Origin of the sequence: Erythrobacter sp., from assembly GCF_035194505.1 — a bacterium.
GTDB lineage: Bacteria > Pseudomonadota > Alphaproteobacteria > Sphingomonadales > Sphingomonadaceae > Erythrobacter.
Genome location: NZ_CP136573.1, coordinates 563,265 through 1,012,439, shown reverse-complemented (window position 1 = coordinate 1,012,439; position 449,175 = coordinate 563,265). Strand labels below are relative to the sequence as shown.

General features: G+C 65.6%; 434 protein-coding genes, 4 tRNA genes and 6 pseudogenes (2 of these 444 running past the window's edge). 271 read left to right on the top strand and 173 right to left on the bottom strand.

Annotation, left to right across the window (positions count from 1 at the left end):
* The 4 genes from RSE14_RS05060 to RSE14_RS05045 form a co-directional block, all read right to left on the bottom strand.
* A protein-coding gene (locus tag RSE14_RS05060; RefSeq protein WP_324076143.1) for a chromosome segregation SMC family protein crosses the window boundary here: on the bottom strand, nt 1-894 show its beginning. Its footprint begins 2,529 nt before the window's first position; the window shows 894 of its 3,423 coding nt (coding positions 1-894); the start codon lies at nt 892-894; its stop codon lies beyond the left edge, outside the window.
* Nucleotides 895-903: 9 nt separating this feature from the next.
* Complete coding sequence (locus RSE14_RS05055; RefSeq protein ID WP_324076142.1) at nt 904-1,653, bottom strand: DsbA family protein; 750 nt, start codon at nt 1,651-1,653, stop codon at nt 904-906.
* 94 nt (nt 1,654-1,747) lie between these two features.
* On the bottom strand, nt 1,748-2,515 hold the full coding sequence (locus RSE14_RS05050) for a thioredoxin domain-containing protein (RefSeq protein ID WP_324076141.1): 768 nt from the start codon (nt 2,513-2,515) through the stop codon (nt 1,748-1,750).
* Nucleotides 2,512-3,078 (bottom strand): DUF721 domain-containing protein, encoded by a 567-nt coding sequence (locus RSE14_RS05045; protein ID WP_324076140.1) that lies wholly within the window; start codon nt 3,076-3,078, stop codon nt 2,512-2,514. The genes RSE14_RS05050 and RSE14_RS05045 overlap by 4 nt, the downstream gene beginning before the upstream one ends.
* A gap of 14 nt (nt 3,079-3,092) precedes the next feature.
* Here RSE14_RS05045 and RSE14_RS05040 point away from each other — a divergent pair, with 14 nt between their 5' ends.
* Nucleotides 3,093-4,130, top strand: coding sequence for an A/G-specific adenine glycosylase (locus tag RSE14_RS05040; protein ID WP_324076139.1), 1,038 nt, complete (start codon nt 3,093-3,095; stop codon nt 4,128-4,130).
* Here RSE14_RS05040 and RSE14_RS05035 read toward each other — a convergent pair.
* Complete coding sequence (locus RSE14_RS05035; RefSeq protein WP_324076138.1) at nt 4,127-4,348, bottom strand: hypothetical protein; 222 nt, start codon at nt 4,346-4,348, stop codon at nt 4,127-4,129. The genes RSE14_RS05040 and RSE14_RS05035 overlap by 4 nt on opposite strands.
* Before the next feature lie 117 nt (nt 4,349-4,465).
* Between RSE14_RS05035 and RSE14_RS05030 the strand changes: the two genes are divergently transcribed.
* The 3 genes from RSE14_RS05030 to RSE14_RS05020 are packed head-to-tail and all read left to right on the top strand — an operon-like array spanning nt 4,466 to nt 7,373.
* A complete protein-coding gene (locus tag RSE14_RS05030; protein WP_324076137.1) occupies nt 4,466-5,797 on the top strand; it encodes a serine hydrolase domain-containing protein in 1,332 nt (443 codons plus the stop codon).
* Complete coding sequence (nudC, locus tag RSE14_RS05025; RefSeq protein ID WP_324076823.1) at nt 5,797-6,693, top strand: NAD(+) diphosphatase; 897 nt, start codon at nt 5,797-5,799, stop codon at nt 6,691-6,693. The genes RSE14_RS05030 and nudC overlap by 1 nt, the downstream gene beginning before the upstream one ends.
* Nucleotides 6,690-7,373, top strand: a complete 684-nt coding sequence (locus RSE14_RS05020; RefSeq protein WP_324076136.1) for a DsbA family oxidoreductase — start codon at nt 6,690-6,692, stop codon at nt 7,371-7,373. The genes nudC and RSE14_RS05020 overlap by 4 nt, the downstream gene beginning before the upstream one ends.
* 37 nt (nt 7,374-7,410) lie before the next feature.
* On the opposite strand, the gene RSE14_RS05015 is transcribed toward RSE14_RS05020, so the two are convergent.
* Nucleotides 7,411-9,537: a TonB-dependent receptor domain-containing protein gene (locus RSE14_RS05015; RefSeq protein ID WP_324076135.1), complete on the bottom strand. Its 2,127-nt coding sequence runs from the start codon at nt 9,535-9,537 to the stop codon at nt 7,411-7,413.
* On the opposite strand from RSE14_RS05015, the gene RSE14_RS05010 reads away from it, so the two are divergent.
* The 3 genes and pseudogenes from RSE14_RS05010 to RSE14_RS05000 all read left to right on the top strand — a co-directional run bounded on the left by RSE14_RS05010 (nt 9,504) and on the right by RSE14_RS05000 (nt 12,716).
* Nucleotides 9,504-10,870, top strand: a protein-coding gene (locus RSE14_RS05010) for an IS3 family transposase (protein WP_416379361.1) whose coding sequence is annotated in 2 segments (ribosomal slippage) — nt 9,504-9,854 and nt 9,857-10,870 — 1,365 coding nt in all. Because the reading frame shifts where the segments join, the coding sequence is not laid out codon by codon here. The two genes, RSE14_RS05015 and RSE14_RS05010, sit on opposite strands and share 34 nt — an antisense overlap.
* A gap of 74 nt (nt 10,871-10,944) precedes the next feature.
* Nucleotides 10,945-11,430 (top strand): annotated as a pseudogene (locus tag RSE14_RS05005) (YncE family protein); the annotation flags it as partial.
* A gap of 230 nt (nt 11,431-11,660) precedes the next feature.
* Nucleotides 11,661-12,716 (top strand): BLUF domain-containing protein, encoded by a 1,056-nt coding sequence (locus RSE14_RS05000; protein ID WP_324076133.1) that lies wholly within the window; start codon nt 11,661-11,663, stop codon nt 12,714-12,716.
* 6 nt (nt 12,717-12,722) lie between these two features.
* On the opposite strand, the gene RSE14_RS04995 is transcribed toward RSE14_RS05000, so the two are convergent.
* The 5 genes from RSE14_RS04995 to mgtE are packed head-to-tail and all read right to left on the bottom strand — an operon-like array spanning nt 12,723 to nt 17,280.
* Entirely contained in the window at nt 12,723-13,115 is a 393-nt protein-coding gene (locus RSE14_RS04995; RefSeq protein WP_324076821.1) for a DUF1489 family protein, read from the bottom strand.
* A gap of 31 nt (nt 13,116-13,146) precedes the next feature.
* Nucleotides 13,147-14,517, bottom strand: coding sequence for an aromatic ring-hydroxylating dioxygenase subunit alpha (locus RSE14_RS04990; protein ID WP_324076132.1), 1,371 nt, complete (start codon nt 14,515-14,517; stop codon nt 13,147-13,149).
* Entirely contained in the window at nt 14,514-15,026 is a 513-nt protein-coding gene (locus RSE14_RS04985; RefSeq protein WP_324076131.1) for a nuclear transport factor 2 family protein, read from the bottom strand. The genes RSE14_RS04990 and RSE14_RS04985 overlap by 4 nt, the downstream gene beginning before the upstream one ends.
* A 15-nt stretch (nt 15,027-15,041) precedes the next feature.
* Complete coding sequence (locus RSE14_RS04980; RefSeq protein WP_324076130.1) at nt 15,042-15,800, bottom strand: glucose 1-dehydrogenase; 759 nt, start codon at nt 15,798-15,800, stop codon at nt 15,042-15,044.
* Nucleotides 15,801-15,831: 31 nt separating this feature from the next.
* Nucleotides 15,832-17,280: a magnesium transporter gene (mgtE, locus tag RSE14_RS04975; RefSeq protein WP_324076129.1), complete on the bottom strand. Its 1,449-nt coding sequence runs from the start codon at nt 17,278-17,280 to the stop codon at nt 15,832-15,834.
* Nucleotides 17,281-17,380: 100 nt separating this feature from the next.
* On the opposite strand from mgtE, the gene RSE14_RS04970 reads away from it, so the two are divergent.
* The 4 genes from RSE14_RS04970 to RSE14_RS04955 all read left to right on the top strand — a co-directional run bounded on the left by RSE14_RS04970 (nt 17,381) and on the right by RSE14_RS04955 (nt 20,935).
* On the top strand, nt 17,381-17,842 hold the full coding sequence (locus RSE14_RS04970) for a peptidylprolyl isomerase (RefSeq protein WP_324076128.1): 462 nt from the start codon (nt 17,381-17,383) through the stop codon (nt 17,840-17,842).
* 93 nt (nt 17,843-17,935) lie between these two features.
* Nucleotides 17,936-19,282 (top strand): tRNA (N6-isopentenyl adenosine(37)-C2)-methylthiotransferase MiaB, encoded by a 1,347-nt coding sequence (gene miaB / locus RSE14_RS04965; protein ID WP_324076127.1) that lies wholly within the window; start codon nt 17,936-17,938, stop codon nt 19,280-19,282.
* A 112-nt stretch (nt 19,283-19,394) separates the two neighbouring features.
* Entirely contained in the window at nt 19,395-20,438 is a 1,044-nt protein-coding gene (locus tag RSE14_RS04960) for a PhoH family protein (protein WP_324076126.1), read from the top strand.
* A complete protein-coding gene (locus RSE14_RS04955; RefSeq protein ID WP_324076125.1) occupies nt 20,435-20,935 on the top strand; it encodes a hypothetical protein in 501 nt (166 codons plus the stop codon). Before RSE14_RS04960 ends, RSE14_RS04955 begins: the two co-directional genes overlap by 4 nt.
* Nucleotide 20,936: 1 nt before the next feature.
* On the opposite strand, the gene RSE14_RS04950 is transcribed toward RSE14_RS04955, so the two are convergent.
* Nucleotides 20,937-22,385 (bottom strand): erythromycin esterase family protein, encoded by a 1,449-nt coding sequence (locus tag RSE14_RS04950; RefSeq protein ID WP_324076124.1) that lies wholly within the window; start codon nt 22,383-22,385, stop codon nt 20,937-20,939.
* 138 nt (nt 22,386-22,523) lie between these two features.
* Here RSE14_RS04950 and ybeY point away from each other — a divergent pair, with 138 nt between their 5' ends.
* From ybeY to RSE14_RS04935, 3 genes are all read left to right on the top strand, one after another.
* A complete protein-coding gene (gene ybeY, locus RSE14_RS04945) occupies nt 22,524-23,003 on the top strand; it encodes an rRNA maturation RNase YbeY (RefSeq protein WP_324076123.1) in 480 nt (159 codons plus the stop codon).
* A gap of 27 nt (nt 23,004-23,030) precedes the next feature.
* Nucleotides 23,031-23,960: a hemolysin family protein gene (locus tag RSE14_RS04940; RefSeq protein WP_324076122.1), complete on the top strand. Its 930-nt coding sequence runs from the start codon at nt 23,031-23,033 to the stop codon at nt 23,958-23,960.
* Between the two features lie 92 nt (nt 23,961-24,052).
* Nucleotides 24,053-24,937 (top strand): LysR substrate-binding domain-containing protein, encoded by an 885-nt coding sequence (locus tag RSE14_RS04935; protein WP_324076121.1) that lies wholly within the window; start codon nt 24,053-24,055, stop codon nt 24,935-24,937.
* A 3-nt stretch (nt 24,938-24,940) separates the two neighbouring features.
* On the opposite strand, the gene RSE14_RS04930 is transcribed toward RSE14_RS04935, so the two are convergent.
* The 7 genes from RSE14_RS04930 to RSE14_RS04900 form a co-directional block, all read right to left on the bottom strand.
* Nucleotides 24,941-25,741: a lysophospholipid acyltransferase family protein gene (locus tag RSE14_RS04930; protein ID WP_324076819.1), complete on the bottom strand. Its 801-nt coding sequence runs from the start codon at nt 25,739-25,741 to the stop codon at nt 24,941-24,943.
* Between the two features lie 52 nt (nt 25,742-25,793).
* Nucleotides 25,794-26,216, bottom strand: coding sequence for a Fur family transcriptional regulator (locus tag RSE14_RS04925; protein ID WP_324076120.1), 423 nt, complete (start codon nt 26,214-26,216; stop codon nt 25,794-25,796).
* A gap of 141 nt (nt 26,217-26,357) precedes the next feature.
* Entirely contained in the window at nt 26,358-26,774 is a 417-nt protein-coding gene (locus tag RSE14_RS04920) for a Ros/MucR family transcriptional regulator (RefSeq protein WP_324076119.1), read from the bottom strand.
* Nucleotides 26,775-26,908: 134 nt separating this feature from the next.
* Nucleotides 26,909-27,388 (bottom strand): GNAT family N-acetyltransferase, encoded by a 480-nt coding sequence (locus RSE14_RS04915; protein WP_324076118.1) that lies wholly within the window; start codon nt 27,386-27,388, stop codon nt 26,909-26,911.
* Complete coding sequence (tsaB, locus tag RSE14_RS04910) at nt 27,385-28,014, bottom strand: tRNA (adenosine(37)-N6)-threonylcarbamoyltransferase complex dimerization subunit type 1 TsaB (protein ID WP_324076117.1); 630 nt, start codon at nt 28,012-28,014, stop codon at nt 27,385-27,387. The genes RSE14_RS04915 and tsaB overlap by 4 nt, the downstream gene beginning before the upstream one ends.
* A gap of 49 nt (nt 28,015-28,063) precedes the next feature.
* Complete coding sequence (locus RSE14_RS04905; protein ID WP_324076116.1) at nt 28,064-28,672, bottom strand: malonic semialdehyde reductase; 609 nt, start codon at nt 28,670-28,672, stop codon at nt 28,064-28,066.
* A complete protein-coding gene (locus tag RSE14_RS04900; RefSeq protein ID WP_324076115.1) occupies nt 28,669-29,250 on the bottom strand; it encodes a NifU family protein in 582 nt (193 codons plus the stop codon). Before RSE14_RS04900 ends, RSE14_RS04905 begins: the two co-directional genes overlap by 4 nt.
* Before the next feature lie 100 nt (nt 29,251-29,350).
* Here RSE14_RS04900 and RSE14_RS04895 point away from each other — a divergent pair, with 100 nt between their 5' ends.
* The 5 genes from RSE14_RS04895 to RSE14_RS04875 all read left to right on the top strand — a co-directional run bounded on the left by RSE14_RS04895 (nt 29,351) and on the right by RSE14_RS04875 (nt 37,069).
* Complete coding sequence (locus tag RSE14_RS04895; RefSeq protein WP_324076114.1) at nt 29,351-32,362, top strand: M16 family metallopeptidase; 3,012 nt, start codon at nt 29,351-29,353, stop codon at nt 32,360-32,362.
* 135 nt (nt 32,363-32,497) lie between these two features.
* A complete protein-coding gene (locus RSE14_RS04890) occupies nt 32,498-33,883 on the top strand; it encodes a class II 3-deoxy-7-phosphoheptulonate synthase (protein WP_324076113.1) in 1,386 nt (461 codons plus the stop codon).
* Between the two features lie 6 nt (nt 33,884-33,889).
* Nucleotides 33,890-35,101 (top strand): ergothioneine biosynthesis protein EgtB, encoded by a 1,212-nt coding sequence (gene egtB, locus RSE14_RS04885; protein ID WP_324076112.1) that lies wholly within the window; start codon nt 33,890-33,892, stop codon nt 35,099-35,101.
* Nucleotides 35,098-36,069: an L-histidine N(alpha)-methyltransferase gene (gene egtD, locus RSE14_RS04880; protein WP_324076111.1), complete on the top strand. Its 972-nt coding sequence runs from the start codon at nt 35,098-35,100 to the stop codon at nt 36,067-36,069. The genes egtB and egtD overlap by 4 nt, the downstream gene beginning before the upstream one ends.
* Nucleotides 36,070-36,100: 31 nt before the next feature.
* Nucleotides 36,101-37,069 (top strand): NAD(P)/FAD-dependent oxidoreductase, encoded by a 969-nt coding sequence (locus tag RSE14_RS04875; protein ID WP_324076110.1) that lies wholly within the window; start codon nt 36,101-36,103, stop codon nt 37,067-37,069.
* Here RSE14_RS04875 and RSE14_RS04870 read toward each other — a convergent pair.
* A complete protein-coding gene (locus RSE14_RS04870; protein ID WP_324076109.1) occupies nt 37,042-38,553 on the bottom strand; it encodes a tryptophan halogenase family protein in 1,512 nt (503 codons plus the stop codon). The genes RSE14_RS04875 and RSE14_RS04870 overlap by 28 nt on opposite strands.
* Nucleotides 38,554-38,748: 195 nt before the next feature.
* On the opposite strand from RSE14_RS04870, the gene RSE14_RS04865 reads away from it, so the two are divergent.
* From RSE14_RS04865 to RSE14_RS04845, 5 genes are all read left to right on the top strand, one after another.
* The gene (locus tag RSE14_RS04865; RefSeq protein ID WP_324076108.1) at nt 38,749-42,042 is read left to right on the top strand and encodes a TonB-dependent receptor; all 3,294 of its coding nucleotides are present in this window, start codon (nt 38,749-38,751) and stop codon (nt 42,040-42,042) included.
* 13 nt (nt 42,043-42,055) lie between these two features.
* A complete protein-coding gene (locus RSE14_RS04860; protein WP_324076107.1) occupies nt 42,056-43,033 on the top strand; it encodes a glycoside hydrolase family 16 protein in 978 nt (325 codons plus the stop codon).
* A 21-nt stretch (nt 43,034-43,054) separates the two neighbouring features.
* Complete coding sequence (locus RSE14_RS04855) at nt 43,055-44,122, top strand: LacI family DNA-binding transcriptional regulator (RefSeq protein ID WP_324076106.1); 1,068 nt, start codon at nt 43,055-43,057, stop codon at nt 44,120-44,122.
* A complete protein-coding gene (locus RSE14_RS04850; RefSeq protein ID WP_324076105.1) occupies nt 44,119-45,354 on the top strand; it encodes an MFS transporter in 1,236 nt (411 codons plus the stop codon). Before RSE14_RS04855 ends, RSE14_RS04850 begins: the two co-directional genes overlap by 4 nt.
* Nucleotides 45,355-45,448: 94 nt before the next feature.
* Nucleotides 45,449-47,842 (top strand): glycoside hydrolase family 3 protein, encoded by a 2,394-nt coding sequence (locus RSE14_RS04845; RefSeq protein WP_324076104.1) that lies wholly within the window; start codon nt 45,449-45,451, stop codon nt 47,840-47,842.
* Here the strand turns inward: RSE14_RS04845 and RSE14_RS04840 are convergent.
* Genes RSE14_RS04840 through RSE14_RS04830 form a run of 3 tightly spaced genes read right to left on the bottom strand, consistent with a single transcriptional unit; the run spans nt 47,839 to nt 52,564 of the window.
* Nucleotides 47,839-49,011, bottom strand: a complete 1,173-nt coding sequence (locus tag RSE14_RS04840; protein WP_324076103.1) for a DUF1501 domain-containing protein — start codon at nt 49,009-49,011, stop codon at nt 47,839-47,841. The genes RSE14_RS04845 and RSE14_RS04840 overlap by 4 nt on opposite strands.
* Nucleotides 49,012-49,018: 7 nt before the next feature.
* Entirely contained in the window at nt 49,019-50,536 is a 1,518-nt protein-coding gene (locus RSE14_RS04835; RefSeq protein WP_324076102.1) for a DUF1800 domain-containing protein, read from the bottom strand.
* 48 nt (nt 50,537-50,584) lie between these two features.
* Nucleotides 50,585-52,564, bottom strand: a complete 1,980-nt coding sequence (locus tag RSE14_RS04830; protein ID WP_324076101.1) for an alkyl/aryl-sulfatase — start codon at nt 52,562-52,564, stop codon at nt 50,585-50,587.
* A 156-nt stretch (nt 52,565-52,720) separates the two neighbouring features.
* On the opposite strand from RSE14_RS04830, the gene RSE14_RS04825 reads away from it, so the two are divergent.
* On the top strand, nt 52,721-53,398 hold the full coding sequence (locus RSE14_RS04825) for a DUF2490 domain-containing protein (protein ID WP_324076818.1): 678 nt from the start codon (nt 52,721-52,723) through the stop codon (nt 53,396-53,398).
* A 4-nt stretch (nt 53,399-53,402) separates the two neighbouring features.
* Here RSE14_RS04825 and RSE14_RS04820 read toward each other — a convergent pair whose 3' ends face one another.
* On the bottom strand, nt 53,403-54,155 hold the full coding sequence (locus RSE14_RS04820) for an SDR family oxidoreductase (RefSeq protein WP_324076100.1): 753 nt from the start codon (nt 54,153-54,155) through the stop codon (nt 53,403-53,405).
* 187 nt (nt 54,156-54,342) lie between these two features.
* On the opposite strand from RSE14_RS04820, the gene RSE14_RS04815 reads away from it, so the two are divergent.
* Nucleotides 54,343-55,572: a hypothetical protein gene (locus RSE14_RS04815; protein ID WP_324076099.1), complete on the top strand. Its 1,230-nt coding sequence runs from the start codon at nt 54,343-54,345 to the stop codon at nt 55,570-55,572.
* 71 nt (nt 55,573-55,643) lie between these two features.
* Here the strand turns inward: RSE14_RS04815 and RSE14_RS04810 are convergent.
* Nucleotides 55,644-55,718 (bottom strand) — tRNA-Gln (locus tag RSE14_RS04810).
* A gap of 93 nt (nt 55,719-55,811) precedes the next feature.
* Complete coding sequence (yghU, locus tag RSE14_RS04805; RefSeq protein ID WP_324076098.1) at nt 55,812-56,678, bottom strand: glutathione-dependent disulfide-bond oxidoreductase; 867 nt, start codon at nt 56,676-56,678, stop codon at nt 55,812-55,814.
* Nucleotides 56,679-56,860: 182 nt separating this feature from the next.
* Here yghU and RSE14_RS04800 point away from each other — a divergent pair, with 182 nt between their 5' ends.
* The 3 genes from RSE14_RS04800 (at nt 56,861) to RSE14_RS04790 (ending at nt 61,258) form a co-directional block, all read left to right on the top strand.
* Nucleotides 56,861-58,954, top strand: a complete 2,094-nt coding sequence (locus RSE14_RS04800) for an NAD(+) synthase (RefSeq protein WP_324076097.1) — start codon at nt 56,861-56,863, stop codon at nt 58,952-58,954.
* Nucleotides 58,954-59,847, top strand: a complete 894-nt coding sequence (locus tag RSE14_RS04795) for a DMT family transporter (protein WP_324076096.1) — start codon at nt 58,954-58,956, stop codon at nt 59,845-59,847. The genes RSE14_RS04800 and RSE14_RS04795 overlap by 1 nt, the downstream gene beginning before the upstream one ends.
* Nucleotides 59,848-59,914: 67 nt before the next feature.
* Nucleotides 59,915-61,258: an MFS transporter gene (locus RSE14_RS04790; protein ID WP_324076095.1), complete on the top strand. Its 1,344-nt coding sequence runs from the start codon at nt 59,915-59,917 to the stop codon at nt 61,256-61,258.
* A gap of 27 nt (nt 61,259-61,285) precedes the next feature.
* On the opposite strand, the gene RSE14_RS04785 is transcribed toward RSE14_RS04790, so the two are convergent.
* Both RSE14_RS04785 and RSE14_RS04780 read right to left on the bottom strand, forming a co-directional pair.
* Nucleotides 61,286-61,873 (bottom strand): FMN-dependent NADH-azoreductase, encoded by a 588-nt coding sequence (locus RSE14_RS04785; protein WP_324076094.1) that lies wholly within the window; start codon nt 61,871-61,873, stop codon nt 61,286-61,288.
* Nucleotides 61,874-61,945: 72 nt separating this feature from the next.
* Entirely contained in the window at nt 61,946-62,647 is a 702-nt protein-coding gene (locus RSE14_RS04780; RefSeq protein ID WP_324076093.1) for a pirin family protein, read from the bottom strand.
* Nucleotides 62,648-62,858: 211 nt separating this feature from the next.
* Here RSE14_RS04780 and RSE14_RS04775 point away from each other — a divergent pair, with 211 nt between their 5' ends.
* Nucleotides 62,859-63,752 (top strand): LysR family transcriptional regulator, encoded by an 894-nt coding sequence (locus tag RSE14_RS04775; RefSeq protein ID WP_324076092.1) that lies wholly within the window; start codon nt 62,859-62,861, stop codon nt 63,750-63,752.
* Here the strand turns inward: RSE14_RS04775 and RSE14_RS04770 are convergent.
* The 5 genes from RSE14_RS04770 to RSE14_RS04750 all read right to left on the bottom strand — a co-directional run bounded on the left by RSE14_RS04770 (nt 63,749) and on the right by RSE14_RS04750 (nt 67,965).
* The gene (locus RSE14_RS04770; RefSeq protein ID WP_324076091.1) at nt 63,749-64,378 is read right to left on the bottom strand and encodes a glutathione S-transferase; all 630 of its coding nucleotides are present in this window, start codon (nt 64,376-64,378) and stop codon (nt 63,749-63,751) included. The genes RSE14_RS04775 and RSE14_RS04770 overlap by 4 nt on opposite strands.
* An 11-nt stretch (nt 64,379-64,389) precedes the next feature.
* Entirely contained in the window at nt 64,390-65,220 is an 831-nt protein-coding gene (locus tag RSE14_RS04765; protein ID WP_324076090.1) for an oxygen-dependent tRNA uridine(34) hydroxylase TrhO, read from the bottom strand.
* Nucleotides 65,217-65,531 (bottom strand): hypothetical protein, encoded by a 315-nt coding sequence (locus RSE14_RS04760; protein ID WP_324076089.1) that lies wholly within the window; start codon nt 65,529-65,531, stop codon nt 65,217-65,219. The genes RSE14_RS04765 and RSE14_RS04760 overlap by 4 nt, the downstream gene beginning before the upstream one ends.
* Nucleotides 65,532-65,580: 49 nt before the next feature.
* On the bottom strand, nt 65,581-66,660 hold the full coding sequence (locus RSE14_RS04755) for a branched-chain amino acid aminotransferase (RefSeq protein WP_324076088.1): 1,080 nt from the start codon (nt 66,658-66,660) through the stop codon (nt 65,581-65,583).
* A gap of 756 nt (nt 66,661-67,416) precedes the next feature.
* Complete coding sequence (locus RSE14_RS04750; RefSeq protein ID WP_324076087.1) at nt 67,417-67,965, bottom strand: hypothetical protein; 549 nt, start codon at nt 67,963-67,965, stop codon at nt 67,417-67,419.
* A 35-nt stretch (nt 67,966-68,000) separates the two neighbouring features.
* Here RSE14_RS04750 and RSE14_RS04745 point away from each other — a divergent pair, with 35 nt between their 5' ends.
* Nucleotides 68,001-68,783, top strand: coding sequence for a TlyA family RNA methyltransferase (locus RSE14_RS04745; protein WP_324076086.1), 783 nt, complete (start codon nt 68,001-68,003; stop codon nt 68,781-68,783).
* A gap of 185 nt (nt 68,784-68,968) precedes the next feature.
* On the opposite strand, the gene RSE14_RS04740 is transcribed toward RSE14_RS04745, so the two are convergent.
* Entirely contained in the window at nt 68,969-69,175 is a 207-nt protein-coding gene (locus tag RSE14_RS04740) for a hypothetical protein (protein ID WP_324076085.1), read from the bottom strand.
* A 324-nt stretch (nt 69,176-69,499) separates the two neighbouring features.
* On the opposite strand from RSE14_RS04740, the gene RSE14_RS04735 reads away from it, so the two are divergent.
* From RSE14_RS04735 to RSE14_RS04710, 6 genes are all read left to right on the top strand, one after another.
* Nucleotides 69,500-70,051 carry a TspO/MBR family protein gene (locus RSE14_RS04735; RefSeq protein WP_324076084.1) on the top strand — a complete coding sequence of 184 codons (552 nt, stop codon included), beginning with the start codon at nt 69,500-69,502 and terminating at the stop codon, nt 70,049-70,051.
* Nucleotides 70,052-70,193: 142 nt separating this feature from the next.
* Nucleotides 70,194-70,439, top strand: a complete 246-nt coding sequence (locus tag RSE14_RS04730) for an accessory factor UbiK family protein (protein ID WP_324076083.1) — start codon at nt 70,194-70,196, stop codon at nt 70,437-70,439.
* A 77-nt stretch (nt 70,440-70,516) separates the two neighbouring features.
* The gene (locus RSE14_RS04725) at nt 70,517-70,804 is read left to right on the top strand and encodes a GIY-YIG nuclease family protein (protein WP_324076082.1); all 288 of its coding nucleotides are present in this window, start codon (nt 70,517-70,519) and stop codon (nt 70,802-70,804) included.
* Nucleotides 70,805-70,861: 57 nt separating this feature from the next.
* On the top strand, nt 70,862-71,461 hold the full coding sequence (gene recO / locus RSE14_RS04720; RefSeq protein WP_324076081.1) for a DNA repair protein RecO: 600 nt from the start codon (nt 70,862-70,864) through the stop codon (nt 71,459-71,461).
* 15 nt (nt 71,462-71,476) lie between these two features.
* On the top strand, nt 71,477-72,535 hold the full coding sequence (gene leuB / locus RSE14_RS04715; RefSeq protein ID WP_324076080.1) for a 3-isopropylmalate dehydrogenase: 1,059 nt from the start codon (nt 71,477-71,479) through the stop codon (nt 72,533-72,535).
* Between the two features lie 128 nt (nt 72,536-72,663).
* Complete coding sequence (locus RSE14_RS04710; RefSeq protein WP_324076817.1) at nt 72,664-73,758, top strand: glycosyltransferase; 1,095 nt, start codon at nt 72,664-72,666, stop codon at nt 73,756-73,758.
* Nucleotides 73,759-73,887: 129 nt separating this feature from the next.
* Here RSE14_RS04710 and RSE14_RS04705 read toward each other — a convergent pair whose 3' ends face one another.
* Nucleotides 73,888-75,222 (bottom strand): phospholipid carrier-dependent glycosyltransferase, encoded by a 1,335-nt coding sequence (locus RSE14_RS04705; protein WP_324076079.1) that lies wholly within the window; start codon nt 75,220-75,222, stop codon nt 73,888-73,890.
* 156 nt (nt 75,223-75,378) lie between these two features.
* The gene (locus RSE14_RS04700; RefSeq protein ID WP_324076078.1) at nt 75,379-75,789 is read right to left on the bottom strand and encodes a hypothetical protein; all 411 of its coding nucleotides are present in this window, start codon (nt 75,787-75,789) and stop codon (nt 75,379-75,381) included.
* 104 nt (nt 75,790-75,893) lie between these two features.
* On the opposite strand from RSE14_RS04700, the gene RSE14_RS04695 reads away from it, so the two are divergent.
* From RSE14_RS04695 to RSE14_RS04660, 8 genes are all read left to right on the top strand, one after another.
* On the top strand, nt 75,894-76,427 hold the full coding sequence (locus tag RSE14_RS04695) for a TetR family transcriptional regulator (RefSeq protein WP_324076077.1): 534 nt from the start codon (nt 75,894-75,896) through the stop codon (nt 76,425-76,427).
* A gap of 11 nt (nt 76,428-76,438) precedes the next feature.
* A complete protein-coding gene (locus RSE14_RS04690) occupies nt 76,439-77,656 on the top strand; it encodes a trans-sulfuration enzyme family protein (protein WP_324076076.1) in 1,218 nt (405 codons plus the stop codon).
* A 72-nt stretch (nt 77,657-77,728) separates the two neighbouring features.
* Nucleotides 77,729-78,913, top strand: a complete 1,185-nt coding sequence (locus RSE14_RS04685) for an FkbM family methyltransferase (RefSeq protein WP_324076075.1) — start codon at nt 77,729-77,731, stop codon at nt 78,911-78,913.
* A gap of 13 nt (nt 78,914-78,926) precedes the next feature.
* Nucleotides 78,927-79,535 (top strand): 2-hydroxychromene-2-carboxylate isomerase, encoded by a 609-nt coding sequence (locus RSE14_RS04680; protein WP_324076074.1) that lies wholly within the window; start codon nt 78,927-78,929, stop codon nt 79,533-79,535.
* Nucleotides 79,536-79,632: 97 nt separating this feature from the next.
* The gene (locus RSE14_RS04675; RefSeq protein ID WP_324076073.1) at nt 79,633-81,636 is read left to right on the top strand and encodes an alpha/beta hydrolase family protein; all 2,004 of its coding nucleotides are present in this window, start codon (nt 79,633-79,635) and stop codon (nt 81,634-81,636) included.
* 366 nt (nt 81,637-82,002) lie between these two features.
* Nucleotides 82,003-83,235 (top strand): phosphotransferase family protein, encoded by a 1,233-nt coding sequence (locus tag RSE14_RS04670; RefSeq protein ID WP_324076072.1) that lies wholly within the window; start codon nt 82,003-82,005, stop codon nt 83,233-83,235.
* A gap of 27 nt (nt 83,236-83,262) precedes the next feature.
* Entirely contained in the window at nt 83,263-84,180 is a 918-nt protein-coding gene (locus RSE14_RS04665; protein WP_324076071.1) for a DUF7064 domain-containing protein, read from the top strand.
* Between the two features lie 22 nt (nt 84,181-84,202).
* Nucleotides 84,203-84,628 (top strand): PaaI family thioesterase, encoded by a 426-nt coding sequence (locus tag RSE14_RS04660; protein WP_324076070.1) that lies wholly within the window; start codon nt 84,203-84,205, stop codon nt 84,626-84,628.
* 262 nt (nt 84,629-84,890) lie between these two features.
* Here RSE14_RS04660 and RSE14_RS04655 read toward each other — a convergent pair whose 3' ends face one another.
* Nucleotides 84,891-85,601 carry a M15 family metallopeptidase gene (locus tag RSE14_RS04655; RefSeq protein ID WP_324076069.1) on the bottom strand — a complete coding sequence of 237 codons (711 nt, stop codon included), beginning with the start codon at nt 85,599-85,601 and terminating at the stop codon, nt 84,891-84,893.
* Between the two features lie 145 nt (nt 85,602-85,746).
* Here RSE14_RS04655 and apaG point away from each other — a divergent pair, with 145 nt between their 5' ends.
* Both apaG and RSE14_RS04645 read left to right on the top strand, forming a co-directional pair.
* A complete protein-coding gene (gene apaG, locus RSE14_RS04650) occupies nt 85,747-86,160 on the top strand; it encodes a Co2+/Mg2+ efflux facilitator ApaG/CorD (RefSeq protein ID WP_324076068.1) in 414 nt (137 codons plus the stop codon).
* 39 nt (nt 86,161-86,199) lie between these two features.
* A complete protein-coding gene (locus RSE14_RS04645; protein ID WP_324076067.1) occupies nt 86,200-86,988 on the top strand; it encodes a LysR family transcriptional regulator in 789 nt (262 codons plus the stop codon).
* Here RSE14_RS04645 and RSE14_RS04640 read toward each other — a convergent pair.
* Entirely contained in the window at nt 86,965-87,429 is a 465-nt protein-coding gene (locus tag RSE14_RS04640; RefSeq protein ID WP_324076066.1) for a hypothetical protein, read from the bottom strand. The genes RSE14_RS04645 and RSE14_RS04640 overlap by 24 nt on opposite strands.
* A 461-nt stretch (nt 87,430-87,890) precedes the next feature.
* Here RSE14_RS04640 and RSE14_RS04635 point away from each other — a divergent pair.
* Nucleotides 87,891-88,831 (top strand): IS630 family transposase gene (locus RSE14_RS04635; RefSeq protein ID WP_416379360.1). Its coding sequence is split into 2 segments (ribosomal slippage): nt 87,891-88,239 and nt 88,239-88,831, totalling 942 coding nucleotides; the frame shifts between segments, so codons are not numbered across the junction.
* 70 nt (nt 88,832-88,901) lie between these two features.
* On the opposite strand, the gene RSE14_RS04630 is transcribed toward RSE14_RS04635, so the two are convergent.
* Nucleotides 88,902-89,990: an IS5 family transposase gene (locus RSE14_RS04630; protein WP_324076065.1), complete on the bottom strand. Its 1,089-nt coding sequence runs from the start codon at nt 89,988-89,990 to the stop codon at nt 88,902-88,904.
* A gap of 740 nt (nt 89,991-90,730) precedes the next feature.
* On the opposite strand from RSE14_RS04630, the gene rpsL reads away from it, so the two are divergent.
* From rpsL to RSE14_RS04455, 35 genes are all read left to right on the top strand, one after another.
* Nucleotides 90,731-91,102, top strand: a complete 372-nt coding sequence (rpsL, locus tag RSE14_RS04625; RefSeq protein WP_006831873.1) for a 30S ribosomal protein S12 — start codon at nt 90,731-90,733, stop codon at nt 91,100-91,102.
* 146 nt (nt 91,103-91,248) lie between these two features.
* The gene (gene rpsG / locus RSE14_RS04620) at nt 91,249-91,719 is read left to right on the top strand and encodes a 30S ribosomal protein S7 (protein WP_324076064.1); all 471 of its coding nucleotides are present in this window, start codon (nt 91,249-91,251) and stop codon (nt 91,717-91,719) included.
* A gap of 108 nt (nt 91,720-91,827) precedes the next feature.
* Entirely contained in the window at nt 91,828-93,960 is a 2,133-nt protein-coding gene (gene fusA, locus RSE14_RS04615) for an elongation factor G (protein ID WP_324076063.1), read from the top strand.
* Nucleotides 93,961-94,056: 96 nt separating this feature from the next.
* Nucleotides 94,057-95,247 carry an elongation factor Tu gene (gene tuf / locus RSE14_RS04610; protein WP_324076062.1) on the top strand — a complete coding sequence of 397 codons (1,191 nt, stop codon included), beginning with the start codon at nt 94,057-94,059 and terminating at the stop codon, nt 95,245-95,247.
* Nucleotides 95,248-95,615: 368 nt separating this feature from the next.
* Complete coding sequence (gene rpsJ / locus RSE14_RS04605; RefSeq protein WP_017665146.1) at nt 95,616-95,927, top strand: 30S ribosomal protein S10; 312 nt, start codon at nt 95,616-95,618, stop codon at nt 95,925-95,927.
* A gap of 271 nt (nt 95,928-96,198) precedes the next feature.
* Complete coding sequence (rplC, locus tag RSE14_RS04600; protein ID WP_324076816.1) at nt 96,199-96,993, top strand: 50S ribosomal protein L3; 795 nt, start codon at nt 96,199-96,201, stop codon at nt 96,991-96,993.
* 3 nt (nt 96,994-96,996) lie between these two features.
* Nucleotides 96,997-97,620 (top strand): 50S ribosomal protein L4, encoded by a 624-nt coding sequence (gene rplD, locus RSE14_RS04595; RefSeq protein ID WP_324076061.1) that lies wholly within the window; start codon nt 96,997-96,999, stop codon nt 97,618-97,620.
* Entirely contained in the window at nt 97,613-97,921 is a 309-nt protein-coding gene (locus RSE14_RS04590) for a 50S ribosomal protein L23 (RefSeq protein WP_324076060.1), read from the top strand. Before rplD ends, RSE14_RS04590 begins: the two co-directional genes overlap by 8 nt.
* Before the next feature lie 23 nt (nt 97,922-97,944).
* The gene (gene rplB, locus RSE14_RS04585; protein WP_324076059.1) at nt 97,945-98,781 is read left to right on the top strand and encodes a 50S ribosomal protein L2; all 837 of its coding nucleotides are present in this window, start codon (nt 97,945-97,947) and stop codon (nt 98,779-98,781) included.
* Between the two features lie 6 nt (nt 98,782-98,787).
* On the top strand, nt 98,788-99,063 hold the full coding sequence (gene rpsS / locus RSE14_RS04580) for a 30S ribosomal protein S19 (RefSeq protein WP_036797018.1): 276 nt from the start codon (nt 98,788-98,790) through the stop codon (nt 99,061-99,063).
* Nucleotides 99,063-99,440, top strand: coding sequence for a 50S ribosomal protein L22 (gene rplV / locus RSE14_RS04575; RefSeq protein WP_069310550.1), 378 nt, complete (start codon nt 99,063-99,065; stop codon nt 99,438-99,440). The genes rpsS and rplV overlap by 1 nt, the downstream gene beginning before the upstream one ends.
* Before the next feature lies 1 nt (nt 99,441).
* The gene (gene rpsC / locus RSE14_RS04570) at nt 99,442-100,137 is read left to right on the top strand and encodes a 30S ribosomal protein S3 (protein WP_324076058.1); all 696 of its coding nucleotides are present in this window, start codon (nt 99,442-99,444) and stop codon (nt 100,135-100,137) included.
* An 11-nt stretch (nt 100,138-100,148) separates the two neighbouring features.
* Entirely contained in the window at nt 100,149-100,583 is a 435-nt protein-coding gene (rplP, locus tag RSE14_RS04565; protein WP_324076057.1) for a 50S ribosomal protein L16, read from the top strand.
* Nucleotides 100,583-100,795 carry a 50S ribosomal protein L29 gene (rpmC, locus tag RSE14_RS04560; RefSeq protein WP_324076056.1) on the top strand — a complete coding sequence of 71 codons (213 nt, stop codon included), beginning with the start codon at nt 100,583-100,585 and terminating at the stop codon, nt 100,793-100,795. The genes rplP and rpmC overlap by 1 nt, the downstream gene beginning before the upstream one ends.
* 12 nt (nt 100,796-100,807) lie before the next feature.
* A complete protein-coding gene (gene rpsQ, locus RSE14_RS04555; RefSeq protein ID WP_324076055.1) occupies nt 100,808-101,098 on the top strand; it encodes a 30S ribosomal protein S17 in 291 nt (96 codons plus the stop codon).
* A 75-nt stretch (nt 101,099-101,173) separates the two neighbouring features.
* Entirely contained in the window at nt 101,174-101,542 is a 369-nt protein-coding gene (gene rplN, locus RSE14_RS04550; RefSeq protein ID WP_324076054.1) for a 50S ribosomal protein L14, read from the top strand.
* Nucleotides 101,542-101,862, top strand: a complete 321-nt coding sequence (gene rplX / locus RSE14_RS04545) for a 50S ribosomal protein L24 (RefSeq protein ID WP_324076053.1) — start codon at nt 101,542-101,544, stop codon at nt 101,860-101,862. Before rplN ends, rplX begins: the two co-directional genes overlap by 1 nt.
* Nucleotides 101,855-102,436: a 50S ribosomal protein L5 gene (rplE, locus tag RSE14_RS04540; protein WP_324076052.1), complete on the top strand. Its 582-nt coding sequence runs from the start codon at nt 101,855-101,857 to the stop codon at nt 102,434-102,436. The genes rplX and rplE overlap by 8 nt, the downstream gene beginning before the upstream one ends.
* Nucleotides 102,437-102,480: 44 nt before the next feature.
* Nucleotides 102,481-102,786, top strand: coding sequence for a 30S ribosomal protein S14 (rpsN, locus tag RSE14_RS04535; protein ID WP_324076051.1), 306 nt, complete (start codon nt 102,481-102,483; stop codon nt 102,784-102,786).
* Nucleotides 102,787-102,797: 11 nt separating this feature from the next.
* Nucleotides 102,798-103,193: a 30S ribosomal protein S8 gene (gene rpsH / locus RSE14_RS04530; protein ID WP_324076050.1), complete on the top strand. Its 396-nt coding sequence runs from the start codon at nt 102,798-102,800 to the stop codon at nt 103,191-103,193.
* Complete coding sequence (rplF, locus tag RSE14_RS04525) at nt 103,193-103,726, top strand: 50S ribosomal protein L6 (protein WP_324076049.1); 534 nt, start codon at nt 103,193-103,195, stop codon at nt 103,724-103,726. Before rpsH ends, rplF begins: the two co-directional genes overlap by 1 nt.
* 1 nt (nt 103,727) lies before the next feature.
* A complete protein-coding gene (rplR, locus tag RSE14_RS04520; RefSeq protein ID WP_324076048.1) occupies nt 103,728-104,072 on the top strand; it encodes a 50S ribosomal protein L18 in 345 nt (114 codons plus the stop codon).
* A gap of 2 nt (nt 104,073-104,074) precedes the next feature.
* Complete coding sequence (gene rpsE / locus RSE14_RS04515; RefSeq protein ID WP_324076047.1) at nt 104,075-104,785, top strand: 30S ribosomal protein S5; 711 nt, start codon at nt 104,075-104,077, stop codon at nt 104,783-104,785.
* 6 nt (nt 104,786-104,791) lie between these two features.
* Complete coding sequence (gene rpmD / locus RSE14_RS04510; RefSeq protein WP_324076046.1) at nt 104,792-104,968, top strand: 50S ribosomal protein L30; 177 nt, start codon at nt 104,792-104,794, stop codon at nt 104,966-104,968.
* A 72-nt stretch (nt 104,969-105,040) separates the two neighbouring features.
* Nucleotides 105,041-105,574, top strand: a complete 534-nt coding sequence (gene rplO, locus RSE14_RS04505) for a 50S ribosomal protein L15 (RefSeq protein ID WP_324076045.1) — start codon at nt 105,041-105,043, stop codon at nt 105,572-105,574.
* A gap of 184 nt (nt 105,575-105,758) precedes the next feature.
* Nucleotides 105,759-107,123 (top strand): preprotein translocase subunit SecY, encoded by a 1,365-nt coding sequence (gene secY / locus RSE14_RS04500; protein WP_324076044.1) that lies wholly within the window; start codon nt 105,759-105,761, stop codon nt 107,121-107,123.
* Between the two features lie 107 nt (nt 107,124-107,230).
* Nucleotides 107,231-107,878, top strand: coding sequence for an adenylate kinase (locus RSE14_RS04495; protein ID WP_324076043.1), 648 nt, complete (start codon nt 107,231-107,233; stop codon nt 107,876-107,878).
* A 69-nt stretch (nt 107,879-107,947) separates the two neighbouring features.
* Nucleotides 107,948-108,793, top strand: a complete 846-nt coding sequence (locus tag RSE14_RS04490) for an SRPBCC family protein (protein WP_324076042.1) — start codon at nt 107,948-107,950, stop codon at nt 108,791-108,793.
* 298 nt (nt 108,794-109,091) lie between these two features.
* A complete protein-coding gene (gene rpsM / locus RSE14_RS04485) occupies nt 109,092-109,460 on the top strand; it encodes a 30S ribosomal protein S13 (protein WP_285709046.1) in 369 nt (122 codons plus the stop codon).
* 58 nt (nt 109,461-109,518) lie between these two features.
* Nucleotides 109,519-109,908, top strand: a complete 390-nt coding sequence (gene rpsK / locus RSE14_RS04480; RefSeq protein ID WP_017666383.1) for a 30S ribosomal protein S11 — start codon at nt 109,519-109,521, stop codon at nt 109,906-109,908.
* A gap of 128 nt (nt 109,909-110,036) precedes the next feature.
* Nucleotides 110,037-111,092: a DNA-directed RNA polymerase subunit alpha gene (locus RSE14_RS04475; RefSeq protein ID WP_324076041.1), complete on the top strand. Its 1,056-nt coding sequence runs from the start codon at nt 110,037-110,039 to the stop codon at nt 111,090-111,092.
* A gap of 119 nt (nt 111,093-111,211) precedes the next feature.
* Complete coding sequence (rplQ, locus tag RSE14_RS04470; protein WP_324076040.1) at nt 111,212-111,628, top strand: 50S ribosomal protein L17; 417 nt, start codon at nt 111,212-111,214, stop codon at nt 111,626-111,628.
* 90 nt (nt 111,629-111,718) lie between these two features.
* Nucleotides 111,719-113,113: a serine hydrolase domain-containing protein gene (locus tag RSE14_RS04465; protein ID WP_324076039.1), complete on the top strand. Its 1,395-nt coding sequence runs from the start codon at nt 111,719-111,721 to the stop codon at nt 113,111-113,113.
* 133 nt (nt 113,114-113,246) lie between these two features.
* Nucleotides 113,247-113,801, top strand: a complete 555-nt coding sequence (locus RSE14_RS04460; protein WP_324076038.1) for a hypothetical protein — start codon at nt 113,247-113,249, stop codon at nt 113,799-113,801.
* A gap of 186 nt (nt 113,802-113,987) precedes the next feature.
* Nucleotides 113,988-114,806 (top strand): hypothetical protein, encoded by an 819-nt coding sequence (locus tag RSE14_RS04455; protein ID WP_324076037.1) that lies wholly within the window; start codon nt 113,988-113,990, stop codon nt 114,804-114,806.
* Here RSE14_RS04455 and RSE14_RS04450 read toward each other — a convergent pair.
* The 13 genes from RSE14_RS04450 to RSE14_RS04390 all read right to left on the bottom strand — a co-directional run bounded on the left by RSE14_RS04450 (nt 114,803) and on the right by RSE14_RS04390 (nt 129,241).
* Nucleotides 114,803-115,447, bottom strand: coding sequence for a trimeric intracellular cation channel family protein (locus RSE14_RS04450; protein WP_324076036.1), 645 nt, complete (start codon nt 115,445-115,447; stop codon nt 114,803-114,805). The genes RSE14_RS04455 and RSE14_RS04450 overlap by 4 nt on opposite strands.
* Entirely contained in the window at nt 115,444-116,145 is a 702-nt protein-coding gene (locus RSE14_RS04445) for a PepSY domain-containing protein (protein WP_324076035.1), read from the bottom strand. The genes RSE14_RS04450 and RSE14_RS04445 overlap by 4 nt, the downstream gene beginning before the upstream one ends.
* 127 nt (nt 116,146-116,272) lie before the next feature.
* A complete protein-coding gene (locus tag RSE14_RS04440; RefSeq protein WP_324076034.1) occupies nt 116,273-117,631 on the bottom strand; it encodes an amidase family protein in 1,359 nt (452 codons plus the stop codon).
* 81 nt (nt 117,632-117,712) lie between these two features.
* A complete protein-coding gene (locus RSE14_RS04435) occupies nt 117,713-119,227 on the bottom strand; it encodes a DUF4403 family protein (RefSeq protein WP_324076033.1) in 1,515 nt (504 codons plus the stop codon).
* A gap of 13 nt (nt 119,228-119,240) precedes the next feature.
* On the bottom strand, nt 119,241-120,647 hold the full coding sequence (lpdA, locus tag RSE14_RS04430; protein WP_324076032.1) for a dihydrolipoyl dehydrogenase: 1,407 nt from the start codon (nt 120,645-120,647) through the stop codon (nt 119,241-119,243).
* Nucleotides 120,648-120,686: 39 nt separating this feature from the next.
* On the bottom strand, nt 120,687-121,157 hold the full coding sequence (locus RSE14_RS04425) for an acyltransferase (RefSeq protein ID WP_324076031.1): 471 nt from the start codon (nt 121,155-121,157) through the stop codon (nt 120,687-120,689).
* A gap of 14 nt (nt 121,158-121,171) precedes the next feature.
* Nucleotides 121,172-122,401, bottom strand: coding sequence for a 2-oxoglutarate dehydrogenase complex dihydrolipoyllysine-residue succinyltransferase (odhB, locus tag RSE14_RS04420; protein ID WP_324076030.1), 1,230 nt, complete (start codon nt 122,399-122,401; stop codon nt 121,172-121,174).
* A 52-nt stretch (nt 122,402-122,453) separates the two neighbouring features.
* Nucleotides 122,454-125,249, bottom strand: a complete 2,796-nt coding sequence (locus RSE14_RS04415) for a 2-oxoglutarate dehydrogenase E1 component (RefSeq protein WP_324076029.1) — start codon at nt 125,247-125,249, stop codon at nt 122,454-122,456.
* 78 nt (nt 125,250-125,327) lie between these two features.
* Nucleotides 125,328-126,218 (bottom strand): succinate--CoA ligase subunit alpha, encoded by an 891-nt coding sequence (gene sucD, locus RSE14_RS04410; RefSeq protein ID WP_324076028.1) that lies wholly within the window; start codon nt 126,216-126,218, stop codon nt 125,328-125,330.
* Nucleotides 126,218-126,466 carry a hypothetical protein gene (locus RSE14_RS04405; protein WP_324076027.1) on the bottom strand — a complete coding sequence of 83 codons (249 nt, stop codon included), beginning with the start codon at nt 126,464-126,466 and terminating at the stop codon, nt 126,218-126,220. The genes sucD and RSE14_RS04405 overlap by 1 nt, the downstream gene beginning before the upstream one ends.
* Nucleotides 126,463-127,425 carry a malate dehydrogenase gene (gene mdh / locus RSE14_RS04400; protein WP_324076026.1) on the bottom strand — a complete coding sequence of 321 codons (963 nt, stop codon included), beginning with the start codon at nt 127,423-127,425 and terminating at the stop codon, nt 126,463-126,465. Before mdh ends, RSE14_RS04405 begins: the two co-directional genes overlap by 4 nt.
* 248 nt (nt 127,426-127,673) lie before the next feature.
* Entirely contained in the window at nt 127,674-128,009 is a 336-nt protein-coding gene (locus RSE14_RS04395) for a hypothetical protein (protein ID WP_324076025.1), read from the bottom strand.
* Nucleotides 128,010-128,134: 125 nt separating this feature from the next.
* Nucleotides 128,135-129,241, bottom strand: a complete 1,107-nt coding sequence (locus RSE14_RS04390; protein WP_324076024.1) for a cell wall hydrolase — start codon at nt 129,239-129,241, stop codon at nt 128,135-128,137.
* Nucleotides 129,242-129,353: 112 nt separating this feature from the next.
* On the opposite strand from RSE14_RS04390, the gene RSE14_RS04385 reads away from it, so the two are divergent.
* The 7 genes from RSE14_RS04385 to RSE14_RS04355 all read left to right on the top strand — a co-directional run bounded on the left by RSE14_RS04385 (nt 129,354) and on the right by RSE14_RS04355 (nt 137,599).
* Nucleotides 129,354-130,241 carry an ABC transporter substrate-binding protein gene (locus RSE14_RS04385; protein WP_324076023.1) on the top strand — a complete coding sequence of 296 codons (888 nt, stop codon included), beginning with the start codon at nt 129,354-129,356 and terminating at the stop codon, nt 130,239-130,241.
* Nucleotides 130,238-131,224 (top strand): FecCD family ABC transporter permease, encoded by a 987-nt coding sequence (locus tag RSE14_RS04380; protein WP_324076022.1) that lies wholly within the window; start codon nt 130,238-130,240, stop codon nt 131,222-131,224. Before RSE14_RS04385 ends, RSE14_RS04380 begins: the two co-directional genes overlap by 4 nt.
* A complete protein-coding gene (locus RSE14_RS04375; RefSeq protein WP_324076021.1) occupies nt 131,224-131,964 on the top strand; it encodes an ABC transporter ATP-binding protein in 741 nt (246 codons plus the stop codon). Before RSE14_RS04380 ends, RSE14_RS04375 begins: the two co-directional genes overlap by 1 nt.
* Nucleotides 131,965-132,457: 493 nt before the next feature.
* The gene (uvrA, locus tag RSE14_RS04370) at nt 132,458-135,352 is read left to right on the top strand and encodes an excinuclease ABC subunit UvrA (RefSeq protein WP_324076020.1); all 2,895 of its coding nucleotides are present in this window, start codon (nt 132,458-132,460) and stop codon (nt 135,350-135,352) included.
* A 197-nt stretch (nt 135,353-135,549) separates the two neighbouring features.
* On the top strand, nt 135,550-135,912 hold the full coding sequence (locus RSE14_RS04365; protein WP_324076019.1) for a DUF7662 domain-containing protein: 363 nt from the start codon (nt 135,550-135,552) through the stop codon (nt 135,910-135,912).
* A 245-nt stretch (nt 135,913-136,157) separates the two neighbouring features.
* Nucleotides 136,158-136,478 carry a hypothetical protein gene (locus RSE14_RS04360; protein ID WP_324076018.1) on the top strand — a complete coding sequence of 107 codons (321 nt, stop codon included), beginning with the start codon at nt 136,158-136,160 and terminating at the stop codon, nt 136,476-136,478.
* 32 nt (nt 136,479-136,510) lie between these two features.
* Complete coding sequence (locus RSE14_RS04355) at nt 136,511-137,599, top strand: IS5 family transposase (protein ID WP_324076814.1); 1,089 nt, start codon at nt 136,511-136,513, stop codon at nt 137,597-137,599.
* A 191-nt stretch (nt 137,600-137,790) separates the two neighbouring features.
* Here the strand turns inward: RSE14_RS04355 and RSE14_RS04350 are convergent.
* Nucleotides 137,791-138,737, bottom strand: a protein-coding gene (locus RSE14_RS04350; protein WP_324076017.1) for an IS630 family transposase whose coding sequence is annotated in 2 segments (ribosomal slippage) — nt 137,791-138,401 and nt 138,401-138,737 — 948 coding nt in all. Because the reading frame shifts where the segments join, the coding sequence is not laid out codon by codon here.
* Between the two features lie 130 nt (nt 138,738-138,867).
* Here RSE14_RS04350 and RSE14_RS04345 point away from each other — a divergent pair.
* A complete protein-coding gene (locus RSE14_RS04345) occupies nt 138,868-139,185 on the top strand; it encodes a hypothetical protein (protein ID WP_324076016.1) in 318 nt (105 codons plus the stop codon).
* A 386-nt stretch (nt 139,186-139,571) separates the two neighbouring features.
* Here the strand turns inward: RSE14_RS04345 and RSE14_RS04340 are convergent, their stop codons facing one another.
* Together RSE14_RS04340 and RSE14_RS04335 are read right to left on the bottom strand one after the other, a co-directional pair.
* Nucleotides 139,572-140,819, bottom strand: coding sequence for a hypothetical protein (locus RSE14_RS04340; protein ID WP_324076015.1), 1,248 nt, complete (start codon nt 140,817-140,819; stop codon nt 139,572-139,574).
* Nucleotides 140,820-140,981: 162 nt separating this feature from the next.
* On the bottom strand, nt 140,982-142,334 hold the full coding sequence (locus RSE14_RS04335) for a sodium:solute symporter family transporter (RefSeq protein ID WP_324076014.1): 1,353 nt from the start codon (nt 142,332-142,334) through the stop codon (nt 140,982-140,984).
* Between the two features lie 198 nt (nt 142,335-142,532).
* Here RSE14_RS04335 and RSE14_RS04330 point away from each other — a divergent pair, with 198 nt between their 5' ends.
* The gene (locus RSE14_RS04330) at nt 142,533-142,940 is read left to right on the top strand and encodes a hypothetical protein (RefSeq protein ID WP_324076013.1); all 408 of its coding nucleotides are present in this window, start codon (nt 142,533-142,535) and stop codon (nt 142,938-142,940) included.
* Nucleotides 142,941-142,960: 20 nt separating this feature from the next.
* Here the strand turns inward: RSE14_RS04330 and RSE14_RS04325 are convergent, their stop codons facing one another.
* Both RSE14_RS04325 and RSE14_RS04320 read right to left on the bottom strand, forming a co-directional pair.
* The gene (locus RSE14_RS04325) at nt 142,961-143,479 is read right to left on the bottom strand and encodes a septal ring lytic transglycosylase RlpA family protein (RefSeq protein WP_324076012.1); all 519 of its coding nucleotides are present in this window, start codon (nt 143,477-143,479) and stop codon (nt 142,961-142,963) included.
* Between the two features lie 994 nt (nt 143,480-144,473).
* Nucleotides 144,474-145,694 (bottom strand): argininosuccinate synthase, encoded by a 1,221-nt coding sequence (locus RSE14_RS04320; RefSeq protein WP_324076011.1) that lies wholly within the window; start codon nt 145,692-145,694, stop codon nt 144,474-144,476.
* 131 nt (nt 145,695-145,825) lie between these two features.
* On the opposite strand from RSE14_RS04320, the gene RSE14_RS04315 reads away from it, so the two are divergent.
* Entirely contained in the window at nt 145,826-146,266 is a 441-nt protein-coding gene (locus tag RSE14_RS04315; RefSeq protein ID WP_324076010.1) for a DUF1801 domain-containing protein, read from the top strand.
* 8 nt (nt 146,267-146,274) lie between these two features.
* Here RSE14_RS04315 and RSE14_RS04310 read toward each other — a convergent pair whose 3' ends face one another.
* The 12 genes from RSE14_RS04310 to RSE14_RS04255 form a co-directional block, all read right to left on the bottom strand.
* Nucleotides 146,275-147,024, bottom strand: coding sequence for a molybdopterin-dependent oxidoreductase (locus RSE14_RS04310; RefSeq protein WP_324076009.1), 750 nt, complete (start codon nt 147,022-147,024; stop codon nt 146,275-146,277).
* A complete protein-coding gene (locus RSE14_RS04305; protein WP_324076008.1) occupies nt 147,017-147,727 on the bottom strand; it encodes a cytochrome b/b6 domain-containing protein in 711 nt (236 codons plus the stop codon). The genes RSE14_RS04310 and RSE14_RS04305 overlap by 8 nt, the downstream gene beginning before the upstream one ends.
* A gap of 9 nt (nt 147,728-147,736) precedes the next feature.
* On the bottom strand, nt 147,737-148,495 hold the full coding sequence (locus RSE14_RS04300) for an SDR family oxidoreductase (RefSeq protein WP_324076007.1): 759 nt from the start codon (nt 148,493-148,495) through the stop codon (nt 147,737-147,739).
* A 94-nt stretch (nt 148,496-148,589) separates the two neighbouring features.
* Nucleotides 148,590-149,057: a glycine zipper 2TM domain-containing protein gene (locus tag RSE14_RS04295; RefSeq protein WP_324076006.1), complete on the bottom strand. Its 468-nt coding sequence runs from the start codon at nt 149,055-149,057 to the stop codon at nt 148,590-148,592.
* 122 nt (nt 149,058-149,179) lie between these two features.
* Nucleotides 149,180-149,833, bottom strand: coding sequence for an MOSC domain-containing protein (locus RSE14_RS04290; RefSeq protein WP_324076005.1), 654 nt, complete (start codon nt 149,831-149,833; stop codon nt 149,180-149,182).
* Nucleotides 149,830-150,423 carry a class I SAM-dependent methyltransferase gene (locus RSE14_RS04285; RefSeq protein WP_324076004.1) on the bottom strand — a complete coding sequence of 198 codons (594 nt, stop codon included), beginning with the start codon at nt 150,421-150,423 and terminating at the stop codon, nt 149,830-149,832. The genes RSE14_RS04290 and RSE14_RS04285 overlap by 4 nt, the downstream gene beginning before the upstream one ends.
* A 6-nt stretch (nt 150,424-150,429) precedes the next feature.
* The gene (locus tag RSE14_RS04280; protein WP_324076003.1) at nt 150,430-151,140 is read right to left on the bottom strand and encodes a COG3904 family protein; all 711 of its coding nucleotides are present in this window, start codon (nt 151,138-151,140) and stop codon (nt 150,430-150,432) included.
* Nucleotides 151,137-151,703 (bottom strand): hypothetical protein, encoded by a 567-nt coding sequence (locus RSE14_RS04275; RefSeq protein WP_324076002.1) that lies wholly within the window; start codon nt 151,701-151,703, stop codon nt 151,137-151,139. Before RSE14_RS04275 ends, RSE14_RS04280 begins: the two co-directional genes overlap by 4 nt.
* A 53-nt stretch (nt 151,704-151,756) precedes the next feature.
* On the bottom strand, nt 151,757-153,028 hold the full coding sequence (gene rlmN / locus RSE14_RS04270) for a dual-specificity RNA methyltransferase RlmN (protein WP_324076001.1): 1,272 nt from the start codon (nt 153,026-153,028) through the stop codon (nt 151,757-151,759).
* A gap of 40 nt (nt 153,029-153,068) precedes the next feature.
* Nucleotides 153,069-153,536, bottom strand: coding sequence for a hypothetical protein (locus tag RSE14_RS04265; RefSeq protein ID WP_324076000.1), 468 nt, complete (start codon nt 153,534-153,536; stop codon nt 153,069-153,071).
* Entirely contained in the window at nt 153,529-154,008 is a 480-nt protein-coding gene (locus tag RSE14_RS04260) for a GreA/GreB family elongation factor (RefSeq protein ID WP_324075999.1), read from the bottom strand. Before RSE14_RS04260 ends, RSE14_RS04265 begins: the two co-directional genes overlap by 8 nt.
* A 10-nt stretch (nt 154,009-154,018) precedes the next feature.
* Nucleotides 154,019-156,001, bottom strand: coding sequence for a lytic transglycosylase domain-containing protein (locus RSE14_RS04255; RefSeq protein WP_324075998.1), 1,983 nt, complete (start codon nt 155,999-156,001; stop codon nt 154,019-154,021).
* Between the two features lie 101 nt (nt 156,002-156,102).
* Between RSE14_RS04255 and dapA the strand changes: the two genes are divergently transcribed.
* Nucleotides 156,103-156,990, top strand: coding sequence for a 4-hydroxy-tetrahydrodipicolinate synthase (gene dapA, locus RSE14_RS04250; protein ID WP_324075997.1), 888 nt, complete (start codon nt 156,103-156,105; stop codon nt 156,988-156,990).
* Here the strand turns inward: dapA and RSE14_RS04245 are convergent.
* Nucleotides 156,987-158,051, bottom strand: coding sequence for a succinylglutamate desuccinylase/aspartoacylase family protein (locus tag RSE14_RS04245; RefSeq protein WP_324075996.1), 1,065 nt, complete (start codon nt 158,049-158,051; stop codon nt 156,987-156,989). The genes dapA and RSE14_RS04245 overlap by 4 nt on opposite strands.
* 114 nt (nt 158,052-158,165) lie before the next feature.
* Between RSE14_RS04245 and smpB the strand changes: the two genes are divergently transcribed.
* The 6 genes from smpB to RSE14_RS04215 all read left to right on the top strand — a co-directional run bounded on the left by smpB (nt 158,166) and on the right by RSE14_RS04215 (nt 166,863).
* Nucleotides 158,166-158,648: an SsrA-binding protein SmpB gene (smpB, locus tag RSE14_RS04240; RefSeq protein WP_324075995.1), complete on the top strand. Its 483-nt coding sequence runs from the start codon at nt 158,166-158,168 to the stop codon at nt 158,646-158,648.
* Nucleotides 158,649-158,802: 154 nt separating this feature from the next.
* Nucleotides 158,803-159,414, top strand: coding sequence for a DUF2062 domain-containing protein (locus RSE14_RS04235; protein ID WP_324075994.1), 612 nt, complete (start codon nt 158,803-158,805; stop codon nt 159,412-159,414).
* A 134-nt stretch (nt 159,415-159,548) separates the two neighbouring features.
* Nucleotides 159,549-162,005, top strand: a complete 2,457-nt coding sequence (locus tag RSE14_RS04230) for a hybrid sensor histidine kinase/response regulator (RefSeq protein WP_324075993.1) — start codon at nt 159,549-159,551, stop codon at nt 162,003-162,005.
* 140 nt (nt 162,006-162,145) lie between these two features.
* Entirely contained in the window at nt 162,146-163,210 is a 1,065-nt protein-coding gene (recA, locus tag RSE14_RS04225) for a recombinase RecA (RefSeq protein ID WP_324075992.1), read from the top strand.
* Nucleotides 163,211-163,462: 252 nt separating this feature from the next.
* On the top strand, nt 163,463-166,120 hold the full coding sequence (gene alaS, locus RSE14_RS04220; protein ID WP_324075991.1) for an alanine--tRNA ligase: 2,658 nt from the start codon (nt 163,463-163,465) through the stop codon (nt 166,118-166,120).
* Nucleotides 166,117-166,863 (top strand): energy transducer TonB, encoded by a 747-nt coding sequence (locus RSE14_RS04215; protein ID WP_324075990.1) that lies wholly within the window; start codon nt 166,117-166,119, stop codon nt 166,861-166,863. The genes alaS and RSE14_RS04215 overlap by 4 nt, the downstream gene beginning before the upstream one ends.
* Here RSE14_RS04215 and RSE14_RS04210 read toward each other — a convergent pair.
* From RSE14_RS04210 to cpdR, 4 genes are all read right to left on the bottom strand, one after another.
* A complete protein-coding gene (locus tag RSE14_RS04210; protein ID WP_324075989.1) occupies nt 166,860-168,629 on the bottom strand; it encodes a cation:proton antiporter domain-containing protein in 1,770 nt (589 codons plus the stop codon). The genes RSE14_RS04215 and RSE14_RS04210 overlap by 4 nt on opposite strands.
* A gap of 109 nt (nt 168,630-168,738) precedes the next feature.
* On the bottom strand, nt 168,739-169,962 hold the full coding sequence (locus RSE14_RS04205) for an NADP-dependent isocitrate dehydrogenase (protein ID WP_324075988.1): 1,224 nt from the start codon (nt 169,960-169,962) through the stop codon (nt 168,739-168,741).
* Nucleotides 169,963-170,209: 247 nt separating this feature from the next.
* Nucleotides 170,210-170,284: transfer RNA gene (locus tag RSE14_RS04200), tRNA-Val, on the bottom strand.
* A 90-nt stretch (nt 170,285-170,374) separates the two neighbouring features.
* Complete coding sequence (gene cpdR, locus RSE14_RS04195; protein WP_324075987.1) at nt 170,375-170,764, bottom strand: cell cycle two-component system response regulator CpdR; 390 nt, start codon at nt 170,762-170,764, stop codon at nt 170,375-170,377.
* A gap of 128 nt (nt 170,765-170,892) precedes the next feature.
* Here cpdR and RSE14_RS04190 point away from each other — a divergent pair, with 128 nt between their 5' ends.
* On the top strand, nt 170,893-171,888 hold the full coding sequence (locus tag RSE14_RS04190; protein ID WP_324075986.1) for an N-formylglutamate amidohydrolase: 996 nt from the start codon (nt 170,893-170,895) through the stop codon (nt 171,886-171,888).
* 105 nt (nt 171,889-171,993) lie between these two features.
* On the opposite strand, the gene RSE14_RS04185 is transcribed toward RSE14_RS04190, so the two are convergent.
* Nucleotides 171,994-172,773 (bottom strand): SapC family protein, encoded by a 780-nt coding sequence (locus RSE14_RS04185; RefSeq protein WP_324075985.1) that lies wholly within the window; start codon nt 172,771-172,773, stop codon nt 171,994-171,996.
* Nucleotides 172,774-172,860: 87 nt separating this feature from the next.
* Entirely contained in the window at nt 172,861-174,327 is a 1,467-nt protein-coding gene (locus RSE14_RS04180; RefSeq protein WP_324075984.1) for an FAD-binding oxidoreductase, read from the bottom strand.
* 162 nt (nt 174,328-174,489) lie between these two features.
* On the opposite strand from RSE14_RS04180, the gene RSE14_RS04175 reads away from it, so the two are divergent.
* The 4 genes from RSE14_RS04175 to RSE14_RS04160 all read left to right on the top strand — a co-directional run bounded on the left by RSE14_RS04175 (nt 174,490) and on the right by RSE14_RS04160 (nt 178,044).
* Nucleotides 174,490-175,041, top strand: coding sequence for a hypothetical protein (locus RSE14_RS04175; RefSeq protein WP_324075983.1), 552 nt, complete (start codon nt 174,490-174,492; stop codon nt 175,039-175,041).
* 148 nt (nt 175,042-175,189) lie between these two features.
* The gene (locus RSE14_RS04170) at nt 175,190-176,605 is read left to right on the top strand and encodes a DEAD/DEAH box helicase (RefSeq protein WP_324075982.1); all 1,416 of its coding nucleotides are present in this window, start codon (nt 175,190-175,192) and stop codon (nt 176,603-176,605) included.
* Nucleotides 176,606-176,615: 10 nt separating this feature from the next.
* Nucleotides 176,616-177,161, top strand: coding sequence for a hypothetical protein (locus RSE14_RS04165; protein WP_324075981.1), 546 nt, complete (start codon nt 176,616-176,618; stop codon nt 177,159-177,161).
* Nucleotides 177,162-177,219: 58 nt separating this feature from the next.
* Nucleotides 177,220-178,044 carry a sterol desaturase family protein gene (locus RSE14_RS04160; protein ID WP_324075980.1) on the top strand — a complete coding sequence of 275 codons (825 nt, stop codon included), beginning with the start codon at nt 177,220-177,222 and terminating at the stop codon, nt 178,042-178,044.
* Between the two features lie 3 nt (nt 178,045-178,047).
* Here the strand turns inward: RSE14_RS04160 and RSE14_RS04155 are convergent, their stop codons facing one another.
* The 5 genes from RSE14_RS04155 to RSE14_RS04135 form a co-directional block, all read right to left on the bottom strand.
* Nucleotides 178,048-178,209 (bottom strand): hypothetical protein, encoded by a 162-nt coding sequence (locus tag RSE14_RS04155; protein ID WP_324075979.1) that lies wholly within the window; start codon nt 178,207-178,209, stop codon nt 178,048-178,050.
* Between the two features lie 3 nt (nt 178,210-178,212).
* The gene (locus RSE14_RS04150; RefSeq protein ID WP_324075978.1) at nt 178,213-180,522 is read right to left on the bottom strand and encodes an ATP-dependent helicase; all 2,310 of its coding nucleotides are present in this window, start codon (nt 180,520-180,522) and stop codon (nt 178,213-178,215) included.
* A gap of 73 nt (nt 180,523-180,595) precedes the next feature.
* Entirely contained in the window at nt 180,596-181,150 is a 555-nt protein-coding gene (gene rsmD, locus RSE14_RS04145; protein ID WP_324075977.1) for a 16S rRNA (guanine(966)-N(2))-methyltransferase RsmD, read from the bottom strand.
* Nucleotides 181,147-181,938, bottom strand: coding sequence for a pseudouridine synthase (locus RSE14_RS04140; protein WP_324075976.1), 792 nt, complete (start codon nt 181,936-181,938; stop codon nt 181,147-181,149). The genes rsmD and RSE14_RS04140 overlap by 4 nt, the downstream gene beginning before the upstream one ends.
* A gap of 19 nt (nt 181,939-181,957) precedes the next feature.
* Nucleotides 181,958-183,097, bottom strand: coding sequence for an aromatic ring-hydroxylating oxygenase subunit alpha (locus RSE14_RS04135; protein WP_324075975.1), 1,140 nt, complete (start codon nt 183,095-183,097; stop codon nt 181,958-181,960).
* Between the two features lie 107 nt (nt 183,098-183,204).
* Here RSE14_RS04135 and RSE14_RS04130 point away from each other — a divergent pair, with 107 nt between their 5' ends.
* Nucleotides 183,205-184,917 (top strand): AmpG family muropeptide MFS transporter, encoded by a 1,713-nt coding sequence (locus tag RSE14_RS04130; RefSeq protein WP_324075974.1) that lies wholly within the window; start codon nt 183,205-183,207, stop codon nt 184,915-184,917.
* Here RSE14_RS04130 and RSE14_RS04125 read toward each other — a convergent pair.
* From RSE14_RS04125 to radC, 12 genes are all read right to left on the bottom strand, one after another.
* Nucleotides 184,914-186,230: a bifunctional folylpolyglutamate synthase/dihydrofolate synthase gene (locus tag RSE14_RS04125; protein ID WP_324075973.1), complete on the bottom strand. Its 1,317-nt coding sequence runs from the start codon at nt 186,228-186,230 to the stop codon at nt 184,914-184,916. The genes RSE14_RS04130 and RSE14_RS04125 overlap by 4 nt on opposite strands.
* A gap of 7 nt (nt 186,231-186,237) precedes the next feature.
* Nucleotides 186,238-187,089: an acetyl-CoA carboxylase, carboxyltransferase subunit beta gene (accD, locus tag RSE14_RS04120; protein WP_324075972.1), complete on the bottom strand. Its 852-nt coding sequence runs from the start codon at nt 187,087-187,089 to the stop codon at nt 186,238-186,240.
* A 6-nt stretch (nt 187,090-187,095) separates the two neighbouring features.
* The gene (trpA, locus tag RSE14_RS04115) at nt 187,096-187,881 is read right to left on the bottom strand and encodes a tryptophan synthase subunit alpha (RefSeq protein WP_324075971.1); all 786 of its coding nucleotides are present in this window, start codon (nt 187,879-187,881) and stop codon (nt 187,096-187,098) included.
* 175 nt (nt 187,882-188,056) lie between these two features.
* Nucleotides 188,057-189,271 carry a tryptophan synthase subunit beta gene (trpB, locus tag RSE14_RS04110; RefSeq protein ID WP_324075970.1) on the bottom strand — a complete coding sequence of 405 codons (1,215 nt, stop codon included), beginning with the start codon at nt 189,269-189,271 and terminating at the stop codon, nt 188,057-188,059.
* A complete protein-coding gene (locus RSE14_RS04105) occupies nt 189,268-189,897 on the bottom strand; it encodes a phosphoribosylanthranilate isomerase (protein ID WP_324075969.1) in 630 nt (209 codons plus the stop codon). The genes trpB and RSE14_RS04105 overlap by 4 nt, the downstream gene beginning before the upstream one ends.
* A 9-nt stretch (nt 189,898-189,906) precedes the next feature.
* A complete protein-coding gene (locus RSE14_RS04100) occupies nt 189,907-190,419 on the bottom strand; it encodes a GNAT family N-acetyltransferase (protein ID WP_324075968.1) in 513 nt (170 codons plus the stop codon).
* Nucleotides 190,420-190,424: 5 nt separating this feature from the next.
* Entirely contained in the window at nt 190,425-190,787 is a 363-nt protein-coding gene (locus RSE14_RS04095; RefSeq protein WP_324075967.1) for a bleomycin resistance protein, read from the bottom strand.
* A 9-nt stretch (nt 190,788-190,796) separates the two neighbouring features.
* Nucleotides 190,797-191,471: an orotidine-5'-phosphate decarboxylase gene (gene pyrF, locus RSE14_RS04090; protein ID WP_324075966.1), complete on the bottom strand. Its 675-nt coding sequence runs from the start codon at nt 191,469-191,471 to the stop codon at nt 190,797-190,799.
* Nucleotides 191,468-191,845, bottom strand: a complete 378-nt coding sequence (locus RSE14_RS04085; RefSeq protein ID WP_324075965.1) for a hypothetical protein — start codon at nt 191,843-191,845, stop codon at nt 191,468-191,470. The genes pyrF and RSE14_RS04085 overlap by 4 nt, the downstream gene beginning before the upstream one ends.
* Before the next feature lie 76 nt (nt 191,846-191,921).
* Nucleotides 191,922-193,232: an adenylosuccinate lyase gene (gene purB, locus RSE14_RS04080; protein WP_324075964.1), complete on the bottom strand. Its 1,311-nt coding sequence runs from the start codon at nt 193,230-193,232 to the stop codon at nt 191,922-191,924.
* A gap of 52 nt (nt 193,233-193,284) precedes the next feature.
* Nucleotides 193,285-195,201 carry an acyltransferase family protein gene (locus RSE14_RS04075; RefSeq protein WP_324075963.1) on the bottom strand — a complete coding sequence of 639 codons (1,917 nt, stop codon included), beginning with the start codon at nt 195,199-195,201 and terminating at the stop codon, nt 193,285-193,287.
* Nucleotides 195,202-195,215: 14 nt separating this feature from the next.
* Nucleotides 195,216-195,950 (bottom strand): RadC family protein, encoded by a 735-nt coding sequence (gene radC / locus RSE14_RS04070; protein WP_324075962.1) that lies wholly within the window; start codon nt 195,948-195,950, stop codon nt 195,216-195,218.
* A gap of 73 nt (nt 195,951-196,023) precedes the next feature.
* Between radC and RSE14_RS04065 the strand changes: the two genes are divergently transcribed.
* The 9 genes from RSE14_RS04065 to RSE14_RS04025 all read left to right on the top strand — a co-directional run bounded on the left by RSE14_RS04065 (nt 196,024) and on the right by RSE14_RS04025 (nt 203,297).
* Nucleotides 196,024-199,218 carry an intermembrane phospholipid transport protein YdbH family protein gene (locus RSE14_RS04065; RefSeq protein ID WP_324075961.1) on the top strand — a complete coding sequence of 1,065 codons (3,195 nt, stop codon included), beginning with the start codon at nt 196,024-196,026 and terminating at the stop codon, nt 199,216-199,218.
* 71 nt (nt 199,219-199,289) lie between these two features.
* Nucleotides 199,290-199,493, top strand: a complete 204-nt coding sequence (locus RSE14_RS04060; protein ID WP_324075960.1) for a YnbE family lipoprotein — start codon at nt 199,290-199,292, stop codon at nt 199,491-199,493.
* Nucleotides 199,494-199,563: 70 nt separating this feature from the next.
* Complete coding sequence (locus tag RSE14_RS04055; RefSeq protein ID WP_416379359.1) at nt 199,564-199,950, top strand: YdbL family probable chaperone protein; 387 nt, start codon at nt 199,564-199,566, stop codon at nt 199,948-199,950.
* 129 nt (nt 199,951-200,079) lie between these two features.
* Complete coding sequence (locus RSE14_RS04050) at nt 200,080-200,427, top strand: AtpZ/AtpI family protein (protein WP_324075959.1); 348 nt, start codon at nt 200,080-200,082, stop codon at nt 200,425-200,427.
* 100 nt (nt 200,428-200,527) lie between these two features.
* A complete protein-coding gene (locus tag RSE14_RS04045) occupies nt 200,528-201,289 on the top strand; it encodes a F0F1 ATP synthase subunit A (RefSeq protein WP_324076812.1) in 762 nt (253 codons plus the stop codon).
* A gap of 67 nt (nt 201,290-201,356) precedes the next feature.
* Entirely contained in the window at nt 201,357-201,581 is a 225-nt protein-coding gene (locus RSE14_RS04040) for a F0F1 ATP synthase subunit C (protein ID WP_324075958.1), read from the top strand.
* A gap of 86 nt (nt 201,582-201,667) precedes the next feature.
* Nucleotides 201,668-202,162 carry a F0F1 ATP synthase subunit B family protein gene (locus RSE14_RS04035; RefSeq protein ID WP_324075957.1) on the top strand — a complete coding sequence of 165 codons (495 nt, stop codon included), beginning with the start codon at nt 201,668-201,670 and terminating at the stop codon, nt 202,160-202,162.
* On the top strand, nt 202,155-202,688 hold the full coding sequence (locus tag RSE14_RS04030; RefSeq protein ID WP_324075956.1) for a F0F1 ATP synthase subunit B family protein: 534 nt from the start codon (nt 202,155-202,157) through the stop codon (nt 202,686-202,688). Before RSE14_RS04035 ends, RSE14_RS04030 begins: the two co-directional genes overlap by 8 nt.
* A 114-nt stretch (nt 202,689-202,802) precedes the next feature.
* The gene (locus RSE14_RS04025; RefSeq protein WP_324075955.1) at nt 202,803-203,297 is read left to right on the top strand and encodes a hypothetical protein; all 495 of its coding nucleotides are present in this window, start codon (nt 202,803-202,805) and stop codon (nt 203,295-203,297) included.
* A 9-nt stretch (nt 203,298-203,306) separates the two neighbouring features.
* Here the strand turns inward: RSE14_RS04025 and RSE14_RS04020 are convergent, their stop codons facing one another.
* From RSE14_RS04020 to aroA, 6 genes and pseudogenes are all read right to left on the bottom strand, one after another.
* Complete coding sequence (locus RSE14_RS04020) at nt 203,307-204,287, bottom strand: NADPH:quinone oxidoreductase family protein (RefSeq protein ID WP_324075954.1); 981 nt, start codon at nt 204,285-204,287, stop codon at nt 203,307-203,309.
* Between the two features lie 4 nt (nt 204,288-204,291).
* The gene (gene gloB / locus RSE14_RS04015; protein WP_324075953.1) at nt 204,292-205,047 is read right to left on the bottom strand and encodes a hydroxyacylglutathione hydrolase; all 756 of its coding nucleotides are present in this window, start codon (nt 205,045-205,047) and stop codon (nt 204,292-204,294) included.
* A 118-nt stretch (nt 205,048-205,165) separates the two neighbouring features.
* Nucleotides 205,166-206,872, bottom strand: coding sequence for a 30S ribosomal protein S1 (gene rpsA, locus RSE14_RS04010; protein WP_324075952.1), 1,707 nt, complete (start codon nt 206,870-206,872; stop codon nt 205,166-205,168).
* A 226-nt stretch (nt 206,873-207,098) separates the two neighbouring features.
* Nucleotides 207,099-207,497: a GNAT family N-acetyltransferase gene (locus RSE14_RS04005; protein WP_324076810.1), complete on the bottom strand. Its 399-nt coding sequence runs from the start codon at nt 207,495-207,497 to the stop codon at nt 207,099-207,101.
* A gap of 99 nt (nt 207,498-207,596) precedes the next feature.
* Nucleotides 207,597-208,199 (bottom strand): annotated as a pseudogene (gene cmk / locus RSE14_RS04000) ((d)CMP kinase); the annotation flags it as partial.
* Nucleotides 208,196-209,515 (bottom strand): 3-phosphoshikimate 1-carboxyvinyltransferase, encoded by a 1,320-nt coding sequence (aroA, locus tag RSE14_RS03995; RefSeq protein WP_324075951.1) that lies wholly within the window; start codon nt 209,513-209,515, stop codon nt 208,196-208,198. The pseudogene cmk and the gene aroA, both read right to left, overlap by 4 nt.
* Nucleotides 209,516-209,698: 183 nt before the next feature.
* Here aroA and RSE14_RS03990 point away from each other — a divergent pair, with 183 nt between their 5' ends.
* The 15 genes from RSE14_RS03990 (at nt 209,699) to RSE14_RS03920 (ending at nt 221,519) form a co-directional block, all read left to right on the top strand.
* Complete coding sequence (locus tag RSE14_RS03990; protein ID WP_324075950.1) at nt 209,699-210,040, top strand: TIGR02300 family protein; 342 nt, start codon at nt 209,699-209,701, stop codon at nt 210,038-210,040.
* An 89-nt stretch (nt 210,041-210,129) separates the two neighbouring features.
* A tRNA-Ala gene (locus RSE14_RS03985) sits at nt 210,130-210,205 on the top strand.
* 133 nt (nt 210,206-210,338) lie between these two features.
* Nucleotides 210,339-211,811: a signal recognition particle protein gene (ffh, locus tag RSE14_RS03980; RefSeq protein ID WP_324075949.1), complete on the top strand. Its 1,473-nt coding sequence runs from the start codon at nt 210,339-210,341 to the stop codon at nt 211,809-211,811.
* Between the two features lie 55 nt (nt 211,812-211,866).
* On the top strand, nt 211,867-212,388 hold the full coding sequence (gene rpsP, locus RSE14_RS03975) for a 30S ribosomal protein S16 (RefSeq protein ID WP_324075948.1): 522 nt from the start codon (nt 211,867-211,869) through the stop codon (nt 212,386-212,388).
* 6 nt (nt 212,389-212,394) lie between these two features.
* The gene (rimM, locus tag RSE14_RS03970) at nt 212,395-212,895 is read left to right on the top strand and encodes a ribosome maturation factor RimM (RefSeq protein ID WP_324075947.1); all 501 of its coding nucleotides are present in this window, start codon (nt 212,395-212,397) and stop codon (nt 212,893-212,895) included.
* A 4-nt stretch (nt 212,896-212,899) separates the two neighbouring features.
* Entirely contained in the window at nt 212,900-213,445 is a 546-nt protein-coding gene (locus RSE14_RS03965; protein WP_324075946.1) for a glycine-rich domain-containing protein, read from the top strand.
* A complete protein-coding gene (locus tag RSE14_RS03960) occupies nt 213,445-214,278 on the top strand; it encodes a TIGR04222 domain-containing membrane protein (RefSeq protein WP_324075945.1) in 834 nt (277 codons plus the stop codon). The genes RSE14_RS03965 and RSE14_RS03960 overlap by 1 nt, the downstream gene beginning before the upstream one ends.
* A 23-nt stretch (nt 214,279-214,301) precedes the next feature.
* Nucleotides 214,302-215,252 carry a carbon-nitrogen hydrolase family protein gene (locus tag RSE14_RS03955; RefSeq protein WP_324075944.1) on the top strand — a complete coding sequence of 317 codons (951 nt, stop codon included), beginning with the start codon at nt 214,302-214,304 and terminating at the stop codon, nt 215,250-215,252.
* On the top strand, nt 215,249-215,992 hold the full coding sequence (gene trmD / locus RSE14_RS03950; protein WP_324075943.1) for a tRNA (guanosine(37)-N1)-methyltransferase TrmD: 744 nt from the start codon (nt 215,249-215,251) through the stop codon (nt 215,990-215,992). The genes RSE14_RS03955 and trmD overlap by 4 nt, the downstream gene beginning before the upstream one ends.
* A complete protein-coding gene (gene rplS / locus RSE14_RS03945) occupies nt 215,989-216,357 on the top strand; it encodes a 50S ribosomal protein L19 (RefSeq protein ID WP_324075942.1) in 369 nt (122 codons plus the stop codon). Before trmD ends, rplS begins: the two co-directional genes overlap by 4 nt.
* Nucleotides 216,358-216,500: 143 nt before the next feature.
* Nucleotides 216,501-218,738, top strand: a complete 2,238-nt coding sequence (locus RSE14_RS03940) for a S9 family peptidase (RefSeq protein WP_324075941.1) — start codon at nt 216,501-216,503, stop codon at nt 218,736-218,738.
* An 85-nt stretch (nt 218,739-218,823) separates the two neighbouring features.
* On the top strand, nt 218,824-219,849 hold the full coding sequence (locus RSE14_RS03935) for an aspartate-semialdehyde dehydrogenase (RefSeq protein WP_324075940.1): 1,026 nt from the start codon (nt 218,824-218,826) through the stop codon (nt 219,847-219,849).
* Nucleotides 219,849-220,283 (top strand): GNAT family N-acetyltransferase, encoded by a 435-nt coding sequence (locus RSE14_RS03930; RefSeq protein WP_324075939.1) that lies wholly within the window; start codon nt 219,849-219,851, stop codon nt 220,281-220,283. Before RSE14_RS03935 ends, RSE14_RS03930 begins: the two co-directional genes overlap by 1 nt.
* Before the next feature lie 13 nt (nt 220,284-220,296).
* Complete coding sequence (locus RSE14_RS03925; protein ID WP_324075938.1) at nt 220,297-220,947, top strand: DUF2238 domain-containing protein; 651 nt, start codon at nt 220,297-220,299, stop codon at nt 220,945-220,947.
* Complete coding sequence (locus RSE14_RS03920; RefSeq protein ID WP_324075937.1) at nt 220,944-221,519, top strand: aspartate-semialdehyde dehydrogenase; 576 nt, start codon at nt 220,944-220,946, stop codon at nt 221,517-221,519. Before RSE14_RS03925 ends, RSE14_RS03920 begins: the two co-directional genes overlap by 4 nt.
* A 1-nt stretch (nt 221,520) precedes the next feature.
* Here the strand turns inward: RSE14_RS03920 and RSE14_RS03915 are convergent, their stop codons facing one another.
* The 3 genes from RSE14_RS03915 to RSE14_RS03905 are packed head-to-tail and all read right to left on the bottom strand — an operon-like array spanning nt 221,521 to nt 224,618.
* The gene (locus RSE14_RS03915; RefSeq protein ID WP_324075936.1) at nt 221,521-223,110 is read right to left on the bottom strand and encodes a DHA2 family efflux MFS transporter permease subunit; all 1,590 of its coding nucleotides are present in this window, start codon (nt 223,108-223,110) and stop codon (nt 221,521-221,523) included.
* Between the two features lies 1 nt (nt 223,111).
* Nucleotides 223,112-224,182 (bottom strand): HlyD family secretion protein, encoded by a 1,071-nt coding sequence (locus RSE14_RS03910; RefSeq protein WP_324075935.1) that lies wholly within the window; start codon nt 224,180-224,182, stop codon nt 223,112-223,114.
* Entirely contained in the window at nt 224,175-224,618 is a 444-nt protein-coding gene (locus RSE14_RS03905; RefSeq protein ID WP_324075934.1) for a MarR family winged helix-turn-helix transcriptional regulator, read from the bottom strand. Before RSE14_RS03905 ends, RSE14_RS03910 begins: the two co-directional genes overlap by 8 nt.
* 79 nt (nt 224,619-224,697) lie before the next feature.
* On the opposite strand from RSE14_RS03905, the gene RSE14_RS03900 reads away from it, so the two are divergent.
* From RSE14_RS03900 to rimK, 5 genes are read left to right on the top strand one after another with little or no spacing between them, the layout of a single operon-like run.
* The gene (locus RSE14_RS03900; protein ID WP_324075933.1) at nt 224,698-225,354 is read left to right on the top strand and encodes a 2-hydroxychromene-2-carboxylate isomerase; all 657 of its coding nucleotides are present in this window, start codon (nt 224,698-224,700) and stop codon (nt 225,352-225,354) included.
* A complete protein-coding gene (locus RSE14_RS03895) occupies nt 225,344-226,099 on the top strand; it encodes an alpha/beta fold hydrolase (protein WP_324075932.1) in 756 nt (251 codons plus the stop codon). Before RSE14_RS03900 ends, RSE14_RS03895 begins: the two co-directional genes overlap by 11 nt.
* 58 nt (nt 226,100-226,157) lie before the next feature.
* Entirely contained in the window at nt 226,158-227,168 is a 1,011-nt protein-coding gene (locus tag RSE14_RS03890; protein ID WP_324075931.1) for a YncE family protein, read from the top strand.
* On the top strand, nt 227,165-227,647 hold the full coding sequence (locus RSE14_RS03885) for an ATP-dependent zinc protease family protein (RefSeq protein WP_324075930.1): 483 nt from the start codon (nt 227,165-227,167) through the stop codon (nt 227,645-227,647). The genes RSE14_RS03890 and RSE14_RS03885 overlap by 4 nt, the downstream gene beginning before the upstream one ends.
* On the top strand, nt 227,644-228,549 hold the full coding sequence (gene rimK / locus RSE14_RS03880; protein WP_324075929.1) for a 30S ribosomal protein S6--L-glutamate ligase: 906 nt from the start codon (nt 227,644-227,646) through the stop codon (nt 228,547-228,549). The genes RSE14_RS03885 and rimK overlap by 4 nt, the downstream gene beginning before the upstream one ends.
* Nucleotides 228,550-228,639: 90 nt before the next feature.
* Here the strand turns inward: rimK and RSE14_RS03875 are convergent, their stop codons facing one another.
* On the bottom strand, nt 228,640-229,407 hold the full coding sequence (locus RSE14_RS03875) for an SDR family NAD(P)-dependent oxidoreductase (RefSeq protein WP_324075928.1): 768 nt from the start codon (nt 229,405-229,407) through the stop codon (nt 228,640-228,642).
* Nucleotides 229,408-229,591: 184 nt separating this feature from the next.
* Between RSE14_RS03875 and RSE14_RS03870 the strand changes: the two genes are divergently transcribed.
* Nucleotides 229,592-230,080 carry a hypothetical protein gene (locus RSE14_RS03870; RefSeq protein ID WP_324075927.1) on the top strand — a complete coding sequence of 163 codons (489 nt, stop codon included), beginning with the start codon at nt 229,592-229,594 and terminating at the stop codon, nt 230,078-230,080.
* A 79-nt stretch (nt 230,081-230,159) separates the two neighbouring features.
* Here the strand turns inward: RSE14_RS03870 and RSE14_RS03865 are convergent, their stop codons facing one another.
* From RSE14_RS03865 to rpsF, 4 genes are all read right to left on the bottom strand, one after another.
* Nucleotides 230,160-231,596 carry an AMP nucleosidase gene (locus tag RSE14_RS03865; protein WP_324075926.1) on the bottom strand — a complete coding sequence of 479 codons (1,437 nt, stop codon included), beginning with the start codon at nt 231,594-231,596 and terminating at the stop codon, nt 230,160-230,162.
* Between the two features lie 137 nt (nt 231,597-231,733).
* A complete protein-coding gene (rplI, locus tag RSE14_RS03860; protein ID WP_324075925.1) occupies nt 231,734-232,339 on the bottom strand; it encodes a 50S ribosomal protein L9 in 606 nt (201 codons plus the stop codon).
* A gap of 14 nt (nt 232,340-232,353) precedes the next feature.
* A complete protein-coding gene (gene rpsR / locus RSE14_RS03855) occupies nt 232,354-232,578 on the bottom strand; it encodes a 30S ribosomal protein S18 (protein ID WP_017665523.1) in 225 nt (74 codons plus the stop codon).
* Nucleotides 232,578-232,943, bottom strand: a complete 366-nt coding sequence (rpsF, locus tag RSE14_RS03850) for a 30S ribosomal protein S6 (RefSeq protein WP_324075924.1) — start codon at nt 232,941-232,943, stop codon at nt 232,578-232,580. The genes rpsR and rpsF overlap by 1 nt, the downstream gene beginning before the upstream one ends.
* 210 nt (nt 232,944-233,153) lie before the next feature.
* Between rpsF and RSE14_RS03845 the strand changes: the two genes are divergently transcribed.
* Together RSE14_RS03845 and RSE14_RS03840 are read left to right on the top strand one after the other, a co-directional pair.
* The gene (locus tag RSE14_RS03845; RefSeq protein ID WP_324075923.1) at nt 233,154-234,101 is read left to right on the top strand and encodes a DUF808 domain-containing protein; all 948 of its coding nucleotides are present in this window, start codon (nt 233,154-233,156) and stop codon (nt 234,099-234,101) included.
* Between the two features lie 10 nt (nt 234,102-234,111).
* Nucleotides 234,112-234,762, top strand: a complete 651-nt coding sequence (locus tag RSE14_RS03840) for a glutathione S-transferase family protein (RefSeq protein WP_324075922.1) — start codon at nt 234,112-234,114, stop codon at nt 234,760-234,762.
* A gap of 74 nt (nt 234,763-234,836) precedes the next feature.
* On the opposite strand, the gene RSE14_RS03835 is transcribed toward RSE14_RS03840, so the two are convergent.
* On the bottom strand, nt 234,837-236,009 hold the full coding sequence (locus tag RSE14_RS03835; protein WP_324075921.1) for an acyltransferase family protein: 1,173 nt from the start codon (nt 236,007-236,009) through the stop codon (nt 234,837-234,839).
* Between the two features lie 129 nt (nt 236,010-236,138).
* Between RSE14_RS03835 and RSE14_RS03830 the strand changes: the two genes are divergently transcribed.
* Nucleotides 236,139-236,996, top strand: a complete 858-nt coding sequence (locus RSE14_RS03830; RefSeq protein WP_324075920.1) for a LytTR family DNA-binding domain-containing protein — start codon at nt 236,139-236,141, stop codon at nt 236,994-236,996.
* A 155-nt stretch (nt 236,997-237,151) separates the two neighbouring features.
* On the opposite strand, the gene RSE14_RS14835 is transcribed toward RSE14_RS03830, so the two are convergent.
* The 4 genes and pseudogenes from RSE14_RS14835 to RSE14_RS03820 all read right to left on the bottom strand — a co-directional run bounded on the left by RSE14_RS14835 (nt 237,152) and on the right by RSE14_RS03820 (nt 240,172).
* Nucleotides 237,152-237,421 carry an AMP-binding enzyme gene (locus RSE14_RS14835; protein WP_416379376.1) on the bottom strand — a complete coding sequence of 90 codons (270 nt, stop codon included), beginning with the start codon at nt 237,419-237,421 and terminating at the stop codon, nt 237,152-237,154.
* Between the two features lie 44 nt (nt 237,422-237,465).
* Nucleotides 237,466-237,561: a hypothetical protein gene (locus RSE14_RS14830; RefSeq protein ID WP_416379375.1), complete on the bottom strand. Its 96-nt coding sequence runs from the start codon at nt 237,559-237,561 to the stop codon at nt 237,466-237,468.
* Nucleotides 237,562-237,592: 31 nt separating this feature from the next.
* Nucleotides 237,593-238,693, bottom strand: a pseudogene (locus RSE14_RS03825) (class I adenylate-forming enzyme family protein); the annotation flags it as partial.
* A 51-nt stretch (nt 238,694-238,744) separates the two neighbouring features.
* Entirely contained in the window at nt 238,745-240,172 is a 1,428-nt protein-coding gene (locus tag RSE14_RS03820; protein ID WP_324075918.1) for a glutamate ligase domain-containing protein, read from the bottom strand.
* Nucleotides 240,173-240,228: 56 nt separating this feature from the next.
* Here RSE14_RS03820 and RSE14_RS03815 point away from each other — a divergent pair, with 56 nt between their 5' ends.
* The 5 genes from RSE14_RS03815 to RSE14_RS03795 all read left to right on the top strand — a co-directional run bounded on the left by RSE14_RS03815 (nt 240,229) and on the right by RSE14_RS03795 (nt 245,190).
* On the top strand, nt 240,229-241,059 hold the full coding sequence (locus tag RSE14_RS03815; protein WP_324075917.1) for an LD-carboxypeptidase: 831 nt from the start codon (nt 240,229-240,231) through the stop codon (nt 241,057-241,059).
* 38 nt (nt 241,060-241,097) lie between these two features.
* Entirely contained in the window at nt 241,098-242,036 is a 939-nt protein-coding gene (gene fabD / locus RSE14_RS03810) for an ACP S-malonyltransferase (RefSeq protein ID WP_324075916.1), read from the top strand.
* Nucleotides 242,036-242,800 (top strand): 3-oxoacyl-[acyl-carrier-protein] reductase, encoded by a 765-nt coding sequence (gene fabG, locus RSE14_RS03805; protein WP_324075915.1) that lies wholly within the window; start codon nt 242,036-242,038, stop codon nt 242,798-242,800. Before fabD ends, fabG begins: the two co-directional genes overlap by 1 nt.
* 152 nt (nt 242,801-242,952) lie before the next feature.
* Nucleotides 242,953-244,080 (top strand): DNA polymerase III subunit beta, encoded by a 1,128-nt coding sequence (gene dnaN / locus RSE14_RS03800; RefSeq protein ID WP_324075914.1) that lies wholly within the window; start codon nt 242,953-242,955, stop codon nt 244,078-244,080.
* Between the two features lie 27 nt (nt 244,081-244,107).
* Nucleotides 244,108-245,190, top strand: a complete 1,083-nt coding sequence (locus RSE14_RS03795; protein WP_324075913.1) for a DUF2855 family protein — start codon at nt 244,108-244,110, stop codon at nt 245,188-245,190.
* A gap of 21 nt (nt 245,191-245,211) precedes the next feature.
* On the opposite strand, the gene RSE14_RS03790 is transcribed toward RSE14_RS03795, so the two are convergent.
* The 3 genes from RSE14_RS03790 to RSE14_RS03780 all read right to left on the bottom strand — a co-directional run bounded on the left by RSE14_RS03790 (nt 245,212) and on the right by RSE14_RS03780 (nt 249,734).
* Nucleotides 245,212-246,978, bottom strand: coding sequence for an N-acyl-D-amino-acid deacylase family protein (locus RSE14_RS03790; protein ID WP_324075912.1), 1,767 nt, complete (start codon nt 246,976-246,978; stop codon nt 245,212-245,214).
* A gap of 61 nt (nt 246,979-247,039) precedes the next feature.
* Nucleotides 247,040-247,903, bottom strand: coding sequence for an alpha/beta fold hydrolase (locus RSE14_RS03785; protein ID WP_324075911.1), 864 nt, complete (start codon nt 247,901-247,903; stop codon nt 247,040-247,042).
* A 133-nt stretch (nt 247,904-248,036) separates the two neighbouring features.
* Entirely contained in the window at nt 248,037-249,734 is a 1,698-nt protein-coding gene (locus RSE14_RS03780) for a PHA/PHB synthase family protein (RefSeq protein WP_324075910.1), read from the bottom strand.
* Between the two features lie 185 nt (nt 249,735-249,919).
* Between RSE14_RS03780 and RSE14_RS03775 the strand changes: the two genes are divergently transcribed.
* The 4 genes from RSE14_RS03775 to RSE14_RS03760 all read left to right on the top strand — a co-directional run bounded on the left by RSE14_RS03775 (nt 249,920) and on the right by RSE14_RS03760 (nt 258,252).
* A complete protein-coding gene (locus RSE14_RS03775) occupies nt 249,920-252,607 on the top strand; it encodes an EAL domain-containing protein (RefSeq protein ID WP_324075909.1) in 2,688 nt (895 codons plus the stop codon).
* Nucleotides 252,608-252,778: 171 nt separating this feature from the next.
* On the top strand, nt 252,779-254,971 hold the full coding sequence (locus tag RSE14_RS03770) for a putative bifunctional diguanylate cyclase/phosphodiesterase (protein WP_324075908.1): 2,193 nt from the start codon (nt 252,779-252,781) through the stop codon (nt 254,969-254,971).
* 59 nt (nt 254,972-255,030) lie between these two features.
* Nucleotides 255,031-256,848 (top strand): translation elongation factor 4, encoded by a 1,818-nt coding sequence (gene lepA, locus RSE14_RS03765; RefSeq protein WP_324075907.1) that lies wholly within the window; start codon nt 255,031-255,033, stop codon nt 256,846-256,848.
* Nucleotides 256,849-257,325: 477 nt separating this feature from the next.
* Entirely contained in the window at nt 257,326-258,252 is a 927-nt protein-coding gene (locus tag RSE14_RS03760) for an HNH endonuclease (protein ID WP_324075906.1), read from the top strand.
* Between the two features lie 111 nt (nt 258,253-258,363).
* Here RSE14_RS03760 and RSE14_RS03755 read toward each other — a convergent pair whose 3' ends face one another.
* Nucleotides 258,364-259,194, bottom strand: a complete 831-nt coding sequence (locus tag RSE14_RS03755) for a hypothetical protein (RefSeq protein WP_324075905.1) — start codon at nt 259,192-259,194, stop codon at nt 258,364-258,366.
* A gap of 107 nt (nt 259,195-259,301) precedes the next feature.
* On the opposite strand from RSE14_RS03755, the gene RSE14_RS03750 reads away from it, so the two are divergent.
* From RSE14_RS03750 to RSE14_RS03685, 14 genes are all read left to right on the top strand, one after another.
* Nucleotides 259,302-260,096 carry an outer membrane protein assembly factor BamD gene (locus RSE14_RS03750; RefSeq protein WP_324075904.1) on the top strand — a complete coding sequence of 265 codons (795 nt, stop codon included), beginning with the start codon at nt 259,302-259,304 and terminating at the stop codon, nt 260,094-260,096.
* A 160-nt stretch (nt 260,097-260,256) separates the two neighbouring features.
* Nucleotides 260,257-260,667 carry a hypothetical protein gene (locus RSE14_RS03745; RefSeq protein WP_324075903.1) on the top strand — a complete coding sequence of 137 codons (411 nt, stop codon included), beginning with the start codon at nt 260,257-260,259 and terminating at the stop codon, nt 260,665-260,667.
* Nucleotides 260,668-260,724: 57 nt separating this feature from the next.
* Nucleotides 260,725-261,828, top strand: coding sequence for a type II secretion system protein GspD (locus RSE14_RS03740; protein WP_324075902.1), 1,104 nt, complete (start codon nt 260,725-260,727; stop codon nt 261,826-261,828).
* Nucleotides 261,829-262,052: 224 nt separating this feature from the next.
* Entirely contained in the window at nt 262,053-262,232 is a 180-nt protein-coding gene (locus tag RSE14_RS03735) for a hypothetical protein (protein WP_324075901.1), read from the top strand.
* A 45-nt stretch (nt 262,233-262,277) separates the two neighbouring features.
* Nucleotides 262,278-263,165 carry a S8 family serine peptidase gene (locus RSE14_RS03730; RefSeq protein ID WP_324075900.1) on the top strand — a complete coding sequence of 296 codons (888 nt, stop codon included), beginning with the start codon at nt 262,278-262,280 and terminating at the stop codon, nt 263,163-263,165.
* Between the two features lie 206 nt (nt 263,166-263,371).
* Nucleotides 263,372-265,786: a S9 family peptidase gene (locus RSE14_RS03725; protein ID WP_324075899.1), complete on the top strand. Its 2,415-nt coding sequence runs from the start codon at nt 263,372-263,374 to the stop codon at nt 265,784-265,786.
* 74 nt (nt 265,787-265,860) lie between these two features.
* Entirely contained in the window at nt 265,861-267,528 is a 1,668-nt protein-coding gene (gene recN / locus RSE14_RS03720; protein ID WP_324075898.1) for a DNA repair protein RecN, read from the top strand.
* Nucleotide 267,529: 1 nt separating this feature from the next.
* Nucleotides 267,530-268,288 carry a WYL domain-containing protein gene (locus tag RSE14_RS03715; protein WP_324075897.1) on the top strand — a complete coding sequence of 253 codons (759 nt, stop codon included), beginning with the start codon at nt 267,530-267,532 and terminating at the stop codon, nt 268,286-268,288.
* On the top strand, nt 268,281-269,192 hold the full coding sequence (locus tag RSE14_RS03710) for an alpha/beta hydrolase family protein (protein ID WP_324075896.1): 912 nt from the start codon (nt 268,281-268,283) through the stop codon (nt 269,190-269,192). The genes RSE14_RS03715 and RSE14_RS03710 overlap by 8 nt, the downstream gene beginning before the upstream one ends.
* Before the next feature lie 62 nt (nt 269,193-269,254).
* The gene (locus RSE14_RS03705; RefSeq protein WP_324075895.1) at nt 269,255-270,181 is read left to right on the top strand and encodes an alpha/beta hydrolase fold domain-containing protein; all 927 of its coding nucleotides are present in this window, start codon (nt 269,255-269,257) and stop codon (nt 270,179-270,181) included.
* A gap of 13 nt (nt 270,182-270,194) precedes the next feature.
* On the top strand, nt 270,195-272,288 hold the full coding sequence (gene ligA / locus RSE14_RS03700) for an NAD-dependent DNA ligase LigA (protein ID WP_324075894.1): 2,094 nt from the start codon (nt 270,195-270,197) through the stop codon (nt 272,286-272,288).
* A 5-nt stretch (nt 272,289-272,293) separates the two neighbouring features.
* Complete coding sequence (locus tag RSE14_RS03695) at nt 272,294-273,490, top strand: fumarylacetoacetate hydrolase family protein (protein WP_324075893.1); 1,197 nt, start codon at nt 272,294-272,296, stop codon at nt 273,488-273,490.
* Nucleotides 273,487-274,497: a hypothetical protein gene (locus RSE14_RS03690; RefSeq protein WP_324075892.1), complete on the top strand. Its 1,011-nt coding sequence runs from the start codon at nt 273,487-273,489 to the stop codon at nt 274,495-274,497. The genes RSE14_RS03695 and RSE14_RS03690 overlap by 4 nt, the downstream gene beginning before the upstream one ends.
* Nucleotides 274,494-274,994: a CinA family protein gene (locus tag RSE14_RS03685; protein WP_324075891.1), complete on the top strand. Its 501-nt coding sequence runs from the start codon at nt 274,494-274,496 to the stop codon at nt 274,992-274,994. The genes RSE14_RS03690 and RSE14_RS03685 overlap by 4 nt, the downstream gene beginning before the upstream one ends.
* On the opposite strand, the gene RSE14_RS03680 is transcribed toward RSE14_RS03685, so the two are convergent.
* A complete protein-coding gene (locus RSE14_RS03680; RefSeq protein WP_324076807.1) occupies nt 274,991-275,920 on the bottom strand; it encodes a 50S ribosomal protein L11 methyltransferase in 930 nt (309 codons plus the stop codon). The two genes, RSE14_RS03685 and RSE14_RS03680, sit on opposite strands and share 4 nt — an antisense overlap.
* A 1-nt stretch (nt 275,921) precedes the next feature.
* Nucleotides 275,922-276,647 (bottom strand): SDR family NAD(P)-dependent oxidoreductase, encoded by a 726-nt coding sequence (locus tag RSE14_RS03675; RefSeq protein ID WP_324075890.1) that lies wholly within the window; start codon nt 276,645-276,647, stop codon nt 275,922-275,924.
* Between the two features lie 109 nt (nt 276,648-276,756).
* Here RSE14_RS03675 and sdhC point away from each other — a divergent pair, with 109 nt between their 5' ends.
* The 7 genes from sdhC (at nt 276,757) to RSE14_RS03640 (ending at nt 282,102) form a co-directional block, all read left to right on the top strand.
* Nucleotides 276,757-277,137, top strand: coding sequence for a succinate dehydrogenase, cytochrome b556 subunit (sdhC, locus tag RSE14_RS03670; protein ID WP_324075889.1), 381 nt, complete (start codon nt 276,757-276,759; stop codon nt 277,135-277,137).
* Between the two features lie 13 nt (nt 277,138-277,150).
* Complete coding sequence (gene sdhD, locus RSE14_RS03665) at nt 277,151-277,537, top strand: succinate dehydrogenase, hydrophobic membrane anchor protein (protein ID WP_324075888.1); 387 nt, start codon at nt 277,151-277,153, stop codon at nt 277,535-277,537.
* Nucleotides 277,537-279,405 carry a succinate dehydrogenase flavoprotein subunit gene (sdhA, locus tag RSE14_RS03660; protein WP_324075887.1) on the top strand — a complete coding sequence of 623 codons (1,869 nt, stop codon included), beginning with the start codon at nt 277,537-277,539 and terminating at the stop codon, nt 279,403-279,405. The genes sdhD and sdhA overlap by 1 nt, the downstream gene beginning before the upstream one ends.
* Nucleotides 279,406-279,544: 139 nt before the next feature.
* The gene (locus RSE14_RS03655) at nt 279,545-280,552 is read left to right on the top strand and encodes a C13 family peptidase (RefSeq protein WP_324075886.1); all 1,008 of its coding nucleotides are present in this window, start codon (nt 279,545-279,547) and stop codon (nt 280,550-280,552) included.
* A 131-nt stretch (nt 280,553-280,683) separates the two neighbouring features.
* The gene (locus RSE14_RS03650; RefSeq protein WP_324075885.1) at nt 280,684-281,142 is read left to right on the top strand and encodes a YiiD C-terminal domain-containing protein; all 459 of its coding nucleotides are present in this window, start codon (nt 280,684-280,686) and stop codon (nt 281,140-281,142) included.
* 10 nt (nt 281,143-281,152) lie between these two features.
* Entirely contained in the window at nt 281,153-281,722 is a 570-nt protein-coding gene (locus RSE14_RS03645; protein ID WP_324075884.1) for a TetR/AcrR family transcriptional regulator, read from the top strand.
* Nucleotides 281,719-282,102 (top strand): PaaI family thioesterase, encoded by a 384-nt coding sequence (locus RSE14_RS03640; RefSeq protein ID WP_324075883.1) that lies wholly within the window; start codon nt 281,719-281,721, stop codon nt 282,100-282,102. The genes RSE14_RS03645 and RSE14_RS03640 overlap by 4 nt, the downstream gene beginning before the upstream one ends.
* Here the strand turns inward: RSE14_RS03640 and RSE14_RS03635 are convergent.
* Complete coding sequence (locus tag RSE14_RS03635) at nt 282,099-283,715, bottom strand: esterase-like activity of phytase family protein (protein WP_324075882.1); 1,617 nt, start codon at nt 283,713-283,715, stop codon at nt 282,099-282,101. The two genes, RSE14_RS03640 and RSE14_RS03635, sit on opposite strands and share 4 nt — an antisense overlap.
* Nucleotides 283,716-283,843: 128 nt before the next feature.
* Between RSE14_RS03635 and RSE14_RS03630 the strand changes: the two genes are divergently transcribed.
* Together RSE14_RS03630 and RSE14_RS03625 are read left to right on the top strand one after the other, a co-directional pair.
* Nucleotides 283,844-284,230 carry a BlaI/MecI/CopY family transcriptional regulator gene (locus RSE14_RS03630; protein WP_324075881.1) on the top strand — a complete coding sequence of 129 codons (387 nt, stop codon included), beginning with the start codon at nt 283,844-283,846 and terminating at the stop codon, nt 284,228-284,230.
* Nucleotides 284,227-285,966 carry a M56 family metallopeptidase gene (locus RSE14_RS03625; RefSeq protein ID WP_324075880.1) on the top strand — a complete coding sequence of 580 codons (1,740 nt, stop codon included), beginning with the start codon at nt 284,227-284,229 and terminating at the stop codon, nt 285,964-285,966. Before RSE14_RS03630 ends, RSE14_RS03625 begins: the two co-directional genes overlap by 4 nt.
* Before the next feature lie 13 nt (nt 285,967-285,979).
* Here the strand turns inward: RSE14_RS03625 and RSE14_RS03620 are convergent, their stop codons facing one another.
* Nucleotides 285,980-286,489 carry a hypothetical protein gene (locus RSE14_RS03620; protein WP_324075879.1) on the bottom strand — a complete coding sequence of 170 codons (510 nt, stop codon included), beginning with the start codon at nt 286,487-286,489 and terminating at the stop codon, nt 285,980-285,982.
* Entirely contained in the window at nt 286,479-287,348 is an 870-nt protein-coding gene (locus RSE14_RS03615; protein WP_324075878.1) for a KPN_02809 family neutral zinc metallopeptidase, read from the bottom strand. The genes RSE14_RS03620 and RSE14_RS03615 overlap by 11 nt, the downstream gene beginning before the upstream one ends.
* Nucleotides 287,349-287,442: 94 nt before the next feature.
* Between RSE14_RS03615 and RSE14_RS03610 the strand changes: the two genes are divergently transcribed.
* From RSE14_RS03610 to RSE14_RS03590, 5 genes are all read left to right on the top strand, one after another.
* Nucleotides 287,443-288,195: a 3-hydroxybutyrate dehydrogenase gene (locus RSE14_RS03610; RefSeq protein WP_324075877.1), complete on the top strand. Its 753-nt coding sequence runs from the start codon at nt 287,443-287,445 to the stop codon at nt 288,193-288,195.
* 23 nt (nt 288,196-288,218) lie between these two features.
* A complete protein-coding gene (locus tag RSE14_RS03605) occupies nt 288,219-289,715 on the top strand; it encodes a M28 family peptidase (RefSeq protein WP_324075876.1) in 1,497 nt (498 codons plus the stop codon).
* An 87-nt stretch (nt 289,716-289,802) separates the two neighbouring features.
* Nucleotides 289,803-291,257 carry an IMP dehydrogenase gene (gene guaB, locus RSE14_RS03600; RefSeq protein WP_324075875.1) on the top strand — a complete coding sequence of 485 codons (1,455 nt, stop codon included), beginning with the start codon at nt 289,803-289,805 and terminating at the stop codon, nt 291,255-291,257.
* Nucleotides 291,258-291,266: 9 nt separating this feature from the next.
* A complete protein-coding gene (locus tag RSE14_RS03595; protein ID WP_324075874.1) occupies nt 291,267-292,445 on the top strand; it encodes an RsmB/NOP family class I SAM-dependent RNA methyltransferase in 1,179 nt (392 codons plus the stop codon).
* Nucleotides 292,446-292,507: 62 nt separating this feature from the next.
* Complete coding sequence (locus RSE14_RS03590) at nt 292,508-293,008, top strand: tetratricopeptide repeat protein (RefSeq protein ID WP_324075873.1); 501 nt, start codon at nt 292,508-292,510, stop codon at nt 293,006-293,008.
* A 4-nt stretch (nt 293,009-293,012) separates the two neighbouring features.
* Here the strand turns inward: RSE14_RS03590 and RSE14_RS03585 are convergent, their stop codons facing one another.
* Together RSE14_RS03585 and RSE14_RS03580 are read right to left on the bottom strand one after the other, a co-directional pair.
* A complete protein-coding gene (locus RSE14_RS03585) occupies nt 293,013-293,492 on the bottom strand; it encodes an RNA pyrophosphohydrolase (protein WP_324075872.1) in 480 nt (159 codons plus the stop codon).
* The gene (locus tag RSE14_RS03580) at nt 293,489-294,439 is read right to left on the bottom strand and encodes an alpha/beta hydrolase (RefSeq protein ID WP_324075871.1); all 951 of its coding nucleotides are present in this window, start codon (nt 294,437-294,439) and stop codon (nt 293,489-293,491) included. Before RSE14_RS03580 ends, RSE14_RS03585 begins: the two co-directional genes overlap by 4 nt.
* Nucleotides 294,440-294,541: 102 nt before the next feature.
* On the opposite strand from RSE14_RS03580, the gene RSE14_RS03575 reads away from it, so the two are divergent.
* The 3 genes from RSE14_RS03575 (at nt 294,542) to RSE14_RS03565 (ending at nt 298,316) form a co-directional block, all read left to right on the top strand.
* Entirely contained in the window at nt 294,542-295,510 is a 969-nt protein-coding gene (locus RSE14_RS03575) for a metal-dependent hydrolase (RefSeq protein WP_324075870.1), read from the top strand.
* A 144-nt stretch (nt 295,511-295,654) separates the two neighbouring features.
* Nucleotides 295,655-297,046, top strand: coding sequence for a cryptochrome/photolyase family protein (locus RSE14_RS03570; RefSeq protein WP_324075869.1), 1,392 nt, complete (start codon nt 295,655-295,657; stop codon nt 297,044-297,046).
* An 82-nt stretch (nt 297,047-297,128) separates the two neighbouring features.
* Nucleotides 297,129-298,316 (top strand): serine hydrolase domain-containing protein, encoded by a 1,188-nt coding sequence (locus RSE14_RS03565; protein ID WP_324075868.1) that lies wholly within the window; start codon nt 297,129-297,131, stop codon nt 298,314-298,316.
* Nucleotides 298,317-298,344: 28 nt separating this feature from the next.
* Here the strand turns inward: RSE14_RS03565 and RSE14_RS03560 are convergent, their stop codons facing one another.
* The 3 genes from RSE14_RS03560 to purF form a co-directional block, all read right to left on the bottom strand.
* On the bottom strand, nt 298,345-298,692 hold the full coding sequence (locus RSE14_RS03560; RefSeq protein WP_324075867.1) for a PilZ domain-containing protein: 348 nt from the start codon (nt 298,690-298,692) through the stop codon (nt 298,345-298,347).
* A 139-nt stretch (nt 298,693-298,831) separates the two neighbouring features.
* Nucleotides 298,832-299,551: an SDR family NAD(P)-dependent oxidoreductase gene (locus tag RSE14_RS03555; RefSeq protein WP_324075866.1), complete on the bottom strand. Its 720-nt coding sequence runs from the start codon at nt 299,549-299,551 to the stop codon at nt 298,832-298,834.
* A gap of 3 nt (nt 299,552-299,554) precedes the next feature.
* On the bottom strand, nt 299,555-301,042 hold the full coding sequence (gene purF / locus RSE14_RS03550; RefSeq protein ID WP_324075865.1) for an amidophosphoribosyltransferase: 1,488 nt from the start codon (nt 301,040-301,042) through the stop codon (nt 299,555-299,557).
* A 215-nt stretch (nt 301,043-301,257) separates the two neighbouring features.
* On the opposite strand from purF, the gene RSE14_RS03545 reads away from it, so the two are divergent.
* The 9 genes from RSE14_RS03545 to RSE14_RS03505 all read left to right on the top strand — a co-directional run bounded on the left by RSE14_RS03545 (nt 301,258) and on the right by RSE14_RS03505 (nt 311,187).
* Nucleotides 301,258-302,496 carry a lipoprotein-releasing ABC transporter permease subunit gene (locus tag RSE14_RS03545; RefSeq protein WP_324075864.1) on the top strand — a complete coding sequence of 413 codons (1,239 nt, stop codon included), beginning with the start codon at nt 301,258-301,260 and terminating at the stop codon, nt 302,494-302,496.
* Nucleotides 302,489-303,181 (top strand): ABC transporter ATP-binding protein, encoded by a 693-nt coding sequence (locus RSE14_RS03540; RefSeq protein WP_324075863.1) that lies wholly within the window; start codon nt 302,489-302,491, stop codon nt 303,179-303,181. The genes RSE14_RS03545 and RSE14_RS03540 overlap by 8 nt, the downstream gene beginning before the upstream one ends.
* 109 nt (nt 303,182-303,290) lie before the next feature.
* Complete coding sequence (locus tag RSE14_RS03535; protein WP_324075862.1) at nt 303,291-303,524, top strand: hypothetical protein; 234 nt, start codon at nt 303,291-303,293, stop codon at nt 303,522-303,524.
* Nucleotides 303,521-304,003, top strand: a complete 483-nt coding sequence (locus RSE14_RS03530) for a glutathione peroxidase (RefSeq protein ID WP_324075861.1) — start codon at nt 303,521-303,523, stop codon at nt 304,001-304,003. Before RSE14_RS03535 ends, RSE14_RS03530 begins: the two co-directional genes overlap by 4 nt.
* Nucleotides 304,003-304,908, top strand: a complete 906-nt coding sequence (locus tag RSE14_RS03525) for a C1 family peptidase (protein WP_324076805.1) — start codon at nt 304,003-304,005, stop codon at nt 304,906-304,908. The genes RSE14_RS03530 and RSE14_RS03525 overlap by 1 nt, the downstream gene beginning before the upstream one ends.
* A gap of 69 nt (nt 304,909-304,977) precedes the next feature.
* Nucleotides 304,978-308,484, top strand: a complete 3,507-nt coding sequence (dnaE, locus tag RSE14_RS03520) for a DNA polymerase III subunit alpha (RefSeq protein WP_324075860.1) — start codon at nt 304,978-304,980, stop codon at nt 308,482-308,484.
* Nucleotides 308,485-308,640: 156 nt separating this feature from the next.
* Nucleotides 308,641-310,242 (top strand): long-chain fatty acid--CoA ligase, encoded by a 1,602-nt coding sequence (locus tag RSE14_RS03515; RefSeq protein WP_324075859.1) that lies wholly within the window; start codon nt 308,641-308,643, stop codon nt 310,240-310,242.
* Nucleotides 310,235-310,753, top strand: a complete 519-nt coding sequence (locus tag RSE14_RS03510) for a GNAT family N-acetyltransferase (protein WP_324075858.1) — start codon at nt 310,235-310,237, stop codon at nt 310,751-310,753. Before RSE14_RS03515 ends, RSE14_RS03510 begins: the two co-directional genes overlap by 8 nt.
* A complete protein-coding gene (locus RSE14_RS03505; protein WP_324075857.1) occupies nt 310,750-311,187 on the top strand; it encodes a DUF1330 domain-containing protein in 438 nt (145 codons plus the stop codon). Before RSE14_RS03510 ends, RSE14_RS03505 begins: the two co-directional genes overlap by 4 nt.
* A gap of 7 nt (nt 311,188-311,194) precedes the next feature.
* Here RSE14_RS03505 and moaB read toward each other — a convergent pair whose 3' ends face one another.
* The 3 genes from moaB to RSE14_RS03490 are packed head-to-tail and all read right to left on the bottom strand — an operon-like array spanning nt 311,195 to nt 314,290.
* Entirely contained in the window at nt 311,195-311,725 is a 531-nt protein-coding gene (gene moaB / locus RSE14_RS03500) for a molybdenum cofactor biosynthesis protein B (RefSeq protein ID WP_324075856.1), read from the bottom strand.
* Nucleotide 311,726: 1 nt separating this feature from the next.
* The gene (locus RSE14_RS03495; protein ID WP_324075855.1) at nt 311,727-313,502 is read right to left on the bottom strand and encodes a lytic transglycosylase domain-containing protein; all 1,776 of its coding nucleotides are present in this window, start codon (nt 313,500-313,502) and stop codon (nt 311,727-311,729) included.
* A complete protein-coding gene (locus tag RSE14_RS03490) occupies nt 313,484-314,290 on the bottom strand; it encodes a uracil-DNA glycosylase family protein (protein ID WP_324075854.1) in 807 nt (268 codons plus the stop codon). The genes RSE14_RS03495 and RSE14_RS03490 overlap by 19 nt, the downstream gene beginning before the upstream one ends.
* A gap of 126 nt (nt 314,291-314,416) precedes the next feature.
* Here RSE14_RS03490 and RSE14_RS03485 point away from each other — a divergent pair, with 126 nt between their 5' ends.
* The 8 genes from RSE14_RS03485 (at nt 314,417) to RSE14_RS03450 (ending at nt 322,873) form a co-directional block, all read left to right on the top strand.
* The gene (locus tag RSE14_RS03485; protein WP_324075852.1) at nt 314,417-316,063 is read left to right on the top strand and encodes an electron transfer flavoprotein-ubiquinone oxidoreductase; all 1,647 of its coding nucleotides are present in this window, start codon (nt 314,417-314,419) and stop codon (nt 316,061-316,063) included.
* A complete protein-coding gene (locus tag RSE14_RS03480) occupies nt 316,063-316,569 on the top strand; it encodes a hypothetical protein (protein WP_324075851.1) in 507 nt (168 codons plus the stop codon). Before RSE14_RS03485 ends, RSE14_RS03480 begins: the two co-directional genes overlap by 1 nt.
* Nucleotides 316,566-317,369 (top strand): 4-(cytidine 5'-diphospho)-2-C-methyl-D-erythritol kinase, encoded by an 804-nt coding sequence (locus tag RSE14_RS03475; protein WP_324075850.1) that lies wholly within the window; start codon nt 316,566-316,568, stop codon nt 317,367-317,369. Before RSE14_RS03480 ends, RSE14_RS03475 begins: the two co-directional genes overlap by 4 nt.
* A gap of 118 nt (nt 317,370-317,487) precedes the next feature.
* Nucleotides 317,488-318,204: an N-formylglutamate amidohydrolase gene (locus tag RSE14_RS03470; RefSeq protein ID WP_324075849.1), complete on the top strand. Its 717-nt coding sequence runs from the start codon at nt 317,488-317,490 to the stop codon at nt 318,202-318,204.
* Nucleotides 318,205-318,245: 41 nt separating this feature from the next.
* Complete coding sequence (ilvD, locus tag RSE14_RS03465) at nt 318,246-319,967, top strand: dihydroxy-acid dehydratase (protein WP_324075848.1); 1,722 nt, start codon at nt 318,246-318,248, stop codon at nt 319,965-319,967.
* Nucleotides 319,948-320,295 carry a hypothetical protein gene (locus RSE14_RS03460; protein ID WP_324075847.1) on the top strand — a complete coding sequence of 116 codons (348 nt, stop codon included), beginning with the start codon at nt 319,948-319,950 and terminating at the stop codon, nt 320,293-320,295. The genes ilvD and RSE14_RS03460 overlap by 20 nt, the downstream gene beginning before the upstream one ends.
* Nucleotides 320,292-321,680 (top strand): NAD(P)H-hydrate epimerase, encoded by a 1,389-nt coding sequence (locus RSE14_RS03455; RefSeq protein WP_324075846.1) that lies wholly within the window; start codon nt 320,292-320,294, stop codon nt 321,678-321,680. The genes RSE14_RS03460 and RSE14_RS03455 overlap by 4 nt, the downstream gene beginning before the upstream one ends.
* Nucleotides 321,677-322,873, top strand: coding sequence for a class I SAM-dependent RNA methyltransferase (locus tag RSE14_RS03450; protein WP_324075845.1), 1,197 nt, complete (start codon nt 321,677-321,679; stop codon nt 322,871-322,873). The genes RSE14_RS03455 and RSE14_RS03450 overlap by 4 nt, the downstream gene beginning before the upstream one ends.
* Here the strand turns inward: RSE14_RS03450 and RSE14_RS03445 are convergent.
* From RSE14_RS03445 to RSE14_RS03430, 4 genes are read right to left on the bottom strand one after another with little or no spacing between them, the layout of a single operon-like run.
* Nucleotides 322,870-323,661, bottom strand: coding sequence for a hydrolase 1, exosortase A system-associated (locus tag RSE14_RS03445; RefSeq protein WP_324075844.1), 792 nt, complete (start codon nt 323,659-323,661; stop codon nt 322,870-322,872). The genes RSE14_RS03450 and RSE14_RS03445 overlap by 4 nt on opposite strands.
* Nucleotides 323,658-324,332, bottom strand: a complete 675-nt coding sequence (locus RSE14_RS03440) for an alpha/beta hydrolase family protein (RefSeq protein WP_324075843.1) — start codon at nt 324,330-324,332, stop codon at nt 323,658-323,660. Before RSE14_RS03440 ends, RSE14_RS03445 begins: the two co-directional genes overlap by 4 nt.
* A gap of 12 nt (nt 324,333-324,344) precedes the next feature.
* Nucleotides 324,345-324,641, bottom strand: a complete 297-nt coding sequence (locus RSE14_RS03435; protein WP_324075842.1) for an acyl carrier protein — start codon at nt 324,639-324,641, stop codon at nt 324,345-324,347.
* Between the two features lie 42 nt (nt 324,642-324,683).
* Nucleotides 324,684-325,673, bottom strand: coding sequence for a GNAT family N-acetyltransferase (locus RSE14_RS03430; RefSeq protein ID WP_324075841.1), 990 nt, complete (start codon nt 325,671-325,673; stop codon nt 324,684-324,686).
* 20 nt (nt 325,674-325,693) lie between these two features.
* Between RSE14_RS03430 and RSE14_RS03425 the strand changes: the two genes are divergently transcribed.
* From RSE14_RS03425 to RSE14_RS03370, 12 genes are all read left to right on the top strand, one after another.
* Entirely contained in the window at nt 325,694-327,241 is a 1,548-nt protein-coding gene (locus tag RSE14_RS03425; protein ID WP_324075840.1) for an acyl-CoA ligase (AMP-forming), exosortase A system-associated, read from the top strand.
* Entirely contained in the window at nt 327,238-328,464 is a 1,227-nt protein-coding gene (locus RSE14_RS03420) for a pyridoxal-dependent decarboxylase, exosortase A system-associated (protein WP_324075839.1), read from the top strand. The genes RSE14_RS03425 and RSE14_RS03420 overlap by 4 nt, the downstream gene beginning before the upstream one ends.
* A 204-nt stretch (nt 328,465-328,668) precedes the next feature.
* A complete protein-coding gene (locus RSE14_RS03415; RefSeq protein WP_324075838.1) occupies nt 328,669-329,310 on the top strand; it encodes an XrtA/PEP-CTERM system exopolysaccharide export protein in 642 nt (213 codons plus the stop codon).
* 16 nt (nt 329,311-329,326) lie between these two features.
* On the top strand, nt 329,327-330,847 hold the full coding sequence (locus RSE14_RS03410) for an XrtA system polysaccharide chain length determinant (protein ID WP_324075837.1): 1,521 nt from the start codon (nt 329,327-329,329) through the stop codon (nt 330,845-330,847).
* Between the two features lie 16 nt (nt 330,848-330,863).
* Nucleotides 330,864-331,835 carry an AAA family ATPase gene (locus tag RSE14_RS03405; RefSeq protein ID WP_324075836.1) on the top strand — a complete coding sequence of 324 codons (972 nt, stop codon included), beginning with the start codon at nt 330,864-330,866 and terminating at the stop codon, nt 331,833-331,835.
* A gap of 5 nt (nt 331,836-331,840) precedes the next feature.
* Complete coding sequence (locus tag RSE14_RS03400; RefSeq protein WP_324075835.1) at nt 331,841-333,517, top strand: porin family protein; 1,677 nt, start codon at nt 331,841-331,843, stop codon at nt 333,515-333,517.
* 18 nt (nt 333,518-333,535) lie between these two features.
* Entirely contained in the window at nt 333,536-334,711 is a 1,176-nt protein-coding gene (locus RSE14_RS03395; RefSeq protein WP_324075834.1) for an XrtA/PEP-CTERM system-associated ATPase, read from the top strand.
* A 1-nt stretch (nt 334,712) separates the two neighbouring features.
* On the top strand, nt 334,713-335,636 hold the full coding sequence (locus tag RSE14_RS03390; protein ID WP_324075833.1) for an XrtA system polysaccharide deacetylase: 924 nt from the start codon (nt 334,713-334,715) through the stop codon (nt 335,634-335,636).
* Nucleotides 335,633-336,694 (top strand): FemAB family XrtA/PEP-CTERM system-associated protein, encoded by a 1,062-nt coding sequence (locus tag RSE14_RS03385; RefSeq protein WP_324075832.1) that lies wholly within the window; start codon nt 335,633-335,635, stop codon nt 336,692-336,694. The genes RSE14_RS03390 and RSE14_RS03385 overlap by 4 nt, the downstream gene beginning before the upstream one ends.
* Nucleotides 336,694-337,917, top strand: a complete 1,224-nt coding sequence (locus RSE14_RS03380; protein WP_324075831.1) for a TIGR03087 family PEP-CTERM/XrtA system glycosyltransferase — start codon at nt 336,694-336,696, stop codon at nt 337,915-337,917. Before RSE14_RS03385 ends, RSE14_RS03380 begins: the two co-directional genes overlap by 1 nt.
* The gene (gene xrtA / locus RSE14_RS03375) at nt 337,907-338,917 is read left to right on the top strand and encodes an exosortase A (protein ID WP_324075830.1); all 1,011 of its coding nucleotides are present in this window, start codon (nt 337,907-337,909) and stop codon (nt 338,915-338,917) included. The genes RSE14_RS03380 and xrtA overlap by 11 nt, the downstream gene beginning before the upstream one ends.
* Before the next feature lie 13 nt (nt 338,918-338,930).
* On the top strand, nt 338,931-340,826 hold the full coding sequence (locus tag RSE14_RS03370) for an XrtA/PEP-CTERM system amidotransferase (RefSeq protein WP_324075828.1): 1,896 nt from the start codon (nt 338,931-338,933) through the stop codon (nt 340,824-340,826).
* Here the strand turns inward: RSE14_RS03370 and zapE are convergent.
* The 3 genes from zapE to RSE14_RS03355 are packed head-to-tail and all read right to left on the bottom strand — an operon-like array spanning nt 340,823 to nt 343,258.
* The gene (gene zapE / locus RSE14_RS03365; RefSeq protein WP_324075827.1) at nt 340,823-341,941 is read right to left on the bottom strand and encodes a cell division protein ZapE; all 1,119 of its coding nucleotides are present in this window, start codon (nt 341,939-341,941) and stop codon (nt 340,823-340,825) included. The two genes, RSE14_RS03370 and zapE, sit on opposite strands and share 4 nt — an antisense overlap.
* A 6-nt stretch (nt 341,942-341,947) precedes the next feature.
* Nucleotides 341,948-342,445, bottom strand: a complete 498-nt coding sequence (locus RSE14_RS03360; RefSeq protein WP_324075826.1) for a PaaI family thioesterase — start codon at nt 342,443-342,445, stop codon at nt 341,948-341,950.
* Nucleotides 342,446-342,478: 33 nt separating this feature from the next.
* Nucleotides 342,479-343,258, bottom strand: a complete 780-nt coding sequence (locus RSE14_RS03355; RefSeq protein ID WP_324075825.1) for a succinate dehydrogenase iron-sulfur subunit — start codon at nt 343,256-343,258, stop codon at nt 342,479-342,481.
* A 160-nt stretch (nt 343,259-343,418) separates the two neighbouring features.
* On the opposite strand from RSE14_RS03355, the gene RSE14_RS03350 reads away from it, so the two are divergent.
* Nucleotides 343,419-344,168 (top strand): SDR family NAD(P)-dependent oxidoreductase, encoded by a 750-nt coding sequence (locus RSE14_RS03350; protein WP_324075824.1) that lies wholly within the window; start codon nt 343,419-343,421, stop codon nt 344,166-344,168.
* On the opposite strand, the gene RSE14_RS03345 is transcribed toward RSE14_RS03350, so the two are convergent.
* On the bottom strand, nt 344,165-345,169 hold the full coding sequence (locus RSE14_RS03345) for a D-alanine--D-alanine ligase family protein (protein ID WP_324075823.1): 1,005 nt from the start codon (nt 345,167-345,169) through the stop codon (nt 344,165-344,167). The genes RSE14_RS03350 and RSE14_RS03345 overlap by 4 nt on opposite strands.
* A gap of 142 nt (nt 345,170-345,311) precedes the next feature.
* Between RSE14_RS03345 and RSE14_RS03340 the strand changes: the two genes are divergently transcribed.
* Both RSE14_RS03340 and RSE14_RS03335 read left to right on the top strand, forming a co-directional pair.
* A complete protein-coding gene (locus RSE14_RS03340) occupies nt 345,312-346,775 on the top strand; it encodes a hypothetical protein (protein ID WP_324075822.1) in 1,464 nt (487 codons plus the stop codon).
* 66 nt (nt 346,776-346,841) lie between these two features.
* Nucleotides 346,842-347,474, top strand: a complete 633-nt coding sequence (locus tag RSE14_RS03335) for a class I SAM-dependent methyltransferase (protein WP_324075821.1) — start codon at nt 346,842-346,844, stop codon at nt 347,472-347,474.
* A 71-nt stretch (nt 347,475-347,545) separates the two neighbouring features.
* Here the strand turns inward: RSE14_RS03335 and RSE14_RS03330 are convergent, their stop codons facing one another.
* Complete coding sequence (locus RSE14_RS03330; RefSeq protein WP_324075820.1) at nt 347,546-350,230, bottom strand: Rne/Rng family ribonuclease; 2,685 nt, start codon at nt 350,228-350,230, stop codon at nt 347,546-347,548.
* Nucleotides 350,231-350,656: 426 nt separating this feature from the next.
* On the opposite strand from RSE14_RS03330, the gene RSE14_RS03325 reads away from it, so the two are divergent.
* The 6 genes from RSE14_RS03325 (at nt 350,657) to RSE14_RS03300 (ending at nt 358,222) form a co-directional block, all read left to right on the top strand.
* Nucleotides 350,657-351,556 (top strand): N-acetylmuramoyl-L-alanine amidase family protein, encoded by a 900-nt coding sequence (locus tag RSE14_RS03325; RefSeq protein ID WP_324075819.1) that lies wholly within the window; start codon nt 350,657-350,659, stop codon nt 351,554-351,556.
* A 54-nt stretch (nt 351,557-351,610) separates the two neighbouring features.
* Nucleotides 351,611-354,151 (top strand): penicillin-binding protein 1A, encoded by a 2,541-nt coding sequence (locus RSE14_RS03320; protein WP_324075818.1) that lies wholly within the window; start codon nt 351,611-351,613, stop codon nt 354,149-354,151.
* A 53-nt stretch (nt 354,152-354,204) separates the two neighbouring features.
* Nucleotides 354,205-354,744, top strand: coding sequence for a peroxiredoxin (locus RSE14_RS03315; RefSeq protein ID WP_324075817.1), 540 nt, complete (start codon nt 354,205-354,207; stop codon nt 354,742-354,744).
* A 115-nt stretch (nt 354,745-354,859) separates the two neighbouring features.
* The gene (gene prfB, locus RSE14_RS03310; RefSeq protein ID WP_324075816.1) at nt 354,860-355,987 is read left to right on the top strand and encodes a peptide chain release factor 2; all 1,128 of its coding nucleotides are present in this window, start codon (nt 354,860-354,862) and stop codon (nt 355,985-355,987) included.
* Nucleotides 355,988-355,989: 2 nt separating this feature from the next.
* Nucleotides 355,990-356,721 carry a class I SAM-dependent methyltransferase gene (locus RSE14_RS03305; protein ID WP_416379358.1) on the top strand — a complete coding sequence of 244 codons (732 nt, stop codon included), beginning with the start codon at nt 355,990-355,992 and terminating at the stop codon, nt 356,719-356,721.
* A gap of 97 nt (nt 356,722-356,818) precedes the next feature.
* Entirely contained in the window at nt 356,819-358,222 is a 1,404-nt protein-coding gene (locus tag RSE14_RS03300) for an NAD(P)H-dependent flavin oxidoreductase (protein ID WP_324075815.1), read from the top strand.
* A gap of 22 nt (nt 358,223-358,244) precedes the next feature.
* On the opposite strand, the gene RSE14_RS03295 is transcribed toward RSE14_RS03300, so the two are convergent.
* On the bottom strand, nt 358,245-359,249 hold the full coding sequence (locus tag RSE14_RS03295; RefSeq protein ID WP_324075814.1) for a 2-hydroxyacid dehydrogenase: 1,005 nt from the start codon (nt 359,247-359,249) through the stop codon (nt 358,245-358,247).
* Nucleotides 359,250-359,382: 133 nt separating this feature from the next.
* On the opposite strand from RSE14_RS03295, the gene RSE14_RS03290 reads away from it, so the two are divergent.
* Nucleotides 359,383-359,844, top strand: a complete 462-nt coding sequence (locus RSE14_RS03290; RefSeq protein ID WP_324075813.1) for an SH3 domain-containing protein — start codon at nt 359,383-359,385, stop codon at nt 359,842-359,844.
* Nucleotides 359,845-359,865: 21 nt separating this feature from the next.
* Here RSE14_RS03290 and RSE14_RS03285 read toward each other — a convergent pair whose 3' ends face one another.
* Nucleotides 359,866-361,062, bottom strand: coding sequence for a thiolase family protein (locus RSE14_RS03285; protein WP_324075812.1), 1,197 nt, complete (start codon nt 361,060-361,062; stop codon nt 359,866-359,868).
* Nucleotides 361,063-361,205: 143 nt separating this feature from the next.
* Here RSE14_RS03285 and RSE14_RS03280 point away from each other — a divergent pair, with 143 nt between their 5' ends.
* From RSE14_RS03280 to RSE14_RS03170, 23 genes and pseudogenes are all read left to right on the top strand, one after another.
* Complete coding sequence (locus tag RSE14_RS03280; RefSeq protein ID WP_324075811.1) at nt 361,206-362,657, top strand: coniferyl aldehyde dehydrogenase; 1,452 nt, start codon at nt 361,206-361,208, stop codon at nt 362,655-362,657.
* Complete coding sequence (locus RSE14_RS03275) at nt 362,654-363,880, top strand: SMP-30/gluconolactonase/LRE family protein (protein ID WP_324075810.1); 1,227 nt, start codon at nt 362,654-362,656, stop codon at nt 363,878-363,880. Before RSE14_RS03280 ends, RSE14_RS03275 begins: the two co-directional genes overlap by 4 nt.
* A gap of 147 nt (nt 363,881-364,027) precedes the next feature.
* Nucleotides 364,028-364,402 (top strand): NADH-quinone oxidoreductase subunit A, encoded by a 375-nt coding sequence (gene ndhC, locus RSE14_RS03270; protein ID WP_324076803.1) that lies wholly within the window; start codon nt 364,028-364,030, stop codon nt 364,400-364,402.
* A gap of 35 nt (nt 364,403-364,437) precedes the next feature.
* On the top strand, nt 364,438-364,992 hold the full coding sequence (locus RSE14_RS03265; RefSeq protein ID WP_416379374.1) for a NuoB/complex I 20 kDa subunit family protein: 555 nt from the start codon (nt 364,438-364,440) through the stop codon (nt 364,990-364,992).
* A 13-nt stretch (nt 364,993-365,005) separates the two neighbouring features.
* Nucleotides 365,006-365,641 (top strand): annotated as a pseudogene (locus RSE14_RS03260) (NADH-quinone oxidoreductase subunit C); the annotation flags it as partial.
* Between the two features lie 5 nt (nt 365,642-365,646).
* Complete coding sequence (locus RSE14_RS03255; RefSeq protein WP_324075808.1) at nt 365,647-366,858, top strand: NADH-quinone oxidoreductase subunit D; 1,212 nt, start codon at nt 365,647-365,649, stop codon at nt 366,856-366,858.
* Nucleotides 366,855-367,001 (top strand): hypothetical protein, encoded by a 147-nt coding sequence (locus RSE14_RS03250; protein WP_324075807.1) that lies wholly within the window; start codon nt 366,855-366,857, stop codon nt 366,999-367,001. Before RSE14_RS03255 ends, RSE14_RS03250 begins: the two co-directional genes overlap by 4 nt.
* Nucleotides 366,994-367,662, top strand: a complete 669-nt coding sequence (gene nuoE, locus RSE14_RS03245) for an NADH-quinone oxidoreductase subunit NuoE (RefSeq protein ID WP_324075806.1) — start codon at nt 366,994-366,996, stop codon at nt 367,660-367,662. Before RSE14_RS03250 ends, nuoE begins: the two co-directional genes overlap by 8 nt.
* Before the next feature lies 1 nt (nt 367,663).
* Complete coding sequence (locus RSE14_RS03240; RefSeq protein ID WP_324075805.1) at nt 367,664-367,807, top strand: hypothetical protein; 144 nt, start codon at nt 367,664-367,666, stop codon at nt 367,805-367,807.
* Nucleotides 367,804-367,980, top strand: a complete 177-nt coding sequence (locus tag RSE14_RS03235; protein WP_324075804.1) for a hypothetical protein — start codon at nt 367,804-367,806, stop codon at nt 367,978-367,980. Before RSE14_RS03240 ends, RSE14_RS03235 begins: the two co-directional genes overlap by 4 nt.
* Nucleotides 367,980-369,272, top strand: coding sequence for an NADH-quinone oxidoreductase subunit NuoF (gene nuoF / locus RSE14_RS03230; protein WP_324075803.1), 1,293 nt, complete (start codon nt 367,980-367,982; stop codon nt 369,270-369,272). The genes RSE14_RS03235 and nuoF overlap by 1 nt, the downstream gene beginning before the upstream one ends.
* Complete coding sequence (nuoG, locus tag RSE14_RS03225; protein ID WP_324075802.1) at nt 369,272-371,287, top strand: NADH-quinone oxidoreductase subunit NuoG; 2,016 nt, start codon at nt 369,272-369,274, stop codon at nt 371,285-371,287. Before nuoF ends, nuoG begins: the two co-directional genes overlap by 1 nt.
* Nucleotides 371,284-372,330 carry an NADH-quinone oxidoreductase subunit NuoH gene (nuoH, locus tag RSE14_RS03220; protein ID WP_324075801.1) on the top strand — a complete coding sequence of 349 codons (1,047 nt, stop codon included), beginning with the start codon at nt 371,284-371,286 and terminating at the stop codon, nt 372,328-372,330. The genes nuoG and nuoH overlap by 4 nt, the downstream gene beginning before the upstream one ends.
* Nucleotides 372,327-372,815: an NADH-quinone oxidoreductase subunit NuoI gene (nuoI, locus tag RSE14_RS03215; protein ID WP_273675723.1), complete on the top strand. Its 489-nt coding sequence runs from the start codon at nt 372,327-372,329 to the stop codon at nt 372,813-372,815. Before nuoH ends, nuoI begins: the two co-directional genes overlap by 4 nt.
* 128 nt (nt 372,816-372,943) lie before the next feature.
* Entirely contained in the window at nt 372,944-373,567 is a 624-nt protein-coding gene (locus RSE14_RS03210; RefSeq protein WP_324075800.1) for an NADH-quinone oxidoreductase subunit J, read from the top strand.
* On the top strand, nt 373,564-373,869 hold the full coding sequence (gene nuoK, locus RSE14_RS03205) for an NADH-quinone oxidoreductase subunit NuoK (RefSeq protein WP_324075799.1): 306 nt from the start codon (nt 373,564-373,566) through the stop codon (nt 373,867-373,869). Before RSE14_RS03210 ends, nuoK begins: the two co-directional genes overlap by 4 nt.
* A 7-nt stretch (nt 373,870-373,876) precedes the next feature.
* Nucleotides 373,877-375,889 carry an NADH-quinone oxidoreductase subunit L gene (nuoL, locus tag RSE14_RS03200; protein WP_324075798.1) on the top strand — a complete coding sequence of 671 codons (2,013 nt, stop codon included), beginning with the start codon at nt 373,877-373,879 and terminating at the stop codon, nt 375,887-375,889.
* A 14-nt stretch (nt 375,890-375,903) separates the two neighbouring features.
* On the top strand, nt 375,904-377,484 hold the full coding sequence (locus tag RSE14_RS03195) for an NADH-quinone oxidoreductase subunit M (protein WP_324075797.1): 1,581 nt from the start codon (nt 375,904-375,906) through the stop codon (nt 377,482-377,484).
* On the top strand, nt 377,484-378,962 hold the full coding sequence (gene nuoN, locus RSE14_RS03190; RefSeq protein WP_324075796.1) for an NADH-quinone oxidoreductase subunit NuoN: 1,479 nt from the start codon (nt 377,484-377,486) through the stop codon (nt 378,960-378,962). The genes RSE14_RS03195 and nuoN overlap by 1 nt, the downstream gene beginning before the upstream one ends.
* Nucleotides 378,959-379,684 (top strand): biotin--[acetyl-CoA-carboxylase] ligase, encoded by a 726-nt coding sequence (locus RSE14_RS03185; RefSeq protein WP_324075795.1) that lies wholly within the window; start codon nt 378,959-378,961, stop codon nt 379,682-379,684. The genes nuoN and RSE14_RS03185 overlap by 4 nt, the downstream gene beginning before the upstream one ends.
* Before the next feature lie 17 nt (nt 379,685-379,701).
* Entirely contained in the window at nt 379,702-380,496 is a 795-nt protein-coding gene (locus RSE14_RS03180; protein ID WP_324075794.1) for a type III pantothenate kinase, read from the top strand.
* Nucleotides 380,497-380,519: 23 nt separating this feature from the next.
* Nucleotides 380,520-382,175: a ribonuclease J gene (locus tag RSE14_RS03175; RefSeq protein WP_324075793.1), complete on the top strand. Its 1,656-nt coding sequence runs from the start codon at nt 380,520-380,522 to the stop codon at nt 382,173-382,175.
* Nucleotides 382,175-382,453, top strand: coding sequence for a DUF1467 family protein (locus tag RSE14_RS03170; RefSeq protein WP_324075792.1), 279 nt, complete (start codon nt 382,175-382,177; stop codon nt 382,451-382,453). The genes RSE14_RS03175 and RSE14_RS03170 overlap by 1 nt, the downstream gene beginning before the upstream one ends.
* On the opposite strand, the gene RSE14_RS03165 is transcribed toward RSE14_RS03170, so the two are convergent.
* Nucleotides 382,454-384,997 (bottom strand): coiled-coil domain-containing protein, encoded by a 2,544-nt coding sequence (locus RSE14_RS03165; RefSeq protein ID WP_324075791.1) that lies wholly within the window; start codon nt 384,995-384,997, stop codon nt 382,454-382,456. It lies immediately after the preceding gene.
* Nucleotides 384,998-385,067: 70 nt separating this feature from the next.
* Between RSE14_RS03165 and RSE14_RS03160 the strand changes: the two genes are divergently transcribed.
* From RSE14_RS03160 to RSE14_RS03145, 4 genes are all read left to right on the top strand, one after another.
* Complete coding sequence (locus tag RSE14_RS03160) at nt 385,068-385,379, top strand: Hpt domain-containing protein (protein WP_324075790.1); 312 nt, start codon at nt 385,068-385,070, stop codon at nt 385,377-385,379.
* 113 nt (nt 385,380-385,492) lie between these two features.
* Nucleotides 385,493-386,683 (top strand): NTP transferase domain-containing protein, encoded by a 1,191-nt coding sequence (locus RSE14_RS03155; RefSeq protein ID WP_324075789.1) that lies wholly within the window; start codon nt 385,493-385,495, stop codon nt 386,681-386,683.
* A 35-nt stretch (nt 386,684-386,718) separates the two neighbouring features.
* A complete protein-coding gene (locus RSE14_RS03150) occupies nt 386,719-387,642 on the top strand; it encodes a hypothetical protein (RefSeq protein ID WP_324075788.1) in 924 nt (307 codons plus the stop codon).
* Nucleotides 387,639-389,057, top strand: a complete 1,419-nt coding sequence (locus tag RSE14_RS03145; RefSeq protein WP_324075787.1) for a sensor histidine kinase — start codon at nt 387,639-387,641, stop codon at nt 389,055-389,057. The genes RSE14_RS03150 and RSE14_RS03145 overlap by 4 nt, the downstream gene beginning before the upstream one ends.
* A gap of 3 nt (nt 389,058-389,060) precedes the next feature.
* On the opposite strand, the gene RSE14_RS03140 is transcribed toward RSE14_RS03145, so the two are convergent.
* Genes RSE14_RS03140 through gltX form a run of 3 tightly spaced genes read right to left on the bottom strand, consistent with a single transcriptional unit; the run spans nt 389,061 to nt 392,054 of the window.
* Nucleotides 389,061-389,261, bottom strand: coding sequence for a hypothetical protein (locus RSE14_RS03140; protein ID WP_324075786.1), 201 nt, complete (start codon nt 389,259-389,261; stop codon nt 389,061-389,063).
* 12 nt (nt 389,262-389,273) lie between these two features.
* Entirely contained in the window at nt 389,274-390,560 is a 1,287-nt protein-coding gene (locus tag RSE14_RS03135) for a citrate synthase (protein ID WP_324075785.1), read from the bottom strand.
* Nucleotides 390,561-390,602: 42 nt separating this feature from the next.
* On the bottom strand, nt 390,603-392,054 hold the full coding sequence (gltX, locus tag RSE14_RS03130) for a glutamate--tRNA ligase (protein WP_324075784.1): 1,452 nt from the start codon (nt 392,052-392,054) through the stop codon (nt 390,603-390,605).
* A gap of 161 nt (nt 392,055-392,215) precedes the next feature.
* Here gltX and RSE14_RS03125 point away from each other — a divergent pair, with 161 nt between their 5' ends.
* A complete protein-coding gene (locus tag RSE14_RS03125) occupies nt 392,216-394,375 on the top strand; it encodes a ComEC/Rec2 family competence protein (protein ID WP_324075783.1) in 2,160 nt (719 codons plus the stop codon).
* 173 nt (nt 394,376-394,548) lie between these two features.
* Here RSE14_RS03125 and lexA read toward each other — a convergent pair whose 3' ends face one another.
* The 10 genes from lexA to RSE14_RS03075 all read right to left on the bottom strand — a co-directional run bounded on the left by lexA (nt 394,549) and on the right by RSE14_RS03075 (nt 404,982).
* Nucleotides 394,549-395,232, bottom strand: a complete 684-nt coding sequence (gene lexA, locus RSE14_RS03120; RefSeq protein ID WP_324075782.1) for a transcriptional repressor LexA — start codon at nt 395,230-395,232, stop codon at nt 394,549-394,551.
* Between the two features lie 210 nt (nt 395,233-395,442).
* Complete coding sequence (locus tag RSE14_RS03115; protein WP_324075781.1) at nt 395,443-396,624, bottom strand: molybdopterin molybdotransferase MoeA; 1,182 nt, start codon at nt 396,622-396,624, stop codon at nt 395,443-395,445.
* On the bottom strand, nt 396,621-397,094 hold the full coding sequence (gene moaC / locus RSE14_RS03110) for a cyclic pyranopterin monophosphate synthase MoaC (protein ID WP_324075780.1): 474 nt from the start codon (nt 397,092-397,094) through the stop codon (nt 396,621-396,623). Before moaC ends, RSE14_RS03115 begins: the two co-directional genes overlap by 4 nt.
* Before the next feature lie 86 nt (nt 397,095-397,180).
* Nucleotides 397,181-397,975, bottom strand: coding sequence for an indole-3-glycerol phosphate synthase TrpC (gene trpC, locus RSE14_RS03105; RefSeq protein ID WP_324075779.1), 795 nt, complete (start codon nt 397,973-397,975; stop codon nt 397,181-397,183).
* A 1-nt stretch (nt 397,976) separates the two neighbouring features.
* Nucleotides 397,977-398,969: an anthranilate phosphoribosyltransferase gene (trpD, locus tag RSE14_RS03100; RefSeq protein WP_324075778.1), complete on the bottom strand. Its 993-nt coding sequence runs from the start codon at nt 398,967-398,969 to the stop codon at nt 397,977-397,979.
* Nucleotides 398,966-399,577: an anthranilate synthase component II gene (locus tag RSE14_RS03095; protein ID WP_324075777.1), complete on the bottom strand. Its 612-nt coding sequence runs from the start codon at nt 399,575-399,577 to the stop codon at nt 398,966-398,968. Before RSE14_RS03095 ends, trpD begins: the two co-directional genes overlap by 4 nt.
* Nucleotides 399,574-400,422 carry a phosphodiester glycosidase family protein gene (locus RSE14_RS03090; protein ID WP_324075776.1) on the bottom strand — a complete coding sequence of 283 codons (849 nt, stop codon included), beginning with the start codon at nt 400,420-400,422 and terminating at the stop codon, nt 399,574-399,576. The genes RSE14_RS03095 and RSE14_RS03090 overlap by 4 nt, the downstream gene beginning before the upstream one ends.
* Nucleotides 400,419-401,519 carry an alpha/beta fold hydrolase gene (locus RSE14_RS03085; protein ID WP_324075775.1) on the bottom strand — a complete coding sequence of 367 codons (1,101 nt, stop codon included), beginning with the start codon at nt 401,517-401,519 and terminating at the stop codon, nt 400,419-400,421. Before RSE14_RS03085 ends, RSE14_RS03090 begins: the two co-directional genes overlap by 4 nt.
* Nucleotides 401,516-403,036, bottom strand: coding sequence for an anthranilate synthase component I family protein (locus RSE14_RS03080; protein ID WP_324075774.1), 1,521 nt, complete (start codon nt 403,034-403,036; stop codon nt 401,516-401,518). Before RSE14_RS03080 ends, RSE14_RS03085 begins: the two co-directional genes overlap by 4 nt.
* Nucleotides 403,037-403,044: 8 nt before the next feature.
* Nucleotides 403,045-404,982, bottom strand: a complete 1,938-nt coding sequence (locus tag RSE14_RS03075) for a peptidylprolyl isomerase (RefSeq protein WP_324075773.1) — start codon at nt 404,980-404,982, stop codon at nt 403,045-403,047.
* A 253-nt stretch (nt 404,983-405,235) separates the two neighbouring features.
* Between RSE14_RS03075 and tpiA the strand changes: the two genes are divergently transcribed.
* The 3 genes from tpiA (at nt 405,236) to RSE14_RS03060 (ending at nt 408,269) form a co-directional block, all read left to right on the top strand.
* Nucleotides 405,236-406,009: a triose-phosphate isomerase gene (gene tpiA / locus RSE14_RS03070; RefSeq protein ID WP_324075772.1), complete on the top strand. Its 774-nt coding sequence runs from the start codon at nt 405,236-405,238 to the stop codon at nt 406,007-406,009.
* Nucleotides 406,010-406,132: 123 nt separating this feature from the next.
* Nucleotides 406,133-406,507 carry a preprotein translocase subunit SecG gene (gene secG, locus RSE14_RS03065; protein ID WP_324075771.1) on the top strand — a complete coding sequence of 125 codons (375 nt, stop codon included), beginning with the start codon at nt 406,133-406,135 and terminating at the stop codon, nt 406,505-406,507.
* A 127-nt stretch (nt 406,508-406,634) separates the two neighbouring features.
* Complete coding sequence (locus RSE14_RS03060; RefSeq protein WP_324075770.1) at nt 406,635-408,269, top strand: CTP synthase; 1,635 nt, start codon at nt 406,635-406,637, stop codon at nt 408,267-408,269.
* Between the two features lie 389 nt (nt 408,270-408,658).
* Here the strand turns inward: RSE14_RS03060 and RSE14_RS03055 are convergent, their stop codons facing one another.
* Nucleotides 408,659-409,138: an Hsp20 family protein gene (locus tag RSE14_RS03055; protein WP_324075769.1), complete on the bottom strand. Its 480-nt coding sequence runs from the start codon at nt 409,136-409,138 to the stop codon at nt 408,659-408,661.
* A gap of 149 nt (nt 409,139-409,287) precedes the next feature.
* Between RSE14_RS03055 and grxC the strand changes: the two genes are divergently transcribed.
* The 4 genes from grxC (at nt 409,288) to RSE14_RS03035 (ending at nt 410,949) form a co-directional block, all read left to right on the top strand.
* A complete protein-coding gene (grxC, locus tag RSE14_RS03050; protein ID WP_324076802.1) occupies nt 409,288-409,551 on the top strand; it encodes a glutaredoxin 3 in 264 nt (87 codons plus the stop codon).
* Nucleotides 409,551-410,372, top strand: coding sequence for a carbon-nitrogen hydrolase family protein (locus RSE14_RS03045; protein WP_324075768.1), 822 nt, complete (start codon nt 409,551-409,553; stop codon nt 410,370-410,372). Before grxC ends, RSE14_RS03045 begins: the two co-directional genes overlap by 1 nt.
* Before the next feature lie 5 nt (nt 410,373-410,377).
* Nucleotides 410,378-410,845, top strand: coding sequence for a DUF1178 family protein (locus tag RSE14_RS03040; protein WP_324075767.1), 468 nt, complete (start codon nt 410,378-410,380; stop codon nt 410,843-410,845).
* Nucleotides 410,846-410,872: 27 nt separating this feature from the next.
* Nucleotides 410,873-410,949, top strand: a tRNA-Arg gene (locus RSE14_RS03035).
* A gap of 335 nt (nt 410,950-411,284) precedes the next feature.
* On the opposite strand, the gene RSE14_RS03030 is transcribed toward RSE14_RS03035, so the two are convergent.
* Together RSE14_RS03030 and RSE14_RS03025 are read right to left on the bottom strand one after the other, a co-directional pair.
* Nucleotides 411,285-411,590 (bottom strand): phage major capsid protein, encoded by a 306-nt coding sequence (locus RSE14_RS03030; protein WP_324075766.1) that lies wholly within the window; start codon nt 411,588-411,590, stop codon nt 411,285-411,287.
* Nucleotides 411,560-412,179 (bottom strand): annotated as a pseudogene (locus tag RSE14_RS03025) (IS3 family transposase); the annotation flags it as partial. The pseudogene RSE14_RS03025 and the gene RSE14_RS03030, both read right to left, overlap by 31 nt.
* Before the next feature lie 87 nt (nt 412,180-412,266).
* On the opposite strand from RSE14_RS03025, the pseudogene RSE14_RS03020 reads away from it, so the two are divergent.
* A pseudogene (locus tag RSE14_RS03020) lies at nt 412,267-413,632 on the top strand (IS3 family transposase).
* Between the two features lie 179 nt (nt 413,633-413,811).
* Here the strand turns inward: RSE14_RS03020 and RSE14_RS03015 are convergent.
* Nucleotides 413,812-415,026 carry an MFS transporter gene (locus tag RSE14_RS03015; protein WP_324075765.1) on the bottom strand — a complete coding sequence of 405 codons (1,215 nt, stop codon included), beginning with the start codon at nt 415,024-415,026 and terminating at the stop codon, nt 413,812-413,814.
* A gap of 129 nt (nt 415,027-415,155) precedes the next feature.
* Here RSE14_RS03015 and RSE14_RS03010 point away from each other — a divergent pair, with 129 nt between their 5' ends.
* From RSE14_RS03010 to RSE14_RS02995, 4 genes are all read left to right on the top strand, one after another.
* Complete coding sequence (locus tag RSE14_RS03010; RefSeq protein WP_324075764.1) at nt 415,156-416,322, top strand: acyl-CoA dehydrogenase family protein; 1,167 nt, start codon at nt 415,156-415,158, stop codon at nt 416,320-416,322.
* Nucleotides 416,323-416,423: 101 nt separating this feature from the next.
* On the top strand, nt 416,424-416,729 hold the full coding sequence (locus RSE14_RS03005; protein ID WP_324075763.1) for an FtsB family cell division protein: 306 nt from the start codon (nt 416,424-416,426) through the stop codon (nt 416,727-416,729).
* A gap of 196 nt (nt 416,730-416,925) precedes the next feature.
* On the top strand, nt 416,926-417,957 hold the full coding sequence (gene pdhA, locus RSE14_RS03000) for a pyruvate dehydrogenase (acetyl-transferring) E1 component subunit alpha (protein WP_324075762.1): 1,032 nt from the start codon (nt 416,926-416,928) through the stop codon (nt 417,955-417,957).
* A 3-nt stretch (nt 417,958-417,960) separates the two neighbouring features.
* A complete protein-coding gene (locus RSE14_RS02995) occupies nt 417,961-419,322 on the top strand; it encodes a pyruvate dehydrogenase complex E1 component subunit beta (RefSeq protein WP_324075761.1) in 1,362 nt (453 codons plus the stop codon).
* A 27-nt stretch (nt 419,323-419,349) separates the two neighbouring features.
* On the opposite strand, the gene RSE14_RS02990 is transcribed toward RSE14_RS02995, so the two are convergent.
* The 3 genes from RSE14_RS02990 to RSE14_RS02980 are packed head-to-tail and all read right to left on the bottom strand — an operon-like array spanning nt 419,350 to nt 422,680.
* Entirely contained in the window at nt 419,350-420,072 is a 723-nt protein-coding gene (locus tag RSE14_RS02990) for a TadE/TadG family type IV pilus assembly protein (protein ID WP_324075760.1), read from the bottom strand.
* On the bottom strand, nt 420,069-420,683 hold the full coding sequence (locus tag RSE14_RS02985; protein WP_324075759.1) for a TadE/TadG family type IV pilus assembly protein: 615 nt from the start codon (nt 420,681-420,683) through the stop codon (nt 420,069-420,071). Before RSE14_RS02985 ends, RSE14_RS02990 begins: the two co-directional genes overlap by 4 nt.
* The gene (locus RSE14_RS02980; RefSeq protein WP_324075758.1) at nt 420,683-422,680 is read right to left on the bottom strand and encodes a pilus assembly protein TadG-related protein; all 1,998 of its coding nucleotides are present in this window, start codon (nt 422,678-422,680) and stop codon (nt 420,683-420,685) included. The genes RSE14_RS02985 and RSE14_RS02980 overlap by 1 nt, the downstream gene beginning before the upstream one ends.
* A 209-nt stretch (nt 422,681-422,889) precedes the next feature.
* Here RSE14_RS02980 and RSE14_RS02975 point away from each other — a divergent pair, with 209 nt between their 5' ends.
* Nucleotides 422,890-423,552 (top strand): hypothetical protein, encoded by a 663-nt coding sequence (locus RSE14_RS02975; protein ID WP_324075757.1) that lies wholly within the window; start codon nt 422,890-422,892, stop codon nt 423,550-423,552.
* A gap of 45 nt (nt 423,553-423,597) precedes the next feature.
* Nucleotides 423,598-424,062 (top strand): EF-hand domain-containing protein, encoded by a 465-nt coding sequence (locus RSE14_RS02970; RefSeq protein ID WP_324075756.1) that lies wholly within the window; start codon nt 423,598-423,600, stop codon nt 424,060-424,062.
* A gap of 4 nt (nt 424,063-424,066) precedes the next feature.
* Here the strand turns inward: RSE14_RS02970 and trmFO are convergent, their stop codons facing one another.
* Nucleotides 424,067-425,455 (bottom strand): methylenetetrahydrofolate--tRNA-(uracil(54)-C(5))-methyltransferase (FADH(2)-oxidizing) TrmFO, encoded by a 1,389-nt coding sequence (gene trmFO / locus RSE14_RS02965; protein WP_324075755.1) that lies wholly within the window; start codon nt 425,453-425,455, stop codon nt 424,067-424,069.
* Nucleotides 425,456-425,534: 79 nt separating this feature from the next.
* Here trmFO and RSE14_RS02960 point away from each other — a divergent pair, with 79 nt between their 5' ends.
* Nucleotides 425,535-426,200, top strand: a complete 666-nt coding sequence (locus RSE14_RS02960) for a lysoplasmalogenase family protein (protein ID WP_324075754.1) — start codon at nt 425,535-425,537, stop codon at nt 426,198-426,200.
* Nucleotides 426,201-426,290: 90 nt separating this feature from the next.
* Here RSE14_RS02960 and gyrA read toward each other — a convergent pair whose 3' ends face one another.
* Nucleotides 426,291-429,080 (bottom strand): DNA gyrase subunit A, encoded by a 2,790-nt coding sequence (gyrA, locus tag RSE14_RS02955; protein WP_324075753.1) that lies wholly within the window; start codon nt 429,078-429,080, stop codon nt 426,291-426,293.
* 339 nt (nt 429,081-429,419) lie between these two features.
* Here gyrA and RSE14_RS02950 point away from each other — a divergent pair, with 339 nt between their 5' ends.
* The 3 genes from RSE14_RS02950 to RSE14_RS02940 all read left to right on the top strand — a co-directional run bounded on the left by RSE14_RS02950 (nt 429,420) and on the right by RSE14_RS02940 (nt 432,335).
* Nucleotides 429,420-430,766: a hypothetical protein gene (locus tag RSE14_RS02950; protein WP_324075752.1), complete on the top strand. Its 1,347-nt coding sequence runs from the start codon at nt 429,420-429,422 to the stop codon at nt 430,764-430,766.
* 136 nt (nt 430,767-430,902) lie between these two features.
* Nucleotides 430,903-431,874: a lipoyl synthase gene (gene lipA, locus RSE14_RS02945; protein ID WP_324075751.1), complete on the top strand. Its 972-nt coding sequence runs from the start codon at nt 430,903-430,905 to the stop codon at nt 431,872-431,874.
* On the top strand, nt 431,874-432,335 hold the full coding sequence (locus RSE14_RS02940) for a type II toxin-antitoxin system RatA family toxin (protein WP_324075750.1): 462 nt from the start codon (nt 431,874-431,876) through the stop codon (nt 432,333-432,335). Before lipA ends, RSE14_RS02940 begins: the two co-directional genes overlap by 1 nt.
* On the opposite strand, the gene RSE14_RS02935 is transcribed toward RSE14_RS02940, so the two are convergent.
* Genes RSE14_RS02935 through RSE14_RS02925 form a run of 3 tightly spaced genes read right to left on the bottom strand, consistent with a single transcriptional unit; the run spans nt 432,296 to nt 434,536 of the window.
* A complete protein-coding gene (locus RSE14_RS02935) occupies nt 432,296-432,799 on the bottom strand; it encodes a CinA family protein (RefSeq protein WP_324075749.1) in 504 nt (167 codons plus the stop codon). The genes RSE14_RS02940 and RSE14_RS02935 overlap by 40 nt on opposite strands.
* A gap of 7 nt (nt 432,800-432,806) precedes the next feature.
* A complete protein-coding gene (locus tag RSE14_RS02930; RefSeq protein ID WP_324075748.1) occupies nt 432,807-433,367 on the bottom strand; it encodes a hypothetical protein in 561 nt (186 codons plus the stop codon).
* 14 nt (nt 433,368-433,381) lie between these two features.
* Nucleotides 433,382-434,536: a bifunctional 2-C-methyl-D-erythritol 4-phosphate cytidylyltransferase/2-C-methyl-D-erythritol 2,4-cyclodiphosphate synthase gene (locus RSE14_RS02925; protein WP_324075747.1), complete on the bottom strand. Its 1,155-nt coding sequence runs from the start codon at nt 434,534-434,536 to the stop codon at nt 433,382-433,384.
* Nucleotides 434,537-434,619: 83 nt separating this feature from the next.
* Between RSE14_RS02925 and dusB the strand changes: the two genes are divergently transcribed.
* From dusB to hflX, 7 genes are all read left to right on the top strand, one after another.
* Nucleotides 434,620-435,636, top strand: coding sequence for a tRNA dihydrouridine synthase DusB (gene dusB, locus RSE14_RS02920; protein ID WP_324075746.1), 1,017 nt, complete (start codon nt 434,620-434,622; stop codon nt 435,634-435,636).
* A 6-nt stretch (nt 435,637-435,642) separates the two neighbouring features.
* Nucleotides 435,643-436,743: a two-component system sensor histidine kinase NtrB gene (locus RSE14_RS02915; RefSeq protein ID WP_324075745.1), complete on the top strand. Its 1,101-nt coding sequence runs from the start codon at nt 435,643-435,645 to the stop codon at nt 436,741-436,743.
* A gap of 11 nt (nt 436,744-436,754) precedes the next feature.
* Nucleotides 436,755-438,206, top strand: coding sequence for a sigma-54-dependent transcriptional regulator (locus tag RSE14_RS02910; RefSeq protein ID WP_324075744.1), 1,452 nt, complete (start codon nt 436,755-436,757; stop codon nt 438,204-438,206).
* Between the two features lie 70 nt (nt 438,207-438,276).
* A complete protein-coding gene (locus tag RSE14_RS02905) occupies nt 438,277-440,502 on the top strand; it encodes a sensor histidine kinase (protein WP_324075743.1) in 2,226 nt (741 codons plus the stop codon).
* Nucleotides 440,503-440,560: 58 nt separating this feature from the next.
* Complete coding sequence (locus RSE14_RS02900) at nt 440,561-441,967, top strand: nitrogen assimilation response regulator NtrX (RefSeq protein WP_324075742.1); 1,407 nt, start codon at nt 440,561-440,563, stop codon at nt 441,965-441,967.
* A 148-nt stretch (nt 441,968-442,115) separates the two neighbouring features.
* Nucleotides 442,116-442,694 carry an RNA chaperone Hfq gene (gene hfq, locus RSE14_RS02895; protein WP_324075741.1) on the top strand — a complete coding sequence of 193 codons (579 nt, stop codon included), beginning with the start codon at nt 442,116-442,118 and terminating at the stop codon, nt 442,692-442,694.
* Between the two features lie 26 nt (nt 442,695-442,720).
* Nucleotides 442,721-444,013: a GTPase HflX gene (gene hflX, locus RSE14_RS02890; RefSeq protein ID WP_324075740.1), complete on the top strand. Its 1,293-nt coding sequence runs from the start codon at nt 442,721-442,723 to the stop codon at nt 444,011-444,013.
* A 4-nt stretch (nt 444,014-444,017) separates the two neighbouring features.
* On the opposite strand, the gene mazG is transcribed toward hflX, so the two are convergent.
* The 7 genes in view from mazG to tmk are tightly spaced (at most 38 nt apart) and all read right to left on the bottom strand, a layout consistent with a single transcriptional unit that may run on beyond the window.
* A complete protein-coding gene (gene mazG / locus RSE14_RS02885) occupies nt 444,018-444,794 on the bottom strand; it encodes a nucleoside triphosphate pyrophosphohydrolase (RefSeq protein WP_324075739.1) in 777 nt (258 codons plus the stop codon).
* Nucleotides 444,795-444,832: 38 nt separating this feature from the next.
* On the bottom strand, nt 444,833-445,030 hold the full coding sequence (locus RSE14_RS02880) for a hypothetical protein (RefSeq protein WP_324075738.1): 198 nt from the start codon (nt 445,028-445,030) through the stop codon (nt 444,833-444,835).
* Nucleotides 445,027-445,809 (bottom strand): MBL fold metallo-hydrolase, encoded by a 783-nt coding sequence (locus RSE14_RS02875; protein WP_324075737.1) that lies wholly within the window; start codon nt 445,807-445,809, stop codon nt 445,027-445,029. The genes RSE14_RS02880 and RSE14_RS02875 overlap by 4 nt, the downstream gene beginning before the upstream one ends.
* Complete coding sequence (locus RSE14_RS02870) at nt 445,806-446,582, bottom strand: TatD family hydrolase (RefSeq protein WP_324075736.1); 777 nt, start codon at nt 446,580-446,582, stop codon at nt 445,806-445,808. Before RSE14_RS02870 ends, RSE14_RS02875 begins: the two co-directional genes overlap by 4 nt.
* Entirely contained in the window at nt 446,582-448,147 is a 1,566-nt protein-coding gene (gene metG, locus RSE14_RS02865; RefSeq protein ID WP_324075735.1) for a methionine--tRNA ligase, read from the bottom strand. Before metG ends, RSE14_RS02870 begins: the two co-directional genes overlap by 1 nt.
* Nucleotides 448,140-449,096 carry a DNA polymerase III delta subunit-related protein gene (locus RSE14_RS02860; RefSeq protein WP_324075734.1) on the bottom strand — a complete coding sequence of 319 codons (957 nt, stop codon included), beginning with the start codon at nt 449,094-449,096 and terminating at the stop codon, nt 448,140-448,142. The genes metG and RSE14_RS02860 overlap by 8 nt, the downstream gene beginning before the upstream one ends.
* A protein-coding gene (gene tmk, locus RSE14_RS02855; protein ID WP_324075733.1) for a dTMP kinase crosses the window boundary here: on the bottom strand, nt 449,093-449,175 show its end. The gene runs 553 nt beyond the window's last position; 83 of the gene's 636 nt are visible here — the last part of the coding sequence; its start codon lies off the right edge, out of view — the gene reads right to left on this strand; the stop codon is at nt 449,093-449,095. The genes RSE14_RS02860 and tmk overlap by 4 nt, the downstream gene beginning before the upstream one ends.

The following is a 449,175-nucleotide window of genomic DNA, read 5'->3' as shown; positions in this document are numbered from 1 at the left end:
GAGCTTTTCGGAGAGGGCGGCCATGCGGTGGCCGTGGGCACTGGCATCATCGCGCCGGTCTGCGAGTTCGTCGCGCGCATCGGCGAGCAGTTTGGCGGCTTCGGCCTGATCGGCCTGTGCCGTGGCGACGCGGGCCTGCGCTTCGGCGACAGCGGCATTGGCGCTTTCGGCGGCGGCGCGGGCTTCCTTCGCGGCAAAGGCGGCCTCGCGCCAGCGGGCGAACAGCAGGCGGGCCTCGGCGCTCTGGATCTTGTGGGTCAGCTCGGTGTAGCGCTCGGCCTGCTTGGCCTGCCGTTTCAGCGAGGAAATCTGCGCGTCGAGCCCCGCCATCAGGTCTTCGAGCCGCGCCAGATTGGCCTCGGCCCCGCGCAGTTTGCTCTCGGCATCCTTGCGGCGCACGTGCAGCCCCGCGATGCCGGCAGCTTCTTCGAGCATCGCGCGGCGCTCGGCCGGGCGGGCGGCGATCACTGCCGCGATCTTGCCCTGGCTGACGAGGGCGGGGGAGTGCGCGCCGGTGGCGGCATCGGCGAAGGTGAGGGCGACATCCTTGGCCCGCACATCGCGGCCATTGACGCGGTAGGCGCTGCCGGCCCCGCGTTCGATCCGGCGGGTGACGACCAGCTCCTCGCCGCCGTCATCTGCGGCGTGGAGCACCACTTCTGCAAAGTCACGCGGGGGCCGGGTGGAGGTGCCCGCGAAGATCACATCCTCCATCCCGCCCGAGCGCAGCGACTTGGCCGAGGTTTCCCCCATGACCCAGCGGATTGCTTCGAGCAGGTTGGACTTGCCGCAGCCGTTGGGGCCGACGACCCCGGTCAGCCCGGGTTCGATGCGCAGTTCCGCCGGCTCGACGAAGCTCTTGAATCCGCTGAGCTTGAGCCGGTGGATCTGCATCGGGCAGGATCAGCGCGCGCCGGCGCGCTGAAGCTGGGGTTCGAGCTGCGACCACATGCCGGCGTCGAGCTTCTGGCCGTTGAGCAGGAAGGTCGGCGTCGAGTTGATCTTGTCGTCGTTGGCATAGCCTTCCGACAGCTTGGCGAGCTTTTCCAGCGTGGCGAAGTCAGCCATGCAGGTGCGCGCCTGATCTTCGCTGATGCCCCGTGCGGCGAAGAATTCATAGAGGCCGGTCAATTCGCCGAACTTCACGAAACGCTGGTTTTCCGGCAGGCCGTTGGTGGTGGCGAGCGCCTCCTGATTGGCATAGGCGCGGTCCTGGATCGGGCCGAGATTGGCCCAGACCTGATCGGCCAGCGGCAGGGCGGCTTCGGGCGTCGAGCAGCCGATCAGTCGCGTCAGCGCCAGATCGAGCGGGCCATGGATCAGGAAGCTGCGGAATTCGAAGCTGACGCGGCCGGAATTGACATACTTGCTCATCAGCGGCTCGATGCCGTCGGCGGCAAAGTTGGCGCAGGCCGGACAGGTGAGCGAGCCATATTCGACGAGCTTGAGCGGCGCATCGGGATTGCCGACCAGATAGCCGCCTTCCTCGGTGGTGACGACCTTCTGCGACCATGTCGTGCCGGCCGGCGGGGCCACCATCGGCAGGGCCTCTCCCGATGCCGCCTCACCCGGGGCGGCGCTTTCACCGCAACCGGCCAGTGCCAGCGGGGCAGCGGCAAGAAGGCTGAGCGCGAACAGACGCGAGAATTTCATGGCAGGCAGGTCCTTGGACAATTGAAGGGGGGAGAATAGCGCCCCCGCGCCCCGTGCAGCAAGAGGAGCGCGAGGGGATTGTGAACAACTCGCCTCAGGGCGTGGGCGCCGCGCCGCTCCCGTTTGCGGCAAAGCGCGCCGAGAGCACCGGATAGAGTGCGCGCCAGTCGTGCACCTCGTTCAGGAGCTTGCCGTCGAGCGCAAAGCTGGGGGTGCCGGGGATGGCGAACTCGCCGCGGTCTTCTGCGCCGGCGGTCATGATCTTGTTCACCGCGGCATCGTTCATCACGCAGGCATTGACCTCGGCCAGCGACTGGCCGCGCTGCACCAGAATATCGGCAAGGCCCAGCGCGCTGGCGGCGTTCATGCGGTCTGCCTTGTTGCCGCGCGCCCAGATCTCCTGCTGGCTCCTCGGAGCGCTCATGAACTTGGCGAGCCACTGGCTCTGCGAATACATGAAGGCGCGGTGGCGATCCTTGAAGCCGGCGGGATCGCCGCATTGCACCAGCATGGTGACGGTGAGATCGAGCACGTTGCGGATCACCGGTCGCACTTCGACCGACATCTTGCCCGGCCCGAGCAGCGTGAGATCGATTGCCGGATCACCCTCCATCGCAAATGTGGCGCAGTGCGGGCAGGTGTAGCTGATGAATTCGATCAGCTTGGCCTCGGCCTTGGGATTGCCGATCAGATGGCCGCGTTCGGTGCGGGTGACGGTCGCGCTCCAGTTGCCCTGGGGATTGTTGCCGGCAAACTTGCTCTGCGGATCGGCAAGGCTCTGCTGGGCAGCGCCGGGCGCAGCAAAGGCGATGAGGGCAGCGCCGAAAAGGGCGGCAGTGCGGGCGGAGTTGCGCAGGGTCATGAAGGGTCCTGTTCGGAGTTGGGGGAAGGCTGTTCGCCGAGCGAGCGGGCGAGCGATTCAAGCACGGTGCGAAGTTCGGGATCGCCGATGTCGCGCAAGCTGTCGCCGAGTTCAAGCGGGATCGGTTTGAGGGAGGGCGGGGCCTTGGCGGGCTTGTCCGCCTGCGCCGGCGTGACCGCGCCCTGCCGCAGCTTGACGCGGGCGACGGCCTTGTAACCGAAGAAGCGGTTCACCCGTTCGATGATTTCCGGGATGACCTGTTGGATCAGCGGGGCATGGGCGGGCACCACCACCAGTTGCAGGATGCCCTCGGCCTTTTCCCCGGGAGGAAAGCGGATCGCCTCGGGACTGCACACGCGGGCATGTTTGGGGCCGACGATTTCGGGCCAGCGGGTGACGACCGAGCTTTGCACGAAGCCGAAGCGGCGAAAGGCGGTGCGGCCGATTTCCGGCATCAGATCGCCGATCGGACGCACACCCTGTCCGCGCGGACGGGTGTAGGGCTTGATCTTGCCCTTCGTGTCGGAGGTTTTCTTGTCGCTTCCCATGCTTGCGCCCGCCATGCCATAGGCAGCGCGTGACCGCCAGTATCTCCGACACGCTGCTCCAATGGTATGATGCCCATGCGCGCGATCTGCCGTGGCGCTTGCCGCCCGGACATGCGCTGCCGGATGATCCCGCATGGCCCTATCGCGTGTGGCTGTCCGAAGTGATGCTCCAGCAGACCACCGTGGCAGCCGTGAAGCCCTACTTTGCCAAGTTCACGCAGACCTGGCCCAGTGTCGCAGCGCTGGCAGCGGCCCCTGAGGACGAGGTGATGGCTGCATGGGCCGGGCTCGGCTATTATTCGCGTGCCCGCAATCTGGTGAAATGCGCGCGCGCCGTGGCCGCGCGGGGCGGCTTTCCTGCCACCGAGGTCGAGCTGCGCGCGCTGCCCGGGCTGGGCGATTACACCGCCGCCGCCATTGCCGCGATTGCCTTCGGGCAGCGGGCCGTGGTGGTGGATGCCAATATCGAGCGGGTGACAGCGCGGCTCTTTGCGATTGCCGAACCGTTGCCGGGCGCGAAAAAGCCGATCCGCGCTGCGGCCGATGCCATTACGCCGGAGCGCCGCGCGGGCGATTTCGCGCAAGCCATGATGGACCTCGGCGCGCAGATCTGCACCCCCAAAGGCCCGCGCTGCCTGATTTGCCCCTTGCGCGGGGCTTGCCGCGCACAGGCGCTGGGCGAGCCGGAAGGCCTGCCGGTCAAGCCGCCCAAGAAAGCCGTGCCCGAACGGCGCGGCACCGCCTTCTGGATCACGCGGGGTGAGGGGCGCGACGTGTGGCTCGTCACCCGTCCCGCAACCGGCATGCTCGGCGGGATGCGCGCGCTGCCCGATGACGGCTGGAGCGCGCGGGTCGATGGATCGGGCGCTTCGCCGCTGGAGGGCGCGTGGCGGGTGCTGGGCGCGGTGCGCCACGGATTTACCCATGCCAGCCTGACGCTCGAAGTGCGCGCGCTCGAGGTTGCCGATACGCCACCGGGGGAAGGGCAGTGGTGGCCGGTCGAGAGGATCGGCGAGGCGGGCCTTGCGACCCTCTTCGCCAAGGCCGCGAGCCTCGCGCTGGCCTAGATCAGCCCGCCGCCAAGGCTCAGCCGCACCGCTGCGATCAGCAGGACGATCAGGCAGAAATTGCGCCCACCATCCTTCGACGACAGCGCGCCGAGGATGATGCCGATGACGATCAGCGGCAGGGCGAGCCAGTTGGCCCATCCCAGCAGGGGAATCTGCGCCGGAATGACAATGACAAGGCTGACAAGGCCGACGAGATAGGCGAGCACGTTGAGCATGTGTCTTATATGCATAGGACACCCGAAAAATGCAAGGCCGTCGCCTCCGCCCCCGATTGACCACGCCGCCGCCCTGCCGCAGACACTGCCGCCAAAGCTTTCGGAGATTCTGCCGCCATGACCATCCGTGCCCCTGAACACCCTGCACTGCCCTCGCTTTCCCGCCGCACGCTGTTTCGCCAATCGGCCCTTTTGGCCGGGGGGATGGCGCTGTCCGGTCTGCCGTTCGGGCGGTCTGTGTGGGCGCATGATGTGGCCGAAAGCTGGCCCAATGTGGCAGCGCTGGCTGAGAAGTATGTCTCGCAGCGCAAAGTCGCGAACATGTTCCTGACCTTCGGCTGGGGCCGCCAGCCGCACGCCCACACCGTCGGCGGCGGCACGCTGTCGCTCGCCAAGCCTGCGCCGGTCGACAACAATTCGCTCTACCGCATCTATTCGATGTCGAAGCCGATCACCGGCATGGCGACCATGATCCTGATCGACGAGGGCAAGCTCGGGCTCGATCAGCCGGTGCACGAGATCCTGCCCGCCTTCCGCGACATGCGCGTGCTGGTTGATCCCGAAGGCCCGCTGGAAAACACCGTCCCTGCCGAACGTCCGATTACCATCCGCCAGCTGCTGACCCATACCGCTGGCCTCGGCTACCAGATCATCAGCAAGGGGCCGCTGCTCGCCGCCTACAACGCCAATGGTCTGGTCGGCGGGCGGGTGAGCCGGGCGCCGATCCCGGGCTTCCCGCCGGTCACGCCCGCACCGGGCCTCGAAGCCTGGGCCGATCGCCTCGCGACGCTGCCGCTGATGTATCAGCCGGCGACCAAGTGGAGCTATTCCTGCTCGATCGACCTGCTCGGCCGGGTGATCGAGGTGGCGAGCGGGATGGAATTCGAGGCCTTCCTCAAGGCCCGCATCTTCGATCCCTGCGGCATGGACAGCACGTGGATGCAGGTTCCGGCGAGCGAGGCCCACCGCCTGACCGACAATTACGGAGTCCTGGGCGGCAATGCCTTCCCGATCGATCCCGGCCCGGCCTCGGTCTATCTCGACAAGCCCGAAGTCCCGGCTGGCGGCGGCGGGCTGGTGTCGAGCCCGAAGGACTATGACCGCTTCCTGCGCATGCTGCTCAACTACGGCATGATCGACGGTGTGCGGGTGATGAGCGAGGAGGCGGTGCGCGTGGGCACCTCAAACCTCATGCCCGCCACGGTGGATACCAAGGGCAGCTGGCTGGAAGGGCAGGGCCACGGCGCGGGCGGACGCTCGGTCGGGCAGAGCTTCGGCTGGGGCGGCGCGGCGGGTACGCTGGCGGCGGTCGATTTCGGGCTGAAGCTGCGCTCGACCCTGTTCACCCAGTACATGCCGTCGGAGGCCTATCCGATCCGCGACGAATTCATGGCGGCGATGGAGAAAGACCTCGCCGCGATGCGCGAACACGCGGACAAGGCCGCATGATGCACGCTCCTGCCGGAACCGCGCCGGTGATGGCCTTCGCCGGCTCGCCGATGGACCGCGCCGATCACATCCGCGTCGATGATGCCGCGCTCGCAGGCCTGATGGACTGGCGCGCCAAGGTGCTGCTGCTGGACGGGCTGCTGCCGGGCGTCGATGACATGGGCGGCCTCGTGTGGGGCAGCCTTGCCGATGTCTCTCCGGAGGCCGAACTGGTGTTCCTCGGGCTGATGGAGGGCAAGGCCTGCTTTGCTCCGGTGCCGGGCGAGGGCGCGGAAGGCCCGGCCTATGCCATGCCCAGAGCGTGGCAAATCATGCAGCAACTCGCTCCGGCGGACCTTGCGATCTATGGCGGGGCGCGCAGCCTTGTCGACTGGCACGCGCGTCACCGCTTCTGCGCACGCTGCGGTGCGCCGACCAAGCTCGTCAAGGGCGGCTGGCAGCGCCATTGCGACGGGTGCGGGGCGGACCACTTCCCGCGCACCGATCCGGTGACGATCATGCTGGTCGAGCACGAGGATCGCCTGCTGCTCGGCCGCCAGCCGCGCTTTCCGCCCAAGATGTATTCTGCGCTCGCAGGTTTTGTCGAACCGGGCGAGACCATCGAAGAGGCGGTCGCGCGCGAGATCCACGAGGAAGCCGGCGTACGCGTGCGCGATGTGCGCTATATCGCCAGCCAGCCATGGCCCTTCCCGAGCCAGCTGATGATCGGCTGCACTTCGGTCGCGGATGATCCCACGCTCAATATCGACACCACCGAGCTTGAGGACGCGCGCTGGTTCACCCGCGCCGAACTCGAAGAGGCACGCGCGGCGGGCGAGGCGGGGACGGACCTGCTCTATTTCCCGCGGCCCTTCGCCATCGCCCATCACCTTATCACCTGGTGGCTCGACAAGTGAGCCAGCCGCTGACGATCGACATCTATTCCGATGTCATGTGCCCCTGGTGCCTGATCGGCTGGGGCCAGCTGACCAAGGCGCTCGGCGAGCTGGAAGGCGAGATCGCGGCTGAGGTCCGGTGGCGGCCGTTCGAGCTCAATCCCGACATGCCGCAGGCGGGCGAGGAGCAGGAAGCGCACCTCCGCCGCAAATATGGCCGCCCTGCGGAAGAGGGCGCACGCATTCGCGGGCAGATGAAGGCGATTGCCGAGAGTGCAGGCGTTTCACTGTCCTATGGGGGCGAGGGCGAAGCGCCCCCCGCGATGATGTGGAACACGCGCGATTGCCACAAGCTGCTGACCTTCGCGCTGGAGGACGCCGGACCCGAGGCGCAGACCGCGCTGAAGCTCGCCCTTTTCCGCGCCCATTTCAACGAGCGCCGAAATCTCGGTGACCGGGCGGTGCTGCTCGATATTGCCGCGGCGAACGGCCTCCACCGCGAGGCGGCCAAGGCGGCGCTTGATGATCCCGAACTCGAAGCGCGGGTGATCGCCGAAGAGCAGCAGGCCTGGGATTACAACATCACCGGGGTTCCGGCGATGATCGTGGATGGCCGCTTCCTGATCCCCGGCGCGCAGTCGCCCGAGGTCTACGTCAACGCGCTCCGGCGCGTGGCAGCAAAAAGCCGGGAAGTTCGCTAGGAACTCCCCGGCCTTTGCGACCCGTCTCAGGGCAGGATTACAGCGTCCAGCGTGCGCCGGTGAAGAACGACCGGCCGACCGGGCCGACCGGATAGGCGCGCTCGGTGACGAAGGGCTTCACATCCGAGAGGTTATTGATCCCGCCGAACACTTGCAGGCCCATGTCGGGGAATTCGTAGGATGCGCCGATATTGTGGGTCCAGGTCTCACCGGTGATCCCGGCCGGACCGAACTGGGCAGCGACCGTTTCAATCTCGACCCCGCGCAGCGCCATCTCGCCGAGATAGGTGACCGTATAGTTGAAATTGAAATCGCCATAGCCGTAGGTTGCAGTGGCGCGTCCTGCCCATTCGGGGCGCTGCAATTCGCCCAGTTCCGGATCGAAGTTGCTGAAATCAGCAGGATCGAAGAAGAAGTCGATCTTGTCGGTCCACGATGCCGTCGCCGACAGGCCCAGCTGGTGCTCGCCGATGCTGGTATTGTAGGAGACCGATGCATCGATCCCGGCAGTCTCGACGCGGGCGAAGTTGATCGTCGTCAGATTGAGCAAGGTGAAGCCGAGGAATTGCGCCGAGGAGGGATCGCGATTGCGGGTGAAGCTGTTGCAGAAGTCATTGGGGAAGGTGGAGCTGTCATAGCAGTTGTCGACCACATCCTGGGCAGGGACCGTATCGATCGCGTCGTCGATCTTGATGTTGTAGTAATCGACGGTGATGGCAAGGCCGGGAATGAAGCGCGGCTGCAGCACCGCCCCGAAGGTGTAGGTGTCGGCAGATTCTTCGCGAAGATTGGCATTGCCGGAAATGGTCCCGGCAAAGCGCGCGCTGAGCGGATCGACGTAGCCGGCGGGAATGCCATCGGCGCGGCAGTTGTTGATGCGGTTCTGGACGTTAGCATTGCCAGCCGCCACCAAGGCATCGATTTCGGCCTGATCGCACGGGTCGAAGGGCCGGAAGAAGGCGGCCTGTGCCGGGGCAAACAGCTCAGAAATGTTGGGTGCCCGCACCGCGCGCGAATAGGTTCCACGCAGGCGGATATCCTCGATCGGGGCCCAGAAGCCGTTGATCGCGTAGGTATAGACTGTGCCGGCGGAGCTGTAGTCCGAATAGCGGCCCGCCAGTTCGAGCCGCAGCTCGTCGATCAGAAACACGTCCTCGATCAGCGTGGTGCCAAGCTCGGCAAAGATCTCGACAACGTCATACTTGCCGCCCGAATTCTGGAAGAAGCCATCGGGCGGAGTGGCGAGCGATGTCTGCGAGAAGCCCTGGCCGTTGAAGCCGGGGGCATCGCCCACGAACTGCCCGGCGGTGCCGTCCACCGTGGTCACCGGCAGGATGCCGCGCACCAGCGGGTCGAAAGTCGAACGGCTCTTTTCCTCGCGGTACTCGGCCCCGATCGCAAACTGGATGCTGTCGTAGGGCAGGTTAAAGAAGGCCGAGGTATCCCCGTCCACAAGTCCGCTCAGGACCAACTGTTCGGTGCGGAAGTTGTTGATCGTGGTGGTGGTGATGAAGTCGACCGCCTCCTGGCTGATCGAGCCGACCCCGAACAGGTTGGCCGGACGGCACTGGCCCTGGCCCGGCACAAAGGTGAGATAGCCGAACTCGCCGGTCGGGATGCTGAAGACAGTCGATGGCGAGCGCACTGCGGGGTTCAATTCGCTGCGGCACACCGGATTGCCGCGGGCATCGGTGGTCACGTCGATGGCGGCAAGGAAGCGATCATAGAGCACGTTGTTGCGGTTGATCGTCTTGAGATCATAGCGGCCCCAGTTGGCCGAAACGTCCCAGCTGATCGTGTCGGAAAGATCGCCCTTGAGCCCGCCGACAAAGCGCCAGGTTTCGGAGATGTTGGTGTCGATATTGGCGCCGAGATCGGTCGGGTCGCGGGTGATGAACAGCCCGCCCGCCGCATCCGAGATCGGGCGCAGCACGGCCGGGATGAAGGGGTTGTCCGGCGCCACGGTCAGCAGATCGTAGAACGAGTTCTGGTTGGTGCCGAAGTTGGTTTCCTGACGGAAGAACTTGCCTTCGAAATAGGCGTTGTGTCCCCCGTCAGCACCAATGGCACAGATTTGAGGTTGTGATTTAAGGAGGGTTGGGGCTTCGTCGTAGTGACGAAGGAACGAAGATGAAGACCCAATCCTCCTTGAAAAAATCGGCACCCAAAAAGCCCCCCGCTGAGCGGGTTGTGAAGGACATCCGGCGGCAGACCTGTCGTCATTTCTCGGCTGAAGACAAGATCCGGATCGTGCTCGATGGGCTACGCGGTGAAGACAGCATCGCCGAGCTCTGCCGCAAGGAAGGCATCGCCCAGAGCTTGTATTACACCTGGTCGAAGGAGTTCATGGAAGCGGGCAAGCGCCGACTTGCCGGTGATACTGCTCGTGCCGCAACCACCGGCGAAGTGCAGGATCTGCGCCGCGAGGCCCGTGCCCTCAAAGAATGCGTTGCGGACCTGACGCTCGAAAACCGTCTGCTGAAAAAAAGCATGATCGCGGATGGGGAGGGCGAAGAATGAGGTATCCCGCATCCGAGAAGCTTGAGATCATCAGGGTCGTCGAGCAGTCCCACCTGCCCGCCAAGCGGACGCTCGACAAGCTGGGCATCGCCCGTCGGACCTTCTACCGCTGGTATGACCGCTATCTCGAGGGCGGGCCGGAGGCGCTGGAAGATCGACCCTCCGCGCCGAGCCGGGTGTGGAACCGCATCGCGCCTGAGGTGCAGGATCAGATCGTCGGACTCGCGCTGGATTACAGCGAGTTGTCCCCACGCGAACTGGCCGTGCGATTTACCGATGAACGCCAATACTTTGTGTCCGAAGCCACGGTTTACCGCCTGCTGAAAGCACACGACCTAATCACCAGCCCGGCCTATGTCGTGGTGAAAGCGGCTGATGCGTTCCATACCAAGACCACCCGGCCAAACGAGATGTGGCAGACCGATTTTACCTACTTCAAGATCATCGGGTGGGGCTGGATGTATCTCTCCACCGTGCTCGACGACTTCTCGCGCTATATCATCGCCTGGAAGCTGTGCACCAACATGCGGGCCGAGGATGTGACCGACACGCTGGACCTCGCCCTGGCAGCTTCCGGCTGCGACAGCGCCACGGTGCTGCACAAGCCAAGGCTGCTCAGCGATAATGGTCCCAGTTACATCGCGGGAGAACTGGCGGAATACATCGAGGCCAACAAGATGAGCCACGTGCGCGGCGCCCCGATGCACCCGCAAACCCAGGGCAAGATCGAGCGCTGGCACCAGACCCTGAAAAACCGCATCCTGCTGGAGAACTACTTCCTGCCCGGCGACCTCGAGGCCCAGATCGAGGCCTTCGTCGAGCACTATAACCACCAGCGTTATCACGAAGCGCTGTCCAACGTGACACCCGCCGACGCCTACTTCGGCAGGGCCCCAGCCATCATCAAACAGCGTGAAAGGATCAAGCGACAGACCATCGAACATCGGCGCTTGCAACACCGCAACCTCGCCGCGTAACATCAACCCCCGGACGAGGCCCGCACTCCGCTAATTTACGCCCCGTGTTGTGCCGAATGTTCTGACGACGGACAGTCGCGTCGATCCCGGTCGCGCCCGAGACCTGGTATCTCGCCTATGGCTTCGATGCGATCTGGGCTGTGTCGAGCGAGGGCAAGCTGCTGCAACGCATCGATCCGGCCACCAACAAGGTCACCGGCTCGATCGGCCTCGGCGAGACCCCGGGCTTCCTCGCGGCGGGCGAGGGCGCGGTGTGGGTGCAGGAACAGGGCGACGGCACGGTCGCCAAGGTCGATCCGGTGACCCTCAAGCTCGCGGGCCGCACCAAGGTTGGCGCGAACCTCAAATGGGGCGATATCGATACCGGCGGCGGGCTTGTCTGGCTGCGCACCACCGATGACCAGACGCTGGTGGCGATCGACCCTGCAACGCTCAAAATCCGGGCGCGACTCGGAGCGGCGGTCGGCAGCGGCGCGCTGCGCTGGACAAGCAAGGGCGTGTGGACCTCTGCCCATGATAATCAGACGCTCTCGTGGTGGAGTGCGCCTGCGGGCAAGTGAATCGTCAAAAATGTTTGACGTAACCGCCGCGATAGGTGACCTTGTGCACCTTCCGGCCCTCTAGCGGCAAAGGGGGGCGGAAGGGACAGATCGCGATGGCGCGGTCTGCCTGCCTCTTTGGAAGTCGAGAAATCCGCGGATAGGGATCTCCGCCGGGTTATCGCGAAGGAGCTCGTACAAGAAGCTCTGCCGGTATGCCTGCAGTCCCGCTCCGCATGGGGAGGGTGAGGATGCACGCGCATTCGGCACATTTGAACGCAGGCACGGAAAGCTGGATCAGCTGCCTGACCTATCAGAGCCGGGCCATCACGCCGCTGACGCAGGCGGAGCTCGACGCGCTCGGCGCGCAGGCGCAGAAGCGCAATCACGAACTCGGCGTCACCGGGATGCTGCTTTATGATAACGGGCGCTTTCTCCAGACGCTCGAAGGCCCGCCCGATGCGTTGGCGCAGGTGTGGCAGGCGATCCGCCGTGACCCCCGCCACCACAAGATCGAGGTGTTGACCGAACACGTCATCGCCAGCAGGCTGTTTTCGGGTTGGGATCTGCTGGTCTACAGCCAGATGTCAGCCGAAAGCCGCCCGGGCACCGACAGCGCGCTCGCCGCGAACGCGCTGGCCCATTACGTGCCGCAGCTCGCCCGCCTTGCGCTCGACGGCGACGACGCGCGGGTCAATGCGCACCTGGCCGAAATGGTCGAACAGGGGTGGAGCGCCGACGACATCGTATCGCACCTGATCGAGCCGGTGGCGCGCGCGATGGGCGATGCCTGGCTGGCCGACCGGGCCTGCGAGTTCGATCTCACGATCGGCCTGTCGATGCTGCAACTGGCCGGCCATGCGGTGCGCACCCGCAGCAATGCGACGAGCCTGCGCCAGAGCCGCTATTCGATTCTGCTCGCGACCGCGCCGGGCGAGCCGCATATGCTGAGCACGGTGCTGCTCGCCGATCATCTCACCGATGCCGGCTGGCGGGTGGAGATGGCCTTTCCCGAAAGCCGCGGCGCGCTGCTGCGCAAGCTGGCCGAACAGCAGCATGATGTGGTCGATATCGGGCTATCGGATGCCTATTGCGCCGATACCGCCGTGGCCCGTCTGCGCGATACAGTGGCGCTGTGCCGTCAGGCCCTGCCCGAACAGCCGGTGGTGATCTCGGTCGGCGGGCGGCTGTTTGCCGAGGCCGCGGCGACCGCAGCCAGCGTGGGCGCGGATCACGCCCGGCGGAGCATCAGCGGCACCGGCCTGCACCTGGCTGAACTGGTGCGGCGGGCGCGCGAGCAGAGCTGACGGGCCTCAAACGAGGCCCAGCCGCTCCAGCTTCATCGCGAGGCGGCCGGGGAGGGCATCGCCGATATCCTCGCCCTCGGCCACATCCTTGGGGGCCTTGTCCTCGGTGAGATAACGCCAGCCCTGATGCGCGCGTTTGGGCTGGGTGTGGACGCGGATCAGGCGCGGCTCCAGCACGATGTCCCAGCGCCCGTCCTCAGTCTTTTCAAACCCGAGGATCAGCGAGCGCGCGACGATGGCGTGATTGATGATCCAGTAGAGCGAGCCGCCTACGCATTCCTCGTGCCGCGTCGGCCGGTTGCGGGTGGTGAGGCAGATGCCGCCGCGTCCCTCATACCATCCGGCCAATTGGTCATAGCTTTTCGCCCCGAAGGCGATCTTGGTCAGGTGCAGCGGCATGGCGCGGCTTTCCGGCAGCCCTGCCATGAAGTCAACCGGCGAGGTATTGGTCGAGCGTCAGGTGCAGCTGGCGGATGCGCGCTTCCTGATAGTTCCCGAGCGTCTGCGCCCCCTTGCGCGAAGCCTTGGCGCCGTCGCGCTGCAACTTGAGGTTCTCGGTATCCTGATCGAGGATTTCCGCCAGCGCGAAGCCCGGGACGGTGGTGTAGCTGTCCTCCACCTCCAGCCGGATCGGGGTGGCAGGGGCAGGGCGCTCGCCGCTGGCGGGCAGCGGCTGGAGGATGAGGATTTCGTGCAGGCATTCGTCCGGCCCCAGCGGGCGGAAGCGGTAGCACAGGCGGATGTTGATGCCGGGGAAGAAAAAGGCGTTGGGGAAGAGGAAATACTCGATCGAATCCATCATCTCGGTAGTGGAGACGCCCGAAAGGTCGGTGCCGAAAGCCGCGCCCAGCTCCTCGCGCAGCAGCCGTGCGTGCTCGGCGCGGGCCTTGGCGCCTTCGGGCAAGCTTGCGGGATCGCGGCCGAGCTTTCCGAACAAGGTTGCCTCGCTCACCTCCTGCCGGAGATGCGGGCTGGGCACGCCGACGGCATGGATGAAGCGCGAAACGTGGCGCCCGAAGATGTCATATTGCGCGTTCGCATCAGCCGCAGTGTAGACCGCCTGGGCATGGGTTTCGAGCACATGGAAGGCTTCGAGGAAGGCCTCCATCGCCATCTTCCAGTTGGCCGGCAGCACCTTTTCGGTGTGCAGCGCGACATAGCGATCATCCATCGGCCAGAGCTTGAAGTGCTCCGGCATCACCTCCAGCTGCTCGGCCAGCGGCGGCGGGTTTTCGCCCATGTGGATGAAAACGAACCCGCCCCAGGTGTCGCAGGCGACTTCATCGAGGCCGAAATTGTCCTCCGAGACATGCGGGAAGTCCCAGCGGCAGGGCACTTCGCGCAAACTGCCGTCGAGGTTCCAGCTCATCCCGTGGAACGGGCAGCGGATGTTCGAACGCAGAACGCCACGTGAGCCTTCGGAAGCGAACTTCATCCCCCGGTGCGGGCAGGAATTGACGAAGGCACGGATCGCCATGTCGGCCCCGCGCACCACCAGCACCGAATGGTGACCGACGTCATAGACATAGCGGTCACCGGGGACGGGGATATGCTCCTCGCGGCAGGCCCATTGCCACACGTTCGGCCACAGCCGCGCCATCTCCAGATCGTGGAAAGCGGGATCGGTGTAGCGCGCGAAAGGCAGGTCTTCATCGCCGAGGAAGCGATAGGCCTGCTCGCGCATGGCGGCGGGGGGATTGTCCCCGTCGGCATCGAGAATATCCTGCATCGACAGGCCAGGACAGCGGGCCTCGCCCGGAGCCAGCGCGGGATCGGCAGGGGCGGTGAGATCGGGCTTCATCGCGCGCTCCTCATGGCATGGCGATCATAGAGCGGATCGGCGGGCTTCCTTGCGCCGATGATGAAAGGCGCCCCTTCCAGCATCGCATCGGATGCTGGATCATCGCGCAGCCAGTCGACCAGTTCGGAGCGGTAGGCGATCTTCCAGACCCCGCCGTGCTTCTCGTAGCGATCCACGTATCGCCCCGCGATGACGAGATCGCGCTTGCGCCCCTGCTCATCGGTGGTGCGGTGATAGGCCTGATAATAGACCTCGCCGTAAGCCTCGTCGGGCGCGACGAAATCGACAAGGTGCTGGCCCAGCATGTGCTGGTTGCGATCATGGTCCTTCAGCGCCGTCATGCAGAAGGCCGCGAAATCCTTCGGCTCGCCGCTGAAGATGCCATATTCGAGCCGCGCATGGGGCCAGAACTGCTCGGTGAGCAGCGCTTCGTCCAAGCGGTCGAGCCCGCGCATGTAGCGCGCGGCAAGATCGGAAATCGCAAACCTGTCCTCGGCGCTGTGCAACATGGCTCCGGCTCCTCCCTATGCGATGCTGAGGCCCCCATCGACGATGAAGGGCGCGCCGGTCGCGAACTTGCTCTCGTCGCTGGCGAGATAGACCACGAGATGGGCGATATCATCGACTTCGCCCATGCGCCCGATGGGTTGCGCCACCGAGAACGCCGCGCGGGTCGCGTCCGGATCGGGGGTGCCGGCGATGACGCTTTCGACATTGGGCGTCAGGATGGTCCCCGGCTGCACGGAGTTCACACGCACGCCGTTCTTTTCCCGCGCGCAATAGAGCGCAATCGACTTGGTCAGCGTCACCACCGCCGCCTTGGCGCTGTTATAGGCGGCAAGATCGGGCGAAGGCTTGTTGCCCGCAGCGGACGAGAAGTTGACGATCGAGCCGCCGCCACTCTTGGCCATCAGCGGGATCGCGGCCTTGCAGCCCATGAAGATCGAATCGACGTCGACGGTGTAGCAGCGGCGGAAATCTTCCGGCGAAATGTCCGCGATCGAACCGAACACCGTGATCGCGGCGTTGTTGACCAGCACGTCGAGCCGCCCGTGGGTGGCCTCGACCTCGGCGATCACTGCCTGCCAGCGCGCCCAGTCGGTCACGTCCTGATGGATGTAGGAGCAGCCGAGCTCTGCCGCCGTGGCGCGGCCTGCCGCCTCGTCGATATCGGTGATGATGACCGTGGCCCCCTCGGCCAGCAGCGCCTTTGTCGCCGCCTTGCCGAGGCCCATCGCGCCCCCTGTCAGCAGCGCCACCTTGCCTGCCACGCGTCCAGCCATGTCTCTCTCCCCTTGCTCTCAGGGAGGAAAGCTAGAGCGTCACCAGACCCATCGCCACTGCCAAACCTAAGAAGGCAAAGAAGCCCATCGAATCCGTGATCATCGTCACGAACACGCTGGAGGCGACCGCCGGATCCTGATCGAGCCGCTCGAAAATCACCGGCACCAGCACGCCCGCAAGGCCCGCCACCGCGATGTTGATGATGATGGCGAGCGCAATCACCACCCCCATCATCGGCGCAAACAGCACACCCGCCGCAAGCCCGATCAGCAGCGCGATGGTGCCGCCATTGAGCAGCGCCACGCGGAATTCGCGCCACAGGATGCGCCGCGTGTTGGAACGGGTGAGCTGGTTGGTCGCAATCGCGCGCACTGCCACGGCCATGGTCTGGGTGCCGGCATTGCCGCCGATGCTCGCGACAATCGGCATGAGCACCGCGAGCGCCACCAGCTGTTCGATCGCCGCACCGAAAAAGGCGATGATCGAGGAGGCGACCACTGCTGTCCCCAAGTTGGCGATCAGCCAGCGCACGCGCGCCACATAGGCCTCGCGGATCGGCTCGTTGATGTCGCCGTCGCCTGCCCCTGACAGAAGCAGGGCGTCCTCGCCCGCCTCTTCGGAGATGATGTGGACGATATCATCGACCGTCATCTGGCCGACCAGCCGCCCGCTCTCGTCCACCACCGCAGCCGAAATCAGCGCGTATTTCTGGAACATCAGCGCGGCTTCTTCCTGATCCATGGTGACCGGGATCAGGGTCTGGTCGCGCTTCATCACATCGGTCAGGCGCACGGATCGCGGCGTGGTGAGCACCCAGGACAGCGCGCAGGTGCCGACCGGATGGTGCCGCTCGTCGATCACGAAGACTTCGAAGAAGTCATGCTCCAGATCGCCGTCCTCGCGCAGGTAATCGATGAGATCGCCGACGGTGAGATGTTCGGGAACCGCCACGAAGTGCCGGCTCATCAGGCGCCCGGCGGTCTCTTCCGGGTAAGCGAGCGCGCTGGACACGGCCTCGCGGGTTTCCGGTTCCAGCTCGGCCATGACGGCGCGCTGGTCGTCCTCGTCGAGGTCCTCGATCAGCTGCACCGCATCATCGGTGTCGAGTTGCTCGGCGATGGTGGCAACCGCCTGCGCCGGCAGGGCCTCCATCAAATCCTCGCGCACGTAATCGTTCAGTTCCGCGATCACGTCGGAGGTCATGAGATCGCTGATCGCGCGGGCCAGCACGGCACGCTCGGAACGTTCCAGCAGCTCGATCAGGTCGGCAATGTCGGCGGCGTGGAGCGGCTCGACCAGATCATAGACCGCGCCCTTGTCGCCCGCTTCGAGCGCATCGTGCACCGCGCTGACGAAGGAGGGCTTCAGCCGGTTTTCCTCGTCGTGGCGTTCATCATCCACACGGTCATCCGGACGCACCTCGACCTCGCCGGTGTCGCTCACCAGCAAGTCGTCATCAAGGGTGCGATCATCGGCCATATGAGGCGTTTACGGAGGGAGGGGTGAAAAGCAAGCGGGGAGGGTGACAGGCGGGTTTTGGCTGCTAAAAGCCCACCCGAATTCCTCAGGAGACATAACCATGGCCGAAACCCTCACCTTCACCCTCGACAATGGCACCGGCGAACATGCCGATGTCGTGATCAAGCTGCGCTCCGATCTGGCCCCCGGCCACGTCGCGCGCATCACCGAGCTGGCGCAGGAAGGCTTCTATGACGGCGTGATCTTCCACCGCGTTATCGCTGGTTTCATGGCGCAGGGCGGCGATCCGACCGGCACCGGCATGGGCGGCAGCGACAAGCCCGATCTTGCGGCCGAATTCAACGCCGAGCCGCACGTCGAAGGCGTGTGCTCGATGGCCCGCGCGCAGAACCCCAACAGCGCCAACTCGCAGTTCTTCATCTGCCTCGCCGATGCGACCTTCCTTGATCGCCAGTACACCGTCTGGGGTCAGGTGATCAGCGGCATGGAACACGTCCACGCCATCCCCAAGGGCGAACCGCCGCGCGCGCCGGGCAAGATCGTCAAGGCGACGGTGGCCTGATCGGGCGGCCCATATTGCAGGATTTCAAGGGGCGGCTTCGGTCGCCCCTTTTCGTTGAACGCGAGGCCCATCGGCGCTAAAGGCGCACCCCTCATGAAACCGCAAACGCCTCCCCAGACCTACCGGGTCAAGAGCTTCGGCTGCCAGATGAACGTCTATGATGGCGAGCGCATGGGCGAGCTTCTGGCCGAGCGCGGCATCCAGCCAGCGCCCGAGGGCGAGGAGGCCGATCTCGTCATCCTCAACACCTGCCACATCCGCGAAAAGGCCGCCGAGAAGGTCTATTCGGACATCGGCCGTCTGGTTGCGACGGGCAAGGAGAGCGGCAAGGCCCCGCTGATCGCGGTCGCGGGCTGCGTCGCGCAGGCAGAGGGCGAGGAGATCATGGCTCGCGCGCCGGCGGTGAGCATCGTGGTCGGCCCGCAGGCCTATCACCGCCTGCCGGAAATGCTCGACAAGGCCACCAATGGCGAGCGCGCGACCGATACTGACATGCCCGCCATCGCCAAGTTCGACGCGCTGCCCCAGCGCAAGAAGCGTGGCCCCAGCGCCTTTCTCACCGTGCAAGAAGGCTGCGACAAGTTCTGCACCTATTGCGTGGTGCCCTATACCCGAGGCGCGGAAATCTCGCGGCCCTTCGCGCATCTCGTTACCGAGGCGAACAAGCTGGTGGAGGCGGGCGCGAAGGAGATCACGCTGCTCGGCCAGAACGTCAACGCTTGGGAAGGCGAGGACGACAAGGGGCGGCCCGTGGGCCTTGGCGGGTTGATCCGCACACTGGCCGCCATCGACGGGCTGGAGCGCATCCGCTACACCACCAGCCACCCCAATGACATGGATGACGACCTCATCGCCGCGCATGGCGAGGTCGCCAAGTTGATGCCCTATCTCCACCTGCCCGTGCAGGCCGGGAATGACCGTATCCTGAAGGCGATGAACCGCCAGCACACAGCGGAAAGCTACTTGAAGCTGATCGAGCGCTTCCGCGCCGTCCGCCCCGATATCGCGCTGTCGGGCGATTTCATCGTCGGCTTCCCGGGCGAGACCGAGGCCGAGTTTCAGGACACCCTCAATATCGTCGACGAAGTGCGCTACGCTGCCTGCTTCAGCTTCAAGTATAGCCCGCGTCCCGGCACGCCCGCCGCGACGATGGAGGGCCAGATTGCGGCAGAGGTGATGGACGACCGCCTCCAGCGCCTCCAGCAGCGCATCGGCGCGCATCAATATGCCTTCAATCAAGCGAGTATCGGCAAGACCTGCTCGGTTCTGGTCGAGCGCACCGGACGCCACCCGGGCCAGTGGCTCGGTAAGTCGCCGTGGTTGCAGTCGGTATGGTTCGAGCAGGAAGGCGTTGCCATCGGCGATCTGGTCGAGGTCGAGCTGGCCGAGGCAGGCCCCAATTCCCTCAAGGGGCTGGTGCGCGGCAAGGTTACAGTCTGACGACTTTCCACCGCTGCTTTGCGGCGGTGCGCTTGCTTTCGCACCGACCCGGATTACCTTCGCGACTCAAGGGCAAGGGATCGTCCTTTTGGCCCTGAAGCAAAGGACCTTGATGGGCCGACGACCCTCCCGTGCCGAACACCCGGCGCTCTCGCCCGATCCTCGTGGCATTCCCGCTCCCCGGCGCGCCCGGGTGGAGCTCACCTTCGAGAACCAGTCGCTGCTCGGCCCGCTGTTCGGCCAGTTCGATGCCAATCTGGTGCAGGTCGAAAACCGGCTCGGGGTCTATATCCACGCGCGCGGCCATCAGGTGCTGATCGAAGGGCCGGAGGATGATGTAGCCCGCGCCCGCGAGACGCTGAAGACCATGTATGACCGGCTCGCGCGCGGCGAAGCGCTCGATAGCGGTGCGGTGGAAAGCATGATCGCCATGTCGGCCGAACCGACGCTGGAAGGGATCATCTCGGGCGACATGGGCACGCCTCCGATCATGATCCGCACGCGCAAGAAAACCATCGTGCCGCGCTCGGCGACGCAGATCGAATACATGCGCTCCCTGGCCAAGGACGACATTATCTTCGCGCTTGGTCCGGCAGGCACGGGCAAGACCTATATCGCGGTGGCGCAGGCAGTGAGCCAGCTCATCAGCGGAAGCGTGCAGCGCCTGATCCTCTCGCGCCCGGCGGTGGAGGCGGGCGAGAAGCTCGGCTTCCTGCCCGGCGACATGAAGGAGAAGGTCGATCCCTATCTGCGCCCGCTCTACGATGCCTTGAACGACTGCATGCCGCCCGAGCAGGTCGAGCGGCGGCTGGCCAATGGCGAGATCGAGATCGCGCCGATCGCCTTCATGCGCGGGCGCACGCTGGCGGACAGCTTCATCATCCTCGACGAGGCGCAGAACACCACGCGCGAGCAGATGAAGATGTTCCTCACCCGCTTCGGCCAGAACAGCCGGATGGTGATTTGCGGCGACCCCCGGCAGGTCGACATCCCCGGCGGGCCGCGCATGAGCGGGCTCAATGATGCGGTCGAGCGGCTGGAGGGGGTCGAAGGCTTCGGCACGATCCGCTTCTCGGCCGCCGACGTGGTCCGCCACCCGATCGTGGGCCGGATCGTCGAGGCTTACGAAGGCAATGGCGAGGGCGAGGGCGCATGAGGCTGTCGCTGCTGGCGCTGCCCGCCCTGCTGCTGGCGGGGCAGGCGGCCCACGCCGAATATGGCGCCACGCGTTGGGGCATGACCGCCGATGAAGTCGTTGCTGCCGTCGGCGCAGATGCGCGCAAGGTGAAGGACAAGCGCGACCAGCGCTCCCTCAATCACCAGAAGCTTGCCACCTCGACCTTCTCCGAAGGGGGGATTGCCTATGTCGCGAACTACTATTTCGGCGAGAAGGGCAAGGGGCTGACGCTGGTGCGGATCGAGCCTGCCGCGCCCGAGCAGGACTGCGAGGCGATGCTGGCCGCCTATACCGCGCGGCTGGGGCCGGGCATTGATCAGCAGCAGCCGATTGTGGCGCCGAACTTCAGCAACACCTCGGTCCAGTGGCGCACTGGCCCCGGCGAGGAAGTGGCCGAATATACCGCGATCCGCATCAACGGGCGGATGCGCTATTGCCACGTGCTCCATCAGGAGCGCGACTTCGTGCAGAACTAGCCTATTCCGGCTGCGGCGGGGCCGGCCAGAGGTGCGAGGGGCTGATCGTCTGGAACCACACGATCACATCGTGGCCCATGCGCACCGGCAGGGGAAACTCTCCCATGTCGAGATTGGTGACCTGCCAGATTTCCGGATTGGCGATCCAGCCCGACCAGCCGCGCCAATAGGGACGGCCTGCCCAGCTGGCGACGGGACCATCGGCGGGCAGCTTCGCCAGATCCATCCACAGCGCCTTGTAGCCGGTGCGGTCGAACACATGGCCCAGTTCGCCCGGACGGTTGTTGGGCAGATTGAACGGCTCGAAGGTCTGGCGCTGCGAGGCTTTCAGCACGTCGGCGCCTTCGGCCACCTTGGTCGCGCGGAATGCGCCCTGTGACCAGGTGAAGCCCACGCTCGCATAATCCTCGCCCAGCTTCTCGCGCAGCACCGTGCCGACGGTGACGAAGCCGACCATGTCGACAATCTCTGGCAGATCCTCCATCACATGCCTGTCATGCGCCCACACTAGGCCGCGCTCGCCTTCGGCCAGCATGGCGAGCGCGTTTTCGGCCATGTAGCGGTCGCGCCGTCCGAAATAGGCGGGATCGGCCTTGGACTTGTCGGCATCATTGCGTTCGAATTCGAAGGCGAGGAAGGCCTGCCGGGCGCTGCGCGCGGCCCAGCGAGCCTCGCCGAAACCGGGATCGGCGCGCACGGCATCGGAGGCTGCCTCGAACCACGCGTCAAGCTGCGCGCTGGCGGCAAGGGCGCGCTGGGCTTCGGGCAGCGCCGCATCGACCAGCCAGTCGACAAAGCGGGTGCGCGGCTTGTCCATCGCCGCAATCAGCCCGCCAAACTCCCCGCGCAAACGGGCGGCGGCGGCCGGATCATGCCGCTCGACCAGCGCCAGCGCGGCGGCTGCATCGCGCCCGCCATCCTGACAATCCACCCCCACGATCCGCACCTTGCGGCTCGCCGTGCGGTTCCAGTTCCGCAGCCACAAGAGCAGCCCGCCGAACTCGTCGTTCTTCCAGATCCGGAAGAAGGCGGTGGCCTGCATCGCCTCGGCAGGATCGCCGCTGCCCTGGCGGATATAGCGGTCAAAGGCCAGCGCGGGCAGGCGGTTGGCTTCGAGGATCAGCACATCGGCCTTGCCGGAGATGACGAGCTGCTTGATCAGCTCGGCCTTGAAGGCCTGATCCTGATGCGATCCGTGGGTCGCCTCGCCGATCCCGATCACCCGCGCGCTCCCCAGCCTTTCGGCCAGCGGGGCAAGCGTCGAGGCGTCATAGGCGGAGGGATCGAAGGGCGTGGCCGCCGCGGCGAGCCATGCGAGGGCGGCAGCCTCCTCCTCGGCGCTGGCGGGGGTGAGATCGGGCATGGGGAGATCGGCCGGCATCTGGCCCAGCGCGGGGCTGGCAAGGAGGCTCACGGCCCCGGCGGCGATCACGACGAGTTTGCGATGCATTCTGTCCCCCGACACCCGGGCGATACCCGGTCAATGGCATCGGCTTGTTGGCATTGGCGCGGCGGAAGAGGCAACAGAAAACGCATCCGGGACGCGCGCCTTTTGCATGGGCGCCGCTGTGCGCTATGGGCAGGCGCAATGCAGCTGGATATCGACATAGAGGATTGGCCCCAGGGGGACTGGGAAGCGCTGGCGGAGCGGGCTGCGGCAGCGGCGGGCGAGGGCGAGCCTTGTCTTGCCCATCCGCGCCTTGTCGTGAGCCTGCTGTTCACATCCGATGCCGAGGTTCATACCCTCAACCGCGAATGGCGGCAGCGCGACAAGCCCACCAACGTGCTCTCCTTCCCGATGCTGGAGCGCGAGGAACTCGAATCGCTCGGCGCGGACGGCCCGCCGGAAATGCTCGGCGATATCGCGCTCGCCTACGCAACCTGCGCGCGCGAGGCGGCGGAAAAGGGCGTCACGCTGGAAGCCCATGCCACGCACCTGATTGTCCACGGGCTGCTCCATCTGGCCGGTCACGATCATGTCCTTTCGGACGCACAGGCCGAGCAAATGGAAGCGCTGGAAACCGCGATACTTGCAAAACTGGGCATCGCTGACCCATATGGCGACTGAAACTGCGTAGGAGCCACTCGCAAGGCCATGGCCGATTCCCATTCGCCCGCGTCCCAACCCGGAGATGCGGACAGTAGCAGCGGGCTGTGGCCTGCATTGCGCAAGATCCTCGGGCTGGAAGGCGCGCGTTCCCTGCGCGAGCAGCTCGAAGAAGCGATCGACGAGCACGAGGACGAGAACGACAGCGTGGCTGCCGAAGATCGTAGCCATGCGCGCGGCGACCTGTCGCGCACCGAGCGCCAGATGCTGCGCAACCTCCTGCATTTCTCCGAGCATGACGCGGATGACGTCGCCGTGCCGCGCGGCGAGATCATCGCGGTGGATGCAGCGATCAGCTGGGACGATCTGGTCGCGGCCTTCTGCGAGCACGGCCATTCGCGCATGCCGGTCTATCGCGAGACGCTCGATGACGTGATCGGCATGATCCACATCAAGGACGTCTTCACCTTCCTCGCCACCGGCACGCCGCCGCCTGACGACTGGACGACGCTGCTGCGCCAGCCGCTCTACGTGCCCCAGGCCCGCGGCGCGCTCGATGTGCTGGCCGATATGCGCGCCAAGCGGGTGCACCTTGCGATCGTGGTCGATGAATTCTCCGGCACCGACGGCCTCATCACCATCGAGGATCTGGTCGAGGAAATCATCGGCGAGATCGAGGACGAGCATGATGATGCGCCAGAGGCCCTGATCGTTCCGCTCGGCGAGGGGATATGGGATGCCGATGCCCGCGCCGAGCTCGACGATGTCGCCGAACTGGTCGATCCGCGCCTCGCCGAGGTGGAGGAGGCGGTCGACACGCTGGGCGGGCTCGCCTTCGTGCTGGCCGAAGCGGTGCCGCCGGTCGGCACAGTGCTCGAACACCCGAGCGGCTGGCGGATCGAGGTGACGGCGGGCGACGAAACCCACGTTACGCGCCTGCGTCTACACCCTCCGGCGCGCGAGGAAGAGGTGCAGTAGGCGCAACTTTTTGCTGCTTTGCACAATTTTTCTTCGATTTTTTGCATCCCAATCGCGTTTCAGGCGTATCTGTTTCAACAAGGAGACAGAACATGCCTGCACGTCGATTGCCCCCTCTGCGCGCGCTGGAAGCCTTCATGCGCACCGTGCGGCTGGGCTCGGCCCGGGCGGCGGCGGAAGAGATCGGCCTCAGCCCCTCGGCGCTGTCGCGGCGGATCAGCAATCTGGAAGAATTCGTCGGCAAGAAGCTGTTCACCCGCGCGCGCCAGTCGATGCAGCTGACCGACGAGGGGCAGGCCTTCTACGAGGCGGTGAACCCGCACATGGAAGCGCTCGCGAGGGCGGTGGAGAGCCAGTCGGACAATATCGCCCTGCTGCGCCTGCGCCTCGGTGTGCTGCCGATGTTCGGCAGCCAGCGATTGTTCCCGCGCCTTGGCGAATTGCGCAAGCGCCACCCGCTGCTCCACATCGACATCGACACCGCCCCGCATCTGGAAGACCGGGTGGGCGACACGCTCGATGCCGCGATCATCCTGTCGCGAGGGCCCGCGAGCGGGCTGCACGCGGTGCGGCTAGATCACAATCTCGTCCACGCGATCTGCAGCCGCGAAGTCGCGCGCGGGATCGGCCCCACGATCACGCCCGAGGCGATGGCCAAGCAGACCTTCCTGATCCACAACGAACTGCCCGAGAGCTTTGTTGCGTGGAAGAAGGCCAACGGGCTCGAACAGATGGACCCGGCGGCGATTGACCACTACGATTCGGGCGCGCTGATGCTCGAAGCCGCCGCGCAGGGCCTCGGCATCGCGATCATGCACGATGATCACCTGCGCCGCGCCAATGACAATCGCCTGACCAATCTCACCGGCAAGCCGGTCGAGAGCCCCTATTCCTACTGGTTCGTGTGCAAGCCGGTCGCGCTGGAAAGCCGCCCGGTGCGGATCTTCCACGATTGGCTGGTGCGCGCGGGGTTGTAAGGCCTATTCGGCCGCCTCGTTCTTGGGCTCATAGCGCACTGGCGCGACTGTGTGCGCGAAGGGGCGCAGGGGCTTGCCGAGAATGTCCACCAGCGCCTCCTCGATCCGGCGGCGCGCTTCGGTGCTGATCGCCTTGCGGCCCTTGAATTCCTCAGGGCTGAAGGGTTCAAGATAGTAGAGCCGCAGCCGGAAGGTGCCCTTGCGTGAGAGCACCCGCTTGGCGTTGTTGACGCCGCTTTCCTCGCCGATCCAGCCGATCCACTCCGCCACCGGCCCGTAATCGAGTACCACCGGCTGCACCAGCACGCCGGGCGGCGGCGGTTCGAGCACGGACAGCATCGAAGTCTTGAACGGCAGCAGCGATTGCCCGTCGGTGGTGGTGCCTTCGGGGAAGACCGTGACCGACCAGTTATCGACCAGCGCGTCTTTCAGGGCATTGATCTGCTCGGCCACGCCCATACGGTGTTCGCGCTTCACAAAGACGGTGCGGTTGAGGCTGGCGAGCCAGCCCACCACCGGCGCCTCGGCCAGTTCCGCCTTGGCGACGAAGGCCGTCCCGCTCGCGCCAGCCAGCGCGAGGATGTCGACCCACGAGAGGTGGTTGGCGACATAAAACACGTCGCGCTTCAGGTGGGTGCCATGCACCTCCACCCGCGCGCCGCACACCCTTGCGGCATAGCGCAGGAACAGCATCGGGAAGGGCGAGCCATAGGCGACGACGCGGTAAAGGTAGTGCAGCGGCACGAACACCGCGATCAGCCCGATCAGTGCCAGCGTGCGCAGGGCAAGCCGCACCCAGCCCATCGGCGAGACCGGCGTGCTCTCTCCCCGCGCGGCAGCTGCGCGCAAGCTTGTCTCAGTCGTCACGCGACAGCCGGACGCCGTAAAGTTCCATGCGGTGATCGACCAGCCGGTAGCCCAGCCGCTCGGCAATCTGGCGCTGGAGCGCTTCGACCTCGGGATCGACGAATTCGACCACCTTGCCGGTTTCGACATCGATCAGGTGATCGTGGTGCGCTTCGGGCACGGGTTCATAGCGCGAACGGCCATCGCCGAAATCGTGGCGATCGAGGATGCCCGCTTCTTCGAACAGGCGCACGGTGCGATAGACCGTCGCGATCGAGATCTTGGAATCGACCGCCGAGGCGCGGGCGTGCAGCAGTTCGACATCGGGGTGATCGTCGCTCTCCGACAGCACCTTGGCGATGACGCGGCGCTGTTCGGTGATGCGCAGGCCCTTCTCGGCACACAACTGCTCAAGATCGATCTTCTGGTTCAATGACAGCTCCATCGCCTGCTGGCGTGGCCCGCAATGGGGACCCGTGAATGAAAAAGCAGCCCCTTCCCTACAGGGACGGGGCTGCTTGCTCAAGCGGGCCGTCCGCCCTCTCAACAGGGGCGGCAGCAGGCCGTATCAGGCTTACTTCTTGGCGCGGCGCGGGCGGCCGGCGCCCGGCTTGCGACCAAGGCCGATCTTCTTGGCGAGATCGCGGCGGGTTTCGGCATAGTTGGGGGCGACCATCGGGTAATCGGCCGGCAGGCCCCAGCGCGCGCGATATTCTTCGGGCGATAGGTTGTAGTTGGTGCGCAGGTAGCGCTTGAGCATCTTGAGCTTCTTGCCGTCTTCAAGACAGACGATGTAGTCCGGCTTCACCGAATTGCGCACGGCCACGGCCGGCTGCAGCTTGACCTCTTCCACCACCGGCGCTTCGCCCAGGTTGGCGAGCGCGGTGTAGACGCTGGTGATCAGGCCGGGAAGATCGGTGACAGCGACATCATTGTTGCTGACATGCGCGGCAACAATATCGCTGGTGAGCGTGATAAGCGTTTCTTTCATTTCGATTTCCATGTCTTCTGCGAATCCCTCAGGGCATTTTTCCGGATATTTCCGGTATTTCGGGCATGGGGGAAAAGCGCAGTTTTTGCAACTGGGCGAATACACCCATTCCGGAGCAATCGACGAAAGACAATTTATTCAATCGAAAGACCGAAAGTAATCGCATCGATCCGCTCGCCATTGGCCATGCGATAATAGTTTGGCCGTTCGCCGATCGGTTCGAATCCGAGTTTACGATACAGGAACAGCGCAGGATTTCCGCGCCGCATTTCCAGATAGATACGGTTAACGCCGCGCTTGCGGCTTGCGGAAAACAGCTGGCCGATCAGGATCGCGCCGATCCCGCGGCGGCGGCAGCCGGGGGCAACCGCGATCAGCAGCAGCTCCTCTTCATCAAGCACATGCCGGCTCAGTACGAAGCCGCCCGCTGCCCGGTCGCTGCGCTCATCGGCCGCGATCAGCATCCCGTCACCATCCACCACCAGCGCATGAGTGCTGGGCATCGACAGCGCATCGGCCACCTGCCGCCGGTTCCACGCCTCGCCATAAGCCGGATCGAAGGCCGCCTCCATCACCGCCATGATCCGGTCGAGGAGGGCGGGGGAGACGCTCATGCCGGCAGCCGCTCGGCCATTGGCGTGGCATCGGGCCCGCGCCCGTAGATCGGCACAAGATCGGCGGTGAGGCGCGCTTGACCCAGCGATAGTGCGGCAGCGGCATCGGGGAGCGTTTCGATCACCTCGTGCCCATCGCCCAGCAGCGCGGCAAATTCCTTCGCGCGGTTGCCGGCGATCACGCGCTGGCTCCCGCGCTCGGCAGCATCGGCGGGGGTGAGCGAGCGCACCTCGCCCTGCGGCGCGCCGTCGGCGGCGAAATCCTGCACGAACCATTCGCCATGCCCGCCATTGGTGCACACCGTCAGCGGCGCGCCGGGATGCTGCTGAAGCGCCTGGGCTGCGACGAGGGCGAGGGTGGGGTAGCCGAGCACCTCTGCCCTCCAGGCAAAGCCCAGCGCGCGGGCGGTGGCAAGACCGATGCGCACGCCGGTGAAGCTGCCCGGCCCGAGGCTGACGAGGATGCGTGTCGCGCGGCCCTTGTGGGGCAGGGCGGCGATCATCGGCACCAGTGCCTCGGCATGTCCGCGCCCGATCACGCGGTGCTCATGCGCCAGCAGCGTCTCGCCCTCGAACAGGGCGATGGAGCAGGCCTCCGAGGCGGTTTCGATTGCGAGCATGCGCATGAGCCCGCCCTGCATCAGCGAAGGAGAAGGCGCAAGCGCGTGATGCGGCTCAGACGATGGTGTTGAATGTGCCGAAATCCGGGCGCGGCGAGCGACCGAAGATGCTGGCCGGATCGCCATAGCCAAAAGAGCAGATGAAATTGACCCGGTGGCGCGGTTCATCGGCGAGGAAGGCTGCCGTAACGGCTGCCGGATCGAAGCCCGACATCGGCCCGACATCCAGCCCCAGCGCGCGGGCGGCGAGCATGAGATATGCCCCTTGGAGCGACGAGTTCCTGAAGGCTCCTTCCTCGCGGCCTGCCTCGTTGCCCTCAAACCAGCTCTTGGCGTCGGTATGCGGGAAGAGCCAGGGCAGCTCCTCGTGAAAGTCGATATCGTAGGCGATCACGGCGGTGACCGGCGCGGCGAGGACCTTGGCCTTGTTGCCCTCCATCACGCTGGCCGCGAGCTTCGCCTTGGCTTCGGGCGACTTCACCCACACGATCCGTGCCGGGAGCATGTTGGCCGAGGTCGGCGCCATCTTGGCGAGATCCCAGATTGCATGGAGCTGTTCGTCGCTCACCGGCTTGTCGAGCCAGCCATTATAGCTGCGCGCTTCGTTGAACAGCTGCGCGAGTGCCTCTGCGGACAGCGCGTGATCGTGGAACTGTACCGTCATGCCGCGCGCACTTCGGTGACTTCGGGGACGTAGTGCTTGAGCAGGCCTTCGATGCCGTGCTTGAGCGTCGCGGTGCTCGACGGGCAGCCCGAGCAAGAGCCCTGCAGCGTGAGATAGACCACCCCGTCGCGGAAACCGCGATAGGCGATGTCGCCGCCGTCACCCGCCACAGCCGGACGCACGCGGGTCTCGAGCAATTCGTTGATCGCCGCGATCACCTCGGCGTCTTCGGCGCGCTCCTCTATCACCATCTCGTCTTCGGGCGGGGGGACCGCGATGCCGTTGCCGCCGGGCGCTGCGAACAGCGGGGCTTCGGAGACGAAATGATCGAGCAGGATCGCGATCACCTGCGGCTTCAGCGCGCTCCAGTCGGCTCCGGGCGCGGCGGTGACGCTGACGAAATCCGCGCCGAAGAACACGTTCACCACTTCGCCCGTATCGAAGATCGCCTGCGCAAGCGGGCTCGCCTCGGCGGCTTCGGGGGTGGCAAATTCGCGGGTTCCTGCGGTCATGACAATTTGCCCGGGCAGGAACTTCAAGGCGGACGGATTGGGGGTGGTTTCGGTCTCGATGAACATGGGGCCTATCTAGGAGCGGCGGGGGCTCCCGACAAGCAGGCAATCCTTGCGTGAAACCATTCACTATCGCTTCACACTTCGCCGCCCTATATGTCGGCCCATGACGTCGCTCTCCCGCGCAGCCCGCGCTATCGCCCTTCTCATTGCTCCTGTCCTGATGGTCCAGCCCGTGCTGGCCCAACAGGCCGCCACGCAAACCGCGACGGCGCCCGCTCCCGCGCCTGTTCCGGCGCCAAAGGCCCTGCAGACCGGCGGGGCGACCCCGTGGCTCTATCGCGGCTCGGACGTTCCGCCCGACGAGAAATGGCTGTTCGGCGAGATGAAGAACGGGCTGCGCTATGCCGTGCGCAACAATGGCGTGCCGCCGCGCCAGATCTCGATCCGGGTGCGCGTCGACGCCGGTTCGCTGCACGAGGAAGACGGCGAACAGGGCTACGCGCACCTGCTGGAACACCTGCTGTTCCGCGAGAGCAAGTATCTCGGGCAGGGCGAAGCGATTGCCGCATGGCAGCGCCTTGGCGCGACCTTTGGCAGCGATGCCAATGCCGAGACCACGCCGACCCACACGGTCTACAAGCTCGACATTCCCGACATCAACCCGGCCAAGCTGTCGGAGAGCTTCAAGCTGCTTTCGGGCATGGTGCGCGCGCCGGTGCTGAATGACGTGAATGTAGGCGCCGAACGCCCGATCGTGCTTGCCGAAAAGCGCGAGCGCGGCGGTGCGGGCCTGCGCATGGCAGACCTGACGCGCCAGACCTTCTTTGCCGGTCAGCGCCTCTCCAGCCGCAATCCGATCGGCACGGACGAGACCTTGAAGGCGGCGAGCGGCAAGGGTGTGAAGGCCTTCTACGATCGCTGGTATCGCCCCGAAAACACCACCATCATTGTGGCCGGCGACGCTGATCCGCAGCTGCTGGCAGGGCTGGTGGAGCAATGGTTCGGCGACTGGAAGGGCACCGGCAAGCCCGGCGTTGCGCCTGCTTTCGGTGATCCGGTTGCTCCGGCCGGCGCGGTGGCGAGTGTCGGCATGCCTGCCCTGATCGGCGAGCTGGCCGTCGGCGTCGAGCCCGATCTGCCACGCAGTCTCACCTTCGCGGTGATGCGTCCGTGGCGGCCCGTAACCGACACCATCGTCTATAATGAAGGCCTGCTGCTCGATGCGATTTCCCAGGCGATCATCAACCGCCGCCTGGAATCGCGCGCGCGCGGCGGCGGCAGCTTCCTCTATGCGCAGGTCCAGCAGGACGATATCTCGCGCTCGACCGATGCCACCTTCGTCACCTTTGCGCCGCTCACCAGCGACTGGCAGGCCGCGCTTGCCGATGTGCGCAGCGTGATTGCGGACGCGCTGGTCAATCCGCCGACGCAGGAAGAGATCGACCGCGAGGCCTCCGAGTTCGACGTGGTCTTCGCCAACGAGGTCGAACAGGAAAGCGTCCAGTCGGGCTCGACCCTCGTCAACAACCTCGTCAACGCGGTCGATATCCGCGAGACTGTCGCTGCTCCGCAGGTGGTGCTCGACGTGTTTCGCGGCATGAAGCCGCGCCTCACGCCCGCCGAAGTGCTGGAGCGCACCAGAGGGCTGTTCGAAGGCACGGTTACGCGCTCGGTCTATGTCACTCCGCAGGCAGGCGAGGCCGATGTCGCGGCGCTCAAGCTCGCGCTGGCGAGCGAAGCCAAGGTCGATGGCAGCGCGCGGCTGGCGGCGAACACCATTTCCTTTGCCGATCTGCCAACCCTTGGCGCGCCCGGCACGATTGCCGGGCAGAAGGCGCTAGGCGTGCTGGAAATCCAGCAGGTCGACTTTGCCAATGGCGTCAAGGCGCTGGTGTGGGCCAATGATGCCGAACCCGGCCGCGTGACGGTGCGGGTGCGCTTTGGCGCAGGCTACCGCGCCTTCGACAAGGACAGCGCGGTCTATGCTTCGCTCGGCGAGGCGGCGCTGGTCGGCTCGGGGGTGGGCGAGCTCGGCCAGAACGAGATCGACCGGCTGACCACGGGACGCAAGCTCGGCTTCGATTTTTCGATCGACGATGCAGTGTTCACGCTGACGGCGCAGACCCGTTCGGAGGACGTGGCCGATCAGCTCTATCTGTTTGCTGCAAAGCTCGGGATGCCGCGCTGGGACGCTGATCCGGTTACCCGGGCCAAGGCGGCCTCGGAGCTCGCCTATAACACCTTCTCGACCAGCCCAGGCGGGGTGCTCAACCGCGATCTCGAATATCTCGTGACGGCCAAGGACCCGCGCTTTGCCACGCCCGATCCGGCCGCGATCAAGGCGGCCACGCCCGAAGGTTTCCGCAAGGTGTGGGAACCGCTGCTGAAGCAGGGGCCGATCGAGGTGCTGGTGTTCGGCGAGTTCGATGCCGCCAAGATCACCGAGCAGCTGCGCCTCACTTTCGGCGCTCTGCCACCGCGCGCGCCGATCCCGGCCGATATCGCCGCCCGCGTGCCGGGCTTCGCGCCGACCGCCGACAAGCCCGCGATCCTGACCCATCGCGGCGATCCCAATCAGGCCGCCGCCGTGGTCGCCTGGCCGAGCGGGGGCGGGGTGGCGAGCTTGCGCGAAAGCCGTCAGCTCGAAATCCTCACCCAGCTGTTCAACAACCGTTTGCTCGATGCCCTGCGCGAACGCGCGGGTGCCTCCTATTCGCCGCAGGTCTTCTCCAAGTGGCCCGAAGATCTGGCAAGCGGCGGGCGCATCACCGCGCTGGCCCAGCTCGAACCCGAATTCGTGCCGGTGTTCTTTGCCGAGGCTGACCGGATCGCCAAGGACCTCGCCGTTAACCCGCCCACCGCCGACGAGCTGTCCCGCGTCACCGAGCCGCTGGCCCAGCTGATCCGCCGCGCTTCCACCGGCAACCAGTTCTGGCTCTACAACCTAGAAGGCGCGACGCAGGACCCGCAGCGCGTCGGATTGCTGCGCACGCTGCTGGCGGATTATTCGCAGACCAGCCCGCAGGTGATGCAGTTCCTCGCCGATCGCTACCTTGCCAAGGGCGTGCCCTTCCGGCTGGCGATCATCCCCGAAGGCCAGCAGCTCGCGAGCGCTCCGCCAGCGCCTGCTACCGCTCCCAAGGCAGCGGCCGTACCGGCCATGACGGGGCGCTGATCGTCCGGAGCAATCACGGAGCGCGGGAAATAAAGTTGTCGCGAAAGGCTTTGTCGCTTTACAAATGAAACGCGCCTCCTGTAGCGGGCGCCCCCGCGCGATGTGAACGCGCGCCGACTAGAAAGAGTATTGCACGTGCCCGAGACCTGGACCCCGGACAGCTGGAAGACCCGCGAAGCGCGGCACCTTCCGCATTACGAGGACGCCGCCGAACTGGCTGAAGCGGAGACGACCCTGTCGTCCTATCCGCCGCTGGTCTTTGCGGGCGAGGCGCGGGCGCTCAAGGCCGATCTCGCGCAGGTCGCGAGCGGCCACGGGTTCCTGTTGCAAGGCGGAGACTGCGCGGAGAGCTTTGCCGAGTTCCACCCCAACAACATCCGCGACACCTTCCGCGTGCTGCTCCAGATGGCGGTCGTCATGACCTTTGCCAGCAAGCGCCCCGTCGTGAAGGTCGGGCGCATGGCCGGCCAGTTCGCCAAGCCGCGCTCCTCGCCGACGGAAACCATCGGCGATCTGACGCTGCCGAGCTATCTCGGCGACAATATCAACGGTATCGAGTTCGACCCCGTCAGCCGCCGCAATGATCCGGCCCGCATGGTGCGCGCCTATTCGCAGGCCGCCGCGACGCTCAATCTGCTGCGTGCTTTCGCGGGCGGGGGCTATGCGAACCTGCGGCAGGTCCACCAGTGGACGCTCGATTTCATGGGCCGCACGCCGTGGACCGAGAAATTCGCGCAGATGGCCGACCGGATCGGCGAGGCATTGGATTTCATGGAGGCCTGCGGGATCGATCCCGGCACCGTGCCGCAGTTGAAGGGCACAAGCTTCTACACCAGCCATGAAAGCCTGTTGCTGCCCTACGAACAGGCGCTCACCCGCCGTGATTCGCTCACGGGCGATTGGTACGCGACTAGCGCGCACATGCTGTGGATCGGGGATCGCACCCGCTTCCCGGGTTCGGCCCACATCGAATTCGCGCGCGGCATCGGCAATCCGCTCGGCATGAAGTGCGGCCCTTCGCTCGAGCCCGATGCGCTGATCCGCCTGCTCGACGAATTGAACCCGAACCGCGAGGCCGGGCGCATGACCCTCATCAGCCGTTTCGGCCACGACAAGGTGGAAGACGGCCTGCCGCGCCTCGTGCGCGCGGTTGAGCGCGAGGGCCATCCGGTGGTGTGGTCCTGCGATCCGATGCACGGCAATGTCGTGAAGTCCGACACCGGCTTCAAGACGCGCCCCTTCGACCGCATCCTGAGGGAGGTGAAGGGCTTCTTCGCGGTCCACCGCGCCGAAGGCTCGCACCCGGGCGGCATCCATATCGAGATGACCGGGCAGGATGTGACCGAATGTGTCGGCGGGGCTGTCGCGATTACCGAGGAACGGCTGGGCGATCGCTATCACACCCACTGCGATCCGCGCCTCAACGCCGAACAGTCGCTGGAACTGGCTTTCCTCGTTGCCGAAATGCTCAACGAGGCGGCGGGCGAGCGGAGCGACACGATCAGCGCCGACGCGGCGTAACCCCATATGGGGCGCGCCTCGCTCGCGGAGCATTATCGCGCCACCCGCGCCTTGAGTGAGGCGCTGGCCCGGCCGCTCAGCGATGCCGATGCCAGCATCCAGTCGATGGAGGATGCGAGCCCCGCTAAGTGGCACCTCGCGCATACGACATGGTTCTGGGAGACCTTCCTGCTTAGGGATCATGCGGGCGGTTACCGGCTCCACAATCCCGACTGGCCGTTCCTGTTCAATTCCTATTACGAGGCCGAGGGCGCGCGCATCAGCCGCTTTGCCCGCGGAATGCTCTCGCGCCCGGCACTGGCCGAGGTGCTGGAATGGCGCGCACGGGTGGACGAGGCCATGGCTCCGCTGCTCGCTGATGCGGCGCTGGCTGGCCTGATCGCGCTGGGGATCGCGCATGAGCAGCAGCACATCGAATTGCTGCTGACCGATATCAAGCACGCGCTGTTCCTGAACCCGCTTGGCCCGGCGATGTGGGAGGGTGTCGCGTCCGCCGCCGCACAGCCCGCGCCGATGGGCTGGTACGAACATCCCGGCGGCATCGCGCTGGTCGGGCATGAGGGCGACGGGTTCGCCTTTGACAATGAGGGCCCGCGCCACCGCGTGCTGATCGAACCCTTCGCGCTGGCTGACGGGCTGGTGACCAATGGCGAATGGGAGGAGTTCATCGCCGATGGCGGCTATGCCGAGCCGCGCCTGTGGCTTGCCGATGGCTGGGGCTGGGTGCAGCGCGAGGGGGTCAGCGCGCCGCTCTACTGGCGCGAGGACATGCACTTCACCCATCAGGGCTGGCAGGCCCGCGATCCGCATGCGCCTGTCACCCACATCTCCTTCTTCGAGGCCGATGCCTATGCCACTTGGGCCGGCGCGCGCCTGCCGACCGAATTCGAATGGGAGGCGATCGCGGCAAGCCATGATCCGGCCGGCGGCAACCAGCTCGATGGGGCCGCGCCGCCGCTGCCTGTGGGTGGGGCAGGGGTGTTCGGCGATTGCTGGCAATTCACCCGCTCGGCCTATCTCCCGTACCCCGGCTTCCGCGTCGCCGAAGGGGCGGTGGGCGAGTATAATGGCAAGTTCATGAGCGGGCAGGTGGTGCTGCGCGGCGCGAGCTGCGCGACGGTGCGGGGCCATTCGTGCGCCTCCTACCGCAATTTCTTCTACCCCCACCAGCGCTGGCAGTTCACCGGCCTCAGGCTTGCGCGGGATGCGGTGCGATGACGGCGCTGGCTGTGCGAGACGAGGCCGGAGCCGACCCTGCCTTCCGCGCCGATGTGCTGACAGGGCTGGCCGAGCGGCAGAAGGCGGTCCCTGCGCGCTGGTTCTACGATGATGCCGGATCGCGCCTGTTTGAGGACATCACGCGCCTTCCCGAATATTATCCCACCCGGGCCGAGACCGAAATCCTGAGGGCGCGGGGCGGAGAATTCGCCGCTCTGATCGGGCCGGGACGGGCGGTGGTGGAGTTCGGCTCGGGCTCTTCGCTCAAGACACCGCTGCTGCTCTCGGCCATAGCGCCTTCGGCCTATGTCCCGCTCGACATTTCCGGCGATTTCCTGCGCGCTGCGGCGAGCGATCTGGCGGCCAAGTTTCCCGGCCTGCCGGTCTATCCGGTCGAGGCCGATTTCATGCGCGAGGTTGCCTTGCCGCGCGAGGTGGAGGGGCTGCCCAAGCTCGGGTTCTTCCCTGGCTCGACCATCGGCAATATGGTGCCCGCCACCGCCACCGATCTGCTGCGTTCGATGCGCGAGACGCTGGGTATCGGCGCGCTGCTGCTGATCGGCATGGATCTGGTCAAGGAGCCCGCCACGCTGATCGCCGCCTATGATGATGCCGCCGGCGTCACTGCGGCCTTCAACCGCAATCTCCTCCACCGCATCAACCGCGAGCTCGGTGGCGACATTCCGGTCGAACTCTTCGCTCACGAAGCGCGCTGGAATGATGACTATGCGCGCATCGAGATGCATCTTGTGGCTGATGGCGAGTTTTCCTTCAGCGTCAGCGGTCGCCGTTTCACGATGCGGGCAGGCGAGACGATCCACACCGAGAACAGCCACAAGTTCACGCGGCGCACATCCAACATGCTGCTGCAAGCGGGCGGGTGGGAGCCGCGCGCGCGCTGGACCGACGATGCAGGGCAGTTTGCGCTGATCCTCGCCGAAGCTGCGCCTCCGCGTTCTGCGCCCTGAAACCTCCCGCTGTCCTGTGCGTTGGCGCGGGATGGACGGAAACAAGAGCGATATTCTCGTGATCGGCGCGGGGCTGGCCGGGCTTGCCTGCGCGCGCGAACTGGCAGCGACAGGCGCAAGCGTCATCGTGCTCGACAAGGGGCGTGGCCCCGGCGGGCGCATGGCCGCGCGGCGGGTGGACATTGCCGGCGAGACAGTGAGTTTCGATCACGGCGCGCAATACTTCACCGCGCGCGATCCGGCCTTCATTGCGGCGGTCGAAAGCTGGGCGGCAGCAGGCGTTGCCGCGCGCTGGCCTGCGGCCGGGGTGGACGCATGGGTCGGCGTTCCCGGCATGAATGCGCCGATCCGTGAGCTCGCCCGCTCGCTCGACGTGCGCTGGGGCGTGCGGGCCGAGCGGCTGGTGCGAGGGGACGCGGGCTGGCATGTCGAGACAGATGCAGGCGTCTTCACTGCCCCACGCGTAATGGTTGCGGTGCCTGCCGAACAGGCCGCCGTGCTGCTTGCCGATGCCGCGCCCGATCTGTCAGCACTGGCGGCGAGCGTCACCTCGGCCCCGTGCTGGGCGGTGATGGCGGGCTTTGCCGCGCCGCTTGGCGGCCCCGATATCTTCCGTTCCGAGACGGCGCCGGTCAGCTGGGCGGCGCGCAATTCGGCCAAGCCCGGACGCGCCGCGCCGGAAGCCTGGGTGATCCACGCCAGCGCCCAGCGTAGCCGCGAGTTGGTCGATCATCCAAAGGAGGCGGTCGCCACTCTCCTGCTCGCCGATTTCTTCTCGGCGATCGGGATTGCGCCAGCCTCGCCCACGCACCTTGATGCGCATCGCTGGCTCTATGCCCTGCCGCAGGCCGTGCGCGGCGAGGGCGCTCGCTATGATGCAGGCCTCGGCCTCGGCATCGCGGGCGACTGGCTGCACAGCCCGCGTGTCGAAGGGGCCTTCCTCTCGGGCAGGGCCTTGGCGGCGCTGGCGCCTCAGGCGGCCATTGGCGCGGGGCAATAGCGCGCCAGATAGTCGCCATGCCCCGGCATGTGCTGGACGAGGTAGCGGATCGACTTTTCCATCTCGTCGATCTCGCCGCGCGTCTTGGCCGTGTCGAGCGCGTCGGCCATGGCATTGTGCCCGCCCATCGCGATCCCTTGTCCCATCATGACCGCGGCCCAGCTGGTCTCGGTGAACAGCTCGTCCTCCTCGCGGAAGATCTGGCCGTTGGCCCTGAAGATCTCCACCTTCTCGGTCAGGCTGTCAGGCACCGGCATGGTGCGCACATAGTTCCAGAACTCGGAATCGGTCCGGCTGGTGGCGTTGTAATGCAGGATCAGGAAATCGCGGATGCGGGCATATTCGCGGCCCGTCAGGCGGTTGAAGGCATCCTCTTGCGCCTGCGTCACGCCGTCGAGCGACAGCAGCGAGAGCAGCTTGTCGATCCCGGTGTTGATGAGGTGGATCGAGGTCGACTCGAGCGGCTCCATGAAGCCCGCAGCCAGACCCAGCGCGACCACGTTCTTGTTCCAGAACTTCTTGCGCCGTCCGGTCACGAAACGCAGCCAGTTGGGCTCGGCCTGCGGCTTGCCGGCAATATTGCCGAGCAGGATATCGAGCGCCTGTTGGTCCTCCATGAAGCTTGAGCAATAGACATGCCCATTGCCGTTGCGGTGCTGGAGCGGCACCTGCCACTGCCACCCGGCACTATGCGCAGTGGCGCGGGTGAAGGGCGGGGGCGGGCTGCCGTCCTCGCGCTGGCAGGGCAGGGCGACCGCGCGGTTGCAGGGCAGGTAATTGCTCCAGTCGTCATAGCCGGTCTTCAGCGCCTGTTCGATCAACAGGCCGCGGAAGCCCGAGCAATCGATGAACAGATCGCCCTTGAATTCGCGCCCGTCGTCGAGCGTCACACCGGTGACAAAGCCGCTTTCCGCGTCGAGCGCGACATCGGTGACCTTGCCTTCCTGACGCACCACGCCGCGGGTCTCGGCATAGCGGCGCAGATAGGCGGCATAGCGTCCCGCATCGAGGTGATAGGCGTAATTGACCGGCGGCAGATCGTCGCGCTTGTAATCTTCGGTGCGCGCGAACTTGCCGAAATAGGCGGCCATGGTCTCAAGATTGAAGACCTGGATCGGACGCTTGTCGCCCGCTTCGGCCATCCGGTGCCACACGTGGTGGAAGCTGATCCCGCCCATCACATAGCCATAGGCGCCGAAGGGGTGGATGTAGCTGTCGCCGAGCTTGCCCCAGTTTTCGAACTGGATGCCGAGCTTGAAGGTGCCGCCGACCTCGGCCAGCATCTCGCGCTCGTCGATCCCGAGCAGCTGGTTGAAGCCGATGAAGGGCGGAATCGTCGCCTCGCCCACGCCGACCGTGCCGATGGCTTCAGATTCGATCAGTGTGATTTCCACAGGCCGTCCGCTCTTGATGCGCGAAAGGGCCGCGGCTGCCATCCATCCGGCCGTTCCCCCGCCGACGATGATTATATTTTGAATTGCCATGTTTTCCTCGGTCCCAACCGGCCCTGCTTGCGCCGTCATTGCGGGGTTTCTGCGCCCCGCGAAGTGTTGCCAGAATGCAATATGTCGCGCGGATTACAAGTCTTGAGAACGCTAACAATCTGCGCTACAACCCACAAGGCAAGCACCCGTAGCAGGCACGAATCTGTCGCGGGGCATGGGGAGGTTTGACACATCATGAAATATGCAAGCGTTGCGCCGCGTCGGCGCCTGTTCGCCCTCGGCACCGCATCCGCGATCGCCATCGCTGCCGCCAGCCCGGCGCTGGCACAGGATGCCGAACCCGCAGACAAGGACGCTGAAGTTGCGGCCGAAGAGCCTGAAGCCGACATTATCGTCACCGGCTTCCGCGCCTCGCTGTCCTCGGCGCAGAGCATCAAGCGCAATGCCGACACCTTCGTCGATGTGATCACCGCTGAAGACATCGGCGCGCTGCCCGACCGTTCGGTCGCCGAAGCGCTCCAGCGTGTCCCGGGCATCAATATCGGCCGCTTTGAAAAGCCCTCGGACCCTGACCGTTTCTCGGTCGAAGGCACCGGCGTGATCATTCGCGGCCTGAACTTCGTGCGTTCGGAACTGAACGGCCGCGACATCTTCTCGGCCAATGGTGGCACCGTTCTCAACTTCAACGAGGTCTCGCCCGAACTTCTGGGCCGGGTCGAGGTGTTCAAGAACCTCACCGCCGACATGGTCGAAGGCGGGATCGCGGGCACCGTCAACCTCGTCACCCGCAAGCCGCTGGATCGCCCCGGCACGCACATCGCGGGCACGATCGAAACCAACACCGGCGATCTCGCCAGCGAGTGGTCGCCCGGCTTCTCGGTGCTCGGTTCGACCACGTGGGAATCCGATGCTGGGACCCTCGGCTTCCAGATCGGCTATGCCAAGTCCGAACTGATCAGCCGCACCGATGCCTCGCAGGTGGGTGACCCGTGCTACCGTCCGGCCAGCCTGACCGGCGGCTGTCTGCGCGTCCGTCCGGTCGGCAGCGGCGGCTTTGCCGGCGGCGGCACCAGCTTCACGCCCGACAACTTCCCGCCGGCCGGCGCGGTCGTTGTCCCCAAGGGCGCAGGCGTTCGCACCACCGATCTCGAGCGTGACCGCGAGGCCGTCTCGGGCACCATCCAGTACGAAAGCCCGGATCGCAGCTTTGTCGTCACCGCCGAATGGCTGCGTGCCGACACCCGCTTCTTCACAAAGGAAAACGCGGCGATCGCGCTCGTCAATGATGACGCGCTGTTCCCGGTTCCGGCGGCGGGCAGCACCTGGGAATTCGACGAGAACGGCATCTTCCAGCGCGGCATTCTGAGCCAGCGCATCGGCGATGCCTATGCCAACCCCTTCGGCCGCGGCGGCATTCCGCTCGAACTGCTGCGCTTCGAGCGCGAGACCCGCGCAATGACGCAGGATGTCTCGATCGATATCGACTGGAGCATCTCCGATCGCTTCCGCGTCAACTTCGAAGCCCAGCACATCGAATCCGATCTGCGTCAGGACTCGATCATCGGCACGATGGCGACCTGGGCCAATATCGATCTCGATATGAGCGGCAACGTGCCGCAGGTGCAGTTCCTTGCGCCTCCGGGCGCGCCGGCTGACTACTTCACCTCTGGTCGCAACACCTATTACTGGTTCCTGCTCGACTCGATCGCCCGCAATGAAGGCCAGCTCGACACGCTGCGTTTCGATGCTGAATACGACATCAGCGAGGACGGCTTCTTCAAGCAGGTCAAGTTCGGTGCGCGCTGGTCGGAGCGTGACCAGACCACCCGCGACACCAACTTCAGCACCTGGGGCAACCTCTCGGCACCCTGGGCGGGCCGTGCGGGCTGCGCTCCGTGGAACGCGGGTCCGGGCTGTGCTACCACCGGCGGGTTCCAGCCGGGCCGCTTCTTCACCGGCCTTCCGGGGCAGGAATTCGCGATTGGCGGCGGTGCCTATGTCGATGATTTCCCGGCCTTCGCCAACCTGCGTTCGCCCTTCGACAACGGCTTCCAGCGCGGCAACGCGCCTGCGCCGCTGCCGGGCGGTGCGCACTTCTTCGGGGCAGACAGCTTCCTTCAGGAATACCTGTCTGGCGCATCGGCCCGTCAGGCCGGCGCGATCAACACCTTCTCGCAGACTCCCAACCCGTTCTTCGGCGTCAACAACCGCAGCTTCACCAATGCGGTGACCGGCCAGAGCACGCGTTGCACCCCGTTCTGCGAGAACGAGATCAGCAATGTCGGCGAAACCACCAAGGCCGCCTTTGCCCGCGTCGATTACGGCACGGACTTTGACAATGCCTGGAAGATTTCGGGCAACTTCGGTCTGCGCTATGTCGAAACCGAAGTGAATGCGGTGGGCCTGATCGGCTTCCCGAACCCGTTCTTCTTCGACAACGTCGCCTCGGGCGGCAATGGCAACGGGAGCGCCGAGCTGTCGGAAGTGACTGCAGCCTGTAGCCGCGCCCAGCAGCTTCCGGCTGACCAGCGTCCGGCCTTCTGCAGCCTGCCCGCGGGCCGTCTGGCAGAATTCGCCGCAGCGCATACCGGGGAAATCGTGCTCGATGACCGGGCGGTGACCTTCGACAACTGGCTGCCGAGCTTCAATGCGCTGCTCGACACCGGCGATGGCCTGCTGTTCCGTGCAGCGGTCTCGAAGGGCATCTCGCGCCCTGACCTTGCGGCCTTCCGCTCCGGCGGCGGGATCGGGGACAACACCGCAGACCTGCGCGCCGAAGGCACGCTCGCCACGGGTCCGCTGTTCCAGCTGTTCACCGGCAACCGCAACCTGCGCCCGATCCAGAGCTGGAACTACGATCTCTCGGTCGAGTGGTATTTCGACCGCGTCGGCTCGCTGACGATGTCGGCCTTTGCCAAGGACATCAAGGGGATCGTCAACAACGGCATCGATCTGGTGAACTTCGTGAGCCCCGGCGGGCTTGATCTCGAAGTCGAGGTCAACGGACCGGACAACCGTCAGGACGGCCTGCTCAAGGGTGTGGAAATCGCCTACCAGCAGACCTACGACTTCCTGCCGGGCTTGCTCAACGGGTTCGGTACGCAGCTGACCTACACCTATGTCGACGGCGGCGATTTCGCGAATACCAACCTTGCGCGCAACCAGGGCGATTTCGCAGCCTTCCAGCCGCTCGCCGGGATTTCGAAGCACACCGTCAACGCGACCCTGTTCTACGAAAAGGACTGGCTGTCGGCCCGTGCCGCCTACAACTGGCGTTCGGCCTTCGTGATCACCCCGCGTGACGACATCTTCCCCTTCTCGCCGATCTGGGGCGAGGAGACCGGCCAGCTCGACGCTTCCGTGTTCGTGACGGTGATGGACGGGGTGAAGCTCGGGGTGCAGGGCGTGAACCTGCTCGACGAGGTGTTCCGCACCTCGCAGGTGATCGACTTCGACGGCACCCGGATCGAGCGTTCGGCGTTCCGCAACGACCGCCGCTTCACCTTCCTTGCCCGCTTCGACTTCTAAGCAGGCAAGTTCTATGAAAATGGCAGGGCTGCTGAAGGCGGGTACGCTCTCAGCGGCCCTGCTGCTTTTGGGGGCGGCGTCGGAAGAGGCGCCGCAACAACTCGCTCCGCGTGAAGGCGCTGGCTGGGAGCTGGTGTGGGCCGACGAGTTCGACGGCGACAGTCTCGATCGCAGCAAATGGGCGCCCGAGGAGTCGTGCTGGGGCGGGGGCAATTACGAGCGGCAGTGCTATACCGACCGGCCCGACAACATCGCGGTGGAAGGCGGGCTGCTGCTTCTGAAAGCGAAGAAGGAGCGCTTTGTCGGCCCGGCGCGCCCGCCCGAAATTGCCGATAATCCCAACCCCAGGCTGGTCCAGCCCTACACATCGGGCAAGGTCCGCACGCGGGGCCTCCATGCCTGGCGCTATGGCCGGATCGAGGTGCGCGCCAAGGTGCCGCCGGGGCAGGGCACATGGCCGGCGGTGTGGATGATGCCGTCCGAGGATCTCTATGGGCCGTGGCCGCTGTCGGGCGAGATCGACATTCTCGAAGCGGTCAACATCGGCGCGAAGTGCCCCAAATGCGAGGGCGGCAAAGGCGAAAACCGCACCATCAGCGCGCTCCATTTCGGCGATCTTGCGCCCAAAAACCGCTTTGTCGATCACCGCAATGCCTTGCCGGACCTGGCGCTGCCTTCGGATGATTTCCACGTCTACGCGGTGGAGTGGGGCGAGGGCCTGATCCGCTTCCTCGTCGATGACCGGGTGCACCTCACCGTCCCGGCCGACAAGTGGAGCAGCGCCTCCCCGCTCGCCCGCGGCAACCCCGCCGCGCCCTTTGACCGCCCGTTCTACATCATGGCCAACCTTGCCGTCGGCGGGCGGCTGTCGGAAGAAAACAACGCGAAAAGGGTTGCGAAGGAGAGCTTTCCCGCGCAATTCGCAATCGATTGGATCAGGGTCTACGCTTGCGCCAGCGATCCCCAAAAGGGACGGGCCTGTATCAGGTAGAGCGGACGGGATTGAAGCAGGATGGCGCGCGGGCGCAACACAGTCACGATCAGGGACGTCGCAGAGGATGCCGGGGTCTCGCTGCAAACGGTGAGCCGCGTCATCAATGGCGGGCCCAATGTGCGCCCGCAGGTGCGCGACAAGGTGCGCGCCTCGATCGAACGGCTGGGCTATGTGCCGAGCCTTGCCGCCCAGCGCATGAGTGGCTCGCGCTCCTACATCATTCTTGCTATCAACGACCGCGAGCGCACCCTTGCCGACTGGCGCGAGCGGCGCGGCACCGACTGGGTCGACCAGATGCTGCTGGGCGGGATCCTGACCTGTTCGAAGCACGGCTACCGCATGATGGTGGAGCTGATCGACACCCATTCCGATCATGTCGAGCGCGAGCTGGGCGCAGCGATCTCGGCCCTGCAGCCAGACGGGGTGATCCTGACCCCGCCGCACTCGGAAAATGCGCTCATCACCGGGCTTCTTACCGAACGCGGCATTCCGTTTGCACGGATCGGATCGAATGCGCCGGGGCCGGGAATTGCGCTGACAATGGGCGATGAAGGCGCCGGCCATCTCGCCACCATGCGCCTCGCAGATCTCGGCCACCGCAAGATCGCGATGATTGCCGGGCCTGCGCAATACAGCCTCAGCGGCTGGCGTATCGACGGCTGGAAGCGCGCGCTGGCCGAGCGCGGGTTGCCGTCCGAAGGTCTGCTGGAGGCGGGGGATTTCGGCTACGAATCCGGCACCAAGGCGGCGCGCGCGCTGCTCGACCGCAATCCCGACCTTACCGCGATCATCGCCTCGTCCGACCAGATGGCGCTCGCCGCACTCGAAGTGGCGCGTGATCGCGGGCTGAAGGTGCCGGGCGATCTTTCGCTGATCTCCTTCGACAATACCCCGATCGTGCGCTTCACCCAGCCGCCGCTGACTGCGATCGACCAGCCGATTGCGGAGACTGTCAGCCGCGCGGTCGAGCAGCTGATCGCACGCGGCGAGGATGGCGCGGATGATGCCGTGATCGAAGTCGCCGCCGGGTTGGTCGAGCGGCTGTCCACAGCACCTGCGCCCGCGCCCGCCTCGGGCAGGGCTTGAACACCTCCGCACAGCCCGCGCCTGAACGCCAGCCGGGCTGGTTCCTTGCGCTCTATGCGCTGGCTGCTGCGGGCGGCGCGGTCGCCTATGTGCCGCTGCTGACCGTGCTCCTGCCCGAACGCATCGCTTCCTTGCAGGGGCGCGAGGATATTGCCGCGCTGGCGCAGGCGAGCTTCTGGGGCGCGGTGACGGCGAGCCTTGCGAACATCGCGGTGGGCGCGCTGAGTGATGCTAGCCGCGTCCGGCGTCCTTGGATCCTGGCAGGGCTGCTTATCTCGAATTTCTGGCTGCTGCAGATCGGTGCAGCACATTCGGTTTCGGAAATCGTGCTGCTGGTGATGCTGTGGCAGGTCGGCCTCAATCTGATGCTGGCGCCGTTGATGGCTTGGGCGGGCGACTGCTTTCCCGATAGCCAGAAGGGCGTGCTGGGCGGGGCGCTGGCGCTGTCGCCCGCATTGGGCGCGCTGGCAGGCTCGCTGGTGACCTTCGGCGGGCTGGTCGCGCCCGACATGCGGCTGCCTGTGGTGGCCGGGCTGGTGACGGCGCTGGTGCTGCCCGCGATGCTGCTCGGCGGCCGGCAGGAGCGGTCCGGTCTCATGCAGCCGGACTCGCAGAAGCAGGCCGATCCACGGGGGCAGGCCGGGGCGCGGCCCGATCATGCGGTGCGCCGGATGTGGGCGGCGCGCTTTCTGGTGCAGGTGGCCGAAGGCGGGATGTTCGCTTTCCTGCTGTTCTGGCTGCGCTCGCTCGCGCCCGGATACCCCGAAAATTCCGCCGCCAACATCTTCAGTCTGGTGCTGGTCGGCGCGGTGCCGCTCTCGTTTGTGCTGGGGCGCTGGTCTGATCGCCATGGCCGGCCGATCCTGCCGCTGGCGGGCTGTGCGCTGCTGTGTGCGCTCGGCATGCTGGTGATGGCTGCCGCCGCCAGCCTGTCGCAGGCGATTGCGGGCTATGTGCTGTTTGCCATGGCCGCGGCGATCTTCCTTTCGCTCCATGCCAGCCAGACCCTGCGCGTGCTTCCCGCCCCGCAGCATCGCGGGCGGGATCTCGGACTTTTCAACCTCACCAACACTTTGCCGGCGATGGTGATGCCGTGGCTCACGGTCAAGCTGGTGCCGGGGTTGGGCTACTCGGCGCTGTTCGTATTGTTCGCCAGCCTTTCGCTTGCCAGCGCCGCGCTGCTTGCCTCCTTTGCGCGGGGCGCGGGAAACCCGTCTGCAAGGGACGCTTGACGCTTGCAAAAGCCCGCCGGTTTTGTAGTATCTTGATAACGTTCTCAAGGGACGTATGACCAGCAAAATACCGGTCTTGGGAGGGACTAGCCTGGTGACGTCTAAGATTTTTGGTCAGCTTGCGGCAAGCGCAGGCCTTGCTGCCCTGCTTGCAGGCTGCGCAGCCCATGCCGAGGTGCAGTCCGCTCCGGCTGCTGCCCCCGCTGCGTCTGCCCCCGCTGCCGCTGCGGCCAACAGCCCGGAGGCGCTGCTGGCGCGCATGAGCATCGAGCGCAAGGTCGCGCAGATCATCCAGCCCGATATCGGCTCGATCACGCCTGAAGATGTGCGCAAATACCGCTTCGGCACGATCCTCAACGGCGGCAATTCCGGCCCCTATGGCAATGACAAGGCACCCGCGACCGACTGGCTGAAGCTGGCCGATGCCTATTGGGAAGCCTCCACCGCGCCGCTCGCGGATGGCGAGCCGGTGATCCCCGCGATCTGGGCGACCGATGCGGTTCACGGCCATGCCAATGTGCCTGGCGCCACGGTCTTCCCCCACAATATCGCGCTGGGCGCGACCGGCGATGCCGATCTCATCCGCCGGATCGGCGCGGCCACCGCGGTCGAGATCGAAGTGACCGGGCTCGACTGGACCTTCGCGCCCACCATTGCGGTCGCGCGCGATGATCGCTGGGGGCGCACCTACGAGAGTTACTCGGAAAACCCCGAACTCGTCACCCGCCTCGGCGCGGCGATGATCGAGGGGTTGCAGGGCCGCACGGGCGAGCCCGGCTTCCTCGGCAAGGGCAAGGTTGCCGCCACCGCCAAGCACTATTTCGGTGACGGCGGCACGTCGCAGGGGGTCGATCAGGGCGACGTCAATGGCGACCTCAAGGCCTTGATGGCGATCCACGCCGCGCCCTATCCGGCTGCGATCAATGCCGGGGTCGCCAGCGTCATGGCGAGCTTCAACTCGATCAACGGCTCCAAGATGCACGGCAACAAGCCGCTGCTGACCGATGAGCTGCGCGGCAACCTCGGTTTCGCGGGCGTGGTCGTGGGCGACTGGAACGGCCACGGGCAGGTCAAGGGCTGCACCAATTCCGATTGTCCGCAGGCGCTGATGGCCGGGCTTGATATCTACATGGTGCCCGAGGACTGGAAGGCGCTCCACGCTTCGCTGGTGGCGCAGGTCAAGGACGGTACCATCCCCATGGCCCGGCTCGACGAGGCGGTGCTGCGGGTGCTCAAGCTCAAGCAGGCGCTCGGCATTTTCGATGGCGAGGTGAAGCCCTCGCAGCGTGCATACGGTGGCAAGTGGGAGCTGATGGGCTCGGCCGAGCACCGCGCGATTGCGCGCGAGGCGGTGGCCAAGTCGCAGGTGCTGCTCAAGAATGCGGGCGTGTTGCCGCTGAAGCCCGGCGCGGTCATCGAAGTGGCTGGCAGCGCGGCGGACAATGTCCCGCAGCAGGCCGGCGGCTGGTCGGTGACATGGCAGGGCGGCGGTGATCTCACTGCAGCCGATTTCCCGGGCGCAACCTCGATCTGGGGCGGAATTGCCGCGGCGGCCAAGGCAGCCGGCAGCACCGCCGTGCTCGCGCCCAAGGGCGATGCCGCCAGCAAGCCTGACGTCGCCATCGTCGTCTTCGGCGAGCCGCCCTATGCCGAGTTCGTGGGCGACCGCAAGGATCTCGCCTTCCGCGACGAGGAGGGGTTGAGCCTCCTCAAGGCCTATCGTGCGCGCGGGATCAAGACCGTTGCCGTGTTCCTCTCGGGCCGCCCCTTGTGGGTCAACCGCGAATTGAACGCCGCCGATGCCTTTGTCGCAAGCTGGCTTCCGGGCAGCGAGGGGGCAGGGGTGGCGGATGTGCTGTTCGGCGGCGTGCAGCCGAGCGGAAAGCTCTCTTTCAGCTGGCCCAGGACCTGCGAGGGCGCACCGCTCAACAGCGCCGATGGCGCGCTGTTCCCCACCGGCTTCGGGCTCGGCTACGGCGCTTTGGCGCCGCTTGAAAAGCTCGACGAGACCTGCGCTGCGCTGACCCATGATACGGGCGCCACGTGGTTCGCCAATGGCAAACTCGGCGCGCGGGTGCAGGCGGTGGCGGACAATGCGCTGCTTCCCGATCTGCGCGGCAATGGCAACGGCATCGTCGTGACCGGCGTTGATCGCCGCGCACAGGAAGACGCGCGCCGCATCGCCTTTGGCCCCGGTGCCAAGATCAGCCTTACCGGCCCGGCCAGCGACGCGGCGTGGCGGATTTCCTATTCCGTAAGCAGCCGTCCGGCCGGTCCGGTGACGGTGACAGCGGGCGGCCAGCCCGTCGACATCACCCAGGGCCTTTCGGTCGCCGAGGGCAAGGGGTGGCGCGAGATGGTGCTGTCCAAGGCCTGCCTTGGCGAGGCGGGCGGCAAGCTGACTTTCAGCTCGGTCGCGCCCTTCGCCTTCCAGATCAGCGAGATCACCCGCTCCGAGGCGGATGCCGCAGCGGAGTGTTCCTTCTAGGCCCTGACGAAGCCGCCCAGCGGCTTGGCCGTGCGGCCCGGGAACAGCCGTGCGAGGGTAAGCGCCGGATCGAGCCGCCAATGTTCGGCCACGGCGCCCGCCAGCACGGTTTCGAGCGCGATAGTCGGCGCAAGATCGCGGCCTTCGTAGAGCTGGCTTTGCGTGAGGCCCGGCCAGTCGGCCTGCACCGTCCCGCCCTTGACCGAGCCGCCCAGCACCATCGCGGCGCTCGCCGTGCCGTGATCCGTGCCGTTCGTGCCGTTGAGCTTCGCGGTACGGCCGAATTCGGTCGCCACCAGCACCATCGTGTCGCGCCATTCTGCGCCCATGCCGGTGCGGAAGGCCGCGAGCAGGGCATCCAGCCCGCGCGCCTGCCGGGCAAAGGCACCGCGCTGGTTGGCGTGGGTATCCCATCCGTCGACCTCGATCATCGCGATCCCCGCGCCGCGTGTCCCCTGCATCAGCGAGGCGACCAGCGAGCCATTGGCGGCGGCATCGCGCAGATTGTTGAGGTTGTCATCGCCCGCCATCGCCCGTGTTTCGAGCGCACGTGACCACAGGCCGGCCAGCTCGCTGTCGGCCTCGTAGAGTGCGCCGACGCGGGTCAGAAAATCGTTGGTGGCCGCAGGCAGGGCCGAGGGCGCATAGCTCGATACCGGCGCAGCTCCGCGCAGCGCCAGCGGCACCGCCGGAGCAATGGCGAGGGCACGGGGCGGCTCTCCACGGCCGCTCTCGCCCAGCAGCGCGGTGAGACGGTTGAGCCAGCCATCCTTGCTGGCATAGGGCGCGGTTCCGCCGGTTTCGAGCAGGTTCTGCCCGTCGAAGTGCGAACGCTCGCGATAGGCTGTCGCCGCGCCGTGGATGAACAGCGCCTCGCCTGCCGCGGCTGCCTTGCCCACCTCGGCAAGGGCAGGGTGGAGCGCAAAGAAGCTGCCGATTTTGGGGGCATTGGCATAATCGGCCAGCGCTGCACCGCGCAGCGCCTCGAAGCCGGGATCGCCGACCGGGGCCAGCATCGAGAGGCCGTCTGCCGCGCCGCGCAGCAGCACGAACAGGAGCTTCTTCGGCCCCGTGGTCTGGGCCAGTGCGATATTCGGCAGGGCAAGCCCGCTGGCGCCCAGCGCAAGCGATCCGGCGAGCAGGGTTCGGCGATCAAGACGGGTCAGCATGACGGGGTTACCTCCGCATCATTTCAGGGGCGACGAGGAGCAGCGCCAGCGCCTGCCGTCCGCTTTCGGCGCGGGTCAGCATGGTGCGGGTGGTGTCGCTCAGGGCGTCGGGGAAGGCGGCAGTGGCGCGGGCGAGCACATCATCGGACGGCGCGCCTTGTGCCATGCGTTCGGCCAGTTCCGCCCGGCGCCAGATCACATCGGGTGCGGCCCAGCTGGCGGCAAGATCGTCATAACCGGCAGGCGAAGGCGCGCGCCACGGTGCCTGGCCGAGTTCATTGAGCGCTGCGGCAATGCGCTGCGGCGACAGGCTGTTCACGCCCGACAGGCGCAGCGCGGCGATGAACCATTCGAACGGGCTGCGGAACTTGACCGGCCCCGGCGCCCAGGCCTCGGGCGAATTGACCAGCGTGGTGGTGAGGCTCGCCAGATCGCCGCCGGTGCGGCGGAAATCGGCTTCGAGCCGCGCGACGAGGGTTTCGGGCGGGGTGTCACCAGCAAAATGGCGTGCGAATTTGATGGCGATGAAGCGCGCGGTCGCAGGGTGGGCGGCAAGCTCGTCGAGGATCCCGATGGCCTGCTCCGCTCCGCCTTCGGCATAGCGCTTGCCCATGATGGTGCGATCGCCGGGCTCATGCGCGGGGGCGACAAAGGCCGCGCCGCTCGGCTGGTCTACGGCAAAGCGGCCGATCCGCCCGATCCCGGGCACGGTCCAGCCGGTCAGCGCGCGGGCGAATTCGGTGACATCGGCCTGCGCATAGCCGCCATGTACGCCGAACGTGTGCAGCTCCATGATTTCGCGTGCGAGGTTCTCGTTGAGCCCGCGCGGGCGCTGCTGGGCATTGGCGCGGCGGGCGCGCAGGCGCTGGATCGGTGCCTCGGGCCCGATCGACTGGAACTGGTCGAGATAGAGCAGCATCGCGGGATGCAGCACCGCCGCCTTCAGGAGATCGGAGAACTTGCCCAGCACGTGCGGGCGGATCGCGGTGAATTGATGCGGGCCGACTTCGAACTGGGTGCCCGGCTTGCCCAGCGAGACGCTGAAATGGTTCGACCAGAAATGCACCAGCCGCTCGATCAGCGGGGTCTCGCTGGCGACGGCGACATTCACGCTGGTGGCAAGGTCGTCGATCGCCACGCGGCGCGCTTCGAGCACTTTGGCGCGATATTCGGGCGGCAGGCCGGCGAGCGCGGCGGCGCGCGGGTTGTCCCCGCCGGTCTCGGCCATCGCGCCGGGCATTGCGCCCTCGGCCATAGCCGGCTCGCCCATCTCGCGCACCCTGTCGCGGAAGCTGCGCAGGGTTTCGAGCATCTCGGCGCTGCGGCCCCGCGTCTCGGCCCTTGCGGCGATAGCGGGCGGGGCAGGATCGAAGGCCTCGATCTGGAGCAGCAGCCACGTCTTGGGATCACGCGGCGCCGAACCGCCGCGCGCAAGGCCGTAGCCGAAGCGGTTGAGAGCAATGCTGGCAGGGCTCATGGGTGTGCGGCGCTCCTCGAATTCGCGAACCGGGCGGTTAGCCCGCACCGGTTCATTCCCCTAACGGCGCAAGCCCGCGATTCCCTTCGTGCCGCCTCAAGGTGTGACGATATCGAAGCTGTGCGGCATCGGGTCCATTGCATCGATTAGCGCCTGCAAACCGGCCAGATCGCCTTCGATCGTCACCCCTTCCATGGCCTTGACCGTGCTGACCGGCACCTTGACGAAGAACAGCGCCAGCATCGCGCGGCGCGGGCCACGAATGGTGATGTCGGGTTTGTCCGGCAGCATCCCTGTGCGGCCGATCATCGCCTGGCCGGTGATCTCGATCATCGCCTGCTCGCCGCGATCGGGAATATCGAGCGCGATGGTGATCCCGCGCGGTCCCGGCTTTTCGGGCGCGAAGCGTGTGGCGGCGGAATCGAGCAGCTCCTGCGTCGACAGCGCGGCGATCATGTCGTTGCTCTGCGCGGCGCTGCGATCCACCCGGCCGCTGCGGAGTTCTCCGGCGGCGGCGAGGAACTGGTTGCGCCAGATCGCGCTTTCGGACTGGTAGCCCTGCTGTTCGTAGGATTTCGCCAGCATCGCCTTGGCCGCTGCGTTGCCGGGCGCGGCGAAGACAAGGCTCTGAAGCAGATCGGACGACCAGCGATAGTCTCCGCTTGCATAGGCATTCTCCGCCAGTGCCAGCACGCGGCTTTCCCCGCCCAGCGCCTCGACCAGTTTGGTCGCCCGCTCGACCGGCGGATAGCGGTGGAGGTTCGCCGGCACGGCATCATACCAGCCGAGATAGAACTGGTAGATCGCCTTCGCATTGTGGCTGATCGTGCCGTAATAGCCGCGGGTCGACCATTCCGTGCCATTGCCCGGCGGGGGGGAGGCTTCGAGCGCTTCGGCAATCTCGTCCATCGTCTCGCCGCGGTTCATGCGCCGCACGGTCTGATCGTGGAGCCAGCGGTAATTGTCGCGCTGGGCGGTGATCCATGCGGTGCCCGCAGCGCGCCCGAAGATCGGCCAGCAATGGCTCGATATCACCGCATCGCTTTGGGGCGCATAGGTAAGCGCGGCTTCATCGAGATAATGCGCCCAGGCCCGCGCATCACGCACCTTGGCCCCGCGCGGAGTGAGGATGTTGTGCAGGGAGCAGGTGGCGATTTCGGCCGCAAGGAAGGTGCTTTCCGGCTTGATGAAGACGTTGAATTCCGCCGGTGCCTCGGTTCCCGAGACCATCTGGAATTCAAGGCTGACGCCATCGACCTCACGGGTCTCGCCGGTCTTGGCGACGATGTCGGTCGGCGGGATCAGCGAGAGCGTGCCGCCGGACAACCCGCGCCCGATGCCGCTGCCCATCTGCCCCATCGGGCCGGGCGCAAGGGCGGTGCCGAACTGGTAGGCCGCGCGCCGCATCATCGCCCCGCCGGCCATGACGTTTTCGGACGTGGCCTCTTCCATGAAGCCCGCCGGTGCGATCACCGCGACCTTGCCCGAAGCGACTGCGCCTGCATCCACAACCCCGCGCACGCCCCCGAAATGGTCGCCGTGGCTGTGCGAATAGATCACTGCGCTCACCGGACGCGTGCCCAGCTTGGCGTTGACGAGGTCGATCGCCGCCTTGGCGGTTTCGGTGCTGGTGAGCGGATCGATCACGATCCAGCCGGTCTTGCCGCGGATCACCGTCATGTTCGAGACGTCAAAGCCGCGCACCTGCCAGACGTTGGCGCTGACCTGGAACAGCCCGTGATGGCGCAAGTGGCCCATGTGTCGCCACAGGCTGGGATTGACGCTGGCAGGCGCCGGGCCCTCGGCAAAATCATAGGCGGCAAGGTTCCACACCGGCGCGCCTGCGGCATTGCGGATCAGCGGATCGGCGAGGGTGGCGACAAAGCCGCGGCGGGCAAACTCGCCATCGCGCGTACCTTCGGGCGGCAGTGCGGTGCGGACGGCCTCCTGCGCAGCGATGGTCGCCTCGGACGGCGGTGTTCCCGTGGCGGCGGCGGCCTGTTGCTGCGCTGCCACCTGGCTGGCCGAAAGCAACGCGATCAGCGCTGCCGACGCGCGAAAAGCCGGTTTGTGCATTCTCCTCTCCTTTTTTCTCTCCGCCGCCGTGATGCCCGCGCGGGGCGACGGTTTCAAGCCAGCAAGCTGGCCGCGCATCGCCCTGCGGTGGAATACGCAGGTTGCGGTGATCGCCAGACAAAGGATCGCGGTGCTAGGCACGCTCCTGTGTCCCGGATGATTGCCCTCAAACAGCCGCTTGTCGCCCTTTTCGGTGCCTGCGCACTGGTCTGCGCCGCGCCAGCGGCGGCCGAGGATGATGCCAATGTCTGGCTCGCCCAGTTCGCCACCATCAACGCGAGCGACAAGGTCTTCGTCCGGATCGAGGCGCAGGAGCGCTTCACCGATGATGCCGGACGGCTCGGGCAATTTCTTGCGCGCTCGCTGGTCGGCTACCGCATCGACAAGCGCACCAGCATCGGCGTTGGCTATGCCTATGTGTTCAGCGATCCGGGCGGCCCGCTGCGCCGTAACGAGCATCGCTTCTATCAGGAGTTCAACCACCGCCTGATCGAGACCGAGGGCGGGGTGACCGTGGATGCGCGCACGCGGCTGGAGCAGCGCACTTTCGAGGAGAGCGACGGCACGGCATGGCGGTTGCGCCAGTTCGTCCAGCTACGGGTGCCGCTGTCGCAGGACAACAAGCTGGTGGTCTTCACCGAACCCTTCGTCGATCTCAACCAGACCGCCGTGCAGCGCGGCGGGGTTTCGCTGTGGCGCAATTTCGTCGGGGTGTCGGTGCCGCTGACCAAGAATGCCGAACTGGTGCCGGGCTATCTCAACCAGTATGTCGTGCGCGATGGTGCGGACCGGGTGGATCACACCGCCAATATCGGCCTGTTCATGACCTTCTGAGCGGCTAGAGCGTCGCGGTCTGTCCGCCGTCGACCTTGATCGCGCAGCCAGTGATGAAGGCCGCGCGCGGGCTGGCGAGGAAGGCGGCGATATCGCCGAATTCTTCCGGCCGTCCGAGCCGGCGCGCCGGGATTGCGGCCACCGAGCGCGCGCGCACGTCTTCCGCAGTCTGCCCGCTCGCCTGTGCCATCATGCCGTGCAGGCTGGTCAGCCGGTCGGTGGCGATCTGGCCGGGCAGCAGCATGTTGACCGTCACGCCATCCGCCGCGACTTCGCCCGCCAGCGTCTTGCACCACGAGGCAAGCATCGCGCGCACCGCGTTCGAGAGCACCAGGCCGGGGATCGGCGTGATCACGCTGGTCGAGGCGATTGCCATGATCCGCCCGAAGCCCTGCGCGCGCATCGCCGGAAGACAGGCCTGAGCAATCGCGAGCTGGGCGTTGAACATCCGTCCGAACACGCCCGCGAACTGCTCCGGCGTGGTCTCGGCGGCGCTGCCGGTGGGCGGGCCGCCCGAATTGAGCACCACGATGTCGGGCGAGCGGCCGGTCGCGCTGACCGCCGCCAGAATCGCAGCCGGCGCGGCCGGATCGTCGAGATCGGCGATGATGTGATGGAAGCTTTCGTAAGTCGCCGCCGACCGTGCGACGGTGATCACATCCACGCCCTCATTGGCGAGGCTTTCGGCAATCGCGCGCCCCAGACCCTTGCTTGCGCCCAGCACCAGCGCGGTTTTTCCATCGAGCTGCAGATCCATTGCGCGTCTCCCTTGCGGCTCCGCAGATGATGCGGGAGCGTCGCCACAGCATAGCCGCAAGGCCGCGCCATGCGCCCGCGAAAAGTGGCAGGCTTCAGGGCCATGCGGTGTCTCGCATTCGCGCCCTATATGGGCTAGTCCTGCAAGCAATGCCGTGAGGCACGGGATGGAGATCGACGGGGGACATATGAAGACAAAGCGCCTTGCGGCCCTGTTTGCTGCGCTGCTTGTTGCCACACCTTGCGCGGCCCTGGCCGGCGAGGCGGGTGCCGAAGGCCACCGGTTGTTCGTCTGGGCCGGAGACCGCGCGGGCAAGGACAAGAACTTCATCGCCGTGATCGATGCCGATCCGGCCTCGCCCACCTATGGCCAGTTGATCACCACCGCCGCGACCGATCAGACCAGCAACAATCCCCACCATACCGAATACTGGATGCCCGAAAGCGGCAAGCTGTTCGCCAATGATCACGATGCGGGCCAGACCGTGGTGATCGACCTCACCGATCCCCTGAAGCCCCGGCAGGTGGCCGCGTTCGGCAATCTGGCGGGCTATGCCATGCCGCACAGCTTCCTGCGGCTGCCCAACGGCCATGTGCTTTCGAGCTTCCAGTACGAGGATCACGGCGGCCACGCTGGCCATGGCGCTATGACGGGCAAGAGCGGCGGCATTGAGGAGATCGACGAGGCGGGCAAGGCAGTGCGGGCGGTCAGCAATGTCGATCCGGCCTTCGCCGCCGAGGGCCTGCTGCCCTACAGCCTTGCCGTGCTGCCGGACATCGACCGGGTGCTGGTGACCAATTCGCCGATGGGCGACGATTACCTGCTGACCAGCAACACCTACCAGATCTTCCGCCTGTCCGATCTCAAGCTGCTCGGCACGCATCGGCTCGATCCCGGCCCCAGCCTCAACGGCCATGTCTCGCCCGAGGAAGCCCGCGTCGGCCCGGACGGATCGGTCTATATCCAGACCCTGTCCTGCGGGGTGCAGCGCGTTTCGGGCATCGACACGCCCACGCCGGTTGCCCGGCTGGTCCACCAGTTCGAAGGCAACTGGTGCGGGGTGCCCACGATCGTCGGCAAGTTCTTCATCCAGAGCGTGCCCGCCATGCACGGTTTCGTGGTGCTCGACATCAGCAATCCCGAGCGCGCGGTAGAGGTCTCGCGGCTGGTGATCGATGAAACCTATGAGCCGCACTGGACCGGGTGGGATCCGAAGGCGAAACGGCTCGTGATCACTTCCGGACGCGAGGGCGACCGGACCTATCTGCTCAAGCTGGACCAGACGACGGGCAAGCTCGTGATCGACGAGACCTTCCGCGATGCGGACGGGAAGGTCGGATTCAGTTTCGATTCGCGCACCTGGCCGCATGGCTGGACCGGCTCGGCCAAGCCGCATGGGGCGGTGTTCGAACGCTAGGGCAGGGCTGCATGCCGCGCGACTTTGGCGCGCCGCAGCGGATGCGGTGATCCAGTCCTGCGGGAGAAATCTGGCTGGGGCGGAAGGATTCGAACCTTCGCATGGCGGTACCAAAAACCGCTGCCTTACCGCTTGGCTACGCCCCAGCAGAGGCGCGCTCTATAACGTGTGAAATCGCAATGTGAAGGGGGCTGCGCGCGCGAATTTCGCCTGCGCGCAGCCTTCCCCCTCGGCTGGCTTCAGAACGTCCAGTCGAGGTTCTTGCCCGCGAAGTCTTCCGCCGCGTGGCGCTCGCGCATTTGGGTGTTCTCCTCGCCCCACACCTTGTTGACGATCCGCCCGCGCTGCACTGCCGGCCGCGCGGCAATCTCGCGCGCCCAGCGGGCGACGTTGGTATATTCGTCGATCGAAAGGAAGGTCTTGGCGTCATTGTAGATCTGGCCTGCCACAAAGGGCGCGAGCCAGGGAAAGTTGGCGATATCGGCGAGGGTATATTCGTCGCCTGCCAGATAGCGCGTCTTTGCCAACTGCTGGTCGGCCACATCGAAGATGCGCTTGGTCTCCATCGCGTAGCGATCGATCGGATATTCGTATTTCTCGGGCGCATAGGCGTAGAAATGGCCGAAGCCGCCGCCCATGAAAGGCCCGCTGGCGACCTGCCAGAACACCCACGAAAGAACCTCGGCGCGGCTCGCGGGATCGGTGGGGAGGAACATCCCGAACTTTTCCGCAAGGTGGACGAGGATCGCGCCGCTCTCGAACACGCGGAAGGGCACGGGGCCGGACTGGTCGAGCAGGGCGGGGATCTTGGAATTGGGGTTCACGTCCACAAAGCCGCTGGTGAACTGTTCGCCCGCGCCGATATTGATCGTCCAGGCATCATATTCGGCCGCCTTGTGTCCGGCTTCGAGCAGCTCCTCCAGCAGCACCGTCACCTTCACCCCGTTGGGCGTGGCGAGCGAATAGAGCTGGAAGGGATGCTGGCCGACGGGCAGCGCCTTCTCTTCGCGCGCGCCTGCGGTGGGCCGGTTGATCGAGGCAAAGCGCCCGCCCGATACGGTGTCGGCGCTCCAGACGGCGGGCGGGGTATAGGTTGGGTCGGCCATGAATGCGGTTCCTGTTGCGTGTGTGGGGCAAGACTTGGAACCTTGCGCGCCAAGGTTCAAGCATCGCCGTCCATCGAAAGGCTAGGGGGCCGGAAAGCAGGACTTTTCGCGCGCCTGCTAGGAACGGCAAGGATTAGCCGCTAGAGGCTGCCATAAGACAGCGGAGCGCGTAGACGGCACCCATGAGCGAGACCTCGCACCCCTTTACCGATGCCCACGAGCACGGCTTCGTGCGCGTGGCGACGGCGACGCCTGCGTGTCGTCCGGCCGATGTTGCCTATAACACCGCCGGTGTGCTGGCCGAGGCGCACAAGGCCCATGCGGCCCATGTCGATCTGGTGGTCTTCCCCGAGCTGACCTTGTCGACCTATGCAATCGACGATCTGCTGCTCCAGCACGCGCTGCTTGACCGGGTGGAACAGGCACTGGCCGAGGTGGTCGCGGCTTCGGCCGATCTGCATCCGGTGCTGGTGGTGGGCGCGCCGCTGCGGCGGGCGGACAAGCTCTATAACTGCGCGGTCGTGATCGCGGGCGGGCAGGTTCTGGGCGTTGTCCCGAAGAGCTTCCTGCCCAATTACCGCGAGTTCTACGAAAAGCGCCATTTCGCTCACGGGCGCGGGTGCACCGATCTGTGGATCGCCGTGGCGGGCGAGGAAGTGCCCTTCGGCACCGATCTGGTCTTCGCCGCGGCCAATCTGGGCGGCTTCCGCTTCGGGGTCGAAATCTGCGAGGATTTCTGGGCGCCGGTCCCTCCGGGGATGCAGGCTGCGATGGCGGGCGCGCTGATCCTGTGTAACCTTTCGGCCTCGCCGGTCACCATCGGCCGGGCCGATGATCGCCACTTGCACGCTCGCTCCTCGGCTGCCCGTGCGATTGCCGCCTATGTCTATTCCGCGAGCGGCCACGGGGAGAGCACCACGGACCTCGCGTGGGACGGGCAGGGCGTGATCTACGAGATGGGCGATCTGCTCGCCCAGTCGGCACGGTTCGACCGGACGGGCGAGCTGTGCATCGTCGATATCGACACCGAGCGCCTCGCCGCCGAGCGCTTGCGCAATCAGACCTTCGCCGATGCCGCCGAATCGGCCGGAAGCCCTGCAGACAGCTATCGCAGGATCGTGTTCGAACACGCCTATGTGGAAGGCGACATCGGCCTCGTCCGCCCCGTCGCGCGCTTCCCCTTTGTGCCCAGCCGGACCGAGAAGCTCGACGAGGACTGCTACGAGGCCTTCAATATCCAGGTCGATGCGCTGATGCGGCGGATCGAATCGACCGGCAGCAAGAGCCTCGTCATCGGCATTTCGGGCGGGCTCGACAGCACCCATGCACTGATCATCGCAGCCAAGGCATGTGACCGGCTGGGCCTGCCCCGCACCACCATTCGCGGCTATACCATGCCCGGCTTCGGCACCTCCGAAGGCACGAAGAGCAATGCCCACCAGCTGATGGCGGCCATGGGCATCACCGCCGGCGAGATCGACATCCGTCCCGCCGCGCTCAAGATGCTGGAAGATATCGGCCACGCCTTTGCCAGCGGCGAACCGGTGCATGATGTGACCTTCGAGAATGTGCAGGCGGGCCTCAGAACTGATTACCTGTTCCGCCTTGCCGGGCAGCATTCGGGCTTTGTCGTCGGCACCGGTGACCTTTCCGAACTCGCGCTCGGCTGGTGCACCTATGGCGTGGGCGATCACATGAGCCATTACGGCGTCAATGCGGGCGTGCCCAAGACGCTGATCCAGTATCTGATCCGCTGGACCATCGCGACGGGCCAGTTCGACGAGAGTTGCGCCAAGGTGCTGGCCGCGATCCTCGATACCGAGATTTCGCCGGAGCTGGTGCCGCCGGGCGCTGACGGCCAGATGCAATCGACCGAGGCACTGGTCGGCCCCTATGAACTGAACGACTTCTTCCTCCACCACGTGATCCGCTACGGCCAGCGCCCGTCAAAGGTCGCCTTCCTGGCGTGGCACGCGTGGAAGGATGCGGGGCAAGGGCTGTGGCCTGCGGGCTTTCCGGACACGAAGAAAAACGCCTACAGCCTCGCGCAGATCGCGCACTGGCTCGACCGGTTCTGCGCGCGCTTCTTCGGCTTTTCGCAGTTCAAGCGTTCGGCGCTGCCCAACGGGCCCAAGGTCTCCTCGGCCGGCGCCTTGAGCCCGCGCGGGGACTGGCGCGCGCCGTCCGACGCGGTTGCGACCGTGTGGCGCGAAGAGCTGCGCGGCAGCCTGCCCGCCGATATCGCCAGCGAGGTTTACGGCGACACATCCCCGTAATGCGCGGCGGGGTTCCCCTTTCCGCGCTCGGGATCATGCTGTTCTGCAATGTCACCTGGGCGATGAATGTCGTGGTCTCCAAGATCGCGGTCTCGACGCTCGGCCTGCCGCCGCTGTTCTACACCGTGCTGCGTTCGGCGATGGTGCTGGCGGTGCTGTTCCCGCTGCTGCGCCATGTGCCGCAGCGGCTGGGGCTGGTGCTGGTGATCGGCTTTGCGATCACGGGGGGGAGTTTCGGGCTGCAATTCGTCGGCCTGCAAACCGCAAGCCCCTCCGCTGTCGGGATCGTCAGCCTCTCGGGCGCGCCGCTCACCGTGCTGTTCGCGATCCTGTTTCTGGGCGAGGAGGTGCGCTGGCGGCGTGGCCTCGGCATGGCGCTGGCGCTGGGCGGGGTGGGCCTTGCCATCGGCGCGCCATCGGGCAGCAATGATCCGGCGGGCCTCGCTTTTGCCTTTGCGGGCGTGTTCATCGGGGCCTTCGCCTCGGTCTTCGTCAAGCGGCTCGATATCGGCGCGGTCGCCTTGCAGGGCTGGGCAGCGGTGGGCACGCTGATCGTGATGATCCCGGCCACGCTGCTGCTCGAAACCGGGCAGATCGCCGTGGTCGAAGCCGCACCGCTCGGTGTTGCGGCCTGCGTGCTGTTTTCGGGCGTCGTGGTCTCTGTCGGCGCGCATTCGGCCTATTTCCGCCTGTTCCAGACCTATGATGCCAACCTCATCGTGCCGCTCACCCTGCTCACCCCGCTGCTCACCATCGGCTTTGGCGCATGGCTGACGGGGGACGAGATCGGCTGGTCGCTGATCCTTGGTGGCACCATGGCGCTGATGGGCGTGGCGATCATCGTCATCCGCCCGAGCCGTACGATCTTCAAGCCGAACCTGGTGCGTCCGTAGCGCAGGCTGGCTGCGCGTTTGCCATCGGCTGATAAAGGCCTATCATCGCCGCGGGGGGACATTGGCGATGGATCACGCGGACAGCGGGCTTGTTCTGGAGCGCAGCCGGGCCTTGCGGCTGTTCACGCTCTTCATCCTCTATGTCGGGCAGGGCATGCCGATCGGGCTGTTCTTCTTTGCGGTCCCGGCATGGATGGCTTCCAATGGTGCGAGCGCGGCCGAAGTCGGCTCGGTCTCGGCGCTCACGGCTCTGCCATGGTCACTGAAGCTGGTGAACGGCTTCATCATGGACCGCTACACATTCCTCGCGATGGGCCGCCGCCGGGCATGGATCCTTTCCGCGCAGAGCGTGATGATCGCCTGCCTCGTCGCTGCCGCACTGATCAATCCCGCGGTCGGCGATGTCGCGATCCTCGGCGCAATCGGCTTTACGGTGAACCTTGCGACCACCTTCCAGGATGTCGCGGTTGACGGGCTTGCGGTCGATATCATGAGCGAGGACGAGCGGGCGCGCGGCAGTGGCATGATGTTCGGCGGGCAATCGATCGGTGTTGCCACCGCGACCGCGCTGTGCGGCTTCGTGATCGAGGATTACGGCGCGCCCACCGCCTACCTGATTGTCGCTGCGCTGATCTGCGCGCTCTCGCTCTACCTTGCGGTTGTGCGCGAGCGGGTGGGCGAGCGGCGTCTGCCGTGGAGCGCAGGCAGTGCCAATCCGCGCAATCTCGAAATCCAGCTTGCGGCGTGGTGGCCGCTCCTCGGGACGACCCTTGTGGCGCTCACCCGCCCGGTCAGCCTGCTGTTCCTGCCGGTGCTGCTGGGGCGCGGGACTCTCTATGGCGCTGCGAGCGGTGCGGGGCCGCTGATCGGTGCCAATTACGCCGGTCTTGGCACCGCCCAGATCGCCTCGCTCACCGCCATGGCAGGGCTTGTGGCGGGCGTGCTGTGCATGACGCTGGGCGGCTGGCTGGGCGACCGTTTCGGCGCCAAGCGCATCGCGATTCTGTGGCTCGGCGTCGGCCTTGTCATGCTGGCGGGCATGTATTGGGGCGAGCCCTATTGGAGCGACCCGCGGGTGGTGGCGGCCTTCATCTTTGCGTGGGTCTCGCTCGACATGCTGCTGACCGTGGCGCTGCTGCCGATCCCGATGCGACTATGCGATCCCAAGGTCGCCGCAACCCAGTTCACGATCTACATGGCGGTCTCGAATTTCGGGATTTCCTTCGGCGCCTTCATGCTCGGCAAGACCGACATGATGGGCGGGCTGTCGTCGATTTTCCTGGTGGTGGGCGGGGGCTATCTGGTGGCGCTGGGGCTGATGCTGATCGTGAAGTTTCCACGCCGCCCGGAATATTACGCGCGTGCCGCCCGCACCGCCATGGTGCTCGATACCGCCGCGCCGACGGGGTAAGGCCGGCGCAGCGGCCTCGGGGCCGGATCAGGCCGCCAGCTGTGTCGCGGCCTCCTGCGCTGCGGCGATTTTCGCTGTGCCGTCCTGCCCCATGATCCCGTCGGCGGCGATCACCTCGACATCGCTGATACCGATGAAGCCGAGGAAGAAGGTCAGCCAGCGGCTCATGAAGTCGAACTCGGCCCCCACCGGTGTGCCGCCCGTTGCGATGGCGAGATAGGCTGTCTTGCCCGTCAGCAGGCCTTCGGGGCCGGTAGGGGTGTAGCGGAAGGTGGTGCCGGCGCGCGCGACAAGATCGGCCCAAGCCTTGAGGCTCGCGGGCGGGCCGAAATTATAGACGGGGCTGGCGATGATGATGGTGTCGGCGTCTTGCAATTCGGCGATCAGCGTGTCGGCGATGGCGGCCAGATCGGCCGTCCGCTCGGCTGCGGGGGTGAGGTTCGCGGCAAAGCGCTCGGCGCTCACGTAGGGCAGATCATTGGCCGCCAGATCCCGGGTGGTGACACTTGCACCGGTCTTCGCGGCAAGACCTTCGACCAGACGCTGGCCGATCCCGCGCGAGATGCTTTCGGCGTCGGAGCGGATGCTGGCGGTGATGTAGAGAATGTTGCTCATTGCACATGTCCTTGAAAGAGAGGGGTGGAGCCGGCCGGGGAGAGGAGGGGGAACCGGCCGGCTCCGGGGGGATCAGGCCGCGTCGACCAGCACGACTTCGCTGTCTTCGAGCGCGGTGATGGTGACTTGGGCAAGCTGGGTGATCGCCACCCCGTCGCGGGCGACAGCCTCGACTTCGCCGATCTTCACCCGGCCCGTGGCGGGCACGAGGTAGAGGTGGCGATCGGCGCTGCGGGGCGTGTAGGTCACGCTCTCGCCCGCCAGAAGCGTCGCGCCCAGCACGCGGGCATCGGCGCGGATCGGCAAGGCATCATCGTCGTTGGCAACACCGCTGGCGAGCGGCACGAAGGCCCCCGCACGGCTTTCCTTGGGGAACTGGCGCGCGCCCCAGCTCGGTTCACCGCCGCGGGTTTCGGGGATGATCCAGATCTGGAAGATCCGGGTCTCCTCGCCTTCGAGATTGTATTCCGAATGGCGCACGCCGCTGCCGGCGCTCATCACCTGCACATCGCCCGCTTCGGTGCGGCCTTCATTGCCCATGGAATCGCGGTGCGTGATGGCGCCGGCGCGGACATAGGTGATGATCTCCATGTCAGCGTGCGGGTGGGTGGGGAAACCCGTGCCCGCCGCAATCGCATCGTCGTTCCACACACGCAGCGCGCCCCAGTGGACGCGGGCAGGATCGTGATAGGCGGCAAAGGAGAAGTGGTGGCGCGCATCGAGCCAGCCGTGGTTGGCCGCGCCGAGGGTGTTGAAGGGGCGAAGTTCGATCATGTCCTGTCTCCTTGAGAGCGTTGCAGCGGAGATAGGCTGACACAGGCAAACTGATAAGTGCGATAAAACTTGCCAAGATGTTCGGATTATCCGAACAAACAGGAATGATGACGGCCATTCCTAGCCATTCCCCGTTCGCCTCGAGCGCAGTCGAGAGGCGCATGCACTGGTGTCTCGACTGCGCTCGACACGAACGGCTTGATGCTTGCCCATGAAGCTCGGTGAACCCACGCTCGATCAATTGCGCATCTTCATCGCCGTCGCCGAACACGGCAGCTTCGGCGGCGCGGCCCGGGCGAGCGGGCGGGCAATCTCGGCAATCTCCTATGGCATCGCGCAATTGGAGGCGGCGCTCGCGCTCACCCTGTTCGACCGCGAAGGCTCGCGCCGTCCGGTGCTGACGGCGGCGGGCGAGGGTCTGCTGGCCGAAGCGCGCTCCGTCGCCGACGGGGTCGACGCGCTGCTCGCCAAGGCGCGCTCGCTCCATGCCGGGCAGGAGCCGTCGCTGACGCTGGTGATCGACGTCATGATGCCGGGCGAGGTCACCGCGCAGGTGCTGGGCGCCTTCCGCCAGATGTTCCCGACCTGCGCGCTCACGCTCCGGATCGAGGGGCTGGGCGCGGTCGCCGCCTGCCTGATCGGTGGCGAGGCAGACCTTGCCATCGGCGGGCCGGTGATCGGCGATCAGCCCTCGCTCGAACGCCAGGCGGTGGGCGCGGTCGATCTGATTCCCGTCGCAGCGCCCTTCCACCCCCTCGCGCGGGCCGGCGTGGCTCCGGGCGAAAGCCGCCGTCACCTGCAACTCGTCCTCACCGACCGATCACCTCTGACCGAGGGCCGCGAGTTTTCCGTCCTCAGCCCGCTGACATGGCGGCTGGGGGACCTTGGCGCCAAGCATGCGCTGCTGAAGGAGGGGCTGGGCTGGGGCAATATGCCGCGCGGCATGGTGGCGGGCGATCTGGCGAGCGGAGCGCTGGTGGAGCTCGATCTGCCGGAGAAACCCGGCGCGCATTACACCTTGAATGCCCTGTGGCGGCGCGACACGCGGCTCGGCCCTGCGGCAAGCTGGCTGGTCGATTCCTTCCGGGAGAGGCTGGGGTGCTAGGGCCCGAACAGCACCGGCGCGTCGCCTTCCTGCCATGGCGCAAACTTCGGCATGACGGCCGCGAACAGCTCGGAGGCGAGCAGGGTGTCGAGCCAGATTTGCAAGCGCGGCAAGCCTTGCGCGGCGAACCATGCCGGGTCAATCGCGGCGAACTGGCGGATGAAGGGGACAAGCGCGATATCGGTAAGCGTGCGGGTTTCCCCGCATAGGAAAGGCGCATCGGCCAGCCGCTCTTCCAGCGGTGCGAGCAATGCGAGGGCAGCCGCGCGGTGATCGGTCACGCCGTCCTCGTCATAGCGCCCGGGATATTTCGCGCGGTCGAGGTGGTGCTTGAACACTCCGTCATTGGTGGCGATCAGCGCTGCATCATCGCCAGCCAGCCAGCCCTCGGGATCGCTTTGCGCCAAAGCCCAGCGCATGATGTCGAGGCTCTGGTCGATCACTTGTCCGTCGGAAAGCACCAGCACCGGCACGGTCGCCTTGGGGCTCGCTGCAACCAGCGCGGGTGGTTTGGCGGCGAGCTTTACCTCGCGCAATTCCACCGTCACGCCCGCCGCCCACAGCGCCAAGCGCGCCCGCATGGCATAGGGGCAGCGGCGGAAGGAATAGAGGACGGGCAGGCTCACGGCGCGGGGCCTTATGTTGCGGTTGGGGCAGGCCCGCACACCGGACAGGCCTCGCCCAGCGGGAAGGGCCGCCCGCAAGGCTGGCAGCGGGAGTGGGTGCCTTGGGCAAGCCCGTGTCCGAGGCTCACGCGCTCGTCGAAGACGAAGCATTCGCCCTGCCACAGGGACTGGTCTTGTGGCACTTGCTCGAGATACTTCAGGATCCCGCCCTTGAGGTGATAGACCTCCTCGACGCCTTCGGACCGCAGGAAGCTGGTCGATTTCTCGCAGCGGATGCCGCCGGTGCAGAACATGGCGACCTTCTTTTTCCCCGCCAGCAGTTCCTCGCGGTTGTCGCGGAACCATGCGGGAAAATCGCGGAAAGACGGCGTCGCCGGATCGACCGCGCCCGCGAAACTGCCGATCGCGACTTCGTAGTCGTTGCGCGTGTCGATCACGAGGGTATCAGGGTCCGCGATCAGCGCGTTCCAGTCATGCGGATCGACATAGGTGCCCGCGACAAGTGTGGGGTCGATATCCGGCTCGCCCATGGTGACGATCTCGCGCTTTACCCGCACCTTCATCCGGCCGAAGGGCATTTCGGGCGCGTCCGAGAACTTCACGTCGAGGCTCTCGCAGCCCGGCAGCGCGCGGATATGGACGAGGACGGCTTCCAAGCCCTCTGGCGCGCCCGCAATCGTCCCGTTGATCCCCTCGCGGGCGAGCAGCAGCGTGCCCTTGATCTCCGCCAAATCGCACGCGGCGAGCAGGGGCGCGCGCAGAGCCTCGGGATCGTCAAACCGCGTGAACTGGTAGAGCGCGGCGACTATGATGCCGGACGCTGTGTGAAGGTCGGCGGTCACCGATCACCCGCTCGCGCATCCGGGCACACGATCGGGGCAAGCATAAAGCTGGTCCCGCGTCGTTCCAACGCGACCCGACTTCCGACCTCGCAGCCTTGATCATCTCTGTCGCTCAGCGGAAGGTATCGCGCCGCCCCGTCCGGTAGCGCGACCAGAATCGAGCGCCCTTCAGCCAGGCGGCGGCCCGATCCAATTACGGTCTTGATAAGCCTGCCATGCGCAATTTCGGGCTTCTGTTTGCGCATTTCTGCCGTGCGGTATTCGGACAGCACCCGCAGCCCCGCCATTCCCAAGGCGAGAACAGCAGCCACCACTATAGCCTCGCGCCACCACGATTTCCGTAACGGCTTTACCATGGGCCTAGACCCGCATCACCCAGCCGTGGCTGTCGGCGATTTGGCCGTTCTGCACGCCGACGAGCCGCTCGCGCATCTTGGACGTCATCTGGCCGATCCCGCCCGCGCCGATGTGGAACTCGCCCTCGGGCGAGGCCACGGTCCCGACCGGCGTGACCACTGCCGCGGTGCCGCAGGCCATGACCTCGAGCAGCATGCCGCTCGCCGCTTCCTCGCGCCACTGGTCGATCGAGTAAGGCTCCTCGCGCACGGTGAGGCCTTCCTCGCGCAGCATCGCGATGAGGCTGTCGCGGGTGATGCCCGGGAGGATCGTGCCGGTCAGCGGCGGGGTGATGACAGAGCCGTCGGCGCGCACGAAGAACAGGTTCATACCGCCCAGCTCCTCGACCCACTTGTGCTCCTTGGCATCGAGGAACACCACCTGATCGCAGCCATGGGCGGTCGCCTGGGCCTGCGGAACCAGCGATGCGGCGTAGTTGCCGCCGGTCTTGGCCGCGCCGGTGCCGCCGGGGGCGGCGCGGGTGTAATCCTGCGCGACCCAGATCTTCACCGGGTTCACGCCCTTCTTGAAGTAGTTGCCGACCGAACAGATGATCACGACGAACTTGTATTGCTTGGCCGGACGCACGCCGAGGAAGGCTTCGGAGGCGAACATGAAGGGCCGGATATAGAGCGCGCCGCCCGCGATCGGGGGGAGCCAGTTCGCGTCCGCCAGCACCGCCTCGCGCACCGCGGCGATAAAGGTCTCTTGCGGGATTTCGGGCATCGCCATGCGCCGCGCGCTGGCGTTGAAGCGGGCGGCGTTGGCCTCCGGGCGGAACAGCGAGAGCCCGCCTTCGGGATGGGCATAGGCCTTCATCCCCTCGAAGATTTCCTGCGCATAGTGCAGCACGCTCGCCGCCGGATCGAGCGGGATCGGCTGACGCGGGCCGATGGTCGGCGTCTGCCAGCCGCCCAATGCCTCGTCATAGTCGATCACCACCATGTGATCGGTGAACACCGTCCCGAAACCAGGATCGGCAATCAGCTCCGCGCGGACGTGATCGGGCGTGGGCGAGGGGTGGGGCAGGCGGGTGAATTGCATGAAATGCGCGTAATGCTGCGCGCGTCACAGGGCAAGATCAGTGTTGGAATGACCCGGACAAGGCGAAGGATCGCGCTGGTTCGGTCGCGCAGCGACCGCGAGCGCACGCGCGCGAGCCGCAGGCGATCCGGAGCGAAGCGAAGGAAGCTCGCCGAGGACGCTCGCCCGGAGGGGCGAGCGAAATACAAAAGCACAAATGAAAAGGGCGCCTCCAGCCCGTCGGTGGAGACGCCCTTTCATGGTCAGCGGCCGGAAGTGCCGCTCACGGTGCCTTACTCAGACAGAGGATTACCGAGTATGCTCCGTAGGGATCTTCACCGACCTCGCTACTGAACCATGAGACATCGGATCACCTCCTTTCGCGCTTGTGAGCCAGACCCCGCGCTTCACCGGGGGCCGAGAGCCGCGTTCGCCGCTGGCCTCAAGGATCAATGTGATTCATCGCGGGGGCTTCCACAAGACTTGTATAAATCTTTTCCCGCGTCATAATCCTCGCTCGCTGCGTCATACCGGAGCCGGCCGCGCCTGAGGGAAACCTCGGGCGTTTTTCATTGGTGCTGCCGGATGTGGACAGGCTGTGCGCAGGCCTGTGGATATTAATGTATAGAATCGGGTGGAGCCTTCGTTTGCGTGCCTGCCTCCGCGGGCACGTTCTCGGTGCTGTTCCTTCGCTGCGCAACGGGCACCTGCGGCTCGGCCGCGTGGCCTCGCGGACCCTGCGGGTCCGAGATCAGAGCGAAAATGCTGCGTCCGGCTTCAACTCCTACAATCCTCGACCAGGCGGCTGACTTCGGCCCATGTCGGCAGATAGAGCGTCGTCTCGCCCTCCACCTCGACCGCAAATCGCCCCTTGGACAGGGCGATCGCGTCAAGCAGCGGGTCGTATGCCGAGACCGAGGCCATGGTGATCTGTGCCCCGAAGCGCTTGGCCGGGAGCGTGACCTGCGCGGTTTCCGTGCGGATCGTCATCGCCAGATCGGGTTTTGCCGGCGCTCCGGTACGGGTAAAAATGACCGAGCGGCCCTCCGGCCCCGTCGCGCAGGACAGGCTGAAATAGAAGGTGTCATCCGGATCGGAGAACAGCGCGCGCCGACCCATGCCTTCGCCGAAGTTCTGATAGATCCACGCTCCCGGCGACAGCGCCGCATCCATCCAGTCGCTGGCGAGCGGCGCCTGCGGTGGCGGCGGTGCGGGCCGTGCCGGTGCTGGCCGTGCGACCGGCGCAGGAGCCGAAACGGGGGCTTTGGCCGCCGGCGCGCAGGCAGCAAGCGCGGCGATTGCGAGAAGAGGCAGAGCGGCTTTCATCCCCCCACTTTGCGCGCTAGGGGCTGGTCTTGTCCATGCCCGAGCACCCACCTCGTCCCCCGAAAGCGCAAAAGCGCCGCGTAGATCAGCTGCTGGTCGAGCGTGGCCTCGCCGAAAGTCGTGCGCGTGCGCAGGCGCTGGTGATGGCCGGGCTGGTGTTTGCGGGCGAGACCAAGATCGACAAGCCCGGCCACCAGCTCGCCGAGGACGCGATCCTCGATGTGCGCGGGCGCGATCATCCCTGGGTGAGCCGTGGTGGTATCAAGCTCGCTCACGCCATCGCCCATTTCGGGCTCGATCCGGCAGGCGCGACTGTGATGGATATCGGTTCGTCCACCGGCGGCTTCACCGATGTGCTGCTCACCCACGGCGCGGCCCATGTGTTCTGCGTCGACAGCGGCACCAACCAGCTCGCATGGAAACTGCGCGAAGACCCGCGCGTTACCGTGCTCGAACAGCTTTCCGCCCGTCTGCTGACGCCTGAGCACCTCGACCGGCCCTGCAACTGGGTGGTGTGCGATGCGAGCTTCATTTCGCTGGCCAAGGTGCTGGAGGTGCCGCTCCGGCTGGCGGCGACGCCGTGCCAGCTGGTCGCGCTGATCAAGCCGCAATTCGAAGTCGGGCGCGAGGAAGTGGGCAAGGGCGGGGTGGTGCGCGACCCTGTGCTCCACACGCGCGTGTGCGAGGAGGTGCGCGGCTGGCTCGAAGAGCTGGGGTGGTCTATCGAGGGGATCGTGGAAAGCCCGATCACCGGGCCGCAGGGCAATATCGAATTCCTGATCAGCGCCCGCCGCACCACTTTGGGGGAGCAAGTCTGATGAAGAACAAGGGTATCATCATCGCAGCGCTGCTTGCCGTCGCGCTTGGCGCTGCGGTCGTGCTTGGGGCGCTCGGTTAGGGCGACGCCCAAAAGAAAAGACCGGCAGCAACCCGAAGGTTGCTACCGGCCTTTCTTGAACCTGGTTTTCCGATCCTGAGACCGGAACCGGTAATCCCCTAGGGATTATTCGGCAGCCGGGGTCTCGGTGGCAGCAGCTTCAGCGGCCGGGGTTTCGGTCGCAGCAGCTTCAGCAGCCGGGGTTTCGGTGGCCATGGCGTCTTCGGTCACAGCGGTTTCGTCAGCAGCGGTGTCGGTCGCTTCTTCAGCGGCCGGCGAGCAAGCAACAACGCCGAGGGCGAGGACGGCGGCGAGCGCAAAGGTCTTCTTCATGGTTTTAATTCCCTTTTTGGACTGCAAAAACAGCCCGTAATGAGCGGAAGCGCTTGGCTAGTTTTACATCCTACCGCCACCACGCTTCCGAATCACGGCAGGATTAAGGCAGCATCTAGCAGAGCTTTGCGCCAAGCCCCAAGCCTTTCTTGCCGCTTTTTGGACAAAATTGGGCATAGTGCCTTTTTTTGGGCGGTTTGCGCTGGCTTGCAGGTTTTGCGGCCATGTGCTGCCAAGCGTTTGGCGCTGGTGCGGGGCTCTGGTATCGCACGTGTCCCATGCAAGCGGCGCGGCAGAATCGGCCCCGCCACCGGACACGGAGAAATGATGAACGTCCTTGCTTCCAAAGCGCAATTGCGGGCGAGTTTCCTGCGCTGGGCGCTGTTTCTGGTGCCGCTGGTGATGCTGATCGGCTTTACCGCAGGCCAGCTCGGCAGTCCGCTGACCCCGTGGTTCGCCGGGCTGGTGAAGCCTGCGATCTTCCCGCCGCCGGTGGTGTTCGGGATCGTGTGGACCGCGCTGTTCGTGCTGATCGGCCTGTCGCTGGCGCTGGTGGCAAGCGCCTGGGGCGCGGCCGGACGCGGGCTCGCGCTCGGGGCTTTTGCGGTGCAGTTCATGGTCAGCCAGAGCTGGAGCGCGGTGTTCTTCGGGATGCAGGACATGTGGAGCGGGCTTTACATCATCATCGCGGCCGCGGTGCTGATGGTGCCGGCGCTGGTGCTGGTGTGGCGCGTGCGCCGCGCGGCGGGGCTGCTGCTGCTGCCCTATTTCGGCTGGCTGTGCTTTGCCGGGGTGCTCAATTACGCCTTTATTCAAGAGAACCCTGAAGGCGGTGCCCGCGGCGACAGCGGCGCGGAAACCCGGGTGCAGATCTAACCCAGCAACAGTGACGTGTGGCGATGTCCGGACGGCGAAGCACGTCCGCAAGGCCGACCGGCCGCCCGCAGCGATGCGGCCGTCAGGCCGCGTGAGCGAGGAGAGGCTTGCACTTCAGGGCAAGCCTCCCCAAAAAGAAAAAATGCAAAGCCAGAACCCGATCATCGCCGACCTTGTCAAAATCGCCAACAGCGCCGCCGGAACCATGGCGGGCATGACCCGCGAGGCGCGCGAAGGCGCGCGCGAGCGGCTGCGCGAGGCGCTGGGCGGGATCGATTTCGTCTCCCGCGAGGAGTTCGAGACGGTCAAGGCGATGGCGCAGAAGGCCCGCGAACAGGCCGATGCGCTCGAAGCGCGGCTGGCTGCGCTGGAAGCCAAGAAAAAGTAGTCTTTACCGTCGCCCCTGCGCAGGCAGGGGCCCAGATAAGCTGGCGAGCAGGCCCCGACGCCTCTATCAAAGGTGCCATGGGTGGCTGGGTCTACATCATGTCAAATGCTCCGCACGGCACGCTCTACATCGGCGTGACAGCTGATCTCGCCGCGCGTGTATTCGCCCATCGTGAAGGACGCGGCTCGGAATTCTGCCGCAGGTTCGGCCTCACCCGGCTGGTCTACACTGAACGCCATGAAGCGATCACTGACGCCATTGCCCGCGAAAAGGCGATGAAGCGGTGGAAGCGGCAGTGGAAACTGAAGCTGGTCCGCCAGCAAAATCCCGATTGGCTTGATCTGTTCGAGACGCTCAATGGCTGAGCAGGGCAACGGGCCTCTGATGGACCCCTGCCTGCGCAGGGGTGACGGGGATCAGCAATGAACCTGCGCAGCCCCGCCATTCTGCTGAGCACCCGCGCACACGGCGAGACGGGCGTGATCGCGCGCCTGCTGACTGCCGAGCACGGGCTTGTGGCCGCCTATGTCGCTGGCGGGCGCGGGCGGCAATTGCGGGCGGTGATGGTGCCGGGCAACCGCGTCGCGCTTGATCTCGCCGTACGCTCGGCAAACCAGTTGCCCTTCGCCAGGCTCGAACTCGAACATTCGCGCGCTGCTCTCATGACCGAGCCGCTGCCTGCCGCCGCGATCCAGTGGGCCTGCGGGCTGACCGCCGCAGCGCTGCCCGAACGCTATGCCGCGCCCGCGCTCTACGAGGCGCTCGACGCGCTGCTCGCCGCGATTGCGGTCGCCCCCTCGGCGCGGGGCTGGGCGGCGGGGCTGGTCGCCTATGAGACGATGCTGCTCGCCGAAATGGGCTATGGCGCTGCCCGGCCCGATCCGGGCGCGGATTTCGCCGCCCAGCTGGCCGCGCTCGCCGCGCTCGAGGCACCTCTGGCGAACTCGCTGCTTGCAGGTCGCAGACGCGATGTTATGGCCGCGCGGAAGCTGCTGACCGAGCGGCTCGCCCGGATCACGTGAAAGATGTCTCCCGCGATGAAGATTGCAGTCCTGCCCGGCGACGGGATCGGCCCTGAAGTGACCGCAGAGGCGGTGCGCGTGCTCGAAGCCCTGTCGCTGCCCGGCCTCACCCTGCTGGAAGGCGATGTCGGCGGCGTGGCCTACAAGCGTCATGGCCATCCCCTGCCGCAAGAGACGCTCGATCTGGCGGGCGAGGCGGACGCGATCCTGTTCGGCGCGGTGGGCGACCCCTCCTGTGACACGCTGGAGCGTCACCTGCGCCCGGAACAGGCGATCCTCGGCCTGCGCAAGCACCTCGGCCTGTTCGCCAATCTGCGTCCGGCGCGGGTGTTTGCAGGGCTCGAGCACCTCTCGCCCCTGCGCGCCGATATTGCCGCCGGGCTCGACATGCTGATCGTGCGCGAGCTGACAGGCGACGTCTATTTCGGTGCCAAGGGCCGCCGCGTCAGCGAGGCGGGGGAGCATGAGGGCTGGGACTCGATGTCCTATTGCGAACACGAAGTGCGCCGCATCGCCCATGTCGCCTTCCGCGCGGCGGCGACTTCGGGCCTGCCGCTCACCAGTGTCGACAAGGCCAATGTGCTCGAAACCAGCCAGCTGTGGCGCGATGTCGTGATCGAGGTGGCGGGTGATTATCCGCAAGTGGCGCTCGATCACATGTATGTCGATAATGCCGCGATGCAGGTGGTGAGCCACCCCGAGCGTTTCGGCGTGGTGCTGACCGGCAATCTGTTCGGCGACATCCTGTCCGATCTTGCCAGCGCCGCGGTCGGCTCGATCGGGCTGCTGCCGTCGGCCTCGCTGGGCGAGCGCACCACCGCCTTCGGCACTTTCGGCCTCTACGAGCCGATCCACGGCAGCGCGCCCGATATTGCGGGGCAGGGCAAGGCCAATCCGATGGCGACGATCCTTTCGGCAGCGATGATGCTGCGCCACTCCTTCGGCCGCGAAGCCGAGGCGGACCGGATCGAGGTGGCGGTCGGCAAGGCGCTGGCGGACGGGATCCTCGGCGGCGATCTGGGCGGCACCTACGGCACGGCTGCCATCGGCGCCGCTGTGCGCGAACGGCTGTAACCCGCGAAATCCGGCGCGCCAGTTATGGTTTATAAAGCATTATCGGGCATCCACGGGGCATGGACCAAGCCATTCTCGAACGCGCGCCTGCAAGCGCCGTGCGCCCTGCAGAAGCGGGGCAATCGCCCATGAGCCTCGACCTTGCCATCATCCTGCCCACGCTCAACGAGCGCGGCAATCTCGGCCCGCTGGTCGAGCGGATCGACCGCGCGATCGGCGCGGCGGCCGTGTGGGAAGTGATCATCGTCGATGATGACAGCAAGGACGGCACCGCCGACGAGGCGCGCGCGCTCGCGCTTGTCGACCCGCGCGTGCGGGTGATCCAGCGCATCGGTCGCCGCGGTCTCGCCAGCGCCGCGATCGAGGGTTTCTGCGCCACCGCCGCGCCTTTCGTGGCCGTGATGGATGCTGATCACCAGCACGATCCCGCGCTGCTCCCCGGCATGCTCGCCGCATTGAAATCGGGTGAGGCGGAAATCTGCGTCGCCAGCCGATTTGCCGAAGGGGCCAGCACCGCCGAATGGGCCGCGCCCGAGCGCGAGAAGCTCTCGACCTATGCCAATGCGCTGGCCCGCAAGATCACCGGGGTTGCCCTGACCGATCCGATGAGCGGCTATTTCATGCTCCCCGCAAGCGCCGCCCGTGCGCTGGTGCCGCGCCTTTCGGGGATCGGTTTCAAGATCCTGCTCGATCTGCTGGCGACTGCTGACGCGCCGATGCGGGTCAAGGAATTCCCCCTCAATTTCGCGGCAAGGCGCGAAGGAGAAAGCAAGCTGGACCGTGCCATCCTGTTCGATTTCCTCGCCGGGCTTTACGATAAGACCTTCGGCAAGGTGATCCCGACCCGTTTTGCCCTGTTCGGCACTGTCGGCGCGCTGGGTGTGGGCGTGCACTTCGTTGTGCTGAGCCTCCTGTTCTTCGCGCTGGGCGAGGGCTTTGCCTTGGCGCAGACCGGCGCGGTGCTGGTGGCGATGAGCTTCAACTTCTGGCTCAACAACTGGCTGACCTATCGCGACAAGCGGCTGGTTGGGGCCGGCGCGCTGCTCAAGGGCTGGCTTGGCTTTGTCCTGACCTGCGCGGTGGGGGCCTTCGCCAATGTCGCGATTGCGACCTTCCTCGAGGGCGAAGGCGTATTCTGGGCGCTCGCGGCGCTGGCCGGCATCGTGGTCGGTTCGGTGTGGAACTATGCCCTCTCGAGCCGCTTCGTGTGGGGTCGTTTTTGATTTCCGCACGCCATCCGGCGTGCGATTTCCTCGCTCACGCGGCCTGACGGCCGCGACGCTGCGGGCGGCCGTTCGGCCTTGCGGCGGCTGCACCGCCGATAGCTCCGCCTGCGACAGCGTGCGCTATACTCACCTCCACCCGTCGAGCCACATCCAGTGGGTGTAGCTCATCTTGCCGGCCAGCGGCAGGGCGGCGATGATCGGGAAGAACCACGCGAACACGGCCACAGCGGCAGCCGGAATGCCCCAGCCGAGCCAGCGCGTGCGCTGCCACTTGTGCAGATCGCTGCAGGCCAGCGCGAGCGCTGCGAGCAGGAAGCAGCTCGGCACGAAATAGTGGTAGTAGAACTGCACCGGCTTGGGCGCGATCACCCATAGGCCGAGGCTCGCTGCGTAGCCGATAGCCACTCCCAGCCGCGCCCAGTCGCGCTGCCACGCCCCGTGCCACAGGCACCATGCGACCGCCGGAAGCCCCGCCAGCATGGTCAGCGGATTGCCGATCAGCAGCACCCCGCGCTGCGCCCCGTCGATTGGCTCGTACATGTACCAGATCGCGCGGGTGTTCAGCACCCATTGCGGCCAGGTGCTCATGTACTGGTGCGGCTTCAGGACCTGTTGCTGCAAGGACAGGATCTCGGCGTGGAAACCGATCAGGCCTTTCTCGGCGAGCGGCGAGGGGTGGAGATATTCACCGAGAAAATAGCCCGGCACGAAGGTCGCCGCATAGGTGGCAAGCGGCAGGATGCCGAGCCACACGAAGGCCTCCACCAGCGTCACCCCCGGCACCGGCGCGCCGCGGCGCGAGAACAGCAGGCGGCGGCGCCCGGCCAGCGCGCGGGCGATGAAGAAGGTGAGGCCGGGCAGCATGGCAAGGGCAATCGCGTTCCATTTGGCCCCCATCGCACAGCCCAGTGCGATGCCGGTGAGCGCCAGGCGGCGGCGGCCGGTCTCGGGCTGGGCGCAGGCGGCTGCGAATTGCCATGTCGCCACCATCAGTGCGCTCGCCATGAAGATGTCGAGCATGGCGATGCGCGAATGGATGAAGAGGTGAAAACCCGTCGCCAGCAACACCCCGAAGGCGAGCGTGGCAAAGCGGTCGGCGCTGGCGTGCCACATCGCGCGCACCCCGGCGAAACAGGCCAGCACGCCCGCGACCCAAGGCATGAACCGCCAGCCGAGCGGCGTATCGCCGAACAGCGCCATGCCGATCGCGATCATCTCCTTGCCGAACAGCGGATGCTCGCGGTTGAAATAGGCCACATGCCCGCCCTGCGCGACTTCAAGCAGCGCGCGGGCGGCAGGGATGTAGTGCACCTCGTCGAAGAACGGCTCGGACGGGATCGCCAGCCGCCATCCGGCCAGCAGGGCATAGATGCCGGTCAGCGCGAGACACCACGCCAGCGGATCACGCGGGCGCGGGGGCGGGGTGGCGGCGGGAGAGGATGACGCGTGCGCCTCGGCCATGGCCGCGCCGATTAGGGAGCGCGGCGGCCGTGGGCAAGATAGGTTTTTTGTTTTCCGCACGCCATCCTGCGTGCGAAATCCTCGCTCATGCTGGCTGCGCCAGCGTCGCTGCGGGCGCCCGTTCGTGCTTGCGACGCCTGCGGCGCCGATGCTTGCTCAGCTTTTCGCCGGTTGCGCTGCGGCCCGTTCGAGCCAGAACAGGCGGGCGCACATGGCGAGCAGGCCGATGCTCGCGGTGGCGACGACGAACAGGGTCCAGGGCAGCAGGTTCATGCCCGCCGCTCGGGCGCGCGGGGCGATCAGGAACAGCGCGATGGTGAGCGAAAACAACAGGTCCCACCATACCTGCACGCCCCACAGGTTGCTGGTGTGGTTGATCACGACCGGCCAGACGCCCTCGGCCCAGATGGTGATCGCGGTGAAGGCGGAAAAGCCTGCCGCCAGCGCTGCCGCCAGCACCGGATTGCCGCTGGCCGCGGGGCGCAGCAGCACTGTAGCGATTGCTACAAGAGCGCAGGCCAGCCCGCCGATCATGAGCGCGAGGAAAGGGAGCGGAAGGTCAGGCATCGGCGAATCTCCGGCACAATTGTAGCGACTGCTACGCTGGCTTGTAGCTAAATGTAGCGCCTGCTACAAGAGCCACCATGGCGCGCCTTTCCAAAAAGCCCCCGATGTCGCGGGAGACCCTGTTGCCCCTGCTGGCAAGCCATGTGCTTGGCTCCGGGCTGGGGCAGGCGAGCCTGCGGCCGCTGGCCAAGGCTGCAGGCACCTCGGACCGGATGCTGCTCTATCATTTCGGCTCCAAGGAGGCGCTGATCACCGATCTGCTCGGCTTTCTTGCACGCTCCTATGCGGGGGCGCTCGATGCCGCGCTGGCGGGCGAGCGGGCGGCGACGCGCGGACAGGCGCTGGCGCGCATCCTCCAGCATGCCCGCGCGCCCGAGATGCGTCCCTTCATGCAGCTGTGGTGGGAGATCGTCGCGGGCTCGGCGCGCGGGGTAGAAGGCTATCGCCCCGCCGCGCAGGCGATGATGGGCGAGCTGCTCGGCTGGCTCGAAGGGCAGATGCCCGAAGGCGATCCCGATCCCGCCGGCGGCGCGCGCTATCTCCTCACCCTGATCGAGGGGACGCTGATGCTCTCGGCCATCGGACATGAGGCCAGCGCGCGCGACGGCCTGCTTGCGAGCGGGCTCGCAGCCGCCTAAAGCCCCGCGCCATGAAGAAGACCACCGGCATGGACCGCTCCGCCACCAAGAAATGGCGCCCCGCAACCCGCGCATTGCGCGGCGGCACCTGGCGCTCCGAACATGGCGAGACCAGCGAGGCGCTGTTCCTCACCTCGGGCTATACCTACGACGATGCCCAGACCGTGGCGGACCGCTTTGCCGGCACCGCGCAGGGCATGACCTATTCGCGCCTCCAGAACCCCACGGTCGCCATGCTCGAAGAACGCATCGCGCTGATGGAAGGGGCCGAGGCCTGCCGCACCCAGGCAAGCGGCATGGCCGCGATGACCGCCGCGCTGCTGTGCCAGCTTTCGGCAGGCGATCACGTCGTTGCCGCGCGCGCCGCCTTCGGCTCGTGCCGCTGGCTGGTCGACACCCTGCTGCCCAAGTTCGGGATCGAGACCACTGTCATCGACAGCGCCGACAATGCCGCCTGGGAGGCCGCGATCCGGCCCAATACCAAGGTGTTCTTCTTCGAGACCCCGGCCAACCCGACGCTCGACATTGTCGATCTGGCTTACGTGTGCGGGCTCGCCCGTGCGCATCGCATCACCAGCGTGGTCGACAATGCCTTTGCCTCGCCCGTTTTGCAGCGCCCGATGCAGTTCGGCGCGGATGTGGTGGCCTATTCCGCCACCAAGCTGATGGACGGGCAAGGGCGCGTTCTGGCGGGCGCGATCTGTGCTTCGCGGCAGTGGATCGACGAGGTGCTGATGCCCTTCCAGCGCAACACCGGCCCGACGCTTTCGGCCTTCAACGCATGGGTGGTGATGAAGGGGCTGGAGACGCTGCCCCTGCGCGCCTTCAAGCAGTCCGAACAGGCCGTCGCGCTCGGCCAGTTCCTCGAACCGCGCGTGCTGAAGGCGGGCGGGCATCTGCTCCACCCCGGCCTGCCGAGCCACCCGCGCCACGCCATGGCGATGGCGCAGATGGACGCGACCGGTCCGATCTTCGCGCTCGATGTCGGCACGCGGGCGCGCGCCTTTGCCGTGCTCGATGCGTTGAAGCTCGTCGATATCTCCAACAATATCGGCGATGCGCGCAGCCTGATGTGCCACCCGGCCTCCTCGACCCACGCCAACATGGGTGATGAGGCGCGCGCGGCCATGGGCGTGACCGAAGGCCTGCTGCGGATCAATGTCGGGCTCGAGGATATCGCGGACCTCACCGAAGACCTTGATCAGGCGCTCAGCGCGGCGGGAATCTGATAACGGGGCCAGAATGGAGGCAAATCCTCCAAGGCCCTATCGCAGCCTCCCGCGAACGGCTATCCGTTTGCCATGCAACCCGAAAACGATCCTTTCTGGCAGGCTGCGGCCGCCCATGTCACCGGTCTTGGCCTTGCGGGGGAGGCGGTTTTTGCCGCGCTCGGGTTTGAAGGCCTGCTGCCCGGCTGCCGCACCATCCACAATGCCCCTGATGGCGCGGTTCCGGCGGCGCTGGTGCTGCACAAGGGTCGGCTGGAGGAAGTGACCGCCGATCTGCTCCGCGCCGCGCTTGATACCCATGTGACGAGCTTTGCCAACGAGGTGTTTCTCGTGCTTTCGGCGAGCGGTGCTCCGCTCGCTGCGGATGATCCGCACATCATCTCGGCTGACGCGCTGCTGGCGGCCATGGGCGATGCCCACCGCGACAACACCATCGGCGGCGTGCGGCTCGCCTCGCAGCGCATGGCAGCCAGCTATGTCGGGCAGGGCCGCGTGCTGCTGGAGACCGCTTTCGGCCACCTCATGCTGGTCGACGGGGCGGACACGGGGATCGTCCCGCACCTTATTCGCGACGGCTGGTTCGATCGCAATCTCACCACGGTGATCGGCAATCTGCTGAAACCGGGCGCAACCTTCGTCGATGTCGGCGCCAATTTCGGCACCTACACCATATTTGCCGCCGAAAAGGTCGGCCCGCGCGGGAGCGTGTTCGCGATCGAGCCTTCGCCCGACATCTTCCCGCTGCTGTTCGAAAGCGTGGCGATGAACGGCTTCGAGGAACGCACCACATCGCTGCGCTTCGCGGCGGGCGCGAAACGGGGCGAGGCGGTGCTGCACCAGTTCGGCAACCGCAAGGGCGGCAACACTCTGCTGCCCCACATCGCCGAGGCGGCACGCGAACGCTATGGCGAGACCGTCACCCCCGCCAAGGTCGCGACCCGCACGCTCGACGACATTTTCGCCGAGTTCAATCCCGACCGGATCGACCTGATCAAGATCGACGTCGAGGGATCGGAAGCCGATGTGCTTGCCGGCGCGCGCGAGACGCTGTGGGCCTATCGCCCCAAGCTGGTGATCGAGTGGAACAACCATTTCTTCACCGACCGCCCGGAAGCGGCCGAGGCGCTCTACACGCTCATCACCCTCGATCTGCGCTACAGCTTGCACCGGATCGAACCGGGTGCAACAACGCGCCCCATCGGGCGGGCCGAGCTGATGGAGGGCTTCCACGATCTGGTGGCCGAGCCGCCCGAATAGGGAGGAAGACAAAATGCCGCATCGCGTCGAACTGGTGTTCGATTTCGTCAGCCCCAATGCCTATCTGGTGTGGTGGCCGCTGCGCGAACTGCTCGATCGTCACGAGGCAAGCCTTGATATCGTGCCGGTGTTCCTTGGCGGCATGCACAAGCTCACCGGCAATGCCCCGCCGATGATCCGCGACGCCGAGGTGAAGGGCAAGAACGACTATGCGATGCTGGAGATGCAGCGCTTCATCGCGAAGCACGGGCTCACCAAGTATCGCCTGCACCCGCAATTTCCGTTCAACTCGATCCTGCTCCAGCGCATGCTGTTTGCTGCCTGCCAGGACGGGCGCGGGGTGCAGTTTGCCGAATGCCTGCTGCGTCCAATCTGGGAAGAGGGGCTCGACATTTCCTCGCCCGAAGCGATCGGCGCTGTGGTGAGCGCGGCCGGTTTCGACGCCGCAGATCTGTTCGCGCGCGCCCAGAGCGACGAAGTCAAGCAGGGCCTGATCGCCAGCACCGAAGCCGCCGTCGCGCGCGGTGCCTTCGGCATCCCCACCATGTGGGTAGACGGCACCGAGATGTTCTTCGGCAAGGAACGCCTCGGCCAGATCGAGGAATTGCTCGTCACCGGCTAAAGACGCCGGAGTAACCCGCAAACCGTCGCATTGTGCTTGCCTTTGTTGCGCTGTTTCATAGGCTTGGCGAATCAGGTACGGGGCAGGGGGCATCACGGTGAAGAGACTTTTCGGCACGCTGGCGGCGGCGATACCGCTGGCCGGACTTGGTCTGGCTGTGCCCGCCGCTCTGGCTGCACAGGAACCCGCGTCCGCAGCCGCGCCTGCCACCGAAGCCCCGCCACCGCTGATCGCCACCGGTGACTTTGCCGGACGCGCGGCCTTCTGGGACGCGCAGATCTCGCCTGACGGGTCGATGCTGTCCTTCCTGCGCAAAAGCGCGGGCGACACCCAGTTCGTGATTGCCGACATTGTCGCCAAGAAGCGCCTGCACGCCTTCGGCACCGATCCGGCCGATCAGTTCGAATGGTACCAATGGGTCACCAACGACAAGCTGCTGGTGTCGGTCTCGACCGCAGGCACCTTCTTCGGCGAGGAGGTGCGCTATACCCGCCTGATCCTCGTCAAGCTGAGCGACGGCAGCATGACCCCGTTGGTCCGCCGTTCGGATGTGGTGGAGGGCGACAATGTCATCCACATCGACGAGGACGGCTCGCACGTCCTCGTCGCGATCCAGAAGACCATCTATGACTACCCTTCCGTGATGCGCCACGAGCTGGAGCCGGGCGGCAAGGTCACCACGGTGCAGGAATCGCGCGACGGGGTGTGGAACTGGACCGCCGACAATCAGGGCGTGGTGCGCATGGGCACCGGCTCGAAGGATGGCAGGCTGCGGATCTACTACCGCTCCAGCGCCACCGGCCCGCTCGAATTCGTCGCGCGCCTCAAGGAGGGCGACGCCGCCGACCGCTTCTGGGACGCGCTCCAGATCATCAATGGTTCGGACGAAGGCTATGTCCTGTCCGAAGGCGAGACCGGGCGGGTCGGCCTCAGGCGCTTCAATTTCGCCACGCGCGAGACCATCGCCACCATCTACGAACATCCCGAATGGGATATCGACAGCGTCACCATGCGCGACGGGGTGCCCTATGCGGCCTATTTCACCGCCGATCGCGACGAGGTGCACTACTTCGATCCAGCCGTCGCCAAGCAGCACGCCAGCCTGCGCCGCGCGCTCGGCGATGTCGAGGTATGGGTGCCGAGCCGCGCCAAGGATGGATCGCGCATGCTGGTATGGGCCGGCAACGAGGCCGATCCCGGCGTGCTCTATTTCTACGATCCGGCCGCGCGCAAGATGGACGAGGTGTCGCAATACCGGCCCAGCCTCGATATCCGCCAGCTCGCCAAGCCGAGGCCGGTGCAATACACCGCGCGCGACGGAACCGTGATCCGCGGTTATCTCACCCTGCCGCGCGGGCGCGAGGCCAAGCGCCTGCCGCTGATCATCATGCCCCACGGCGGACCTTACGGGATCCGCGACAAGCTCGCCTATAACGACGAAGTGCAGCTGCTCGCCAATCGCGGCTATGCCGTGCTCCAGCCCAATTATCGCGGTTCGGGCGGCTATGGCGATGCCTTCTTCGAGCTCGGCACCGGCCAGATCGGCCGCGCGATGCAGGATGATCTCGACGATGCGATGGACTGGGCCGTGGCCGAGGGGTTGGCCGATCCGGGGCGCGTCTGCGTGGTGGGCGGCTCCTATGGCGGCTATGCGGCGATCTTTGCGGTGCTGCGCAATCCCGAAAGATACCGCTGCGGAGCGAGCTGGGCCGGGGTGACCGATTTCGACCGCATCCTGCGCTATGACCGCAGCTTCTTCAGCCGTGCGGGCTTCAAGCGCTGGCGCGACAAGGTGCGCGGGCAGGGCGTGCAGGACATGAAGCAGGTCTCCCCGCTCGAACGGGCGGCGAGCCTGTCGCGCCCGTTGCTGCTGGCCCACGGGACCAAGGACGTGGTCGTGCCCTTCAGCCAGTACAACGCCTTCGAGAAGGCCACCCGCAGCGCGCCGATGCCGCCGCAGACGCTGGTGATCAAGGACGAGGGCCACAGCTTCTCGACCGCCGCGAACGAGAAGCAGTGGTACGACGCGCTCGAAGCCTTCCTCGCCAAGCACAACCCGGCGGATGCGGTGCCGGGCGGTGGTGTTGCAGCGGGAGAGTGAGGGGCGGGAGACGGCTGGCGTCACCTCCACCACTATCCCACCCTTGGCCCATGCTTGATACGAGGGATAAGGCGATAGGTGCGTCGGGGCGATGGATTGACCACACTGTGTAGCGTGGCTGCCTCGAACCCCTCATATTGGCCCATGGTCAAACTGGCCGCTTTTAGGATTTGCTGCGTTCGGCTGGAACGTCTGATTGTGGGTGGAAAGCTGCCCTTGCGATGCCGCCAAGGCATCGACGCCGAAGTTGCCGAGAGGCAAGCCGAGAGCGACGCTGCTGCAAAGTGCTAGTGCAGGGACGCGCCTCACTATGCGACATCCCGCTGGACGAGGCCACAATGGCCCGCAGGTTCGGGGGGCAGGCAGGTGTCGCAAGGCAACGTGATCGGCGCAAAGCTGCTTGCAGCATTGCAACGCGACCTCGTGAGCGAAATCGGGATCGAACTGCAGTCGAACAAGGCCAAGATGATTGCGGGAATGTGGTCCGAAATTCTGGGCTATGTCGCAGACGAGACCCGCAATCCGCGCGCCGATCACAATCGCCAAACCGAAGCGGAGCGCCTTTTCAGGGAACCCGCTGCCGTAGAAGAGACATTCAATGTCTCGCTCCAGCAGATCGGTCAGCAGGAGATCGAGGCGACGCCCGAGCGGATGGACGTGCTGCTCGCGGCGAAATTCGGCGGCGGGAAGACCGTGCGGATCGAACGCATCGCCGGAGGTTTTTCCAAGGACAGCTTCTTTTTCGATTATGAGGACGCCGAAGGCATTCTTCGGAAAACCGTGATCCGCCGGGACATGCCCTTTGGCCCCAACGGCTACACCGTTCTGGACGAGTATGCGTTGCTCCAGCGAATGTATGCCGAGAATGTCGGCGTCGCGCGGCCGATTGCCTGCATCGAGGATGTCGAGTTTCTGGGCCAGCCGTTTCTTATCTCGGAACTGGTTACCGGCATCACCCAGTATGATGTCGCCGAGCCCAACAAACAGAAGCGCGATGCAATCTGGAAACAATTGGGCGAACTGGTAGCGCGGCTGCACTCCCTGCCGCCCGAACGGTCGGGCCTCGTGCCCGCTGCGGACCCTCAACAACAACTGCGCGACTATGTCTTGTGGTGGAAGGATCGCTGGGAGCGGCACATGGTGGAGCCGTCCTTCGTTCTCGAGAACGCTTTCGAGTGGCTGCTCGCCAATATCCCCGCCCACATTGATCGTATCGCCATCGTTCACGCGGATATCAGCTTCACAAACATCCTGGTCGATGAAGGCAAGATTACCGCCCTGCTCGATTGGGAGTTTTGCCACCTCGGTGATCCGGTCGAGGACTTGGCCTATTTCCGCCAGTTCGTGACAGATGACGGGGATTGGGAAAACTTCCTCCAAAGCTACGAGCAATCGGGCGGGGTCAGATACAAGCCCGAGAATGCCCATTTCTACGAAGTGTGGCGCGCCGCGCGCAACACGGTGTGTTGCTCCAGTTCGTGGTGGGGCTTCGTGAACAACAAGTATAGCGCCCCCAAAATGGCTTACATGGGTGTGGTTCTCTACCGGCGGTTCTTGAAGGATCTCGCGCTTCAACTGGACCTGCCGCCTTCACGATAAGGCAAAGGCACATGATCGGATTCCATCATGACCCATGATTTGACCGCCGATGATTTTCTGCACACGCCCGACCCTACGGATCGGTGGTGGTCCGAGACATACTGGTTCTCGTTTGATGATCCGGCAAACAACCTGTCCTGCCATTTTTATCCGATGGTGAGGGCCAATCTCGACATCGCATCGCTCGCCGTCATGGTGTGGGGGCCGGGGCAGGAATCGCCTTGGACAGCCACTTATTTTCGCACCCAGTGGCATCTCGAAGCACCGCAGTTCGACAGCAATAGACTCAGCCTCGACCATCTCAGCTACGAGATCATCGAGCCGATGCAGCAATACCGCGTGCGGTATGATGACCCGGGGCTGTTCACGGCTGATCTGCTGTTCACCGCCTGTGCAGAGCCGTTTGCGGCGGGCGGTCATGCGGCCAGCTATGGTCACATCGATCAGCCGATGAAGGTGCAGGGCCAGATCGAATTGCATGGCAAGGTGATTGTTCTCGACTGCCATGGCATGCGCGACCGGTCGTGGGGCCCTCGGTCCGATATGCAGGACGGATCGCGGGCACTCTATTTTTACGGCATCAGCGATGCTGAAAGCTTCCTGATCATGAAGCTGCTGGATCGCGATCCCCCCATCACCATTGGCTACCTTGATCGCGACGGAAAACGTGGATTGATCAGGGAAGCGATTGTCCGCCGCGAAGATGGCCCTTTGTCGCGGATCGAACTGGTATCAGTCACCGCTCAGGATGAGCATGGCCGGCTTCTGGAAGTGACGGGCGCTGCGAAAAGCCATTTCGCGATGCAGGCCAATCCGCACCAGTTTGCGTGGATCAGCATGGTCGACTGGAATGACGGGGCGATGCTCGGCCAATTTCAGGAAGTACTGGGGCGCGGTGGACTGAACAGACTGGCCCGAGAGGCCTTCACAAAGCTGCGATCGTAGCGGGCTGGCAGGGGAAAAGCGCATGACGTATCGTGTTGAATTCGTCGAACGGACCGGTCTGGAGTTGCAGGAAACCGGGCGCGGCCATGCGCGCTACCGCATGCCGCTTGCCGGAAACGAGAACCATGTCGGCGTGATGTACATGGGGGCCTACACCGTTCTGGCCGAAGCAACCGCCGCAATTCCCGGCATTTCGATCCTCGATACCGAACGCTTCTATCCGATCCTCAAAGATATCGCGGTTGCCTTCCATAAGCCCGCCGCCAGCGATGTCTTTGCCGAGTTCCGGCTCGACGAGGCCACCCTCGAAACGCTTCTGGCAGATCTGGAGCGTAAGGGCAGCGCAACCTATATTGCCGAATTCCCGATGCATGATGCGGGCGGCGTGCACGTCGCAACCGGAAAGGTTACGGTGAAGCTCTTGTCGCACAGCTGGGAAAAGACCTGATTGGCCAGCTCGCGTGCCCACGTCGCGCTCTGATGCGGCCGCGAGCATTTGATGGCGCACCCCACAATGACTACTTCGGGGTCGCAAGCCGAACGGCAGGTTTTTTCCGAGTATCTACAAAAGCAGCCCTGCCACCACCCGCGCCAGCCATGGTTGAGACGCGGCGCCCCGATCCGGATGGCCGCGAAATCTCCTGAACCGGTCCGCTCGGGGGCAGCCCTCCCAACGTCGGCAGGTTCGCTCTGCGCTGCATATCCGGACCTCACCCCGCTGTCACATCCTCCAGCGGCACATCCATGATCGGATAGCGCCGCCACTCGGCCCAGTCGTAGTGCCACCATTCGTTGGGCAGGGGCACGAAGCCCTCGGCCACCATCCAGCCTTCCAGCATCCGCGAGAGCGCGAGGGCTTCGGGCGGCGCGGCGGTGTTGCTGCGGTAGGCGGCGGGGGTGAAGTCGTCATAGGGGCTGGGCATGACCACCTCCACGCCATTGCGATGCAGCGAGAGGTCGATCGAACACCCGCGATTGTGGCGCGAGCCGACTGCCGGATCGGCGACGAATTCGCGTTTTTCGGGTGGGGTCGCCTCCCACATCGCCTTTGTGATGCGCCAGGGGCGATAGGCGTCGAAGATGAGGAGGCCATAGCCTGCCGCCTCGGCCCGGGTCTGGACCTTCGCAAGCGCCTCGGCGACGGGCCGCTGGGCGACGGCGCGGGCGAGGGGGTAGAGCTTGCGGCCCATGAAGTTGGCGGGCGTGGCATAGCGGATATCGAGCCTGAGGCGCGGATCGAAGCGGACGAGATCGACCAGATCGGGCGTCGCGGTCGCTTGCGGATCTAGCGGGAGGGCAAGCTGCTCGCCGCTGCGCCCCGCGCAACCTGTCGCAATGCCTCCCAGGACCCCGGCCCCGATCCCGCGCAGCACCGCACGGCGCGAAACATCCGGGGCGCTGTGCAGCCGAATGTCGATCATCCCCGTATCCCCCTCAAGCCAAAGCGCATTATGCCCGCGCCGGCCGAGCGAGGCGAGCAAATCGTCACGCCGGCGGGATACAGCGGGGATTACCTGCGTTGAGGCTCTTGTGGCGCGAAACAGAATCGCTACCTTGGGGCACGATATGAAGGAATTCTTCCAGCACTCTGCCACCACCGACGGGGTCACCGTCCGGGTTGCTGTGAACTACCTGCCGGAGCAGTCGCATCCGGAGGCGGGCAAGTGGTTCTGGGTCTATCACATCCGCATCGAGAACGGCAGCCACGAGGCATTGCGCCTGCGCACCCGCCATTGGCGGATCACCGACGGGCGCGGCATGGTCAATCATGTCGATGGCGAGGGCGTGGTGGGCGAACAGCCGCTGCTCGCACCCGGCCAGAGCCACGACTATGTCTCGGGCTGCCCGCTGACGACGCCGTTCGGCTCGATGGAGGGGTTCTACACCTTCCAGCGCCCCGACGGCTCCTCCTGCGAGGTGCGCATCCCCTTCTTCCCGCTCTCCGCGCCCGAAACGGCCGAAGGCAGGAGCCCGCGCTGATACTTGCGGCGCGCGGCCTGCGCGCCTAATCGGGCAAGCGTGAAGCGCACCCATCTCCCTCTGAATGCCCTGCGCGTGTTCGACGCGGCCGCCCGGCACCTCTCGTTCACCCGCGCGGCGGACGAGCTGGCGGTGACGCCCGCCGCCGTCGGCCAGCAGATCCGCGCATTGGAGGACGTGCTCGGCGTCGTCCTGTTCCGCCGTACCTCCAAGGGCCTCGAACTCACGCCGGAGGGCGAGGCGGGCCTTGACCCCTTGCGCGAAGGCTTCCTGCGCTTCGAGGAAAGCGTCGAGGCGATGCAGGCGGGCCAGGCCTCGGACCGTTACACCATCGCTGTCCCGCGCGAATTCTACGCCGAGTGGCTCGCCCCGCGCCTCGCCCGCTTTCAGGCCGGCACCCCTGGCGTGCAGTATATCCTCGCGCCCGACGAGCACGCCGATTTCACCGAGGCCAATCTCGATCTCGCGATCCGGCTGGTCGACGGGCCGGGCGATCTTGAGGGCGTGCAGCTCGCCCCCGCCATGCGCGTCACCGTCGCCGCGCCCGAGCATCGCGATGCCTGGATCGACTGGCCGGGGATGCCGCTGCCCGAGGGGAAGAACCCCTGCATCAAGGCCGGGAGCCCGGGACAGGCGCTCGCCTCTGCGCTCGCCGGGATGGGCCGCACGATCCTCCCGCTGGCACTGGCCGAGGCCGCGATCGCGCAGGGCCGCCTCACCGTGCTCGAAGGCCCCGAGCCTGCCCAGCGCGCCTACTGGCTCCTCGCCCCGCCGCCGCAATGGCGCAGCAAGAAGGTGAGGGCGCTAACCGCCTTTCTGGCGTCCTGAGCGCGCGCGCCGCTTTTCGCGCTCCTCCTCCAGCACATCCTCGCGGATCCATTCATAGATCGGGTGGCCGGGCACCAGGTCGCGCGCATCGACGCGGTATTGCCCGCGATAGCGCAGGATGAAGCACAGCATGGAATTGGCGTGCGGGTTGTACGCCGCGTCCGTCAGCGCCCGTTCGAGCGCGCAATCCTCGAGCCTCAGCACCCCCCAGCGCAGCGCCTCGTCCCAGGCCCGGGCAAAGTCCTTCGCACCGGGCTGTTTGCGCAGCTTGTAGAGCGCCTCCATCGAGCGCCCGATATGGGCCGCGGCCGAGGTAACAATGCCGGTCTCGGCTAGCCGCAGCACAAAGGCGCGCTGGAGATCGGGCGTGATCGAATTGCGGCGCGGCTGCTTGTGGAGATAGGGCGCGAAGTCGAGCAGCGGATCATCCTCGGCAAACACCGCCGGCTCGAACTCCCACGCGACTTAGGAGGTCGCCTGCCGCGGCGTCGCGCGCTTGTTGCGCTTGGGCAGATCGGGGGCGGGGTAGGGGGCGTAGTCATCCTCGTACATGGGGGGAGGGGTGGCAGAGGGCGGGGGAGTAGGAAAATCATAACTCCCCTACCGCTTGCGGGAGGGGTTGGGGGGCGGGGAGCCACCAACGTCCTCGTCTGCCACTGGCTCGGCGGGCGAAGCCACGCCGCAAGGCCGAACGGCCGCCGCGCCTTATGGCGCGAAAGCCAAGCAGCGCGGAGGCGCTGCGCCCGGCGCTTGAGGGCGCAAACATATAAACTCGGGGAGCCACACTGCCTGCGCCTATCAATCCCTTTAGAGCGGTTTCCACACGATCTGATTCGTCAGGGATTCCCTTCGCGGCGCCGTTGTGATTCAGACTTCCTGCTGGTGGCAGGAGGCCAGCACGGATGGCACGAACGCTTTCACAGGATCTTCGGGACAGGGTCGTTGCAGCGATTGATGGCGGCCTGAGCTGCCACGCGGCGGCGGCGCGCTTTGGGGTCAGCGTGTCGAGCGCGATCCGCTGGCGGCGAAGAGCGCTTGAGCATGGCCGGGCCGTTGCCAAGCCGCGCGGCGGTGACCGGCATTCAGGCAAGATCGAAGCGCACGGCGGCTTCATTCGGGAGCTGATCGCCGAGCAAGGCGACATGACCCTGGTCGAGGTTCAGGCGCGGCTGATCGAGCGTGGGGCCCTGGTCGGTATCGGCACGGTGCATCGCTTCTTCGTGCGTCACGGGATCACGCGCAAAAAAAGACCGGCCACGCGATCGAGCAGGACCGTCCCGACGTCCTGAGGCAACGGCAGCATTGGTTCGACGGCCAGATCGATCTCGAACCCGAACGCCTCGTCTTCATCGACGAGACGTGGACCGCCACCAACATGACCCGCAGCCATGGCCGCTGCCCGAAGGGCGAGCGGCTGCGGATGGGCTTCCCGCACGGCCACCGCAAGACCACCACGCTGGTCGCGGGACTGCGAATGACCGGCATGGTCGCGCCGATGGTGCTGGACGGGCCGATCAACGGCGACTGGTTCGAAGCCTATGTGGCGCAGGTTCTGGTGCCCGAGTTGCAACCCGGTGACGTGGTCATCATGGACAACCTCTCGAGCCACAAACGGGCGGCAGTGAAGGAAAGGATCGAAGCGGCCGGTGCAACGCTGCGCTTCCTCCCGCCATACAGCCCGGACTTCAACCCTATCGAGAAGGCATTCTCCCGGCTCAAAGCCATGCTCCGCAAGGCGGGTGAGCGAACCGTCAGCGGGTTGTGGGACTTGGACACCTCGAAGAACGTCTATTTTCGGCCTGACGGCGGCGCGAGGGGTCTGATCGCGGTCTTTGGTGCGTGAGGGCTGTGCCTTTCGGCCTCGTTTCCTTGTTTTTCTGAGCTGGAGCGCCGCTTGGCACCTCGTTTTCGCGCTATGCGGGCGCACTTCGCCCCTCGAGCCAGGCGAGGCGCTGGAAGTTGTAGGCCAGGTTCGCCATGCCGATCTTGATCTTTGCGCGGGCGATGCCGATGGTGCGGATAAACAGCCCCATGCGGTGCTTCTGTCCGGCGAACACGTGCTCAACTGCCGAGCGCACAGCGGAGCGCTTCGCATTGGCTCGGGCGATGTGCTCTGGCATCGGCCGACGCGGCATGCGTCGCTGGTGGATGTTGCTCTTGAACATTCCCCGCTCGAGGAACGCCTCGTTCTTCTTTGAGCGATAAGCCGTGTCGCCCCATACGCCCGAGCCGGTGTTTTGCTTGCTGATGAGCTCCGGCAGCCGTGCCCCGTCATGGGCGTTGGCCGCACTGGCATCCCAAGTGCGGATCAGCCCGTGAGCCCGGTCGATGCCGATGTGGTTTTTGTAGCCGAACATCGGGATGGCAAGATCGACCGGCTTGAAGCCCTTGGGGTCGCCGCCCTCCTTCACCTTGGCCTTCGAGTACTTGACCGTCCAGCGCGCATCGCGGTCCTTCTGACGGACCTTGGCAGGCCTCTCCTTCCAGCGCTCCGGGATCTTGCCCTGCTTGATCGCGGCCTTCTCGTCCTCGGTGTTCCGCTGCTTGGGCGCCGGCACCACGGTCGCATCGATGATCTGCCCGCCCATCGCGAGGTAGCCCCGATCGGTCAACGCCGCATCGAAGCGCGCGAAGAGCTTGTCGATCGCCTTGGCCTGTACGAGCCGCTCGCGGAACAGCCACACCGTGGTCGCATCGGGCACCCGGCCATCGAGCCCCAGTCCGAGGAACCGCTGGAACGACAGCCGGTCCTTGATCTGGAACTCGGTCGCCTCGTCTGACAGAGAGTAGAGCGCCTGAAGCACCAGGATTTTGAACATCATCACCGGATCGAACGGCGGCCGGCCGCCTTTGCCCAGATCGCTCCGCCTGAGCGCCACGATCAATGGCCCGCGGAACACCTCGAAATCGACCACCGCCGTCAACCGCTCCAGCGGATCACCCGCCGCACTCAGCGCCGCATACCGGTCCGACAGATCAAAGAAACCAGGCTGGCCAACCATCTTCGCCTCCGCTCATCCGCAAAGGCAGTGAATCAGATCAACGCCTCAAAGGCGAGGGTTTTTCGAGGCGTCCAATTGGCTTACAGATGTGAAGTGGGTTGGCATCCCGTCGCGGGCGCGCAGAACATTCAGTAAAGTTTGCTCATTCTGCATGTTCGCAAGAGCGGTGTTATATTCAACCCCGAAGCGTTGGACCTGCTGAGGAAACGCGCAAGCCGTCGTTGCAAGCAGACTGGCCACAATCACTATTTTTCGCATTTTTCGTCCCCCCGAGCGATTTCTTCGAGACTATCGAATGCGCAAATGGTCGGCAACTGGTAATTATTTGATTTGCAATGAGGTGTGGGTGGGGTTCTAGCTGGACTGATCGGCATCCAGTTATTTGCTACGAGGTTGCTCAGGTTTTATTGCCTGTTTTTCTGTCTTCGATCGGAACATCCCTTTGCTCGAAGCAAAGTAGGACACCCCGTCCCCTCCAACACCCACCCTTGACCCTCCACCCATTCCCGCCTAAGGGCGCGCATCTTCCGGGCCTTGCTCGGATTGAGCTGAACATTGGCGGTGCGTTTCTCCAGAAGGGGCGGCCGGCAAAGTAACCCGGTCTTTTCAGGCGGGTGGAGCGTTTTCGGCTCGCGACTGGCTGTTGTGACGGGGCATGATCCCCGCCGCGCGCGTGTTCGCGATTCGTGATCTCCTCACCCCTCTGGCCATGGCCTCAAACAAGGTGAAGTGAGAACTTAATGCCGACAATCAACCAGCTGGTCCGCAAGGGCCGCGTTCCGCAGAAGGCCAAGAGCAAGGTCCCTGCGATGGAGCAGAACCCGCAGAAGCGCGGCGTTTGCACCCGCGTCTACACGACCACCCCGAAGAAGCCGAACTCGGCGCTGCGCAAGGTGGCCAAGGTCCGTCTGACCAACCAGCGCGAAGTCATCAGCTACATCCCGGGCGAAGGCCACAACCTGCAGGAGCACTCTGTTGTGCTGATCCGCGGCGGGCGTGTGCGCGACCTTCCCGGCGTGCGCTACCACGTGCTGCGCGGCGTTCTCGACACGCAGGGCGTGAAGGATCGCAAGCAGTCGCGTTCGAAGTACGGCGCCAAGCGTCCGAAGTAAGGTTCAACGGGGCTACGGTTCTTCGCGTCACCCTGCCACCGACCAGGTGGCTTCTGGGTGGTCGGCCAAAAAGGCCGGAAACGCGGAGCGGGCCGGAGCCGCAAGGCGAACCGGAGGGTTCGCCGCACTCCGAAGGAGTTCAAGATATGTCACGTCGTCGTCGTCCCGAGAAGCGGGAAATCCTGCCTGATCCGCAGTTCGGAGATCAGGTTCTGTCGAAGTTCATGAACAACCTCATGCTCGACGGTAAGAAGGCTGTTGCCGAAAAGATCGTCTATGGCGCGCTCGCCACGGTCGAGACCAAGGCCAAGGCCGATCCGATCCAGCTGTTCCATGATGCGCTGAACAATGTGAAGCCGCAGGTGGAAGTGCGCAGCCGCCGCGTCGGTGGTGCGACCTACCAGGTGCCGGTGGAAGTGCGTCCCGAGCGCGCCCAGGCCCTCGCGATCCGCTGGCTGATCACGGCTGCGCGCGGTCGTCCGGAAACCACCATGGCCGCGCGTCTTTCGGGCGAGCTGATGGATGCGGCGAACAATCGCGGCAACGCGGTCAAGAAGCGGGAAGACACCCACCGCATGGCCGACGCCAACCGCGCCTTCTCGCACTATCGCTGGTAACACTTGTGGAGGGGCCGGAGGAGGCGTCTTCCGGCTGTCACAATCGTCACTATATGGGGGCCGATCCGCTCACCCGGCGGCCCCCGCAAGACCTTTAAGGAAACCATTATGGCCCGCGAGTATCCGCTGGAGCGCTATCGCAATATCGGCATCATGGCTCACATCGATGCCGGCAAGACCACCACGACCGAGCGTATTCTCTACTACACCGGCAAGTCCTACAAGATCGGCGAAGTGCACGATGGTGCCGCGACGATGGACTGGATGGAGCAGGAGCAGGAGCGCGGGATCACCATCACCTCGGCTGCGACCACGACCTTCTGGACCGCCGAAGATTCGTCGATGGATCCGATGAGCGATCCCGATGCGCTGCGCGAAAACCAGCCGAAGCACCGCATCAACATCATCGACACCCCGGGCCACGTGGACTTCACCATCGAAGTCGAGCGTTCGCTGCGCGTCCTCGACGGCGCGGTCGCGGTGTTCGACGGCGTGGCAGGTGTTGAACCTCAGTCGGAAACCGTGTGGCGCCAGGCCGACAAATACGGCGTTCCGCGCATGTGCTTCATCAATAAGTTGGATCGCACCGGCGCCGACTTCTACTACTGCGTCCAATCGATCATCGATCGTCTCGGTGCCAAGCCGCTGGTGCTCTATCTCCCGATCGGTGCCGAAAGCCAGCTGCAGGGCGTGGTCGACCTCGTGAACAACCGCGGCATCGTCTGGAAGGACGAGAGCCTTGGCGCGAAGTACGAGTTCATCGCGATCCCTGACGATCTGGCCGACAAGGCTGCCGAATATCGCGAGAAACTGATCGAACTCGCCGTCGAACAGGACGACGAGGTCATGGAAGCCTATCTCGAAGGCAACGAGCCGAGCGTCGCCACGCTCAAGGCGCTGATCCGCAAGGGCACCATGGCGCGCGCCTTTGTGCCCGTCACTTGCGGCTCGGCGTTCAAGAACAAGGGCGTCCAGCCCCTGCTCGACGCGGTGGTCGACTACATGCCGTCGCCGCTTGACGTTCCGGCGATCAAGGGCGTGCTGCCCGACAGCGACGAGGAAGCAGAGCGCCCCTCGAGCGACGATGCGCCGTTCTCGGCGCTGGCGTTCAAGATCATGAACGATCCCTTCGTCGGCTCGCTCACCTTCACCCGCATCTATTCGGGCAAGCTCACCAAGGGCCAGGTCCTGAACTCGGTGAAGGACAAGAAGGAAAAGATCGGCCGCATGCTGCTGATGCACTCGAACAACCGCGAGGACATCGATGAGGCATTTGCCGGCGACATCGTCGCGCTGGCCGGCATGAAGGACACCACCACCGGTGACACCCTGTGTGATGCTGCCAAGCCGATCATCCTTGAGCGCATGGAATTCCCCGAGCCCGTGATCGAGCTCTCGGTCGAACCCAAGACCAAGGCCGACCAGGAAAAGATGGGCATCGCGCTCAATCGCCTCGCGCAGGAGGATCCCTCCTTCCGCGTGTCGACCGATCACGAGAGCGGCCAGACCATCATCAAGGGCATGGGCGAACTTCACCTCGACATCATCGTCGACCGCATGCGTCGCGAATTCAAGGTCGAAGCCAACGTCGGTGCGCCGCAGGTGGCTTACCGCGAATACCTCGGCCGCGAAGTCGAAGTCGACTACACCCACAAGAAGCAGTCGGGCGGCTCGGGCCAGTTCGGCCGCGTCAAGGTTGTCGTCACTCCGGGCGAGCGTGGCCAGGGCGTGCTCTTCGAGGACGCGATCAAGGGCGGGAACATCCCGCGCGAATACATCCCGGCGATCGAGAAGGGCTTCCGCGAGCAGGCCGAGAGCGGCCACCTCGTGGGCTTCCCGATCATCGACTTCTCGATCAAGCTGATCGATGGTGCCTACCACGACGTCGACTCGAGCGCGATCGCGTTCGAAATCGCCGCCCGCGGTGCCATGCGCGAAGTCGCTCAAAAGTCGGGCATCAAGCTGCTCGAGCCGATCATGAAGGTCGAAGTCGTCACTCCGGATGATTATCTGGGTGACGTCATTGGTGACCTCAACAGCCGGCGCGGTCAGATCCAGGGCACCGATACCCGCGGCAATGCCCAGGCGGTCGAGGCGTTTGTCCCGCTCGCCAACATGTTCGGCTACGTCAACGAACTGCGCTCGTTCACCCAGGGCCGCGCGCAGTACACCATGCAGTTCTCGCATTACGACGAGGTTCCGGCCAACGTCGCAGCCGAGGTTAAGGAGAAACTTGCCTAACCCGAGCGATCGGTCTAGGGGGCGGCGCCTGATTCAGCGGGCGCCCCCAATTCTCCCGCGAACACAACGTTTCATTCAAGAAGGTACACCAGAGAAATGGCCAAGGAAAAGTTCCAGCGGAATAAGCCGCACTGCAACATCGGCACCATCGGTCACGTTGACCACGGCAAGACCACGCTGACCGCCGCGATCACCAAGGTGATGGCTGAAACCTACGGCGGCAGCGCCGTGGATTTCGCCAACATCGACAAGGCGCCGGAAGAGCGCGAGCGCGGCATCACCATCTCGACCGCGCACGTCGAGTATGAGTCGGCTGCCCGTCACTACGCGCACGTCGACTGCCCGGGTCACGCTGACTACGTGAAGAACATGATCACCGGTGCCGCCCAGATGGACGGCGCGATCCTGGTGGTGAACGCTGCCGACGGCCCGATGCCCCAGACCCGTGAGCACATCCTGCTCGCCCGTCAGGTCGGCGTGCCGGCGCTGGTCGTCTACATGAACAAGGTCGACCAGGTTGACGACGAGGAAATCCTCGAGCTCGTCGAACTCGAAGTTCGCGAACTGCTCTCGTCGTACGACTTCGACGGCGACAATATTCCGATCGTCAAGGGTTCGGCTCTGGCCGCTCTCGAAGGCCGCGATGACAACATCGGCAAGGACTCGATCATTGCTCTGATCGAAGCCGTCGACAGCTACATCCCGCAGCCCGAGCGTCCGGTCGACAAGGACTTCCTGATGCCGATCGAAGACGTGTTCTCGATCTCGGGTCGCGGCACTGTGGTGACCGGCCGTATCGAAACCGGCATCGTCAACGTTGGTGACGAAGTCGAAATCGTCGGCATCAAGGACACCCGCAAGACCACCGTCACCGGCGTGGAAATGTTCCGCAAGCTGCTCGATCGCGGTGAAGCTGGCGACAACGTCGGCGCCCTGATCCGCGGCGTCGGCCGTGAAGAAGTCGAGCGTGGCCAGGTTCTCTGCAAGCCCGGTTCGGTCAAGCCGCACACCGAGTTCGAAGCCGAAGTCTACGTGCTGTCGAAGGACGAAGGTGGCCGTCACACGCCGTTCTTCGCCAACTACCGCCCGCAGTTCTACTTCCGCACCACCGACGTGACCGGCGAAGTGATCCTTCCCGAAGGCACCGAAATGGTGATGCCGGGCGACAACGTTTCGATCGGCGTGAAGCTGATCGCTCCGATCGCCATGGACGAAGGTCTGCGCTTCGCGATCCGCGAAGGCGGCCGCACCGTGGGTTCGGGCGTCGTTGCCAAGATCACCAAGTAAGGTTTTGCTCCGCACACGGAGCTGACTGAACGCACAGAGGCCCGACCGCTCATACGAGCTGCCGGGCCTTTTTGTGTCAGCAGCTCACACCTTCAAGGCAATGCCTGGAGAAGGGCAGGGAAGGGCGCTTTCCGGGAGAAATGCGAGGGGATTTCAGCCCCGCGCAATTTCCTTTCCGAAGCCCCTTGCCAGACCGGGGCGCGCTCCGTATAGGCGCGCATCCGCAGACGAGATTCGTCCCGTCTGTCACGAGTTTTGAAGAAGGCCGCCCGCTTACGGGAAACCGGGAACAGCGGGGCCGGCCTTTGTTTTTTGGGAGACGCCGGGAAGCCGGTCGATCCTTGGCTCTTTCGCATCGGTAGTAGGACATGGAAGCTCAGAATATCCGCATTCGCCTCAAGGCGTTCGATCACCGCGTTCTGGATCAGGCCACCGGCGAAATCGCCGATACGGCCCGTCGGACCGGCGCTCTTATTCGTGGCCCCATTCCCCTGCCGACGCGTATCGAGAAGTTCACCGTGAACCGCGGCCCGCACGTCGACAAGAAGTCGCGCGAGCAGTTCGAGGTGCGCACCTACAAGCGGCTGCTCGACATCGTGCAGCCCAACGCCCAGACCGTGGACGCGCTGATGAAGCTCGATCTGGCTGCTGGCGTGAACGTTGAAATCAAGCTGGCGTAAGCCGGCCGAAATGCCCCCTCCTTCGGGTGGGGGCCTCTATCGTAGGGGCCGCAAGTGCCCCATCCAGCGATAGGGTGGATACCGCCGGAGAAACTCTCCGGGCTGCGTCCCCCGTCTCGCTCCAGCGGCCAACCGGCCAGCAGGAGCACTCAGCCCGGACGGGGCGATGCATGACAATTCGGGCTGAACGGGGCTGCAGCGTTTGCGCTGTGGTCCGCCAAGCACCTTGCGGATGGTCCGTAGGGTGCCTCTGTTGAGGAGTAACAAGACGATGCGCACCGGCGTGATCGCAAAGAAAGTCGGGATGACCCGCCTCTTCCAGGAGGATGGACGGCACGTGCCTGTGACCGTTCTGTCGCTGGAAGATTGCCAGGTGGTTTCGCACCGCACCGCTGACCGCGATGGCTATTTCGCGCTCCAGCTGGGTGCTGGCGAAGCCAAGCAGAAGAATGTCGCCAAGCCGCAGCGCGAGCACTTCGCCAAGGCTGACGTTGGCCTGAAGAAGCAGGTCGCCGAATTCCGCGTGGAAAGCGAAGACGCGCTCGTGCCCGTCGGCGCGACCATCTCGGCTGACCACTTCGTCGCCGGCCAGAAGGTCGACATCACCGGCCACACGCAGGGCAAGGGCTTTGCGGGCGCCATGAAGCGCTGGGGCTTCGGCGGTATGCGCGCCACCCACGGCGTGTCGATCTCGCACCGCGCCCATGGTTCGACCGGTAACCGTCAGGATCCGGGCCGCGTGTTCAAGGGCAAGAAGATGGCCGGCCACATGGGCGACCGTCAGCGCACCCAGCAGAACCTCGAAATCGTCCGCACCGATGCCGATCGCGGCCTGCTCTTCGTGAAGGGCTCGGTCCCGGGTTCGAAGAACGGCTGGCTGCTCGTGCGCGACGCCGTCAAGCTTCCGCTTCCCGAAGGCCTGCCGTTCCCCGGCGCCGTGATCGCGAAGCACGCTGTGCCGACTGACGAGACTCCCTCGGTCGTCGAAGCCGTCGCCGAAGAAGCCATCGTGACCGAAGCCGTCGAAACCGACGCGCCGGCCACCGAAGAAAACAAGGAAGGCTGAGCCATGAAGATCAAGGTTCAGAAAATCGACGGGAAGGCGTCGGGCGATATCGAACTGTCGGATGACGTGTTCGGCATCGAGCCGCGCGCCGACATCCTGCACCGGGTCGTGACCTGGCAGCTCGAGAACCGCCGTGGCACCGCCCGCCCGACGCGTGAGCGTTCGGACGTGGCCCGCACCGGCAAGAAGTTCGGCAAGCAGAAGGGTGGTGGTACCGCCCGTCACGGTGACCGTGCGGCCCCGATCTTCATCGGCGGTGGTAAGGCTCACGGTGCGCGCAAGCGTGACTTCGAGCAGTCGCTCAACAAGAAGATCCGTGCCCTCGGCCTCAAGATGGCGCTTTCGAGCAAGGCCAAGGATGGTCTGGTCGTGGTCGACAGCCTTGAGCTGGCCGATGCCAAGACCAAGATCCTCAAGGGTCACCTCGCGAAGGCCGGTCTTTCGGGCAAGGTTCTGGTGATCGACGGCGAGCAGGTGGACGCGGGCTTCAAGAAGGCCGCCGGCAACCTGCGTGGCATCAACGTGCTGCCCGCCATCGGCGCCAACGTCTACGACATCCTCAACCACGACACGCTGGTCCTCACCAAGGCCGCCGTCGAAAAGCTGGAGGCGCGCTTCAATGGCTAAGAAGCAGACCGTCGATGCGCGTCATTACGACGTGATCCTCGCCCCCCACATCACCGAGAAGTCCACCCTCGCGTCCGAACAGAACGCAGTGGTCTTCAAGGTGGCCAAGGACGCCACCAAGCCGCAGATCAAGGAAGCGATCGAGGCGATTTACGACAAGAAGGTCGTCTCGGTGAACACTCTGGTCGTCAAGGGCAAGACCAAGCGCTGGAAGGGCAAGGCCTACCAGCGTTCCGATGTGAAGAAGGCCATTGTCACCCTCGCCGAGGGTGAAATGATCGACATCACCAGCGGTATCTGAGGCCAAGGGACAGGAAACGAACAATGGCACTCAAGAACTATAAGCCGACCAGTCCCGCGCGCCGCGGTCTGATCCTGGTCGACAAGTCGGCCCTGTACAAGGGCAAGCCGGTCAAGTCGCTTACCGAAGGCAAGCGCAAGACCGGTGGCCGCAACAACAAGGGCCATGTCACCTCGCGTGGCATCGCCGGTGGTCACAAGCAGAAGTACCGCTTCATCGACTTCAAGCGTCGCAAGTGGGACATGCCGGCCACCGTCGAGCGGCTCGAGTATGACCCGAACCGCACCGCCTTCATTGCGCTGGTGAAGTACGAGGACGGCGAGCAGGCCTACATCATCGCTCCGCAGCGTCTCGCTGTCGGTGATCAGGTCGTGGCCGGCGAAAAGGTCGACACCAAGCCGGGCAACGCGATGCTGCTGGGTCAGATGCCGGTCGGCACCATCTGCCACAACGTGGAGATGAAGCCGGGCAAGGGTGGCCAGATCGCTCGTTCGGCCGGCACCTATGTGCAGGTCGTCGGTCGTGACCGCGCCTTCGTCATCGTGCGTCTGAACTCGGGCGAACAGCGTTATCTGCGCGCTGATTGCATGGGCACGGTGGGTGCGGTGTCGAACCCCGACAACGCCAACCAGAACTTTGCCAAGGCCGGCCGCTCGCGCTGGATGGGCAAGCGTCCGCTGACCCGCGGCGTTGCGAAGAACCCGGTCGACCACCCGCACGGTGGTGGTGAAGGCCGCACCTCGGGTGGCCGCCATCCGGTGACCCCGTGGGGCAAGCCGACCAAGGGTGCCCGCACGCGCCACAACAAGCAGACGGACAAGATGATCATCCGTTCGCGTCACGCGAAGAAGAAGAGGTAAGAGACGATGGCACGTTCCGTCTGGAAAGGTCCGTTTGTCGAGCTGAGCCTGCTGAAGAAGGCAGAGGAAGCGCAAGAGGCATCGAACACCAAGCCGATCAAGACCTGGTCGCGGCGTTCGACGATCCTGCCGCAGTTCGTCGGGCTCACCTTCAACGTCTACAACGGGCACAAGTTCATTCCCGTTTCGGTTTCGGAAGAAATGGTCGGCCACAAGCTTGGTGAATTTGCGCCCACGCGCACCTTCCCCGGCCACGCTGCCGACAAGAAGGGCAAGCGCTAATGGGCAAGGCAAAGGCACCCCGCCGCGTGGGCGATAACGAGGCGCTGGCCGTCGGCACCACCATTCGTGGTTCGGCGCAGAAGCTCAATCTCGTTGCGGCCCTGATCCGTGGCAAGAAGGCCGAAGAGGCGATGAACATTCTCGCCTTCTCGAAGCGGGCAATGGCGCGCGATGCGAGCAAGGTGCTCGCTTCGGCGATCGCCAATGCCGAGAACAACCACAACCTCGACGTCGATGCGTTGATCGTGGCGGAAGCCTCGGTCGGCAAGTCGGTGACGATGAAGCGGTTCCACACCCGCGGTCGCGGCAAGTCGACCCGCATCCTCAAGCCGTTCAGCCGGCTGCGGATCGTGGTTCGCGAAGCAGAAGAGGCGTAAGATGGGCCAGAAGAGCAATCCGATCGGTCTGCGCCTGCAGATCAACCGCACCTGGGACAGCCGCTGGTACGCCGAAGGGCGTGACTATGCGGGCCTGCTCAAGGAAGACCTCGCGATCCGCAAGTACGTCATGGAAAACCTGCCCCAGGCAGCGATTTCCAAGGTCGTGATCGAGCGTCCGGCCAAGCTGTGCCGCGTGTCGATCTATGCCGCACGTCCGGGCGTGATCATCGGCAAGAAGGGCGCAGACATCGAAAAGCTGCGTTCCAAGCTTGCCAAGATGACCGCGAGCGAAGTGAAGCTGAACATCGTCGAGATCCGCAAGCCGGAAATCGACGCCAAGCTCGTCGCGCAGGGCATCGCTGACCAGCTGGTGCGCCGCGTGGCGTTCCGCCGGGCAATGAAGCGCGCCGTGCAGTCGGCTCTTCGTCTTGGCGCCGAAGGCATCAAGATCGTGTGCGGCGGCCGTCTCGGCGGGGCGGAAATCGCCCGCGTCGAATGGTACCGCGAAGGTCGCGTGCCGCTCCACACGCTGCGTGCGAACATCGATTACGCTGAAGCCGAGGCGCTCACCGCCTACGGGATCATCGGGATCAAGTGCTGGATCTTCAAGGGCGAGATCCTCGCTCACGATCCGACCGCGCAGGACCGCCTGATGATGGAAGCCCAGACTTCCGGCGTCCGTCCGGCTCGTTGAGGTAACAGACAATGTTGCAACCGAAGAAAACCAAGTTCCGCAAGGCCTTCAAGGGCCGGATCAAGGGCGACGCGAAGGGCGGCACCAGCCTCAACTTCGGCTCCTACGGCCTCAAGGCCCTGGAACCGGAGCGCATCACCGCCCGCCAGATCGAAGCGGCGCGTCGTGCCATCACCCGTCACATCAAGCGTCAGGGTCGTCTGTGGATCCGCGTCTTCCCCGATCTGCCGGTGTCGAAGAAGCCTGCCGAAGTCCGTCAGGGTAAGGGCAAGGGTTCGGTCGAATACTGGTCGGCGCGCGTGAAGCCGGGCCGCATCCTGTTCGAACTCGACGGCGTGGCCGGCCCGCTGGCTGCCGAAGCATTCGAGCGTGCAGCGATGAAGCTGCCGATCAAGACCAAGGTTGTCGCCCGTCTTGGCGACACCAGCCACCTGGGAGGCGAATAATGGCCGATTTCGCGGACCTTCGCACCAAGACCGATGATCAGCTGAACGCCGAGCTCACCGAGCTCAAGCGCGAGCAGTTCAACCTGCGGTTCCAGGCTGCGACCAACCAGCTCGAGGCTCCCTCGCGCATCCGTCAGGTGCGCCGGACCATCGCGCAGATCAAGACGCTGCAGAGCGAGCGTGCGGCCAAGGCCGCCGCCGCCAAGGCGTAAGGAGTAAGCACAATGCCCAAGCGCATCCTCGTCGGGACTGTGACCTCCGACAAGACCGACAAGACCGTGACCGTGAAGGTCGAACGCAAGGTGAAGCACCCGCTCTACGGGAAGATCATCCGTCGTTCGAAGAAGTATCACGCTCACGACGAGAACAACGAATACACCGTGGGCGACGTGGTGCGGATCGAAGAGACCCGTCCGATGTCGAAGACCAAGACCTGGATCGTCAAGGACCGGGTCGTGGCGGGCGGCGTGCAGGCGGTGGAAGCCGACCTCGACGTCGCGGCTGCGGGCAACTGAATTAGGCGTAAACGGAACTCCCGGGCCCCAGTCGGATTGGGCGTCCCGGAAAGCCAGTGAGAAGGAACCGGATCAATGATCCAGATGCAATCCAATCTCGACGTCGCGGACAACAGCGGCGCCAAGCGCGTCCAGTGCATCAAGGTGCTGGGCGGGTCGAAGCGTCGTACCGCGGGCGTCGGCGACGTGATCGTCGTCTCCATCAAGGAGGCGCAGCCGCGCGCGAAGGTCAAGAAGGGCGACGTTCACCGTGCGGTGATCGTGCGTACCCGCAAGGACGTTCGTCGTCCCGACGGCAGCGTTATCCGCTTCGACACCAATGCCGCCGTGCTGGTCAACAAGAACGAGGAGCCGATCGGCACCCGTATCTTTGGCCCGGTGGTGCGTGAACTGCGCTCGCGCGGCTTCATGAAGATCATCTCGCTCGCTCCGGAGGTGCTGTAATGGCTGCCGCGAAGATCAAGAAGGGTGACAGCGTTGTCGTGCTGTCGGGCAAGGACAAGGGCCGCACCGGTACGGTCGCCCAGGTTCTCCCGAAGGACAGCAAGGTCGTTGTCGAAGGCGTGAACATCGTCGCCCGTCACCGCAAGCCGAGCCAGCAGAACCCGCAGGGCGGCATCGACCGTTTCCCGGCGCCGATGCATGTCTCGAAGGTCGCGCTCGCCGATCCCAAGACCGGCAAGGCCACCCGCGTCCGTTTCGAAATCAAGGACGGCAAGAAGGTGCGCGTCGCCGTGAAGAGTGGGGAGACCATCGATGGCTGATTATACCCCCCGGATGAAGGCCAAGTACGAGGCCGAAATCGTCAAGGCGATGACCGAGAAGTTCGGTTACACGAACCGTCTCCAGGTCCCGAAGCTCGAAAAGATCACGCTCAACATGGGCGTGGGCGAAGCGAGCCAGGACAAGAAGAAGGTTCAGACCGCCGCCGAGGAAATGGCGCTGATCGCCGGCCAGAAGCCGGTCATCACCAAGGCCAAGAAGTCGATCGCCCAGTTCAAGCTGCGCGAAGGCATGCCGATCGGTTGCAAGGTGACCTTGCGCCGCGACCGCATGTTCGAATTCCTCGATCGTCTGGTGACCGTGGCTATGCCGCGCATCCGTGACTTCCGCGGGCTGAACGCCAAGTCGTTCGACGGCCGCGGCAATTACGCGATGGGGCTGAAGGAACAGATCGTGTTCCCGGAAATCAGCTACGACAAGATCGAGAAGGTGCGTGGGATGGACATCATCGTCACCACCACCGCCAAGACCGACGAAGAGGCGCGCGAACTGCTGCGTCTGTTCGGCTTCCCCTTTGCCGGCGAAGCCAAGGCTGAACAGAAGGAGGCGGCGTAAGCCGCCCTCCACATTGAGACACGAAGAGAAGAGAGCTTAAGTCCATGGCGAAACTGAGTTCGATCAACAAGAATGAGCGTCGCAAGAAGCTCGTCAAGCAGTACGCTGCGAAGTACGAGAAGCTGAAGGCGATCGCTGCCGACAAGTCGCTTGACGAGACGGAGCGCATGGTCGCCCGCCTCAAGATGGCGGAACTTCCGCGCAATGCGAACCCGACCCGGGTGCGCAACCGCTGCGCCACCACCGGCCGCCCGCGCGGCTATTACCGCAAGTTCGGCATCAACCGTATCGAACTGCGCGAACTCGGCAACAGCGGGATGATTCCCGGTCTTACCAAGTCGAGCTGGTGAGGATCAAGTAGATGGCTATGACCGACCCCCTGGGTGACATGCTCACCCGCATCCGCAACGGCCAGCGTGCGAAGAAGGACTCCGTCCTGACGCCCGCCAGCAACCTGCGTGCAAGCGTGCTCGAAGTGCTCCAGCGTGAAGGCTACATCCGTGGCTATTCCGAGGACAATTCGGGCAAGCACCCCGCGCTGCGGATCGAACTGAAGTATTTCGAAGGCGAACCCGCGATCAAGCACGTGGCCCGCGTCTCGAAGCCCGGCCGCCGGATCTATTCGGGCTCGAAGGAGCTCCCGACGATCCGCAACGGCCTTGGCATCACCATCGTCTCGACGCCCAAGGGCGTGCTCTCGGATGCCGAGGCACGTGCCAACAACGTCGGCGGCGAAGTGCTGGCGGAGGTGTTCTGATGAGCCGCATCGGCAAAAGGCCGGTGGCGATCCCTGGCGGGGTGACGGCCACCATCGACAATGGCACGCTGAGCGTGAAGGGCCCCAAGGGCACCCTGACGCTGGGTCTGTCCGACCTCATCGACTACAAGGTCGAAGAGGGCGAGATCCAGGTGAAGCCGGCCAATGACAGCAAGCAGGCACGCGCCTTCTGGGGCATGCAGCGCACGCTGGTGTCGAACCTCGTGCAAGGCGTCACCGACGGCTTCACCAAGGTCCTCGTCATCAAGGGCGTCGGTTACCGTGCCAACGCGCAGGGGACCAACCTCAAGCTGCAGCTTGGCTACAGCCACGATGTCGATCTTCCGGTCCCGGCCGGTCTCGAGGTGAAGACCCCGGACCAGACCACGATCGAGATCTCGGGCATCGACAAGCAGGCTGTGGGCCAGTTCGCCGCGGAAATCCGCCGCTGGCGCAAGCCCGAGCCTTACAAGGGCAAGGGTATCGCCTATCGCGGCGAGTTTATCTTCCGCAAGGAAGGGAAGAAGAAGTAACATGGCAAAGCTTTCCCTGTTCGAACGCCGCCGCCGCCGTGTCCGTACCGCTCTGCGTGAGCGCGCCGGTGGCAAGCCCCGTCTGTCGGTGCACCGCACCGGCCGTCACATCTACGCGCAGATCATCGACGATGCTGCCGGCCGCACTGTGGCCGCTGCCTCGACGCTCGGCGTCTCTGTCAGCGGCGCCAACGTCGCTGCTGCTGCCGAAGTCGGCAAGCAGATCGCCGAGGCCGCCAAGAAGGCTGGCGTGACGACTGTCGTGTTCGATCGCGGCGGGTTCCTGTTCCATGGCCGCGTCAAGGCGCTGGCCGATGCCGCCCGTGAAGGCGGGCTGGAGTTCTGATCATGGCTGACGAAAACACCATCGATACCGTCGACGTGGCGGGTGACACCGGCGGCGACGCCGGTGAAGCACAGGGTCGTCGCGGTCGTGGCCGTGGCGGCAACCGCGAAGGCGGCGAAGGCCGTGGTCGCGGTCGTGGCAACCGCGACGATCGTCGTGGCAAGCGCGAAGAGGAAGATGACGGCATCATCGAGAAGCTGGTGCACATCAACCGCGTCTCGAAGACCGTGAAGGGCGGCAAGCGCTTCGGCTTTGCAGCGCTGGTTGTGGTCGGCGACGGCCAGGGCCGCGTCGGCTTCGGCCACGGCAAGGCTCGCGAAGTGCCCGAAGCGATCACCAAGGCAACCGCCTCGGCCCGCAAGAAGATGATCCGCGTTCCGCTCAAGGAAGGCCGCACCCTGCACCATGACGGCAACGGCCGTTTCGGCGCCGGCAAGGTGACCGTCCGTTCGGCGCCCGCGGGGACCGGCATCATCGCCGGTGGTCCGATGCGCGCCGTGTTCGAGAGCCTCGGCGTTGCCGATGTGGTGACCAAGTCGGTCGGCACCTCGAACCCCTATAACATGATCCGCGCCACCTTTGACGCGCTGTCGGAGCAGACTTCGCCGAAGTCGGTTGCCCAGCGTCGCGGCAAGAAGGTTGCCGACCTCCTGGGTCGTGGCGGTGCCGGCGCAGCCGAGGCGGAAGCCGAAGCTGCGGCGATTGTGGAGTAATCCGACATGGCTACCATCAAGATCAAGCAGATCGGTTCGCCGATCCGTCGCCCGGAAAGCCAGCGCAAGATCCTCATCGGTCTTGGGCTGAACAAGATGCACAAGATCGTCGAGCGTCAGGACACCCCCGAGGTGCGCGGCGCGATCGCCAAGATCCCGCATCTGGTCCAGGTGATCGACTAAAGTCCGGCAAGCCCCGCTCCGGCGGGGCTTTCCATCTCTCAGCGCGACAAAAGCGAAAGCGAGTGCACACACATGAAACTGAATGACATCCGCGACAATGCCGGTGCCCGCAAGGGCCGCATCCGTGTCGGCCGTGGTATCGGCTCGGGCAAGGGCAAGACCTCGGCACGCGGCCAGAAGGGCCAGAAGGCCCGTTCGGGCGTTGCCATCAAGGGCTTCGAAGGCGGCCAGATGCCGCTGCACATGCGTCTCCCGAAGCGCGGCTTCAACAACCCCTTCGGCAAGGACTACGCCGAGGTGAACATCGGCATGATCCAGAAGTTCATCGACGCGGGCAAGCTCGACGCGAAGGCTACCATCACCGAGGAAGCCCTGCGTAACGCCGGCCTCGTGCGCGGCGGCAAGGACGGCGTGCGTCTGCTCGGCAAGGGTGCGATCACCGCCAAGGCGACCTTCGCTGTGACCGGCGCGACCAAGGGTGCCATCGCGGCTGTGGAAGCTGCCGGCGGCAAGGTCGAAGTCGCGCCTGCCGCGACCCCGGAGCACGAGAAGAAGCTCGCGCGCCGCGACGCCAACAAGGCCGCCAAGGCCGCAAACGCGAAGTAATCGACAAAAGGTCATGCGCGGGGGTTCGACAAGAGCCCCCGCGCTTCCTATTTAGGCTCTCGCGTGCCGGGCTGGCCCTTTCGAGAGGGTGAAAAGCTGCAAACGGCTGCGCTGGAGACGGTTCGGACAAGGCGGTGCCAGCAGGCATCGCGGCCGGGCCAAGAGCTAGGATCGACGAGACGACATGGCATCACGCGCCGACAATATCGCGAGCAACCTCAACCTCGGCAATTTTGCCAAGGCCACAGAGCTTCGCCAGCGCATCTGGTTCACGATCGGCGCGCTGATCGTCTTCCGTTTCCTGAGCTTCGTTCCGCTGCCGGGCGTCAATCCGCTGATCCTCAGCGAGCTCTATGACAGCACCCGTGGCGGCATCCTCGATCTGTTCAACACCTTCTCGGGCGGCAGCCTCGAGCGTATGAGCCTCATCGCGCTCGGCGTGATGCCCTACATCACCGCCTCGATCGTGGTGCAGATGGCCTCGGCCCTGCATCCGGCGCTGGCCGCAATGAAGAAGGAAGGCGCCTCCGGTCGCCAGAAGCTGAACCAGTACACCCGCTACGGCGCGGTGTTCCTGTGCGCGATCCAGGGCTATTTCCTCGCGGTCGGCCTCGAAAGTTTCGGCGCGCAGAGCGGGCTGCAGGCAGTGGTCGATCCGGGCTACATGTTCCGCATCGTATCGGTCATCAATCTCGTCGGCGGCACCATGTTCCTGCTGTGGCTGGGCGAGCAGATTACCAGCCGCGGCATCGGCAACGGCGTGTCGCTGATCATCATGGCCGGCATTGTCGCCCAGTTTCCGACCTTCGGGACCAACCTGTTCGAAGGCGGCCGCACCGGGGCGATCTCGCCGGTGGTTATCATCGGCTTCATCGCGATGGTGGTGGTGCTGATCCTGCTGATCTCCTTCATGGAGCGCGCCCAGCGCCGGCTGTTGATCCAGTATCCCAAGCGCGCGACGCAGAACGGCATGATGCAGGCGGACCGCTCGCACCTGCCGCTCAAGATCAACACCGCAGGCGTGATCCCGCCGATCTTTGCCAGCTCGCTGCTGCTCCTGCCGCTGACGATCTCGCAGTTCGCGGGCAACTCGGTCGATGCCGACAGCGGCTTTGGCGAGTTCATCGTCACGCTCAACCAGTATCTCGCCCACGGCCAGCCGCTCTACATGACGCTCTATGCCATCGGGATCATCTTCTTCTGCTTCTTCTACACCGCGGTTGTGTTCAACCCCGAGGAGACGGCGGACAATCTGAAGAAGAACGGCGGCTTCATCCCCGGCATCCGACCGGGCAAGCGCACCGCGGACTACCTCGAATATGTGCTCACGCGCATCACCGTGGTCGGCGCGGTCTATCTGACGCTGGTCTGCGTGCTGCCCGAATACATGATCGCCCAGACCGGTATTCCTCTGTTCCTCGGCGGCACCAGCCTGCTGATCGTGGTGAACGTCACTGTCGACACCATCACCCAGGTCCAGTCGCACCTGCTGGCACACCAGTATGGCGATCTGATCAAGAAGGCGAAGCTCAAGGGCCGACTGCGCTGAGATCGGACGCGAGTTTCGATACTTGACGCGAAGTCAGCCATGGTTGAACCCGCAAGTCACTATTCCAGCCACCGGCAACGATCGGCGGCGATAACGGGGGACGGTTCGTGAACATCATTCTTCTTGGCCCTCCCGGTGCCGGCAAGGGCACGCAGAGCGCCGGCCTGGTCGAACGGCATGGCATGCGTCAGCTTTCGACCGGCGACATGCTGCGCGCCGCCGTCAAGGCGGGGACCCCGGTGGGTCTCAAGGCCAAGGAAGTCATGGAGCGCGGCGAACTCGTCTCGGACGAGATCGTCTCCGACCTGATCGACGCCGAACTGGCGGCGATGGGCCCGGAAACCGGCGCGATCTTTGACGGCTATCCGCGCACTGCCGCGCAGGCAGATTCGCTCGATGCGATCCTTGCCAAGAACGGCCGCTCGCTCGACCACGTGATCGAACTCGAAGTGGACGAGGACGCCCTCGTCGCCCGCATCACCGGGCGCTATTCCTGCGCCAAGTGCGGCGCGCTCTATCACGACACCGCCAACCCGCCCTCGACCGAAGGCGTGTGCGACAGCTGCGGCAGCACCGAGTTCAAGCGTCGTCCCGACGACAACGAGGAAACCGTGCGCACCCGCATGCAGGAATACCGCGCCAAGACCGCGCCGATCCTGCCGGGCTATGAAGCGCGCGGGATCGTCTCGCGGATCGACGGGATGGCCGCGATCGATCAGGTCGCGGGCGAGATCGACGCCATTCTGCGCAGCTGATTGGCGGCAGGCGCTTTCGCGAGCGCCTGCTTTGTCCTAAGCCTCCGCGCCAAGAGGGAGGTTGCTGCCATGCCGAAGTTCCGTTTGCTCCACGCGCTTTCCGCGCTTGCTCTGGCGTCTGCCGTTCCGGCGGCCGCGGAGGTTACGGGCAGCAGCCCTGCCGGTTTCGTCTCGCGCCATGAGGTCGTGGTCTCGGCCAGCCCGAAGGAAGTGTGGCTCGCGCTGATCTCGCCGGCCACATGGTGGACATCGGACCACACGTGGTCGGGCGATGCGGCGAACCTGACGCTTACCCCGCAGGCGGGCGGGTGTTTCTGCGAGAAGATCCCCGAAGTCGACGAGCCCGGGCGCTTCACGCTCGAAGGCAGTGTCGAGCATATGCGGGTGGTCCAGGCCTATCCCGAACGCGCGCTGCGGATGGTCGGCGCGCTCGGCCCCTTGCAGAGCGAGCCGGTGACCGGTGTGCTCACCATCGTCATCAGCAAGATCCCCGAAGGCACGAAGATCGTGTGGGAGTATAATGTCGGCGGCGCGATGCGTTACGAAGTGCCGGTGATCGCCCGCGCGGTCGATGCGGTGAATGGGATCCAGCTTGCCGCGCTCGCCAAGCCGCTGGGCGTGGTCGAGATGCCCGAGCCGCCCGCACCTGCGGCCGAGGAGCCGGCGGTGGAAGAGGCGCCTGCCGAAGAAACGCCTGCGCCTGCGCCCGCGAAACCTGCTGCTGCACCTGCGAAACCCGCCGTCGCTCCGGCCGCCAAGCCCGCCACCGCGCCCCGGATCGAGCCGGCGCTTGCGCCCAAGCCCGCACCGGCACCTGCACCGGCTACGGCGCCCAAGCCTGCACCGAAACCGGCCCCCAAGCCCTCGGCGCTTGATGATGCCTTCAGCGATCTCAAGGATGATCCCTCGCGCTGATTGCGGGGTGGGGCAGGGCAGGGTAACGCGCCTGTCGCTGCTGCATTTTTCGGAGATAGCGCAGGCCACAAGCCTTGCGGTTGACGGGGCGGGCGAATCAGCCTATGCGCGCGGCTCATTCGACATGTTCGAAGTCAGTTCGGCAGGCATCGCCCTTGCGCGTGCCGACCGGACTTTTTGCCGTTTGCAGTCCAGCCACCGTGCGGATTGTCGGGGCATCGGGCACGAGAATGAATGAGCGTTGAGATAGGGGTGCGGCCAATCGGCTCGTAAATCCCTGTGGAGCATGGAGAAATAAGTGGCTCGTATTGCCGGGGTCAATATCCCCACCAACAAGCGCGTGATCATCGCGCTCACCTATATTCACGGGATCGGTCGCACGACCGCCGTCCAGATCGCTGACAAGCTCGGCATCGCGCATACCGCGCGCGTGCAGGACCTCTCGGACGAGGAAATCCTGCGCATCCGCGAAACCATCGACGCCGATTTCACCGTGGAAGGCGACCTGCGTCGCAACACCGCGATGAACATCAAGCGCCTGATGGACCTGCGTGCCTATCGCGGCCTGCGTCACCGTAGCGGTCTGCCCGTTCGCGGCCAGCGCACTCACACCAACGCCCGCACCCGCAAGGGCAAGGCCAAGCCCATCGCGGGCAAGAAGAAGTAAGCTGAAGGGCTCAGGCCCACAGGCTTTTTCCTTCTGACGAGCTAGAGGAATATAGAAAATGGCACGCGAACCTGGCCGTATCCGGCGTCGTGACAAGAAGAACATCACCAGCGGCGTTGCGCACATCAACGCCAGCTTCAACAACACCATGATCACCATCACCGATGCGCAGGGCAATGCGATCAGCTGGTCCAGCGCGGGCATGATGGGCTTCAAGGGCAGCCGCAAGTCGACCCCGTATGCTGCGCAGGTCGCAGCCGACGATGCCGGCAAGAAGGCCGCCGAACATGGCGTGCGCACGCTTGAAGTCGAAGTGAAGGGCCCGGGTTCGGGCCGCGAGAGCGCGCTGCGCGGTCTCGCCGCTGTCGGCTTCAACATCACCTCGATCCGCGACGTGACCCCGATCCCGCACAACGGTGTCCGTCCGTCGAAGCGTCGCCGCGTCTGATCTGTCGGGATGGCGGCGGCAAATCGTGCCGTCGCCGCCCGATCGGGCCAGAAGCCGCGCCGCCTCGCAGAGCTTCCGGCCCATCTGGAATTTGAACCGCCCGTCAAAGGGCGAATTAGGGGAAATCCATGTCCGTCAACACGAAGAACTGGCAGGAACTCAAGAAACCCAACTCCCTGGAAATCAAGGATGGCGGCGATCGCTCGCGCAAGGCGACCTTCGTTGCCGAACCGCTCGAGCGGGGCTTCGGCCTGACGCTCGGAAACGCGCTGCGCCGGGTGCTGCTTTCGAGCCTTCAGGGCGCTGCAATTACCTCGATCAAGATCGAGAACGTGCTGCATGAATTCTCCTCGCTCGCCGGCGTCCGCGAGGATGTCACCGATATCGTCCTCAACGTGAAGCAGATCGCGCTGAAGATGGAAGGCGAAGGCCCCAAGCGGCTCCAGCTCTCGGCCACTGGCCCGGGTGCGGTGCGCGCTGGCGACATTGCCGTCACCGGCGATATCGAAGTGATGAACAAGGATCTGGTGATCTGCCAGCTCGACGAAGGCGCCACGCTCAACATGGAGCTGACCGCCGACACGGGCAAGGGCTACTCGCCCGCCGTGCAGAACCGTCCGGTGGACGCGCCGATCGGGCTGATCCCGGTCGACTCGCTCTACTCGCCGGTCCGTCAGGTGAGCTACAAGGTCGAGAACGCCCGCGTCGGGCAGGAGCTCGACTACGACAAGCTCTCGCTGACCGTCGAAACCGATGGCACTGTCACCCCTGAAGACGCCGTGGCCTATGCCGCGCGCATCCTGCAGGACCAGCTGACCCTGTTCGTCCACTTCGAAGACGGCATTCCGCAGCCGCAGAGCGCGATGATCGGTCACGCTGTGCAGCCGCAAGAAAGCGACGCAAACCAGCTCAACCGCTACCTCCTCAAGAAGGTGGACGAGCTGGAACTCTCGGTGCGTTCGGCCAACTGCCTCAAGAACGACAACATCATCTACATCGGCGATCTGGTCCAGAAGACCGAAGCCGAGATGCTGCGCACGCCGAACTTCGGCCGCAAGTCGCTCAATGAAATCAAGGAAGTGCTCTCGAGCATGGGCCTGCGCCTCGGGATGGACATCCCGGGCTGGCCGCCCGAGAACATCGAAGAGATGGCCAAGAAGCTCGAACAGGAACTTCTCGGCTGATGAATTGGGGAGCCCTCGCGAAAGCGAGGGCTTACCACGAGGGCAAAGGTTCGGGGCCCTGATCCGAACCAGCTACGGGCTACCTGACACGGGCCCATAACGAACGAAGGAAGATTACAATGCGTCATGGTATTTCGGGCCGCAAGCTTGGCCGCAAGACCGGCCACCGCCACGCCCTGCTGCGCAACCTCGCAGCCGCTCTGATCAAGCACGAGCAGATCACCACCACCCTTCCCAAGGCGAAGGAACTGCGTCCCTACGTCGAGAAGCTGATCACGCTCGCGAAGCGTGGCGGCCTGTCGAACCGTCGTCTCGCCATGAGCCGTCTGGGTGACGAAGCCCAGCTCAAGAAGCTGTTTGACGCGCTGGCCACCCGCTACGCCGATCGTGACGGCGGCTACACCCGCGTGCTGCGCGCCGGCATCCGTCCCTCGGACGCGGTGCAGATGGCGATCATCGAACTGGTTGACCGCGACGAAGCGGCCAAGGGTCAGGATTCGGGTCCGGTGGCCACGGAAGAATACGAAGACGCGTAAGCCGCGCCCTTCGACAAAGGCATGAACAGGGCCGCCCGGAGCAATCCGGCGGCCCTTTTCTTTTGTCTCGTGCGGGCTAGGGTGCGCGCCATGATCCGCACCATGCTAGCCGGAGCCGCGCTGCTCCTCGCCGCCCTTCCTGTCGCCGCACAAAACCCGCAGGCCGCGCTTCAGGCGCGCCATGATCGCGCGCTCGCGGCGGGCTACAAGGCGCTCATGCTGTGCAGCGGGATGGCCATTGCCGAGCGCAACGGTGCTGCCCGCAAGCCTGAAAGCGTCGCGGCGTGGGAGCTGAGCGGCATCCAGGCGCCGCACGATGCGCTGATCGGCGCGCTGCCCTTTTCCATCAAGCGCCGCCCGAGTGGCCAGATCAGCCACGTTTCGGTGACCTGGGCCGATGACATGCCCGCGCGCGTTGCAGGCTATTTCGGGCCGGACACCGGCTGCGCCCTGCTGCCCATTGGTGCCGATCCTGAGGTGAGCAACGTGGGCTCGCGGATGCGCCCTGCTGCGGCGCCCAACCCGCCCGGTCTTCCGCTGCTGAGCAATGATGCAGGCCTGTCGGCCCGGCTCGCTGCACCCTTTGCCCGCGCTTTCGAAGGCGGCTTCGGCCAAGGCACCCGCACCACCGCCACGCTGGTGCTGACAGGCGATACCCTCGCCGAACGCTATGCCCCCGGCTTCAATGCCCGTACTCCGCAGCGCACCTGGTCGGTCGCCAAGTCGATCGCCGCGACGCTGATCGGCGCGGCGGTGCAGGAAGGGGAGGCGAATGTCGATGAACCCATCGGCCTCAATTACTGGCGCAGCGGAGGAGGCAGCGATCCGCGCAATGCCATCACCCTCGATCACGCCCTGCGCATGGCCACCGGGCGCTATTCCGACACGCCGGGCAACCGCACCGACCCGCTCTATTTCGGCGGATCGAGCGTCGACGAGACCGCGATCAACTGGCCGGTGCTGCACAAGCCGGGGACCGTGTTCCGCTATGCCAACAACGACACGCTGCTGGCCGTGAAGGCGATCGATAACTGGCTGAGCTTCTATCCGCCGCATGAATTCTTCGCGAAGCTCGGGATGCACCACACCGTGGCCGAGACCGACAGCCGGGGCGGCTATATCCTCTCCTCGCAGGTCTGGACCACCGCGCGCGATCTGGCGCGCTTTGGCCAGCTCTATCTCGAAGACGGCAAGCTTGCCTCGGGCGAGCGCGTGCTGCCCGAAGGCTGGCGCGACTATGTCAGCCGGCCTTCAGGTCCGCAGCCCACCACCGGCACCTTCGGCTATGGTGCGGGCTTCTGGCTGATGAACAAGGAGCCAGGCGTGCCGGCCGATGCCTTCTCGGCCAACGGCAATCGCGGGCAATATGTCGTCATCATCCCATCGCGCCAGGTGGTGATCGTGCGGCGCGGCGAGGATCCGCCGGGCGCGGGCTTCGATATTGGCGCCTTCACCCGCGAGGTGCTGGCTGCGCTGGACAACTAGGAGCGTTCACAAAAGACGCCCTCAACATGAACAGCGCCTGACACTCCAATTCAGCTTCGCCTCACCGCGAATCGCGCATTTCTTGCCTGTCACCGGCGCAATCACGCATCGGTGCCAAGCGAGGATAAGACTGATGACGACCACCCCCACGAGACTGGCGCGGACCACGCTCGGCACGCTCGCTGCCGTCACGATGGCCGTCGCCACCGCTACCCCTGCCATGGCCGACGACCATCGCTTCCGCGACCGTGATCGCGGTGTCAGCGCGGGCGAGGTGATCGCAGGCGCTGTCGTGATCGGCGGGATTGCCGCACTGGCCGGCGCCTTTGATGGCGACCGCGACCGCGACCGCTGGGACCGCGGTGACCGCTGGGACCGCGACGGTTGGGACCGCGGGGGCTGGGATCGTGGCGGCTTCAATGGCGGTGCGCGCGGGGCAGTCGAACGCTGCGTGCGGGCAGCCGAGAACCAGGCGCGTCGCTTTGGCGGCTACCGCTTTGCCGACGTGATCGACGTGCGCGACGTTGACCGCCGCCGCTTCGGCTTCCGCATCGAGGGCCGGATCGAAGTTGGTGATGGTGGCGGACGCTGGGGTGGACGCGGGCTTGACCGCGGGCGCTTCACCTGCCGCCTCGACGGACGCGGCGCGCCGCTGGTCAATTTCGACGGGATCCGCGGCCTTCGCTGAGTGATCTTTCCGGCTCGTACCCCCCCCCCTCCTTTTTCACCCAAGTGCGAGCCTGCACTGGCCGCCCCGCCTTTCACCATGAAGGCGGGGCGGTTCACGTTCAGCCGCGCGTAAGCCTGGCGCGGTTAATCCCTCTGCCATCAGGGCGTTTGGTGGGCGCTCGTCTTGATCAGGGAGAGAGCATTGATGGCTCCGAATATCCGTGCGCTGGCGCTGGCCGGCGCGATTGCCACCACTCTTGTTGCTGTGCCCGCTTCTGCCGCGCCGCTAGCTCCGGCTGCTTTGGCTGCACCCACGGCTGCTTTCGATCACAGCCGCTTCGATCCGGCCAGCAATGTCGCCGACTGGCGCTGTCGTGGCTGGCGCTGCCGTGGCTGGCGCGGGCGAGGCTGGCGGCGTGACCGGGTCGATGCGGGCGACGTGTTGCTCGGCGCGGCGATCATCGGCGGGATTGCCGCGATTGCCAGCTCCAACAACCGCCGCGCGCGCGACCGCGATGTGGTCGTGGTCGAACGCGACCGCGACTGGCGCGATGACAGCCGCCGCCTTGATGATCGCGCCACGCCGCGCCGCAGCACGGGCGCGGGCGGGCTCGACAGCGCGGTCGACCAGTGCCTCACCCGGATCGAGCGCGATGTGCGGGTCGACACGGTCGACAATGTCGAGCGCAATGGTTCGGGCTGGGCGGTGAGCGGGACGCTGTTCAACGGATCGCCCTTCGCCTGCCGGATCGGCAATGACGGGCGGATTGCGGATATAGACTATGCCGGCAGCGGCAATTGGGGCGGGGCGAGCCTTGATCCCGCAGCCCCGCGTGCCGACGGGCAGTGGAGCGATGATCGCTATGCCGCCGCGCGTCTGGCGGCAGGCGGCATTGGTCAGCCGTCTGCGCCGGTCGCTACGCAGGATGCCGCGCAGAATTCCGGGCGCTCGCCTTCCTATCCCGGCGGCCCGATCCCGGGCGAGGTGATCCCCGATACCATCGGCGGCGATATCGGGGGCTAGTTGGTCCGGGCCTCGCCCGAATAGCTCGGCAGGCCCCATTCCCAGCGGATCGCGGCGGTGCGCAGGGCAAAGCCGCAAGCGAAGGCGAGGCTCCATGCGGCAGCCTCGCCCAGCCCCAGATGGGGCGCCGCGACCATGCCCGCAACAGTCAGCGCCGAAGTCAGCGCGGCGGGGGTGACATAAAGCTCGGGGCTCATGATGATCGAGGGGCGGCCCGCGACCACATCGCGGATGATCCCGCCGACGCAACCGGTGATCACACCCATCAGCGCGGCGGGGACGGGCGGGACGCCGTAAGCCAGCGCCTTGGCGCTGCCGAGCACGGCATAGGCGGCCAGCCCCGCGCCATCGGCATAGGCAAAGCCCTTGCCCTCCCACCAGCGCACGGGCGTGAACCACGCGATCAGCGCGGTGGCGAGGCAGACGGCGGCAACCCAGGGATCGTCGATCCAGAACACCGGCGCATCGATCAGCAGATCGCGGATGGTGCCGCCGCCGACCCCTGTCACCAGCGCGAAGAAGGCCATGGTGACGAAGGTCTGCCTGAGCCGCGCCGCCAGCACCGCGCCCGACAGCGCGAAAAGGGCGATGCCCGCCAGATCGAGCAGGTCGAGGATCGGGGTCAGGACAATCGGCGTCATGCCGCGCGGCCTGTAACCCGTGCCTTGCGGCGGCGGAACATCAGCACGCAGCCGATCAGCGCGCCCACCAGCGAGATGGCTGCGAAGATGATCAGCACCGGGTGGCTGGTATCCTCGCGCTCGGAAAGGTCCATGATGTGCAGGCCCCAGGCGAGGTCGAAGGCCCGCCACCAGCGGGTGCGCACCGCCTCGATCCGGCCGGTGTCGCGCCCGACATAGACATTGGTGCCGTCCTCCAGCGCAACCTGCCAGGTGGCAAGCGGGCGGCGGAAATCGAAGGGGGCGTTCTCGGCGGAAAACTGCGTGACCTTCGCCACCTTGTCCCCGCCGACGATTGCGCGGGCGACCAGCGCGCGGGCCGCTGCGGCATCGAGCGGGGGCAGGGGCGCTCCGGTGGCGAAATCGACCCGCCGCACGCTGCCGTCCAATGCGGTGAGGATCGCCACGGCGCGGCCCTGCTGCATCGTGACGTGCATCTCTTCGAGGTTCGCCCCGGCACCGGCCAGTGTGCTGCCGGGGATCGCCAGCGCCTGCTGCTCGGGAACCTCGCGCCGCAGATGATCGCCGCGCACCTGCTCGATCGGGCGGGCGACCATGAAGAGCCCTGTCGCGAGCCACATGGCAATCGGAACGCCGACCAGCCAGCCGAGCCAGATGTGCCACTTGGCGAGGGTTCGCATCGAGAGAAGGGGCTTCATTTCACTTACTCGTCATTGCAAGGAACCCCGCAGGGGGTGACGCGGCAATCCATGAACGAAGCGCCGCACAATCGGGCCGGTCAGGTGATGGATTGCTTCGCCGTTGGCTCGCAATGACGAAATGAACCTAGCGGTGCAAGATGTTCCCGATGCTCTCTGCCGCTGCGATGCAATCGAGATCGGCCCAGCGCGGCCCGATCACCTGCATCCCGCAGGGGAGCTGGCTGCCGAGATAGTCCGCGCTGCCGATAGGAAGCACCGTCGCAGGCAGGTTGGGGAAGGTCGCGATCCCCGCATAGACCAGCCCGCTGCCGCCCGGCACCTCCTCGCCGTTGATGGCGAGCGCCCCGCGGAACACTGCCTTGTCGGCATGCGGCACGGCCAGCACCGGCGCAGGTGGGACGAGCACGAAGTCATAGGTCTCGAACAGGGCTTCCCACTGGGCGATGCAAGCTGCCTGCGTGTTCATCAGCGCAAACCAGTCCGTCGCGGTCGCGCGCTTGCCATCGGGCGCAGGCGCGCCGCCCGACATGACGATGTTCATCATCTTGAGGTAGCTGCGGTGATAGAGCGCCTGATCGGGGAGCAGGTCGCTTGAGTGGTCGATCTTTACGCCCGCGCGCTCCAATGCAGCATAGGCGGCCTCGGTCGGCACGCGCACGCTATCGTCCAGCGGCCCGCCGGGCAGCTCGGTCAGCGCGAGGATGCGGCAATTCTTCAGCGGCTTGGCCCGGCGGCGCAGCGGCACCTCGGCCCCGGCGATGGTCAGCGCGGCAAGATCGGCGGCGTTGCGCGCCAGCGGCCCGGCGATGCTGAGCGGCCCGTCGGCAGCGGCGATGAAGCCCTCGCGCCGCGAGATGGCGGGGCTCTCATGCCCGTGTTTGGGGATGAGGCCCCAGGTCGTCTTGTGGCCCCATACCCCACAGAAATGGGCCGGAACGCGCACCGAGCCGCCGATGTCGGTGCCATAGTCGCAGGGCACCATCCCGCTCGCCACCGCCGCCGCGCTGCCGCCGGAGGAGCCGCCGGGCGAGCGCTCGGGATCATGCGGATTCATGGTGCGGCCATAGACCGGGTTGAAGCTCTGCCAATCGGTGAGATCGACCGGCACGTTGGTCTTGCCGATGATCACCGCGCCCGCCGCCTTCAATCGCCGCACCAGCAACGCATCGCGCGGGGCAATCTTGTCCTTGTGTTCCGGGTGGCCGAAGGTGGTGGGAAGCCCGGCGACGTCGAAGCTTTCCTTGATCGTCATCGGCACGCCGAACAGCGGCTGATCCTCGCGCGGCCCGGCGGCATCGAGCGCGCGGGCTTCGGCATAGGCGGCCTCGAAATTGGGGACGGCGAGGGCATCGATGCTGGCGTCGTCATGTTCGAGCCGCACAATCGCCGCGTCCACCGCCTCGGCGACGCTGAGCCGCCCTTCGCGGATCGCCGCCGCCGTGGCGAGCGCGCCCGGCTCATTGGTGAGCTGCGGATATGCCATGCGATTATTCCCCTCTTTCCCTCAGCGCCGATGCTAGCCTGCACCGCGCGCTGCCGGAAGCCCCCTGCCGCGATTTCCGGCTCAATCCAGCTTGCGCAGGCTCGCGGTGATGCGGGCGGTGACATCGACGGGGAGGTAGAGGCCTGCGCCATGGGCGCGGATGACGCCGGTTTCGACCGCTTCGATGGTGATCGCATAGTCGGTCAGCCGGCCTTTGCGGGCGGCCAGCGCGCGATCGATCTTGCCGCGCAGCTTGGCAAAATCGTTCTCGAAATTCTGTGCCAGCGCCCCGGTGATCGTGTCCTGAAGCTCGGGCGAATTGGCGAGCGCAAACAGGAAGGCCTCGCCGGTGATATCGGTCGCACCGCTGACCTTCACATCCACAAACCGCACTTCGCGCGAACCGGCGGTGTTGACGGGCTGGGCGGTGAGCCAGATCTGCCCCCTGGCGCTGGTGATCAGCGGCAGATCCGAGGTCGCGGCAAACCGCCCGCCGACCGCGATGCGCCCGTCGCTCGTGCCATAGACCTCGATATCCTCGAAGCTTGCGGTGACGGTGCCGTAATCCTTGATCGCGAAAGGCCGCGCGGCGCGCTTGGCGAGGGCCTTGGCGATCACGGGTTCGAGCACGGCATATTCGGCTACCACCGGAATATGCAGGACTGATTGGGGCGCGTCCTTGGCGCGGCGGGCCAGCGCGGGGAGCGGGCCGGGGGTGACGGGATCGGGCTTTGCGCCAAGGAAGGTTTCGGCCTGCGCATCGAGCCCCAAGCGCAGGGTCAGGCTGCGGCCTGTCACATCATAGCCGCCAAAGCGGAAGCGCTGCGGGGTGAGGCGGCCCCAAGCGGGCGGGTTCTCGCGGTTGAGATTGAACACCTGATGCGCCTCGCGCCAGCCTGCCGCCGCCGCGCTCTTGACCGGCAGGCGCGCCAGTTCGCGGGCGATGATCTGCTCGATTGCGCGCGTGACCGGGCGCAGCTCGCGGTCAGCCTCGTCGGTAAAGGTGATCCGCCGCCCGAGAAAGTCGATCCCCGGCGCGCGGGTCCAGCGGTAATCGAGCCGGGTGGTGCCGGCGAGCCGCCAGTCGGGGGTGAGATCGAGCCTGAGCGAGAGCGCCGCCTCGGCCGCGCCGGTGCCGGTCTCGCCCTTGAGCACGCCCGCGATATCGCGCGCCGCCAGCGTGCCGCGCACCGGCAGGGTCACGCTCAAGGCCTGTCCGCGCCCTGTCAGCCGCAGACGCCCGCGCGTCACCCTGCCGACAATCCGGCATTTGATGGTCGGCGATTTGACCTCGAACAGCGCCAGATCGACCGTCTTCGAGGGCACGCATTCGCTCTCGGGCTGATCGATCTGCCACAATTCGCGCGGCAGCTCGCGTTCGAGCGTCGCTTCGAGATCGGCCAGATCGACCTTGAGATCGACCGCGATGCTCGATGCCTGCTGCGGGATGATGATCGGATCGCTGGCGCGCGGCGGAGCGGCAGAAGCATCGGCAGCCGCCTTGCTGCAGCCTGGCAGCAGGGCGAGGGCGGTCGCCAGGAACGGAGCCAGGAGCGAGGCGAACCCGCTCCTCAGCCTTGCCCCTGCGCCCTCCACGCCCCGCACCCGATCACATGTGGATCGGCTTGCCCGTTACCGCCATCGCCGCTTCCTTGAAGGCTTCGGCGTGGGTCGGGTGCGCGTGGCAGGTGTAGGCGATATCCTCGGAGGTCGCGCCGAATTCCATCGCCTGCGCGGCCTGGGCGATCATCGTGCCAGCCAGCGAGTTGATCATCCACACGCCCACCACGCGGTCGGTTGCGGCGTCCGCGATCACCTTGACGAAGCCGTCGGTGTCGCGGTTGGCCTTGGCGCGGGAGTTGGCCATCATCGGGAACTTGCCGACCTTGACGGCGAGGCCCTTCTCCTTGGCTTGCTCCTCGGTGATGCCCACGCCCGCGATTTCCGGCGCGGTGTAGACGACGCTGGGGATCACATCGTGGTTCACGATGCCGGTAAGGCCGGCGATGTTCTCTGCCACGGCAATGCCTTCATCCTCGGCCTTGTGGGCGAGCATCGGGCCGGGCACGACGTCGCCGATCGCCCAAATGCCGGGGACACTGGTTCGGAAATCGTGGTCGATATCGATCTGCCCGCGATTGTTGACGGCAAGCCCCGCCTTGTCGAGCGCGAGGCCATCGGTGTTGGCGCGCCGGCCGATCGCGACCAGCACGTGGCTGGCGGTGACGGTCTTGGCCTCGCCGCCCGCCGCCGGTTCGACGGTGAGGGTAACGGTCTTGCCCTTGACGCTTGCGCCGGTGACCTTGTGGCCGAGCATCATGTCCATGCCCTGCTTCTTGAAGATCTTCTGCGCTTCCTTGCGCACTTCGCCGTCCATGCCGGGAAGCAGCTGGTCGAGGAATTCCACCACGGTGACCTTGGCGCCGAGACGCCGCCACACGCTGCCCAGTTCGAGGCCGATCACGCCGCCGCCGATCACCACGAGGTGCTCGGGCACTTCTTCAAGATCGAGAGCGCCGGTGGAATCGACGATGCGCTTGCCTGCGTTGTCGACCGCAACACCCGGCAGCGGCGTCACGCTGGAGCCGGTGGCGATGACGATGTCCTTGGCGGTGACCTTTTCGCCCGCGACGTTCACGGTGTGCGCGTCTTCGAAGGCGGCATGGCCCTTGAGCCAGGTGACCTTGTTCTTCTTGAACAGGAATTCGATTCCCCCCGTCAGCTCGCCCACGGCCTTGGTCTTTTCGGCCATCATCTTGCCGAGGTCGAGCGTCGGGGTAGCGGTGATGCCCCAGGTGGCGAAATGGCCGCCCGCGGCTTCCTCGAACAGTTCCGAGCCGTGCAGCAGCGCCTTCGAGGGAATGCAGCCGACATTGAGGCAGGTGCCGCCCAGCGTCTCGCGCGATTCCACACAAGCGGTCTTGAGGCCAAGCTGCGCGGCACGGATCGCCGCGACATAGCCGCCGGGCCCGGCACCGATGATCAGCACGTCGTAATCGTAATTATGGTCAGCCATTGGGGTGATCCTGTTTCTTCCTGCGTCTATGTGGTGACGCTAAACATTCTGGCGATGGGCAATCTCGGCGCGGACGGCCTCGAAGGTGGATGCGAGTGTGCGTCCGTGACGCGTGGTGGTTATCCCTGAGCGGATGATCCGGGCCGGATTTCCGGCGACGAGCGAGCCCTTGGGAACATCCTCTGTCACCACCGCGCCCGCGGCAATGATGCACTGGTCCCCGATGCTCACCCCCGGCAGGATGATCGCATTGGCCCCGACAAAACAGCGCGCCCCGATATGTGTATCGCGGTGATAGCCGCCGACGAAATCGTGGGTCAGGATGCGCGCGCCCGGAGCGATCATCGTGGCATCGCCGATATGCAGGCCCGCCGGATGGGTGAAATCGATAAAGGCCTTCCCCGAAATCCGCACATCCGCGCCGATATCCATGCCCCAGATCCCGCGCAGCCACACAGCCCGCACCTTTGTGAGGGCAATCTGCAGGCTGGTGCGCAACCGGACGAGCATGGCGCATCGGTTCCTTACAGGTCGATCAGCATCCGGGTGGGATCCTCGATCGCTTCCTTGATGATCTTGAGCGCGGTCACGGCCTCGCGCCCGTCGATCAGGCGGTGGTCGTAGCTGAGGGCGAGATACATCATCGGGCGGATCACGATCTGGCCGTTACGGACGACCGGGCGATCCTCGATGCGGTGGAGGCCCAGCACCGCGCTCTGCGGCGGGTTGATGATCGGGGTGCTCATCAGCGAGCCGAACACGCCGCCGTTGGAGATGGTGAAGGTGCCGCCGGTCATGTCTTCCATGGTCAGCGTGCCGGCCTTGGCGCGGGCACCGAAATCGGCAATGTCCTGCTCGATCCGGGCAAAGCCCTTCTTGTCGGCGTCGCGGATCACGGGGACGACGAGGCCGTTGGGGGCGCTGACAGCCACCGAGATATCGACATAGTCGTGATAGATGATCTCGTCGCCGTCGATATAGGCGTTCACCGCGGGCACGTCCTTCAGCGCAAGGCAGGCGGCCTTGGCGAAGAAGCCCATGAAGCCCAGGCGAATGTCGTGCTTCTTGGCGAACAGGTCCTTGTACTTGTCGCGCGCTTCGATGACGGCGCTCATGTCGACATCGTTGAAGGTCGTCAGCATCGCCGCATTGTCCTGCGCGGCCTTCAAACGCTTGGCGATGGTCTGGCGCATGCGGGTCATCTTGACGCGCTCGCTCCCGCGCGCGCCGCCAGTGGCGACGGGGGCAGGCGCTGCGGCGGGCGCGGCAGCGGTGGGAGCGGGAGTGGCCGGACCCTTGGCCTTGGCTTCGGCGGCGGCGAGCACGTCTTCCTTGGTCAGGCGGCCGTCCTTGCCCGAGCCCTTGATGGTCGAGGGATCAACCCCGTGTTCGAGCACCGCGCGGCGCACGGCGGGCGACATGGTCTGGGCCGGGGTGAGCAGTTCCTCGGTCGCCGCAGGGGCGGGGGCTTCGGCCTTGGCGGCGGCAACGGCGGGGGCTGCCGCAGCAGCGGTCGCGCCGGCTTCGATCACCGCGATCACCGCGCCCACTTCCACCGTGTCGCCCACGGCGGCGCGATGTTCGGACATGATGCCTGCAACCGGCGAGGGCACGTCAACCGCGACCTTGTCGGTTTCGAGGCTGCAGATCGGCTCGTCCGCGGCGACCGCTTCGCCCGGCTGCTTGAACCATTCGGCGATGGTGCCTTCGGTAACGGATTCGCCGAGGACGGGGACTTTGATTTCGGTGGCCATTTTAATGGGTTCCTGAAACTTGCTTTAATCTCGTGTGAAGTGTGGCGGGCCGTTACAGCCCCAGCGCGGCAGCGACGAGCGCTTCCTGCTGGGCCTTGTGGCGGCTGGCGAGACCGGTCGCGGGGGAGGCGGCGGCATCACGGCCGGCATAGACCGGGCGCATGCCTGCGTGGCCGGCTGCGGTGAGCGATTCCTCGATCCGCTCGTTCACGAAGAACCACGCGCCATTGTTGCGCGGCTCTTCCTGACACCAGACCACCTCCTTGAGGTTTGTCATGCGCTTGAGGCGGATCGCCAGCGGATCGCCGGGGAAGGGGAAGAGCTGCTCGATCCGGACGATCGAGACATCTTCCTTGCCCGCCGCATCGCGCGCTTCGATCAGGTCATAGGCGACCTTGCCCGAGCACAGCACCAGACGGCGCACCTTGTCGTCGGCAATGTCCTTCGTATCCGAGAGGATGCGGCGGAACTGCTTTTCGCCGAGGAAATCGGCCTTGGCGCTCTTGGCCATCGGGTGGCGCAGCAGCGACTTGGGGCTCATGATGACGAGCGGCTTGCGGAAGCTCCGCAGCATCTGGCGGCGCAGCACGTGGAAGTAGTTCGCCGGCGAGGTGATGTTGCACACGCACATATTGTCGTCGGCGCACAGCTGGAGGAAGCGCTCGAGGCGCGCCGAGGAGTGCTCGGGGCCCTGGCCTTCATAGCCGTGCGGCAGCAGCATCACGAGGCCGTTGGCGCGCAGCCACTTGCTCTCGCCGCTCGCCACGAACTGGTCGATCATGATCTGGGCACCGTTGGCGAAGTCGCCGAACTGGCCTTCCCACAGCACGAGGCTGCGCGGATCGGCCATGGCGAAACCATATTCGAAGCCGAGCACGCCATATTCCGAAAGGGTGGAATCGTGCACTTCGAACTTGCCATGCGGGAGCGTGGAGAGCGGCACGAATTTGCGCTCGTTCTTCTGGTCGACCCACACGGCGTGGCGCTGGCTGAAGGTGCCGCGCCCGGAGTCCTGCCCCGAGAGGCGCACCCCGTAGCCTTCCATCACCAGGCTGCCGAAAGCCAGCGCCTCGGCGGTCGCCCAGTCGAAGCCTTCGCCCGAGCTGAACATTTCGCGCTTGGCGGCGAGCACGCGGTCCAATGTCTTGTGGATTTCGAGATCGGCAGGGACTTCGGTCAGCACGCGGCCGAGCGAATCCAGCGTCTTGGGCTCGATCGCGGTTTCGACCGAGCGGCGCGCGGTTTCCGGGTCCGCCGGCTTGTTGAGCCCGCTCCAGCGGCCGCCGAACCAGTCGGCCTCGTTGGCCTTGTAGTTCTTGCCCGCCTCGAACTCGTCTTCCAGCAGAGCGACGAAATCGGCGGCGATCTGCTCGCGCGTGCCAGCCGGAACCACGCCCTCACGCACCAGCCGCGCTTCGTAGGAGACGCTGACCTTGGGGTGGGCGCGGATCTTGTCGTACATCAGCGGCTGGGTGAACTTGGGCTCGTCGCCCTCGTTGTGGCCAAAGCGGCGGTAGCACCACATGTCGATCACGACATCGCGGTGGAAGGTCTGGCGATATTCGACCGCGAGCTTGCAGGCGAAGGTCACCGCTTCGGGATCATCGCCGTTCACATGCAGGATCGGCGCCATCACGCCTTTGGCCACATCCGAGGGATAGGGCGAGGAACGCGCGAATTTCGGCGAAGTGGTGAAGCCGATCTGGTTGTTGATGATGAAGTGGACGCAGCCGCCGGTGTCGTAACCCGGCACGCCCGAGAGCGAGAGGCTCTCCCACACGACGCCCTGGCCCGCAAAGGCCGCATCGCCGTGGATGAGGACGGGGAGCACCTGATCCTTCTTCTTCAGATCGTCGCGGATCGCCTGCTGCGCGCGCACCTTGCCGAGCACCACCGGGTTCACCGCTTCGAGGTGCGAGGGGTTGGGCACGAGGCTCATGTGCACCGAAATCCCGTCGAACTCGCGGTCGGTCGAGGTGCCGAGGTGATACTTCACGTCGCCCGAGCCGCCGACATCATCGGGGCTGGCGCTGCCGCCGGAGAATTCGTGGAAGATCACGCGGTAGGGCTTGGCCATCACGTTGGCGAGCACGTTCAACCGGCCGCGGTGGGCCATGCCGTAGATGATCTCGCGCACGCCCGCGCTGCCGCCGTGCTTGATCACGGCTTCCAGCGCCGGGATCATGGATTCGCCGCCATCAAGGCCGAAGCGCTTGGTGCCGACATATTTCTTGGCGAGGAATTCCTCGTAGCCTTCCCCGCGCAGCACGGCGGCGAGGATCGCCTTCTTGCCTTCGGGGGTGAACTGGATCGTCTCGCCGGGCTTTTCGAACTTGTCCTGCAGGAAGCGGCGTTCCTCGGTGTCGGCGATGTGCATGTATTCAAGGCCGACCTTGCCGCAGTACACTTCGCGCAGGCGTTGGTGGAGCTTGCCGACCGTGGTCCACTCCATGCCCAGCACGCCGCCGACATAGACGTCCTCGTTCTCCTTGCCCGCAAGGCCGTGCCATTCGAGCGTGAGATCAGCCGGGCCTTCGCGGTTGCTGAGGCCGAGCGGATCGAGGTCCGCCGCCATGTGGCCGCGCACACGGTAGAGCCGCACCAGCGTCATCGCCGCGATCGAGAGCTTGGCCGCCTTTTCGATAGCCTGCGGATCAGCCGCCTTGCCGGCATCCTTGGCCGCCTTGGCGAGCGCGATCTTCATCTCGGTCGGGTCCATCGCCGCGGTGAGATCCGCGCCGCTGTCCGCCAGCGTATCGAGCCAGCCGCGCTTCGCCCACGAAGGGCCGGGCTGCGGGCCTTCCTGATCGCTGAAGGCCGGGATGAAGTTCTGCTGTTCGTTGCCCATGTCGGGACTCCTGGGGAGGAGAAAGGGGGAATTCATGGCCCCTCGCGTCACGCGTGCGAGGGGCCGTTAGTCGTCAGATCAGGCGTTCTCTTTCAGCATCGCGGCCAGCGTTTCGCCGAGCAGCGAGGGCGAGGGGCTGACGCGGATGCCCGCATCTTCCATCGCCGCGATCTTGTCCTCGGCGCCGCCCTGACCACCGCTGACGATGGCGCCAGCGTGGCCCATGCGGCGGCCCGGAGGCGCGGTGCGCCCGGCGATGAAGCCGACCATCGGCTTCGAACGGCCCTTGGCGCGCTCGGCCTTGATGAAGGCGGCGGCTTCTTCTTCAGCCGAACCGCCGATTTCGCCGATCATGATGATGCTTTCGGTTTCCGGATCGTCGAGGAACAGGTCGAGCACGTCGATGAAGTTGGTGCCGTTGACCGGATCGCCGCCGATGCCGACCGCGGTGGTCTGGCCGAGGCCTGCCATGGTGGTCTGGTGCACGGCTTCATAGGTGAGCGTGCCCGAGCGCGAGACGATGCCGACAGAGCCCTTCTTGAAGATGTTGGCCGGCATGATGCCGATCTTGCACTCGTTCGGGGTCAGCACACCGGGGCAGTTGGGGCCGATGAGGCGCGACTTGGAGCCCTGAAGCGCGCGCTTGGCGCGGACCATGTCGAGCACCGGAATGCCTTCGGTGATGCAGATGATCAGCTCGATCTCGGCATCGATCGCTTCGCAGATCGCGTCAGCGGCGAACGGCGGCGGGACGTAGATGCACGAAGCGGTCGCGCCGGTCGCAGCCTTGGCTTCGCGCACGGTGTCGAACTGCGGCAGGCCGATATGGGTGGTGCCGCCCTTGCCGGGGGTCACGCCGCCGACCATCTGCGTCCCGTAATCGAGCGCGGCCTGGGTGTGGAAGGTGCCGGTGTTGCCGGTCATCCCCTGGGTGATGACCTTGGTGTCTTTGTTTACGAGGATGGACATCAGGAATTGACCTTTTCGTCTTGGATTTCTGGGTTCGTAGGTTTGACCAGTCGGGCGATCAGGGTTCCGAGTAACAGCAGGAAACCCAAACCCGCTGCCGACAGGCCCAGGAAGGGGTAGATCAGCAGTGCCTGTCCGTCTCCGCAGCCACCACTATTCAGAGCTTCGCAAGGCAGCACGAACGGCACCGAGGCGATGATCGGGCCGATCACCATTGCCGCAACGCCGATCTTGCTGACCGTCTTCACGCAAGGCTGCCATCCAGCGCCTTGCACGCTTCAAGCAGTTCCTTGACCGCATCGACGCTGACGCCGAGGTTGGCCTTTTCCTCGTCGGTGAGGCTGATCTCGATCACTTCCTCTGCGCCGCCTGCGCCGATCACTACGGGGACGCCCACGTAGAGCCCGTCGACGCCGTACTGGCCGTCAACCTGCACCGCGCAGGGCAGGATGCGCTTCTGGTCATAGAGATAGGCTTCGGCCATCGCGATCGCGCTGGTGGCGGGGGCGTAATAGGCCGAGCCGGTGCCGAGCAGCGCGACGATCTCGCCGCCGCCCGAACGCGTGCGCTTGACGATCTCGCCCAGGCGCTCTTCCGAGATGCCCTTGATTTTGGCCATGTCGGCGACCGGAATGCCGTTGATGGTCGAGTAGGACAGCACCGGCACCATGGTGTCGCCGTGGCCGCCGAGCACGAAGGCGTTCACGTCCTTCACGCTCACACCGAATTCCCACGCGAGGAAGGTGGCAAAGCGCGCCGAGTCCAGCACGCCGGCCATGCCGACGACCTTGTTGGCGGGCAGGCCAGAAAACTCGCGCAGCGCCCAGACCATCGCGTCGAGCGGGTTGGTGATGCAGATCACGAAGGCATCGGGGCAGTTGGCAGCAATGCCTTCGCCCACAGCCTTCATCACCTTGAGGTTGATGCCGAGCAGGTCATCGCGGCTCATGCCGGGCTTACGCGCGACGCCTGCGGTGACGATGACAACGTCAGCGCCGGCGATGTCGGCATAGTCATTCGAACCCTTGATGCTGGCATCGAAGCCTTCGACCGGGCCGCACTGTGACAGGTCCAGCGCCTTGCCCTGCGGCACGCCTTCGACCACGTCGAACAGAACCACATCGCCAAGGCCTTTGGTGGCGGCGAGGTGAGCGAGGGTGCCGCCGATATTCCCGGCGCCGACGAGGGCGATCTTCTTGCGGGCCATGATTGAGGACTTCCTTCCCTGATCCATCGGGACGAAGTTGTTGAGGCGCATGCGAGAGCGTGACGCCGGTGCCAGCCCCCGTCCCAAGCGACCGGGCACCCGTTACGAGACGGGCGGTAGGCCGCTCAAAGGCCGATTGCAACCATCAAAAACCCGCTTTGGCCAACTATCTTTGCAAACAGTTCGCAGTTGCATTAAGCTGCTGCACCCAAGGCATCAGGGAAAGCGCGTAAGCGGCGTGAGGCCTGTCACGCCGGGATCAGATCGCGCTTTGCCGCTGCGGCAAGGCGGCGGTCGAACATTCCGGTGATCGCGATCCAGCGCTCCGTGGCCGGATCATTGCCTTCGCCAGCGGCATGAACCGCCTCGGCATGGGCGACGCGCGGTGCATCGAGCCCGTGGCGCGCAAAGTGGCGCAGTGCCTCGACCAGCACCGGATCGAAGGCACCGGGAACCGGGGCCTCATCCTCAGCGCCATCATCATTGGCCGCCAGCACCCGCACGCGCGTCACCAGCCCGCGCCCTGCCGCATGGCGACCGGCGGTGCGGGCGGGATCGAAGGCGGGGGCGAGGCGGATCGACATAGGGGGCGTGCGTCCTGTTAGCGGGGTTCGGATGAACCGCCCTAACGGCAAGCGCCTGAAGCCTTGGTGCCGAAACAGGGTTTCGGCGGTCTTAACCCTGTCATACGGGCAAGGAGAGGCGGAGATTACTGTCCGGGGGCGGCCGCAGCAGGGGCGGCGGCGGTATCGGCCGGACGCGCCTTCCACTGGCCAGCACGCGCATATTCCGCCTTCACCGCGCCCGTGCCGCTATAGGCGGGCGTGCCGGAAGCGGCGCCGGCGGGTGCCACAGGCGCAGCCGGCGTTCCAGCCTGCGCCGGAGCAATATCATAGCTGATCGCCGGACGGGCCGCGCCCGCATCCGGCAGGCTCGCTGCCGCGCTTGTCACCCGCGCCAGCGGGCCGCTTTCCAGCCCGGCATAGGCCGAATTGAAGGCGCTCTTCTCGCCCGCATTGCCGCGCAGCCGGTAAAAGCGGTGCGCGCCGATCGTGCCGAGATGGTCGAGCGTGCCCGCCCAATAGGGATTGACCCAGAGCGTGTGGTAATGGGTCGCAAGGCCGACGGGCGCATAGACGCTGCCCGAGAGCGCTTCCGCCGCGATGCGCTGCGCCCGCGCCCAGCTTGCGCCGCCCGGGCGGCGGGCAAGGCTGCCGTCGCAGGTGAAGGTGAACTGGCAGCCGGTCTTGCGCTCCGAGCCCTGATAGACGACCCCGCACACGCTCGACGGCCACGAGGGATGCGCCACGCGGTTAAGCACCACCTGCGCGACGGCGCGCTGGCCGGCCTCGCTCTCGCTGGCGGCCTCGTACCACACGGCCTGCGCCAGACATTCCTGCGCGCGGGCATGGCTGAGGCCGACGCCGGCGGCAAAGAACGGCTTGGCCGGAGCGCCGACATCGATCAGCGCGCCCAGCTCGCGCCCGTCTTCCGCGCCCATTCGCAGCGGATCGTCGGTCGGCAGGGCGACCAGCGCGGTGCCGGCGGGATCGGCCATGTAGAAATAGGCCGAGCCGGGAAAGCTCATGCCGGGGCGCTCGAAAGGCAGGGCGGCTTCGGCGGCCTGACGGGTGGCGAGCGCGGCGCTCGGCTCGATCGCGGGGCCGGGCAGGGCCAGAAGATTGCCGGGGGCGGCCAGCGCGGGGACGGCAATCGCGGCGGCCAGCACCGCCAGCCGCTTGCGCCACACGCTACCCGCACCGAAAGCGGCGGAAAGCGAGGCGAAGATCGCGTTGGGTTTGCGGGCGCGGGCCATAATCTGAGGCCTGCCCTAGCGCGCGCGAAACCCGCCCGCGAGCGCTGGCTTGCCTCGCGTCCCGAAACCGGACAGGCGGGCAGATAGATGTCAAACCGGGGGCACACCTTGCGTGGGGGCACCGCCCGCCCTATCGCTGGCGGGGCAGATGGAGCGGGATCGGACCAGCACGAAATGGCACTGCGCGCGCGGCTGGCTGGGGCTGGGCGCGGCGCTGCTCGCTGCCGCCTGCGCGCCCGCTGCTGCCGATGGCGTTCCGGCAAAGCACCCCACCATCGTCAGCCTCAACCCCTGCCTCGATGCGATCCTGGTGGAACTAGCCGGGCCCGAGCAAGTGCGCGCGCTTTCGCATTACAGCCGCGATCCCGGATCGAGCTCGATCCCGCAGGAAGTCGCCGCGCGCTACGGCGTCACCAGCGGCACGGCGGAGGAGGTGATCGCCTTGCAGCCCGATCTCGTCCTCGCCTCGGTCTATCTGCCGCAGCCGACCAAGTCTGCGCTCACCCGCGCAGGCCTCACCGTCGCCACCTTCGGCAGCCCCACCAGCATTGCCGAGAGCGCGGCGCAGGTGCGCGAAGTGGCGCGCCTCACCGGCCATGCGGCCGCGGGTGAAGCGCTCGCTACACGCATCGGTCAGCGCCCGCAAAACACCCTCCGGCCCGTCAGCGCGCTCCTGTGGCAGCCGGGCGAGATCGTCGCAGGCGAGGCGACCCTGATTGCCGAATTGCTCGGGCAGGAAGGCTTCTCCAGCCACGCAGCCGCCAACGGGCTGGGGCAGGCCGACCGCGTCAGCCTCGAATGGGTCATCAAGCATCGCCCCGCTGTGCTGCTGGTGGCGGGGGATTCCCAGGGCCAGCGCCATCCGCTGCTGAAGGGCGCGTGGAAGCGGATGCTGATCGCGGAGTTTGACCCCGCACTGCTCTATTGCGGCGGGCCGACCATCCCCAAGGCCCGCGACCGCCTGCGCGAAATCCGCCAAGAGGTGGAGCGCATGCCATGAACCGCGCGAGCCTTGTCTTCGCCGGTCTGCTGGCGGTGCTGCTGCCGCTGTCGCTGCTGGCGGGGCGCGTGTGGATCCCGCCGCTGGGCGACGGCACGCCCGATGCCGTGCTGATCCTGATGGAGCTGCGCTTGCCGCGCGCGGTGCTGGCGCTGGCGATCGGCGCGGGGCTGGGCGCGGCCGGGGCGGCGATGCAGGGCTACTTGCGCAATCCGCTGGCCGACCCGGGCCTGTTCGGCATTGCGCCGATGGCGGCCTTGGGTGCGGTGGCGAGCTTCTGGATCACGCCGCTGCTCCCCGCATCCCTCGCGCCGTGGGGCCTGCCGCTGCTGGCGCTCACCGGCGCGGGGGCGGGGATGGCGGGGCTGGCGCTGATCGCCGGGCGCACCGAGTCAGGCGCGGGCGGGGGGATTGCGCTCTTCACGCTGGCGGGCCTGATGCTGGCGAGCCTTGCCGGCGCGCTCACCGCGCTCGCCATCACGTTCGCGCCCAATCCCTTTGCCCTATCGGAAATCGTCATGTGGCTGAACGGCGCGCTGACCGACCGATCGTGGCACGAGGTCGCGATTGCCGCGCCGCTGGTGGCGGGCGGGCTCGCCGTGCTGCTGGTGGCGGGTCGCAGCCTCGATGCGCTGACGCTGGGCGAGGAGGCGGCCCGCTCGATGGGTCTCGATCCGCGCCGCCTGCTGGTGCTGCTGGTGGCGGGCGTCGGCCTGACTGTGGGCGCGGGCGTGGCGGTGGCGGGGATCATCGGCTTTGTCGGCCTGATCGTCCCCCATCTGGTGCGGCCCCTCACGGATCGTCTGCCCTCCAGCCTGATCGTCCCGAGCGCGCTCGCGGGCGCGTGCCTTGTGCTGGCGGCCGACAGCGTGGTGCGGATCCTGCCGCTGGTGACGGAACTCAGGCTCGGCATCGCGCTGTCGCTGATCGGCGCGCCCTTCTTCGGCTGGCTGCTGGTGCGGATGCGGCGGGGAGAGGCGTGATGCTGGCGGCCGAGAACCTTGCCCTGATGCGCGGTGGCAAGCGGGTGGTCGAGGGGCTGTCCGCCAGCCTCGCGCCCGGCACGATCACCGCGATCCTCGGCCCCAATGGTGCGGGCAAATCGAGCCTGCTGATGGGCCTTGCCGGATTGCTGGAGCCCGCGGAAGGACGGGTGATGCTGGATGGGCAGAGCCTTGCCGAGCTGCCGCCGCGCAAACGGGCGCGCAGCATCGGCTATCTTCCGCAGACCCCCGAGATTGCGTGGGATGTTGCGGTCCGCAATCTCGTCGCGCTGGGCCGCCTGCCTTGGGGCGATGACGGGGCCGATGCGGTTGCGGCGGCGATCACCGCGCTGGGGCTGGAGCCGCTCGCAAACCGCCCCGCGAGCCACCTGTCCGGCGGGGAACGGGCGCGGGTGCTGCTGGCGCGGGTGCTGGCCGGAACCCCGCAATGGATCCTCGCCGACGAGCCGCTCGCCGCGCTCGATCTGGCGCATCAGCTCGGCCTGATCGCCCACCTCAAATCCTGCGCGGCGGCAGGGCAGGGCGTGGTGGTGGTGCTCCACGATCTGGCGCTGGCGATGAACCATGCGGACCGCGTGCTGGTGCTCCACGAAGGCCGGCTGGTCGCCGATGGCACGCCCGCAGCGGCGCTGGGGGCGGAGGTGATCGAACAGGTGTGGGGCGTCAAGGCGCGGTGGCTGGGCGAGCCGGGGGCGCGGGCGCTGACGGTTTCGGACTAGGGAGTCAGGTTGAGGGGCAGGGCAGCCCGCAGGCATCCCGGCCCCTCAAGCCATCAGCACTGCATCCGGAACGGTTCACCTCCCGAGGTCGGGACAGTGACCCCCGGCGCGCACACGTTCCGGCGCTTTGCTGTTGGCAACCAACAGCCAGGTTGCGACCCTCAAGGGGACCCGGCCACATGCGGCAGCAAGGCCACCCTGATGCCGCAAAACGCCCATGCTGACGACTTCAGATTTTCTGTAGGGCGGCATAGATTTTCACCATCGCACTGAAAATGTAGCAGAAATTATCGGCCTTCCCTTCGCACAAGCAGACAGGCGGGGCGGCATGGTGCACTTGCACACAGCTGCGGGGAAAGCCGTAATTTCGCAGAAACCTCCGCGCCCTTCGCCCGTTGCCATAATGCTGCTGCATCCTATCTGCGGTGGCCTGCGGATAAACCCGTAGCAGCGCCCTTTACATCAGCGAACATTTGCGGAACACGTCACGCCCATGAGCCTTACCCAAATCAGCGTGCGCGGTGCGCGCGAGCATAATCTCAAGGGCATTGATATCGATCTTCCGCGCGATGCGCTGATCGTGGTCACGGGCCTGTCGGGCAGCGGCAAGTCGAGCCTCGCCTTCGACACGATCTATGCCGAGGGCCAGCGCCGTTACGTGGAATCGCTGAGCGCCTATGCGCGCCAGTTCCTCGAGATGATGCAGAAGCCCGATGTCGAGCATATCGACGGCCTCTCGCCCGCGATCTCGATCGAGCAGAAGACCACCAGCCGCAACCCGCGCTCCACCGTGGCGACGGTGACCGAGATCTACGACTACATGCGCCTGCTCTGGGCGCGGGTCGGCACGCCTTATTCGCCTGCCACAGGCGAGCCGATCTCTGCCCAGACCGTCAGCCAGATGGTCGACCGCGTGATGGCCCTGCCCGAGGGCACGCGCGCCTATCTGCTCGCCCCCGTGGTGCGCGGGCGCAAGGGCGAATATCGCAAGGAAATCGCCGAATGGCAGCGGCAGGGCTTCACCCGCGTGCGGATCGACGGGGAGATCTACCCGATCGAGGAGGCCCCCGCGCTCGACAAGAAGTTCAAGCACGACATCGAAGTGGTGGTTGACCGGATCGCGGTGAAGGACGGCTTGCAGACGCGGCTCGCTGAAAGCTTCGAGACCGCGCTGAAACTGGCCGAGGGGCTCGCCTATGTCGATCTCGCCGATGGCGTGGTGCCGGGGCGCGAGAGCGAGGCGCAAGGCGGCGCAATGAAGGGCGCAGGCCTGCCCGCCAACCGCATCGTCTTTTCCGAGAAGTTCGCCTGTCCGGTCTCCGGCTTCACCATCGAGGAGATCGAGCCGCGCCTTTTCTCCTTCAACGCCCCGCAAGGCGCGTGTCCGGCGTGTGACGGGATCGGCGAGAAGATGCTGTTCGATCCGCAGCTGGTCGTCCCCAACGAGGCGCTCACGCTCAAGCAGGGCGCGGTCGTGCCCTGGGCCAAGTCCAACCCGCCGTCGCCCTATTACATGCAGGTGCTCGCGAGCCTCGCCAAGGCATACGGTTTTGACCTCACCACCCCGTGGAAGGACCTCGCCCCCGACCAGAAGCTCATCATCCTCCATGGCACGGGCGGGCTGCCGGTGCCGCTGACCTTCAAGGATGGCCGCCGCGAATACACCGTCAACAAGGCCTTCGAAGGCGTCATCGGCAACCTCAATCGCCGCTTGATGCAGACCGAAAGCGCGTGGATGCAGGAGGAGCTGGCCAAGTACCAGACCGCGCAACCCTGCGAGACCTGCGGCGGCAAGCGCCTCAACGAGAAGGCGCTCTCGGTGAAGGTCGCCGGCAGCGACATCGCCACCCCGGTGGCGATGAGCGTGGCCGATGCCAAGGCATGGTTCCTCGCCCTCGACGCGCAGCTCACCCCCCAGCAGTCGCAGATCGCCAAGGCCATCCTCAAGGAGATCAACGAGCGCCTCGGCTTCCTCGACAATGTCGGGCTCGACTACCTCAACCTCGATCGCACCTCCGGCACCTTGTCCGGGGGCGAGAGCCAGCGCATCCGCCTCGCCAGCCAGATCGGCTCGGGCCTGTCAGGCGTGCTCTACGTGCTCGACGAGCCCAGCATCGGCCTCCACCAGCGCGACAATGACCGGTTGCTGGAGACATTGAAGCGCCTGCGCGATCTCGGCAACACGGTGATCGTCGTCGAGCATGATGAAGACGCGATCCGCGCCGCCGATCACATCGTCGATCTCGGCCCGGGCGCGGGCGTGCATGGCGGGCAGGTGGTGGCCGAGGGGACGCTCAAGCAGATCCTCAAGGCCAAGGGCAGCCTCACCGCGGACTACCTCACCGGCAAGCGCAAGATCGACGTGCCGGAGAAGCGCCGCAAGGGCAACGGGCACTTTATCGAGGTGAAGAACGCGCGCGCCAACAATCTCAAGGGCGTCACCGCCAAAATCCCGCTCGGCACCTTCACCTGCATCACCGGCGTCTCGGGCAGCGGCAAATCCTCGCTCACCATCGACACGCTTCAGGCCGGCGCATCCCGCGTGCTCAACGGCGCGCGGGTGATCGCGGGCGCGCATGACGAGATCACCGGCCTCCACCACTGCGACAAGGTGATCGAGATCGACCAGTCGCCCATCGGCCGCACCCCGCGCTCCAACCCCGCCACCTATACCGGCGCCTTCACCCAGATCCGCGACTGGTTCGCAGGGCTCCCCGAAAGCCTCGCGCGCGGTTACAAGCCCGGCCGCTTCTCCTTCAACGTCAAGGGCGGGCGCTGCGAGAAGTGCCAGGGCGACGGCCTCATCAAGATCGAGATGCACTTCCTCCCCGACGTCTACGTCACCTGCGAGGAGTGCCACGGCAAGCGCTACAACCGCGAGACGCTCGAGGTGAAGTTCAAGGGCCATTCCATCGCCGACGTGCTCGACATGACGATCGAGGACGCCGAGGAGTTCTTCAAGGCCGTCCCCCCGATACGCGAGAAGATGCGGATGCTCAACGAAGTGGGCCTCGGCTACGTGAAGGTGGGCCAGCAGGCGACGACCCTGAGCGGCGGCGAGGCGCAGCGCGTGAAACTCGCGAAAGAACTCGCGCGCCGCAGCACCGGACAGACGCTCTACATCCTCGACGAGCCGACCACCGGCCTCCACTTCGAGGATGTGAGGAAACTGCTGGAGGTGCTCCACCGGCTGGTCCAGGGCGGCAATTCCGTGGTGGTGATCGAGCACAATCTCGATGTGATCAAGACGGCGGACTGGATTATCGACCTCGGGCCTGAGGGCGGGGTGCGTGGTGGGGAGGTGGTTGCCGTTGGGACACCCGAACAGGTCGTCGAAGAACCACGATCATTCACCGGACAATACCTCGCGCCTTTGTTGGCGAAGTAATCCTCCCCTTCAGGGGAGGGGAACCATCCCGGACTTGATCCGGGATGGTGGAGGGGCGGGCTTGGCTTCTCCGAAGCCCCGTCATGCCGAACTTTTTCGCATCCAGCTCGCGAACCACACGCTCATTGCAATATATACATTGACATACAATATATATTGGCGTAAATATCGAATCATTCCACGAAAGGAGAATTGATATGTCGTCGAAATATACGAAGCTTACAGAATACCTCGCCTCGCTCGACACGAAGCGGTGGACTGCGACCTTTGAGCAGATCGAACGGGTGTTGAGGTTCCCCCTCCCGCAGAGCGCCCGCGAACACCAAGCGTGGTGGTCTAACCAGATGCGATCGCAAAGCCTTGGCTGGCAGCTCGCAGGATGGAAGACGGCCGATCTAGACCTGAGGAATGAGCGTGTGACCTTCGTGTATGTCGCAGGCGATGCTCCTCAACCGGAAATTCCGCAAGTCGAACCCTTGACTATTCAGGAAGCGAAGGAGGGGCTGGCAACGAGGTTTGGGGTCGATCCCAGCCAGATCGAAATCACTATTCGGGCATGATGACGCAGTAGCTGGGGCGGGTTCGACTTCTCCGAAGTCTGAAGTTACCGCCCCGTCATGCTGAACTTGCTTCAGCGTGCGCGCTAGTGTCCACTGCCCGTGCTCCCCAAAGGCGAGCAGACCTTTGAAAAGATAAGGGTCGCCAGCAGGCAGGAGATTAGTTGGCTAGTGGATTGTACTCGTTGAAGATGGCAATCCGCTAAGCGAGGATTGAGGCTATGGATCTAAAGTAAAAAGTTGCCGCAATGAGAACAATGCTGAGAGAGCATGTTGTTCCGAGCCCACCACCTTTGCATTCGGCAACTCGCTTCGCAGAGCTCAGCGGAGTAAGTTTCCCGCATTATAAGTATATGAAAGCAGAGTACGCCGAGAAATTCATGGATTCCGGTGAACTGCGAATTGGGACAATTTCAGATTTCTCCGACACAGGTCAGCACATTGAAAGAGTGGCGGACAGATTTGAAGGTGCGCGAAATTTTGTAGGGGGATCGGGTTTTGGAGCGGCGATGGCTTTTGGATTGAGCTGGACGCCTCGAAAAACCCTCGCATTTGATGGGCTGATTTGATTCAATGGCCCCCGTATCGAGCGGAGGCGATGATGGTTAGTCAGCCTGGTTTCTTTGATCTGTCGGACCGGTATGCGGCGCTGGGCGCGGCGGGTGATCCGCTTGAGCGGTTGGGGGCGGTGGTCGATTTCGAGATGTTCCGAGGGCCATTGATTGTGGCGCTCCGGCGGAGTGCCGGAAGCAAAGGTGGCCGGCCGCCGTTCGACCCCGTGATGATGTTCAAGATCCTGGTGCTGCAGGCGCTGTACTCGCTCTCGGATGAGGCCACCGAGTTCCAGATCAAGGACCGGCTGTCGTTCCAGCGGTTCCTCGGGCTGGGGCTCGACGGCAGGGTGCCTGATGCCACTACGGTATGGTTGTTCCGCGAGCGGCTCGTGCAGGCGAAGGCGATCGACAAGCTCTTCGCGCGCTTCGATGCAGCGCTGACCGATCGCGGCTACTTGGCGATGGGCGGACAGATCATCGATGCCACCGTGGTGCCGGCTCCCAAGCAGCGCAATACCGACGAGGAGAAGGCGGCGATCAAGGAGGGCAAGATCCCGGAGCGCTGGAAGGAGAGGCCTGCCAAGATCCGGCAAAAGGATCGCGATGCGCGCTGGACGGTCAAATACTCCAAGGCCAAGGTGAAGGAGGGCGGTGACCCCAAGGGCTTCAAGCCGGTCGATCTTGCCATCCCCATGTTCGGCTACAAGAACCATATCGGGATCGACCGGGCTCATGGGCTGATCCGCACCTGGGATGCCAGCGCGGCCAATGCCCATGACGGGGCGCGGCTGCCCGAGCTCATCAGCAAGCAAAATACCGGCTCGGGCGTATGGGCTGACACCGCCTATCGCTCGAAGAAGAACGAGGCGTTCCTCGAGAGGGGCATGTTCAAGAGCAACATCCATCAGAAGCGCATGCCGAGCCGGCCGCTGCCCGAGCACATCGCCAGAGCCAATGCCAGGCGCTCCGCTGTTCGTTCGGCTGTTGAGCACGTCTTCGCCGGTCAGAAGCACCGCATGGGGCTGTTTATCCGCACCATCGGCATCGCCCGCGCGCGCATCAAGATCGGCATGGCCAACCTCGCCTACAACTTCCAGCGCCTGGCCTGGCTCGAGGGGCGAAGTGCGCCCGCATAGCGAGAAAACGGGGTGCTGAGCTGCGCTCCGACCCCGAAAACCAAGGAAATAAGCCCAAAAAGGCCAGCCTTTGCCCGCCAAAGAACGCGATCAGACCCTTCACGCGCCCATCAGGCCGGAAACAGCGGGTTCTTCGAGGTGTCCAGCTGTATAAACGCCTACACATTTTGCACATCTAGAGCGGTTTCCATTCATTCCGGCTCATATCCGCAAGATTTGAAGTAATTGGCGCATTCGGCAGGCTGGAAGATGTCGACGAGCCGGCCGATCAAGTCCCACAACCCGCTGACGGTTCGCTCACCCGCCTTGCGGAGCATGGCTTTGAGCCGGGAGAATGCCTTCTCGATAGGGTTGAAGTCCGGGCTGTATGGCGGGAGGAAGCGCAGCGTTGCACCGGCCGCTTCGATCCTTTCCTTCACTGCCGCCCGTTTGTGGCTCGAGAGGTTGTCCATGATGACCACGTCACCGGGTTGCAACTCGGGCACCACAACCTGCGCCACATAGGCTTCGAACCAGTCGCCGTTGATCGGCCCGTCCAGCACCATCGGCGCGACCATGCCGGTCATTCGCAGTCCCGCGACCAGCGTGGTGGTCTTGCGGTGGCCGTGCGGGAAGCCCATCCGCAGCCGCTCGCCCTTCGGGCAGCGGCCATGGCTGCGGGTCATGTTGGTGGCGGTCCACGTCTCGTCGATGAAGACGAGGCGTTCGGGTTCGAGATCGATCTGGCCGTCGAACCAATGCTGCCGTTGCCTCAGGACGTCGGGACGGTCCTGCTCGATCGCGTGGCCGGTCTTTTTTTGCGCGTGATCCCGTGACGCACGAAGAAGCGATGCACCGTGCCGATACCGACCAGGGCCCCACGCTCGATCAGCCGCGCCTGAACCTCGACCAGGGTCATGTCGCCTTGCTCGGCGATCAGCTCCCGAATGAAGCCGCCGTGCGCTTCGATCTTGCCTGAATGCCGGTCACCGCCGCGCGGCTTGGCAACGGCCCGGCCATGCTCAAGCGCTCTTCGCCGCCAGCGGATCGCGCTCGACACGCTGACCCCAAAGCGCGCCGCCGCCGCGTGGCAGCTCAGGCCGCCATCAATCGCTGCAACGACCCTGTCCCGAAGATCCTGTGAAAGCGTTCGTGCCATCCGTGCTGGCCTCCTGCCACCAGCAGGAAGTCTGAATCACAACGGCGCCGCGAAGGGAATCCCTGACGAATCAGATCGTGTGGAAACCGCTCTAAACCGCGGGCGAACCTAACCTAACCACCCCCCCCTCATGACCCCCACCGATCCACCCCCCGACGCGCCGCTGTGGGAGCACGAGGACCCATACCTCGATCCCTCGGGCAACCTCCCGCTGGAAGAACTCCACCACCGCACCAATGTCGATGCGCTGATCGCAACCCTGCGCCTCGCGCCCTTGCTTATTGTGCCGGTGGTGCTGGTGCTCTTCGCGCTCTCGCTGGCCTTTGGCGATGTGGTGTGGCGCGTCATCGGACTGCTGCCGTTCCTCTATGTCCTCGCGATCCTTGCCGCGCCGCTCCTTGCGCGGCTGCGCAAGGGGGGTGAGCTAGGCGGCGCTCTCGGGGCCTGACAAGCGCAAGGCGCTCCTCACCGCGCTGGGGTTGACGGGGCTGCTTGCTGCGTATGTGGTCTATGGCGGGATGTGGGAGGTTCAGGCGGTGGAATGGCTGGCGGCGCAGGTGCGAGACTGGGTGGGATAGCCCCGCGCGGCGGTTTCCTACGCGGGTGGCTGCGTGATAGGCCTGCGGCCCGCGAAAAACGCTCCGGAGCGCGCATCTGGCCTTGTCTCGCCAGCGTGAAACATTGAAAATTGTGCGAAAACAGCGCTCTAGACATGAAACATCCCCGCCAGAGCCCGTTTCAGACCCCCGTTAGACCCCCTCTAGCCCCGATTTGACCCCAACTTGACCCCGAGTTGGCACGCACTTGACCCCCTCTTGAGCCTGCCTTGACCCCCTATTCGGCGGGGATTGCTTCGGCTGCGGGTTCGATCGGGGGAGGGGCTTCGCTCGCCGCTTCGGCAGGGATGGTCTTGCGCGCTTTCGGGCTCTCCGCCGGGGCCAGTTGCCAGCCCGTGGCAAGGAAGCTGCGCCGCTCCAGATCACCGCTCTCGCCAGCAGGGAAGACATTGATCGCGGCATAGCAATCGGGGACCATCAGCGCGATCTCGCACACGTCTGGCAGGGCGGAAATGTCGATCCGGTAGCGCCGCAGATCGGGGGCGATTTCCTCGTGCCGCAAGGGGAGGGGGGCAAAGCTGCGCGCATCATGGGCGGTGATGCCGTCATGGGTGATGCCGTTGATGACGGTGACATCGAAGGCCAGCACCTCCTGCCCCGCGCCGCGCCGCAGGGAGATGTCGCTGCGCCGTGCCGGCCCGGCCCAGTTGCCCGCGCCGTGGCAGGTTGCCTCGGACGGATACCACCCGCGCCGCAGCCACACTCCGCCGCCGCCTGCATGGAACACCCGCGCGGCATTGGCGGGATAGTCCCACGGGGCGGTCTGCTGCTGCACCTGTACGGCCCAAGCGGCAAAGCGGCTTTGCGCATATTGGTAGAGCACATTGTCGAGCGCAAACAGCGCCGGCCGCGCGCGGATCGCGGCCTCCAGCGCGGGCAGATCCACCCCGTCATCGGGCGCGTGATTGGTGGCATAGCTGCGCTCTGCCGCCTGCCGTCCGGTCTCCGCCTCCCACAGCGGGACGAAGGCGTCGATCCGGTCCGTCGGGACGAGCCAGCGCACCTGTTCCAGCACCTTGGGCAGGTGCTTTGCGGCGAGCGGCCAGAAGCCGGCACGCTCCTCCGCCAGCCCCAGCGGCATGAAGGCGGAGAGCAGGTAGCGGCTCTGGAAATCGGTGAAGAAGTCGCCGAAATGATCGAGGAAGGTGCCTGGATCGAGCTCGCGCGCGGCGCGGCTGAGGCGGCGCTCGGGCTCGCGCCGGATGTGGCGGAAATTGGAGATGATCTGCGCCACCGGCTCGCGCACCGTCACCAGCAGATCGCGCAAGGGACGTGCCGCGAGTAGCTCTCCGGTGACATGGGCTTCGACGAAATCATGGCCGGAAAGGCACACGGCAAGGCGCTCGCAATCATCGGGGTAGGTGAATTGTCCGGCCTGCAGATGCGCGCGGCCGGGCGGGAAGGCCGAGGCGATCCGGCGCGCAAGGGTCTGCCCGCCGGTCTTGGGAATGTGCAGATAGAACATTGTCTCTCCCCCGCAGCACCATGTGTGCGCAGCAAGGTTGTGTGCCTCGCATGCCTGTGCCGCAATCCGGATTGTCTCCGATCCGGAGCAGTCCCGAGGCGGCCGCGCCGATTTCTTAACCGGCCAAGGTGGGGCAACCCTTTGCGGGAAATGCGAAAAAATTCAGGCGGGGGTGGCGGGGGTTTCGGGCCTGCGGCGGGCGGCGAGGGTGACGGCGGCAAAGCTCGCGAACCCGGCGGCGATCATCCACAGGAAGGCGCCCTCGATCCCCAGCCACCAGTCGAGCACCACCAGCAATGTCGCCTGGACGATGATCGCGGCCATGCCTGCGCGCGTTCCCGCTCCGCGCCCGGCCAGCCCCATGATGATCGGCACCGCGAGCACCGCCGCGACGGCGCCGGCATCGAGCACCAGATCGCGCAAGGACTCGCCCGAAGCCGCCACCAGCGCGGCGATCACGCCCGCCACCAGTGTCGCCCCGCGGGCGGCGTGGAGCATGGTGCGCGGGGAGGCGGCGGGGTTGAAGCGGCGATACCCGCTCTCGGTCGCCACGGCCGAGACCGCGAGCAGGGCGGAATCGACCGAGGACAGGATCGCAGAGAGCAGCGCGCCGGTGAAGACGATGTGCAGCCATGCCGGAAACAGCGCCTCGGCCAGAGTGGGCAGGAAGGTCTCGTCGGTGGGCAGATCGACCCCGAGCATCGGCGCGAGCGAGGGGCCGAACAGCCCGAAGCTCACTGGAACGAGGCCGACCACGAGATAGATCGCCGCCCCTGTCAGCGCGCCCTTGCGCGCGACCTCGGGCGAGCGGGCGGCCAGCGTGCGCGACAGTGCCTCCTGGCTCACCATCGTCCCGGCTATCGGCACCAGCCACAGCTCGGCCCAGGCAACCCAGCTTTCGCCCGGCAGGGAGAAAGTCCAGGCCTCGCGCGGGACACTCGCCACGGCTGCGGTGATCCCGCCATGGGCGTCGATCATCAGCCAGCCGAGGATCGCCATGGCGGCGACGATCATCAGGCCCTGAATCATGTCTGTCACCACATCGCCCGCGAGGCCGCCGAACATCGTGTAGGTCATCACCAGCAAGGTTGCGCCCACCAGCGCGGTGGTGAAATCGAGCGCCGAGGCGGTGTCGATGATGGTGGCAAAGGCAAAGAGCTGGGCGGCCGACCAGGTGGTGGCGCTGATTGCGATCACACCCGCAGCGAGCACCTCGGTCCCCTCGCCGAAGCGGGCGCGCAGGAAATCGGCGATGGTGATGTAGCCGCCGCTGCGCAGCCGATAGGCAAAGAACAGCGCGATGGCGAGGATGCCGAGGGCATAGGCAAAGGGCTCGGTGCGCGCGCCGGCAAGGCCGCTGCTGGCCACTTCGGAGGAGGTGGCGATCAGGCTTTCGGAGGCGAACCATGTCGCAAACAGGCTCATCCCGACGGCAAAGGGCCCGAGCGAGCGGCCCGCGACGAGATAGTCGGCATCGGATTTCGCTCCGCGTCCTGCCCAGGCGGCAAGCAGCACCTGACCGAAGACGTAGAGCAGGATCAGTGCGAGTGTGATGGCGATGGTCCCCTGTGCGCCGGCCTGGCCCTAGCGCGCCCCCGCGCTGCCAGCGTGGTTGTCCTAGCTACGGCGTGGCAGGGTGCAAGAGGGGATGCATCCTTCCATTTCGTCGGGGCGTAGCTCGAAGCGACGGGACAGACACAAGGACGCTTCCCCATGCACCGAGCTCTCACCTTTTCGCGCCGTTCGGGCTTGCCGCTGCTGGCAGGGCTGGGCGCGCTGGCCCTAGGCTTCGCCGCGCCTGTCATGGGCGGGACGATCAATTCCGACTTGCAGATCGGGGCGGGCAAGACCTTTGAACTGGGCGGCGGACAGGAAGGCGCTTTTGCTGTCACCGGTCGCAATACCGGGCCGGTTGCGGTCGAGGTGCTCGGGCGGGCCGAAGGCAGCAGCGCGGCGCAGGTGCGCGGCACCGTGGCACCGGGCGGCGAGGTCAATGCGAAGTTTGCCTCGGGCGAGATGGCGCTGCTGCGCAACACCTCGGCCATGCGCATGGCGCGGCTCAAGCTGAAGGTCAGCGGAGATACCTCGGCGCTGGGGATGACCTATTCCGACAACCCCTGACACGGGGCGCCAGAAAGGCTCTAGCTTTCGAGCAGTGCGAGCTCGACCGTGCCGTGGCCGCGCGCGACGATGCCGAGTTCCTCGGCGGCTGCGCGGCTGACGTCGATCAACCGGCCGCGGCTGAAGGGGCCGCGGTCATTGATGCGCACCACGACGCTGCGGCCATTGGCGGGGTTGGTGACGCGCACGAGGCTGCCGAAGGGCAGGGAACGGTGTGCGGCGGTCATCGCGCCATTGTCGAAGGCTTCGCCGCTGGCGGTGCGGCGACCGTGGAACTTGCTGGCGTAATAGGACGCGCTGCCGCTGCCGATCGCGGTGCCGGTTTCGGCTTCCATTTCGACCGGCTGGCTTTCTGCCGGAGCAGCAACAGGCGCGGCGACGAGCGGCATCATTTCGGTGGCGGCAGCAATCTCGGCGCTGGCTTCGAGCGGGAGCGCGCCATCGGACGGGGTCGCAGCAGTCGATGCGGCTAGCGGGGCAAGGCCAAGCCCGCCCGCGATCAGCGCGTTGCGCAGGGTCCGTGCCGTCAGGCTGGTCATGGGGATTCCCGTCCACATGAGTTTGGCCTTAGGAGGCGGTTCTTACCGAAATCAAATCGCGGCAACGGCTCGTCGCCGGATCGGCTCGACCTGCCGCTCAGTTGCACGGCTTTTGCGGTGAAACGCAGATCCGGGGCGCTGCGCACACGAGCGTTTTGCACGCTGCGACTCGGGAAAAGCGGCGGTTCGCGGCATCAGGAAGGGGCAGGGTGCGGCCCAAAGCAAATGGGGCCGGCATTGCTGCCGACCCCACTCTCACCGGCGTGTGGACCCCCCGTTTGGCTTGGCTGACTTCCGGCGAACCTTCCGTCTTCCCTGCTTTTGCGGGGCGTGCTTGGCGCCCGATGTCTGGCCCCTGCGCGTCCGGTCTTGCGACCTTTCGCACCGGGATTGCTCACCGGCGCTCGCGCCGGCATCCGGCTTTCGCTCCTGCCCGCTAGCGTCCTTCGATCGGCCCGAAAGCCTGCCGAATTCTCGCTGCCTTGCGCAGTCGCTTGGCCGAGGCCTTGCCCTTCCTCCGATCCGGGCTTGCGGCGGTTTGGAACTTGCGTTCCTCTCCATCACCCGTTCCGGCCAGGTTCGCGGCCTGTCCGGTGGCTTTAGCGTCGCTCCCGCTTCAAACGAGCTGGCTTGCCTTTGGCCGAAGCCTCCTGCATGCCCTCTCTCGGCGGGCGCGTGGACAATTGCCACCGCCATCCTTGGGATTTTCCCCTCCGAACTTCAAGGCCTTGCGGCTTTCTGTTCCGGCTGGTTGGTGTCCCGAAGACAGGTTCAAAGTGCGCCTCAACCGGCGCTCTGGCAACATTCCGAAGCCTTAGTTTTCCACTCCGGGCGATTTGGCCTGTGGACACGAGTGGATAAATCAACGGCTCGTCGCATTTTGCGAAAATGCCTGATGCGCCGGGAACGAAACCGCCCGGCTGACGTCAGATTATCGCGCCCGTGCCCCCAAGCCGAGCGGCGCGACTCGCTTTTCCACGCTTGCTGAGGCCGATCAGGCGTCCCGGTTGCGGCGCGCAAGCAGACGCAGGCGCAGGCCGTTGAGCTTGATGAAGCCTTCCGCGTCCTTCTGGTCGTAGGCCCCGGCATCATCCTCGAATGTCACATGGGCCTCGGAATAGAGCGAATAGGGCGACTTGCGGCCGACCACACTCGCGAGCCCCTTGTAGAGCTTCAGGCGCACCGTGCCGGTGACCTTGTCCTGGCTGTGGTCGATCGCCGCCTGCAGCATCTCGCGCTCGGGCGAGAACCAGAAGCCGTTATAGATCAGCTCGGCATAGCGCGGCATCAGCTCGTCCTTGAGATGCGCTGCGCCGCGATCCAGCGTGATCTGCTCGATCCCGCGGTGCGCGCGGGCATAGATCTCGCCGCCCGGGGTCTCGTACATCCCGCGGCTCTTCATGCCGACAAAGCGGTTCTCGACCAGATCGAGCCGGCCGATGCCGTGCTTGCGCCCCAGATCGTTGAGCGCGGCGAGCAGGGTGGCGGGGCTCATCGTCTCGCCGTTCAGGGCAACGCCGTCACCCTTTTCGAAATCGACGGTGATGTATTCGGGCACATCCGGCGCGTCTTCCGGATTGACCGTGCGCGAATAGACGTAGTCGGGCGTCTCCTGCCACGGGTCTTCCAGCACCTTGCCTTCCGAGGAAGTGTGCAGGAGGTTCGCGTCGGTCGAGAAGGGGCTTTCGCCGCGCTTGTCCTTGGGCACCTGGATCTGGTGCGCCTCGGCCCATGCGATCAGCGCGGTGCGGCTGGTCAGATCCCATTCGCGCCACGGAGCGATCACCTTGATGTCCGGATCGAGCGCATAGGCGCTGAGTTCGAAGCGCACCTGATCATTGCCCTTGCCGGTCGCGCCGTGAGCGATGAAGTCCGCGCCGGTCTGGTGCGCGATCTCGACCAGGCGCTTGGAGATCAGCGGGCGGGCAATCGAGGTGCCGAGCAGGTAGTCGCCTTCATAGCGGGCATTGGCGCGCATCATCGGGAAGACGAAATCGCGCACGAATTCCTCGCGCAGGTCCTCGATGAAGATGTGATCATCAGGGATGCCCATCGCCTTGGCCTTGGCGCGCGCGGGCTCGATTTCCTCGCCCTGGCCGAGATCGGCGGTGAAGGTCACCACTTCGAGGCCACGCTCGACGCTCAGCCACTTGGCGATGACGCTGGTATCGAGGCCGCCCGAATAGGCGAGGACGACTTTCTGGGGCTGGGCCATGGCACGCTTCCTTGGGAATGATTGCGCGGGCCCGTATCAGGGCGCACCGCAAGAGGCAATCCGCGAGGGCGGGCATATCGCCTCGCGCAAACCTGTGGCATATGCGGATGAGGCTACGTCAGGAGACGCTCATGAGCGAGGCCAAGACCACGATCACCGATCAGGCGGTGGGAGACTTCATTGCCGCTGTCGAACCCGAGGCCAAGCGCGCCGATGCGCTTGTGCTTGACGCGATGTTCCGCCGGGTGACGGGGCAGGCGCCGAAGATGTGGGGGCCGACGATCATCGGTTACGGCGAGTACCGCACGACCTATGAGAGCGGGCGCGATGTCCACTGGATGCGCAGCGGCTTCAGCCCGAGGAAGGCGAAGCACTCGCTTTATCTGATGGGTGGCTATTGCGACGATATCACCGCTGCGGGGCGTGCGCAGATGCTTGCGCGGCTGGGCAAGTATTCGACCGGCAAGAGCTGTCTCTACATCAACAAGCTGGCTGACGTGGACCTCGGCGTGTTGGAAGAGATCGTCGCGGCCGACTGGGAAACCATGCTCAGGCTGTTTCCCGAAAGCTAGGCTGCGCGCTAGATACCCGCATACCACTGGTAGCCGGCATAATCCTCCCAGAACCCGCCGCCGCCCTTGCCGATGTCGGCGAAGCTTTCGACCGCCTCGATCACCTGCACATATTTGGCGTGCTTGTATCCCAGCTGCCGCTCGATCCGCATGCGCAGCGGTGCGCCGTTCTTTTCGGGCAGGGGCTCGCCGTTCAGCGCATGGGCGATGATGGTCTGCGGGTGATAGGCATCGACCATATCGATGCTCTCGTAATAGGGGTTGTTGTAGAGCGTATCGGCGCAGCGAAAGACGATGAAGTTCGCCTCTTTGCGCACCCTGGCCGCATCGAGCAGCACGGATAGCTGCACCCCGGTCCATTCGCCGATCGCGCTCCAGCCCTCGACACAATCTTGGCGGGTGATCTGGGTGCGCTGGGGCAGGGCGCGGATGTCGGCGAGGGTGAGAGCGAGCGGCTGATCGACCGCCCCGCGCACCTCCAGCTTCCAGTCCGGAAAGCCCTTGGCGAGCTGGTCCTGATAGAACGGATCGGTCACCGTTACCGAACCATTGCCCTTGAAGCTGGGCGAGCGCTCGGCACGGCTGTATTCGGGGGCCAGCCCCTGCTTGCCCGCCAGCGCGCGGTGGATGGCGCGGTGCCCGTCCTCGGCCGCTGCAAACAGGCTGCGGGTCGTCTCGCTCTCGTTGATCTTGGAACAGGCGGTAGCGCCCAAGGCGGCTATCCCGGCGAGCAGCGAACGGCGCGGCAGATCAACCATGGGCGGGCGCTCCTTCTGCGGCTTCGTCATCGGCTACGGGTGCGGGAATGCTTGCGCGCTCGCCCCCGGTGACCATTTCGAGGATCAGCCGCCAATCGGCCAGCGCCAGCACGATGTGGAGGAGAAAGAAGCCCAGCAACGCAAAGGCGGCGATGAAGTGCAGCGAGCGTGCGCTCTGCCGTCCGCCCAGCAGCTCGATCAGCCACGGCGCCGCCGCCTGAAAGCCGGGGCTGATCGCCAGCCCGGTGAACAGCATCAGCGGCAGCAGCACCCCGAAGACAAGGCCGTAGAGAATGCGCTGCACCGGGTTGTAGCCATGCGTCGTCCCTCCGCCCGAATGGGCCTTGAGCGAGGCGATCACGGCGGCCGGGGTCCAGTCGGCGCGGCGCGTCACGAGATCGCGGCGGAAATGTCCGTTCGCGAGCATCGCGACCCAGATGAACAGCACCCCCAGCCCGAAAGGCCAGGCCGCCAGCGTGTGCCAGTCGCGCGCCAGAGCAAGGTTGTAATGCCCCGGGATTGTCGCCCAGCCGGGGAAGCGGATCACCGCAAGCCACGCGTCTTTCGGGTCAAAGCCGTAATCGCCCCAGTAGAGATAGCGGTGGGCGTTGGAGATGTTGAGCCCGGACATGAACAGCACGATGATCGCGCCCGCATTCACCCAGTGCCACAGCCTTGTCGAGAATGCGTGCTTCTTCGCCATGCCGCCCCCCTAGGCCTGTTCGCGCGCCAGCCAGATCACGTCGCGCGGTTGATCCAGCAGGTGCTGGCCGCTGTCGATGAACAGGCTCTGCCCGCTGGCCAGCATTCCGCCAGCGAGGAACACCGCCACATCGGCGATTTCCTCCGGCCCTGTCTTGCGGCCGAGCAGGTTGAGGCGGTGCGAGAGTTCGGTTTCTTCCTCGCTCTGGTCGTGGCTGGCAAGGATCGCGCCCGGCGCAATGCCGTAGATCCGGTCCTGCGGCGAGGATGCGCCCTTGGCCAGCATTCCGATGGTGGCGGCCAGCGCGTGCTTCGACATGGTGTAGCTGAAGAAATCGGGATTGGTGTTGGCGATCTTCATGTCGGTGATCTGGATCACCGTGCGCGTCGCCTTGCTTGCCGCATGGGCGAGATAGGCCTGGGCCATGCGCGCGGGCGCCAGGGCGTTGACCTGCATCGCCTCGCGGCAGGTCGCCGGGTCGAGCGCCGTGACAGGGTCGTAATCGAACACCGAAGCCGAATTGACGAGGCAGCGCCAATCGGGAAGTCGGCCTGCGAGCGCGGTGATCGCTGCCACCGCTGCATCATCGTCGTTGAGATCAAAGCCGATGGTTTCGGCCGAGGGCAGGGTGGCGGCAAGGTCGTCAGCGAGCGTGGCCGAGGCGCGGTAATGGATCACCACATGCCAGCCCGCCTTGGCGAAGCCGCGCACGATGGCAGCGCCGATACGGGTCGCCCCGCCGGTGACAAGCACGGCGGGGCGGTTCATGCGGGGGTGATGATCAAGATGCGCATGGAGCGAAAGCTACCAGCGGCGGGGGGCAGCATCAATTGCGGATACTGCACGCCCCGGTAGCGGCGGATCAGCGGCAGCGCACCTCGCTGCGGTCGACTTCCCGGCCCAGCAGGCCGCCGCCGACGGCACCGAGCAGGGTGCCGAGCGTGCGGTCACCGCGGGTGTCGATCGCGCGGCCGATCAGCGCGCCGACCCCGGCACCGATCAGCAGACCGGTGGTGCCGTCGTCGCGGCGGCAGCGCCAGCGGCCGTCATCGCCCTGCCAGTAATCGCGGCCCCGCACGCGGCGGCCATTTTCCCAGCCGCGGTTGCGCTCGCGCCAGCGGCGGCTCTCGCGGCGATCGCGCCAGTCGTCGTCGTCATCGTCCCAGTCGTCGCGGCCATAGGCGGCCACCGGCGCGAAGGGCAGGGCGGTGTCATGGAAGCCGGCGAAGACCGGCAGTGCAGCGGGCGCGGCGGGCAGTTCGGCAGCCTGCGCGGGGGCGGCGAAAACCGCCAGCGACCCGGCGGCGGCGATCAGGGCAAGGTGTTTCATGGTGCGTTTCCTTGTGGCGGCTCCCCGATGGAGCCAGACTGTTTTCGTTCATCTCAGTCGAATGGAAGATGAACGAGACACAGGGGAAACGGTTAAGGTTGGGCGATTATTCCCACTGCCGGTCAGGGCGTTGCCGATGCGCGACGAATGGCCGCTTTTTCGCGCAATTTCGGGCTCAATGGGGCAAGAGCGGCGAGTTCCTCGAGCTCTGCCGCGCTCGCTTTTCCGGCCACCAGCGCGCGGAAAGTGCGGGCGACGCTCCAGTCGCTGGCGCCGATGCTGACACGTTCGAGCGAATCGCCCGCGCTCACTTCGCCATGCTCGATCACGCGGAAATACCAGCCGCTCCTCTCGCTGGTGATGATCCGGGCGACCATGCCCTTGTGGCCGAAGCGGTGCTCGATCTTCCAGCACGGCTGGCGCGGCTGGCTGACTTCGATCAGCGCGGTCCCCAGCCGGAAGCGCTCGCCGATATGGACCATCTCTTCGGTAAGGCCGGTGACCGCAAGGTTCGATCCGAAGCCGCCCGGCTCGTCCAGCGCGGGATGATCGCCGATGATCCCGCGCCACCACACATGGTGATCGAGCGGATAGAGGTGGAGCGCCATTTCCGGCCCGCCATGCACACTCCGGTCGGCCTGCTCGTCAGGGGCAAGACCTTCGGCCAGAACCTGCACCGGGCCCTCACGCGGGCGCTTGGCAATCGCGCTGGTCTCCGCGCCGTTGAAGGCGCGCGCGGTTCCGGTGCAGATGGCGGTGATGGTCCAGATAGTCATGGCTTTCTCACAGTGAGATCGATCCAGTCGCGCATGGTGCCGTCGGAGGCCTTGCCGGCATAGATCTCCTGCGCGGCGATGACAAAGCCGGCTGTCTCATAGGCGGCGATCAGCCAGTCGGAGGGCGGGAAATTGTGTAGCCGCCCGAGCAGATCGCGGCCCTCTGCCATGCCCAGCTTGAAGCTCGCAAAGTGCCATCCCCCCGGCACCAGAGCGCGGTGGATGCGGGCGAGCACATCGGGCAGCGCTTCGCGCGGGCAGTGCAGCAGGCAGGCCTGCGCCCAGACCCCGCCATAAGCAGCGCTTGTGTCCAGTTCGTGGAAGGCCATCACCCGCGCGCCCAGATCGAAAGCCTGATTGGCGCGGGTGACCAACGCCGGGGTGGCATCGGTCGCATCGACGGCAAAGCCGCGCGCGCGCATCCATGCCGCGTCGCGCCCGCCGCCGCAGCCCAGTTCCAGCACTGCCGCACCAGGCGGCAGACGATCGAGGAACGCATCAAGCTGGTGGCTGTGGCGCTCGCCCGAATGGAACACCCAGTGCGGCGCGCGCGCCTGATAGAAGGCGATGGTGTCGGGATCGGTGCTCACGTGCGATCAGGAAGCGGGCTTTTCAAGCGGCATGACGTTGTATTGCCGCACCTCGGCCTGGCTCAGGCAATAGCGGGTCGAGGGATTCTCCGCGCTCTTCACCGCCTGCTGTTTGTACATCACATCGGTCAGCAGCTTGCGGCTGATCCCCATGCGGATGAGGAAGTCATTATCCTCGCTCGCCAGCATCGCCGAGGACTGCTCGATGCTGCCGATGAGTTCGGTGGTGGCCTTGCTGCCTTCGATCACCGCCTCGTCGATCATCGCGCGATCCTGCGTGTGGGTGAACATGTGGACCATGAATACCCCGCCCTCATCGACCACCCGGCGGTCCCCGCCCATGAACACGAAGTTGCACGAGGAAAAGCACGCCCAGCCGGCAGGCACGCGGGTCAGCATCCCGCGATAGGAGCGGATGATCTTGCCCGCGGCATTGCCCGCCCGCGCGTCGCCCCCGCGCGATCGCAGCCACACTTCCTCGATCCGCTCGTCCGCCTCGATGGCCGCCTTGAGCCGGTCGGGCAGGGTGGCATCGATCGTCCCTTCGGCCAGCAGCACGCGCTTGCCGCCCTTGTCGGCCGGCGTCAGCGTCATCGCGGTCCGGGGGCCGAAATCTGGTTCGGCCGGGCAGGTGGGGTTGTCCTTGTCCATGGCGGTTGCCCCCGTCAGCAAGGCCAGTGCGGCGAGCGCTGCAAGGGGGCGGGCGAAGGCGATCACGCGACGATCGAATAGCGGGCCGAGCCCGGCGCACGGCACATGCGCTTTTCGGCGCGGGCTTCTTCGCCCTCGATGATCACCACATCGGTGACGGTAATGCAGTCGAGGCTGCCTTGCGAGGCATCGCGCGAGGTGACGGTGGAGGTGCCGCTCACATTCTCGCGCGTGGCCGAGGTCCATGATGCGCTCGCCCCGACTTCGGGCACGGCGTCCTCGCCCTCGGCGCGGGTGGCTTCGAGCGTGGCTTCGGCGGCCTGCTTCTGCTCCTCGGGATCGAGCCGGCAGGCGATGCTTTCGGAGAGCTGGTCGGAGAATTCGGGCACCGGAACCCAGGATGAAATCCCTGCGCTGCGGGCGAGTTCGTCAACCGCGCCGCCGAGCAACCCGCCGAGCGCCCCGCGTCCGCGATCCCCCTTCTTGCCCTTGCCGCAATTATCGGCCTTGTCCGCGCCGCGCTTGGAGGAATTGAGCAGGCTGCCGAACTGTGCGGTGGCCGGAACGGATGTCACCGCGAGCGCAAAAGCGCCGAGCAGCATGGTGATTTTTGGGCCGGTGGGCGTCATGCGGTCCTCCCTCGTCGAGGTGTCTGCAAGACTACGCCGCGTGGGCCATAGCGTCAATCAAGCGCGGCGGCAGCACCAGCAGCTGCTTCAGCCGCCTCGCGATCGCGCTGGGCGCGGGACTTCTTCTCGGCCGCCGTCTTCAATTGCCCGCAAGCCGCATCGATATCGCGACCGCGCGGCGTGCGCACCGGGGCGGAAAAGCCGCCTTCGAAGACGATTTCGGAAAAGCGGCGGATGCGTTCGGGGGGCGAGGTCTCGTAGCCCGCACCCGGCCAGGGGTTGAAGGGGATGAGATTGACCTTGGCGGGCAGCTTGTATTCCTTGAGCAGCCGGACCAGCTCGCGCGCGTCATCGTCGCTGTCGTTCTTGTCCTTGATCATCACATATTCAAACGTGATGCGCCGCGCGTTCGAGGCACCGGGATAGTCGGCGCAGGCCTGCAAGAGATCGTCGATGCCGTATTTCTTGTTCAGGGGCACCAGCTCGTCGCGCACATCCTTTCGCACGCCATGCAGGGACACGGCAAGGTTCACCCCGATCTCTTCGCCGCAGCGCTCCATCATCGGGATGACGCCGCTGGTCGAAAGCGTGATGCGGCGCTTGGAGAGGGCAAGGCCGTCGCCATCCATCACTAGCTTCAATGCATCGCGCACGTGATCGAAATTGTAGAGCGGCTCGCCCATGCCCATCATCACGATGTTGGTGAGCAGGCGTCCATCGGCGGTGTAGTGGCCCGCCTCGTCATCCTCGTCGATCACGTCGGCATCGCTGATCATCGTTCCGCGCGGCCATTCACCCAGCGCGTCGCGGGCAAGCATCACCTGGCCGACAATCTCGCCAGGGGTGAGGTTCCTCACCAGCTTCATCGTGCCGGTGTGGCAGAACGAACAGGTGAGCGTGCAGCCGACCTGGCTGGAGACGCACAGGGTGCCGCGCGTCTCGTCGGGGATGAAGACCATCTCGAAATCATGGCCGTCGGCGGTGCGCAGGAGCCACTTGCGGGTGCCGTCGACCGAATGCTGGGCCTCGACCACATCGGGCCGGCCGATCACGAAGCGTTCGGCGAGCCACGGGCGCATCGGCTTGGCGATATCGGTCATCGCCTCGAAATCGGTGACGCCGCGGTGGTAGAGCCAGTGGAACACCTGCTTGGCGCGCAGCTTTGCGGCCTTGGCATCGAGGCCCGCTTCCTCGAACAGCTCGCGGATGCGCGGGCGGGGCAGGCCGATGAGGTCAATACGGCCATCGGCACGCGGCGTGATGTCGCGCGAGGCGGGAACCGGGTCAACGAGGCCCGGAATGGTCATGAGTGCAGTATCGGCCATGGGTGGCGGCCCTATAGTGCGAGAAGCGCCGTTTGGCGAGTCAGCGCTTGGCACACCCGACAATGGCCGCGTCGATGGCGGTGGCGGCGCCTGCCAGCGTGTAGCGATCCGTGAAGCCGGGCCCAGACACGCTCATGCTGGTGGCGGAGCGCATGGCGGCGATAATCGCGGCATCGCCCTGCGGATCGGCAGCCCAGGCGTTGCGACCCTTGGCAACCAGCGTGAAGCGCTTGCTGCCGAGGCTGAGGCGCACGGCGCCTTTTGCGGCGACCTCTCGCGAGAGCACGAAATGCACCGCGCCGCGCACCTTGCGCTCCGGCCAGTTCGACACTGTTGCATAGGCCGGAGCGGCGGGGCCGCCTTGCGGTTTGGCAATGGCATAGCATCGCGCAGGGCTCGAATCGCGGAACGCGGCCCAGCTCTCATAAACGCCCAGACTGTCGCGCGCTGCAAGGGGTGTCGCGGCAAGGGCGAGCACAGCAAGGGGTAGGACGGCCAGCCTAGTCATAGGCGATGTCCATGACTTCCCATTCGCGGCTGCCCGAGGGCAGGGTGACAATGCGCAGATCGCCCACGCCAGCGCCCCTGAGCGCGCGTGCCAGCGGCGCGTTCCAGCCAATACGGCCCGCGCCTGCATCGGCCTCGTCATCGCCGACCAGTTGAACGGTCTGATGGTTGTCATCCTCGTCCGCGATGGTGACCCGCGCGCCGAAGAACACGCGGCTCCGGTCGACTGCTGTCGCCGGATCGACCACCCGCAGCACCTTCATCCGCCGGGCGAGGTGAGCGAGCTCGCGGTCGATTTCGCGCATCTTCTTGCGGCCATAGAGATAGTCGCCGTTCTCCGAGCGGTCGCCATTGCCCGCCGCCCAGCTGACGATCTCGACAATCGCCGGGCGCTCGGTGCCCAGCAGATGGTCATAGCGTGCCTTCAAGGCCGCCATGCCCGCTTGCGTGATGGGTGGACCCGCCGGTTTCATGGCTTTGCCGTCAGCGCAGGAAGGTGTTGATCGGGCGCGGTAGACCGGCCTCGCGCGGATACATGTGCGAATAGGTCACCGCATTGCCGATGACGCGCATGATGTAATAGCGCGTTTCGAAATTGGCGGGAATCTTCTCGACCCAGGTCACCCAGTCGATCGCTCCGGTGCGCGGATCGCCATTGAGGCGCAGCCATTCGTTCACGCGGCCCGGCCCAGCATTATAGGCCCCCACCGCAAGCGGATAGGCACCGCTGTAATAGCTGAGCATCCGCGCGAAATAGGCATCGCCCAGCTGGATGTTGTAAGAGGGCGAGCCGGTGAGATCGGCGGCGAGATAGCTCATGCCGAGCTTGCCCGCTTGCTCGCGCGCGGTGCCGGGCATCAACTGCATCACGCCGCGCGCACCGGCATGGGAAACGCGGGTGCGGTCAAACTCGCTTTCCTGACGGCTGATCGCGTGGACCATCGTCCAGTCATTGACCACCGCCGTGGCGATCACCGGAAAGCCGATGCGTTCATAGCCGGTCAGGCCGTTCTCGCCTGCCTTCATGCCAATCACCACCGCCATCTCATCGAGCCGGACTTCGGCGGCCAGTTGCGCGGCCATGGTGAGTTCCTGCGGGGTATCGGCCTCATCGCCCAGCGCCTCGAAGAAGCGCCGCTCGGTGCGCCAGTCGCGCCGGTTGCGGGCCATGGCGTGGATCGCCTGCACCAGCGCGTTGTTCTCGAAAGCGGAGCGGTCGGCGGCTGTGATCGCCACCTCGGGCAGGGGCTCGAAACGCGGCATCTCGCGGCCGAGGGCAGCAATCGCCAGCTGGCCGTAATAGTAATGCGGCCACTGGGCGGCGGTCTCGAACAGCCCGCGCGCTGCGGCCTCGTTCCCGGCCTGACGCGCTGCACGTCCGGCCCAGTAATAGCCCTTGGCCTTGGTCAGCGGCGTGCGCGCGGCATCGCCATAGCGGCGGAACAGCGGGGCAGCGGCCGCGCCGTCGCCAAGGCTCCACAGCGCCTTGGTGCCGCCGAGCCAGACGAGATCGGTGTAGCGATCGCGCAAGGTGAAGCTCGTCTTGGAGACATCCTCTCCCGGCGCAAACAGATCATCGACCCGCGCCGCGATCAACGCCGCTTCGCGCGCGGTACCGGACTTGGCGAGCGCCAGCATGTCGGCGACGAAATCCTCGGGATCGAGCGCCGGGCGGGTGAAATTCGGCCCGGTCGCCAACACCCGCACGGCTTCGGCATTCTGTCCGCTGGCGCGCAGGAAATTGACGAGGTTATAGACAAACCCCGGGTCCGACATGGCCGATGCAGGCGCGGTGATCCCGGCCTCGTCCGGGCGGCTGTGGCGCAGCAGGGAAAGCCGGGCGAGGGCCATCGGGCGGTCAGCCTCGGCGAGGTTGATGATCTGCCGCGATGCCGCATCGGCCTTGCCCTGCCAAAGCAGCGCATCGACCCGTGCGGCGTGATCCTCGGGCGTGAATTGCGGGCCATAGAGGCCGGCGAGATAGAGTTCGACCGGATCGGCCATTGCCCCGCCGCGCCAAGCCTTTCTCGCCTCTGCAAAGGCCTCGGGCCGCTGGGCTGCGGCGAGCGCCAGCGCATAGCGTGCCCGGGCAGGATTGGTGAGCGGCGGAAAGGCATCGAAATAGCGCAGGATATCGGCCTGCGACGGCGCATCGCGATCAAGCGCGTTCTCCGCGCGCAGCCGCAGGATCTCGGCGCGCGGGAAATTGGGATAGGCGAGCACGAAGCCGGCATAATCGACAAAGCGCATCTCGCGACTGGCCTGAAGTGCTTCCCAGCGGGCAAGGGCCGTGTCCATCTCCCCGCTTGCACGCGCCACCAGATTGCCGCCGTCAGCCGGTGTTCCCCAGCTTTGCGCCGCGGCCGGCACGCCCGCAAACCCCAGCACCGCCACCACCGCAGCGACAAGTCGGGCAGGCAGGCGGGTGAAGGTCTTCGTTGCGGGGGTATCGACCATGCTGGACATTGTGCCGATCGGCTCCTTAGTAGGCGCTTAACGAAGAGCGAGGCGGATTCATTCCATCCGTGCCGCTCGGGCAGTCTAGATGGCATGCAAGGACAAAAGCAATGTTCAGCGGATCGATACCCGCTCTGGTGACTCCTTTTCGCGGCGGGTCGTTTGACGAGGCGGCCTTCCGGCGGCTGGTCGACTGGCAGATCGAGAACGGCAGCGCGGCGCTGGTGCCCTGCGGCACGACGGGCGAGGCCTCAACCCTCTCCAATGCCGAGCATCACCGCGTGATCGAGGTGTGCATCGAGCAGGCCGCCGGGCGCGTGCCGGTGATCGCGGGCTGCGGCTCGAACGACACCCGCAATGCCCAGCTGCACATGAACTTCGCCAAGAAGGCCGGCGCGGCTGCGGGTCTGTGCGTTGCGCCCTATTACAACCGCCCGAGCCAGCGCGGGCTGATCGCGCATTTCAGCTATCTGGCGGAAAACTGCGAGCTGCCGATCGTGCTGTACAACGTGCCCGCGCGCACGGTGACAGATCTGCTCGACGACACTGTGGTGGAGCTGGTGCGCAAATATCCCGACCGGATCATCGCCATCAAGGATGCCTCGGGAGACCTCAGCCGCGTGGCGGATCACCGCATGGGGATCGGGCGCGAGTTCTGCCAGCTTTCAGGCAATGACGAGCTGTGGCTGCCCCACGCGGCAGCGGGCGGGCGCGGGTGCATTTCGGTGACGGCCAATGTCGCTCCGGCGCTGTGCGCGGAATTCCATGAAGCGATCGCCGCCAACGAACTGAAGAAGGCCCGGCAGCTGAATGATCGCCTGTTCCCGCTCCACTACGCGATGTTCTCGGACGCAAGCCCTGCGCCGGTGAAATATGCGCTCTCCCGCGTCCACGACTGGATCGCGCCCGAAGTGCGCCTGCCGCTCGTGGAGTGCTCGGACGAAGCCAAGCGCGCCGTGGACGAAGCGTTGGTGCTGGCGGGCGTGCTGCCGGCTTAGACCACTTCGTCCTCGTCGAGCAGTCGTTCGGCCGAGCCTTCGGGCTCGCTGGCGAGGATCGCATCGGTGATCGTGTCGATCCGCGCGCCCACGCGTTCGGGGTTGGGGATGGCAGCGATGTGGAACAGCGCGTCGCCCTGATGCACCACGGGCAGGGTAGCGTGGCCGATAATGATCCCGTCGATCGGGCTGACCAATTCGAGCGGATCATCGCCGAACAGGCCGGTGACGCGCGCCAGCACATCACCCTTGCGCACCGGATCCCCGCTCTTGCGCACGCGGTGAGTCACGCCCCCGCGCGGCGCTCTCACCCAGCTCGACTTGTTGGCGCGCGCCGGGATGCCGACTTCGGTGAGGCCGTCGTCAGCCTCGATCATGCCGAGATGGGCCAGCACCCGGTTCACGCCCGAAACGCCCGTCTCGATCGAAAGCCGGTCGAACCGCAGTGCCTCGCCCGCTTCCATCAGCAGCATGTCGACGCCCTTTTTCTGCGCAAGGTCGCGCAGCGAGCCATCGCGCAAGGGGCTTTCGATGATCACCGGCGCGCCGAAGGCCATGGCCAGCTCCACCAGCCGCTTGTTGCCCGAGGCGATGCGGATCTGCGGCAGGTTGTAGCGGTGGATCGCGGCGGTGTGGATGTCGATGCCAAGTTCGCAGCGGCCCACGATCTCGCGGTAGAAGATATGCGCCAGCTGCCCTGCAAGCGAACCGCCCGCACTGCCCGGGAAGGAGCGGTTGAGGTCACGCCGGTCGGGCAGATAGCGCGAATGGGTCATGAAACCGAAGATGTTGGCGACCGGTACCAACAGCACCGTGCCCGCCAGCGCCTGCGGATCGAGCGTCTGGGCGAGCCGCTGGACCACCGCGGTCCCGACGATCTCGTCCCCGTGGATCGCCGCGCTCACGAAGATCGCGGGACCGGGTCTTGCTCCGTGCAGCACCCGGACGCCCAGCGACGAGGTGTTTCCGGTCGCCATGGTGGTGATCGGAAAGGCGAGATCGCGCATCGTGCCCGGCGCAATCTCTTCGCCTGCAATGCTGAATGGCTGAACCGTCTCCATGATGCGCGTCGTCCCCCCTGACTTACCCCGCAAGTGGCCAAGGTTACCGCGCACAGGGCAAAAGCGCAAAGCCCCTCGCTTTTTGGCGCGCGCATCCCTAAATCGCGCGGTCTTATGGCACGTCCCAAACCCGTAACCTTCGACAAGCTCAAAACCGTCGCCGAGAACCGTCGTGCGCGTTTCGATTATCATATCGAGGACACTTTCGAAGCGGGGCTCGCGCTGCAAGGCACCGAAGTGAAGGCGCTGCGGGCCGGCGAGGCGAGCATTGCCGAGAGCTATGCCGAGGTGAAGGGTTCGCAGGTCTGGCTCGTCAACGCCAACATCCCCGAATACAGCCATGGCAACCGCCTCAATCACGAGCCGCGCCGCCCGCGCAAGCTGCTGCTGCATGAACGCGAGATCGAGAAGCTGTTCGGCGCGGTGGAGCGCAAGGGCATGACGCTGGTGCCGCTGTCGATCTACTTCAACCGCACGGGCCGCGCGAAGGTCGAGCTGGCGCTCGCCAAAGGCAAGCAGACCCATGACAAGCGCGCCAGCATCAAGGAACGCGACTGGAAACGTGACAAGGCGCGCCTGATGCGCGAGCGCGGCTAAAAAAACGCCGTTTCCGCCGGATTCACCTACTGGTCAGAAAACCGATGCTACCCATATTGCCTGACATGGTGGCTTGCATGATCCCCGCTCTTCCCGAAAGGCTGAAGGCTGCGCTTCGGCGCGTTGGCTCCGTGCGCGCGGGCAAGGTGCATCCATGACTGGCGAGCGTGGCGCAAAGAAGGGGCTGGGCTTTCGCTCCAAGACCTGGGCGATGGACATCATCCGCAAGAACACGCCCACGCGCGAGGAAATGGCGGAAAACCGCTTTCTCGCGCCGGTCGCCCACCGCGTGCTTTCGCCCGAGCTGTGGCGCTTCACGCGTCGCTCGGTCCCGCGCGGGGTTGCGCTGGGGCTGTTTGCGGCTTTCATCTTCCCTCTGGGGCAGATCCTGATCTCGACCTTTCTTGCCCTGCCGGTGCGCGCCAATGTGCCGCTGGCTGCGCTGGTCACCTTTGTCACCAATCCCTTCACGCTGCCCTTCTGGCTGGTGATCGCCAACCGCACCGGCGAATTCGTGCTGCAGTTCGGTGCGGCGGCTCCCGCCGTGGTCAGCGCCAAGGCCGGAAGCGGGGCCTGGGCCTATATGTCCGAGGCCTATGCCGTCGCCGGGGCGACGCTGGTCGGCTATCTGGTGCTGTCTTTCGTTGCGCCGGTGATCGGCTATTTCATCTCCGGCTGGGTGTGGCGCGCCGTGGTGGCCCGCAAACGCGCCAGACGGTTGAAGGTGATGGAAGCGCGGCTCGACCGCAGGCTCGGCTCGCGTTAGGAAAGCTGCCGGCCGGAGCGTGATTGAATCCGGCCCCGATCCAGCCACGGGAACATTAGCGCTTGTCCGAGCTCAAACGCCCTATTGCCAAACGCGAGAGTGATGTCGGTATGCCGTCGCCGACGGGTGCCGGGATGCCGCTCCCTCCGATCTCGCTGGCGGGCGGCCTTGCGGGGGCTCTGCTGGCGAGCGCGCTGGTGCTGTTTGTGGCGACCTCGAGCTGGCTCGTCGCGCTGGTTTTTCTTCTGGGTGTCGGTCTGCTCTTCGGCGCGGGGCTGATGATCGACCGGATGCGCACTGCGCCTGCGCAGGACCAGCAGACTTCTCCCGACTGGACCGTCACTGTTGCCGCGATCGAGCAGGCGGGCGAGGCGGTGGCGATCACCGACCGCGCCAACCGCCTTGTCTGCGCCAATAGTGCCTTCATCGAGACCTTCGGCACCACCGCTGCGCCACCAGCGCTGCCCTTCGCGCGCGGGGCGCTCGAAGCGCTGACGCGGCTTGCCCGTGACGCGTGGCGCGACGGAGCGGCAGCGATCGACAGCCTGTCGGATGGCGAGGGCGAGACGGAATGGCAGGTCTCTGCCCGCCGCGCAGGGCGAGGGGATGATCATCTGGTCTGGCGCCTGCGACCGATCACGCGGGCCAGCGGCGTGAGCCTCGGTGCGCTCGATCTGTCGGGGCCCTTCGGCAAGATGCTGAGCCGCGCCGGGATCGAGACCGCGATCACCACGGCAGACGGCGTGATCCGTGCGGTCAGCGCCGGATTTGCCGAACGCGCCTCGGGAGACGAGCGGGCAACGCTGGTCGGGCAGGATTTCGTCAGCTTTCTGCGCACCGACGAGCGCGACCGGATATTCTTCGCGCGCGAAGGGCGGGGCGGAACGCCGCAGACCCTCGTCGATATTCCACTCACTGATCCCGCGACGCAGGCTCAGCCCGCCGGGCCGGACGAGGCGACTTCGCTGATGCTGCTGATCGACAGCGGCGTGGGCATTGGTTCGGGCTGGGACGGCACCTCGCAGGCCGGTGTGGCGCAGCTCGATGCGCTGCTCGGGCAATTGCCATTGGGCCTTGCCATGACCGATCGCGACGGGCGCTTCCTGTTCGGCAACGAGGCCTTCCTCAGAGCCGTGGACCGCGAGGGGCGGGGGCTGCCGGCCTTCCCGACCGATCTGGTTACGCGCGAGGACAAGGCTGCGCTGTCCGACGCGGTGCGCCGTCACGGGCGTGGGCCTTCGACCAGCGGCGATGTCGCGGTGCGGCTGGTGAACAGTCCTGAAGAGCCGGTCTCGCTCGGCCTTGCAGGGGTGCGCGGGCTAGGTGAGGCAGCGGTGCTGCTCAGCCTGGCCGATTCGAGCCAGGAAAACCAGCTGCGCCGTCAGGTTGCCCAGGCGACCAAGATGCAGGCCGTGGGCCAGCTTGCGGGCGGGGTCGCGCATGACTTCAACAATGTGCTGACCGCGATCATCGGCACATGCGATCTGATGCTGCTGCGCCATATTCCGGGCGACAGCGACTATGACGATATCCAGCAGATCCGCGCCAATTCCAACCGCGCCGCCGCGCTCACCCGCCAGCTGCTCGCCTTCTCGCGCCAGCAGACCTTGCGGCCTGAGGTGATCCAGCTGCCCGATGTGGTGAGCGAGGTGAGCCCGCTGATCAAGCGGCTGCTCGGCGAGAGGATCACCTTTTACGTCCAGCATGATCGCAATCTGGGCCCGGTGCGCGCCGATCCGCAGCAGTTGGAACAGGTGATCATGAACCTTGCGGTCAACGCCCGAGACGCGATCCAGTCGCGTGGACCGGGGACGGGGCGGATTTCGCTCTACACCCGCCATTTGCACGCGACCGAAGTGGTGCAGCTCGGCTCGGAGGTGCTGCCGGCCGCCGACTATACCGTCCTGATCGTGCAGGATACGGGCGGCGGCATCCCGCCCCATGTGCTGCCCAAGCTGTTCGAGCCGTTCTTCACCACCAAGGAGCAGGGCAAGGGCACCGGTCTCGGCCTGTCCACCGCCTACGGGATCGTGAAGCAATCGGGCGGCTTCATCTTTGCCGACAATGTCCTGGACAAGCAGGGCCATCCGACCGGCGCGCGTTTCACGGTCTACCTGCCGGTGCACCGCGGCGAAGTGCCCAAGAAGCGCGAGACGAAAGCGCCGCTGGTATCCTCCGAATGGTCGGCAGGCGGCAAGGTGCTGCTGGTCGAGGACGAGGACATGGTGCGCGCGGTTGCGGAGCGCGCGCTCGCACGGGCGGGCTATGAGGTGAAGGCCTGCTCGGGCGGGGAAGAGGGACTGGCTGCAATTGCCGAGCCCGGTGCTGCCTTCGATATCGTGGTGAGCGATGTGGTGATGCCGGGCATGGACGGCCCCGCCATGGTGCGCGCGATCAGAGCCAAGCTGCCGAAGATGCCGGTTCTGTTCATGTCGGGCTATGCCGAGGAACAGCTGCGCCGCGACATCGACATCCCCGACATGCACTTCATCCCCAAGCCGTTCAGCGTGGCGGCGATCGGCGACAAGGTGGGCGCGGTGCTGCGCCAGGCGCGTGCCGAGGCGGGTGAGGCGGAAGCGGGCGCGAAATAGGCCACCCGGCACCGGTGCTGGCGCGGTAGGAAATATTTTTCGTTCCCTGCTTGTTCCATGAGAACAAATGCGATACAAGCTGCTCAAGGCGGTCGTCGAAAACTGGTGATCGCCACTAGGCAAGCGAAGGAGCGCGTGCGATGGCTACGTCATTGAAACTTGTAGAGAAGGAAAAGGACGTGGATCGTCAAAAGGCGCTCGAAGCCGCGCTTGCGCAGATTGACCGGGCCTTCGGCAAGGGTTCGGCGATGAAGCTGGGCCAGAAGGAAACCATGCAGGTCGAAGCGATCTCGACCGGCTCTCTGGGTCTCGACATCGCGCTTGGCGTGGGCGGCCTGCCCAAGGGCCGCGTGATCGAGGTCTATGGTCCGGAAAGCTCGGGCAAGACCACGCTGGCGCTGCATGTCATTGCCGAAGCGCAGAAGGCTGGCGGTACCGCGGCTTTCGTTGACGCGGAGCACGCACTCGATCCGGTCTACGCCAAGAAGCTTGGTGTCAATATTGACGAGCTGATCGTCTCGCAGCCCGATACGGGCGAGCAGGCGCTGGAAATCACCGATACGCTGGTGCGCTCGAACGCGATCGACGTTCTGGTGGTCGATTCGGTTGCGGCGCTGGTGCCGCGTGCGGAAATCGAAGGCGAGATGGGCGATTCGCACGTTGGCCTGCAGGCCCGCCTGATGAGCCAGTCGCTGCGCAAGCTGACCGGGTCGATCAACCGCTCCAAGTGCATGGTGATCTTCATCAACCAGCTGCGCATGAAGATCGGCGTGATGTACGGCAACCCCGAGACCACTACCGGCGGCAACGCGCTCAAGTTCTACGCCTCGGTCCGTCTCGATATCCGCCGCACCGGCCAGATCAAGGATCGTGACGAGATCATCGGCAACACCACCCGCGTGAAGGTGGTCAAGAACAAGGTCGCTCCGCCGTTCAAGCAGGTCGAATTCGACATCATGTATGGCGAGGGCATCTCGAAGATCGGTGAAATCCTCGATCTCGGCGTGAAGGCGGGCCTCGTCGAGAAGTCGGGGAGCTGGTTCTCCTACGATTCGATCCGCATCGGGCAGGGGCGTGAGAACGCCAAGACCTACCTCAAGGAAAACCCGGAAGTTTGCGACCGCCTGGAAGCTGCAATTCGCAGCCGGACCGACGCGGTGGCCGGGGAGATGATGACGGGGCCGGACGCGGACTCCGAAGACTGATCCCCAAGCGGGCGTGCGCGGGGACTGTCCAGCTCTCCGCCTGTCCAAGGGCGCCCGGAAAACCGGAAAGCCGGTGCGAGACCTTTCCTCAGGGCTCGTGCCGGCTTTTCGTTTGCGGGGCTTCCGGGGGGAAGCGGGTACTGAGCGAGGGGGCGGAATTGTGGACCGCAGGCCACACTTCAGAGCTGCGGTGAAGCGTGGCGATTGCGCGGTCCATTGCCTTAGAGCCGTGCATTGCCTAACTGCACCGCCATGAGCTCAACCAACGAAATCCGCCGGTCCTTCCTCGACTATTTCGGCAAGGCCGGTCACGCCGTCACGCCCAGCGCGCCGCTCGTTCCCTATAACGATCCGACGCTGATGTTCGTCAATGCGGGCATGGTGCCGTTCAAGAACGTCTTTACCGGGCTGGAGACCCCGCCTGCGCCGCGTGCTGCGTCCTCGCAGAAATGCGTGCGCGCCGGGGGCAAGCACAATGATCTCGACAATGTCGGCTACACCGCCCGGCACCACACCTTTTTCGAGATGCTCGGCAACTTCTCTTTCGGGGATTACTTCAAGGAGCAGGCGATCGAGCATGCCTGGACCTTGCTGACCGGCGAATGGGGCCTGCCCAAGGATCGCCTGACGGTCACGGTCTACCACACCGACGATGAAGCAGCCTCCCTGTGGAAGCGCATTGCCGGCCTGCCCGAAGAGCGCATCATCCGCATCAGCACCAATGACAACTTCTGGTCCATGGGCGACACCGGGCCTTGTGGGCCGTGTTCTGAAATCTTCTACGATCACGGCGATCACATCTTTGGAGGCCCTCCGGGCAGTCCGGACGAGGATGGTGACCGCTTCGTCGAGATCTGGAACCTCGTGTTCATGCAATACGAGCAGCAGGCCGGTGGCGCGCGCATCGACTTGCCCAAGCCGTCGATTGATACCGGCATGGGGATCGAGCGTGTCGCTGCGGTGCTTCAGGGCGTGCATGACAACTACGACACGGACACCTTCAAGGCGCTGATCGCGGCCTCGGAAGGCCTCACCGGCGTTGCCGCCCAGGGCGAAAACGCGGCGAGCCACCGAGTAATTGCCGACCACCTGCGCTCCACCAGCTTCCTCATGGCCGACGGGGTGCTGCCCTCCAACGAAGGCCGGGGCTACGTGTTGCGCCGGATCATGCGCCGCGCGATGCGCCACGCCCACCTTTTGGGCGCAGCCGAGCCGCTGATGCACCGCCTCGTGCCCGCGCTCGTCACCGAAATGGGCGCCGCCTATCCCGAGCTCACCCGCGGTCAGGCGCTGATCGAGGAGGTGCTCGAGCGCGAGGAAACCCAGTTCCGCCGCACGCTCGACAAGGGCCTGAAGCTTCTCGACGAAGCCACCGGCGACATGGCCAGCGGCGGCGAGCTCGACGGCGAGATCGCCTTCCGCCTCTATGACACCTACGGCTTCCCCTATGACCTGACCGAGGACGCGCTGCGCGCCCGCGGAATCGGAGTGGACAAGCCCGGGTTCGACGCCGCCATGGCCCGCCAAAAGGCCGCCGCGCGCGCCGCGTGGAAGGGCTCGGGCGAGGCAGCATCGGGCGAAGTCTGGTTCGACATTGCCGAGCGCGAAGGGGCGACCGAGTTCACCGGCTATGCCTCCACCAGTGGCGAGGGCCGGGTGGTCGCGATCGTCAAGGGCGGGGCCGAAGTCCAGAACGCCGCAGCCGGCGACCTCGTGGTGATTCTCACCAACCAGACCCCCTTCTACGGCGAAAGCGGCGGCCAGACCGGCGATGCCGGCCACATGGCCAGCCTTGCCGGCTTCAAGGCCAGCGTCACCGATACCGCCAAGCCGCTTGGCCGTCTTCACGCCCATCAGGTGCGGATCGAGGCGGGCGAAATCGCGGTGGACGACACGGTCGAGCTCAAGGTCGATGTCGAGCGGCGCGACCGCATCCGGGCCAACCACTCGGCCACCCACCTCGTCCATGCCGCGCTGCGCAATCGTCTCGGCGGCCATGTCACGCAGAAGGGCAGTCTCGTCGCCGAAGACAAGCTGCGCTTCGACTTCTCGCACCCGGTCGCTTTGACGCCCGATGACGTCACGGCAATCGAGGCCGAAGTGAACGCGGAAATCCGCGCCAACGAAGCGGTCGGCACCCGCTTGATGACCCCGGACGATGCCGTCGCGGCAGGCGCGCTGGCGCTGTTCGGCGAGAAGTATGGCGATGAAGTCCGCGTGCTTTCGATGGGCCGTGCAGGGCGCGAAGGGCGCAACTATTCGGTCGAACTCTGCGGCGGCACCCATGTGCGCGCCACCGGCGATATCGGCCTGTTCCGCATCGTCTCGGAAAGCGCCGTCTCCTCTGGCGTGCGCCGGATCGAGGCGCTGACCGGCGAAGGCGCGCGTCAGTGGCTGGTCGCACGCGAGGACGCGCTCAAGGCTGCTGCGGGCGTGATCCGTGCGACGCCGGATGAAGTGCCCGCGCGCCTCGCCGCGCTGATGGAAGAACGCAAGCGGCTCGAAAAGGAGCTGGCCGAGGCCAAGAAGGCGCTGGCGCTGGGTGGCGGGGGTTCGGCCGGAGCTGCGGCCACGGCGGACGAAAATGTCGCTGGCGTGACCTTTTCCGGGCAGGTGCTCGACGGGCTCGACCCCAAGGAACTACGCCCGCTGCTCGATGCCGCCAAACAGCGGATGGGATCGGGCGTGGCGGTGCTGATTGCGGTCAATGACGGCAAGGCGAGCATCGCGGCGGCGGTGACCGACGATCTTACCGCGCGCTTCAGCGCGGTCGATCTGGTGCGCGCGGGTGTCGAGGCGCTGGGCGGCAAGGGCGGCGGCGGCCGGGCCGACATGGCGCAGGGCGGCGGCCCCGATGGCGACAAGGCGGCAGACGCATTGGCGGCAGCGAAGGCGTTGCTCTCCGCGTGAGGCTTGGTGGCGACAGCGCGGCCCTCGCGGCGCTGGCGCTGATCACAACCCGTCCGATCGCGGCGCAGACCCGCGAACCCATCGTCTTTCAGGGCGAGGTGTTTGACCTGTCCGGTGCAGGCACCTTCGAGCTCCCAGAGCTTGACCGGGTCCTCAAGCCCTTCCGCCGCGAATTCCGCGACGGACGCAGCATTGCGCTGGAACTGGTGATCGATGCCGCAGGGTCTGTACAGGATTGCCGCATGGCATCGGGCGCCGGCCTGAGCCCTGCAGCGCGCGCCCTGTGCGCTCATGTCCGCACCGCCGGGCGGCTCCGGTTGTTACCTTCGATGGTGCTCGATTACACCCGGGGCACGCTGCGCCTGACCTTTCGTAGGCGCGATCCGCGACATGATGACCAGTCCGAATTCGCGTTCGAGCAGCCCTATCCGCTTGAAGGGCAGGGGGTGCGTTTCGGCGGCTACGAAATACCGCCAGCCGATCAGCGGCTGACCTTGAAAGAGGTGAGCTACATCCCGATGGACTACCCCTCCTCAGCGCTGCGCAACCATATCGAGGCGCGAGTAACGGTTGTGCTCGCCTTCAACGAGACGGGTCGGGTCGAATCGTGCCGTCCGGTCGAATCCAGCAACACAGCTCGGATCGCCTATGAGACCTGCCGCGCAGCCCGCCTGCGCTTCAAATTGCGCCAGCCGCCCGATGCGCGGGTTTTTGTCTTCAATACGCGCTGGGTGATCGGTTAGACCGGGACGCTGTTCGAGGTCCGCAGCTTCGGCTTTTCGCTGAGGCCGCCATCCCGCTCGAGTTGCTCGCGGTACTCGTCGCGCTTGGCATGGATCGAAGCGATTACCGGGCCCATCGCCACCCCGATATCGACCAGCACGGCCTCTGAAAGCTGGAGCGAGCTTTCGAGCGTTTCGGGCACGGCGTGGCTCGCCCCTGCGCGGTAGAGTGCGGCGGCGTGATCGGTATCGCGCGCACGGGCGACGATCAGCAGATCAGAGTAGTCGCGGCGCAGCTTTCCGACCAGCCGCTGGGCCAGCACCGGCTCGTCCATGGTCAGCACCACGGCCGGTGCGGTCTCGACCCCGAGGCGGGTCAGCGTGTCGCGCCGCGCCGCATCGCCGAAGGTCGCGCGGTATCCGTCCTGCCGGGCGGTGGTGACCAGATCGGGGTTCGAATCGATCATCACATAGGGCTTGCCATGGGCCTGCATCATGTCCGCCACCAGCCGGCCGACACGACCGCCGCCGACGATGATGGTGCGCGCCTCGCTGCTGTCGTCTTCGGGCGGGAGGGTGCTGCCATGTTCGACCCTGCGCGCGATTACCTGGCCCAGGCGCGCTAGCAATGGCGTGATGGTGAGGCCAATCGCGGTGACGGTCTGCCAGAACTGCGCGGTCTCGGTGTCGATCACCAGCGCCGCGGTTGCAGCGGAAAGCACGATCAGCGTGGTCTCCGAGGGGCTCGCCATCATCACCCCGGTCTCGGCCGCGGTGCCGCGCCGTGCGCCCATGAGGCGCAGCAGGATGCTCGTCACCACCGCCTTGAACACGATCACGCCGACAACCGCCAGGGCCAGCGCCCCGATCTGGCTGCCGATTTCGACGAGATTGATGCTCATGCCCACGGTGATAAGGAACACGCCGAGGGCAAGGCCCTTGAAGGGTTCCATGATCAGCTCAACCTCGGTGTGATATTCGGTCTCGGCAATCAGCAGTCCGGCGATCAGCGCGCCAACGATGGGCGAGAGGCCGACGAGCGATGTTGCAAGGCTGGCACCGATCACCACCAGCAGCGATGCGGCGAGGAACAGCTCCGGGTTCTTGGTGCGCGCGGCCTGCGCGAACAGGCGGGGCAGGGCAAAACGACCCACGACCAGCAGCACCGCGATCACCAGCCCGCCCTGCCATAGGGTGTCGATCAGACCTTCCCAACCTTCACTCTGCGCGTTGGGGGCAAGCGCGCCGAGGATGAAGATGATCGGCACGATCATGATGTCCTCGAACAGCAGCATCGACAGCGCCGCTCGGCCAACCGGCGTGCGGGTGCCTGAAATCGGCAGAACGATCGCGGTCGAGGAAAAGGCCAGCGCAAAGCCCAGCGCCAGCGCAGCGGTCCAGCCGAGCATGCCGCTCAGCCCGAGGACAGCGGCGATCGAGGAGCCGATGATGATGAGTTCCAGCGCGCCGAGCCCGAACACCAGCCTGCGCATCGCCCACAGGCGGTTGAACGACAGCTCCAGCCCGATCGCGAACAATAGCAGCACGATGCCGAAATCGGCAAAAGGCGTGAGCGCCTGGGGGTTGGTGATGGTTATATGTTCGAGCCACGGGAATCGCCCCACCAGCGAGCCCAGGCCATAGGGCCCGACAGCCACGCCAATCAGGATGAAACCGATGATCGGGGTGATGCGGAAGCGCGCAAAGACCGGGATGACGATCCCGGCCGCACCAAGGATCACCAGGGCATCGGACAGGATAGGAGAGAGGGTGAGTTCGCCGGCCACGGCCAAGGCTTAACGCGGGCGGGCAGGGCTGTCACCCATGGGCAGCGCAATAAAAAAGCCGGGCGATCCGCTGACCGCCCGGCTCCGTAGTGTTGTGCGGAAGGGCCGATCAGGCCGCGGCCGACATTTCCTTCTCGAGGTTTTCGACGATGGTCTCGAAGAACTGCTCGGTGGTCTGCCACGCCTGCCCCGGGCCGATCAGGAGCGCGAGGTCCTTGGTCATGTAACCCTTCTCGACGGTCTGGATGCAGACGCGCTCGAGCGTTTCGGCAAACTTCACCACTTCAGGGGTGTTATCGAACTTGCCGCGATACATCAGGCCGCGGGTCCAGGCGAAGATCGAGGCGATCGGGTTGGTCGAGGTCGCCTTGCCCTGCTGGTGCTGGCGGTAGTGGCGGGTGACGGTGCCGTGGGCGGCTTCGGCCTCCACGGTCTTGCCGTCGGGGCTGAGCAGCACCGAGGTCATCAGGCCGAGCGAGCCGAAGCCCTGCGCCACGGTGTCCGACTGCACGTCGCCGTCATAGTTCTTGCACGCCCAGACGAACTTGCCCGACCACTTGAGCGCCGAGGCGACCATGTCGTCGATCAGGCGGTGCTCGTAGACCATGCCCTTGGCCTTGAACTGCTCGGCAAAGCCTTCGTTGTCGAAGACTTCCTGGAACAGGTCCTTGAAGCGCCCGTCATAGGCCTTCATGATCGTGTTCTTGGTGCTGAGATAGACCGGCCAGCCAAGGTTGAGGCCGTAGTTGAAGCTGGCGCGGGCGAAATCGCGGATCGAATCGTCGAGGTTGTACATCGCCATCGCGACGCCGGCGCTCGGGAAGTCGAACACGTCGAGGTCGATCTTCTCGCCGTTGGCGCCGTCCCATACCAGCCGCAGCTTGCCGGGGCCGGGGATCAAGGTGTCGGTCGCCTTGTACTGGTCACCAAACGCGTGACGGCCGACGACGATGGGGTCGGTCCAGCCCGGCACGAGGCGGGGGACGTTTTCGATCACGATCGGCTCGCGGAACACCACGCCGCCGAGGATGTTGCGGATGGTGCCGTTGGGCGACTTCCACATCTTCTTGAGGCTGAATTCCTCGACGCGCTGTTCATCGGGGGTGATCGTTGCGCACTTCACGCCGACGCCGTGTTCCTTGATGGCGTTGGCGGAATCGATCGTCACCTGATCGTCGGTTGCATCGCGGTTCTCGATCGACAGATCATAATAGCGCAGATCAATGTCGAGGTAGGGCAGGATCAGCCTTTCGCGGATCCACTGCCAGATGATCCGGGTCATCTCGTCCCCATCGAGCTCGACCACCGGGTTGGCGACTTTGATTTTCTGCATTCGTGTTGCCCTATCCTTCTTGCCCCCTCGTCGCAGTTGCCTGCGAAGGGCTATGATTGTCCGACAGGAAGCTGTTCTGAGCCCGTCCAAAGGCCCAAAGATCCCGCGCGGGCTTTAGCAGAGGAGGGCGGGCTTGCAAGCGCGCGAGTTGCAAATGAAACGCAACAGCCGTTGCACTTTGCGGACGCGCCGATCGCGGGCACAAAAAAGCCCGCCGGAGTGGCGGGCTATTTGCTTTGGAAGCCGATGGTGGGCGTAGCAAGGATTGAACTTGCGACCCCTACGATGTCAACATAGTGCTCTACCACTGAGCTATACGCCCGCACCATCGGATCAGCGCCCTTTCGAGCGCGGAGCGGCCCTTTATCGCAGCCCTTTCGAAGGTGCAAGCGATTCGGGACAGCCCGGAAAACTAGACCCGCGCTTCGCCTGCGTCCTCGAACATGCGTTCGACCTCAAGCACCAGATCGCGCAGGTGGAAGGGCTTGGACAACACCTTGGCCGCCGGCTGTTCACGGCTGGCGCGCAAGCTGACGGCGGCAAAGCCGGTGATGAACATCACCTTGGTGTGCGGCGAGATTTCCGCGCAGCGTTGGGCCAGCTCGATCCCGTCCATCTCGGGCATGACAATGTCCGAGAGCAGCAGGTCGAAGTCGCCGGATTCGAGCAGCGGGATCGCCTCCGTCCCGCGATCGACCGCGTCCACCCGGTAACCGGCATTGGTCAGCGCGCGCTCCAGATAGGTGCGCATCGCCTCTTCGTCTTCGGCGAGCAGGATGCGGGGGGCAGTGGTCGATGTCATGCGTGGGGCGTAGCACGACGGACTTAAGAAATCTTTCCCCGAGGCTGCGAAATTGCCGTTGTCAGCCGGCAGCGACTAACGATCAGGCTTTGACAGCCTTGCCCAAAGGCGGCAGCAAGGCAGGTGTGATGTCGCGCACCTCTTCCGGCCATTCCGAACCTCACGCCGCAACACCAGACGGCGATCTGCTGCGCGTCAGCGGCGGGCGGGTGCCGGGGCTAGAGGGCAGGGCCGCCTTCACCTTTGCCGCGCCGCATCATGCGGGCCTGCCGGTGCTGGTGGCCGTGCCCCATGCGGGCCGGGCCTATCCGGCCAGCGTGACGGCGCGGATGCGCGATCCGCTGGCATCGCAGCTCCGGCTCGAGGATCGTATGGTCGACCGGCTGGGGCGGATGGTGGCGCAGGAGACCGGAGCGGGCCTGCTGGTCGCCCATGCGCCGCGCGCGCTGCTCGATTTGAACCGCGCCGAAGACGATATCGACTGGGACATGATCGAAGGCGGACGGCCCGATCATGTCGCGCCCCATGCCCCCAAGGCCGAACACAGCGGCAATCGCCGTGCTCGCAGCGGATTGGGGCTGGTGCCGCGTCGCCTGCCGGGCACGGGCGAGATCTGGCGCGGACGCCTGCCCCGCGCCGAGCTTGCCGCGCGCATCGCCGGGGTTCACCGCGCCTATCACGGCTTTCTCGGCGAGGAGCTGGCCCGCATCCGCAAGGTCTGGGGTGCGGCCTTGCTGATCGATCTCCACTCCATGCCGCCGCTACGTGCTGCTGAAGGCGAGGCGCTGGCCCCGCAGATCGTGCTGGGTGACCGGTTCGGGGTGAGCTGCGATCACGCATTGATGGGCAGGGCGCTGCACCATCTGGCGTGCTGCGGTGTGTCCGCCGCTCAGAACCGGCCCTATTCGGGCGGCTATGTGCTCGATCGCCACGGACAGCCCCAGCGCGGCATTCATGCGGTGCAGATCGAGGTGTGCCGCAGCACCTATCTCGATCACCGGCTGGCCGAGCCGGGCGAGGGGATGGGGGCGATGGCCACGGCACTAGCGTCGCTGGTCCGCACGCTTGGGGCAGAGACCGCGCGGCTCGGCGGGGGGGACAGCCTGCTGCAGGCTGCCGAGTAAGGCATTTACCCGGATCCAGACGCGAAACGGGCGGCCCCGCCTTGCGGAGCCGCCCGTCATCTTTTCGTTTCGCTGCCCGGCCCGATGGTGCGGGGCGGCGAGGTCTTAGTTCGCGGCGCCTTCGAGCGCCGGCATCTTGCCCTGCGCCATCTGGCGTTCGAAGATCGTGCGCATCAGGTTCAGCGAGAACAGGTGAGCGTGGATGACGATCAGCATGCCGTTCTTGTTGAGCTCTTCGAGGGTTGCTGCCGGCAGTTCGCGCAGCTTGTCCTCGTTGACCATCTGGAAGCCGCGATAGACGAAAGGCTTGTCCGGCTGGTCGGCACGGGTGATGGCGATTTCGCCGTCCATCAGGATGTCGAGCTTCTTGAGCTCGTCCATGAACGACTTGGTGCGCTGGCCGGCTTCCTCGAAGCGGCGGCAGAACTCCAGCACGCCCTGGGTGTATTCGGTCGGCTGGTTGCCGTCCTGGAACAGGGCGAGGCCCTCATCCTTCTTGCCGACCACACCGGCGCTCGGATCGAAGCACAGCGAGAGCTCTTCGGCTTCCGGGTGCAGGCGCGCCAGCATGTAGGGGTAGCGGCGCACATAGGCCGGCACGTAAACGACTTCGTTGAGCTTGTTGTCTTCGCCCATGAAGGTGTTGACGCCTTCGTTGAGGCCGAACAGCGCGATCGGCAGCGGGCTCTCGCCGATCGTGAACACGATCGGGAAATCGCGCTGGGCATCGATAAATTCGTCGGTGGTCAGCGGCACCGCATGCGTATCGGCCATGAATGCCGCGTCTTCAAGCGTGCCGACCTTCCAGTCGGCATGGTCGCGGCTGTTGAGCGGCATGAGGTCCTTGTAGAACAGCGGAAGGTTCGGTTGCGGCGCGCTGGCCATGAATTCGTCTCCGAGAAAAGTCAGTGGTGGGCGATCCCTGTGGCAGGTCACGCCCGCCGGACGCGGCGCCAATAGGCGTTTGCGCGCCTAGGTGCAAGCCGCAGGGGGCGTGATCACCAGCTTGCCGGGGTTAAGCAGGCCGAGCGGGTCGAGCGCCTGCTTGACGTTTCGCATCATGGCGAGCGCAACCGGGTCGTGCAGGCGGGCAAGTTCGGCGACTTTCAACTGCCCGATCCCGTGTTCGGCACTGATCGATCCGCCCCATTGCGTGACCAGATCATAGACGCGCGCGCTCACGGCCTTGCCCTCGGCCTCTTCCCATTCCCCGCGTATGGCACCGGTGGGCGCGAGAACGTGGAAATGGACATTGCCGTCGCCCAGATGCCCGAAGGCAACCGCCCGCGTCCCGGGGAAGGCCTGCTCCACAGCCGGGCTCGCAGCGAGGATGAATTCCGGCATCTTCTCGACCGGTACCGAGATATCGTGCTGCATCGCCGGCCCCAGCGCGCGCTCGGCGGCCGAGATGGAATCGCGAAGCTGCCAGAAATCCTCGGCCTGGCGATCATTGGCGGCGATCACCGCATCGGCCAGCAGACCGTCTTCCATCGCCGCAGCAAGGCTTGCCTCAAGCTTTTCGCGCAAGGTCTCGCTATCATCGCTCGCCGAGACACATTCGATCAGGGCGTTCCATGCATGGCGTTCGCTCAGTGGTGCGCGGGCGGCAGGCAGGTGGCCGAGCACGGAATTGAGGCAATGCGCGGGCACCACCTCGAAACCTTCGAGCGCCTCGCCTAGGTCGCGTTCCACCCGTCGCAGCAAGGTGCGCGCGTCGGTGATCGAAGCGAGCCCGGTCCACGCGGTCACCCTGCCGGTGGGCGCGGGAAGCAGCTTCAGGCAAGCCGCCGTGACGATGCCCAGCGTCCCTTCCGAGCCGATCAGCAGCTGCTTCAAGTCAAACCCGCGATTGTCCTTCTTGAGCGGGGTGAGCGCATCGAACACCGATCCGTCGGCCAACACTGCCTCCAGCCCCAGCACCTGCGCGCGCATCGTGCCGTGGCGCAGCACCTGGGTGCCGCCGGCATTGGTCGATACCAGCCCGCCGATGGTCGCTGATCCCTTGCCGCCGAGCGTCAGCGGGAAGCGAAGGCCCGCATCTCCGGCAAGATCGTGGAGGTGCTGGAGGATGACGCCCGCCTCGCATGTGATCTGTCCGGCAGCGGCATCCATCTGCCGCACCGCGTCCATCCGGCGCAGGCTGAGGATGATCGCGTTGCCGCTTGCATCCGGGGTCGCTCCGCCTGCCATGCCGCTATTGCCGCCCTGTGGAACGATTGGCACGCGGTGCCTTGCGCAAAGCTTCACCAGCGCGGAGACCTCGGCGGTCGAAGCCGGCGAGGCGAGTGCGAGCGCGCGTCCGGTGTAGCGGCCGCGCCAGTCGGTAAGCCAGGCGTCCATCCGATCGGGGTCGCGGGTCAGCCCGCGCTGGCCCAGCAGGCGCTCGGCTTCGTCCAGAAAAGCTGCAGAGGAGACGGGGGCGGGGGCAGTCGCAGTCATTGTTGCGGCCATGCCACAGTCTGCGGCAAATGTGCCAGTGGTTTTGCGCTGGCCTGCACGCCAGTTAAGCCGGGGTTCAATTGCGAACGTTAGGCGGGATGCTGCCTGAACCTCGTGTCCGCCGCAGCACACAACCATTTAACGGAGAAGTCCTTTCCAGCCATGAACAGCCTGTTTGCCCTTGCAGCGCCGCTTGCGCTGATGCTGCCCTTGGCAGCGGGCACGGGCCTGTCAGGCAGGCAGGAACCGTCCGCGCCGCAAGGCGATGCGGCCCAGCAATCGCACGCGCCGCAAACCAATCCGCTAGTGGCGTTCCATGCCCAGCAAAGCGCGCGGCAGGTGCGGATCGAACAGCGCGTGGTGGTGCGGATCTCGCCTGCCGTGCCTGCCGTGCGGCAGAACATGCTTGCCGATCTCCCCCAGCGCGCGACCTCGCGCTTCGAGGAGGCGGGCAAGGAAAAATGTGTTCCGCTAGAAGGGATTGCCGGCGTTCAGACGGGGAGCGGCAACCGGCTGGTGCTGTTCCTGCGTGATCGCCGGATGATCTCGGTCAACCTCGACAAGTCCTGCCGGGCCCGCGATTTCTATTCGGGCTTCTATGTCGAGCGCAGCAAGGACGGGCGGCTCTGCGTTGATCGCGACAAGCTGCAGTCGCGCACCGGCGCCAAGTGCGAGGTGGAATCGATGCGCCGTCTGGTCGAGGTTCGGGACTAGCGGCTGCCCGCGCCGGATACGCGCGTTTCCTTGACTTTTGCGCCCGTTTGCGGGAAAGGCGCGGCGGCCCGCTGCCGCGTATGATTGCAGCGAGAGCCAGCAATCCCGGCAGCCCGTCTGCCCGCCATTTTCGGACACCACACACCGCATGACTTTCGCCGATCTCGGCCTTTCGCCCGAATTGCTCAAAGCCGTGGAGGACGCGGGCTATACCACGCCGACCGCGATCCAGGCGCAGGCAATCCCGACCGTGCTGATGATGAAGGATCTCATCGGTATCGCCCAGACGGGTACGGGGAAGACGGCAAGCTTCGTCCTGCCGATGATCGATGTGATGGCCGCCGGCCGCCGCCGCGCCCTGATGCCGCGCTCGCTGATCCTCGAACCGACCCGCGAACTCGCCGCACAGGTGGCCGAGAATTTCGAGAAATACGGCAAGAATCACGATCTCAAGATGGCGCTGCTGATCGGCGGCGTGCAGATGGGTGACCAGCTGAAGGCCCTGTCTGACGGGGTTGACGTGCTGATCGCGACGCCGGGCCGGTTGATGGACCTGTTCGAGCGCGGCAAGATCATGTTGAACGGCTGCGAGCTGCTGGTGATCGACGAGGCCGACCGGATGCTCGACATGGGCTTCATTCCGGACATCGAGTTCATCTGCTCCAAGCTTCCCGAAACCCGCCAGACGATGCTGTTCTCGGCCACCATGCCTGCGCCGATCGAGAAGCTGGCCAAGAAGTTCCTCAACAACCCCAAGCGGATCGAAACCGCGCGCGCGGCGACGACCAATGCCGATATCACCGCCTTCAAGGTGCCGGTGAAGTCGCGCAGCAAGCGCGAGACGCTGCGCTGGTTCCTCGAAAACGATCTGGTCGAGAATGCGATCATCTTCGCGAACCGCAAGACGACGGTGCGCGAACTGAACCAGAGCCTTGGCCGTCACGGTTTCCGCTCGAGCGAGATTCACGGGGACATGGATCAGGCAAGCCGCATCAAGGAGCTCGAACGCTTCAAGGCGGGCGAGGTCAATATCCTCGTGGCCTCGGACGTTGCGGCGCGCGGGCTCGACATCAAGGGCGTTTCCCACGTCTTCAATTTTGACACGCCCTGGCACCCGGACGATTACGTCCACCGCATCGGCCGCACTGGCCGCGCGGGAGCCAAGGGGCGTGCCTTCACGTTCGTCTCGGAGGAAGATGCCGAGGCGATCGCTAATGTCGAGAAGCTGACCGGCAGCCCGATCAAGGTGTTCGGCAAGGAAGATGTGCGCGTCGATCTTTCCGAAGTGATCGCCAAGGCCGAAGCGGCCAAGGCAGCTGAGCAGCGCGAGGAACCGCGCGAGGAGCGCGCCGAGCGTAAGCCGCGCCGCGCCCGCGAGGAGCGTGAGCCGCGCGAGGAGCCTGCCGAAAGGCCGCAGCGCGAACGCGCCGAGCGCCGCCCCGAGCGTGCCGGCGGCGATGATCGCAAGGCCCGTCCCCGCCGCTATCACGAGGACGACGCTCCCGTTCCGGCAGGCGAATGGAACGGCCCGCGCCCGTCCTTCCTCGATATCGGCTTCGGCTGAGCGCGGCGCGATGCAGGAGTTCGATTACGCGGTTACGCTATTCGGTCTGCTGCTGGGATTGGCCCTGACCGAGGCGCTCGCCGGCCTTGCCCGGGCGCTGAAGGCGCGCCAGCATGTGCGGATCGGCTGGTCGACCGCCTTGCTCGGAATCCTTGTGGCCTGCGATGTCGTTACCTTTTGGGTGTTCGGCTGGGCGCTGCGAACCGAGATCGTGCCGACCTGGCCTATGATGTTTGCCGGGTTTCTGGTGACTGCCGTCTACTATGTCTCTGCCTCGCTGATCTTCCCCGAGACGGCGGATCAGGATCACGAAGCCCATTTCGCTGCCAATTACCGGCTGGTGCTGGCCGGCATGCTGGTTTGCAACACGGCGCTGTTTATCTGGACAGTGAGCATAGTCGGCGCCGAGAACCTGTTCAGCCTGCGCCAGTTCGTCATTAGCTGGTCGCTCTATCCCGCGATCGGGTTGGCGATCTTCGCGAAGGACCGGCGCATCGTGCTCGGCTGCATCTGCTGGCTGATCAGCCTCTATCCGCTTTCTCTGGTGTGGCTCTGACCCCGTTCCGGTGAAGGGTTAACGCTTTCTTGGCGACTGGGGCGTTAGCACCGCGCCCATGTTCGAGACTTTCTTCGAGACCGTCCGCTCGACCATCTTCGAGCTGGTGCCGACCGCGGCATTCTTCATCGTGCTCGCAATCATCATCAAGCGTGACAAGGTACTGCTCGGCTTGAAGGCTGCGCGGCGCGAGATCGGCACCAATCTCGGCCTTCTGTTGTTCAATACGCTGGTGGCGATCCCGCTTGTGGCGCTGCCCGTGGCGATGGTGCGCGATACGATCTACCACTTTGCCGTGCTGGCCGCGTTCTGGGAAAGCCTGCCCAAGGGCGCGACGCTGGTGGCGGCAATCGTCATCATCGATTTCACCGCCTATTGGCGGCACCGGCTGGAGCACAGCCCCGAGCTGTGGCGCATCCATGCGACCCACCATGCCGACGAGGCGATGAACTGGCTGACGCTCCATCGCAAGCACCCCTTCGGCGAGGTGCTGAGCCTGTTTGTCGATCTCGCGCTGGTGATTCTTCTGGGCCTGCCGGCCTGGGCTATCGTCGGTGCCGTGATGATCCGCTCCTCGTGGGGCTATCTGATCCACGCCGATGTTCCCTGGACCCTTGGCCCGCTCGGCAAGGTGCTGATCTCGCCCGCTGCGCACCGCCTGCATCACATCCGTGACGAGCAGTTGATGGGCGCCAATTTCGGCAACACCATCACGCTGTGGGACAAGCTGTTCGGCACCTATGTCGATCCCGCGCCCTATGTCGATTGCGAGACCGGCATTGCCGAAGGCACCCGCGATGTCGCAGGTGAATTGTGGCGGCCGTTCGAGGCGCGCTATAGGCGGCGGAGCAATCCCGATCTGGCGGCAGAACCGGCCGAGTAAGCCTCAGCCGGTGATCATTCCGGCGACCATCACGCCGGCCAGCACCACGATTCCCAGCCAGAACCCGGCCCACAGCGACCACAGCACCCACCAGCTCCAGTGCTGACCGAAGGGCGGCTTCAGCCCCGGAATGCTGAAGAACCCGAGAAAATCGGGCAGGCCCATCGCCTAACCGACCACTTTCACGAAGCTGTCGAGCACCCGCTTCTCGCCCGCGTCCTCGAACAGGATGGTGAGCTTGTTGCCCTCCTGATCGATCACGCAGCCGGTGCCGAACTTGTCGTGGGAGACCATCGCGCCGATCGCAATGTCGCTGCGCGCCGGTGCGGCAAAGCTGGCCGCAGACCGCGTGCTTTCGCGCACCCGCGCAGGCTTGGTCTCGTAGCCAGAGGTCAGCGCGCGCTGCCAGCCTGGGCCGCGTTGCTGCGCGTTGGCCGGATGATCGCGCGCAACATGGGCGAAGGGGTCTTCCTGCTCGCTCCAGTTCGCGCGCCACAGCGATGCACCGCCAGTGAGGGTGGTTTCCTGATCGATATGCTCGCCCGGCAACTCCTCGATGAAGCGGCTGGGAATCGAGCTTACCCACTGGCCGTAGATGCGGCGGTTGGCGGCGTGGAGGATGGTGCAGGTGCGCCGCGCGCGGGTGATCGCGACATAGGCGAGGCGGCGCTCCTCTTCGAGGCTTGCCAGCCCGCCTTCGTCGATCGCGCGCTGCGAGGGGAACACGCCTTCTTCCCAGCCGACGCAGAAGACATTGTCGAATTCGAGACCCTTGGCGGCGTGGATCGTCATGATCGTCACCGTCTCGCCCGCGTCCGAACGGTCATTGTCCATGACGAGGCTGACATGCTCCAGAAACTCGCCGAGGGTGGCGTATTCCTCCATCGCGCGGGCGAGTTCGGAGAGGTTTTCGGCGCGGCCTGCACTCTCTGGCGTGCGATCAGCAGCGAGCATGGCGTTGTAACTCGATTCCTCCAGCACCAGCCGCAGCAGATCGGACGGCGAGAGCACCTCGGCCTGTTCGCGCCAGTACAGGAACTGGCGCATCAGCCCGCCGATGGTGATCGCGGTGCGCTTGGGCAATTCGTCGCTGTCGGCCAGTTGCAGCGCGGCCGCCGCCAGCGGCAGGCCGGTGCGGCGGGCGTGGCTGTGCATCTGCTCCAGCGCCTTGGCACCGAGCCCGCGCTTGGGGACATTGTGGATGCGTTCAAACGCCAGATCATCCTGAGGCTGGGCGATCAGGCGCAGGTAGGCCAGCGCATCGCGGATCTCGGCCCGCTCGTAGAAGCGAAAGCCGCCGATGATGCGGTAATTGATGCCGATCTGGATGAAGCGGTCTTCGAATTCACGGGTCTGGTATTGCGCGCGCACAAGAATTGCGATCCGGTCGAGCGGGGCGCCTTCGCGTTCGAGCCGTTCGATCACCTCGCCCACCCGGCGCGCTTCCTCGGGCGCGTCCCACACCCCGATGACCTTGACCTTGTCGCCGCCATTGACCTCGGTCCACAAGGTTTTGTCGTGGCGCTGCGAATTGGCGCGGATCAGGCCCGAGGCCGCGCCGAGAATATGCGGGGTGGAGCGGTAGTTCTGTTCGAGCCGGATGACTTCCGCGCCGGGGAAATCCTTCTCGAAGCGCAGGATGTTGGCGACTTCCGCCCCGCGCCAGGAATAGATCGACTGGTCGTCATCACCGACAACGCAGATGTTCTTGTGCTCCTGTGCGAGCAGCCGCAGCCACAGATACTGGACTGCGTTGGTGTCCTGATATTCGTCCACCATGATGTAGCGGAAGCGACGCTGGTAATCAGACAGGATGTCGTGATGGCCGCGCAGGATGTTCAGCATGTGCAGCATCAGATCGCCGAAATCGCAGGCATTGAGCTGCTTGAGCCGTTCCTGATAGCGCCCGTAGAGCGCCGCGCCGCGGCCATTGGCATAGGCCTCGTTTTCCACCGCATCGAGATCGGCGGGGTTGAGGCCGCGGTTCTTCCAGCGATCGATCAGGCCGGCGAGCTGGCGGGCAGGCCAGCGCTTCTCGTCAAGCTCGGCTTCGGCAATCAGCTGCTTGAGCAAGCGGATCTGATCATCGGTGTCGATGATGGTGTAATTGTGTTGCAGGCCCACCAGCTCGGCATGGCGGCGCAGCATCTTGGCGCAGATCGAGTGGAAGGTGCCGAGCCACGGCAGGCCTTCAGCCCCCGGCCCGAGGTGGTGGGCGACACGCTCACGCATTTCCTTGGCGGCCTTGTTGGTGAAGGTGACGCACAGGATCTGCGAGGGGTAGGCGCGGCGGGTCGCCACCAGATGGGCAAGGCGCGCGGTGAGCGCGGCGGTCTTGCCCGTGCCTGCGCCCGCGAGCATCAGCACCGGGCCTTCGGTCGCCAGCACGGCTGCGCGCTGGGGCGGGTTCAGCCGTGCGGCATAGGCAGGCACAGCATCGGGCGCCGCAGCGGCGGGGGAGGGCAGGTGAGTGCTCATGATCTCATGCGAACAGGTAGGGAACAATCCGGGCGCGGGCAAGCATTCCCGGACGGCTTATCGACCGCGTAGCTTAGGCCCCGGACACGTCGAGCCGCAGCAGGCTGAGTTTGGCCTTCCCGACCTTGCGCGTCGTATCAAGCGCAAGGCCCTTGATCTCAGGATCCTCGTTGAACGCAGTCTCGAGGCTGATCCAGGTCTGCGGCCCGATCCAGCCCAATCGCAGCAGCCGGTCGAGCGCGACCTCGCCCGCGCCCGAATGATAGGGCGGATCGGCGAAGATCAGATCGAGCGGCTGGGGCATAGCGCGCAATTGCGTAGCCGAACCTGCCTCGACACGGGCCTGATCGCGCACGCCAAGCGCGGTGATATTGGCGCGGATCGCATCGAGCGCTGCGCGGTCCTGTTCGACGAAGAGGCAGGTTGCCGCCCCGCGCGAAAGCGCCTCGAGCCCGAGCGCGCCCGAGCCTGCAAACAGATCGGCGACCTGCAATCCTTCGAAATCGCCGAGGCGGCTTGTCAGCATCGAGAACAGCGTCTCGCGGGTGCGGTCGGCGGTCGGGCGGGTGGCATCGCCCTTGGGCGCGACAAGCTTGCGACCGCGCCACTGGCCGGCGATGATTCTCACTTGGCCGCGCCCTTGGCGCCGCCCCGGGCGAGGTCGGCGAGGAAGCGGTCGACCGGCTTGCCGGTCAGCTCCACCGCTTGGCCGCGGGGCAAATCGCCGAGGTGGAACGGACCGTAACCCACACGGATCAGGCGGTTCACCTGAAGGCCGAGATGTTCGAGCACGCGCCGCACTTCGCGGTTCTTGCCCTCGGTGATGGTCATCTCGATCCACAGGTTGCGGCCCGAGGAGCGCTCGAGATTGGCGTCGATCGAGCCGTAGCGCACGCCGTCGATCTCGACGCCTTCGATCAGGTCTTCGAGCTGCTCCTGGCTGACTGCGCCAAAGGCACGGGCGCGGTACGTGCGCGGCACGCCCGAGGCTGGCAGTTCAAGGCGGCGCTTCACTTCGCCGTCATTGGTCAAAAGCAGCAGGCCTTCGGTGTTGAGATCGAGCCGCCCGACCGGCATCACCCGGCCCGCGCCCTTGGGCAGGGCGTTGCGCAAGGCGGTGTAGATCGTCGGGCGACCGGCCGGATCGCGCTCGGCCGTGATGAGGCCGGTCGGCTTGTGGAAGGCGAACAGGCAGGTCGGCTCGGCAGCGGTCACGGGCTTGCCGTCCACTGTCACGCCCCTGAGGCCGGGAAGGATCGTCGCCGGGGTTTCGAGCACCTTGCCGTCGAGCGCGACGCGCCCGTCGGCGATCATCCGCTCGACCTCGCGGCGGCTGGCGATCCCTGCACGGGCGAGCAGCTTGGCAATGCGTTCGCCCTCGGGGCGATTTTCGGAGCGGGGGGGATGGGTGGGCATGGGGGCGGCGACTAGGCGCTCAGGGGGCCGCCCGCAAGGCTTCGCTGACGATCTGGTCGAACCGCGCGATCCCGCCTTCGAGCGTGCCGAGGGTAATGTGATCCACCGCGCCCGATGAAAGCCCCTGTTGGCCGAGTTCGGCGGCGCGGAAATCCTCGCTCGCAAAGACCCCGCCATCCAGCAGATTCCAGCTCTTTTCCCAGTGCGCCAGCGCCTTTTCGGTGGCCGGTGCCTCGGGGATGAGCATGAAATCCTCGACCAGCGTGAGGTCTGCGGACTGCGGCATCAGCACCATCACGTTCACGTAATCGGGGCTGGGGACAATGATGGTTGCGGGGAGCAGTTGGTAGGCGAAGGTCACCACGCGGCGCAGGGCCGCCATGTCGGTGAGATCGACGCGCTCCATCTCCTCCAGCCGGCCGACAGCGGAGCGCTGGTGTGGGCCGATCTGGTCGCCTGCGGTGATCCCGTCCTTGAAGAAGGGGCCGATTGTGGCCGCGTGGAGGCGCGTGACATGGTAGCTTTCGAGAAAGGCATCCATGATGAGCTTCCAGTTGCCCTTCACCGTGTGAAGCTTGCGCCGGAACAGGTGCGCCTTGCCGACTGCAAAGGCATCGAGATCCTCGCCCAGCCGCGCGGCATCGGTAAAGTCCGCGCCCGCGTCAGGGGCGAACCAGATCAGTCCGCCCGCTTCAAGGCTAGGCAGTTCGACCAGCCCGAAATCCGCCTTGTCGAGCCCCGGGAAGGTCTCGGGCCGGGGCAGGGCCATGAGGCCGCCGTCGAGCCTGTAGGTCCAGGCGTGATAGGGGCAGACAAGCCGCTTGGCGCATTGCACCTCGCTGCCTTCTACCAGCCGCGTCCCGCGGTGGCGGCAGACGTTGAGGAATACGTGCGCGCGGCCGTCATTGTCGCGAGTGATGAGCAGCGGCCGGCCGGTGGCATCATGCGGCACCGCCATGCCGGGCTCGGGCAGCAGAGCGGACGGCGCGATCACCTGCGGCAAGCGATCGAACAGCGCGGCCTTCTCGCGCGCGAAGTGATCGGGGCAGGTGTAATTGCTGGCAGGAACGGTCTGGATCCCGCCCGCCTGTCGCCCTACCCCGCCGCGGATCGCCTCGGCCAGCGCCAATTGGCCCGGCGTGGGGCGCAATGTGGGCATATCTGTTGCTGCGGCGTTCATCGCTCTTTTCTCATCCTCGTCTCCCAGCCTAGTGTGCCACGAAACCGGGCCGGCGCAAACCGCTGCCCGAACAGATGGGATCTGCCATGGCCGAAGCCGCTCTTGAAACCCCCTCGCGCCTGTCGCGCTGGCTGATGCTGGCAGCCTCACTGCGCCATCCCAAGACCGGCTATGTCCTGCTGTTCGGCTTTGCCAGCGGGCTGCCTTATGCGCTGCTGCTCGGCACGCTCTATGCGTGGCTGACCGACGCCAAGGTCGATGTCGAGACGATGGGCGTGTTTTCGCTGGTTGGCCTGGCTTACGCCTTCAAGTTCCTGTGGTCGCCCGCGCTCGATCGGGTCGACCTTCCGGGGCTGCGGCGGCTGGGCAAGCGCAAGCAGTGGATCGTCACCGCGCAATTGCTGCTCGGTGCCATTCTGGTGACCTTGTCCGTATTCGATCCTCTGTCCGCGCTTGGCGTGTTTTCGCTGCTGGCCGGGATCGGCGCCTTCGCGAGCGCGACGCAGGACGTGGTGATCGATGCCTGGCGGGTCGATGTGGCGGACGAGGTGGCGACCATCGACATCCTCTCGACCGTGCACCAGATGGGCTATCGCATCGCGGCACTGGTGGGCGGCGCGCTGGCGCTGTTCATGGCCGAGCGGATGGGCTGGCCCACAGTCTTTGCCAGCATGGGCGGAATTCTGCTGTTCGTCGGTTTCCTCGGCCTGTTCGCGCCCGATGCGGAACGCTCGGCCGCCGCGCTGGAGAGCGAGCGCGCCAATCTGGGTACGCTGCGCAGCGCCGGCCAGATCGTGCCCCGGGTGCGCGGCTTTGCGCTCGCAGCGGTCGCGCTGCTATGGGGCTGGGCGCTGGTGGTGGTGCTCGATTTCATGATCCGCTCATTGACCGCAACGCCTGAAGCACGCCCGGATTCGACCGAGTTCGTGAGCCAGATGGGCCCGCTGATCGTGATCGCGACGGTGGTGATCCCGGGGCTGATCGCGGGCTGGCTCGAAGCGATGCGCAAGCAGGGCCGCCATGTGCTGGCCACCGCTGCGCCAGCGAACGGCCCGCTCGATACCGCGCTCGATCATGGCTATCGCGCGCTGATCCTGCCGCTGGCAGAGATCATCGGACGATTGAAATGGGCGGCGGTGCTGGTGATCGCGCTGGTGCTGTCCTACCGCATCACCGATGCGATCTGGGGCAGCTTTGCCTACCCGTTCTATCTGGGCGAACTGCAATACACCAAGGACGAGGTGGCGATTGCATCCAAGTTCTTCGGTGTCGGCGCGCTGATCGTCGGGTTGGCGCTGGGCGGCACCCTGCTCAGCGTCATCGGCCGCATGACCACGCTTACGCTGGGCGCGGTGATCGCGGCGCTCACCAACCTGCTTTACGCCGATCTCGCGCTGGGCGGCGCGCGGATGCAAGCCGCGAGCGACCTCACGGGCTTCACCTGGCTGGCTGGCCAGTTCGGCGCGGATGATCGCATGGCGCGGCTGATGCTGACGATTGGCGCTGAGAACATCGCGGTCGGCATCGCGGGCGCGGCCTTTGTCGCCTACCTCTCCAGCGTGGTCGCCAAGGGCTACAGCGCGGTGCAATATGCGCTCCTCTCCTCGCTGACGATGCTGGTGGGGACGCTGGGCCGCCCTGCCTTGGGCCAGATGATCGAGGAGCGCGGCTATTACGACGTGTTCCTGCTGACGACCGGGATCGGCGGCTTTGCCGTGGTGCTGTGCGTGATCGAATGGGGACGGCAGGCGCGTTCGGGGCGGGCGGAAAATGCCCCGCCGCCTGAGCCGGAGCTCTAGTCCGGGATTTCGTCGTTCAGCCGCAGCACTTCGCCTGCGAGGTAGAGTGAACCGGCGATCAGCACCGGCAACCCATCGTCCGAAAGCATCGCCATCGCGCTCGGCACATCGAGAGCTGGGCGGGCATTGGGGCCAAAGGTAGAGGCCGGATGCCAGTCGTGCCCCGGCACCGGGACAGCGGTAATACTGGCGAGCGATGGTCCGAGCGGGCCAATCAGCGAGGCCGGATCCTTCCCCTCGATCATGCCGATCACAAGGTGGAGGCGCTGCCCTTCGAAGTGCGCGCCGATCATCGCGCCTGCCTGCGGGTTGTGCCCGCCGTCGAGCCAGACCTCGCGTGCGCCTGTCAGCGGACCCGCATTGAGGCGCTGCATCCGCGCGGGCCAGCGGGCGCCGGCTATGCCAGCCTTCATCGCGGCCTCGCTCACCTGCACCTTGTCCTGAAAGCGCAACATGGCGACCGCGAGACCCGCGTTCTGGATCTGGTGATGGCCGGGAAGCCCGATCGGGGGCGTATGGAAATAGCAGGCCTGGCCCTCGCCATAGATCAGCCGCCCGTTACCCCCGCCGGTCTTGGCGGCCCATGCGCCATAAAGGCCTGCCGGGTATATCGGCGCGCCGACCTTGGCCGCGACCTTCTCGATTGCCGTCCGGGATTCGGGCAGGTGCCAGGTGCCGAGCGTCACCAGCGGAACGCCACGCTTGGCGATCCCTGCCTTCTCGAAAGCGATCCGCGCCATCGGTTCGGTCGGCACGCCCTCCTCGGGCGCGAGCAGGAAGCGTTCGTGATCGAGGCCGAGCGCCGCGATCCCGCAGGCAGCCAGCACATCGGGCTCCAGCACATTGGTCGCGTCAAACCGCCCGCCCATGCCGACTTCGACCACGCAGACGTCGGCTGGCACCCGCGAAAAGGCGAGGAAGGCCGCGGCGATGGTGACTTCGAAGAAGCTGGGACCGAGGTCTTCGCCTGCATCCAGCACTTCAGCCAGCACATCGGCCAGCATCCCGTCGGAGATCAACTCGCCCGCCAGCCGGATGCGCTCGTTGTAGCGCACCAGATGAGGGCTGGTGGTGACGTGGACCTTGTAACCCTGCGCCTCCAGCATCGCGCGCAGGAAGGCGCAGGTCGATCCCTTGCCATTGGTCCCGGCGACATGGAACACCGGCGGCAACTTGCGATGCGGATTGCCGAGCCGCTCCATAAGCGCGCGGATCGTCTCCAGACCTAGCCGGCCTTGGGGAAGGCTCAGTGCGCCAAGGCGATCAAGCTGTGCCTGAACGCGCGGGTCGTCCGAGCGACCAAAGTCGCGCATGGGTGCGTTACGCCGCCTTCACCGGCTGGAGATAGTCGAGCACCTGCGCCAGCGTCTCCTTCAGATCGCGGCGGTGCACCACCATGTCGACCATGCCGTGCTTGTGGAGATATTCAGCGCGCTGGAAGCCCTCGGGCAGCTGCTCGCGGATCGTGTCCTGGATCACGCGCTGGCCGGCAAAACCGATGAGCGCGCCGGGCTCGGCAATGTGGATGTCGCCGAGCATGGCATAGCTCGCGGTGACCCCGCCGGTGGTCGGATCGGTCAGCACCACGATATAGGGCAGGCCTGCGGTCTTGAGGCGGCGCGTCATCACCGTGGCGCGCGGCATCTGCATGAGGCTGAGGATCCCCTCCTGCATTCGCGCACCGCCCGCCGCCGTCACCACGATATAGGCGCAGCGGCGATCCAGCGCCTTTTGCGCGCCCTCGCAGAAGGCCTGACCCACGGCCATCCCCATCGAGCCGCCCATGAAGCTGAAGTCCTGCACGCCGACCACCGCCGGCCGCGTGGCAATGGTGCCCGACCCGGTAACGAAGGCTTCCTCATGCGGATTGGCAGCACGGGCGGCCTTCAGGCGGTCAGTATATTTCTTGGTATCCTTGAAGCCCAGCGGGTCTTCGGTGACCTTGGGCAGGGGGAGAATTTCGTAGCCCGGATCAAGCAGCAGATCGAGCCGCGCATCCGCGCCGATCCGCCCGTGATGCTCGCATTTCGGGCAGACCGACTGGTTCGCTTCGTAATCGGCCACGAACAGCATTTCCTGGCACGACGGGCACTTGATCCACAGATCCTTCTCGGTGGTCTTCTTCTCCTGAGAGAAGCCAAGCGAATTGCGGACGCGGGTGAACCAGTTCATGTTGCGTTAGTCCTGTCGGGCGGTGTGGACCGCGTGGGCGAGAGCAGACGTCAGCTCCCTTAGCTTGGCCGGGGCCGCTGCGCCATACTCGCCGCAGATTTCGACGAGAGCTGAGCCGACCACCACGCCATCCGCCACCTTGGCGATCGCGGCGGCCTGTTCGGGCGTGCGCACGCCAAAGCCGACCGCGACGGGAATGGTGGCCGATTCCTTGATGCGCGAAACATTCTCTTCGATGCTTGCGATCTGCGCCTGCTGCTTGCCGGTGATCCCGGCGACCGAGACGTAGTAGAGGAAGCCCTCCGAGCCCTCGAGCACCTGCGGCAGGCGTGCGGCGTCGGTGGTGGGGGTGGCAAGGCGGATCGGGGCAATGCCCTTGGCCCGCAGCGCCGGGCCGAGCGCGTCGTCCTCCTCGGGCGGAATGTCCACGCAGATCACGCCGTCCACGCCAGCAGCAGCCGCCGCGTCAGCAAACCATTCAGGCCCGCGCCGCACCATCGGGTTGGCATAGCCCATCAGCACCAGCGGAACATCGGGGTGGCGGGCGCGGAATTCGGCGGCGTAGCGCAGCACATCGGCTGTGGTCGTGCCCGCACCCAGCGAGCGTAGATTGGCGCTCTGGATCGCGGGGCCATCGGCCATCGGATCGGTGAAGGGCATGCCCAGCTCGATCACATCCGCGCCGGCTTCCACCAGCGCATCGAGATTGGCCGCGGTGTCGCCATCGCCTGCTGTGATGAAGCAGACGAGCGCGGGGCGAGGGGCGGCGAAGGTGGTGGAGAGGCGGGTCATTTGAGTCGGCTCCGAAACGCCGGGGCGAGAATAGCTATTGCGATGATGACTGGCAGTCCGACAGCGAGCGCGGCTTCAGAACGAAACCATGGAATGACACCGCCGATGAGCCAGAATATCCCCAAGAGCCCAATGGTTACAGCGAGTGCGATCAGCGTGACGACCTGACGACCGTTCAAAGCTCAACCCCCAGACGCTCCGCGACGGTAAAGATGTCCTTGTCGCCGCGGCCGCACAGGTTCGCGAGGATGATCGCGTCCTTGGGCATCGTCGGCGCGACCTTCTTCACCGCTGCGATGGCGTGGGCAGGCTCCAGCGCGGGGATGATGCCCTCGGTGCGGCAGAGCAGTTGGAAGGCATCTAGCGCTTCTTCATCGGTGACGGCGGTGTAATCGACGCGGCCGCTTTCCTTGAGCCACGCGTGCTCGGGGCCGATGCCGGGGTAGTCGAGGCCCGCGCTGATCGAGTGGCCTTCGGTGATCTGGCCGTCTTCGTCCTGCAACAGATAGGTGCGGTTGCCGTGGAGCACGCCGGGCGAGCCGCCGAGCAGGCTCGCGGCGTGTTCGTCGCCGTCGAGGCCGTGGCCAGCGGCTTCCACTCCGAGCATCTTCACGCTGGGATCGTCGAGGAAGGGATGGAACAGCCCCAGCGCGTTCGACCCGCCGCCAATCGCCGCGACCAGCAGGTCGGGCAGGCGGCCCGTCCGGGCGAGCATCTGGGCGCGGGCTTCCTTGCCGATCACGCTCTGGAAGTTGCGCACCATCTCCGGATAGGGGTGCGGGCCGGCCGCGGTGCCGATGATGTAGAAGGTGTCGTGGACATTCGCGACCCAGTCACGCAGGCCCTCGTTCATCGCGTCCTTCAGCGTCGCGCCGCCGCTGGTGACGGGGACCACCTCTGCGCCGAGCAGCTTCATGCGGAACACGTTGGGCGACTGCCGCTTCACGTCCTCGGCGCCCATGTAGATCACGCAAGGCAGGCCGAAGCGCGCGCAGACCGTCGCGGTCGCCACGCCGTGCTGGCCCGCGCCGGTCTCGGCGATGATGCGGGTCTTGCCCATGCGGATCGCCAGCAGGATCTGGCCGATGCAATTGTTGATCTTGTGCGCGCCGGTGTGATTGAGTTCGTCGCGCTTGAACCACACCTGCGCGCCGCCGAGTTCTTCCGTCAGGCGCGGCGCGAAATAGAGCGGGCTCGGGCGGCCGACGTAATGCTCCAGCAGATCGTCGAATTCCGCCTGAAACGCCGGATCTGCCTGCGCCTTGCGGTATTCGCGCTCGAGATCGAGCACCAGCGGCATCAGCGTTTCGGCGACGTAGCGCCCGCCGAACTGGCCGAAATGGCCGCGATCGTCGGGAAGGTTGCGGAAGGAGTTGAGAGGTGTGTTCATAGGTGTGCCGCTTTGCAGAAGGCCGTGATCTTGTCCACGTCCTTGATTCCCGCAGAACGCTCGACCCCCGAGGATGTATCCACGAGCGGCGCATTGGTGAGCCGGATGGCTTCCCCGACATTGGCAGGGGTGAGCCCGCCCGCAAGCCCCCAGGCCACCGGCGCCTGCCAGTGGGCGATGAGGCTCCAGTCGAAGGCCGCGCCATTGCCGCCCGGCAAGCCCGAGGCTGGCGCATCGAGCAGCAGGCGGTCTGCCGCGCCGCGAAAGGCAGCGGCCTGATCGAGGTCAGACGGGTCTTTGACGCCGAGCGCGCGCCATGCCTCGATCCCGGTTTCGGTGCGGAAGCGGGCGAGCATTTCGGGGGTCTCGGCCCCGTGAAACTGGACGACATCGGGCGCTATGGAGCGTACCGCCTCGGCCAGCAGGGCGGGCGAGGGGTTGACCAGAAGCAGCACCGCCTTGACGTGCTCCGGAACCATGGCGCGCATTCGGGCGGCTTCGGGAAGGGTCAGATGGCGCGGGCTCTTAGCGAAATGGACAAGGCCGACATGGCTCGCCCCTGCCTGCACCGCTGCGGCGAGGGTGTCGGGGGTCTTGAGCCCGCAGATCTTTACGAGGGTCGACATGACCCGTCCCTAGGCGGCCCTGAGCGGCTTTTCCAGCACCACGAAATTGACCGGCGGATCGCGCAGCACGGGGAAGGGGCGGCGCTCGCCGGTGAAGCCATAGCCGCGCCGCTCGTACCACGCGATCAAGCTTGCACGGCTGTCGATCACGGTCATCTCCATCGCGGTGAGACCAAGGGCGCGCGCGTGATCTTCCGCCGCATCGAGCAGCCGCCGGCCGAGGCCTCCCGATTGCAGGGTCGGCAGCACGCAGAGCATCCCGAGATAGCCTAGCGCCTCATCCTTGCGGGTGACCGCGACGCAGCCGATCAGCGCCTCGCCGTCCCGCGCGGTGAGGATCGTCACCGAGGGATCGGCCAGCAGCGCCTCGACCTCGCCCGAGGCGACGCGTTCGTCATCGAGAATATCCGCCTCGTGGTTCCACCCCTGACGCGCCGAATCGCCGCGATAGGCGGCCTCGAGCAGGGTCTTCAATGCGGGGGCATCCGCTGCCGACGCGGGGGTGATCGTGATTTCTGGCATGGGGTTCAGTCGTTCTGGATGAGGCGGATGAGCGTGCCGTCCGGGTCGATCAGGTAGGCGATGGTAAGTCCGCTCGGATCGGGAGCGGCGGGGTGATAGCGTGGGATGCCGGCCCGCGCATCGGGCACGCCGCTGGCTTCGACCTGCGCCATGATTGCACCGAGATCATCGAGCCTGAGGCAGCACGAAAAAGACGACTGGTAGGGATCGAGATCGGGGTAGGGGAAGAACTCAAGCGTCGCGTTCCCGCGCGAGAGGATCATCCATCCTTCCGAGCGGTAGTCTTCCTCGAAGCCCAGCCGGGCATAAAACGCCGCCGTCTCTTCAAAGTCGCGTGCGGGGAGGTTGGGAGTGGCGTGGTCGGGCACGGAGCGCCTTTAAAGCGTCGCCTCGATCGCCCGTGCCGCCGCCGCTGGATCCTCGGCGCGGCTGATCGGGCGGCCGATGACGAGGACACTCGCGCCATTGTCGCGTGCCTGACGGGGGGTGACCACGCGCTTCTGGTCGCCCGTGCCGTTCCCGGCGGGGCGCAGGCCTGGGACGACGAAGAAGCCGTCCTTCCACGCCTTCTTGACCGCGCCGACTTCCTGCCCCGAGCACACGATCCCGTCGAGCCCGGCTGCATGGGCCAGTTCAGCGAGACGCATCACCTGCGTCTCGGCGCTGCCATAGACACCCGTGGCGGTGAGATCGTTCGCGTCCATGCTGGTGAGCATGGTCACTGCGACAACCTTGCAGCTCTCTGCGGCGGCGGCCTTGGCGTCCTCCATCATCGCGCGGCCCCCGCTCGCATGAACCGTGACGATCGCGGGCTGATAGACATGGATCGCCTGCATCGCCGAGGCGACGGTGTTGGGGATGTCGTGGAACTTGAGATCGAGGAAGATCGGCAGGCCCAGATGCGCAATCTCGTGCACTCCGTGCGCGCCATGGGCGCAGAAGAATTCAAGGCCGAGCTTCACCCCGCCGATATGCGACTTGACCTTGCTCACCAGCGCCTTGGCCGGTTCCAGCTGCGGCACATCTAGCGCGAGATAGACCGGGTTGCTCAACTGTCGCCTCCATCAATGCCGCCACTATCGGGGGCGAGCGGATCATCGCTGCCGCCGTCAGAATCTGCCGCGAGAGCCGGTGCCGGTTCCGCCTGGACGGTCTTTTCGGCCTCGTGCTGGCGCACCGCGGCGCTGTGCTTCAGTGAATTCTCGAGCGTGCGCACCCGCCGGCTCAACGCCCACTTCACGCTCAGGTGATAGGCATAGAGCGGCACGAAGCCGAGCGCGAAGGCCAGCAGCACCAGCACCGGCACCTTGGTTTCAAGCACAAGGTTCTGCCACAGGGTCAGCTCGACCGCCTGCCAGTTGTAGATCGCGAAGATCAGAAAGGCGGCGGCTGCCAGAACCCAGATGATGGTGCGAAGGATCTTCACGAGGCGCGCCCCTCCCGTTGGCCGGCTGGTAGCCCAAGCCTAGGGGATTTGGCGCATGAGTCCAGCATCGCCCGGCTCAGCCGAACACCCGCGCGAAGATCGTGTCGACGTGCTTGAAGTGGTAGCCGAGATCGAACAGCTGATCGAGCTGCTCTGCTGAAAGCCGCGCGGTTACATCCGCGTCGGCCTTGAGCAGATCGAGCAGCGAGAGCGCCCCGTCCGCTTCCCACACCTTCATCGCATTGCGCTGGACGAGACGGTAGGAATCGTCGCGGGTCAGACCCGCCTGAGTGAGCGCCAGCAGCACCCGCTGCGAGTGGATCAGCCCGCCCATGCGGTTGAGGTTCTTCTCCATCCGCTCAGGGTAGACCAGCAGCTTCTCGACCACGCCGGTGAGCCGCGCCAGCGCGAAATCGAGCGTGATGGTCGCATCGGGCCCGATATAGCGCTCGACCGAGGAGTGCGAGATGTCGCGCTCGTGCCACAGGGCGACATTTTCCATCGCCGGGGTCACGGCAGCGCGGACCATGCGCGCAAGGCCGGTGAGGTTCTCGGTGAGGATCGGATTGCGCTTGTGCGGCATCGCGCTCGATCCCTTCTGGCCGGGGGAGAAGTATTCCTCGGCTTCCAGAACTTCGGTGCGCTGCAGGTGGCGGACTTCGATGGCGAGCCGCTCGATGCTGCTGGCGATCACGCCAAGCGTTGCAAAGAACATCGCGTGGCGATCCCGCGGGATGACCTGCGTTGAGACCGGCTCGATGGCGAGGCCGAGCTGGTCCGCGACATATTCCTCAACCTGCGGATCGACATTGGCAAAGGTGCCGACCGCGCCGGAGATCGCGCAGGTCGCGATTTCGGCACGCGCCGCGACGAGCCGCGTGCGGCATCGGTCGAATTCGGCATAGGCCTGCGCGAGCTTTAGGCCAAACGTCACCGGTTCGGCATGGATGCCGTGGCTGCGGCCGATGGTGGGGGTGAACTTGTGCTCTTCTGCGCGGGTGCGGATCGCGGCCAGCAGCGCATCGAGATCGGCCAGCAGAATGTCACTGGCACGGGCCAGTTGCACCGAAAGCGTGGTGTCGAGCACGTCCGAGGAGGTCATGCCCTGATGCATGAAGCGCGCTTCTTCGCCCACTTGCTGCGCGACCCAGTCGAGGAAAGCGATCACATCATGCTTGGTCACCGCCTCGATCGCGTCGATGGCGGCAACGTCGATCACGGGGTTGGTCGCCCACCAGTCCCACAGCGCCTTGGCGGCCGACTGCGGCACCACGCCGAGATCGGCGAGTTTCTGCGTCGCATGCGCCTCGATCTCGAACCAGATGCGATACTTCGCCTCCGGCTCCCACAGGGCGGTCATGGCGGGGCGGGCGTAGCGGGGAACCATCGGAAACTCCGGTTGGGCAGGTGTGTGGCCGCGCGGTAGGCAAGCGCACCGCTCAAGGCAAGGGGGCGGGCGATGAAGGGGGCGGGGGTAACGCGGGCATTGTCCTGACGACGCGGGTGGCAGCGGCAAGGGTCATGTGGCTGCCGTCCCAGTAATTGAGCGTGCCATCCTGCAGCAGCAGGCAGCGGCCTGCGCGGCATAGCGGGCCTTGCGCATCGACATAGGTGATCTGTGGATGGCGCGCGGCAAACGCTGCGAGCGCAGCGCTGATGGCGCGGCCCTCGGCCTTTTGGGCGGGGTAGTCGGACGGACAATCAACATTGGCATAGGCGCGGCAGCGGCCCCAGCCTTGCTGCATCAGCGGGCCGGCAGCCCATGCGGTGGGCGAATTACCCATGATCACCACCTGCGTTTCGCGTGGCAGGCGAGCGATGGTGCGCTCCATCGCAGCGATCAGGAGCGGAGCGGCACGCTTGCCCGATTCGCCTAGCGCCGCGCCGCTGGCGCTGTCGAACAGCAGGCGATCCCAGCGCTGCGCCCAGATCACCACGGGGGCCTCGCGCTCGGTCGCCAGCTCTACCAGCGCATCGGACATGGCGATGCAGGTATCGCCCTCGGCGCTGTCCGGCTGCCAGTTGGACAGGCCATCGGCGGCAAGGCAGCCGGTTTCGGTGAGCAACGCGCCTGGGCCGAAGCGGGCATTGATGGCCGCGAAATACTGGCCCGCATGACTATCGCCGTAGAGAACATAGGGCAGGGGACCGGTCTTGGGGACGACGATCGGTGTCCACACGCCATCGGGCGTCAAACCGCCGAGCGCCTGCGCCTCCGCCCAGGAACGGGGGAGGAGCATCCGCTTGTAGCCCGCTGCGCCAATACCTGCCGCCAGCACCAGCGCCGCCCCGCAGGCCAGCATCAGCGCAGCCCTGCCCGCCAGCACGCGCCGTTTGCGTACCGGCTGTTCGATCCAGCGCCACGAAGCCGCGCCGAGCAGCACCGCAAGCGCGATCAGTGCGAGCTTGGCGAGCGCGGGCAGTCCTCCGAACCAGAGATAATCGCCGAAGAACAGGAGCGGCTGGTGCCACAGATAGGTGCCGAAGGAGACAAGCCCGAGACCTTTCAGCCAGCGCCAGCGCAGCATTCGTGCTGCCAGCGCATCATCGCTGGCAAAGCGGATGACCAGCGCCGCGCCAAGGGTGGGCAGCAGGAACAATGCGCCCGGCGCCGGGGTCTGCGGCCCGATCAGTGCAAAGCCTGCCGCAATCATCGCGAGGCCTGACCATGCGAGCGCACCCGAGGGTCGCCGCGGCGCAGGCAGCAGCGCGGCAATCGCGCCAAGCCCCAACTCCCACATCCTCGGCGGCAGGAGGTAGAAGGCACCCAGCGGCCAGCGTCCCGCCAGCCACAGGGCGAGCGCGAGGCTTGCGAGCGTAATGATGCAGGCAAATGGCAGCAGCGCCCTTGTTCGCCAGCGGGAAGCGAGCATCAGCGCGAGCGGGAACAAGAGGTAGAACTGCTCCTCCACCCCCAGTGTCCAGGTGTGCAGCAAGGCACCGCTGCCATCTGCCGAGCCGAAATAATCGACCCCGCGCGCAAACAGCAGGTTCGATCCGAACACGGCGGAAGCAGTGAGCGCCTTGGCGAATTCGTAGAAGTCCGTTGGCGTGAGAATGGCCCATCCGGCAAGGCTCACGCCCGCCAGCATTGCCGCCAGCGCAGGCACGATCCGCCGCACCCGCCGCTCGTAGAACCGGCTCAGGCGGAAGCGCCCCGCCGCAAGTTCGCCCGCGATGATGCCGGTGATCAGATAGCCGCTGATGACGAAAAACAGATCGACCCCGACAAAGCCGCCGGGCAAGACTTGCGGAAAGGCGTGGTGGATGACGACGGCGGCAATCGCGACGGCGCGCAGCCCGTCGATCTCGCCGCGATAGGCGAGCCCGCCCGCTGCCGCGTGCGCTGCTGGCACGGTTTGGTTCACAGTCAGATCAGGCCCTGTGCCCTGAGGCTGGTGTGGCCTTCGCGCCCGATGATCACGTGATCATGCACCGCCACGCCCAGCAGCCGTCCGGCTTCGGCGATGCGCTGGGTGATCTGGATGTCGGCGCGGCTCGGCTCGGGGCTGCCCGAGGGGTGATTGTGGACGAGGATCATCGCGGATGCGCCCACATCCATTGCCCGGCGGATCACTTCGCGCGGGTGGATGGCGGCCTCGTCAATCGAGCCGTCGTTCAGGTGATGGTCCTCGATCAGGCGGTTTTTTGTGTCGAGATAGAGGATCCGCACCCGCTCGACAGTCAAGTGTGCCATGTCGGTGGTGAGGTAGTCGATCAACGCCTGCCAACTGGAAAGAACCGGCTTCTTGATGATCTCGCCGCGGGTCATGCGCCGGGTCGCAGTGGCGACGGCCTTCAAGGCGGCAGCGCTGGTCTCGCCCACGCCCTTGATCCGTTGCAGGGCCTTGGGATCGGCATTGAGCACGCCCGCGAGGCTGCCGAACTGTGCGATCAGCGCCTTGGCGATCGGCTTGGTGTCGCCCTGCTTGATTGCGGCGAAGAGCAGATATTCGAGCACTTCGTAATCCGCCAGAGCTTCGGCCCCGCCAGTCAGCAGCCGCTCGCGTAGGCGTGCGCGGTGGCCTTCACCCGCAGACTTGCCGCCGGAAGCGCCGGGCTTTGGCTCCTCACCAAAATCGAATGCATCTTCACCTTCCGGCAATGCGACCCCCGGCAGGAAAACCCCTCGCGCCCACATTGCCTTTGGGCGACGATACGCGCAAGGGTTGCAAGCGATGCCGGTGGCTGACGAGCAGCAGATGGAGGAGCCGCAGGCGAGCGGCGGGCGGCGGCTCTGGCCGCGCCGCTGGCGCACACGTATCGCGGCGGGCATCGGTGCGGTTGCACTGGTCGGCGGCAGCGCCTCGTGGATCGACCGCGAGCGGATCGCCGGTTTTCTCGTCGACGATTACCTGACGAAAAACGGTGTCGCAGCGACCTATGACATCGCCAGCATCGATCCGAACCGGCAGGTGATCGAAAACCTCGTGATCGGCAATCCGGCGCGCCCCGATTTTACGGCAAGGCGGATGGTGATCGAACTGGGCGTCAGCTGGAGCGGACCCGAGGTGCAGCGCATCACGGTCGACGGCGCGCGTGCCTATGCGACCTTTGTCGGCGGGAAGTTCAGCCTCGGTGCGCTTGATCCGCTGGTGTTCGCCGACAGCAAGGAACCGCCCGCGCTCCCGGCGATCAATCTGGTGCTGCGCGATGCCCGCGCTCTGCTGCTGAGTGATTACGGCGCTGTCGGGGTGAAGCTCGAAGGTGCAGGGCGGCTGGATGACGGATTTGCCGGAACCCTCGCGGCCACCGCGCCGGGACTGGGGATCGAGGGCTGCCGCGCTCAATCCGCGACCCTCTATGGCAAGCTTACCACCAAGGATGGCGCCCCCGCGCTTGCCGGTCCGCTGAGGCTGGCTGGGCTTGCGTGCGAGGGCGCAGGTCTGGCGCGTGCGGATATCGGCACCAAGCTCGTCCTCAAGCGCGATTTCTCCCGTTCCGAGGGCGATTTCGCACTTGGCGGCGAGGGGCTTTCGCTGGGCGGGGTGAGCGGAGAGGCGCTTGGTGGCTCTGCGCGGGTGACTTGGTCGGAGGAAGGGGCCGTGCTGGCGCATGATCTGGCGGTGACCGGCCTTGCCGCGCCGCAAGGCCAGTTAGACCGCCTCGCACTGGAAGGGACATGGCGAGGTCCTGGCGATCTTTCTCAAGGCCAATGGCAGGGAGAATTGCGCGGCACAGGTCTGCGCGCGGATAGCGGCCTTACGGCTTCGCTCGCTTCGGCGCAGCAGGCAGCCGCCGGCACGCTGGCCGCACCGCTGATAGCCAAAGCGCGCGGGGGGCTGGCGGCGGCGCTGGCAGGCGCCGACTTCGATGTCGAGGCGATAATCCGCCACAGCCCCGAGCGCGCCTCGCTGGTGCTTCCCTATGCACAGCTCGTCAATGCAATGCGCGAACGGGTGCTGGCGCTCTCGCAGATCAGCGCGGGGATTGGCGGGCAGGGGATCACTGGCTTGCGCGGCAATCTGCTGGCGGGCGGGGCGGGGCTGCCCAGTATCAACGGCCGGATGGAGCAGGGCGCCGACGGCCTGTGGTCGCTGCGCCTTGCCATGGCCGAATATGCCGCGGGCGCGAACCGGCTCGCCATCCCCCGCCTTGCCCTGCGTCAGACCGCGAACGGCGATTTCGCCTTCGACGGGTTGGCGAGCGCCAGCGGCGATCTGCCCGGGGAGGGCAGCGTAAGCGGGCTGGCCATGCCGCTTCAGGGCAGCTGGTCACCGGCGCGCGGGCTGGCCTTGGGTACGCGCTGCACCCCGATCACCTTCCGCGCGCTCGAGGTGTCGGGCCTCGCCTTGCCCGGCCAAAGCCTGACCCTGTGCCCAGAAGGCGCAGCGCCGCTCCTCGCCTATGACCAGAGCCTGGTGATCGGCGCGCGCACCGGGCCGCTGGTGCTCGCTGGCAAGCTGGGCGAGAACCCCGCCCGCTTCGCCGCAGAGAGCATTGCACTGCGCTATCCCGCGCCATTTGCGGTTCAGGGCATTACCGCCCGCATCGGTGCATCCGGTAGCGAGGTGCGCCTGTCTGCGGTCAGGCTCACCGGGAGTCTTGCAGGGGAAATCGGCGGAGAGTTCGCGGGCGGTTCGGCCGCGCTTGACGCCGTCCCGATGGATTTGTCCGCAATGGCCGGGCGCTGGTCCTTTGCGGACGGGATGCTGCGGATTGCCGAGGGCGGCTTTGCTCTGTCCGACCGGCCGGAAGCAGGCGCGACTGCAAGGTTCAACCCGCTCGTCGCGCGCGGCGCGTCGTTCACCTTTGCGGAAGGGGCGATCACCGCCGATGCCAGCCTTCGTCACCGCGAATCGGACCGCGTCGTGGCCGGGGTGGCGATCCGCCATGATCTCGATAGCGCAGCGGGCATTGCTCGCCTGTCCGTTCCCGGACTTGCCTTCGATGACGGGCTTCAGCCCGAAGATCTCTCGACCCTTGCCAAAGGTGTGATCGCCTTCGCCAAGGGCAGTATCGCGGGCGAGGGCCGGATCGACTGGCGCGGGGAAGAGATCACCAGCGGCGGCACCTTCGCCAGCGAGGGACTGGATTTCGCCGCCGCCTTCGGGCCGGTGCGCGGGCTTTCGGGCACGGTGCGCTTCACCGATCTCATCAACCTGACAACCGCGCCCGACCAGAGGCTTGCCATCGCCGCGATCAACCCCGGCATCGAGGTGACCGGCGGCACGCTGCGCTTCGCCTTGCGCGACAATACAAGGGTGACGCTCGATGATGCGCGCTTCCCCTTCATGGGCGGGGAGCTGGTGCTGCGCCCGCTCGACATGGATTTCGGCAAGGTCGAGGAGCGCCGCTATGTGTTCGAGATCATCGGCCTCGATGCGGCGACCTTCGTGGCCCAGATGGAGCTGACCAATCTCGGCGCCACCGGCACGTTCGATGGCACCGTGCCGATTGTCTTCGATGCCGACGGGAATGGGCGGATCGAGGGCGGAGTGCTGCTCAGCCGCACAGGCGGGGGCAATGTCGCCTATATCGGCGAGCTGACCTACGAGGACCTCGGCACGATGGGCAATTACGCCTTCTCGGCGCTGCGCTCGCTCGATTACCGGCAGATGAGCATCGGCCTCGGCGGCGATCTGGGCGGCGAGATCGTTACCAATTTCGATTTCGACGGGGTGCGGCAGGGCGCGGGCACCAGTCAGAACTTCATCACCCGCCGCCTCGCCAAGCTGCCGATCCGCTTCAAGGTCAATGTCCGCTCGGAGAATTTCTACGAGCTGGCGACGATGGTGCGCTCGTTCTGGGACACCGACTATCTCGGCAGTCCGCTCGATCGCGGGCTGCTCAAGACCGAGAACGGCCGCTTCGTGCCCGCCAATCCGCCCCTCAAATCCGTTCAACCTCCCGAAAGCGAAAGCCAGCCATGATCCTCATGAAATTGACCGCGCCCCGCCACGCTGCCACATCCCCGCGCAGGACAGGCAAGAGGCAATGGCGGATGACGGGGCAGGGCAATGGAAAGCGCCGGGCCATGATGGCAGGGGCCGCGATCCTTTCGGCAAGCCTGGGCGGCTGCGTGAACATCGCAGCACCCGAGAAGCCGATCGTGATCGAGCTCAACATCAACATCCGGCAGGAAGTGATTTACCGGTTGGCGGAAGACGCCAAGAACACGATTGACCAGAACGCTGATATTTTTTGAGTGGGATTTTTTGATGGCCTAACGCTTCGCTGCCTTAGGCCCGCGCTCGAGGATGCGGCGACAAGGAGGAATGATGATGCGCAATGCAATAGTCCGGCAGATCATGGCAGCGGCGCTGCTGGGTCTTGTGACGGCTCCGGCGCTGGCCCAGCGCGATCCGGCCTATGCCGCTGCGCGCGAGGCCGGCAAGGTCGGCGAGCAGCCCGACGGCTATCTCGGCATTGTTGGTGCCGCGGACCCTGCGCTCCAGCGACTGGTGGACGACATCAATATCAAGCGCCGCGCGGTCTACGCCGAAAAGGCCAAGGAAAACAGCGCAACGCTGGAGGCCTATGCGTTGACCGCCGGGTGTCAGGCGATTGCCCGCACGACGCCGGGCGAGAAGTATCAGGCCCCCGATGGAACCTGGCAAACGCGGGGCGCCGGTGCCCCCATCCGGGATCCCCGCTGCCCCTGATATCTCGCACTTGCACAAAAGTCCCCGCTCCTGATGTTGACACGTATCTGCCCCCCTTCTAAGGGGGCGGCGCCCTCGGCGGGCACCTGGTTGCGCGTGCCTTGAATTCCTCTGTCTACGGAGACCGGCATGAGCGACGAGACACCCGCCCGAGACCCCATTGTCGAGGATGCGCGGATCGACGCGCTCGAAGCGCGGCTCAAGGCCGCACGCGAGCGTGAAGAGCAGCGCAACCGGCCGAAAGTGCAGGGCACCGATGCGAATTACCGCAGCGGCAACCGCGCTCTGGCCAATCTTCTGGGTGGGATCATCGGCGGCATGGTTATCGGCTTTGCGGTGGATTCGCTGGCCGGGATCGCGCCCTGGGGTCTGTTGACCGGCCTGTTCCTTGGAACTGCGTCGGCCTTCAGAAGCATCATCCTTGCGGCGAACACACGTCCCGAGGGGCAGGCCGATGGTGAGGACAAGCAGGGCTAGGCCCGGTTTGACTCCCCTTTGACCCCCTCATGGGGCGTGTTTCACGTGAAACATTTGAGGACCCAAGGTCGTGGCAGCCGAAGAAGGCAAGGTCGATCCGATGAAGCAGTTCACCATCGAGCCCGTGCTGGGCTCGGATTGGCAACTTGCGGATGGGTTCAACATCGCATTCACCAATTCCGCGCTGTGGATGGCTCTGACGGCCGTGCTTGTGTGGGTGTTCGTCGCGGGTGGGCTGAAGCGCCAGCTGGTGCCGGGCCGCTGGCAGATGGCGGTCGAGACCATGACCGGCTTCATCGACGACATGCTCGAAGCCAATATCGGCAAGGCTGGGCGCAAGTACGTCCCCTACATCTTTACGCTGTTCATGTTCATCCTGTTCGGGAACCTTCTCGGCCTCGTGCCGGTCGGCGTGATCCCCGGGGTGCATGCCTTCACCTTCACCAGCCACTTCACCGTTACCGGCGTACTCGCGATCCTGAGTTTCTCGATCGTGCTCGTTGTCGGTTTCTGGAAGCACGGGCTGCACTTCTTCTCGCTGTTCGTTCCCAAGGACACGCCCTTCATCATGGCGATCTTCATCGCCCCGATCGAATTCGTGTCCTTTATGGTGCGCCCCTTCAGCCTCGCGCTACGTCTGTTCGTCGCGATGATGGCCGGCCACGTGCTCCTGAAGGTGCTGGCGAGCTTCGTCATCGCCGGCGGCGGTGCCGGTCCGGCGCTTGGCGCTGCGGTGGGCATCCCCAGCTTCGTGCTGATGATCGCCATCAGCGCGCTCGAAATCCTCGTTGCGGGCATTCAGGCCTATGTGTTCGCACTGCTGACCTCGCTCTATATCAACGACGCGGAAAACCTTCACTGATCGCGCCCGCAGGGCCGGTCTTCGAAACCTTCAACAACCAACGAATTTTTCTCAAGGAGTTACTACCATGGACGCAACTGCTGCAGCTCTCCTGGGTGCCGGCCTCGCGGCGATCGGTGCCGGCCTCGCCGCTCTCGGCGTGGGCAATGTCTTCGCCTCGTTCCTCGAAGGCGCCCTGCGCAATCCGGGCGCTGCCGACGCGCAGCAGGGCCGTCTGTTCATCGGCTTCGCGGCTGCTGAACTTCTCGGCCTGCTGGCCTTCGTCATCGCCGTTCTGCTGATCTTCCGCTAAGATCGGACCGAAACGTATCCGGGCGGCGCGGGACATCCCGTGCCCCCGGTGCTTCGGTGCAATTGCAGCGCAGATAAAGGTCGATAATGCCTCAGATCGTTCAAATCGCTGACACGCTCACCAGCCAGGTTTTCTGGCTGCTGGTGTTCTTCGGCCTGACCTTCTTCGTGGTTGGTCTGGGCATGGTGCCCAAGATCATGGGCACGGTCGATCTGCGCGACAAGCAGATCGCCGATGACCTTGCCGCAGCCCAGGCTGCGCGCGATGCTGCTGACAGCGAGGAAGATGCCTGGCGCGCGCGGGAGAACGCAAACCGCGCGGCGGCCCAGGGCGTGATTGCCGAAGCCAAGGCCAAGGCGGCCAAGGCTTCGGAAACCAAGCTCGCCAAGGCGCAGGCCAAGCTCGACAAGCAGCTCGCCGAAGCCGAGGCCGGGATCGAAGCCGCGCGCACCAGCGCCATGGCCGAGATCGAGAGCGTGGCGGCCGATGCCGCGCGCGATATCGTCGCCCGCATCGCCGGCGCCGAGATCAAGCCCGCCGCCGCCGAGGCTGCGGTCAAGGAGGTTATGGCTCATGGCTGATATTCTCGCTCTGCTCGCAAGCGGTGCCGAAGGCCACCATGCCGAACCTTCGGTGCTGGGGCTCGATTCCTACCAGTGGGTCGCGCTGTCGATGCTGGTGCTGCTGGCTGTCTTCGTGTGGAAGAAGGTCCCCGGTGTGATCACCGGCGGGCTCGACAGCAAGATCGCGGCCATCCGCGATGCGCTCGACGAAGCCAAGACGCTGCGCGCCGAAGCTGAAGCGCTGCGTGCCGAATATGCCGCCAAGATCGCCGGCGCTGAAAAGGACGCCGAAGCGATGCTCGCCGGTGCTCGTGAAGAAGCCGATGCGATCCTTGCCAAGGCCGAGGCCGACAGCAAGGTCATGGTCGCTCGCCGCCAGCGTATGGCCGAAGACAAGATCGCCGCTGCCGAGCGCGCCGCGATTGCCGACGTCAAGGCCCGCGCCGTGACGGCTGCGGCTGCGGCTTCGAAGGTGCTGATTGCCAAGGCGCATGACGGCAAGGCTGACAAGAAGCTCGCCGACGAGGTGATTGCCTCGCTGTAAGCGGCACAGCTTACCGAACACAAGAGGGCGGTCCTGCGGGGCCGCCCTTTTGCTTTGGGGAGCAGAGGCTTGCTCGCTTGACCCGTCACCGCTCCCTTGGGTAGCCTTGGCCTCATGACAAAGCACAAAGGCCTTACCGTTCTGTCCCTTCTGGCGACAATCGTAGCCGCCGCACCGGTATTGGCTGCGCAGGGCACTCCTGTGGTGCTGTGGGGCCAGTTCACCACGGCGACCCCCAAGGCCGAGGCCAAGGTCTTCATGAACAGTCTGCCCAAACGCCAGATGGAGGTGATCCCCGGCTGTCCCGCGCCGTTCGGCTATCGTTCGGGCAAGGGCGGGCTGGTGACGATCAGCTTCATGGGATCGCAGGCGCCCGCCGCTTGTTTCCCCAAGCTGCGCCAGAAGTTCGAGGCAGAACTGGGCGAGCCGGAACAGGCTACCGCGCCCTTCGGCAGCATGATCGGCCTGGGGAACGGCGATCTCGACACAACGTCCGAAGGGCTAATGCTGGTGTGGCGCGAGGGCGACAAGAAGACCAAGCTGATCAGGACACCCTATGGCGGGTTCAACCTGATCATCACGGTGCGCGAGGACAAATACCTCTACTGATCGGCCGGCCTAGCTGCCCGGCACGAACACCACTTTGCCGACCAGCTCGCGATTTGCCATTGCCTCGAAACCTTCGTGCCAGCGGGATAGGGGCAGGATCCGGTCGATTGCGGGAGTAATGCGACCTGCTTCGGCAAGCGCTGTGATCGCGCTCTGGATCTGACGCCCGCGTTCGGGGAAGCGGCGGGCATATTCTCCGGCGCGCAGGCCGACGAGGCTGAAGCCCTTGATCAGCGGGATGTTGGTGGAAATCTCCGCGATCCGTCCGCTGGTGAAGCCCACCACCATCAGCTTGCCGCCAAAGGCGACGCAACGGGTCGATTCGTCGAACACATCGCCGCCCACGGGATCGAACACGATATCGGCCAGTCTGCCGTCGGTGAGATCAGCCACAGCCTCGCGGAAACGTCCCTCTGCGAGCAACACGGCATCGGGGGAGGCGAGGGCGGCAATCCGCCCGATCTTGTCGGCGCTTCCGGTTGTGGCGATGACCTTAGCGCCCAGCGCGCGGGCGAGGTCGCAGGCGGCAAGGCCAACCCCGCCGCTCGCCCCGTGGACCAGCACCCATTGGCCTTCCCGCAATCCGCCGAGTTCGACGAGGCCGGTATAGGCGGTCGAATAGGCGGCCCCCATCGCGGCGGCGGCGGGAAAATCCATCCCGCGCGGCATGGGCGAGAGCTTGGCTGCGGGCACGCTGGCGGTCTCGGCAAAGGCGCCGGTCTTGTTGCCGCCCATCACCCTTTCACCGGGGGCAAAGCCGCTGTCCGGATCGGCCTCCAGCACCTCGCCAGCAAATTCGAGCCCGCTGGTGAAGGGCACCTCAGGTTTGAATTGATACTCCCCCCGCGTCATCAACAGGTCAGGGAAGTTGAGCGACGCCGCGCGCACCTGAACCAGCACCTCGCCGGGGACGCGGGCCGGAGGGGGGAGATCGGCGAGCGTCATGCCGGACAGATCGTCCGACAGGCAATCGACCCTCAGGGCCTGCATGGGTCTAGAAATTGTCCTTTGCGGCCCGCAGCGCCGCGAAGGTCTCATGCGGGGCGCTGCCGCCCCAGCGGGCCATCATCGCGGGATCATCGGCCCGCAGGAAGGGATTGGTGGCAAGCTCGCGCTCGAGGGTGGTCGGCACCGTCCATTCGTCCCGCGCACGCTTGGCGGCGATTTCGTCCGCATAGGCTGCGAGGGCAGCGTTATCGGGATCGGCATGAAGCGCGAACCGGGCGTTGGAGGCGGTATATTCGTGCGCGCAATAGAGCAGCGTCTGCGGCGGCAGGGCCTTGATGCGCGACAGGCTCGCCCAGAACTGCTTCGGCTCGCCCTCGAACATCCGCCCGCAGCCCAGCGCGAACACCGAATCGCCGACAAAGGCGACCCCGACTTCCGGCAGGTGCAGCGCGATGTGGCCATTGGTGTGGCCCGAGACATCGATCACCTGCGCCTGTACCGCGCCGAGCGTCACTGTGTCGCCATGCGCGATGATCCGGTCGATCGGGAACTTGCCCTCGATCTCGGCCGGGCCGGAGATGGTGCAGCCGGTCGCTTCCTTGATCATGGCGTTGCCGCCCGCGTGATCGGGATGCCAGTGGGTGTTCCAGATCTGGGTGATCCGCCAGCCCTTGAGCTCGGCCTCGCGCAGATATGCGGTGGCATCGGGGGTGTCGATCGCCGCGGTTTCGTGGCTTTCGGTGTCGTGGACGAGATAGCCGTAGTTGTCGCTAAGGCAGGGGAACTGGTGGACGTGGATCATGCCCGCGACCTTACGCCGCTTGCCCCCAAAGGAAAAGGCCCGCCGCTCCATATTGGAGGGCGGGCCTTTCGTTTTGGCGGAGAAGGTCGCCCGCCCGCAAGGGGCGAGCGTCCCGCAATTACTCCGCGCCCTTCTTGAGGGCAGCGCCGAGGATGTCGCCGAGCGAAGCGCCCGAATCCGACGAACCGAACTGCGCAACGGCTTCCTTCTCTTCGGCGATCTGACGCGCCTTGATCGAGAAGTTCGGCTTCTTCGAACGGTCAAAGCCGATCACCATCGCGTCGACCTTGCTGCCGACCTGGAAGCGGTCGGGGCGCTGTTCGTCGCGGTCACGGCCGAGGTCCGAACGCTTGATGAAGCCGGTCGCACCGTCTTCGCCAACCTGCACTTCCAGGCCGCCGTCGCGCACTTCGAGCACGGTGACGGTGACGGTCTGGTTCTTGCGCAGGCTCGAGCCGCCGGTGGCGGCTTCAGCCGAGGGTGCGCCCTTTTCGAGCTGCTTCATGCCGAGGCTGATGCGCTCCTTGTCGACATCGACATCGAGCACAACGGCCTTGACCATCTCGCCCTTGCGGTGAAGCGCCAGCGCGTCCTCGCCCGAGATGCCCCAGGCGATGTCCGACATGTGCACCATGCCATCGACGTCGCCGTCGAGGCCGACGAACAGGCCGAATTCGGTCGCGTTCTTGACTTCGCCTTCGACGACCGAGCCAACCGGGTGCTTCTCGGCGAACTCGTCCCACGGATTGCGCTGGGCCTGCTTGAGGCCGAGGCTGATGCGACGCTTGTCGCTGTCGACTTCGAGCACCATGACTTCGACTTCCTGCGAGGTCGAAACGATCTTGCCCGGGTGGACGTTCTTCTTGGTCCAGCTCATTTCCGAAACGTGGACGAGGCCCTCGATCCCGGCTTCCAGCTCCACGAAGGCGCCGTATTCGGTGATGTTGGTGACGTGGCCCGACAGCTTCATGCCGACCGGGTACTTGGCAGCAACGCCATCCCACGGATCGCTTTCGAGCTGCTTCATGCCCAGGCTGATGCGCTGGGTTTCGGCGTTGATGCGTACGATCTGCACGGTCACGGTGTCGCCGATGGCGATCACTTCGCTCGGGTGGTTGACGCGCTTGTAGCTCATGTCGGTGACATGCAGCAGGCCGTCGATGCCGCCGAGGTCCACGAACGCACCGTAGTCGGTGATGTTCTTGACGACGCCGTCGATGATCTGGCCTTCGGCGAGATCATTGATGAGTTCGCTGCGCTGTTCGGCGCGGGTTTCTTCGAGGACCGCACGACGCGAGACCACGATGTTGCCGCGACGACGGTCCATCTTGAGGATCTGGAAGGGCTGCGGCACGTCCATAAGCGGGGTGACATCGCGCACCGGGCGGATGTCGACCTGCGAGCCGGGGAGGAAGGCCACCGCGCCGTCGAGGTCGACGGTGAAGCCGCCCTTGACGCGGCCGAAGATGCGGCCTTCGACGCGCTTGCCTTCGCCGAATTCGCTTTCCAGCTTGTCCCAAGCGGCTTCGCGGCGGGCGCGGTCACGCGAGAGCATGGCTTCGCCATCGGCGTTCTCGACGCGGTCAACGAAGACTTCGACTTCGCCGCCGACGGTCAGGCCGTGGTCGTCCTCGCCACGCGAGAATTCCTTGAGTGCGATGCGGCCTTCGCTCTTGAGGCCGACGTCGATCACGGCATAGCCGTTTTCGATTGCGGTGACGGTGCCCTTGACGACGCGGCCTTCGAAGCCGTCTTCGCCGGCGCCGCCGAGCTGTTCATTGAGGAGCGCCTCGAAATCGGCGCGGGTGGGCATTTGCGTTGCCATAGTGGAACAGGTCCTGTTTCGTTGTGCTACCGGCCACCGGTTTTTCCGGGGTCTTTCACCGCTTCCCGTGCACCATTGCGCGGGCTGGCGGGGCAAGAGGCAGACTTCCTCGCGCAGCCCCATGCTGGCGCGAAGGTTCCTTCAACCGATAAAGATTGCGAGAACGGCCGCGCGCCTAGGCGAGGGCGGGGCGAAAAGCAAGGAAAATGGCGGCTGGGAAGCCGCCCTATCGGCCCACGTACAGCATCGCCACGTCGCAGCGCTCGTAGCGCGTGCCGTAGTCGGCCATGATCCCGGCATCATGTGCGAAGCCCAGCTTCTCGTAGAGGTGGATTGCCGCTTCGCAGGCATGGTTGGTGAGAAGGTAAAGCTTGGTCGCGCCCATAGCCTGCGCGCGGGCGATGATTGCCTCTAGCAGGAACTCGCCAGCCTTCATGCCGCGCGCGGTTTCGCGCACACCCATCTTGGTCAGCTCAAAAGTGCCTGGTCCTGTCTTCTGCAAGGCGCAGGTGCCAACAATGCCAAGACCCTCCGCCTCGACGAAAAGAATTTCGCCGCCCGGCGTGATGATCTTCTCTTGCGGGTGTTCTAACACCTCGCGGTCGGTCGCCTCGAGCCGGAACATCGCTTCGATCCACTCCGCATTGATGTCGTGGAAATCGCCCGCGAGGCTATCCTCGAATGGCCTTATGCGCAGCCCGGAAGACGCACCCTGCAAGGTGAGCACGGCGTCGATCGCCGCTCCGATCGCCTCTTCGCGATTGAAAGCGGTGGTGTCGATCACCAGTGCGTCGGCGGCGGCGACCAGGGGCGCGTCCTTGCGGCCCATGTCGCGCGCGTCACGGGCGGCGATATCGGCCTCTATCGCTGCAAGAGCAACATCGCTTCCGCGGCCCGTCATCTCCAGCCAGCGGCGGCGGGCGCGTTCGGCAACGCTGGCGGTGACGAACAGCTTCACATCGGCTTCGGGGGCGATCACCGTGCCGATATCGCGCCCGTCGAGCACCGCGCCGCCGGGTTGCAGGGCGAAGGCACGCTGGCGCTCATAGAGTGCGCGGCGGACGGGCGGATGGACCGAGACCCGGCTCGCAAACCCGCCGACCTCCTCCGAACGCAGGACCTCGTCATCCAGCAGAGTATCGGCAAAGGCGCAGGCGGCCAGTGCGTCGTCGGGGCTATCGGGATTGCCGCCGTTCAACTGCACCTGCCGGCCGACTGCGCGGTAAAGCAGCCCGGTGTCGAGGTGCGGCAGGCCGAAATGCGCGGCCAGGGCCTTGGCAATGGTGCCTTTGCCCGATGCCGTAGGGCCGTCAACCGCGATGATCACCGCGCCGCTGCCTCTGCCAGCAACCCCATGAAGGTCGGGAAGCTGGTGTTGATCGGCGAAATGTCGTCGACTTCGACACCGCCGGTGCTGACAAGACCTGCGATGGCCATGCTCATGGCGATACGGTGATCGAGCAGCGACTTGACCCGCGCATTGCTGGTGCCGCGCAGCGGTTCGCCGGCGGTGCCGTGGATCGTGAGGCCATCCTCGTGCTCTTCGACCCGCGCGCCTGCCGCTGTCAGCGCGGCGGCCATTGCGGCAAGGCGGTCGCTTTCCTTGACGCGCAATTCCTCAAGCCCGGTCGTGCGGGTGGTGCCGCTGGCAAGGGCGGCAGCGACGAACAGCACGGGAAACTCGTCGATCATCGACGGGGCAATGGCGGGATCAACGTCGATGCCAGAAAGCTGGGCATGGCGTACGCGCAGGTCTGCAACCGGTTCGCCGCCGACTTCGCGGGCGTCCACTTCGGTGATGTCCGCGCCCATCTGGCGCAGCACCTCCAAAAGGCCCGCGCGGGTCGGGTTTAGGCCGACATTGAGGATCGTGAGGTCGCTGCCCGGCACGATCGTGGCGGCGACCATGAAGAAGGCGGCCGAGGAGGGATCACCGGGCACGACAACGTCCATCGGCTTCAAGTCAGCCTCGCCATGGATCGCGATCACAGTCTCGCCATTCTCGGTGCCCACTTCGAGCTTTGCGCCAAAGCCGGTCAGCATCCGCTCGGTGTGGTCGCGGGTCGGCACGGGTTCGATCACGCGGGTGATGCCGGGCGTGTTCAGCCCTGCGAGCAGCACTGCGCTTTTCACCTGCGCGCTTGCCACCGGCAGGCGGTAGGTGATCGGCACGGCAGGTGCTGCGCCGCGAAGCATCAGGGGGAGGGTGCCTCCCGCGCTTGCCTCGATCGACGCGCCCATCTGCGAGAGCGGGCCGATCACGCGGTTCATCGGGCGGCCCGAAAGGCTGGCATCGCCCGTAAAGGTGGCGGTGATCGCATGGCTCGCAACCAGACCCATGAGGAGCCGTGTCGATGTGCCCGAATTGCCCATGTCGAGCGCGGCTTTCGGCTCCAGCAGGCTGCCGACCCCGACGCCATGGACTGTCCAGATACCGTCATCTTCGCGGGTGATCTCGGCACCGAAAGCCCGCATGGCGGCGGCGGTGGCCAGCACATCCTCGCCTTCGAGCAGGCCGGTGATGCGGCTTTGCCCCACAGCAAACCCTGCGAACATCAGTGATCGGTGGCTGATCGACTTGTCGCCGGGAACGCGGATTGTCCCCCGCAAGGGGCCGGAAGGAGCAAAGCTATGACTGGTCATCAGGCGGCGGTCTTTGACAGCGCCCCGCGCTTCTGGCAAGGCGCGCCGCGCGCGGGGCCGGTCGCTCTTGTTCATGCTCTTGATAAAGGGCTTGCCGGAACCCACAATCCCACACATCCCGCCGGAAATGTGGTCAAGTTTTCGCCCGCCCTGTCCGGGGCCGGCCCCAATTGAGGAATGAAAATGGCAAAGCCCGAATGGGGTACCAAGCGTACCTGCCCCAAGTGCGGGGAGCGGTTCTACGATCTTGGCAAGGATGATCCGGTCACCTGCATCGAATGCGGCGAAACCTGGTCGCCCGAGCCGGTGCTCAAGTCCAAGCAGCCGATTCCCTTCGAGGAAGAGAAGAAGCAGGACGTCGAAGCCGATGCCGATCTGGGCGGTGACGATGATCTCGACGATCTGGAAGATATCGAGGACATCGACGACGACGGCGATTCGCCCGATAATGACGTCGATCTCGGCGGCGACGATGATCTCGGCGTGTCGACCGGCACGGGCGACGACGAAGATCACGAGAATTGATTTTTTCTCTTGCAAGGGTGGGGCGGCCCTTCTAATGGCCGCCTCCCGCAGGCAGGGCTTCCGCCCTTGTCCTGCATGATGACTGGCTCGGGGCCTTAGCTCAGCTGGGAGAGCGCAACACTGGCAGTGTTGAGGTCAGCGGTTCGATCCCGCTAGGCTCCACCAGTCATTCTGATCAAAGTCGGATTTGGCAGTCCCCCAGAGGGGCGCATTTTCGCAACGCTGGCCGACGAGGTTTCGTCCGCCGGCGTTTTTCGCATTTTCCGGGCGCTTAGGTTCCCGGCAGGAGGAGCAGGCGATGTTCGATACGCTGTCCGACCGTCTCGGCGGAGTGTTCGACAAGCTCAAGGGTCGCGGCGCGCTGCGTGAGCAGGACGTGCGCGATGCCATGCGCGAAGTGCGCATTGCTTTGCTTGAAGCCGATGTTGCCCTGCCGGTCGCCCGCCGCTTCATCGATGCCGTCACCGAAAAGGCCGTGGGTCAGGATGTTCTGCGCTCGGTCACGCCGGGCCAGATGGTCATCAAGATCGTCCATGACGAGCTGGTCGAGACGCTCGGCGGGCTTGAGACCGAAGGCCTGAATCTCGATGCGCGCCCGCCGGTCGTGATCATGATGGTCGGCCTGCAGGGCTCGGGTAAAACCACCACCACCGCCAAGCTCGCCAAGCTGATCCGCGAACGCCACGGCAAGAAGGCGCTGATGGCCTCTCTCGACGTCAATCGTCCGGCGGCGCAGGAGCAGCTGGCGGTGCTCGGCACCCAGGTCGAAGTGGCCACCCTGCCGATCATCGCGGGCCAGCAGCCGGTCGATATTGCGCGCCGCGCGATGGAAGCCGCGCGCCTCCAGAATTTCGACGTCCTGCTGCTCGATACTGCGGGCCGTCTCCACGTCGATGATGCGTTGATGGCCGAGATGAAGGCCGTCGCGGGCGTTTCGGCTCCCAATGAAGTGCTGCTGGTGGTCGATTCGCTCACCGGTCAGGACGCGGTCAACGTCGCCCAGAGCTTCTCGGGCGAGGTCCCGCTCACCGGCGTGGTGCTGACCCGTATGGACGGCGATGCCCGCGGCGGTGCGGCGCTGTCGATGCGCGCTGTCACCGGCAAGCCGATCAAGTTTGCCGGCACCGGCGAAAAGCTCGACGCGCTCGAAGTTTTCCGCCCCGGCAGCGTCGCCGACCGCATCCTCGGCATGGGCGATGTCGTCAGCCTGGTCGAAAAGGCTGCGGCCACGATCAAGGAAGAGGACGCTGAAAAGCTCGCCCGCAATTTCGAAAAGGGCAAGTTCGACCTCAATGATCTCGCCATGCAGCTGCGCCAGATGCGCAACATGGGCGGGCTGGGGATGCTGGCGGGCATGATGCCGGGCATGAAGAAGGCCAAGGCGGCGATGGCCAGCTCGGGCATGGACGACAAGGTTCTGATCCACATGGAGGCGATCATCTCCTCGATGACCGCGAAGGAACGCGCCAACCCCGATCTTATGAATGCCAAGCGCAAGAAGCGCGTTGCAGCGGGCAGCGGCACGGATGTGCAGACGGTCAACAAGCTCCTGAAGATGCATCAGGAAATGGCCCGCGCGATGAAGCAGATCAAGAAGATGGGCGGGCTCAAGGGCCTTGCCGCGATGTTCGGCGCCGGTGGCGGCGGTGGCCCGATGGGCGGAATGGGCGGCGGCGCAGGCGGTCTCCCGGGCCTCGGCGGCGGGGGCCTTCCCGGTCTCGGTGGGGGCGGTCTTCCTCCCGGGCTCCCCGGCCTTCCGCGCAAGAAATAGTTTCAAGTCAGTCGTTTCGTTTCAAAAGTTCAATTCACTCGAAAGGTAGTATCCCATGTCCATTTCCATCCGGCTCTCGCGCGGCGGTGCCAAGAAGCGTCCCTATTACCGCATCGTCGTGGCCAACAGCCGCTCGCCCCGCGACGGCAAGTATCTCGAGCAGATCGGCACCTACAACCCGCTGCTCGCCAAGGATTCGGCTGACCGCGTGAAGCTGATCGAAGACCGCGCCCGCTACTGGCTCGGCGTCGGCGCGCAACCGACCGATCGCGTCGCCCGTTTCCTCGATGCCGCCGGCATCAAGGAACGTGCGGCCCGCGTGAACCCGAAGAAGGGTGAACCGGGCGAGAAGGCCAAGGAGCGCGCAGAAGAGCGTGCCGCCAAGATCGCTGAAGCCGAAGAAGCCGCGCGCGCTGCTGAAGAAGAAGCCAAGGCCGCGGCTGCTGCCCCGGCTGCTGAAGAAGCGCCTGCCGCTGAAGAAGCGCCCGCTGAGGAAGCTGCTGCCGAAGAGGCTCCCGCTGCCGAGGAAGCTGCCGCAGAGGAAGCTCCGGTTTCCGACGAGCAGGCCGAAGGCTAAGCCTGTATGACCAAGCCTGTTACCCTGGCCGCCATTGCCGGCGCGCACGGGGTGACGGGCGAGGTGCGTCTGAAGCTGTTCGGCGAGGGTGTTGCCACGCTCGCCCAGCACAAGAGCTTCAATGATGGCGCGCTGACGCTCCTCAAGATCCGCGATGACGGCAAGGGCGGGGCCGTTGCCCGCTTTGCCCAGAGCACCAACCGCGCCGATGCCGAGACCTTGCGCGGCACCGTGCTGACGGTTCCTCGCACCGCGCTTCCGCCGCTGGCTGAGGGCGAATTCTACCATGCCGATCTGCTCGGCCTGCCCGTCGTCACTGATGCGGGCGAGGCTGTCGGCACTGTCGCCGCGATCGAGAACTTCGGTGCGACCGACATCATCGAGATCGCCCGCGCGCCCGTCCCCGAAAAGGGCCCCAAGACCTTCATGGTGCCGATGATTCCCGCTGCCGTTCATGGCTGGGACGAAGACCGGCTTGTGATCGGAGCCGCTTTCGTCGAAGACTGAAGGCGTGAGCCTGCCCCGCGACGAACTCTGGCAACGCATCGCCGATCACCACATCGGCCCTTCTGACGCATCGCTCACCTTCGCTGCCCGCCTTGCCCGCGAAAACTGTTGGGACGCTGCCCATGCCGAGGCGGTGATCGGCGAGTACAAGCGCTTCTGCTATCTTGCGGTCACTGCGCAAAGCGACGTCACGCCATCCGATGCGGTCGATCAGGCCTGGCACCTCCACCTCACCTATTCGCGCGACTACTGGCAGCTGTTCTGCCCGCAAGTCCTGCGCGCCGATCTGCACCATGGGCCGACCAGCGGCGGACCTGTCGAACGCACGCGCTATTACCGCCAATATGCCGATACCCTTGCGGCCTACGAGGCAGTGTTCGGCGCGCCGCCACCGCCTGCGATCTGGCCTTCGGCACAAAGGCGATTTTCCGTCGATCCGCGGGGAGTTCGTGTTAACTTTTCCGATGGTATCTTCGTTTCACGCCGGGTCGCGCTGGCGCTGGGTCTGCTTGCCGTGATGGGAGGCTGGCTCGCGGGAAGGATAATGTGATGCAGCTGTTCTCGTCCTGGACGGGCAGCGATTTCCTGTTCTTTTACATCACGCTGCTGGGCCTGAGTGCTGTGGCGGCGTGGTGGTGGATCCCTGCGCAATTGCGCCCGGCGGGACGGCATGGCGATGCCCTCGACGCCGAAGACCTTGCTGTGCTCGCAGGCGGACGCAACCGCTTTGCCGATTCGCTGCTGGCCGATCTGTTCGTGCGCGGCGGGCTGGTGGGGCCGATTGCTGGCAAGCTTGAGGTGGCGCAGCGTTCGATTCCGGTGGGCCCAGCGGGCAAGGTGCTGCTTGCCTATGGCGCCCCGATTTCGCTTGGTGATGCGCATAAGGTGCTCGCCGCCCATGCCGAGAGGGTGAGCGCAAGGCTGCGGCGCGCAGGATTGCTGCTGCGTCCCGACGAATTGGTGCGGCTGCGCTGGCTATCCATCGCGCCTTTTATCGCGCTCCTTCTGATCGGTATCTATCGCCAGCGGGCCGGAAGCGCGCTCGGCGAGCCGACCGGTTATCTGGTCATCCTGTTGCTGGTGACAGCCGGACTGGCGCTGGTGCGCTTTCTCAACGCCGATCAGCGCACCCGCGCCGGGCTTGCCGTGCTCGATGCCGAGCGCGCGCGGGCCTCGCGTATGTCCCGTGCGCCTCAGCCCGAGGAAGTGGCGACGGCGGTCGCGCTGTTCGGCACTGGCGTGCTGGTTGGCACCCCGTGGGAGCCGGTTCATGCCATGCGGCAGCAGGGCGGCAATTCGGATAGCGGGGGCAGCAGCGACAGCAGCGGCGATAGTGACGGCGGCGGAGATGGCGGCGGTGGCTGCGGTGGTTGCGGTGGCTGACACTCGCGCGTAAGCGCAGAGGCATGACGAAGCTTCCTGTCGCCGTTGTCCAAGCCCCTCCGCTCCCGCTCGATTTTCAGGGTGGCATCGACAAGGCGCTGCGCCTTGCGCGCGAGGCTATCGATGGCGGCGCGAAGCTGGTGGCTTTCGGTGAGACCTTCCTCGGGGGCTATCCCCTGTGGCTCGACGAAGCGCCCGCCGCCGCGCTGTGGGATCACCCTGGCACGCGCGCTCTTCATGCGGTCATGCTCGAACAGGCTGTTGTCGCCAATGACGAGCGGCTGCTCCCCTTGCAGGAACTGGCCGACACGAGCGGCGCGATCATCAGCATCGGTGCGCATGAGCGGGTGCGGCGCAGCCTCGTCAACAATCAGCTGACCTTTCGTCCCGGCCTTCCGCCGCTCGACCGCCGCAAGCTGGTGCCGACCCACGGCGAGCGTCTGATCTGGGCGCGCGGCGATGGCTCGACCTTGGGCGTGCATGAGGCCGAGTGGGGCCGGCTCGGCACGCTGATTTGCTGGGAGCACTGGATGCCCTTGGCGCGCGCGGCGATGCATAATCTGGGAGAGGACGTGCACGTAGCGGCATGGCCGACGGTGCGCGAGAGCCATGCGATTGCCTCGCGGCACTACGCGATGGAGGGCCGCTGCTTCGTGCTGGCGGCGGGGCTGGTGCAGGTGAAGGATGATTTGCTCGACGGGTTGGAGCGGGTGGGCGGGAATGATGCCGCGCGCGAATTGGTCGAAGCGATCCCCGGCGACGTGCTCAACCGCGGCGGCTCGCTGATCGCCGCGCCCGACGCCCGCGTGATTGCGCAGGCTGGCGAGGGGGAGGAGACGCTCTTCGCTGAACTCGACCTCGCGGAGGTAGCCCACGGGCTGACGAGCCTCGACACTGACGGTCACTACGCGCGGCCAGATGTGTTCGAGCTCACCGTGGATACGCGGGCAAAGGACGGGGTCGAGTGGCTATGACCTTCGCCGCCACCATCCTCACGCTCTACCCCGAGATGTTCCCCGGGCCGCTCGGGCATTCCATCGCTGGCCGCGCTATGGCCGAGGGCAAGTGGGCATGCGAAACGGTGCAGATCCGCGACTTTGCCGAGGACAAGCACCGCACTGTCGACGATACGCCCGCAGGCGGCGGGGCGGGGATGGTGCTGAAGTGCGATGTGCTTGCGCGCGCGCTCGACAGCGCTCCCGCCGCTGGCCGCCCGATCCTCGCCATGACTCCGCGCGGCAAACCCATCACGCAGGCCCGCATCCGCGAGCTGGCTCAAGGCCCCGGGGTCATCATCCTGTGCGGCCGCTTCGAGGGGTTTGACGAGCGCCTGTTCGAGGCCCGGCCCGAGATCGAGCAGGTCAGCCTTGCCGACATCGTGCTCTCCGGCGGCGAGATGGCGGCGCTCACCATCCTAGACGCTTGCATTCGGCTGCTTCCCGGCGTAATGGGCGCGCCTTCTAGCGGAGCCGAGGAGTCGTACGAAAACGGCCTCCTTGAATATCCGCACTATACCCGACCTCTTGAATGGGAAGGGCGCACGATCCCCGAAGTGCTGCGATCGGGGGATCATGCGAAGATCGCGGCGTGGCGAAAGCTGCAAAGCGAGAATGACACACGGTTACGCAGGCCGGACTTGTGGGAGCGTCATGAGGGCGCTCGGGTCCAGCCTGCCTCTGGCGCGCGGCAAAAACGTAAGGAACCGGACCAGTGAACCTGATCCAGCAGATTGAAGCCGAAGAAATCGCCAAGTCCGGCAAGGACATTCCCGAATTCCGCGCAGGCGATACCGTCCGCGTCGGCGTGAAGGTGAAGGAAGGCAACCGCGAGCGCGTGCAGAACTATGAAGGCGTCGTGATCGCCCGTTCGAACCGCGGCATGGGTTCCAACTTCACCGTGCGCAAGATCAGCTTCGGCGAAGGCGTCGAGCGCGTCTTCCCGCTCTACTCGCCGATCGTCGAGAGCATCACCGTGGTGCGTCGCGGCGTCGTGCGTCGCGCGAAGCTCTATTACCTGCGCGGCCGCACCGGCAAGAGCGCGCGTATCGCCGAGCGCAAGGCCCCCGCGCCCAAGGCGTAAGGCTTTCCGGCAAACCATTCGCGAAGGGCGGCACCGCAAGGTGCCGCCCTTTTCGTTTGTGCCCCTTGCCTTTCCCCGGCGTCATTGCGAGGAGCAGTGCGCGTCGCCCTTCCGGCGGCTTGCAATGACGAGGTGAGCTTTGAATGCGTTCGGTTCTTGCTGCGGTTGCTCTGTCTCTTTCAACCTGTCTGACTGCTCCGGCCTTGGCGGAGGACACTATGGCGGTTGAGGCCCCCACTCTCTCTTTCGAGCGTGTGTTTGGCTCGCCCGGGCTCGATGGGCCTGCGCCCCGACAGGTGCGGCTTTCGCCCGACGGGCGCTATCTCACGCTGCTCAGGAACCGCGCTGAGGATCGTGACCGCTACGACCTGTGGGGCTATGACATCGAGACCCGCGAATGGCGGATGCTGGTGGATTCGCTCGCCTTGGGCTCGGGCCGCGCACTGTCCGAAGACGAGAAAATGCAGCGCGAGCGCGCCCGGGTCGCGGGACTCAAGGGCATCATCACCTATCAATGGGCGAGCGACGGGACGGGCGTGCTCGTGCCGCTCGATGGCGATCTCTACCTCGCCCGGCTTGACGGCACCGTCACCCCGCTGACCGATACCGAGGGCACCGAACTCAATCCCAAGCTGTCGAGCAAGGGCGGCTATGTCTCCTTCGTGCGGGATCGGCGCCTGTGGACTGGGCCGGTCGGGGGCGAGGCCAAGCCCGTCACGCCTGCTGGCGAGGCGGAGACTATCCGCTGGGGCGAGGCGGAGTTTGTCGCGCAGGAAGAAATGGCGCGGCTCCAGGGCTACTGGTGGTCGCCCGACGACAGCCGCATCGTCGTCCAGCGCACCGATGAGGCGAGCGTCGGCATCGTCACTCGCGCTGCGATTGGCGCCAAGGGCACCAAGGTGTTCGACCAGCGCTATCCCGCGGCAGGCACGGACAATGCCGTGGTCGAGCTGTTCGTGATGAACCCCGATGGGACGAGCAGCGTGAAGGTCGATCTCGGCCTCAACATCGACATCTACGTCGCCCGCGTCGACTGGGCGCCGGATGGCAGCGCGATCTACGTCCAGCGGCAGGACCGCGCGCAGACCAAGATTGACGTCCTGCGGGTCGATCCGGCGACGGGTGCGTCGCAGGTGTGGTTCACCGAAAGCGCCGCGCGGCCCGATTACTGGGTGAACCTCTCCGACAATTACCGCTTCCTCGCCGACGGATCGCTGCTGTGGTGGTCCGAGCGCGACGGGTTCGGGCATTTCTACCGCTATGCCGCCGGCCAGTGGACGCAGCTGACCCACGGCCCTTCGCCCACCACCACGCTGGTCGGTGTGGACGAGGCAGCAGGCACCTTCACCTATCAGGCAACCGCCGGTGTGCTGACCCAGCAGATTTACCGCGCGCGGCTCGACGGGACGGGCGAGCCCGAACTGCTCACCGATCCGGCCTTTACCAATTCGGCGAGCATGGATGGCAAGGGGCGGCTGCTTTACGTCACGCGTTCCAGCCCGAACCAGCCGTCGCAGTCCTATCTGGCGACGCCCGACGGCGCGCAGGTCGCGTGGATCGAAGAGAACCGCGTGGAGGGCGAACATCCCTATGCGCCCTTCCTCGCGGGCCATGTCACGCCCGAATTCGGCACGATCCCGGCCGAAGACGGCACGCCGCTGCACTGGATGATGCTCAAGCCGAAGATGCAGCCCGGCAAGCGCTATCCGGTGTTCTTCCAGCACTATGGCGGCCCCGGTCCGCAGACGGTCACCAAGGGCTGGGGCGGGGCGCTGGCCCAGTCGATTGTCGACAAGGGCTATATTTACTTCATGCTCGACAATCGCGGCTCGGCCAATCGCGGCGTGGATTTCGAGCAGCCGCTCTATCGCGCGATGGGCGGGGCCGAGGTGCGCGACCAGAAGGCGGGGGCGGAATTTCTGAAAACGCTGCCCTTCGTCGATCCCGCCAAGATCGGGATCTATGGCTGGTCCTATGGCGGCTACATGACCCTGAAGATGCTCGAGGCCGATCCCGGGCTTTATGCGGCGGGGATTTCCGGTGCGCCGGTGACCCGCTGGGAGCTCTACGACACCCACTATACCGAGCGCTACATGGGTGATCCGCGCGAGGTGAAGGCGGCTTATGACAAGGCGAGCGCCATTCCGGAGGCGACGAAGATCGCCGATCCGATGCTGCTGATCCACGGCATGGCGGATGACAATGTGGTGTTCGAGAATTCCTCGGAGCTGATTTCCGTCCTTCAGGAAGCCAACGTGCCGTTCGAGATGATGCTCTACCCCGGTTACACCCACCGCGTGTCGGGCGAGAAGATCGGGCCGCATGTCTGGAACGGCATTTTCCGGTTCCTTGAAAGCCACGGGGTAAAGCCGCCGAGATAGGTATAGGTCTTCATACCCACCTTAGCAGTTGCGCTCGGGACAAGTGTCGCTATCTCGCAACTGCGAAATATCAGGAGAATGCCAAGTGGGTTACCGGGTGGCAGTGGTCGGCGCGACCGGCAATGTCGGACGCGAAATGATGCAGGTCCTCGCCGAGCGCGATTTCCCGTGCGACGAGGTCGCCGCGGTCGCCTCGCCGCGTTCGACTGGCACCGAAGTCGAATTCGGTGACACCGGAAAGATGCTCAAGTGCAAGAATATCGAGCATTTCGACTTTGCCGGCTGGGACATTGCCCTGTTCGCCGCAGGCTCCGGCCCGGCCAAGGAATATGCCCCCAAGGCTGCAGCTGCGGGCTGCATCGTGATCGACAATTCCTCGCTCTACCGCATGGACCCGGATGTGCCGCTGATCGTGCCGGAAGTGAACCCGGACGCGATCGACGGCTACAAGGCCCGCAACATCATCGCCAACCCCAACTGCTCGACCGCGCAGCTGGTAGTGGCGCTGAAGCCGCTCCACGATTTCGCCACGATCAAGCGCGTGGTGGTGAGCACCTACCAGTCGACCTCGGGCGCGGGGAAGGCAGGGATGGACGAGCTTTTCGCCCAGAGCCGCGCGATCTTTGTGGGCGATCCGGTGGAGCCGGCCAAGTTCACCAAGCAGATCGCCTTCAACGTGATCCCGCACATCGACAGCTTCCTCGACGATGGTTCGACCAAGGAAGAGTGGAAGATGGTGGTCGAGACCAAGAAGATCCTCGACCCCAAGATCAAGCTGACCGCGACCTGCGTGCGCGTGCCGGTGTTCGTGGGCCACTCGGAAGCGGTGAACATCGAGTTCGAGAACGAAATCAGTGCCCAGCAGGCGATGGACATCCTGCGCGAGGCGCCCGGCGTGATGCTGGTCGATAAGCGCGAGGACGGCGGCTACATCACCCCGATCGAATGCGTCGGCGATGCCGCGACTTTCGTCAGCCGCGTGCGCGAGGACCCGACGGTGGAGAACGGCCTCACCCTGTGGTGCGTCTCGGACAACCTCCGGAAGGGCGCTGCGTTGAACGCGGTGCAGATCGCTGAACTGCTCGGCCGGCGGCATCTGAAGAAGGGGTGATGCTCGAACTGCGCCCCGTGGCCGGTGAGCGGGAGCTTTCCGACCCTGCCGTCACGGGCGCGTTCGCGCAGGAAATGTCTGCCCTCGCTGCCACCCCTCAAGTGCCGCCGTGGTGCGGCTATATCGGCTGGCGCGATACTGTTCCTGTTGGGTTCGGCGGGTTCACCAGTGCGCCCGATCCCTCGGGTGTGGTCGAGGTCGGCTATCTCACCTTCCCAGTATACGAGCACACCGGCGTCGCCAGCGCAGTGTGCGCCGGCCTTGTCGCGATTGCCCGCAGTAGCGGTGCAACGGTGCTGATCGCCCATACCCTGGCTTCAGAGGGGCCATCGACGCGGGTGCTGTCAAAATGCGGCTTCACCCGTGACGGGGTGGCCATCGACCCTGACGAGGGCGAGGTGTGGCGCTGGCGCCTCGTGCTCGCGCCGGTCTGACGGAGCGGCAGGCTTGCGGGCAGATCCGTCGCGTAGCGGCCAATCCAATGGCATCCCGAATATCCAGCGCTGGATGCTGGGGGCTGTCATGCTGGGCGGGCCGCTGAGTGGCTGGGGTGCGCTCTATCCATCGAACACGTGGCTTCAGGTGGGGCCGGTGGCGCTGCTGCTGCCCTTTGCTTGCCGCAGCCTCCGCCGCTCGCCTGTCAGCAATCTTTCGGCCGCGTGCATGACGGCTTTCGTCCTTCTGCATCTGTTTGCAGCGCGCTGGTCCTATAGCTTCGTGCCATACGAGGAATGGCTGCCTATGGGCATGAACGCCGCGGCAGGCTTTGAGCGCAATATGTTCGACCGGCTGGTGCACTTCATGTTCGGCGTGCTGGCGATGGCGCCGCTTGTGGAGATCGGCGTCAGGTATTTGAGGCTTTCGCAGCGGATGGCGCTGGCTTTCGCGCTTCTGTTCGTGCTCGCTGTTGGTGGGCTCTATGAGATTTTCGAATGGAGCCTCACCCTGGCCCTCGCGCCTGACGATGCGGGGGCCTATAACGGCGAGCAAGGCGACATGTTCGACGCGCAGAAGGATATGGCCCTGGCAGGGCTGGGTGCCGTGCTGATGGCACCGTTCCTGCGCTCCGCAGTCTGGTGGAAAGGGGACTCCGAATGAAGCGTGCAATGGCTCTTCTCGCGCTGGCCGGCGCGCTGGCGCTTTCCGGCTGTGACAGCAGCGGGGTGCCGTCGCCGGCAGAAAGGCTCGAAGGCAAGACGGGCGAGACGCCGGTTGCGGCCAATGCGGTCGAACTGCGCGGCGAGGGGTTTGCCGCAGGGAGCGAGGCCTTCTACTTCGCTGCCGGGCAGAAAGAGGTCGAAGCCGCGCTCGCCAGGGCGTTGGGGGCAGCGCTGCGTTCGGGATCAAACCCCGAATGCGGGGCGGGGCCGATTGCCTTCACCGATTTTCCCGCAGGCCTCACGGTGCATTTTCAGGAAGGCCGTCTGGTCGGGTGGAACTGGCACCTCGCGCAGGATGGTGACACGCCGGCGAACGGGACGGTGAAGCTGCCGGGCGCGGTCCAGCTCGGTTCCCCGCGCGAGGCGGCCAGCACCGCACCGGGATATACCCCGGTCGAAGGCAGCACCTTGGGTGAGGAATTCGCGCTGGGCGAGGCAATCGGCGGGTTTGTGTCCAGCGACGGCAAGGTCGAGATGCTATACGCCGGCACCCAGTGCTTCTTCCGCTGAACTATTCCGACAGCGCCACCGGACCTACGGGCGTGCGGTTCTTTCGCATCAGCAAGGTGAGCGGCGCGGCGGCGAGCGTGATCCACATCATCAGCCAGTAATCATCGACATAGGCGATCATGGCTGCTTGCCGGTTTACCTCGGCATCGATGAGCACCATCGCGCTGTCGCCAAGCGCCTGGAAGCGGTCGATGGTCGAGACATCGACGAGGTTCCCGCTCGCGGCCGTGATGTTGGAACCCAGCTCCTCGTGCCCGGCCTGAATGTTGCGGCCGAGCAGCACCGTCATCCACGAAATCCCCGCCGAGGCTCCCAGCGAGCGGAACAGGTTCAATAGGCTCGATCCGTCGGTGCGCAGCTTCGGATCGAGCGTGGCGAAGGCGCTGACCTGCAAGGGAATGAACACCAGCCCCATGCCGAGGCCCTGCAACAGGCCGCTGATGATGACATGCATCTCGTCCACTTCGAGTGACCAATGCGCCATCTGCCAGAGCGAATAGGCGCAGATCACGAAGCCGCTCGCCACCACCGGCCTTGCGTCGATCCCGCGCCGCATCAGCAGACCCGAGATCTGCATCGAGACGAGAATGCCCACCCCGCGCGGCATCAGCACGATGCCAGTATCGATCACCCCGTAGCCGAACAGGTTCTGCAGCATCGGCGGCAGCAGCGCCATCACTGCGAACATCACGAGCCCGATAACGATCATGAAGCCCAATGCGATGGCGAAGTTGCGATCGGCAAACAGGGCACGCTCGAACATCGGGGCTTTTGCCGTGGCGAAGTGGATCACCACCATCCACGTCGCCGACAACGAGAGCAGCAGGTAAATCCAGATCTCGGGGCTGGCGAGCCAGTCCTGCTGCGTGCCGCGATCGAGCATCAGCTGAAACGCAGTGAGCGCCACCGCCATCATCGCAAAGCCCGCCAGATCGAAACGCCGCTCGCGCTGCGGACGGCGGGGCAGGAAGGCGACCAGCGCCGCGAGCGAGGCGAGGCCCACCGGCAGATTGACGAAGAACACCCAGCGCCAGTTGGCGGTCTCGGTTAACCAGCCGCCTAGAATCGGGCCAAGGATCGGGCCGATCATGATCCCCATGCCCCACACTGCCAGGATCTGCGGATGGCGTGAGGGGCGCGTCGCATCGAGCATGAAGGACTGGCTCAAGGGCGCAATGAAGGCGCCGGCCACGCCCTGGAAAGCGCGGAAGATCACCATTTCCTCAAGGTTCTGCGCGAGGCCGCACAGCATCGAGGCGAGGATGAATCCGGCGACCGAACCGATGAACAGCCGCCGCGCCCCGATCCGGTCGGCCAGCCAGCCGGTGATCGGCAGGGCCACCGCCGAGGCGATGATGTAGCTCGTCAGCACCCAGGTGATGGTGTCGACCGTCGCGCCCAGCGAGGATTGCATATGCGGCAGGGCGACATTGGCGATGGTGGTGTCGAGGATCTGGAGGAGCGATGCGGCCATCACCCCGATGATCATCAGCGGATAGTTGCGCGTTTCGAGTTCGGGCGCATCGGCTGCGGGTGGCGGCGCGGGCAGGGCGCTTTCGTGCCCGGTTGCAGGCGCGGCGCTGCTTGCCATGTCAGGGCTTTGCCGCTGCGTCGGTAAAGACCGTCACCTCGGTCGAAAGCCCGGCGATCAGGCGGCGCGGGCTTTCTCCCTCGATCGCGATGCGCACCGGCACGCGCTGGGTGACCTTGACCCAGTTGCCGGTCGCATTCTGGGCCGGAAGCACGGAGAATTCCGCGCCCGTGCCCGCGCCGATCGAGGCAACGCGGCCCTTCAGCACGAGATCGGGATAGGCGTCGAAACGGATCTCGGCGCGCTGGCCCACGGCCATGTCATCAAGATCGGTTTCCTTGAAATTGGCTTCGACATAGGTCGATCCCTCGCGGACCAGCGTCAGCACGGGGAGGTTGGGAACCACCTGCTGCCCCAATTGCAGGCGGTCAGCCTGGGCGATGCGGCCCGATGCGGGGCTGCGCACTTCGGTGCGGCGCAGCGAGAGCTCGGCGCTGGCACGGCGGGCCTGGGCCGCGGCGACCTGCGGGTTGACGCCCGGAACCGCCGCGCCGGTGGCAAGCTGCGCGCGGGCTTCACGCTGGCGATCCTCGGCCTGACGCACCGCTTCACGCGCCTGTTCGAGCGCCTGCTCGGCAGCCTCGTAATCGGCCTTGGTCGAAAAGCCCTTCTCGCGCAGCGCCCGCACCCGTTCGAACCGCGCGGCGGCAAAGCCCACATCCTTGCGGGCGGCAGAGATATCGGTGCCGGTAAGCTCGGAGGCATTGCTGAGAGCGATGACGTTGGCTTGGGCCCCGGCGATCGCGGCATCGGCCTCAGCCATCTGCAAGCGGAAGGGCTCGGGATCGATGCGGAACAGGAGGTCTCCGGCGGAGACCTGCGAACCATCGGCCACCATCACCTCGGTGATCCGTCCGCCGACTTCGGCGCTGACAGAGACCATGTCCTGCTTGATATAGGCATTGTCGGTCGACACCTTGCCCGCAAGGCTCTGCCAATAAAAGAAAGCGCCGGTTACCAGCGCGAGCGGCACGACCAGCATGGCCGCCCAGCGGCCCCATGGCTTGCGGGCAGGCGCGGCGGGCGCCTGGGTGGCGGCCTCGCGGGTGATGGCGGGATCGGCTTCAGCCATTGATCACCTCCGGCAGGCGCGCTGCGGCAAGATTTTCGGCAATGCGATCGAGCAGGCGGGCAAAGGTCTCGCGCTCGGCAGGGTCAAAGCCGCCGAGCATGTCTTCGAACAGCGCCTCGACCGAGCTGCGCAGCCGGGTGACGATGCCGCGGCTCTTGTCGGTAAGGTGGAGGATGCGCGCGCGCCGGTCGGCCGGGTCGCTCTGGCGCTCGATCCAGCCAGCGTCCTCCAGCCGGTCGACAATGCGGGTGAGGGTGATCGGCTCGATCTCCAGCCTCTCGGCATAGAAGACCTGGTTCTCGTTGGGATGGCGTTCGAGCGCGAGGAGCAGGCGGGCCTGCGGTCCGGTGAGGCCGAGATCGCGCACGCGCTCATCGAACAGGCGGCGCAGCTGGCGCGAATTGTCGGCGAGTCGGTATCCGGTCTCGATGCTCATGCGCCCCCTTATAATAAGCAGGCTTATTATCTTCAAGCACCCGCTGGCCCTGCGCCGCCAACCGCGCTAGCAAGCAGGCATGACACTTCACGCCGATCTGTTCTTCAGCTTTCGCTCGCCCTATTCCTATCTCGCTGTCGGGCGATACCGGGCGATGGCGGCCGAGTATGACCTCACCATCGGCTTGCGCACTGTGCTGCCGATTGCGATCCGCGATCCTTCGATCCTGTTCACCGGCAATCCGGCGGCGGGGCGCTACATCTTCATCGATGCCGCCCGCTCTGCGCAGATGATGGGAGTTCCCTATCGCTGGCCGCGCCCAGATCCGGTGGTGCAGAACCTTGCGACCCGCGAGATTGCGGCAGAGCAACCCCACATCCACCGCCTGTGCCGCCTGGGTCAGGCGGCCGAGCAGCGGGGCAAGGGCCTTGCCTTTGCCGACGAGGTTGCGCGGGTGATCTGGTCGGGCACGGTCGATAACTGGCACGAGGGCGATCATCTGGCTGAGGCCGCGGCGCGTGCAGGGCTCGATCTGACCGAGCTCGATGCCGAGGCGATTGCCGATGCGGACGCGCTGGATGCCGCCATTGCCGCCAATCAGGCCGCGCTCGATGCCGCGGGCCATTGGGGCGTGCCGACTCTGGTGTTCGAGGGCGAGCCCTTCTTCGGGCAGGACCGGATCGAAATGGCGCAATGGCGGATGGAGCAGAAGGGGCTGGTGCGCCGTGACACCTGAGCACTTCGCCAGCTTCGACGGCACGCAGATCGCGGTCCACACCGAGGGAGAGGGTCGTCCGGTGATCCTGCTCCACGGGCTGTTTTCCTCGGCCCACATGAACTGGATCAAGTGGGGCCATGCCGAGCGGCTTGCGGCGGCGGGCTTCCGCGCGATCATGCCCGATTTCCGTGTGCATGGAGAGAGCGAGGCGCCCCATGATCCGTCCTCCTATCCGCCGGGCGTGCTGGTCCGCGATGTCGCCGCGCTGATCGATCATCTCGGGCTGGAGGAGGGCGAATATGACCTCGTCGGCTTCTCGCTGGGCGCGCGCACGGCAGTGCATGGCTGCGCCAATGGCGTGTTCGCCCCGCGCCGTCTGGTGCTGGCGGGGATGGGCGTGTCGGGCCTTGCCGACTGGACGCGCCGTTCGGCCTTCTTCAAGCGCGTTATCGACGAATTCGACACCATCGGGCGGGACGATCCCGCATGGCTATCGCGCCAGTTCCTGAAGTCGCAAGGGGTGGACCGGGTGGCGGCGCGGCTGCTGCTCGATGCCTTCGAGGATCTCGATCTGGCTGGCCTCGCCAATGTCACCACGCCCACTCTGGTGATCTGCGGGGTGAATGATCAGGACAATGGCTCGGCCCGCGATCTGGCCGCGCTGCTGCCGGATGCCACCTATGCGGACGTCCCCGGCGGCCACCTCGACAGTGCGATCAAGCCCGAGTTGGGCGAGGGCATCCTCCGGTTTCTCAGCGCTTGATTCGCAGGGCCTTGGGGTTCACATCCGGTATTGCCTTGATTGTGCGGGGGGAGTGGCGATGAAACTGGGTCTGGCGGGCGGCTTGCTGTTGACAGTGCTGGCCGGCTGCGCGCCATCCGCTGCGCCGCAATCGACCGGAGCGCAGGCCATGGCGCCGACGCTGTTCGTCGCGGCCAAGCGTGGCAATACCCTGTCCAAGGTCGATCTCGCCACCGGCAAGGAATTGCTGCGGCTGCCGAGCTGCACCAACCCGCACGAACTCGCGACATCGCCCGATGGGCTGCACGTCGCGCTCGCCTGCTATGGCGGGACCACAGTCGATATCTTCCGCACCAGCGACCTGAAGCCGGTCGCCAGCTACGATCTGGGTGAGAATGCCCGCCCGCACGGGATTGTGTGGCACGCGAACGGACGCATCTACGTGACGGCCGAGGGGCGGCAGGAGATCGTTGAGATTGCCGCTCTGGTCCATCATCTCATTCCGCCGCCGATCCGCTATGCCACCGGCCAGCAGGGCAGCCACATGCTCGCGGTCAGCCCCGATGCGCGCACCGCATGGACGACCGATCTCGGCTCGCGCACGGTCACGCGGATAGATCTCGTTACCCGCCGCGCGCCGCTGTCGGTAATGGTGGGCGAGGAGCCCGAGGGCATTTCGCTTTCGCCTGACGGAAAGACGCTGTGGGTATCTGCCCGCGGTTCCAATCAGGCCTTCGCGCTCGATCCGCAGACGATGGCAGTGCGCAAGACCGCGGCAACGGGCCGGTTCCCCTTGCGCATCGCGGTGCGCCCGCAAGGCGATGTCGCGGTCACCTCCGACCTTCAGGACGGCAGCCTCAGCGTGATCGACACCGCCACGGCCAAGGTGATCCGCACCATTCCTGTCTCCGGCCCCGCCGAGGCACAGGCACGCTTTCAGGTCACCATTCTGTGGTCGGCTGACGGGAGCCGCATCTATGTCGCCGAGACTGCCAGTGATACCGTCGCCGAAGTCGATTACGCCAGCGGCAAGGTGCTGCGCCGTCTGCCCGGGGGCGAGGGCGGGGACGGCATGGCGATCCTGCCTTGAGCCGTACGCGCACCCTTACCATCGTCGGGTGGCGCGAGCTTGTGAGCCTGCCCGAGCTCGGCCTTGCCGGGATCCCTGCCAAGATCGACACCGGCGCGCGCACCTCTTCGCTCCACGCCCATGTGCTCGACGAATTCATGCGCGAAGGCGAAAGATTCGTACGCTTTGCGGTTGACTGGGGAGGCGCGCGTCACCATTGCGAGGCCATTCACGTCGATCTGCGCGGCATCACCAGCTCCAATGGCGAGCAGCAGGATCGCTTTGTCATCAAGACGCCGCTCTCAATCGGTAATCTCACCTTCCGGGCGGAAATCAGCCTGGCGGACCGGTCCCAGATGCAGTTTCCGATGCTGATCGGGCGCACCGCGCTCCGGCGTCGGATGGTGGTTGATAGCGGTCACTCGTGGCTGCAATCGCCGCCTGAGGCTCTGAAGGACATGCCCGCCGGGAACCTGCCGGAATCGAAAGGCCTGTCATGAAAATCGCCATGCTGGCGCGCAACCCGAACCTCTATTCGCACCAGCGGCTGAAAGTGGCTGCCGAGGCGCGGGGGCACTCGCTCGACATTCTCAACACGCTGCGCTGCACGGTGCACATCGCCAGCCATCGGCCCGAGGTCTATTACAACGGCGCGCCGATTGCCGCCTATGACGCGGTGATCCCGCGCATCGGCGCCTCGGTCACCAATTATGGCCTCGCGATCCTCAGGCAGTTCGAGATGCGCGGCATCTGGTCGCTGAACGAGAGTGTCGCGATTGGCCGCAGCCGCGACAAGCTGCGCTCACTTCAGATCCTCGCCAAGCATGGCCTCGGCCTGCCGCTCACCGCCTATGCCAATGATCCCAAGGCTGCCGAGGAGATCATCAAGGCGGTGAAGGGCCCGCCGGTGGTGATCAAGCTGATCGAGGGCACGCAGGGCATCGGCGTGGTGCTGGCCGAAACCATGAGCAGCGCAAAGTCGGTGATCGAAGCCTTCCGCGGCGCCAACGTCAACATCCTCGTGCAGGAGTTCATCAAGGAAGCCGGCGGCACGGATATCCGCGCGCTGGTGGTGGGCGGCAAGGTGGTCGCGGCGATGAAGCGCACCGGCGCGCCTGACGAATTCCGCTCGAACCTCCATCGCGGGGGCTCTGCGCAGGTGATCAAGATCACGCCCGAGGAACGCTCGACCGCCGTGCGCGCAGCCAAGCGCATGGGGCTGAACGTGTGCGGGGTCGATATGCTGCGGTCCAATCACGGCCCCGTGATCATGGAGGTCAATTCCTCCCCCGGTCTCGAAGGCATCGAAAGCGCGACCGGCAAGGACATTGCTGGCCAGATCATCGATTTCATCGTCGCCAATGCCAAGGGCGGGACGACCAAGACCAAAGGCAAGGGCTAGCCCGGTTTTGCGCTGAAATCAGCCGATGTTTCACGTGAAACATCGCTGGATCTGCCTGCTAACCGGGGGTCAAAGGCGGGCTAGAGGGGGTCAGGCGTTGCGTGCCATCAGCCCGCCATCGACCGGGATCGCGACCCCGGTGATGTAGCTTGCCGCTGGCAGCACCAGCGACAGGGTGATGTGCGCGACTTCCTCGGGCTCGCCGTAGCGCTTGAGCGCGGTGCGGCGCTTGGCGAAGATTACCTTGTGCTCTTCGGCCACGGCATCGGTCATCGCGGTGCGGATCGGGCCGGGGCAGATGCAGTTCACTGTGATGCCTTCAGGCCCGAGATCGACGGCGAGGCCACGCGTCAACCCGATCACTCCGGTCTTGGCGGCCACATAAGGCGTATCGCCGGGGGTCGCGCCAAGGCCTTCGGTGCTGGCGATGTTGACGATCCGCGCAGCATCGCTCTGGCGCAGCCACGGCAGGCAGCTGCGCACCATGCGCTGGTGCGCGGTCAGCATCACGCCAATCGCGCGGTGCCAGATATCCTCGTAGGCGGGATCATCGAGGGCGCAGAAGCTCGACACCCCGGCATTGTTCACCAGAATGTCGATGCGCCCGAAATCCTCGGCAATCTGCGCCACAACCCGCGCGATGGCCGTGTCATCGGCTACATCGAGCGCATAGGCGCGCGCGCCATTGCCGCATTCCGCTGCCACCGCTTGGCAGGCGGCAGGATCTAGATCGATCACCGCCACAGCCGCGCCCTCGGCTGCAAACAGCCGCGCTGTCGCACGCCCCATGCCGCTCGCCGCCCCGGTGACAATTGCCACGCGCCCGGCGATCGAGCGGGAAGGGGAAGGGTGAGGCACGGGCAATCTCCAGCGTGATCGGTTGCCAAGGCTAGCCCAGACCCGAAGGCATGGCTAGACTGAGGCCTTGGCGCTTCATCGCTATCTGCAAATCTTCGCAATGACGGATTTATCCAAGCCAGCTTGCGGAAAATGCAGCTAATGAGGGCGTCAGGGTCGTCGCCATTACTCAGGAGAGAATTTGATGCTCACTCGCCGCGCCAAGTCGCTGTCTGTCCTTGCCCTTGCGGGCTTCGCGCTTGGTGCTGCGGTGCCGGCCGCTGCCGAAGATGCCAGCGTTGCCAGCCGGCTCGATCGCGCCGGCCTCAAGTATGAGGTCGATGCTGACGGGGACTACAAGCTCACCTTCAACTACAAGTCCGAAGGCCGCAGCCAGCTGGTGTTCGTCGGCGGCCGGACCGAAACCGTCGCCGGGATGACTGTCCGCGAGGTCTTCTCCCCCGCTGCGAAGGTGGATGAAGATGGCATCACGGGACGCAAGGCGCTCGAACTGCTCGAGGAATCGAGCAGCAACAAGCTGGGTAGCTGGGAAATCCGCGGCGGGGTGCTCTACTTCGTGATCAAGCTGCTCGACGATGCCTCCGCGACCCAGTTGTCGAGCATGCTCGATATCGCCGCCGAGACCGCGGATAACGAGGAAATCAAGATCTCGGGCGACAAGGACGCGCTCTGATCAAAATTTTCGGCCGCCGCTTCATCACGGAGCGGCGGCCTCTATTCTTAACGGAACGGCGGCTCGTTGCCGCCGCCCTTCACCTGAAGGGCGGTTCGTTAAACGCGCGCAGCTTGCGCGAATGGAGCCGGTCGCCTTCGTCGCGCAGGGCCGAGCAAGCGACGATGCCGATCTGCAGGTGCGCCGCGATGGCTTCCTCGTAGAACTTGTTGGCCTGCCCCGGCAGCTTGATCTCGCCGTGGAGCGGCTTGTCCGATACGCATAGCAAGGTGCCGTAGGGCACGCGGAAGCGATAGCCCTGCGTGGCGATCGTGGCGCTTTCCATGTCGATCGCGATCGCGCGGCTCTGCGAGAAGCGCTTGGCCGAGGAGGAATAGCGCAGCTCCCAGTTGCGATCATCGGTGGTCACGACTGTGCCGGTGCGCATGCGCTGCTTGAGGTTGGCGCCCTGAACGCCCGAGACCTGTTCGGCCGCCAGCGCCATCGCCTGCTGGACTTCGGCAATCGGCGGGATCGGCACTTCGGGCGGGAGCACCGGATCCAGCACGTGATCATCGCGCAGATAGGCGTGGGCGAGCACGAAGTCGCCGATCTTCTGGGTGGAACGAAGCCCGCCGCAGTGGCCGATCATCAGCCATGCATGGGGACGCAACACCGCGAGGTGATCGCAGATCGTCTTGGCGTTGGACGGGCCGACGCCGATATTGACGAGCGTGATCCCGCGCCCGTCCTCGCGGATCAGGTGGTAGGCGGGCATCTGGTGGCGGCGCCAGGCGGTGTCGTTCAACTGGTCCTGCGCGTGCGGGGTGGCGACGCGGATATCAAGCCCGGCAGCCCCGGTCAGCGCGACATAGCCGTTGGATCCGATCTGGGTGGCACCCCAGTTCACAAATTCATCGACATAGCGGTGATAGTTGGTGAAAAGGATGAAGTCCTGAAAGTCGCTAACTTCGCTCCCGGTATAGTGCTTGAGGCGGGCGAGCGAGTAGTCGGTGCGCAGGCCGTCGAACAGCGAGAGCGGCATGTCCTCGGCGCCTTCGAACTCGATCCCGTCAGCCAGCTCGTCGCCGATCAGGGCGAGGTCAGTCGAGGGAAAATGCGCGGCAATGTCCTGCGGCGCGATCCCGACCATCGCCGCGCCCGCCTCGCCGTCGAGCACATAGGGAAAGGGGATTTCCTGGCGCGAACGCTCGATGCTGACCTCGACCTCGTATTCGGCGAGGATCAGCTGGAGCTGTTCGGTGAGGTAGGTGGTGAACAGATCGGGGCGGGTGATGGTGGTGGAGTAGGTGCCGGGCATCTCGAGCCGGCCAAAGGCGCGGCTGCGATCGCGCGGGGCGCCGACACCGGCATAGCGCAAGGTGATCTGCGGATAGGCGTAGGAGCCGTCCTCGCGCCGCGATTGCGGGGGCAGGGTGCCGTCGCGGCCAAAGGCGATCACGTCGTCGCGCAGGGTGCGGACCGCGTCGTCATAATGCTGCTGGAGCTGGGCGAGGATAGCGGGAATGTCGATCATGGCAGTTGTTCTGCTCCCTTGTTGTTATCGTTGTGTGTCAGCACCTTCGCTCGGAACTGCGCTGTTTACAAGAAGGGCGCGAAGATCGAGATGACCTTCGCGCCCTGCTGTGTGTCTATGCCGAAAGGCCGGGATGCTTACGCGTCCTCGCCGCCTTCGAGCAGCTCGGCCGGGATTTCGCCCGGTTCGAGGCTGGTGTCGATGCGGGTGGCATCGGCCTGTTCCTCGATCGCGCGCTGTTCGTCTTCGAACATCGCGGCGAGCACGTCCACGCCTTCGCTCTGCAGCTTGGCTTCGTCATCCGAGCGGGCGACGTTCGCCTTGACGGTGACGCGCACTTCGGGGTGCAGGGCAACGGTCACGTTGTGGATGCCGATATTCTTGATCGGCGCGCCAAGGATGACCATGCGCTTGTCGACGTTGTGGCCCTGTTCGGCGAGACCGACGACGATGTCGCGCACGCTCACCGAGCCGTAGAGCTGGCCGGCGTTCGAGGCAGCGCGGATCAGCACCACTTCAGCGCCTGCAACCTTTTCGCCCATGGTTTCTGCATCGGTCCGGCGAGCGGCGTTTTCGGCCACCAGACGGTCACGATTGGCCTCGAAAACCTTCTTGTTGGCTTCGTTGGCGCGCAGGGCCTTCTTCTGCGGGAGCAGGAAGTTGCGGGCGTAGCCATCCTTCACGGTGACGACGTCGCCGATCGAACCGAGCTTTTCGATGCGCTCGAGGAGAATGATATCCATGTGTCCTTCTCCTCTTACTTCACGATGAAGGGCAGCAGGCCGATCTGGCGCGCGCGCTTGATCGCCTGGGCCAATTCACGCTGCTTCTTCGCCGAGACGGCGGTGATGCGCGACGGCACGATCTTGCCACGCTCGGACATGAAGCCCTGAAGCAGGCGCACGTCCTTGTAATCGATCTTGGGGGCGTCCTTGGCCGCGAACGGGCAGGACTTGCGGCGGCGGAAAAACGGGCGGGCCATCAGTCGCGCTCCTCACGGGTTTCGCGACGCTTACGCTCGCGTTCGTTCTTTCGCATCATCACGCTGGGGCCTTCCTCGTGGGCTTCCACGCGGATGGTCATGTAACGGATGACGTCTTCGTTGATACGGGTCTGACGCTCGAGTTCCGCGACCACCGAGCCGGGGGCTTCGATGTTGAGCAGCACGAAGTGCGCCTTGCGGTTACGCTCGATCTTGTAGGCGAGCGACTTCAGGCCCCAGGTTTCGGTCTTGGTGACCTTGCCGTTGCCGGCTTCGACAATTTCGGTGGCTTGCGCCGCCAGCGCGTCAACCTGAGCCTGGCTCAGATCCTGACGCGCGAGGAAGACGTGCTCGTACAGAGCCATCTCGCGTCCTTTCACTACCTGCCGATCGCTGGCTGATCCGTCCGCTACTGGACGGGGCCCCTCCGGCTTTCTTCGATGATCGCAAGGGCGGATCCCTGTGCGAAGCGGCGGCCCCTACAGCATCGCGTGCCAATTGCAAGTCTTGTCCGGCGGGAACCGGACGGGCAGGCGAGCGCTATACTTGCACGAATCGCAAAGGGGGAATTGTCCGTGCCTTCAGGACTGGTCGCACTGCTTGACGACATTTCGGTGATTGCCAAGGCCGCTTCGGCCTCGGTCGATGATGTGGCGGTCGCCGCCGGGCGCGCGGGCACCAAGACTGCGGGCGTGGTGATCGACGATGCGGCGGTCACCCCCAGCTATGTCACCGGCCTCTCGCCGGCGCGCGAATTGCCGATCATCTGGAAGATCACCAAGGGCAGCCTCAAGAACAAGCTGGTCTTCCTGCTCCCCGCCGCGCTGCTGTTGTCGGAGTTCCTGCCCGCCGCGATCACCTGGCTGCTGCTGCTGGGCGGCTCCTTCCTTGCCTATGAAGGCGCGGAAAAGGTGATGGAGAAGCTCGGCGCGGCCAAGCATGGCGCGACGCTGGAGGACGAGATCACCGATCCGGTCGCCTTCGAGAACGAGCGCGTGGGCGGGGCGATCCGCACCGACTTCATCCTCTCGGCCGAGATCATGGCGATCGCGCTTGCCGAAGTGGCCGACGAAAGCCTCGTCATGCGCGGTGCCGTGCTCGCGCTGGTGGCGGTGGCGGTGACGGTCGCGGTTTATGGCGCGGTCGGCCTGATCGTGAAGCTCGACGATATCGGCCTCCACCTCACCCAGAAGGCGAGCAAGAGTGCGCAGAGCTTCGGACGGTTCCTTCTCCATTTCGTACCCAAGCTGCTGACGACGCTGTCGGTCGTCGGCACGGTGGCGATGCTGTGGGTGGGCGGGCACATCATTGTCGACAGCCTCCACAAGCTGGGTTGGGACGGGCTCTACGCGCCGATCCACGGGGCCGAGCATGTGGTCCACGAAATGGCGGGCGCGGCTGGCGGCGTGCTGGGCTGGCTGACGGCGACCACGCTTTCAGCCATCGTCGGTCTGATCCTCGGCAGCATCATCGCCTTTGTCCTGCACAAAGTGCTGGGTGTCGGCGCGAAGGAAGCCCACTAAGCCGCCAACCATGACCACACCTGTTCTCTACACCTGCGCACGTTCTCGTGGGTTGCGCGCGACCTGGGCGGCGGAGGAAGCCGGCGTCGATATCGACCTCAGGATCCTGCCTTTCCCGCCGCGCTACCTTGCGCCCGATTACATGGCGATCAATCCATTGGGCACTGTGCCGATGCTGGTCGATGGCGAAACACGGATGACCGAAAGCTGCGCCATCGCGCACTACCTCGCCACCCGCTCGGGCTATACCCCGCTCGCCATCGCCCCGGGGGAGCGCGATTACGGCGAATACTGCGACTACACCTACCACGCCGACGCGACGATCACCTTCCCGCAGACGGTCTATATGCGCTTCTGCCTGTTCGAGAAGGACAAGGGATTGCAGGAGGCAGGCCACGCCTATGCCAAGTGGTTCCACAAGCGGCTGATCAAGGTCGAGCAGCGCCTTGAGGGCCGCGAATTCCTGTGCGCCGACCGCTTCACCGTCGCCGATATCTGCGTCGGCTATGCACTGATCCTCGCCGAGAGTGTCGGGCTGGATGAAGGCGTGCCGCAGAGCCTCAAGGAATATCGCACCCGCCTGACCGAACGACCCGCCTACCAGCGGGCCTTGGCGCGCGAGGAAGCGGGCAGGGCGGCGCTGGAGAGCCAACGGGGCTGAGGGGAAGAAAGGGTTGAGGTGGCTTGCCGAGCATCGCGTCAACCATCCCACGTCCCTGTTGCGCTGCGGCTTCTTCACGTCTGACTGCGGCGGACTCGCATGATCCAGCCCGCGTGCTCCTGCGCGCCACCCATCGGCTTGAGGCCGAGCAGCGGTCGCAACCAGTTCACCCGCCGCGCGATTTCGTAGGTCAACGCGCAGCCAAACAGGGTCGTCAGAAGGATCACCCCGAATGCGAGCTCCGGCTGCGCTCCGGCTTGGTTGATCCAGAAACCGGCCGCGATGATGATGGTCTGATGGGCGATGTAATAAGGGAAGATCGCCTCCGTCAGATAGCGCCGCACAGGACCATCGTAGTGCAACCGGGTCTGGGCCAAGCCGAGCAGACCAAGGATCGCGCTCCATGCCAGAACGGCGCGCGACAGCAGGCGAATGGTTTCCCATGCCTGCGCCTCTACGCCCCAGCAGTGCCCCGCAAACATTGCAGTGCAGGCAAGCCCAGCAAGTCCTAGCAAAGCGCGCCAGTGCGCAAGGATCGCGCCCCAAGCGGTTGAAGAACGTGCCAGAGCCACGCCAAAGAAGAAGGCAAAGCCGTAGACCGCATGGGCATAGGGATCATCGATCAGTGCGTGGGTTTCGCCGAAGGCCGGGTGCAGCACCAGCCGTGCCATTGCCAGCCACCCGATCGGCAGAACCACCAGTCGCCAGCCGGAAATCATGGCATCAAAGCCATGCTGCAAGCGGGTCCTCAACGTGGCGGGCAGCGCCGCCAGTGCTGCCAGCCCCAGCGAATAGACCCACAGATAGGCAACGAACCACAGGTGGTTCCAGGTTGGGAGAGGGGAACCGCGACTGCCACCAAATTCGAAATAGTCATTGATCCAGAAATGCACGAACCCCGCATCATAGACACCGCGGTCGCGCAGTTCGAACCATGGCTGCGGGGCCACGAACAGCACCATTCCCGCCAGCAATGGCACCGCAAGCCGCATCGAACGGCTCCATGCAAAGCCGCCTGACGTTGAGAACTTCGCCAGCAGGGTGCGCGAAACCACGCCGGAAATCACGAACAGCAACATCAACCGCCAGGGATTGACCGCCATCATCGGCCAAACCGCCCATTCGACCGGTGTGGAGGCCTTCACATGCCAGCCCCACGGCACGAAGAACATTCCGATGTGATAGAGGATCAGTAGCGCAAATGCGCCGATCCTGAGCCAGTCGAGGCCAAATTGTCGGCCACTCATCACTGTGTTGGCTTGCATGTCACGTCTCCATCGCATCTAAGCTTGGGCCGATATCTGCTGCGTCGGATCGCGCTGTCGCGGCGCAAGTGACCGGCGGCGGAACGGGCGGGACGAAATGCGGAGCGGGTTGTGACAAGCGGCGGCGAACGAGGGGCGAGCGGAGGACCGGCCAAAACCGGCCGTCTGCACGATCCGCGCGCCATAACCTTGCTCGCCTATGCGGGTTTCGGCTTGCTCTACATGGCGGTTAACGCGGCAAGCCTGATCGATGATCGCCGTGCGCTGGGTCAGCCGATTGCCGCGTGGCAGGCCTGGGTGCTGGAAGGTACGAGCTTTGCCGCCTGGCTGGCGCTTTTGCCGATGGTGCTGGTGCTGGCGATCCGGCTCGCAATGCGGCCTCTGTGGCAGGCAGTCATTGGCCATATCCTGGGCTGCATCGCGGTTTCTTTGGCGCACTCGGCGCTGATGTCAGGGCTGCGCAGCGGCGCCTTTGCCCTTGCGGGACTTGCATATTCTCCGGCCGAGCTGTGGTCGGATCGCCTGCTGTTTGAAGCACGCAAAGACGTGATCACCTATGTCTCGATCCTTGCGGTATTTCTGCTGGCTCGACGCCTCGTGGCGCGATCCAGGGAACCCTTGCCGCAGCCATCCGAAGCGGCTGCGCTTATCGAAGTGCGCGATGGTAGCCGGGTCGTGATGCTGCGTCCCGCCGAGATCGAATGGGTGAGTTCGGCCGGAAATTACGTTGAAATGCACGGAAGCTTCGGGAGCCAGATGGCAAGGCGTACGATGGCAGATGTGGAAGCTGAGCTCTCGCCGTACGGCTTTGTCCGCGTCCATCGCTCACACCTCGTGCGGCGCGCGGCGATTGCGACGACTGAAACACGGCAAAGCGGGGACTTCGATATCACTTTGCGATCAGGCAAGGTGATCGGCGGTAGTCGCAGGTTCAGGCAGAACCTGGCTCTGCCGACGTTGAAGGAATAGGCACTCAATTCGGAGAATGCCCCACGGCAGCCTTGCCAAAGCCCACAATCGGGTCGCCTGCCTAATGGCAGGTTTTGGCGCGAGACCGGGCCGAACGGCCGTTGGCCCAAAGACCTGCCCGCCGAATGCCTAACCCCGTCCGCTTCTGGTAGGTCTCAAGCCGCCTGATCGGGCGTGACTGGCCTTGCCGAAAGCTCGCGCCGCAAGAGCTTGCCGATCGGATCGCGCGGGAGCTGGTCGACGAATTCGATGTAGCGCGGCCGCTTGTAGCCGGCGATCTGGCCCTTGAAGCGCTCGGTGATTGCTTCGCGGGTGAGGTGTTGGCCGGGCTTCAGCACCACGAAGGCCTTCACCGCCTCGCCCCATTGCCGGTCCGGCACACCGCAGCAGCCTGCATCGGCCACCTCGGGCATGGCAGCGAAGATCGCATCGACCTCGGCCGGATAGACATTCTCGCCGCCGGTCTTGATCAGCTCCTTGGCGCGGCCAAGCAGGTAGCCGCGGCCACGCGAGTCCATCGTGCCGAGATCGCCAGTGCGCAGCCAACCGTGGCCGAGCGCCGCATGACTTGCCTCCTCGTTGCGCCAGTAGCCGAGCATCACCGAGGGGCCACGCAAGGCGAGCTCGCCCTCTTCGCCCGGGGGCAGGTGGTTGCCTTGCGCGTCGAGCACGGTCATCGTCACATGCGGCAGGGTCCAGCCGATCGAGCGCGGCGCCTCCAGCATGTCGGGGTAGTCGATGAAGGTTGCAAAGCCGCAGATCTCGGTCTGGCCGTAGCCGCCGATAACGCGGGCGTCCCACTCCTTCTCGATGAACTCATACATCTGCGGCCGGCCCATGCCCGCGCCGCCGGTGTAATTGGCGAGCGGCATCCGGCCATCGCGGATCGGCTCCATCGCCTGCCACGGGAAAGAGATGGTGGGAAAGGCGCTGGTGGTGGTGCAGCCCTCGCGGTGGAGCAGATCGAGGATCGCGGCGCTGTCATCATCGCGGCCTGCGAACACCGATGTGCCCCCGCAGGCCAGCATCGCGGCGACCTGCTGCATGCCCACGACATGGAACAACGGATTGACCGAGAGCAGCACCTCGTTTTGCCGGAAGCCCCGATGCTGCGCGAAGCCCAATGCCGAGGCGGCGACCGCGCTTCCGGCTTGCAGGCACCCCTTGGGTCGGCCGGTCGTGCCGCTGGTATACATCATGTAGAGCGGGCGGTCGGGGGCGAGGGATAGGTCGAGATCATAGGCATGCGGCACCGGCTCGTGGGGAGTGGCGACAGCGGTCTCGAAGAAGCCGTCCGCGGCGTGGCTCTCGTCCACCATGTGCACCTCGCCAGCCTCGGCCTCGACCAACAGATCGGCGAAGCGGGGGTTGGCAAAGGTCATTGCCGGTTCGGCATTGCCGCAGATCCACGCGATCTCGGCCGGGGCGAGCCGCCAGTTGAGCAGCACCGCGATGGCTCCGATGCGGGAGGCTGCAAGCAGGGTGGTAAGAAATGGCGCGCCGTCGGTCAGCAGCAGGGCAATGCGGTCACCCGGGGCAATGCCGCGCGCAAGCATCCAGCGCGCCAGATTGGTGACCCGCGCATCGAGATCGGCCCAGGTGAGGCGCTGGGCGGCGTCGATCGTGGCAAGGCGGTGGGCATGGCGCTGGGCGCAGTTCGCCAGCAGCGTATCGAGGGAGAAATCGCGCGGGTGCATGAGGTGGTGCTAGCCCGCCTCAGCCCCTTCAACCATCAGCGATTTTGTGGGTCAGGAAAGCCCCGCCAGCAGCACGCGGGCGAAGTCGGTCAGCGTATCGTCGCGCGCGCCCATCACCACAATCCGGTCACCCGGACGGGCAAGCGCGGTGATCCGCGCAGCGCAATCCTCGCGCGTGGGGATATGCTCGGCATGCCCACCGGCGGTGTTGATCAGGCCGGTGATCCGTTCGCTGCCTTCGCTGCGATCGACCGTGCCGCCGAAATAGACCGGATCGCTGAAGATGGTGATGTCCTCCGGCCCCAGTTCCTTGGCGAAGGTCTGGGCGAGTTCATGACCCATCTGGCGCAAGGGGCCGTAGCCGTGGGGCTGGAAGAAGGCGATGACGCGTCCGGGCGTGGCCTTGAGGGTGCGCAGCGTGGCGGCGCATTTCTCCGGGTTGTGGCCGAAATCGTCGATCACCGTGACGCCCGAAGGCGAGGTGCCGATCACGTCGAAGCGCCGTGCGAGGCCCGCAAAGCTGCGCAGGGCATAGACCGCATGGCCGACCTGGATGCCCGCCGCGCTTGCTGCCGCAATCGCTGCCAGCGCATTGGACAGGTTGTGCAGCCCCGGCATGGGCAGGATCAGCGGAAAGACCTCGCGACTGCGATTGTCGATCACCGCGGCACGGATGCCGAGCTCGCTCTGGTCGATCGAATCCGGCTCGATGGTGATGTCGGCTGCCTGATCATTGACCGCGAAGGTCACGCACTGGTTTGCGCGATGCGCGAGATGGGCGGCCTCGTAGCTGTCGAGATTGATCGCGGCTGCGCCAGAGTCGGCGAGGAAATTGCCGAACAGCACACGCAATTCCTCGATGCTCTTGTGATCGAGGCTGACATTGAGCAGCACGGCGACTGTCGGACGATAGAGCGCGATCGAGCCGTCGCTTTCGTCGACTTCGCTGACGAACAGGTTGCCGCTGCCGATCCGCGCGCTGGCGAAAGGATTTTCGGGGCTGACGAAGTTCTTCATCACCGCGCCGTTCATCACGGTGGGATCATATCCCCCTTCGTGGAGGATCCACGCGATCATGCCCGTGACGGTGGACTTGCCCGATGTGCCGCCAACGGCAATCGCAAAGCCAGTAGCGTTGAACAGGGCTGACAGGAGCTCGGCCCGGCTCATCCGATCGCAGCCCAGAGCCTTTGCACGGGCGACTTCGGGCACAGTGTCCTCGATTGCCGCAGAGGCGATCAGCACCTGATCGGGCGAGGTGACCCCGCTGCCATCCTGCGGGAACAGCGCAAAGCCCTGAGCCTCGAGCCAGGCGAACTTCTCCGGCGTGCGGCCCTGATCGCGGCTGCGGTCCGATCCCGCGACGGACATGCCAAGGCCATGCGCGATCTGCGCGAGGGGCAGCATGCCCGACCCGCCAATGCCGCAAAAGAACAGCGGACGCCCTGCAAGCGCCCCGGCCTCGACCCCGTTATCCATATGCCGGGTGGTTATTGACTTGCGCCCCCACTGACAAGCGCCATAGGCTGCGTTTCATGACGAATATCGCCATCTGTGCACCGGCAACGCCGATCACGCGCGAACAGGCCGCCGCCTGCCAGGAACTGGTCGCGGCCGAGTTCCCCTCGCACCGGCTTACGTTCCACGATCAGTGCTTCGAACAGGCCGGGCATTTTGCCGGCGATGATCTGCGGCGCCTCACCGCCCTGCTCGAATGCAGCAATGATCCGGCGTTCGATGTCGTATGGTTTGCCAAGGGCGGCTACGGCTCGAACCGGATTGCCGAAGCGGCAGTTGCGCAGATGAACCAGGCGGCGCGGTCCAAAACCTATGTCGGCTTTTCGGACTGCGGCTATCTTTTGGCCGCACTCTATCGTCACCGCATCGGACAATCGGTCCACGGCCATATGCCGGTGAGCGCGCGCTCGGAAGGCGGCAAGGAAGCGATCCGACGGGTGCTGCGCTGGCTGGGCGGTGATACCAGCGGGCTCGAACCCAGCCTCGACGGGGCGACCCCGGCAGCGGCCTTCAATCTCATCACGCTGGCGATGATTTCGGGCACGCCGCTGATGCCTGATCTCACCGGCCATGTGGTGATGGTCGAGGAAGTGGCCGAACACTTATACGCGATCGACCGATTGTTCTTCCACCTTGCGGCCACCCTGCCACGGGTCGCAGGCCTCAGGCTCGGCGCGATCACCGACGTGCCGGAAAACTATGTCGAATTCGGGCAAAGCGAGGAAGCAATCGCGCAGTACTGGTGTGCTCGCGCCGGCATTCCCTATCTCGGACGGGCGCAGATCGGACACTATTCTGCCAACAGGGTTGTGCCCTTCGGCCTTGCCAGTCCGCCCGCGCGGACGTAACGGCGCGCGCCAAAATCACGACAAAAACGGGGTCAGGGATGCGCGCGTTTATCTTTCCGGGTCAGGGCAGCCAGAAGGTCGGCATGGGAACCGAGCTTGCCGAGGCAAGCGCGGCAGCGCGCGACGTGTTTGGCGAGGTGGACGAGGCGCTGAAGCAGAAGCTCTCGACCTTGATGCGCGAAGGGCCGGACGACACGCTCACCCTGACCGAGAATGCACAGCCCGCGATCATGGCCAATGCTATCGCCACGCTGCGGGTGCTGGAGCAGGATTTCGGCGTGAAGCTGGCGGAGAAGGGCCACTGCGTGGCAGGCCATTCGCTCGGCGAATATGCCGCGCTTTGCGCTATCGGCGCCTTTGGCCTTGCGGACACCGCGCGGTTGCTCAAGCTGCGCGGTCAGGCGATGCAGGCCGCCGTGCCGCTGGGCGAGGGCACCATGGCGGTGCTGCTGGGCGCGGATATTGATCAGGCCAAGGCGCTCGCCGAAGCGGCTGCGCAAGGCGAAGTGTGCGAAGTCGCCAATGACAATGACCCCTCGCAGGTCGTGATTTCGGGCCATACCGCTGCGATCCAGCGGGCTGTCGAGATGGTCAAAGATTTTGGGATCAAGCGCGGAATGATTCTCAATGTCTCGGCCCCGTTCCATTCCTCTCTGATGGCGCCTGCCGCCGCGCGCATGGCCGAGGCACTGGGCGAAACCCCGCCTGCGGCTTTCACCCTGCCGCTCTACGCCAATGTCACCGCCGCGCGGGTCGATGATCCTGAAGAGGAACGCGCGCTGCTGGTCGAACAGGTCACCGGCCGCGTGCGCTGGCGCGAAAGCGTGCTTGCCATGCGCGCCGACGGGGTAGAAAGCTTCGTCGAACTTGGCGGCAAGGTCTTGGGCCCGATGGTGGGCCGGATCGACAAGGAAGCGGCCGTCACGAGCCTTGTGACCATGGCCGACCTCGAAGCCTTCGCGAAGGAGATCCTCTGATGTTTTCACTCAAGGGCATGAATGCACTGGTCACCGGCGCGAGCGGCGGGATCGGGTCGTCGATCGCGCATGCGCTGGCCTCGCAGGGCGCGCGCCTGGCGCTGTCGGGTTCGAACGCGGCCAAGCTGCGCGCCTTCCGGGACGAGCTCAACGAAGCCTATCCGCACCACGATCATGACGGCCATGTCGAGATCACCTGCGATCTGGGCAATGCTACGCAGGTGGAAGAGCTGGTTCCGGCCATGCTCGACACGCTCGGCACGATGGACATTCTCGTCAACAATGCCGGCATCACCCGCGACAATCTCGGCATGCGGATGAAGGATGACGAGTGGGATCAGGTGATCCGCGTCAACCTCGAGGCCGCATTCCGCCTGATGCGTGCCGCCGCCAAGCCGATGATGAAGGCGCGCTTTGGTCGGATCATCAACATCACCTCCGTGGTGGGCGCGACCGGCAATCCGGGCCAGATGAATTATTGCGCTGCCAAGGCGGGCCTGACCGGCATGACCAAGAGCTTCGCGCAGGAAGTCGCCAGCCGCGGGATCACCGCCAATTGCGTCGCGCCCGGCTTCATCCGCACCGCGATGACCGCCGCGCTCGACGAAAAGCAGCAAGCCGCGATCAATGGCCGGATCCCGATGGGCCGGATGGGCGAGGGCGCTGAAATCGGTGCAGCGGTCGCTTTCCTCGCGAGCCGCGAGGCCGCCTATGTGACGGGCGAAACGCTGCATGTGAACGGCGGGATGGCGATGCTGGGGTGATTGTAACCCCCTTATCCCCAGCCGTGTCGCCGCTCGCGCGGGCGCCTGCTTGCCCCGATGATTGTCCGCGCTAAGGTTTTCCGGCAGATTCCGGCGTCTGGAGGCGATTCCTCTCTCTCCGACGCCAAACACAGGAACGATAGGGACACGCGATGAAGGCCACGATCGAACGCGCGACGCTGCTGCGGTGCCTTTCCCATGTGCAATCGGTGGTGGAGCGTCGCAACACCATTCCGATCCTCTCCAACGTGCTGATCGAAGCCAACGCCAGCGGCGCTGTGCGCGTGATGGCGACCGACCTCGATCTTCAGGTGGTCGAGACCATGTCGGCTTCCTCGGTCGATCAACCCGGCGCGATCACTGTCTCGGCGCACCTGCTGTTCGATATCGCCCGCAAGCTGCCCGAAGGCAGCCAGGTCAGCCTCACCACCAATGACAACCGTCTGGAAGTGAAGGCCGGCCGCTCGAACTTCAAGCTGCCGACCCTGCCGCGCGACGACTTTCCGGTGATCGTCGAGGGCGATCTGCCGACCAGCTTCGAAATCCCTGCGCGCCTGCTCGCCGAACTGATCGACCGCACCCGGTTCGCGATCTCGACCGAGGAAACGCGCTACTACCTCAACGGCATCTTCCTGCACGTGACGGACGAGGACGAGCCGCTGCTCAAGGCTGCAGCGACCGACGGCCATCGCCTCGCCCGCTTCACCATTGCGCGCCCCGAAGGCGCGGCCGGAATGCCCGATGTGATCGTACCGCGAAAGGCCGTGGGCGAGCTGCGCAAGCTGCTTGAAGAGGCGCTCGACAGCAGCGTGCTGATTGATCTTTCGGCGAGCAAGATCCGCTTCACGCTCGGCGGCGAGGGCGGCATGGTGCTGACCAGCAAGCTGATTGACGGCACCTTCCCCGATTACAGCCGCGTCATCCCGACTGCGAACGACAAGCTCCTGAAGGTTGATCCCAAGCTGTTCTTCTCGGGCGTGGACCGCGTCGCGACCATCGCCACCGAAAAGACCCGCGCGGTCAAGATCGGGCTCGACAATGACCGCGTGACGCTCTCGGTCACCTCGCCCGACAACGGCACTGCGGCCGAAGAACTGGCAGCCGATTACAAGGCCGAGGGCATGGAGATCGGCTTCAACGCCAACTACCTCAAGGACATTCTCGGCCAGATCGACGCCGAGATGGTCGAACTGCACCTCGCCGATGCCGGCGCACCGACGCTGATCCGCGAGAACGAGGCCAGCCGCGCGCTTTACGTGCTGATGCCGATGCGGGTGTGATCCCCGCCTGAGAGGAGGGGAATGCCGATGAATGCCGTTCAGGTCCACGTCCGCAAGGGGGCGCTTGGCGAGGCCGCGATGGTCGAAACGCCGCTGGCTCCGCTCGCCGACGGCGCGGTGCGGCTCGCGATCGAGAGCTTCTCGGTCACCGCCAACAACGTCACCTATGCGGTGGTGGGCGACGGGTTCAAGTACTGGGACTTCTTCCCCGCTCCCGAAGGCCTGGGCATCGTGCCGATGTGGGGCCATGCCCGCGTGATCCTCAGCAACCACCCCGAGATCGCCGTTGGCGAGCGGGTCTATGGCTATCTGCCGATGGCGAGCCACCTTGATGTGCGCCCGGGCAAGGTGAGCGCGGGGGGCTTCCTCGATACCACCGATTATCGTCAGCCGATGAGCCCGGTCTACAACAGCTACACCCGCCTTGCTGCCGATCCCGAGCATGATCCCGCGCGCGAGGCCGAGCGGATGATCTTCGGCCCGCTGTTCCGCACCGGCTTCCTGATCGAATATTTCCTGCGCGGGCAAAGCTGGTTCGGCGCCGAGCAGTTGATCGTCACCAGCGCCTCCTCCAAGACCGCGATGGGCCTCGCCAGCGTCGCCCGGCAATCCTCGCCCGGCATCCGGCGCATCGGGCTGACCTCCAAGGGCAATGTCGGCTTTGTCGAAGCCAGCGGGCTTTATGATGAGGTCGTTGCCTATGACGATTGCGAACGCCTGCCCGTGGTGCGCAGCGTGAGTGTCGACTTTGCCGGGAATGCCGAGCTGCTGGCGCGCATTCACCGCCACTTCGAGGACGCGCTGGCGCATTCGGCGCTGGTCGGCGCGACCCATATCGAAGCGCGCTCGGTGTTCGGCGGCGGCGAACCGCTGCCTGGCCCCAAGCCCCAGCTGTTCTTTGCCCCCGATCATGCGGTCGCCTTCTTCAAGGCGCATGGCCAGATCGAAGGCGGCAAGCTGGTTGCCGCGGCGTGGCGCGAGTTCCTCAAGGCGGCCGAGGGCACCATCGCGATCGAGCGTCACGACGGGCTGGCAGCGGCGCGCGATGTGTTTGTCACCATGCTGTCAGGCCAGATCGACCCGGCCAAGGGGATCGTGATCGAGCCCTGACGCGGCGCCAGAGGCGGCGGATTACTCCGCCGCTTCGGCCATCTCCACCCGCTGCGGGCCACGGATCAGGCCGCCCGGGGTCGCTCCCGTCCATGCGCCGTTTTCAAAGGTCACCACGCCGTTCTTGATCGTGGCAACATAGCCCTCGGCCTTCTGCAGCAGCCGTTTGCCGCCTGCCGGAAGGTCGAAGGCGAGCCACGGCTTGCCGAGCTTCAGCGCTTCCAGATCGATCACGTTGATGTCCGCCAGATAGCCCGGCGCAATCACGCCGCGATCCTCGAGGCCATAGAGCACTGCCGTGTCGCGGCACTGGCGCTTGATCGCCTGTTCGAGGCCGATGCGCTCGCCCCGGCTGCGGCCCTTGACCCAGTGTTCAAGCATGAAGGTGGGCGAGGCGGCATCGCAGATCGTCCCGCAATGCGCGCCGCCATCCGACAGCGAGTTCACCGTGTCGTCGGCGTGCTGGAGGGGATGGAGGAAATCGAGATTGCCGTCGGCATAGTTGAGGATCGGCAGGTAGATGAAGCCCGTGCCTTCGCCCTGGCACAGCAGGTCATAGGCATATTCCTGCGGGGCCACGCCGGCTGCCAGCGCGCGAGCGTTGATACTGGCGTCGGCTGCGGGCTCGTAGTCGAAATCGGGGTCCATCTCGTATTGCAGCGTCCAGCCCATGCTGATCGCCATCACCACACCGCCGATATCCTTGGGGGCATCGGTATAGTCATTGGGCTCGGCGAGCAGCTGCGCCTTGAACGACGGGTCGAGCAGCCTGGTCTTCTGCTGCTCCCAAGGGAGATTGGCGATCGCCATCCAGCTCGGGCGGAAACGGAAGGGGTGGACGGTGCCTTGCCACGCCATGATGATCCCGTTGCCGCGCAGCGCGATCTGCGCGACGATATTCGCTCCATTGTCGTTCTCGGCCCGCATTGCAGAGATCTGTTCGTCGAGGGGCATTTCCTTGGCGATCGATTGCAGCGCGGCGAAGGTGACGGGGATTCTTGCCTCGCGCGAGAGCTTGCCCATCCATTCGAACTCGTTCCATTCGCGCTTGAGGTCGCTCGCGATCTCGAACACGGCATGGCCACCCGCGGCCTTGGCGCGGCCCATCGCCTTGCCGATGGCGACCAGCTCTTCCGCGGTGGCGGTGGTGCCGGGGACCAGCTCGCCATCGACCGACTTGTGGAGCACGGTGCGCGAAGTCGAGAAGCCCAATGCTCCCGCGCGCACGCCTTCCTCGACAATCGCGCTCATGGCCGCGATGTCGTCAGCGGTCGGCACAGCGCCGGGTTTCTCGCGGTCGCCGAGCACATAGGCGCGCACCGCGCCGTGGGGCACATGGGTGCCGATATCGATGGCGCGGGGGAGCTTTTCGAGCGCGTCGAGATATTCGGGGAAGGTCTCCCAGTCCCACGTGATCCCTTCGGCGAGCGCGGTGCCGGGGATATCCTCCACCCCTTCCATCAGGCTGATCAGCCATTCGTGGCGATCCGGGCGCGCAGGCGCAAAGCCCACGCCGCAATTGCCCATCACCACGGTGGTCACCCCGTGCCAGCTCGACGGGGCCATTTCCTGATCCCAGGTGGCCTGCCCGTCATAATGGGTGTGGATGTCGACAAAACCGGGCGCGACGACTTTGCCGCCTGCATCAATTTCCCGGTCTGCCGAGCCGGTGATCTGACCGAGCGCCGCGATCAGCCCGTCCTTCACCGCCACATCGCCGGTGAAGCCCGGGGCTCCCGTCCCGTCGACGATCGTGCCGCTGCGGATGATCAGATCGTAATGCGCCATTCTCACTCTCCCTTATGGAAGAGAGGATGTCGCAAACCGGGCAGGCTGTCCAGCGGCGGGCTTATGCCGCCGCTGCGCGCCTGACTTCGTTTTCGGTGGCGGGTGCATCGAGGAATTCGCGGATTGCGGCCACGCTTTCATCGGCATGGGTGAGCAGGAACAGGTGCCCCCCGCCCGCAAAGGTCTGAAGCCGCGAATTGGGGATCATCGCCTTCAGGATCTTGCCGTTGGCGAGCGGGACGATCTGGTCATCCTCGCCCATCATGATCAGGGTTTCCTTGTTCATGAAGGGCAGGGCGGGAAGGCTGGTCCAGCCGAGCATGCAGAGCAGTTGGTACATGTAGCCGCGCGGGGAAGGGGGCTTCAGCCGGCCGATATGGCTGTCTTTCTGGTGTGCCGCGCCGTCCACGTCGACCCCGCCGTAAAGCGTGGCGAAGTGTTCGTTCATGAATTCGGGATCGATGTAGCGGCGCGGATCGGCCATCTTGGTGAAAGCGGCAGGGTTCCCCGGCACCATCGCCATGCCCGGCGTCGTTGCGATGAGGGTCAGGCGGCGGGTGCGGCCGGGATGCTGGAGCGCGAAGTGCTGCGCCATCGCGCCGCCCCACGAAACGCCCATGACGTCGACTTCATCGAGGCCGTATTTCCCCAGCAATTGGGCTGCGGTCCAGCTCATGGTGAAGGGGTTGTAGGGCACCAGCGGATCGGGCGATTCGCCGGTTCCGGGCATGTCGAACATGATGAACCCGCGCTCGGGCAGGGCTGCGGCCAGCGGGGCAACAGCTTCGATATTGGCGCCAATGCCGTTGAAGAACAGGATCGGCAGGTGATCGGAGGGCATATCGAGCCGCCACGCAGCAGTCCGTAGCGTCCGGCCGCCCACTTCGACCATCGAGACGACCGCGTCGTCCATGGGATTGCTCACGAATTCACGTCCTTTCTGTCGCCCCCGCAAGGGGGGCGGGTTGGGCGCGCGCATCGATCCCTAAACGCGCGCGCCCACAGATTTCGCGCGTAAGGGCAGGCCTTTCGGCACGCCCCGGCGCGAGGTCGCCTTATCAGACTTCTTCGACGACGTAGAGTCCCGGCGCGGCTTCAAGCGGCTTGTAGCTCGCGTTGCCCACGGCTGCGGGGGCGGCAGTCTTCTTGCCCGAACGCGCCTGAACCCATTCCATCCACAGCGGCCACCAGCTGCCCTTCACCTCTTCGGTACCCTGCAGCCAGTCATCGGCAGTCTCGGGCAGCTTGCCCTTCTTGGCCTGGACGTAATATTTGGCCTTGGGGTTGCCCGGCGGGTTGAGGATCGCCTGCATGTGGCCCGACTGGCTGAGCACGTAGGTAACGTCCTTGGAGCCGAACAGCTGGGTCGAACGATAGGTCGCCTTCCACGGGGTGATGTGGTCGGTCACCCCGCCAAGGATGAACAGATCGGCGGTCACCTTGCTGAGATCCACCTTGTGGCCGGCCATCTCGACCTCGCCCTTCTTGGTGAAGGCGAGGGTTTCGAACAGGGTCAGGAAGTCGCCCATCAGGCTGGCCGAGAGGTTGGTGGCATCCGCATTCCAGAACAGCACGTCGAAGGCCGGCGGATCCTGCCCGAGCAGGTAGTTGTTGATGACGTAGTTCCAGATCAGATCATTCGGACGCAGCCAGGCAAAGCCGCGTGCCAGATCATCGGCCTTGATCACGCCCGCCTTCATCGCGCGCTGGCGGGCGAGCTGCATGCCGTTCTCGCTCACCAGCGAACCGGCTTCGATATCGGTCGGCTTGGGGTGCAGCACACAGACCATCAGCGTCAGCGTGCCGAGGATCGGATTGCCGGTCGCGGCAAGCTTGGAGGCAAGCACAGAGGCGGTCTGTCCGCCCGAACAACCGGCCGAGACGTTAACTTTCTTCGAGCCCGAAATGTCCGACACCACCTCCAGCGCCTTTTCGCAGGCAGCGATGTAATCGGCCATGCCCCAGTGGCCCTGGTCCTTGCTGGGATTGCGCCAGGAGATAACGAAGGTCTGGATGCCGTTATCGACCTGCCACTTGATCACCGATTTGTCGGGCGACAGATCGTTGATGTACATCTTGTTGATCTGCGGCGGGATGGTCAGCTGCGGGATCTCGTAGACCTCGTCGGTGGTGGGCGCATATTGCAGCACCTCCATGATCTCGTCGCGGTAGACGACATTGCCCTTCGAGGTCGCAATGTTCTCGCCCAGCTTGAACGGACGCTTGTCGACCTGGCTGACCATGCCCTTGTTGTGAACGAGATCGTTGTAGGCGTTCTGCAAGCCCTTGATCAGGCTGAGGCCCCCCGAATTGATCACCTGCTTCTGCGCGGTGGGATTGCCGGCCAGCGTGTTGGTGGGGGCAAGGCCATCGAGAATGATATTGGCGATGAAATTCGCCCGGTTGCGCTCGAGTTCGTCAAGCTCCAGCTCCTCCAGCCAACTGCGCATCCCCTTCTGCACGGCGAGGTAATACTGCGCCCCGGCGCGGAAGAAGGGGTTGTACTGCCAGGCCGGATCCATGAACCTCTTGTCCTTGGGATCGGGGGCGAGATCGCTCTTGCCGGTCATGATCTTGACCATGTCCTGCGCCATCGCAGTGCTGTGACGGATGAAGCGCGAGGGGTCCGAAGCGGTCTCGCGCAGCAGCAGCGCCACCGCGCTGACAAAATCCTCGCGGGCCACCCCGATCAGCGGCCCCAGCGCATTGGTCGACTGGGCGGCTTCGTTCTCGAGACTGACTTTGCTCTTGGCCATCGGATCCCCTGTGTATCTGTTGTCTTTGAACCGGCATGCGCCGCTGGGGCCAAGATGCAGCGCCCCTGCGCAACTTGCAAGCACCCGCAAAGGGTTCCTCGCGGGGCGCCGCCGGCGCAAGTGTTGCCAAGTATTTACCCTGATGATTCACGCTTTCCGAACAGGCGCGCGGGTAAGATATTGTCATGTCCGGGTCGCACGCCATTCTTGCAGCGGAAGAGGACGCTTTTCCCGAGGGGGAAGGCGCGCCTTTCGGCGACCGCGAAGACGTTGCCACGCAGCGCGAGGGTGACGAGCGGCGCGGGGCCGAAAGGCTCGCACCCGAACGCCTCGCCGACCTTGCCCAGGAAGCTCTCGAGCCCGAAGAGGAACAGCAGTTCTTCCTTCCCCGTCATGCCCGCGGCATGGCGATTTCCCTGCTGGTAGCCCTCGGACTTGCCTTTGCGGTTTCGGCGCGGATGCCGGCCTGGCCGGTGGGGCTGGCAACTCTTGTCTCTGCCGGGCTCTTCGCAGCCTATCCGTGGTTTGCCGCAATCGAGCGCCGCTCCGAGACCGAGCGGGCGATGCGCATCGGCCTGCTGGTGATCGCGGTGATCGTGCCGATGGGCTGCGGCGGCTATGCGCTCGGCTCGGCGCTGGCGACGGGGCTGGCCTGGCAATGGGCGGTGGCCACGCTGGTGTGCATCAATGCCGCCTCGGCGGTGCTGTTCTCGGGCCGTATCGCCTCGCTTTTTACCGCGAAGCTGGCCAGTTGGGCGGGCTTTGTGGCGATGGCGGCACCGGCGCTCGTGACCTATGCCGCCTTGCTCGGCGCGGGGCTTACACTGGCCCTGATCGCCCGGGTCGAATGGCGCGCGGCCGAGCGTCGCCGGTCCCTGCGCGAAGCGCGCGAGCGGGTGGCGGCGCGGGCCGAGGATATCCTGCGCAGCTTCGAGGAAAGCGGGCAGGGCTGGTTCTGGGAAACCGACCGGCGCGGGCTCATCACCTATATCTCGCCCAAGGCGGCCCATGTGCTGGCGCGCGATCCGGACGCGTTGCGCGGCAGCCCCTTGCGCGCGCTCATCGCCACAGGCGCGCAGACGGCCGAAGCGGAGCGGGCGCTCGCCTTCCACCTCTCGGCGCGCTCGGCCTTCCAGGATCTCGAACTGCGCGCAGCAGCATCCGGCGAGGAGCGCTGGTGGGCGCTGACCGGGCGACCGGTTTACGACAGCTACAAGAACTTCTGCGGTTTCCGCGGCCACGGCACCGATCTGACCGAACAGCGCCGCAGCGAGCAGCAGGTCTCGCGCCTTGCGCTGTATGATTCGCTCACCGGCCTCGCCAACCGCGTGCAGATGAGCCAGGCGCTCGAACAGATCCTCGCCGCTCCCGCCAAGCGCGAGCGGACCTGCGCGGTGCTGATGCTCGATCTCGACCGCTTCAAGCAGGTCAACGATACGCTCGGCCACCCGGCGGGCGATGCCCTGCTGCGGCAGGTTGCCCAGCGGCTTGAGCGGGTGATCGGCGCCGACGGGCGCTGCGGCCGGTTGGGCGGTGACGAGTTCGAAGTCATCATCCCCGGCAACCGCAGCCGCGACAAGCTCGACGCCATCGCGCGCGACATCATCGCAGTGCTCTCGCAGCCCTATAACATCGAAGGTCAGACCGTGGTGATCGGCGCCTCGGTCGGGATCGCCTGTGCGCCCGAGGACGGGGCCAGCAGCGATGTGCTGATCCGCAATGTCGATCTGGCGCTCTATGCCGCCAAGGATGCCGGGCGCGGGGTGGCGCGCTTCTATGAACCCGGGCTCCATGCCGCGGCCGAGGAACGCGCCGAGCTCGAACAGGATTTGCGCGATGCGATCGCGCGCGGCGAATTGCAGCTGCATTATCAGCCGGTGGTCTTCGCCGCGAGCGAGACGATCGTCGGTTTCGAGGCACTGATGCGCTGGGATCACCCGCGCCGCGGCCCGCTCTCGCCTGCGCGCTTCATTCCCATTGCCGAGGACGCCGGGCTGATCGACCGGCTCGGCCAATGGGCCTTGCAGACCGCCTGTGCCGAAATGTCGCGTTGGCCCGACAATATCCGCTGTTCGGTTAATGTCTCGGCGCTGCAATTCTCCAATCCCGAACTGCCGACCATCGTCGCCTCGGCGCTGGCGCATAACGGGATCGATCCGTCGCGGCTCGAGCTCGAGATCACCGAAAGCGTGTTCGTCAGCGACACCCCCGGCACCGAGGCAACCTTCCGCGCCCTGAAGCAGCTTGGCGTGCGGCTCGCGCTCGATGATTTCGGCACGGGCTATTCATCGCTCGGCTATCTGCGCAAGGCGCCATTCGACCGGATCAAGATCGACCGCAGCTTCGTCAGCGGCGCGACCGAACAGGGCAGCCGCAACGGCGCGATCATCGCCGCGATCAACAGCCTTGCCGAAGTGCTCCACATGGATACCACTGCCGAAGGGGTGGAAACCCATGACGAGCTGGAACTGGTGCGTCTGCTGGGTTGCAGCCATGTCCAGGGCCACATCTATTTCGCCCCGATGCCTGCCGATCAGGCCACTGCGCTGGTCTGCGGCGACCTCGCGGCCCGCGCCAGCGGCCCGCAATCGGCGCGTCCGCCGCGCCATGTATTGCTGCGCCGGGTGGTGGTGGGGCACAAGGGCGAGCGCCATCAGGCGACCTTGCGCAACCTGTCCGAGGGCGGGGCGATGATCGAGGGTCTGTGGAGCCTTGGCGAGGGCAGCGTGGTGCGGGTCGAATTCACCCCAACCCAGACGGTCACCGGACAGGTTCGCTGGTCACGCGAGAACCGGGTCGGGATCGAGTTCCACACGCCGCTGCGCGCCCGCGAGGACGGCACCTTCACCCTCCCGCGCGCCCGCGAGGGCTGATCATCCGGCCATTCCCCGCATCTGGCGTCAGGACAAAGATGGTTAGCCCGGCGTAAGCCTTGTTTCTTTGGGGCCGGGCTTAGCCAAAAAATAACCATCCAGCTTTACTCGGGGGTGATGCACCGGCCGAATCCCTCGGGGTCTGCCGGAGAGCCACTGGGATTGGAGGTAGTGTCCAAGGTGTCCCTCAAGGGTCTCTTGTCATCGCGCGGGCCGTCCGCATTGCGCTCCTTGCGCGGAGGCGCCGCATCGGCACTGTCCGATGGCGAACGGCTGGCGATGCTGGACGAGCTGGAAAAATCGGGCCTTGGCTGGTTCTGGGCCAGCGATGCCGAGGGGCGGCTGACCTACATCTCCTCCGCGATCGCCGAGCGGCTTGACGTGCCGCTGGCCGATCTTCTGGGTCAGCCGATGACCACCATCTTCACCGCCGCCGAGCGCGAGGGACGGGCCAAGTCGCTCTCGCTGATGCTGGGCGCACACAAGGCGTTTACCGGAATGGCGGTTCGCGCCACGCGGCGTCCCGACGGTGCCGTGCTGCGGCTGGCAGGCCAGCCGGTGTTCGGCACGGGCGGGCGCTTTGCCGGCTTCCGTGGCACCGGCGCCGACATCAGCGAGGAATTCCACCGCGAGGAGGAAACAGCGCGGTTGGCGCGCTACGATTCGCTCACCGGTCTGTCCAACCGCCACCGCATGGCGCACCAGATCGACAGCACCCTGACTGCCTTCCGCGCCGCCAAGCGCAATTGCGCGGTGATGATGCTCGATCTCGACCGTTTCAAGCATGTCAACGATACGCTCGGCCATGCGGCGGGGGACGAATTGCTCAAGCAGGTTGCTGAGCGGCTGACCCGCGCGATCGATCGTGAATGCGAGATCGGGCGTCTGGGCGGCGACGAATTTCAGGTGATGATCCCGGATGTGGATGATCGCGGCGTGCTGGGCGAACTGGCAGCCAAGATCATCGCGATGCTGCGCCAGCCCTACAGCCTCGATGACGGGCGCTGCGTGATCGGTGCCTCGGTGGGGATCGCGATTGCGCCTCATGACGGAGTGACCTGCGAGGAAATCGTGCGCGCCGCGGACCTTGCGCTTTATGCCGCCAAGAACGGCGGACGCGGGCAGTATCGCTTTTTCTCGGGCGAACTGGAGAACGAGACGATCTTCCGCCGCCGCCTCGAACAGCACCTCGGCGAGGCGCTGCGCGAGGAGCAGCTGTTCCTGCGTTACGAGCCGATTGTCGATGCTGCGGCCCAAACTGTTCAGGCCGTGGAAGCCCATGTGTGCTGGAACCATTCCGAGCGCGGGATCATCGACGAGGAGGAATTCGCTCAGATCGTCGAGGGATCGAGTCTGATCGGCGATGTCGGCATGTGGGCGATCCGCGAGGCCTGTCGGCGCGCGGTGCTGTGGCCGGACAGCGTGCGGATTGCGGTCAACGTGCCAGTGCCGCTGTTCCTTTCCGAGAACTTCGTCGGCGAGATCGAGGGCGCGCTGACCGAAGCCGGGCTGACGCCCGGCCGGCTCGAGCTGGAGATCAGCGAGGCGGTGTTCTTCGGCGAGACCAGCATTGTCGACCGCACACTCGCGAACCTGTTCAAGCTCGGAGTGCGCATGACGCTCGACGAGTTTGGCTCAGGCTATTCCTCGCTGGCCTATCTGCGGCGTGCCCCGTTCGATTCGATCAAGATCGATCAGAAGCTGGTCGCCGAGGCTGAGCGTCACGACAGCCGCGAGCTGGGACTGGTGCGCGCGATCGTGGCACTGGCCGGCGCACTGCAAATGGACACCATCGCGAACGGCATCGAAAGCGCGCCGCTTCTCGCCGTATTGAGCGATTGCGGCGTGCGCTATCTGCAGGGGCCGATTTTCAGCGAGCCGGTCGATCAGGATGTGCTGGAGCAGGAAATCGCCGACGGTTCGTGGAAGATTGATCCGGGCGCCGAACGCACCCGCCGCGCCCGCCGACGCACGGTGTTCCGCAAGATCGAGATTTTCCACGATGACTATGCCTACGAGGTGACGCTGCGCAATCTGTCGCGCACAGGCGCGCTGATCCAGGGGCTGGCGAATGTACCCAAGGGCACGCAGTTCGTGGTCGATCTCGGCGGAGGACAGTTGGCGGTTGCGACTGTGACGCGATCAAGCGGAGACACCCAGGGGCTCGAATTCGAACAATCGCTGGTCGATGACGGCTCGGGCGGATTGTGCACGCGCAACCGCGTCTCCCCCTATGCGCTAGCCTCCGCAGGCACTCCGCTCGCCGCACTTGCTCCGGGCAGTTATCAGGGCATGGTCGGCGGCCTGATCGATCAAGGCGGCGCCCCCAAATTCGGCTACGCTCCGGGGGGGCGGGGGGACTGAGGGCTGTTGCGTTTTTCTCGAATGACTTTGCCGCAGTGCAACGCTAAGTCGCTGGCGCAATGACTGACCTTTCCAAGATCCGCAATTTCTCGATCATCGCGCATATCGACCATGGCAAGTCGACGCTGGCTGACCGGCTCATCCAGTTTACCGGCGGCCTCACCGAGCGCGAGATGTCCGCGCAAGTCCTTGATAACATGGACATCGAGAAAGAGCGCGGCATCACCATCAAGGCGCAGACCGTCCGCCTCACCTACACCGCCAAGGACGGCGAGACCTATCAGCTCAACCTGATGGACACCCCCGGCCACGTCGACTTCGCCTATGAGGTCTCGCGCAGCCTAGCCGCCTGCGAGGGCGCGCTGCTCGTGGTCGACGCTGCACAGGGCGTCGAAGCCCAGACCCTCGCCAACGTCTACCAGTCGATCGAGCACGATCACGAGATCGTCCCCGTCATCAACAAGATCGACCTGCCCGCCGCAGAACCGGAAAAAGTCCGCCACGAGATCGAGGAAATCATCGGCCTCGACGCATCGGACGCCGTCCTTGCCTCCGCCAAGTCGGGGATCGGCATCGCCGAAGTGCTCGAAGCCGTCGTCACCCGCATCCCCGCGCCCAAGGGCAAGATCGACGCGCCGCTCACCGCCAGCCTCGTGGACTCCTGGTACGACCCCTATCTCGGCGTCGTCATCCTTGTGCGCGTGATCGACGGGAAGCTCACCAAGGGCCTCAACATCAAGTTCATGCAGGGCGGCACCCAGCACCTTGTCGACCGCGTCGGCTGCTTCACCCCCAAGCGCACCGACCTTGCCGAACTCGGCCCGGGCGAAATCGGCTTCATCACCGCCCAGATCAAGGAGGTGGAGCAGGCCCGCGTCGGCGACACCATCACCACGGTCAAGAACGGGGCGACCGAAGCCCTGCCGGGCTACAAGGAAGTCCAGCCGGTGGTGTTCTGCGGGCTCTTCCCCGTCGATGCTGCCGACTTTGAAAAGCTGCGCGAGTCCATCGGCAAGCTGCGCCTCAACGATGCCTCCTTCTCCTACGAGATGGAGAGCAGCGCCGCGCTGGGCTTCGGCTTCCGCTGCGGGTTCCTCGGGCTGCTCCATCTGGAAATCATTCAGGAGCGCCTGAGCCGCGAATACGACCTCGATCTCATCACCACCGCGCCCTCGGTGGTGTACCGCATTAATCTCGGCCATTCCAAGACCGAGGACGCCAAGGTGATCGACATCCACAACCCCGCCGACTGGCCGGATACCAACCGGATCGAGGTGATCGAGGAGCCGTGGATCAAGGCGGTGATCTATACGCCGGACGAGTACCTCGGCAGCATCCTCAAGCTGTGTCAGGACCGCCGCGGCATCCAGACCGAGCTCACCTATGTGGGCGGCCGCGCGCAGGTGACCTATGAACTGCCGCTCAATGAAGTGGTGTTCGATTTCTACGACCGCCTGAAGTCAATCAGCCGCGGCTATGCCAGCTTCGACTACGAACAGATCGGCAGCCGCGAGGGCGACCTCGTGAAGATGAACATCCTCGTGAACAACGAGCCGGTCGACGCGCTCAGCCTGATCGTCCACCGGAGCGTCGCCGAAGAGCGCGGGCGCGGCATGTGCGAGCGCCTCAAGGACCTGATCCCGCGCCACCTGTTCAAGATCCCGATCCAGGCCGCAATCGGCGGCAAGGTGATCGCCCGCGAAACCATCGCCGCCCTGCGCAAGGACGTGACCGCCAAGTGCTATGGCGGTGATATCTCGCGCAAGAAGAAGCTGCTGGAGAAGCAGAAGAAGGGGAAGGCGCGGATGAGAGAGTATGGCAATGTGTCGATCCCGCAGGAAGCTTTCATCGCTGCGCTGCGGATGGGGGAAGAGTGAAGCCCCGCGACTAGCGCAGGCGATTGCGCAGCAATCGGCAAGCTAGGAGCGAGAGGCTGCAACTCCGGCCAGCGGGTCTGCGAAGCAGAACCCGTCTGACGCAGGCCGCGGCTTTGCCGCGGCTAACCTTCCTTTGACTTTCGGGCTGAGCCGGTGTCGCTGTGCGACAGTTTCGCTTCCGAAGCCCCGTTCTTTCTTTCAGCCTTCACACGCAACCAAAGACAATACAGTCCTTCGACAAGCTCAGGACGAACGGTTCTTGGGGGAAGGTCTGGGCATGATCCTCCCCGAAACGGGGAGGGGGACCATCCCGGACTTGATCCGGGATGGTGGAGGGGCGCGCAAGGGTTCGCCGTCCAAGTCGCTAGGTGGCTGTTCTTCTCCCCTCCCGCTCGCGGGAGGGGCTGGGGGTGGGCCCCTAAAAGTGCTCGCTTCGCTCGTTCCCACCCCTAACCCCTCCCGCAAGCAGGAGGGGGATTGAGAACACTTCAGCTTCTGCTTGACTTCAACATGTTACCGCAAGATCAAATGCCAATGGCGTTTGGCGTTTTCATGCACAAAGATGGGTCGATCTACGACGATATCCCAGAAGTGCATTATCAGTTTCCGAAGGCATATCTCAGTCGCGCCAAGCAGATGGTTGGTGACTGGATTGTTTATCGTGAGCCAGTCAAGCTCCCGCAGTCGAAAGGCTTCTTTGCGGTGGCAAAGGTTCAACGAATTATACCTGATCCTGCGATTTCGGATCGGTATCGTGCGTTGATCGAGCCGGGCAGTTATTTGCCCTTTGAACCGACGGTTCCACACATTGTGGACGGGCTACCGGTCGAGCGCGATTTGGCAAATGCACAAGCCGCAGTTCGCCCGCTGTCACCTTCGGACTTCGCACGCATTGTTGCTCTTGGATTGCCAAAAGAGGATGTTCTTCCTCGTGTTGGCGACCCGGAACCGTTGAACGTTGTCCGCGAGGAACGCACCCCCTTCGAAGTCGAGCGCCCTCTCGTTCAATCGCTTCTTAATCGCCCCTTCCGCGACCGGGCATTTCGCCGTGCAGTGCTCCATGCCTATGACGGACGCTGCGCTGTCACCGGTTGGCGTCTCGTCAATGGGGGAGGGCGGTTGGAGGCTGAGGCGGCCCACATAAAGCCAGTCGAGCATGGCGGGCCGGACTCGATCCGCAACGGACTTGCACTGTCTGGCACTGCCCACTGGATGTTCGATCGAGGGTTGATTGGTGTAGCCGACAATCACGAGATCATCATTCACCGAAAGGTCAATGACCGCAGTGGGGTTGAGGCCATCATCAATCCGACGGGAAAACTGATCCCGCCCCCGAGAGAAGCGGACCATCCCCACCCGCAGTTTTTGAACTGGCATCGGGAATTTCACGCGTTCGCCGCTTAGAGGCTACCCGCAACCCGCCCCTCCACCATCCCGGATCAAGTCCGGGATGGTCCCGCTGACCCGCAAGCGGTCCGTCTTCGACTCCCCCTGAAGGGGAGGATCTTCACTCCCTCAGGGCTTCCCGAAATCCGGATCAGTAAGCGTCCACTCCGTCCGCGCAGGCGGGGGCTCGGGCGGTTGCCATGTCTTGCCCCTCGGCCAGTACGAACATTCCGCCAGCACCCCGCGCCCCACCAACCCCCGCTCATCCTCATCCGCCGCAGCCGCCACCAGATCCCGCTCGCGCAACGCAACAAACGCCGCCCAAGCCGCGCGCGTCTCCTCTGACAACCTTGCCCACATCGCCGCCTCCTCGGCTTCGACGCGGCGGCGCACCTCCTCGATCTTGCGGTCGATGCTGGCGCGCACCTCGGCGGTGCTGACGGGCTTGTGTTCGGCCTCCCATTCCTTGCGCCACTGCTTCTTGTGGCGTTCCAGCTCCATCAGGTCGATCGCGTTGAGCGCCTTGGGCCGGCCGTCGGCAAAGCGATCGGGCGCGCGGTTGCGCAAGATGAACATCAGCAGTCGGTCATTATAGCGGCGGCGGGTGCCGATGAGCTTGCCGTAGGAGTAGAGCGGTTCCTCCACGCCGTTGAGGGCGCGGTCCATCACCACGTCCTCGACCCGGCTCACGCCGAGCTGGAGCGCGCGTTCCCATGCGGCGCGGAAGCTCGCACCTCCGGACTGGCGGCGCAGGTGATAGGCGCCGACGGTGCTCATGTTGACGGCCTTGCACGCGGCGTCGACCGAGCCGGTGTCGGCCAGCGCCTCGATGAAGTCGCGCTGGCGCTGCGGGGTCCAGCCGTTGTGGCGGTTGCACTGGCGCGGGACGGGGGTGAAGGCGGGCAGCTCTCCGGCGGGAACGGGGAGGCGGGTGGTGCGGGGGTCGCTTCTTCTCGTCATGGAAATGATGGGACCACAAAAGCGCCGAGTAGGAAAATGTGGGCGGATGGCGCCGGGCTTGCGGGCTTCACTTGGCGTTCAGCGATGCCCCCGCTATAGACCCGGCCATGGTGACTTCAGCTTCTTCCCGTATCGCGCGCGCGGCTCTGCTGGCTGCGACCCTCGCACTCGTCCCGGCCTGCGCCGGCAAGACCGAGGGCAAGGACGTCGCCTATGTCGCGCGGGACGTCGAATCGCTCTATTCCGAGGCGCAGCGGCGGCTGGACCGGGGCAATACGCTTCAGGCCGCGGCGCTGTTCGACGAGGTGGAGCGCCAGCACCCCTATTCGCCCTGGGCCCGCCGTGCGCAGCTGATGAGCGCCTTCAGCTATTACATCGCGCGCGACTACAACAAGGCGATCCAGAACGCGCAGCGGTTCCTGTCGATCCACCCGGGCAACAAGGATGCGCCTTACGCCTATTATCTGATCGCGCTCAGCTATTACGAGCAGATCAGCGATGTGAACCGCGACCAGAAGATCACCGAGCAGGCGCAGACCGCGCTGCGCGAGGTCAACCGGCGCTTCCCGCAGACCGAATATGCGGCTGACGCGCGCCTGAAGCTCGATCTGGTGGCGGATCACCTTGCGGGCAAGGAAATGGAGATCGGCCGCCATTACGAGCGGATGGGCATGTGGCTCGCCGCCGACATGCGGTTCCGCAACGTGGTCGAGAAGTTCGACACCACCAGCCACACCCCCGAGGCGCTGTTCCGCCTGACCGAGACGAGCCTTGCGCTCGGCATCCCGCAGGAAGCGGTGAAGTATGCCGCGGTGCTGGGAGCGAACTATCCGGGCACGGAATGGTACGAGAAGGCCTTCAAGCTGGTCGAAAAGCACGCCGCCGGCGTCACCGCCTCCTAGGCCTCCCCGCAGCCCCTGCGCAGAGCCGCGCCTTAACAAACACGGGGCAGCGCTTAACCGCATCTGTTGATGCAGCGGTGGGGGGATGCTTGCAATATCGGGCACCGGACTTAGGGTTCGACCATCAAAGCCGGCATTCGCACCGGCGCGGGGGCAGGGGTTGCAGCACTTTATCCTGAAACGGGCCTGGTTCGCCTTCGCTGCGCTGCTGGCCTTTGCGCTCGTGCCCGGCGCGGCGCAGGCGCAGTCGCAGCTGCTTGTGCCCTCGGTGCTCGAAGAGATGCGCCTCGTCACCGCCGACGATAACGCCGCCACCTTCATCTTGCGCTTTTCCCCTGCCGAGCCGCGCTATGCCGTGGTCGAGCGCAACCCCACCCGGCCCGAACTGGTGATGGCGACCTCGCTCAAGACCGGACGCGTGCCCGACCGCCAGAGCTTCCGCGGCCTCGTCCGCGCGCTGCTGTTCGTGGGCGAGGGCAGCAGCCTGGTGCTGCGCTTCGACACCGCGCGGCCCGCATCGATCAAGGCCGAGAAGGTGGGGAACAATTCCCTCCAGGTGCGCATCGAATAGGCCCCGGGCGACGAGACCCTCGGCGTCCGCCCGATCGGCTCGACCGGCGAGAACGTGGTGCCCCAGCAGCAACTTGCGCGCTCCCCGGTCGATGCCTTTGCGCCGGGCGATGCCTACGAGATGATCTTCCTCAAATATGCCGATGTCTCCGAAGTCGTCGGCCTGCTCGCCGAAGGGCTGGAGATCGCCCCCAACGATGTCTTCATCCGGCGCGAGCCGGGCTTCGGATCGCCCGCCAACAACCAGCAGGGCGCCTTCATCGCCGCGACCCCCCAGACCAATGCCGAACAGGCCCCGCTCGGGCAGAACTTCGGCAACGGCCTTGCTATTGACCGCCGCCTCAATGCCATCTGGGTGACCGGCACGCCCGAGCGCATCGAGCTGGTGAAGCGCCAGATTGCCCTGATCGACGTGCCGGTCGACAGCGTCATCCTCGAAACCCAGTTCGTCGAACTGAGCGAGACCGGCGCCCGCAATCTGGGGATCGATTACAACAACCAGAACGGCCAGCTGGCCGTGGGCGATGTCTCGACCGGCTCCTTCCTGCCCTTCGGCATCAATCCCACCGATATCCTGCCCTCGGGCCAGTTGCAGGCGGCGATCCTCGCCCAGATCCAGAAGGGCGAGGGGCGGATCGTCTCGCGCCCGCGGATCGCCGCGCAGAGCGGATCGACCGCCAAGATCATCACCGGCGATGCCCTGCCGATCCTCACCTCGATCCAGCTCTCCGGCGTCAACGGCGTGTCGCAGCAGGTGCAATATGTGAATGTCGGCGTGACCTTGCAGATCGCCCCGCGGGTGAGCAGCGACGGCTACATCACCTCCAAGATCTACGGCGTGGTCTCCAGTGTCACCGGCTTTTCGCAAGGCTTCCCCACCATCAGCCAGCGCGAGGCCGAAACCAGCGCTTCGGTGCGTGACGGCGAGACTTTCGTGATCGGCGGGCTGACCCAGGAAAACGTGCTCACCACCAAGTCCAAGGTGCCGCTGCTCGGCGATATCCCGCTGATGGGCGCGCTGTTCCGCAACGAACGCTCCAGCACCTCCAAGACCGAGCTCTATATCGTCATCACGCCGCGGATCGTGCGGCACCGCCGGTTCGAGACCGAAGCGGCCGAAGACGCCGAAGCGCAGAGCGCGCCGGAGGTTCCGGCCGGGTAGCCTGCGCGCGCCGGGGCGCGATCCGTTCCGAAGCCATGCGGCCCCGCGCCCTGCCAGCGGCGGCGCGGCCTCGCGCCGCCAAAAATCCCAAATAATACAAGTTAGTTAACCGAGTTTATGACAATTTTTCTATCGACAATCGGATGTGTCATGATAGCTTCCTCCGATCGGTCGCGATCCCGAGGGGGGATGTGATCGGGGGCTTAATATTGGAGAGATCACAGATGAAGATGAAAGCCCTGGCCGCGATTGCCGCGCTGCCGATGATCGCGCTGGCCGCGCCCGTTCAGGCGCAGCAGGCGGGGGACAAGATCCCGGGCAGCTATATCTGCGTGTTTGATGCCAACAAAGTGTCGCGCGGCAATGCCATGGCCGAAGCCCAGCGTTCGGCGCAAGCCGCGTAGGGCCAGCTGCGCCACGTCTACAGCGTTGCGATTCGCGGCTTTGCCGTGAATGCCGCACCGCAGGCGATCGCCAATATGCAGGCCAACAATCCGAACATCTCCTATTGCGAACAGGATCAGGTGATGACCGTGATCCAGCGCAAGCCCGGCGGTGGCGGCACCACCACTCAGCCGGCGCAGCAGACCCCTTGGGGCGTGGCGCGGGTCAATGGCGGCCGGCCCGGAACTTTCGCCACCGCATGGGTGATCGACAGCGGTGTCCAGCTCAATCACCCCGATCTCAATGTCGATACCGTGCGCTCGCGCAACTTCACCGGCAGCGGGGACGCCAGCGACCAGAACGGCCATGGCACCCATGTCGCCGGCACGATTGCGGCAATCGACAACACCATCGGCGTGATCGGCGTTGCCCCCGGCGCGCCGGTGGTTTCGGTGCGTGTGCTTGATCGTCGCGGTTCGGGCTCGACCTCGGGCGTGATTGCCGGCGTGGATTACGTCGCGCAGTTCGGCCGTCCCGGTGACGTTGCCAACATGAGCCTTGGCGGCGGGATCAGCACCACGCTCGACAATGCGGTGATCGCTGCCTCGGCAGGCGGCGTGCGCTTCGTGCTGGCGGCGGGCAATGAATCGCAGAATGCGGCCAATTCCTCGCCCGCGCGTGCCAATGGGCCGAACATCTACACGATCTCGTCCTTCGCGGTCGGCGACAACTGGTCGAGCTTCTCGAACTTCGGCAACCCGCCGGTCGATTTCGCCGAGCCGGGTTCGGCGATCAAGTCGACCTGGATCGGCAGCGGCTACAACACCATCTCGGGCACTTCGATGGCAGCGCCGCACTTTGCCGGCATCCTGCTGCAGGGCGCACCGGGCAATGGCGGCCGGGTCAACGGCGATCCGGACGGCAACGCCGACACGATCGGTGTCGTGCCCTAACCAGCCCGGCTGATGGATTTGCAGACGGGGGTCCGGTTCGCGCCGGGCCCCCGTTTGCTTTGGGCAGGCCGGCCGCGCGCTGTCCCTTCTTTTGTCCTTCCACGGCAGCGGGGTGGCGGGGGGTTTTTGTCCCCCTTTCGCTGCGCTACCTAAGGGAGGAGCGCGCGCGAATCCGCTCGCTTGCAATACATAGGGGACGTTTCTTCATGCGCCGATCCATGCGCCTTGCCGCCGCCTTCGCAGCTTGTGTCAGCTTCTCCGCGATGGCGGCCGCGCAGGAGGACGGCTATCGCACGCCGCCCGCGGCCGTGGCCGACATCGTCACCCGCGCGCCGAGCCCGAGCGTTTCGGTCTCGCCGGGGGGTGACCTGTTGCTGCTGATCGAGCGCGAGGCGCTGCCGCCCGTCGCCGATCTTGCCAAGCCGATGGAGAAACTCGCCGGCCTGCGCCTCGATGCGGCGACCAATGATCGCCACCGCACCCGCGCGGCGGTCGGGCTCAGCTTGCAGACCATCGCCAGCGGCGAGACCCGCAAGGTCACGCTGCCCGCCGGTGCCGATCTGTCGCGCTTTGCCTGGACGACCGACGGTTCCAAGGTGGTGTTCGCCAACACCCGCACCGACGGGGTCGATCTCTACGTGCTCGACACGGCCAAGGCGACGGCGCGCAAGGTGATGAGCGGCGGGGTCAATCCGATCTTCCAGTCGCCCGAATGGCTCGCCGACGGATCGCTGCTGGTGCTCACCATCCCCGAGGCACGCGGGCCGATGCCGGTGGAATCGCTCACCCCGCGCGGGCCGGCGATCCAGGTTGCGACCGGCGGCAAGCAGGCCCAGAACCGCACCTATCAGGATCTGCTCGAAAACCCGCATGACGAGGCCATGTTCGAATGGCTCGCCACTTCGCAGCCGGTGATCCTGTCCGCCGACGGGAAGAGCAAGCGCGCCATCGGGCCTGCGCGCATCTACACCTCGGTCACGCCTTCGCCCGATGGCAAATATCTGCTGATGGAGTGGCTCGAAAAGCCGTTCTCCTATCAGGTGCCGTGGTCGCGCTTCCCGCTCACCAGCGCGGTCTATACCCGTGACGGCAAGCTGGTGGAGACCATCGCCGCCCAGCCGCTCGCCGATAGCCTGCCGGTAGACGGCGTGCCGACCGGGCGCCGCGAAATCCAGTGGCACCCGAACGCGGATGCGCTGTTGATGTGGGTCGAGGCGCAGGATGGCGGCAACCCCCGCACCAAGACGGCGGTCCGCGACCATCTGCTCGCGCTCGCGGCCCCCTTCAGCGGTGAGGCCCGGGTGCTCGCCCGGATGGAGGACCGCACTTCGGGCGTGATAGGGATCGAGGGATCGGACGATCTCATCGCCTATGATTATGACCGCGACACGCGCGAGATCCGCCAGACGCTGGTCGATGTCACCGGCACCAATGCGCCGCGCCAGATCGGCATCCGCAATGCGCAGGACGCCTATAACAACCCTGGCAGCCCGCTGATGACCTGGACCGATCGCGGCACCCGCGTGGCGCGGATGAAGGATGGCAAGCTGCTGCTGTCCGGCCTTGGCGCGACGCCGCAAGGCTTTCGCCCGTTCCTGCGCCGCTTCGATCTCGCCACGCTCGCCACCGAGGAGCTGTGGCGCAATGCGGGCGAGCAGTTCGAAAGCGTGGTCGATGTGCTGGCCGAGGACGGCAGCGCCTTTGTCACCTCCTACGAAAGCCCCAGCAATCCGGGCAATTTCCGTCTGCATCAGGCAGGCAGCAATGCGCGGTTCCTCACCAATTTCCCCGATCCGCACCCCGAACTGACCGGGATCAAGCGCGAGCTGGTGACCTACAAGCGCGCCGACGGGGTCGATCTCACTGCGACGCTTTATCTGCCCGCCAGCTACAAGCCGGGGGACAAGCTGCCGGTGGTCGTCTGGGCCTATCCGATGGAATATAGCGACGCGGCGACCGCCGGTCAGAACCGCGACAGCCCGTGGCGCTTCACCCGCGTCGGGGGATATTCGCCGCTGTTCTTCCTGACGCAGGGCTATGCCGTGCTCGACAATGCCGCCATGCCGGTGGTCGGCGCGGACCCTGAAACGGTCAATGACAGCTTCATCGAACAGGTGGTGTCGAGCGCAAAGGCGGCGATCGATTTCACCGTCGCGCGCGGCTTTGGCGACGGGGAGCGTGTGGGCGTGGGCGGGCACAGCTACGGCGCCTTCATGACCGGGCACCTGCTCGCGCACAGCGATCTGTTCCGCGCCGGGATTGCCCGTTCGGGCGCCTATAACCGCACGCTCACCCCCTTCGGCTTCCAGTCCGAACGGCGGGTGTTCTGGGATACGCCCGAGACCTATTACCGCCTCAGCCCCTTCATGGTGGCCGACAAGATCAAGGAACCGGTGCTGTTCATCCACGGGCAGAACGACAGCAATCAGGGCACTTTCCCCGAGCAGTCGGAGCGGATGTTCGCGGCGGTCAAGGGCACCGGCGGCACGGCGCGGCTGGTGATGCTGCCGCACGAGGACCACGGCTATCGCGGGCGGGAATCGGTGCTCCACACGCTGGCCGAGATGATCGACTGGTTCGATCTCCACGTGAAGAACGCGCCAGCTCCCAAGGGAGAATAGCGGGGGCGAGCCTTGGGGATTGGTGCGTGTTGCGCAGGTGACGCGCGGGCAGGTGTGCGCTATCTGTTCCGCCGATGCTGACCCGCCTCTCGATCCGCAACATCGTCCTTATCGAAGCGCTCGACCTCGATTTCGCGCGCGGGCTGGGCGTGCTGACGGGGGAGACAGGGGCGGGCAAGTCGATCCTGCTCGATGCGCTCGGCCTTGTGCTGGGGGATCGTGCCGAGACCTCGCTGGTGCGGGCCGGGGAAGAGAAAGCCTCCGTCACCGCCGCTTTCGAATTTGCCGCGCTCCCCGCTGCTATTGCCGCCGCGCTCGATGATGCGGAGATCACGCTCGAACCGGGCGAGCCGCTGCTGATCCGGCGGCAGGTGAAGGCGGACGGCGGCTCCAAGGCCTTCATCAATGATCAGCCCGCGAGCGTCGCCCTGCTGCGCGAGCTTGCCCCGGCGCTGGTCGAACTCCATGGCCAGCATGATGATCGCGGCCTTGTGAACCCGCGCGGGCATCGCGCCCTGCTGGATCGCTATGCAGGGACCGATGTGGCGGGGCTCGAACGCGCCTTTGCCGATTGGGCGCGGGCCGAAGCCCAGCTGTCCGAAGCGCGCGCCAGCGTGGAACAGGCCAAGGCCGATCAGGACCTGCTGATCGCGCACCTCGCCGAACTTACCGCGCTGGAGCCGGTCGCAGGCGAGGAGGAACGCCTCGCGCTGACCCGCGCCGATATGCAGAAGGGCGAGAAGCTCTCGGGCGATCTCGAAGATCTGCGCCACCTGTGGGAGGGTTCGGATTCGTCGCTCGCCGCGCTGCGCGTCGCTGCGCGCAAGCTTGACCGGATTGCCGAACAGCACCCGTTGCTGGCCGAGGCGCTCGCCGCGCTGGACCGCGCGGTGATCGAAGCGAGCGAGGCGGAGGACAAGCTCGCCAAGGCCGCCGAGGCGCTGGTGCATGATCCGATGGAACTGGAGCGCGCCGAAACCCGCCTGTTCGATCTGCGCGCGGCCGCCCGCAAGCATCGCTGCGAGGTCGATGATCTGCCTGACCTTGCACGCACCATGCGCGCGCGCCTCGATGCGATCGAGGGCGGGGAGGCGCAGCTGGATGCGCTCGAAGCCGCCGCGAAGGAAGCCCGCAGCGCCTATGTGACGGCGGCGGAGAAGGCCCATGCGGCGCGAACGGCGGCGGCGGGCAAGCTCGATGCGGCGGTGGCGGCGGAGCTTGCGCCGCTGAAGCTCGATGCCGCGAAGTTCCGCACCTCTGTCACTTTGCTGCCCGAGGAACGCTGGGGCGCGCATGGCATGGATGCGGTCGAGTTCCTGATCTCGACCAACCCGGGGGCTGACTTCGCGCCCTTGAACAAGATCGCGTCCGGCGGTGAACTCTCGCGCTTCATTCTCGCGTTGAAGGTCGCGCTGGCGGAGAAGGGCGGGGCGGCCACGATCATCTTCGACGAGATCGACCGCGGCGTGGGCGGGGCGGTGGCCTCGGCCATCGGCGAGCGTCTGGCGCGGCTGGCGGCGAACGAGGGCCAGCTGCTGGCGGTCACCCACTCGCCGCAGGTCGCGGCGCGCGGCGGCCAGCACTACATGATCGCCAAGGCCTCCAGCGGCATGGTGACGAAGACGAGCGTGGTGCTGCTCGACAGCGCTGGCAGGCAGGAAGAGATCGCGCGGATGCTCTCGGGCGCAGAAGTGACGCCTGAGGCGAGGGCGCAGGCGGACCGGCTGCTGGAGGGGGTGTGATATGAAACTACGTGAGATGATATCGCGCGCAGTTAGGCCGCGGCTACATACCCGATTTTCAGAAGTTGGTCTCGATGTTCCCGAGTTCGATGAAGATGATCAGCATCTTGAACCTCTCGAAGACATCGAGAATGTAGGTGGGTTAAGTGTTGTAATCGAATACTTAGATGCCAAGGGCAATGTATCCCAACGCCTTATCACTTGTCGGAAAATTTCTGTTCGCGCCGGCAAGGATTATCTTAACGCCTATTGCCATCACCGAAAATCGCCTCGGTCATTTCGAATTGACCGGATCACCGACATTTTTGATGCAACTACCGGAGAGTCTCTTAGCCCCGCGCAAGCATTCTTTGCCAATTTCCAGCCTGATGAGACATCAAGCTCGGGACTGTCTTGGGGGCTTTCAGTTGGCCGTCGTGCTGATCTGATTGCAATGCTTAACGCGTTGATTTTCATTGCGCGTTGCGACAAGGATTTTCACTTTGCGGAGCGTGAAAGCCTTGAGAAGGCTTTGACCAGCTTCTGGCTCAGGCTGGAAATTCTGGGCGATCCTGACTTCGATGATTTGCTCCGATACGCAGACAGACTTGCACCTGATGGAGAGACGTTCTGGGTCGCCATGCATCGGTTCAAGGAAGATGCTGTGTTGGCGGACATATTCGCGCGACACGCAAATCTTCTGATCCAAGCTGACGGCGTGATCCACCAAACGGAAGCGTATTGGTCCGTCGAGATCGCTGATTTCTTTTCCGATGTATAATCGTCTCCTCCCCATCCTCCTGCTCGCCGCCGCTGCTGCCTGCACGCCTGCCACCCCCGCGCCCGAGGAGGCTGACCTGATCGCCAAGCCCAACAACGCCACCTACGGCACCGACGCCAATCTCGGCGCGTCCGAGCCGGATGCGGTGCTGCGCTATGCCACCCACCAGCGCGGGTTTGCCGAGCTGCGGCTGCCCGAAGGTACAGGCCCGTTCCCGCTCGCGGTTATCTATCATGGCGGGTGCTGGAAGACCGGCATCGCCTCGCAAGCCTACATGGCCCCGCTCGCGACCCGCTGGCAGCAGCAGGGCATCGCCACCCTCAATGTCGATTACCGTGAAGTTGGCGACGGGGGCGGCTGGCCGGGATCCTTCACTGACTGGGCCGCGTCGGCCAAGCTGATCGAGGAGGTTGCGGCCAAGCATCCGATTGACCGCAAGCGCGTGACGCTGGTGGGCCATTCGGCGGGGGGCTTGCCCGCAGTGTGGCTGGCGAGCGATTCCGGCAAGGATGGCCCCGTCGGCAAGCGCAAGGGGGTGAAGGCGCGTGCGGCGATCGTGCTCGACGGGCCGGGCGATGTCGGGCCCGAGCAGCCTGCCTTTGATGCCCTGTGCCAGTTCTCCGCGGTCCAGCCCTTCATGGGCGCCGCGCCCGCCGCCGCGCCGCAGCTTTACGGCGCGATCTCTCCCGCCGCCCATGCGCCGCGCCTTGAGGAGGTGCTGTTCGTGCAGGCCAAGCTCCACGCGCCTTCCGCCGCAACGCAAAGCGCGCTCGGGAAAGCGGGTGCCAAGGTGAACGTGCGCGAGAATGTCGGCCAAAGCCACTTCGCCATCATCACGCCGGGCAATCCGGTCTACACCGCCAACGAAGCGGCGATGCTGGCGGTGCTCAAGGGTGCACCCTGAAGCGGGTTTTGCACCAGTACCGCCCCGCGCTATGCTGCCGGAAACTGAGGGGAATCATTGCCATGAAACATGCTGCCGCTGCCACGCTCGCTATCGATTTTGCCCTCACCGCCTGTGCCGGGGGAGAACCCGTCGCCAGCGCGCCAACCGGGCCGGATGCGCGTTTCGCGGTGACCGACAGCAAGGACTATGATCCTTTCTCGGTCAACGCCGTCCCGTCCGATCCGGCGACCGCAAAGATCGCCTATGGCTCTGCCTCCGAGCGGCAATATGGCGAACTCAGGATGCCCAATGGCAAAGGGCCTTTCCCGCTCGCGGTGATCTGGCATGGCGGCTGCTGGGTGGGGATGGGCGGCACCGCCAATGTTGCTGCGCTCGCGAGCTTCCTTGCGAAGAACGGCGTGGCGGTGTGGACGCCGTCCTACCGCGAACTCGGCTCCGACGGCGGGTGGCCCAACACCTTTGCCGACTGGGCGCAGGGCCTGGGCTATGTGAACACCCTCGCCAAGACCTACCCGATCGATCTGAAGCGCATCACCGTGATGGGCCACTCGGCGGGGACGACCCCGGTGATGTGGCTGCCGACGGGGGACAAGGGTGACGCCGTGCTCAAGGCCGGGCTTCCGGCGGTGCAGGCGGCGGTGGTGCTCGACGGGCCGATGCGGCTGCGCGATCTTGTCGGCATGGACGCGATGATCTGCGGCCAGCCGGTGGTCGCACCGCTGGTGGGCGGCACGCCTGCCGATGTGCCTGCGCGCTATGCTATGCTCGATCCGCTCGCCAATACGCCGCTGGTGAAGAAGCTGCTGGTGGTCCACGGCGCGCTGCCCGATCCCGATCCGGCGGTGATCGCGGGGCTCAAGGCCAAGGGCATCGCAGTCGAGGTGATCACCATCGACCAGAACCAGCACTTCAACCTGCTTGTGCCGGGCACAAAGGATTTTGCCGCCATCGGTCCGGCGCTGCTTGCGATTGCAGGCGGTCGCTGAAATAGCGATCGGCATGAGCACCGAAGGAATGTCCGAGGCGGATGCCGCCAATGAATTGATGCGCCTTGCCCGCGCCATCGCCAAGCACGACCGGCTCTATCACGCCGAGGATTCGCCGGAGATCTCCGACGCCGAATATGACGCGCTGGTGCGGCGCAATGCCGAACTGGAAGCGGCTTTCCCGCATCTGGTGAGGCCGGATTCGCCGACGCAAAAGGTCGGCCACCAGATCGCCGCCTCGCCCTTGGGCAAGGTGACCCACGAGGTTCGCATGATGAGCCTCGACAATGCCTTTTCGCCCGAGGAAGTGGGCGAGTGGCTGGCGCGGATGCGGCGCTTTTTGAACCTGCCCGACAGCGAGCCGCTGGCGCTCACCGCCGAGGACAAGATCGACGGGCTGTCCTGCTCTCTGCGTTACGAGAATGGCGTGCTGGTGCGCGCCGCGACGCGGGGTGATGGACAGGTGGGCGAGGACGTGACGGCGAATGTCGCGCATATTCCCGATATCCCGCAAACCCTGCCCGCAGACGTGCCCGCTATCTTCGAGGTGCGCGGCGAGGTCTATATGGAAAAACAGGCCTTTACCGCACTCAATGCTGCGCAGCATGAAGCCGGCGAAAAGGTGTTTGCCAATCCGCGCAATGCCGCTGCCGGAAGCCTCAGGCAGAAGGATGCGAAGGTCACGGCCAAGCGCCCCTTGCGCTTCTGGGCGCATGGCTGGGGCGCGGTTTCGCAGCTTCCCGGAAAGACCCAAAGCGAGGTCGTCACGGCCCTGCGGGAGTGGGGCTTTCCGGTCTCGCCGCACTTCACCCGCGTGGTGGGCGGGGCGGACGAACTGGTCGCCCATTTCGATGCCATCGGACGCGCGCGGCCGGGCCTTGCCTATGATATCGACGGGGTGGTCTACAAGCTTGCCCGGCTCGACTGGCAGGAGCGCCTCGGCTTCGTCGCCAAGGCTCCGCGCTGGGCGCTGGCGCACAAGTTCCCGGCCGAGCGCGCCGAGACCGTGGTGCAGGGCATCGACATACAGGTCGGGCGCACCGGCAAGCTGACGCCGGTGGGCCGCTTGGCGCCGGTGCTGGTGGGCGGGGTGACTGTCACCAATGTCACGCTCCACAACCGCGACGAGATCGCGCGGCTCGGCCTTCGCGTCGGCGACCGCGTGGTGATCCAGCGCGCGGGCGATGTTATCCCGCAGGTGGTCGAGAACCTCACGCGGGAGGAGACGCGCCCCGCTTTCCCGTTCCCCGATCACTGCCCCGAATGCCAGTCCGAGGCCGTGGCAGAGGAGGGCGAGGTCGATGTGCGCTGCACCGGCGGCCTCATCTGCCCGGCCCAGCGCACCCAGCGGCTGGAGCATTTCGTCAGCCGCAAGGCGCTCGATATCGAAGGGCTGGGCGAGAAAACCATCGCGCAGTTCTTTGCCTTGGGCTGGCTCGAAAGCCCCGCCGATATCTTCCGCCTGCGCGCCCGCCGCAGCGCAATTCTGGCGCTGGAGGGCTGGCAGGAAAAGTCGGTCGACAACCTGCTGGCCGCAATCGAGGCCAAGTGTGCGCCTGACGCGGCGCGGCTGCTGTTCGCGCTCGGCATCCGCCACGTGGGCGAGGTGACCGCGCGCGATCTGATGAAGCATGTCCACGAATTGCCTGCGCTGCGGGCGCTGGCCGAGCGTGCCCATGAAGGCGACGACGAGGCCGCAGCCGAGATCACCGCGATCGACGGCATCGGTCCGAGCGTGGTCGAGGCGCTGGGCGATTTCTTCCACGAGCCCCACAATGTCGCGGTGTGGGATGCGCTGCTCGCCGAAGTCACCCCGCCGCGCTACGAGGTCGAGACGATCGCCAGCCGCGTCGCCGGCAAGACCGTGGTCTTCACCGGCAAGCTGGAGACCATGAGCCGCGACGAGGCCAAGGCGCAGGCCGAACGGCTGGGCGCGAAGGCAGCCGGCTCCGTCAGCGCGAAAACCGATCTGCTGGTCGCCGGGCCGGGCGCGGGATCGAAGCTCAAGAAGGCGGCCGAACTCGGCATCGAGACCATGGACGAGGCCGGCTGGGCGGCGATTGTGGCCGAAGCACTGGGCAGTTCCGGGGGCGGCGACGGAGGATGAGCGGCATGCGCAGGCTCGCACAGGGGTTGGCAGTGCTGGCGCTGATCGCTGCGATCGGCCTTGCCGCCGCCTGGGCAACCTCGCCCGATCCCAGGGGCAATCCCGCCAGTTTCGAAGATGCAGCCCTCGATCCGCAGCTGGCGCCGCTGGCGGAGGCGGTGACCCTGGCGCTCTATCGCGGGGATGACGGACAGCCGGCAACGCTGCTGGTCACCGGCTTTGACGCGAGCGGCGTAACAGGCATCCCGCTCGCGGCGCTGGGTGCTGCGACGACCGGCGATCCGCTGCGCGATCTGGCCAGGCTCCCCCGCCTGCCGGATGCCGCCGCCGCGCTGCCAGCCAGCCCGCGCATCCGCCTCACATACGAAGCGCTGCTCCCGTCCGCGCCCTCCGGCACGATCCATATCGGCACCGGCACCAATTTCCCCGAGCACGCCGCCGAGGCCAGCAGCGGCGCGGTGTTCCAGTTTCCCAAGTTCGGCACCGCCACGCCCGCCCGTACCCGGATCGCGGCGCGGCCGGGCATCCTGCTCGATTACGAAGTCGAATTGTGCATGCGCTTCGACCGCGACATCGCCAGCCTCGCCGATTTCGACGCGGCCACAAAGGGCGTGTTCCTGTGCGGCGATTTCACCAACCGCAACGCGCTGGTGGCGTTGGCCGATCCGGACAATCTCGATTCGGGCACCGGCTTTTCCGATGCCAAGAGCGGCCCCGGCCAATTCCCCTCCGGCCCCTTCCTCGTGGTGCCGCGCGACTGGAAGCGGTTTGTCGCCGATGCGCGCATGACCACCGAGGTCAATGGCGAGCGGCGGCAGGACGCGCGCGGGGGCGAGATGGTGATGGATTTCCGCGCGCTTGTTGCAAAGGCGCTGGGTGACATGCAGCGCCCGCGCTTTCTCTATCGCGGCGGCTTCTACCCGCTTGCGCCGCAAGGGCGGATCACCCGGGACATGACCTTGATGTCGGGCACGTCGGAAGGGGTGATCTTCACACCGCCCACCCGCGCCGACATGATCGAGGGACTGCTCGCCTACGGACGGGCCGGCGGGCCGCTTTCGGGGGCCGGACTGATCGACATGGTGAAGCGCGAATTTCTCGCCAACGAGCTGGAGAGCGGACATTTCCTCCAGCCGGGCGACCGCGTGCGCCACGGATCGAACCGGCTTGGCGACATGCTCGTGGAGGTCACCGTGCCATGAGCGGCCGCTTTGCCGAACGCGCCCCCCGCTGGCTCGCGCCTGCGCTTGGCGCGGCCTTGCTGCTTGGCTTGCCTGCCCCGGCGATGGCGCAGAGCGAAGCGCCGCCTGCCTCCGTCGCCGAGGAAGCGGTGGTCATCCCCTTTGCCCCTCCGCTCGGCACGCCTGTCACCTACGCCCTGCGTTTTGAACGCAAACGTCCCAGCGGCGACAGTGTGATCGAATTCGAGCAGCGGCTGACCTTCGAGCGGCTCGGCAGCGGCTATCTGATGCGGCTCGAAACCCTGTCCTTTGCGAGCGGCGGGCGGCGGTTCGAACTGGCCGACAAGCGGGTGCTCGATGCCGTGCCGCCGGCGCTGCGGATCTATCTCCTGCCGATGGCGGTCGAGCTCGATTCCTCGGGCGAAATGGTGCGGATGCGCGACTGGGAGGCGATGCGGGCGGGCCTGCGCTCCATGCCCGAGGCAGCGGCGGCGCTTTCGGGCGCGCCACTGGATGAGGCTGCGCTGGCGGCAATGCAGCGCTTGCTCGATCCGATCATCAACGCCTCTGCGGAGGAAGGGCCTGCGCTGATGATCCGCGGCTGGCCAGCCTTGCTCGGTTATGGCGGCGGAGAATTCGTGCTGGGCGAGCCTGTCGAAGTGGACACCGAGGTGACCGGCGGGCTGCTCCCCGGCGCGGTTCCTGCCACGATGCAGGGCGTGGTGACCCGTACCGCCGAGGGCCATTTGCGCCTGATCCAGACGGCGCGCTTCGATCCTCAAGCGATGCGCGCGGCAACGCTCGCGATGATCGGGATGATGCGGACAGCAGGGGCGGGCAGTGGCCGTGCGGCGGCCGGCGAAGAGACGATCGAATCCTTGCAGATCACCGACGAGGTGGAGATCGCCTTCGATCCCCTCACGGGCCTGCCGGTCAACGCCAGAACCGCGCGTGTGACCAGTGTCGTCACCAGCGCAGGAAGCGCAGTGGGGGGCGAAGTTCTGACCCTGCGGCGGATCACGCCATGAGCGACCTCCTCGCCGAACTCCATCCCCAGGCGCTGCGCATTGCCGCGCTGCTGCGCGCTCGCGGAGAGAAGGTGGCTGTGGCCGACGGGGCGACGGGGGGGCTCATTGCGGCCACCTTGCTCACGGTTCCCGGCGCGCTCGATTTCTTCGTGGGCGGGGGCGTGGTCTATTCCCTGCGCGGGCGCGATGTGCTCTTCGCTCTGCCGCGCGAGGCCTACAAGGGGATGCGCGGGGCGACCGAGGAATACGCCCTGCTGCAAGCCCGCGCCATCGCTGCCAATTTCGGCGCGGAATGGGGGCTGGCGGAGAGCGGTTCGGTCGGCGGATCAACGCACCCGAGCGGGGCGCCTGCGGGGCGCTCTGTTGCCGCACTGGCAGGCCCGGCGGGCGAGGAGCACACGCGCCTCCTTGAAACCGGTTCCGACAATCGCATCGCCAATATGGCCGCCTTCACCCGCAATGCCCTCGCGCTGCTGGAGGATGCTCTCTCGGCCTAGCGCACCCGCCGCCAGTCGCGCCGCCGCCTGAGCCACAGGATCGCCCAGTCGCCGCGCTGGAGCCTTGCGGCCATGCGGAAACCGGCAAGGCCCATGGCGCGCCTGACGGCGGCTTCCTGATCGCCTGCCAGCAGTCCGGCGAGCAGCAGGCTACGGCCCGGCGATACGGCGCGGGCGAAATCGGGCGCGAGTTCCACCAGCGGGCCTGCAAGGATGTTGGCGATGAGGAGATCGTAAGGCCCGCGCACCTGAAGCAGCGGATCGTCCATCCCGTCGGCCACGATCATCACCGCTTCGCCCGGCGCAGCGCCCATCATCACGCCGTTGGTGGCGGCATTCTCTTCGACCACCGGCACGCAGACCGGATCGATATCGGTGAGGGTGAGCAGCGCGCGCGGCCACAGGGCCAGCGCCGCAAAGCCCAAAAGCCCCGTGCCCGTGCCGATATCGGCGATGTTGCGGGCGACCACGCCGCTCGCCTTCATCGCGTCGAGTATTTCGAGGCATCCGGCGGTGGTCTTGTGCTGGCCGGTGCCGAAGGCCTGACTGGCGGGAATCACGAAGTCGATCGCGGCAGGGTCAGCCGGATAGTCCGGCGTGTGGACATGGAAGCGCCCGGCGCGGATCGGGGTGACATTGTGCTGGCTCAGCGTCACCCAGTCCTGCGGCGCGAGTTCCTCGATGGTGACCGGCGGGGCCTTTCCTTCGAACAGTCCGGCAAGCGCGGCTTTCTCGGCCTTGCCGGGTTTCCTCGGATACCAGCCTTCGAGCACCCAGTCCTCGGGCTTGTCCTCGGCCACCTCGCGGCCCGCGATGACGAGCTCGTAATCCCAGTCGTCGATTTCGTCATGCACGAGCAGCGCCGCCTGGACGACGCGCTTGGGGGCGTAGAGCGAGAGCTTCCACGTCGTGTCAGCGGACGCCATCTTACCGGACAAAGCTTGCTCCATTGGCGTCGATCACCGCGCCGGTCATGCTCGGCGGCGCATCGAGGGCGCAGAAGGCGATGATGCTGGCGATTTCCTCCGGCGTTGCCACGCGGCCGAGCGGAATGTCGGCGAGCAATCCGGGGCCGCCGCGGCTGGCGAGGTAGTCGCCCGCCATGCTGGTGTCGGTAAAGCCCGGGGTGACGGCAAAGCTCAGGATCCCGTCCCTGGCATAGGCGCGGGCGATGGTCTTGTGCATCCCCACCATCCCGCTCTTGGCGGCGGCATAATGCCAATGCGCCGGGGAATCGCCGCGATAGGCCGCGCGGCTTGCGACGTGGACCAGGCGTCCGGCAAATCCGCGTGCCTGCCAGTGCAGCACCGCAAGGCGCGAGAGTTGCGCGGCGCTGGTGAGGTTGACCCGCAAGGTGTCCTCCCAGGCATCGAGCCATTCGATGTCCGAGCGGTCCAGCCGGTTCGCCTCGAAGCGTCCGGCATTGTTGACCACCACGTCGATTTCCCCGCCGGCGATATCCAGCGCTTCTTCCCACAGCGCCTGTGCGGCGGTGGGATCGCCGAAATCGGCGGCGATGATCGGCAGGTTGTCTTGCGTTTCGGCAGGCTTGCGTGTGGCATGGCCGACGACCTTGGCCCCGCGTGCCGCGAGAGCCTCCAGCGCTGCCCTGCCGATCCCGCGGCTCGATCCGGTTACCAGAATGTGTCCCATGCAATGGCCTATCCAGATTTTTGCATGCTGTGTCCATAACGTCGCGGCTTGCCTCCATCGCCAGCGGCGTTAAGTGGGATGCGACAAACAGGGACACGACGGGATCATCATGAACCAAAGACCGCTTTCTCCCCATCTCCAGATCTGGCGCTGGGGGCCGCACATGCTCGTATCGATCCTTCACCGCGCCACGGGCGACGGGATGGCGCTGGTCGGGCTCGGGGTGCTGGTGTGGTGGCTGGGCGCGCTCGCAAGCGGGCCGGAAGCCTACACCACCTTCCAGGAGGTCATGGGATCGCCGCTCGGCATGATCGTGCTGATCGGCCTCTCCTGGGCCTTCTTCACCCACATGATGAGCGGGCTTCGCCACTTCGTGCTGGATATCGGCGCGGGCTACGAGCTCGATACCAACCGCATGTGGTCGATCGCCGCACCGGTGATCGCGATTGTTCTCACCGCGGCCTTCTGGGCCCTGATCTTTACGCGCTGAGGAGGGACGGCACATGGGTAACGGAACTTCCATCGGACGCGTGCGCGGGCTGGGTCCGGCGCATCACGGCGCGCATCACTGGCTGGTGCAGCGCTTTACCGCGATCGGCATTGTGGTGCTGATGAGCTGGCTGCTGGTCAGCCTCGTGATGCTCGGTGACTATGGCCATGCCACGGTTTCCAAGTGGCTCTCCCACCCGCTCAATGCCACCGCGATGATCCTGCTGGTGTTCAGCCTGTTCTGGCACGCGCGGCTCGGCCTTCAGGTGCTGATCGAGGACTATGTCCACGAGGCCGGCGCCAAATTCGGGGCGCTTGCTGCGCTCAATCTTGCAACTATCGGCGGCGGCGCCTTCGGGATTTTCAGCGTGGCCGCGCTCGCATTCGGAGGACAGGCCTGATGGCTACCGCAGCAGCACCCGGCACCGCCAACGATGTTGGCGGCGCGCATCTGAAGGGCGCTTACAAGATCATCGATCACACCTATGACGTGGTTGTGGTGGGCGCGGGCGGATCGGGCCTGCGCGCGACGATGGGCGCGGCCGAAGCCGGGCTTCGCACCGCCAACATCTCCAAGGTCTTCCCGACGCGCTCGCACACGGTTGCAGCGCAGGGCGGGATCGCCGCGTCGCTGGGCAACAATTCGCCGGATCACTGGACCTGGCACATGTACGACACCGTCAAGGGGTCTGACTGGCTGGGCGATCAGGACGCGATCGAATATCTCGCACGTGAAGCGCCGGCGGCGGTCTACGAGCTGGAGCACGCGGGCGTGCCTTTCAGCCGCAATGCCGATGGCACGATCTACCAGCGTCCCTTTGGTGGTCACATGCAGAACATGGGTGCCGGCCCGCCGGTGCAGCGCACCTGCGCCGCGGCTGACCGCACCGGCCACGCCATGCTCCACGCGCTCTACCAGCAGAGCCTGAAGTATGACGCGGACTTCTTTATCGAGTACTTCGCGCTCGATCTGATCATGTCCGAGCGCGACGGCCAGAAGGTCTGCGTCGGCGTGATGGCGATGTGCCTCGATGATGGCACGATCCACCGCTTCCGCGCCCAGTCGGTGGTGCTTGCGACCGGCGGCTATGGCCGTTGCTACTACACCGCGACCTCGGCCCACACCTGCACCGGCGACGGCGGCGGGATGGTGCTGCGCGCCGGCCTGCCGCTGCAGGACATGGAATTCGTCCAGTTCCACCCGACCGGCATCTACGGTGCCGGCGTGCTCATCACCGAAGGCGCGCGCGGCGAGGGCGGCTACCTCACCAACTCCGAAGGCGAGCGCTTCATGGAGCGCTATGCCCCGTCCGCGAAGGACCTCGCCTCGCGTGACGTGGTGAGCCGTTCGATGGCGCTCGAAATGCGCGAAGGGCGCGGCGTCGGGCCGGATGGCGATCACATCTACCTGCACCTCGATCACATCGATCCCAAGGTGCTGGCAGAACGGCTTCCGGGCATTACCGAGAGCGGCAAGATCTTTGCCGGTGTCGATCTCACCCGTCAGCCGCTGCCGGTGACCCCGACGGTGCATTACAACATGGGCGGGGTGCCTTGTAACTATCACGGGCAGGTCGTCACCTTGGGGCCGGACGGCAATCCGGACACGGTCATCCCCGGCCTCTATGCCGTGGGCGAAGCGGCGTGTGTGTCGGTGCACGGGGCCAACCGCCTCGGCTCGAACTCGCTGATCGACCTCGTGGTGTTCGGCCGCGCAACCGGCCATCACCTGCGCGACAACCTCGTGCCCAATGCCAAGCAGCCCGAACTGCCGGCCGACAGCGCCGACTTCGCGCTGACCCGCTTGGATCACTTCCGCTATGCGCAGGGCGGCTCGCCCACCGCGCAGATCCGTGCGGAAATGCAGAAGGCGATGCAGAAGCACTGCGCCGTGTTCCGCGACCAGAAGCTGATGGACGAGGGCGTGGCCAAGCTGGCCGAGCAGAACAAGCGGATGGAGGACATCCACGTCACCGACAAGTCGCTGATCTGGAACTCGGACCTGATCGAGACGCTCGAACTCGACAACCTGATGGCGCAGGCCAATGTCACCATGGCATCGGCGGCCAACCGCAAGGAAAGCCGCGGCGCCCACGCCCACGAGGACTTCCCCGATCGCAACGACAAGGAATGGATGAAGCACACCATCGCCTGGTTCGACGGCTGGGGCGGGCGCGGCTCGAACGGCCGGATCGATTACCGCCCGGTCCACGAATACACGCTGACCGACGACATCAAGTATATCGAGCCCAAGGCGCGCGTGTACTGATCGGCACGCATCGGTGAAACAGCAAGGCCCGGTCCCCGCGAGGGATCGGGCCTTTTGCTTGGGGGGCTTGGCAAGAAGGACGCTTGACGACCTGCGCAGCGGTCGGCAGCTTGCTGGGCGCATGAACAGGGGCGCGATCATGAGCGGGGTTCTGGCGGCATTGCTGGCCGTGCCTGCGGTATCGCAATCCTCGGCGCAATCCACGCCTGCAAACCAGCCGCCTCCGCACACGCTGCCCTATCCCGATCTTGCCAGCGGGACGACCGAGGCCGAGCGTCGGCGATCCTATGAACTCTCGCCCGAATTGCATCGCGGTGTCTCGCCCGCCGCGATCCGCGCGCAGGCCCGCAAGCTCGATGCGGCGCTCGGGGCGCTCCAGCCGCAGACGCCCGGCACGACCGACGCTTTCGTGATTTCCATCGCACTCGATAGCGATCCGGTCTTCGCCCGCGAGGCGCGAGAGGCCGCAAAGGTGCTGGGGCAGCGTTACGGGGCCGAGGGGCGCACGCTGGTGCTGGCCGGCCCGGACGGCGCGCGCGACGATGCACCGCAGGGCTCGATCACTGCGCTGCTGCTCGCGCTTGCCCATGTGGGCAGCCTGATGGACGGCAAAGAGGACGTGCTGGTGCTCTACACCACCAGTCACGGGGCCGATATCGGGCTGGCCTATCACTACGGCGATAGCGGCTACGGCATCCTCTCGCCGGTGCGCCTCAAGGCAGCGCTGGAGGAGGCGGGGATCCGCCGGCGGGTGCTGATCATCTCGGCGTGCTATTCAGGGGTCTTCGTGCCGCACCTCGCCAGCCCCGACACTGCGATCCTTACTGCGGCGGCGAGCACGCGCAGCTCCTTCGGCTGCGTCGCGGAGAATGACTGGACCTTCTACGGCGACGCGCTGATCAACCGCGCGCTGCGCCAGCCGGTGGGGCTGGAGGATGCGGCGCGCAAGGCGGTCACAGACGTGGCCGAGTGGGAGAGCAAGGCGCGGGTGCTCGCCTCCTTGCCGCAGACCAGCATCGGCGCAGGTGCGCGCCAGTGGCTCCCGCAGATCGAGGCGCGCATGCCGCGGATCGCCAGCGCGCCGGTGGGCAGGCCCGCCTTCGATCCAGCGCAGTTCACTCAGGCGGCGCGCACCGGTCAGAAGTAACCCGGCGCGCAGCCCCGTAGCCGGCACCTCCAGATCATCCGCCGGTCGGCGGCGGGGCCTTGCACGCGCTTGACGCATTCGCGCAGAAATGTATCCAGTGGATACATACTTCCACAGCAAGGACGAATCCCGTGAATCCTTTCGCCATGATCAAGGCCCAGCTGTCCGCCGCCGTACCCTTTGCCGCCCATGTCGGCGTGGTGCTGGACGAGATCGGGCCGGGCACCGCCAGCGCCACGCTCGACCAATCGCATGCCACCAGCAACCACATCGCCACGATGCACGCCGGCGCGCTGTTCACGCTTGCCGAGGCAGCCTCTGGCGCGGCGATGGCGGGGATGTTCTTCGAACGGCTGGCAAGCCTGCGCCCCGTCGCCGCCAGCGCGACGATCGATTACATCAAGCCAGCGCGCGGCCAGATCACCGCCCATGCCCGGATCGATGACAGCAAGGATGCGCTATTCGCCACGCTCGATGCGCAGGGCAAGGTGCGCTTTGCCGTGAGCGTGGCGATGGTCGATGGCGAGGGGCGCGATGTCGCGAAGATGCGCGTCGACTGGCACGTTGCCGCGCTCGCCAAGGCCGCCTAGACGATGGCCTATGGTTCAGCGCAGCGCGTATCATCACGGCGATCTCGCCGCCGCGACGGTCGAGGAGGCGCTGCGCCTGATCGCCGCCGATCCGGCCGCAAAGCTCTCGATGCGCGCGCTGGCGGAGACGCTGGGGGTGGCGCACCGGGCGCTCTACAACCACTTCGAAACACGCGAGGCGCTGCTTGCAGCCGTGGCGGCGCGCGGGTTCGATCGCTTGGCGACGCTGCTCGCCGCCGCGCCTGATGCGGGCCGCTTTCTGGCCGCCTATGTCCGCTTCGCTCTGGCCGAGCCGGGGCTTTATGATGTGATGACCCAGCGCAACCACGCCCAGATCAATGCCGATCCTGCGCTGCGGGCTGGGGTGGACCGGGTAATTGCGGTGGCGCTCGGTGTGCTGGCGAGCCCGGGGGCGGATGATGACACCCGGCGGCGCGAGGTGATGCGGGTGTGGATGCTCGCCCATGGCGGCATCGGCCTGCACCGCGCCGGGATGCTGCGGCTGCGCAGCGACACGGAATTTGCCGAGGAGATCCTGCAAATCGCAGGGCTCGAGAACAATCAGGAGACACCGTCATGAACCCCGCTGACGCCATGCCTTTTTCGAAGTTGATGGGCGTGACCATCACGGCTGCCTCGCCAGAGGGGGTCGAGGGCGAGATCACCGTGCGCGATGATCTGTGCACGGCCGGAGCCATCATGCATGGCGGCGCGATCATGGCCTTTGCCGATGCGCTGGGAGCGGTCGGCGCGGTCGCCTGCCTGCCCGAGGGCGCCAAAGGCACCACCACCATCGAGAGCAAGACCAATTTCCTCGGCGCAGCGCCTGCGGGAAGCCTCGTCAAGGGCAGGGCGGTGCCGCTCAAGACCGGCCGGCGCATGTCGGTGTGGCAGACCACCATCACCACGGCCGAGGGCAAGGATGTGGCGGTGGTGATCCAGACGCAGTTGGTGCTCTAGGGCGCAGGCGCGCGGCGGACGGTGATGATCGTCACCGGCTTGGCCAGCATTTCGCCCTTCATCCAGCCTTCGCCCTTGTCGGGATCGACGGGCGTGGCGTGGATCTTGGCCACCACGTCCATGCCGCCGATGACATAGCCGAACACGGCATAGCCGTTCTTCCACACCGGATCGCTCGCCGAAGGATCGGCGTTGAGGCCGGTCTGGTCCTCGATCATGATCGAGAAATCGCCATTGGCCGTCCCCGGCGCGCCCATCGCCATCGAGACTGCGCCGTGGGTGTGGGTGAGGCCGGTCTGCGAGGTCGGCTCGTGCGGGATGCCGGGCAGGATGCGCTTGGCCTCCCAGCGCGTGCCGCCTTGCAAGAGGCCATTGGGCGCAGGCTCGCGGTCGAGCCGCATGGCGCGGTAGAACACGGTGCCGTCGAACCGCTTTTCATCGACATAGCGCAGGAAATTCTTCGCGGTCACCGGCGCGCGTTCGGTTTCGAGCGCGATGGTGATGTCGCCCAGCTCGGTGGTGAGCACCACGTTGACGCTCGCGGCCTCCGGGAAGGGGCGCTTGCCCGGACGTCCGGTTTCGGGGCGCGGCGGCACGGCAGCGACCGGCGCGTCAGCTGAAGGCGCGGGGTCATCGCCGATCGCGAATTTGTAGAGCAGCGTGCGCTGGCATCCGGCGCCGGGCTTCACCTCGCAATTGCGGAAATTGTCGTCGGAGATGACGTAGAGAAACCGCCGCGCGCCCTCTTCGCGCAGGGCCAGGCCTTCGAAATTGTCGAGCTTCAGGGGCGGGGCCAGCACGCCGAGCGTCTGGGCGGTGTTATCGGGGGCGAGCGCGACAAGGCCCGCGCGGTTGCCCTCTGAGGGGTTGTAGCTGCGGAACAGGACATAGCAGGTGCCGTCGGATGCGCATTCGGCATCGGTCGGCACGCCGCCCGCTTCGGCAATGCCGGCGGGCGCGGCGAGGTGGAACGGCGCGGCGCCGCTATCGGTGATGCGCAGGCAATTGGGCCGCGCTGCATCGACCCACTCGCCGCAGGCCAGCAGCCCGCCGGGAAAAGCCGCGAGGGTTTCCAGCCCGCCATTGGCCTCGGCCCCGGCGGTGAGGGTTGCGGCGCGCGTCTCGCTGCCGGTGGCCGGACCTTCGAGATCGGCATAGCGCCAGATACGGTGCTCCTGCTCGAAGGCGACCAGCCATTCACCGCTTTCAAGCCGTGTCAGCGCCTCGGCGTCGCCGCGCTGTTTGGCGCCCAGCATCTTGCCCTTGTCATCCAGCAGTGGGCCGAGCCGCACACCCGCCACATCGACCAGCCGGCCGGCGACTTCGCTGATCTCGAATTCCATCCAGCGCCCGTCATCGGTCACCGCAAACAGCGCACCATCGTGCCAGGTGAGGCCCGAGACCCCGCCGATATCCGCCTTGTCGGGCGCGATCTCGACCCCGCCGCGAAACACAAGCTCGCCCGCCCTGGTCTGGTTTTCGCCTTCGGTCAGCGTCACCGGCGTCGTCATCGGCAGGAAGGCATCGGGGGCCTGAGCGGACAGGGGCGCTGCGAGCGGGGCGGCCAGCATCAGGGCGGCGAGTGCGGCGGGAAGAGCGGGGCGCGATGCCATCCGTCCGAACATATCGGCGCTTTATCGAGGCGCAAGCGGGCAAGCGGTCTGTTCATCGGGCGGCAATGTTTACAGATGTAGTCGCTTTGACTACAGGTGTAATCAATCCTCACGGGAGTCCGCTTGCCATGAGCCTCGACAATCCGAACCCCGAACGCATCACCGATGCCGAACACGCGGTGATGGAAGTCCTGTGGGAGCGTCCGCGCCAGACCGCGACCGAGGTCTGCGACGCGGTTGGCGGGCAGCGCGGATGGAGCCTTGCGACCGTCAAAACCCTGCTGTCCCGGCTGGTCCAGAAAGGCGCGCTTGATGCCGCGCCCGATGGTCGGCGTTTTCTGTATACGCCGCTGATCGCGCGCGAGGCCTATGTCGGTGGGGAATCGCGCCGGCTGGTGGACCGCCTGTTCGGCGGCAGCGCGGCCTCGCTGGTGGCCCATCTGGCCGAGACCGAGGCGCTCACCGAGGATGATCTCGCCGAAATCGAGGCGCTGCTGAAGGAGCTGCGCCCATGAGCCCGGTGCTGCCCGAGGCGCTGGTCTGGACGCTGGCATGGACCGGCGCGCTGATTGCTCTGGTGCTGGTGCTGCGCCGTCCGGTGGCAAAGATGCTGGGGCCGCAGACCGCCTATGCCCTGTGGGCCCTGCCGCTGATCCGGCTGGTGCTGCCGCCGCTGACGCTGCCGGCGTGGATGACGCCCATCATCCCTCAGCCGCAAGCCCTGCCTGTGTCCGATCCGGTGCCCGAGATCATCCCGCCCGCCGAAGTCCTTCCGTTTGCGGCTGCAAGCGAGCCGCTGGCTCTGGCCGCAGCGCCTGCCGATCCCGGCTTCGATCTTTTCGCAAGCCTTGCCGATCTGCCGCTGGCCGAAATCGCCGTGACGCTGTGGCTGGGCGGGGCGGCGGTGTTCCTGTGGCGGCGCTTTGCGAGCTATTTCGCCTTGCGCGATATCCTGCTGGCCGATGCCCGCGAGGTTGGCCGGGTGCGCGGGCGGCTGGGTGTGATCCGGCTGGTCGAGACCCCCGGCACGGCTGCGCCCATTGCTTTCGGCGTGCTCGATCCGGTGATCGCGCTGCCGCCCGGCTTCATGGCGCTGCCCGACCGGCGCGCGCGTGACCTCGCGCTGGCGCACGAAATCGCGCACCATCGCGGCGGTGATCTGCTGATCAACATCGCGGTCCAGCCGCTGTTCGCGCTGCACTGGTTCAATCCGCTTGGGGCCTATGGCTGGCTGGCGCTGCGGCGCGATCAGGAAGCGGCCTGCGATGCCCGCGTGATCTCCGCGAGCAGCCCCGAAGAGCGCGCTGCCTATGCCCGCCTGATCGCCGCTTATGCCACGGGCGCCAACCTTGCCCCCAATGCCGCACTGACCGCCCCGATGGTCTGTCCGGTGCTGGGCGAGAAATCCATTATCCACCGTTTGAGGAGCCTTTCGATGTCGCAATTGTCCTTCCGCCGCCGCCTCGCCGGACGCGCCCTGCTGGGCCTGGGCGTGCTCGCCCTGCCGCTTACCGCCTCGGTTTCCTATGCCGCGAGCGAGGCCGCTCAGGAGGTGCCGGAACCGCCTGCGCCGCCGGCACCGCCGGCACCGCCTGCCGCTCCTGACGCGCCGACCCCGCCCGAAGCGCCGATGGAGGTCGTCATCATCAAGATGGATCCCGACGCGCCCGATGCGCCTGACGCACCCGATCTGCCCGAGGGCAAGGATGACCGCGTGATCGAGCAGGTGTTCAAGGACGAGGACGGCAAGGAGCGGCGCGTGCGCATGGTGCTGCGCGGCGCGCCGGGCGCTCCGGGAGCGGGAGCGGAACCGCGCATCATCATGCGCCGTATCGGTCCTGATGGTGCAGGCATGGCCAAGGGCGATCACGATGCCATGATGATCGAACTGCGCGAGAGCCTTGCCGAGGCCGACCGCGAACTCGCCGATCTGCCGCGCATGATCCGCGAGGCCGAGGTCGAGGCGCGGGCTGCACGAGGCGAGGCGGGCCGTGCCCGCGCCGAAGCCCGCACCCGGGTCATGATGTCGCGCGATTGCAAGCCCGGCGGCAGCGAGCCGACCGAGACCACCACCGACAAGGATGGCACCACCCGCGTGATCGTGTGCGAACGCCGCGTCTATCGTTCGGCCGTGAGCGGCCTTCAGGAAGCGCGCGACGAGATCGCCGGCAACAAGGACATTCCCGAGGACACCCGCAAGGAAGTGCTGCGCACGCTCGACGCGCAGATCGCCCGCTGGAAGGACAAGTAAGGCTGATCCGGGGCTATTTGCCCTTGGGCTGTGACTGGGGTTTGGGCCGCGCGGGATATTTGCACCCGCGGCCCAGCCCCACACCCTTGAGGAACCCGCGCCGCACCATCCCGGCCGTATAGGCGGCGCGAAGATTGCGTTCGTGACCGGCAGCGCCGGTCACCTCGCGCAGGATCCCGCGGAAAGGGATCACCGAACCCACCACCTTCTGGCCGATCCGTCCGGCGCTGATATCCGGCTTGCCGTCGGTCTCGCTGGCGATGTCGTAATCGGTGCCGAGCAGCTGGTCGAGCTCGGCAATCTCGGTGATGATCGCCTTGCAGGTGGCAAGCCCGGCGGTGTCATAGGGGTTGGTCTGCAGGGCGATGAGCTTTTCGGGAATGTCGCGCGCATCGATATTGAAATCGCGCAGCGGGGTCTTGGCGACCTCGGTGGCGTCGGGCTCGGGCATGACCTGCGCGGCGAGCGGCAGCGGCAGGGCGAGGGCCGCCAGCAGGGCGAGCGCCGCGGCCCTATGAGGCATTGAAGAACGCATCGCAGGCTCCATCATCTTTCGCCTCAAGCCCCAGCCTCAGCGCTGCCATGCGCTGGCGGCTGGTGCCGTGGGTGAAGCTTTCGGGATTGACCGATTGCCCGGCATTGCGCTGGAGCGTGTCGTCGCCGATTGCGCTGGCTGCGGCGAGGCCTTCCTCCAGATCGCCCGGCTCCACCCTGTCGCGGTTCTGGCCCGCCCACATTCCGGCATAGCAATCGGCCTGCAATTCCATCGCCACCTGCAACCGATTGGCGGCGGAGGGATTGCGCTGCTGCTCGCGCCGCACCTCGGATGACAGGCCCGTGATGTTCTGGATGTGGTGGCCATATTCATGCGCGATCACATAGAGCCGCGCGAAGTCTCCGCCATTGCCCGCCATCTGCGCCAACTCGTCATAGAAGCTGGTGTCGATATAGATGCCCTTGTCGGCCGGACAGTAGAACGGTCCGGCTGCCGAGGTGGCGCTGCCGCAGCCCTCGGTCGTCACCGCGCCATTGCGGTAGAGATCGAGCACCGGGCGGCTGAAGGGGATGTTGTTGCGCGCAAAGGCGACCTCCCAGGTTTTGTTGAGGCTGGCGAGCGCGGCGCAGGCTTCCTGCGCATAGGCGCTGGCGCCGCAGACCTCGGCCTCGCTCATGTCGGATGCGTCGGCACTGGCGGGCGCGGTCTGTTGCTGCACGCCTTGCACCATGCCGATGGTCTGCATCGGATCGAGCCCGAACACGAGCGCACCGATCAGCGCGATGACAATCGTCCCGCAGCCGATCCCGCGTGCGCCGCCCATACCCCCGCCGCCGCCGCTGGAGCGGACCTCGATATCCCCGCTGTCGAAAGGCCCGAGCTTCATCCCCCATCCTCCTTGCAGTTCAAATCGCTGGACAGCCCGCTCGCGCGCGGCAAAAGCAAAGCCAAGCAGACTCAAGGTGCAGGACTTGCCGCCAATGCTCAAGGAAAAGCGCGCTCTGGTGACCGGCTCGACCTCGGGCATCGGCCTTGCCATTGCCCGCGCGCTGGCGGCCGAGGGGGCTGAGGTGGTGCTGAACGGGCTGGGCGATGCGGACGCGATTGCTGCCCTGTGCGACGAGCTTGGTGCGAGCTACAACGGCGCGAACCTGATGGATCCTGCTGCCATCTGCGCGATGATGGCCGAAGTTGGCCCCGTCGATATCCTCGTCAACAATGCCGGGATGCAGCACGTATCGCCGGTCGAGGATTTCCCGCCGGAAAAGTGGGACGCGATTATCGCGCTCAATCTGTCGGCGGCGTTCCACACCACGCGCCTTGCCGTGCCGGGGATGAAGGCCAAGGGCTGGGGGCGGATCATCAACACCGCGAGCGCGCACTCGCTGGTCGCCTCGCCCTTCAAGAGCGCCTATGTCGCGGCCAAGCACGGGCTTGCCGGCTTCACCAAGACCATCGCGCTGGAACTGGCGACCCACGGGATCACCGCCAATTGCATCTCGCCCGGCTATGTCTGGACCCCGCTGGTGGAGAACCAGATCCCCGACACCATGGCCGCGCGCGGGATGACCCGCGAGCAGGTGATGAACGATGTGCTGCTCGCCAAGCAGCCGACCAAGAGCTTTGTCCTGCCCGAAGACGTCGCCGCCATGGCGGTGTTCCTGTGCTCGGATGCGGCGCGCAATATCACCGGCGCGAACCATTCGATCGACGGAGGCTGGACCGCCGAATGATCGCCCGCGCGCCCGGAATGCAAATGCGCCTGCGGCTGCTGGCCGCGCTGCTGGCAAGCCTCGTGCTGGCGGGTTGCATGCCCGCAGGGGTCGAAAGCGCGCCGGTCAACCAGCGCGGCGAGATCGAGACGCGGCTGCGCGCCGATATCGCGGTGCTGGCCAGCGACGCATTGGGCGGGCGCAAGCCGGGCACGCCCGGCGGGCAGGCGACGTATGAGTATCTCGAAAAGCGCTATGGCGAGGTCGGGCTGGTCACCGGCACCAATGATCCCGGCTCCTATTGGCGCATGCCGGTCGATCTGGTGGAGATCCATCCCCAGACCAGCCAGCTTACCCTCGTTCAGGGGCGCCGCAGCGTGGTGGTGCCCGAGGCCGACGCGCTGGTGTTGACCCCGCGCCGCCGCGCGATTGCCGCTAGCGGGCCGGGGACGGGCGTGCCGGTGGTGTTTGTCGGCTATGGCGACGGTTCGGTGCTGGGCGATGCTCTGGCGGGCGCGGTGGCGGTGATGCTGGCCGAGCCCGGGCGCGACCGCGCGCGGCGCGACGCCCTGTTCCGCCAGCGCGCCACGGCGGTCGTCACCGTGCTTCCCGATGCCGATGCCCTGGCGCGGATGCGGCGGCGCCTGGCGCGGGGGGTGACCCAGCTTGCGAGCGAGGAGCAGGACACGCTCTCGGCCTATATCACCGACAGCGCTCTGGCAGGCGTGATCGGGGCCAAGCGCTGGGAGGGGCTCAAGGCCGAGGCCCAGCACACCGATTTCGCCCCGCTCGAACTCAACCTCGCGATGAATATCGAGGCCACATCCGAGCGCCGCGAGTTTTCCAGCCAGAACGTGCTCGGCCGGATTCCGGGCAGCGTGCCGGGCTCGGGCGCGGTGCTGCTGCTCGCGCACTGGGACCACCTTGGCGAATGCGGGCCGCCTGACGCCGCAGACCGGATCTGCAACGGCGCGGCAGACAATGCCAGCGGCGTCGCGATGATGATCGAACTGGCGCGGACGCTTAAATCCGGTCCGCCGCTGGGGCGCGATATCTATGTGCTGGCGACCACGGCGGAAGAGGTCGGGCTGCTCGGCGCGCGGGCCTTTGCCAAGGCCTCGCCGGTGCCGCTCGAAAACATCGTCGCCGCCTTCAATCTCGACATGATGGCGGTGGCGCCCGCGGGCAGCCCGCTCGGCTTCATCGGGCGCGGGCAGACCCCGCTTGATGCCGTGATCCTCGAAGAGGCAGAGCGCAGCGGCCGCACCATCGGCGATCAGGCGCTGGCGGACAGCTTTGTCCAGCGGCAGGACGGCTGGGCTTTGTTGCAACAGGGCGTGCCCACAGTGCTGCTGTCGAGCACCTATGGCACCCGCGCGATCCTCGATCCCTTCACCGCTTCGCGCTATCACCGCGCAGGGGACGAGGCCGCTGCGCTCGAACTGGGCGGCGCGGTGGATGATCTGCTGCTCCACGAGCAATTGATCCGCCGTCTGGCCGATCCCGCGCGCTATTCCCCGCCCGCGCGTCCGCAGCCCTAGCGCAATTGCAAAACCGCGGTTACATGGGCCGCCACGAATCTCCCGCCAGAGGAGAGACCTCTACTCAGCTTCAGAAAGTGGCGCGCCATGGATATCCCTCTCGGTCTGACCTTCGATGACGTGCTGCTGCGCCCGGCGGAAAGCAGCGTGCTGCCGAGCATGGCCGACACCTCGACCCGGCTGACCCGCGATATCCGGCTCAATATCCCCGTGCTGTCCTCGGCGATGGATACCGTGACCGAAGCCGACATGGCGATCGCCATGGCGCAGCTGGGCGGGATCGGCGTGCTCCACCGCAATCTCGATATCGATGCGCAATGCGCTGCGGTGCGCGCGGTCAAGCGTTACGAGAGCGGCATGGTGGTGAACCCGATCACCATCCACCCCGACGCGACGCTGGGCGAAGCGCAGGCGCTGATGCAGGCCAACCGCATCAGCGGCATTCCGGTGGTGGATGCCGGCGGCCGGCTCGTTGGCATTCTCACCAACCGCGATGTGCGCTTTGCCGAAAATCCGCTCCAGCCGGTGCGCGAGCTGATGACGACCGAGAACCTCGCCACGGTCCCGCTCGGCACCGGGCAGGAAGAGGCGCGCCGTCTGCTGCACGCCCGCCGGATCGAGAAGCTGCTGGTGGTGGACGATGCCTTCCGCTGCATCGGCCTCATCACGGTGAAGGACATCGAAAAGGCGGTGAACTATCCGCACGCGACCAAGGATGATGCGGGCCGCTTGCGCGTTGCCGCGGCGACCACGGTGGGCGAGGCCGGCTTTGCCCGCACCGAGGCGCTGATCGATGCCGAGGTCGACGTGATCGTGATCGACACCGCCCACGGCCACAATGTCGAAGTCGCCCGCGCGGTCGAACGCGCCAAGAAGCTCTCCAACGCGGTGCAGGTGATCGCGGGCAATGTCGCCACCGCCGAAGCCACGCGTGCGTTGGTCGATGCGGGCGCTGATGCGGTCAAGGTCGGGATCGGGCCGGGCTCGATCTGCACCACCCGCGTTGTCGCAGGCGTGGGCGTGCCGCAGCTCACCGCGATCATGGAAAGCGCCGCCGAAGCGGCCAAGTCGGGCGTGCCGGTGATCGCTGACGGGGGCCTGCGCACCAGCGGTGACGCGGCCAAGGCGCTCGCGGCAGGCGCATCCTCGGTGATGATCGGCTCGATGCTGGCAGGCACCACCGAAAGCCCGGGCGAGGTGTTCCTCTATCAGGGCCGCTCCTACAAGGCCTATCGCGGCATGGGCTCGGTCGGCGCGATGGCGCGCGGCTCGGCTGACCGCTATTTCCAGCAGGACGTTTCGGCGATGAAGCTCGTGCCCGAAGGGATCGAAGGCCAGGTGCCGTTCAAGGGCCCGGCGGCGGACGTCGTCCACCAGCTGGTCGGCGGGATCAAGGCGGCGATGGGCTATACCGGCAGCCGCACGATCACCGATCTTCAGGAACGCGCGCAATTCGTGCGGATCACCAATGCCGGCCTGTCCGAAAGCCACGTCCACGACGTTGCGATCACCCGCGAGGCGCCGAACTATCCCACACGCTGAGGCCTCGAAATGACACCCGCCGCTAGAATACAGGCGGCGATCGAGCTGCTCGATAGCATCATTGCGGCTGCACGCGCCAAGGGCGCGCCGGCGGACCGGATCATTGCCGACTATTTCCGCGCTCGCCGCTATGCCGGATCGAAGGATCGGCGCGCGGTGCGCGACCTCGTCTACCGCGCCGTGCGCCTGTGCGGGCCGGTGCCTGCGAGCGGGCGGGCGGCGATGCTGGCGGTCGTCGCGCAGGAGCCTGCGATTGCCGCGCTGTTCGATGGTTCGCCCCATGGCCCCGCGCCCCGCGCCGAGGGCGAGGAAGCGGCCAAGACCGGGCTTGCTCCCAAGTGGCTTGCCGCGGCCCTGCGCGCTTCAGGGCTCGACGGGCGAGCGATTGCCGCGCTGATGGACCGCGCCCCGCTCGACATCCGCGTCAATGCCCTGAAGGCCGACCGTGCGACGCTGGAACTGCCCGAAGCAGGCGAGCCGCTCGCGGCGCCACAGGCCTTGCGCTACCCCTCCGGCACCCCGGTCGAAAGCTGGGAGGCCTATGGCGAAGGGCTTGTCGAGGTGCAGGATCTCGGCAGCCAGCTCATCATCGAGGCCCTGCCGCTTCGCGAAGGCGACACCGTGGTCGATCTGTGCGCGGGCGGCGGCGGCAAGACGCTGGCGCTCGCCGCAAGGCTGGGCAACGCGGCGCGGATCATCGCCGCCGATACCGACAAGCGCCGTCTCGGCAATCTCGCGCCCCGCGCCGCACGCGCCGGGGCTGCGGTGGACGAAATCGTCCTGCTTGATCCCGGCCGCGAGATGGCCGCCCTCGCACCGATCGCGGGGAAGGCCGATCACGTGCTGGTCGATGCGCCCTGTTCGGGCAGCGGGACGTGGCGGCGCAGCCCGGAAGGGCGCTGGCGACTCGATCCGGCGGAGCTGGCGCGGCTTAACCACTTGCAGGACCGCGTGCTCGATATCGCGGCACAGCTGGTGCGGCCTAGCGGCACCATCGCCTTCGTCACCTGCTCGCTGCTCGATGCCGAAGGCGCAGACCGCATCACCGCCTTCCTCGCCCGTCACCCCGGCTGGCAGGTGGAGCCGATCGCCCTGATGCTCGGTGCATCCCACGGGCCGGGCTGGCGGCTTGAACCGCTCCGCGACGGGACGGATGGTTTTTTCATCGCGGCCTTGCGTTCACCATGATAGTTTCCGATGCTATGAGCCAGAATTCCGGTTCCCGGCCTCTAGCACTGAAGGAGCTTCTGATGCGTTTTGCAGCCCCTGCTGCCGCCCTCTCGCTGTGTTTGGCCATGTCGGCGAGCGTGCTCACCGCTGGCACGGGCCGCACGCCCGATCCGCGCGCGGCGAGCCTGATCGCGCAGGGACAGGCATCGCTTAAGGCGGGCGAGGCGCAGGCTGCGGTGGACGCTTTCGAGGCCGCGCTGGCGGTCGATCCGGCGCACACGCCGATCCTGATCGATCTGGCCGAGGCCGCGCGCCAGCAGGGCCTGCAGGGCAAGGCGATCCGCTACTACCGCGAGGCGCTGGAGCGCGATCCGGGCAACTTCGCCGCGATTTCGGGCGAGGGCGCGGCGCTGGTCGAAAAGGGCGCGCTGGAGAAGGCCAAGCGCAACCTTGCCAAGCTGCAATCGCTGTGCGGGGATTCGTGCCCCGAGACGGTCGCGTTGGAATCCACCATCGCGCGCGGCGTTCCGGCGCGGCTTGCGGCGGAAAGCAAGGGCAGCGCGGCGCCGGTCTCCAACTGAGTATTCAGATGAGGTGGCAGAACTCCGCCAGCACTTCCTCGTAAACCGCCCGCTTGAACGGGATGATCAGCTCGGGGAGGCGAGCGGGCTCGATCCAGCGCCATTCGTTGAATTCGGGCGGATGATGGGCTTCGAGGTCGATATCGGCGTCCTCGCCCAGAAAGCGCCCGAGGAACCAGTGCTGTTCCTGCCCGCGATATTTGCCCTTCCACACGCGGCCCTGCAATTCGGGCGGCAGATCATAGCGGATCGGGCGCGTGGTTCCGGCGATCACTTCGACCATATGCGCGGCAACGCCGACTTCCTCGTGGAGTTCGCGCAAGGCGGCTTCGCGCACATCCTCGCCCTTGTCGATCCCGCCCTGCGGCATCTGCCAGAAGCCGTGGGCTGACGGATCGATGCGCTGGCCGACAAAGACGAGCCCCTCGGCATTGACGAGCATAAAGCCCGCGCAGGGGCGATAGGGCAGGTGATCGAAGGTCATGCCGGATTGCCCAGCATGAAGCGCATGGCGGCGATGATGCGTTCGAGATCGCGTTGCGTGCTCGGCACCATTTGCCGCAGGTTGACGAAGGAGTGCGTCACCCCGCGCATTTCGAGGAAGACGCAGTCGCGCCCGGCATCGACCAGCGCGCGGGCATAGGCGCGGCCCGAATCGCGGATCGGATCTAGGCTGGCGGTGACGACGATGGTGGGCGGGGCGTTGTCGTGACGCCCAAGGATCGGGAAGCCGCGCGGGTCGCTGCGGTCGGCCGCGTAGGCCGCATCGAAGAAGGCCATGGTCTCGCCGGTGAGCACATAGCCTTCGGAAAACTGCGCCATCGAAGCCGAGCCATTGGCGTCTTCCACCAGCGGGAAGATCGGCACTTGCAGCACCACGGGGACTTCGGCCGGGGCGGCGGTGAGGAGCTGGCCCACCACCACCGTGGCATTGCCGCCAGCGCTGTCCCCGATGGTGATTATCCCGCTGGCGGTGCGGCCAAGTGCAGCGGGGCTGGAGGCGACCCAGCGCGTCGCCGCCTCGCAATCGAGGATCGCGGCGGGGAAGGGCCCTTCGGGCGCGCGGGCATAGTGGACCGCGACGAGCGGCAGATCGATCAGCGCGGCGATCTCGCTGCACAGTGCATGGTGCGTGTCGAGATCGCCGATCACGAAGCCGCCGCCGTGGTAGAAGACCACGACGGGCGTGGCCTCGTCGCGGGCTTCGCGCGCGTCATAGAGCCTGAGCGAGATGTCGCCGTTCCGGCCGGGGCAGGCCAGATCGCGGATCACCGGCAGGGCGCGCGCCGGGCGGTCGGCAATGCCATGCAGCTTCACATAGGATTCGCGCGCCTCTGCGAGTGTCATCTCGGCCATTTTCGGCCCCTTCACCTGCGCCATCATGTCGATGAAGGCCTTCATGTCAGGGCGGATGTAAGGGGTGTCAGTCATGGTCGCAGTCTCTCCTTGCGGGAGCGATAGGCGAGGCATGGGCGGATTTCCAAGCGGATTTGCGGTTCCCTTGGGCAAAGCTGCGCGCTAGCCTCGAAACATATGGACAATCTGACACATAGCCTTGTCGGCGCGGTGCTGGGGCAGGCGGGGCTGAAGCGCACCACGGGGCTCGCCATGTCCGCGCTCATCATCGGCGCGAACCTGCCCGATGTGGATGCGGCGTGCTTTTTCTGGCTCGAGGGCACCGAGCATCTCGCCTTCCGCCGCGGCATCACCCACGGCCCACCCGCGCTGGTGCTGCTGCCGCTGATCTTGGCGGGGCTGCTATGGGGCTGGGACCGCTGGCAGACGCGGCGCGGGACGCGGCCCGAGGCGAGGCTGCCGGTGCGGTTCGGCTGGCTCTATGCGATGGCCTTCATCGGCTGCCTCAGCCACCCGTTCTTCGACTGGCTCAACGTCTACGGCATCCGGTTGCTAGAGCCGTTCTCGTCGCAGTGGTTCTACGGCGACACGCTGTTCATCATCGACCCGTGGCTGTGGGCGGTGATGATTGCAGCGGTGTGGGTCTCGCGGCGGCGGGAGAAGGTTGGGGCGGAGTGGATGCGGCCTGCGCGGGTGGGGATTGCGGCGGTGCTAGCCTATATCGGGGTGAATGGGTGGATCACGACCCGCGCCGGACAAGATGCAGAGCCGATTGCCCAAGCCCATTCCTTTGCCGAACATGGGCGAACCGTCATTGCTAGTCCTGTGCCGCTGCAATTCTGGAAGCGTGAAATGATCACGACTTATGGCGATGGCAAGTGGTCGATCGGCTCGGTTTCGGTCGGAAACTGCAATGTCTGGAGAGCGATGGAAAGCGCACGCGGGAGCCCGCAAGCCGACGCCTTCCTGTTCTGGTCACGGGCTCCCTTTGCCGAGTGGGCGCCGGATGGTTCGGTGATCCTACGCGATGCTCGCTTTACTGATCCGCGCGTGTTGGACCGGTTTTCGGTTTCATTGCCGAGCGTGAAGTGCATTCCGCTCCATCAAATTCCGGGGATCGATTTACCGGAACCTGCCGCGCCCTAGGCGCATTACCTCCCCACACCCGTTCGGGCTGAGCTTGTCGAAGCCCTGCTTTTTACTTTCTCGCTCAGAGCCAGAAGAAGGACAGTCGTTGACCCTGCGGGTCAGCTTCGCTTCCGACAAGCTCAGGGCGAACGGAGGTTTGTCTTGAGTTCCCCCCAAATCGTATGGCTGCGGCGCGACCTGCGCTTGGCTGATAATCCCGCGCTTTATCACGCCGCCAAGGCTGGCCCTGTGGTGGCGGTCTATGTCCTCGACGACGAAAGCCCGAAGCACCACGCATATGGCGGGGCGTCGCGTTGGTGGCTGCATCATTCGCTGGCGAGCCTCGCCAAGCGCCTTGAGGCGAGGGGCAGTCGCCTGATCCTGCGGCGCGGGGAGGCGGTGGCGGAGCTGACCAAGCTGGCGCAGGAAACGGGCGCGGCGACCATCCACGCCAATTGCCATTACGAACCGTGGTGGCTGAACGCCGAGCGCAATCTGGCCAAGAGCCTCGACCTGCAACTCAACCACGGCAATTACCTGATGGTGCCGGGCAGCATCACCACCGGCACCGGCGGGCAGTACAAGATCTACACCCCCTTCAGCCGCGCCGTCCGCGCCGAATTGCCGCCGCGCGATGAACTCCCCGCGCCCGAGCGGCTGGACGCGCCCGCCAACTGGCCCCCCTCGGACGACCTTGCATCGTGGAACCTGCTCCCGACCAAACCCGACTGGTCGGGCGGCATGGCGGAGTTCTGGGAGGTCGGTGAAGACGCCGCCCACGCCCGCCTCGCGGCATGGGAGGCGGACGTCGATGCCTATGACGACAAGCGCAACCTGCCCAGTGTCGACAAGGTCTCGCGCCTCTCGCCGCATCTGCACTTCGGCGAAATCTCGCCGATCCAGATCTGGCACGCCCTGAAAGACCACACTTCCAAAGGCTGGGAAACCTTTGAGGGCGAGCTGATCTGGCGCGACTATTCGGCCAATGCGGTGCTGCAATTCCCGACATACGCGACGCAGAACTATCGCGAGGATTTCGACCGCTTTCCCTGGCGCGATCCTGCGACCGATCCCGCCGCCGCGCGCGATCTCAAGGCATGGCAAGAGGGCCGCACCGGCTACCCGATCGTCGATGCCGGGATGCGCCAGCTGTGGCAGACAGGCTGGATGCATAACCGCGTGCGGATGATCACCGCGAGCTTCCTCATCAAGCACCTGCTGATCGACTGGCGCGAGGGGGAGAAATGGTTCTGGGATACGCTCTGCGATGCCGACTACGCCTCCAACGCCACCAACTGGCAGTGGACGGCGGGGACGGGCGTCGATTCCAACATGTTCAGCCGGATCATGGCGCCGCTCTCGCAGTCGGAAAAGTTCGATGCGGCGCGTTATATCCGCACCTATGTGTCTGAACTCAAGGGCTTGGAGGAGCCATATGTCCACGACCCTGAAGAGTTCGGCCGCCGTCCTGCGGGCTATCCGCGCAAGATCGTTGCGCACCGTGCCGCCCGCGAACGCGCGCTGGCGGCATTGAAGACCCTGAAGGACAGTTGACGCCAAGGACAGGACAGGGGCTTGCCCGCGCCGCCCGCTCCCGCCTATGCCCTGCGGCAACAACACAAGACGGGAGAGAGCAATGAACGGGATCAGACACGCGGTTTCGGGGCTGGTGCTGGCAGGACTGCTGGCGGCCACCGGTGCCAGCGCAAAGGAGCAAGGCCCGGCCGCGCCCGAGGTGACGCTGACCCAGCCGCCGGCGCGCGACCAGTCCGACCTTCAGGTGCTGTTCTGGAGCGATGCCCAGCGCGCCGAACGTTTCCGCGCGATGGAGCAGTGGTTCGCCGGTCACGAAGTTCCCGCCGCCAAGGTCATCCGCGCGCTGCCCAAGGGTACGCCGCTGAGCCCCGCGCTTCAGGCCGAGATCACTGCGCTGATGCAGGCGACCAAGACCGCCGGTGTGATGGTGCTCGCCGATGGCAAGGTGGTGCACGAGGAATATGCCCTCGGCATGGGCCCGAAGGATCGCTGGACGAGCTTCTCGGTCGCCAAGAGCTTCACCTCGACCCTGCTCGGTGCGGCGGTAAAGGACGGGTTCATCGCCAGCCTCGATGATCCGGTGACGAAGTATATCCCGGGCCTTGCGGGCTCGGCCTACGAGGGCGTCACTGTGCGCCAGCTCGCCACCATGACGAGCGGCGTGAAGTGGAACGAGGATTACACCGATCCCAAGTCCGATGTGGCGCAGATGAACCGCTTCGTGGTCGAATATGGCGCCGATGCGATTGTCGCCCAGATGAAGGCGCTCCCGCGCGAGGCGGAACCGGGGGCGAAGTGGGTCTACAAGACCGGCGAGACCAACCTCATCGGCGTGCTGGTGGAAAATGCCGTGGGCAAGCCGCTGGCCGAATATGCCAAGGCCAAGATCGTCGATCCGGCGGGCTTTGAAAGCGGGCTGTTCTGGATGGTCGATCCGCGCGGCGGCAATATCGGCGGGTGCTGCCTGTCGATCACCCTGTCGGACTATGCACGGATGGGGCAATTCGCGCTCGAAGGCGGGAAGGGCGCGGTGCCGGAGGGCTGGTTTGCCGCAGCGACCGACAGCGCGGTGGACTTCGGCACAAGCGGCTTCGGTTATGGCTATCAGTGGTGGACCTACCCGCAGGGCACCTATGGCGCGCAGGGGATCTTCGGGCAGGCGATCACCCTGTTCCCCGACAAGCAGGTCGTGTTCGCCTATATCGGCAATTGGAAGACGGCGAGCGGCGGGCCGGAGCGGGGCCAGTTCCTCGATCTCAGCCGCAAGGTGGCAGCCGAAGCCAAGTGATGGGTCGGGGGCGCGTGAGCGCTCCCACTCAGATCACCTGACGATAGACCCCGACATTGCTGTAACGCTGCAGGATGTTGTCGTGCACGATCGGGCTCAGCAGCTCCGAGAAGGCGCAGCCGACGATGCAGTTGTCCCACCACACGACCTCGGCCTGAAGCGATTCGAGGCCGGGCAGGGTCAGCCAGCACAGCTGGCCTTCGTGCATGCGGTTGATCGAAGCGGCCGAGAAGCCCGAGATCGACAGATCGTGGACGACGCTCTGGAAGGCGCGTCCGCCCGATGCGCGAAGCGTGGCCGGAATGGTCAGGCGCGTGCGCGGGCTGCAGCGATCTTCCTGCGCAGCCAGGCGATAGGGATCGTGATCCAGGGGCATCGCTGTCTACCTCATCTCGCGAGCCGTCGCCGCCGGACGCAGCGCGGTCTTTGATGAGCCATGCCATCGCAAGCCTTAACAAATCGTTACCCTGTCAGCTTAACAAGCTTTTAGGGAATTGGAAAAGCAGGATAATTTTTTAGCTAACGCGCTCGCGGTGGAGGCTGTCGAAACCGTCCACCAGCAGCGTGACCAACCGGTTCGCCACGGTTTCGGGCGGCTTGACGGTGGAGGCATCCTCGCCCGGATAGGCGCGGGCGCGCATTTCGGTGCGGGTTGCGCCGGGATCGATGATCGCCACGCGAAGGGGCGACAGGCGCTCGACTTCGGCGGCATAGGTTTCGAGCAGGTTCTCGAATGCGGCCTTGGTCGAGGAATAGGCGCCCCAGTAAGGACGCGGCGCGGCGCCGACCGAGCTGGTGAGGCCGATGATGCGGCCTGCCTCGGCGCGGCGCAGCATCGGATCGAAGGCCGAAATCAGCGCATGGGTGGCGACCACATTGGTGAGCAGCGCCTGGTTGAACTGCTTGGGCTCGATCTGCGAGAGCGGGGTGAGCTCGGGCAGATAGGCGGCGGCCAGCACCATGATGTCGAGCGTCTGCCAGCGTCCGGAAATCGCGGTCGCAAGGCGGGTGACGGAGTCGGGCTCGGTCAGATCGAGCGGGGCGATGGTCGAGGTGCCGCCGGCGGCGTGGATCGCGTCCTCGACCTCTTCCAGCGCCTTCACCTTGCGCGCGACGAGGATCACATGCGCGCCCGCGGCGGCCAGTTCCTTCGCGGTCGCAGCGCCGATCCCGCGGCTCGCGCCGGTGACGAGCGCGGTGCGGCCGGCAAGCGGTTTCACATTATCGGTGGTCATGGATTACGCAGCCTTGGGGTCAGCGAAAGGGAGTTCGGCGCTCTTGGCTTCGGCGAGCGCCAGATCGGTCAGCGAGGTGGGGTAGTCGCCGGTGAAGCAGGCGTCGCAGAACTGCGGGCGCACGGCATCGCGGCTCTGGTGGCCGACCGCGCGATAGAGCCCGTCGATCGAGATGAAGGCGAGGCTGTCGGCCTTGATGAATTCGCGCATCGGCTCCAGCTCCATGCGTGCGGCGAGCAGCTTGGAACGTTCGGGCGTGTCGACCCCGTAGAAGCAGGAATGGGCGGTGGGCGGGCTGGCGACGCGGAAGTGGACTTCGGCCGCGCCCGCCTCGCGCATCATCTCGACGATCTTCAATGAGGTGGTGCCGCGCACGATCGAATCGTCGATCAGCACGATGCGCTTGCCTTCCACGAGGGCGCGGTTGGCATTGTGCTTGCGCTTGACGCTGGAGTGGCGCGCGCCGTCACCCGGCTGGATGAAGGTGCGGCCGACATAGTGCGAGCGGATGATGCCAAGCTCGAACGGGATGCCCGAGGCCTGCGCAAAGCCCAGCGCCGCCGGCACGCCGCTATCGGGCACGGGGACGACCAGATCGGCCTCGCACGGGGCTTCGATGGCGAGCTGCTCGCCGATCGCCTTGCGCGCCTGATAGACCGAGCGGCCTGCGAAGACGGAATCGGGGCGGCTGAAATAGACGTGTTCGAAGATGCAGGGGCGCGGCGGCGGGCTGCCGAAGGGGCGGACCGAGCGGATTTCGCCGGAGAAATCGACCAGCACCAGCTCGCCCGGCTCGACCTCGCGGATGACCTCTGCGCCAACCACGTCGAAGGCGACGGTTTCGGAGGCGAACAAGATCGATTCGCCCATGCGGCCCATAACCAGCGGACGGATGCCGAGCGGATCGCGGCAGGCGATCATGCCTTCAGGCGTCATCACGATCAGGGCATAGGCACCCTCGACCAGCCGCAGGGCGTCGACCAGCCGGTCGGCAATGGTGGGATAGCGCGAGGTGGCGACAAGGTGGATGATCACCTCGGTGTCCGAGGTCGACTGGAAGATCGAACCCTTGGCCACCAGATCGGCGCGCAGCATCATCGCATTGGAGATATTGCCGTTATGCGCCACGGCAAAGCCGCCACTGGCGAGATCGGCATAGAGCGGCTGGACATTGCGCAGCCCCGCGCCGCCGGTGGTGGAATAGCGCACATGGCCCGCCGCCATATGGCCAGGGAGTTCGGCAATGGCTCCGGAAGAGGAGAAGTTCTCCGCCACATGGCCAAGCCCGCGCCGGACATAGAATTCGCTGCCGTCGAAGCTGACGATCCCGGCTGCTTCCTGTCCGCGATGCTGGAGCGCATGGAGGCCCAAGGCGGTCGCCGCAGCGGCGTCGGCCGCGTTGATCGCGCCGAAAATCCCGCATTCCTCGCGAAGCTTGTCGCCATCCGCGTCGAGGAAAGGGTGGGTCACATTGATGGGTGTCATCGGCATCACCAGACCTGTCCGAAGCTTGGGCCTTGAGGGCGCCCGGCCCCAATGGCGATGTGACGGATCAATTACAAGGGAAAGCATGGGGCCAGCCCCCGCATTTTTGCTGACCGCGATGTGACATAGGCTGTGGGGGACATGACCCTTCCACGGGATTGCAGGAGGTTGGCGCGCATTCTACAGGCAGCGTTCACCATACAGGCAGCACGCACCCTCTCATGCTCTCTCCGTTCGAATGGATGATCGCCAAACGCTACCTCTGGCCGGGCAAGGGGGAGGCGTTCATTGCGCTGGTCGCGGGGATTTCCGTGGGCGTGGTGATGCTCTCGGTCGCGATGCTGGTGATCGTCATGAGCGTGATGAACGGCTTTCGTGCCGAGTTGCTCGACAAGATCGTCGGATTGAACGGCCATGCCATCGTCCAGGCCTATGGCGGGCGGCTGGAGAACTGGCAGAGCGTGCTCGCCAATGTCGAGCGCACGCCGGGCGTTGTCGAGGCCAGCCCGCTGATCGAACAGCCGCTGCTCACCAGCTTTGACGGCCGGGTGGAAGCCGTGTTCGTGCGCGGGCAGACCGACAAGGACATCGCCACCCTTGGCGAGAAGGTGGTTGTTGGCGACATCCGGAGCTTGCAGGATGGATCGGGCCGCATCGCAATCGGGATGCGGCTCGCCCAGAACCTCGGCATCCGCGTGGGCGACACCATCACCATCATCAACCCGCAAGGGCGCACCACGCCCTTCGGCACCTCGATCCGCCAGATCGGCTACGAGGTGGGGGCGATCTTCGAAGTCGGCATCTATGATTATGACGAGAAGTTCGTGGTGTTGCCGATCAAGGACGCGCAGACCTTGCTGCTGATGGGCGACAAGATCGGGATGATCGAAGTCACCGTCGAGGACCCTGACCGGGTGGGCGAAATCCTCGCTCCGGTGGCGGAAAAGCTCGAAGGCAAGGCGGTGGTGTCCGACTGGAAGACCATCAATTCGGCCCTGTTCGAAGCCTTGCAGGTCGAGCGGGTGGCGATGTTCTTTGCCTTGTCCTTCATGGTCTTGGTGGCGGCTTTCAATATTCTGTCGAGCCTCGTGATGCTGGTGCGCGCCAAGACCCGCGACATCGCGATCATGCGCACCATGGGGGCAACGCGTCGCAGCCTCACCAAGATCTTCGTCACCACCGGCACCACGGTGGGCGCGATCGGCACGGCGGCCGGATTGCTGCTCGGCTTCATCGTGCTGTTCTTCCGCGAGCCGATTGTCGATTTCATCGCCTTTGCCACGGGACAGGAAATCTGGGACCCGCAGGTGCGCTTCCTCACCACGCTGCCCTCGCGCACCGATCCGTGGGAAATCCTCGGCATCGTCACCCTCGCGCTGGTGCTGAGCTTCCTCGCGACGCTCTATCCCGCGCTCAAGGCTGCGAACACCGATCCGGTACAGGTGCTGCGTTATGAATAGCGGCCAGCCGATTGTCTCGTTGAAGGGGCTGAAGCGCGCCTTCGAACAGGGCGGGCAGCGCATCGAGGTGCTGCGCGGGGTCGATCTCGACATCATGCCGGGCGAGATCGTCGCGCTGCTCGGGCCCTCGGGCTCGGGCAAGTCAACCATGCTGCAAGCGATCGGCCTGCTCGAGGGCGGGTTCGAAGGGTCGATCGCCATCGCCGGCGCGCAGGCCGAACACCTCTCCGCCGACGAGCGCACCGCGCTGCGGCGCGAGCATCTGGGCTTTGTCTACCAGTTCCACCACCTGCTGCCCGATTTCGATGCGCGCGAGAATGTGGTGATGCCGCAGATGATCCGCGGCGTCCCGCGCGGCGAGGCCGAGCTGCGCGCGGACAGCCTGCTTGCCAGCCTCGGCCTGGGCGAGCGTCTGACCCACCGGCCGAACCAGCTTTCGGGCGGGGAGCAGCAGCGCGTCGCGGTGGCGCGTGCGCTTGCCAACAAGCCGACGCTGGTGCTGGCCGACGAGCCGACCGGCAATCTTGACGAGCACACTTCCGACGCTGTGCTCGCCCAGTTCCTCGCGCTGGTGCGGGGCGAGGGCAGCGCGGCGCTGGTTGCGACCCATAATGAACGCCTCGCCGCGCGGATGGACCGCGTGGTGCGTCTCAGGGATGGGGTGCTGGTCCAAAGCGGCGCCTGATAGGTGATTCCTGCCCTGTCAGCATGGCTGGAGTGCCCGGTTTTGAACGATGGGCCGTTGATCGGCTGCCGATCTCGTGCAAACCATCGGCAAGGCAAGGGGAGAACACATGTCCACACGTGATTGGGAAGCTGAGGCGAGCGTTCACGAGCGCGACGATGGCGGTTCTGAGCTTCAGTACAATTTCACCGTGCTCAAGAAGGGCACCTTGCGCGAGATGGTGGCCCATGTCGCCGCCATGGAAAGCGCGCAGCGGGCGCGGGTGGTGATCGAGGTAGCGGGGGGCGCATCCCTCAACATCGGAGAAATCCTGCAACTTGCAGAACAGGAGGGACTGGCATGAGCGCGACGATTGCCGATTTTACCGTCACCACCAATCGCGGGGCGGAGCTTGATCTGAAGGAAAAGCTCGGCAAGGTGCTGCTGGTGGTCAACACCGCGTCCAAATGCGGCTTCACCCCCCAATATGACGGGCTTGAGAAGCTCTATCAGGATTACAAGGACAAGGGCTTTGAAGTCCTCGGCTTTCCCTGCAACCAGTTCGGCGCGCAGGAACCCGGCAATGCCGACGAGATCGAGCAGTTCTGCAAGATCAATTTCGGCGTCACCTTCCCGCTGATGGCCAAGATCGACGTCAACGGCGCGGATGCCTCGCCGCTGTTCGACTGGATGAAGAGCGAGAAGAAGGGCCTGATGGGAACGACGGCGATCAAGTGGAACTTCACCAAGTTCCTGATCGACCGGCAGGGCAACGTGGTGAAGCGCTACGCCCCGACCGACAAGCCCGATGCGATTGCGAAGGACATCGAGAAGCTGCTTTGATGAGCAAGTCGGAGTTGCACGCGCTCGCTACCCCCTCGCGGCGCGAGCTGCTGGCGGGCGGGGCCGGGCTGTTTGCGGGTGGCCTGCTAGGCGCGCGCGGGCTTCCCCTTTCGGCCCAAACCCCGCCGCCACGCACGCCTCTTCCCGAGCGTTTCGACATCAGCGACCTGATGGGGCCGGTCAAGGATCAGGGCGAGCGGATGACCTGCGCCGCATTCGCTGTCGTCGCCGCCGCTGAGGCCGCGATTGCGCGCGACACAGGCCGCCGGGTGATGCTGTCCGAGGAATATCTGCTCCATATGAGTTATGCCGGCGCGCCGCGCCCGGCCGACGAGTCTACGGCCGCTGGTGACTTGATCAATATTGCTGAGAAACACGGTTTCGCTCGCGCCGAGGACTGGCCTTATCAGCCCAATATCTGTCATTCGGGCTCGCAGGAGCAGGGCTGTCCGGTTTTCCCGACCGATCTGGCCGCGGTGCAGCGAAATGTCGAAAGGCTCCCGGATATAACTTCGAATTCGGTAACGGTCGGCTTTTCCGGCGGCGGTCAAGATCGCGCCGACCCGCGCCAGCGCGGCCTTGCCGATCTCATCGCCCGCCGCCGCATTGCGCCGATCTTCGCGTCGGTGATCCCTGAGGATCGTCAGGGCTGGGGGGATGACGGGGTGTTGTCGGTCCCGGACATCGTCGCGGGTCTGAGCAGCGATGAAGCGACAGATTTGCCGATGCATTTCGCGGTGCTGACGGGATATGATTTTGCCCGGCGCGAATTCTATTTCAAGAACAGCTGGGGGACAGGCTGGGGCAGTGATGGCTATGGCACGATACCCTTTGCGCTGATCGACTCAGTCGCTTTCAGCGAGAATTTATTCCCGCTGGTCGACATACGCCCCGCAAGCCGCTGAGCGCGTCCCTGTGGAGAATTATTCGGGCGGGACGCTTTGAGAATCGCTCCAAAGGCATAGAGTAGCGCCATGCCTTTCGCTCCCTTCGTCCCTCTGCGCGTGCTGTCGTCCTATTCGATGCTCGAAGGGGCGATCGATCCCAAGGGGATCGCCAAGCTGGCCAAGGAGCGCGGCTTTCCCGCTATCGCCATCTGCGATCGCAACGGGCTCTATGGCATCATGGCCTTTGCCGCGGCCTGCAAGGGCGAAGGCGTCCAGCCGCTGATCGGCGCGCTGCTGGGCGTGGCGCGCGAAGGCGTCGAAGGTGCGTCGGCGCGCACCATCGATTACCTGCCGCTGCTGGTCCAGAATGACGAAGGCTACGGCAATCTGTGCCACCTCGTCAGCGCCGCGCATCTTGATCGGCCACTGGAGCTTGATCCGCACGTCACGCTCGCCGATCTCGAAGGGCGCACCGGCGGGTTGATCGCACTGACCGGGGCGGGCGAGGGGGGGCTTGCGCGCCTTCTCGCCGAGGGTCAGCACGATGCGGCGGCGAAGCTCGCCGATCGGCTGGAGGCGCTGTTCCCGGGCCGGCTCTATATCGAACTGGCCCGCGGCGGCGATGATGTGTGCGAGCGCGCCGAGGAAGCGCTGATCGAGCTCGCCTATGCCCGCGATCTCCCGCTCGTGGCCAGCAATCCGGCGAACTTTGCCGAGCCGCATATGCACAAGGCGCATGACGCCATGCTGTGCATCGCCCATTCGACCCAGATCGAGGCCGAGGACCGCCCCCATTCCAACCGCCAGGCCTTCGTCAAGTCCGACCGGATGATGGCCGAGCTCTTTGCCGATCTGCCTGAAGCCATCAACAATACCCTCGTCGTCGCCCAGCGCTGCGCCTTTGCGCCGCCCTATCGCAAGCCGATCCTGCCCAGCCTTGCCGGTGACCTCGCGGGCGAGGCGCGGATGCTGGCGGAGGATTCGCGGGCAGGTCTCGAAGCGCGGCTTGCGGCCTATCCCGATCTCACCGAGGACGAGCGGAAGGTCTATTTCGACCGTCTCGAATTCGAGATCGACGTGATCGTGAAGATGGGCTTTCCCGGCTACTTCCTGATCGTTGCCGACTTCATCAAATGGGCCAAGGAGCAGGGCATTCCGGTGGGGCCGGGGCGCGGTTCGGGCGCGGGCTCAGCGGTGGCCTGGGCGCTGACCATCACCGATCTCGATCCGATCAAATTGGGCCTGCTGTTCGAACGCTTCCTCAATCCCGAACGCGTGTCGATGCCCGACTTCGATATCGACTTCTGCGAAACGCGGCGCGGCGAGGTGATCCGCTACGTGCAAGCCAAGTATGGCAGCGATCACGTCGCGCAGATCATCACCTTCGGCAAGCTGAAGGCGCGCGCGGTGCTGCGCGATTGCGGGCGCATCCTGCAGATGAGCTACGGACAGGTGGACCGGCTGTGCAAGATGGTGCCCAACCATCCGACCGACCCCTGGACCCTGCCGCGCGCGCTCAATGGCGCGGCTGACTTCAAGCGCGAGTATGCTAACGACAACGAGGTGCGCCGCCTCGTGGATCTGGCGATGCAGCTCGAAGGCCTGCCGCGCAATTCCTCCACCCACGCGGCGGGCGTGGTGATCGGTGACAGGCCGCTGGCGCAACTGGTGCCGCTCTACCGCGATCCGCGCTCGGACATGCCGGTGACGCAGTTCGACATGAAATATGTCGAGAGCTCAGGCTTGGTGAAGTTCGACTTCCTTGGTTTGAAGACACTGTCGGTGCTGAGGAAGGCGGTCGATCTGCTCAGCTTGCGCGGCATCACCATCGATCTGGGCGCGCTGCCATTGGATGATGCGGCGGTCTATGATCTGATGAAGGCGGGTAACACGGTTGGCGTGTTCCAGCTGGAATCGGAAGGCATGCGCCGCACCCTGAAGGCGGTGAAGCCGACCAATTTCGGCGACATCATCGCGCTGGTCTCGCTCTACCGTCCCGGCCCGATGGACAACATCCCGCTGTTCGGCCAGCGCAAGGCTGGGCTGGTGCCGATCGAATATCCGCACCCCAAGCTCGAAGGCATCCTTGCCGAAACCTACGGCATCTTCGTCTATCAGGAGCAGGTGATGCAGGCCGCGCAGGTGCTGGCCGGTTACTCGCTGGGCGATGCAGACCTTCTGCGCCGAGCCATGGGCAAGAAGGTGCAGGCCGAGATGGACGCGCAGCGCGGGCGCTTTGTCGAGGGCTGCAAGGCCGTGTCCGAGATCGACGCCAAGCGCGCCAACGAGCTGTTCGATTTGATCGACAAGTTTGCCGGCTACGGCTTCAACAAGTCGCACGCCGCAGCTTACGCGTTGCTCGCCTATCAGACCGGCTGGATGAAGGCGCATTATCCCGAAGAATTCTACGCCGCCTCGATGTGCTTCGACATGCACCAGTCGGACAAATTGAATGTGTTCGTCGATGACGCGCGCCGCTACTCCAACGGCATGGGCGGGGTGCAGGTGCTGGCGCCCGATATCAACGCCAGCATCGCCGAGTTCACTGTCGAGCAGACCGATACCGGCTATGCGGTGCGCTATGCGCTCGCCGGGATCCGCAATGTCGGCGAAAAGGCGATGGAAGCGATCGTTGCCGAGCGGAGCGCGGCCGGGCCCTTCACCAGCCTCAAGCACTTCTTCGAGCGCCTGCCGCAGGGCACGATGAACCGCCGCCAGCTCGAGGGGCTGATCTGCGCCGGCGCGCTCGATTGCCTCGAGCCCGACCGCGCGCTGCTCCACGCCAATGCCGATCTGCTGCTGGCGGTCGCCGATGCGGCGATGCGCGAGCGTTCGAGCGGGCAGGCCGGGCTGTTCGGCGGCGAGGAGGATGCGGCAGAAGACCTGCGCCTTGCGCCGGTTCCGCCATGGACCCGGCCCGAGCGCATGGCGAAGGAGCGCGAGAATTTCGGCTTCTACTTCTCCGCCCATCCGGTGCAGCAGTATCGCGAGATCGCCTCGGCCAATGGCGCGCGCACCTATCAGAGTCTGATGGAGGGCGGCGCGCCTGCGGGCGGGCGCGGCGCGGCGGTGATGGCGGTGCTGGTTGAAGGGATCACCAAGGCCCGCACGCGCAAGGGCGGGACCTTCGTGCGCGCGGACTTCTCCGATGCCTCGGGCCAGTTTTCCGCCGCCTGCTTCGAAGAATCGCTGGTCGGCCAGTTCGAACGCTGGGCAGATGTCGGCGAGTGCCTGCTGCTGACAGTCGAACTCGATTCCCCAAGCCCGGACGAGCCGCCGCGCCTCACCGTGCGCGGGGCCCGTCCGCTGGCGGCGGTGAGCGGCGGCACCGCGATGCAGCTGAAGGCCGATATCGCGACGAGCGAGGCGCTCTACGAATTGAAGCTGGCGCTGGAGGAAGATGCCACCCGTTCGGGCAATGGCGAGGTGCTGGTGCGCATCGCGCTGGACGGCGGCGGCCATGCGCGATTGCGGCTCGGGCGCAGCTTCGTGCTCGGCGGGGAGCTGGCTGAGAGGCTGGCCGAGGTGCCGGGCATCAGCAATGTCGAACTCGCCCCCGTCAAGGGCAAGGCCTCGCTGCGCCTCGTTGCCTGAGGAAGGCCCGAGCAGGGCCATCCCGCACCATCCGCAAAATCTGTGCGCAGGGGCAATTGCCAAGCACCATGGGCCAAGGCATGAGGTGCGCCGGATATATCATCACGCGCAGCCCCAAGGGCGCGCTTCAGTCAGGGAGAGAGACGGACAATGGCCATGACCAGGCTCGGAGCCATGCAGGACTGGACCATGCGGGTGACCGCGGTGATCGATCACGCCGCGCGCGAAGCGCCGACGCGCGAGATCGTCAGCCGCTGGGCCGATGGCAGCGAGACCCGCACCGACTGGGCGGGCATCCGCCGCGACGCGCTGAAGATGGCGCAGGCGCTGGTGGCTCTGGGCCTCAAGCCCGGCGACAAGGTCGCGAGCCTCGCGATGAACCATTCGCGCCACCTCGTCAGCTGGTATGGCGTTGCGGGCATGGGCGGGGTGCTGCACACGGTGAACCCGCGCCTGTTCGACGATCAGCTCGAATATATCGTCAATCACGCCGAAGACCGCGTGCTGTGCTACGATGCCGCCTTCCAGCCGATTGTCGACCGGATGAAGGGCCGCTGGCCGACGGTCGAGCACTATATCTGCTACGATAGCGGCGCGAATGCTCCGGCCTTCGAAGACTGGATCGGCGCGCAGGACGGCGATTTCGAGTGGGTTACCGGCCCCGAAACCGATCCCTGCATGATCTGCTACACCTCGGGCACCACCGGCAATCCCAAGGGCGTGCAATACGAACACCGCTCGACCGTGCTTCACGCGATGGCGGGGCTGCAGCCGGCGGCGTTCAACTTCTCCAGCTCATCGGTGATGCTGCCGGTGGTGCCGATGTTCCACGCGGCAAGCTGGGGCCTGCCCTATGCGGGCGCGATGGCGGGGATCAAGTTCGTATTCTCGGCGGTGAATGACCCCGCCGTGCTGCACGATCTGATGCTGCGCGAGGGCGTGACCGACAGCGCCGGCGTGCCGACCGTGTGGCTCGCGCACTTCCAGTATTGCGATGCGGGCGGCCTCGATCTGCCGCCCCTGAAGGCTGCCACCATCGGCGGCTCGGCGGCGCCCAAGTTCATGATCGAGCGGCTGATGAAAAACGGCACCCGCGTCCAGCACGCCTGGGGGATGACCGAAACCTCGCCCATCGGCACGGTCGGCGGGCCGACCTGGGACTGGGACACGCTCACGCTGGAGCAAAAGGTCGAGAAGACCGCGATGCAGGGCCGCCCGATCTTCGGCGTGCAGTTGCGCACGGTCGATCTCGACGACATGACCACCGAACTGCCGCGCGACGGCAAGACCTCCGGCGCGCTCCAGATCCGCGGGCCGTGGGTGATCCGCCGCTATTTCAAGGCGGACAAGGACGCGACCAACAACGAGGGCTGGTTCGACACTGGCGACGTCGGCATCCTCCACCCCGACGGCACCCTGCAACTGACCGACCGCACCAAGGACGTGATCAAGTCGGGCGGCGAATGGATCAGCTCGGTCGAGCTCGAAAACGCCGCCTGCGGGCACCCCGCCGTGGCCGAAGCGGCCTGCATCGGCATCTACCACCCCAAGTGGCACGAGCGCCCGGTGCTCTTCGTCGTCAAGAAGGCGGGCGCCGATGTGTCGGGCGATGATATCGTCGAGCATCTGAAGCCGCTGATCGCCAAGTGGTGGCTGCCCGATGCGGTGGAGTTCGTGGACGACATTCCCCACACCGCCACGGGCAAGATCAGCAAGAAGGACCTGCGCGACCGCTTTGCGGACTACAAGCTTGCCTGACCTCGCGATCCGGCCTGCGACCGTCACCGATGCGCAGGCCGTTTGCGAGATCTACGCGCATCATGTCGCGCACAGCACCGGCACCTTCGATATCACCGCGCCCGATGTGGCGGCGTGGGAGGCGAAGATCGGCGCGATTGCGGAGCGCGGCTGGCCCCTCCTCGTCGCCGAGCATGAGGGCGCAGTGGCGGGCTATTGCTACTGCACCCAGCTGCGCGAGCGCGAGGCCTATGCCCGCACCTGCGAGGATTCGATCTATGTCCGCCCCGGCATGGAAGGGCAGGGGATCGGCAAGCGGCTGCTCACCGCCCTGATCGCGGCGGCGCGGGATTGCGGGTTTGAACAGATGATCGCGGTGCTGGGCGGAGCCGGGCCGGTCTCGGCCGCGCTCCATGCGGCTTGCGGCTTTGTCGAAGTCGGACGGCTGCGGAATGTGGGCTTCAAGTTCGGTCGCAGGCTCGATACGCTCTACATGCAACGCGATCTGACGAGAGAGGATAGACCCACGTGACCTGCGAAACCTATATCGACCCGTCGCCCGTCAACTTCCAGGCCTTCAAGGACCTGCCGCGCGACACGCCGATCAATATGCTCAATCTGCTGCTCTACCGCGATGTGGCCGAATATCCCGAGGGCCACGAACACGCCGGCAAGGGCTGGAGCGGGCGGCGCGCCTATGAGGAATATGGCGTCACCAGCGGGCCGATCTTCCGCAAGCTCGGCGGCCAGATCATCTGGCGCGGGCGGTTCGAGACTGTCGTCACCGGCCCCGAGGGCGAACGCTGGCACGATGGCTTTGTCGCGCAATATCCCAATGCGGGGGCCTTCTTCGCGATGATCAAGGATCCGGATTATCAGCTCGCCGTGGTCAACCGGACCGCTGCGCTGGTCGACAGCCGCCTGGTGCGTTTCGCGCCCGGAGAGGTGGGCGAGGGGTTCGGGTGAGGCTCGACTAAACCTCTTTCAATCGCGGCATCAGTTCGACGAAGTTGCAGGGACGATTGCGGCTGTCGAGCTGTTCGGCAAGGATTCCGTCCCACCCGTCCTTAACCGCGCCGTTCGAGCCGGGCAGGGCAAAAATATAGGTTCCCCGCGCCACCACCGCGCAGGCGCGCGATTGCACCGTGCTGGTGCCGATCGACTTGAAGCTGAGCCAGCGGAACAGCTCGCCGAACCCGGGGATGTCACGCGCGCCGGAGATCATCGAAAGGGCTTCGGGCGTCACATCGCGGCCTGTGAGGCCGGTGCCGCCGGTGCTGACCACCGCGTCAATCGCCGGATCGTCGATCCATGCATCGAACTGCGCGGCAAGAAGCGTCGCGTCGTCCCTGACGATCAGGCGCGCGGCAAGATTGTGTCCGGCGCTGACCACACGCTCTGCCAGAATATCGCCCGAGGTGTCGTTCTGAGCCGTGCGCGTGTCCGACACGGTCAGCACCGCGATATTGATCGGCTTGAAGGTGCGGGTGAGATCGATCGCCATTTTACGGCTCCAACCGGGCCGAGCGCATCGGCGCCGGACGCGGGAATTCGGGCCAGCGGCCCTGCGCCAGCGCGCGGCGGCTGGGCGAGGGCGAGCCGGTTGCGCGTTCGTACATCCAGTAATTGCGCATCACGATCGCGACATAGCCGCGGGTCTCCCAATAGGGGATCGATTCCATCCACAGCAGCGGATCATTCTGGTCGTTGATCTCGCTGTTCCAACGCCCGACCGGCGTGAGCCCCGCGTTATAGGCCGCCATGATCTTGGGGAGCGCGCCGCCGGTCGCCGGACTATCGCGCAGCATTTCCAGATGGCGCTGGCCATAGGCGAGGTTGACCTGGGGGTCGTTCAGGTCCTCGTAGCTCGCGCCGAGGCTGAGGCGGCCCGAATGGTCGCGCGCGGTGCCGGGCATGATCTGCATCAGGCCGCGGGCATTGGCTGGGCTCACCGCATTGGCGCGGAAGTTCGATTCCTGCAGCGCATGGGCAAAGGCAAGCGCAGGATCGACCTGCCAGCCGCCCACCGGCTGCCAGCGCGCCACGGGAAAGCGCAAGGAGGGATCGCTGCGGGTGCCATAGGGCGCGTTGTGCGCCATCCATAGCTGGGTCGAGGGCAGGCCGATCTCGCGTGCCAGCCGCGAGAGCGCGCCATATTGGCCCGAGGGTCCGATCTGCGCTTCGTGGCGCAGGACTTCGTCAGCCAGCGCCGGGCGGCCGATCTCCGTGAGCGCAATCGCCACGCGCACATTGTCGCGCCGGGCGAGCATATTCCAGTCGTCACGCGCGAACGGCGCGGGCGGCGCGTGGGCGGGCAGTTCCACGCCCATCTGGTCGGCCGCGAGCATGCCGTAGAGCGTTTCGTCCATCCGTGCGGCGGCGGCGAGGTGCTGCTCGGCCGCTGCCGGTTCGCGGCAACGGATTGCGGCGCGGTGCGCCCAGTAATGGCCGGCGGCTGCCAGTTCGACATTGGAGGCAATCGCGGCTGTTCGCGCAAAGGCCTCGCCCGCCAGCGAGCAATGGCCGAGCCGCCAGGCAGCCAGCCCTTCGACCCATGCGCCCTCGGCCACCCATTCGCCCGTGCCTTCGACCGCCGTGCGCGCGAGTTCGAGCGCGGCCGTGTCGTTGTTCTCGATGTAATAGCTCCAGGCGACGCGCTGGCGCCATTCGGCGCGGGCATCCCCCGACAGCATCGGGTCGGCTTCGGTCAGCAGGCGCTGGGCCTCGACCGGATTGTCGGCCTTGATTGCGGCGAGGATTGCCGAGGCGGTGGCGCCCGGCATCGTCCCGTCATTGACCGAACGCGGCAGGATGCGCTTGGGCGCGGAAGGCTGACGCGCAAAGCCCTGCGGTGTGGGCAGGAACGGCAGGTCGGTCACCCCGCGCTTGGCACCCATGCGGGCGATCTGCTCGGCCTGGGGCAGATCGGTGCCGGCGGCAAACCAGGCGGTGATCTGCTCGGCGGAGATCTTGGGGCTCTTGGCGTGGGTGTAATATTCGGCGCGGGCGGCCTGCGTCAGCACACCGTCAGGGCGCGCGGCCAGCAGGCTGTCTACCTCGCCCCACTGCTCGGCATCGATCATCGCGAAGAGCTGGCGGTAGAAGGTACGCTCTTCCGAGGACAGCACCGGCGCGATCACGCCTTGGGCAGCCGCGCAATTGTCCCAGCGTGCGACCAGATCGCCCGATTGCGCAGCAGCAGGCGCAGCGGCGCAGGCGAGGCTCGCCAGCGTCATCGCTGCCAGCGCCGGGCTGATGCGCTTCAGAGTGTCGCCGACCATTCCATCCATCTCCGCCAGAACCGGGCCTTGAGCCTGGGCATGTGCAACATTGCTTCGAGCGTATCGCCGAAGATCACCGGGAGCTTGCCCCCGGCATGGTTGAATTCACGTAAACCATTCTCGGCCGTCCCGCCCAGCATCGGGGCGAGGCTGCCGCCCAGCACCAGCAGGCGCTGCGGCGCGGCAAGACCGATATGGTGTGCGGTGACCGCGTCCATACCGGTTGCGGCAAGGCTGGCAAGATCGGTCATCGGGCGGTGGGCGGGCAAGGCTGCGGCAAGGTAGATCTGTTCCGGCGTCAGGCCCATCGCGGCGAGCATCGCGGCCAGCAGACGGCCCTGCGGTCCATCGAGCAGCGCCTGCCGGTCACTATCCTCGGGCTGCGGCACCAGCACCATCAGCTTGGCGCCCGCTTCCCCGCGCGGCGGAACCCGGGGAAAACCGCGCGCGGTATCGAGCGTTCCTGCCTCCATCCACCAGGCGCGAAAGGCAGCAAGATCGGCAGGAGGCGATTCGCCCAGCAGGTTCTCGCGTGCGGGCACAAGCGGCGGCGGGGCGGGGGCGAGGCGATCGATCGCCGGACGCTCTTTCGTGGCTGCCGGATTGTCGTTTTGCCGGGCATCGCGCACCGAGGCAGGCGGTGCCGCACCATCGCTGCCTTGCCCGATCTGCTCTTCGGCCAACCACGCCGTAGCGTCATCGTGAAAGTCGCAGTCCACGCCTGCGGCCTGCCACCAGGCAAGGGCGCTTGCGAATTCGCGCGCGAGGGTGGGCTGAGGACTGTTCATGCGAGGCTGGTGCTATCAACTGGAGGTCTTGACTGTCCCTGCGGGCCTTAGCAAGTGGAGCGCACAAGCAATTCGCCGGAATGTGCGGCGGGCGCGGCCAACACACTCGAGGATCAGGAAAGCCCCATGAGCGAACGTGAATCAATGCCCTGCGATGTCGTGATTGTCGGCGGCGGGGTGGCGGGCCTCGCGGCGGCGATCAAACTGAAGCAGATCAATGCCGAACTCGAAGTGATCGTGCTCGAAAAGGGCTCGGAAATCGGCGCGCATATCCTCTCGGGCGCGGTGGTCGATCCCAAGTCGCTGGATGAACTCCTGCCGGAATGGCGCGAGATGGGTTGTCCGATGGCGCAGACCCCAGTGACCGATAACTGGCACTGGGTGCTATCGAAGACCGGCAAGACCTCGATGCCGCACGCGATCATGCCGCCGCTGATGAGCAACCACGGCTGCTACACCGGCTCGCTCGGCAACCTCGCGCGCTGGCTGGCCGAACAGGCCGAGGGCCTCGGCGTCATGGTGTTCCCGGGCTTCCCGGCGGCCGAAGTGATGATCGACGAGGACGGCCGCGTCGCTGGCGTCATCACGCAGGACATGGGCATCGCCGCGGATGGCAGCCACAAGGGCGAATATACCCCCGGCATGGAGATCCACGCCAAGTATACCCTGTTTGCCGAAGGCGCCCGCGGGCACCTCACCAAGCAGATGAAGGCCAAGTATGATCTGGAGGCCAATTGCCAGCCGCAGGTCTATGGCATCGGCATCAAGGAGCTGTGGGACATTGATCCCAAGAAGCACAAGCCGGGCCGCGTGATCCACACGCAGGGCTGGCCGCTCACGGAAAGCGACAGCTGGGGCGGGGGCTTCCTCTACCACCAGGCCAATGGTCAGGTGGCCTTGGGCTTCGTGACCGCGCTCGATTACAAGAACCCCTGGGTTTCGCCCTATCAGGAATTCCAGCGCTGGAAGCAGCACCCGGCGATCCGCGAATATCTCGAAGGCGGCAAGCGCGTCAGCTACGGCGCGCGCGCGATCAACGAAGGTGGCTGGCAATCGGTGCCCAAGCTCGCCTTCCCCGGCGGCGCGCTGATCGGCTGCGCGGCGGGCTTCGTAAACGTGCCGCGCATCAAGGGCAGCCATACCGCGATGAAGAGCGGGATGCTGGCGGCCGAGAGCATCGCTGCGGCAATTGCTGCCGGTAACGAGAAGACCGAGCTTGCCGATTATGATGCGGCGGTGCGTTCCAGCTGGATCGCCAAGGAATTGCAGCTGGTGCAGAACGCCCAGCCGGCGGTCGCGAAGTATGGCGGCGATATCGGCACCGTGCTCGCCGGCGTCGACATGTGGATGCGCACGCTCGGCCTTGGTCTTCCGGTGAAGATGAAGCACACGCCCGACTATACCTACACCGGCCGCGCCGATCTCTACCCCAAGATCGACTACCCCAAGCCCGACGGCGTGATCAGCTTCGACCGCCTCACCAATGTCGCCTACAGCTACACCAACCATGCCGAGGACCAGCCGGTCCACCTGCAGGTGAGCGACCTCGGGCTTCAGGCGGACAGCGAGCTGGCGGTTTTCGGCGGGCCCTCTGCCCGGTACTGCCCGGCGGGGGTCTATGAGTGGCTTCAGGAGGCGGACGGGACCCCCAAGTTCCAGATCAACTCGCAGAACTGCGTCCACTGCAAGACCTGCGACATCAAGGACCCCAACCAGAACATCAACTGGGTGACGCCCGAAGGCGGCGGCGGGCCGAACTATCCGAATATGTGATGGAGGGCGTCGGGCAATCCTGCGAGTGCGCGACGCTCGGTGACTTCGCTGTTGTAGGCATGGGCGGCGATAGGAGGGATGAGCGCGTCTTCGCCACGCTTGCTGAAGTGGCAAAGCACAGGGGCGACGCGTGGTGGCTCTACGCGTCCCGCTGTTCTGCCTGCGGACAGGATTGGATGGTCGCGCAGGAAGAGCGGATCCACGACAACTTTTATCTGAAGCGCCTTGCAGTTGCGGAGATGAAGCTGATCGAGGAGCAGGGCACATGGCCGCCGGATTTTCTGCGCTTCGAGGATGTCATCAGGCTCGGTCCCGATCACAAGCAGGTCGCACGATTCTTCGACACCAATGACCTCACCGATACCGTGAAGGAACTCATGGAAGCGCGCTCCGACATTTCGGCCAGCGAGATTTCCTATTTGTTTGTATTGTCGAAGCGTGAGGCCAGTAGATTGATGGATCGCGCGGCACGCATGAGCTGGAAGCAGCTTCGTCCTTTCGCATGACTCTCACCGAAACCGCCTACGCCAAGATCAACCTCGCGCTGCATGTCCGCAGGCGGCGGGAGGACGGGTATCATGAGCTCGAAACCCTGTTCGCATTCGTCGATGCGGGCGATGTGCTAACGGCGAAGCCCGCCGCGCAGGACAGTGTCACCACGCTGGGCGAATTTGCGGGCGGCCTAGACAATCCCTTCGACAACCTTGTGGCGAGGGCGCTCACCGCGCTGCTGCGCTCTGGAGGCTTGGCGGTGACGCTAGAGAAGAACCTCCCAGTCGCGGCTGGCCTCGGTGGCGGGTCGGCGGATGCGGGGGCGGTGTTCCGGATTGTCGAGGCGCTTCACGGCCTGCCTGATGGTTGGCAGGCCAAGGCGGCGAAGCTCGGCGCTGATGTGCCCGCCTGCGTCCTCAGCCGCACCCATATCGGCCTCGGCACTGGCACCGAGCAGCTTGCGGTGGAGGACGACCTCGCCGGAACTCCTGTCCTGCTGGTCAACCCGCGCGTGCCGCTGTCGACCGGGCCGGTCTTCAAGGCGTGGGATCAGCAGGATCGTGGTCCGCTCCCCGAAGGCCCCGCCAGCCGGATCGCGCGCGAAGGGCGCAATGATCTCGAAGCCCCCGCCATCAGCCTGTGCCCGGCGATCGCCGACGTGCTGGCGGCGCTGGCACAGACCAACCCATGGCTTGCCCGCATGTCCGGCTCGGGCGCGACCTGTTTTGCGCTCTACGACACCGCCGAGGCTCGCGATGCGGCGGCGGCGGCCATGCCGTCCGGCTGGTGGACCATGGCAGGGCTGCTGCGGTGATTTTGCTAACCACCCAAACCGTTCGTGCTGAGCTTGTCGAAGCACCGCACTTCTTTTTCACCGTGTCCGAAGTGAAGTGCAGCCCTTCGACAAGCTCAGGGCGAGCGGAGTTGGGAAAGTGACCGAAGCCTTCCGCCAACGCGGCACGCCATCCCCCGGCGGGATCGTGCTGGTCGCCGACCACGCCTCCAACGCCGTCCCCGCCGACATAACCCTCGGCATCCCCGCGCACCTTCTGCACGAGCACATTGCGGTCGATATCGGCACCGAGGCGATTGCCGAAATCCTCGCCCACGAACACGCAATCCCCGCCCATATTGCCGCCGTGAGCCGTCTCGTCTGCGATCTGAACCGCGAGGAGGCCGCCCCTGGCCTCGTCCCCGAAACGAGCGATGGGCATCGGATCCCAGGCAATGTCGGCGTGGACAGGGAAGGGCGGCTGGACCGGTTCCACCGCCCCTACCACACCGCTCTGGCCGATTGGCTCGCACAAGCGGAGCCCTCGCTGATCCTCTCGTTCCATAGCTTCACCCCGCGCCTCGAAACCTCGGATGCTGCGCGGCCTTGGGAGGTGGGGGTGCTCTACAATCAGGATGATCGCGCCGCGCGCATCGCCATTCCGCTGCTCGAGGCCGAGGGGCTGAATGTGGGCGACAATCTCCCCTATTCAGGCCGCGATCTCAATTACACGATGAACCGTCATGCCGAGGCCGAGGGACGCGCCTATCTCGGCATAGAGCTCAGGCAGGACCTCGTGCAGACCACCGAGACCCAAGCCCGCTGGGCGCACATTTTGGCAGATATTGCGCAAAGGGTTGCGTCGGCGCTTCGCTGAAGGCAGGGACGTTTCGCAAATCGCGTTCCACAGGAAATCTTATGTCTCAGCGTTTCGACAAGTCCAAGCTCCCCAGCCGCCACGTCTCGGTCGGCCCGGAGCGCGCTCCGCACCGCTCCTATTACTACGCGATGGGCATGACCGAGGAAGAGATCGCGCGGCCGTTCGTGGGCGTGGTCAGCGCAGGCAATGATTCGGCGCCGTGCAACACCACCCTCAACGCACAGGCCGATATCTGCCGCGAAGGCGTGATCGCAGGTGGCGGCACCCCGCGCCGGTTCAACACCATCACTGTCACCGATGGCATCGCGATGGGCCATCAGGGGATGAAGTCCTCGCTCATCAGCCGCGAGGTGATTGCGGATTCGGTCGAGATTTCGGTGCGCGGGCACTGCTATGACGCGCTGGTCGGCTTTGCAGGCTGCGACAAGAGCCTGCCGGGCATGATGATGGCGATGCTGCGCCTCAATGTGCCCTCGATCTTCGTCTATGGCGGCTCGATCCTGCCCGGCACCCACCGCGGGGCTGACGTCACGGTGGTCGATGTGTTCGAGGCCGTCGGGCAATTCGCCGCCGGCAATTGTGCGCTGACCGAGCTGATCGCACTCGAAAAGGTCGCCTGTCCCGGTCACGGGGCGTGCGGCGGCCAGTTCACCGCCAACACCATGGCCTGCGTCGGCGAGGCTATCGGTTTGTCCTTGCCGAACAGCAATATGGCGCCTGCTCCTTACAGATCGCGCGATGATATTGCGGTGGCGGCCGGCAAGCAGGTCATGGAGCTCGTCGCCCGCAATCTGCGCCCGCGCGATATCTGCACCCGCGAGGCTTTCATGAACGCCGCGCGCGTGGTCGCTGCCACCGGCGGCTCGACCAATGCTGCGCTCCACTTGCCTGCCATGGCTAGCGAATGCGGCATCGACTTTGATCTGTTCGACGTTGCCGAAGTCTTCAAATCCACGCCTTACATCGCGGACTTGAAGCCTGGCGGGAAGTATGTCGCCAAGGATATGCACGAGGCGGGCGGGGTCTACATGGCGATGAAGACGCTGCTCGACGGCGGTTTCATCGACCCCAACCCGATCACCGTCACCGGCAAGACCATTGGCGAGAACCTCGAAGAGATCACCTGGAACCCCGATCAGAAGGTGTTCTACGATGTGAAGACCCCGATCACGCCGACTGGCGGTGTCGTCGGCCTCAAGGGCTCGCTTGCCCCTGATGGTGCCATCGTGAAGGTCGCCGGCATGGCGCGGCTGCAATTCACCGGCCCCGCGCGGGTGTTCGATTGCGAAGAGGATGCCTTCGCCGCCGTGGAACAGCGCGACATTGTCGATGGCTGCGTCATCGTCATCCGCTACGAAGGGCCCAAGGGCGGCCCGGGCATGCGCGAGATGCTCTCGACCACCGCCGCGCTCTACGGGCAGGGCATGGGCGAGAAAGTCGCGCTGATCACCGACGGGCGCTTCTCGGGCGCGACCCGCGGTTTCTGCATCGGCCATGTCGGCCCCGAGGCGGCCGATTGCGGCCCGATTGCGCTGGTCGAGGATGGCGATATCATCAGCATCGACGCGGTGGCGGGCACGATCGACCTCGAAGTGGCCGAGGACGTGCTGGCGACACGCCGCGCCAAGTGGCAGCCGCGCACCAATGATTACCAGTCGGGCGCCCTGTGGCGCTACCAGCAGGTGGTCGGCAAGGCGCGCTACGGGGCGCTCACCCATCCCGGCGCCAAGGCGGAGACCCATGTGTTTGCGGACATCTAGCCCTCTGGCCCTGCTCGGCCTGCTGGCGGCGTGCACCAGCGAAAGCCCGCCGCCGCCGGGGGACGAAATCGAATGCGCGATTGGCGCAGGCGCGGATTTCTCTGCCGTCTGCACGCTGGAACGGGTGAGCGGGACGCAGACGATCATCCTCCACCATCCCGATGGTGGCTTCCGGCGGCTGAGCTTCGATCCGGCGAGCGGCACGATTGCCGCCATCGACGGGGCGGACCCGGTGGTGCCCGAAGCGGGCGAGGGCGTGATGCAATTTGCAGTCGGCGCGGATCGCTACCGTCTGCCGCGCGGGCCTGCGCCGACGCCCGGGCCATGAGCGCCGCCCAAGTCCTCACCGCAGCGCAGATGCGCGCTGCCGAACAGGCTCTGTTCGATGCGGGGGCGAGCGTTTCCGACCTCATGGAAGTGGCCGCTGGCGGTGCTGCCGAATGGATCCGCCGGGTTGCTGCGGGCCGCTCTGTCACCGTGCTGTGCGGTCCGGGCAATAATGGCGGGGACGGCTATGTCATCGCCCGTGCCTTGCGTGAGGCGGGCAATGCGGTCACGGTCATCGCACCGCTCGATCCTGCAACCGATGCGGCGAAGGAGGCCAAGCGGCGCTGGAACGGGCCGGTCGCCACGGCGGCCAGCGCGGCAGGCGATGTGTTTGTCGATTGCCTGTTCGGCTCGGGCCTCGCGCGGCCGCTGGTGGCCGAACACGCGCTGCTCCTGCGCGATCTGGCGGCGCGGCACCGCTACAAGGTCGCGGTCGATGTGCCGTCCGGCATTGCCAGCGATAGCGGCGTGGTGCTGAACGAGCGCCTCCCCGCCTTTGATCTGACGCTGGCGCTGGGGGCATGGAAATTCGCGCATTGGAGCCTGCCGGGGCGGTCGCTGATGGGGCAGATGCGGCTTGTGCCGATCGGCATTGCGCCGGTTGAGGGCGCGGCGCAGCTGGCCGACCGTCCGCGCATTGCTGCGCCAGCGACGGATAGCCACAAATACCGGCGCGGGCTCATCGGGATTGTCGCTGGAGCCATGCCGGGGGCGAGCCTGCTTGCCGCTGCCGCCGCGCAGCACGCGGGCGCGGGCTATGTGAAGCTCCTTTCGCCGCAGACCGATCCGCGAACGCCTGCTGATGTGGTGAGCGACACGGCCCCGCTCGGGCAAGCGCTGGCCGATCCGCGCATGACGGCGGTGCTGGTGGGGCCGGGACTGGGGCGGGACGAGGCGGCCCGCGCGCGGCTCGGCGCGGCGCTGGCGCAGGCAAGCGCGTTGGTGGTGGACGCCGACGCCCTGATGCTTCTGACGCCGGACATGCTTGCCCGCAAAGTGCCGATCCTCGCGACCCCGCATGATGGCGAGCTCGAAACCCTGTGCCGCAGCTTTGGCGTCATTGCGGAAGGGCGGAGGGACCGCGCGCTGGCCCTCGCGCGGATCAGCGGGATGGTCGTGCTCGCCAAGGGACCGGATTCTCTGGTCGCTGCGCCCGATGGCCGTCTTGCTCTGGGCCTGCCTGCGCCCAGCTGGCTGTCTGTGGCGGGGTCGGGCGATGTTCTCGCCGGAATTGCCGCGAGCCGGATGGCGGCCGGATGCAATCCTTTTACCGCTGGTACAGAGGCGCTGTGGCTGCATGGCGAGGCGGCGCGGCGCGCAGGCCCGGCTTTCACGCCTTCGCTGCTTGCCGAGAGGGTATCCGAGGCGCTAGCGGCCTGCCTGTGAGCATTTCCGAACCCATCATCCGTCTCGCCGCCAAGGGCGACGGGGTCACGCCGTCCGGTCGCCATGTCGCGGGCGCTGTGCCGGGCGACAAGCTCGATGCCGATGGCGTCATCACGCCGGGCGCGCACCATATCGCGCCGCTGTGCCGCCATTTCGCCACGTGTGGCGGGTGCCAGTTGCAGCACGCCGATGACGCGGTGCTCGCGGAGTTCGTGCATGAGCGCGTGGTCAACGCTGCCAAGGGACAGGGGCTGGAGCCGGACGAGGTTCTGCCTGTCCACCTCTCGCCGCCGCACACGCGCCGCCGCGCAGGACTGCATGGCCTGCGCACCGCCAAAGGCGCAGTGCTCGGCTATCGCGAGGGCGGATCGCACCGGATTGTCGACCTGTCCGAATGTCCGGTGCTGCACCCCGCGCTCGCCGCCCTGATTGCCCCCTTGCGCGCCTTTGTGGCGGCCCATGGCCCCAAGGGGATGGTGGGGATAGATCTGACGCTGGCGGATCAGGGCGTCGAGGCCAATCTCCTGCACTTTCCGCTCGATGGCCTCGGGCCAACCGAGGCGGCGCTCGATTTCGCGCGCGAGCAGGGGCTGGCGCGGCTCACAATCGATCAGGGCTATGGCCCCGAGACGCTGTGGGAGCCCGAGCCGGTGACCGTGACGCTCTCGGGTGTGGCGGTGGGCCTGCCGCCCGGCGCTTTCCTGCAGGCGACCGCCGATGCCGAAGCGCGGATGCTGGCAGACAGCTCTGCGTGGCTGGGTGATGCGCGTATCGTGGCCGATCTGTTTGCGGGGCTGGGCACCTTTGCCTTTGGCTTGCGCGAAGGCAGAAAGGTGCTCGCGGTCGAGGCTGAACAAGCCGCGCACCTCGCCTGCAAAGCCGCAGGCGCACGCGCGGGCGGACAGGTGCTGGCGCTGCACCGCGATCTGTTCCGCAGCCCTCTGCAACCGGCCGAGTTGAACCGCTTCGACGCCGTGCTGCTCGATCCCCCGCGAGCAGGCGCCAGAGCGCAAGTGGCCGAGATTGCCGCAAGCACGCTTGCGCGGGTGGTTTATGTCAGCTGCAACCCGTCAAGCTGGGCGCGCGATGCCGCGGTGCTGACCGAAGCGGGCTTCCGCCTGACGAAGCTGCGTGCCGTCGGCCAGTTCCGCTGGTCTACGCACGTAGAGCTTGTGAGTCTGTTCGAGCGTTAGGCTCGCAAGGCCGAGAGTAACTCGGCTTTCAGCCAGTCCCGGTGTTCCGGCCCGACATAGGCGTGGCCTGCGCCTTCGCAGCGGCGGATGCGCGGATCGTGCTTGTCCCATGCGGCTTCGAACACCTGCGCGGTGCGGTCTGCAGTGGCGATCAGGATGCGCACATCGCCGCCGAAGCCCGCCAGCCCCTCGCGCATTTCCTGCGCAAGGCTTGAAGGCGGCGGGGCAGGGCGCAGCGATTGCACCAGACCACGCGCGAGTTTTCCGAGATCAACCCCGCCGCCGAGCAGCCGGGCAATCTCGCGCGGATTCTTGAGCTTTTCGGCATAGCGCGCGCGGATCGCTGCCGGGGGCGGGGTTGCGTCAGGCTCGGCTGCACTCTCGTCCTGCTCGATCGTCCAGGGGTTGGAGAGCACCAGCCCGTCGCAGCCCGTACCGCCTGCCAGCATCAGCGCCGAGGCCGCATCGCAATTGCCGAAAGCCACCACACGTTCGATCTGCGGGGCCATGGCGCGGAAAGCCTCGATCGCGGCGGCGATATCCTTGGCCGAGCGGCGGAACCCCCGGTTCTCGCCCTCGCTGTCGCCGATCCCGCGGCGATCGAAGCGGAACACCGGAAAGCCGGCGCGGGCGATGCGCGCGGCCAGCTCGGCCTGCCCGCCGAATGCGCCCGAGCGGATCTCGTTGCCGCCGCTAACGATCAGCAGGCCGCACGTGCCCGGAGCGGTGTCGAGCGTGGCGGCAAGGCGCAGGGTGCCGCAGCCGAAGGAGAGGGGCAGGCGGCTCATGCAGCGTCTCCGGCGATGATCGCTGCGAGCGCTTCGCTCTGGCGCGGGTCCTCGTCCGGCTCGGCGCGCAGCCACAGACCGGGGCCACCGAGCGCGCTCTGTGCGATCTCGCTCTGGCCGTCGGCGAGGCGCGGCTCGACATCGACGAGATAGCGGATCATCGACGGTCCAAGCGACCAGCCGCCCAGCACCAGTCCTTCGGAGCGACCCAGCGCCAGCAGCGCCTCGGCCTTTTCCTCGCGCCCTGCCTCGCGCGCGGCGATGGTGCGGGCGCGGATCATGCCGCGCAGGGTCTTGTTGCCGGATTGCGGGGCATAGAGCCAGCCGGGCAGGTGATCGGGGGCAAGCAGCGCACCGGCACGGATGGTCAGCACATGGGTGGCTTGGAACTGATATGCAGCGCTGGCCATTCCGGCCTTCCAGCTGGCCAGCGTCTGGGGGGCGAGCGGCGCGAGGCTGTCATTGCAGCCGGGCAGATCGGGCAGGAAGCTGTCGATCCCGACCTTGTCGAGCCGCCGCATCACCTCGATGGTGAATCGCCTCAGCTTGTTGGCCTCGTCGAACCATGCGGGGCAGATGAGCACGCGCATGCTCCGCGCCTTGTCGAAGGCCACCAGCAGTTCCTCGCCGGTCGCGCCGTCGGCGCCGGAGATGGTCCAGGTGGAGATCACGCGGGGGCGAGTCTAGCGGGCGGCGAGCTTGGCCGCGGCAAAGGCCAGCAGCCCGCCATAGGTTTCCAGCATCTCGCCATCGACGTCATCGTCTTCGATCACGATGCCGAGCCGGTCTTCCATTTCGGTCAAGAGGCCCGCCACTGCCATCGAATCCAGTTCGGGAAGGTGGCCGAACAGGCCCGATTCAGGGCCGAAGGCGGCTGCCCGTGCCGGATCAAGCCCGAGCACATCGGCAATCAAGCCCTTGAGTTCCTGATCAAGCGCGGCGGTGTTGCCTGCGTCCGGAATGGTCGGAAGTGCGTTCATGGGTTCGCCCAAAATCCCTGTGTTCGGCCGTGGCGGCGGGGCTTAGCCATGCGCGGGGCCGCGTGCAAGCGCGCGCAACATCCGCTTGGTCAGCGGGGCCCACGCTTTGGGCTGTGCTGGATCAAGGCAATCGATCCGGAAACGCGGGCGCACGGCCTCCATCCAGTCGGCCTTGTAGCCCTGATCGCCCGTGCCGAAATCGACGAGATTGACCTTGTCGGTATCGATCACGTGCTGGAACAGCGCGGCGCTCAGCGTGGTCCCGGCCGAGAGCGGCTTGTGGCTTTCGAGATGGGCGAGCTTGTGGATGTAGGCGACGCCGTTCTCCACCGTCCAGCACTGCGCGGCAACCGCCAGCCCCTCGGCCCGCGCAATGCCGAGCCGCAGGCGGCCTGCCTCGCCTTCGGCCTGCGCAAAAGCGCGGAGCATCGCGGGCTGATCCTCGGCTGGTTTCCAGCTGGCGGCGTAGATCGTCTCGTAGGCGTCCCAGGCTTCGTAATCGAAGCGGGTGAACACCTGCGTCTCGACCTTCTTTGCCTTGCGCTTCAGCGTGGTGCGCAAGGGGCCGGGGCGGGTCTCCCAATACTCGGCAAAGCTGCGCCCAGCGACATCGAGGATGTGGTTGGTGTCGCACGGCTCCTGCCTCACCTGCCAGCCCGCAGCCCGGAACGCGCGGGCGAGCCGATCGGCAGACCCGTCCTCGCCGGGCACGGGTTCGAGCGTGACGCGGTGGCCGCGGGTCTTCAACTGGCGGGCAATGGCTTCGAGCAGCCGGTCCCCCGCCGCGCTTTCCGGCGCAAGCTGTCGCCATGTGAAGGAATACCAGTTGCGCAAGGGCGTGATGTGCCCGCCATCAGCGATGAGCGCCAGCGCTGCGGCGTTCTCGGCATCGCTGGCAATCGCGATCAGCGGGGTGAGGCCGGTATCGGCCAGCAGGGCATACCACTCCGCCCGGTCAAAGGGCGCACAGGCTTCAGGCGCAGTGAGCGCTTGCAAGACGTTAACGCTATCGTGATACCGCGCTTCGATCACTACTGAGAATGCTCCAAATCATGCCGCAACTGCCCGATCCTCTCCCGCGTCCGCTAGACCACCTTGCCGAATTGGCAGGGGCTGCGGGGCGTGGGGAGCGCCCGGCGCTGGTGTTGCGCGAGGTGACGCTTAACCACAATCAGTTAAGACAGCGTGTCGGCCAGCTGGCGATGTGGCTGACCGATAGGCTGCCCGAGCCCGGTGCGCGGGTGGCAAGCTGGGCGGCCAAAGGCGAGCTTACCTGTCTGCTGCCGCTGGCGGCGGTGCGGGCAGGGCTGGTGCATGTGCCGATCAACCCGCTTCTGAAGCGCGCACAGGTGGCCCATATCCTCGCCGACAGTGGGGCGAAATTGCTGATCGGCACGGGCTCGCGGCTTGCCTCGCTGGAGCAGGGCGATCTGACCGGGGATTGCAGCGCGCTGGAGGAAGGCGAGGCGCTGAAGCTGGCGGAAGCCTATGGCGCGCTCGGCCCGTCGCAGGCCGACCCGGACGCATTGGCGGCAATCCTATACACCTCTGGCTCCACCGGCAGGCCCAAGGGGGTGATGCTGAGTCATGCCAATATGTGGCTCGGCGCGGTGAGCGTGGCGCATTATCTCGCTCTGGCGGAGGATGACGTCACGCTGGCAGTCCTGCCGCTGTCCTTCGATTACGGGCAGAACCAGCTTTTGAGCACGTGGTTTGCCGGTGGCTGCGTGGTGCCGCTCGATTTCCTCTTTCCCAAGGACGTGGCCAAGGCCTGCGCGAAGCATGGCGTCACGACGCTGGCGGCGGTACCGCCCCTGTGGGTGCAACTGACCGAGATCGACTGGCCCGAAGACGCGCGCGCGCCCTTGCGGCGACTGACCAATAGCGGCGGAGCGCTGACCGTGGATTTGGTGCGCAGCTTGCGGGGGATGTTCCCAGAGGCGCGGCTGTTCCCGATGTACGGGCTGACGGAGGCATTCCGCTCGACCTATCTCGATCCGGCAGTTACAGATTCGCACCCGACTTCAATGGGTAAGGCAATACCTTTCGCAGAGATTCTCGTTATTGATGAAGCAGGTGACGTCACCGCCGATAATGCGGAAGGCGAACTCGTCCATTGCGGGCCGCTGGTGGCGCAGGGCTATTGGCAAGACCCGGAGCGCACCGCCGAGCGCTTCAAGCCTGCGCCCGCTGCCTCGGCCTATGGCGGCACCGCAGTGTGGTCGGGCGACCGGGTGCGGCGCGATGCGGATGGCTTGCTCTATTTCGCCGGACGGCACGACGCGATGATCAAGTCTGCGGGCAACCGCATCTCCCCGCAGGAGATCGAGGAGGCAGCGCTTGCCACCGGGCTGGTGGCCGAAGCCGTGGCGCTGGGCGTTGCCGATGCGCGTCTGGGGCAGGCGGTCCATCTGGTGGTTCGCGGTGCGGGCCATGCTGCCGACGCCGCCGAGGAACTGCCCAAGCGGCTCCAGCGCGATCTTCCCAATTTCATGCAGCCACGCCACATCCACTGGCGCGAGGCGATGCCGATCAATCCCAATGGCAAGATCGATCGCACCGCCTTGCAGGCCGAACTCAATCAGGAATTTGCATCATGAAACCCGTCGGCCCGATCCCTTCCGGCTATGAAACCATCGGCGGCGAGCTTGCCATTGGTGGCAAGCGCGCGAGCGAACTCGTCGCCGAAGCAGGGCGCACGCCGCTGTTCGTTTATTCGCGCAGCCAACTCGATGCCCGCATCGCCCAGCTGCGCGCAGCCCTGCCTGCGCGGGTGGGGATCAACTACGCGGTCAAGGCCAACCCGCTGCCTGCCGTGATCGCCCACATGGCGCCGCTGGTGGACGGGTTCGACATCGCCTCCTCGGGCGAATTGGCGCTGTGTCAGGCGGTCGGCATTGATCCTGCGCGGATCAGCTTCGCCGGCCCGGGCAAGCGCGATGACGAGCTCGAAGCCGCGATTGCCGCCGGGGTCACGCTCAATTGCGAGAGCGAGGGCGAGGGGCGGCGCGCGCTGGCGATCGGCGATCGGATCGGCAAGGCGCCGCGCATCGCGATCCGCGTAAACCCCAGTTTCGAGCTCAAGGGTTCGGGCATGAAGATGGGCGGTGGCGCCAAGCCTTTCGGTGTCGATGCCGACAAGGTGCCCGATCTTGCCCGGTCGCTGATTGCGGGCGGGGCCGAGTGGCGGGGCCTCCACATCTTCACCGGCAGTCAGGCACTGAGCGCTGATGCGATCATTGAGGCGCAGGGCAATGTCATCGATCTCGCCGCCCAGTTGACCGAAGCAATCGGCCACGGCTGTCCCAAGCTCAACATGGGCGGGGGCTTCGGGATTCCCTATTTTCCGGGGGACGAGCCGCTCGATCTTGTCCGCGTGGGCACGGCGTTGGCAGACCGGGTGGCGCATTTGCCCGATGCCCTGGCGCAATCCGCGCTCTGTATCGAACTGGGACGCTACCTCGTGGGCGAGGCGGGGGTTTACCTGTGCCGGGTGATCGACCGCAAGGAGAGCCACGGCGTGGTCTATCTTGTGACGGACGGAGGGTTGCACCACCAGCTGGCGGCCTCGGGCAATTTCGGCACGGTTGTGCGGCGCAATTATCCTTCAGCAATTGCAACGCGTTACGGGGCCGAGGCGACAGAGGAAGTCAATATCGTCGGCTGCCTATGCACCCCGCTCGACAGGCTGGCCGACAATGCCGCCATGCCCCATGCCGAGGTGGGCGATCTGGTCGCGGTGTTCTGCGCCGGAGCCTATGGCGCGAGCGCCAGCCCGACCGCATTTCTCGGGCATGGTGCAGCCGCCGAAATGCTCGTCTGAGGCCGTCGCGCGGGGGCCATGTTAACCCCCGCAAGGTGCCTTTCCCGAAGCGGGATAGGCCCCGATTTGGCGCTGTATAACTAACAATATGTTCACCATTTCCGGCGAGAAGACAGGCATCGCCCGTCTCGCACAGGTTGCAGGTCGCTCCTGCAAGCCGCCTGTGTCGGGGTCGGGCGGAAAAATGGCCAAGGATCCTCGTCAATGCTGCAATCGCTGTTCCCCGTCCGTCTCGCCACCCTTCTGCTGGCGCCGCTCGCGCTTGCGGGCTGCGGGGGCGCCGGCACCGAATTGCCCTCAGCCAGCTACGCCAACGCTCCGATTGCGCCGTCCGAGGAATACACCATCGGGCCGCTCGACGAGATCACCATCCATGTGTGGCGCAACCCCGAACTCTCGGCCGACAAGGTGCGCGTGCGCCCCGATGGCCGTCTGACGATCCCGCTGGTCCAGGACATTCCCGCCGTCGGCAAGACCTCCACCCAGTTGCAGGAATACATCGCCGGCGAGCTGTCGAAATATATCGAGCAGCCGATTGTCTCGGTGATCGTCAACACGCCCGAAGGCAACTTCACCCAGCAGGTGCGCATCATCGGTGCGACGCCGCAGCCTGCCTCGCTGCCGTTCCGCGCCAACATGACCGTGCTCGATGCGATGATCGCGGTTGGCGGGCTCAACGAATTTGCCGCCGGGAACCGCGCCAAGCTGATCCGTCAGGACCGCGAGACCGCCAAGCAGCTCGAATATCGCCTGCGCCTGTCCGATCTGGTGCGCAAGGGCGATGCCAGCGCCAACGTCATGCTGATGCCGGGGGATACGATCATCATCCCGGAAAGCCGGTTCTAACGGAGCGCGCGCCGAAATGAACGATCTTATCGAGGATCTGCGCGCCGCCATGTGGTCGGTATGGCACCGCCGCTGGATTGCGCTGGCGGTGGCCTGGGGCGTGTGCCTTCTGGGCTGGGTGGTGATCGCGATGATCCCCAACACCTACGAATCCAAGGCCCGCGTCTATGTCGACGTGGAGGACGTGCTGTCCAAGCAGCTCGGCATTGCCGGTGACGGCAAGGAAGAAATCATGCGCGTGCGCCAGACCCTGTCGAGCGCCAAGAACCTCGAAAAGGTAATCACCGCCACCCGCCTTGGCGAAGGCGTGACCGAGCGCGGCGCAATCGACGCGATGACCGGCGAGCTCGAAAAGAAGGTGAAGGTGACGAGCGAGCAGGACAACCTGTTCGAGATCACCGCCGAAATCGGTCGCGGCGATCTGAGCGATGCCGAAAACGCCGTGCTGGCGCGCGATGTGGTGCAGAAGCTGCTCGACATCCTGCGCGAAGAGCACGTGGTCGGCAACCGCGCCGGGATTTCCTCCGCGATCGGCGATCTCGACCGCCAGCTCGAAGAGCGCAAGCGCGAGCTTGAAGCGGCCGAACAGCGCCGCCTTGCCTTCGAGGCGCAGTTTCCCGATCTGGTCGGCGGCACGGACAGCCTGTCGAGCAAGGTGCAGGCCTCGCGCGCCGATCTGCGCGCCGTCGATGCCGATCTCGCTGCGGCGCAGAGCGCGCTGGCCGCGATCTCTGGCCAGCTTTCGAGCACGCCGCGCAGCATCATCGGCGGACCGCAGGCGACCGGGCCGCGCGCGGCACTGATGCAGGCCCAGACCCAGCTCGCCGAGCTGCGCTCGCGCGGGCTCACCGATAGCCACCCCGATGTGGTCGCCATGACCAAGCAGGTCACGCTTCTCACCCGTCAGGCTGCCGCCTATGGCGAGGATGCGGGTGCAACCCCCAATCCGGCCTATGCCTCGCTGCTGGCGATCCGCACCGAGCGTCAGGCGACCGTCGATGCCCTGCAGGCCCGCCGCGCCGCCTTGCAGAGCGACTTTGCCGCGCTGATGGCAAGTCAGGCCTCCGAGCCGACAGTTGCCGCTGAAGCCAACCGCATCAGCCGCGATTATGACGTGCTGCGGACCAATTACGAAAAGCTGCTGCAGGACCGCGAGGCACTGAAGACGCGCGGCAAGGTCGAGGACAAGGCCAGCCAGTTCCGTTTCGACGTGATCCAGGCACCCAGCGTTCCGCAAAAGCCGGCCGCGCCCAACCGCCCGCTGCTGCTGCTTGGCGTGCTGATCGTCGGCCTGGGTGCGGGCGTTGCGGCGGCCTATGCGATCAGCCAGCTCAAATCGAGCTTCGCCACGCCGCAGCAGTTGGAAAAGGCCTTCGATCTGCCGGTGATCGGCTCGATCTCGCTGACCATTTCCGATGCCGCCCGGGCGCTTGAAGCCAAGCGGATGAAGCAGTTTGCCGGGGCCAGTGCCGGCCTTCTGGGCATTTTCGTGATCCTTGTCACCATCGAGTTCGTCTCGATCGGGACGATTGCGTGAGGACGGGGAGAGCGCAATGACCGACCAGGGCAAGATCAATCGCGCGGGCGCCAAGCCTGCTTCGCTGTTCGAACGGGCCGATGCGACCTTCGGGCTGGGGCCGCTCCATGGCGCGCCCAAGGTACCGGCAGTGCCCCCGGTCGCCGAGAGCCTGCGCCGCGCGCCTGCGCCTGTCGCAGCGCCTGCGTATGCCCCGCAGCCGGTGGCCGCCGCGCCACAGGCAGCACCTGCCCCTGCACCCGAAGCCCCGCGCGCAGTGCGCTTTAGCGGGCCTCACGCTGCCATCGACCGCGATCATCTGCGTGATGCCGGGCTGATCGTGCCGGAAGATCCGGTGACCGGCCTGCTCGAGGAGTTCCGCATCATCAAGCGCGAACTGCTCGCCGATGCCCGTGCCGGAGCCAGCGGCCGGTCGCGCCGCATCCTCGTGTGCTCGCCCCATCCGGGCGAGGGCAAGACCTATTGCGCCACCAACCTCGCGATTGCGCTGGCGGCCGAGCGCGATATCGAAGTGCTGCTGATCGACGCCGACGTGGTCAAGCCGAGCGTGTCGCGCCGGCTCAGGATCGAAACCACCCGCGGGCTGATGGATACGCTGGCCGAGCCCGCGATCCAGCCCGAAAGCGTTGTCATTAGCACCGATATCGAAGGGCTGTTCGTGCTGCCCGCCGGTACGGCCACCGCGCGCGATGCCGAATATCTGGCGAGCGCGCGCACCGGCGAAGTGCTCGAGCGGCTGACGCAGGGCGCGCCCAACCGGATCGTGATTTTCGACACGCCGCCCGCGCTCGCCGCGTCGGCCGCCGCCGAGCTTGCCCAGCATGTCGGGCAGGCCTTGCTGGTGGTGCGCGCCGATGAAACGTCCCGCGCGGCGCTGGAAGATGCGCAGCAGCTGCTTTCGGCCTGCGCGGATATCAAACTGCTCCTCAATGCCGCCCGCTACAGCCCTTCGGGCCGCAGCTTCGGCACCTATGGGGCGAGGGGGTGAGACCCATGCGTAGAGCCATTTTTGCTATGCCGCTGGCGCTTGCGGGTCTTGCCGCAGCCGCGCCGGCATGGGCGCAGAACCAGCCGATGGGCGCAGGGCAAGCCCAAGGACAGGGTGCCGGACAGGGGCAGGGCGGCGGTGCCGGCAGCCAGCGCACCAACCGCGTCGTCCAGCCCTATATCGAAGTCGGGCAGGTGCTTTCGGCCGAATTGTCGCCCGGCGATGACGTGCTGACCTTCACCACGATTGCGGTCGGGGTCGACATCAATGTCCAGGGCCGCAACAGCGGCGCGGCGGTCTCGCTGCGCTACGAGCGCAATATCGGCTATGGCAATGACAGTGTCGATACCGACACCATCAGCGGCGTCGCACGCGGCACGCTGGCGATCATTCCCAATGCGCTGAGCTTCGAGGCGGGCGGTCTGGCCGCGCGCACGCGGGTCGATGGCGGCGGCGGCACCACCGCCAACCCGCTGGTGCGCGAGGATGCCGAAAGCCGTTTCTACAGCGCCTATGCCGGGCCGAGCCTCAACACCCGTGTCGGCGATGTCGACGTGCAGGGCGTGGGCCGCGTGGGCTATAACCGCTTCGAGAACGACGCGGTGCTGACCAATGCTGCGGGCCAGCCGGTCGACGTGTTTGACGACAGCGTGACCTATCTCGGGCAGGTGCGCGCGGGCTTCCGTCCGGACACCGTGCTCCCCGTGGGCCTTGCGGTCACCGCCGGGGGCTTTCAGGAAGACATTTCCAACCTGGACCAGCGCGTGCGCGATCTTTACGCGCGCGCCGACATCACCGTGCCGGTCAGCCCCTCGGTCGCGCTGGTCGGCGGGATCGGCTACGAGAATGTCGAGATTTCCAGCCGCGACGCGCTGCGCGATGCCAATGGCGATCCGGTGGTGGGGGCCGATGGCCGCCTTGTCACCGATCCCGCTTCGCCGCGCATCCTCGCTTTCGATGTCGACGGGCTGCTGTGGGATGTGGGCGTGATGTGGCGCCCCTCCTCGCGCACCTCGCTCGAGGCGCGTGTCGGGCATCGCTATGATTCCACCACCTATTACGGCACCTTCACCTATGCCCCGAGCCAGCGCAGCGCCTTTGCGCTCAGCGTCTATGACGGGGTGACGGGCTTCGGCGGGTTGCTCAACAATTCGCTGGCGGGCCTTTCGAGCGACTTCGAGGCGATCCGCAATCCGGTGACGGGTGATTTCGGCGGACTGGTCAACGGAACCGAGGGACAGGCGCAGATCGGCGGGCTCGGCTCGGTGCGCTCGGCTGCCTTCCGCGGTCGCGGCGTGCGTGCCTCGTGGCAGCGGCAGGTCGGCCGCACCACGGCAGCACTGGGCGCAGGCTATGACCGGCGCACCTTCATCGCGGCGCCCGGCACCGCGCTCGCCGCGCTCGATGGGCTGACCGACGAGAGCTACTACGTGGTCGGCGGCCTCACCCGGCAGATCGGGCAGAACGCCAACCTCACCACCAATGCCTATGTGAACTGGTTCGACAGCGCCAATGCCAATGGCGACGTTACCGCTGTCGGCGGCTCTGCGGCCTATAACCAGTCGTTGACCCGCCGCCTCACCGCCCGTGCGGCGATCGCCTTCGACTATTTTGACAGCGATTTCACCGCCGAGGACTTTGCCTTTGCGACCGCGCTTGTCGGCCTGCGCTACGATTTCTGATTGGGGAGCGAGACGCTCATGTACGAACAATTCTATGGCTTTGCGGCACGCCCGTTCCAGCTGACGCCCGATCCGCAATTCTATTTCGAAAGCGTCAGCCACAAGAAGGCGATGAGCTATCTGGGCTATGGCCTCGGACAGGGTGAGGGCTTCATCGTCATCACCGGCGAGGTGGGCGCGGGCAAATCGACTCTGGTCGCCCATCTGATGGAGCGGATCGACCCTTCGGCGCTCACCGTCGCGCAGGTTGTCACCAGCGCGCTTGACGGTGCCGAGCTGGTCCATGTCGTGGCGCAGGCCTTCGGGCTTGCGGTCGAAGGGCATGACAAGGCCGGCGCATTGGGCGCGATCGAACGCTTCTTGCAGGACGAGGCCCGTGCCGGACGGCGCTGCCTGCTGGTGGTGGACGAATGCCAGAACCTTGATCTCGCCGCGCTCGAAGAGCTGCGGATGCTGTCGAACTTCCAGCTCGGCTCGCACCCGCTGCTGCAAAGCCTGCTGCTCGGCCAGCCCGAGTTCCGCCGCACGCTGGCCCATCATCCGGGGCTGGAGCAGCTGCGCCAGCGGATCATCGCATCGCACCACCTCGAAGCGCTCGATGAGAGCGAGGTCGAGGCCTATGTCTGCCACCGCCTGCGCCATGTCGGGTGGGTCGGCAATCCGGGCCTGAGCGAAGGGCTGCTCGATGCGCTCTACCGCCAGACCGGCGGGATCCCGCGCCGCGTCAACCAGGTGATGAACCGCCTGCTGCTGCTCGGCGCGATCGAAGAACGCGGCGAATTGACGCTGGCGATGCTCGATGACGTGGTCGCCGAAATGACTGCCGATCAGACCCGCGGCGCGCATGGACGCGGCGATCTGCGCGCGGCCCCGGTGCCGGTGAACGTGGCTGCGCCCGCGCATAGCGGCGACAGTCTGCCTACGGCCGAAGTCGCTGCCATGTTGGCCGACCGCGATGCTCGCACCGCCGAACTCGAAGCAGCGATCAGCGAGCTTCAGGCTGCCGGCAGCCAGCACCGCGCGGCCAGCGGCGAGGCGCTCTCGCCCGAGGAAGTGCGGATTGCCGAGGCCCGCTTTGCCGCCGAACTCGAACGCATCGAAGCGCGGCTTGAAGAGCAGGAGCAATCCTTCCGCCACGTGCTGACCATGCTGATCGAGTGGCTCGAGGAAGACCCGTCGCGTCAGGCCGCCTGACATGAACGCTCCGGTTGATCCCTTGCGCGAAGGCCCCGGCCGGCGCGTCGTCAACGGCCTCTCGGTCGATGTCGAGGACTGGTTCCAGGTCGGCGCCTTCGAGAAGGTGATCGCGCGCGGCGAATGGGACGCGATCAGCACCCGCGTCGAGGACAATGTCGCGCGGGTGATCGACCTGTTTGCCGAGGCCGATGTGCGCGCCACATTCTTCACGCTTGGCTGGGTCGCCAAACGCCACCCGGCGATGATGCGCCGGATTGCCGATGCGGGCCACGAAGTCGCCAGCCACGGCTATGATCACGCGCGCGTCTTCACCTTCACACCCCGTGAATTCGCCGAGGATATCGCCAAGGCCCGCGCGATCCTCGAGGATTGCACCGGACAGGCGGTCAGCGGCTATCGCGCGCCGAGCTTTTCGATCGATCACCGCACGCCCTGGGCGTTCGATGTGCTGGCAAGCCAAGGCTATGCCTATTCCTCCAGCGTGGCGCCGATCGTGCATGATCACTATGGCTGGCGCGAGGCCCCGCGCTTTGCCTTCCGCCCGATTGCAGGCGCGCCGCTGGTCGAGATCCCGGTCACCACCGCGATCCTTGGCGGACGGCGTGTGGCGGCGGGCGGCGGCGGCTTTTTCCGGGTGCTACCCTATGGCTTTTCGCGCTGGGCGATCCGGCAGGTGAACCGCGCCGAGGGCCGTCCGGCAGTGTTCTATTTTCACCCCTGGGAGGTCGATCCCGATCAGCCGCGCGTGGGCCTTGCACCGCTGCGCTCGCGCGTCCGGCACTATACCGGTCTTGCAAAAATGGCGTGCAAGCTCAGCGATTTGGTCCACGAATTTGCATGGGGCCGGATGGATGCCATCGCACGGCGCGAAGCCCTGCGGGCCGAGGTCATCCCGGGTCTGGTGCGGGAGCCTGCGGAATGAACGCGCCGCTTCGCGCCGGGCACCAGTTGCGCGTGCTCGACTGGAGCGATGCGGGCGAGGTCTCCCGGATCGAGGGCTTTGTCGCCGAATGTGGCGGCAGTCTGTTTCACCGCCCGGCATGGCTTCGCGCTGTGGCGGCGGGCACTGGACAGCGGCCAGCCGGGCTCGTCAGCGAGCGGCTTGGTGTGGTCACGGGTTGGCTCCCGCTCACCGAAGTCCGCTCGGCACTGTTCGGCAAGGCGCTGGTGTCGAGCGGGTTCGGCGTCGGCGGCGGCATCCTTGCCGAAGGGCGCGAGGCCGAGCGGGCCTTGGCGAGCGCAGCGGAAGATCACGCAGTGCGTCATGGCTTTTCCGGTATCGAACTGCGCGGCGGCCCGATCCCCGAACATTGGGACGCATGGGACGACAAGCATTGCGGGTTCGAGCGGCCGCTGGCGGGCGATGACGAGGCCGAACTCACCGCCATCCCGCGCAAGGCCCGCGCCGAGGTGCGGAAGGGTCTGGGCTTTGGCCACCGCATCACGATCGGGCGGGCCGCAGGCGATCTCGCCGCGCACTATGCCTGCTTCAGCGAAAGCGTGCGCAATCTCGGCACGCCGGTCTTCCCGCGTTCGCTGTTCAAGGCCATGCTGGAGGCCTTTCCAGACAGCAGCGACATCCTCACCGTGTGGGACGGGACACGTCCGCTGGCGAGTGTCCTCAGCTTCTATCACGCCGGCGCGGTGATGCCCTTCTGGGGCGGCGGCGTATTCGCCGCCCGGGGGGCGCGCGCCAACGAAGTGATGTATTACGAATTGATGCTTCACGCTCGCCGACAGGGGATGACCCGTTTCGATTTCGGGCGCTCCAAGACGGGCAGCGGGCCTTTCGCCTTCAAGAAGAACTGGGGCTTTGCGCCGCAGCCGCTCACCTATGGCGGATGGACCGCGCCCGGCCAGCCTGCCCGCAATATCGATCCGACCGACGCGAGCTACAGTCGCAAGATCGACTTGTGGAAGAAGCTGCCGCTGCCGCTCGCCAACACCTTGGGGCCGTGGATCGCACGCGGATTGGCGTGATGGGAGGGATCCTGTTCCTCGCCCACCGCGTGCCGTTCCCGCCCGATCGCGGCGACCGGATCCGCGCGCATCATCTGCTCAAAGGTCTGGTCCGGCTTGGCCCGGTGCATGTCGGCTGCTTTGCCGAGGGGCGTGGCGGCAAGGGCGAGGCGGAGCTGGCGGAACTCGCCGCAAGCTATTGCATCGCGCCGCGCACCAAGCCCCTGCCGCTAGCGGGAATCGAGGCGGTGCTGGCAGGCAAACCGGTGAGCCTCACCGCCTTTCACAGCCGCAGGCTTGAGGATTGGGTGCGCGATACCATCGCCCGCCACCAGATCGAGGCGATTGTCGTGTTCTCGGGCCAGATGGGGCAATATGTCCCGGATGACTTTGCAGGGCACGTGGTGATCGACCTGTGCGATGTCGATAGCGCGAAGTTCGCCAGCTATGCGCAAGGCGGCGAGCGGGTGTGGCTCAACGCCCGCGAAGCGCGGCTGCTGGCGGCAGAGGAAGAGCGCCTCGGCCAGCGTGCCGATGCGACGATCCTGATCTCGGAGGCCGAGGCTGCGCTCTATCGTAGCCGCCTGACCGCGCCGGACCGGGTCAATGTGCAGGTGATCGGCAACGGTATTGATGCGGACTTCTTCGATCCGGCAGCTGCCCGTCCGCATCCGGCCCTGAGCGAACAGGCGGGGCCGCATTTCGTGTTTACCGGCCAGATGGATTACCGCCCCAACGAACAGGCGGCGCTGTGGGTGATCGAGGCGCTGCTGCCGAAGCTGCGCGAAGTCCTGCCGGACGCGAGGTTCCATGTGGTCGGCCGCAATCCGACGGCAAGGCTGATGGCGCATCACGGCGCACCGGGCGTCCACGTCTGGGGCGAAGTGCCCGATGTGCGGCCCTTCATTGCCGCAGCCGATGCCGTACTCGCCCCGCTGCTGATCGCGCGCGGGGTGCAGAACAAGGTGCTCGAAGCCATGGCCATGGCCAAGCCTGTTGTGCTCACCCCCGATGCGGCGACCGGCATTGCCGCAAGCCATGAAGAGCACTGGCTGGTGTGCCCGCCAGATCCCGCCGCCATGGCGCAGCGTATCGCGGGGCTGATTGCCGATCCGGCGTCACAGGCGCGCGTCGGCGCTGCGGCGCGACGGTTCGTGCTCGATCATCATGGCTGGGAAGCAATGCTTGCCCCGCTCGCCAATCTGATTGGCGTGACCAAGCAGGGGGTGCGCCATGCCGCCTGAGCCTGCCGCGCTCACCCTCCCGCTTGACGGGAAGGCGCAGGCCATCCCCGGGCCGTGGCGCACGGCGCTCGGCCTGCTGGGCCTCGCGAGCGCCGCGCTGATCCTGCTGGCCGCGCGCGAGTGGGCCGAGATGCTGCACCAGTGGTGGAACATCGACACCTATAACCACCTGCTGCTGATGCCGCCGATCCTTGCGTGGCTTGTGCTGCTCAAGGCTGATGAGCTTGCGCAGGTCACGCCGCGCAGCTTCGCGCCGGGGTTGGTGCTGGTGCTGGCCGCGCTCGGCCTGTGGAGCATGGGACGGGCGCTGGGCATCAATCTCGTCGCTCAGGCTGGCGCTGTCGGCATGGTGCAGGGCGCGGTGGTCACCGTGCTGGGCCTTCGCGCGTCGGTGCTGCTCGCTCTGCCGCTTGCCATGGCGGCGTTCCTCGTGCCCTTCGGTGACGAGATCATTCCCCCGCTGCAAGCCATCACGGCCGAAATCGCCGTGACGCTCACCCATCTGAGCGGGGTTCCGGCGCGGGTCGAGGGGCTGCACATCGATACGCCCGCTGGCCTGTTCATCGTTGCCGAGGCGTGTTCGGGCGTGAAGTTCCTGATCGCGATGGTCACGCTGGGCGTGCTGGTATGCTTCACCCGTTTTGCCAGCTGGCGGCGGCGCGCGGTGTTCTTGGCGCTGTGCGTCATCGTGCCGATTCTCGCCAACGGCGTGCGCGCATGGGCGACGATCTATGCCGCACAGTTCATCGGTGCGACACGCGCGACGAGCTTTGATCACATCATCTATGGCTGGGTGTTCTTCGCGCTCATTACTGCAGGGCTGCTGGGCGCGGCGTGGCGCTTCTTTGAACGCGAGCCGGAGACCTATGGCTGGCGTGCGGCCGATCTGACCTCGAACCTTGCCCTTGCGCGGGCTGAGACCGGCGCGCTTGGCCCGCTCGGCGCTGCCTTTGCGATCATCGCCCTTGCGGTGATTGCCGCGCTCGCCGGCCTGCTCTAGGCCTGACAGCACCATGTGCGGGATTGCCGGGATATTTCATGCCGAAACGCCCAAGCCGATCGATCCTGTGCGGGTCGAGCGGATGTGCGACGCATTGGTTCACCGCGGGCCTGACGGGGCAGGGGTGTGGACCGATCACGGGGTCGGCCTCGGCCACCGCCGCCTCTCGATCATCGACGTCGCCGGATCGCCCCAGCCGATGCATGCCGCCGATGGCCGCGCGGTGATCGTCTTCAACGGCGAGATCTACAATTTCCGCGAATTGCGCCGCGAGCTTGAGCAGGCGGGCTTCACCTTCCGCACCAATGGCGACACCGAGGTGATCCTTGCCGCATGGCAGCGTTGGGGCCCGGATTGCCTCAAGCGCCTCGACGGGATGTTCGCTTTTGCCCTGTTCGACCGCGAAAAGCGTCAGCTGTTCCTCGCGCGCGACCGCTTCGGGGTGAAGCCGCTGTTTCTCGCGCACCTCTCGGATGGCAGCATCGCCTTTGCCTCGGAGTTGAAGGGGCTATTGGCGCATCCGTTGCTGCGCCGCCGCGTGAACCCGCAGGCAATCGAGGCCTACATGGCCTGGGGCTATGTGCCCGATAGCCATGCGATCCTTGCAGGCGTCGAGAAGCTGCCCGCCGGCCACTTCTGGCTGATGGAGCAGGGCAGGGCGCCGGGCCGTCCGCAGCGCTGGTGGGACATCGACTTTACGGCCCGCGAGAAGGGCAGCGAGGCCGATCTCTCCGCCCAGCTTGTCCACTTGCTGCGCGAAGGCGTGCGCTCGCGCATGGTCGCCGATGTGCCTCTGGGGGCGTTCCTTTCGGGCGGGGTCGACAGCTCGGGTGTGGTCGCGCTGATGGCCGAGGCCAGCGCTTCGCCAGTGCAGACCTGTTCGATCGGATTCGATGTCGCCGCCTATGACGAGACCTCCTACGCCCGTCAGGTCGCCGCCAAGTTCGGGGCGGATCATAAGGAGCGGATCGTCGCCACCGATGATTTCGCCGCCATCGACACCCTGGCGGGGATGTTCGACGAGCCCTTTGCCGATGCCTCGGCCCTGCCGACATGGCGGGTGTGCCAGCTGGCGCGCGAGCGGGTGACAGTGGCGCTGTCGGGTGACGGCGCGGACGAGGCCTTTGCCGGATACCGCCGTCAGGTGTTCCACCATCACGAGGAGCGCACCCGCGCGGTCCTGCCTGCGGCTTTGCGCCGGCCGCTGTTCGGTTCATTGGGGCGCGTCTGGCCCAAGGCCGATTGGGCGCCGCGCCCGCTGCGTGCCAAGGCGACCTTGCTGGCGCTCGCGGAAAGCGGCGAGGAAGGATACGCCCGCGGGCTTTCGGTGACGCTGCCGGGCGCGCGCCATGCGCTCTATTCCGATGGTTTCGCGGCCAGCCTCGATGGCTTCCGCGCCGAGGACGAGCTGATCGCGCTCATGCGCGCCGCGCCGGGCCGCTCGGGCCTCGACCGCGCGCAATATGCCGATCTCACCTTCTGGATGCCCGGCGACATCCTCACCAAGGTCGATCGCACCAGCATGGCGGTGAGCCTCGAAGCGCGCGAGCCGCTGCTCGATCACCGGCTTGTCGAGTTTGCCGCAAGGCTGCCCGAGGGGATGCGGGTGCATGGCAGCACCGGCAAATACCTGCTCAAGAAGTCGCTCGAACGCTACCTGCCGCACGACATTCTCTATCGGCCCAAGCAGGGCTTCGTCACGCCGATTGCCGAATGGTTGAAGGGACCGCTCGCGGGGGCTGCCCGAGGGATAGCATCGGGTAGCCTTGCCCAGACCGGGTTCTTTGATCCCAAGGCGATTGCGGGTCTGGCCGAAGCCCACATCGCAGGCCGCGCGGATCACTCGCGGACGCTCTGGCAGCTCTTGATGCTGGAAAAGTCCCTGGGACAGCTCGGGGTCAGCGCCTAGCCTTCGGCGCCGTGGCCCAGCGCCATGTAGGTGTCGGACTGCATCTCATTGAGCCGGCTCACGGTCCGCTCGAATTCAAAGGCACCGTCGCCTGCGGGGTAGAGTTGCTCCGGCACGGCGGCGGCGGTGACGAAGAGCTTCACGCGGTTCTCGTAAAGCGCATCGATCAGCTTGGTGAAGCGGATCGCCTCGTTGCGGTTTTCCGGCCCCATGATCGGGATGCCGACGAGGATCACCGTGTGAAAGGCCTGCGCAATGGCGAGATAGTCCGCCGCCCCGCGGTTTTCGCCGCACAGCTTCCTGAAGCTGAACACCCCCACGCCCTTGAGGCTCTTGGGCACATGCAAGGTCCGCCCGCCGCCAAGGTCGAGCTCGCCGCTCGGCACGTTGGCGGCATCCTCGGGGGCGAAGTCGGTGAGGCGGAAGAAGGCCTCGCGCACCTGCGCGGTCGCCGCATCGCCAATCGGCGAATGCCACAGGGCAAGCCCGCCGATCCGGTCGAGCCGGTAATCAGTCGGGCCGTTGAGGCTGAGCACGTCCATCCGCGCTTCGACCAGATCGATGAAGGGCAGGAAGAGCGAGCGGTTAAGGCCGTCCGTGTAGAGATCGCGCGGCGGGCGGTTGGAGGTGGTGACGATCACCGTGCCCGCTTCCATCAGCGCGGTGAAGAAGCGGCCCATGATCGCCGCGTCGGCGGTGTTGGTGACTACCATCTCGTCAAAGGCGAGGCATTTGAGGCCGCTCGCCATATCGTTCGCGACGGCGACCAAGGGATCGCGCAACTGGGCCTTGCGCGCCTCGGCAATGCGGCGGTCGACTTCGAGCATGAAGGCGTGGAAGTGCACGCGGCGCTTCGCCGAAATCCCGAGGGTCTCGACGAAAAGGTCCATCAGCATCGACTTGCCGCGCCCGACCCCGCCCCAGATATAGAGACCGCGCGGCGGCGGCGCAGGCTTGCTGCCGAAGAGCTTGCCGATCAGGCCGGATGCGGCGGGCGGGGATTCGAGTTCGGTCTGAAGGGCGGCCAGTTTCACCGCCGCTGCGCGCTGGTCCGCATCGGCTCGCAATTCGCCGCTGGCGATCAGCGCGTCATAGCGGGCGAGCAGGCCGGGCACCGCGCGTCAGTCGCGCGAGCGCATCTTGCGCACGATGCCCGAATAGGAGGCGATGATGTCCTCGCCGCCATCTGCGCGCGGCTGCGTCGCAAAGCCCCGCAGGAACAGCATCCGCCCGGTTTCGCGCACGATCTCGCTGACCGCGTCGAGCGGACGCGAGGGGTCACCGCCGCCCACGAACTGCGTCGACAATTCCACCGTCACCGACGGGCCGGCCTCGCCGCTGCCGTTGATGTGCATCGCGGCAAACAGGGCGATGTCGATCAGCCCGAGCGTGACCGCGCCGTGGATGTTGTCGACAAGGTTGGTGTGGCGGCGCTCGGGGAACATGCGCAAGCGGCAATGCGCGCCTTCGCGGCGTACCCGCATCTCGCCCAGCACAGCGGTGTTGAACCGGGTGCGGTCGACCATGTTCCAGGTATACCAGTCCGCCTCGCCGCCGCACTCCTCGGGCGCGAGCGGGCGATACTCGAACGGCGCGTTGATCGGTTGGTGGTCAGCCATGATGCCGCGCCGGCGCTGTCTGATCGCTGCCGATCAGATCGCGCGCTCGGCCATCATCTTCTTGGTTTCGGCGATCGCCTTGGCGGGGCTCAGGCCCTTGGGGCAGACATTCGCGCAGTTCATGATGGTGTGGCAGCGGTAGAGGCGGAACGGATCTTCCAGATCGTCCAGCCGCTCGCCGGTCATCTCGTCGCGGCTGTCAGCGAGCCAGCGATAGGCCTGGAGCAGGATCGCCGGGCCGAGGAACTTGTCCGAATTCCACCAGTAGCTCGGGCACGAGGTCGAGCAGCAGGCGCACAGGATGCACTCGTAAAGCCCGTCGAGCTTTTCACGCTGTTCGGGCGATTGCAGCCGCTCCTTGCCCGAGGGCGTGGGGCTGACAGTCTGGAGCCACGGACGGATCGAGGCGTACTGCGCGTAGAAATGGGTGAAGTCGGGCACGAGGTCCTTGATCACGTCCATGTGCGGCAGCGGGGTGATGCGGATTTCGCCCTTGAGATCCTCGATCGCGGTGGTGCAGGCGAGGCCGTTCTTGCCGTTCATGTTCATCGAGCACGAACCGCAGATCCCCTCGCGGCACGAACGGCGGAAGGTCAGGGTCGGGTCGATCTCGTTCTTGATCTTGAACAGGGCGTCCAGAACCATCGGCCCGCATTCGTCGAGATTGATCTCGAACTTGTCATAGCGCGGGTTCTGGCCGCTGTCGGGATCGTAGCGGTAGATCTTGAACGACTTGACCCGGCCGCCTTCGGCCTTGTGGACCTTGCCATTGGCATTGATCTTGGAATTCTTGGGAAGAGTGAAGGTTGCCATGACGTGATCCCGCGTTGCAATTTGCACCCTATCTAACGGCTCTGCCGACGCTGGCAAGCGGGCGGTTACCCCCAAATCTTGCATGATTTCGCACAGGGGTTGAGCCTGCCACACCTTGTGGAACCAAGCGGGCGCGGATGCGCTTTGAGCAGCGATGGCAATGACAGGACAATTGGCGGGTGAGGCAGGGGCGTGGCCGCGCAGCGCGGCGGTGTTCGGCGCGTCCGGCGGGATCGGACGGGCGCTGGTTGAAGCACTGGCGGCGCGCGGGACGCAGGTGATCTATGCGGGATCGCGCAGCGGCGCCGCCCCCTCGCTGTCAGGCGTCCGCCCATTTGCTTTCGATCTTGCCGACGAGGCGAGCATTGCCGCCTCAGCCGAAGCGATGCGCGATGATCCGCCTGAATGGGTAATCGTTGCCACCGGCGTGCTGACACTGGCGGACGGGACCGGCCCTGAGCGCACATACAAGCGGCTTGATCCGGCAAGCATGGCGGAGGTGCTGGCATTGAACACGATCGGCCCGGCGCTGATTGCCAAGCATTGCCTTGCGCTGATGCCGCGCGGGCGGGCGTTCCGCTTTGCCGCGCTTTCGGCGCGGGTCGGGTCGATTTCGGACAACCGGCTTGGCGGGTGGCATTCCTACCGCGCGTCGAAAGCCGCACTCAACATGCTGTTGAAGAACTTCGCGCTGGAAATGGCGCGCACGCATCCGGAGGGCGTGATCGTCGGCCTGCATCCCGGGACCGTGGATTCGGTGCTCTCGCAGCCCTTCCAGTCGAACCTCGCCGAAGGCCAACTGACCGCGCCCGAAGATGCAGCCGCCAACTTGCTCGGCGTGTTGTCGCGCTTGCAGCCCGAACATTCGGGCCGGGTGTTCGATTTTCGCGGCGAGGAAATCCCCGCCTAGATCAGCCCGTGGCGCGCGAGGCTTTCGGCCACCAGCGTCTCGATCAGCTGTTCCTGCGTCCAGCCGGCCAGCTTGGCCGCGCGCCCGAACACCTTCTGCGACCACAGGTTGCAGTTGAGGTTCAGTTCCAGGAAGGTGATGTCGCCGGTTTCCTCGTTCACCCGGAATTCGAAGCGGCCGTAATCGAAGGGGCGATATTCCTGCATCGCGGCCTTGGTATATTCGGTGATCTTGGCGATCATTGCGGGGTTCTCGAAGGGATCGAGCGAGTATTTCTGGCTGCGATCCACCAGATCGCGCTTTTCCTGATAGGTGCGCAGGTGCGAGGGATCGGCCTGGCGGAAGATCATCATCGGCAGGATCACCGGCTCGTTGCCAATCGTCACCACCGGCACTTCCACGTCGCTGCCGTCGATGAAGGGTTCGACCAGCGCGTCATGGCCCAGCTCGTGAACGCCATGGATCGCTTTCTCGACGCTCGGCCAGTCGGTCGCGTCCATCACGCCCCAGCTCGCCGAGGAATTATTGGGCTTCACCACGAAGCGCGTGCCTTCGGGGCACTTGGACGGATCGATCGGCGCGCCGCGGCGGTAGATTGCCCAGGGTGCGGTCGGCACGCCAGCGTCGCGCACGGCGCGCTTGGCAAGATGCTTGTCGTCCGAGAGGCCGCGCAGGATCGGGCTTGCGCCAAGATAGGGCAGGCCGGCGCGCTCGCAGAGCAGCGGGCAGAGCATTTCCGAATTGAAGAAGCCCGCGCGGTTGAGCAGCGGGAAGACGAAATCGACCTCGGGCTTGTCAAACAGCACTTCGAACTTGTCCTCGACCCTCAGGTTGAGGCCGAGCCCCTTGAGCACTTCGCGCATCTCGACGTGATAGGTCGCGTGGTTGCCGTCCTCGGCGCTGCCCGAGCCATCCCACAGCGCGTTCTTGGCGATGAACAGGATCTTGAGCCGCTGCTTGGCTTCCTCGGGAATGCGGAGCGGGGCGGGGTAGCTGGTCATGTTCGGCAAGCCTCTTGCAGGAAGGGGCGCCATGTAGTGCGCGAGGGACAGCTGCGCCAGATGCATTTTGCGGTTTTATTGGCGCAGCGGTTTCTCTAACACGCGGCCAAGCCGGCCTTGTGCCCCCCGAAAGGTTGCCATCTTGCCCCCTCTCAATCGCCCGCTTGATGGGTTTGACGCCTCAGCAAATGCGCGCGCGCTGGTCGCAGCGCTGTCGGGCGGAGGCGATGCACGGATCACGCTCGATGACGCGAGCGGGCTCAACAAATATCTCTCCGCGCCCTATCCGCGCGCTGTTCTGGCCTATTCCTCCTCGACCGTGAGCGACATTTCCGCAGACGCCTTCGCGCATCTGCTGGCGGCCGAGGGCGAGCGGGCGGGGCAGAGCTATGCCGCGCGGCTCGAGGATGTGCGCGGTCGCATCCGGGCGGCCTATGGCATTGATGAGGCCTGCGATATCGTCTTCGCGCCGTCGGGCACCGATCTTGAATATGTAGCGCTGGCGGTGGCCCTGGGGCGCGGACAGGCGGGCATCCACAACATCCTGCTGGGCGCGGACGAGATCGGATCGGGCTGCATCCATTCCGCGCATGGCCGCTTCTTTGCCAATGAAACCGCGCTGACCGAAGGCGTCGCGCCGGGCGAGGATGTGGCCGGCATGGGCGAGATCACGCTGGTCGATGTGCCGGTGCGCTGTCCTGATGGCGAGGCCCATGCCAGCGCCGGGATCGCCGCCGCCATGGCCGAAGGGATTGCCGCTGCCCGCGCTTCGGGCAAGCATAGCGTGGTGCACTGCGTCCACGGCTCGAAGACCGGGCTGGTCCTTCCCCAGCTTGGCGATCTTGACGCGCTGCTGGCCGAATTCGGCGATTCCGCGACCTTCGTGGTCGATGCCTGCCAGGCGCGTATCACCAGCGCGGCGATTGCCGATTATCTGGCGCGCGGTGTGATCGTACTGATGACCGGATCGAAATTCGTCGGCGCGCCGCCCTTCAATGGCTGGGCGCTGGTGCCGCGCACGCTGACCACGGGCGCTGCGCCGCTGCCCGAAGGTTTCGCGCGCATCTTCCGCCGTGCCGAATGGCCCGCCGGTTGGCCGGGAGCCGAGCGGCTCGAGGACAGTGCCAATGCCGCCCTCGCGCTGCGGCTCGAAGCGGCGCTGTTCGAGATCGAACGCTTTCAGGCGATCCCCATGCCGCGCGTCGAGGCGATGATTGCCTCCTTTGAGGACGGTCTTCGCGATCACCTGCTCGCTCCTCTTGGTCTTGCACGGGTGACCCCGGGCAGCGGCGACGAGGGTGACAGCCCGATCGAGATGCGCACGCTGGCGACGCTCGACCTGTCAGGGCTGGCGGGGCTCGAAACCTTCGATGCCGCACAGGCCGCGCACAAGGCGCTGGCGCTGGATGGCATCCGTCTCGGCCAGCCGGTCAAGTGCGTGCGCGTGGATGGCGGTTGGGGTGGGACGATGCGCGTCGGCCTCTCCATGCCGCAGCTCACTACATGGGACGCGCTCGATCCGGCGACCCGCGATGCCGGCATTGCCGATGATATGGCGCGGATTGCCACGGGCCTCAAAGCCGTCGCCGCAAAGATGGCAGGCTGAAGCCGCTTTCCTCACGGCGGCTTTGGGCTAGTATCGCCCAAGGGTCGCCGGAATGGAGAGCAGGGGATGGGCCTTTCGGGCTGGTACGAAGCCAATATCATGCCGCGCCTGATCACCTGCGCCTGTTCGCAGGGTCAGGTGATGAAGCGTCGCAGCGCCGTGGTGCCCAAGGCTGCGGGTGATGTGTTCGAAGTCGGATGCGGCGGCGGGATCAATCACGAATTCTACGATGCTGGCGCGGTCACGTCCTATGCCGGGATCGACCCGCATGAGGGCCTGCTCGATGCCACCCGCGCAGCGGCTGCGGCCAAGGGCTGGGCGGCGGACCTCAGGCAAGGGCGGGGCGAGGCGATCCCCTTTGCCGACGACAGCTTCGACTGTGCGGTGTGCACCTTTACCCTGTGTTCGGTTGATGATCCGGCACAGGTGATGCGCGAGATGCGCCGCATCCTGCGCCCCGGTGGCCGTCTGCTGTTCCTTGAGCATGGCCGCGCGCCTGATCCATCGGTGCGCCGCTGGCAGGAGCGGATCGAACCCGTCTGGAAGCACCTTGCCGGAGGCTGCCATCTGACCCGTCCGATCACCTCTGCGTTGGCAGGGGCAGGCTTTGCCGTCGAGCCGCTGGGGGAAGGCTATACGCCCAAGGCCCCGCGCTTTGCCGGATGGATGGAGTGGGGCATCGCTCGAAAGCCCGCCTGAGCAGCCGCACATGAAAAGGGGCGGGAGTGGCTTGCCGCTCCCGCCCCTTTTCGTTGCTTTAATGTCAGCGACTACTCGCCGAAAGTGCGGCTCCACCAGCCTTTGCGCGGCTTGGCCTCGCCCTCGTCCTGCGCCGCTTCGGGAGCCGGCGCAGGGGCAGGGGTGGAGACTTCGGCCACTTCGGCAGGCTCGGCCTCGGCGACCTTCGCCTTGCGCGGCGCACGCTTGCGCTTGGGCTTTTCGGCTTCGGCGGGCGCTTCTTCCGTCACTTCGGCAGCCGGTTCTTCGGCAGCGGGAGCTGCTTCGGCCTCGGCTTCGGCTTCGGCTTCGGCTTCGGTCACCTTGGGCTTGCGCGGAGCGCGCTTGCGCTTGGGCTTTTCGGCCGGAGCCTCTTCGGCCACTTCCGGTTCGGCTGCGGGCGCTTCGGCGGCGGCTTCGGCTGCTTCAGCCTCGCCTGCTTCGACCTCAGCTTCGGCGCTATCATCGCCGGTTTCGCCTTCGGCGCCTTCGTACGTGCCGTCGCGACGCTTGCGGCCGCGACCGCCGCGACGACGACGCTTCTTCGGACGACCTTCGCCATCCTCGCCGGTTGCAGCTTCGGTGCGGGCCTCGCCCTCATCCTCGCCATCGGTGGCTTCACCGATCTCGTCGGCCTCGCCCTCGGCACCGTCTTCACGATCCTGACGATTGCGACCGCGGCCGCCACGACGGCGGCGGCGCTTCTTCTTGCGGCCGCCATCATCATCGCCCTCGGCGCTGTCACGACGTTCGCGGCGTTCGCGCGGGGCGCGCTCTTCTTCCTCTTCTTCCCAGGCTTCTTCTTCCTCGAGAAGTTCCTCGTCCTCGTCCTCGTCGATGATCGGATCGAAGCGCGGGGCCTGGGCTGGACGCGGACCGGCGCTGGAGACGCTCATCTTCGCGCCTTCATCCTCGCCTTCGGGGACAACCGCCACGGTGACGCCGTAACGCTGTTCAATCTCGACCAGGTCTGCGCGCTTTTCGTTGAGGAGGTAGATCGCCGCCTCGGTGCTCGCGGCCAGACGGATCTGCGTGCCCTTGCCCTTGGCTGCCTCGTCCTCGATCAGACGCAGTGCCGAAAGGCCCGCCGACGATGCCGTGCGCACCAGACCCGTGCCATCGCAATGCGGGCAGGGGCGGGTGGTGGCTTCGAGCACGCCGGTGCGCAGGCGCTGGCGGCTCATTTCCATCAGGCCGAAGGAGCTGATCCGGCCGATCTGGATGCGCGCACGATCATTCTTGAGCGCGTCCTTCATCGCCTTTTCGACCTTACGGACGTTGGAGGAATACTCCATGTCGATGAAGTCGATCACGACCAGGCCCGCCATGTCGCGCAGGCGCAGCTGGCGGGCGATCTCGCGCGCCGCCTCGAGGTTGGTGTGGAGCGCAGTCTGCTCGATATTGTGTTCCTTGGTCGAGCGGCCGGAGTTGATGTCGATCGAGACCAGCGCCTCGGTCGGGTTGATGATCAGGTAACCGCCGGACTTCAGCTGCACCATCGGATCATACATCGCGCGCAGCTGGTCTTCCGCGCCATAGCGCTGGAACAGCGGCACCGGATCGGAATAGGCTTTCACCCGCCTTGCGTGGCTGGGCATCAGCAGCTTCATGAAGGCCTTGGCTGACTTGTAGCCTTCCTCGCCCTCGACGACGACTTCCTCGATTTCCTTGTTGTAGATGTCGCGGATCGCACGCTTGATGAGATCGCTGTCCGAATGGATCAGTGCGGGCGCAACCGAGGCGAGGGTCTTTTCGCGGATCTCGTCCCACACGCGGGCGAGGTAATCGAAGTCGCGCTTGATCTCGGGCTTGGTGCGGCTCATCCCGGCGGTGCGGACGATCAGGCCCATGCTCTTGGGGAGCTTGAGGTCCGAGACCATTTCCTTCAGGCGCTTGCGATCACTGGTCGAGCTGATCTTGCGGCTGATCCCGCCGCCATGCGACGAGTTGGGCATCAGCACGGTGTAGCGGCCGGCGAGACTGAGATAGGTGGTGAGCGCTGCGCCCTTGTTGCCGCGCTCTTCCTTGACGACCTGCACCAGCAGCACCTGACGGCGCTGGATCACGTCCTGGATCTTGTAGCGGCGGCGCAGGGCCATGCGCTTGGCGCGCACTTCGTCTACCTGCTTGGCGCGGCTGCGGCCACCCTTGTCACCGCCCTTGCCCTGACGGCGGCGGCCACGGCCACGACGGCCGCGATCTTCGCCGCCCTCGCTGTCTTCGGCGGAGTCGTCGCTCTCGCCGGTCTCGTCGTCCGAGCCATCTTCGTCCGAAGCGCCATCCTCGATGGTGGCGACATCGTCCTTGTCGGAAGTGTCGACTTCCTCGACGCCGTTCTCGGCAAAGTCTTCGGCGAGCGCTTCGCCGCTGTCATCCTCGGCGTCGTATTCCTCGCCGGGCGAGATGCCCTCGTCCTCTTCCTCGGCCCGCAGGCGCTCTTCTTCCTCGGCGGCCTCGGCCTCTTCGGCCAGCAGTGCGTCGCGGTCTGCCTTGGGAATCTGGTAGTAGTCGGGGTGGATCTCGCTGAAGGCCAGGAAGCCGTGGCGATTGCCGCCGAAATCGACGAACGCCGCCTGAAGCGACGGTTCGACCCTGGTTACCTTGGCGAGATAGATATTGCCCTTGATCTGCTTGTGTTCGGCAGATTCAAAGTCGAATTCCTCAATACGGTTGCCCTGCAGGACCGCCACCCGGGTTTCTTCCGGGTGGCGCGCATCGATCAGCATGCGCGTTGCCATTGAATAGTCTCCATGCGTCCAGCCTTGCCCGCGAGGGGCTGAAAAGGGGACGCCGATTGTGGGATGAACCGGCCAGCCCGGAAGGGCGACCGGAAGGGATTGTCACGCCCGGGCCGCGATGGGCCGGAGGCGCGAAGCTCGTGTCTGGAGCGACAGGACTGCGGCGCTCGGCCGCGCTCCGGCCCGCAACAACGCAGGCGGGCAAAGCACGCACTGCACGGATTTGCGGGGAAAAGCGTCTTGTCACAACATCAACCTGTTCTGGAACCGGGAGCCGTAAGAAGAAGGCGGCCCGGTGCGAGAGGCGAGCTGTTCGGATGCCATGGCATCAGGATGCAGCCTCTCGTGAAAGCTTGCTAGCAGCATGGGACAAAGCCCGCAACTCTATTGCGTTATCACAGGGCAAGAACGTAAGCGAAAGACGACATGAGCTTTCGCACCCTGCTGCTGATCGTGCTGCTGGTTCCCGCGCTGCTGCTGGGCGGTGCGGCGGCGACAGGTTTGCGCGTTCCGGTGCCGGCTCTGGGGCGCGACTACGTGCTGCATTTCCCGCTAGGGCCCGGCGACATGCCGGTCGATCTGCCCGCGATTTCCGGCCCCAAGGATCCCTCGCTGCCGCTGGTGGTGATCGACGCCGGGCATGGCGGGCGCGATCCCGGGGCGATCGGGTCCGACGCGCAGGGTCGCAAGGTGCAGGAGAAGGACATCACGCTCGCTCTTGCGCTGGCGCTGCGCGATGAGTTGCTGCGCTCGGGCCGTATCCGCGTGGCGCTGACCCGCGAAGATGATCGCATCCTGCCGCTGCCGCACCGGCCCGAGGTCGCGCGGTTGCTGGACGCTGATCTGTTTGTCTCGATCCACGCCGATTCCGCCGGCGAGCAGGACAATGTCAGCGGGGCGAGCATCTACACCTTGTCGAACGACGCATCGAGCGAGGCCGCCGCCCGCTTTGCCGCGCGCGAGAACGATGCCGACCGGTTGAATGGCATCGCTATTGAGGGGCAGAGTGAGGCGGTGAGCGCAATTCTGGTCGGGCTGTCGCAGCAGCGTGCGCAGGAAGCCGCGATGGCCTTTTCCGGTCTGGTGCTGCGCGAGGGGGAGGGCAGGCTCGCCTTCCATCCCCAGCCGAGCCGCTCGGCTGCGCTGGCGGTGCTGCGTGCACCAGATGTGCCCTCGGTGCTGTTCGAAAGCGGGTTCGTCACCAACCAGCTCGATCGCGCGCGCCTTACCACGCCGCAGGGGCAGGGGCAGATGGCCGGGGTGCTGGCACAGGCGATCCGGGTCTATTTCGCGCGGGCCAGCGATGATGGAGCAGGCGGAGAATAGGCCGGAAAAGCCGCTTTCCTTGGCCAAGTCCCCCATGCTAGTTGCGCCTCGCCCATGACCGAGCCGACCCCCACCCCTCCGCAGGACGCCCCCGCGCAATCCGCCTGGGCCTATCTGCGCTTCCGCGTGAACCGCGATATCGGCATGGCGCTGGCATGGTTCCGCAGCAAATGGGCGCAAAGCCGCCTTTTCCGGATCATGGCGAGCCTTGCTGGCGCAGGCCTTGCCTTGTGGATCGCGGTGTTCGTGTGGCTGGCGAGCGATCTGCCCGAGGCCGAGACGCTGCTCACCTACGAAACCCCGCTACCCACGCAGGTGCGCGGCTATGACGGCGGGATCGTCCATTCCTATGCGCGCGAGCGGCGCGTGCAGCTGCAATATGCCGATTTCCCGCAGAAGCTGATCGAGGCCTATCTCGCTGCCGAGGACAAGACCTTCTTCAGCCACGGCGGGGTCGATTTCCTCGGCACGGCCAATGCGGTGTTCGACTATGCCCGCAAGGCCGGCACCGGCGAGCGTGCGGTGGGCGGTTCGACGATCACCCAGCAGGTCGCCAAGAATCTTCTGCTGGGGGACGAATATTCGGTCACCCGCAAGTTGAAGGAAATGATCCTCGCCGGGCGCATCGAACAGGTCCTGACCAAGCAGGAAATCCTCGAACTCTATCTGAACGAGATCCCGCTCGGGCGGCGCTCTTTCGGGGTGCAGGCCGCATCGCGCGCCTATTTCGACAAGGATGTCGATGATCTCGAACTGCACGAGATGGCCTTCCTTGCGATCCTGCCGAAGGCGCCCGAGCGCTATGGCCGCAAAGGGCAGGAGCAGGCCGCGCTTGAACGCCGCAATTTCGTGCTGAACCAGATGGAAGCCAACGGCTTCATCACCGGCTCCGAGCGCCGTGCAGCGGCCGCCAAGCCGCTCGGCATTGTCACCCAGCGGCGCGAACGCAGCGTCGATGCGGGCTATTTCCTTGAGGAAGTCCGCCGCGAGCTGATCGAGCGTTTTGGCGAGAATGCCGAGGACGGGGCGAATTCGGTCTATGCCGGTGGCCTGTGGGTGCGCACCAGCCTCGATCCGCAGATCCAGCTAGCCGCGCGCGACGCGCTGCGCGAAGGCTTGCTGCGCTATCACGGCGGACGCGCCTGGACCAAGCCGATCGCCACCATCGATGTGCGCGAGGGCAATTGGGCAAGCCAGCTGCAATCCTCGCCGCTTGGCATAAGCTATCGCGACTGGAAGATCGGCGTCGTCACCAGCCGCAGCGGCACATCGGCACGGATCGGTTTTGCCGATGGCAACGAAGCGCCGCTCTATGGATTGCCCGACGCGCTGAAGACAGGTCATGTCATCGCCGCGAGCCCTTCGGGTAATGGCTGGAATGTCCGCACCATCCCCGAGGCGCAGGGCGCGCTGGTCGTCCAGAACGCGCAATATGGCCGTGTGCTGGCGATGCAGGGCGGGTTCGACAACCGCCTGTCCGATTTCAACCGCGCCACGCAGGCGATGCGTCAGCCGGGTTCGACCATCAAGCCGTTTGTCTACGCCACCGGGCTCGACAATGGGATGACCCCTTCGACCCAGATCGATAACTCGCGCTTCTGCTATTATCAGGGTGCCAATCTCGGCGAGAAGTGCATCCGCGGCGGACCGGGCGGCGGCGGGCAGCATCCGATGCGCTACGGGCTTGAGCAGTCGCAGAACATCATGACCGTGCAGATCGGCATGAGCGCCGGAATGCCCAATGTTGTGAGCGCGATCGCCAAGCTCGGCATCGGCAAGTTCGATCCCTATCCCTCGACGGCTCTCGGCGCGGGCGAGACGACGCTGTCCAAGATGGTCGCCGCCTATTCCGCGCTCGCCAATCACGGACGCCTGAACCAGCCCACCGTCATCGACTATGTGCAGGACCGGCGTGGCAAGGTGCTGTGGCGGGCCGACATGCGTGAATGCCGCGGTTGCAGCATGGCGAAATGGGACGGCAAGCCGATGCCGCGCCTCGGGCTCAAGGGCACGCAGGCGATGGATGCGCGCACCGCCTTTCAGGTGATGCACATGCTGCGCGGCGCGGTCAGCCGCGGGACGGCGACCGTGCTCAATCCGCTGGGCCTGCCGCTATTCGGCAAGACCGGCACCACCACCGGCCCCAAGGACGTGTGGTTCATCGGCGGCACCCAGCAAATGATCGCGGGCGCCTATGTCGGCTTTGACCAGCCGCGCAATATGGGCGGCTATGCCTTTGGCGGCACGATCTCAGCGCCGATCATCAAAAGCCTGATCGAAAAGACCCGTGCGAAATGGTCCGATCTTCCCCCCGTGGCGCCGCAGGGCGTGCGCATGGTGCGGGTGGACCGGCGTTCGGGCAAGCGCGTGCTCGATGGCTGGCCGACCGATGATCCCAAATCGGCGATCATCTGGGAGGCTTTCAAGCCCGATACCGAGCCCGAGCGCTATACCCGCCAGGACGAGATCGCCGCGCGCCGCAACGAGATCCTCCAACTGATCCGGGCCGGTCGCCAGAGCGCCGCTGGGGCAGTGGTGGACGACAATCCCGACGCGCTGCCGGGCATGGCCGAAGAGCAGGGCGGCACCGACTGACAACAACCCAGCATCGCCGGGGAACCGGCAGCGCCCAGAAGGATTGCGACAGCATGACCAGAAACCTTGCCCCCATCATCGCCGCAGCCGCTCTTGCGTTTGCCGGCCTTTCCGCCACCACTGCCTCGGCAGAACTGCCCGTCGGCCAGAAGGCACCTGCCTTCACTACGCGTGCCGCGATGGCCGGCAAGGAATTCGGCTTCTCGCTCAGCGCCGCGCTCGCGAAGGGGCCAGTGGTGCTCTATTTCTACCCCAAGGCCTTCACCAGCGGCTGCACGCTCGAAGCCAATGCCTTCGCCGAGGCCATGCCGCAGTTCAAGGCGGCCGGCGCCAGCGTGATCGGGATGTCGAACGACGATATCGAGACCCTGAAGCGCTTCAGCAAGCAGGAGTGCCGCGATGCCTTTCCGGTCGGCGTGGCCGTGCCCGGCGTTATTTCCGGCTATGACGTGGCGATGGGTACTTCGGGCCTCACCACCCGAACGTCCTATGTGATCGCGCCCAGCGGCAAGATCGTCGCGGTCCATTCCAACAGCGATTATCGCGGCCACGTGGAAAAGACCCTCGCTGCGGTGCGCGCGCTCAAGAAGTAAGCCGATGGGGGCGGGCGGTGTGCCGCCTGCCGCTTTACAATCGCGCCGCCCGCGCTAAGCGCAGGGCCGGAATTTCCGCGCCCTTTTGGGGCTTGCGCTCAGTAAAGGATCAGCCATGCGGGCCGAGGCCCACTCATATATCAACCGGATCGAAGCGGCGATGGCGCTGGTGCGCCTGTCGCTCGACTGGGAGCGCGCGCTGCGCCGGCTCGACGAGCTTAATGCTCGCGTGCAGGACCCGAATCTCTGGGACAATCCCAAGCAGGCCCAGGCGATCAGCCGTGAGCAGAAGACGCTCGAAACTGCGGTCAATACGGTGAACGAGATTGCCGCCGAAATGGCCGATGCGATCGAATTCATCGAGATGGGCGAGGCCGAGGGCGAGGAAGCGATCGTCGAGGATGGCCTGGCGACGCTCGCCGCGCTCGCTGACCGGGCCGATGCCGACAAGGTTCAGGCACTGCTTTCGGGCGAGGCAGACGGCAACGACACTTACCTCGAAATCCACGCCGGCGCAGGCGGCACCGAAAGCCAGGATTGGGCCGAGATGCTGCTGCGCATGTACGCCCGCTGGGCCGAGCGGCGCGGCTTCAAGGTCGATACGGTCGAATATCAGGCAGGCGAGCAGGCCGGGATCAAGTCGGCCACCCTGTTGATCAAGGGCGACAATGCCTATGGCTATGCCAAGACCGAGAGCGGTGTGCACCGCCTCGTCCGCATCAGCCCTTATGACAGCTCCGCGCGCCGCCACACCAGCTTTTCGAGCGTCTGGGTCTATCCGGTGATCGACGACAGCTTCGAGATCGAAATCAATCCGGCCGATCTCAAGATCGACACCTACCGCGCGTCAGGCGCGGGCGGTCAGCACGTCAACACCACCGATTCGGCGGTGCGCATCACCCACCAGCCGAGCGGGATCGTGGTGGCCAGCCAGCAGGACCGCAGCCAGCACAAGAACCGCGAAATCGCGATGAACATGCTGAAGGCGCGGCTTTACGAAGCCGAGATGCGCGCCCGCGAGGAAGCTGCCAGCGCGGAGCATGCTTCCAAAAGCGATATTGGCTGGGGCCACCAGATCCGTTCCTACGTCTTGCAGCCCTACCAGATGGTCAAGGATCTGCGCACCGGCGTGGTCTCGACCTCGCCCGATGCGGTGCTCGATGGTTCGATCGATCCCTTCATCTCGGCCGCGCTCGCCCAGCGGGTGACGGGCGAGACGGTCGAGATCGAGGACGTCGAATAGGCATGAGCCGCGCTCGCGCGACACGGGGCGGATGGCTGCTGGCAGGCGCGCTGGCGCTGACCGGCTGCGACCAGCTGATGCCGGTCACGGCCGAGCGGCCCGAAAGCGCGATGGAGTTTCCCAAGCCTGACCGCCCGGTTGCCAAGGTCGTCTCCACCCAGTTCGCCAACGAGGACGCACGCGACGAGCGCGACGAGGCCCAGATCGTGATGGACCTCGCCGAAATTCGCGCAGGGATGACAGTCGCCGACATCGGCGCGGGCGAGGGCTATTACACCGTCCGCCTCGCTGAAAAGGTCGGTGGCGATGGCCGGGTTCTGGCGCAGGACATCAGCCGCGATGCGCTCCAACGGCTCGGGCGGCGGGTCGAGAAGGAGCGGCTCGAAAACATCTCGATCAAGCTGGGCGAGCCGGACGATCCGCAGCTTCCGGCTGACAGCTTCGACCGCATATTCCTGGTCCACATGTATCACGAGGTGACCGAGCCCTACGCCTTCCTGTGGCGGATGTGGCCCGCGCTCAACGCCGAAGGGCAGATCATTGTGGTGGAAAGCGACAGTCCCGTCGGGCGCCACGGTCTGCCGCACACGCTCTTGTTCTGCGAGTTCGAGGCGGTCGGCTACGTGCTGGTCGAGTATATCGAACGCCCTGACATCAAGGGCTATTTCGCCCGCTTTGCGCGCGGCAAGGCGCGCACCGATCCGGAGGCGATCCAGCCCTGCAATATGGGTTAGGCTGGACGTTTTCCTCAGAGATTGCGGCGCGGGCTTCACGCGACTATGCACCACCACGAAATGCGCGCCACAGGGACGGCGCGAAAGGGAGTTTTCATTGTTCAAGGGATTGAGCCCGATCGTCTATGGCGGGCGTGAAGTCTGGCCGCTGGTTGAAGGCGGCAAGGGTGTTTCGGCAACCAACCACGCAAGCTCGGGGGCCTGGGCGGCTGCGGGCGGGATCGGCACGGTCAGTGCGGTCAATGCCGACAGCTATGACGACAACGGCAATGTCATCCCCCAGATCTATCACGGCCGCACCCGCGAGGAGCGTCATCAGGAGCTGATCCGCTACGCCATCGACGGCGCGACCACGCAGGTGAAGAAGGCCTACGAGATCGCGAACGGCAAGGGCGCGATCAACATCAACGTCTTGTGGGAAATGGGCGGGGCGCAGGCCGTTCTCGAAGGCGTGCTGGAAAACACCCGCGGCATGGTGACCGGCGTCACCTGCGGCGCTGGCATGCCCTACAAGCTTGCCGAGATCGCGGCGCGTTTCAACGTGTGCTACCTGCCGATCGTCAGCTCCGGCCGCGCCTTCCGCGCGCTGTGGAAGCGTTCCTACCACAAGGTGCCCGATCTGATGGCGGCGGTGGTCTATGAAGACCCGTGGCTGGCGGGCGGGCATAATGGCCTCTCCAACGCCGAGGATCCGACCAAGCCCGAAGATCCGTACCCGCGCGTGAAAGCGCTGCGCGATGTGATGCGCGCCGAGGGCGTGGCCGATTCTGTGCCGATCGTGATGGCGGGCGGCGTGTGGTATCTGCGCGACTGGAACGACTGGATCGACAATCCCGAGCTCGGCACCATCGCCTTCCAGTTCGGCACCCGTCCCCTGCTGACGCAGGAAAGCCCGATCCCGCAGATCTGGAAGGACATGCTGCGCACGGTCGAACCGGGCGATGTGCTGCTCCACAAGTTCTCGCCCACCGGTTTCTATTCGAGCGCGGTGAAGACCCCGTTCCTCTATGATCTGATGCACCGTTCGGAGCGCCAGATCCCCTTCTTCAAGCGCGGCGCCGAAGAGGGCACCGTCCAGCTTGGCGAAGACGGCAAGGCCCGCAGCTTCTGGGTCAAGCCCGAAGACAAGACCCGCGCCGAAATGTGGATGCGCGCCGGCCATAGCGAACCGCTCAAGACGCCCGACGACACGATCGTCTTCGTCACGCCCGACGCGCGCGAGACGATCCGCAAGGACCAGCAGGATTGCATGGGCTGCCTGTCGCATTGCGGTTTTTCCAGCTGGAAGGACCACGACGACTTCACCACCGGCCGCTTGGCCGATCCGCGCAGCTTCTGCATCCAGAAGACCCTGCAGGACATTGCCCACGGCGACGATCCCGACAGGAACCTGGCCTTCGCAGGCCACGCAGCCTACAACTTCAAGACCGATCCCTTCTATTCGAACGGCTACACCCCGAGCGTGGGCGAGCTGGTCGAGCGGATTTTGACGGGGGATTGACCGCTCTGCGGGCGCTGGCTGTTTAGCGCACCAGCGCCGTCAGCACCTGATCGGGCGGGCGGTGGCCGTCGGCCCACATGCGGATATTGGCGATCACCTTGTGGCCAGAATCCTCGCGGCCCTCGGTGGTGGCGCTGCCGATGTGGGGGAGGGTCATGACATTGGGGTGCTCGATCAACCGGCGGTCGACGTTCGGCTCGTCCGGATAAACGTCAAGCCCAGCGCCCGCGAGATGCCCTGATTGCAGCGCAGCGACCAGCGCATCGGTGTCGATCATCTCGCCGCGCGCGGTGTTGATGATGCTGCTGCCCGGCTTCATCATGGCAATCCGCCGCGCATCGACGAGATGGCGGGTCTCCTCGGTCAGCGGGCAGTGGAGGGTGAGGATATCGGCCTCGCCCATCAGCGTATCGACATCGGCGACATAGCGCGCACCGAGCATGCGCTCCAAGGCCTCGGGCAGGCGCTTGCGGTTGGTATAGGCGATCTCCAGCCCGAAGGCGCGGGCGCGGTGGGCCACGGCTTGTCCGATACGCCCCATGCCGATGATCCCGAGCACCTTGCCTGCAAGCTTGCGACCGAGCAGGCCCGAAGGCGTCCAGCCGGTCCATTCCCCGCGCCGCACCAGCGCCGTACCTTCGCGCACCCGGCGCGGCACGCCGATGATCATTGCCATGGCAAGGTCGGCGGTGTCGTCGGTGAAAACGCCGGGGGTGTTGGTGACAAGGATTTTTCGCGCGGCGGCGGCGGCGAGATCAATATGCTCGGTCCCCGCTCCGAAATTGGCGATCAGGCCAAGGCGCGGGGCAGCGCCCGCGATCAGTTCGGCATCGATCCGGTCGGTGACGGTCGGTACCAGCACGTCGCAATCATGCATCGCGGCGGCAAGCTGCTCGCGGGTCAGCGGGACATCGCCTTCGTTGAGCACCACGTCGAACAATTCGCGCATCCGCGCCTCGACTTCGGGCACCAGATGGCGGGTGACGATAACGCGGGGGCGTTCAAGCGGGGTGCGGGTGTCTGGCATGGTCCATCGGCTAATGCGTGAGGGCCGTGATGGTCAAGCAGGGATACGGCACGCGGACCTTGAATCGCCCGCGCACATGGCGCTATCGCATCCCATGATGATGGGATTACGACTTTTCAATTCAATCGGACTTTTGGCGCTGGCCGGCGCGATGCTGGCTGGCTCGCCAGCCCGCGCGCAGGAGCGCGAGGTGCCCTATTGGGCAACCTTGCGCTATGACGAGGTGCGCATGCGCGTCGGCCCGAGCGAGGAATATCCGATCGAATGGGTCTACAAGCGCAAGGGCCTGCCGGTGAAGGTGGTGCGGGTGCGCGAGGGCTGGCGACTGGTCGAGGATCCGCAGGGTGATCGCGGATGGATCGCGCGCAGCCAGCTCGATCCCGAACGCGGCGCGCTGGTGACGGGAAGCGGACTTGCCGATGTGCGCGCAGGCCCCGAAGCGGGTTCGGCGCTGCGCTGGCGGGCTCAGGCCGGCGTGGTCGCGCAGCTCAAGGGCTGCAAGGCGGACTGGTGTGAAGTCGATATCGCCGGGCGCAAGGGCTGGGTCGCGCGGACCCGCCTGTGGGGCGTCGAGGATTTGCCGGGCGACGAATAACCGCCGCCTGGCGTTTGACCCTCAGACCAGTTCAACCGCGATGGCGGTGGCTTCCCCGCCGCCGATGCACAGGCTGGCGACGCCGCGGGTCTTGCCCTGCGCCTTGAGCGCGGCAATCAGAGTCACTACAATCCGCGCGCCGCTCGCGCCGATCGGGTGACCGAGAGCGGTACCGCCGCCGTTCACGTTGATCTTCTCGTGGGCAATGCCGAGATCGCGCATCGCGAACATGGCGACGCAGGCGAAGGCCTCGTTCACTTCGAACAGATCGACATCATCGACGCTCCAGCCGGCGCGGTCGAGCACCTTCTGGATCGCGGGGATCGGTGCGGTGGTGAACTCGGCCGGGGCCTGTGCATGGGCCGCGACGGCAACCACGCGGGCGACAGGGGCAAGGCCCTTGGCCGCGGCAACACTGGCGCGGGTCAGCACGAGGGCTGCGGCACCGTCCGAAATCGAACTCGAGGTGGCAGCGGTGATCGTGCCGTCCTTGGCGAAGGCGGGCTTCAGCTGCGGGATCTTGTCCGGGCGGCCCTTGGACGGGGCTTCGTCATGTTCGACCACGATATCGCCCGCGCGGGTCGCCACCGTCACCGGCACGACTTCATCGGCAAAGGCCCCGCTGGCAATGGCGCGGTTGGCGCGGGCGAGCGATTCGATGGCATAGGCGTCCATCTCCTCGCGGGTCATCTGGTAGGCGTTGGCGGTGTCCTGCGCGAAGGTGCCCATCGCGCGGCCCGGCTCGTAAGCGTCTTCCAGACCGTCGAGGAACATGTGGTCATAGGCGGTGTCATGGCCGAGGCGCGCGCCCGAACGGTGCTTCTTCAGAAGGTAGGGCGCATTGGTCATGCTCTCCATCCCGCCAGCCACCACCATGTCTATGGTGCCGCTGGCGAGTGCTTCGGCGCCCATGATCACGGTCTGCATGCCCGAGCCGCAGACCTTGTTGACGGTGGTGGCCTGGACCGACTGGGGGAGACCAGCCTTGATCGCCGCCTGACGGGCCGGCGCCTGACCGAGCCCTGCGGGCAGGACGCAGCCGATATAAGCGCGGTCGATATCCGCACCGGCGACGCCGGCACGCTCGACCGCGGCCTTCACCGCAATCGCGCCCAGATCGGTCGCCGCAACCTCGGCCAATGCGCCCTGCATCGCGCCCATCGGCGTGCGCGCGTAAGAGAGGATCACGATTGGATCGGCGGGGGAGAGCTGGGTCATGGGACGTCCTTCCTGCGATGTCTTGTGTTTGGCCGACGCTCTAATGCTGCATTGCGGCATTGGCAATCTTGCGAGGCGAGGGGGCAAGCACCTTGTCAGGCGGCAGTCTTTGGGCGAAGACGATAGCAAATCAAAACCAATCCATGACCGAACGGGAGAACGCCATGGCCGATGATCGCCGCGAAGAACTCGAAGCCCTGCTTGCGCGCCAGCGCGCCGCCTTCACCGCCTCGCGCCCCGAGCCGCTGTCGCAGCGCAAGGACCGCATCAAGCGCGCGATGGCACTGGTGAAGGAGCATGGCGAGGAATTTGCCAAGGCAATGAGCGCCGATTTCGGCAGCCGTTCGGCGCATCAGTCGATGCTCACCGATATCGCCGCAACGGTCGGCGCGGGCGCCCATGCGCTCAAGCACATCGATAGCTGGACCAAGATCGAAAAGCGGAAAGTCCAGTTCCCGCTCGGCCTGCTCGGCGCCAAGGCCGAGGTGCGTTACGAGCCGAAGGGCGTGATCGGGATTCTTTCGCCGTGGAACTTCCCGGTGCAGCTCGCTTTCGGGCCGCTGATGCAGGTGCTGGCTGCGGGCAACCGCGCGATGATCAAGCCGTCGGAATTCACCGAGCGTACCAGCGAGCTGATGGCCAAGCTGACCGCCGATTATTTCGCACCTGAAGAAGTGGCGGTGATCACCGGTGGGCCGGAAGTCGCGGCGGCGTTCTCGTCGCTGCCCTTCGATCACCTCGTCTTCACCGGTTCGACCGCGACCGGGCGTCGGGTGATGCAAGCGGCGGCTGCAAACCTCGTTCCGGTGACGCTGGAACTCGGCGGCAAGTCGCCCGTGATCATGGGCCGCAGCGCCGATTTCGCCAAGGCGGGCGAGCGGATCGCGATCGGCAAGATGATGAATGCCGGCCAGATCTGCCTCGCGCCTGATTACCTGATGGTGCCCGAGGACATGGCGGATGAAGCCGTCGCCGGAGTGACCGGGGCGGCAGCGGCGATGTATCCGCGCGTGCTCGACAATGACGACTACGCCTCGATCGTCTCCGACCGCCATTTCGAGCGGCTTCAGGGCCTCGTCGCCGATGCGCGCGACAAGGGCGCCGAGGTGATCGAGGTCAATCCGTCGGGCGAAGACTTCGCCAATGCCAACCAGCGCAAGATGCCGCTGACGGTGCTGCGCGGTGTCGATGACAGCATGACGGTGATGCAGGAGGAAATTTTCGGCCCCGTGCTGCCGGTGATGACCTACAAGGCGGTCGATCAGGCGGTCGACTACATCAACGAGCATGACCGCCCGCTTGGCCTCTACTATTTCGGTGAGGACAAGGGCGAGCAGGAGCGCGTGCTGACCCGCACCATCTCGGGCGGGGTGACCACCAATGACGTGGTGTTCCATGTCTCGATGGAAGACCTGCCGTTCGGCGGGGTCGGGCCTTCAGGGATGGGCTCCTATCACGCGATCGAAGGCTTCCGCGAATTCAGCCATGCGCGCGCGGTCTATCACCAGCCCAAGATCGACATTGCCAAGCTGGGCGGTTTGAAGCCGCCCTATGGCAAGGCGACCGAGCAGGCTACGGCGCGCATGATGAAATGAGGGCACTTGCCGCTGCGCTGGTGCTGGCCCTTGCGACGCCGCTTGCGGCGCAGGGACCTGCACCATGGCGCAGCGTCGATGCGGCGACCGGCCAGATCACCGAACTGGCAGCGCTGGAGCGCCTCGCGCGCGACTTCCCCGACAGCACCAGCGTGCGCCTGCGGCTGCTGAATGCGCAGCTTGCCGGGGGCGAGGGCGATGTGGCGCTTGCCAGCCTCGAATGGCTTCGCGAGCGTGGCCATGTGTTCAGCCAGCCTGCGCAGGCACAAATCCCGCAATTGATCGGCGCGGCCCACGCCGAAGCCGCGCGCGGATTGCTTCTGCCCGCCGCCGAGGTGATCGCCGCAAGCACCATCTTCGACACGGTGCAGGCCGAAGCGGGTCTGATTGAATCGGTGTTTGTTGCGGATAACGGCATGGAGGCGATGGCCTCTTCGGTGTCCCGCCGCGCGGTGTTTGTGCGCAGCGGCGGTGCAGAATGGACCGCGTTTCCCATCACAGGCGCTCAGTCCCTTTCGGGTATCGCGTCGGCTGCCGACTCCAGCAGGGGCTGGATCGCCTCGGCCGATATCGATGGCTCGTCCGGCAATTTGGGAGGATTTACGGGGATATTCGAGGTCACCGGCGATTTCGGCAATCCGCGCCGGATCGCTGCGCCACCGGGCGTGAAGGTGTCGGATCTTGCGGCCGGACCGGATGGCACTGTCTATGCCAGCGACCCGGAGGGCGGCGGTATCTACCGCGCGCCTGCCGGTGCGACAGAGCTGAGCGCGCTCGTCGCTCCCGGAACCCTGCGCTCGCCGCAGGGGCTGGCGGTGAGCGCGGACGGGCAGAGGCTCTATGCCAGCGATTACCGCTATGGTCTGGCGGTGATCGACCTCGCCACCGGTGCGGCCTCGCGGCTCGCGAGCGACGTGCCGATTGCGCTCGACGGGATCGATGGCTTGTGGCGGTACGGCGACGAGCTGGTCGCGGTGCAGAACGGCACCTCTCCGATGCGGATCATCGCGCTGCGTCTATCGGATGATGGCACGCACATTGTCGGCCACCGCACGCTGGAACAGGCGCATCCCGACTGGACCGAACCGCTCGGCGGGAGTGTTGCTGACGGCGCGCTTTACTACGTAGGCAACGGGCAGTGGGAGCGGTTCGAAAAGGGTGCGCCGAAGCCTGATTTGCCCGCCTTGCCGACGCAAATCCGCCGTTTGCCGCTTGGTCTGTAAGCAGCGCCAAGCTTCTGCGAATCTTTCACCGCAACGACTGTTCGATTTCATGCAACATCTCTAAGGGGTTTTGCCCGAGTCGCAGGCTTGCGCGGTGCGCGCGACAGGCTTAGGGCGACCGACGGGATTAATAGCTTGGACATCGCCGTGATCGATCTCAGCCAGTATCTTCCGATACTGTTGTTCATTCTGATTGCCTTCGGGCTTTCGGTGCTTTTTGTGTTCGCGCCGATGGCGGTGTCGCGTCTGACCGGCGCCCACAACCCCAATGCCGAGAAGCTGTCCGAATATGAATGCGGCTTCCCCGCCTTCGAGGACGCGCGCAGCCAGTTCGACGTGCGCTTCTATCTCGTCGCGATCAGCTTCATCGTCTTCGATCTCGAAGCAGCCTTCCTGTTTCCCTGGGCGGTGAGTCTCGATCAGACGGGTTGGACCGGTTGGGGCGGCATGATGGTGTTCCTGTTCATCCTCGCGGTAGGCCTTGCTTACGAATGGAAGAAGGGGGCGTTGGACTGGGAATGAGCAACGCAAGCATCACAGCCGCGAGCGCAGCAACGATTGCTGCCAACGCGACCATCACTGCGGCCAATTCCGCTGCGGGCGTCGTGCGCCAGCCTGACGCCGATTTCTTCAATTCGCTCCAGAGCGAGGTCAACGACAAGGGCTTCCTCGTCACCTCGACCGAGGAGCTGTTCCAGTGGGCGCGCACCGGCTCGCTGTGGTGGATGACCTTCGGGCTCGCCTGCTGCGCGGTCGAGATGATCCACGTCAACATGCCGCGCTACGACATGGAGCGCTTCGGCATCGCCCCGCGCGCCTCGCCGCGCCAGTCGGACGTAATGATCGTGGCGGGCACGCTGTGCAACAAGATGGCCCCGGCGCTGCGCAAGGTCTACGACCAGATGTCGGATCCCAAATACGTCATCTCGATGGGCAGCTGCGCCAATGGCGGCGGCTATTATCACTACAGCTATTCGGTGGTGCGCGGCTGCGACCGCATCGTGCCGGTCGACATTTACGTCCCCGGCTGCCCGCCGACCGCCGAGGCGCTGCTCTACGGCGTGATGCAGTTGCAGCAGAAGATCCGCCGCGTCGGCACGATCGAAAGGTAAGGGCGCCCGGACCATGACCTTTGTTCATTCCGCCCCCAGGTTCGCTTCCAACGAAGGCGTGATCGACGCCGTATCGGAGACCATCTCGGTCTGGCTGATCGAGGCTGTCGAAGCGCATGGCGAGGTGATCTTCCGCGTCGAGCGCGATGCGGTTGCCCGCGTGCTCGAAATCCTTCGTGACGATCACCAGTACCAGCAGCTGATGGAGATCGCTGGCGTCGACTATCCGGCGCGCAGCGAGCGCTTTGAAGTCGTCTACATGCTCCAGAGCCTGACCAAGAACCACCGCGTGATGGTGAAGTGCTCGGCCTCTGAAGATATGCCGGTGCCCACCGTCACCACGCTGTGGCCCAATGCGGGCTGGCTGGAGCGCGAGGTTTTCGATCTTTACGGCGTGACCTTTGCGGGCAACCCGGACCTGCGCCGGATCCTCACCGATTACGGCTTTGAAGGCCACCCCTTCCGCAAGGACTTCCCGCTCACCGGCTATACCGAACTGCGCTATTCCGAAGAGGAAAAGCGGGTGGTCTATGAACCGGTCGAGCTCGCGCAGGAAATGCGCAGCTTCGATTTCCTGTCCCCGTGGGAAGGTGCCGATTACGTGCTTCCGGGTGACGAGAAAGCTCCTCCCAAGCCGGAAGGAGATGCCAAGAAATGAGCATGATCCGCGAAGAATCGCTCACCACCACCGGTGAGGTGATCTCCAACTACACGATCAATTTCGGCCCCCAGCACCCGGCCGCGCACGGCGTGCTGCGCATGGTGATGGAATTGGACGGCGAGGTGATCGAACGCATCGATCCCCATGTCGGCCTACTCCACCGCGGCACCGAAAAGCTGATCGAGCACAAGACCTATCTGCAGGCGCTGCCGTACTTCGACCGGCTCGATTACTGTTCGCCGCTGTGCATGGAGCACTCCTATGTGCTCGCCATCGAGAAGCTGCTGAACCTCGAAGTGCCGATCCGCGCGCAATATCTGCGCGTGCTGTTCGCCGAGCTGACCCGTATCTGCAACCACATGCTCAACATCGGCGCGCATGTGATGGACGTGGGCGCGATGACGCCCAACCTGTGGGTGTTCGAGCTGCGCGAGGATTGCCTCAACTTCTTTGAACGCGCTTCGGGCGCGCGCATGCACTCGGCCTGGTTCCGACCGGGCGGCGTGCATCAGGACGTGCCGGAAAAGCTGCTGGTGGATATCGGCGACTGGCTCGACAACCGCCTGCCGCAGCTGTTCGGCGACGCGATGAGCCTCGTGATCGACAATCGCATCTTCAAGCAGCGCAATGTCGATATCGCGGTGGTGAGCCGCGAGGACGCTGTGGCCTGGGGCTTCAGCGGCCCGATGATCCGCGCTGCCGGCATTCCGTGGGACCTGCGCAAGAGCCAGCCCTACGAGGTCTATGACCGGATGGAGTTCGACATTCCGGTCGGCACCAATTCCGACTGCTATGACCGCTTTATAGTGCGCGTGAAGGAAGTCTACGAGAGCGCGAAGATCATCAAGCAGTGTCTGCGCGACATGCCGCAAGGCCCGATCGCCAGCACCGATGGCAAGGTCTCCCCGCCCAAGCGGGCTGAGATGAAGCAGTCGATGGAAAGCCTGATCCACCACTTCAAGCTCTACACCGAAGGCTTCCACGTCCCCGCGGGCGAGGTTTACGTGGCGACCGAAAGCCCCAAGGGCGAATTCGGCGTCTATCTCGTCAGCGACGGCACCAACAAGCCCTACCGCTGCAAGATCCGCCCCACCGCCTTCTCGCACCTTCAGGCGATGGACTTCATGAGCCGCGGCCACATGCTGCCCGATGCGACCGCCATTCTCGGCGCGATCGACGTGGTGTTCGGAGAGTGTGACCGGTGATCGCGATCTACGGCATCGCAGCGGCCCTCGGTGTGCTGGTCTTCTGGGCCGGCATCCTCTGGATTGCTGCGCGTGCCGACCGCAAACATCTTGAGCGCGAACATGCCGAGCGCGTGTTCGGAGATGAGAAAAACAATGGCTGACCGCACCCCCGCTCCCGACACCCCCGAACAGCGCGCCCGCTGGGGCGGCTTCGCGTGGACGCCGGAGAACAAGACAACCGCCGACTGGCATATCGCCAAGTATCCCGAGGGGCGTCAGCGTTCGGCGGTGATGCCGCTGCTTGATCTGGCCCAGCGTCAGGTGGGCGCGGAGACCGATACGCAAGGCTGGCTGCCGCTGCCGGTGATCGAATATGTCGCGGCCTATCTCGACATGCCGGTGATCCGCGTGCTCGAAGTCGCCAGCTTCTACTTCATGTATAACCTGAAGCCCGTCGGCAAATTCCACGTGCAGGTGTGCGGCACCACCCCCTGCATGCTGCGCGGCTCGGACGAGATCATGTCCGCCTGCAAGAAGCGCGGCATGGTGAAGGGCGGGATCTCGGCCGATGGCTTGTGGACCCTCACCGAGGTCGAATGCATGGGCAATTGCGCCACCGCGCCGATGGTCCAGATCAACGACGACAATTACGAAGACCTGACGCCCGAACGCCTCGATGCGGTACTCGATGCGCTGGCTACCGGGCAGACGCCCAAGGCCGGCACGCAGGAGCCGGGCCGTCACACCTCCGAGCCTTCGGGCGGGCCAACCACGCTCACGGCGATGGTGGGTGCCAACCACGATTACCGGGGTGAATGGTAAGGTGACCGCGATCGGATCCATCCTCGGCGCACTCGTGCTCGCCTTCATCGCCTACAAGGTGCTGATGGGGCTCGTGCGCGTGGGTGTGATCCTGCTGATTATCGGCGTGCTTTACGCGCTCTACAGCACAGGGGTGATCGGATGAACCCGCTCACGCTCCTGTTCGCGATCCTCGGCCTCACCGGCTTTGCGCTTGGCGCGGTGCTGACTGCGACCGGGCCATACGAGATGGGCGTGATGATCATGGGCCTCGGCCTCGTGTTTCAGGTGATTTCGCTGGTGCGGCTGAAGCGCGCCAAGAACAAGGGAATGCAGTGATGCTTGGCGATAAGGATCGCATCTTCACGAACCTCTACGGCTTCCAGGACTGGGGGCTGAAGGCAGCGCAGGCGCGCGGTGATTGGGACAACACCAAGGCGCTGCTCGCACGCGGGCAGGACGCGATTATCGAAGAGATCAAGGCGAGCGGTCTGCGCGGGCGCGGCGGGGCGGGCTTCCCGACCGGCCTCAAGTGGTCGTTCATGCCCAAGGAATCGCGCGATGGTCGCCCGAGCTTCCTCGTCATCAATGCCGACGAATCCGAACCCGGTTCCTGCAAGGACCGCGAGATCATCCGCCACGATCCGCACAAGCTGATCGAAGGCGCGCTGGTCGCGGGCTACGCGATGCGGGCGCGCGCGGCCTATATCTACATCCGCGGCGAATATATCCGCGAGGCCGAGACGCTCCAGAAGGCGATTTCCGAGGCCTATGACGCAGGCCTGATCGGCAAGAACGCCTGCGGTTCGGGCTATGATTTCGACGTCTTCATGCACCGCGGCGCGGGCGCATACATCTGCGGCGAAGAGACCGCGATGATCGAAAGCCTCGAAGGCAAGAAGGGCCAGCCGCGCCTCAAGCCCCCGTTCCCGGCGGGCGCGGGTCTCTATGGCTGCCCGACCACGGTCAACAATGTCGAGAGCATCGCAGTCGCACCGACGATCTTGCGGCGCGGCGCTGCGTGGTTCTCGAGCTTCGGGCGCGAGAACAACAAGGGCACCAAGCTGTTCCAGATCAGCGGCCACGTGAACAAGCCCTGCGTCGTCGAAGAGGCGATGAGCATCAGCTTTGAAGAGCTGATCGAGAAGCACTGCGGCGGCATTCGCGGCGGGTGGGACAATCTGCTGGCGGTGATCCCGGGCGGTTCATCCGTGCCGCTCGTTCCCGCCGCGCAGATCCGCAACGCCCCGATGGATTTCGACGGGCTGAAGGAACTGGGCTCGGGCCTCGGCACGGCAGCGGTCATCGTCATGGACAAGTCGACCGACATCGTCCGCGCGATCAGCCGCCTCAGCTACTTCTACAAGCACGAAAGCTGCGGTCAGTGCACCCCCTGCCGCGAAGGCACGGGCTGGATGTGGCGCATGATGGAGCGCCTGCGCACCGGTGACGCCGCGATCGAGGAAATCGACATGCTGCAGGAAGTCACCAAGCAGGTCGAAGGCCATACCATCTGCGCGCTCGGCGATGCCGCCGCGTGGCCGATCCAGGGCCTCATCCGCCACTTCCGCCCCGAGCTTGAGCGGCGGATCAACGAACATAACGCGCAATTCCAAGAGGCAGCCGAGTAATGCCCAAGGTCACCGTAGACGGTCAGGAAATCGAGGTCCCGGCGGGCGCGACTGTGCTGCAGGCGTGCGAGCTGGCGGGCAAGGAAATCCCGCGCTTCTGCTATCACGAGCGCCTGAGCATCGCGGGCAATTGCCGCATGTGTCTGGTCGAGGTGAAGCCCGGGCCGCCCAAGCCGCAGGCCTCCTGCGCGCTGCCGGCTGCCGAGGGTCAGGAAATCCGCACTGACAGCCCGATGGTCAAGAAGGCCCGCGAAGGGGTGATGGAGTTCCTGCTCATCAACCACCCGCTCGATTGCCCGATCTGCGATCAGGGCGGCGAGTGCGACTTGCAGGATCAGGCGGTGGCCTATGGCCGCGGCGGGTCGCGCTATCACGAGAACAAGCGCGCGGTGACCGAGAAGTACATGGGCCCGCTGATCAAGACGATCATGACCCGCTGCATCCACTGCACCCGCTGCGTGCGCTTCTCGGAAGAGATCGCCGGGGTGGACGAGATCGGCGCGCTCTATCGCGGCGAGGATATGCAGATCACCACCTATCTGGAACAGGCGGCGGCGCACGAGCTTTCGGCGAATGTGATCGACCTGTGCCCGGTCGGCGCGCTGACGTCTCGCCCGTACGCCTTCGAGGCGCGGCCGTGGGAGCTGAAGAAGACGCTCAGCATCGACGTTTCGGACGCGGTGGGCGCCAATATCACGCTCCACTCCAAGGGTCGCGAAGTCATGCGCGCGTTGCCGCGCATCAATGACGACGTCAACGAGGAGTGGCTGTCGGACAAGGGCCGCTATCAGGTCGACGGGTTGACCAAACGCCGCTTGGACCGCGTCTGGGTGCGCCGTGACGGCAAGCTGCAACCGGCAGAATGGACCGAGGCTTTCGGCCTGATCGCGGGCGCGCTCGGCAAGGACAAGGCCAGCATCGCGGCCGTGGCGGGCGATCTGCTCGATGCGGAAACGATGTTCGCGGCCAAGACGCTGGTCAATGCCTGCGGATCGCAGCTCACCGAAGCGCGCCAGACCGGCATGACTTATGACGTGTCGAACCACGCGGCGGTGAACTTCAACAGCACTTTCGCCGGTATCGAGACGGCCGACGCGATCCTCATCATCGGCAGCAATGTGCGCTGGGAAGCCGCGCTGCTCAATGTCCGCCTGCGCAAGGCGGTGAAGGCGGGGGCAAAGGTCTTCGCGATCGGCCCGCAATGGGATCCGACCTATCCGGCGACCTTCCTCGGCAATGATCTTAAGCTTCTGAACCGCATCCCCAAGGAATTGGGCGACGCGATGAAGGCGGCCAAGCGCCCGGCGGTGATCCTCGGCGCGGCGGGGCTGGCCAAGGGCGCGCTGCCGGCCGCGCTCAAGCTGGTGGACAAGTTCGACCTCGTCCGTGAGGGCTGGAACGGCTTCAACGTGCTGCACATTTCGGCCGCTCGCATGGCGTCGCTGATGCTCGGCTTCACGCTTCCGGGCGGGATGGGCGATATCGCCGCCGCGAGCCCCAAGGTGCTGCTGAGCCTCGGCGCGGACGAGATGGACTATGCGCCCTACGCCAAGAGCCTCAAGGTCTATATCGGCCACCACGGCGACAAGGGCGCGCATCACGCCGACATTATCCTGCCGGCCGCATCCTACGCCGAAAAGGACGGGACCTACGTCAACGCGGAAGGCCGTGTGCAGTTCGCCGAGAAGGCGGTTTACGCCCCGGGCGACGCGCGCGAAGACTGGACGATCTTGCGCGCGCTCGCAGATAGCCTGGGCGTCACCGTCGGCTTCGACAGCTTCGAACAGCTTCAGGCCAAGATGATCGCTGCCGTGCCTGCGCTGGGCGAAGAGGGCCTTGCCGATTACGGCGCGCTCCCCAAGGCGGATAGCGGTGCGAAGTTCGAGGGCGAGATTGCCGGCTATCCGGTCAAGGACTTCTACCTCACCAACCCCATCGCCCGCGCGAGCGAGGTGATGCAGCGGTGTTCGGATGAATTGCTCCACGGCGCGGACGTGAAGGAGGCCGCGGAATGACCGCTTTCTTCCAGTCGCTCGGCCTGCCTTACGAATGGGCCTGGACCGTCGCCACTGTAGCCGCGATCGTCATCGTCTCGCTGCTCGTCATGTTCTCGGTTGCCATGGTGATCTATGTCGACCGCAAGGTGCTGGGCGCGATCATGCTGCGGCGCGGGCCCAACGTGGTCGGGCCGTTCGGGCTGCTCCAGTCCTTTGCGGATGGCCTCAAGGTCTTCCTGCAAGAGACGATCATTCCGAGCGCCGCGAACAAGGGCATCTTCCTGCTTGCGCCGATCATCACCTTCACCGTCGCGCTCGCCGCCTGGGCGGTGATTCCGTTCTGGGACGGCGGGGTGATTGCCGACATCAATGTCGGCCTGCTCTACATCCTCGCGATCTCCTCGATGGGGGTTTACGGCGTGGTGATGAGCGGGTGGGCGTCGAACTCCAAATACCCGTTCTTCTCGGCGATGCGCGCTTCGGCGCAGATGATCTCCTACGAGGTGTCGATCGGCTTTGTGTTGGTCTGCGTGGTGCTGTTTGCCGGCACCTTCAACCTCTCCGGCATCGTGAGCGCGCAGAAGGGCTTCGGGCTGGGGCTGATCAACGCCTATGCGATCCACCCGCTGCTCTTCCCGATGTGGGTGGTGTTTTTCATCTCCGCGCTGGCCGAGACCGCGCGCGCGCCTTTCGACCTCACCGAGGCCGAGAGCGAGCTCGTCGCAGGCTACCAGACCGAATATTCCTCGATGAGCTTCGCGCTGTTCTGGCTCGGCGAATATGCCAACATCCTGCTGATGTGCTCGCTCAACACGCTGCTGTTCTGGGGCGGATGGCTGCCGCCGCTCGACATTCCGGTGCTTTACGCGGTGCCGGGGATCGTGTGGTTCCTCGTCAAGACCTTCATCTTCTTCTTCATGTTCAGTTGGATCTGGGCGACCGTACCGCGTTACCGCTATGACCAGCTGATGCGCCTCGGGTGGAAGGTGTTCCTGCCGATGAGCCTGATCTTCGTCGCCGTCACCTCCGGTTACCTCATGGCCATTGGGCACTTCGCATGACCACCGTTTCGCACCTCATCAAATCGTTCACCCTCTGGGAATTCCTCAAGGCCCACGCCTTGACGCTGAAGTATTTCTTCAAGCCCAAGGCAACGATCAATTACCCCTTCGAGAAGTCGCCGCTGAGCCCGCGCTTCCGGGGTGAACACGCCCTGCGGCGCTATCCCAACGGAGAGGAACGCTGCATCGCGTGCAAGCTGTGCGAGGCCGTGTGCCCGGCGCAGGCGATCACCATCGAGAGCGAGCCACGCGAGGACGGCAGCCGCCGCACCACCCGTTACGACATCGACATGACCAAGTGCATCTATTGCGGCTTCTGTCAGGAAGCCTGCCCGGTCGATGCGATCGTCGAAGGTCCGAATTTCGAATACGCCACCGAAACCCGCGAGGAGCTGCTTTACGACAAGGCCAAGCTGCTCGCGAATGGTGACAAGTGGGAACGGGCCATCGCGGCCAACCTTGAAGCCGACGCACCCTATCGCTAGGGCGCGCCGAAAATAGAACAACACCCGCTTGGGGCCTGCTTGCCAAGGCCCTCTCGCGGAACTCGGGTTTAGTAAGGACGGGCCTCTGGCGAGCTCCTGGCGGAGCGGATCGGGGGGTAGGGATCATCATGATACAGGCCATCGCCTTCTACTTCTTCGCGACCATTGTTGTCGCCAGCGCCGTGATGGTGGTCATGGCGCGCAACCCCGTTCATTCGGTGCTGTGGCTGATCATGGCGTTCTTCAACGCCGCCGGCCTGATGGTGCTGGTGGGCGCGGAGTTCATCGCGATGCTGCTGGTAATTGTCTATGTCGGCGCGGTGGCGGTGCTGTTCCTGTTCGTCGTCATGATGCTCGACATCGATTTTGCCGCGATGCGCGCAGGCTTTTCGCGCAATGCGCCGCTCGGGCTTGTGATCGCAGGCATCCTGCTTGCCGAACTGCTGCTGGCGGCGGGGGCCTATAGCGCGGGCGGGTTGACCCTCGGCAAGGCGGCGGGTGACGCTGTGCAGGCGGCCGGTTCCAGCAATATCGAGGCCTTGGGCGGCCTGCTCTATGGCCGTTACATCGTGCTGTTCGAGATCGCAGGGATCATCCTGCTGGTCGCCATGATCGGCGCGATCGTGCTGACCTTCCAGCCGCCCAAGCCCGGTGCGCGTGCGCGTCAGGACGTGGGCAAGCAGATCCGTCGCCGTCCGGAAGATGCAACCGTCATGAAGAACCCGGAAGTCGGGCAGGGGGTCGAGCTGTGATCGGCATCGAACATTATCTCACCGTGGGCGCGATCCTGTTCGTGCTCGGCGTGCTGGGGATCTTCCTCAACCGCAAGAACGTGATCGTCATCCTGATGGCGGTCGAGCTCATTCTGCTGGCGGTAAACATCAACCTCGTCGCCTTCAGCGCCTTCATGCAGGATCTGGTGGGCCAGATCTTCGCGATGCTGGTGCTGACCGTGGCGGCGGCCGAAGCGGCCATCGGCCTTGCGATCCTGGTGATCTACTTCCGCACCCGCGGCTCGATCGCGGTCGACGATATCAACCGGATGAAGGGGTAAGAGGCTCGTGCATCCCATCCTCATCATCGTATTCGCGCCGCTGCTGGCTTCGCTGATCGCGGGGCTCGGCAACCGCATGATCGGCAATGTCGCGGCCAAGAGCGTGACCACGGCCGGACTGTTCCTTGCCGCTGGCCTGAGCTGGCCGATCTTTCTCGGCTTCCTTTGCGGCACCGCGACGGCTGAGGTCGTGCCGGTGCTCAAGTGGGTGCAGTCGGGCACGCTGACCTTCGACTGGGCACTGCGTGTCGACACCATGACCGCGATCATGCTGGTCGTGATCAACTCGGTTTCCGCGCTCGTGCACCTCTATTCGTGGGGGTACATGGAGGAAGACCCGGATCAGCCGCGCTTCTTCGCCTATCTCTCGCTGTTCACCTTCGCGATGCTGATGCTGGTGACGGCCGACAACCTCGTCCAGATGTTCTTTGGCTGGGAAGGCGTCGGCCTTGCCTCCTATCTGCTGATCGGCTTCTGGTTCAAGAAGCCCTCGGCAGGCGCGGCGGCGATCAAGGCCTTCGTGGTCAACCGCGTGGGTGACCTTGGCTTCATGCTCGGCATCTTTGGCACCTATCTGGTGTTCCAGACCACCTCGATCAGCGAGATCCTGGCGGCGGCTCCGGGGATGAGCGGTTCCACGATCACCTTCGTCGGCATGCGCCTCTACACGATGGATATCCTGTGCATCCTGCTGTTCATTGGTGCGATGGGCAAGTCGGCGCAGCTGGGCCTTCACACCTGGCTGCCGGACGCGATGGAAGGCCCGACGCCGGTCTCCGCGCTGATCCACGCCGCGACCATGGTGACGGCGGGCGTGTTCATGGTGTGCCGCCTGTCGCCGATGTTCGAGACCGCGCCGACCGCGCTGACCATCGTCACGATCGTCGGGGCTGCCACCTGCTTCTTCGCGGCGACCATCGGCACGACCCAGTGGGACATCAAGCGGGTGATCGCCTATTCGACCTGCTCGCAGTTGGGCTACATGTTCTTTGCCGCAGGCGTCGGCGCTTACGGGGCGGCGATGTTCCACCTCTTCACCCACGCCTTCTTCAAGGCGCTGCTGTTCCTTGGCGCAGGTTCGGTCATCCACGCCATGCACCACGAACAGGACATGCGCTATTATGGCGGCCTTCGTAAGCACATCCCGCTGACCTTCTGGGCGATGATGGCGGGCACGCTGGCGATTACCGGGGTCGGCATCCTCGGGGTGTTCGGCTTTGCGGGCTTCTATTCCAAGGACGCGATCCTCGAGGCGGCCTATGCGCGCCACAACGGGGCGGGGCAGTTCGCCTTCTGGGCCGGCGCGATCGCGGCGCTGCTGACGAGCTTCTACTCTTGGCGCCTGATGTTCCTGACCTTCTGGGGCAAGCCCCGGTGGGAGCAGTCGGAGCATATCCAGCACGCGGTCCACGATGACCATGCGCATGGGCACGATCACCACCATGCGCACGCATCGGAAGACGGCACCGCGGGCTATCACCCGCATGAAAGCCCGCTGCCGATGCTGCTGCCGCTTGGCATCCTTGGCCTTGGTGCGGTGCTGGCGGGCTTTGTCTTCCACCACCAGTTCATCGACGATCCGGCCTTCTGGGGCGAAGCGATCTTCTACAACGAGGGCCTGATCCACGCGATGCACGCCGTGCCGCTGTGGGTGAAGCTCACCGCGAGTGCCGTGATGCTGCTCGGTCTGGCCGGGTCCTATCTGGCCTACATCGCCAAGCCCGAACTGCCGGGCAAGTTCGTGAGCGCCTTCGGACCCTTGCACAACTTCGTGTTCCGCAAGTGGTACTTCGACGAGCTCTATGACGCGATCTTCGTGAAGCCTGCCTTCGCTCTCGGCCGCGTCTTCTGGAAGTTCGGCGATATCGGCACGATCGACCGCTTCGGCCCCAATGGTATTGCCTGGGTGGTCGAGCGCAGTGCGGTCGCGGCCAAGTCGGTCCAGTCGGGCTACGTCTACACCTATGCGCTGATCATGCTGCTCGGGCTGGTCGCCGCTATCACCTACGTTCTGCTTTAGGAGCGCGCTTCGTAATGGAAGGCCTTCCCATCCTGTCGCTGATGATGTGCGTGCCGCTGGCGGGCGCCTTTGCGTGCCTGTTCGCAGGCGCCAATGCCGCCCGCTGGATTGCATTGGGGGCGACGCTTGTCACCTTCGTGCTCGGCATCGTGCTGTGGTCGAACTACCAGATCGGCGGGCCGCAGTGGCAGTTCCCCGAGGAAGCGAACCTGTTCGCCGGGTTCCAGTACAAGCTCGCGATCGACGGCATTGCGCTGATGCTGATCATGCTCAGCGTCTTCCTGATGCCGATCTGCATCCTTGCCAGCTGGGACGCGATCCAGAAGCGCGTCGGCGAATACATGGCCGCCTTCCTGTTAATGGAAGTGCTGATGATCGGCACCTTCGCGGCGCAGGACCTGTTCCTGTTCTACGTCTTCTTCGAGGCAGGCCTCATCCCGATGTACCTGATCATCGGGGTGTGGGGCGGGGACAACCGCATCTACGCCAGCTACAAGTTCTTTCTCTACACGCTGCTCGGCTCTGTGCTGATGCTGATCGCGATGTTCTGGATGGTCGCTGAGGCAAACACCTCCGACATTCCGACGCTGATGGAATACGGCTTCCCCGCTGGCGCGCAGACTTGGCTGTGGCTGGCCTTCTTCGCGAGCTTTGCAGTGAAGGTACCGATGTGGCCGATGCACACCTGGCTGCCCGATGCCCACGTGCAGGCACCCACCGCAGGCTCGGTGATCCTGGCCGGCGTGCTGCTGAAGCTGGGCGGTTATGGCTTCATCCGCTTCAGCCTGCCGATGTTCCCCGAGGCTTCCGCGCAGTTCGCATGGCTGGTCTTCGCGCTGTCGATGGTCGCGGTGGTCTACACCTCGCTGGTCGCGCTGGTGCAGTCCGACATGAAGAAGCTGATCGCCTATTCGTCGGTCGCGCACATGGCGATCGTCACGGTCGGCCTGTTCGCCTTCAACGTGCAGGGTCTGGAAGGGGCAATGATCATCATGCTCTCCCACGGCCTCGTCTCGGGCGCGCTGTTCCTGTGCGTGGGCGTGATCTACGACCGCCTGCACACCCGCGAGATCGCGCGCTACGGCGGCCTTGCGATCAACATGCCCTATTACGCGCTGTTCTTCCTGCTGTTCACCATGGCGAGCATCGGCCTGCCGGGGACGAGTGGCTTCGTCGGCGAGTTCCTGGCGCTGGCGGGCATCTACCAGACATCGAGCCTTGTCGCGCTGGTCTCGACCACGGGTATCATCCTTGGCGCGGCCTATATGCTCTACCTCTATCGCCGTGTGGCTTTCGGCGGGCAGACCAATGAGGACGCGGCGAAGATGGGCGACATTTCTCCGCGCGAGTGGATCATGATGGCGCCGATCGCTGCCGCGGTGCTGTGGATGGGCGTATACCCTGAAAGCTTCCTCGCGCCGATGCGTGCCGACATTGCCCTTCTGGACGCTCGCCTCGCCGCGGCTGCACCCGCTTCCGATGCGCAGCTCGCCCCCGGCGCGCCGCGTGCCGAAGCAGCCAATGCGATGGGCCATCATGGCGGCAGTGAACATTCTGGCGATGCAACGAAAAGCGCCACGGAGGGCGCACACTGATGGATTTCGCACCTTCCTTTGCGCTGGTTGCGCCTGAACTCCTGCTCACCGGAGCGGGCCTTGCGTTGTTGCTGGTCGCGGCCTGGGGCGGCGATAAGGCAGCGCGCCTGATCGCAATTGCCGGGGCTGCCGCACTGTTCGGGGCGGGGCTGATGCTGGTCCCCGGACTGCACCTTGGCACCGATGGCCCGGCGACTCTGGCTTTCGGCGGGCTGCTGAAGGTCGACAGCTTCGCGCTGTTCGCCAAGGCGCTGATCTATCTAGCCGCCATCGGCGCGCTGGTGGTGGCCCCCGCCTTTTTCGCGGGTGCCGCTGCCGGAACCGAGCGCGGGATGCGTGCCGAATATCCGGTGCTGATCCTGTTCGCCGCTGTCGGCATGAGCATTATGGTTTCGGCCAACGACTTCATGAGCCTTTATCTCGGGCTCGAGCTGAACAGCCTTTCGGCCTATGTGCTGGCGGCGATCCTGCGGCGCGACACGCGCTCGGGCGAGGCGGGGTTGAAGTATTTCGTGCTCGGCGCGCTTGCTTCGGGGATCCTGCTTTACGGGATGAGCCTGCTCTATGGCTTTACCGGCGGCACCGGCTTTGCCGCTGTGCGTAGCGGACTGACCGGCGAGCTCGCCTATGGCCCGCTGTTCGGCCTGATCTTCGTGCTCGCAGGCCTTGCCTTCAAGATCAGCGCCGTGCCGTTCCACATGTGGACGCCGGACGTCTATGAAGGCGCGCCGACGCCGGTCACCGCCTTCTTTGCCACCGCACCGAAGGTTGCTGCCGTGGCGCTCACCGCGCGGGTGGTGTTCGAGGTGTTCGGGGCGCAGGTTGCCGCGTGGCAGCAGATCGTGATGTTCACCGCCTTGGCTTCGATCGTCTTCGGCGCGCTGGGAGCCATCGGTCAGGAGAACCTGAAGCGCCTGCTGGCCTATTCCTCGATCAACAATATCGGCTTCATCCTGCTGGGCCTTGCGGTTGCCAATCAGGACGGGGCGAGCGCCATGCTCGTCTACCTGTTCATCTATGTCGCCATGAGCCTTGGCAGCTTTGTCGCGCTGCTGATGCTGCGGGACGAGGAGGGCGCGCTGTTTGAAACCTTCGCCGATATCCGCGGGCTTTCGGTCACCCGTCCGGCGATTGCCTGGGCGCTGCTGCTGTTCATGTTCAGCCTGGCCGGTATTCCGCCGCTGCTCGGCTTCTACAGCAAGTTCGTGGTGTTTCAGGCGACCATCGAGGCCGGGCTGGTTGCCTTTGGCGCGATCGCCATCGCGGCTAGCGTGATCGGTGCGTTCTACTACATCAAGTTCGTCAAGGTGATGTTCTTTGACGAGCCAGCGGGCGTCGTCACCGGCAAGAGCGGGGCAGGGCACTGGGCGCTGCTCGGTCTTACCGCGCTGATCATCTCGCCGCTGGGCTATCTCCTCACCCCCTCGCTGACCGATCTGGCCGACAAGGCCGCAGCCTCGCTGTTCCTCGCGGTTTGAACGGCCCCCAGGTCATCACGCTGGTCGAGGAGACCGGGTCGACCAACGCCGATCTGGCTGCCGCGATCCGCTCGGGCGAGGGCTGGGCGGAAGGGACATGGCTCGTCGCCCGCCGCCAGACCGCAGGGCGCGGACGACAGGGTCGTGAATGGTTCGACGGCGCGGGCAATTTCATGGGATCGACCGCGGTGCAGCTGGGAGAGGGCGCGCCGCCGCCTGCCACACTCAGCTTCGTGGCCGCACTCGCGGTGCGCGATGCAGTGGCCGGGGTGCTGCCGGATGACGTCGCTCCGGCGCTCAAATGGCCCAATGACGTGATGCTGGATGGCGGCAAGCTCTCGGGCATCCTCTTGGAAATGGTGCGCGGGCACATCGTCGTGGGCATCGGCGTGAACCTCGCACGCGCCCCGCAACTGCCTGACCGCAAGACCGCCGCGATTGCCGATATCGCCCTGCCGGCTGAGCTCGAAGGTTTCGCTGCCAGCCTTGCTGCCGCCTTCGACCGGCGGCTCGAAGCGTGGCGCACCTATGGCCTTGCCGCGACCCTTCACGCCTTTCTCGGCGGCTCGATCCACGCCGCAGGCTCGCCCGTCACGGTCCACGATACCGATGGCTCGGTGCTCACCGGCAGCTTTGCCGGGCTCGATGAAAGCGACGGCGGATTGCGGCTGCGCTTGGCGGATGGCAGCGAACGTGTCATTCGCGCCGGTGACATATCCTGACAGAAGGACCACGATCCATGTTGCTCGCCGCCGATGTCGGTAACACCAATGTCGTCTTCGCCCTGTTCACCTATGACGAGGAGGGGCGCCATTCGATCCGTGCGCGCTGGCGCATCGCCACCGATCCGCGCCGCACGGGCGATGAATATGCGGTGTGGCTGCTCCAGCTGCTCAAGATCGAAGGGCTGGAACGCTCGGATATCACGCAGATCATCGTCGCTTCCGTGGTGCCGCGGGCCGACCACAACCTGACCGTGCTGTGCCAGAAATATTTCGGCATCACCCCGCTGTTTGCAGGGCAGGGCGCGGCGCGCTGGCGCTTCGATATCGATGTCGATCAGCCCTCCTCGCTCGGGGCCGACCGCGCGCTCAACATCCTTGCCGCGCACCACAAATACGGCGGCGATCTGATCGTCGTCGATTTCGGCACGGCCACCAAGTTCGAGGCGGTCGATTTCACCGGCGCCTACAAGGGCGGATCGATCGCGCCGGGGATCAACCTCTCGCTTGATGCATTGGTGGGCAAGACCGCCAAGCTGCCGCGCATCGCCATTCGCGCACCTGCCAGCCGCAGCGTGATCGGTCGCAACACCGAAGACCAGATGCTGATCGGCGTCTATTGGGGCTATGTCGCGATGATGGAAGGCATGGTCGCGCGGATGCAGGCCGAGATCGGGCGCCCGGCCAAGGTCGTGGCGACAGGCGGCCTTGCCATCCTGTTCGACGATGCGACCGAAATCTTCGATTACGTCGATGCCGACCTCACGCTGGACGGACTCGCGATCCTTGCCCGGCAGGCCGAAACCGCCTGACTGCGCACAACGTAAGAGACATTGTGAAGAACGATTTTACCCCCGAAGACGAATTGCTGTTCCTCGCGCTCGGCGGCTCGGGCGAGATTGGCATGAACGTCAATCTCTACGGCTGTCAGGGCAAGTGGATCATGGTCGATCTCGGCATGACCTTCTCGGGCACGGAATATCCGGGCGTCGATCTGGTCTTCGCCGATCTCGAATTCATCGAGGAGCGCAGCCGCGATCTGCTCGGGATCGTGCTTACCCACGCGCACGAGGACCATATCGGCGCGGTGCCCTATTTCGCGGGGGAGCTAGGCGTTCCGCTTTACGCCACGCCCTTCACCGCCGATCTGGTGGCGAGGAAGCTCGAAGAGGCCGGCCTGCTCGGCAAGGTCGAACTCAATATCGTGGGCGATGACGATCCGGCCCTTGAGCTCGGCCCTTTCACTGTCTCCTATCTCCCGCTCGCGCACTCGATTGCCGAGGGCAATGCCCTGCTGATCGACACGCCTTACGGGCGCGTGTTCCATACCGGTGACTGGAAGCTCGACGAGGAGCCGATCATCGGCGAGCCCGCGACCGAGGCCGATCTGCGCGCCATTGGCGAGGACGGCGTGCTGGCGCTGGTGTGCGATTCCACCAATGTCTTCAATCCCAAGCCCTCGGGCAGCGAAGGTGCGGTGCATCAGGCGCTGATGGAGGAGATTGCGCGCCACAAGGGCAAGCGGGTGGTCGTCACCACCTTTGCCAGCAATGTCGCGCGGCTCCAGACGCTGGGCGATGTCGCGCGCGAGACGGGCCGTCAGATCTGCGTCGCGGGCCGCTCGCTCGACCGGATCATCGAGGTGGCGCAGGATAATGGCTATCTGGAAGACTTCCCCACGCCGGTCGATTTCGACACGGCCATGGGCCTCCCGCGCGGTGAGGTGCTGATCATCGCCACCGGCGGGCAGGGCGAACCGCGCGCGGCGCTGGCCCGCATGGCCGAAAGCAACCATCCGATCGAACTGGTGGCGGGCGACGTTGTGCTGTTCTCCTCGCGCCAGATCCCGGGCAATGAAATCCCCATCGGCAAGATCCAGAACCAGCTCGCCGCGCGCGCGATCACCATGGTGACCGACCGTCAGGCCTTCATCCATGTCTCCGGCCACCCCGGACGTCCTGAGCTCGAAGCGCTTTACGACTGGCTCAAGCCCGAGATCCTGGTGCCGGTGCATGGCGAGATGCGCCACATGGCCGAGCAGGCGCGGGTCGGCAAGGAATGCGGCATCCCTGCGCAGGTGGTGCAGAAGAACGGCGATATCGTCCGCCTTGCCCCGGGCAAGCCGGGCAAGCTTGCCGAAGTGCGCGCCGGGCGTCTGGTGCTCGACGGCGATATCATCGCGCCCGCCAATGGCGAGGCGATCACCATGCGCCGCCGCATCGCAGGCGAGGGCGTGATGGTGGTGGTGCTGGTGCGCGGGCAATCGCCGGTGATCGAGGCCATCGGCCTGCCGCTCGACGAGGATATGCCCGCGTTCCTCGAAGAGACGGCGAATGACGTGCTGAATGCCATCACCCGCCTCAAGGGCAAGGACGGGCGCGATCCGGCCGCCGTGCACGAGGCTGCGCGTCTGGCCGCCCGCCGTGCAGCGCAGCGCTGGTCAGGCAAGCGGCCGCAGGTGCGGGTGGTGATGCCGGGCGGGGCGGGGTGATGCAGATCACCTCGATTGCCGCGATCTATTTCCTGTTCTGGGTGATGAGCGCTTTCATCATGCTGCCCTTCGGCGTGCGCACGGCGGACGAGGCGGGCGTGGCGAAGGTGCCGGGACAGGCGGACAGCGCGCCGGTCAATTTCCGCCCTGGAAAGCTGCTGCTGCGGGCCACGATCATCGCTGCGCTATGCACCGCGTTGTTCGTCGCCAATTACCAGTATGGCTGGATCAGCGCCGCCGATATCGATTTTCTGCCGCAGCCGCCCAAGGCTGACTAGTTAGTTGCGCAGTCGCTGGATCGCCTGGGCGAGCACGACATAGAGCTTGCCCATGTCCGAACCCAGCATGGTCACGCTCAGCACGTGGCCATCGCGGGTCGAGAGGGTCGCGCGCAGCATCGCTTCGAAATCGTGGATGTAGCGGCTGACATTGGCCTTGAAGGCGTCGTCGCGCTGGTAGAGCTCGGCAATGTCGCGCGCGCCGCCATTGTCGATCAGGCGGACGGCGCGGCGGGTGAAGATCCCGCGATCGCCCTTGAGATAGGCGTCCCATGCGGTGTCTGCGACTTCGCTTGATAGCGCACCGCTGATGTCGATGGCGGCCGAATTGAGACTGTCGGTGATCAGCGCCATGCGCCGTGCGAAGTCGTTGTTGACCTGCTCCTCGGCCAGTTCGCGGGCGCGAGTGACCCTTTGTTCGAGATTGCCGGTAAGCTCGTTCACCTTCACCAGCTGGTCGCGCAGCTGCACCACCACCTCGCGCCCGACGCCCGAGGCATGGGCGGCAGCGGCTTCGATCTTGCCGACCGAAGCGGCGGTCTCGTTGCGCATCGTGCGTTCCAGCGCCTGCACCGCTTCCCCGCCGAGGCTTGTCGCCAGCGCCGCCGCCTTTTCGCGCGCGCCTTCATCGAGCGTGGCAAAGGCTTTGGCGATGGCTTCCTCAAGCGTGGCAAGCGCCGTGCGCAATTGCTCCTGCGTCTCGCCCGCCAGCGTGCCGCTTTCTTCGTTCAATCGCGCAAAACCGCCACGCAGGCCCTGAAGCCTGGCGAGCGCCTCGTCCGACTGCTCGGCGAGTTTCGCGCCAAAGCCGGCAATCGCGGCGTCGGCCGCAGCGATCTCCTCGCGGGTCATGATGAGATAGGCCGAGAGGTCCTTGCCGCTCTCGCCAGAGGCCAGCATCAGCTGGCGCACATCGCCCGCCCGGCCTTCCACGCCCGCCAGCGTCTCGCTTGCCGAAGTGATGGCCTGCTGCAATTCCTCACGGCTCGTGCGCGCGCCTGACTGGATGATTTCGAGCAGGCGCACCCCGCTTTCGGTCAGCTGGGCAAGCCGCGCCTCGGTCTCGGCGAGGGCGGCGCGCTTGGCAGCAAGCGTCTGGTCGAGCGCGTCAAAGCCGTCGGACAGGCTGCTGCGTGCAGCATGGCCGCTGGCGGTGATCTCGGCCAGCAGTGCGCCGAAGTTATCGAGCTGCGCGGTGATTTCCTCGCCATGTGCCACCAGCCTCGCGGTGTCGGCGAGCTGCGCCTCGCGCCGCTGGGCGAGGGCATCGTCGAGCGCGGTGAGCCGCTGGGCGAGGACTTCGCTGGCCTGCGCCTCGCGCGTTTCAAAGGCCGACTGGCGCTGCTCGACAGCCTCGGCAAACTGGAGGTCGCGGGCAGCCAGACGCACCTCGATGGTGTCGGCTTCCTCGGTGATCGCGGCAATCCGGCTGCGGGCCGTGGCAAGTGCGCTGGCCTCGGCCGCTTCGACCGCCTTGAGACGGGCGGCGGCTTCGGCATCGAGCGCTTCCATCTCTCCGCGCAGACCCGCGCGGGCGGCCTCTTCGGCTTCGCGCAGCCTTTCTGCGGCGGCGGTGATATCGGTTTCGAGCTGCGCGGTCTGGGTGCGCAGGGCATCGAGTGCGGCGACTTCGAGCGCTTCCACGCGCTCGCGATAGGCGGCGGTCTCGCCCTGCAAGCGGGTGAAGCGGTCGCTCACCAGTGCCTCGATCCGGGCAACCTGCGCTTCGAACCCGGTCAGCGTTTCGCCCACCGTGGCGCTGAGGCTCTGGACCTGCGCCTCGCTGGCGGTGCCGATGGTGCCGATGCGCTCGAACCCGATGGTCAGCTGATCGAGCTGTTCCTGAGCATGGCGACCGGCATTGCCGATCTGGTTGGTCACATCGCGGGCGGCATTGGCGATCACGGGAAGATCATCGCGCAACCGGTTCATATTGCCGAGCGCGGTTTCGCTCGCCGAGCCGATGGCTTCGACCTGCGCGCCATTGGTGGCGACCAGCGCCTGCAATTCGGCGGCATGGGTGGAGATGCGCTCCGCCGCGATCCGGCCGAGGGCTTCGAGGTCGCGGGCTTCCGCGGCGAGGAATTCCCGCGCAAGGCTGAGCTCGCGGTTGACCACCTTGAGCCGTGCCTCGAGCTCGGCACTTTCCCGGCTCAGCAGCGCGGCGCTGGCGGCAAAGCGGCTCGCCTCGGCGCGCGAGGAGCGCATTGCCAGCAGCCAGAGAATGCCGATCAGCCCCATCGGCACCGACCACGATACGATCCAGCCTGCCCATGTCCCCGGAGCGGCACCCGCCAGCGCCTCGGCGCTCACCGTCCAGCCGAAGAATCCGGTCCATCCGGCCATGGCCAGCAGCGCGAGAGCAGGGGCGATCCATGCGCCTCTGGTGGAGGGAGCGGTATCCGCGGACGGCTCTTCCCAGCTTTCCTCGAGCAGTATCTCGCCGCTCTCGGGCGCGGCCTCACCCTCGGGAATTGCCGCATCGCCAGCGTCATCCGCGCCGCCCTTGCGCCCCAAGGCGCGTATCTGGTGCCGTCCTGTCATGGCTGGCATCATATCACAGGCGGACTCGGGATAAACCCCGCTTTAACCTAATCGCCTGTAATCGGGCATCATGGCCTATGATAATGGTGCTCTTGATGCGACACTAGCGGCAGCAGCCGGCGAAAACGCCGCGCTGATGCGCGAGCTGCGCGGGGCCTTCCTCGACAGTGCAGCGCGGCAGCTCGATCTGCTCAAGCGGGCGCGTTGCGATGGCAACTGGAACGTGGCCGCGATGCGCCTCAAGGGTCTGGCCGCCAGCTTCCATGCCGATGAATTGCAGGCCGCTGCCGAACACGCGCTCAATTCCGCGCCCGGTGAGCCCTTCGTGATCCGCGAGATCGAAGCGGTGCTGGCGCGTTTCAACCGCTCGATGAAGCGCTGAGCGCCTAACACTTCCGCAGACAGATTTCGGGCACAGCCGCGCAGGCATGGCTTGAACCTCGCCGGTGAAAGCGGCAATTCTCCCAAGGGAAACCCCCTTGCGGGAGGCGGGATATGCGCACGGCCCTGATCGCGGCCCTCAGACGAACCGGAACGGGCACGTTGCGTGCCGGACTGCCGCTGGCGGGACGATCGGTGCTGGCGCGGCAGGTTGATCTGCTGCGCAGCTTCGGGTGCGAACGGATCCTGTGCCTCTGCGAAAGTCCCGATGCGGAAATCCTGCGGGTGCAGCAGGCGGTGGAAAGGGCGGGGGGCACGTTTCAGGCTCTGCGCGGTTTCCTTCACCTGCCGGCGCTGGTGCGGGCCGAGGACGAGCTGGTGATCCTGGCCGACGGGTTGCTGCCCGATCCCGCCGTGACCGCGCGTCTGTTTGCCGAGGCCACGCCGCCGCGCCTTGTCGCCTGCCTGCCATCGGACAGCCCGCTGGTCGCCGCCCATCCCGATGATTTCGAGCGCATCGATGCCGCGCGCCATTGGGGCGGGGTTTTGGCGATGCGCGGCGCGCCGGTGCAGCATCTGGCCGATTTCCCGCCCGATGCCGACGCGATCTCGCTGCTGCTGCGGCTTGCGCTTCAGGCCGGAACGCCATGCCGCGATCTGCCCGCCGAGGTTTCGGCCGGCGGCTCATGGCTCCTCGCCAGCGACGAGAGCGCGTTGGTAGCGCAGGAACAGGCGCTGATCATGCGGGCTGCGGGCGAGGCCGACTGGCGGCGGCCTTCGGCCAGCCTCGCAGGCCTAGCGGCGCGGGCGTTCTCTCCGCGCGGGCTGGCGCAGGGGCCGCTGTTGGCGCTGGCCGGATCGGGGCTGCTGCTGGCAGGCGGCATTGCTGCGGCGGCGGGCGGGCTATCGGCAGTGGGGCTCGGGCTTGGCGCCTTGGGAGCCTTTGCGGCAACCTTTTCGGGCGCTCTGGCCGCGATGAAGCATGCCTTGCTGGGCGAGGGCGCAGGCCCGGGCAAGCGGGCGTGGCCGCAGATTGCGGTCGATTGCGCCGCTTCGGCCATGCTGGTGCTGGCGCTGTCTGCGCCGGCCACCTTCGTGCCGCTGGCGCTGCTGGGTGCAGTGCTGATCGGCCTTGCCCGCCTTTCGTTGCCGCCCGCGCCGCTCGCGCCACTGGCGGACCGGAGCGTGCTCCTCGCGCTCCTCGCACTGGCTGCCGCCTTTGGCCTCTTGCCCGAGGCAACCGCGCTCGTTGCGCTGCTCTTCACCGGCGGAATGCTGCTCCCGCAAACCCGCGATCTGGGCTAACGCGGATTTAACCAAGCCTGCACTATGCGGGCAGGATGGGCGACGAGACCATGGACCTTGCTGACGGCGGAGCTCTCGAGGCTGCCTTGCGCGATGAACTCGCGCGCGAGACCCGTGCGCTTGGCTCGCTCGTTCCGGTGCTGCGCCATATGCTGGCAAGCGACGGGCACAGGCTGGTGAGCGACGCGGCGCTGGCGCGGGTGCGCGGGATGCTGTCCGACCTTGCCGCGCAGCTGCTTGCCGCCGCCGCCGGACGCGATCCTTCTGTCCGTCTGCCCGCCGATGCCGACCGCCGCGCGCATGATGCGCTGGCCGATGCGCTCGCAGGCGATCCGCTGCTGCTCGCCCATTGCCATGCGCTGGCCGCCGAAAGCCTGACGGCCGAGCGGCTCCACCAGCACCATGGACTCGATCCGGTGCTGAGCCCGCTGCTTCAGGAGCTGATCGCTGCCGAAGATCCGCTGGTGGCCGAGCTTGCCATGAACACGCTCGCGGCACAGTCACGCTTCATCCAGAGCCAGCGCCGGATGGAGCTGCCGCTCTCCGAGCTTCCGGCCGAACTGTTCCACGCGCTCACCGCGCGCCATCTGGGGCAGGGCGACGCGGCGCGGCGGCTGCACGAGACCTATGATGAAGGCGCGAGCCGCCTCGGTCTGCTGGCCCGGCTTGTCTCGGCCATGCGGCGCGGCGCGATTGCGGCGCTGGCGCTCGACCATGCGGGCCTCGCGCTGTTTGCCAGCGCGGTGGCGGCGCTGGGCCGCGAGGAGCGCGAGGATGCCGTGCTCGCCTGTCAGGAAGGGCAGGGGGCAAGGCTCGCGCTGATGCTGCGCAGTGCCGGAATGTCGCCCGAGAATATCGCCCGTATCTTCCCGCTGGTCGATCCCGCTTCCCGTGCACCGCAGGGACTGGAGGACATTGCGCCCGAGCGTGCACGGCTGTTGCTGGGCCTGACGGCATGAATACGATGGATCGCCGCGATACCCTGCTTGGCGCCCGCGGGGTGACCGATGCGCGCGACTGGCTGCTCAATGCCGACGAGCCGCTCGCCGAATTGCAGGCGCGCTGCGGCGGGCGAGTGCCGGGGCCGCTGGCGATCCCCGAACTGCTCGATCTGGTGCGTCAGACCCGCCGCATGGGGCTGAAGATCGCGCGCGAATTCTCCGCCTTCGATGGCGAGGCGATGGTCTCCGGCTTTGCCCGCATCCACCCGGCGCGTTCGGGCGAGGATGACGGCAAGACCGGGTGTGAGGTGCTGGTCGAGAATTGGCAGCGCAGCCTTCCGCCTGCAACCGAGGGCCGCGCCTATGCCGAAAGGCTCGATGCGATCGACCGCGCCGCAGCCGAAGTCAGCGCGCGGCTCGATGCCCGCCAGCGCCTTCAGGTGCTGAGCGCGCTCGCGCCCGATGCGATGGAGCTTCAGGCGGCGGGCATGGCAGCGGCCGGGCAGGTGTGGAGCGAGCTGGTCGAATTGCAGGGCATCGCCCACCACCAGCCGCTGCACTGGCGGCTGCTCGACGGGGCGCTGTGCCGCTTTGCCGGATCGCGGCGCGAATGGCGTGTGCGGCTGATCCCGCTCGGCCCCGATGCGCAGAACCCGGCAGGCTTCGAACTCCTGCTGATCGCTGACGAACCGCTCGCCCCCGGTGCGCATCAGCCTGCCGCGCCCGAGGGTGAGGCCAGCGCAACGCGCCTGATCGGTAGCGCGCTTGCACCGGTGCTGCGCCAGCCCGTGGCGCGGATCATCGCCAATGCCGAAACCATCCGCGCGCGGCTCGCCGGGCCCTTGCGCGATGAATATTCCGACTATGCCGGCACCATCGCCAGCGCAGGGCAGCACCTTGCCGCAATGCTCGGCGACCTCGCCGATCTCGAAGTGGTGGAGACCCCGGGCTTTTCGACCGCGCGCGAGAAGGTCGATCTGGCCGATGCGGCGGCGCGTGCGGCAGGCATTCTCGGCGTGCGGGCGCAGAACCGCGAGATCCGGCTCGTGACACATGGGGAGCCGGGCGCGGCGCTGGCCAACGCCGAATTCCGCCGCGTGCTGCAGATCCTCATCAACCTCATCGGCAATGCGATCGCCTATTCGCCTGCGGGCAGCACGGTGACGATCACCGCGGCGCCGGCGGGCGAAGGACGCGTCTGCGTGAGCGTTGCCGACGAAGGCCCCGGTATCACGCCCGAACAGGCCGAACATATCTTCGACAAGTTCGAACGCCTCGGTCGCGACAGCGACGGCGGCAAGGACAAGGGTTCCGGCCTCGGCCTCTACATCTCGCGCCGCCTGGCCGAGGCGATGGAGGGCGAACTGTTGGTCGGCGCGGCAGAGAGCGGCGGGGCGTTGTTCACGCTGGAGTTGCCAGCTTTCGCAGTCTGAAAATCAGCCGCGCGGGCGGCGAAAGGCCCACCACAGCATCACGGCCCCGAAACCTGCGGTAATCGCGCCGTTGCGCGCCCATGTGCTGTCGGCGAGCATGAAGCTGTCGGCGGGCCAGTTCAGCAAGCCGAGGCCCTGAAGGGTCCAGATGGTGCCCATGGCCAGCAGGAACATGCCTGCGGCCTTGAGCACCGTCCGGAACATATCGTTTCTGGCTTACCGTGCCGAGAGCGGCACGTAGTCGCGCTGCGTCGGGCCGGTGTAGAGCTGGCGCGGACGCCCGATCTTCTGGCCGGGGTCGCTGATCATCTCGTTCCACTGCGCCACCCAGCCCACGGTGCGGGCGAGGGCAAACAGCGCGGTGAACATCGTGGTCGGGAAGCCGATCGCCGAGAGGATGATCCCCGAGTAGAAGTCGACGTTGGGGAACAGCTTCTTCTCGATGAAATAGGGATCATTCAGCGCGATTTCTTCGAGCCGCAGTGCGGTCTCGAACAGCGGATCATTGACCTTGAGCGCATCGAACACCTCGCGCACGGTCTTCTGCATCACCGTCGCGCGCGGATCGTAGTTCTTGTACACGCGGTGGCCGAAGCCCATCAGGCGGAACGGATCGTTCTTGTCCTTGGCCCGCTCGATATAGTGCGGGATCTTGTCGGGCGTGCCGATTTCCTTGAGCATGTTGAGCGCGGCTTCGTTCGCGCCGCCATGCGCCGGGCCCCAAAGACAGGCGATGCCCGCCGCGATGCAGGCAAACGGGTTTGCGCCCGAGGAGCCGGCAAGACGCACGGTCGAGGTCGAGGCGTTCTGCTCGTGATCGGCGTGGAGGATGAAGATGCGGTCCATCGCCCGTTCGACCGCCGGGATCACCTCATAGGGCTCGGCCGGCACACCGAAGGTCATGCGCAGGAAGTTGCCGGTGTAGCTCAGCGAGTTGTCCGGATAGATGAAGGGCTGGCCGACCGAATATTTGTAGGCCATCGCCGCAATCGTCGGCATCTTCGCGATCAGGCGGTGCGAGGCAATCATGCGCTGCTGCGGATCGGAGATGTCGGTGCTGTCGTGGTAGAAGGCCGACAGCGCGCCCACCACGCCGCACATGATCGCCATCGGGTGCGCGTCGCGGCGGAAACCGCGATAGAAGGTCATCAGCTGCTCGTGCAGCATGGTGTGACGGGTGATCGTATGGGTGAAATCGTCGAGCGCCGTCTTGCTCGGCAGTTCGCCGTTCAGAAGCAGGTAGCTCACTTCCATGAAGCTCGAATCCTCGGCCAGCTGGCCGATCGGATAGCCGCGGTGCAGCAGCACCCCTTCGTCACCATCGATATAGGTCAGCGCGCTTTCGCAGCTCGCGGTCGAGGTGAAGCCGGGGTCGAAAGTGAAGGCACCCGTCTGCGCGTAGAGCTTGCGGATGTCGATGACATCGGGGCCGGTGCTGCCTTCGAGCACGGGATACTCATAGGTCTTGCCGCCCAGTTCGAGCTTCGCCAGCTTGTCTGCCAAGGTCTGTCTCCTGTCCAATTAACCCCTCCCTTGCACCCTCTTCTACGCCGCCTGGGCGTCAAGCCGTGCAAGGGCCTCGTCCCGGCCCAGAAGGACCAGAACATCAAAAATCCCGGGTGATGTGGTCGTCCCGGTCAGCGCAGCACGCATTGGCTGCGCCAGCTTGCCGAGGCCCAATCCAAGCTCCTCCGCAAGCGCCTTCGTAGTGGCTTCGAGCGCTTCGCTTGTCCAGTCGTTTTCGGCCCTCAGGCGCTCGTAAATCTGACCTAAAATCACCGGCGCATCGCCTTCGAGCAGATGGGCGGCCTTTTCGGTGATGGCGAGCGGGCGCTTGGCGAAGAGGAAAGCTGCGCCTTCAACCACTTCGTTGAGGTTCTTGGCGCGCACCTTGAGCACCGGCATGGCCTGCGTCAGCAGCGCCTCGTCAGCCCCTTCGCCGATCCGGGCGGCGACCAATGCGGCGAGGCGCGCATCATCGGCCTCGCGCAGGTAGTGGCCGTTCAGATGTTCGAGCTTCTTGATGTCGAAGCGCGACGGGCTCTTGCCCACGCCATCGAGATCGAACAGCGCGATGGCTTCCTCGCGGGTGATTTCCTCGCGGTCGCCATGGCCCCAGCCCAGACGCAGCAGATAGTTGAACAGCGCTTCGGGCAGGATGCCGAATTCGTCGCGATAGGCCTCCACGCCCAGCGCCCCGTGGCGCTTGGAGAGCTTGGCCCCGTCCGCGCCGTGGATCAGCGGAATATGGGCATAGACCGGATCGGGCCAATTGGCGCCGCCGGTTTCTTTGGCGATGGCGTTCATCGCGCGAATGATCGGCAGCTGGCGGAAGGCGTTGTTCAGGTGATCATCGCCGCGGATCACGTGGGTCACGCCCATGTCGTGATCGTCCACCACCACCGCGAGCATATAGGTCGGCGTGCCGTCGGCCCGCAGGATGATGTAGTCGTCGAGTTCCTCGTTCTTCACCGTCACCGCGCCCTGCACGCGGTCGTGGATCGTGGTCTCGCCTTCGTTCGGGGTCTTGAGCCGGATGGTGAAGGGCGCGCCTTCCGGAGCCTCGGCCGGATCGCGGTCACGCCAGCGACCGTCATAGCGCAGCGGCTTCTTGTTGGCGCGCTGCTCCTCGCGCATGGCTTCGAGTTCTTCGGGCGTGGCGAAGCACTTGTAGGCATGGCCCGCCTTGAGCAGCTGCCATGCGACTTCGGCGTGGCGCTCGGCCCGGTCGGACTGGAACAGCGGGGGCGCGTCGTAATCGAGGCCCATCCACTCGAGACCCTCGATGATCGCGTCGATCGCTTCCTGGGTGCTGCGCTTGCGGTCGGTATCCTCGATCCGCAGCAGGGTGCGGCCGCCATGGTGGCGGGCGTAGAGCCAGTTGAACAGCGCGGTGCGCGCCCCGCCGATATGCAGGAAGCCGGTGGGCGAGGGCGCAAAGCGGGTCACCACCTCGCCGCTCCCGGACTCGCTCGTCACGCTGCTTTCGCTTGCCATGGCCTGTCAATTCCTGTTCACTTTGAGCGGCTTGGCAATGGATTGCCCGGTCACAGGACAAGCCGATGCGCGATGTGCCGATCATTCCGATGGGAGACACCCCCGGCAGCACGCCTGACGGGAGCGGTGTTCCGGCGCGCCCTTGGCAAAGCGCGCGGCCAATGTCCAGCACTCGCACGGGTGGAAATGGCTCCGGAGGCAAGGGCCTTGGCAGCGCTGTGGCGGCAAGGGCGGAGCGCTTTCTGGCCGAGGCAGGGTTTGACCGCGCGCCGTGGCTGACGGTGATCTTCATGGCCGGGATCCTCGCATGGTTCGCCCTGCCGACGCCGCTGGCATGGCTGGCGGCGCTCGCGGGCGGGGCCGGACTGGCGCTTGCCGCATGGCGGATCTGGCCGGCGGGGAGCGCGGGCGAGGATGCCCATGTCCACCTGGGTCAGGCGCTGATCGCTGCGGGGCTGGTGTTCGCGGCCGGCATTGCGGTGATCTGGGCGCGCTCGGAGATGGTCGGCACGCCGCCGCTCGCGCAGCCGGGCATGGCGTTGCTGCACGGCCATGTGCTGGAGCGCGAGGACCAGCCCGCCGAGGGGCGCATCCGTCTGACGCTGGCGGTGCGCGATGCGGCAAGCAGCTCGGCTTACAAGGTGCGGATCAACGTGCCGCTCGACAAGCTAGGCAATGCGCCGATTGCCGAAGGCGCGGTTGTGCGGCTGCGCGCGAGGCTGATGCCGCCCGCCGCACCGATGCTGCCGGGGAGTTATAACTTCGCGCGCGCTGCCTGGTTTCAGGGACTTGCGGCAACCGGCAGTGCAATCGGCCCGGTCGAAGTCGTCAGGCCCGCTGCCACCAGCGGCGGCACGGCGAGCGTGCAGCGCGCCTTGGCGAACCATGTGCGGGGGCGGGTCGAGGGCTCGGCGGGCGCCATCGCGGCGGCCTTTGCCAGCGGTGACCGGGGAAGCATCAGCACGGCCGACGAGATCGCGATGCGCGATTCGGGGCTCACCCACCTCCTCTCGATCAGCGGGCTGCACGTGAGCGCGGTGATCGCAGCGGCCTATTTCGTGGTGATGCGCCTCCTCGCCCTGTGGCCTGCGCTGACCTTGAGAGTGCGCCTGCCGATCGTGGCGGCGAGTGCGGGGGCGATGGCGGGGATCGGCTACACGCTCCTCACCGGCGCCGAGGTGCCGACCGTGCGCAGCTGTGTGGGCGCAATGCTGGTGCTCGGCGCGCTGGTGCTGGGGCGCGATGCCCTGTCCTTGCGCATGCTGGCGGTGGCGGGCGGCTTCGTTCTGGTGCTGTGGCCCGAAAGCGCGATCGGGCCGAGCTTCCAGATGAGCTTTGCGGCGGTGCTTTCGATCATCGCCTTCTCGACCAGTGCGCCGGCCTGCGCTTTCCTTGCCGCGCGTGACGAGCCGTGGTGGGCGCATGGCTTGCGGCGGGCGGCGATGCTGTTTGCGACCGGCATGGTGATCGAACTCGCGCTGATGCCGATCGTGCTGTTCCACTTCCACCGCGCAGGGCTTTACGGGGCGGTCGCCAATGTCGTGGCGATCCCGCTGGTGACCTTCGTCTCGATGCCGCTGATCGCGCTGGGGCTGGCGTTTGATCTGGTGGGGGCAGGCGCGCCCTTCTGGTGGGCGACCGAGCGCTCGCTCGATCTGCTCCTGTGGATCGCCCATGTCACCGCCAGCCAACCGGGGGCGGTCAGGCTGATGCCGCAGATCGGGATGGGGGCCGTGGCGCTGTTTGCGGGCGGGGGCCTGTGGCTTGCGCTGTGGAGCGGACGGGCGCGGCTCTGGGGCTTTGCGCCGGTGGCGCTGGCCAGCGTGCTGGTGCTGCTCACCCCTGTGCCCGATGTGCTGGTGGCGGGCGATGGCAAGCAGGTGGGGATCACCATCGCGGGCGCTGATGGAGAGCGGCATCTGCTCTCCTTGAGAGACAGCCGCTCGTCCTACGCGCGGGACAATCTGATCGAGCTGGCGGGCGTCAAGGCCGATCCCGTGCCGCTCGCCGAGTGGGAGGGCGCGCGCTGTTCCACGTCCTTCTGCACGCTGGTGCTGGAGCGGGGCGGGCGGGATTGGGTGATCCTGATGGCCCGGACCCGTGACCGGATCGAGGAGCGTTCTCTCGCGGCGGCTTGCGGCAAGGCCGATATCGTCATTGCCGATCGCTCGCTGCCGCGTTTGTGCCGGCCGCGCTGGCTCAAGGCGGACCGCCGGATGCTGTACCAGACGGGCGGCCTTGCGATCCATCTGGCCGATCAAAGGATCGAAACCGTGGCCCAGAGAGAGGGCCGTCATGGCTGGTGGCAGGCGGCCGAGTGAGGCCGGAAAACCCGCTTCAGGCGGGGGTCAAGTGCCGCTCATCGGGGGGTCATCTCGGGGTCAACTGGGGGTCAAATGCGGTCAAGGCCGCCCTTGGGAACCCTCAAAAGCGGCCTTGAAAACACATAAGTCATTGATTTTGAATAATCGGACGAAAAATCCGCCCGGAAAAATCAGTGATAGCGGCGCAAAAGCCCGGCGAGCTTGCCCTGCACCTGCACTTCATCGGGGCGGTAGTACTGCGGATCATAGGCCGCATTGGCCGGATCGAGCCGCACCTGGCCGCCTTCCTTGCGCAGATATTTGAGCGTCGCTTCCTCGCCGCGCACCAGCGCCACCACGATCTCGCCGTCGCGCGCGCTATCCGTGCGGCGCACCAGCGCAAAATCGCCGTCGAAGATGCCGGCTTCGATCATCGAATCGCCCGAAACCTCGAGCGCATAATGCTCGCCCGGGCCAAGCAGGGCGGCAGGGACGGGGAGGGTCGACTGCCCTTCCAATGCCTCGATCGGCGCGCCGGCAGCAATGCGGCCATGCAAGGGCAGTTCGATCACGTCATTGGCAGGCTCGGGCTGAGCAGCGCGCGGCGCAGGCATGGGCACGACATTGTCGCTGGCCGCAGAGCCACGCGAAGGCGTCGTGTCGCCCGGCTCCCGGATCACTTCGAGCGCACGCGCCCGGTTGGGCAGTCGGCGCAGGAAGCCGCGTTCTTCCAATGCGGAAATCAGCCGGTGCACGCCCGACTTGCTCTTCAGATCGAGCGCTTCCTTCATTTCTTCGAAACTGGGCGAGATGCCGGTTTCTTCCAGCCGCTGCTGGATGAAGACGATCAGCTCGCGCTGCTTTGCGGTCAGCATTGCTCCAAACTCCTGTGGTCGCACTCACGACGCGCCCGTCAGGCCCGCCGTGCCATCCCTTGCGTGCGCCAAGAGGCACCAGCCCCTTTTCAAGAAGGCATCAGGTGCGTTGCCTGCACTCGTCGTTCCGCCATTAAGGTGAACGAACAAGGAACAATTAGGCAACCATGGAACGCGAGTCAAGCGCGCTGGACAGCGAAGCCCAGCGGTTCAGCCAATCCGGAGCGGAAACACCCGCAAAGCCTCACCCGCCGCAGCCGCAGGCGCATGGGCCGCGCGGTCGATCAGGCAATCGGCCGCAGCCAGCGCGCTGAGGGCCGAAGAATCCTGCGAACCGGCAAGCCGCACTGCGCCGCCTTCGATCACCGCGCGCAGGAATTCGCGGCGCGGACCGATCGCGGGCAGGGGCTCGCCCGCCTGCATGGTCAGCGCGGCGGGCAGGGGCGCAACATCGCCTTGCAGCGCGCGCACCAGCGGCAGGGCAAAGAGGAAGGCGGTGACGAAGCTAGATACCGGATTGCCCGGCAGGCCGAGGATCACCTGCGTGCCCCGTGTGGCCACCAGCAGCGGCTTGCCGGGCTTGATCGCCACGCGCCAGAAGGCGGTCTCGGCGCCCCAATTGGCGAGTGCGGGCTTGATCAGATCATGATCGCCGACCGATGCGCCGCCCGAGGTGACGAGCACATCGGCCCCCTCGGCTCGTGCCAGCGCGGCTTCCAATGCGGCCATATCGTCGCCCACCGGGCCGAGCCGCAGCACCTCGCAGCCCAAGGGCGCGAGCATGGCGGCAATCATCGCACCATTGCTGGCGGGGATCTGGTGGGGGAGGCAGTTTGCGGGATCGACGCTGAGCTCGTCCCCGCTATCGAGCACGGCCACGCGCACGGGGCGGGTGACGCTCACGGACCCATGCCCGCCTGACAGCGCCAGCGCGATGCGACCTGCGTTGAGGCGCGTGCCGCGGGGGAGCAGCAGATCACCGCCATGAAAATCAAACCCGCGCAGGCGGATATGGCGACCGGTGGGTGGCACTTCGCTGGCGGTAACCATGCCGTCTGTGACGCGCGCATCTTCCTGAAGCAGCACACGGGTGCCGCCCTCTGGCACATTGGCGCCGGTCGAGATGCGCACGCATTCCTGCGGAGCGATGACGCCCGCAAAGGGCGCGCCCGCGCGGCTTTCGCCCACCAGCGCCCACGGCCCGTCGCTCGGCCCCAGCGCATAGCCGTCCATCGCGGAAAGATCGGCGGGGGGCTGGGTGCGGGTTGCGTGGAGGTCTTGAGCCAGCACCCGCCCGAGTGCGGCTTCGGTGGTGATGGTTTCTGCGGGAAGCACGGGGGCGAGCGCCAGCAGGCGGGCCTGCGCTTCCTCCAGTGCCAGCGGCGGGTTCAAATTGCGGCTTTCCAGTCGCCCGACTTGCCGCCGGACTTGGCGATCAGGCGCACCTCAGAAATGACCATGCCCTTGTCGAGTGCTTTTGCCATGTCGTAGATTGTGAGGAGTGCGACGGAAACGGCTGTCATCGCTTCCATTTCGACGCCCGTCTTGCCTGTCAGCGAGGCCGTGGCCGTGGCCCGGATCGCGCCCTCTTCGTAATCGAAGTCGATATTCACCGCTTCCAGCCCGAGCGGGTGGCACAGCGGGATCAGCTCGCCCGTGCGCTTGGCCGCCATGATCCCGGCGATGCGCGCCGTGCCCAGCACGTCGCCCTTGGGGGCATTGCCGGCGCGGATGGCTTCGAGCACCTCTGCCGACATGGTGATCCACCCGCTGGCGACCGCGCGGCGGGCCGTGGCCGCCTTGCCGCCGACATCGACCATGTGGGCCGAACCATCTTCGCCGAGGTGGGTGAGCTTGTTCATTCGTCCCCTCTAGCCGTTCGTGTCGAGCGAAGTCGAGACACCCCGCACAGGCCTCTCGACTGCGCTCGAGGCGAACGGGTGCCGTGCTATTCTGTCCCCAGCAGCGCGCGCGTGGCACTCGCAATATCGTCAGCGCGCATCAGGCTCTCGCCCACAAGGAAGGTGCGCACGCCGCAGGCTTCGAGACGCTGGCAATCGCTGTGGGAATTGATCCCGCTTTCGCCCACCAGCAGCGTGCCTTGCGGCGCGAGCGGGGCGAGGCGTTCGGTGGTGGCGAGGCTGGTGGTGAAGGTCTTGAGATCGCGGTTGTTGACCCCGATCAGGCGCGACTGGAGGACGCGCGCGGCGCGCTCCATCTCGGCCTCGTCATGCACTTCGACCAGCACGTCCATGCCATATTGGCGCGCTGCGGCTTCGATTTCGGCCATCCGGCTGTCCTCCAGCGCGGCGACGATGATCAGGATCGCGTCGGCTCCGAGGCTGCGGGCTTCGAGGCATTGCCACGGATCGACCATGAAGTCCTTGCGCAGCACCGGTAGCTTGCAGGCGGCGCGTGCGGCGACGAGGTAATCCTCGTGGCCCTGAAAATAGGGCGCGTCGGTGAGCACCGAGAGGCAGGCGGCGCCGCCCGCTTCATAGGCGGCGGCATGATCGGCCGGGCGGAAATCGGCGCGGATCAGGCCTTTGGAGGGGCTCGCCTTCTTGATCTCGGCAATCAGGGCATAGGAGCCGCCCGTGGCCCGCGCACGCAGCGCAGCCTCGAACCCGCGCGGGGCCGTTTGCGCGGCAGCGGCGGCTTCGAGCGCGGCGGTGGTGGTGGCGGCCTTGCGGACGGCGACTTCTTCGCGCTTGGTGGCGCAGATTTCTTCGAGCTTGTTCATGTCACTTTGCCATGGCGATCCAGCGCAGGAGGAGATCGAGCGCCTTGCCGGAATCGAGCGCCTCTGCGGCCATTGCGGCGCGTTCGGGCCAGCTTTCGCCGCGTCCCGCCACGGTGAGCGCGCCAGCGGCATTGAACAGCACCGCGTCCCGGTATGGCCCGGGGGTGCCGATCAGCAGCGCCTTCAGCGCCGAGGCATTATATTTCGCGTCATCGCCCCTGATCGCGGTGATCGGGGCGTGGGGCAGGCCCGCTGCCGAGGCGTCGATGCGCTCCATCGTGAAGGCATTGCCCGTCACCACAGCGACTTCATTGCCGCCTGCAAGGCTCAATTCGTCGAGCCCCTCGTCCCCCGAGACGATCAGTGACTTGCCCGTGCCGAGCCGTGCCATGGCGCCGGCATAGATCGGGACATATGCGGGGCGCGCGATGCCGATCAACTGGCTTGTCACCTTGGCCGGGTTGGAGAGCGGGCCCATCAGGTTGAAGATCGTGCGCTGGCCGATCCGCACCCGGATGGGCTGGATGCGCGCCATGGCGGGGTGATGGTTCTTGGCGAAAAGGAAGCAGATGCCGATTTCGGCCAGCGTCTTTTCCGCCGTGCGTCCGGCTGCGTCCATGTCGAGGCCGAGGGCCTCCAGCGTGTCCGCCGCGCCTGCCTTTGACGATGCCGCGCGGTTGCCGTGCTTGGCCACTGGTACTCCGCAGGCCGCGACGACGAGGCTGACGGCGGTCGAGACATTGAGCGTGTGGTGCCCGTCGCCCCCCGTGCCGCAGACGTCGATTGCGCCTTCGGGGGCATCGATGGGGATCAGCCTTGCGCGCAAGGCCCGCGCCGCGCCGGCGATCTCGTCAGACGTCTCGCCGCGCGCGGAGAGCGCTACGAGGAAGTCGGCGATCTCCGTTTCGGAAGGGCTGCCGTCGAGCAGCACGCCGAAAGCGGCTTCGGCCTCCGTCTCGCTGAGCGGCGTGGTGATGTCGGGCAGGGCGCTCATGCCGAGAGCCTTGCCGGCATCACCGGCTCCAGCCCGCACAGACGGACGAAATTGGCGAGGAGCGCGTGGCCATGCTCGGTGGCGATGCTTTCGGGGTGGAACTGCACCGAATGGATCGGGAGGGTCGCGTGGCGGAAGCCCATGACGCTCGGATGATCGGCCCCCGGCGTCTCGGCATGGGCGTTTGCGACCAGCTCAGCGGGCACATCCACCACTTCAAGGCTGTGATATCGCGTGGCGATGAAGGGGCTGGGGAGGCCTTGGAACACCCCGGTCCCGTCATGGGTGACAGGCGAGGTCTTGCCGTGCATCAATCCGCCGCGCTGCACCGTGCCGCCGAAATGCTGGCCGATCGCCTGATGACCGAGACACACGCCCATCAGCGGCTTGCCCGCATCGGCACAGGCAGCGACCAGATCCAAGCTGATCCCCGCTTGCGTAGGCGTGCAGGGGCCGGGCGAGATGAGGAAGCCCGCCGCATTGGTCCGCAGCGCTTGCGAAGCGGTCAGCGCGTCATTGCGCTCGACGCGCACCTCGGCCCCCAGCTCCATCAGGTAATGGACGAGGTTGAAGGTGAAGCTGTCGTAATTGTCGATGACGAGAATCATTCCGGCGTCTTACCCTCTTGCTTCGTCACAACAATGATCGGACCCACGCGGCCCTTGTCCATGCGGCCCCTCGCCGGGTCCCACAGGCTGGAGATCGCCCCGTCGAGATAGAGCGCGTTCTTCACCTGGAGTTCGTCACGGAAGAAGCGCGCCAACTGCCCGAAGCTTACCGGCGCATCGGAAATCACGAAATGCGCCCTTCCGCTGGCATCCACGCCCACGCCGTTGCGCACTGCCTTGGAAGGGCCATCGTCCTGGATCTCGGGGTGGAGTTTGCCGTCCACCAGCAGCATCGGCCCGGACTGGGTGCCGAAAGCCGGCCGGTCACCCACGGTCTCGAAGAAGGTGTTGCTGCCCAGCACGCGCCATGCGCCGCCAGAGCCGAAGAACACCCCGTTGGGCTTCATGTAGAAATTGCCGCCACCTTCCTTGGCCCCATCCCCGCGATCCAGCTCCTTCAGCCGCTCGCCGCCCTCGACATAGTAGCCAATGGGTTTGAGGTCATCGCCATACATCCCGCCATTGATGGCAAAGGCGATGCCGCCCGCGTCAACGCTTTTTGCGAAGGCGCTGATCGAGCCGAAAGGCTGCTTGTCCGGGCCTACGTTGGCCATGTCGATCCGATGCTTTGCCGGATCGGCGGTGCAGACCGTGAGCGGCACTACCTCGAAGGTCACCGAACGACAGGCCGATTCCGCCTGGGCAGTCGGCTCGGGCGAGGGGCTGGCGCTCTCGGCCGGATTGGCTCCGTCCAAGCGGCTGCGCACCACGGGCTCGCCCGCAGGCGCTTCCGAACAGGCGGCAAGAACCAGCACGGCGGAGAGGGCGAAAAGCGCCGACCTCACGGATGTTCCTCCATGAAGCGCAGCAAATGTTCCATCCACAATTGCGGGCGACTGTGCGAGCCGTGACCAAAGGTCTCCGCGCTCGCCGGAATCAGCACGAAGCGCGCGTTCGGCATCCGTTTTGCCAGCGCCTCGGGTTCGCCAAGCCCCTCGGGATTGATGAAATCATCGGCCGAATTGATCCACAGCACCGGCGCGGTGATCTCTCCAAGGCGCGGGGCCGGGTTGTAATTGCGCGAGGCATCATACTGGTAGATCGTGTCATTGGGATCGGCCGCGCGCGCCAGCAGGCGTGCCTTGCTCGCCGCGAGCAGGCTTTGCGCGGCCTCCAGCGTCGGGGCTTCGGCCTGCATGCGGTAGGGATTGCTGCCCGCGATCAGCGACATGTTGGCAAAGGTTTCCTGACCCTGCTTCAAGGCCGCAGGATCGGCGTAATTGCCGCCCGCGTAAGCCGGATCATTGCGGAAGCCGTCGATCACGATCTGGCGGAACATCCGGTTGCGTCCCGCAATCGGGATCGCATTGCAGGCGAGCGGCACGTAGCGGCGCACGAAACCGGGGTACATCGGCCCCCACACGAAGGACTGCATGCAGCCCATCGAGGTGCCGATGATCATGTCGAGCCGCGCAATGCCGAAGCCTTCGGTCAGCATCCGGTGCTGGGCGCGCACCATGTCGTCATAGTCGTAACGCGGGAAGGCGAGGCGCAGCCCGTCGCTCGGCTTGCTGCTCTTGCCGTGGCCGAGGCTGCTGGGCGAGATGACGAACATCCTGGTGATGTCGAGCGGGGCTCCGCGCGCAAACATCAGGTCGCCGAAATGGGGCTGGAGCAGCGAGGTGGCATCGCCGCCCGTGCCGTGGAGCAGCATCACCGCATTGACGATCTCGCCCGCCGCATTGCGGCGCGGGGTCCCCAGCGTGAGGGCGTGCATGGTGATCTCGGGAAGGGTCTCGCCCGTGCCGAAGCGGAAATCCTTGAGCGCAATGCTGTGCTCTTTCGCCTGTGCGCGCCAGTCCTCGGCGCGGAGCGCTTGGCCCGGCAGAGCGAGCGCGAGCACCAGCATCAGCGCCAGCGAACGGATGGCGGCAGCGATCATTGGCCATACCCCGGCTCGCCTGCGACCCGCGCTGCCTCGCGCGCGGCGGCGATCAGCGCACCGGCCTTGGCGCGGCATTCGGCGAGTTCGTAATCGGGATTTGAGTCCGCGACGATCCCTGCGCCCGCCTGCACATGCATCACCCCGTCCTTCACCACCGCGGTGCGCAGCACGATGCAGCTATCAAGGCTGCCGTCGGGCGCGAAATAGCCGACGCCGCCGGCATAGGCGCCACGGGTTTCCGGTTCGAGGCTCGCGATGATCTCGCAGGCGCGGATCTTGGGCGCGCCCGAGACGGTGCCTGCCGGGAAGCCCGCAAACAGCGCATCGAGCGCGTCCTTCGATGTGTCGAGCTCGCCCACCACATTGCTGACGATGTGCATCACGTGGCTGTAGCGCTCGATGGTGAAGCTGTCGGTGACCTCCACCGTGCCTGCCGCCGCGACGCGTCCGACATCATTGCGCCCGAGATCGAGCAGCATCAGGTGCTCGGCCCGCTCCTTGGGATCGGCCAGCAGGGAGGCTTCGTTGGCGATGTCCTCTTCGCGCGTGGCCCCGCGAGGACGGGTTCCGGCGATAGGTCGGATGGTGACTTCGCCTTCTCTCACCCGCACGAGGATTTCCGGGCTGGAGCCGACCAGCGCGAAGCCGGGCAGATCGAGGAAATAGAGGAAGGGTGAGGGGTTCACCCGCCGCAGCGCGCGGTAGAGCGCCAGCGGGGGGAGCGGGAAGGGGCAGGTGAAGCGCTGCGCCAGCACCACCTGAAATATGTCGCCTGCGAGAATGTAGTCCTTCGCCGCCAGCGCCATCGCCTTGTAGTCATCGGGCGCGATCACCGGCGAAAGATCGGGCAGGGTATCGGGCAGGGCAGCGGTGTCTGCCGCCGGAATGGCGGTGCCAAGCTGGGAGAGGGCGGCATCGATGCGCTCGCCCGCGCGTTCAACCGCCGCTTCCGGGTCAGCCGCTTCCCAGATCGGCGCGATGGCGAACAGCGCATTGGTGAGCCCGTCGAACACCAGGATCACTGTAGGGCGCACGAACAGCATGTCGGGCAGTTGGAGCGGACTGTCGGGCGCGCGCGGCAGGGTCTCGACAAGGCCGATGGTCTCGTAGCCGAGATAGCCCACGAGGCAGGCGAGCGCGGGCGGCAGGCCTTCGGGCATGGGATCGATACGACAGGTCGCGGCAAGATCGCGCAGCGCGGTGAGCGCATTGCCTTCGCACGGGGCAAAGGCTTCGCGGTCGAGCTTCCAGTCGCGGTTGATCTCGGCGCTCTCGCCGCTCGCACGGAACACCAGATCGGGATCGAGCCCGAGCAGCGAGTAGCGCCCGCGTACTTCGCCGCCCTCGACGCTTTCGAGCAGGAAGTCGCCACGCCCCGGCACGATCAGCCGCCGCGCTGCGCCAACCGGCGTGTCGCTATCGGCAATGATCCGCCGCCACACCAGCGCCGGGCGCCCGGAGGCGAGCAGGGCCGTGGCAGCGCTTGCGTTTTCAGGCAGTCCGGTTGCGGTCACGCCCTGGCCTATTGCTCGCCCGCAAGCTGCTTGCGCACCGCATCGATGGCGGCGTTGTTGCGGGTCGTGCCCAGTTCCTTGCGCATCGCGGCCGCGGCCTGGCGGCGATATTCCTCGCTCACCGTCGGGGCGAGCTGGCCGCGGGTCTGCTGGAGCAGGCCGGGTTCCTTGTCGACCGGATCGGTGGCGATCTCGTCGAGGCTGACGATGTACCAGCCGATATTGCGCGGGCCTTCGAGCAGCTTTACCGAGCCTTCGGCCATCGAGAACATCAGCACCAGCGGCGGCGGGATGCGCTGGCCGCGCTGGGCGATCAGGGCGCGGCGTTCAAGATTGATCGGCTCGATCTCGAAGGGCTTGCCTTCGGCGCCGAGCGCGGCGCGCAGATCGGTCTTGGCGCGCACCTTGCCGAGGATGCGGTCCGCCGCGGCGCGGGCCAGCTTGGCGCCCTGCGCCTGCTTCCACCCGGCTTCGGCCTGAGCGCGCACTTCGGCGAGCGGCGGGGCGGCGGCTTCATCGACGCGCGCAACCTCGAAGATCACGAATTGCTGGCCGGGCACGACTTCAGCCAGCTGCGGCTCGCTCTCTTCCATCTGGAAGGCGGTCTGGAGCACGGGGGCAAGCTGCGGCACGATCTGGACACTGGGCTGGCCATAGGCCTGACCATTGCCGAGAAGGGCCGGCGTGGTTTCGACCTTGAGGCCATAGGACTTGGCGACTTCGGCGAGCGCGGTGCCCCCGTCGATCTCGCTTTCGATCTCGGCGATGAGATCGGCGGTGGCGGCGCTGCGCTTTTCCGTGCCGATCTGCTCGGCAATCGCGCCGCGCACTTCGGCAAGGCTGCGCGCCGGGATCTTCTCGACGCTGTCGAGCCGCGCGACATACCAGCCGAGCGTGCCCTTGGCCGGCTCGACCACGCCGCCCTGGGTGGCCTTGAAGGCGTTTTCGGCAAAGGCGAAGCTGGTGGCGGTGGCCATCTCCTCGCGGGTGCGCAGTTCTGCCTTGGAGGCGCTGAACCCGGCATCGCGGGCAGCGGCCTCGAGCGCAGTGCCGGAGCGGATGCGGGCAGCAAGCGCCTTGGCCGCGTCTTCGGTGGGCACGACAAAGGTGGTGACAGCGCGGCGTTCGCGCGCCTGATAGAGGCCTGCGTCCTTCTTGTAGCGCGCGGCGATTTCGGCCTCGGTGGCGGCGGGGTTGACCTTGAGGCTGTCGGTCCCGAACACCGCAAAGCGCAAGGTGCGCCGCTCGGGCCGCAGGAACAGGCTGCGATTGGCGCCGTACCATTCGGTCAGCTGCGCCTCGGTCGGGGCTGCGGCCGGGGCAAAGGCGCTCGACGGGATCAGCGCGATCTCGCCGACGCGGCGTTCGAGCACCAGTGCGGCATATTGACGCGCGACCTTTTCCGGCAGCTGCGGCGCGGCGAGCGCGGGCAGGAGCAGCTGGTCTTCCAGCAGGCCGGCCACCAGATCCTTGCGGAAGGTCGCATCGGTCAGCCCGCGCTGGCGCAGGGCCGCGAGATAGGTCTGCTCGTCGAACTCGCCCGCCAGCGACTTGAAGGCCTGGATCTGGAGGATCTCGGAATTGACGAGGTTGTCGCCCGCGGCGAGATCATATTTGCGGGCATATTGCGAAATGGCGAAGCGGTCGATCAGCTGGCGCAGCACTTCGTCGAAGGCGCCGGCGCGGATGAATTCGGGCATGGCGAGGCCCGGGTTCTGCTGGCGCACCTGATCGAGCGCATTGTTCGCCGCCAGCACCACCTCGCCCGTGGCGATCGGCTCGTCGCCCACCACCGCGATATTGTCATTGCCCGAGACCGTGCCGAAGCTGCTGCCCGTGCCGGTGATATCGGCCACCGCAAAGGCGAGCGCCATCAGCACCAGAAAGCCGAGGAAAATCGGCAGACCGATCTTCGACTGGAAGAATTGGCGGAAGAAGGTGAGCATTGCTGGCGTGATCCCGGGTGGTCAGAACGGCTGCTGGACGCCGCTTCTACAACCGGCGCGAGGCGCGCTTTATCGGCCCTGCGTCCGCGCGGCAACAGGTCTGGGGGCCTTTTGTTGTTTGTGGATGCAGCCTTTTGACTGGACGCGGATGTTCGGCTAGCGGACACGGCCCCTTGGCCCTAAGGCCCAAGAACATTGGCCCTAAGGCCCAAAAACAATCGCCATTCCCTCTCTCAAGGTGCAGGACACACCCATGACTCGCCGACCCTACATCGTCGGAAACTGGAAAATGCATGGCACCCGCGCGATGCTTTCCGAAGCGCGCGCGATCGATCGTGCCGCCCAGCGCCACATGAAGGTCGAGGTCGCACTCGCGCCGCCCTTCACGCTGATCCACCCGATCCACCGCGAGGCCGAGCAGATCTCGGTCGGGGCGCAGGATTGCCACCACGCCGATGGCGGGGCCTTCACCGGCGATATTTCCGCCGCGATGGTGGCCGATGCCGGCGCCAAGTTCGTGATCCTCGGCCATTCCGAGCGCCGTCAGGGCCATGGCGAGAGCGATGCGCTGGTGCGCGCCAAGGCGACCGCAGCGCTCGGTGCAGGCCTGCGCATCATCATGTGCTGCGGCGAAAGCGCGCAGACCCGCGATTCGGGCAAGGCCGTGGCCTTCGTGAAGAAGCAATTGAAGGCCTCGCTGCCCGCACCCGCCGATGCGCCGGCCGATATCGCCGAGCGGATCACGGTCGCCTATGAACCGATCTGGGCGATCGGCACCGGCAATGCCGCGACCACCGATGACATTGCCGAAATGCACTCCGTCATCCGCAAGCTGCTCGTCAGCCTCTACGGCGCCGAGCAGGGCGGGGATGTGCGTATCCTTTACGGCGGCTCGGTAAAGCCGGAAAACGCGGCCGAAATTTTCGCCGTGCCCGATGTCGGCGGCGCGCTGGTGGGCGGCGCAAGCCTCACCGCCGACAGCTTCATGGGCATCGTGCTCGCTGCCGGCGAGCCGTCCGACCACTAAGCCGGTAGAGCAGGGGCGCGCTCAGGCCCCCGCCCACCCTTGCCGATTTCGCCCGCGCAGCCTACATGGCGCCCAAAGACGTTTCCCGGGTGCGCACACGCGCCCTTGCCAAGAGTATCCTTCATGTCGCTGTTCCTTTTCCTCACCGTGATCCAGGCCATCGTGGCCGCAGCTCTCGTCGGCGTGGTGCTGATGCAGCGTTCGGAAGGCGGCGGGCTGGGGATCGGCGGCAGCCCGTCTGGCGCTTTCGGTGCGCGCGGGGCAGCGGATTTCCTGACCCGGGCGACCAAGTGGCTGGCGATTGTCTTCGTCACCCTCGCCATCGTGCTCGCGGCGCTGGCCGTGCGCGAAAGCCGGGTGGGCACGGTCAGCACGACGCTGGAACGCGCCACCGGCGCTCCGGCCCCCGCGGTTGACCCGCTGGCCGAGCCGGTCGCACCCGTTGCGCCTGCCCCTGACGCACCCGCAGCGCCTGCCGGGGCTCCGCAGGGCCAGTAAGCCCCAACGCCCGCGCCCCGCTCAGGCGGCTGCGCGGCGCATTTGTCACAGGGCTGTGGATGGCAGGCCGATCGCCTGCTCAATTCGCTTGCCCCGAATCCCTCTCGCTGCTTAAGGCCCGACTCCCATGGCGCGGTTCATTTTTATCACCGGCGGCGTGGTCTCCTCGCTCGGCAAAGGTCTCATGGCAGCCTCCTTGGCGGCCCTCCTGCAGGCGCGTGGCTACAAGGTCCGCATCCGCAAGTTCGATCCCTATCTCAACGTCGATCCGGGCACGATGAGCCCCTATCAGCACGGCGAGGTCTATGTGACCGATGACGGGGCCGAGACCGATCTCGACCTTGGCCATTACGAGCGCTTCACCGGCGTTTCCTCGCGCCAGAGCGACAACATCACCTCGGGCCGCATTTACCGCGACATCATCGCCAAGGAACGCCGCGGCGACTATCTCGGCGCGACCGTGCAGGTGATCCCGCACGTGACCGACGCGATCAAGGCCTTCGCGCTCGCCGATCAGGGCGATCATGATTTCATCCTGTGCGAAATCGGCGGGACCGTGGGCGACATCGAATCGCTGCCCTTCATGGAAGCGATCCGCCAGCTTCGTAACGAGCTCGAACCGTTCCAGACGGTGAGCGTCCATGTCACGCTGGTGCCCTATATCAAGGCGGCGGGCGAGCTGAAGACCAAGCCCACCCAGCACTCGGTGCGCGAGCTTGCCAGCCTCGGGATCAAGCCCGACATCCTGCTGTGCCGCGCCGAACATCCGATCCCCGAAAGCGAGCGCCAGAAGATCGCCAACTTCTGCAACGTGCGCAAGGAAGCAGTGATCCCGGCGCTGGATGCGCCCTCGATCTATTCGGTGCCGCAGCAATATCACGCCGAAGGGCTCGACAAGGAAGTGCTGCGCGCTTTCGGCATCACCGATGCGCCCGAGCCCGACATGGCCGCGTGGAGCGACGTCACCGACCGCTATTTCAACCCCGAGGGCGAGGTAACGATCGCTGTCGTCGGCAAGTATGTGGGCCTGCCCGATGCCTACAAGAGCCTCAACGAGGCGCTGGTGCATGGCGGGCTTGCCAACCGGGTGAAGGTCAATATCCGCTGGATCGACGCGGAAATCTTCGAAGGTGACAATTCCGAGATCGCGGCCGCGCTGGAGCCGATGCACGGCATCCTCGTGCCCGGCGGCTTCGGCGAGCGCGGGAGCGAGGGCAAGATCGCCGCAGTTACTTTCGCGCGCACCCGCAATGTGCCGTTCTTCGGCATCTGCCTCGGCATGCAGATGGCCTGCATCGAAGGCGCGCGCGCGGCCGGTTTCGCCGATGCCTCCTCGACCGAATTCGGCGAGACCGATACGCCGGTGGTGGGCATCATCACCGAATGGATGACCAAGGAAGGCATCGAGCAGCGCGAAGCGGGCGGGGATCTGGGCGGCACGATGCGTCTGGGCGCCTATCCGGCCAAGCTGGCCGCCAACAGCCACACCGCGCGCATCTATGGCGGGGCGGAGATCATCTCCGAACGCCACCGCCACCGCTACGAGGTCAACAGCGCTTTCATCGAGCCGCTGGAGAAGCAGGGCCTGATCTTTGCGGGCATGAGCCCGGACGGCCTGCTGCCCGAAATCGTCGAGCGGCCCGATCACCCGTGGTTCGTGGGCGTGCAGTTCCATCCGGAGCTGAAATCGCGCCCCTTCGATCCGCACCCACTGTTCGCCGGCTTCATCGCCGCAGCCCTGGAACAGTCGCGACTCGTCTGATTTTTTCGACACAATTGTGACAGGGCAGCAGGGCGGTTTTCGCTGCGCTGGACGCGGGTATGGGCCGTTTTGTTACAAGGATTTGAGCGGCGCTGTCGCTTCCTTACAACTTTGTAAGTTTACGCTTGCGTGAGATTGCGTTTCCGCATTAGACGCTGGCCCAAGGAAGGGATTTGTAAGGTCCTCCCCGGGTAGAGCACAGCGTCTCACCGGGTTGCCGATGCGGCAGACCGGACCTGTTTTACGGTCCTTTCATGGTCACGAGCTTGCCGCGTTTTGTCCGTCTTCTGCGACCCGGACGGACAGGATCAGGCAAGGCGGCGTAAGCCGCGGGGGCGGATCGCAAGACCCGCCCCCTACGGCCCTCAGTTTTCCATCAATTCGGATGTTCAGGCAGCGCTCGAGGCCTTGTCCGCGTCGTCCAGCGGCACAGCGGTCAGCCGTGCGGCGCCATTGATCGCGATCTTCTTGGGCTTCATCGCCTCGGGCACTTCGCGCACCAGATCGATGGTCAGCAGCCCGTCGGCAAGGTCGGCGCTTTCGACGCGCACGAAATCGGCCAGTTCAAAGCGGCGCTCGAACCCGCGATTGGCGATGCCGACATGGATCAGCTCCGATCCGTCCGCGATCTCGTCGCGCTTGCGGCCCTGCACGACCAGCAGGTTCTGCTGCGCGGTGATGTCGATATCGCCCGGACGGAAGCCCGCCACGGCCAGCGTGATGCGGTAATTGTCCTCGCCCGAACGCGAGATGTTGAAGGGGGGATAATTGTCGCCGGCGTTGAGGCGGGCCTGGTTTTCGAGCAGGTCGAACAGGCGATCAAAACCCACAGTGCTGCGGCGATAGGGAGTGAAATCGAAACGCGACATTGTTGCAAATCCTCGTGTCTGAGCAATTTGGTCTGGCGCGGGCCTGCCGGATGCAGCACCCGCCTGTCACCGCAGATGTTCCCCGAGACTGGCGGAACGCGGCAACAGGCTTTATCTGGGCTATCGCAGCACGCTTTCAAGAGGACATGATGGCTGGCCCACAGATCGATATCTACACCAAGTTCGCCTGCCCCTTCTGCGTGCGGGCGAAGCGCCTTTTGACCGAGAAAGGCGCGGTCTTCACCGAATATGACATCACGCTGGGCGGGCCGAAGCGCGAGGAATTGCTCGCCCGCGCGCCGCACGCGATGACCGTGCCGCAGATCTTCATCGGCGAGGTGCACGTGGGCGGGAGCGATGATCTCGCCGCGCTGGAGGCTGCGGGCAAGCTCGACGCGCTTCTGGCCGGCTGATGCCGCGGATCGCAGTCTTGCAGATGTGCTCCGGGATTGATCCGGGGCGCAACTTCGACACGATCGCGCGCGCCGCCTCTGATGCTGTGGAGGGCGGGGCGCAGATGCTCTTCACCCCCGAAATGTCGCTGCTGCTCGATCGCGACCGCGCGCGCGCCGCGCCGCATATCGTGTTGCAGGACGCCTCGCCCTTCGTGCCGATGCTCGCCAATCTGGCCGAGGAGCACGGGCTCACCATCGCGCTCGGCTCGATGGCGGTGGCGGCGGGGGGCGGGCGCAATGCCAACCGATCGATGGTGTTCGCACCCGACGGCGAGCGACCCGACACCTACGACAAGATCCACATGTTCGATGTGGATCTCGCAAACGGCGAAAGCTGGCGCGAGAGCAATGCCTATCGCCCCGGTGAAGAGGTGGTGGTGATCGAGGACACGCTGGTCGGGCGGCTTGGCCTCACGATCTGCTACGACCTGAGGTTCCCCGCGCTGTTCGGAGAGTTGGGCGACCGGCGCTGCGAGACAATCGCCGTTCCCGCTGCTTTTACCCGTCCCACGGGCGCAGCGCACTGGCATGTGATGCTGCGCGCCCGCGCGATCGAGGCCTCGGCCTTCGTCATCGCCGCAGCGCAGGTGGGCCGCCACGAGGACGGGCGCGAGACCTATGGCCATTCCCTCGTGGTCGATCCCTGGGGCGAAGTGCTGCTCGACATGGGGGGAGAGGCGCCTGGGCTCGCGTTCTGCGATATCGACCTTGCCCGCATTGCCGAAGTGCGCGCGCAGGTGCCCGCTCTTGCCAATCGCCGCGCAATTCCCAAATCCTGACTGCCATGATCGTTTTCGACCTCTCCTGTCAGCAAGGCCACCGTTTCGAGGGCTGGTTCGGCTCCTCGGCCGATTACGAGGATCAGCACGCGCGCGGATTGCTGGCCTGCCCGACCTGCGGTTCGGGTGAGGTGAGTAAGGCGCCGATGGCGCCGGCCGTGCCTGCCAAGGGCAACACCCGCGCCGATGCGCCGGCCCCCGCCGCCGCGCAGCCGATGGCCAACACGCCGATGCCGCCAGAGGTGCAGAAGGCGCTGGCTGCGCTCGCCAAGGCGCAGGTCGAAGCGCTCAGAAACTCGACATGGGTGGGTGACAAGTTCGCCGATGAAACCCGCAAGATGCATTATGGCGAGCGCGACGAAGCCCCGATCCACGGGCAGGCGAGCCTCGCCGAGGCGAAGGCTCTTATCGAGGAGGGCGTGCCGGTCGCGCCGCTGCCCTTCCCCGTGGCCCCGCCGGATAAGTTGAATTGAAGGAAGTGGATGCTAAGAGAGCCACGGGACCCCGTAGCTCAGCCGGATAGAGCACCAGATTCCTAATCTGGGGGCCGCGCGTTCGAATCGCGCCGGGGTCACCATATTTTCATAGACTTATGCTGCGCTGCACCCCTTTCTTCGGTCGATAAATTGGCTGGGGTAACAAACGGGGTAACAGGTAGTGTGCGAATGTTTGCGCATCGAAGCTGTGGAAAAGCTTGCCTGAATCTGCCCGATGATCCTATGCGGCTGCCAATGGCCTCGCGAGCGCCCCCCGCAAGCGACGGTCAGGGGGCGGCGCACCGCGACCCAGCGCCGCCCCACACTTCACAGACAGATACGGAAAAGGCCCGCCTGCCGAAGCAAGCGGGCCTCCCGTTGAACCATCCAGCGCCCAAGCCCGAAGGCTCCGTCAGTGAGCGCGGGAAGGATTCCTTTACGCGGTCAGAGTCACCACAGTGAACGCGCCCGGATGCCGGACGGCCACGTCGGCCAACTGATACGCATATACGTTCACGGTGCCGGTGCTGCCGTTCGTGTAGGGATCGATAACGAGATCGAGACCGCCCCACATGCCGATCATGCACTCTTCAAAGTTCCCGACATACGCCTTGCCAGCGGTGGCTTGCGTGGTCTCGATCACGCGGCGGCCCAAGATGGCACCGTCCTCGTAAACGAAGCGCCCGCTGCCGCTGTCCTTTGCGGTCGAACCAAGCGTCGCGCCACCGGCAATGCCAGACATTCCCTGCTGGCTTCATCGATGACCGATAGGATGCGGAACTTGCGGCCCTCGTGGGTTCGACCTTCAACAAAGTCATAGGACCACACGTGCCCTGGATACTCAGGCCGAAGACGGATGCACGATCCGTCATTGAGCCAGAGTCTTCCACGCTTTGGTTGTTTCTGCGGCACCTTGAGCCCTTCGCGGCGCCAGATGCGCTCCACCCGCTTGCGGTTCACCGTCCATCCTGCATCGCGCAACAACGCCGAAATCCGGCGATAGCCATAACGACCATATTGGCGCGCCAGTGCCACGATGTCGTCAGTGAGCGCATCTTCGTCATCGGCCCTGTGCGGAACCTTGCGCTGCGTCGATCGATGCTGGCCAAGCACCCGGCAGACCCGTCGTTCGGATACTGCCAGCTCGGTTCGCACATGATCGATGCAGCGCCTTCGCCGCGCAGGACTCAGAAGTTTCCCCGGGCTGCCTCCTGCAGGATCAACTTGTCGAGCGTCAGGTCGGAGATCGCACGCCTGAGCCGGAGATTCTCCTTCTCGAGATCCTTCATGCGCCGAGCCTGGTCGGTCTTCAGACCGCCATATTCCTTGCGCCTGTCCCTCGTCAGCACCAATGGCACAGATTTGAGGTTGTGATTTAAGGAGGGTTGGGGCTTCGTCGTAGTGACGAAGGAACGAAGATGAAGACCCAATCCTCCTTGAAAAAATCGGCACCCAAAAAGCCCCCCGCTGAGCGGGTTGTGAAGGACATCCGGCGGCAGACCTGTCGTCATTTCTCGGCTGAAGACAAGATCCGGATCGTGCTCGATGGGCTACGCGGTGAAGACAGCATCGCCGAGCTCTGCCGCAAGGAAGGCATCGCCCAGAGCTTGTATTACACCTGGTCGAAGGAGTTCATGGAAGCGGGCAAGCGCCGACTTGCCGGTGATACTGCTCGTGCCGCAACCACCGGCGAAGTGCAGGATCTGCGCCGCGAGGCCCGTGCCCTCAAAGAATGCGTTGCGGACCTGACGCTCGAAAACCGTCTGCTGAAAAAAAGCATGATCGCGGATGGGGAGGGCGAAGAATGAGGTATCCCGCATCCGAGAAGCTTGAGATCATCAGGGTCGTCGAGCAGTCCCACCTGCCCGCCAAGCGGACGCTCGACAAGCTGGGCATCGCCCGTCGGACCTTCTACCGCTGGTATGACCGCTATCTCGAGGGCGGGCCGGAGGCGCTGGAAGATCGCCCTCCGCGCCGAGCCGGGTGTGGAACCGCATCGCGCCTGAGGTGCAGGATCAGATCGTCGGACTCGCGCTGGATTACAGCGAGCTGTCCCCACGCGAACTGGCCGTGCGATTTACCGATGAACGCCAATACTTTGTGTCCGAAGCCACGGTTTACCGCCTGCTGAAAGCACACGACCTAATCACCAGCCCGGCCTATGTCGTGGTGAAAGCGGCTGATGCGTTCCATACCAAGACCACCCGGCCAAACGAGATGTGGCAGACCGATTTTACCTACTTCAAGATCATCGGGTGGGGCTGGATGTATCTCTCCACCGTGCTCGACGACTTCTCGCGCTATATCATCGCCTGGAAGCTGTGCACCAACATGCGGGCCGAGGATGTGACCGACACGCTGGACCTCGCCCTGGCAGCTTCCGGCTGCGACAGCGCCACGGTGCTGCACAAGCCAAGGCTGCTCAGCGATAATGGTCCCAGTTACATCGCGGGAGAACTGGCGGAATACATCGAGGCCAACAAGATGAGCCACGTGCGCGGCGCCCCGATGCACCCGCAAACCCAGGGCAAGATCGAGCGCTGGCACCAGACCCTGAAAAACCGCATCCTGCTGGAGAACTACTTCCTGCCCGGCGACCTCGAGGCCCAGATCGAGGCCTTCGTCGAGCACTATAACCACCAGCGTTATCACGAAGCGCTGTCCAACGTGACACCCGCCGACGCCTACTTCGGCAGGGCCCCAGCCATCATCAAACAGCGTGAAAGGATCAAGCGACAGACCATCGAACATCGGCGCTTGCAACACCGCAACCTCGCCGCGTAACATCAACCCCCGGACGAGGCCCGCACTCCGCTAATTTACGCCCCGTGTTGTGCCGAATGTTCTGACGACGGACAGTGAGGGGGGGATTGGCCCGTCATTCGGTTTCTGGCCTGAACGCCTTTCATTGACCGGACTAGCGGAAATTTCCTAATAAAATAATAAGCTTGACACTTTTCCTGTCAGGCGGCCTCAGCATCACCCAGCCTGCGCCAGCGCCGCTCGGCATAGATCGCAAGGCTCAGCACGGCGCTCGACATGGCCAGCAGCAGCGCGCAGGCCGCCGCCCAGCCGCCCGCCTCGTAGATCGCCGTGCCCGCAGCAGAGCCGATCGCGCCGCCCACGAACATGGTGACGATATAGCTGGTGGTGAGCCGTGTGCGGATGTCCGGGGCGAGCGTGAACAGCGTCATGCGGCCGGTCACATCCACTGTCGGGCCGACGAGATTGACGATGAACAGCGGCACCAGCACCGCCAGAATCGAAAAGCCCAGCGGATAGAACAGCGCGATGCCGACGAATTGCACCAGCGCTGCCGCGATCCGCGCGCGGCGCGGTCCGACCCGGTCCGCCCAGCGCCCGAGCCGCGGCGTGGTGACGACGCTGACCGCCGCGATCCCGGCCAGAAAGCCGACATCATCCGTGCCATATCCCATCGCCGGGCTGGTCAGATGCAGCGCGAGGGCTAGCCATGTGGCCGTGAAGGTCGCAAAGTTCAGCCCTTGCATCGCTGCCGAGAGCCGCATGTCGGGATGCCTTGCCGCCAGCGTGAAGACCGAGGCGATCAGCGCGCCATAGCTGGCCCCGGTGCGCTTGGGTGCGGTGCCTTCGCTGCGCATGGCGATCGGCAGAAATCCGGTCACCACCGCCATGATCGCAAAGGCGCAGACATAGACCGTGTGCCAGTCGGCATGTTCGGCAATCACGCCTGCGCCGACGCGCGCCACCAGAATGCCGAAGATCACCGCGGCGGTGAGCTGGGCGGTGACCTGTCCGAGACGCTCGGGCGCGACCCGCTTCGAGGCGAAGGCGGGGATCAGGTAGGGCGCGATGGTGAAGAAGCCGAGCAAGGTCGAGGCGGCGGTGAACAGCACGAAGCCGGGCGCCAGCACCATGCCGCCAAGACACAGGGTCTGGCCCGCAACGAAAATCAGGCACAAGCGGCGGTTGGAATAGAAATCGCCCAGCGGCAGCAGCAGCAGGATCCCGAGCGCGAGTGCCAGCTGGTTGAGCGCGGGGACCAGCCCGATCTCGCCCTCGCCAACGCCAAAGGCGCGCGCCACCTCGCCGATGATCGGGTGGATGTAATAGGCATTGGCCGTCACCACCGCGATGGTGAGCGCCAGCGCGCGTTCCTGCGTGCGGGTGAGATAGGCGAGGGGAGTGGGAGTCGTCACGCGCGGTCAGTATCAGATCGAAACGGGATTGCCACGGGAGAGCCGCGTGGCAAAAGCGCATAAATTCGTCAGGTGGACTTGTGGCGCGCAAGCGTTCAATCCGCCCGCCAGGTTGAAGGAGAGCATCGCGTGTCCACCGCCCACGAGCCCGAGGAACTGGCCGAAATCCGCCGCGCGGTCTCAAGCCTGTGCGATGGCTTTCCGGGCGAATATTGGCGCACCAAGGATGCCGCGCGCGCCTATCCGGGCGAATTCGTCGATGCGCTGACACAGGCAGGCTTCCTTGCCGCGCTGATCCCGACAGAGCATGGCGGCAGCGGTCTCAGCCTTGAGGCGGCTTGCGTGATCATGGAGGAAATCCAGGCGTCGGGGTGCAACGGCTCTTCTGCCCATGCGCAAATGTACATCATGAACACGCTGCTGCGCTACGGCAGCGAGGCGCAGAAGGCGGCTTATCTGCCGCGCATAGCCAGCGGGGAATTGCGGCTTCAGGCCTTTGGCGTGTCGGAGCCGACCAGCGGCACGGATACCTTGAGCCTCAAGACCCGCGCCGTCCGCGATGGCGATGAATATGTCATCTCCGGCCAGAAGATCTGGACGAGCCGCGCCGAACATTCCGATCTGATGCTGCTGCTCGCCCGCACCACCCCGCGCGAACAGGCGGCGAGCAAGACCGAAGGGCTTTCGATCTTCCTCGTCGACATGCAGGCTGCGCTGAAGAACGGCATGAGCATCAAGCCGATCCGCACGATGATGAACCATTCCTCGTGCGAGGTGTTCTTCGATGATCTGCGCATCCCGGCCTCCGCGCTGGTAGGCGAGGAGGGCAAGGGCTTCCGCTACATCCTCTCCGGCATGAACGCCGAGCGCATCCTGATCGCGGCCGAGTGCATCGGCGATGCCAAGTGGTTCATCCGCAAGGCGACCGACTATGCCAAGGATCGCAGCGTGTTCGCCCGCCCCATCGGGCAGAACCAGGGCGTGCAGTTCCCGATCGCGCGCTGCTATGCCCAGATGCGCGCGGCCGAGCTGATGGTGCACCATGCCGCGCGCGTTTACGATGAAGGGGGTAACCCGGGCGAAGAGGCCAACATGGCCAAGCTTCTCGCCTCCGAAGCCAGCTGGGCCGCGGCCGACATGTGCGTGCAGACCTTCGGCGGCTTTGGTTTTGCCGAGGAATATGACGTCGAGCGCAAGTTCCGCGAGGCGCGGCTCTACACTGTCGCGCCGATCTCGACCAATCTCATCCTGTCCTATCTGGCCGAACATGTGCTCGGCCTGCCGCGCTCCTATTGAGCCGAGCGCCCCAGTCTTTATGGGGGCGGCATGCTTGGTGCTTGCGGTGCGGGGCCAAGTGTGATTCTTTAGGTCCGTCGGCAAGGGAGAACAGGTCAGCCATGCGCAAGCCGGGTTCGAGCGAAAGAGGCAAGCAGATGATCGCGCTGCTGGTGCTGCTTGCCATCGCGGGCTTTGCAGTCGCGGGCCCCACCGGGCTGCTCGCATGGAGCGAGAATGCCGCCGCCCTCAAGCAGCGCGACGCCGAGATCGTTCGCCTCAAGGCTGAACGCGATGCTCTGCGCAACCGCGTCAAGCTGCTCGACCCTGACGCTGCTGACCCCGATCTGGCCAGCGAGCTGGTGCGCGAACAGCTGGGCGTGATCCACGAGGATGATGTGGTCATCACCCTCGAGGACGAGAAATAGGCGCCCGAGCCTTATTTGCTGATTTCGTATGCGCGTGCGTGGCTGAAGGCGCGCTTGACGTTGCGTCGCGGGGCATTCCCCGACTATACGATTATTGCGCGCCGCTCCTCCCCTGATGCGCGCACGGGAAGGGATCGAGATTTTGGCCAAACAGCCTGCAAAGCCGCCGCGTGCGGCAAAAACCCCCGCATCCGCCATGGATGATGAGGATTTCATCCTGCACTCGCTGCAGGACGCCTTTGTCGCGAAGAAGCGCTATGCCGCGTCCAAGGCGGAGATGCTGGAATTCTACCGCCAGATGCTGCTGATCCGGCGGTTCGAGGAGAAGGCCGGCCAGCTTTACGGCCTCGGCCTGATCGGCGGCTTCTGCCACCTCTATATCGGGCAGGAAGCGGTCGCCATCGGCCTCCAGAGCGCGCTCGACGGCGCGCGCGATTCCGTCATCACCGGTTACCGCGATCACGGCCACATGCTCGCCTACGGCATTGATCCCAAGGTGATCATGGCCGAGCTGACGGGGCGCGAATCCGGTATCTCGCGCGGCAAGGGCGGCTCGATGCACATGTTCTCGACCGAACATAAGTTTTACGGCGGCCACGGCATCGTCGGCGCGCAGGTGGCACTCGGCGGCGGGCTCGCGCTCGCGCACCAGTACAACAACGACGGGGGCCTGTGCCTTGCCTATTTCGGCGACGGCGCGGCCAACCAGGGGCAGGTCTACGAGACCTTCAACATGGCGGCCCTGTGGAACCTGCCGATCGTCTTCGTGGTCGAGGACAACCAGTATGCGATGGGCACCGCGTCCAAGCGCTCCTCGGCCGAAACCCGGTTCTACCGCCGCGGCACGGCGTTCCGCATTCCCGGCATGGAAGTAAACGGGATGGACGTGCTCGAAGTGCGCGCCGCTGCCGAGGTCGCTTTCGCTCATGTCCGCGCCGGCAAGGGCCCGGTGCTGATGGAGTGCAACACCTATCGCTACCGCGGCCACTCCATGTCCGATCCGGCCAAGTACCGCACCCGCGAGGAGGTGCAGGAACAGCGCGAACAGCATGATCCGATCGAGGGGCTGAAGAAGACCCTCATCGAGAACGGCTGCACCGAGGACGAATTGAAGGCGATCGACAAGGCGATCCGCGCCGAAGTCGCGGCTGCTGCCGATTTTGCCGAAACCTCGCCCGAGCCGGAGATGGCCGAACTCTACACCGATGTTCTGGTGGGGGAGTATTGAGCCATGGCAATTGAACTGAAGATGCCGGCCCTCTCGCCGACGATGGAGCAGGGCACGCTCGCCAAGTGGCTGAAGCAGGAAGGTGACCGGATCGAGCCGGGCGATATCATCGCCGAGATCGAGACCGACAAGGCGACGATGGAATTCGAGGCGATCGATGAAGGCGTGCTCGAGAAGATCCTCGTGCCTGCCGGGACCGAGGATGTGGCGGTTGGCGCGGTGATTGCGCTGATCGCCGGGGAAGGGGAGGTGGCCGCACCTGCGCCCGCTCCTGTCGCAACGCCTGCGCCCGCTCCGGCTCCGGCCCCTGCGCCCAAGGCGGAAAAGCCTGCTCCGGCAGCCCCCGTTGCTGCCCGCGATCCGGCTATTCCCGCCGGCACCAGCCTCACCAGCACCACGGTGCGCGAGGCGCTGCGCGATGCCATGGCCGAGGAAATGCGGCGTGACCCGCGGGTCTTCGTGATGGGCGAGGAAGTCGCGGAGTATCAGGGCGCCTACAAGGTCACGCAAGGGTTGCTCGCCGAATTCGGCCCCAAGCGCGTGATCGACACCCCGATCACCGAATATGGCTTTGCCGGGATCGGCACGGGCGCGGCGATGGGCGGTTTGCGCCCGATCGTCGAGTTCATGACCTTCAACTTCGCGATGCAGGCGATCGACCACATCATCAACTCGGCCGCCAAGACCAACTACATGTCGGGCGGGCAGATGCGCTGTCCGATCGTGTTCCGCGGCCCCAACGGCGCGGCCTCCCGCGTCGGCGCGCAGCACTCGCAGAACTACGGGCCGTGGTATGCCAGCGTTCCGGGCCTGATCGTGATCGCGCCCTATGATGCGGCTGACGCCAAGGGGTTGATGAAGGCCGCGATCCGCTCGGAAGATCCGGTGGTCTTCCTCGAAAACGAGCTGGTCTATGGCCGCAGCTTCGATGTGCCCGATGTCGATGACTATGTCCTGCCGATCGGCAAGGCGCGGATCATGCGCGAAGGCAGCGACGTTACCATCGTCAGCTATTCGATCGGCGTCGGTCTGGCGCTTGAAGCGGCGGCCACGCTGGCGGACGAGGGGATCGATGCCGAAGTGATCGACCTTCGCACCTTGCGTCCGCTCGACAAGCAGGCCGTGCTCACCAGCCTTGCCAAGACCAACCGCGTGGTGGTGGCCGAGGAAGGCTGGCCGACCTGCTCGATCGCCAGCGAGATCATCGCGATCTGCATGGAAGAGGGCTTCGATCACCTCGATGCGCCCGTCATGCGGGTGTGCAACGAGGATGTGCCGCTGCCCTATGCCGCCAACCTCGAAAAGCGCGCGCTGATCGATGCCGCGCGTATCGCAGAAGCGGCGCGAAAGGTGTGCTACAAATAGGACGGAACTGGCGCCGCCCGGCCGCAATCAGGTCGGGCGGGCCGCCGAAAAGACGTTGCACGTCGCCGTCGGGCCATCGTCGTAAAGCTGCGTCAGATCGCGCGAATCGCGGATGTTGAAGGCGGCGGTGTAGGTGATCACGTTCCCGTTATAGGCCTGGAACGGGGTGAGCGAGCGGTAGTCGTAAGCCACCTCGACAAAGATCACTGCCGTGCCGGGGGACGCCGTGATGAGGTTGCCGGGCCGGCCCATGCCGGCAAAGCTGGTGCCGGTGGCACCCGTTCCTTGCAGGCCGAAGCTCGAGGTGTGGTTCTTGGCCCCGCGGCAACGCTGCCAGGCGATCCACTGGCCGCCTTGTCCGTTCCGCTGCAGGCTGGAGACGATCACCCGCCCGCGATCGAAGATGCCGAGATTGGCGCCCAGCTTTTCCGCGCCGACGAAGCTTTCGTTGATATCGCTGTCGAACACCCGGCGTGCGGTGAGAACGTCCTGTTCGCCCACGCGCGAGACGTTGTCGGCCACCTGCATCGCCAGCTGGCTGACCTGCATATGTGCGATCACGAAATAGGCGGTCTCGGTGCCGAGCAGGCCCATCGTCAGCACCACCGGTGCCGAGAGTGCGAACTCGACAAAGGCCACCGCCGAATTGTCGCGCGCAAGGCGGCGGCGCAGCTGGCCGAGGCGCTTGCCGAAAGCGGCAGCCGCACCCATGCCGACAGCGGGCGAGGCGGGAAGGGTGACGGGCATCATGTGCAATTCCCCGTAGGCGCGTTGCGGTCCTGTTCGTCGTAGGGCTGGTTGCGCAGCACGGTCGTGGCGCGCAGGGTCACGTTCTGCGGCATGCCGGCGAGCTGATACATCGGGAACAGGCGCGGATAGGTGACGATCGCAGTGTAGAGCACCGCGTCGCGTGCGCCGCCGATGCCGTTGGTGCCGCGATTATTATCCCGCGTACCGTTGCTGTTGTCGTCGACGAAAACCTCGTTGTTGTTGCACACGCCGTCGTTGTTATCGTCCGAAAATTCCTCGCCTTCACCGATATCGCTGAAGTCGAAGTGCGACAGCGCCTCGAACCGGATCGTGGCTGTCGGCGGGACGACCTGGCGCACGCTGTTCGCGACCCGGGTGTTGATGTTCGCCATGGTGGTCCCCGCGCCTTCGAGCGTGAGATCGCGTCCGGCCTTCTGCAAGGCGCCGTTGAGCATCGAGTTGGTGTATTGCGTATGCGCCATGTCGAACAGGCCCATGATCATCAGCAGCAGCACCGGCGAGATCAGCGCGAACTCCGTGAGGGTCGCAGCATGGGTCTCGCCGATGAGACGACGCAACAGGCCGGGCAGGCGGGGGGACGGGCGGCGCATCACGAGGTGAGCCTCAGCGCCGCGATCTTCTGCGCAATTTCACGGAATTGGGCCGTCAGCGTGGCATTGTCATTGGCCTGGAAGGCGCGGCCGGGCGATGCGCAATCGATCAGGTTCTGCGTCAGCGTTGTCCCGAAGGCGACCACCCAGACGGTGATGTTCTCGGCGCGGGCAGCCCGGCACACGGCTTGCAGACGGGCGGCGCGGCGGGTCGCTTCGGTCGTGCCATTGCCATCGGATGTGATGCGGCGGTCCCACCACTCGATCCCGTGGGTCGAATAGTTCTCGTTGCTGGTGACGAGCATACCGTCGGTCATGAAGATGATGTGGCGCTGGATCGCATCGCCGTTGGGGGCGGTGGCGTTGTCGGCAGCGAACATCCCGCGCGGCGAGATCAGGCGGGCGCCCCACACCATCCCGATATCGTGATAGGTGTTGCCGCTGGCTACGAGAGCGTTGACATAGGTCTGCAGGTTCGCGCGGGTGATCTCGGTCATGCGGAAAGCGGCGCGCGGGCAGGTGTAACCCGGGCGGCTTTCGTCGGTGGTCTGGTAGAGCCAGCTCAGCGTATTGGTGGTGCCGGTGCCGTCCTCGCGCTTCCACACCGCGTTGCGCAGGGCCGGCTTCCAGCGCTGGTCTTCGGTGGTGGGCACAAGGTTGATGTTGAGGTCGTGCGCGCCGGCGGGCAGCGGGTCATAGGTGCCGGTCACCACGGTCTGCGGTTCCTCGATGCAGCCGTCCCAGGTCACACTGGTGAAAGCACCATTGGCACCGAGCGGCATGTTGATGGTGTTGTTGGTGTAGAGGTTGGCGAGGTTGACCGTCTCCCAGCCAGCCGGGCTGCCGGCAGGATTGTTGACGTTGCACGGATTGGTCGCGCCGGTGGTGACGGGGCAGTAGATCCAGTCGCGGAACTGGATTTCGCTGCGATAGGTATCTGGGATGACGTCCGCCAAAGTCGCCTGACGGCGCTTGATGATCCGGCCCGAACAGCCCGCACGATTGTTGAGGCTGCCGCTCTGCCACACGTTGAGCGTGTAGGTGTCGGTCAACACTTCCCAGCGCTGTGCGCCAACAGTGTAGGTGCGTCCGTCATAGGTTTCGCACAGGTCGCGATCGGCGTTGTTGGTGCGGGTGGGATCGCCGCTCCGGTTGTTGAAGCGGTAGTGATCCTGGTTGGCCGAACCCCAGTTGGAAAAGCTGCGCGGCATCCACTCGGTCTGGTCGGAAATGACGATCCAGTCGCCCACGCTGATGCCGTTGCCCGGCACCAGGATCTGCACGGTCTGGTAGCGCGGCACACGCGACTGGTAGGTGTGGCTGCTGGCCATCATCGCGCGCGGAATCAGCCCGCCGACATTGACCTGCTGCGAATAGGGGACGATCCCGTACCGCACCTGCGCCGAATTGGAGGTGGCGGCCTCGACCGTGTCGTAGAAGCTCATCACTGCCGAGCGCAGGGCAACAATCTTGGAACCGGAGCCGGAAGCGCAGTCGGAGCCATCCGGGCAGTCCGCCATCGATCCGGTGACGTCGAGCACGAACATGATGTCGCTGTTCGAGATGTTGATGTCGGCCGTGCAGCGCACGTTGATCGAGAAATTGCCGAAGCCGAAGGCGCCCATGATGCTCGGCGGCAGGCTGCCGCTGGCCGTCCCGGTGACGGTGCCCTGACCGTCGCTGGTGTAGTTGCGCGTGCCGCTGACGAGGCCGAACATTCCGTTCGAGAAGTTCTGGTCGTAGAAATTGAGGCCGATGGTGCGGTGGGCGGTGGTGAAGGTATCATCCACCATTGCTCGGCGTGCAGCCAGAGCGCCTGCGTCACACGCAGCCTGCATACGTGATGCGGTCATGAAATAGCGGCTCGCATCCACTCCGCCGCCGACCATCGCCATCAGCGGAACCATTGCGGCCGCAGCAATGACAATGGTGTTCGCTGCGGTGTCGCGAAACAGCGACCGCAGGAGCCTTTCAAACCATGATCTGCCATGCGTCATCGGATGCAGTCCTTTTGACGAGCGTCCCTCCGATCAACCGGAGAGACCCCTCAACCAGTCTGCCTCTTAAGCCTTGTCTGGTAAGCGGATTGCCAAAGACCATGGTTAAGCAAAGTCTAAGAGGCCGCTTCCCTCCAACCTTGCGCGAAGCGTGCCGGAGCGGGACAGATCGCTTGTCAAAGGCTGACGCAGACAGCTAGGCGGCGGCCATGACTTCCGAAAATCCCGAAAGCCTGCCGCCCGAAGCGGAGCTTGCGCTGGCATGGAGCGGGCCAAAGGTTCGCGCGCCGTTAAGCACAGCTCTTCAGCTTGATCGGCGGCTTGCGCGCATCGTTTCGCGCACCACCGAGCCGATGCTGGGGCAGATGCGGCTTGCATGGTGGCGCGAGGCGTTAAACAGGCCCTCGGTAGAACGCCCGCAGGGCGATGTGGTGCTCGATGCGATCGGGCGCGACTGGGCCGGGCGCGAGGCAGCGCTCGCGGCGATGGTCGATGCCTGGGAGGTGTTGATCACAGCAGAGCGCCTTGAAAACGTTAAGATTGCCGAATTTTCTGCGGGGCGCAGCGCATTCTTTTTGGCGCTGGATCCGGATCTTCCGGCGGCTGCCGTGCCGCGAGTCGCCACAGCCGGCATACGCTGGGCGACGGCCGATGCGGCCTGCGCGGTGACTGACGAGAGCGAACGCGCGGCGCTGGTTGCGACGGGGCTGGCGGCGGGCTCTGCCGGGCCGCAGCGGCTGCCCGCATCCTTGCGCGGTATCGCCGTTCTCGACGCTCTGGCGCGGCGCTCGCTCGCGCGCGGAGGGCGGCCGATGATGGTGGGGCGGGGCGCGCCGCTTGCTGCGCTCAGGGCGGCTATCTTTCTGAGCTGATTACGTATATTTCCAAAAGTGCAACAGCAAGGGGGGAGCAGACCCGTGCGGCAAGCAGTTTTGGGTGTAATCGCTGGGCTGGCGCTGGCCGGTGTCGGGGTGTTCTGGTGGCAGGGCCGCGCGGCCGTGGAAAACAGCGCTCCGCCGCCGCCTTCGGGCGCTCCCGGCAAGACTGATCCCATGGCGCTGCCCCAGAGCGAGCCCGGCGCGGCCAAGGGCCCCGCGCCGCCCGAGGTGAGCGAGCTGACCAAGGAGGAACAGCGCTTCTTCCGCTATGATCGCAACCGCGACCGGCTGATCACCCGCAACGAAATGCTCTCGACCCGCTCGGACGGCTTCCGTGCGCTCGATGCCGACGGGAACAACCTGCTGACCTTCGAGGAATGGGCGGTGACGACGGTGGACCGCTTCGAGAGCGCCGATGGCGACCGCGATGGCCGGCTCACCCCGCGTGAATTCGCCGCGACTGTGCCCAAGCCCGCCCCGAAGAAACCGGCCTGCAAGTGTTGAGGCCCTAGGCCGGCACCGCCTCGCGGCTTGCGGCAATCCACGAGGCCAGATCGGCCTTGGCGCGATTGGTGTAGGCTTCCTTGCGGCTCTTCTTGCCGACCTCGTGGAGCGGCGGGAACAGCCCGAAATTGACGTTCATGGGCTGGAAGGTCTCGGCCTCGGCATCGCCGGTGATGTGGCTGAGCAGCGCGCCCAATGCTGTGGTCGCGGGGAGCGGCTGCCAGTCATGCCCGGCAAACTCTGCCGCCGTCATCATGCCCGCGACAAGACCGATGGCGGCGCTTTCGACATAGCCCTCGCAGCCGGTCACCTGCCCTGCAAAGCGGATATGCGGCGCGGCGGTGAGGCGAAGCTGGCGATCGAGCACCTTGGGCGAATTGAGGAAGGTGTTGCGGTGGAGGCCGCCGAGCCGCGCAAATTCAGCATTTTCCAGCCCCGGAATGGTGCGGAACAGCTCCACTTGCGCGGCGTATTTCAGCTTCGTCTGGAAGCCGACCATGTTCCACAGCGTGCCAAGCTTGTTGTCCTGCCGCAGCTGCACCACGGCATAGGGCCAGCGGCCTTGCGGGAATTCGGGCGTCACATCGAAGGGATTGTCCAGCCCCACGCCCTTCATCGGCCCGTAGCGCAGCGTCTCGACCCCGCGCGCGGCCATCACCTCGATCGGCATGCAGCCGTCGAAATAGGGCGTGTCCTTTTCCCACTGCTTGAACTCGGTTTTTTCGCCCTCCATCAGCCCGCGGTGGAAAGCGAGGTACTGCTCCTTGTCCATCGGGCAGTTGATATAGTCGCCGCCTTCGTTCGAGGCCTCGGTCCGCTTGTTCCAGCGCGACTGGATCCAGCATTTCGACATGTCGATGGAATCGTGGTGGATGATCGGCGCGATGGCATCGAAGAAGGCGAGCCGTTCGGAACCTGTGGCGCGCACGATGTTACCAGCGAGGGCCTCGGCCGTCAGCGGTCCGGTGGCAACGATGGTGAGCCCGGCTGCGGGGAGGGCGTCCACCCGTTCGCGCACGATGGTGATGTTGGGGTGGGCTTGAAGCGCCTTGTCCACCTCGGCGGAGAAGACATCGCGGTCCACCGCCATCGCGCTGCCCGCCGGAACACGCGCCACTTCGCCTGCGCGCATCACCAGACTGTCCAGCATCCGCATCTCGTGATGCAGCAGGCCGACCGCGTTCTTGGTGTCATCATCCGAGCGGAAGGAATTGGAGCACACCAGTTCGGCCAGGCCATCGCTCTGGTGGGCAGGGGTCATATTGTCCCCGCTGCCGCGCATCTCCGACAGGCGGACCTTCAATCCGCGCCGCGCCAGCTGCCAGGCCGCCTCGCTCCCGGCGAGCCCGCCGCCAATGATGTGAACATCGTGAATTGTCGGTGTTGCAGTCATGGTCGCCCGCGTAATTGCGTGTTAGCCCGAGGGCAAGCACAACGGCAGGTCATGCCGGATTGGACAGGCGAGGGAGGCCATGGCGAAACAGGCGCTGATCGAGCAACGTCCGTGGCTGCTGGCGAGCATTGCCGCAGGCACGGCCTTCTTCTTCCTCAAGGATAATCCGATTGCCGAGGGCGTGTGGGGCATCCTGCTCAAGGGTTCCGCGGTGGGCTTGCTGGCGCTTTATGTCGCGCTCCGGGTGCCCGGGGGCAAACACCGCGCCGACGGGTGGCTGCTGGTGGCCGCGCTCGTGCTGGCGGCGCTGGGCGATATGGCGATCGAGCTGTGGTTCACCGCCGGTGGGGCTTTCTTTGCCGCAGCGCATTGCGTCGCGACCGCGCTTTATCTGCGCAATCGTCATGCGAGGCCGTCTCCGGTGCAGAAGGTGGTCGGGCTCGCCCTGCTGATCGGCACCCCACTGGTTAGCTACTGGCTGAGCGGCGAGGTGGCGATTGCGGTCTATGCGGGGTTCCTCGGGATGATGGCATCGACCGCGTGGATGAGCCACTATCCGCGCTACCGCGTCGGCACCGGGGCGGTGCTGTTCGTGGTGAGCGACTGGCTGATCTTCTCGCGCGGCGCGCCGCTTGATCTGGGCGTGCTGCCCGACCTCCTGATCTGGCCGCTCTATTTCGGCGGGCAGGTGATGATCGCGACCGGCATTGTGCAGTGCTTGCGAGGCGAACAGCCGGTACGCTGAGGCCCTGCCTGTTTTGAAGGCACATGAAAAAAGGGGCAGGGGGCGCCTTCACCCTCTGCCCCTTTTTTGATCACCGCACTGGCGAGCAGGCTATTCGGAGGGCGCCTCGCCCCCGTCAGCCATTTCGGCAGCAATGGCTTCCTCGGCGGCGTTCTCCGGTTCCTCGGTCTCGTCGATCAGGGCCGCGCCGACGATGTGCTCGTCCTTGGCGACATCGAAGATGCGGATACCCGACGAGCCGCGTCCCGAGATCGAGAAGCCCTTGAGGCTCTCGAACCCGCCTTCGATCAGGTGACGGAAACCGATGTCGAGGCGGATCAGCTTGGCCTGATCGGTCACCAGCATCAGCTGCGAGCCATGCTTGACCGGGAAGCTCGCCACCACCGGGCCATTGCGGTCGGGATTGCTGTCGGGCGTGCCGATATTGGTGATCCCCTGGCCACCGCGCGAGGTGGTGCGATATTCATAGGCCGAGGAAATCTTGCCATAGCCGTTGGCGGTGATGGTGAGGATGAACTCCTCGGCTTCCGCCATCGCGGCGACTTGTTCTGCCGGGAGGGTGGAGACCGCGTCGTTGTTCTTCCACGCCGCCGCGCGCAAGTAAGCCTCGCGGGTTTCCATGTCGGCGGTGAGCGGATCGACCACCGCCATGCTCACGACCTTGCCGCCCTTCTTGAGGCTCATGCCGCGCACGCCGATGCCGGTGCGGCTCTTGGTCTCGCGCGCGTCGGTGGCAGAGAAGCGGATCGCCTTGCCGCTATCGCTGGCAAGGAAGATCTGCTGTTCTTCGGTGAGGAGCTGCACCCCGATCAGCCGGTCACCCGAGCCCTCGACAAAGCCCATCGCATATTTGCCCGCCGTCGGGATGTTGGCGAAGGCGTCCATCGAATTGCGGCGCACCATGCCTTGTTCGGTGGCAAAGACGATGTTGAGATTGGCCCAGCTCGCCTCGTCCTCGGGCAGGGGCAGCACGTTGGTGACGCGCTCGTCCTCGCCCAGCGGCAGGAGGTTGACCATCGGGCGGCCCTTGGTGGTGGGCCCGCCTTCGGGCAGCTTCCACACCTTGAGGCGATAGACGCGGCCGGTGTTGGTGAAGAACAGCACCGGATTGTGGGTGCTGGTGACGAAGAGCTCGACGACGGCATCCTCGTCCTTGGTCGCCATGCCCGAGCGGCCCTTGCCGCCGCGACCCTGCGCGCGGAAGGTGGCGAGCGCGGTGCGCTTGATATAGCCGTCATGGGTGACCGTGACGACCATGTCCTCGCGCTCGATCAGGTCCTCGTCTTCGAGGCCGTCCCAGGCGGGCGCGATTTCAGACAGGCGCGGCGTGGCATAGGTGGCGCGGATTTCGGTCAGTTCTTCCCGCATCACGCCATAGAGCTTCACGCGGTCTGCGAGGATCGAGAGATATTCCGCGATCGCTGCGGCCAGCTCCTTCAGCTCGTCGCCGATCTCGTCGCGGCCGAGCGCAGTCAGGCGGTGGAGGCGCAGTTCGAGGATGGCTTTCACCTGCCGCTCGGACAGGCGATAGGTGCCGCCGCTCTCGTCATCGGACGGATCAATCGCCTCGACCAGCCGGATGTACTGCGCAATGTCGCCGATCGGCCATTCCTTGGCGAGCAGCTTGCCGCGCGCTTCGGCCGGATTGCGGGCCGAGCGGATCATCGCCACCACCTCGTCGAGGTTCGAGACCGCGACCACCAGACCCAGCAAAAGGTGCGCCCGCTCGCGCGCCTTGTTGAGCTCGTACTTGGTGCGCCGCGTGATCACTTCCTCGCGGAACGCGATGAAGCTCTGGATGATGTCGCGCAGGGTCAGCGTTTCGGGCCGGCCGCCGCGGATCGCCAGCATGTTGGCGGGGAAGGAGGCCTGCGCAGGGGTGTGGCGCCAGATTTGGTTGAGCACGACCTCGGGGGTGGCATCGCGCTTCAGATCGACGACAACGCGAACGCCCTCGCGCGAGCTTTCGTCACGAATGTCGGAGATGCCCTCGATCCGCTTGTCCTTGGCGGCCTCGGCGATCTTCTCGACGAGGTTCGACTTGCCGACCTGATAGGGGATCGAGGTGAACACGATCGAGCGGCGATCATTGCGCCCGGTTTCCACCTCGTGACGGCAGCGCATCAGGATCGACCCGCGCCCGGTGGTGTAGGCCGAACGCGCGCCATGCGTGCCGAGGATCAGCGGCGCAGTGGGGAAATCGGGGCCGGGGATGAACTGGATCAGCTCTTCGGAAGTGATGTGCGGATTGTCGATGAAGGCCAGACAGCCGTCGATCACCTCGCCAAGGTTGTGCGGCGGCACGTTGGTCGCCATGCCGACCGCGATCCCGCCCGCACCGTTGACCAGCAGGTTGGGAAAGCGTGCGGGCAGCACCGTCGGCTCCTGCCGGCTGCCGTCATAGTTCTCCGTGAAATCGACCGTGTCCTTGTCGAGATCGTCGAGCAGGCTGTTGGCGACCCGCGCAAGGCGCGCTTCAGTGTAACGCATCGAGGCCGGCGGATCGGGGTCCATCGATCCGAAATTGCCCTGACCGTCGATCAGCGGCACGCGCATCGACCAGTCCTGGGTCATGCGGGCGAGGGCATCATAAATCGCGCTGTCGCCGTGCGGGTGGTAGTTACCCATCACGTCGCCGACGATCTTTGCGCTCTTGCGATAGGGGCGCCCGGCGACAAAGCCGCCTTCCTGGCTGGCGAAGAGAATGCGGCGGTGGACCGGCTTCAACCCGTCGCGCACATCGGGCAGGGCGCGGGCGACGATCACGCTCATCGCGTAATCGAGGTAGCTCGACTTCATCTCGTCGACGATGTCGATGCGTTCAAAACCGCCCATCGGTGCGGGCGGGGTGGAATCGAGGATGTCGCTGTCGTCGCTCAAGGGTGGTGCCGTTCTTGTCTGTTGTCGAAAAGCTGCTCGGGCAGATCAATCCGCGCCATGGCGGCCGAGCATTTGCCTTGCCCTGCTATGTAGGCCTCCGCCCGCGCTTTCGCCACCTTGGCAGGCGATAACAGGGTAAATGGGCGCCGTTTTTCCACACTTGCAAAACCCTAATGCGACAGGCTCCGGCAAAGCGCCCCGCAACCATTCAAAAGCCGTTCAGCCGCCGGCGCCTAGCGGGAATTGCAAATTGGCTGCAAGCCGTCCAAAGGCTGAGGCGATATGACACCCGGCGGCAGGCCCATGTGCCCGCCTTGCGGGAGACCTGTGGAGGATGAATTGAGCAAGCTGACTTCGACCCATCACCGCACTGCGGGCTTCACCCGGCACCTTGCGCTGGCAATTGCGCTGGCCGGCGGCACTGCGATGCTGGCTGTCCCCGGCCTCACCGGCGAGGCCCACGCACAAAAGCGTGACAAGAAGCAGGAAGCCGAAGCGCCCAAGCCGCAATATTCCAAGGAATTCGTGGCCGCCTACCAGCCGCTCAACACCGCGCTTGCAGCGGCGGGCACCGATGTCGCCTCGCTCAAGCCGCAGATCGAGGCAATGGTGGCGCTGGCCAAGTCGCCTGACGAGCTGAACGCGAGCGGCAGCCTGATCTACAACGCGGGCAGCAAGCTGTCGGACCGCGTGATGCAGCTGCGCGGCATGGAAATGATGATCGGCAGCGGCAAGCTGGCCCCGGCAGATTCGGCGCGCTACAATTTTGTCGCCTACCAGCTGGCCAATGCGCTGCAGGATTATCCCCGCTCGCGCGGCTTTCTCCAGAAGGCGATCGACGGCGGCTTCACCACCGAAACCATCGGCAAGGCCGATCTCGAGATCACCATGGCCGAGAGCTATTTCTCGGCCAGCGAGTTCCTCGCCGGTCTCGATTATCTCGATCAGGCGATCAAGGCCCGCAAGGCCGCCGGCCAGCCGGTCGATGCCCAATGGTATCGCCGCGGCATCACCGTTGCCTACAACAACAAGATCGCCCCGCAGATCTATGACCTCGTGACCCTGTGGCTGGCCGATTTCCCGACCATCGACAACTGGCGCGACGGGATCAACCTGACCCGCAATCTCAATGATTACGAAGGTCCGGAAATCCTCGACCTGCTGCGCCTGTCGCGCAAGGCCGGGGTGCTGAAGGACAAGCAGGACTACCTCTACTACGTCGAATCCGCCGATCCGCGCCGCCTGCCCAAGGAAGTAAAGGACGTGATCGACGATGCCTACGCCAAGAACGCGGTGAGCAAGGACGATATCTTCGTCACCGATTCGCTCGCCACCGCCACCGGCCGCATCAAGACCGACCAGGCGGAGCTTCCCGTGCTCGAGCGCGATGCCAACGCCGCTGCTGCGGGCGTGCGCACCGTGTTTGCCGCAGGGGACGCTTTCCTGAGCTATGGCCAATACGCCAAGGCCGCGGGCTTCTATGAAAAGAGCCTCGGCATGGCCGGCGTTGATCGCAACGTGGCGATGACCCGTCTCGGCATCGCGCAGGTTGGCGTGGGCGATTATGCCGCTGCGCAGGCCACCTTTGCCAAGGTCGAGGGCAACCGCGTCCCGCTCGCCAAGCTGTGGAGCGCCTATGCCAAGCAGCTGGCCGCAGGCGTGGTGATGGCGCCGCCCGCGAGCTGATCCGTTTCACCGGACGGCTGCACGAGAAAACGGGCGGCGGGCGCAGGCTTGCCGCCCTTTTTTGTGTCCGGTTGATGCAAAAAAGGCAGGCCTGCCGGTGCTTGCGGGACGGGCCTTGCGCGCCTAAATGCCGCTCATGAACGACCTCGCCAGCACCCCGCCGTCCGATCCGTCCGCCGAGCGTCCGGCCCGCCAGCGCAAGCCTGACTGGATCCGTGTGCGCGCACCGGTGAGCGAGGGCTATCACGAAACGCGCCGGCTGATGCGCGAGCTCAATCTCAACACCGTGTGCGAGGAAGCGGCCTGCCCCAATATCGGGGAGTGCTGGACCAAGAAGCACGCCACGGTGATGATCCTCGGCGACGTCTGCACCCGGGCCTGCGCCTTCTGCAACGTCAAGACGGGCATGCCGCGCGCGGTCGATCCGATGGAGCCGGAAAACACCGCGATTGCCGCAGCCAAGATGGGGCTGGAGCATATCGTCATCACCTCGGTTGATCGCGACGATCTGCCCGACGGCGGGGCGAGCCAGTTCGTCAAGGTGATCGAGGCCCTGCGCCGCACCACGCCGAACACCACGATCGAAATCCTCACGCCCGATTTCCGCGGCAAGATGCGCCGCGCGGTCGAGATGATTTGTGAAGCTGGCCCCGATGTTTACAACCACAACCTCGAAACTGTCCCAAGGCTTTATCCGACCATCCGCCCCGGCGCGCGCTACTATGCCTCGCTGCGCCTGCTGGAAGAGGTGAAGGCCCACAATCCGCTGATCTTCACCAAGTCGGGGATCATGCTGGGGCTGGGCGAACAGCGCCTCGAAGTGCACCAGGTGATGGACGACATGCGCTCGGCCGAAGTCGATTTCATCACCATGGGCCAGTATCTCCAGCCCACGCCCAAGCACGCGGCGGTCGAGGAATTTGTCACCCCCAAGGCTTTCGCCGCCTATGGCGCGATTGCGCGAGCCAAGGGCTTCCTGCAGGTCGCCTCGAGCCCGCTGACCCGTTCGAGCTATCACGCGGGCGACGATTTCGCCAAGATGCGCGCCGCGCGCGAGGAAAAGCTGGCGCGCGATGCAGCCCGTTCTGGGGCCAGGGTCCAGCCCTAGTGCCCGGCATTCGCGAGACTCGGCGGCTGCCTTACTCTGCCGAGCAGATGTTCGATCTGGTGGCGGATGTGGCCCGCTACGGCGAATTTCTGCCCTGGGTGATCGCCACCCGTGTGCGCAGCAACTCGGATACCGAAATGGTCGCCGACATGGTGGTGGGCTTCAAGAGCTTGCGTGAAAGCTTCACCTCGCGCGTCGCCAAGGAACGCCCGCGCGAGATCAGGGTCCACTATGTCGACGGGCCGCTGTCCGATCTCGACAATGTCTGGACCTTCCGCGCGGTGGATGATCACACCTGCGAAATCGACTTTCTTGTCGAATTCACCTTCCGCAACCGCCTGTTCGAGAAGATCGCCGGGCAATATTTCGACAAGGCCTTCCGCAAGATGGTGGAGGCCTTCGAAACCCGCGCTGCTGAACTTTACGGCAGCAACAACTCGAGCGCGCAGAGCGTCGCCTGACGGCGGATCTCGGCGCGGCCATCGGGTGCCTCGCCGCCTTCGAAGAACTTGAGCTCTCCCCCGGGCTCGCCCCCGGCATTGCGGCACACCCACGCAAACACCACCGTGCCGATCGGCTTCATCGCTGTGCCGCCGCCCGGGCCTGCCACACCGCTGATTGCCACGGCAACATCGGCCTCTGACCGTTCAAGCGCGCCCTTGGCCATCGCCCAGGCGCAGGCAATCGAGACTGCGCCGAAGGTTTCGATGATGTCTTTGGAAACACCCAGCATCTGCATCTTGGCTTCGTTGGAATAGGTCACGAAGCCGCGATCGAGCACGGCGGAAGAGCCGGCGATCTCGGTGATGGCGCCCGCCACCAGACCGCCGGTGCAGCTTTCCGCTGTAGCAAGCTTGCGCCCGAGCGCGGCGTTTTCCGCCACGACCCGGGCCGCAAGCTCGGTGATATCATCGGGTAGCAGCATGGCAGACCTAGCGCGCAGCAACGGGCGGATTGGCAGGGCAGATCTCCGGGTTCTTGATATCCGAGAGTTCGGCCACGAAGGCCAGCAGTCCGGCGATGTTTTCGGGCGGAAGCGGGCTCAGCAGCTCCATCCCGCGTTCGATCTTGTCGCAGCTGTCGGGCTTGATCTCGCCGGCGATCATCTGACCCACCAGCCCGTCGACGAAGGGACGCAGCGAGCTTTCGGGGAGGGCGGCGATCATCGCGGCCATGCCATCGTCCTTGCCCCCTTCGGCGGCTTTGTCGCTCGCCATGAAGGTCTTGAGCAGGAGGAAGGCGCCCGGCCATGCGGCGTCCTGCTTGGCGCGGAAGCTCTGGATGAAGCGGCCCTTGTCGCGGGCCAGAAAGCCGTCGGACTTGAGCTGCTTGCCGCAGGTGGTGCTGACCGCGTCATAGGCAAGCGGCATGGCGTAGAGCACCGCATCGCCGAGATCGGCCGCTTGCACGCAGGCCTGCTGCTGCGCCTGCGCAGTGGTCGCAGTGGCAAGCGCAAGGACGGCGAGAGCGGGGGCAAGGACGCGGGTTTTCATCACGGGTGATCCTCTCATTGCAGGGAAAGCAGAACGATGGCCTGAGCAGCGATGCCTTCGCCGCGGCCGGTGAAACCCAATCTTTCGGTGGTGGTCGCCTTGATGCTGACCGCGGCTTCGCTGGTGCCCATGATTTGGGCAACTGCCGCGCGCATCGCGGGGCGGTGCGGGCTGATCTTGGGCGCCTCGCAGATCAGGGTGAGATCGACATTGCCTATCTTGTAGCCAGCCTCGCCGGCCAGCTTCACCGCATGGGCGAGAAACTGGGCAGAGCGTGCACCGCGCCATTGCGGATCGCTGGGCGGGAAATGGGTGCCGATATCGCCTGCACCAATCGCGCCGAGCACGGCATCGGTAATCGCGTGCAGTGCAACGTCTGCATCGGAATGGCCGGCGAGCCCCTTGTCATGCGGGATCTGCACCCCGCACAGCCACAGCTCCTCGCCCACCTCGAGGCGGTGCACGTCATATCCCTGTCCGATCCGGAATGCCGGGGCGCTGGCCTGATCCACCAAATCCTCCGCGAAGGTGACTTTCTTCAAACGCTCGTCTCCATCGACCAGCGCAACTGAACCTGAGCTTGCGCGCAGCACCTGCGCATCATCGCCGGCATCGGTGTCGCCCTCCCATGCGCGGTGGGCCGCGAGGATCTCGGGATAGCGGAAGGCCTGCGGGGTCTGGACCCGGCGCAGGCTCTCGCGCGGGGCTGTGCCGGCCATCACGCTCGCATCGTCCAGCGCAAGGCTGTCGACCACCGGTAAAACCGGGATCGCGCCGGGATGCGCGGCGAGGGCTGCGAGCAGCCGGGCAATGACCGGCGCGGGCAGATCGGGCCGCGCGGCATCGTGGATCAGGACATGCTGGGGCGCATCGCCCGCCAGCGCCTCAAGCCCGGCACGCACCGAATCCTGCCGGGTCGCTCCGCCGGTGACAAAGCGGATGCCGGAAAGGCCAGCAAGCGCAGCCTCGGTATCCCCAAGCGCATCGGCGCCGATCACGATCACGAGGGGGCTCGCGCCTGTCTCGAGCAGCGCCTCGACTGAGTGGCGCAGCAGCGGTTTGCCGCGCCACATGCGGAACTGCTTGGGCACATCGCCGCCCACGCGCAGACCCTTGCCTGCGGCGACCACGATTGTGGCAAAGGAGGGAAGGGGGGGCTGGCCTGTCATCCGTGCCAGCGCTTAAGGTCTGGACGGGCTTTCGGCAATCCACTATGCGGCTGCCCAAATATTAGGCACACCCCCCGATCGACATGACCCAGCTTCCCCAACCGCCGGCCTTGAAGCCGATCGCCATCGGCCCTGTGACCGTTGCCGAACCGGTCGTGCTTGCGCCGATGACGGGCGTCACCGACATGCCCTTCCGGACGCTGGTGCGCCGCTATGGTTCGGGCCTCAACGTCACCGAAATGGTCGCGAGCGAGGCTGCGATCCGCGAGACCCGCGTCAGCACGCAGAAGACCGCGTGGGACCGGATCGAGGAGCCGGTTTCGATGCAGCTGGTGGGCTGCGATCCGGCCTCCATGGCCGAAGCCGCCAAGATTCAGGAAGGCAATGGCGCGGCGATCATCGACATCAATTTCGGCTGTCCGGTGCGCAAGGTCGTCGGCCAGTTTGCAGGCTCTGCCCTGATGCGCGAAGTGCCGCTCGCGGTGCGGCTGATGGAAGCGACGGTGAAGGCGGTGAAGGTGCCCGTCACCGTCAAAATGCGCATGGGCTGGTGCCACGACAGCCTCAATGCCCCCGAGCTTTCGCGCATTGCCGAGGATCTCGGCGTGCAGATGATCACGGTCCACGGCCGCACCCGCAACCAGATGTACAAGGGCAGCGCCGACTGGGCCTTCGTGCGCAAGGTCAAGGATGCGGTGAACATCCCCGTCATCGTCAACGGCGATATCTGCGGGGTCGAGGATGCAGCCAAGGCGCTCGAACAATCGGGTGCGGACGGGGTGATGATCGGGCGCGGCGCCTATGGCAAGCCGTGGCTGCTGGGTCAGGTGATGCACTGGTGGCGCACCGGCGAGGCCTTGCCGACGCCGGGCATGGCCGAACAATATGCCGTGCTGGTGGAACACTACCACCGCATGCTCGATCACTATGGCCGCGAGACCGGGGTGAAGATGGCCCGCAAGCATCTGGGCTGGTACACCAAGGGCCTCCACGGCTCGGCCGAGTTCCGCAACATGGCCAATTTCATCGACGATCCCGATCAGGTGCTGGGCGAGATCGAGCGGTTCTATTCGCCCTTCCTGCTCCAGCAGGCGGCCTGAGGGACGATGCGACCCGACAAGGCAGCAGGCGAGGCGGGCCGTCCGGATGCGCGCTCGCAGCTTTCGGGCATGATTTTCGCGGTGCTGCTGATCGATGGCGAGGGGATCATCACCGAACTCAACCATGCGGCGGAAAATCTGCTCGGCACTTCGGCCAGCCGGCTGATCGGAACGCACCTGATCGACCGCATCGGTCCGCTCGACGAACGCGTGGAAGCGCGCCTGATGCAGGGCGACGAGGCGCTGGTGGCGCGCGATCTGGCAATCGGCAGTGGCGGCAATGAATTGCGCATCAACCTCACGGTCTCGCCTCTGGGTTCATGGCCGGGCTGGCGGGTGGTGACGCTTTCGGAAATCGGCCATGATGATCCGGTCCACCAGCAGGGCGGCGAGGCGATGCTTGGCGCGCCGGCAGTGCTGGCTCACGAGATCAAGAACCCGCTTGCCGCGATCCGCGGGGCAGGCCAGCTGATCGCCCGCAAGCTGCCCGATACCGACAAGAAGCTCGCCCGGATGATCACCGACGAGGTCGACCGCATCGCCCGTCTGATCGACCGGATGCAGCAGCTTGGCAGCACCCGCACCGGCGCGGTAGAGCCGTGCAATCCGCACGAGGCGATCCGCTCCGCCATCGCAACGATGCGCGCGGCAAGCTCCGAACTTGGCGAGGTGGTGATCCACGAGGAATTCGATCCCTCGCTGCCCCCGGTGCTGGCCAATCGCGATGCGCTGGAACAGGTGCTGATCAACCTTGTCTCCAACGCCCGCGATGCCGCGCTCGGATGGAAGGGGGCAGACCGCGCCTCGGCCGAAATCGTGGTGCAGACCCGCTTTGTCAGCGGTCTCGCGTTCAACGCCATCCGTCAGGGCCGCGCGGTGCCGCTGCCGATCGAGATCACCGTCAGCGACAACGGCCCGGGGATCGATCCTGCCCTGCGCGATCACGTGTTCGAACCCTTCGTCTCGTCCAAGCCTTCGGGCCAGGGCCTCGGCCTGTCGCTGGTGCGCAAGCTGGTGCGCGACATGAACGGCAATATTTCTCACGACCGCGATGCCCGCGCCGGCCTCACCCATTTCCGCCTGCATCTCCCGCAGGCCAGACGCTAGAGCCACGCCCCATGCCGACAGCTGCCCGCAACATCCTGCTGGTCGAAGACGACGCCGCCATTGCGACGGTGATCATCGCCGCGCTGGAGGACGAGGGCTTTGCGATTTCGCACTGCACCAGCATTGCCGAGCGTGACCGGCTGATCGCGGCTGAAAGCTTTGCGGTGATGCTGACCGACGTGATACTCGAGGACGGTGACGGGCTCGCCAGCCTTGCCGCCGTGCGCGAGCATGCGCCCGACATGCCCGTGATCGTGCTTTCGGCACAGAACACGCTCGATACGGCGGTGCGCGCGAGCGAGAGCGAGGCCTTCGAATATTTCCCCAAGCCCTTCGATCTTGACGAGCTGGTTCATGCCGTGCGGCAGGCGGCGGGGCAGCGCTCTGCTCAGGCGGACGACGCCGAACTGCGGGGCGAGAGCGAGAGCGAAGGCGCGCGCATGCCGCTGGTGGGCCGCTCGCCTGCCATGCAGACGGTCTACCGCATGATCACCCGTGTGCTGCGCAATGATCTCACCGTCCTCATCACCGGCGAAAGCGGCACGGGCAAGGAGCTGGTGGCCGAGGCGATCCACGAACTCGGCAGCAGGCGGACCGGGCCTTTCGTTGCGGTCAACACCGCTGCGATCCCTGCTGACCTCGTGGAAAGCGAGCTGTTCGGGCACGAGAAAGGCGCCTTCACCGGCGCCATTGCCCAGGCGATCGGCAAATTCGAACAGGCCAATGGCGGCACCCTGTTCCTAGACGAGATCGGCGACATGCCGCCCGAGGCACAGACGCGGCTTCTGCGCGCGCTGCAATCGGGGCGCATCCGGCGCGTGGGCGGGCGGCAGGAGATTGCGGTCAATGTCCGCATTGTCGCTGCCACAAACCGCGATCTTGCCCCGATGATCGCTGCGGGCACCTTCCGCGAGGACCTGTTCTACCGCCTCAATGTCGTGCCGATCGAGCTGCCACCCCTGCGCGAGCGGCGTGAGGATATCGGTGCATTGGCCCAGCATTTCCTTGTGCTGGCGACCGAGGATGGGTTGCCGCGCCGCTATCTTGCGCCCGAAGCCATTGCCCGGCTCGAACAGCGAAATTGGCGCGGCAATGTCCGCGAGCTGCGCAATGTCGTCTATCGCTGCGCGCTTATGGCGCGTGAGGACCGGATCGATGCCGAAAGCCTGATCGACATGATCGGCGAGGAAATCGCCCCTGCCTCTGCCACCGTCGCCGCTGGCGAAAGCGGCGGTTTCGGCGAAGCGCTCGGTGCATGGCTGGCGAGCGAGGCCCCGCCTTCGGGCACTCTCTATCACCGCGCTCTCGCCGCCTTTGAAAAGCCGCTGATCGAGCATGCGCTCGGCCGCACCGGCGGCAATCAGCTGCGCGCCGCCCAGCTGCTCGGCATCAATCGCAACACACTGCGCAAGCGGATCGGCGAGCTCGGGCTGGAACCTGATCGCTTTTCTCCACCGTCCTGACGCAAGCAGGCAGGCGGCGCGGTATTAGCCCCTTGCAAATTTGCCACACCATTGTTGTAACGGTGCACCGATGGAGACCCAGCGACCGCCAGTGACGAGCCCGCCGCCGCGCCAACTGCCGCGCTGGTGGCGGTCTTTCATCATCGCCTCGCGCCGGGCCAATATCTTCTTCTGGCTGGAAGTCCTTTCAGGCGTAGCCTTGCTGGCAGCCGTCGGGGCAACGTGGCTCACCTATGGCCAGGCGAGCGCGCCCGATGCGCTGCTGCCGACCATTCAGGTCTCGGCCCTCTTGATGGCAACGCTGGTGCCGGCGATGGCGCTGCTGGTGCTGTTCGGGCGGCGCGTGGCGCTGCGCCGCGCGGCGGGGAGCACGGCGCGGCTGCACGTGCGGCTCGTGTTCTTCTTCTCGATGGTCGCAGCCTTGCCGACCCTGCTGGTCGCAGGCTTTGCCGCGATCCTGTTCCAGACCGGCGTCGACTTCTGGTTCTCCGACGATTCGCGCGGGCTGATGGAGAACGCCAACGCGCTGGCGCAGAACTATTACGATGCGAACCAGCGCGATGTGCAGCAGGAAACGCAGGCGATGGCGAGCGACATGCGCTTCATTCTCGAGCGCGTGACCATCACGGATGACGACTTTCCCGATTTCTATGCCCTACAGACGCAGGGTCGGAAGATTTCCGAGAGCGCGATCCTCCAGCGCATGCCCGACAAGTCGCTGCGCACGGCCGCGATCCTCAATCTGACCGAAGACAACAGCCCGCTCGATTTCACCGCCACGGCCCTGCCGCGGCTCGAACAGGGCGAACTCGTGGTCGTGGTGGGAAGCCCTGAACGGATCGAGGCGCTCGCGCCGATCGATGCGGCAAGCGGCATCTACCTCTACAATGCCCGCACCACCGAAGAGAGCATGTTCAATTCATGGTCGCGCGCGCAATCGATCGTCTCGGCCTATGATCGTCTGACGAGCAGCGCGCGCATGCTCCAGTTGCGCTTCAACATCGCGTTGGTGGCGGTCAGCCTGCTCTTGGTGGGCGTGGCGATCTGGTTCGCGCTGCGCTTTGCCGATCGGCAGGTGAGGCCGCTGACCGATCTGGTCGGCGCGGCGCGCAAGGTGGGGCAGGGCAATTTCGCGCTGCGGCTTGAGGGCCGCACCGGGGCGGACGAGATCGGGCTGCTCAATCGCGCCTTCAACCGTATGACCGCGCAGCTCGACAAGCAGACCCAGGCGCTCGTCAGCGCCAATCGCCAGATCGATGATCGCCGCGCCTTCACCGAAGCCGTGCTCGAATCCGTCACCGCAGGCGTCATCTCGGTCGATGCCGAGGCGCGGGTGACTCTGATGAATTCCTCGGCGCAGGCTCTGCTGGTGCCCGAGGGCGCGGCCTCGATGATTGGCCAGTCGCTGGAGGTGATCGAGCCCGAACTGCTGCGCATGATCGCCGAGGGCAAGGAACGCGCGATCATCACCCATGCGCGCGGCACCGAGATACTGACCCTCGCGGTCAAGGTCGCACCCGGCACATCGGGCCATGTGATCACCTTCGAGGACATCACCCGCCAGCTGCTGGACCAGCGCCAGGCGGCATGGTCGGATGTGGCGCGGCGCATCGCGCACGAGATCAAGAACCCGCTCACCCCGATCCAGCTGGCGACCGAGCGCCTGAAGCGCCGCTACCGCACGCAGGTGGAAGATAGCGAGCGCGACCTGTTCGACGATCTCACCAGCACCATCGTGCGGCAGGTCGGCGACCTCAGAACCATGGTCGACGAATTCTCCTCCTTCGCGCGGCTGCCCAAGCCGGTGTTCCGCGACGAGGACGCGCTCGATCTCGTCCGCCAGGCGGTGTTCCTGCAGGAAGTCGCCCATTCGGGCATCGCCTTCTCGGTTGCCTCAACCGGCCTGCTCGACCGCGAAGTGCGCTGCGATCGCCACCAGTTCGGCCAGGCCATGACGAACGTGCTCAAGAACGCGGTCGAAGCGGTCGAGGCGCGCGCGGGCGAAGGACGGGGCGAATATGCCGGCGAGATCGCGGTTACGATTGCCGACGCGGGCGAGGCGATCACCGTCACCATCGAGGACAATGGCATCGGTCTTCCGGCCGACCGCGAGCGGATCACCGAACCCTATGTCACAACCCGCGAAAAGGGCACCGGCCTCGGGCTCGCCATCGTCAACAAGATCGTCGACGAGCATGGCGGCGCGATGAGCTTTGCCAGCACCACCACCGGCGGCACGCGGGTCACCTTGCGCTTTGCCCGCAATCCGCAACCTGTCGAAGGAGGCAGCGCATGATCGCCCGCCTTTCGCCCGACTGCATCCAACCCCAACCGCTACCTGAGGGATCCTGAAAATGGCGCTCGAAATCCTGATCGTCGATGACGAACGCGATATCCGCGAACTGGTCGCGGGCGTGCTCGGCGATGAAGGCTATGTCTGCCGCACCGCAGCCGACAGCACCGAGGCGCTGGCCGCGATCGACGAGCGCCGGCCGAGCCTCGTGCTGCTCGACGTGTGGCTTCACGGCAGCCAGATGGACGGGCTCGAACTGCTCGATGCGATCAAGGCGCGCGAGCCGGGCCTGCCGGTGATCATCTTCTCCGGCCATGGCAATATCGACACGGCGGTTGCTGCGGTCGGGCGCGGGGCGATGGACTTCATCGAAAAGCCCTTCGAGGCCGAGCGCCTGCTGCTGCTGGTCGAACGCGCGACCGAGACCGAAAGGCTGCGGCGCGAGAACTCGCGTCTGCGCGAAGGCAGTTGGTCGAGCGCCGAATTCACCGGCAATTCGCCCACCATCAACTCCGTGCGCGCAACCTTGAAGCGGGTCTCCAACACCGGCAGCCGGGTGCTGATTTCCGGGCCTCCGGGAGCAGGCAAGGAAGTTGCCGCGCGCTTGCTCCACGCATGGAGCGGGCGGGCCAATGGCGCTTTCGTGCTGGTCAACTCGGCGCGCATCACACCCGAGCGCTTCGAGCAGGAATTGTTCGGCGAGGAAGTGAACGGCAAACAGGTGCGCCCGGGCCTGCTCGAACTCGCTGATGGCGGAACGCTCTATCTCGACGAAATCGCCGACATGCCGCTCTCCACCCAGGCGCGGATACTGCGTGTGCTGACCGACCAGAGCTTCGTGCGCGTGGGCGGCACGCGGCAGATCGGGGTGGATGTGCGCGTGGTCTCCTCGACCACCCGCGATCTCACCGTGGAAATGGCGGAAAAGCGGTTCCGCGAAGACCTGTTCTATCGCCTTAATGTGGTGCCCGTGGCGATCCCCTCGCTGGCCCAGCGGCGCGAGGATATTCCCGTGCTGGCCGAGCATTTCTTCACCCGCTACTCCAATGATCAGGGCCTTGCCCCGCCGGAGATTTCGAGCGAGGCGATGGCGGCGTTGCAGGCCTATGACTGGCCGGGCAATGTCCGCCAGCTGCGCAACGTGGTCGAGCGCACGATCATCATGACCCCGCGCGAAAAGCTCACCACTGTCGAGCCCGACATGCTCCCGCCGGAGATCACCGGGGGGCAGATCGGGATGACGGGGGAGAACCTCTCGGCCATCATGGGCGTGCCGCTGCGCGAGGCGCGGGAGAGCTTCGAGCGGGAATATCTGGCGATCCAGATCCGCCGCTTCTCGGGCAATATCTCGAAAACCGCGAGCTTCATCGGGATGGAACGCTCCGCGCTCCACCGCAAGCTCAAGCTGCTCGGTATGGCTGACCGGCGGGACGACAGCGAAGGCGGCGGCGAAGGCGAGGGCGAGTAAGTCCCGCCAAATCAAACCCAAAACAAACCTTGTCCCAAGGGTTGGCAATCGCCATTATGGCATCTGGAGTCACGCTGCACGGATCGGCAGCAGGGCTTGCAAACTCGCGGACCGCAAAAACCGGCCGCCAAGAACAGGAGCCAAGACCATGTCCACAGGGCGAACGCTCTCCCCTCGTCCGGTCACCCGCACAGCCGCTCCGGCAGAAACGCGCGGGTCAGATGGCGGCGCAGGCCGTCAGGGCAATCTTCAGGACGCCTTCCTCAACCTGCTGCGCAAGAACAAGATTCCCGTCACCATGTTCCTGGTGAAGGGCGTGAAGCTGCAGGGGATTGTCACCTGGTTCGACAATTTCTCGATCCTGCTGCGCCGCGATGGCCAGTCGCAGCTGGTCTACAAGCACGCGATTTCGACGATCATGCCCGGCCAGTCGCTCGATCCCGAACAATTCGCGAGCGGTGCGGGCGGACGCAAGCCCAAGCTTCTGCAGGACGTGTTCCTCAGCCGCGTCGCGGAGGCCGAGGTGCAGGTGACGATGTTCCTCGTCAACGGCGTGATGCTGCAGGGGCGGATCGCCGCCTATGATCTGTTCTGCATGATGCTGGAACGCGACGGCGCGGTGCAGCTCGCCTACAAGCATGCGGTTTCCACCATCCAGCCCGCAGGGGCGGTCGATCTCAGCGTCGATGGCGACGATGAATTCGATGACGACGGGGCCGACGACTGAGCTTCGAGAGCGAATTCGATAACGAGGTGACCCGCGGTGCGCGGGCGCTGGTGCTGTGCCCTGATATCAAGGCGCTGCGCTATGATCTCGACGCGCGCGAGCGCCTCGCCGAGGCCGAAGGGCTGGCCCTGGCGATCGGCATTGTCGTCTCGCATTCGGCGATCCTGCCGATCCGCAAGATGCAGCCCAACACGCTGTTCGGATCGGGTCAGGTCGAGAATATCGCGATCTGGTGCGAGCAGTACGAGGCCGAACTGGTGATCGTCGACGGCGCGCTCACCCCGATCCAGCAGCGCAATCTCGAAGACCGGCTGAAGCGCAAGGTGATCGACCGGACCGGACTGATCCTCGAAATCTTCGGCGAACGCGCGGCGACGGCCGAGGGTCGCTTGCAGGTTGAGCTTGCCCATCTCGATTACCAGCAGAGCCGGCTCGTGCGCAGCTGGACCCACCTTGAACGCCAGCGCGGCGGCTTCGGCTTCCTTGGTGGTCCGGGCGAGACCCAGATCGAGGCTGACCGCCGCATGATCCGCCAGCGCATGGGCCGCCTGCGCCGCGAACTGGAGCAGGTGCGCAAGACCCGCACGCTGCACCGTGAACGCCGCGGGCGCGCGCCCTGGCCGGTGATTGCGCTTGTGGGCTATACCAATGCCGGGAAATCCACGCTTTTCAATCGCTTGACCGGCGCCGAGGTAATGGCCGAGGATCTGCTCTTCGCCACGCTTGATCCCACCATGCGCGCGATCCGTCTGGCCGGTGTCGAAAAGGCGATCCTCTCCGACACTGTGGGCTTCATTTCCGATCTGCCGACGCAGCTGGTGGCGGCCTTCCGCGCGACACTGGAGGAAGTGACCGGCGCGGATGTGATCTGCCACGTGCGCGACATGGCCAATTCCAGCCATGCAGCGCAGAAGAAGCAGGTGATGGAGGTGCTCGCGGATCTCGGCGTCGTCGACAAGGAGAACGGCGAGAGCTCGATCCCCATCCTTGAAGTCTGGAACAAGTGCGATCTGCTGGACGCTGAAGCTCTTGAGGAATTGCGCGAGAGTGCCGAAGGGCAGGGGGCGGTTATCCTCTCTGCGGTGACGGGCGAGGGGATGGCTGATTTCGAGGCGCGGATCGCCGGCATGCTTACCGGAACCGCGCGGGAGGTGAGCTTCATCCTGCCCCTGTCAGACGGACGGCGCCTCGCCTGGCTTCATGCCCATGGCGATGTGCTGGCCGAAGAGGATGCGGGCGATGGCGAGGCAGGCCCTCAGCGTCGCATTACTGTGCGGCTGAACCCCAAGGAATTGGGGCAATTCGCCACTTTAAGTTAGTAAATCAAGTGACTTGCTCGCCTTTCTTGGCGCGTTGCCACAATTCCTCCTGAGCTTCGAGCGAGAGCTTGGGAAAGTCCTCTCCGGCCAGATGTTCCATCCCGCGGAAGCGCCGTTCGAACTTGGCATTGGCCGCACGCAAGGCATCCTCGGCGCTGATCCCGTGGGCGCGGACGAAGTTGACCACGGCGAACAGCAGGTCACCGGCTTCCTCGAACCTGTCTGCCTCCGAGGTGGCGGCCTTAAGTTCATCGATTTCCTCGGCGATCTTCAATTCCGAGCCCCTGGGATCGGGCCAGTCGAAGCCGGTGCGCGCGGCGCGCTTCTGGAGTTTCTGGGCGCGCATCAAGGCTGGCAGCGACAATGCGACACCGTCCAGTGCGCTGGTGACGCCCTTCGCAGCGCGCTCGGTTTCCTTGAGATCTTCCCAGCGGGCTTCGGTCATAGCACCGCCGGCATCGGCAAAGACATGCGGATGGCGCGCGAGCATCTTGTCACTGATTGCCGCGGCGACATCGGCGAAGGAGAAGTGTCCGGCTTCCTCGGCCATGCGGGCGTGGAACACGACCTGGAAGAGCAGGTCGCCAAGTTCGTCACGCAGGTCGATCATGTCGGAGCGCGCGATTGCGTCCGCGACTTCGTAAGCTTCCTCGATCGTATAGGGCGCGATGGTACCGAAGTCCTGCGCGAGGTCCCAATCACAACCAGCGTCAGGATCGCGCAAGCGCGCCATGATCGCCAGCAAACGCTCGAGAGGGGGGAGATCGGCAAGCTCGCTCATGGCAATCCTTGAGATGGATAATATATATTATGTAAACTTTAGATCAGGGCGCTGGTGGTGTCCTGCGCCATCAGGAACCACACAGTCAGCAGATATAGCCCCGCAAAAATCGCCAGCCAGATCAGCGCGAGCCGGACATTCTTCCACAAACCCAGGCGATGCGACTTCAATTCGGCCACCACCAGAACAAGGCAACCAATCGTCGCGATCACGAGGTAGATCGCATATTCGTTCAAGCCGTGATCTCCAGACAGTCATATCCGACGGTTACGAAATCCGGCACCTCATCGCACAGCGCGCGATAATCCATGCTCTTGTCGAGATGGCTAAGCACCACGCGGCCGGCCTTGCAGGTCTCGCCGAGTTCGATCGCCATCCCAAGATGCGCATGCGTAGGATGCGGTTCGCGGCGCAGACAGTCGCTCACGAGAATATCGACCTTGTAGAACAAATCGATCATGTCATCGGAAATTGCACTAAAATCTGTGGCATAGCCAATGGATTTTCCATCAGCTTCAAAGCGGAAAGCGGTAGTTTCGCCCGGTCCATGCTCCATCTGGCACCACTCGACGCCGAAACCCGCGATCATCTTCAACCGGTCGAGCGTGTCGATGGTGCAGATCGTGGGATAGCCTTCCTGCCCGGCAAACACATAGCCGAAGCGCTGGCGCAATCGCCGCACGGTTTCGCTTGAGGCAAAACCCGGGATCGGGCCGGCACGGCCATAGCGCAGCACCCGCAAATCATCGATGCCGTGGCAGTGATCGGCATGATCATGGGTCCAGAACACCGCGTCGATGCTGCCGATCCGGTTGGCGAGCAGCTGTGCGCGGCAATCGGACGAGGTATCGACCAGCAACCGACGGCCTTCATCGCTCTCGACCAGGATCGAAACCCGTGTGCGGCGGTTGCGCGGCTCGTCCGGATCGCAATCGCCCCAGTCGCCGGTGCCATCCGGCCCGCCCAGTCGCGGCACCCCGGTCGAGGTGCCAGAACCGAGCATCACCAGCTTCACGGGCGTGCCTTGCTGAAAAGATTGAAGAAGTTCTTGGTGGTAACCTGTTTCAGGTGTTCCACATCCGTTCCGCGCAAGCCCGCGACGAAGGCGGCGGTATCAGCCACATAGGCCGGCTCGCACACCCTCCCCCGATGCGGCACGGGTGCGAGGAAGGGGCTGTCGGTCTCGACCAGCAGGCGATCCTCGGGGATCACCTTGGCGACCTCCTGCAATTCGCGCGCGTTCTTGAACGTGACGATCCCGGAAAGCGAGATCGTCAGCCCCAGCGCGAGCACCTTGTCGGCGAAATCGGCCGAGGCGGTGAAGCAGTGGATCAGCGCGGGGAAGGCCCCCTTCCCCATCTCCTCGGCAAGGATCGCGTGGGTATCTTCTTCGGCATCGCGGGTATGGATGATGAGGGGCAACTGGGTTTCGCGCGCAACATCAATATGCATGCGGAACAGCGACTTCTGCGCCTCTCTGTCCGACTTGTCGTAATAGTAGTCGAGCCCGGTTTCGCCGATCGCGATCACCTTGGGGTGCTGCGTCGCTTCCAGCAGGGCGGCGCGACCAAGATCCTGATGCGCGTCCGCCTCGTGCGGGTGGATGCCGACAGAGGCGAACACATCGGGCTCGCGCGCGGCGGTACCGACCACCTGATCCCACTCGCTCTGGCGGGTCGAGATATTGAGGAAGGCGCCGATGCCCGCCGCCCGCGCGCGCTCCAACACGCCCTCGCGGTCCTCGACGAGGCCTTTGTATTCGAGGTGGCAATGGCTATCGACCAGCATCAGGCGGATGCCTCCTCCGCCGGCAGTTCGAGCCGCGGGAACAGCGGGGTCGGCGGGGCGAGCTGGTAGTTGCTCTCGGCCAGTGGCGAATACCAGTGGCCGCGGATACCTTCGAGATCGCGAAGATTTTCCGGAATACCGAGCATATCGAGCAGCTTGGAAGCGCTTGCCGGGATCACCGGGCTGATCGCTACGGCAAGCTGCGCGATGCAGATGTAAAGCGTGGCGAGCACTGTCTCCATCCGTTTGGGATCGGTCTTGCGCAAGGTCCACGGTGCCTGCGCGTCGATATAGGCGTTGCAGGCGAACACGGCCTGAAGCCAGGCTTCGACCGCCTGCTGAAGCGCAAGACTTTCGAATGCCTGAGGAATCTCCGTCGAGATCGCACGATCAACCGTCTCGAACAGCGCGCTGTCGGCATCCTGGTGCCCGTGGATCGCAGGAAGATAGCCTTCGAGGTTTTTGGCGATGAAGCCCAGCGTGCGCTGCGCAAGGTTGCCGAAGGCATTGCCGAGTTCGCCATTGGCGCGCAGCACAATCGCTTCAGGCGAGTACGACCCGTCCTGACCGAAGGCGACTTCGCGCATCAGGAAATAGCGCAAGGCATCGACACCGAAAGTCTCCGCCAGTTCAAGCGGATCGGTGACATTGCCGAGCGACTTCGATTCCTTCTGCCCGCGGTTGAGCAGGAAGCCGTGGCCGAAAACCTGCTTTGGCAGCGCCAGATTGGCGCTCATCAGGAAGGCGGGCCAGTAAATCGTGTGGAAGCGCACGATGTCCTTGCCGATCAGGTGCAGGCTGGCGGGCCAGAAATCACCCATGTCTTCAGGATAGCCGAGACCCGTCAGATAGTTGGTGAGCGCATCGACCCACACATACATGACATGCCCCTCGCTGCCGGGCACCTTCACGCCCCAGTCGAAAGAGGTGCGGCTGACCGAAAGATCGCGCAGGCCCTGTTCGACAAAGGCGATCATCTCGTTGCGGCGGCTCGCCGGTTCGAGGAAGCCCGGCGTCTTCAGCAATTCAAGCAGTTGGCCTTGATACTTCGAAAGTCGGAAGAACCAGCTTTCCTCGACCGTCCATTCGACCGGCGTGCCTTGCGGGGAGAGCTTTGCCCCGCCCTCGCCCTCGACCAGTTCGCTCGCGTCGTAATAGGCCTCGTCACGGACCGAGTACCAGCCTTCGTAGCAATCTAGATAGAGATCGCCCGCAGCTTCCATCGCCTGCCAGATCGCCTGACTGGCGCGGTGATGATCGGGTTCCGACGTCCGGATGAAACGGTCATAGGACACATTCAAAGCATCGCACATCTCGCGGAAATAGCCGGACATTTCGTCGGCAAGCTCGGACGGAGTGCGGCCCTGCTCCTCGGCCTTGCGGGCCATCTTCAGCCCGTGCTCGTCGGTGCCGGTCTGGAACCGCACGCGGCGGCCCATCAGCCGCTGGAAGCGCGCTATCACGTCGGCCGCAATCGCCTCATAGGCATGGCCGATATGCGGCCGCCCGTTGGGATAGGAGATCGCGGTGGTGATGTAGAAGGGAGTGGTGTCGGTCTCAGCCATGGGCCGGTTCGCTAGCGGGGGCGGCCGCGACAAGCAAGCTGCCGATCTCGAAGGGGAGCATCCCGGGATCGAAATTGGCGGTCGGTGCCTCGGCGGCGAGGCTGAACAGCGCGGCGTGGGTATCGGCAAGGCGCAGGCGGCGCTCGCTGTCCTCGCTTGCCCGCGCGGCCCGCGCGACGAGCGACTGCGCCAGATCGAGCACAGCCTGCACCCGCTCGCGATCAGCCCTTGGGCCGATCAATCGTGCAAGCTCGCCGCGTCCGGTCATCCCGCTGTCACCGGCGGCGACGAGTGCCGAAATCACTTTGGCAATGGGCGCGAGATCCTGCGCGGCAAACCGCAGGGCCGCGCCGAAGGACCCCTCCGCCGCAGCGATCGCACCGGGATCGGGCGGAAGGCCTTCATCCGCCAGCATCGCGGCAAGCTGGCTGTCCGAGAGCGCGGGAAAGCGCAAGGTGCGGCAACGCGATCGGATGGTCGGCAGCAGGCGCGCGGGACGGTGGGTTACCAGCAGGAAGAACGTGCCGGCGGGCGGCTCCTCAAGGCTCTTGAGCAATGCGTTGGCGGCGGCCTTTTCCATGTCGTCGGCCGGGTCGATGATGATCGCGCGGCGGCTCCCCAGCGTCGGGCGGGTGACAAGGCGGCGCTGCATGGCGCGGATCTGCTTGATGCGGATCGAACGCGCGAGCTCGAAGGGTTTGCCATCGGCGGCGGCGCGCTCGGCCTTGTCGTCCTTGGGACCATAGGTGAGCGTGATGATATCGGGGTGATCGCCCGAAGGCTGCGGGATGCCGGGCTCTGCCACCAATTCGCGCGCGGCGGCCATGGCGAAGTCGCGCTTGCCGAGGCCGGCCTTGCCCGCGAGCAGCCAGCCATGATGCATCCGCTCCCCACCCAGAGCATCGCGCCACTGACGCCACGCCTCGTCATGATTGGGCCAGTCCGTCACGGAAGAAGCCCCGCGATGGCAAACATGATCCGCGTATGGACGTCCTCGGGCGTGCCCACGGCATCGATCCGGGCAAAGC

What these genes read in the sequence shown, in the direction of transcription:
- RSE14_RS05055 (WP_324076142.1), bottom strand. Translation starts at nt 1,653, where the DNA reads ATGAAATTCTCGCGTCTGTTCGCGCTCAGCCTTCTTGCCGCTGCCCCG.
- RSE14_RS05050 (WP_324076141.1), bottom strand. Translation starts at nt 2,515, where the DNA reads ATGACCCTGCGCAACTCCGCCCGCACTGCCGCCCTTTTCGGCGCTGCC.
- RSE14_RS05045 (WP_324076140.1), bottom strand. Translation starts at nt 3,078, where the DNA reads ATGGCGGGCGCAAGCATGGGAAGCGACAAGAAAACCTCCGACACGAAG.
- RSE14_RS05035 (WP_324076138.1), bottom strand. Translation starts at nt 4,348, where the DNA reads ATGCTCAACGTGCTCGCCTATCTCGTCGGCCTTGTCAGCCTTGTCATT.
- RSE14_RS05030 (WP_324076137.1), top strand. Translation starts at nt 4,466, where the DNA reads ATGACCATCCGTGCCCCTGAACACCCTGCACTGCCCTCGCTTTCCCGC.
- nudC (WP_324076823.1), top strand. Translation starts at nt 5,797, where the DNA reads ATGCACGCTCCTGCCGGAACCGCGCCGGTGATGGCCTTCGCCGGCTCG.
- RSE14_RS05000 (WP_324076133.1), top strand. Translation starts at nt 11,661, where the DNA reads ATGCACGCGCATTCGGCACATTTGAACGCAGGCACGGAAAGCTGGATC.
- RSE14_RS04995 (WP_324076821.1), bottom strand. Translation starts at nt 13,115, where the DNA reads ATGCCGCTGCACCTGACCAAGATCGCCTTCGGGGCGAAAAGCTATGAC.
- RSE14_RS04990 (WP_324076132.1), bottom strand. Translation starts at nt 14,517, where the DNA reads ATGAAGCCCGATCTCACCGCCCCTGCCGATCCCGCGCTGGCTCCGGGC.
- RSE14_RS04985 (WP_324076131.1), bottom strand. Translation starts at nt 15,026, where the DNA reads ATGTTGCACAGCGCCGAGGACAGGTTTGCGATTTCCGATCTTGCCGCG.
- RSE14_RS04980 (WP_324076130.1), bottom strand. Translation starts at nt 15,800, where the DNA reads ATGGCTGGACGCGTGGCAGGCAAGGTGGCGCTGCTGACAGGGGGCGCG.
- mgtE (WP_324076129.1), bottom strand. Translation starts at nt 17,280, where the DNA reads ATGGCCGATGATCGCACCCTTGATGACGACTTGCTGGTGAGCGACACC.
- RSE14_RS04970 (WP_324076128.1), top strand. Translation starts at nt 17,381, where the DNA reads ATGGCCGAAACCCTCACCTTCACCCTCGACAATGGCACCGGCGAACAT.
- miaB (WP_324076127.1), top strand. Translation starts at nt 17,936, where the DNA reads ATGAAACCGCAAACGCCTCCCCAGACCTACCGGGTCAAGAGCTTCGGC.
- RSE14_RS04960 (WP_324076126.1), top strand. Translation starts at nt 19,395, where the DNA reads ATGGGCCGACGACCCTCCCGTGCCGAACACCCGGCGCTCTCGCCCGAT.
- RSE14_RS04955 (WP_324076125.1), top strand. Translation starts at nt 20,435, where the DNA reads ATGAGGCTGTCGCTGCTGGCGCTGCCCGCCCTGCTGCTGGCGGGGCAG.
- RSE14_RS04950 (WP_324076124.1), bottom strand. Translation starts at nt 22,385, where the DNA reads ATGCATCGCAAACTCGTCGTGATCGCCGCCGGGGCCGTGAGCCTCCTT.
- ybeY (WP_324076123.1), top strand. Translation starts at nt 22,524, where the DNA reads ATGCAGCTGGATATCGACATAGAGGATTGGCCCCAGGGGGACTGGGAA.
- RSE14_RS04940 (WP_324076122.1), top strand. Translation starts at nt 23,031, where the DNA reads ATGGCCGATTCCCATTCGCCCGCGTCCCAACCCGGAGATGCGGACAGT.
- RSE14_RS04935 (WP_324076121.1), top strand. Translation starts at nt 24,053, where the DNA reads ATGCCTGCACGTCGATTGCCCCCTCTGCGCGCGCTGGAAGCCTTCATG.
- RSE14_RS04930 (WP_324076819.1), bottom strand. Translation starts at nt 25,741, where the DNA reads ATGGGCTGGGTGCGGCTTGCCCTGCGCACGCTGGCACTGATCGGGCTG.
- RSE14_RS04920 (WP_324076119.1), bottom strand. Translation starts at nt 26,774, where the DNA reads ATGAAAGAAACGCTTATCACGCTCACCAGCGATATTGTTGCCGCGCAT.
- RSE14_RS04915 (WP_324076118.1), bottom strand. Translation starts at nt 27,388, where the DNA reads ATGAGCGTCTCCCCCGCCCTCCTCGACCGGATCATGGCGGTGATGGAG.
- tsaB (WP_324076117.1), bottom strand. Translation starts at nt 28,014, where the DNA reads ATGCGCATGCTCGCAATCGAAACCGCCTCGGAGGCCTGCTCCATCGCC.
- RSE14_RS04905 (WP_324076116.1), bottom strand. Translation starts at nt 28,672, where the DNA reads ATGACGGTACAGTTCCACGATCACGCGCTGTCCGCAGAGGCACTCGCG.
- RSE14_RS04900 (WP_324076115.1), bottom strand. Translation starts at nt 29,250, where the DNA reads ATGTTCATCGAGACCGAAACCACCCCCAATCCGTCCGCCTTGAAGTTC.
- RSE14_RS04895 (WP_324076114.1), top strand. Translation starts at nt 29,351, where the DNA reads ATGACGTCGCTCTCCCGCGCAGCCCGCGCTATCGCCCTTCTCATTGCT.
- egtB (WP_324076112.1), top strand. Translation starts at nt 33,890, where the DNA reads ATGGGGCGCGCCTCGCTCGCGGAGCATTATCGCGCCACCCGCGCCTTG.
- egtD (WP_324076111.1), top strand. Translation starts at nt 35,098, where the DNA reads ATGACGGCGCTGGCTGTGCGAGACGAGGCCGGAGCCGACCCTGCCTTC.
- RSE14_RS04875 (WP_324076110.1), top strand. Translation starts at nt 36,101, where the DNA reads ATGGACGGAAACAAGAGCGATATTCTCGTGATCGGCGCGGGGCTGGCC.
- RSE14_RS04870 (WP_324076109.1), bottom strand. Translation starts at nt 38,553, where the DNA reads ATGGCAATTCAAAATATAATCATCGTCGGCGGGGGAACGGCCGGATGG.
- RSE14_RS04865 (WP_324076108.1), top strand. Translation starts at nt 38,749, where the DNA reads ATGAAATATGCAAGCGTTGCGCCGCGTCGGCGCCTGTTCGCCCTCGGC.
- RSE14_RS04860 (WP_324076107.1), top strand. Translation starts at nt 42,056, where the DNA reads ATGAAAATGGCAGGGCTGCTGAAGGCGGGTACGCTCTCAGCGGCCCTG.
- RSE14_RS04855 (WP_324076106.1), top strand. Translation starts at nt 43,055, where the DNA reads ATGGCGCGCGGGCGCAACACAGTCACGATCAGGGACGTCGCAGAGGAT.
- RSE14_RS04840 (WP_324076103.1), bottom strand. Translation starts at nt 49,011, where the DNA reads ATGCTGACCCGTCTTGATCGCCGAACCCTGCTCGCCGGATCGCTTGCG.
- RSE14_RS04830 (WP_324076101.1), bottom strand. Translation starts at nt 52,564, where the DNA reads ATGCACAAACCGGCTTTTCGCGCGTCGGCAGCGCTGATCGCGTTGCTT.
- RSE14_RS04825 (WP_324076818.1), top strand. Translation starts at nt 52,721, where the DNA reads ATGATTGCCCTCAAACAGCCGCTTGTCGCCCTTTTCGGTGCCTGCGCA.
- RSE14_RS04820 (WP_324076100.1), bottom strand. Translation starts at nt 54,155, where the DNA reads ATGGATCTGCAGCTCGATGGAAAAACCGCGCTGGTGCTGGGCGCAAGC.
- RSE14_RS04815 (WP_324076099.1), top strand. Translation starts at nt 54,343, where the DNA reads ATGAAGACAAAGCGCCTTGCGGCCCTGTTTGCTGCGCTGCTTGTTGCC.
- yghU (WP_324076098.1), bottom strand. Translation starts at nt 56,678, where the DNA reads ATGGCCGACCCAACCTATACCCCGCCCGCCGTCTGGAGCGCCGACACC.
- RSE14_RS04800 (WP_324076097.1), top strand. Translation starts at nt 56,861, where the DNA reads ATGAGCGAGACCTCGCACCCCTTTACCGATGCCCACGAGCACGGCTTC.
- RSE14_RS04795 (WP_324076096.1), top strand. Translation starts at nt 58,954, where the DNA reads ATGCGCGGCGGGGTTCCCCTTTCCGCGCTCGGGATCATGCTGTTCTGC.
- RSE14_RS04790 (WP_324076095.1), top strand. Translation starts at nt 59,915, where the DNA reads ATGGATCACGCGGACAGCGGGCTTGTTCTGGAGCGCAGCCGGGCCTTG.
- RSE14_RS04785 (WP_324076094.1), bottom strand. Translation starts at nt 61,873, where the DNA reads ATGAGCAACATTCTCTACATCACCGCCAGCATCCGCTCCGACGCCGAA.
- RSE14_RS04780 (WP_324076093.1), bottom strand. Translation starts at nt 62,647, where the DNA reads ATGATCGAACTTCGCCCCTTCAACACCCTCGGCGCGGCCAACCACGGC.
- RSE14_RS04775 (WP_324076092.1), top strand. Translation starts at nt 62,859, where the DNA reads ATGAAGCTCGGTGAACCCACGCTCGATCAATTGCGCATCTTCATCGCC.
- RSE14_RS04755 (WP_324076088.1), bottom strand. Translation starts at nt 66,660, where the DNA reads ATGCAATTCACCCGCCTGCCCCACCCCTCGCCCACGCCCGATCACGTC.
- RSE14_RS04750 (WP_324076087.1), bottom strand. Translation starts at nt 67,965, where the DNA reads ATGAAAGCCGCTCTGCCTCTTCTCGCAATCGCCGCGCTTGCTGCCTGC.
- RSE14_RS04745 (WP_324076086.1), top strand. Translation starts at nt 68,001, where the DNA reads ATGCCCGAGCACCCACCTCGTCCCCCGAAAGCGCAAAAGCGCCGCGTA.
- RSE14_RS04740 (WP_324076085.1), bottom strand. Translation starts at nt 69,175, where the DNA reads ATGAAGAAGACCTTTGCGCTCGCCGCCGTCCTCGCCCTCGGCGTTGTT.
- RSE14_RS04735 (WP_324076084.1), top strand. Translation starts at nt 69,500, where the DNA reads ATGATGAACGTCCTTGCTTCCAAAGCGCAATTGCGGGCGAGTTTCCTG.
- RSE14_RS04730 (WP_324076083.1), top strand. Translation starts at nt 70,194, where the DNA reads ATGCAAAGCCAGAACCCGATCATCGCCGACCTTGTCAAAATCGCCAAC.
- RSE14_RS04725 (WP_324076082.1), top strand. Translation starts at nt 70,517, where the DNA reads ATGGGTGGCTGGGTCTACATCATGTCAAATGCTCCGCACGGCACGCTC.
- recO (WP_324076081.1), top strand. Translation starts at nt 70,862, where the DNA reads ATGAACCTGCGCAGCCCCGCCATTCTGCTGAGCACCCGCGCACACGGC.
- leuB (WP_324076080.1), top strand. Translation starts at nt 71,477, where the DNA reads ATGAAGATTGCAGTCCTGCCCGGCGACGGGATCGGCCCTGAAGTGACC.
- RSE14_RS04710 (WP_324076817.1), top strand. Translation starts at nt 72,664, where the DNA reads ATGAGCCTCGACCTTGCCATCATCCTGCCCACGCTCAACGAGCGCGGC.
- RSE14_RS04705 (WP_324076079.1), bottom strand. Translation starts at nt 75,222, where the DNA reads ATGGCCGAGGCGCACGCGTCATCCTCTCCCGCCGCCACCCCGCCCCCG.
- RSE14_RS04700 (WP_324076078.1), bottom strand. Translation starts at nt 75,789, where the DNA reads ATGCCTGACCTTCCGCTCCCTTTCCTCGCGCTCATGATCGGCGGGCTG.
- RSE14_RS04695 (WP_324076077.1), top strand. Translation starts at nt 75,894, where the DNA reads ATGTCGCGGGAGACCCTGTTGCCCCTGCTGGCAAGCCATGTGCTTGGC.
- RSE14_RS04690 (WP_324076076.1), top strand. Translation starts at nt 76,439, where the DNA reads ATGAAGAAGACCACCGGCATGGACCGCTCCGCCACCAAGAAATGGCGC.
- RSE14_RS04685 (WP_324076075.1), top strand. Translation starts at nt 77,729, where the DNA reads ATGCAACCCGAAAACGATCCTTTCTGGCAGGCTGCGGCCGCCCATGTC.
- RSE14_RS04680 (WP_324076074.1), top strand. Translation starts at nt 78,927, where the DNA reads ATGCCGCATCGCGTCGAACTGGTGTTCGATTTCGTCAGCCCCAATGCC.
- RSE14_RS04665 (WP_324076071.1), top strand. Translation starts at nt 83,263, where the DNA reads ATGACCCATGATTTGACCGCCGATGATTTTCTGCACACGCCCGACCCT.
- RSE14_RS04660 (WP_324076070.1), top strand. Translation starts at nt 84,203, where the DNA reads ATGACGTATCGTGTTGAATTCGTCGAACGGACCGGTCTGGAGTTGCAG.
- RSE14_RS04655 (WP_324076069.1), bottom strand. Translation starts at nt 85,601, where the DNA reads ATGATCGACATTCGGCTGCACAGCGCCCCGGATGTTTCGCGCCGTGCG.
- apaG (WP_324076068.1), top strand. Translation starts at nt 85,747, where the DNA reads ATGAAGGAATTCTTCCAGCACTCTGCCACCACCGACGGGGTCACCGTC.
- RSE14_RS04630 (WP_324076065.1), bottom strand. Translation starts at nt 89,990, where the DNA reads ATGGTTGGCCAGCCTGGTTTCTTTGATCTGTCGGACCGGTATGCGGCG.
- rpsL (WP_006831873.1), top strand. Translation starts at nt 90,731, where the DNA reads ATGCCGACAATCAACCAGCTGGTCCGCAAGGGCCGCGTTCCGCAGAAG.
- rpsG (WP_324076064.1), top strand. Translation starts at nt 91,249, where the DNA reads ATGTCACGTCGTCGTCGTCCCGAGAAGCGGGAAATCCTGCCTGATCCG.
- fusA (WP_324076063.1), top strand. Translation starts at nt 91,828, where the DNA reads ATGGCCCGCGAGTATCCGCTGGAGCGCTATCGCAATATCGGCATCATG.
- tuf (WP_324076062.1), top strand. Translation starts at nt 94,057, where the DNA reads ATGGCCAAGGAAAAGTTCCAGCGGAATAAGCCGCACTGCAACATCGGC.
- rpsJ (WP_017665146.1), top strand. Translation starts at nt 95,616, where the DNA reads ATGGAAGCTCAGAATATCCGCATTCGCCTCAAGGCGTTCGATCACCGC.
- rplC (WP_324076816.1), top strand. Translation starts at nt 96,199, where the DNA reads ATGCGCACCGGCGTGATCGCAAAGAAAGTCGGGATGACCCGCCTCTTC.
- rplD (WP_324076061.1), top strand. Translation starts at nt 96,997, where the DNA reads ATGAAGATCAAGGTTCAGAAAATCGACGGGAAGGCGTCGGGCGATATC.
- RSE14_RS04590 (WP_324076060.1), top strand. Translation starts at nt 97,613, where the DNA reads ATGGCTAAGAAGCAGACCGTCGATGCGCGTCATTACGACGTGATCCTC.
- rplB (WP_324076059.1), top strand. Translation starts at nt 97,945, where the DNA reads ATGGCACTCAAGAACTATAAGCCGACCAGTCCCGCGCGCCGCGGTCTG.
- rpsS (WP_036797018.1), top strand. Translation starts at nt 98,788, where the DNA reads ATGGCACGTTCCGTCTGGAAAGGTCCGTTTGTCGAGCTGAGCCTGCTG.
- rplV (WP_069310550.1), top strand. Translation starts at nt 99,063, where the DNA reads ATGGGCAAGGCAAAGGCACCCCGCCGCGTGGGCGATAACGAGGCGCTG.
- rpsC (WP_324076058.1), top strand. Translation starts at nt 99,442, where the DNA reads ATGGGCCAGAAGAGCAATCCGATCGGTCTGCGCCTGCAGATCAACCGC.
- rplP (WP_324076057.1), top strand. Translation starts at nt 100,149, where the DNA reads ATGTTGCAACCGAAGAAAACCAAGTTCCGCAAGGCCTTCAAGGGCCGG.
- rpmC (WP_324076056.1), top strand. Translation starts at nt 100,583, where the DNA reads ATGGCCGATTTCGCGGACCTTCGCACCAAGACCGATGATCAGCTGAAC.
- rpsQ (WP_324076055.1), top strand. Translation starts at nt 100,808, where the DNA reads ATGCCCAAGCGCATCCTCGTCGGGACTGTGACCTCCGACAAGACCGAC.
- rplN (WP_324076054.1), top strand. Translation starts at nt 101,174, where the DNA reads ATGATCCAGATGCAATCCAATCTCGACGTCGCGGACAACAGCGGCGCC.
- rplX (WP_324076053.1), top strand. Translation starts at nt 101,542, where the DNA reads ATGGCTGCCGCGAAGATCAAGAAGGGTGACAGCGTTGTCGTGCTGTCG.
- rplE (WP_324076052.1), top strand. Translation starts at nt 101,855, where the DNA reads ATGGCTGATTATACCCCCCGGATGAAGGCCAAGTACGAGGCCGAAATC.
- rpsN (WP_324076051.1), top strand. Translation starts at nt 102,481, where the DNA reads ATGGCGAAACTGAGTTCGATCAACAAGAATGAGCGTCGCAAGAAGCTC.
- rpsH (WP_324076050.1), top strand. Translation starts at nt 102,798, where the DNA reads ATGGCTATGACCGACCCCCTGGGTGACATGCTCACCCGCATCCGCAAC.
- rplF (WP_324076049.1), top strand. Translation starts at nt 103,193, where the DNA reads ATGAGCCGCATCGGCAAAAGGCCGGTGGCGATCCCTGGCGGGGTGACG.
- rplR (WP_324076048.1), top strand. Translation starts at nt 103,728, where the DNA reads ATGGCAAAGCTTTCCCTGTTCGAACGCCGCCGCCGCCGTGTCCGTACC.
- rpsE (WP_324076047.1), top strand. Translation starts at nt 104,075, where the DNA reads ATGGCTGACGAAAACACCATCGATACCGTCGACGTGGCGGGTGACACC.
- rpmD (WP_324076046.1), top strand. Translation starts at nt 104,792, where the DNA reads ATGGCTACCATCAAGATCAAGCAGATCGGTTCGCCGATCCGTCGCCCG.
- rplO (WP_324076045.1), top strand. Translation starts at nt 105,041, where the DNA reads ATGAAACTGAATGACATCCGCGACAATGCCGGTGCCCGCAAGGGCCGC.
- secY (WP_324076044.1), top strand. Translation starts at nt 105,759, where the DNA reads ATGGCATCACGCGCCGACAATATCGCGAGCAACCTCAACCTCGGCAAT.
- RSE14_RS04490 (WP_324076042.1), top strand. Translation starts at nt 107,948, where the DNA reads ATGCCGAAGTTCCGTTTGCTCCACGCGCTTTCCGCGCTTGCTCTGGCG.
- rpsK (WP_017666383.1), top strand. Translation starts at nt 109,519, where the DNA reads ATGGCACGCGAACCTGGCCGTATCCGGCGTCGTGACAAGAAGAACATC.
- RSE14_RS04475 (WP_324076041.1), top strand. Translation starts at nt 110,037, where the DNA reads ATGTCCGTCAACACGAAGAACTGGCAGGAACTCAAGAAACCCAACTCC.
- rplQ (WP_324076040.1), top strand. Translation starts at nt 111,212, where the DNA reads ATGCGTCATGGTATTTCGGGCCGCAAGCTTGGCCGCAAGACCGGCCAC.
- RSE14_RS04465 (WP_324076039.1), top strand. Translation starts at nt 111,719, where the DNA reads ATGATCCGCACCATGCTAGCCGGAGCCGCGCTGCTCCTCGCCGCCCTT.
- RSE14_RS04460 (WP_324076038.1), top strand. Translation starts at nt 113,247, where the DNA reads ATGACGACCACCCCCACGAGACTGGCGCGGACCACGCTCGGCACGCTC.
- RSE14_RS04455 (WP_324076037.1), top strand. Translation starts at nt 113,988, where the DNA reads ATGGCTCCGAATATCCGTGCGCTGGCGCTGGCCGGCGCGATTGCCACC.
- RSE14_RS04450 (WP_324076036.1), bottom strand. Translation starts at nt 115,447, where the DNA reads ATGACGCCGATTGTCCTGACCCCGATCCTCGACCTGCTCGATCTGGCG.
- RSE14_RS04445 (WP_324076035.1), bottom strand. Translation starts at nt 116,145, where the DNA reads ATGAAGCCCCTTCTCTCGATGCGAACCCTCGCCAAGTGGCACATCTGG.
- RSE14_RS04440 (WP_324076034.1), bottom strand. Translation starts at nt 117,631, where the DNA reads ATGGCATATCCGCAGCTCACCAATGAGCCGGGCGCGCTCGCCACGGCG.
- lpdA (WP_324076032.1), bottom strand. Translation starts at nt 120,647, where the DNA reads ATGGCTGACCATAATTACGATTACGACGTGCTGATCATCGGTGCCGGG.
- RSE14_RS04425 (WP_324076031.1), bottom strand. Translation starts at nt 121,157, where the DNA reads ATGCTCGTCCGGTTGCGCACCAGCCTGCAGATTGCCCTCACAAAGGTG.
- odhB (WP_324076030.1), bottom strand. Translation starts at nt 122,401, where the DNA reads ATGGCCACCGAAATCAAAGTCCCCGTCCTCGGCGAATCCGTTACCGAA.
- RSE14_RS04415 (WP_324076029.1), bottom strand. Translation starts at nt 125,249, where the DNA reads ATGGGCAACGAACAGCAGAACTTCATCCCGGCCTTCAGCGATCAGGAA.
- sucD (WP_324076028.1), bottom strand. Translation starts at nt 126,218, where the DNA reads ATGTCCATCCTCGTAAACAAAGACACCAAGGTCATCACCCAGGGGATG.
- mdh (WP_324076026.1), bottom strand. Translation starts at nt 127,425, where the DNA reads ATGGCCCGCAAGAAGATCGCCCTCGTCGGCGCCGGGAATATCGGCGGC.
- RSE14_RS04395 (WP_324076025.1), bottom strand. Translation starts at nt 128,009, where the DNA reads ATGTCGATCCGCCTCGCCCCCGCCTTCGATCCCGCCCGCACCGCCGGT.
- RSE14_RS04390 (WP_324076024.1), bottom strand. Translation starts at nt 129,241, where the DNA reads ATGGCCCGCGCCCGCAAACCCAACGCGATCTTCGCCTCGCTTTCCGCC.
- RSE14_RS04380 (WP_324076022.1), top strand. Translation starts at nt 130,238, where the DNA reads ATGAACCGCGCGAGCCTTGTCTTCGCCGGTCTGCTGGCGGTGCTGCTG.
- RSE14_RS04375 (WP_324076021.1), top strand. Translation starts at nt 131,224, where the DNA reads ATGCTGGCGGCCGAGAACCTTGCCCTGATGCGCGGTGGCAAGCGGGTG.
- uvrA (WP_324076020.1), top strand. Translation starts at nt 132,458, where the DNA reads ATGAGCCTTACCCAAATCAGCGTGCGCGGTGCGCGCGAGCATAATCTC.
- RSE14_RS04365 (WP_324076019.1), top strand. Translation starts at nt 135,550, where the DNA reads ATGTCGTCGAAATATACGAAGCTTACAGAATACCTCGCCTCGCTCGAC.
- RSE14_RS04360 (WP_324076018.1), top strand. Translation starts at nt 136,158, where the DNA reads ATGAGAACAATGCTGAGAGAGCATGTTGTTCCGAGCCCACCACCTTTG.
- RSE14_RS04355 (WP_324076814.1), top strand. Translation starts at nt 136,511, where the DNA reads ATGGTTAGTCAGCCTGGTTTCTTTGATCTGTCGGACCGGTATGCGGCG.
- RSE14_RS04345 (WP_324076016.1), top strand. Translation starts at nt 138,868, where the DNA reads ATGACCCCCACCGATCCACCCCCCGACGCGCCGCTGTGGGAGCACGAG.
- RSE14_RS04340 (WP_324076015.1), bottom strand. Translation starts at nt 140,819, where the DNA reads ATGTTCTATCTGCACATTCCCAAGACCGGCGGGCAGACCCTTGCGCGC.
- RSE14_RS04330 (WP_324076013.1), top strand. Translation starts at nt 142,533, where the DNA reads ATGCACCGAGCTCTCACCTTTTCGCGCCGTTCGGGCTTGCCGCTGCTG.
- RSE14_RS04325 (WP_324076012.1), bottom strand. Translation starts at nt 143,479, where the DNA reads ATGACCAGCCTGACGGCACGGACCCTGCGCAACGCGCTGATCGCGGGC.
- RSE14_RS04320 (WP_324076011.1), bottom strand. Translation starts at nt 145,694, where the DNA reads ATGGCCCAGCCCCAGAAAGTCGTCCTCGCCTATTCGGGCGGCCTCGAT.
- RSE14_RS04315 (WP_324076010.1), top strand. Translation starts at nt 145,826, where the DNA reads ATGAGCGAGGCCAAGACCACGATCACCGATCAGGCGGTGGGAGACTTC.
- RSE14_RS04310 (WP_324076009.1), bottom strand. Translation starts at nt 147,024, where the DNA reads ATGGTTGATCTGCCGCGCCGTTCGCTGCTCGCCGGGATAGCCGCCTTG.
- RSE14_RS04305 (WP_324076008.1), bottom strand. Translation starts at nt 147,727, where the DNA reads ATGGCGAAGAAGCACGCATTCTCGACAAGGCTGTGGCACTGGGTGAAT.
- RSE14_RS04300 (WP_324076007.1), bottom strand. Translation starts at nt 148,495, where the DNA reads ATGAACCGCCCCGCCGTGCTTGTCACCGGCGGGGCGACCCGTATCGGC.
- RSE14_RS04295 (WP_324076006.1), bottom strand. Translation starts at nt 149,057, where the DNA reads ATGAAACACCTTGCCCTGATCGCCGCCGCCGGGTCGCTGGCGGTTTTC.
- RSE14_RS04290 (WP_324076005.1), bottom strand. Translation starts at nt 149,833, where the DNA reads ATGACTATCTGGACCATCACCGCCATCTGCACCGGAACCGCGCGCGCC.
- RSE14_RS04275 (WP_324076002.1), bottom strand. Translation starts at nt 151,703, where the DNA reads ATGACGCCCACCGGCCCAAAAATCACCATGCTGCTCGGCGCTTTTGCG.
- rlmN (WP_324076001.1), bottom strand. Translation starts at nt 153,028, where the DNA reads ATGGCCGATACTGCACTCATGACCATTCCGGGCCTCGTTGACCCGGTT.
- RSE14_RS04265 (WP_324076000.1), bottom strand. Translation starts at nt 153,536, where the DNA reads ATGACTAGGCTGGCCGTCCTACCCCTTGCTGTGCTCGCCCTTGCCGCG.
- RSE14_RS04260 (WP_324075999.1), bottom strand. Translation starts at nt 154,008, where the DNA reads ATGAAACCGGCGGGTCCACCCATCACGCAAGCGGGCATGGCGGCCTTG.
- RSE14_RS04255 (WP_324075998.1), bottom strand. Translation starts at nt 156,001, where the DNA reads ATGTCCAGCATGGTCGATACCCCCGCAACGAAGACCTTCACCCGCCTG.
- dapA (WP_324075997.1), top strand. Translation starts at nt 156,103, where the DNA reads ATGTTCAGCGGATCGATACCCGCTCTGGTGACTCCTTTTCGCGGCGGG.
- RSE14_RS04245 (WP_324075996.1), bottom strand. Translation starts at nt 158,051, where the DNA reads ATGGAGACGGTTCAGCCATTCAGCATTGCAGGCGAAGAGATTGCGCCG.
- smpB (WP_324075995.1), top strand. Translation starts at nt 158,166, where the DNA reads ATGGCACGTCCCAAACCCGTAACCTTCGACAAGCTCAAAACCGTCGCC.
- RSE14_RS04235 (WP_324075994.1), top strand. Translation starts at nt 158,803, where the DNA reads ATGACTGGCGAGCGTGGCGCAAAGAAGGGGCTGGGCTTTCGCTCCAAG.
- RSE14_RS04230 (WP_324075993.1), top strand. Translation starts at nt 159,549, where the DNA reads ATGCCGCTCCCTCCGATCTCGCTGGCGGGCGGCCTTGCGGGGGCTCTG.
- recA (WP_324075992.1), top strand. Translation starts at nt 162,146, where the DNA reads ATGGCTACGTCATTGAAACTTGTAGAGAAGGAAAAGGACGTGGATCGT.
- alaS (WP_324075991.1), top strand. Translation starts at nt 163,463, where the DNA reads ATGAGCTCAACCAACGAAATCCGCCGGTCCTTCCTCGACTATTTCGGC.
- RSE14_RS04205 (WP_324075988.1), bottom strand. Translation starts at nt 169,962, where the DNA reads ATGCAGAAAATCAAAGTCGCCAACCCGGTGGTCGAGCTCGATGGGGAC.
- cpdR (WP_324075987.1), bottom strand. Translation starts at nt 170,764, where the DNA reads ATGACATCGACCACTGCCCCCCGCATCCTGCTCGCCGAAGACGAAGAG.
- RSE14_RS04190 (WP_324075986.1), top strand. Translation starts at nt 170,893, where the DNA reads ATGTCGCGCACCTCTTCCGGCCATTCCGAACCTCACGCCGCAACACCA.
- RSE14_RS04185 (WP_324075985.1), bottom strand. Translation starts at nt 172,773, where the DNA reads ATGGCCAGCGCGCCGCAACCGAACCTTCCGCTGTTCTACAAGGACCTC.
- RSE14_RS04180 (WP_324075984.1), bottom strand. Translation starts at nt 174,327, where the DNA reads ATGACTGCGACTGCCCCCGCCCCCGTCTCCTCTGCAGCTTTTCTGGAC.
- RSE14_RS04175 (WP_324075983.1), top strand. Translation starts at nt 174,490, where the DNA reads ATGAACAGCCTGTTTGCCCTTGCAGCGCCGCTTGCGCTGATGCTGCCC.
- RSE14_RS04170 (WP_324075982.1), top strand. Translation starts at nt 175,190, where the DNA reads ATGACTTTCGCCGATCTCGGCCTTTCGCCCGAATTGCTCAAAGCCGTG.
- RSE14_RS04165 (WP_324075981.1), top strand. Translation starts at nt 176,616, where the DNA reads ATGCAGGAGTTCGATTACGCGGTTACGCTATTCGGTCTGCTGCTGGGA.
- RSE14_RS04160 (WP_324075980.1), top strand. Translation starts at nt 177,220, where the DNA reads ATGTTCGAGACTTTCTTCGAGACCGTCCGCTCGACCATCTTCGAGCTG.
- RSE14_RS04155 (WP_324075979.1), bottom strand. Translation starts at nt 178,209, where the DNA reads ATGGGCCTGCCCGATTTTCTCGGGTTCTTCAGCATTCCGGGGCTGAAG.
- RSE14_RS04150 (WP_324075978.1), bottom strand. Translation starts at nt 180,522, where the DNA reads ATGAGCACTCACCTGCCCTCCCCCGCCGCTGCGGCGCCCGATGCTGTG.
- RSE14_RS04140 (WP_324075976.1), bottom strand. Translation starts at nt 181,938, where the DNA reads ATGCCCACCCATCCCCCCCGCTCCGAAAATCGCCCCGAGGGCGAACGC.
- RSE14_RS04135 (WP_324075975.1), bottom strand. Translation starts at nt 183,097, where the DNA reads ATGCCCACATTGCGCCCCACGCCGGGCCAATTGGCGCTGGCCGAGGCG.
- RSE14_RS04130 (WP_324075974.1), top strand. Translation starts at nt 183,205, where the DNA reads ATGGCCGAAGCCGCTCTTGAAACCCCCTCGCGCCTGTCGCGCTGGCTG.
- RSE14_RS04125 (WP_324075973.1), bottom strand. Translation starts at nt 186,230, where the DNA reads ATGCGCGACTTTGGTCGCTCGGACGACCCGCGCGTTCAGGCACAGCTT.
- accD (WP_324075972.1), bottom strand. Translation starts at nt 187,089, where the DNA reads ATGAACTGGTTCACCCGCGTCCGCAATTCGCTTGGCTTCTCTCAGGAG.
- trpA (WP_324075971.1), bottom strand. Translation starts at nt 187,881, where the DNA reads ATGACCCGCCTCTCCACCACCTTCGCCGCCCCTCGCCCCGCGCTCGTC.
- trpB (WP_324075970.1), bottom strand. Translation starts at nt 189,271, where the DNA reads ATGAACACACCTCTCAACTCCTTCCGCAACCTTCCCGACGATCGCGGC.
- RSE14_RS04105 (WP_324075969.1), bottom strand. Translation starts at nt 189,897, where the DNA reads ATGTCGACCCTCGTAAAGATCTGCGGGCTCAAGACCCCCGACACCCTC.
- RSE14_RS04100 (WP_324075968.1), bottom strand. Translation starts at nt 190,419, where the DNA reads ATGCCAGAAATCACGATCACCCCCGCGTCGGCAGCGGATGCCCCCGCA.
- purB (WP_324075964.1), bottom strand. Translation starts at nt 193,232, where the DNA reads ATGGTTCCCCGCTACGCCCGCCCCGCCATGACCGCCCTGTGGGAGCCG.
- RSE14_RS04065 (WP_324075961.1), top strand. Translation starts at nt 196,024, where the DNA reads ATGCCGGTGGCTGACGAGCAGCAGATGGAGGAGCCGCAGGCGAGCGGC.
- RSE14_RS04060 (WP_324075960.1), top strand. Translation starts at nt 199,290, where the DNA reads ATGACGGGGCAGGGCAATGGAAAGCGCCGGGCCATGATGGCAGGGGCC.
- RSE14_RS04055 (WP_416379359.1), top strand. Translation starts at nt 199,564, where the DNA reads ATGATGATGCGCAATGCAATAGTCCGGCAGATCATGGCAGCGGCGCTG.
- RSE14_RS04050 (WP_324075959.1), top strand. Translation starts at nt 200,080, where the DNA reads ATGAGCGACGAGACACCCGCCCGAGACCCCATTGTCGAGGATGCGCGG.
- RSE14_RS04045 (WP_324076812.1), top strand. Translation starts at nt 200,528, where the DNA reads ATGAAGCAGTTCACCATCGAGCCCGTGCTGGGCTCGGATTGGCAACTT.
- RSE14_RS04040 (WP_324075958.1), top strand. Translation starts at nt 201,357, where the DNA reads ATGGACGCAACTGCTGCAGCTCTCCTGGGTGCCGGCCTCGCGGCGATC.
- RSE14_RS04035 (WP_324075957.1), top strand. Translation starts at nt 201,668, where the DNA reads ATGCCTCAGATCGTTCAAATCGCTGACACGCTCACCAGCCAGGTTTTC.
- RSE14_RS04030 (WP_324075956.1), top strand. Translation starts at nt 202,155, where the DNA reads ATGGCTGATATTCTCGCTCTGCTCGCAAGCGGTGCCGAAGGCCACCAT.
- RSE14_RS04025 (WP_324075955.1), top strand. Translation starts at nt 202,803, where the DNA reads ATGACAAAGCACAAAGGCCTTACCGTTCTGTCCCTTCTGGCGACAATC.
- RSE14_RS04020 (WP_324075954.1), bottom strand. Translation starts at nt 204,287, where the DNA reads ATGCAGGCCCTGAGGGTCGATTGCCTGTCGGACGATCTGTCCGGCATG.
- gloB (WP_324075953.1), bottom strand. Translation starts at nt 205,047, where the DNA reads ATGATCCACGTCCACCAGTTCCCCTGCCTTAGCGACAACTACGGCTAT.
- rpsA (WP_324075952.1), bottom strand. Translation starts at nt 206,872, where the DNA reads ATGGCAACGCAAATGCCCACCCGCGCCGATTTCGAGGCGCTCCTCAAT.
- RSE14_RS04005 (WP_324076810.1), bottom strand. Translation starts at nt 207,497, where the DNA reads ATGTTCCGGCTCGAGGCGACCGACCGCGAGGTGTTAGAACACCCGCAA.
- aroA (WP_324075951.1), bottom strand. Translation starts at nt 209,515, where the DNA reads ATGACCAGTCATAGCTTTGCTCCTTCCGGCCCCTTGCGGGGGACAATC.
- RSE14_RS03990 (WP_324075950.1), top strand. Translation starts at nt 209,699, where the DNA reads ATGGCAAAGCCCGAATGGGGTACCAAGCGTACCTGCCCCAAGTGCGGG.
- ffh (WP_324075949.1), top strand. Translation starts at nt 210,339, where the DNA reads ATGTTCGATACGCTGTCCGACCGTCTCGGCGGAGTGTTCGACAAGCTC.
- rpsP (WP_324075948.1), top strand. Translation starts at nt 211,867, where the DNA reads ATGTCCATTTCCATCCGGCTCTCGCGCGGCGGTGCCAAGAAGCGTCCC.
- rimM (WP_324075947.1), top strand. Translation starts at nt 212,395, where the DNA reads ATGACCAAGCCTGTTACCCTGGCCGCCATTGCCGGCGCGCACGGGGTG.
- RSE14_RS03960 (WP_324075945.1), top strand. Translation starts at nt 213,445, where the DNA reads ATGCAGCTGTTCTCGTCCTGGACGGGCAGCGATTTCCTGTTCTTTTAC.
- RSE14_RS03955 (WP_324075944.1), top strand. Translation starts at nt 214,302, where the DNA reads ATGACGAAGCTTCCTGTCGCCGTTGTCCAAGCCCCTCCGCTCCCGCTC.
- trmD (WP_324075943.1), top strand. Translation starts at nt 215,249, where the DNA reads ATGACCTTCGCCGCCACCATCCTCACGCTCTACCCCGAGATGTTCCCC.
- RSE14_RS03940 (WP_324075941.1), top strand. Translation starts at nt 216,501, where the DNA reads ATGCGTTCGGTTCTTGCTGCGGTTGCTCTGTCTCTTTCAACCTGTCTG.
- RSE14_RS03930 (WP_324075939.1), top strand. Translation starts at nt 219,849, where the DNA reads ATGCTCGAACTGCGCCCCGTGGCCGGTGAGCGGGAGCTTTCCGACCCT.
- RSE14_RS03920 (WP_324075937.1), top strand. Translation starts at nt 220,944, where the DNA reads ATGAAGCGTGCAATGGCTCTTCTCGCGCTGGCCGGCGCGCTGGCGCTT.
- RSE14_RS03915 (WP_324075936.1), bottom strand. Translation starts at nt 223,110, where the DNA reads ATGGCAAGCAGCGCCGCGCCTGCAACCGGGCACGAAAGCGCCCTGCCC.
- RSE14_RS03910 (WP_324075935.1), bottom strand. Translation starts at nt 224,182, where the DNA reads ATGGCTGAAGCCGATCCCGCCATCACCCGCGAGGCCGCCACCCAGGCG.
- RSE14_RS03905 (WP_324075934.1), bottom strand. Translation starts at nt 224,618, where the DNA reads ATGAGCATCGAGACCGGATACCGACTCGCCGACAATTCGCGCCAGCTG.
- RSE14_RS03900 (WP_324075933.1), top strand. Translation starts at nt 224,698, where the DNA reads ATGACACTTCACGCCGATCTGTTCTTCAGCTTTCGCTCGCCCTATTCC.
- RSE14_RS03890 (WP_324075931.1), top strand. Translation starts at nt 226,158, where the DNA reads ATGAAACTGGGTCTGGCGGGCGGCTTGCTGTTGACAGTGCTGGCCGGC.
- rimK (WP_324075929.1), top strand. Translation starts at nt 227,644, where the DNA reads ATGAAAATCGCCATGCTGGCGCGCAACCCGAACCTCTATTCGCACCAG.
- RSE14_RS03870 (WP_324075927.1), top strand. Translation starts at nt 229,592, where the DNA reads ATGCTCACTCGCCGCGCCAAGTCGCTGTCTGTCCTTGCCCTTGCGGGC.
- RSE14_RS03865 (WP_324075926.1), bottom strand. Translation starts at nt 231,596, where the DNA reads ATGATCGACATTCCCGCTATCCTCGCCCAGCTCCAGCAGCATTATGAC.
- rplI (WP_324075925.1), bottom strand. Translation starts at nt 232,339, where the DNA reads ATGGATATCATTCTCCTCGAGCGCATCGAAAAGCTCGGTTCGATCGGC.
- rpsR (WP_017665523.1), bottom strand. Translation starts at nt 232,578, where the DNA reads ATGGCCCGCCCGTTTTTCCGCCGCCGCAAGTCCTGCCCGTTCGCGGCC.
- rpsF (WP_324075924.1), bottom strand. Translation starts at nt 232,943, where the DNA reads ATGGCTCTGTACGAGCACGTCTTCCTCGCGCGTCAGGATCTGAGCCAG.
- RSE14_RS03840 (WP_324075922.1), top strand. Translation starts at nt 234,112, where the DNA reads ATGACCACACCTGTTCTCTACACCTGCGCACGTTCTCGTGGGTTGCGC.
- RSE14_RS03835 (WP_324075921.1), bottom strand. Translation starts at nt 236,009, where the DNA reads ATGAGTGGCCGACAATTTGGCCTCGACTGGCTCAGGATCGGCGCATTT.
- RSE14_RS14830 (WP_416379375.1), bottom strand. Translation starts at nt 237,561, where the DNA reads ATGCGGCGCTCGGCCACGGTTGGCTGCGCACTGGCGATCTCGGCACGA.
- RSE14_RS03820 (WP_324075918.1), bottom strand. Translation starts at nt 240,172, where the DNA reads ATGGATAACGGGGTCGAGGCCGGGGCGCTTGCAGGGCGTCCGCTGTTC.
- RSE14_RS03815 (WP_324075917.1), top strand. Translation starts at nt 240,229, where the DNA reads ATGACGAATATCGCCATCTGTGCACCGGCAACGCCGATCACGCGCGAA.
- fabD (WP_324075916.1), top strand. Translation starts at nt 241,098, where the DNA reads ATGCGCGCGTTTATCTTTCCGGGTCAGGGCAGCCAGAAGGTCGGCATG.
- fabG (WP_324075915.1), top strand. Translation starts at nt 242,036, where the DNA reads ATGTTTTCACTCAAGGGCATGAATGCACTGGTCACCGGCGCGAGCGGC.
- dnaN (WP_324075914.1), top strand. Translation starts at nt 242,953, where the DNA reads ATGAAGGCCACGATCGAACGCGCGACGCTGCTGCGGTGCCTTTCCCAT.
- RSE14_RS03795 (WP_324075913.1), top strand. Translation starts at nt 244,108, where the DNA reads ATGAATGCCGTTCAGGTCCACGTCCGCAAGGGGGCGCTTGGCGAGGCC.
- RSE14_RS03790 (WP_324075912.1), bottom strand. Translation starts at nt 246,978, where the DNA reads ATGGCGCATTACGATCTGATCATCCGCAGCGGCACGATCGTCGACGGG.
- RSE14_RS03780 (WP_324075910.1), bottom strand. Translation starts at nt 249,734, where the DNA reads ATGGCCAAGAGCAAAGTCAGTCTCGAGAACGAAGCCGCCCAGTCGACC.
- RSE14_RS03775 (WP_324075909.1), top strand. Translation starts at nt 249,920, where the DNA reads ATGTCCGGGTCGCACGCCATTCTTGCAGCGGAAGAGGACGCTTTTCCC.
- lepA (WP_324075907.1), top strand. Translation starts at nt 255,031, where the DNA reads ATGACTGACCTTTCCAAGATCCGCAATTTCTCGATCATCGCGCATATC.
- RSE14_RS03755 (WP_324075905.1), bottom strand. Translation starts at nt 259,194, where the DNA reads ATGACGAGAAGAAGCGACCCCCGCACCACCCGCCTCCCCGTTCCCGCC.
- RSE14_RS03750 (WP_324075904.1), top strand. Translation starts at nt 259,302, where the DNA reads ATGGTGACTTCAGCTTCTTCCCGTATCGCGCGCGCGGCTCTGCTGGCT.
- RSE14_RS03735 (WP_324075901.1), top strand. Translation starts at nt 262,053, where the DNA reads ATGAAGATGAAAGCCCTGGCCGCGATTGCCGCGCTGCCGATGATCGCG.
- RSE14_RS03725 (WP_324075899.1), top strand. Translation starts at nt 263,372, where the DNA reads ATGCGCCGATCCATGCGCCTTGCCGCCGCCTTCGCAGCTTGTGTCAGC.
- recN (WP_324075898.1), top strand. Translation starts at nt 265,861, where the DNA reads ATGCTGACCCGCCTCTCGATCCGCAACATCGTCCTTATCGAAGCGCTC.
- RSE14_RS03715 (WP_324075897.1), top strand. Translation starts at nt 267,530, where the DNA reads ATGAAACTACGTGAGATGATATCGCGCGCAGTTAGGCCGCGGCTACAT.
- RSE14_RS03710 (WP_324075896.1), top strand. Translation starts at nt 268,281, where the DNA reads ATGTATAATCGTCTCCTCCCCATCCTCCTGCTCGCCGCCGCTGCTGCC.
- RSE14_RS03705 (WP_324075895.1), top strand. Translation starts at nt 269,255, where the DNA reads ATGAAACATGCTGCCGCTGCCACGCTCGCTATCGATTTTGCCCTCACC.
- ligA (WP_324075894.1), top strand. Translation starts at nt 270,195, where the DNA reads ATGAGCACCGAAGGAATGTCCGAGGCGGATGCCGCCAATGAATTGATG.
- RSE14_RS03695 (WP_324075893.1), top strand. Translation starts at nt 272,294, where the DNA reads ATGCGCAGGCTCGCACAGGGGTTGGCAGTGCTGGCGCTGATCGCTGCG.
- RSE14_RS03690 (WP_324075892.1), top strand. Translation starts at nt 273,487, where the DNA reads ATGAGCGGCCGCTTTGCCGAACGCGCCCCCCGCTGGCTCGCGCCTGCG.
- RSE14_RS03685 (WP_324075891.1), top strand. Translation starts at nt 274,494, where the DNA reads ATGAGCGACCTCCTCGCCGAACTCCATCCCCAGGCGCTGCGCATTGCC.
- RSE14_RS03680 (WP_324076807.1), bottom strand. Translation starts at nt 275,920, where the DNA reads ATGGCGTCCGCTGACACGACGTGGAAGCTCTCGCTCTACGCCCCCAAG.
- RSE14_RS03675 (WP_324075890.1), bottom strand. Translation starts at nt 276,647, where the DNA reads ATGGGACACATTCTGGTAACCGGATCGAGCCGCGGGATCGGCAGGGCA.
- sdhC (WP_324075889.1), top strand. Translation starts at nt 276,757, where the DNA reads ATGAACCAAAGACCGCTTTCTCCCCATCTCCAGATCTGGCGCTGGGGG.
- sdhD (WP_324075888.1), top strand. Translation starts at nt 277,151, where the DNA reads ATGGGTAACGGAACTTCCATCGGACGCGTGCGCGGGCTGGGTCCGGCG.
- sdhA (WP_324075887.1), top strand. Translation starts at nt 277,537, where the DNA reads ATGGCTACCGCAGCAGCACCCGGCACCGCCAACGATGTTGGCGGCGCG.
- RSE14_RS03655 (WP_324075886.1), top strand. Translation starts at nt 279,545, where the DNA reads ATGAGCGGGGTTCTGGCGGCATTGCTGGCCGTGCCTGCGGTATCGCAA.
- RSE14_RS03645 (WP_324075884.1), top strand. Translation starts at nt 281,153, where the DNA reads ATGGTTCAGCGCAGCGCGTATCATCACGGCGATCTCGCCGCCGCGACG.
- RSE14_RS03640 (WP_324075883.1), top strand. Translation starts at nt 281,719, where the DNA reads ATGAACCCCGCTGACGCCATGCCTTTTTCGAAGTTGATGGGCGTGACC.
- RSE14_RS03635 (WP_324075882.1), bottom strand. Translation starts at nt 283,715, where the DNA reads ATGGCATCGCGCCCCGCTCTTCCCGCCGCACTCGCCGCCCTGATGCTG.
- RSE14_RS03630 (WP_324075881.1), top strand. Translation starts at nt 283,844, where the DNA reads ATGAGCCTCGACAATCCGAACCCCGAACGCATCACCGATGCCGAACAC.
- RSE14_RS03625 (WP_324075880.1), top strand. Translation starts at nt 284,227, where the DNA reads ATGAGCCCGGTGCTGCCCGAGGCGCTGGTCTGGACGCTGGCATGGACC.
- RSE14_RS03620 (WP_324075879.1), bottom strand. Translation starts at nt 286,489, where the DNA reads ATGCCTCATAGGGCCGCGGCGCTCGCCCTGCTGGCGGCCCTCGCCCTG.
- RSE14_RS03615 (WP_324075878.1), bottom strand. Translation starts at nt 287,348, where the DNA reads ATGAAGCTCGGGCCTTTCGACAGCGGGGATATCGAGGTCCGCTCCAGC.
- RSE14_RS03610 (WP_324075877.1), top strand. Translation starts at nt 287,443, where the DNA reads ATGCTCAAGGAAAAGCGCGCTCTGGTGACCGGCTCGACCTCGGGCATC.
- RSE14_RS03605 (WP_324075876.1), top strand. Translation starts at nt 288,219, where the DNA reads ATGCGCCTGCGGCTGCTGGCCGCGCTGCTGGCAAGCCTCGTGCTGGCG.
- guaB (WP_324075875.1), top strand. Translation starts at nt 289,803, where the DNA reads ATGGATATCCCTCTCGGTCTGACCTTCGATGACGTGCTGCTGCGCCCG.
- RSE14_RS03595 (WP_324075874.1), top strand. Translation starts at nt 291,267, where the DNA reads ATGACACCCGCCGCTAGAATACAGGCGGCGATCGAGCTGCTCGATAGC.
- RSE14_RS03590 (WP_324075873.1), top strand. Translation starts at nt 292,508, where the DNA reads ATGCGTTTTGCAGCCCCTGCTGCCGCCCTCTCGCTGTGTTTGGCCATG.
- RSE14_RS03585 (WP_324075872.1), bottom strand. Translation starts at nt 293,492, where the DNA reads ATGACCTTCGATCACCTGCCCTATCGCCCCTGCGCGGGCTTTATGCTC.
- RSE14_RS03580 (WP_324075871.1), bottom strand. Translation starts at nt 294,439, where the DNA reads ATGACTGACACCCCTTACATCCGCCCTGACATGAAGGCCTTCATCGAC.
- RSE14_RS03575 (WP_324075870.1), top strand. Translation starts at nt 294,542, where the DNA reads ATGGACAATCTGACACATAGCCTTGTCGGCGCGGTGCTGGGGCAGGCG.
- RSE14_RS03565 (WP_324075868.1), top strand. Translation starts at nt 297,129, where the DNA reads ATGAACGGGATCAGACACGCGGTTTCGGGGCTGGTGCTGGCAGGACTG.
- RSE14_RS03560 (WP_324075867.1), bottom strand. Translation starts at nt 298,692, where the DNA reads ATGCCCCTGGATCACGATCCCTATCGCCTGGCTGCGCAGGAAGATCGC.
- RSE14_RS03555 (WP_324075866.1), bottom strand. Translation starts at nt 299,551, where the DNA reads ATGACCACCGATAATGTGAAACCGCTTGCCGGCCGCACCGCGCTCGTC.
- purF (WP_324075865.1), bottom strand. Translation starts at nt 301,042, where the DNA reads ATGCCGATGACACCCATCAATGTGACCCACCCTTTCCTCGACGCGGAT.
- RSE14_RS03545 (WP_324075864.1), top strand. Translation starts at nt 301,258, where the DNA reads ATGCTCTCTCCGTTCGAATGGATGATCGCCAAACGCTACCTCTGGCCG.
- RSE14_RS03540 (WP_324075863.1), top strand. Translation starts at nt 302,489, where the DNA reads ATGAATAGCGGCCAGCCGATTGTCTCGTTGAAGGGGCTGAAGCGCGCC.
- RSE14_RS03535 (WP_324075862.1), top strand. Translation starts at nt 303,291, where the DNA reads ATGTCCACACGTGATTGGGAAGCTGAGGCGAGCGTTCACGAGCGCGAC.
- RSE14_RS03530 (WP_324075861.1), top strand. Translation starts at nt 303,521, where the DNA reads ATGAGCGCGACGATTGCCGATTTTACCGTCACCACCAATCGCGGGGCG.
- RSE14_RS03525 (WP_324076805.1), top strand. Translation starts at nt 304,003, where the DNA reads ATGAGCAAGTCGGAGTTGCACGCGCTCGCTACCCCCTCGCGGCGCGAG.
- dnaE (WP_324075860.1), top strand. Translation starts at nt 304,978, where the DNA reads ATGCCTTTCGCTCCCTTCGTCCCTCTGCGCGTGCTGTCGTCCTATTCG.
- RSE14_RS03515 (WP_324075859.1), top strand. Translation starts at nt 308,641, where the DNA reads ATGACCAGGCTCGGAGCCATGCAGGACTGGACCATGCGGGTGACCGCG.
- moaB (WP_324075856.1), bottom strand. Translation starts at nt 311,725, where the DNA reads ATGGCGATCGATCTCACCCGCACCTTCAAGCCGATCAATATCGCGGTG.
- RSE14_RS03495 (WP_324075855.1), bottom strand. Translation starts at nt 313,502, where the DNA reads ATGGTCGGCGACACTCTGAAGCGCATCAGCCCGGCGCTGGCAGCGATG.
- RSE14_RS03490 (WP_324075854.1), bottom strand. Translation starts at nt 314,290, where the DNA reads ATGAACAGTCCTCAGCCCACCCTCGCGCGCGAATTCGCAAGCGCCCTT.
- RSE14_RS03485 (WP_324075852.1), top strand. Translation starts at nt 314,417, where the DNA reads ATGAGCGAACGTGAATCAATGCCCTGCGATGTCGTGATTGTCGGCGGC.
- RSE14_RS03480 (WP_324075851.1), top strand. Translation starts at nt 316,063, where the DNA reads ATGGAGGGCGTCGGGCAATCCTGCGAGTGCGCGACGCTCGGTGACTTC.
- RSE14_RS03475 (WP_324075850.1), top strand. Translation starts at nt 316,566, where the DNA reads ATGACTCTCACCGAAACCGCCTACGCCAAGATCAACCTCGCGCTGCAT.
- ilvD (WP_324075848.1), top strand. Translation starts at nt 318,246, where the DNA reads ATGTCTCAGCGTTTCGACAAGTCCAAGCTCCCCAGCCGCCACGTCTCG.
- RSE14_RS03460 (WP_324075847.1), top strand. Translation starts at nt 319,948, where the DNA reads ATGTGTTTGCGGACATCTAGCCCTCTGGCCCTGCTCGGCCTGCTGGCG.
- RSE14_RS03455 (WP_324075846.1), top strand. Translation starts at nt 320,292, where the DNA reads ATGAGCGCCGCCCAAGTCCTCACCGCAGCGCAGATGCGCGCTGCCGAA.
- RSE14_RS03445 (WP_324075844.1), bottom strand. Translation starts at nt 323,661, where the DNA reads ATGAGCCGCCTGCCCCTCTCCTTCGGCTGCGGCACCCTGCGCCTTGCC.
- RSE14_RS03435 (WP_324075842.1), bottom strand. Translation starts at nt 324,641, where the DNA reads ATGAACGCACTTCCGACCATTCCGGACGCAGGCAACACCGCCGCGCTT.
- RSE14_RS03425 (WP_324075840.1), top strand. Translation starts at nt 325,694, where the DNA reads ATGCCGCAACTGCCCGATCCTCTCCCGCGTCCGCTAGACCACCTTGCC.
- RSE14_RS03420 (WP_324075839.1), top strand. Translation starts at nt 327,238, where the DNA reads ATGAAACCCGTCGGCCCGATCCCTTCCGGCTATGAAACCATCGGCGGC.
- RSE14_RS03415 (WP_324075838.1), top strand. Translation starts at nt 328,669, where the DNA reads ATGCTGCAATCGCTGTTCCCCGTCCGTCTCGCCACCCTTCTGCTGGCG.
- RSE14_RS03410 (WP_324075837.1), top strand. Translation starts at nt 329,327, where the DNA reads ATGAACGATCTTATCGAGGATCTGCGCGCCGCCATGTGGTCGGTATGG.
- RSE14_RS03405 (WP_324075836.1), top strand. Translation starts at nt 330,864, where the DNA reads ATGACCGACCAGGGCAAGATCAATCGCGCGGGCGCCAAGCCTGCTTCG.
- RSE14_RS03400 (WP_324075835.1), top strand. Translation starts at nt 331,841, where the DNA reads ATGCGTAGAGCCATTTTTGCTATGCCGCTGGCGCTTGCGGGTCTTGCC.
- RSE14_RS03395 (WP_324075834.1), top strand. Translation starts at nt 333,536, where the DNA reads ATGTACGAACAATTCTATGGCTTTGCGGCACGCCCGTTCCAGCTGACG.
- RSE14_RS03390 (WP_324075833.1), top strand. Translation starts at nt 334,713, where the DNA reads ATGAACGCTCCGGTTGATCCCTTGCGCGAAGGCCCCGGCCGGCGCGTC.
- RSE14_RS03385 (WP_324075832.1), top strand. Translation starts at nt 335,633, where the DNA reads ATGAACGCGCCGCTTCGCGCCGGGCACCAGTTGCGCGTGCTCGACTGG.
- RSE14_RS03380 (WP_324075831.1), top strand. Translation starts at nt 336,694, where the DNA reads ATGGGAGGGATCCTGTTCCTCGCCCACCGCGTGCCGTTCCCGCCCGAT.
- xrtA (WP_324075830.1), top strand. Translation starts at nt 337,907, where the DNA reads ATGCCGCCTGAGCCTGCCGCGCTCACCCTCCCGCTTGACGGGAAGGCG.
- RSE14_RS03370 (WP_324075828.1), top strand. Translation starts at nt 338,931, where the DNA reads ATGTGCGGGATTGCCGGGATATTTCATGCCGAAACGCCCAAGCCGATC.
- RSE14_RS03360 (WP_324075826.1), bottom strand. Translation starts at nt 342,445, where the DNA reads ATGGCTGACCACCAACCGATCAACGCGCCGTTCGAGTATCGCCCGCTC.
- RSE14_RS03355 (WP_324075825.1), bottom strand. Translation starts at nt 343,258, where the DNA reads ATGGCAACCTTCACTCTTCCCAAGAATTCCAAGATCAATGCCAATGGC.
- RSE14_RS03350 (WP_324075824.1), top strand. Translation starts at nt 343,419, where the DNA reads ATGACAGGACAATTGGCGGGTGAGGCAGGGGCGTGGCCGCGCAGCGCG.
- RSE14_RS03345 (WP_324075823.1), bottom strand. Translation starts at nt 345,169, where the DNA reads ATGACCAGCTACCCCGCCCCGCTCCGCATTCCCGAGGAAGCCAAGCAG.
- RSE14_RS03335 (WP_324075821.1), top strand. Translation starts at nt 346,842, where the DNA reads ATGGGCCTTTCGGGCTGGTACGAAGCCAATATCATGCCGCGCCTGATC.
- RSE14_RS03330 (WP_324075820.1), bottom strand. Translation starts at nt 350,230, where the DNA reads ATGGCAACGCGCATGCTGATCGATGCGCGCCACCCGGAAGAAACCCGG.
- RSE14_RS03325 (WP_324075819.1), top strand. Translation starts at nt 350,657, where the DNA reads ATGAGCTTTCGCACCCTGCTGCTGATCGTGCTGCTGGTTCCCGCGCTG.
- RSE14_RS03320 (WP_324075818.1), top strand. Translation starts at nt 351,611, where the DNA reads ATGACCGAGCCGACCCCCACCCCTCCGCAGGACGCCCCCGCGCAATCC.
- RSE14_RS03315 (WP_324075817.1), top strand. Translation starts at nt 354,205, where the DNA reads ATGACCAGAAACCTTGCCCCCATCATCGCCGCAGCCGCTCTTGCGTTT.
- prfB (WP_324075816.1), top strand. Translation starts at nt 354,860, where the DNA reads ATGCGGGCCGAGGCCCACTCATATATCAACCGGATCGAAGCGGCGATG.
- RSE14_RS03305 (WP_416379358.1), top strand. Translation starts at nt 355,990, where the DNA reads ATGAGCCGCGCTCGCGCGACACGGGGCGGATGGCTGCTGGCAGGCGCG.
- RSE14_RS03295 (WP_324075814.1), bottom strand. Translation starts at nt 359,249, where the DNA reads ATGCCAGACACCCGCACCCCGCTTGAACGCCCCCGCGTTATCGTCACC.
- RSE14_RS03285 (WP_324075812.1), bottom strand. Translation starts at nt 361,062, where the DNA reads ATGACCCAGCTCTCCCCCGCCGATCCAATCGTGATCCTCTCTTACGCG.
- RSE14_RS03280 (WP_324075811.1), top strand. Translation starts at nt 361,206, where the DNA reads ATGACCGAACGGGAGAACGCCATGGCCGATGATCGCCGCGAAGAACTC.
- RSE14_RS03275 (WP_324075810.1), top strand. Translation starts at nt 362,654, where the DNA reads ATGAGGGCACTTGCCGCTGCGCTGGTGCTGGCCCTTGCGACGCCGCTT.
- RSE14_RS03255 (WP_324075808.1), top strand. Translation starts at nt 365,647, where the DNA reads ATGAGCATGATCCGCGAAGAATCGCTCACCACCACCGGTGAGGTGATC.
- nuoE (WP_324075806.1), top strand. Translation starts at nt 366,994, where the DNA reads ATGGCTGACCGCACCCCCGCTCCCGACACCCCCGAACAGCGCGCCCGC.
- RSE14_RS03235 (WP_324075804.1), top strand. Translation starts at nt 367,804, where the DNA reads ATGAACCCGCTCACGCTCCTGTTCGCGATCCTCGGCCTCACCGGCTTT.
- nuoF (WP_324075803.1), top strand. Translation starts at nt 367,980, where the DNA reads ATGCTTGGCGATAAGGATCGCATCTTCACGAACCTCTACGGCTTCCAG.
- nuoG (WP_324075802.1), top strand. Translation starts at nt 369,272, where the DNA reads ATGCCCAAGGTCACCGTAGACGGTCAGGAAATCGAGGTCCCGGCGGGC.
- nuoH (WP_324075801.1), top strand. Translation starts at nt 371,284, where the DNA reads ATGACCGCTTTCTTCCAGTCGCTCGGCCTGCCTTACGAATGGGCCTGG.
- nuoI (WP_273675723.1), top strand. Translation starts at nt 372,327, where the DNA reads ATGACCACCGTTTCGCACCTCATCAAATCGTTCACCCTCTGGGAATTC.
- RSE14_RS03210 (WP_324075800.1), top strand. Translation starts at nt 372,944, where the DNA reads ATGATACAGGCCATCGCCTTCTACTTCTTCGCGACCATTGTTGTCGCC.
- RSE14_RS03195 (WP_324075797.1), top strand. Translation starts at nt 375,904, where the DNA reads ATGGAAGGCCTTCCCATCCTGTCGCTGATGATGTGCGTGCCGCTGGCG.
- nuoN (WP_324075796.1), top strand. Translation starts at nt 377,484, where the DNA reads ATGGATTTCGCACCTTCCTTTGCGCTGGTTGCGCCTGAACTCCTGCTC.
- RSE14_RS03180 (WP_324075794.1), top strand. Translation starts at nt 379,702, where the DNA reads ATGTTGCTCGCCGCCGATGTCGGTAACACCAATGTCGTCTTCGCCCTG.
- RSE14_RS03170 (WP_324075792.1), top strand. Translation starts at nt 382,175, where the DNA reads ATGCAGATCACCTCGATTGCCGCGATCTATTTCCTGTTCTGGGTGATG.
- RSE14_RS03165 (WP_324075791.1), bottom strand. Translation starts at nt 384,997, where the DNA reads ATGACAGGACGGCACCAGATACGCGCCTTGGGGCGCAAGGGCGGCGCG.
- RSE14_RS03160 (WP_324075790.1), top strand. Translation starts at nt 385,068, where the DNA reads ATGGCCTATGATAATGGTGCTCTTGATGCGACACTAGCGGCAGCAGCC.
- RSE14_RS03155 (WP_324075789.1), top strand. Translation starts at nt 385,493, where the DNA reads ATGCGCACGGCCCTGATCGCGGCCCTCAGACGAACCGGAACGGGCACG.
- RSE14_RS03150 (WP_324075788.1), top strand. Translation starts at nt 386,719, where the DNA reads ATGGGCGACGAGACCATGGACCTTGCTGACGGCGGAGCTCTCGAGGCT.
- RSE14_RS03145 (WP_324075787.1), top strand. Translation starts at nt 387,639, where the DNA reads ATGAATACGATGGATCGCCGCGATACCCTGCTTGGCGCCCGCGGGGTG.
- RSE14_RS03140 (WP_324075786.1), bottom strand. Translation starts at nt 389,261, where the DNA reads ATGTTCCGGACGGTGCTCAAGGCCGCAGGCATGTTCCTGCTGGCCATG.
- gltX (WP_324075784.1), bottom strand. Translation starts at nt 392,054, where the DNA reads ATGGCAAGCGAAAGCAGCGTGACGAGCGAGTCCGGGAGCGGCGAGGTG.
- RSE14_RS03125 (WP_324075783.1), top strand. Translation starts at nt 392,216, where the DNA reads ATGTCCAGCACTCGCACGGGTGGAAATGGCTCCGGAGGCAAGGGCCTT.
- lexA (WP_324075782.1), bottom strand. Translation starts at nt 395,232, where the DNA reads ATGCTGACCGCAAAGCAGCGCGAGCTGATCGTCTTCATCCAGCAGCGG.
- moaC (WP_324075780.1), bottom strand. Translation starts at nt 397,094, where the DNA reads ATGAACAAGCTCACCCACCTCGGCGAAGATGGTTCGGCCCACATGGTC.
- trpC (WP_324075779.1), bottom strand. Translation starts at nt 397,975, where the DNA reads ATGAACAAGCTCGAAGAAATCTGCGCCACCAAGCGCGAAGAAGTCGCC.
- trpD (WP_324075778.1), bottom strand. Translation starts at nt 398,969, where the DNA reads ATGAGCGCCCTGCCCGACATCACCACGCCGCTCAGCGAGACGGAGGCC.
- RSE14_RS03095 (WP_324075777.1), bottom strand. Translation starts at nt 399,577, where the DNA reads ATGATTCTCGTCATCGACAATTACGACAGCTTCACCTTCAACCTCGTC.
- RSE14_RS03085 (WP_324075775.1), bottom strand. Translation starts at nt 401,519, where the DNA reads ATGATCGCTGCCGCCATCCGTTCGCTGGCGCTGATGCTGGTGCTCGCG.
- RSE14_RS03075 (WP_324075773.1), bottom strand. Translation starts at nt 404,982, where the DNA reads ATGCTCACCTTCTTCCGCCAATTCTTCCAGTCGAAGATCGGTCTGCCG.
- tpiA (WP_324075772.1), top strand. Translation starts at nt 405,236, where the DNA reads ATGACTCGCCGACCCTACATCGTCGGAAACTGGAAAATGCATGGCACC.
- secG (WP_324075771.1), top strand. Translation starts at nt 406,133, where the DNA reads ATGTCGCTGTTCCTTTTCCTCACCGTGATCCAGGCCATCGTGGCCGCA.
- RSE14_RS03060 (WP_324075770.1), top strand. Translation starts at nt 406,635, where the DNA reads ATGGCGCGGTTCATTTTTATCACCGGCGGCGTGGTCTCCTCGCTCGGC.
- RSE14_RS03055 (WP_324075769.1), bottom strand. Translation starts at nt 409,138, where the DNA reads ATGTCGCGTTTCGATTTCACTCCCTATCGCCGCAGCACTGTGGGTTTT.
- grxC (WP_324076802.1), top strand. Translation starts at nt 409,288, where the DNA reads ATGGCTGGCCCACAGATCGATATCTACACCAAGTTCGCCTGCCCCTTC.
- RSE14_RS03045 (WP_324075768.1), top strand. Translation starts at nt 409,551, where the DNA reads ATGCCGCGGATCGCAGTCTTGCAGATGTGCTCCGGGATTGATCCGGGG.
- RSE14_RS03040 (WP_324075767.1), top strand. Translation starts at nt 410,378, where the DNA reads ATGATCGTTTTCGACCTCTCCTGTCAGCAAGGCCACCGTTTCGAGGGC.
- RSE14_RS03030 (WP_324075766.1), bottom strand. Translation starts at nt 411,590, where the DNA reads ATGTCTGGCATTGCCGGTGGCGCGACGCTTGGTTCGACCGCAAAGGAC.
- RSE14_RS03005 (WP_324075763.1), top strand. Translation starts at nt 416,424, where the DNA reads ATGCGCAAGCCGGGTTCGAGCGAAAGAGGCAAGCAGATGATCGCGCTG.
- pdhA (WP_324075762.1), top strand. Translation starts at nt 416,926, where the DNA reads ATGGATGATGAGGATTTCATCCTGCACTCGCTGCAGGACGCCTTTGTC.
- RSE14_RS02995 (WP_324075761.1), top strand. Translation starts at nt 417,961, where the DNA reads ATGGCAATTGAACTGAAGATGCCGGCCCTCTCGCCGACGATGGAGCAG.
- RSE14_RS02990 (WP_324075760.1), bottom strand. Translation starts at nt 420,072, where the DNA reads ATGATGCCCGTCACCCTTCCCGCCTCGCCCGCTGTCGGCATGGGTGCG.
- RSE14_RS02985 (WP_324075759.1), bottom strand. Translation starts at nt 420,683, where the DNA reads ATGCGCCGCCCGTCCCCCCGCCTGCCCGGCCTGTTGCGTCGTCTCATC.
- RSE14_RS02980 (WP_324075758.1), bottom strand. Translation starts at nt 422,680, where the DNA reads ATGACGCATGGCAGATCATGGTTTGAAAGGCTCCTGCGGTCGCTGTTT.
- RSE14_RS02975 (WP_324075757.1), top strand. Translation starts at nt 422,890, where the DNA reads ATGACTTCCGAAAATCCCGAAAGCCTGCCGCCCGAAGCGGAGCTTGCG.
- trmFO (WP_324075755.1), bottom strand. Translation starts at nt 425,455, where the DNA reads ATGACTGCAACACCGACAATTCACGATGTTCACATCATTGGCGGCGGG.
- RSE14_RS02960 (WP_324075754.1), top strand. Translation starts at nt 425,535, where the DNA reads ATGGCGAAACAGGCGCTGATCGAGCAACGTCCGTGGCTGCTGGCGAGC.
- lipA (WP_324075751.1), top strand. Translation starts at nt 430,903, where the DNA reads ATGAACGACCTCGCCAGCACCCCGCCGTCCGATCCGTCCGCCGAGCGT.
- RSE14_RS02935 (WP_324075749.1), bottom strand. Translation starts at nt 432,799, where the DNA reads ATGCTGCTACCCGATGATATCACCGAGCTTGCGGCCCGGGTCGTGGCG.
- RSE14_RS02930 (WP_324075748.1), bottom strand. Translation starts at nt 433,367, where the DNA reads ATGAAAACCCGCGTCCTTGCCCCCGCTCTCGCCGTCCTTGCGCTTGCC.
- RSE14_RS02925 (WP_324075747.1), bottom strand. Translation starts at nt 434,536, where the DNA reads ATGACAGGCCAGCCCCCCCTTCCCTCCTTTGCCACAATCGTGGTCGCC.
- dusB (WP_324075746.1), top strand. Translation starts at nt 434,620, where the DNA reads ATGACCCAGCTTCCCCAACCGCCGGCCTTGAAGCCGATCGCCATCGGC.
- RSE14_RS02915 (WP_324075745.1), top strand. Translation starts at nt 435,643, where the DNA reads ATGCGACCCGACAAGGCAGCAGGCGAGGCGGGCCGTCCGGATGCGCGC.
- RSE14_RS02910 (WP_324075744.1), top strand. Translation starts at nt 436,755, where the DNA reads ATGCCGACAGCTGCCCGCAACATCCTGCTGGTCGAAGACGACGCCGCC.
- RSE14_RS02905 (WP_324075743.1), top strand. Translation starts at nt 438,277, where the DNA reads ATGGAGACCCAGCGACCGCCAGTGACGAGCCCGCCGCCGCGCCAACTG.
- RSE14_RS02900 (WP_324075742.1), top strand. Translation starts at nt 440,561, where the DNA reads ATGGCGCTCGAAATCCTGATCGTCGATGACGAACGCGATATCCGCGAA.
- hfq (WP_324075741.1), top strand. Translation starts at nt 442,116, where the DNA reads ATGTCCACAGGGCGAACGCTCTCCCCTCGTCCGGTCACCCGCACAGCC.
- mazG (WP_324075739.1), bottom strand. Translation starts at nt 444,794, where the DNA reads ATGAGCGAGCTTGCCGATCTCCCCCCTCTCGAGCGTTTGCTGGCGATC.
- RSE14_RS02870 (WP_324075736.1), bottom strand. Translation starts at nt 446,582, where the DNA reads ATGCTGGTCGATAGCCATTGCCACCTCGAATACAAAGGCCTCGTCGAG.
- metG (WP_324075735.1), bottom strand. Translation starts at nt 448,147, where the DNA reads ATGGCTGAGACCGACACCACTCCCTTCTACATCACCACCGCGATCTCC.